This window comes from Variovorax sp., assembly GCF_035634955.1.
Classification (GTDB): Bacteria; Pseudomonadota; Gammaproteobacteria; order Burkholderiales; family Burkholderiaceae_C; genus Variovorax.
On record NZ_DASQBZ010000025.1, the window covers coordinates 277,915 to 654,407 of the forward strand.

Genomic DNA, 376,493 nt, shown 5'->3' on the forward strand with positions numbered 1-376,493 from the left:
AGCGGCTGCAGCTTGACCGGCTTGTAGCTCAGGCTGTTGTCCGCGCTGTACCACAGCGTGTGCTTCATCCAGTTGGCGTCGTCGCGGCCGAGCGGCGCGACCGGGTCGTCGGCCGGGCGTTCGTAGTCCTCGACGGTGTGGGCGCCGCGGCATTCCTTGCGGGCCGCCGCCGAGACCATGGTCGCCTGCGCGACCTCAATGAGGTTCTCGACTTCCAGTGCCTCGATCCGGGCGGTATTGAACACCCGCGACTTGTCCTTGAGCGTGATGCCGGCCACGCGCTGGCGCACCTCGGCGATCTTTTCGACGCCTTCGTCCATCGACGCCTGCGTGCGGAAGACCGCAGCGTGCGCCTGCATGGTCGTGCGGATGTCGTTGGCCACGTCTTGCGCGTAGATGCCCTCGGAGGAGTTCTCCAGGCGGTTCAGGCGCTCGAGCGTGTAGTCGGCCGCGTCCTGCGGCAGCGGCTTGTGTTCCTTGTTCTTCTCATGGAACTGCACGATGTGGTTGCCGGCCGCACGGCCGAACACCAGCAGGTCGAGCAGCGAGTTGGTGCCCAGGCGGTTGGCGCCGTGCACGCTCACGCAGGAGCATTCGCCCACCGCATACAAGCCGTTGACCACGGCGCTGTTGTCGCCGCCTTGCTGCACCACCACCTGGCCGTTGATGTTGGTCGGAATGCCGCCCATCTGGTAGTGGATCGTGGGCACCACCGGGATCGGCTCCTTGGTGATGTCGACGTTGGCGAAGTTGATGCCGATTTCGTAGACCGAAGGCAGACGCTTGTGGATCGTCTCCGCGCCCAGGTGGTCCAGCTTGAGCAGCACGTAGTCCTTGTTCGGACCGCACCCGCGTCCTTCCTTGATTTCCTGGTCCATCGAACGCGAGACGAAGTCGCGCGGGGCCAGGTCCTTCAAGGTGGGGGCGTAGCGTTCCATGAAGCGCTCGCCGTTGCTGTTGAGCAGGATGGCGCCTTCGCCGCGGCAGCCTTCGGTCAGCAGCACGCCCGCGCCGGCCACGCCGGTCGGGTGGAACTGCCAGAACTCCATGTCCTGCAGCGGAATGCCGGCGCGGGCGGCCATGCCCAGGCCGTCGCCGGTGTTGATGAAGGCGTTGGTGGAAGCCGCGAAGATGCGGCCCGCGCCGCCGGTGGCCAGCAGCACCGTCTTGGCCTGCAGGATGTGCAGGTCGCCGGTTTCCATCTCGAGTGCGGTCACGCCCACCACGTCACCCTCGGCGTCGCGGATCAGATCCAGCGCCATCCATTCGACGAAGAACTGGGTGCGGGCCTGCACGTTCTGCTGGTAGAGCGTGTGCAGCATGGCATGGCCGGTGCGGTCGGCCGCGGCACAGGCGCGCTGGACCGGCTTTTCGCCGTAGTTGGCGGTGTGGCCGCCGAAGGGGCGCTGGTAGATGGTGCCGTCCGGGTTGCGGTCGAACGGCATGCCGAAGTGCTCGAGCTCGTACACCACCTTGGGTGCCTCGCGGCACATGAACTCGATGGCGTCCTGGTCGCCCAGCCAGTCGGAGCCCTTGATGGTGTCGTAGAAGTGGTAGTGCCAGTTGTCCTCGCTCATGTTGCCCAGCGAGGCGCCGACGCCGCCCTGCGCCGCCACGGTGTGCGAGCGCGTGGGAAACACCTTGGACAGGACCGCGACGTTCAATCCGGCGCGGGCCAGTTGCAGCGACGCGCGCATGCCGGAGCCGCCGGCGCCGATGATGACGACGTCGAACTTGCGCGTCGTGATTTGATCTTTTGTGTAATTGGTCATGGGGTCAGGCTTTCACAGTCTCCACAGCACTTGGATGGCCCAACCGGCGCAGCCGACCAGCCAGACGATGGTGAAGATCTGGCAGGCCAGACGCAAGCCGACCGAGTGGACGTAGTCCATCCAGACGTCACGCATGCCGACCCACACGTGGTAGAGCAGGGAAACGATCACGGAGAAGGTCAGAACCTTCATCCATTGCGATGCGAAGATCCCGGCCCACTTGTCGTAGCCGATGGGGCCGTGGCTGAAGAGCACCTGCGCCAGCAGCACGAGGGTGAAGAGGGCCATCAGCCCGCCGGTGATGCGCTGCGCGAGCCAGTCGCGCAGTCCGTAGTGCGCGCCGACGACGGTGCGCTTGGAGCCGTAGTTCACTGCCATGTCGTTGTTTCCTTGGCTTTCTTCAGTAGACGCCGAACAGCTTCAGGCCCAGCACGATCGTCAGCAGAACGCTCAGGACCAGGGTGGCAATGGCGGAGCTGCGGCCGAATTCCTTGTTCACCGCGCTGTGGCTCACGTCCATCCAGATGTGGCGCAGGCCGGCGATGAAATGGTGCAGGTAGGCCCAGATCAGGGCCAGGGCGACGAGCTTGACGAACCAGCCCGGAACGAAAGAAAAGCCGCTGTTGAAGACGGCCTTGAATCGCTCGAAAGACACCTCGGAAGACACCGACGTATCGAACATCCAGATGATGAAAGGCATCAGCACGAACATGAGCGCGCCGCTCGCGCGGTGCAGGATCGAGACGATGCCCGCCGGCGGCAGGCGGTAGGTGCTGACGTCGGTGAAAACGTTGATGTTGCGGAATTCGCGTCGGGGTGGCCGGGGTGTTGCAAGCTCTGTCATGGTGGCTTTCGTGGCTTTTTGTCGGGGGACGGCTTGTCTTCGCAAGAAGTAACCAACCCAAAATTCTATTGCAATGCACCATCGGTCCGCACGATCGTGCGTGACAGCTTGAGTGGTGCGCAGGGCTTCATCCCAGTTCGTTGTGGTAGTGGTGGGTGTCGGTACGGTACAGGCCGCGGCGCAGTTCCATAGGCGCGTCGTGGTACGTGTGAGCCAGCCGTTCGACGCTCAGCAAAGGCGTGGCGGCGTCCACGGCGAGCAGTTCGGCCTGGCTGGCGTCGGGCAGCACGGCGCGCAATTTCTCCTCTGCGCGGACCATGCGCACGCCGAATTCGGTCTCGAACAGCGCGTACATGGGGCCGTGCCATTGCTCTAGCCGCTCCGCCGTCAGCCCCTTGAAGGGTGCGCCGGGCAGCCAGAGGTCTTCGAGGATCGTGGGCACGCCGCGGTAGGCGAGCACGCGGCGCACCTGCAGTACCGCGTCGCCAGTACGCAGGTTCAGTGCGCGCGCCACGTCGGCCGTGGCCCGCTGGCGCCGGCAGTCGATGATGGTGCGCACCGCCGGGCCTTCGGCCGTCACGTCGCCGTCGTCCGGGACCAGCTTGAGAAAGCGATACTGGACGTGGTGCTCGGCGTGCGTGGCCACGAAGGTGCCCTTGCCCTGGCGCCTGACCACGAGGTTTTCGGCAGCGAGCTCGTCGATCGCCTTGCGCATGGTGCCCTGGCTGACTCGAAAGCGCGCCGCCAGCTCGAATTCGCTGGGGATCGGCTCGCCCGGCTTCCACTCGCCCGCCTGCAGCCGCTGCAGGATCAGCGTCTTGATCTGCTGGTAGAGCGGACTGAATGCGGGCGCCGGGCTGTCGGTGAGCGGTGGGGAACTGGTGGACATGGGGCTTTGCCGCCGCTGACGCGTGCAACAGGGCGTATCTTATATAAGACATAAGACAGACGCCATCCCTGGCCCGAATCGGCATAGAATCGCAGTCTTTTCGCGCCGGGTGCCTCGGGCATGCGCGGATGCACGCAAGGATGCGTGCATGGATGCGTGCATGGAAGATGACTGAGATGACTGCCAGGGGCCACCCGCCGCCCGAATTGCCTTTTATCCCATCACTTCTGGAGTGTCTCCCATGAGCAAGAAGCCCGTTCGCGTTGCCGTCACCGGCGCCGCTGGCCAGATCGGCTACGCCCTGTTGTTCCGTATTGCCTCGGGCGAAATGCTCGGCAAGGACCAGCCCGTCATCCTGCAGCTGCTGGAGATCCCCGACGAGAAGGCGCAGAAGGCCCTCAAGGGCGTGATCATGGAACTCGAAGACTGCGCCTTCCCGCTGCTGGCGGGCGTGGTGGCGGCCGGCGACCCGCTGGTTGCCTTCAAGGACGCCGACTACGCGCTGCTGGTGGGTGCCCGCCCGCGCGGCCCCGGCATGGAACGTGCCGACCTGCTGGCCGCCAATGCCCAGATCTTCACGGCCCAGGGCAAGGCGCTCGACAAGGTCGCCAGCCGCGACGTCAAGGTGCTGGTGGTCGGCAACCCGGCCAACACCAACGCCTACATCGCCATGAAGAGCGCCCCCAGCCTGCCGCGCGAGAACTTCACCGCCATGCTGCGCCTGGACCACAACCGTGCCGCCAGCCAGATCGCCGCAAAGACCGGCAAGGCCGTGGGCGACATCGAGAAGCTCACCGTCTGGGGCAACCATTCGCCCACCATGTACGCCGACTATCGTTTCGCCACCATCGGCGGGGCCAGCGTCAAGGACATGATCAACGACCAGGTCTGGAACGCCGACACCTTCCTGCCGACCGTGGGCAAGCGCGGCGCCGCCATCATCGACGCGCGTGGCCTGTCGTCGGCTGCCTCGGCCGCCAACGCCGCCATCGACCACATGCGCGACTGGGCCCTGGGCTCGAAGGGCAAGTGGGTCACCATGGGCGTGCCCTCGAATGGCGAGTACGGCATTCCCAAGGACGTGATCTTCGGCTTCCCGGTCACCACCGAAGGCGGCAAGTACAAGATCGTCGAGGGCCTGGACATCGACGCCTTCAGCCAGGAGCGCATCAACAAGACGCTCAAGGAACTGCAGGACGAGCAGGCCGGCGTCGCCCATCTGCTGTAACCCGATCGCCGGCATGGCCGACTGGAACCCCGCGCTCTATACCCGCTACGAGGACGAGCGCACCCGCCCGGCGCACGAGCTGCTGGCGCGGGTGCCGCTCCGGTCGGCCCGCCTGGCCATCGACCTGGGCTGCGGCCCAGGCAACTCGACCCAACTCCTGGTCGAACGTTTTCCCGGCGCCGACGTGATCGGCACCGACAATTCGCAGGCAATGCTCGACGCCGCGCGCGAGCGCCTGCCTGCGCACAGCCATCCACGCGTGCGCTTCGAGCTGAGCGACATCGCGGCCTGGCAGCCACCCGTGGCCCCAGACCTGATCTATGCCAATGCGGCGCTGCAATGGGTGCCCGACCACGAGCGGCTGCTGCCGCGCCTGCTTGACACACTGGTGCCCGGCGGCGTACTGGCGATCCAGATGCCGGACAACCGCGCCGAACCCACTCACCAGCTGATGCGCGACGTGGCGGCCGAACCCGAGTTCGCTGCCGCCATCGGCGACTACACGCGCCTTCGCACCGAACTGCTGGACCTGACTGGCTACTACGACCTGCTGGCGCCGCGCGCGGCGCACATCGACGTCTGGCGTACTGCCTATCAGCATCCGATGGCGTCCGCGCGCGCCATCGTCGACTGGGTGCGCGCCACGGGCCTGCGCCCGTTCGTCGATCCGCTCACGCCCGAATTGCGCGAGCGCTTCCTGGCGGAGTACGAGCGGCGCGTCGACGCGGCCTATCCCGCGCGCGCCGACGGGCGACGCCTGCTGGCGTTCCCGCGCCTGTTCATCATCGCCACGCGCAAGTAGACGGACATTGCCGCAAGCATGACTGATCCTTCCTTCCATCCCCGCCAGGTGCTGTTGGGCGCCCAGGCCGGCGCCGTGGCGCTGCCGGTGTGCGACCACTACAGCGGCGTCGAAGCGCGCATGAAGAAAAGCCTGGCGCTGCAGGCCGAGATGGCGGACGAGTTCGGCGCCTGCGTGTTCGACGTGACGCTCGATTGCGAGGACGGCGCCCCGGTGGGCGGCGAGGCCGAGCATGCCGCGCTGGTCTCCGAACTGGCGCTGGCCGCCGCCCCTGGCATGCGTGTCGCCGTGCGGGTGCACCCGGTCGACCACCCGGCCTTCGAGGCGGACATCGACACCATCGCCGGGCGTGCCGGTGCCCGTCTTTGCCACATCATGGTGCCGAAGGTCGAGTGCGCGGCCGACGTGGTGCGCGCCTGCGCTGCGCTCGATGCCGCGGGGGCCCAGGCGCTGCCCCTGCAGGTGCTGATCGAATCGCCGCTGGCCGTGCACAACGCCTTCGATATTGCCGCGCATCCGCGCGTGCAGTCGCTCAGTTTCGGACTGATGGATTTCGTTTCTGCCCACGCGGGCGCCATTCCCGCCCAGGGCATGGGCTCGGCCGGACAATTCAGCCACCCGCTGGTGGTGCGGGCCAAGCTCGAGATCGCGTCCGCCGCGCATGCGCATGGCAAGGTGCCGTCGCACTGCGTGGTCACCGAGTTCGGCGATGAAGGCGCGATGCGCGCCGCCGCCCGCCGCGCCGCCGACGATTTCGGCTACACGCGCATGTGGAGCATCCATCCCAGCCAGATACGGCCCATCCTGGACGCGTTCGCGCCGGGCGAGCGCCAGGTGGACGAGGCCGCGCAGATCATCCAGGCCGCCATCGCCGCCGACTGGGCCCCCATCAGCGTCGACGGCGTCCTGCACGACCGCGCCAGCTACCGCCTGTACTGGCAACTGCTCGAACGCGCGCACGCCACCGGCCGCCCGCTGCCGGCGGTTGCGCGCGCATGGTTCCCGCCGCCACCGACGGGACTGGCTTGAAGCCCCGTTTTTCACGTCAAGCAACACAAGCATCCAACAGGCCAGACCTGCCCACGAACGAAGGAAACCACACCTCATGAAGAATCTCATCCTCGTCGCCGCGCTCAGTGCCGCCTTGCCCTTCGCGGCCATCGCCCAGTCGAGCGGCACGACCGGCAGCGCCGCCAAGTCGGCCAAGCCCGCTCCCTACAAGGCGCCGACGCGGGCCAAGCGCGCGACGCAGAAGGTCGTGCCCAAGCCGATCATCAAGAAGCTCGAGGAGAAGCAGCCGATCGCCGACGATCCGACCATCGTGCTGACGCCCGAAGATCTGGCGGCCGCCAAGTCGGTGATCACCGGAAACATCCCCTGCGAGCTCGGCGCCAGCGTCACGCTCGAGGCCGATGCCACCAAGGAAGGCTTCTTCACCTTGACGCACGACAACGTGCGCTACCGCATGCACCCGGTCAGCAGCCGCACCGGCGCCATTCGCCTGGAAGACCCGCGGCAGGAAGCCTTGTGGCTGCAGCTGGGCAACAAGTCCATGCTGATGAGCCAGAAGAAGGGCGAGCGCCTGGCAGACGAATGCAAGGCGGCGGCGCAGGTGGCCGTCGAGGAAGAGATGAAGAAGAACCCGCCCAAGAGCCTGTTCGAAGGTGCAGACGCACCCAACACCGCACCTGCCCCGGCACCGGCGCCGGCGCCGGCCAAGAAGTAGGCCAGGGCCCCCTTCACCCGCCCCACGGCGATGGCGGCCCGCCTCTTGCTTCCAGGCCGCCCATACACCAGACAGTCCCCGGAGAGAAGAATGCTGCAAGCCTATCGTGAACATGTTGCCGAGCGCGCCGCCCTCGGCATTCCGCCGCTGCCCCTGACGGCCAAGCAGACGGTCGAGCTGATCGAACTGATCAAGAGCGCCAAGGCCGATGCCGACGGCGCGTTCCTGCTGGAACTGCTGACGCACCGCGTCCCGGCGGGCGTGGACGATGCGGCCAAGGTCAAGGCGAGCTACCTGGCGGCCGTGGCGCACGGCACCGAGAAGGCAGCGCTCATCTCGCGCAAGCACGCCACCGAACTGCTCGGCACCATGCTGGGCGGCTACAACATCGGCCCGATGATCGAGATGCTGGCCGATGCCGAAGTGGGCGCGACCGCGGCCGAGGGACTGAAAAAGACGCTGCTGATGTTCGACCAGTTCCACGACGTCAAGGAACTGGCCGAAAAGGGCAATGCCAACGCCCGGGCCGTGCTGCAGAGCTGGGCCGACGCCGAGTGGTTCACCAGCCGGCCGGAAGTGCCGCAGAGCATCACCTTCACCGTGTTCAAGGTGCCGGGCGAGACCAACACCGACGACCTGTCGCCGGCGCCGGACGCCACCACCCGCCCGGACATCCCGATGCACGCCCTGGCGATGCTGAAGAACAAGCGCGACGGCGCGCCCTTCGTGCCCGAGGAAGACGGCAAGCGCGGACCGGTCAAGTTCATCCAGGACCTCGTGGCCCGCGGCCTGCCCGTGGCCTATGTCGGCGACGTGGTCGGCACCGGCTCGTCGCGCAAGTCGGCCACCAACAGCGTGCTGTGGTGGACCGGCGAGGACATTCCCTTCATCCCGAACAAGAAGTTCGGCGGCATCTGCCTGGGCACCAAGATCGCGCCGATCTTCTACAACACGATGGAAGACGCCGGCTCGCTGCCGATCGAGCTCGACGTGAACCAGATGAACATGGGCGACACCATCGAGCTGCGCCCCTACGAAGGCAAGGCCCTGAAGGACGGCCAGGTCATCGCCGAGTTCAAGGTCAAGAGCGACGTGCTGTTCGACGAAGTGCGTGCCGGTGGTCGCATCCCGCTGATCATCGGCCGCGGCCTGACGGCCAAGGCGCGCGAGGCGCTGGGCCTGCCGGCCTCCACCCTGTTCCGCCTGCCGCAGGCGCCGGTCGATTCCGGCAAGGGTTTCTCGCTGGCGCAGAAGATGGTCGGCCGCGCCTGCGGCCTGCCAGAAGGCCAGGGCGTACGCCCCGGCACCTACTGCGAGCCGCGCATGACCAGCGTTGGCAGCCAGGACACCACCGGCCCGATGACCCGCGACGAGCTCAAGGACCTGGCCTGCCTGGGCTTCTCGGCCGATCTGGTCATGCAGTCGTTCTGCCACACGGCCGCCTACCCGAAGAAGGTGGACGTGAAGATGCACCATGAGCTGCCGGACTTCATCAGCACCCGCGGCGGCATTTCGCTGCGCCCCGGCGACGGCGTGATCCACAGCTGGCTCAACCGCCTGCTCACGCCCGACACCGTCGGCACCGGCGGCGACTCGCACACCCGCTTCCCCATCGGCATCAGCTTCCCGGCGGGTTCCGGCCTCGTGGCCTTTGCCGCCGCCACCGGCGTGATGCCGCTGGACATGCCCGAATCGGTTCTGGTGCGCTTCAAGGGCAAGATGCAGCCCGGCGTGACGCTGCGCGACCTGGTCAACGCCATTCCGCTGTACGCCATCAGGCAAGGTCTGCTGACGGTCGAGAAGAAGGGCAAGAAGAACATCTTCTCGGGCCGCATCCTGGAGATCGAAGGTCTGCCCGACCTGAAGGTGGAGCAAGCCTTCGAGCTGTCCGATGCCTCGGCCGAGCGCTCGGCCGCCGGCTGCACGGTGCACCTGAACAAGGAGCCGATCGCCGAGTACATCAACAGCAACATCACGCTGATGAAGTGGATGATCGCCGAAGGCTATGCCGACGCGCGCACCCTGCAGCGCCGCATTGCAGCGCAGGAAGCCTGGCTCAAGGATCCGCAGTTGCTCAAGGCCGACGCCGATGCCGAGTACGCCGCGGTCATCGAGATCGACCTGGCCGACGTGCACGAGCCGATCGTCGCCTGCCCTAACGATCCGGATGACGTGAAGACGCTGTCGGACGTGGCCGGCGCCAAGATCGACGAAGTGTTCATCGGCTCGTGCATGACCAACATCGGCCACTTCCGCGCAGCGTCGAAGCTGCTCGAAGGCAAGCGCGACATTCCGGTCAAGCTGTGGATCGCGCCGCCGACCAAGATGGACGCACAGCAACTGACCGAGGAAGGCCACTACGGCGTCTTCGGCAACGCCGGTGCGCGCACCGAGATGCCCGGCTGCTCGCTGTGCATGGGCAACCAGGCGCAGGTGCGCGAAGGCGCGACGGTGATGTCCACCAGCACCCGCAACTTCCCCAACCGTCTGGGCAAGAACACCAACGTGTACCTGGGCTCGGCCGAGCTGGCCTCGATCTGCTCCAAGCTGGGCAAGATCCCGACCAAGGCCGAGTACATGGCGGACATGGGCGTGCTCAGCGCCAATGGCGACCAGATCTACAAGTACCTCAACTTCGACCAGATCGAGGACTACACCGAGGTGGCAGCGACGGTCTCGGCCTGATCGCCCGTCGTCTACCGCAAAGACCCGCTTCGGCGGGTCTTTTTTTGTCGGGGACGGCCGTGCGGTGCGGCGCGAAACGAAAAAACCCGCCGTGGCGGGTTTCTTTCATTGTGCCGCGCGCAGAGCGCGCCGCGGGGCCCGGTCAGGCCAACTCGGTGTATTTCTCGATCAGGTCCTGGCGGGCTGGTGTCCAGCTCGAGATCATCTCCGCGGTCGGCGTCAGGCACTTCATGTTGTGCTCGACGTTCGATTCGATCCGGACGGTTTCACCGGCCGCCGCCTTGTAAACCCGATCGCCGCTGGTCGCCTCGAACTCACCCGACACGACGACGTTGGTCTCCGTGTGCAGGTGATGGTGAGTGGAAGGGAATCCCGGGCCCGTGAACCAGAGCCTGGCGCTCGTCGCGTCGTCCGAGTACGAGATCACCTGCAGGGTGATGTCGTCGTTGATCTTGTACTTCTTGAACTTGCTTTCCATCGTGTTTTTCCTCCTTGAGTTGAACATGCGCGACGGCAACCCGTGCCGCTGCGCACTTCGAAATTAACACGATCGCCCGGGCAGGCTGCAGGCGAACGCGCCTGCGAGATTCCGGCGTGGGCGCGGTTCAGTCGGCGGCCTTCTTCAGCGCCAGCGCGTTGATGCAGTAGCGCAGGCCCGTCGGCTCCGGGCCGTCCGGGAACACATGGCCGAGGTGGGCGTCGCATACCTGGCAGGTTGCCTCGATGCGGCGCATGCCGTGGCTGTTGTCCATGTGATGGCCCACCACGCCCTCGGTCAGGGGCTGCGTGAAGCTGGGCCAGCCCGAGCGGCTCTTGAATTTCGAGCCGGCGTCGAACAGCGGCGTGTCGCAACAGGCGCATTGGTAGCGCCCGGGCTCGAACAGGCCGCACATGGCCGAACTGTGCGCGGCTTCTGTTCCTTGCTGGCGCGTGATGCGGAACACGTCGGCGTCGAGCGCCTGGCGCCATTCGTCCTGCGTCTTCTCGACGCGGCGCGGCGGGGGCGGATTGCCATGGTTGGCCCACCGGACCACGTCTGCCCAGTTGGGCGTGCCCTTCGGGCTCGAGGACGTTTCGGACTGCGCGCGCTGCAGCATGGACACCGTCTTGTCGACGTCGATGCGGAAGTGGGAGTGGACCACGTTGCCCTGCGGATCGATCAGGATGAACCATGGCGTGCCGCCATTGCCGTAGCGCTGCATCAGCACGGAGCCCGCGCTGCCGGGGCCCGTGCCGTCGTCGTGCCCGAAGGGGATGAGCAGGGCGTAGCGCGCCTGGTCGCGCAGCATGGCGTCGAAGGTGTTGCCCTCCCAGTCTTCGAACACCGTCTGTACGGCGGCAATGCGCAGATTCAGGCCTCGTGTCCGCTCCACCAGCTTGACCAGGCTGGGAAACCCGTGGGTATGGCAGCCGGGACAGGCGTGCTGGAAACAGAAGATCAGCTTGTAGCCGTCGCCCATCTGTTCGAGCCCGTACTGTGCCAGGGGTTGTCCGCTGGGACCTGCCCAGCGCTCGACCCCCAACGGCTGTGCGCGGGGGGCGAAGCCGTCGGCGGTGGCGGCGTAGTCGAGACGTGTATTCATGCTTTTCCTCCTTGATTCATGTCCGGCCAGTGTGGCGCGCAACCCTATGGAGTTTGCGCCGGCCCGGCCGATTGCAAGCCTGGCACGCCGTGACGCCGCGGCCGCCGCGTCATGCGCCGGCAGGGCCGCCCGAGGTTGCCCCGCACGCGTGCATGGCCGCCAGCGCTGAGGCAGTGGCGGTGTCGGCGGGGAAGAACGACTCCACCGCCAGTTCCTGCAGCGTGACGTCGACCGGCGTGCCGAAGATGGTGGTCGTGCTGATGAAGGAAAGCACCGCCTCGCCCACGCGCAACTGCAGCGGCACGACCACCCCGGCCAGGTCGCCGCCTGCCGACGGGGCGTCGGCGCCGGCGGGCGCCGCATACGCTGCCAGTTCGGTGCGCAGGGCGGCCAGGGTTTCGTCGCCGGTGGTCGCCACCTGCTGGTCGAGCCGCTCGAGCAGGTGCGCGCGCCACTGGCCCAGGTTGACGATGCGCGGGGCAAGTCCCTGCGGATGCAGGCTCAGCCGCAAGACATTGACCGGCGGCGCCAGCAGGTCGGTAGCCGCGCCGTCCAGCAGGCGCGGCAGCACGCTGTTGGCTGCCACCAGGTTCCAGTGGCGGTCCACCGCCAGGGCGGGAAAGGGCTCGTGTCCCTTGAGCACCAGCTCGACCGCGCGGCGCGCCGCGGACAGGGCAGGGTCATCCAGCGCCCGCTGGCGGTACATCGGGGCAAAGCCGGCAGCCACCAGCAGCGCATTGCGCTCGCGCAGCGGCACGTCCAGCCGGTTGGCCAGGCGCAGCACCATCTCGCGGCTGGGCATGGCGCGGCCGGTCTCCACGTAGCTGAGGTGGCGGGTCGAGACTTCGGCCTCGTTGGCCAGGTCCAGCTGGCTCAGCCGGCGCTTGTGGCGCCAATGGCGCAGGTGCAGGCCGAAGGGGGCGGTGGCGGCGGGCGATGCAGCGTGTGGGCTCATGGTGCGGATGCTAGGGCCTGCCGTCATGCCGGACATGACCTTGCAGGTCATGCCGGCCCTCGAGCGGTGACGCCCGGACGTCGTCGTTCCCTGCTATCTTCATAGGCATCCGCGGCCCCACGGCCTGCCCAATAAGAAAAGGAGTTGTCCATGACACAGGTTTCGGCGCATGCCTTCGCCGGCACGCTCAAGTCGTTCAAGACGAAGTCCGGCAAGACCGGGCAGTTCTACTCGCTGCCCGAGTTGGCCAAAAAGTATCCCAATGTCGCCCGGCTGCCGGTGTCGCTGCGCATCGTGCTCGAATCGGTGCTGCGCAATTGCGACGGCCAGCGGGTCAGTCCGAAGAACATCGAGGCGCTCGCGCACTGGGCGCCCAACGCCGAGCGGACCGAGGAGATTCCCTTCGTCGTCACGCGCGTGGTGCTGCAGGACTTCACCGGCGTGCCGCTGCTGGCCGACCTGGCCGCCATGCGCAGCGTGGCGCAGGCGCTGGGCAAGTCGCCCAAGACGATCGAGCCGCTGGTGCCGGTGGACCTGGTGGTCGATCACTCGGTGATGGTCGACCACTACGGCACGCCCAAGGCGCTCGACCTGAACATGAAACTGGAGTTCCAGCGCAACAACGAGCGCTACCAGTTCATGAAATGGGGCATGCAGGCTTTCGACACCTTCCGCGTGGTGCCGCCGGGGTTCGGCATCGTGCACCAGGTCAACCTGGAGTACCTGGCGCGCGGCGTCTACAAGAACGCCCAGGAACTGTCCAGGTCGCCGGTGTACTACCCGGATTCGCTGGTCGGGACCGACAGCCACACCACCATGATCAACGGCATCGGCGTGGTCGGGTGGGGAGTGGGCGGCATCGAGGCCGAGGCCGCCATGCTGGGCCAGCCGGTGTACTTCCTCACCCCGGACGTGGTGGGCTTCGAGCTCACCGGCCGGCTGCGCGAGGGTGTCACGGCCACGGACCTGGTGCTGTACGTGACCAACATCCTGCGGGCGCACAAGGTGGTCGGCAAGTTCGTCGAGTTCTTCGGCCCCGGCGCCGCGTCCATCCCCGTGCCGGACCGGGCCACCATCGGCAACATGGCGCCGGAATATGGCGCCACCATGGGCTTCTTCCCGGTGGACGAGGCGACCGTGGAGTACTTCCGCGGCACCGGCCGCACGGACGAGGAAATCGAGCTGTTCGAGGCCTACTACAAGGCCCAGGGCCTGTTCGGCATGCCGGCGCCGGGTGAGCTCAACTACACGCAGATCGTGAAGCTGGATCTCGGCAGCGTCACGCCCAGTCTGGCCGGCCCGAAGCGCCCGCAGGATCGCATCGACCTGGGGGCGCTCGCCCACAAGTTCGCCGACCTGTATAGCCAGCCGGTATCGGCCAACGGATTCGGCCAGCCGGGCGAGCAGTTGCACGCACGCCACCCGTTGACCGCCATCGGCGAGGCGGCCGAGCAGGAGCCGCCATCGCCCAAGCCCGGCGCCCCGATGCCGGTGGTGGAGATGGAGGCGAACCGTCCCACGCCCGCTGCCGCACACGTGGGCGCGACGGCGCCCGGCGCGCCCGGCGCGGCCGTGACCATCGGCAACGGCGACGTGCTGATCGCGGCCATCACCTCCTGCACGAACACCTCCAACCCCAGCGTGATGCTGGCTGCCGGCCTGCTGGCCAAGAAGGCAGTGCTGGCCGGCCTGAAGGTCAAGCCGCACGTGAAGACATCGCTGGCGCCCGGCTCGCGCATCGTCACCGAATACCTGGAAAAGGCCGGCCTGCTGCCTTACCTCGAGAAGCTGGGGTTCTACCTGGCCGGCTACGGCTGCACCACCTGCATCGGCAATGCGGGCGACTTGGCGCCTGAGATCAACGAGGTGATCACCCGCAACAACCTGGTCTGCGCGGCCGTGCTGTCGGGCAACCGCAATTTCGAGGCGCGCATCCATCCCAACCTGAAGGCCAATTTCCTGGCCTCGCCGCCGCTGGTGGTGGCCTACGCCATTGCCGGCAACGTGATGGTCGACCTGATGACCCAGCCGGTCGGGAAGGGCACGGGCGGCAAGGACGTGTACCTGGGCGACATCTGGCCCAGCGCCAAGGAAATCGACGGCAACCTGCGCCTTGCGATGAACGCCAAGGCCTTCCGGGCCAACTACGACAAGGTCCGCGCCGAACCCGGCAAGCTGTGGACCAGCATCAAGGGCGTGACCGGCCAGGTCTACAACTGGCCCAAGTCGACCTACATCGCAGAGCCGCCGTTCTTCGAAGGCTTCGCCATGCAGCCGCCGGCGGCCGATGCCGGCGTCAAGGGTGCGCGCATCATGGCCTTGTTCGGCGATTCGATCACAACCGACCACATTTCGCCGGCCGGCTCGATCAAGGAGGATTCCCCCGCCGGCCGCTGGCTCAAGGAGCACGGCGTGATGAAGGCCGACTTCAACAGTTATGGCTCGCGCCGCGGCAATCACGAGGTGATGATGCGCGGCACCTTCGCCAACGTGCGCATCAAGAACCTGATGATTCCTGCGTTGCCCGACGGCACGCGCGAGGAAGGCGGCGTGACGCTCATGCAGCCGGGCGGCGAAAAGACCTTCATCTACGACGCGGCGCAGAAATACATGGCCGCGGGCGTGCCGACCGTCATCTTCGGCGGCGAGGAGTACGGCACCGGCTCGTCCCGCGACTGGGCGGCCAAGGGTACGCAGTTGCTGGGCATCAAGGCGGTGATCGCGCGCAGCTTCGAGCGCATCCACCGCGCCAACCTCGTGGGCATGGGCGTACTCCCGCTGCAGTTCAAGGGCAACGACTCATGGGAGTCGCTCGGCCTGCGCGGCAGCGAAGTGATCGATGTGGTGGTGGACGGCGAGATCGAGCCCCAGATGGACGTTCGCCTGATGATCCACCGCGCCGGCGGCGCCGTCCAGGAGGTGGCCGTGCGGCTGCGCATCGACACGCCGATCGAGGTCGACTACTACCGCCACGGCGGCATCCTGCCGTTCGTGCTGCGCCAGTTGCTGGCGGGCTGACCGCCAGCGTCGCCTCCGGGCGCCTCTGCCGGCTCCGGCCGAGGCGCGCCTCCGACTGGGACGGGCCGGGCGCCTTCGTCTTCTGACCGCCCTGTCCGGGCGCCTTGCCCGGGCCGGGGTGGGGGCCTTGCCCTGGCCGGGCCAATGGCCTCGCATTCCCTCGGGAACTCTTTTCGAGAATAATTCTCATTTTCTGCATCATGAGAAGAGCCCGCGGGTGAAGATGACAACATTGAACGGTACCGCCGTGGCCACGTTGAGCCTCGACCAGCTCCCCATCCGCCAGTGGGCCACGGTACTCGACGTGGAACGCCGCGACGACCCCGAACTGCGCGAGTTGGCGCTGCGCCTGACCGAGATCGGTTTCGTGCCCGGCGAAGCCGTGTGCATCATGGCCACCGGCGTGCCCGGTCGCGAACCGCTGGCGATCCGCCTGGGACACTCCACCTTTGCATTGCGCCGCCACGAGGCGGCATTGATTCACGTCACGCCGGGAGCCGAGCATCATGGCTGAAGCAATCGCCGGCAACCTGCAGGCTGCGTCGCGAATCGCGCTGCTGGGAAATCCCAACTGCGGCAAGACCGCCTTGTTCAACTTGCTGACAGGCAGCCGGCAGAAGGTGGCCAACTATGCCGGCGTAACGGTCGAGCGCAAGGAAGGCCTGCTGCGCACGCCGTCGGGCCGCAGCGTCTTCGTGCTCGACCTCCCTGGTGCCTACAGCCTCAATCCGCTCAGCCCGGACGAGGCCGTGACGCGCGACGTCGTCACCGGCCGCAGCCAGGAAGCCATGCCCGACCTGCTGGTGTGCGTGACCGACGCCACCAATCTGCGCCTGAACCTGCGCCTGGTGCTCGAGGCGCGCGCGCTTGGGCTGCCCATGGTGGTGGCGCTCAACATGAGCGACATGGCCCGCAAGCAGGGCATCGCCGTCGACCGCGCCGTGCTCGAGCGCGAACTCGGTGTGCCGGTGATCGAGACGGTGGGCGTCACCGCGGGCGGTGCCAGCGGCCTGTTGGCGGCGCTCGACGCGCCTGTGGAGCAGGCGCGGCCTTCCACGTGGAAGGCGCCCGGCTTCGAAGACGTGCTGGCCACGCAGCGCGAAGTGCGACGCATTCTGGCCGCCGCCGTACGCGAGCCCGTCGGCAGCCTGGCCACCAGCGACCGCATCGACCGCGTCGTCCTCCACCCGGTGTGGGGCATGCTGGTGCTGGCTGCCGCCATGTTCCTGATGTTCCAGGCCGTGTTCAGCTGGGCAGCCGTGCCCATGGACGCCATCGACGGCGCGACCTCGGCCGTGGGCGGATGGCTGCAGTCGGTCATGCCCGAGGGCATGCTGCGCAGCCTGCTGGTGGACGGCGTCATCGCCGGCGCTGGCGGCGTGATCATCTTCCTGCCGCAGATCCTGATCCTGTTCCTGTTCATCCTGGCCCTGGAGGATTCGGGCTACCTGCCGCGGGCAGCCTTCCTGCTCGACCGGCTGATGGGCACCGTGGGCCTGTCCGGGCGCTCGTTCATCCCCCTGCTGTCGAGCTTTGCCTGCGCCATTCCGGGCGTGATGGCGGCGCGATCCATCAGCAACTGGCGCGATCGCCTGGTCACGATCATGATCGCCCCGCTCATGACCTGCTCGGCGCGGCTGCCGGTGTACGCGCTGCTGATCGCCGCGTTCATCCCCGAGCGCACGGTCGGAGGGCTGTTCAACCTGCAGGGCCTGGTGCTGTTCGCCCTCTACGTATTCGGCATCGTCTCGGCGATGGCCGTGGCCTGGACGGCCAAGCTGTTCCGCGGCACCGCGCAGCGTTCGCCGCTGATGATGGAACTGCCAGCCTACCGCTGGCCCAGCGTGCGCAACCTGCTGGTGGGGCTGTACGAGCGCGCCTGGATCTTCCTGCGCCGCGTCGGCACCATCATCCTGAGCCTGACCATCGTGCTGTGGTTCCTGTCGACCTTCCCGTCGCCGCCCGAGGGCGCTACCGGACCGGCCATCGAGTACAGCCTGGCGGGCATGCTGGGGCGCGGGCTCGAGCACGTCTTCGCGCCCATCGGCTTCAACTGGCAGATTTCCATCGCGCTGGTGCCGGGCATGGCCGCGCGCGAGGTGGCGGTGGGTGCACTGGGCACCGTCTACGCGCTGTCGGCCACCGGAGACGACGTCGCCGGCCAGCTGCAGCCGCTGATCGCCCAGACCTGGAGCCTGGCCACCGCGCTTTCGCTGCTGGTGTGGTTCGTGTTCGCGCCGCAGTGCTTGTCCACGCTGGCGGCAGTGAAACGCGAAACCAATTCCTGGCGCTATGTCTGGATCATGGCAGGCTACCTGTTCGGACTGGCCTACGTTGCCTGTTTCATCACCTACCGCATCGCGCTGGCCATGGGAGCCGGCTGATCCATTCGCCATGATTCAAGAAGTCATCGTCGCCCTGATCGTTCTCGTGGCCGGGCTCTACCTGGCCTGGCGCTGGATGCCCGCGCGGTGGCGCCGTGCCGCGGCAGGGCAGGTGGCTGCAGGATCGCAGCGGACCGGCCTGGTCGATGCCGAGCAGGCCGACCGGCTCGCGCGGTCGCTCGCCAAGAGCAGCGGGTGCGGCGCCTGCGACAGTTGCGCCCCCACCTGCGCCAGCAAGGGCGGCGGCGCGGACGCCACGGACCCCGCGCACCCCGCCAAGGGACGCGCCGCGCAGACCGAAGTGCGGTTCATGCGCCTGCCCTGAAACGCGCGCATGTCGGCCCACATCCTGGTGGCCGGTGGCGGCATCGGCGGCCTGGCGGCGGCAGTGGCGCTGGCGCGACGAGGCCATCGCGTCGAAGTGCTCGAGCGCGCAGTGGAATTCGCCGAGGTCGGCGCCGGCATCCAACTCGGCCCGAACGTCACCCGTCGCCTGCGCGCGCTCGACCTGCTGGACGACGTCGGCGCATTGGCGGCCACTCCGCAAGGCCTGGCCGTCCGGAGCGCCGATGATGGCCGACTGCTGGCGCGCATGCCGCTCGGCGCCGAGGCGCAACGCAAGTACGGCAGTCCCTACCTTTGCATCCACCGCGCCGACCTGCACCGGGTGCTGCTCGGCGCGGCGCAGGCGCGCGCCGGCGTCACGCTGAACACCGGCGCCGGCATCATCCATGCAGCCGACCACGGCGCCAGGGTGACCGTGGCCACCGACGACATGCGGGCCTGGGAAGGCGACGCGCTGGTCGGCGCCGACGGCTTGTGGAGCACGGTGCGCCAGCGAGTGGTGCAGGCATCGGCGCCGCCGCGTGCGACCGGGCACACGGCCTGGCGGGCCTTGTGCGCCATGGAGGCGCTCCCGTCCGGACTGCGCAGCCCGGACGTGCAGGTCTGGCTCGGCGAGCGCATGCATGCCGTTGCCTACCCGGTGCAACGCGCAGAAGGCTTCAACCTTGTCGTGCTGACCGAGAACGAGCCGCGCACCGCCACCACCGATCCGCGAAGCTGGGATCAACAGGCCAACCTGGATGCATTGCACCGCGCCATCGCATGCCTGTGTGGTGGGCTGCGGGCACTGATCGAGGCCATGCCGCAATGGCGCGCATGGCATCTGCATGATCGATCGCCGCTTCAGGGGCCGCAGGACATGGCGCGTGAGCGCATCGCGCTGCTCGGCGACGCAGCGCACCCGATGCTGCCGTACCTCGCCCAAGGCGCCGGCATGGCCATCGAAGATGCGGTGGAGCTGGCCCAGCACACCAAGGACGCCGACGCCGCCGCACTGCCTGCGGCCTTTGCGCGCTACGCCGCCGCGCGCTGGCAGCGCAATGCGCAAGTGCAGCGGCGCGCTCGCGCCAACGCCACCATCTTCCACGCCGGCGGCGCGTTGCGCCTGGCGCGCGACAGCGCGATGCGCCTGTTGGGCGCGCGCCTGCTGGACGCGCCGTGGCTGTATCGCCAGTAGACGTCCAAGCGCCTTCACGGCGCAATGCACGCAAAGCAGAAACGATGTTTGTGTGTCGGTGAGCGCAAACCGATGCGGATGGTTGAGCGCTATGCACGCAGCGCTGCAGCCGATAGCATCGAATAGGGCGGCCGCGCGTCGCCGCAAGAGGCTGGGAAGGGAGGTCACGATCACCACACAGACATCGGATTCGTGTGCGCCGACGCCGTGCGCATCCGCACTGCGTCGTGTCGCCGCGTCGATGTTGTTCTCGGTAGCAGCATTGGCACTGACGGCGTGCGCGCATCAAGCCGGATCGGCCGCTGCGGCATCCACATCCAGCACAACAGGAGCCGGCACCATGCCCGACACAGAAGTCATCAAACCTTCGAGATTCAATGCCGAACAGGTGCTGCGCCAACTGCTGGAACTCATTCGCTCCAGTGAGTCAGTTGAAGACTTCACGCCCGAGCGACTGGAAGGCATGGAAGGCGGTCCAGTGAAGTACTGGGAGGAGGGCTACGGCGTCGGGGCGTGGCTCACGCAACATTGGACATACGTGATCGAAGTGCAAAAGGCGCTTGGTACATGGGGATTGACATTTCGGTTCGCACATCGTCCCGGTGCATCGCCACCGATGACGGACATCTGCAAACTGGACTTCGCTGGGTTCGCAACCGAGCTGGAAGCATTGGGCTATGAGCACGAATCCCATTACGACTCGGCTCCTCCTTCCGCCGCGCCAAGGCCGCTGCCTGACGGAAGGACCTACCGCCCACCGCCGCGCCCTGAACACGGCAGGTTGCTTTACGAGTATTTCCGTCCCACGTCCGGACGGCGGGGATTTGCAATCAAGGTCATTCCTAGGGGCGAATCGTCGGACAACGCCAAGCATCAATGTGTCCAGTCGGTATGGATCGACTGATCAAAAAAGAAAGGGAGCGCGTCGTGTCTGAGCTCCATCCGGCAGCGCGGCTTATCCTGGACGACTTCGCTCGTCATCCAGCGGTTACGGCGGATCAGGTAAGCAATCTTCGCGCAATTCTTGATCAATCGCCAGAACTTGCGCGCCAGTTGAACGAGTCGGCGCGGCTGGGGTATTTGCGCGGGTTCGCCGGCCTGAACGATCCACATGCAGGGGGCGCCTTTCATCCGGAAGACAAGAGCATTCATCTGTCCCTTGCCTCACTCACCACGCCGAAATTGCAGCCCTACGAGTCAGGGGAGGCCATCTTCGTCCTCGGGCACGAATTGCAACATGCATTTAACGCCGACGGCCAAGCGAAGAGGGCCCGCGAGTTCGAGGATTCAGCGCAAGCCATCGCGCAAAGCGACGCTACCGTTCATGACTACACGGCAGTACTTGCAGCACGTCTGGCCGGCCATCGTCGTGATGAAGCGGCAGCGGAGATTGCAGGTTGGAACGCTGTGGTGAGTGCCATCAAGAAAGGCAGTTCAGAGCCGTCCTTGAGAAGTGTTTTCAGAATGGCGCCATCTCGTGTTTCAGATTTTCTTGAAAGAAGTCTGGGGCCGGGCGATGCCGGCCGCACCCCGAAATCCAACCTGGCCCTGAACTCGGATCTGACAATCACGCCTACCCGTGAGAACGTGGAAGCCATGGGGAGAAACTATTTCGACAAGAAAGCTACGGCGACCCGCCTAGGCTTTCACGGCAATTCAGACTACGTCAACTACTACGCCGCAAGCGCAATCGGATGGATCGTGCAGATGGAAGCTGCTTACGCCAGTTCCAGGGGCGGCGTCATGCCCCATATCGCCATTGACATGGCGCTTCTTGGCCTTTCCGAAAAGTTGCTTGAAGAAAACGGCCTTGACCTGGGGGATGACAGCCTTCGCATGCCCTATCTCGATCTGAGCGGCTCCCCTCCGGAACGGCAGCATTTCGATCACACGCACGAGACCCACGAGTACCGTCCCGCGACGCGTCATCGGAACGGAAAAGCGTCCAGCGCACAGGAATCGCCGCCACCGAACGACCAGGGCGATTTGTCCCCGACGCAGGACATAGGCGCCTACATGGACAGGATGCTCCAGGCGGCTGTATCGGGAGACGATGCAATGTTCCGCAAGATGACGCAGGCATTGGCGGACCTGCCGGCCGGCCGCGCATCGACGGCGCAGGCGAAGGCCGATGTGGATATGCAGGAGTTATTGGCCGCGCAGCAATGGCGGCAACAGCAGCGCAACCGGCAAATGGAGGCGCTAGGCAATGAGGCAGCGGTGATGCCCGTGCACAGGTAATCGGGAGAAAGAGGAAGCAGAGAATGGACGACCAATCCGTCGCCAGCTTGGTCAGCCGCATGGCCGCGCTGGTCGAGACGTTCGATCGCCGCTGCGTGCACACCAGCGAGCAACTGCGCGAGGTTGTGAAGGCCGTGCCGGGTGCAGTGAAGCAAAGCGCTGACGAGCAACTTCGGGCGCTGCCGCGCGAAGTGGTCGACAGTGTACGCACCGGCATCGGGCAGCCCGTCGCTGCCTACGAACAGCGCCTGCGTCTCGCGGGCGAGCAACTGCAGCGGGCATCGCAGGCGCTGGCCGCCCAGGTTCAGCGCGCGGAGTCGCTTCACCGACATCTGGTGTGGAAGATGGTTGCCACGACGCTGGGCGGTCTGGTGCTGCTGTGGGGAGGAGGCGCCTGGCTTTCAACGCACTACTACCGTGAGATCAGCCGCAACCAGATCTCGGCGGAATTGCTCCAGGCATACAACCGGGCTGATGTGACCCTGTGCGGCGATCAGTTGTGCGCCAAAGTGAATGGCAAGGACAAGCGCTTTGGCGCGTACTTGCCTGTCAAACCGCGTTGACGCGACGCCACTAGAGCGCAAAGTCGCGCAGATGCGCGATGCGCTCGGCCAGCACTTCGCCGGATTGCGGCGGCGCCGCTTCGCGGCGTGCGTCGTCCAGGCTGGTTTCGAGGTCGCGCAGGAGTTCGGCGCGAACGGCATCGAAGGCTTCGCTCAGGTCGTCGTGGGTGCGGGCATAGGCTTGGGCGATCTCGCGTGCCGCCGCCGGTGCGCCGAATGCCACGCAGCGCGCCATGGCCTGCACGCCGGGGCGGGCGCCGCGCGCCAGCAGTTCGCGTGTCAGTTCAGGCGATATCGCGCCCTCGACGGCATCGAGCGCGTCCACGCTGACAGGCGCGCCGGCCGCCACCAGGGCGGACGCGGCTTCGTAGGCGCCGTGCGCCAGCGCCAGGTCCACCGGCAGGGCGCTGCCATGCAGCGGCGCGTCGAAGCGCATGCCGGCCGTGGCGAGTTCGTTCACCAGGCCGGCGTCGTCGCTCGCCACCGCATGGCGCAGCGCCACCTGGCGTACCAGCTCCGGCTGCTCGGCAAGGCGGCCTTCGGCAAGGGGCGAGCGCCAGTCGACCAACGCGCGGCGGTAGAAATCGACCACCTTGTCGCACAGGTCGAGGTCGAGTCCTTGGTCCCCGTGGCGCTCGTCCAGATAGTCGAGCAGGGCCTGCCCCGTGAAATAGTCGCCGGCCGGGGCCAGCGGGTCTTCGCCCAGGTGCAACGCGGCGAAGGCGCTTTCGAGATCGGCCGCGACCGTGGCCAACCCGTCCTCGTGCATGGCGTGCGGCCACGCGGCCGGCAGTCCTTGCTTCCACGCGAGCACGTGGCCGGCCTGATGCTGCGGAGCGGTCACGACGTAGAGGCGATCGGTGTCCTCGAAGCCGCCGATCGGCAGGGCGGCAAGCTGTCCGGGTGCCGCGGCGCCGGCGGGCGGGTCGATGCCATGCTCGCGCTCCCACACCAGCCAGCCGGGCAGGTCGCGCATGCCCTGGGCGCCATGGCCGAACAGTTCGGCGATATTGACCGGCTCTTCGCAGCCGTTCATGCGCACCGTCAGGTCGTAGTCGAGCGCGCCGCCGTCGGTCAGGCGCCACAAGGCGAGCAGTGCGGGCGGCAGCGGGCCGGCGGCGGCAGCTTCGATGGCCGCCAACTGCTGCGCGCTCATCGGTGCGGCCGCATCGAAGATGACGCGGCCGGCAAAGATCACGATGCCGTGCGCGCGCAGTTGAGCCAGTTCGTCGGAAGTAAAGAACGCGTCGTCCATGCGAGGCCTCCAGGCAGGGCGCGCCGCGTCGGCACGCGAGTGTTCTACAAATCGGTGCGAAGCTTCCAGATCTCCGGAAACAGCACCACGTCGAGCATCTTGCGCAGATAGCTTACCCCGCCAGTGCCGCCGGTGCCGCGCTTGAAGCCGATCACCCGTTCCACCGTGGTGACGTGACGGAAGCGCCAGAGCCGGAAAGCGTCTTCGATGTCGGTGAGCTTCTCTCCGAGCTGGTAGAGGTCCCAATGCGCCTGCGGATCGCGATAGACCGACAGCCACGCGGCCTCGACGCCGTCGCTGGCCTCGTACGGCGCCGTCCAGTCGCGTTGCACGCGGTCGGCCGGTACCGGAAGGCCGTGGCGCGCCAGCAGCCGCAGCGCTTCGTCGTAGAGCGACGGCGCGCGCCAGGCGGCTTCGACCATCGCGAGCAGGTCGGGCCGGTGCGCATGGGGCTTGAGCATGGCCGGGTTCTTGTTGCCGAGCATGAACTCGATGCAGCGGTACTGCGCGCTCTGGAATCCGCTGGAGCTGGCCAGGTACGGCCGCATCGCCGTGTACTCGGGCGGCGTCATGGTCGACAGCACCGACCAGGCGCCCACCAGCTGCTCCATGATCCGGCTGACCCGGGCCAGCATCTTGAAAGCGTCGGGCAGGCGGTCGTCGCGGATGCAGCCGATGGCGGCGCGCAGTTCGTGCACCATCAGCTTCATCCACAGTTCGCTGGTCTGGTGCTGGATGATGAACAGCATCTCGTCGTGCGCCGGCGACAGCGGATGCTGCGCGCCGAGCACCTGGTCCAGGTGCAGGTAGTCGCCGTAGCTCATCGAGGCGCTGAAGTCGAGCTGCGCCTTCTCTTCCTCGACGATGCGCTCCGGGGCGCCCTTGTCGGTTGTGTTGTTCATGTGACGGCGTTGACCTGGTTGAACTCGTCGCGGCGCCATTCGTCATGCTCGAGCACCTGCACCAGGTGATCGACCGCGCGCCACACGTCCTCGAAGCCGAGATACAGCGGCGTGAAACCGAAGCGCAGGATGTCAGGCGTGTGCGCATCGCCGGCACGATAGTCGCCGATCACGCCGCGTGCGATCAGGGCCTGGACGATGGCGTAGGCCTGCGTCGGCGACTGCGCGGCGGTGAGCGACAGGCACACCTGCGAGCCGCGCCGTGCATGCTCGCGCGGCGTGACCAGCGTGAAGCGGCCCGGGCAACGCGCTTCGACCAGCGCGATGAAGGCGTCCGTCAGGGCAAGGGACTTGCTCCGCAGCGCGGCCATGCCGCCCATCGGCTCGGCCGCCAGCATGCTGTCGAGTCCGCATTCGAGCGCGCTGAGCGAGAGGATGGGCTGCGTACCGCACAGGTAGCGCCCGATCCCTGGCGCCGGGCGGTAGTGCGGGGTGAATTCGAACGGGGCCGCGTGTCCCCACCAACCCGACAGCGGCTGGCGGAACCGGTCCGCGTGGCGGGTGTTCACCCAGACGAAGGCTGGTGCGCCGGGGCCGCCGTTGAGGTACTTGTAGCCGCAGCCGATCGCGAAGTCGGCCCGGCTGTCGTTCAGCGCCACCGGAACGGCGCCGGCGCTGTGCGCCAGGTCCCACACCGTCAGCGCCCCGGCCGCGTGCGCGGCAGCGGTGACGGCGGCCATGTCGTGCATGGCACCGGTGCGGTAGTTGACGTGGGTCAGCATCAGCACCGCCACGGTGTCGTCGAGCACGCGCGGCAGCTCGCCTTCGTCGATCAGCCGCAGTTCGAGCCCGTGCATCTCGCACAGCGATTCGGCAATGTACAGGTCGGTCGGGAAGTTGCTGCGTTCGCTCACTACGAGGTGGCGGCGCGGGTCGGCCTTGGCTTGCGCAATGGCGGCGAACAGCACCTTGTACAGATTGATCGAGGTGCTGTCGGTGCACACCACCTCGCCGGGCGCGGCGCCGATGAGGCGGGCCACCTTGTCGCCCAGGCGTTGCGGCAGGTCGAACCAGGAGGCGGTGTTCCAGGAGCGGATGAGGCCGTCGCCCCACTCCTGCCGCACGGCCTCGGCCATGCGCGCCGGGGCGGCGGCCGGCAGTACGCCCAGCGAATTGCCATCCAGGTAGATCACGCCTGGCGGCAGGATGAAATGTGCGCGCAACGCGGCGAGCGGATCTTGCGCGTCGAGGCGCTGGCTGTCCTGAAGGTTCATGCGAGGGGCTGCTTGGAGGAGGAGAGAAGGAGTTCGCGCAGCACGGCGCGCACCGGCGACGCGTCGGCCTGCGTCAATCGCAGCGGCAGGGCTATGAGTTCGTAGTCGCCCTCGGGAACCGCATCGAGCACGAGGTTTTCCAGCACGCGCAGCCCGCGCCGCCGGATCACCTGGTGGCTGTCCAGCCGCTTGCTGTCGGCCGGATCGATGCTGGCGGTGTCGATGCCGACCAGGCGCACGCCGCGGTCGGCCAGCGCCTCGATGGTCTCCGGCGCATACCCAGCCAGCTGCGGATCCCATCGCTCGACCGGCATGCGCGTGTAGGTGCGCACCAGCACCCGAGCGGGCAGTGCGTCATCGACGGCATGTGCGATGTGCCGCCATTCGACGAGCGGGCCGCAGTCGATGGCGTGGATGACGCGGCACGGGCCGAGAAACGGCGCCAGATCGAGTTCGCCGATGGCCGCACCTTCGGGGTCGTAGTGCAGGGGCGCATCCGCGTGGGCGCCCACATGCGGCGACAGCGTGATTTCGCTGACGTTGACCGGGCAGCCCGGACCGAGGGTGGCGGCCCATCGCTGGCGATAGGGCGTGTCGCCGGGAAACACCGGCGCCGTGTCGTGCACCGGCGGCGATATATCCCACAGGCGAGGTGGAGCGGAAGAAGACATGGCGCCAAAGGTAGCGCCGACGCGCGGGGCGTGGTGTCGGTTATTTCCAACGAAAGCGCATCGATTTGCGCCCTGGCGCGAAGCGCCTTACAGCCGTCCCAGCAGCAGGTATTCCATCAGCGCCTTCTGCGCGTGCATGCGGTTCTCGGCTTCGTCCCACACCACCGATTGAGGCCCGTCGATCACCTCGGCCTGCACTTCCTCGCCACGGTGCGCGGGCAGGCAATGCATGAACAGGGCGTCGGGCCGCGCAGCGCGCATCATTTCCTCGTCGACGCACCAGTCGGCGAAGGCCTTGCGGCGCGCCTCGTTCTCGGCCTCGTAGCCCATGCTCGTCCAGACGTCGGTGGTGACGAGGTCGGCGTCGCGGCAGGCCTCCATCGGGTCGCGAAAGACCTTGTAGCTGCTGCCCGAGCGGATGCCGGCCACCGACTGGTCGACCTCGTAGCCGCTCGGCGTGCTGACATGCACGGTGAAGCCCAGCACCTCGGCCGCCTGCAGCCAGCTGTTGGCCATGTTGTTGCCGTCGCCGACCCAGGCGACGGTCTTGCCCTGGATCGAGCCGCGGTGCTCGATGTAGGTGAAGATGTCCGCCAGGATCTGGCACGGGTGGAATTCGTTGGTCAGGCCGTTGATCACCGGCACGCGCGAATGCGCCGCGAAGGCCTCGATCTTGGTCTGCTCGAACGTGCGGATCATCACCAGGTCGACCATGCGGCTGATGACCTTGGCCGAATCCTCGATCGGCTCGGACCGTCCCAACTGGCTGTCGCCGGTCGTCAGGTGCACCACCGAACCGCCCAACTGGTACATGCCGGCCTCGAAGCTCACGCGGGTGCGGGTGGAGGCCTTCTCGAAGATCAGCGCCAGCGTGCGGTCGGCCAGCGGCTGGTGCTTCTCGTAGGCCTTGAACTTGCGCTTGATGATCGCGGCACGCTCGAACAGGTAGGCATAGTCGTCCGCCGTGAAGTCGGCGAACTGCAGATAGTGGCGGATCGAGGTTGCGGTATTGCTCATGGCTGCAATTTAAGCGAGAAACCGCTTGATGATCGGCACCAGGATGGCGACGATCTCGTCCGCCTCGGCCTGGCTGAGGATGAGCGGCGGCACCAGGCGGATGACGCTGTCGGCCGTCACCGACAACAGCAGCCCGGCCTCGCAGGCCTGGTTGAGGATGACGCCGCAGGGACGGTCGAGCTCGATGCCCAGCATCAGGCCCTGGCCGCGTACCTCCTTCACGCCGGCCAGGCCGCCCAGTTCGCGCTCGAGCGCCGCCTTCAGGTGGCCGCCCACATTCCGGGCGTTGTCGAGCAACCGGTGCTCTTCCATGATGCGGATGGTCTCGATGCCCGCGCGCATCGCCAGCGGGTTGCCGCCGAAGGTGGTGCCATGGTTGCCGGGGCCGAAGATGCCCGCCGCCTTGGGACCGGCCACCACGGCGCCGATCGGCACGCCCGAGCCCAGACCCTTGGCCAGCGGCATCACGTCGGGCACGATGCCGGCCCACTGGTGCGCGAACCACTTGCCGGTGCGGCCCATGCCGCACTGCACCTCGTCGATGATCATCAGCCAGTCGCGTTCGTCGCACAGCTGGCGCACCTGGCGCAGGTATTCCAAGCGCATCGGGTGGATGCCGCCTTCGCCCTGGATGGTTTCGAACATGACCGCGACCACGTTCGGATTGCCCTCGGTGGCCTTCCTGAGCGCATCCACGTCGTTCAGCGGCACGCGGATGAAGCCTTCCACCAGCGGGCCGAAGCCGGCCTGGATCTTCGGGTTGCCGGTAGCCGACAGCGTGGCGATGCTCCGGCCGTGGAAGGCATGCTCGTACACCACGATCTCGGGGCGCTCGATGCCCTTGTCGTGGCCGAACTTGCGTGCCAGCTTGATCGCCGCCTCGTTGGCTTCCAAGCCGGTGCAGCAGAAGAAGGCGTTGGTCAGGCCGGACAATTCGACCAGCTTCGCCGCCAGCGTTTCCTGCCCTGGCACGTGGTAGTAGTTGGAGCTGTGGATCAGCTTGGCGACTTGGTCCTGCAGCGCCGGCACAAGTTCCGGATGGTTGTGGCCCAGCGTATTGACGGCAATGCCGCCCAGGCCGTCGAGGTAGGCCTTGCCCGCGGTGTCCCACACGCGGCACCCCAGGCCGTGCGACAGCGCGATCGGCAGGCGCCCGTAGGTGTTCATGACGTGGGGCGAGGTGGGCTGGGCGGTGTCGCTCATGCGGGGCTCCATTCGAGGGACGGACAAAAGGGAAGGCGAAGGCAAATTCTAGGCGCCGGCCCCCGGGCCTTCGGTGACGATTGCGCATCACAGCAATGTCCCGGCGCGGGCGCATGGCAATGTGTCCCGCGCTCGCGAGCGGATGAGTCGCACGGGTAGAATCCCTTGTGCGCCGCAACATTGCTGCGCTCCCTCCCGCACACATGGTTTCTCCCAACGCCAAAGAAATCTTCATCCAGGGCATCACCCATGACGGCCGCACCTTCAGGCCGAGCGATTGGGCCGAGCGCTTGGCAGGCGTGATGTGCTCCTTCCGGCCTGGCGGCGCGGTGCCGGGCAGTCACCTGAGCTACTCGCCGTGGTGCGTGCCCACGGTGATCAACGGCGTCAAGTGCGTCGTGGTCAACCAGGCCCTGCGCGAGTACGACCCGATGGCGTGGGACTTCGTCATCAACTTCGCGCGCGACAACAACCTCCAGATGGCCGAGGCCTGCCTCGTGCCGGATGCGCCGCCCGCCCCCGGCGTGGCGCCGCCGTCCGGCAAGCGGTAGGCCGGCAAGCCGCGGCCGCGCCCATGCCTGCCCCGCCGATCTCCCGATGGGCCGGCAACGGCCTTTGGTGGCTGGCGGGCCTGGCGCTCGGGCTTGCCGGCGCAGTCTGGATCGCCCGCGACGGCTTGCGCGCCATCTCCGACGATTTCGACACGCAGGCGCGCATCGTGCATCGCCTGCTGAGCCAGCAGGTGGTGCAGTACGACGCGGTGCTGGCCACGCTGGCGCTTCTGGGCAGCACCGACGACCGACGCGCCGCCGAGCAGCGCCTGGGCCATGTCTACCCGAGCATCCGGGCGGTCGGGCGGCGCAGCGGCGACGATGCCTGGCCGGATCCCCGGCTCGGCGACGCCGAGCGCGTGTCGCGCGACGCCAAGCGCGCCGCGCTGGGGCCGGGCGATCTGGCGGCCGGCCGCTACTGGCTGGTGATGGCGGCGCAGCCGGTCAGCTATGCGCTGGAGGTGGACCTCGCCCGGGCCGTGCCGTGGGCCGACTGGCCGATGGACCCGCGCAGCAGCCCCGTGCGGGTGGCGTTGAGCGGCGCCGGCGGTCAACAGTTCGTGGTCCAGCCCGGGCAGTCGCAGGCGGGCACGTGGCACCTGGCTTTCCACAAGACGCTGGCCTCGCCGAGCCAGGATTTCGAAGTCCTGGCCGAGCGGCCGGTACGCCTGGGCGAGTTGCCTTGGGCTGCCATGGGAGCGTGGTGCGCTGTGGTGGCGGCCGCGCTGGTGGCAGCGCGCGCGCTGGTGCGCCAGCGCAGCGCCCGGCGCCGTGCCGAGGAGCGGGCCCGATTCGCGCAGGTGGCGCGCCTGAACGCCCTGGGCGAGTTGGCGGCGGGCATGGCGCACGAATTGAACCAGCCGCTGACGGCCGTGCTTGCCAACACGCAGGCCGCGCGCCGGCTGCTGGCCGACCCGGCGGCCTCGGCCGAAGACCTGCAGACGGCGCAGGCCGCGATGGGGCAGGCGGCCGACCAGGCGCGCCGGGCCGCCGAGGTGGTCGGCCGCCTGCGGCGGGCCATCGAGCGCCCGGCGGGAGCCCGCCGGGAAGAGGCCGTGCTGCTCGAGCCGGTGCTGCGGCGCGCGCTCGATCTGGTCGAGCCCGAGCGGGCGCGCCAAGGCGTCGAGGTGCAATGGCACGCCGAGGGCGAGCCGCCCGCGCAGGCGCTGCGCGCCAGTGTCGACCCGGTCGCGCTCGAGCAGATCCTGCACAACCTGTTGCAGAACGCGATGCAGGCGCTGTCGCAGGCGCCGGCGGGCAGCGGCCCGCGCCGCATCGAACTGCGCTGGGGCGCGCTGGACGCCCGGCATTGCGTCGTCCGCATCTGCGACAACGGCCCCGGTATCGCGCCGGACGTCCTGCCGCGGATCTTCGAGCCCTTCTTCAGCACCCGCGCCGACGGCCTGGGCCTTGGCCTGAGCCTGTGCGAGACGCTGGCGCAGGAGATGGGCGGCGCGCTCGAGGCCGGGCCCGGCGAGAATGGTCGCGGCGCCTGCTTCACGTTGCGCCTGCTCCGCGCATGACCCTTGCACAGAACACCTTGCCGCCGGCAACCCAGTCGCCGCTGATCCACCTCGTCGACGATGACGCGGCGGTGCGCGATGGCCTGGCGCTGCTCATCGGCACCATCGGCCTTCGCGTGCAGCCCTGGAGCGACGCCCGGCAGTTTCTCGACGCCTTCGATCGCCACGGAATCGGCGCGATCGTGCTCGACGTGCGCATGCCCGGCATGAGCGGCCTGGCAGTGCTGGAGACGCTCGTCGCTCAGGGCGTGGACCAGCCGGTGCTGATGCTCACCGGCCATGGCACGGTCGAGATGTGCCGCCGCGCCTTCAAGGCCGGTGCCGCCGAATTCCTGGAAAAACCGGTGGACGACGAGGAATTGCTCGAGGCGTTGCGCCAGGCGGTGCGGCGCCACGTGCGCTCGCGCGAACGGCGCCAGGCGGACGAGGCGGCGCGCGTGCGTTTCGGCCTGTTGTCCGAGCGCGAGCAGGAGGTACTGCGCCACATCGTGCGCGGCCTGTCGAACAAGGAAATTGCCCGGGTGCTCTCGCTGTCGCCTCGCACCGTGGAAAGCCATCGCGCCAGCATCTTCGCCAAGCTCGAATGCGACTCGCTGGCGCAGCTGATCCGCAGCTTTGCGCAGTTGGCCGACGGCGACGCCAATGGCGGCCGCCCGCCGCCGGCTCCGTAGAACTACGCACATCCGCGCGTAGGCGTACGAATGGCCGCAAGGGGCCGGGTTTCGAACAATGCAGGGACGGTGGCGCCACGCTGCCGCATCCCTCTCATCCAAGCCAACCGGAAGACCCGAATGAAGATTCAAGCCCGCCTCGCCGTTGTCGCCTCGCTCGTCATTGCCGCCTGCGGCGCCGCCCAGGCGCAGGACAGCGCCGTGCGCACCGAGAAGAACATCTCCCTGGCCCTGGCCAACCGCATCGCCGCCGAGTCGGTGGCCGCCTGCGCCGCCAACGGCTATGCCGTGGCCGCTACTGTGGTGGACCGCGCCGGCACCGTGCGCGCCGTCCAGCGTGCCGACAATGCCGGTCCGCACACGCTGGCCGCGAGCGAACGCAAGGCATTTACGTCTGCTTCGGCTAAGGCGCCGACCAAGGCGATGCAGGAAAACGCGCAGAAAAACGCCGGCGCGGCCCAACTGACCGACATCCCCGGTTTCCTGCTGCTCGGCGGTGGCCTGCCGATCAAGGCGGGCAACGAGGTGATCGGCGCCGTGGGCGTCGGCGGTGCGCCCGGCGGTCACCTGGATGAGCAGTGCGCGCAGTCGGCGCTCGACAAGGTCAAGGCCGACCTGGGCTGAGCCCGGCCGCGGCAGGCGCCGCGGCTCGCTGGGGCTGCTTCTTTTCGATCGCCCATGAAAAAACCGCCCGAAGGCGGTTTTTTCGTCTTTGCTGCAGCGCACCCCGATCAAACGGCGGACCGGCGAGCGGTCCGGGCGGGTGGTTGCCTGGTGAAAAGCCTCAGGCGGCGGCTTGAGCGGTTGCCAGGGCCTTGACCTTGGCAGCCAGGCGGCTCTTGTCGCGAGCGGCCTTGTTCTTGTGGAAGATACCCTTGTCGGAGATCGTGTCGACGATGCTCTGCGCCTTGGCGAAGAGTTCGGCGGCCTTGGTCTTGTCGCCGGCGACGACAGCCTTCTCGACGTTCTTGACGGCGGTGCGGTACTTCGAGCGCAGCGAGGAGTTCGCGGCGTTGAGCTTGACGTCCTGGCGGGCGCGCTTGCGGCCCGACGCCAGGCGCGGGTTCTTTTTCTTCGGCTTAGTGGCCATGATTGAATATCCTTCGTGTTTGAGGATGTTGCAGCAAAGCCCTCCATTATAGGGCATTCGCCGTAGCCGGGCAGCACGCGCCTGCGCTCACCTACACTCGGCCGGTGTCTCTGCTCAAGTCTGCCTCCACCGTCTCCCTGCTGACCCTGGCCTCGCGCATCACCGGACTCGTCCGGGACGTGCTCATGGCCTCGGTGTTCGGCGTGAGCGCATTGACCGACGCCTTCAACGTCGCCTTCCGCATTCCGAACCTGTTTCGTCGGGTATTCGGCGAGGGCGCCTTCAGCCAGGCGTTCGTGCCTGTGCTGGCGGCGCGCAAGGCGCAGCACGGCGACGATGGCGCCCGCCAACTGATCGACCATGTGGCCACGCTGCTGGCCTGGGCGCTCCTGGTGCTGTCCGTGGCCGGCGTGCTGGCAGCGCCGTGGCTGGTCTGGGCCATGGCCAGCGGATTGAAGCAGACCGCGCATGGTTTCGACGCCGCGGTCGTCATGACGCGCTGGATGTTCCCCTACATCGGCTTCATGTCTCTGGTGGCGCTGGCGGGGGGCATCCTCAACACCTGGAAGAAGTTCGCGGTTCCCGCCGCCTCGCCGGTGCTGCTCAACCTGTGCCTGATCGGCTCCATCGTGTTGGGCGCGCCGCTGTTCCGGCGCCTGGGCATCGAGCCGATCTACGCCCAGTGCGTGGGCGTGATGGCCGGCGGCGTGCTGCAGGTGGCGATCCAGTTGCCGGCGCTGCGACGCCTGGGGCTGATGCCGCGCATCGGCGCCAGCCTGGCCGCCGTGCGCACCGCCTGGACCGATCCGAACACGCGCAAGGTGGTCAACCTCATGCTGCCCGCCCTGCTGGGCGTGAGCGTGGCGCAGATTTCGCTGCTGATCAACACCCAGATTGCCTCGCACCTGGCGCCCGGCAGTGTCACCTGGGTCACCAATGCCGACCGGCTGATGGAATTCCCCACCGCGCTGCTCGGCGTGGCGCTGGGCGTGGTGCTGATGCCGCAACTGGCCGGCGCGCGCGCGGCGGGAGACGAGGCGCGCTATTCGTCGCTGCTCGACTGGGGCCTGCGACTGGTGGTGCTGCTTTCCGTGCCGGCTGCCGTGGCGCTGCTGGTGTTCGCCGGCCCGTTGGTCGCGGTGCTGTTCCACTACGGCCACTACCAGGGCAGCGACGTGATGCGGACGACATCAGCTCTGCTCGGCTACGGCGTCGGCCTGCTGGGCATCGTGGCCATCAAGGTGCTGGCGCCGGGCTACTACGCGCAACATGACATGCGCACGCCGGTGCGCATCGCGGTGGGCGTATTGGTGCTCACCCAGGTGCTCAACTTCTTCCTGGTGCCGCACCTGCAACATGCCGCGCTCACGCTGTCGATCGGCATCGGCGCGCTGGTCAACTCGCTGTGGCTGCTCGTCGGCCTGTTGCGCAGCGGCCTGTTCCGTCCGCTGGCCGGTTGGCCGGTATTCCTTCTGCGCGTGGTGGCGGCTTCGGTGGTGCTGGGCGGCCTCCTGTTCTGGGGTGCCCACCATTTCGACTGGGTGGCGCTGCGGGCCCAGCCCCTGTACCGGATCGGCCTGATGGCGGCGCTGCTGGCCGGCGCCGGCCTGTGCTACTTCGGCGTGCTGCTGGCCAGCGGCCTGAATCTGCGGCGCATGCTGCGCCAGTGAGGAAACGGCCGACCGCAAGATGCGGCGGCCTTGCCTTGACGCCTCCGACCGGGTCATCTAAAAAGGCTCATGTCCCTGAGCATTCCCGCGCCCACCGCACTCGAATATTTCGGCATGCTCGTGCAAAGCGACGAGCAGTTTCCCCTGCTGGAGGCCGTGGCCAGCCTGGCGCAGGACGAGTACCCCGACCTGGACGTGCAGCAGGTGCTCGGCGACGTCGACCAGCTGCTGGCGCGAGTGCGCCGCCGCCTGCCCGCCGACGCGGCGCCGCTGCAGCGACTGCGCGTCCTCAACCAGTTCTTTTTCCACGACCTGAACTTCGGCGGCAACGTCAACGACTACTACGACCCGGACAACAGCTACCTGAACGCGGTGCTGCGCACGCGACGCGGCATTCCCATCTCGCTGGCGGTGCTGTGGCTGGAACTGGCCCAGGGCCTGAATCTGCACGCGCGCGGGGTGAGTTTTCCCGGCCACTTCATGATCAAGGTCACCATGCCCAAGGGGCAGGTGGTGCTCGACCCGTTCACCGGCCGCTCCCTGTCGCGCGAGGAACTGGTGGAGCGGCTGGAGCCCTACAAGCGCGGCCACGGGCTGGTGGGGGAGTTCGACGTCCCGCTCGGCCTTTACCTGCAGCCCGCCTCGCCGCGGGAAATCATCTCCCGCATGCTGCGCAACCTCAAGGAGATCCACCATGCGCAGGAAGACTGGCCGCGGGCGATCGCGGTGCAGAACCGCCTGGTGGTGCTGTTGCCCGACGCCTGGGGCGAGTTCCGCGACCGCGGTCTCGCGCACGCAGCCCAGGGCAGCGTGGCGCAGGCGTTGCGCGATCTCGAGATCTATCTCGCGAACGTCGAGGACGCACTCGACCTGGAGGTGATCGGCGAGCGCTGCGCTGAATTGCGTCGCGCCGCGCGCCGGGGTGCGCCTTGACCGGGCCGGCGGGTTTCGGGGCGGATGCGCATGCCGCCGGCCCCGATCTGGGCACGCGCCACCAGTTCCACGGCATCCAGCCGGTGTTGCCGGTGGCCGACGTCAGCCGGGCGGCGCGCTACTTCCGTGACGTGCTGGGCTTCGAAATCGACTTCATCGCCGGCGAGCCGCCGAGTTATGCCCGGGTCAAGAAAGGCGCCGAACGCACCCATGGCGACCCGGTCTACATCCGCCTGTGGCAATGCCGCAACCCGGGAACCCAGGCCTGGAAAGGCGAGATCGTCATCCATGTCGGCCATGACATCGACGGACTGCATGCCGCCTACGCGCGGCGCGGAGTGACCGTGGTCGAGCCGCTGGCTTCCCAGCCGTGGGGCCTGCGCGAGTTCGCCATCCGCGAGCCGGATGGGCATGTGCTGCGTTTTTGCGGCTACCTGTAGGTCGTAGCCCGGCGGCGGCCGGTCTGGCGTTGGCTTAGCATCCGCCTCCATGAGAATTCTGGTGGTCGAAGACGACAAGGTGCTCGCCGACGTGCTGTCGCGCGCGCTCAGCCAGGCCGCGCACGCGGTCGACCTGGCCGCCAGCGGCGAAGAGGCCGACCGCGCGCTGGCCGCCGCCACTTACGACCTGGCGATCATGGACATCGGCTTGCCCGGTCTGAGCGGGCTCGACGTGCTGCGCCGCCTGCGCGAGCGCCGCTCGACCATGCCGGTGCTCATCCTCACCGCGTTCGACCGCCTGGAAGACCGGGTGCGCGGCCTCGACCTGGGCGCGGACGACTACCTGGCCAAGCCGTTCGACCTGCCCGAACTCGAAGCGCGCGTGCGTGCGCTCCTGCGCCGTGGCAGCAATTCCACGCCGTGGCTGGAGCACGGCGCCTTGCGCTTCGACACCGTGGGCCGCCGCGTGTTTCATGACGGCAAGCCGCTGGAACTGTCGCCGCGCGAACTGGCCGTGCTCGAACTGCTGCTCATGCGCGAAGGCCGCGTGGTGAGCAAGGAGCAGATGGTCAACCACCTCTACGGCTGGGCCGACGAGGTCGGGGACAACGCCATCGAGGTCCACGTCTATCGCCTGCGCCGCAAGCTCGAGCCGCTGGGCTGCGAGATCCGCACCGTGCGCGGCATGGGCTACCTGATGGAACGCGCGGATGACTGATGGGCGGGCTGCGACGCGCATCGCGACCCCTGGCGCAACCTCGGCAGGCCCTCGGCCGGAGCCGCGCCTTCAGCGCAAGCTGCTGGTGCTGCTGCTGGTGCCGCTGCTGCTGTTGCTCGCGCTGGACGCGGGCGTCGCCTGGTGGACCTCGCTGCGGCTGGCCAACCTGGCGCATGACCGTTCGCTGCACGAGATCGCCCGCGAGATCGTGCTGCATGTGCGCGTCGATGGCGGCCGCCCGCGCCTGGAGCTTTCCCAGGGCGCGGCGGACGTGCTGTTGCGCGACCCGCAGGACCGGCTGAGTTTTCGACTGGCGGCCGAGGACGGCACGCTGCTCGGAGGCGATCCGGAGATCGTGCCGTCGCTGCTGCCGCCCGGCGCGCCACCGCGCTATTTCGGCGACCGGCTGGGCGGCGAGCCGGTGCGCTTCGTCGAGGCCTGGATGCCGGCCTCGGAACGTGCGCCGACACCACGCGTGCTGGTGCAGGTGGCCGAGACGCTCAACAAGCGCAACGCGCTGGCCTGGGAGATGGTGCTCAGCATGGTGGCCCCGCAGTTCCTGCTGATCCTGATCGCGACGCTGATCGTGTGGCTCGGCGTGTCGCAGGGCCTCGCCCCGCTGGGACGCCTGCGGCGGGCCGTGTCCGATCGCTCGCACCTGGACCTCAGCCCGCTGGCGACCGGCGACGTGCCGGGCGAGGTGCGGCCGCTGGTGGATGAGGTCAATGAGTTGATGGCGCGTCTGGGCCGCACCTTCGACTTCCAGAACCGCTTCGTTGCCGACGCCGCCCATCAGCTCAAGACGCCGGTGAGCGGGCTGAAGGCGCAGATCGAGCTGGCGCTGCGCGAATCCGACCCGGAGCGCCTTCGGCATGCGGTAGCGCAGCTCTACGTGAGTGCCGACCGCCTTTCGCGCCTGGTACGCCAGCTGCTTTCGCTTGCGCGCAACGAGCCCGGAGCGCTCGACGCCGTCCAGCTCCAGCCGCTCGACCTGGACGCCTTCGCGCTGCAGGTCGGCATGGATTGGGCGCCGCAGGCCATCCGCAGGGGCATCGACCTGGGCTTCGAGGGCGTGCGGCGGCCGCTGATGATCGCCGCCGAGCCGGACCGGCTGCGCGAGTTGATCAACAACCTGATCGACAACGCCATCCGGTACAGCGAGCGCGACGGGCGGGTCACGGTGCGGGTCGGCGAGGCGGGGCCGGACCACGTGCAGTTGGCCATCAGCGACGACGGGCCGGCGATCCCGGTGCCGGAGCGGGCGCGCGTCTTCGAGCGCTTCCACCGGCTGCTGGGCACGCCGGAGGACGGCAGCGGGCTCGGCCTGGCCATCGCCAGCGAGATCGCCACGCTGCACAAGGCGCGCATCACGCTGGAAGAGGACAGCGACGGCGTCGGGAACACCTTCAGCGTCATCTTTCCGAAGGCGTGACCCTTCCGCTGTCAGCTGGCTGACAGCTAGGAAACAGTTTGACGACAGCCAACCGCCAGAAGGCTGACAGGCCAGGGGCCTAGTCTCGGAGACAGCGCGGCCGACGGGGCCGCGTCTTTTTTCCTAGGAGACACCATGGAGCTACTGAGCAGCCCCGAATTCTGGTTGGCACTGTCGCAAATCATCCTGATCAACATCGTCCTGTCGGGGGACAACGCGGTCGTCATCGCGCTGGCCTGCCGGTCGCTGCCGGCTCGGCAGCAGAAGAAGGCGATCGTCTTCGGCAGTGTCGGCGCGATCGTGCTGCGCGTGGTGCTGACCTTCTTCGCCGTCTACCTGCTGACCTTGCCCTACCTCAAGCTGATCGGCGCGGCGCTGCTGCTGTGGATCGGCGTGGGGCTGCTCAAGGGTGACGACGGCGACGAGGAAATGGAAGGCCACACCGGGCTGGCCGCCGCCATCAAGACCATCATCGTGGCCGACCTGGTGATGAGCCTGGACAACGTGATCGGCGTTGCAGCCGCCGCCAAGGGCAACGTGCCGCTGCTGGTCTTCGGCCTGGTCATCAGCATCCCGCTGATCATCTTCGGCAGCCAGATCATCCTCAAGCTGATGGGGCGTTTCCCGATCATCATCACCGCCGGCGCCGCCCTGCTGGGCTGGGTGGCCGGCGAGATGGCCCTGACCGACCCGTCGGTCACGGGCTGGATGGAAACCCATCACTTCATGCACAACGTGCTGCCGCCCGTGGGTGCGGTGCTGGTGGTCGCGCTTGGCCTGTGGCTGGCCAAGCGCGCTGCCCAGCAGGCGCCGAGCACGGTCGACCAGGCGGCCTGAGCACCTGTGCCATGCGCCAGATCCTGGTGCCCATCGACCCCGACGAGCCGGCGCGCAACCGCAGCGCGCTGGCTCAGGCGATCCGCATCTGCCGCGAAGAGCCGGCGAGCGTGCGGCTGCTGAACGTGCAGCCGCGGCTCAGTGGCCACGTGGCCATGTACTTCGACCCCGACGAACTGCACCAGATCCAGCAGCAGGCCGGACGCGACGCGCTCGAGCCGGCGCGGGAACTGCTCGATGCCGCCGGCGTGCGCCATGCCAGCACGATCATGAGCGGTCGCAGCGCCGAGGTGATCGCCCAGGCGGCGCGGCGCTTCGGATGCGACCGGGTGCTGTTCGGCGAACCCGGCCCCAGCCTGGCGGGGCGGGTGTTCGGCTCGCTGGCCGAGCAGGTGCGGCAGCTGCTGCCCACCGGCTGGTACCAGGTGCTCGGTTCCTGAAGGGGCGCGACCGCGCGCCAGGGGTGCGCGATCAGGTGGCGGCTTGCGCTGCCCGCTCGAGCGCCTGCGCCGCGCTGCACAGGGTGGCGAACCGGCCGGCCAGCACGGTGGCGGTGCGCGCCTTGATGGCATCGGCGGGAAGCGGGGTACCGTCGGGCTGCTGCATGTCGAACGTGAGCGTGGCGTCGGTCACGAAGTCCACTGTCCAGCCCAGGTCGGAGGCATGGCGAGCGGTGGTCTCGCAGCATTGCTCGGTACGGATGCCGCTGACGATCAGGCGCCCGATGCCCTGCTGGGTAAGCCAGACATCCAGGCCGGTGCCGACGAGTGCGCTGTGGCGCTGCTTGTGCACCGTCGTGTCGGCGTCGAACGCGGCCAGGCCCTCGATGGGCCGCACCTGGCCGGATGCCAGTGAAAAGGGGTTCGCGGCCTGATCGGGGCCGGCCACATGGAACACGCGGGCCAGGGGCATCCCGGCAGCCCGGGCGCCTTCGATCAGCGCGTTCTGGGCCGCCAGCCACCCCGGCATGTCGCGCTCGGTGAAGAAGGGGCGATGGCGGAAGGACTCCTGGGCATCGATGACTATCAGACAGGTCTTCATGGTGCGGGGGTTTTCGCTGGATGGGGAAATGCCGCGATTGTGCGTCGCTGCGGGCCGAGCGGCTTCGGGCCCGTCAGGGCAGGCAAGCCTAGACCAGCCGCGCCGCCTGAAGCTCTTTCTTCAGATAGGCGTAGAACAACGGGGCCGCGACCAGGCCGGCCGGACCGAAGGTCGCCTCGGCGGCGAACATGACGGCCAGCAGTTCCCACACCGCCATCTGGGTGCGCCGGCCGACCACCTTGGCGTTGATGAAGTACTCGGCCTTGTGGATCAGGATCAGGAAGGCGAGACAGGCCAGCGCGGTCAGCGGCGAGACCGACAGGCCGACCACGGTGATGACGCCGTTGCACACCAGGTTGCCGACGATGGGCACCAGGCCGGCCACGAAGGTGAGGGTGATCAACGCTGGCGTGTAGGGCAGTTCGATTTGCCAGATCGGCAGCACGAACAGCAGGAAAAGGGCGGTGAGTGCCGCGTTGAAAAGCGCGATCCAGAACTGGGCGGCGACGATCTGGCGGAACGCCTCGCCGAACAGGATGATGCGCTCGCGCATGGCCTGCGTCAGCGGGCCGAAATGGCTGGCGCGCCGGCTCACCGCCGCCAGAATGCCGACGATCAGGCCGACGTAGGCGAACAGCAGGGCGTTGAGCCAGGCCCGCCCCGCCTGTGCCAGCGCGCCGGCCTGGGTCGTGAGGTACTTGGCGACCAGGCGTTGGAGGTCATCGGCGCCGTCGGGCAGATAGACGGCGATCTCGGGCGGCAGCTTGGAGCGCAGTTCCAGCACGGTACGGGCGGTGTAGTCGAGCAGTTCGCGGTACTGCGCCGGCGCATCGAGCATCAGTTCGCGCGACTGGCTCAACGTGCCGGTCAGGATGGCGATGGGCGACATTGCCACCAGGATGGCCGCCAGAAGTTCGGCCCAGCCGCGCATGCGCTGCGGCGGAAGCAGCCGGCGCAGTCCGGTGCGATGCGCTGCCGCCAACGTCCAGCGCGCGATCCAGCGCACCGACAGGAAGCCGACGCAGACCGCCAGCAGCGCGACCAGCAGGTGGATCTGCAGCACCAGCAGCAGCGCCCCGCCCATGAGCAGATAGCTGGCCAGGCGCACCTGGCGTGGCACCACCGCGGGTGTCAGAGGCGGAGGGGTCTCCATCGAGGTTCGGGGCGCGGCGCGCGTGCGGCGATCAGCCGACGGTGACGGCGGCCCCCTCGCCGCGCTCGGCAATGGTGCCGATGGTGTGCACCGTCTCGCCGGCCGCGCGCAGCGTGTCGGCGCAGGCCGCAGCCTCGGCCGCGTCGATGACGACCACCATGCCGATGCCGTTGTTGAAGGTTCGGTTCATCTCGATGTCGTCGATGCCGGCCACCTTCTGCAGCCAGGCGAACAGCTCGGTGCGCGGCCAGCTGCCTTTTTCCAGATGGGCTGCCATGCCCTCGGGCAGGACGCGCGGGATGTTCTCGAGCAGGCCGCCCCCGGTGATGTGGGCGAGCGCCTTGATCGGGTGTGCGGCCAGCGCCTGGAGGATCGGCTTGACGTACAGGCGGGTCGGCGCCATCACTGCTTCGCGGAAGGGCTTGCCGTCGAGCGTGGCGGGCAAGTCGCTGCCGGCGCGCTCGATCACCTTGCGCACCAGGGAGAAGCCGTTCGAGTGCACGCCATTGGAGGCCAGGCCCAGGACCACGTCGCCCGGCTTCACGTCGGCGCCGGTGAGGATACTGGACTTCTCGACTGCGCCGACGCAAAAGCCCGCCAGGTCGTACTCGCCGGCCGGATACATGCCGGGCATCTCGGCGGTTTCGCCGCCGATGAGCGCGCAGCCCGACAGCTCGCAGCCGCGCGCAATGCCGCCCACCACCGCAGCGGCGGTGTCGACATCGAGCTTGCCGCAGGCGAAGTAGTCGAGGAAGAACAGCGGCTCGGCGCCCTGCACCAGGACGTCGTTGACGCTCATGCCGACCAGGTCGATGCCGACCGTGTCGTGCATGTTCCACTCGAAGGCCAGCTTGAGCTTGGTGCCCACGCCGTCGGTACCCGAGACCAGCACCGGCTCCTTGTAACGCTTGGGCACCTCGAACAATGCGCCGAAGCCGCCGATGCCCGCCAGCACGCCCTCGCGCAGCGTGCGCTTGGCCAGGGGCTTGATGCGGTCGACCAACGCGTCGCCCGCGTCGATGTCGACGCCGGCGTCCTTGTAGCTCAGGGGTGCAGGGGAGGCGGAGGTCATGATGGGTCGGTGCGGCTGGGGCAGGAAGGGGCAGGGAAGGGGCGAAAAGGAGGCGGGCGCAGCGGGGCGGCAAGGCAAGCGGGCCGGCCCGATAGAATTCCGGGTGATTTTAAGGGCCTGCCAGGCCCTTCCCCCGAACTCCCCTAACGCATGAAGCAGCTCGCGCTCGACATCGGCTTGGCCACGGGTCCGACGCTCGAAGGCTACTTCGCCGGTCCCAACGAGGCCGCCGTGCGCCATCTCCAGCTCTGGCTGGGTGACGGAAGCCGCACCAGCGTACACTCGCCGGTGCCCACGTACCTGTGGGGCGACAGCGGCAGCGGCAAGACGCATCTTCTGCAGGCGGTGCACGGCGCGCTGACCGCGCAGGGCGCGCGGGTCGGCTGGCTCCACCCGGGGCTGCGCAACCCGCCCGATTTCGACGATCGCTGGGCTGCCGTCCTCATGGACGACGTCGAACGCTTCGACGCCATCCAGCAGCACGCCGCCTTCAGCTGGTTCGTCAGCGCCCAGAGCCTCCTGCGCGGCGTGGTGGCCGCCGGCGGGCTGCCGCCGGCGCAGTTGCACTTGCGCGAAGACCTGCGCACCCGGCTCGGCTGGGGCCATGTCTACGGCCTGCAGGTGCTGAGCGAAACCGAACGCCGCGCGGTTCTGCGCCAGGCCGCGAGCGAGCGTGGCCTGACGCTGACCGACGAGGTACTCAACTACATGCTGGCCCGGTTCAGCCGCGACCTGGGCAGCCTGATGGAACTGCTGACGCAACTCGACGGCTATGCGCTTCGCACCCAGCGCGCCATCACCATCCCGCTGATCCGGGCCATGCTCGAAAATGAATAGGCGGCGGCGGGCATGGCCTTCCGCACGGACAACAACACAATGATCAAGAAACTCATCGACAAGCTGCTGGGCAAGTCCGGCGGTGCCGGCGGCAAGGCCCGTTTCGGCCGGCGCCAGGAACACTCCGCCGAGGTGCACGGCATCGACCTGTCGCTGGTGGACGAACGCGCCAGGAACGTGGTGAGCACGCTGCAGGGCGCCGGCTACGAGGCCTACGTGGTGGGCGGCGCCGTGCGCGACCTGCTCCTGGGCCTGCGCCCGAAGGACTTCGACGTCGCCACCAACGCCACGCCGGAGCAGGTCAAGCAGTTGTTCCGCCGCGCGTTCATCATCGGCCGGCGCTTCCGCATCGTGCACGTGGTGTTCGGCCGCGGCCGCGAGCACGAGGTGATCGAGGTCTCGACCTTCCGAGCCTACATGGACAATGCCGCCGCCGAGCAGGTCGCAGGCAACGAACGCACCAGCAAGGGCGAACTGGCGGCCATGAAGCATGCCGTCGACGCCAGCGGCCGGGTGCTGCGCGACAACGTCTGGGGCCCGCAGGACGAGGATGCCGCGCGGCGCGACTTCAGCGTCAACGCCATGTACTACGACCCGGGCCGCCAGATCGTGGTGGACTATCACAACGGCCTGAAGGACGCCAGGAAGCGCGTGCTGCGCATGATCGGCGACCCGGCCACGCGCTATCGCGAAGACCCGGTCCGGATCATCCGCGCCGTGCGCTTCTCGGCCAAGCTGGCCGCGCGCGGCTTCTCGCTCGAGCCCAAGACGGCGGCGCCGCTGGTCGAGATGAGCCGCCTGCTGGCCGACGTGCCGCAAAGCCGGCTGTTCGACGAAATGCTCAAGCTGCTGCAGACCGGACATGCGGTGGCCACCATCGCGCAACTGCGCCTGCTGGGCCTGGAGCGCGGCATCTATCCGCTGCTGGACGTGGTCGTCGAGCGGGCCGATCAGCCGTTCGTCAAGGCGGCTCTGGCCGACACCGACCGCCGCGTGGGCGAGGGCAAGGCCGTGGCGCCCAGCTTCCTGCTCGCCTGCGTGCTGTGGAACGACGTGCGCGAGGGCTGGGCCCGCCGCATGGAAGGGCGCAACGGGCAGCGCGGCATGGCGCCGTTCCCGGCGCTCCAGGAAGCGATCGACGAGGTCTTCGATTCGCGCATCGGCGACGTCTCCGGCCGGGGCAAGCTGGGTGCGGACATGCGCGAGATCTGGATGATGCAGCCGCGCTTCGACAAGCGCAGCGGGGCCACGCCATTCAGCCTGGTGGAGCAGGCGCGCTTTCGCGCCGCCTTCGACTTCATGCGTCTGCGCGCCGACGTGGGCGAGGTCAGCGAAGCCATTGCCGAATGGTGGCAGGAGTTCAGCACGGCCGACGACCTGCGCCGGCAAGACCTGCTCGACCAGGTGCGAGAGGAACAGAACAAGGGCAAGCGGGTGCACACCCGCGCCCCGCGCCGTGACGGCGCCCCGGCGGGCGAGGAACGGCCCAAGGCACGACCGAAGGCCGCCGCTCGACCGGACGATGGCGACGGCGATGCGGGTGTCGAAACCGATGGCGCAGGGCAGGAGCCCGGCGAAGAGGGCGCGCACGGCGCCGATGACGGGCCGCAGGACACCGGCGCGCCGCGCAAGCGCCGGCGCCGGCGCAAGCCGCGCAGCGGTGCCGGGGGCGGCGGCGCCGCCGCGCCCTCCGGTTCCGCGGCGGGCGGGGCCGACTGAACGCCGGTCTCCAAATGGCTGCAAGCGCCGAAGGGCCGCAGACGCGCATCGCCTACGTGGCCATCGGCGCCAACCTGGGCGACGCTCGGCAGTCGGTGCTGGATGCCATGGATGCGCTCGACGCCTTGCCGCACAGCCGGGTCGAGGCGCGCTCGTCGCTCTATCGCAGCGCCCCGGTCGACGCCGGCGGCCCAGACTTCGTCAATGCGGTCGTGGCACTGTGCACGGCACTTGGCCCGCTCGACCTGCTGGCCGAGCTGCAGGCCATCGAGCAGCGCGCAGGGCGTCGCAGGCCCTACCGGAACGCGCCGCGCACGCTCGACCTGGACCTGTTGGCGATGGACGGACTCGTCATGGACACCCAGCGCCTGACGCTGCCGCACCCGCGCATGATGCAGCGTGCCTTCGTCCTGCTGCCTCTGGCCGAGATCGCGCCGCGGCGCGTCGGCGCAGCCGAACTGGCAGCCGTGGCCGGCCAGCAAATCGAGCGTCTTTGAGGCTGGTCAGCCGGATTGCCTAAAATCCCCGCTTCGCAGCCGCTGTCAACGTCCTGTCACGCTGCCGTCGTCGTGCTGTCACAACGGGCGCGACGCCCCACCCGAGCCAACACCTCCAAAAAAGGGAAACCGACATGTTCGGCAAGCTGATGCCCCGTGAGGGCAATTTCTTCGAAATGTTCAACCAGCATGCCGAGCGCATCGTCGAGGCAAGCCACGCCTTCGAGCAACTGGTGGCGCACTACAACGACCTGCACCTGCGCGAGCAGTACAACCGCGACGTCGACAACGCCGAACGCGCGGCCGACCGCGTCACGCACGACGTCAACAGGCTGCTGCACAAGACCTTCATCACCCCGATCGACCGCGAGCAGATCCACAAGCTCATCAACACCATGGACGACGTGGCCGACCTGATCCAGGACTCGGCCGAGACCATGGCGCTGTACGACGTGCGCCACATGACCGAGGAAATCTCGCGCCTGACCACGCTGTGCGTGAAGTGCTGCGAGCGGGTCAAGGACGCCGTCAAGTACCTGAGCAAGATCGCAGAGCCGGCCGTGGCCGAAGCCACGCTCAAGGCCTGCGAGGAAATCGACCGGCACGAGTCCGACGCCGACCGCGTGATGCGCAGCGCCATGAGCAAGCTGTTCCGCGAGGAGCCGGACGTGCGCGAGGTCATCAAGCTCAAGGCGATCTACGAACTGCTCGAGACCATCACCGACAAGTGCGAGGACGTCGCCAACGTGATCGAGGGCATCGTCCTCGAGAACTCCTGATCGGGCCGGTGTCATGACAACCATGCAGGCGAGCCTGTGGATGGTGATCGTGCTCGTCGGGCTGGCGATCGCCTTCGACTTCATGAACGGCTTCCACGACGCGGCGAATTCCATTGCCACCGTGGTGTCGACGGGCGTGCTCAAGCCCTTCCACGCGGTGGTGTTCGCCGCCTTCTTCAACCTGCTGGCCATCGGTGTCTTTCACCTGAGCGTGGCCGCCACGGTGGGCAAGGGCATCGTCGAGCCTGGCGTGGTGGACGTGCACGTGGTCTTCGGGGCGCTGATCGGGGCGATCGCCTGGAACCTGGTGACCTGGTACTACGGCATTCCCAGCAGTTCGTCCCACGCGCTGATCGGCGGCATCGTCGGCGCCGTGATGGCCAAGTCGGGCTCGAGCGTGCTGGTCGCCGGCGGCATTCTCAAGACCGTCGCCTTCATCTTCGTCTCGCCCGTGCTGGGCTTCGTTCTGGGCGCCTTCATGATGGTGGTGGTGGCCTGGGTGTTCAGGCGCACCACGCCCTCGCGCGTCGACAAGTGGTTCCGCCGGCTGCAGCTGCTCTCGGCCGGCGCCTACAGCCTGGGCCACGGCGGCAACGACGCACAGAAGACGATCGGCATCATCTGGATGCTGCTGATCGCCACCGGCCACAGCTCGGCGACCGACGCGTCGCCGCCCGTCTGGACCATCGTCTCGTGCTACCTGGCGATCGCGCTGGGCACCATGTTCGGCGGCTGGCGCATCGTCAAGACGATGGGCCAGCGGATCACCAAACTCAAGCCGGTCGGCGGCTTCTGCGCCGAGACCGGCGGGGCGCTGACGCTTTTCTTCGCGACGTTCTTGGGTATTCCGGTGTCGACCACGCACACGATCACCGGCGCCATCGTCGGCGTCGGCGCCAGCCAGCGCATGAGCGCGGTGCGCTGGGGCGTGGCGGGCAACATCGTCTGGGCGTGGATCTTCACCATCCCGGCGGCGGCCTTCGTGGCGGCCATCGCGTACTGGATCAGCCTCAAGCTGTTCTGAGGCTAGCCGGGCTGGGCGCGTTTCCCGCCTCGAACTGGATCGTGGCGAGACCGCGGTCGAGGTGGACGTCCAGCTCGGCGAGCATGTCGTCGAGGCGCTCGCCCAGGGCGCATTCGAGGAACCTGTGATGGTTCTCCTTGAAGTCGACCTTCGGGGCGTGCGCAATCTGGCAGATGGCGAAGCCAAGCTGGATCTTCTGGGTCATCTGCTGCCAGAACGCCGGCATGAGGTGATTGCCGCACCGCTCGTAGACCAGGCCATGGAAGTGCGCCTCGGCCCGGATCTCCTCGGACAGGTCGTCGCTTTCGACCGCGGCGATCATCTGGTCGAAGCGGCGCTGCAGCTCCGACCTGAACGCGCGGTCCCGCAGTGGCCAAACGCGCGTATATGCCTGGCGCTCCATGACGCGGCGCATTTCATAGACGTCGCGCAGCACGTCGGCGTTGACTTCGGTGACGAAGGTTCCTGCATAGGGCCTGTTGTCGGCCAGTCCGCTCTCGATCAGTTCCCGGATTGCCTCGCGCAGCAAGCCGCGGCTGACCTCGAGATCTGCCGCCAGGCGGCTTTCGATGAGCTGCGTGCCGGGCGGTATCTGTCCCGACAGGATGGCCCGGCGCAGCGTCTCGGCCACCTGGTCGCGCCTTGTCAACATGGGGACGGGGGCAAATCTCGGGATGCTGCTCATGGTGGGCACCGATTGTCTCTCGCGGGCCTGCTGGGTCATCGCTTCACGCACGCAGCGCGAACCGCTTCTCGAGCCTCGATGCGAGGTACGAGCCGGGATAGATCAGCAGGAAATAGATGATGCCCACCGCGGTCAGGATCTCGAGCGGGCGATAGAAGGCCGAGGACAAGGCGCGCCCCTGGTACATCAGTTCCTGCACGGCGATGACCGAGGCGATGGACGTGTTCTTGGCGAGTTCGATTCCCCGGTTGGTGAAGGCCGGAAGCATTCGCGAGAAGACCTGCGGCACGATGACGCGCCGCATGACCTGGCGCCGGCTCATGCCGAGCGCCCGCGCGCCCTCCCATTGGCCCTTTGGAATGGACGCGATGCCGCCGCGGAAGATCTCCGAGCAGTACGCCGAGGCATTGAGCACCAGGCCGCACAGCGCCGCCACGATGGGCGTGAGCTGATGGCCCGTCAGGATGGGAAACGCATAGAAGAACCAGATGAGCTGGATCATCACCGGCGTGTTGCGGAAGACTTCGACGTACGAGCGGCCGATGGCCACCGCTGCCCTGCTGTGCGAGCCCGTCGCCAGGGAGATGAAGAATCCCGCGGCCATCGAGACGGGGAAGGCGATGATCCACAGCAGGGCCGTCATGCCGACCCCTTTGAGCAGGACCGGGTAGTTCTGGAAAACCGGCGCGAAGTCCCAGGTGAACTGCATGGCGTTCATCCCGCAAGCGGCTCGGCGTGCCGCGACAGCCTGGCTTCCACCAGATGGGCGAGGGTGCTCAGGGCCAGCAGCGTGACGAAGAAGATGCCGGCAACGACGGTGTACACCTCGAGCGGCCTGAACGTGATCGAGTTGACCTGCATGGCCTTGTAGAGGAGATCGGAGTACGCCAGCGTCGACGCCAGCGCGGTGGTCTTGATCAGTTCGAACGAGCGCTCCAGGAACGGCGGGAGCATGCGTTGCGCCGCCTGCGGCAGGATGACTCGGCGCAGCACCCGTGCCGGCGTCATGCCCAGTGCGCGCGCGCCTTCCCATTGGCCTCGCTCAACGGAAATGACGCCACCGCGGAATACCTCCGCGTAGAACGCGCCCGATTGCGTGGACAGCGCGATGATGGCCGCGGCGTACGGATCGAGGCTCACCCCGAGCAGCACAGGCAGTGCGTAGAAAGCCCAGAAGAAGTGCACCAGCGGCGGCGTGTTGCGGTAGAACTCGGTGAACCAGAGGGCCGGGTATTCGAGCCACTTCACCCTGGACAGCCGCATCGTCGCGAGCATGGCGCCGATGACCACCCCCGCGAGGATCGCCACGACGCTGATCTTCAGCGTGCCGATGGCGCCCTCCAGCAGCATCTGGCGGTATTCCCAGACTGCGCCGAAATCCCACTCGTAGTTCATGGCTGTCGCTGCCGGTCGGTCTCGGTTACTTTTCCAGCGATTCCTTGGTCACGCCCGGCTGCTTGTCCGGATCGAGGCCCTTGGTCTTGAGGTACTGGCCGTAGAGCGCCTGGGTCTCGCCCGAGTCGTACATCTTCTTGAACTGCTGGTCGAGCATGTCGCGGAATGCCGTGTCCTGTTCACGGCGGACGCCGGCGCTGGTCGGGATGGCGACGACCGGCTTCGGAACCTGCACGTGGCCCTTCTTGATCTTCGAGTAGGCGATCGCCAGGACGGAGTGGTAGAAGCCGATGGCATCGACGCGGCCCGCGTTGAACGCGGCGACCGTCTCGTCGGTATTGGTGAAGCGCTCGATCCTGGCATTGGGCAGCCGCTTGGTGAGATCGCGGTCGGTGGCGGTGCCGAGGGCGACGCCGACGCGCACGTCCGGCTTGTTCAGGTCGTCCCAGTTGTTGGCGACCAGGCCGTCCTTGGCGAGCACGCCCTGCGCGTACCAGAGCAGCGGCGTGGGCGGGAAGTCGATCGCGCGCTTGCGCTCTTCCGTGGCGTCCAGCACGAACATGACGTCGATCTGCCCGGACTGGAGCGCGGCGACGCTGTTGCCCCAGGTGGTCTCGACCGGGACCATCTTCACGCCGATGCTCTTGGCGATCTGCTCGCCGACCAGCACGCCGACGCCCGTCCATTGCCCCGAGGCCGGGTCACGGTAGTACCAGGGGTCGCCGGCGGCGACGCCGATGCGCAGTTCGCCGGACTGCTTGACCTTCTGCAGCGTCTGCGCATGGGCGCCCGTGCCGGCGAGCAGGCCCAGGCATGCAAGGCCGACGAGAAGGGTGCGGCGGACAGCCGCGTAGCGGGACAGGACGGTCATTCGTAGCTCCTGGAAAGGTTGGGGGTGGAATCGGCGTGCCGGGTCAAGCGGCGATGTACTGCTGGTAGAGCTCGTTGAGGCGGCTGGTCAGCCGGCCCATGCCGTCGGTGGGCACCTTGCGGCCATCGATCATCGAGACCGGGGTGATGCCACCGAGGGTTCCGGTGACGAACGCCTCTTGCGCCGCGTACACCTCCGCGAGGGTGAAGTCGCCTTCGACCACCGGCACGCCGGCTTCGCGCGCCAGCCGCAGGATCGTCGCGCGCGTGATGCCGTTGAAGCAGTAGCGGCCCGACGAGGTCCAAAGCGCACCATCGCGGACCACGAAGAAGTTCGTGGAGTTGCAGCTGGAGACGAAGCCGTTCGTGTCGAGCATCAGCGCTTCGTCGGCGCCGGCGTTGATGGCCTGGATCAGCGCCTGGATGAAGTTCAGGCGGCTGTGGGAGTTCAGGCGCAGGTCGAACACGTCCGGCGTGCTGCAGCGGATGGTGGAGGTGTGCAGCGCCAGGCCGCGCTTCTTCGCGGCGGCGTCGACCACCTTGTGCTCGGCGACGCAGACCACGGTCGCCTTGCCCAGGATGAAGCGCGGATCCTGGTTGGGCGTCTTCTTGACGCCGCGGGTCACCATCAGGCGGGCATGCGCGCCGTCCTGCATCTTGTTGACCTCGAAAGTCTTGAGGATCACGTCCCGGGCTTCCTGCCGGGTCAGGCCAATGTCCATTGCGATGGCGTTGGCGCCCTCGAACAGCCGGTCGATGTGCGCGTCGAAGGAGATGACGTTGCCCTTGACGAGGCGTACCCCCTCCCAGACGCCGTCGCCGCAGACGTAGCCGGCGTCGAAAACCGATACGCGCGCCTCGTTGCGCGGGACGAATTCGCCATTGACGTAGACCAGGACCTGTTCGTTCCGGTCGTCCGCCTGATAGGCCTGCGAACTGGTAGTCGATGCGTGAGGGGATAGCTGCATGCGTTGCCTTCGGGAAAGACGGATGAGTGGCTCAGAAGCTGAATGCCGTGAACCGTTCGAGGAAGCGCTGGGTGCGCTCCTTCTTCGGGTGCTTGAGCACCTCGTCGGGCGTGCCGGTTTCGTAGAACTGGCCGTCCGCGAGGAAAAGGACCTTGTTCGCGTAGTGGTAGGCGAAGCCCAGCTCGTGGGTCACCAGGAGCATGGTGCGGCCTTCCTGCGCAAGGTCCTTGATGACGTTGAGGACTTCGCCCACGAGTTCCGGATCGAGCGAGGAGGTCGGCTCGTCGAACAACAGAACCTCCGGGTCCATGGCGAGCGCGCGGGCGATCGCCACGCGCTGCTGCTGGCCGCCGGACAGACGCGCCGGGTACGCGTCGGCCTTGTCTGCCATGCCGACCTTCTCGAGTTGCGCCATCGAGCGCTCGCGGGCGGCCTTCGGGTCGACGCCCAGGACGGTCACCAGGCCCTCCATCACGTTGCCGACGACCGACATGTGCGGGAACAGGTTGAACTGCTGGAACACCATGCCGACCTGCTTGCGAACGTCGGACAGCTCGGAGTGCGTGTAGGTCATGCAGTTCGGGTCCTTTGCGGCCGGCTTGCCGATGAGCCTGCCCTTGAGCTCGATCCGGCCCGACGTCGGCGTCTCCATGAAGTTCAGGCATCGCAGGAACGTGCTCTTGCCGGAACCGCTCGACCCGAGGATGGCGACCCTGTCCCCGGGCTGGACGTCGAAGTCGATGCCCTTGAGCACGTGGTTGTCGCCGAACGATTTGCGCAGGCCGGCGATGCGAACGATCGGAGCAGTCATGGGCATCCCTGAAGAACGATGGTCAGTTTGTTCGATTGTCCAACAATCCACATGCGGGTAATCCCTTGCAAACGCCATGCCTGGAAGGGCAGGAGGTTGGGGGAAAGGATGCGATCCGGCGCGCGCTTCCGGGCGCGGCCGGCTTACTGCGAGATCTGGCGCCCGAGTTCGACCTGGTGTTCGAAGTAGCGCTGGAAGCTGAACGCGATGCTGGCCATCAGGACGGTGGCGCCGATCAGCAAGGCCAGCGCCACCGCACCGATGGTCAGCCAGCCGGTGTGGCCGGCGGGCGCGTCGGTGGCGGCCGCCGGGTTGAAGCGGGCGTTCCACTTCTCGGGCGCCATCAGGCCATAGACGATTGCCACCAGCGCGCAGCCGGCGATGGTGAAGCCGAGCAGCGGAATGAGGAGCCAGCTCAGGCCGTCGTCCAGCCCGTGCAGGCGCGCGCGCTCGATGCCGTACAGACCCAGCGCGGTTGGGATCGGCAACAGCCAGCCGGGCACGTCGCCCAGTCCCTTGAGATAGAAGCGGTGCAGGCCCAGCGGGCCGCCCAGGAAGGCCAGCCAGGCCGCGAGCGTCTTGTTTTTCATTCGGGGCGGGTGCGGGCGCCTTCGCCGATCGTTTTTTCCATGAGCACGATGTCGAGCCAGCGGTCGAACTTCCAGCCGCAGTTGCGGATGGCGCCGGCGTCCTCGAAGCCCTGCTTGCGATGCAGGCCGATGGAGCCGGCATTGGCCGCGTCGCCGATGACGGCGATCAGCTTGCGCACGCCGGCAGTGACTGCCGCCTCTTCCAGCGCCGTCAGCAGCGCCGCGCCCAGGCCCTGGCTGCGCGAGGCGTCGTCGATGTAGACCGAATCCTCGGCCGAAAAACGATACGCCGGCCGCGGCTTGAACCAGTTGCAGTAGGCGAAGCCCAGCACCCGCCCGCCGCGCTCGGCGACCACGTAGGGCAGGCCGCGGGCAAGCACGTCGGCGCGGCGCGCGGCCATGTCGGCTGACGTGGGCGGCTCCGTCTCGAAGGTGCCGGTGCCGTGCAGGACGTGATGGGCGTAGATGGCCGCAATGGCGTCGACATCATCGTCGCGGCTGGGGCGGATGGTGAAATTGGACATGAACTATGTGCGTCGGGCTATAATCGAGGGCTTTTCCAGCGTGCGCTGGCCGGGTGGCCACGTCGCGTGTCTCAACGCTGGAAGAAAAAACATGCCGGAACAGAGGGCTTTTCGGAGGGCTTGCTGCCCACAAGGGTCTTTCCGGTACCACCCAAGGATAATTCAATGGTCGTCATTCGACTCTCCCGCGGCGGCTCCAAGGGCCGTCCGTTCTTCAACATCGTCGTGACCGACAAGCGCGAGCGTCGCGACGGCCGGTTCATCGAGCGCCTGGGCTTCTACAACCCGGGTGCCCGTGGCGCCGAGGAAAGCATCCGCATCTCCCAGGACCGCCTTGCGTACTGGAAGGGCGTTGGCGCCCAGGCTTCGCCGACGGTCATGCGCCTGGTCAAGCAGGCCGCCGCGGCCGCGCCCAAGGCAGCCGCCTGAGCGGCATCCGCCCTTCATCGGCCATGCTGCCCGGGCTCGAAGCCGCCGAACTTCCGGCGGATGCAATCGAGGTGGGCCGCATCGCAGATGCATGGGGCATCAAGGGCTGGTTCAAGGTCCTGCCCCACAGCGCCCAGCCCGAGGCGCTTTTTTCTTCCAAGCGCTGGTTCCTTCGGCCGCCCGGTGCGGCTGACGCGGCCGGCGTTTTTCGCTTGCCGATTCGCGAGGCGAAAGAGCATTCCGACTGCATCGTGGCCTCTTCGCCCGAGGTGCCCGACCGCACGGCGGCCGAGGCGCTGCGCGGCGCGCGCGTGTTCGTGCCGCGGTCGAGCTTTCCCTCGGTCGGCGAGGACGAGTACTACTGGGTCGACCTGATCGGCCTGTCGGTGATCAACCGCGAAGGCGTGTCGCTCGGCACCGTTCGCGAACTGCTGCCCGCTGGCCCGCAGACCACGCTGGTGCTCGAGCAGGCGCCCCAGCAAGCCGGCGGCAAGCCGACGGAAATCCTGGTGCCGTTCGTTGCGGCATTCATCGACGAGGTCGACCTGCCGGGCCGGCTGATCCGCGTCGACTGGCAGGCCGACTACTGAGGCCTGCGTCCGCCGACGCCTCCAGCGCCATGCGCTTCGACGTTCTCACGCTTTTTCCCGAACTGTTCGCGCCATTTCTCGCGAGCGGCGTGACGCGCCGCGCCTTCGAGTCCGGCCAGGTCGAGGTGGTGCTGTGGAATCCGCGCGACCATGCCGAGGGCAACTATCGGCGTGTGGACGACCGCCCGTTCGGCGGCGGTCCGGGCATGGTGATGATGGCGCAGCCGCTGTCCGCCTGCCTGGATGCCGCGCTGGCGGCGCGCGGCGAGCCGGACGCGCCGGTGATCCTGTTCTCGCCGCAGGGCGAGCGCCTGCGCCACGAGATCGTCGAGCACTGGGCCGCGGCATCCGGCGCGGTGCTGGTGTGCGGCCGCTACGAAGGCATCGACCAGCGCTTCATCGACACGCGGGTCACGCACCAACTCAGCCTGGGCGATTTCGTGCTTTCGGGTGGCGAGGTCGCTGCGATGGCGCTGCTCGACGCCGTGGCGCGCCTGCAGCCCGGTGTGCTGGGCGACGCCGACAGCCATGTCCAGGACAGCTTCAATCCGGCGCTGGACGGGTTGCTCGATTGCCCGCACTACACCCGTCCGGAGCAGTGGCGCGGCCTGGCCGCCCCGGCGCCGCTGATGTCCGGCAACCATGCGCAGATCGAGCGCTGGCGGCGCGACCAGCGGCTCCTGGCCACCGCGCAAAAGCGTCCCGAACTGGTGGAGGCGGCACGCGCTGCAGGCCGCCTCACGCCGGCCGACGAGACAACGCTCAAGAAAAAGCTATAATCTTTGGCTCACCACGATCCTCTGGCCGGCCGCGACCGCGCCCTTGGTGCCTTGATTGCCTCGCTGACTTGAAAAAGCGCGGGGCAGGGCCCGGGGACAACAAAGTCGCCTTTAGTGCAGCGCGGCCACGATCGAAGGCAGTAACTTTCATGAACCTCATCCAGACCCTCGAGCAAGAGGAAATCGCCCGTCTCACCGAGAAGAAGGCCAAGCAGATTCCCGAGTTCGCTCCCGGCGACACGGTCATCGTCAGCGTCAACGTCGTCGAAGGCACCCGCAAGCGCGTGCAGGCCTACGAAGGCGTCGTCATCGCCAAGCGCAACCGTGGCCTCAACAGCGGCTTCACCGTTCGCAAGATTTCCAGCGGCGAAGGCGTCGAGCGTACCTTCCAGACCTACAGCCCGCTGATCGCCGGCATCGAGGTCAAGCGCCGCGGCGACGTGCGCCGTGCCAAGCTGTACTACCTGCGCGAGCGCAGCGGCCGCTCGGCTCGCATCAAGGAAAAGCTGCCGGGCAAGACGGCTGCCGCGAAGTGACACTGCCTCGCTGCATCCTTGCATGACAAAAAGCCGCCCCGAAGGGCGGCTTTTTGCTTTTTCCGGTTGCCGTCGTTTACCGGCAACCGGCTCCCCTCCCAATCCGACGCCTCCCAGACACTGCCTTGAACCGCACCCCATCCGACGACCAGCCCGGCGCAGCGCCCGCCACGCCCCAGCAGATCAATGCCGTTTCGCAAAGCACCTTCGACCCGCGCAGCGTGCCGGTGATCCGTGTCGACACCGACCTGCCCGCGGTCAGCGCCGACCGACTGACGGCCGAGGCGCTGCGCCAGCGCTTCGAGAATCCGCCGGCCTGGACGCCGGAGGCGCGGCGCGACCCCCGCCTGGTCCCCGGCGAGCCAGCGCAGGCGGCGGTCCTGCTGCCCATCGTGCAGCGCGCGCAGCCGACGCTGCTGCTGACCGAGCGCTCGACGCGCATGCGGTCGCATTCCGGGCAGGTGGCCTTTCCGGGCGGACGCGTCGATCCGGAGGATGCCGACATTGCCGCGGCGGCCCGGCGCGAGGCATGGGAGGAGGTCGGCCTGCGTCCTGAATTCATCGAGGTGATCGGCACCTTGCCGACCTACACCACCATCACCGCGTTCGTCGTGACGCCCGTGGTGGCGCTGGTGCAGCCGGGTTTCGAGCTGAGGCTCAACCAGGACGAGGTGGCCGACGCTTTCGAGGTGCCCCTGGCCTTCCTCATGAATCCGGCGAACCATCGCCGGCATGCGATGGTGGGCGAGGGGTTGAACGCGCGCCAGTGGTTCTCGATGCCCTACCAGGACGGCGACCGGGAGCGCTTCGTCTGGGGGGCGACCGCCGCCATGCTGCGCAACTTCTATCGATTTCTGGCGGCCTGAGCACACCGGCCGCCGCCCGGCCGAGGCGGGCGTGCGGCTGGCGATTCCTGATTGACTGTCGCTATCATCCGCAGATGAGCTTTTTCGCCATCCTGTGCGCGCTGCTGATCGAGCAGGTGCGCCCACTGGGGTACCACAACCCGGTGTATGCGGGCGTGCTGGGATGGACGCGCTGGGTGAGCCGCAACTTCGACGCGGGCAAGCCCCAGCACGGCTGGGTGGCCTGGACCCTGGCGGTGATGGTGCCGACGCTGCTGGCGCTGGGCGTGCACTGGCTGCTGATCGCCACGCTCGGGTTGCCGTTCGCGGTGCTCTGGAACATCGCGCTGCTCTACGTCACCCTGGGCTTTCGCCAGTTCAGCCATCACTTCACCGGCATTCGCGACGCGCTGGCGGAAGGGGACGAAGCGCTGGCCCGCTCGCTACTGGCGCATTGGCAGCACATCGACGCACACGATCTGCCTCGCAGCGAGATCGTCCGCCACGTGATCGAGTACTCGGTGATCGCAGCGCACCGCCATGTGTTCGGCGTGCTGGCCTGGTTCTCCATTCTTGCTGCTGTCGGCCTGGGGCCGGCCGGTGCGGTTTTCTATCGCATGAGCGAGTTCGTGGCCCGCTACTGGGCCCACAAGGATGCCCGCACCCTGCAGCCGGCCAGCTCGCACGTGAAGGAAGCTGCATCGCAGGCCTGGGAGGCCATCGACTGGCTGCCGGCGCGCTTCACAGCGCTGGGCTTCGCGGTGGTCGGCAGTTTCGAGGATGCGATCGACTGCTGGCGCAATGATGCCGAACGCTTTCCGTACGGCAACGACGGCGTGATCCTGGCCGCCACGTCGGGCGCGCTGGGCGTACGCCTGGGCGGGGGAGCGTTGCGCAGCCAGGTGGTGGTGGATTCGCTGCAAAGCGCCCAGGCCGGCGACTCTCTGCTCGGCAGCCTGCCCGCCGACAGCGGCAGCACGCCCGGCAGCGAGCCCGAGCCGGGCCATTTGCGCAGCGTCGTGGGCCTGGTCTGGCGCTCGGTGGTGATGTGGCTGGTGCTGCTGGCGCTGCTGACCCTGGCCCGATTGCTGGGCTGATGACCGCGCCCGATCCCGTCGCGATGCTGAGCCCGTGCATCCGGGGGCTCGAGCCGTACGTGCCCGGCGAGCAGCCGCGCATCGAGGGCCTGGTCAAGCTCAACACCAACGAGAACCCGTATCCCCCGTCGCCGGCCGTGCTGGCGGCGATTGCCGATGCCGCGCGCGATGAGCGGCTGGCGCGCTATCCCGACCCCGAGTCGACCGAACTGCGCCAGGCCATCGCGCGACGTGCGGGCGTTGGCCTGGAGCAGGTCTTTGTCGGCAACGGCTCGGACGAAGTGCTTGCACTGGCGTTCTTCGCCTTCTTCCAGCATGCCGAGCCGCTGGTGATGCCGGACGTGAGCTACAGCTTCTACCGTGTGTATGCCCGGCTGTTCGGCATCGAAGCCGCGCTGGAGCCCGTGGACGAGGCGCTGCGCGTCGACGTCGCCGGCCTGGCGGCACGGGCGCGCCAGGGCTGCGCCGGCATCGTCCTGGCCAATCCGAATGCTCCGACCGGCATCGGCCTGCCGCTGCCTGCCATCGAGCAGCTGCTGGCGGCCTGTCCGCAACGGCTGGTGCTGGTCGACGAGGCCTACGTCGACTTCGGCGGCGAGTCCGCCTTGCCGCTCGTGGCGCGCCATGCCAACCTGTTGGTGGTGCAGACGCTGTCCAAGTCCCGCTCGCTGGCTGGGCTGCGGGTCGGGTTCGCCTTCGGGCAGGCGCATCTGGTCGAGGCGCTGGCGCGGGTGAAGAACAGCTTCAATTCCTACCCGCTGGACCGCCTGGCCCAGGCCGGCGCGCAGGCGGCGATCGAGGACGAGGCCTGGTTCGAGAAGAATCGCAAGGCCGTGATCGACACCCGCGAAGGCCTGGCCCTGGCGCTCGAAGACCTGGGTTTCGACGTGCTGCCGTCGCAGGCGAATTTCCTTTTCGTGCGCCATCCGCGGCGCGACGCTGGCGAACTGGCGGCCGGCTTGCGCGCGCGGGCGGTATTGGTGCGTCACCTGCGCGGGCCGCGCATCGACGCGTTCCTGCGGATCAGCGTCGGCACGCGCGACCAGTGCGCGAGATTGGTCGACGCGCTGCGTGAAATCCTGGCCGCGCCGGATGGCGCCACGGCCGCCGGCTGATCGGCAAAGTATTCAGCGCGCGCGCGTGCAGGCGTGCAACAGGTCGATGTACTGTTCGACGAAGCGGTCCGGCGCGAACTGCGCGGCGCGCCGCCGTGCACGGGCACCCAGTTCGCGGGCAAGGCCGGGGTCTGCCAGCAGGCGCAGCATGCAGTCGGCAAGCGCCTGTTCGTCGCCATTGGCGAATGTCAGCCCAGCGTCGCCGGCGCACTCGGCCAGGCCGCCGCGCGCCGAGACGATCAGGCCGCGTCCGGCGGCCATCAACTCGACCGCCACGCCGCCCATCGGCTCGTGCCAGGTGGACGGCACGACGCCGACCGCGCCGCTGCCGACGAACCGCACCAGCGCGTCGCCGCTCTGGTTGCCGGCGAAATGCACGTCCTGCGACACGCCCAGAGAATCGGCCAACGCGATCATCTCGGCCATGCGGTCGCCGCCGCCGATGAGCAGCAGACGCGGCCGGTGCGTGGCCTGCGCGACGACCTTGCCGAAGGCGCGCAACAGGGTGTCCACGCCCTTCTCGGATACCAGGCGGCCGAGGTAGACGAAATCGAAGGTGGCGGCTTCTGCCGGCGCGGCCTGGCGGAAGCGGTCGATCGGAAACGGGTTGTAGATCTGCACCTGGCGCGGAAGCGGCTGCGCTTGCGCCATCCATTGCGTGATCGCGATGTTGCGGCGGACCAGCGCGTGGGCGGTGAAGCGCCGCAGCAGCAGCTTGACGCCGTCGAGCGATGCACGCACGGGCCCGGCGCGGCGCAGGTGGAAACGGAACGAGGCCCATGGCGTGGCCGGCGCGGGTCGCCCGTCCGCCCAGCCGAGGCCGTCGATGCAAGACACCTGGTAGCCCACGTGGACCCACAGGTAAGGCTTGCGCAGCAGAGTCACCCAGGGCTGCAGCGCCAGGCTGGCGCCGTTGTACAGCACCACGTCGGCCCAGCGCAGCCAATGGAGGATGGCGCCGGTGTGCGGACGGCGGACGACCTGGAACGGGAAGAGGGCAGCGTCTTCATGGTCCTGCGCGGCGCGCGGCGTGCGGGTGAGCACGACGCATTCGACGCCCTTGGCGACCAGGCCCTCGGCCAACGTGCGGCTGACGCTCTCGACGCCGCCTGTCGAGGGATGGAACGCATGCGAATACAGCAGCACCCTCATGGAAAACGCCGGGTGCTGAGTTCTTCGAACAGCTCGGCGTAGATCCGGTGCCGCGATGCGGCGATCGGCCCGGGATGCCCGGGCGATTCCACGCTCGCCAGCACCTGGCAGCCCGGTTCGTGCAGATGGGTGCAGTTGTAGAAGCGGCATTCGCCGGCATGCTCGGCGATGTCCGGCATCAAGCCGGCGAGTTGGGTCGGCTCGATGTGATGCAGGCCGAATTCCTGGAACCCGGGCGAGTCGATCAGCGCCGTGTCGGCCTCGCGGTCGACCCAGTACCAGGTGGTGGTGGTGGTGGTGTGGCGGCCCGAGTTGAGCGCCTGGGAAATCTCGCCGGTCAGCACGTCGGCGCCGGGCACCAGCAGGTTGATCAGGGTGCTCTTGCCCGCGCCCGAAGGGCCCAGCACCAGGGTCGTGCGGCCAGCCAGGTGCTGGCCCAGGACCTGTGCGTCGGTATCGCCCGATTCGGTCAGCGACAGCGGCAGCACACCGTGATGCATGCGGCGGTACGGTGCCAGTCGCGCCCAGGCGCGCTCGAAAGGCGCGACCAGGTCGCTCTTGTTGAGCGCGATCAGCGGGGTGATGCCCTCGGCCCGTGCCGAGATCAGCGCGCGCGCAAGCTGGTGCTCGGAGAACTCCGGCTCGGCAGCAACGAGGATGAGCACCTGGTCCAGGTTGGCGGCAAACGACTTGGTGCGAATCTCGTCGCGGCGATAGAACAGGTTGCGCCGCGGCTGCACCCGCTCGATGGTGCCTTCGTCCTGGCTGGGCTGCCACAGCACCTGGTCGCCCACGACCGCCTGGCTCTTCTTGCCGCGAGGATGGCAGATGCGCCGCTCGCCGGTCGGCGATTCGACCATGCAGTGCCGGCCGTGGCTGGCCACGACCAGCCCCGGCAGGAGCCCGTCGGCGGGCGCCGCGGACTCAGGCGTGCGCCGGGCCATCGCCGTTGCGGATCTGTGGCACGACGCTGGCCGTCTCAGGCCGCGAGGAGGGCATCGACGCGGCCGGCGCAATCGATGTCGGTCGAGGAGATCCCGCCCACGTCATGCGTGTTGAAGCGCACTACACAGCGGTCGTAGTGGACGGACAGATCCGGGTGATGGTCCTGCACGTGCGCCACCATGGCCACCGCGTTGACGAAGGCGATGGTCTCGAAGTAGTTGGCAAAGCGGAATGTCTTCTCGATCGCCAGGTCGGCGCCATCGCCGCAGAGCGTCCATCCGTCGAGTCTTGCCAGGGCCGACACGGTTTCGGTGGCGCCAAGGGCGCGGCGTGGCTGGCCTTGCCACACCTTGGGTTGGAACATGCTGCTCATGGAGGGGGTGGTCGAAAAACCGGGTCAGGTCGCCGCCATGCGCGCCAGGCGCTCGGAGGCGGGGGGATGGGAATAGTAGAACTTCACGAACACCGGGTCCGGCGTGAGCGTGGAGGCGTTGTCCTGGTAGAGCTTGATCAGTGCGGCCGACAGATCGGTGCCGCTGGTCTGGGCCACGGCATAGGCGTCTGCCTCGAACTCGTGGCGGCGCGAGAGCATGGCCGACAGCGGCGAGACGAACACGCCGAACACCGGCAGCGCCAGCATGAAAAGCAGCAGCGCCAGCGCATCGTTCGGGCCGTCCAGGTTCGGCTGCACGCCCAGGCCGGTGTAGAACCAGGTGCGGCTCGCAAGCCAGCCGAGGAGCGCGAACCCGACGAGGCTCAGGCCGAACATGGCCACCATCCGCTTGACCACGTGGCGATGCTTGAAATGGCCCAGTTCGTGGGCCAGCACTGCCTCGACCTCGCTGCCACTGAGCTGGCGCAGCAAGGTGTCGTAGAACACCACGCGCTTGCTCGCGCCGAAGCCGGTGAAATACGCATTGGCATGCGCGCTGCGCCGGCTGCCGTCCATCACGAACAGGCCCTTGGCCGCGAAGCCGCAGCGCTCCATCAGCGCAGTCACGCGCGCCTTGAGGTCGGCGTCGTCCAGCGGCTGGAACTTGTTGAAAAGCGGTGCGATGAAGGTCGGGTAGACCAGCATCAGCAGCAGGTTGAACGCGACCCAAGTCGCCCATGCCCAGAGCCACCACGCCGGCCCGGCGGCGTTCATCAACCACAGGATCAGCGCGGCAAGCGGCAAGCCGATCAGCGCGCCAAGCAGAACGCCCTTGAGGCCGTCGGCGATCCACAGGCCCAGCGTCATCTTATTGAAGCCGAAGCGCTGCTCCAGCCGGAAGGTCTGCCACAGCGAAAAAGGCAGTTCGAGCAGCCCGCCGATGAGCGAGAAGGCGGCCAGCAGCGCCAGCTGTTGCCACATGCCGCTGCCGAGCCAGGCGCGCAGGCCCTGGTTGAGCTGGTCGAGCCCGCCCAGCAGCGTCCAGCCCAGGAGCACGGCGGCCGCCCAGGCCATCTCGACCAGGCCGAAGCGGCTACGCGCCAGCGTGTAGTCGGCGGCTTTCTGGTGCGCCGCGAGCGAGATGGATCCGGCGAAGGCCGGCGGCACGGCATCGCGATGGCGCGCCACGTGGCGTACCTGCCGGCTGGCCAGCCAGAACTTGAGCACGAGGCCGGCGACCAGTGCGGCTGCAAACAGGTAGGTCAGGACGAGCGAAGGTGACATGCGGGGCGCAGTGTAGGCCATCGACGACAATCGGCTAATGCCCGATTCCATTGACCCGACCAACGCCGCAACCACTGCGCCGACCGCCCCCGAAGCCCTTCCCGTGCTGGCCAAGAGCGACCAGAACCTGGTGTGGCTGGACTGCGAGATGAGCGGCCTGGACCCCGAAAAGGAGCGGCTGCTAGAGATTGCCGTCGTGGTCACCGGCCCGCAACTGACGCCGCGGATCGAGGGCCCCGTCCTGGTCATTCACCAGGCCGACGCCGTGCTCGACGGCATGGACGCCTGGAACAAGGGCACCCATGGCCGCAGCGGGCTCATCGAGAAGGTCAAGGCCTCGACCCTGGACGAAGCGACGGCCGAGAAGCAGCTCATCGATTTCCTGTCGCGCTACGTGCCCAAGGGAGCCTCGCCGATGTGCGGCAACACCATCGGGCAGGACCGGCGCTTCCTGGTCAAGTACATGCCACGGCTGGAAGCCTTCTTCCACTACCGCAATCTGGACGTGAGCACCCTCAAGGAGCTGGCGCGCCGCTGGAAGCCCGAGGTGTTCGCCGCTTTCAAGAAGCAGCAGGCGCACACGGCGCTGGCGGACGTGCACGAGTCTCTCGACGAACTCGAGCACTACCGCACCCATTTCCTTCGCTGAAGGATGCCCTGGCCAGTACCTATGGACATCGCTCGCGTTTTGATGCGATAATCGCAGGCTTGGCTTCCGCGGAAACCGTGTTGGTGACCACGAAGGCCTGTTCGTTCAAAGCTCGCGAACGAACGAAACTCGCGCATCTCCCTTCTTTCACAGGGCCTCCTGATCCGCCTGGTCGACATTGCGTAGCCTCCATATGAATCCTGAAAGGGGTGGCCATATGGGCTGGTGCTGGTGCAGTCAGGTGCTTGTTGAATTGGCCCGCAACGCTTTTCGCGTTGAACGTCGTTGGATGGTTGATGTAGTTCTGACCATCCAGCGTGCCGCTGCTTGCGGCCCGCCAAGGCTTTTCTCATGACTGACACCCTTTTGCCGGTGCAGGACGCGTTCGTCCCTGCCCAAGACGCTACTTCCTTCGCTGACCAGGCCCCCGCCACCGCTTCTCCCGAGGCCGCGCCCGTCGCCCAGCCGCAGACCGCCAACGGCTTCGCCACCCTCGGCCTGGCGGCCGACCTGGTCGCCGCCACCACCGACCTGGGCTTCCTCAAGCCCACCGAAGTCCAGGCCCGGGCCATTCCCCTGGCCATGGGCGGCGAGGGCGACCGATTCGTCGACCTGATGGTCTCCAGCCGTACTGGCAGCGGCAAGACCGCCGCCTTCCTGCTGCCCGTGCTGCACACCCTGCTCGCGCAGGATGCCGCCGCCGAAGCCGAGCGCAACGCCGAACAGCAGCGCCTGGCCGCAGAGGCCGCCGCGCGTGGCGAAGCGGCGCCCAAGCGTCCGCGCCGGCGCAACCCGGCCGACCCGCGCAACTTCCGTCCGGCGGAGCCTGGCGCGCTGGTGCTGTGCCCGACGCGCGAACTGGCGCAACAGGTGGCGCAGGATGCCATCGAACTGGTGCGTCGCTGCCGCGGCCTGCGCATCGCCAACGTGGTGGGCGGCATGCCCTACCAGATGCAGATCGCTCGCCTGCAGGGCGCCAATCTGGTCGTGGCCACGCCCGGCCGCCTGCTCGACCTTCAACGTTCCGGCCAGATCCGCCTGGACAAGGTGCAGTTCCTGGTGGTCGACGAGGCCGATCGCATGCTCGACCTGGGCTTTGCCGACGACCTGGCCGAAATCAATCAGCTGACGGCTTCGCGCCGCCAGACCATGATGTTCAGCGCAACCCTCGCGCCGCGCATCCAGCAACTGGCCGCCCGCGTGATGCGCGAGCCCCAACGCCTGCAGATCGATTCGCCGCAGGAGCAGCACACGAACATCACCCAGTCGCTGTACTGGGCGGACAACCCTGGCCACAAGCGCCAGCTGCTGGATCACTGGCTGCGCGACACGACCATCGACCAGGCCATCGTGTTCGCCAGCACGCAGGTCGAATGCGATGAACTCGCCAACGACCTGCAACAGGCAGGCTTCTCGGCCGTGGCGCTGCATGGCGCGCTGAGCCAGGGCCTGCGCAACCGCCGCCTGCGCGCGCTGCGTCAGGGCGAGGTGCAGATCCTGGTTGCCACCGACGTTGCCGCGCGCGGCATCGACGTGCCCACCATCACTCACGTCTTCAACTTCGGCCTGCCGATGAAGGCGGAGGACTACACGCACCGCATCGGCCGCACCGGCCGTGCAGGCCGCGACGGCCTGGCGATCACCTTCGCTGAGTTCCGTGACCGTCGCCGCATCTTCGACATCGAGGCCTATACGCGCCAGCGCTTCCAGCCGGCCGTCGTCGCCGGCCTGGAGCCGCGCCAGCGTCCGCCGCAGCCCGGTTTCGGTGGTCCGCGTGGCGGACGTGAAGGTGGCGGCCGCGAAAGCCGCGGCGGCCACGATGGCCGTCCGCACCATGGCCGTGGCGCTGGTGCCGGCCGCGGCGGATTCGGCGGTGGCAGCTTCGGCGGCGGCAATGGCGGCGGTTTCCGCGGCGGTGAAGGCGGCGGCTTCCGCGGCGCAGACAACGGCGGCGGCTTCGGTTCGCGCGATCGTGACGCCGGCGGTCCTGGCAACTACGGCCGCAAGCCCGGCTTCGGCGACGCTCCGCGTCGTCACCCCGGCGCCGCCGGAGCGGGCGCAGGCCGCCCGGCCATGGCACGCGGCGACGCACCGCGCGGCCGCGCGTTCAAGCCGAGCCGCTGAGGCGGACCGCAAGCGCGAGGACGAGGCCGACGGCCCCTCGCGTGCGTAGACGTCGGCTCATGTCGGCACATGAAGAAAAGCCCCTGGCACCTTGCGGTCCCAGGGGCTTTTCGCTTCCTGGGCGTGTGTGCAGGAGGAATGCGACGAGGTTTGCATCCGGCGCCGGCGCGACGTGAACACGAGCGAAGGTTGGAACAGTGTCATGGTATGCAAGGCGAAGCTGCCGGTCCACCCGAGGTGGTGGCCCGACTGGAACCGAACAGCCTCCTCGAATCCCGGGGTGATCCACAACTGCCTCCGTAAGCAGCGATGGGGGATGCTCGAGCTTCTGCTTCGGTCGGATTCATGATGGCTTCCCACTCGGTGTCGAATCGGTGGGCTAGGGGCGAAGAAGGATCAGCGTCGTGCTCACGACAGTGACGCAAATCAGAACCTTGAGAAGCGTCACGCCGTGATCGCCGCGAAAATTCAGCAGCACGGAAACAATAAGCGCTGCCAAGGACAATGGAAGCAAAATTAGCGCGTCGGCGCCGCCGTAGCTGTGGATGGCAGCAGCCGCAAGCGGCGAACAAGCAAGCAGATACAGCGCCGAAAGCACAGCCAGATCTACACACCGTATCGTGCGCAGGGGCACACCAAGGCTGGCGTACAGCGAGAGAGCAGGCGCATGCATTCGGCGCAGTTCGAACGCCAAGCCCGAGATCACAAACACCAGCGGGATAACCAGCAGCACGATCACGCCAGTCGCTACTTCGGGACGCACCTGATAGGCCTGCAGGTAGGCCAGCAACGGTAGCGGCAGCGCCAGCAGCGCGCAGATCGAGAAATGCTGCGCGACGCCGCGCTCGCTCAAAAGGCCGCGCAAATCAAACAGCGCCAGGCGCACCGACACCGGCGCGCGATCTGGCAAGCGCCAGGGGCGCCTACGCGGCGCGGCGCGCGACGCACTGCCGCGCTTGACGGGTGCTGCGGCGCGGCGTAGCGCATGAATGCACGCCATCGCGCTCAAAAGCAGGAAAGGGATAGGGGTAAAGCCCAGGGCGAGTGCTACCAAGCCAGAGAGTTGGGCCGCCAGCGGCAACCACAACAGCGCGACGCGCCTAGCGGACACCCATTGCATCAAGGGCAACTGCGCTGCTGCGACAACGACTGCCAGCCCCTGCAGCAGACGGTCCGACAGCGGTCCGTCCGGCAACACGCTGAGGGCAGCAATGAAAGGCAACAACAGCGGCAGGTCGCTTACCGTCAGCACTGCGATATCGATGAGGCGGGCCAGTCGCGCCGTTTGCGGAAGAGAGCGCGCATACGCCCATGCCGGCCCGCCGCCAAGCACGTCCCCCTGCACCTTGGTCCACGCCTGAGCCAGAGCAACGATCACGATCCAGCTCGCAAGCGACACCCACGGCGAGTTGGGCTCGGTGATCGCGAGCACCGGGTGCGCCAGGAACTGCAACTGCTGCATGATCGGCATCTGCCGGGGTGACAGTAGCAGCAGTAGTAACAGCAGCATCTGCCAGCGACGTAGCAGCAGGTTGTAAGCAGCTTCGGCGACGTGGCGCATGCGCCACCAAAAGAGGGTACCCAACAGCGCCATTGGCACCCGAGCGCGAGTCTCGTGATTGGTGGTGAACTGCGTGACAGTCTCCTAAGCTTGGAGCGGGGCGCCGTCGGCGAGTTTGCTGATGCTGCGCCGGGTCATTTTGCTTCCAGCCCCAACAGGTCGACGCACCGTGCGCCCAACGCATGTTGCTCTTGCACGTCGTGACAGCACAGGACCACGAGACCACTGGCTGCGCGCGCTCTGAGCTGCCCGCGAAGCACTCCCAGAGAGGCCGCGTCGAGGCCGTTGGTGGGCTCATCAAGCACCACCACCGGAGCCGGGCTGCCGAGTCCCGCCGCCAGCATGAACTTGCGGGCGGTGCCAAGCGACATCGCACCGAAGCGAGTGTCGAGGTAGGGATGAAGGCCAAAGGCTTGCGCGATCGCAGGTGCGTTCCACGAAGCAGGCCGGCGCGCGGCCCGCACGAACTCCAGCCATTCGACACCAGTGATGAACGGATAGACCGGGCAGCCGTCGGGTATATAGCTCAGGCGTGAGAGCGCATCGTCGCGTTCAGACACGAGATCAGCGCCCTGCACAAAGATGTCGCCCCGATCGGGCTCATCGGCACCGCCCAGAAGTGACAGCAGAGTCGACTTGCCTGAGCCGTTGGGACCGTTCACACACACCATGCCCGGACCTGTCCACTCAAAGCTGAGCCGGTGGAAAACGACACGGCCTTCGTACGCCTTGCAAAGGTCGCGGGCCTTCAGAGTAATGTTCTGCGAAGCGTGAATGGGCATGCGCTTCAGGCCATCACGCGGGCTGCTGTCGTTCATGGTCTGCAACGACAGTGTCGATCCAGCTTGAGGCGCTGACCTTCAGCGCGGCCGCATCGATGTGGGCATCGCGCAGGCGGTAGATCAGGCCATCCTCCCTCTCAAGTTTCATAGGTTGACAATTTCTAGCGAAAAAGCATGGCGAGACGCCCTGACTTCGAGTTGGCTTCGAACACCATTAGGCAACATCGAGTCCTTCGAAAGGGCGTGCACGAGAGTGCCCCCTTAGATCCCCTCGCTCACGACCGCTTCCCAGTAGGGCGGATCGGCGAAGGACGCCGAGAGCACGTCGATAAAGCAGCGCACCTTGGCCATTAGATAGCGCGTGGGTGAATAGATCGCGTATAGCGCACTGTTGACTGTCGGCTCGTACTCCGTCAACAACGGGCGCAGTTCACCGCTGCGCAGGTGATCGCCGACGAGGTACGTCGGCAGCATTGCGATGGCGCGACCGGCCAACGCGTGGCTGGCGATGATTTCGCTGTTGTTGACTTTCAGCCGTGCATGCACCGGCACGCTGTATTCCTCTTCGTCGATGATGAAGCTCCAACGGTCCTGCCGGATCAGGCTGGCGTAGTGGCAGCACTCGTGGTCAGCCAGGTCGCGCGGGTGCTTCGGCACACCGTGGCGCGCCAGATACGCTGGGCTGGCGCACACCACCCAGTTGATCGGCGTGAGGCGCCGTGCCACCACGCCATCGTCGAGGTGGTTTGTGATGCGGACGGCCACGTCATAGTCGCCCGCGGAGATGTTCCTGAACCTCTCCATCGGAGATGCTGTCAAGGCGGGTCAACTGCTCCGGGCACCGACCTACGAATTTCGGTACCTGGCGCCGGAACCTGACCAGCCGACAGTGGCGCTGCTGATGCCGTCCAGCGAGAGCCTCACCTGGCAGGACGGCGACCTGTTTCCCCCGATGGACCAGAACCTTCCCGAAGGCGACCTGTTCATGAGGATTCGGGAACTGTTCCCGAAGCAGCCGATGACGCCGATGCACATGCTGGCTTTGGTTGGGCGCAATGGGATTGGTCGGTTGGGATACAACCTGCCCGACCAGCCTGAGCCCTCCTTGCCGCGGGCGTTGAGCAAGGGCGAATTGCTGAGCACGAAGTACACGCCAGAGGTGTTCAGTGAGCTGGTGGCTGCCTACTTGAGCACGGGCGCGGGCATCGCAGGCATGCAGCCCAAGATCATGGTGCCGGACCGGCGGACGGTGCCCATCCCCTCACTCATCGTCAAGGCGGCCAGCGCTGCTTACCCCGGGTTGGCGGCCAACGAATATCTGTGTCTGACGGCCGCCAGGCACGCGGGCATCGATGTACCGTCGTTCGAGTTGTCCGACGATGGCCAGATGCTGGTCTTGGACCGCTTTGACCTGATCGTTCATGACGATGGTCGGGTCGAGCGGCTCGGCTTCGAAGACATCGCGGCGCTGGCGGGCCTGCGGGTGCGTGACATCCTGTCGGACCGCAAGTATCAGGGCAGCTACCAGCGTGTTGCCGAGTTGCTGCGCCAGTTCCAGCTTCACAGCAGCAATCTGCATCGCTTCTTCGAGCAGGTTGCCTTTTCCATCATGGTCCGCAACGGTGATGCGCACCTCAAGAACTTCGGGTTGCTCTACCGCTCGCGCGAAGACGTGTGGCTGGCGCCAATGTTCGATGTCGTGACGACCTCCATCTACAAATACACTCAGTCGCCGGGTGGGCCGGAGCTTGAAGACTGCACCCTTGCGCTGAAGTTGTTCGCTGGCAAGCACCAGACGAAGGCGTATCCGACGACTGACGAGCTGGTGGATTTCGGCCGCCGCGTGTGTGGTGTCGCCCAACCCGCCGATGTGATTGGCCGGATAGCGGATGCCATGGGCAAGACTCTGGATGAGGCCAAGGGAGACGCACGTGTCGCCGCGGCGCTGTGGGAACAGATGGCGCAGGCCTGGGAAGAAGGGCGCGCGCACGCGCGATGAGCGAACAGCGCCGACCGGTTTCTCGGCTGCGGCGCATGCAGGCGTGCTTCACACGTTGCCGGCAGCCATGCTCTTAAGGCGCTCTTGGTTTCGTGGACGACGCCAAACTCCGGACTGACACGTCTCGTTGACGCGCTCTCGCGCTCGGTGTCCATGATCTACAGAGGAGAGGGCGCGTTCTCGAATGAAAACGGCCTCTTAAAGATGGTCGGGGTGAGAGGATTCGAACCTCCGGCCTCTACGTCCCGAACGTAGCGCTCTACCAGGCTAAGCTACACCCCGATGTGCTGCATTGAACTTCGCTTCGCTCCCTTGGCTTTTGTGCCTCAGGCGCGTCGCTCAGTCAGCTGAGCCGCTAATTGTAGCAAACCTTCAGCGTGTTTATTGGCCGGCAGTGCACGCAATGCATCGATTGCTCGTTGCGCTTCCGATGCGGCGGCCGCGCGGGTCGCGTCCAGCGCGCCGGTCTTCTTCACGATCTCGACGATGTGCTGCAACTGCGCGCTGTCTCCGGTCTCGATCGCGCCGCGGATCAGCTCGCGCTCCTGCGCGGTGCCGCGCTTCATGGCGAGGATGAGCGGCAGCGTCGTCTTGCCTTCGCGCAGGTCGTCGCCGAGGTTCTTGCCGGTCTCGTGCGCGTCGCCGGCGTAGTCGAGCACGTCGTCGATCACCTGGAACGCGGTGCCCAGCGCCTGGCCATAGGTGGCGCAGGCTTCTTCCAGTTCGGGCGGCGCCTTGGCGAGCACGGCCGCCAGGCGCGTGCTGGCCTCGAACAGCTTGGCGGTCTTGGAACGGATGACGCGCAGGTAGGCGGCCTCGTCCAGGCCGGGGTCGTGCATGTTCATCAACTGCAGGACTTCGCCCTCGGCGATGACGTTGGTCGCATCGGCCAGGATCTCCATGACCCGCATGTCATGCGCGTCCAGCATCATCTGGAATGCGCGCGAATACAGGAAGTCGCCCACCAGCACGCTGGCCGGGTTGCCGAACGATTCGTTGGCGGTCGGCCTGCCGCGCCGCAGGGTGGAGTCGTCGACCACGTCGTCGTGCAGCAGCGTGGCGGTGTGGATGAACTCGACCACGGCCGCCAGGTTGTGGTGCTGGGTTCCCTCGTAGCCCAGCGCGCGGCTCATCAGCAGGAGCAGCGCGGGGCGCAGGCGCTTGCCGCCGGCCGAGATGATGTAGCGCGACACTTCCGCCACCAGCGGCACGCCGGTGGACAGGCGCTGGGCGATGACGCGGTCGACTTCGTCCATGTCGCCTGCGATGAGGCCGAGCACGGACGCGGTGTTGTGGGCGGCGGAATCTGACAAGAGGGATGGGCCGGTCGCCGGCAGCTGAATGAGATTGGGATTGATCTCTCAGCCTGGGCCGGGAGTCGAACCCGCGGATTATAGGGAGAGGGGCCCGGCGCCCCTGCCGGGCTGTTCAGGCACCGCTGGGCGGGTGCTGTTGTTTTTGCGCGCTCGTGCTAGAATGGCGGGCTTCGCACAATAGCTTAGCGCCGCGGCCAAGGCCTTGAATCACTTCAGGGCGGCACCGAGCGGCGGGGCTTGCCGGCGGAGTTTCGTAGCCCGGGTGCATCGCGCCGGCTGTCCGGGGCCGCTGGTTCTTGCCAGGGCCCGGGCCAGATGCGCAGTGCATCCACCACGCATTCCAAGAGGTTGAACATGTACGCGGTCATAAAAACCGGCGGCAAGCAGTATCGCGTTGCTTCCGGCGAAAAGATCAAAATAGAACAGATTACTGCGGACGTCGGCCAGGAAATCGTGATCGATCAGGTATTGGCTGTCGGCAACGGCAGCGAGATCAAGGTCGGCACGCCCCTGGTGTCTGGCGCGACGGTGACGGCCACGGTCGTCTCGCACGGCAAGCACGACAAGGTGCACATCTTCAAGATGCGCCGCCGCAAGCACTATCAGAAACGTCAAGGCCATCGCCAGCAGTTCACCGAACTGCAAATCGGTGCGATCTCGGCCTGATCAGGAGCAGACACCATGGCACAGAAAAAAGGCGGCGGCTCTACGCGAAACGGGCGCGATTCCAAGCCCAAGATGCTCGGCGTGAAGCGCTTCGGCGGTGAACTCATCAGCGCCGGCTCGATCATCGTGCGTCAGCGCGGCACCCGCGTCCACCCCGGCGTGAACGTCGGCATCGGCAAGGACCACACGCTGTTCGCGCTGGTTGAAGGCCACGTCAGCTTCAGCACCAAGGGCGCGCTCAACAAGCACACGGTGAGCGTCACCCCGGCCGAGTAAGCCACTTCGGCACCGGCCAACCGATCCGAAGCCCCGACTCGTCGGGGCTTTTTCATTTGTAAACTCGCACTGGAACACACCCACCATGAAGTTTGTCGACGAAGCCTTCATCGACATTGCCGCAGGCGATGGCGGCAACGGCTGTGTGTCGTTCCGGCACGAGAAATTCAAGGAGTTCGGCGGTCCGGACGGGGGCGACGGCGGCCGTGGCGGCCACGTGTTCGCGGTGGCCGATCCCAACCTCAACACGCTGGTGGATTTCCGCTTCTCGCGCCGGCACGAGGCCAAGCGCGGCGAGCACGGCAAGGGCTCGGACATGTTCGGCGCGGCCGGCGACGACATCACCCTGAAGATGCCCGTGGGCACCATCGTCAGCGATGCCGAAACCGGCGAGGTGCTGTTCGAACTGCTCGAGCCGGGCCAGAAGATCATCATTGCCAAGGGCGGGGACGGCGGGTTCGGCAACCTGCGGTTCAAGAGCGCCATCAACCGCGCGCCCCGCCAGAAAACACCCGGCTGGCCGGGCGAGCGGCGCAACCTGAAGCTCGAGCTGAAGGTGCTGGCCGATGTCGGCCTGCTTGGCATGCCGAATGCGGGCAAGTCCACCCTGATCTCGGCCGTCTCCAACGCGCGCCCGCGCATTGCCGACTATCCGTTCACCACGCTGCATCCCAACCTGGGCGTGGTGCGCATCGGCCCCGAGCAGAGCTTCGTCGTGGCCGACCTGCCTGGGCTGATCGAAGGCGCATCGGAAGGCGCCGGCCTCGGCCACCTCTTCCTGCGCCACCTGCAGCGCACCCGCCTGCTTCTGCACGTGGTGGACCTGGCGCCGTTCGACGAGGGCGTCGACCCTGTGGCCCAGGCCAAGGCCATCGTCGGAGAGCTCAAGAAATACGACCCTCAGTTGTACGAGAAGCCGCGCTGGCTGGTGCTCAACAAGCTGGACATGATCCCGGTCGAAGAACGCGCCGCGCGCGTCAAGGATTTCGTCAAGCGGCTGCGGTTCAAAGGGCCGGTTTTCGAGATCTCCGCCCTGACGCGCGAGGGTTGCGAACACCTCGTGCAGGGGGTGTACCAGCAGGTGCGCAGCCAGCAGGAGGCCGAGCAGCCGCCAGTGGAACGCGACCCGCGCTTTTCCGAGCCCGTCTAGACGCACGTCGCGCGCGTGGCCGGCACCGGGACGCGCGTGGCGGCCCGATCCAATTCCTTTACCCCGCACACCATGACCGACCTCACCGCCTCCACCGTATTGCGCGATGCGCGCCGCATCGTCGTGAAGGTCGGCTCCAGCCTGGTCACCAACGAGGGGCGCGGCCTGGACGAAGGCGCCATCGGTGAATGGTGCCGCCAGATGGCCGTGCTCGCGCGCGAGGGGCGCGAGGTCATCATGGTCTCCAGCGGGGCGATTGCCGAGGGCATGAAGCGCCTGGGCTGGCGGCGCCGCCCGCACGAGGTCCATGAGCTGCAGGCGGCCGCGGCCGTCGGCCAGATGGGCCTGGCGCAGATGTACGAAAGCAAGCTGCGCGAGAACGACCTGCGCAGCGCCCAGGTGTTGCTCACGCACGCGGACCTGGCGGACCGCGAGCGGTACCTCAACGCACGCACCACGCTACTGACATTGCTGGGCCTGGGCGTGCTGCCGGTCATCAACGAGAACGACACGGTGGTCAACGACGAGATCAAGTTCGGGGACAACGACACCCTGGGCGCGTTGGTGGCCAACCTGGTGGAGGCCGATGCGCTGGTCATCCTCACCGACCAGAAGGGCCTCTACACCGCCGATCCCCGCAAGAACCCGGACGCCCGGTTCGTGCACGAGGCCAAGGCGGGCGACGCGGCGCTCGAGGCCATGGCCGGCGGGGTGGGCAGCGCGATCGGCAGCGGCGGCATGATCACCAAGATCCTCGCGGCCAAGCGCGCTGCCGGCTCGGGTGCGTCGACCGTCATCGCCTGGGGGCGCGAGCCCGACGCGCTGCTGCGCCTGGCCAGGGGCGAGGCCATCGGCACCCTGCTGGTGGCCCAGACGGCCAAGCACCAGGCGCGCAAGCGCTGGATGGCCGACCATCTGCAACTGCGCGGCGCCGTTCAGGTGGACGAGGGCGCCGCAGCCAAGCTGCGTGGCGAGGGCAAGAGCCTGTTGCCGATCGGCATGACCGCCGTCGAGGGCGAATTCTCGCGCGGCGACGTGATCGCCGTGCGCGACCCTCAGGGCAGGGAAGTGGCGCGCGGCCTGGCCAACTACTCCAGCGCCGAGGCGCGCCTGCTGTGCCGCAAGCCGTCGGCCGAGATCGAGCGGCTGCTCGGCTATGCGTCGGAGCCCGAGATGGTGCACCGCGACAACATGGTGCTGACCGGCTGAGAAAGCGCCCGGCGGATCGGCCGGGGCCGGTCAGTCCAGCGGCTTCTGGTTCTTCAGCAGCTTGACCATCTCGCCGACCGAACTGCGTGGCGCAGCGCTCTGGCACAGGGCCTCACGGGCCAGGACCAGGCTGTGGGTGGAGCGCTGATCTCCCAGGTCGACCCATTGCGGGTCCTTCGCTTCGCGCCAGCCGTCGCCGCTGTAGCGCGCATAGGTCTTCACCTCGCCGCTGGCGCAGCGCACGCCCTCGTAGAACGCATTGACCGGGCCCTGGTTGCCGGGGCGCTTGGCGATGGCCACGTAGCGAACCACGCCGTCACCGGTGATACGGATGGTGTCGGGGTCGACGCCGTAGCGCAGGTCGCGCTGGCGCGGCATGTCGACTTCCAGCATGCGCTGCACGTCGAACTTGGGGGGCGGAGGCGCTTCGGACTCTTTCCAGTCCGGATTTTCGAACAGCAGCTGGGCCTGGGCGCCCAGCGCCAGCCCCAGGCCGAACATGAGCGGAAGCAGGCGGCGCCTAGCCGCGCGGAACGTGAATGTGCTGGGCCGGCGGCCCCGCTTCGGACGCGGGAGAAGATGCATTGGGATCGGGTTCGAAGGTGGCGCCGGGCGGCAGTTCGAAGCCCGGGTCGCGGCCGTGTGCGGATGGGTGGCGATCGAATTCGCGGCCACGCACGTTGCCGCGCAGAAAGCGGTTGCGGAAATCCTGCCGGGGCAGGTAGCGGGCGAGTTCGGTCAGCGCCATTTCATAGACGCCGCGCTTGAATTCGACGACGACGTCCAGCGGCACCCAGTAGTCATGCCAGCGCCAGGCGTCGAATTCGGGGTGATCGGTCGCGCGCAGGTTCAGGTCCCAATCGTGACCGACCAGCTGCAGCAGGAACCAGATCTGCTTCTGACCCTTGTAGTGGCCGCGTGCGTCGCGGCGGATGTACCGATCCGGCACCTCGTAGCGCAACCAGTCGCGGGTACGGGCCACGATGCGCACATGCGACGGCTCCAGGCCGACTTCCTCTCGCAGTTCCCGGAACATGGCCTGCTCGGGACTTTCGCCGCGGTCGATGCCGCCTTGCGGAAACTGCCAGGAATGGGTGCGAATGCGCTTGCCCCAGAAAACCTGATTGCGCTGGTTGAGCAGGATGATGCCGACGTTGGGCCTGAAGCCGTCTCGGTCGAGCATAATCGAACCCCAATTTTTGAACTGTTTCGATTATGCATGCCGGGGTGCACTCGGCAAGGGGACTGCGCCAGTGTCCCCTCGGACAACCCAGAGCCATCCGGGCCGCTCCCGACCTCCTTCCCTCCCTCCCGCAATCCACCTGAGCCGCCATCGATGAAAGCGTCCCGTTTCTTTGTCTCCACCCTGAAGGAAGCGCCGGCCGATGCCGAAGTCATGAGCCATCGCCTGATGACGCGCGCCGGCATGATCAAGAAGCTCGGCGCCGGCATCTATACCTACATGCCGATGGGGCTGCGCGTGATCCGCAAGGTGGAGGCCATCGTGCGCGAGGAGATGGACCGCGCCGGCGCCGTCGAGCTGACCATGCCGGTGGTGCAGCCGGCCGAGCTCTGGCAGGAAACCGGCCGCTTCGACAAGATGGGCCCCGAACTGCTGCGCATCCAGGACCGGCACGAGCGCGACTTCGTGGTGCAGCCCACCAGCGAAGAGGTGGTGACCGACATCGCCCGCCAGGAGGTCAAGAGCTACAAGCAGTTGCCGCGCAATTTCTACCAGATCCAGACCAAGTTCCGGGACGAGCGGCGGCCACGCTTCGGCCTGATGCGCGGGCGCGAATTCATCATGAAGGACGCCTACAGCTTCGACCGTGACGCCGAATGCGCCAAGGCGAGCTACCAGGTCATGGCGACGGCGTACCGCGCCATCTTCGACCGCTTCGGCCTGCGCTACCGCGCCGTGGCGGCCGACAGCGGCGCCATCGGCGGCGACCTGTCCGAGGAGTTCCAGGTGATCGCCGCCACCGGCGAGGACGCGATCGTCTACTGCCCCGACAGCGACTACGCCGCCAACATGGAAAAGGCCGAGGCGCTGGCGCCGACGGCGCCGCGTCCGGCGGCGTCCCAGGCCCTGACGAAGACGCCGACGCCGGGCAAGAGCACCTGCGAGGACGTCGCCGCGCTGCTGGGCGTGCCGCTGTCCACCACGGTCAAGTCGCTGGTGCTGGCCACCGATGAACTGGACGATCGGGGCGAAGTCAGGAAATCGCAGGTCTGGCTGCTGCTGCTGCGCGGCGACCATGACATGAACGAGATCAAGGTCGCCAAGTTGCCGGGCATGGAGAACGGCTTCCGGTTCGCCACGGTGCCCGAGATCGAGGCGCACTTCGGTTCCCGGCCGGGCTACCTCGGCCCGCTCAACCTGAAACAGCCGGTCAAGCTGGTGGCTGACCGCGAGGTCGCCGTCATGGCCGACTGGATCAGCGGCGCCAACGAAGTCGACTTCCACTTCACCGGCATCAACTGGGGCCGCGACCTGCCGGAGCCGGACCTCGTGGCCGACATCCGCAACGTGGTGGCGGGCGACGCCTCGCCCGACGGCAAGGGCGTGCTGGCGATCGAGCGCGGAATCGAGGTGGGGCACGTGTTCTACCTGGGAACCAAGTACAGCCGCGCCATGAACGCCACTTTCCTGGACGAGGGCGGCAAGCCGCAGTTCATGGAAATGGGCTGCTACGGCATCGGCATCACCCGCCTGCCTGCGGCCGCCATCGAGCAGAACCACGACGAGCGCGGCATCATCTGGCCGGATGCGATCGCGCCTTTCACGGTGGCGCTGTGCCCGATCGGCATGGACCGAAGCAGCGAGGTCAAGGCAGCTGCCGAGGCCCTCTACGAGGAACTGCTGGCCGCTGGCGTCGACGTCATCCTGGACGATCGCGGCGAGCGCCCCGGCGTGATGTTCGCCGAGTGGGAGCTGATCGGCGTGCCGCACCGGGTGGTGCTGTCGGACCGGGGGCTCAAGGAAGGCCAGGTCGAGTACCAGCACCGCCGCGACAGCGCCGCCACCAAGGTGGCGCTGGCCGATGTGGGCGCCTTCGTCCGCGGCAAGCTGGCTGCATGAAGCCTCGCACCGCGCCGGCCTCGCGCATTGCCAGCCGCAGGGCGGCGACGATGCCGTGAGCCTGTCGCGGCGCCAGTGTCTGGGCGCTGCCGCCGGCGGCGCGGCGGGTGTCGTGGCCTTCGGGCTGCCGCGCGCGGCGCTGGCCGGCGCCCAGATCGAGGAGCCGCTGGCGGACTCGGTGCGCACGGCGCTGAACGCGGCCATTCGCAACAGTGCGCCGCCGGTGCCGGAGTTCGGCAGCACCGAGGCGCGGCTGGCCTATCTGCGCTGGCGCATCGCGCTGGGCGAGCGCCTGCAAAAGCGCATTCCTTCGTCCATCGCGCGCAATGACTTCCTCCAGACCATCTGGTACGAGACGCGCCGCGCGGGGCTCGACGTCAGCCTGGTGCTGGGCCTGGTGCAGGTCGAGAGCAATTTCCGCAAGTACGCGGTGTCCAGCGCGGGCGCGCGGGGCTACATGCAGGTCATGCCCTTCTGGACCCGCGTGATCGGCGACGGCGATCCGGCCAGCCTGTTCCACATGCAGACCAACCTGCGCTTTGGCTGCGTGATCCTGCGCCACTACCTGGACCGGGAGCGGGGCGACCTGTTCATGGCGCTGGGCCGCTACAACGGCAGCCGGGGCCGCTCCCCATACCCGGACGCGGTTTTTGCCAATCAGCGCAACTGGAAGTTCGCGGATCGGCAAGACTGAGCTGGCGCATCGCGGCGGGGCTGACATGCGCCGCACGCATGGATCGGATTCCGATTCACCGTTTGTCCGGCCCCTGGTGCCTGGCTATATTGACGCAACGCCCGGGCGCGCCCCCAGACGCTGCGCACCGGCGCCCTCCCACGATTCCTCATTCATCACGTTCATGCCAAACATGCTGTGGGCCCTGCTGGCCGGAAACTTCGCGATCGGCACCGGCATCATGGCCGCCGGCGCCACGCTCAACGAGATCAGCGCCTTCTTCCAGGTTCCCGTGCCGGTGGCAGGCTACCTGATCACGGCCGCCGGGGCCGTCGTATGTCTGGGCGCGCCGGCGCTGGCCAGCGTGGTGGCGCCGTTCGACCGGCGCCGCCTGCTGGCGCTGTCCATGCTCTGGTACGGCGTCATGCACCTCGCCTGCGCGCTGGTCGACGATTTCGGCTGGCTGCTCGCGCTGCGCGTGCTGGCCGTCGTCCCCGCGGCCGTGTTCACGCCACAGGCGGCCGCTTGCGTCGGGCACCTGATGCCGCTGGCGCAGCGCGGCCGTGCCATCACCTTCGTGTTCGTCGGCTGGTCGCTGGCCTCCGTGCTGGGCATGCCGTTGAGCGCCTGGCTGGCCGGCCTGTCCGGCTGGCAGGGTGCCTACGTCATGGTGGCGGTGCTGTCCTTCGCCAGTGCAGCCTGGGTCTGGCTGGCGATGCCCGCGAACGTGCGGCCGCCGCGCTTCGCGCTGTCGAGCTGGGGCGAAGCCCTGCGCTCGCGGCCCCTGATGCTTTGCGTGGCGGTCACGCTGCTCTATTCGGCGGGGCAATTCGTGTTGTTCGCCTACTTCGCGCCTTATTTCAAGGACCTGCTGGGCGCTGGTGCCAAGGAGCTGAGCGCGCTGTTCATGTGCTTCGGGGCGTTCGGCCTGATCGGCAACGTGCTGATGTCGCGCCGCATCGACCGCCTGGGCGCGTCGCGCGGCGTCATGATCGCCATGGCCGCGATTGCGCTCAGCCTCCTGCTCTGGCCGCTGGGTACCACGCTGCTCATGGCGGCTTTGGTAATGGTGCCTTGGGCGCTCGGCTGCTTCTCGGCCAACTCGGCGCAGCAGGCACGGCTGGTGTCGCTGGCACCGGCGCTCGCCGGCGGGTCTATCGCTTTGAACACCTCGGCGATGTACGCCGGCCAGGCGTTCGGTGCTGCCACCGGCGGCTGGTTGATCGGCCACCAGGGCCTGGAATCGCTGCACTGGGCCGGCCTGATGCTCATGATCGTCGCGATGGCGGTCAGCGTGCTGGCGACGCGGATGGTGCCGCGGACCGCCGCGACCGCGATGCCCGCGGCGGCGTGCAAATTGTGAGCTGACCGCCACTTATCTGACAGATTGACAATCGCACGTCCGGTCGCAGGCAAGCCGGTGCGCGGCAATGGGTTAGCCTATCGGCGCCCATGATCCAAGCCTCCCGCGCCAGTGCCTCCGGGCCGAACTCCGGCGCATCCCTGTCCTTTGAAGAGGGTCTCGACCACCAGTTGTCCACCATCACCGCGGAGGGCGGCGGCGACCTGCTCGAGCGCTCGATGGGTGCGCTACTGCGCCTGGTGCGCGAACAGCTGCAGCTCGAGGCCGTGTTCGTGGGCGAACTGCTGGAAGACCGGCGCGTCTTCCGCTATGTCGATACGGTTCACGCGCCGCCGCTGATCGGGCCCGGCCAGTCGCACCCGTTGGAGCACAGCCTGTGCCAGCGCATCCTCGATGGCCGCATGCCTGGCCTGGTGGGCAACGTCAGCGCGGTGCGGGTCGCGCACGGCCTGCCGCCCATCTACGACGCAGTCGGCGCGCACGTGGGCGTTCCGGTGCGCTTCTCCGACGGGCGCCTGTACGGCATGTTGTGCGGCTTCTGCCTCAAGCCTCGCGACGACCTGGACGAACGCGACATCATGCGGCTGGAGGTCGCCGCGCGCGCGGCCGCCCGGCTGCTCGCGCAGGCCGACGGGGTCGCGCCAGCCGTCTGATTGCCGGCGCGCCGCGCGCCAGCTGCCCGGCGTCAACCCGTCGCCAGCGTCGGCGCCTTCGGTTCGCGGCTGGCCAGCACCTGGTCGATGCGGTGGCTGTCCACGTCCATCACCTCGAAGGTATAGCCGGCCCACTTCACGGTGTCTGTACGGCGCGGTACGCGGCGCAGCATGAACATCAGGAAACCCGCAAGGGTCTCGTATTCATCCACGTCCGGCATGACGTCGATGTCGAGCGCGCGGCGCACGTCCTGGATGGGCGTGACGCCGTCGATCAGCCACGAATTCTCGTCGCGCCGCACGATCTGCTGTTCCTCGTCATCCATCGGTGGCACCAGGTCGCCCATCACGGTGCTCATCACGTCGTTGAGCGTGATCACGCCGACCACCAGGCTGTACTCGTTGACCACGATGGCGAAGTCCTCGAGCGCCTGGCGGAACTGCTCGAGCACTTCGGTCAGGGAGATTCGGTCGGGGATCACCAGCGCCTTGCGCAACGGCAGACCCTGCTCGAAGGACAGCGGCTGGCCGCCCAGGACGCGCTGGAACATGTCCTTGGCATCCACGTAGCCCAGCACGTGGTCGATGTCGCCTTCGCAGACCGGATAGGCGGAGAAAGGCTCGGCAACGATGCGGGCGCGCAGCACCTGTTCCGGCTCGTCCTTGTGGAACCAGATCACGCGGTCGCGCGGCGTCATGACGCTGCTGACCATGCGCGTGTCCAGTTCGAACACGTTGGCGATCACCCGGTGCTCGCGCTCGGCCAGCACGCCGGCGCGGGCGCCGGCCTCGGTCATGGCCAGGATGTCGGCGGACGTGATCTGCTCTTCGCGCTGGGTCGGCATGCCCAGCAGCTTGAACAGCAGGTCGGTGCTCTGGGTGAACAGCCACACCACCGGCTTGAGCGCGGTGATGAAGAACTGCATGGGCCTCACCAGCCGTACCGCGAGTTGTTCCGGCGCGTTCATGCCCCAGCGCTTGGGAAACAGATCGGCAAAGATCAGGAACACCGCGATGATGGTGATGAACGACAGGACGAAGGCGGCGCTTTGCGCGGCCTCGGGGCTCATCCAGTGCTCCAGCGCGGCGGCGAAATAGGGGCTCAGCGCCCCGTCGCCGACCACGCCGCCGAGAATGGCCACCGCATTGAGCCCGATCTGCACGACCGTGAAGTAGTGGCCGGGATGCTCCTGCAGCGCCAGCACCTTCTCGGCGCGTGCGTCGCCGTCGTCGGCCATCTGGCGCAGCCGCAGGCGGCGCGATGCCGCCAGGCAGATCTCGGCCAGAGAGAAGAAGGCGCTGGTGGCGATCAGCGCGACGATGATGATCAGGCTTTCAGACAGGGTCATGGCGCATCGGCGTAGGCCGACATGGTGCCATGAGCCAGCCACGGCTCGGAATCCGGGCGCGCGGCGATGCGGCGGCCGGGCCGGCGCCTATTGCACGAATCCGATGCGCCCGCGACCAGCGGTGGCCGCGCGCGGCAGGTCTTCCACGCGCACCGCATCCCGCCTGGCCAGCCGTGCGTTGCCGAAGCCGGTCATCAGCGCCCGGCGCATCTCGCGCGGCGCCAGGCCGGCCAGCAGGTCGATGACGTCATCGGCGGGCTCCGGCGCCAGCAGGCGGCCCCAGTCATGCTCGGCCCGGATCGCGTCGTACAGGTTGCGCGCGATGCGTCGGGCTTCCTCGGGCGAAGGCTGGTCGATCTCGAACACGTTCATGCGGTTGAGGATGGGCTCCGGGATGCCGCGCTCGTCGTTGGCGGTGCTGATCCAGATCACCTGGCTGGCGTCGATGGCAACCTCCGCGAACTCGTCGACGAAAGACTGGGCCGTGTCGTGCTCCAGCAGGTTGTACAGGGCGCCCAGCGGGTCGTACTGGGCGTCGGTGCCGGCCTTGTCGATCTCGTCGACCACGATCACCGGATTGGCATACTGGCCGTCGACCAGGGTCTCGAACACCTTCCCGGGCTTGGAGCCCTTCCATTGCGACGAGGCGCCCGAAAGCAGCCAGCCGGCCGTCATGGCATTCATCGGCACCAGCGACATGCCGGTGCCGAGCAGTTCGGCCAGCTTGCGCGCGAAATGCGTCTTGCCGATGCCAGGCGGGCCCAGCAACAGCATGGGCGTGAGTTCCAGGCCGTCGCTGCTGTCCTGCGCCAGCGCTACGTGGCGGCGAACGTCGTCGATGGCGTCCGAGAAGTTGGGGAGCTGCGCGTACAGCGAGGCCATTTCCGGCACGCCGCACGGCTTGACCTGGAAGCGGTCGGGGCCGCGTTCGAGCATGCGCTCGTAGGTGCTGCGCAGGTGCTCGTGTTCGCGCTCGGGCAGCTTGGCGAGCCGGCGCTCGACGTCGTGCGGCAGGAACACGCTGCGCATCTGGGCAATGGGCAGAGACAGGCCGACGCTGGCGGGAACGAGACTGCGGGAATCCATGGACAGCACCTCCGGAATCGAACAGCTGCCGATCAGCATAAGGCGTGCCCGGATGAATCGCATGTCCGGTTTTTCCCCGGCGGGCTGAAGCTGACGGCCGACAGCGTGAAAAGGTGCGCGCGGCCCCGTTGCCGCGGCGCGTCAGACGCCGCCGTGCGGATGCGTGGGGTCGACCCAGAGCACCGATTCGGGCTTCTCGGCGGGCTCGATGTCGAGGTTGATGGCGACCGCCTCGCCGTCGCTGCGGCACAACACGCACTCGAGCGCCTCGGTGCTGCTGGCATTGATCTCCTGGTGCGGAACGTAGGGCGGTACGTAGATGAAGTCGCCCGGACCGGCCTCGGCGGTGAACTCCAGGTGGTCGCCCCAGCGCATGCGGGCGTGCCCGCGTACCACGTAGATCACCGACTCGAGGTGCCCGTGGTGGTGCGCGCCGGTCTTGGCGTTGGCATGGATCGTGACGGTGCCTGCCCACAGCTTCTGCGCACCCACACGTGCGAAGTTGATCGCCGCGGCCCGGTTCATGCCCGGCGTCTGGGCGGTGTTGGCATCGAGCTGGCCGGCGGGGATCACCCGCACGCCGTCATGCTTCCAGTCGGTGGGGTGCGGATGCTCGTGCGCCACGGTGCCGCCGCCCGCGCTCAGTGGGAGGGCGCGGAGAGCATCTGCTGCAACTCGCCCGACTCGTACATCTCCATCATGATGTCCGAGCCGCCGACGAATTCGCCGCGCACGTACAGCTGCGGGATCGTCGGCCAGTTGCTGTATTCCTTGATGCCCTGGCGCACGCCATCGTCTTCCAGCACGTTGACGGTCTTCAGTGCCTTGGGGTCGACACCGCAGGCCTTCAGGATCTGGATGGCGCGGCCGGAGAAGCCGCACATGGGAAAGCTGGCGCTGCCCTTCATGAACAGAAGGACTTCGTTGCTCTTGACCAGCTCGTCGATGCGTTGTTGGGCGTCGGTCATGGGGACTCCTGCAAAAAGTTCTGGCGATTATTTCATTGCCGGCCAGCGTCCGCCGGAGCAGCGCTCGATGCCGCCGAGGTCCGTGCGGCTTTGTACCTCGTCGAAGCCCCGGGCCGCCAGCAGCGCCCGCACGGCGGCGGCCTGGTCGTGGCCGTGCTCCAACAGGAGCCAGGCGCCCGGCGCCAGGTGGGCCGGCGCATCGCGCACGATCCGCCGGATGTCGTCCAGCCCGTCGGCGCCGGCGGCCAGGGCCGACAGCGGTTCGTGGCGCAGGGCGGGCAGGTGGGGGTCGCCGGCGGCCACGTAGGGCGGGTTGGAGACGATCAGGTCATGCCCGGCCGCGGCACCTTCGAGCCAGTCGGCCTGGCGCAGGTCCACCGCCAGTCCCAGGCGCGCGGCATTGGCGCGTGCGACCGTCAGGGCATCGGCGCTGGCGTCGACCGCATGCGCATCCAGGTCCGGCCGGGCGCTTTTCAGGGCGAGGGCGATGGCACCGCTGCCGGTGCCAAGGTCCAGGAAGCGTGCGCCGCTGCGGCCGTCCAGGCAGTCCAGCGCCCAATCGACGAGCGTCTCGGTGTCGGGGCGCGGCACCAGCACGCGCGCGTCCACCTGCAGTGTCATGCCGCGGAATTCCTTGTGGCCCAGCAGGTAGGCCACCGGCTCGCCGGACAGGCGGCGTTCGACAAGGTCGGCGAACGCGGCCGCCTCGGCGCCGGCCAGCGGCGCATCGTCGTGGGCCAGCAGCCAGGCGCGCTCGCTGCCCGGCCGGCCCAGGGCATGCAGGAGCAGCAGTTGGGCATCGAGCCGCGCCAGGCCGTTCCCGGCGGCCGTGGCCAGCGCCCGGGCGATGGTGGTCGGGCCGGCGAGGGTCACGACAGGGAGGCCTCGAGCTCGGCCAGCTGTTCGGCTTCGCGCGCGGCGCGCAAGGCCGCCAGCACCTCGGTCAGGTCGCCTTCCATGATGGTGACGAGCTTGTAGAGGGTCAGGTTGATCCGGTGGTCGGTCAGGCGGCCCTGCGGGAAGTTGTAGGTACGGATGCGGTCGGAACGGTCGCCACTGCCGATCAGGCCCTTGCGCAGGGCGGCGTCCTTGGCAGCGCGCTCGGTGCGTTCTTTTTCCTGGATGCGCGCGGACAGCACCTGCAGCGCCTTGGCCTTGTTGCGGTGCTGGCTGCGGTCGTCCTGGCATTCGGCCACGATGCCGGTGGGAATGTGCGTGATGCGCACGGCCGAGTCGGTCTTGTTGATGTGCTGGCCGCCGGCGCCGCTGGCGCGGTAGGTGTCGATGCGCAGGTCGGCCGGATTGATCTGTACCGCCACTGCCTCGTCCGGCTCGGCCAGCACCGCCACGGTGCAGGCGCTGGTGTGGATGCGGCCTTGCGTTTCGGTGGCGGGCACGCGCTGCACGCGGTGGCCACCCGACTCGAAGCGCAGCGCCCCGAAGACGCCGTCGCCTTCGATGCGCAGCACCGCTTCCTTGAAGCCGCCGAGCTCGCTCTCGTTGGCGCTGACGATCTCCACGCGCCAGCCGGCGCGTTCGGCGTGGCGGGTATACATGCGCAGCAGATCGCCGGCGAACAGGGCGGATTCGTCCCCGCCGGTGCCGGCGCGGATTTCCAGGAAGGCATTGCGTTCGTCGTCCGGGTCCTTGGGCAGCAGCAGGCGCTGGAGCTCGTCTTCCAGCTGCAGCAGCTCCGCCTCGCCGGAGGCGATTTCCTCGCGCGCCATGTCGGCCATGTCGGCGTCGTCGAGCATCTCGCGGGCCGCGGCGACGTCGGCCTCGACTTGGCGGTAGCGCTGGTAGCGGCCGGCGACCTGCGTCACCTGGGCGTGCTCGCGCGAGATCGCGCGGTATTGCGCCATGTCGGACATGATGTCCTCGCGCGAGAGCAGGAAGTCCAGCTCACCCAGGCGTTGCAGGAAGCGTTCGAGTTGTTGGCGAAGGAAGGTCTTCACGGCGGGAGGCCCGGCGGCGGGCGGTCGGAGTTCGGGGCTGCCCCGAAGGGCGGGGAATGGGCGGGAGCGTCGGCTGTCGACGGCGGCCGAAGCGGGCGGGCGGCTCGGAGCGCCGCTAACGTTCCTTGCGCAGGAACAGGCGGGCGATGGCCTGGGCGGTCTGTTCGCGCGCTGCAGCGTCGCCGGCGTGCAGTTCGGCCATGGCGCCGTGCAGCAGCTTCTGGGTCAGGCCGCGCGACATCGCGTCGAGCACCGCGTCCACGTCTTCGCCCTTGGCCAGCAGCTTGCGGGCACGGGCCAGTTCGGCGGCGCGCCAGGCGTCGGCCTGGGCGTTGAGCTGCTGGATCAGCGGCACGCTGCCGCGCTGGCCCAGCCAGTGCATGAAGCTCTGGACGCCGGCGTCGATGATGACCTCGGCCTCGGCGACGGCGGCCTGGCGCTGCGCCTGGCCCTGCTGCACCACCTGCGCGAGGTCGTCGACGGTGTAGAGATAGACGTCGGACAGGGCCTGCACCTCCGGCTCGATGTCGCGCGGGACGGCCAGGTCGACCATGAACATCGGCCGGTGCTTGCGTTGCTTGAGGGCCCGTTCCACCGCGCCCAGGCCGATCAGGGGCAGGGTGCTGGCGGTACAGCTGACGACGATGTCGAACTCGGCCAGCCTGTTCGGCAGGTCGGCCAGGCGCATCGCCTCGCCGCCGAAGCGCGACGCCAGCTTCTCGCCGCGCTCGATCGTGCGGTTGGCCACCACCATGGCGCGCGGCTGGCGGGCGGCGAAATGGGTGGCGGCCAGGTCGATCATTTCGCCGGCCCCGATGAACAGCACCCGCGTCTGGCGCAGGTCCTCGAACAGCTGGCTGGCCAGGCGCACGGAAGCGGCCGCCATGCTGATCGAATGCGCGCCGATCTCGGTGGCCGTGCGCACTTCCTTGGCGATGGCGAAGGAGCGCTGGAACAGCTGGTTGAGCGTGCTGCCGAGCGAGCCGGCCTGCTCGGCGGCGCGTACGGCGTCCTTCATCTGGCCCAGGATCTGTGCCTCGCCCAGCACCATGGAGTCGAGCCCGCTGGCGACGCGGAAGGCATGCCGGGCGGCCTCGTCGTCGGCCAGGGAGTAGGCATGCGAGCGCAGCAGCGCGGGCGAGACGCCGCCGCTTTCGGCGAGCCAGCCCACCGTGTGGTCAAGTGCCGCGCTTTCGGCGGCGCAGTAGATCTCGGTGCGGTTGCAGGTCGAGATGATGGCCGCTTCGACCTCGGGGTGGCGCGCCGGCCCGAACGAGCGGCGCAGGCTGTGCAGCGTGGGGGCGAGCTGGTCGAGGGCGAACGCGAAACGACCGCGCAGATCGAGCGGCGCGGTCGTGTGATTCAAGCCCAGGGCCCAGACTGCCATGCACCGGATTATAAAATTTGCGCGTCCCCGGGGCTTGCCGCGGGGTTTGGCCCTGCCGAGGCCTCGCGCGAGGCGTTTTTCGGACTCCCCCTGCATCCCTGCCGATGTCCCCTGTTGCCCTGATCCTGCACGTCGCCAATTTCATTGCGCCGGCACTGTTCCTCGCGTTGATCCTGCCGTTGGCGGCCCGGCTGCTGCCCGGCAAGGCCGCCTCGCGGATGGCCTGGTGGCGCCAGGCGGCGCTCAATTTCGGCGCCGGCGTGGCGGTGCTGCTGGCCGGCCTGGCGTTGCACGGGCGCGACGGCGCCATGGCGACCTACGCGGCGCTTGTGGTGGTGTCCGGCACCGTGCAGTGGCTCGTGGGTGGCGGGTTCAGGCGCTGACGACCGGCTGGGGCGGCACGCGCCCCGGGCTGTTCAGGCCCCCGTCGGCCCGCGCGGCGGCGCAGGCGGGGAGGGGGCCGGCTCCGCTGTCATGGGCGGCACGGCTGGGGGGTCGGCGGCGGGCGCGGCGATTGCGGCCGCCGGCTGGAGGGCAGCCGCGGTGCCCGGCTGGGCCACGAACACGGCCAGCGGCAACTGGGCCGACTGCAGGCGATCGAGGATCGCGAACAGCAGGTCGCTGCGCACCTGCGCCACCAGCCGCGGGCTGGCGACGTAGGCAATGACGATGAACACCAGCAGCCCGTTCTCCACGCTGTCCAGGCGAACCAGCGGTTCCGGGTTGTCCAGCACCGCGGTGTGCTCGACGCAGGCTTCCATCATCATGTCCCGTGCCTTGTGCGCATCGGTGGTCAGCGGCATCGGCAGGCGGATCAGCACGCGGCCGTCCGGGTTGGCCAGCGTCATGTTGCGCACGGTCTTGGTGATGAACTCCGAGTTGGGCACGATCAGGGTCGAGCGGTCCCACAGCTCGATCTCGGTGGCGCGCACGTTGATGCGCCGCACGTCGCCCTCGGCGGTGTCGAGCACGACCCAGTCGCCGACCTTCACCGGCCGCTCGGCCAGCAGGATCAGCCCCGAGATGAAGTTCTGCACGATGGCCTGCAGCCCGAAGCCGATGCCGACCGACAGCGCGCTGGCCACCCAGGCGATGCGGTTGACCCCCACGCCCAGCGCCGACAGCGCAAAGGCCACGACCAGCATCAGGCCGACATAGCCCATCAGCGTGGTGAGCGAGCTGCGCATGCCCGGCTCGAAGTTGGTGTAGGGCAGGAAGCTCGTTTCCAGCCAGCGCTTGAGCAGGCGCACCGCCATGATGCCCAGCACCAGGACCGCGATGGCGCCGACGATGGCGCTCGGCACGATCTCGAACTCGCCCACCTTCAGCGTGCCGCTGACCTTGCCGCTGCGCTCGAGCAACTCGCCCGGGCTGCTTCCCAGCGGCGCGACGAAGGCGATCACCATGTAGAAGAAGACGGCGGCCCGGCTCAGGGCGGACAGCAGCACCGCCGCCTGGTCGAGCAGCTGCGGCGCAATGCCGAGCGCGCCTTGCAGCCGCTGGCCCGAATGGCTGCGCGAGGACAGCGCGGCCATCCAGAAGTCGTCCGCCAGCTTGAACAGGAGGTAGGCCGACGCCACCACCACGCCGGCCCAGGCCGCCTGGCCGGCCAGCACGCGGGCGAAGGCCTGGTAGCCGGCCACCACCAGCACGACCAGCGCCACCAGCAGGACGCCGACCAGCCCGAGCAGCAAACCCACCCATGCCGGCCGGTCGGGCTCGGCCGGGTGCGCCTCGCCGGCCGATGCGCCGGCTTCGTCTGCGCCGGCGGCGGCAGAGGCGCGCGCCGGCCGGCGCACCAGGAACAGGCCCACCAGCGCCGCCAACAGGAAGACGACGGTGGGGATCAGGTTGGTCAGCACGCTGTTGAGCGGCGCGCCGACGACGTCGTTGACGATGGTCGGCACGCCCATCGCCGCGCCGGACACGACAAGCAGCCAGGGCAGCACGCCCAGCCGGGCCGCCAGCGGGTCGGAAATGGGCGGCAGACGCCAGGAGGGGCGGGCATTCGACAGCAGCGCCCGGCCCAGGCCGACAACGAAGGTCAGGTACATGGCCAGCCGCACCAGGTTGACGGCCAGGCGGGTGCTCTTGGTGCCCCAGTCGCCGGCCTCCTCCAGCCAGCCCCAGGCCAGGGAGCCGATGCCGCCGACCACGGCCACGTACCCCAAGACGGTCAGCAGCGCCAGCAGGGAGCGGCGCAGGCGCCCTTCAGGAAAGAAGCGCGCCGCGATGAACGTGAGCGCGCGCTCGAGCAGCCAGACCAGCAGGACGGCCAGGGCCACCGCCAGCAGCGCGCCGAACGCGATGTTGATCCTGTCCGATACGCTGTCCAGCCCGCGTTGCACCTCCTCGCGCAGGCTCTTCAGCCGTTCGCGGTCGGCGGCCCATTGACTCGATGCCTTGTTCCAGAACCCGGTACGAAGCGGCGTCTCCGATCGCTCGAACAACTGGGCCTCGAACACCGCCCGGCGCTGGGCGAGCAGTTCGCTGCGCTGCTGCTGGGCGTTGACGGCGAGCAGTCGCGCCAGCCGGATGTCCGCATCGATGCCGTTGCGCTCCTTGACCAGCGCGTCGCGCTGCCGGGTCACGTCGCGGTCCTCGGCATTGGTGCCCGACGGGGCCGGACCGAGCTCGCCCAGGCGGGCGTTGAGGTCGGCCAGGCGGGCGGTGCGCTGCGTGACGAAGCGCTCGACCTGGGACGAGATCTGATCGGTCAGCGTGTTCAGCCTGGCCAGGTCGTCGTCGCCCTCGACGCTGTCCGGAAGCTGCGCGGCCGCCGCGCGCAGCGTGGCCATGGTGATGTCCGGCGCCGGCGCAGCCGCAGCCGCTCCCGTGTCGCCCCCCTGCGCCCGCGCGGCGCCACACAGCAGCAGCGCCAACAGGCCGACCTGAAGGAGATACAGGATCCGGGACATCCGCCGCATCATAGAGAGAGACTGGCCGCGAAGGCAGAAGCGGCGCCGGGACGCGGCTGGTGCGCCCTGGCCGGACGCCGGCGCGTCAGCCGGCGGGACCGAACAGGTCGACCCGATCGGTGACGACGCCGTCCGTGCCGAGCCCCTGCAGCCATCGGGCCGCCCACTCGTCGTTCACGGTGTAGCTCAGCGCCCGCATGCCAGCCGCGTGCACCTGTCGGACGCGCTCGGCGTCCCACAGGTTGTAGTTGCACACCACGGCGGCGCAGTCCAGCGCCTGGGCGGCGTCGAGCCAGCCGTCGCGCAGCTTGTCCAGGAGCAGGCCGCGCGGCAGGCCGGGCGCCGCCTCGCGTGCGGCGCGCAGCGATTCCTCCTTGAAGGAGGTCAGCAGAGGCGGCACCGCGGCGCCCGCCCACAGGCGTTGCGCCTCGCGTGCGACCGCTTCGCCGGTCTCTCGCTCGGTGCCGGGTGTCGGCTTGATCTCGATGTCGGCGAAGTGGCCGCTGGCCAGGCACCAGCGCGCGAAGTTCTCCATCGTCGGCAGCGGCTCGCCGGCATACGTCCGCGAGTGCCATCCGCCGGCATCGAGCTGCGCCAGTTCGGACCAGGGGCGCTCGCCGCCGATGCCGCCGGCGTTGGTGGTGCGCTCCAGCGTGGCGTCGTGCATCAGGAAGACGACGCCGTCCCGGCTGAGCTTGGCGTCGCACTCGAACATGCGGTAGCCGTGCTGCGCCCCCAGCCGGAAGGCGGCCAGCGTGTTCTCGGGCGCCAGCTTGCCGGCGCCGCGGTGGGCGATCCAGAAGGGGTAGGGCCAGGTGTTCATCGGCAGTCCCGCTCAGGTATTGGCCAGGCGCTTGCCGGAACCGGCGTCGAACCAGTGCAGCCGCTCCTGGCGGGCCGCCACGCGCACCGAGGCGCCCAGCGCAGGCACCGGCACGCCTTCGTCCACGCGCAGCACCAATTGCTCTTCGCCGATGCGCGCGTAGATCAGGCGCTCGGCGCCCAGCATCTCGACCTGCTCGATCTTGACCAGCCAGCCGTCGTCGGCGAAGTCGACGTGCTCTGGCCGGATGCCCAGGATGGTGCCCGCACGCACGCCCGGCGCATGCTTGAGCAGGTTCATCGGCGGCGAGCCCATGAAGCTGGCGACGAAGGTGGTCGCGGGCTTGTTGTAGACCTCTTCCGGCGTGCCGAACTGGTCCATCACGCCGGCATTCATGACCATGATGCGCTGTGCCAGCGTCATCGCCTCGACCTGGTCGTGCGTGACGAACAGCGAGGTGATGCCCAGTTCCTGGTGCAGCTTCTGGATCTCCAGGCGTGTCTGGGCGCGCAGCTTGGCGTCGAGGTTCGACAGCGGCTCGTCGAACAGGAACACCTGCGGCTCGCGCACGATGGCGCGGCCCATGGCGACGCGCTGGCGCTGGCCGCCCGAGAGCTCGCGCGGCTTGCGCTCGAGCAGGTGGCTCAGCTCGAGAATCCTGGCGGCCTTGTCCACCCGCGTCTTGATCTCCGCCTTGGGCACGCCCAGGATGCGCAGGCCGTAGGCCATGTTGTCGAAGCACGTCATGTGCGGGTAGAGCGCGTAGTTCTGGAACACCATGGCGATGTCGCGCCGGGCCGGTTCCACGTCGTTAACCACGCGCTCGCCGATGGCGATCTCGCCCGAGCTGATCTCTTCCAGCCCGGCCACCATGCGCAGCAGGGTGGACTTGCCGCAGCCGGAAGGGCCGACGATGACGACGAACTCTCCGTCCTTCACCTCGGCCGACACGCCATGGATGACCTGGTTGACTTTTGCGCCCTTGCCGTAGCGCTTGATGATGTTGCGAAAGTGAATGGCTGCCATGTGTCTTCTTGTCTGTTCAGGAGCGGGCGCCGGAAAGCCGGGCGCGCGTCATTTTTCGGTATCCACCAGGCCCTTGACGAACCACCGCTGCATCAGGATCACCACGATGGCAGGCGGGACCAGCGCCATGATGGCCGTGGCCATGACGATGTTCCAGTCGACCGCGGCGTCGCCGGTGGCGATCATCCGCTTGATGCCGATCACGATCGGGTACATGTCCTCGGTGGTGGTGGCCAGCAGGGGCCACAGGTACTGGTTCCAGCCGTAGATGAACTGGATCACGAACAGCGCGGCGATCGACGTCTGCGACAGCGGCACCAGGATGTCCTTGAAGAAGCGCATCGGGCCGGCGCCGTCGATGCGCGCCGCCTCGACCAGTTCGTCTGGAACCGACAGGAAGAACTGCCGGAACAGGAAGGTCGCGGTGGCCGACGCGATCAGCGGCACCGTCAGGCCGGCGTAGGTGTTGAGCATGTTCAGGTCCGCAAGCACCTTGTAGGTCGGCAATATCCGCACCTCCACCGGCAGCATGAGCGTGACGAAGATCATCCAGAACACCAGCTTCTTGAACGGGAAGCGGAAGTAGACGATGGCAAAGGCCGACAACAACGAAATGGCGATCTTGCCGATACTGATCACCAGCGCCGTCACCAGGCTCACCCACATCATCCGGCCCACCACCACGTGGGCACCCTGCGTTTCGGTGCCGAGCAGGGCGGAGGTGTAGTTCTCGATCATGTGCGTGCCGGGCGTGATCGGCATCGGCACCTTGAGGATCTCGTCGCGCGTGTGCGTGGAGGCCACGAAGGCCAGGTAGATGGGAAACACGACCAGCGCGATGCCCAGCAGCAGCACCACGTGCGACAGGATGGTCAGGCCAGGGCGGCGTTCAACCATGACGGCCCCTTTCAGTATTGGACTTTTTTCTCGACATAACGGAACTGGATGACGGTCAGCGCGACCACGATCACCATCAGCACCACCGACTGGGCGGCCGAGCCGCCGAGATCGAGCGCGCGGAACCCGTCGTGCCAGACCTTGTAGACCAGGATGGCGGTATCGCGACCCGGGCCGCCTTCGGTGGTGGCGTGCACGATGGCAAACGTATCGAAGAAGGCGTAGACCACGTTGATCACCACAAGGAAGAACGTGGTGGGCGACAGCAGCGGGAACTGGATGGTGAAGAAGCGCCGCAGCGGCCCGGCGCCATCGATGGCAGCGGCCTCGATCAGCGCCTTCGGGATGGACTGCAGGCCGGCCAGGAAGAAAAGGAAGTTGTAGGAGATCTGCTTCCAAACCGCGGCGATCACGATCAGCGTCAGCGCCTGGTCGGAATTGAGCACGTGGTTCCAGGCAATGCCCATCCGATTGAGCGCGTACGCCACCACGCCGATGCTGGGCGAGAACATGAACACCCACAGCACGCCGGCGATGGCCGGTGCCACCGCGTAGGGAATGATCAGGAACGTCTTGTAGAACAGGCCCCCGCGCAAGATGCGGTCGGCAAACACGGCCAGCATCAGCGACAGCGCGATGCCGATGCCGGCCACCAGAACCGAGAACAGCGCCGTGATCTTGAACGAGTCGATATAGGCCGGATCCTCGAACAAGGTCTTGAAATTCTCCAGCCCGACGAATTCGGTGGACGTGCCGAAGGCGTCTTCCATCTGCACCGACTGCACGATGGCCTGGCTCGCCGGCCAGAAGAAGAACACCAGGATGATCGCCATCTGCGGTGCGATCAGCAGCCAGGGCAGCCAGGCGGAACGGAAGAGGACGCGTTTTTCCATGAAGTCCCAATGAAAAGAAAACCCGCCGGCTCCACGGGAGCACGGCGGGGCGCAGTTTAATTGTTGTTCACGAACTTAACTCATCGTGAACACGGGAGGCGGGTGGCGCTCCCCAAGGCAGGCCTCAGCCCTTGTTGGCCTTCTGGAAGCGCTCCAGCTGTTCGTTGCCGCGCTTGACAGCGGTGTCCAGCGCTTCCTTGGGCGACTTCTTGCCGGCCCAGATCTGCTCGGTCTCCTCGTCGATGATGGTGCGCACCTGCACGAAGTTGCCCAGGCGGATGCCGCGCGACTTGTCGGTGGTCTTGCGGATCATCTGCGTCACCGCGACGTCGGTGCCCGGGTTCTGCTTGTAGAAGCCCGAGTCCTCGGTCAGCTTGTAGGCCGCCATGGTGATCGGCAGGTAGCCGGTGCGCTTGTGGCTGGCCGACTGCACGTCGGCCTTGGACAGGAAGTCGAAGAACCTGGCCACGCCCTTGTAATGGTCGGCCGGCTTGCCGGCCATCACCCACAGGCTGGCGCCGCCGATCACGGTGTTCTGGGGCGCGCCCTTCACGTCGGCGTAGTAGGGCAGGGTGGAAATGCCGTAGGCGAACTTGGCGTCCTTCGACACCCGGGCGTACAGGCCCGAGGAGCCGGTCATCATGGCGCACTCGCCGGCCGGGAAGGAGGCGTCGGCGGCGTTGCCGCGGCCCTTGTAGACGAAGGTGCCGTCCTTGGCCATCTTGGCCAGGTTCTCGAAGTGCTTGAGCTGCAGCGGCTGGTTGAACACCAGGCGCGCCTTGGTGCCGCCGAAACCGTTGTTCTCACTGGCGAACAGGGTGTTGTGCCAGGTCGAGAAGCTTTCCAGCTGGGTCCAGCTCATCCAGCTGGTGGTGAACGGGCATTTGTGGCCCGAGGCCTTGAGCTTGTCGGCTGCAGCGAACACTTCCGGCCAGGTCTTGGGCGCCTTTTCGGGGTCCAGACCGGCCGCCTTGAAGGCGTCCTTGTTGTAGTAGAAGATGGTCGTCGAGCTGTTGAGCGGATAGCTCAGCATCTGGCCGTTGGGCGCAGTGTAGTAGCCGGCGACGGCGGGCACGTAGGCGTTCTGGTCGAACTTGACGCCGCCTTCCTTCATGACCTCGGCCACCGGCTTGATGGCGCCCTTGGATGCCATCATCGTGGCGGTGCCGACTTCGAACACCTGGAGGATGTCCGGGGCGTTGCCCGAGCGGAAGGCCGCGATGGCGGCCGTCATCGACTCGTCGTAGCCGCCCTTGAAGGTCGGCACGACCTTGTAATCCTTCTGGCTGTCGTTGAACTGCTTGGCCAGGTCATTGACCCATTCGCCCAGCGGACCACTCATCGAATGCCACCACTGGACTTCGGTCTGCGCGTAAGTCGGGGCGATGAGGGCGGCCGACAGGGCTGCGCCCGTCGCAAGGGCCTTGAATCGCATAAAGAACACTCCTGCTTGGAAATTGGTAAACCGGATAGGCTATGTCGCTCTTGTTACGAAGCGGAGTCAGCGTTTGTCACATTTCTGTCATATTCAAGCCAGCGGGGAAACCCTTCTTGAGCTCGTGCAGCAAGGATGCCTGTCATGAGCCGCACCTCGCTCGACAAGGCCCGCATACGTTTCCTGCTGCTCGAGGGCGTGCACCCGTCGGCGGTGGAACTGCTGCATGCGCAGGGCTACACCCAGGTGGAGGCGCTGGCCGGAGCGCTGCCCGAGGAGGAGCTCAAGTCCAGGATCGCGGACGTGCACTTCCTGGGCATCCGCTCGCGCACCCACCTGACGCCGGCGGTGTTCGATGCGGCGCACAAGCTGGTGGCCGTGGGCGCCTTCTGCATCGGCACCAACCAGATCGATCTGGACGCCGCCAGCGCGCATGGCGTGGCGGTGTTCAATGCGCCGTACTCCAACACCCGCTCGGTCGCCGAACTGGTGCTGGGCGAGGCCATCCTGCTGCTGCGCGGCGTGCCGGGCAAGAGCGCGGCGGCGCATCGGGGGCAATGGCGCAAGACGGCCGAGAACGCGTTCGAGATCCGCGGCAAGACGCTGGGCATCGTCGGCTATGGCTCCATTGGCGCGCAGCTGTCGGTGCTGGCCGAGGCGCTGGGCATGCAGGTGATCTTCTATGACGTGGTGACCAAGCTGCCGCTGGGCAACGCGCGGCAGGTGCGCAGCCTGCCCGAACTGCTGGCGCAAAGCGACATCGTGAGCCTGCACGTGCCGGAGCTGGCGTCCACGCAGTGGATGATCGGCGCCGAACAGATCGCCGCCATGAAGCCGGGCGCGATTCTCATCAACGCCTCGCGCGGCACGGTGGTCGAGATCGAGCCGCTTGCCGAGGCCATTCGCGCAGGGCGGCTGCTGGGCGCCGCGGTGGACGTGTTCCCGACCGAGCCGCGCAGCAACAAGGATGAGTTCACCTCGCCCTTGCGCGGGCTGGACAACGTCATCCTGACGCCGCACATCGGGGGCTCCACAATGGAGGCCCAGGCCAACATCGGGCTGGAGGTGGCGGAGAAGCTGGTCAAGTACAGCGACAACGGCACCTCGACCACGTCGGTGAACTTCCCCGAGGTGGCGCTGCCGGCGCATCCGGGCCAGCACCGGCTGCTGCACGTCCACCGCAACGTGCCGGGCGTGCTGTCGGCGATCAACCAGGTGTTTGCAGACAACGGCAGCAACATCTGCGCGCAGTTCCTGCAGACGCGCGGCGACCTGGGCTACGTGGTCACCGACATCGAGGCGGCGTCGTCCGAGCGGACGCTGGAAAAGCTCGGCCAGGTGCCCGGCACCATCCGCAGCCGGGTGTTGTTCTGAAGCGGGGCGGCGGCGCCCGCGCCGCCGTGCTCAGGCCGGTTCGGTGCGCTTGATCGCCTGCTGCCTGGCTTTCCACGCGCCGCGCGTCACGCGCACGAGGGAGCGGCGAATCTGCCAAAGCCGCTTGAGCCTGGCGACCGACAGGTCGAGGTACTGCCGTTCCCAATCGGGGTCGGAATACCGTTTCCACAGGCCGTAGCCCAGGTGGCACAGCCGGCCGGCGGGATCCCAGGGCTTGGGGCTGCCGAAGAAATGAACGATGGCGCCGGTGCAATCGCCCGGCTGGGCCTTCCCCGCCGTCCAGCCGAGGTTGAAGCGGCTGGGAAGCGCCAGGTACTGTCCCTTTGCATAGGCATTGAGCACGGTCTGGTCGTGCGAGATCAGTTCATGCCTGTTGGCGCGTGCGAAGGCTCGCCAGGCCGCGCTGGCGCCCTCGCTGCGCAGGCGAGCCAGGTTGAAAGCGACCACGCCGCTGTTGAAGTACTGGGTCTGCAGTGTCAGGCCATGCTTGACGAGCATCACCTTGTCCTGGGCCCAGTCGAGCTCGAAGCCCACGGCGGCGAAATTGTGCCCAACCAGGGGATGCTCGCTCACCAGTGTGCGCACATCGCATTGGACAAGCAGGTCGGCGTCGAGGTAGAGCACCTCGTCCACGTCGGCCAGCAAGTCGGGCAGCAGCAGACGGCCATAGGCGGTGCGGTCGCCCAGCAATCCCGGCAGGTCGCCGAACTCGCGATCGGCGTCGAATTCGATGAAGCGGCACCCGCCCACGCCGCCGCATTGCGCCAGGTGGGCCACGATGTTGTCGCGGTGCCGCTGCGCCAGTCGCGAGACCAGGAAGTGCAGGTGCAGTTCGTGGGGCTGCGCGCAATTGAGCAGCATCGACCGCAAGGTCGCACCCAGGCCCGGCATGCCCAGTTCGTTGATGTTGAAGGCAATGTGCATGAACCGTCCCGTGACAAGGATTGGAATCGTGATGCGCGAATGTGAACTTTATATTACATTTCGTTTCATGGAAAGCCGCGCGCTGCAATGGCGCTTTTTCCCGCCCGTCACCTGCCTCCGGCCCGCTGCCCGGCGCCGATTGGAGGGGTGACATAAAATTGCCGGCTCACTTCCCCCCGGATTGCCAGGGCGCCAGCGCGCCTGGTCGAAGCCCCACCCGATGAATGCACCGACCGCGTTGACCGCGTTGCTGTCGCAGGCCGCAGAGCCGGCGCGATTGCGCGAGATCCCGTACAACTACACCAGCTTCTCCGACCGGGAGATCGTGATCCGCCTGCTGGGCGAGCGCGGCTGGGACCTGCTGCAGACGCTGCGCGCGGAGCGTCGCACCGGCCGCTCGGCACGAATGCTCTACGAGGTGATGGGCGACATCTGGGTGGTGCGCCGCAACCCCTACCTGGTCGACGACCTGCTCGACAATCCGCGCCGCCGGCAACTGCTGGTGGAGGCCTTGCACCACCGCATGGCCGAGGTCGGCAAGCGCCGCACGCCGGACGCCGACGCCCAGCGCGATGCCCTGGTGGGCGAGCTGTCGGCGCTGGTTTCGCAGGCCATCGATGCGTTCGACGTCATGTTCCGCGACGTGGCGGCGCTGCGGCGCAAGTCCACGCGTGCCTTGCGCCGAGTCACGGCCAAGGACAACATCAAGTTCGACGGCCTCTCGCGCGTCTCGCACGTCACCGATGCCACCGACTGGCGGGTCGAATACCCCTTCGTCGTGCTCACCCCGGACACCGAGGCGGAGATGGCCGGGCTGGTCAAGTGCTGCATCGAGCTGGGCCTGACCATCATTCCGCGCGGCGGCGGCACCGGCTACACCGGCGGCGCCGTCCCGCTGGCCTGGAACAGCGCCGTCATCAACACCGAGAAGCTGGAGGCCATGACCGAGGTCGAGCTGGTCCAGCTGCCCGGTCTCGAGGCGCCGGTGCCGACCATCCACACCGAGGCGGGGGTGGTCACCCAGCGCGTGGCGGACGCCGCCGAGCGCGCCGGCTTCGTCTTCGCCGTGGACCCGACTTCTGCCGAAGCCTCGTGCGTCGGCGGCAACGTGGCGATGAACGCCGGCGGCAAGAAGGCGGTGCTGTGGGGCACGGCGCTGGACAACCTGGCCTCGTGGCGCATGGTGACCCCGCAGGCCGAATGGCTGGAGGTGACCCGCGTCGGCCACAACCTGGGCAAGATCCATGACGCCGAGTCGGCCGTCTTCGAGCTGAACTACTACGGCGCCGACGGCAAGACGCACCTGCGCACCGAACGTCTGGAGATTCCGGGTCGCACCTTCCGCAAGGAAGGCCTGGGCAAGGACGTGACCGACAAGTTCCTGTCGGGCCTGCCGGGCGTGCAGAAGGAGGGCTGCGACGGCCTCATCACCAGCTGCCGCTGGGTGGTGCACCGCATGCCGGAGCACACGCGCACCGTGTGCATGGAGTTCTTCGGCAACGCCAAGGACGCAGTGCCCAGCATCGTCGAGATCAAGGACTTCATGTTCGCCGAGCAGAAGCGCAGCGGCGTGATGCTGGCCGGCCTGGAGCACCTGGACGACCGCTATCTCAAGGCGGTGGGCTACGCCACCAAGAGCAAGAAGCACGGCGGCGGCCTGCCGAAGATGGTGCTGATCGGCGACATCGCCGGCGACGACCCGGACGCGGTGGCGCGCGCCACCTCCGAGGTGGTTCGGCTGGCCAATTCGCGCAGCGGCGAGGGCTTCGTCGCCATCAGTCCCGAGGCGCGAAAGAAGTTCTGGCTCGACCGCAAGCGCACGGCGGCCATCAGCCGGCACACCAACGCGTTCAAGATCAACGAGGACGTCGTCATTCCGCTGCCGCGCATGGCCGAATACTCGGACGGCATCGAGCGCATCAACATCGAGCTGAGCCTGGCCAACAAGCTGGCGCTGGCCGAGCAGCTGATCGAGTTCCTCACCCGCGGCAATCTGCCGCTGGGCAAGACCGACGACGCCAACGACATTCCGTCGGCCGAACTGCTGGAAGACCGCGTCGGACAGGCGGTGGCGCTGGTGCAGGAGGTGGGCGAGCGCTGGGCCGGCTGGCTGCGCGACGTCGACGCACTGTTCCCGCACCTGCAGGACCATTCCCTGCGCGCGAGCTGGAAGACGCAGATCCGCGCGCCGCTGCAGCAGATATTCGCCGGCGCCGCCTTCGCGCCGATCCTGGCCGAGTGCAACGCCATCCACCAACGCGTGCTCAAGGGCCGCGTGTGGGTGGCGCTGCACATGCATGCCGGCGACGGCAACGTGCACACCAACATTCCGGTCAACAGCGACAACTACGAGATGCTGCAGACCGCGCATGCCGCGGTGGCGCGCATCATGGCGCTGGCACGCAGCCTCGGCGGCGTGATCTCGGGCGAACACGGCATCGGCATCACCAAGCTGGAGTTCCTGTCGGACGAGGAACTGGCGCCCTTTGCCGACTACAAGCAGCGCGTCGACCCCGAAGGCCGCTTCAACAAGGGCAAGCTGCTGCGCGCGGCACCCGACGCCCCGGCCGCCGGCGGCGCCATGCCGCATGCCGACCTGACCAATGCCTACACGCCGAGCTTCGGGCTGATGGGCCACGAGTCGCTCATCATGCAGCAGAGCGACATCGGCGCCATTGCCGATTCGGTCAAGGACTGCCTGCGCTGCGGCAAGTGCAAGCCGGTGTGTGCCACCCATGTGCCGCGCGCCAACCTGCTGTATTCGCCGCGCAACAAGATCCTGGCCACCTCGCTGCTGGTCGAGGCTTTCCTCTACGAGGAGCAGACCCGCCGCGGCGTGTCGATCAAGCACTGGGAGGAGTTCGAGGACGTTGCCGACCATTGCACCGTCTGCCACAAGTGCCTCACGCCGTGCCCGGTGAAGATCGATTTCGGCGACGTGTCGATGAACATGCGCAACCTGCTGCGCAAGATGGGGCAGAAGAGCTTCCGCCCCGGCAACGCGGCCGCGATGTTCTTCCTCAACGCGACCAACCCGCAGACCATCAAGGCGGTCCGCGCCGGCATGGTGGGCGTGGGCTTCAAGGCTCAGCGCCTTGCCAACGACCTGCTCAAGGGGCTGGCCCGCAAGCAGACGGCAGCGCCGCCGGCCACGCTGGGGCCCGCGCCGGTGAAGGAACAGGTCATCCACTTCATCAACAAGAAGATGCCCGGCGGCCTGCCCAAGCGCACGGCGCGCGCGCTGCTGGACATCGAGGATGCCGACTACGTTCCGATCATCCGCGACCCGCAGGCGACCTCGGCCGAGACGGAGGCAGTGTTCTACTTCCCCGGGTGCGGCTCGGAGCGCCTGTTCTCGCAGGTCGGCCTGGCCACCCAGGCCATGCTCTGGCATGCGGGCGTACAGACGGTGCTGCCGCCGGGCTACCTGTGCTGCGGCTATCCGCAGCGCGGCAGCGGCCAGTTCGACAAGGCCGAGAAGATGATCACCGACAACCGGGTGCTGTTCCACCGCGTGGCCAACACGCTCAACTACCTGGACATCAAGACGGTGGTGGTCAGCTGCGGCACCTGCTATGACCAGTTGCAGGGCTACCAGTTCGACAAGATCTTCCCCGGCTGCCGGATCGTCGACATCCACGAGTTCCTGCTGGAGAAGGGCATCTCCCTGGCCGACGCGCCGGCCGGCGCTGGCGCCTACCTCTACCACGACCCGTGCCACAGCCCGATGAAGCAGCAGGACCCGATGAAGACGGTCAAGGCGCTGGTGGGCGAGAGCGTGCTCAAGAGCGACCGTTGCTGCGGCGAATCCGGCACCCTGGGCGTGACGCGGCCGGACATCTCCACCCAGGTCCGCTTCCGCAAGGAAGAGGAACTGAAGAAGGGCGAGGCCGCGCTGCGCCAGTCGGGCACCATCGGCCCGGCCGACAACGTCAAGATCCTGACCAGCTGCCCGAGCTGCCTGCAAGGCCTGTCGCGCTACGGCCAGGACCTGAACAACGGCCTGCTGGAAGCCGATTACATCGTCGTCGAGATGGCGCGGCGCATCCTCGGCGAGGACTGGATGCAGCGCTACGTGGCCGCCGCCAATCACGGCGGCATCGAGCGGGTGCTGGTATGACGCTCGGCGCGCACGCCGTCGGCCGGGCCGGATGCCCGCTGTGCGACGCCGCCGGCGGCCGGCTGGTGCATGAGGCCGCGCACTATCGCGTCGTCCATGCGGACGAGCCCGGGTTCCCGGCCTTCTACCGGCTGGTGTGGCGAGAGCACGTGCGCGAGTTCTCCGACCTGGCGCCCGAGGCGCGTGCGGCTTGCATGGAGGGCGTCACCGCCATCGAGGCGTGCCTGCGCGAGCACTTGGCGCCGACCAAGGTGAACCTGGCGACGCTGGGCAACGTGGTGGCGCATCTGCACTGGCACGTGATCGCGCGCTTCGACTGGGACAGCCACTTTCCGGCGCCGGTCTGGGCGGCGCCGCAGCGCGAGCGCGATGCGCTGCGCGAGGCCGAACTGGCAGCGCGGCTGCCTGACATGGAACTGGCACTCGTTGCCCGCCTGAGGAGTCTGTAGCAATGGCAGGTTTGCAGTCCGGCGCACCCACGCCGGTGAATATCGTGGCGCACGGCCAGTCGCGCGTGCTGGAAGTGGCCTTCTCCGACGGCGCCACCTTCCGCATTCCCTTCGAGCTGATGCGCATCTACTCGCCTTCGGCCGAGGTGCAGGGGCACGGGCCCGGCCAGGAAGTGCTGCAGACCGGCAAGCGCGAAGTCGAGCTGGTCGGTCTCCAGCCGGTGGGCAACTACGCCGTCCAGCCCACCTTCAGCGACGGCCACGACTCGGGCATCTATTCCTGGGACCTGCTGTACGAGCTCGGCGCACGCGAGGCGCAATTGTGGGCCGAGTACGAGGCCCGGCTCGCCGCGGCCGGCGTGGACCGCGACGCGCCCATGCCCGAAAAGGGCGGTCACGCCTGCGGCAGCCACTGAACGCGCGCCGCGCATTGCCATGAAAGCCCGGCGACACACTGGGGTCGTCGGCCTGCGCTGAGGGCTTTGGTCCTAACATCGCGTGCATGGGCAGCACGCACTTTGGATTCGAGCAGGTCGACGAGCAGGACAAGGCACGTCGCGTACGCGGTGTCTTCGACTCGGTCGCAGGCAGCTACGACGTCATGAACGACCTCATGTCGGCCGGCCTGCACCGGGCCTGGAAGGCCTACACCGTCATGGTCGCCAACCTGCGCGAAGGTTCGCGCGTGCTCGACATAGCGGGCGGCACGGGCGACCTGGCGCTGGCCTTTGCCCGCAAGGTGGGCGAATCCGGGGTGGTGGTGCACACCGACATCAACCACGCCATGCTCTCGGTCGGCCGCGACCGCCTCATCGACGCCGGCGTGGCCCTGCCCACCCTGGTGTGCGACGCCGAGCAACTGCCCTTCGCCGACGGCGAGTTCGACGTTGTGAGCGTGGCCTTCGGCCTGCGCAACATGACACACAAGGAGCGTGCGCTCAAGGAAATGAATCGCGTGCTCAAGCCGCGCGGCAAGCTGCTGGTGCTGGAGTTCTCGAAGGTGGCCAAGCCGCTGGCCAAGGCGTATGACTGGTACTCGTTCCAGATGCTGCCCCGCCTGGGCAAGCTGGTGGCGGGCGACGCGGACAGCTACCGCTACCTGGCCGAGTCCATTCGCATGCATCCGGGTCAGGAAGAACTCAAGACCCTCATGAAGGAGGGCGGTTTCGGCCATGTGGACTATCACAACATGACTGGCGGCGTGGTCGCCCTGCATGTTGGAATCAAGTGCTGATGGCCCAAGCGGCGATCCCGCGATCCGTTTTTTGTACCGACGAGGAGACGACATGAAGAAACTGCTTCCAATCCTGCTGACTTGCGCCCTGGCGCTGGCAAGCGTCCACGCGGATGCCAAGCGCATGGGCGGCGGCGGCAAATCCTTCGGTCGTCAATCGAGCAACGTGACCCAGCGCGAAGCGGCGCCCGCACAGGCGCCGTCCAACACCGCGGGCAGCACCGCCACCGCGCCGAGCAGCGCCGCCGCCGCCAAGCCCGGCGCCGCCGGAGCGGCCGCCGCTGCGCCGAAGCGGCCGTGGGGAGCGATGCTCGGCGGCCTGGCGGCCGGCCTGGGCCTGGCCTGGCTTGCCAATTCGCTGGGCCTGGGCCCGGCGTTCGCCAACTTCCTGCTGATCCTCCTGGTGGCCATGGTGGCGCTGGCCGCCTGGCGCATGTTCAGTGCACGCTCGCAGGCCAGGGGCGGTGCCCGCCAGAACGGCCTTGCATTCCAGGGCGTGGGCGGCGGTGCCGCCAACGCCGCGTCGCCGGCGCAATACAGCCCGAACAACGTGGGCAACGACGCGTCGGCGCGTCCCTGGGAGCGGCACGGCACGGCTTTCGAGTCGGTGTCGGGCGCGGCAGCCGGTGGCAGCCTGATCGGCGCAGCCCTGTCGGGTTCGCAGAGCTGGGGCGTGCCGGCCGGCTTCGACACCGACGGGTTCCTGGTCGCGGCCAAGCGCAACTTCGTGACCCTGCAGGACGCCTGGGACCGCAGCGACATCACCACACTGCGGTCGATGATGACCGACGAAATGGTCCAGGAAATCCGCAGCCAGCTGGCCGAGCGTGAGGCCCATCTGGGCGGCCAGCCGAACAAGACCGAGGTGGTCATGCTCGAAGCCCATCTCCTGGGAATCGAGGAACTGCCGGACGTCTACATGGCCAGCGTGGAGTTCTCCGGCATGATCCGCGAAGACGTGTCGGCCGGCCCCAGCCCCTTCCGCGAGGTCTGGAACATGACGCGCCCCGTCGCCGGCAAGTCCGGCTGGCTGGTGGCCGGCGTCCAGGCGTTGCAGTAAGTCCACGGCGTCCGCGCCCCCGTGCGTGCCGGTCCGGGGCGCCGGCCGCAGCGCGGATGCAAATTGCAGCCCGGTGCTTACGCCGGGCCATAAATGGGGCGCGAGCGCAGGATAATCGCGCCATGGCTACCTCTTCGTCCCCCTTCGCCTTCCTTGGCGAATTCGCGAGTCAGCTCGGCAGTCGGCTCCAGCCACCGGCCTGGGCCATCCACGAGATCCAGCACCGCACGGTGCTCTTTCTCAACCATGTGCTGCAGCAGGAACCTCAGGCGCAGGAGCGCCTGGCACGACAGCAGGGCCGCGTGGTGGAGGTGCGCTGGCGCAGCATCGTGCTGCGCCTGGAAGCCACCCCGGCCGGCCTGGTCGACCTGGCGCCCGAAGGCGCGACGCCCGACCTGACCCTGGGCATCGCGCAGGAATCTCCCTTCGAGCTGGCGCAGTCGGCGCTGCGCGGCGACAAGCCGCAGGTGCGCATCGTGGGTGACGTGCAATTGGCGGCCGAGGTGAACTGGCTGGTCGACCACGTCCGCTGGGACGTCGAGGACGACCTGGCCCGCGTGATCGGCGACGTGCCGGCCCACGGCATCGCCGATGCCGCACGCAAGGTTGTCGGCACGCTGCGCCAGTTCATCGACAAGGCGGCACGTACCAGCCCTGCGAAGACCGAATGAGTCGTCTCTTCCGAGGCGCGTTCATCGTCTGGATCGCGCTGCGCTACGGCCTGGACGAGCTCGTCCTCAACAGCTTCCAGAAGCCCTGGCTGCATGCCGTGGCGCGCCTGGTCTCGGTCGGCCGCCGGCTCGACGCGCCGCGCGGGCAGCGGCTGCGCGAGGCGCTGGAGCGGCTCGGGCCCATCTTCGTCAAGTTCGGCCAGGTGCTGTCGACCCGCCGCGACCTGCTGCCCCCCGACATCGCCGACGAACTCGCCTGGCTGCAGGATCGCGTACCGCCATTCGATTCGCAAGTGGCACGCCAGACCATCGAGCGCGCCTTCCATCGACCGGTCGACCAGATCTTCGAGCGCTTCGACGACGTGCCGGTGGCCAGCGCTTCGATCGCGCAGGTGCATTTCGCCACCTTGCGCATGCCCGACGGCGGCCTGCGCGAGGTAGCGATCAAGGTACTGCGGCCCGGCATGCGCGGCGTGATCGAGAAGGACCTGGCGCTGATGGCCCTGATGGCCAACTGGGTCGAGAGCCTGTCGGCCGACGGCAAGCGCCTGAAGCCGCGCGAGGTGGTGGCCGAGTTCGACAAGTACCTGCACGACGAGCTCGACCTGGTTCGCGAGGCCGCCAACGCGGCCCAGCTGCGGCGCAACATGAGCACGCTCGACCTGGTCATGATCCCGGAGATGATCTGGGACTACTGCCAGCCCGAGGTCATCGTCATGCAGCGCATGTACGGCGTGCCCATCGCCCAGCTCGACCGGCTGCGCGCCGCCGGCGTCGACGTGCCCAAGCTGGCGCGCGACGGCGTCACCATATTCTTCACGCAGGTGTTCCGCGACGGCTTCTTCCATGCGGACATGCACCCGGGCAACATCCAGGTGAGCGTGGAACGGGAAACGTTCGGCCGCTACATCGCGCTCGACTTCGGCATCATCGGCACGCTGACCGAGGTCGACAAGGAGTACCTGGCGCAGAACTTCGCCGCGTTCTTCCGGCGCGACTACAAGCGCGTGGCCGAGCTGCACCTGGAGAGCGGCTGGGTGCCGGAGGGTACGCGGGTGGATGAGCTCGAGGCCGCCATCCGCACCGTGTGCGAGCCCTATTTCGACCGGCCCTTGCGGGAGATCTCGCTGGGCATGGTGCTCATGCGCCTGTTCCAGACGTCGCGGCGCTTTCACGTCGAGATCCAGCCGCAGCTGGTCCTGCTGCAAAAGACGCTGCTCAACATCGAAGGCCTGGGGCGGCAGCTCGACCCCGACCTGGACCTGTGGGCCACCGCCAAGCCGTTCCTCGAGAAATGGATGGTCGACCAGCTGGGCCCGCGCAAGCTGCTTCAGCAGTTGCGGGCGGAGGCCCCGCGCTTTGCCAAGCTGCTGCCGCAGTTGCCACGGCTGCTGCACGACTACCTCGAGCGGCGGCCCGCCGACCATCGGCGCGAGCTGCAGGAACTGCTGGCCGCGCAGAAGCGTACCAACCGCCTGCTGCAGGGCATCATCTACGGCGGTGTCGGCTTCGTGCTGGGCCTGCTGGCGATGCAGCTGGTCATGCGCGTCAGCCTGTTCTGAATTTCCACCCACCCTAAAAGACGCGAGGAGAAACCCCCGTGCTGTTGTCCCTGGTCATCCTCTACCTGCTGATCACCATTGCCATCGGCCTGTATGCGGCCCGGCGGGTCAAGAACACCACCGACTTCGCCATCGCCGGGCGGCACCTGCCGCTTTTCATGATCGTGACCACCACCTTCGCCACCTGGTTCGGGTCGGAGACGGTGCTGGGCATTCCGGCCAAGTTCATCGACAGCGGACTGGGCGGCGTCATCGAGGACCCGTTCGGCGCGGGCACCTGCCTGATCCTGGTGGGGCTGTTCTTCGCGGGCAAGCTCTACCGCATGACGCTGCTGACCATCAGCGACTACTACCGCGAGCGCTACGGCCGCACGGTGGAGGTGGCCTGCTCGCTGATCATCATGCTGAGCTACCTGGGCTGGGTGTCGGCGCAGGTCACCGCGCTCGGGCTGGTGTTCAACGTGCTGTCCGGCGGTGCCGTTGGCATTCCGATGGGCATGGTCATTGGCGTGCTCTCGATCCTGGCGTACACGCTGTTCGGCGGCATGTGGTCGGTGGCCGTCACCGATTTCATCCAGATGATCATCCTCGTGGCAGGGCTGGCGGTGCTGGCAGTGTTTGCCGGCGAGATGGCCGGTGGCGCCGACAAGGTCATCGCCTTTGCCGCCAGCCGCGACCTGTTCCGGTTCTGGCCCGAGCCGAGCTTCAAGGACATGGTGTTCTTCTTGGCGGCCGGGCTGACCATGATGCTCGGCTCCATTCCCCAGCAGGACGTGTTCCAGCGCGTGATGTCGGCCAACAGCGTCAAGTCGGCCACGCGCGGCCCGGTCATCGGGGGCGTCGCCTACATCCTGTTCGCCTTCGTGCCCATGTTCCTGGTGGCCAGCGCGCTGCTGATCATGCCCGAGCAGACTGCCCAGCTTCTCAAGGACGATCCGCAGCGCGTGCTGCCGACGCTGGTGCTCGAGAAGATGCCCTTCGTGATGCAGGTGCTGTTCTTCGGCGCGCTGCTGTCCGCCATCAAGTCGACCGCGTCGGCGACCCTGCTGGCGCCCAGCGTGACATTCACCGAGAACATCTGGCGCCAGTTCCGGCCGAGCGGCTCGGACAAATCCAACCTCCGGACCATGCGCATCACCGTCCTGGTGTTCAGCGCCGCGGTATTGGCCTACTCGATCCGGATGGAAGGCACGCCCATCTACGAGCTGGTCTCCGGGGCCTACCAGGTTCCGCTGGTGGGCGCCTTCATCCCGCTCGTCTTCGGCCTGTACTGGCAGCGTGCCACCACGCAAGGCGCCGTGCTCGCCATCGTCCTGGGGATCGGCGTCTGGATCGCCGGGCTGGCCATGCCGTGGGGCGAGGCATTCCCCGCGCAGCTGGCCGGCCTGCTGGCGTCCCTGGCCGGCATGGTGGCCGGATCGCTGGCACCCCAGTGGGTGGCCAACGTGCGCACACCGCACCGGCCGCTGGCCGCCTGAGGCGGCCCGTGCGCCCTGCGCGGCGGACGGATCTGCGAGGGCGCGCCTTATAATTGCGGGCTTTGCTGGCGGAGCGCCTCCAATTCGTCAGGCCCCGCATCACGCCTTCATCCCAATGCCTATCTATGCCTACAAGTGCAGCGCCTGCGGCCATGCCAAGGACGTGCTGCAGAAGATGTCCGACGCGCCGCTGACCGACTGCCCGGCATGCGGCGCCGCTGCATTCAGCAAGCAATTGACCGCTGCCGGCTTCCAGCTCAAGGGTTCGGGCTGGTATGTGACCGATTTCCGCGACGGTGGCAGCAACACCGGCAAGGGCAAGAGCGACAGCGCCGCGCCGAAGGCGGCCGAGGCTGCCACCGGCACCGGCGGTGACGCTGCTGCCGCGGGACCGTCGGCGCCCGCAGCGGCTCCGGCCGCCGCGCCCGCGGCGGCGCCTGCTGCCGCACCGGCGCCTGCCTCCGGCAGCGCCAGCTAGAGAGAGGGCGCCGAACGCCATGCTCGCGCTGCGCAAGTGGCTGGTGTCCGGCCTGCTGGTCATCGTTCCCCTGGCGATCACGCTCGGGGTGCTCGACTGGATCATCGGCACGCTGGACCAGACGTTGTGGCTGCTGCCGGCCCATTGGCAGCAGTGGCTGGCGCAGCACCGCGTGCGCGGGCTGGGCGTGCTGCTCACGCTGACCATATTGCTGGGGGTGGGCGCGGCGGCCAGCAACTTCATCGGCAAGCGGCTGCTCGGCTGGGGCGACGCCCTGGTGCGCCGCATCCCGGTGGTGCGCTCGATCTATTCCAGCGTCAAGCAGGTTTCCGACACGCTGTTCTCGGACAGCGGCAACGCCTTCCGCACTGCGGTCCTGATCGAATGGCCGCGGCCGGGCGCGTGGACCATCGCCTTCGTCACCGGCACACCCGGCGGCGACGTGCGCAATCACCTGCAGGGTGACTACCTGGGCGTGTACGTGCCCACCACGCCGAACCCCACCGGCGGCTACTTCGTGATGCTCAAGCGCACGGACTGCATTGAACTGAAGATGAGCGTCGACGAGGCGCTCAAGTACATCGTGTCGATGGGCGTAGTGGTGCCAGGCGGCCCCGAGTCCATCAGCCACGCCTAAACCGAACAGAAGAAGGAGTAGGCGCCCCCGCGGCGCCGCCAACACCATGGCGATGCGTACACACTATTGCGGTCTCGTGACCGATGCCCTGCTGGGCCAAACCGTCACCCTGTGCGGCTGGGTGAACCGCCGGCGCGACCATGGCGGCGTGATCTTCATCGACCTGCGCGACCGCGAGGGCAATGTGCAGGTCGTGTGCGACCCCGATCGCGCCGACAGCTTCGGCATCGCCGAGGATCTGCGCAACGAGTTCTGCGTGCAGGTCACCGGCCTGGTGCGTGCGAGGCCCGAAGGCACGGTCAACGACAACCTCAGGAGCGGCAAGATCGAGGTGCTGTGCCATGCGCTCAAGGTGCTCAACCCGTCGGTGACGCCGCCCTTCCTGCTCGACGACGACAACCTCAGCGAGACCACGCGCCTGACGCACCGCGTGCTCGACCTGCGCCGCCCGGTCATGCAGAACAACCTGATGACCCGCTACAAGGTGACGATGGAGGCACGCAAGTTCCTCGACGCCAACGGCTTCATCGACATCGAGACCCCCATGCTGGGCAAGTCGACGCCCGAGGGCGCGCGCGACTATCTGGTGCCCAGCCGCGTGCACGACGGCAGCTTCTTCGCGCTGCCGCAGTCGCCGCAGCTGTTCAAGCAGTTGCTCATGGTCGCCGGCTTCGACCGCTACTACCAGATCGTCAAGTGCTTCCGCGACGAGGACCTGCGCGCCGACCGCCAGCCCGAGTTCACGCAGATCGACATCGAGACCTCGTTCATGGCCGAGAACGAGATCCGCGAGATGTTCGAAGGCATGATCCGCCAGGTCTTCCGAGCGGCCGCCGGCATCGAGCTGCCCCCGTTCCCGACCATGACCTACGGCGACGCCATGTTCAAGTACGGCTCGGACAAGCCGGACCTGCGCGTCAAGCTGGAGTTCACCGAGCTGACCGACGTCATGCGCGACGTGGAGTTCAAGGTGTTCTCGGCAGCCGCCAACATGAAGGACGGCCGCGTGGTGGCCCTGCGCGTGCCCGGCGGCGGCGCCGAGGGCGGGCTCAGCCGCGGCGAGATCGACGCCTACACCGAGTTCGTCAAGATCTACGGTGCCAAGGGCCTGGCCTACATCAAGGTCAACGATGCCGCCGCCGGCCGCGAAGGCTTGCAGAGCCCGATCGTCAAGAACCTGGGCGATGGCGCCCTGGCCGAGATCATCGCCCGCACCGGCGCGCGCGACGGCGACCTGATCTTCTTCGGTGCCGACAAGGCCAAGGTGGTGAACGACGCCATCGGCGCCCTGCGCATCAAGGTCGGCCACAGCCCGTTCGGCAAGAAGTCTGGCCTGTTCGACGATCGCTGGGCGCCGCTGTGGGTGGTCGACTTCCCGATGTTCGAGTACGACGAGGAAGGCCAGCGCTGGTCTGCCGTGCACCATCCGTTCACGTCGCCCAAGGACGGGCACGAGGACATGATGGACACCGCACCCGAGAAGTGCCTGGCCAAGGCCTACGACATGGTGCTCAACGGCATCGAGATGGGTGGCGGCTCGGTGCGTATCCACCGCGAGGAAGTGCAGAGCAAGGTGTTCCGCGCGCTCAAGATCAATGCCGAGGACGCCCAGGCGAAGTTCGGCTTCCTGCTCGACGCGCTGCAGTACGGCGCGCCCCCGCACGGCGGCATCGCCATCGGCCTGGACCGCCTGGTCATGCTGATGACCGGCGCCGAATCGATCCGTGACGTGATCGCCTTCCCCAAGACCCAGCGCGCCCAGGACCTGCTGACGCAGGCGCCCAGCCCGGTCGACGAGAAGCAGCTGCGCGAACTGCACATCCGGTTGCGCAACACGGCCGCCAAGGCGGACTGACGCTCAGGCTGCCGCGCCGTCCGGCGCCCGCCCGCACCGCGGCAACGCGCGGTCGGGCAGGGCGCCTTTTCATTTATGCTGGCAGCATGCGGCACCGGACATCGCCGGTGGCCGCGAAGCCATGGACGCGCACGTCAAGCCCTTCAAGATTCCCGAGTCGGTGCTGGTGGTCATCCACACCGCGCAGCGCCAGGTGCTGCTCATCGAGCGCGCCGACACGCCGGGCTTCTGGCAGTCGGTCACAGGCAGCAAGGACCACCCGGACGAACCCCTGGCGCTCACCGCCGCGCGCGAGGTGCTGGAGGAAACCGGCTTCGACTGCGGCCCGGCCAGCGCATTGGCCCGGTCGCTGCGCGACTGGAGCCTGACCAACGAGTACGACATCTATCCGCGCTACCTGCACCGCTATTCCCCCGGCGTCACCCGCAACCGCGAGCACCTGTTCGGCCTGTGCCTGCCCGAGGCGGCGGTGCCGGTGCTGAGTCCGCGCGAGCACACCGCCTGGCGCTGGCTGCCCTGGCGCGAGGCGGCCGACGCCTGCTACTCGCCCTCGAACGCCGAGGCGATCCTGTTGCTGCCAGAATTCATGGAATGAGCGAGCAGCAGGGCAAACTTCGCGTTGCGACGTACAACATCCACAAGGGTGTGCAGGGCGTCGGGCCGGTGCGGCGACTCGAGATCCACAACCTCGGCCACGCGGTCGAGCAGCTCGACGCCGATATCATCTGCCTGCAGGAAGTGCGCAAGATGAACCGCCAGGCGGCCATGCGCTTTGCCCGCTGGCCGGAGCTGCCGCAGGCCGATTTCCTGGCGCCCGAGGGCTATACGGCCGTCTACGAGACCAACGCCATCACGCGCCACGGGGAACACGGCAACGCGCTGCTGACGCGGTGGCCGGTACTGCACACGTCGCATCGCGACATCTCGGACCACCGCTTCGAGCAGCGCGGGCTGCTGCACGCGGTGATCGAGGTCGAAGGCGTTCCGGTGCATGCCATCGTGGTGCACCTGGGGTTGATCAAGGGCAGCCGCGTGCGCCAGGTGGCGCTTCTGCGCGATTTCATCGACAAGGAGATTCCGCCCGGCGACCGGCTCGTCGTCGCGGGCGACTTCAACGACTGGGGCGCGCGCATGCGCTACGCCATGAACGCGATGGGCCTGCGCGACTCCAGCGACCTGCGCGGCCCTCGCACCCTGACGTACCCGTCGCGCCTGCCGCTGACGCAGCTCGATTTCATTTACGCCCGCCACATGCCGGTGACCGAATGCGCCGTGCCGCGCGGCCCGGTCTGGGCCCGGATGTCGGACCACCTGCCGCTGGTCTCGGACTTTTCGCTATGAATTTCATAGCAAAGAGGCGCCGTCGCTGCTGAGTTCCCGCTCGGGAACGTGGAAAAGCCTTTGCCTGATAGGATGCCGCCCATGCTGACCAAGATCGACGCCAAGCTGCGCCCAGTCGAAAGCGGAGCGCCGGACGAAGGCACGCCCGTTTCCGTCAAGATCCGCGAGCGTGTGAAGGCCGCGCGCCAACGCTACAACGCCAACGACAACATCGCCCAGTTCATCGAGCCGGGCGAACTCGAAGCGCTGCTCGACGAGGTCGAGGAGAAGATGAAGGGCGTGCTCGACAGCCTGGTCATCGACGTCGAGAACGACCACAACACCGGCGCCACCGCGCGCCGCGTGGCCAAGATGTATGTCAACGAGGTGTTCCGCGGCCGTTACGTGCCGGCGCCCTCGCTGACCGAATTCCCGAACGCCGAGCGGCTCAACGAACTGATGATCGTCGGGCCGATCACCATCCGCAGCGCCTGCTCGCACCACTTCTGCCCGATCATCGGCAAGCTGTGGATCGGCGTGATGCCCAACGAGCACACCAACGTCATCGGCCTGTCCAAGTATGCGCGGCTGGCCGAATGGGTCATGGGCCGCCCGCAGATCCAGGAAGAGGCCGTGGTCCAGCTGGCCGACCTGATCCAGGAAAAGACCCAGCCCGACGGGCTGGCGCTGGTGGTCGAGGCCGAGCACTTCTGCATGCAGTGGCGCGGCGTCAAGGAAATGGACAGCAAGATGATCAACTCCGTCATGCGCGGCGCGTTCCTCAAGGACGCGTCGTTGCGTCGCGAATTCCTCTCGCTGCTGCCGCGAAAGGGTTGACGCCATGCTCGTGCGCCTGCTTTACGCCAGCCGCGCGGTGGACGCCAGTCCTGCGGCGATCGAGGCGATCCTGACCCAGTCCAGGCAGCACAACACCTCCTGCGGCATCACGGGCATCCTGTGTCACGGCGGCGGTGTGTTCCTGCAGGCCATCGAAGGCGGCCGCAAGGCCGTCAACGAGCTGTACGCCCACATCCTGGCCGACGCCCGCCACAAGGACGTGCAGCTGATGCACTACGAGGAAATCAACGAGCGCCGCTTCGGCGGCTGGACCATGGGCCAGGTCAACCTGACCAAGGTGCACGCCTCGATCCTCCTGCGTTATTCCGAGCGGCCGGAACTCGACCCCTACGCCGTGTCCGGCAAGGTCTCGCTGGCCCTGCTCGAAGAGCTGATGGCCACCGCCTCGATCGTCGGCCGCGGCTGATCGGCTGATACACGGGCTGCCCATGCCGGCGCTGCTGGTCGGCTGCGACTTTTCCAGCGCGCCGACCCGGCGCAAGAACATCGTTGTCGCGACAGGCGGTGTCGTCGGCGCCGACGTGCGGCTCCAGGCCGTCCATCGCTTCCATTCGCTCGACGCCTGGTCCGATTGGCTGGGCTCGCAGCCGGCCTGGGTCGGCGCATTCGACCTGCCTTTCGGCCTGCCGCGCGAACTGATCGAGTCATTGCAGTGGCCGCTCGACTGGCGCGCCTCGATCGCGCATTTCGCGGGCATCGACCGCGTCGAACTCCGGCGCCGCCTGGCGGCCTTCTGTGCCGCGCGTCCGGCGGGCGGGAAGTTCGCGCACCGGGCCACGGACGGGCCGGCGGGCTCCAGCCCCTCCATGAAGTGGGTCAATCCGCCCGTGGCCTGGATGCTCCACGCCGGCGTGCCGCGACTGCTCGCCACGGGAGCGCATTTTCCGGCCCACCTGCCGCCGCCGCAGGGTGAGCCGGCACGCGTCGCGCTCGAAGGGTATCCAGGCCTCGTGGCGCGGGACGTGCTCGGGCGCACCAGCTACAAGAGCGACGCGGCGACGCGGCAGGACGAAGGGCGCCGCGAGGCGCGCGAATGCCTGCTGCGGGCACTCGAGGCCGGCCAGACGCGCCTGGGCCTGTCCCTGGCCGTCGGCGGGGCGCACCGCGCCGAACTGGTGGCGGACGGCAGTGCCGATACGCTGGACGCCGTCCTGTGCCTGATGCAGGCTGCCTGGGCGGCGCGGCGGGCGGACTCGCCCGGGCGGGGGTACGGCGTGCCGCCCGGCGTCGACCCGCTCGAGGGTTGGATCGTCGGCGCGACGCCCCCGTAACACGGCATCGGTCCCGTCCTACAGCCGACGACCGCCGCGACAGACGCCGGCATCGCCGCGCGCAGATTAGTGTCGGGCCTGCGGACCGCGCGGTGCTCGCGCGGCCCTACCAGCAAAGGAGATCTTTACATGACCCCAACCTCTGCCAACCTGAAGACGACGCTGACGCGCGCCGGTTGGGCGCTGGCGCTGGCTGGTGCTTCGCTCGCCGTGGCCGGCTGCGACAACGCGAGCGACCGCACTGCCGGCGAGAAGCTCGACGATGCCATCGCCCGCACCGAACGCGCGGCCGACCAGGCGGCCGACAAGACCGCACGCATGGCCGGCGAGGCGAAGGACCGCATGGCCACCTCGGACGTCCCCGACAAGATGGCCGATGCGGCCCGCAAGGCCGGCGCCGCCGTCGAAAAGGCCACGTCGGACGCCAGCATTACCGCCTCGGTCAATGCGGGTCTTGCCAAGGACCCGCAACTGAGCGCGCTCGAGATCGACGTCGATACCGACGCTGGCAAGGTCACGCTGACCGGCCCCGCGCCGAGCGCCGAGGCCAAGGAGCGCGCCGAACAGATCGCTCGCGGCGTGCAAGGCGTCAGCGCAGTCGACAACCGGCTCGAAGTCAAGACGATGTAGCGGGCCGGGCCTGCGGCAGCTGCGGCACAAGAAAAAAAGCCCTGGCATGCCAGGGCTTTCTTTCTTGCGAAGCGCGGATCAGTTGTCCAGCCAGTCCCGCAGTTCGTCGGCGTGCTCTTCCTCGTCGGCCAGGATTTCCTCCAGCATCCGGCGCGTGGTGGGATCCTTGTCGCCGATGAGCACGATCATCTGGCGGTAGCTCTCCACGGCGATGCGCTCGGCCACGAGATTGGCGCGCACCATGGCCTTGAGGTCGGTGGACTCGTCATAGTCGGCGTGGCTGCGTTCGAGCAGCGTGTTGGGAGAGAAGTCGGGCTCGCCACCGAGCTGCACGATCCGCTCGGCGATCTTGTCGGCATGGGCCGTTTCCTCGTTCGCATGCACCAGGAATTCGTCGGCGATCGCCGGGGAAGACACCCCGTGCGCGGTGAAGTAATGGCGCTTGTAGCGCAGGATGCAGACCAGTTCGGTCGCCAGCGCATCATTGAGCAGCTTGAGGATGTCTTCGCGCCATGGGCCGTAGCCGGGCGTGACGGCGCCATCGTCAAGGCTGCTCGCGGCGGCCTTCAAGGCGCTTTCGTCGAGCGTCAGCTTCTGGCGCTGGGTGCCCTGGTCGGGTCTTGCAGTTGCGGTTGTCATGGCGTGAGGTCCTTTCGTGGGAATGGCTCGCGGTGCATGAGCGTGTTGATCACGCCCGCAAGCTCGGAAGTCTTGAAAAGTGCGGCAATGGCCGCCGATACCGTGAGCAGGCGCCAGGGGCGCGTGAGCACCAGCACGCCGCCGGTGGCAGCCGCGGCAACCATGAGCGCCACCGGCCGCTCGTGCGCGGCGCGCTCGAGCAACGGGCGCGCCAGCTGCCCTGCCGCGTGCAGCGGGTGCCTGCGCCACCAGTGACCGGCCAGGCGCTGCCCCAGCTTCAGCCAGCCCGCAGCCGGATGCGCCGTGGCGGCCTCGACGAAATAAGTCGTGGCATCGCCGGTCCTGTCGCGCGGCTGCAGTGCTCGCCGGCGCCCTGGCAGGTGTTCCTGCCGCAGGTGCTGCACCAGCGCATGGCGCGACATGGCCAGCCGCTCCTGCGGTGTCGGTTCGACGTTTTCAGCGTTCATCGTATTGCCCCGCCAGGTGCAGAGCCTCCACGTCGGCGTCGAGTTGCGCCCGGATATCCTTGAAGCCGTCCAGGTCCGCCGGGCGCGTCGCGATATAGGCGCCGACGAGCGCTATGACGACCGCCACCCCTGGCACGATCACCAGGACCCAGTTGAATTGGCCGTGCAGCACGCCCAGCATCACGGCGATGCCGATCAGGCCCAGCGCCATCATCGCGGCGATGACCGCCGTGACGCCGGCGATGGTGCGGGCAACGAGCCGCCGCGCGGTGTCACCGGCTTCCTCGCGTACCAGCGCCACGTAGTTGGCCAGATGGTCGGCGACAAGTTCCGGATGCCCGAGGACCGTGGTGTAGATTGGATGCAGCATGTGGCCACGCGGACGCCTCGCGGCGACGGAAGGTTGCAGGTCGAAGACGGCGGCCCGATGTCGCGCGACGGGCCGGAACGCTCAGGCGAGTGGCACAGGAGGCGCCTGGCCTGGACGGGATCAGTCGTCGCGGCTGCGGGTCGCGAGAACCAGCAGCGCCGTGATGGCGGCGCCGGCGGCGGCGGCAAGCAGGATCGAGCGCACCGGCTGGTCCGCGATGTATTGCCCCGTGCGGTCTGCAGCGACTTCGAACTGGCGTTGGGCGCGTGCGCTGGTACGCGAAGCGGAGTCCAGCCCGCGCTGGACTGCCTGCTGCACGCGTGCGGCCAACTGCTCCATCGTCGGTTCGGCTTCGCGACGCATGTCGCGCACCTTTTCTCCGGCGGCGTTCACCGCGTTCTGCGCGTAGGCGCGCGTCGTGTCCATGGCGTCATTGGCGGTCTGGCGCAGGTCGTCGGCCAGTTCGGACGGCGTCTTGGAAGCGGATTGCATGATGTTCCCTTTCTGAAATAAACCTGTATGCCGATGGCTCGTGCCGATGCGATCGTAGCCCCGTCATCGGCGGCGCAGCAAGCCGGCGATGAAGCCGGCCAGCGCCAGCACGGCGAAGATGACGAACAGCAGCTTGGCAATGCCGGCGGCGCTTGCAGCGATGCCGCCAAAGCCCAGTACGGCAGCGATCAGGGCGATGACGAGAAACACGACTGCGTAGTGCAACATCTATTGGCTCCTTTGGGTACGCGCTTCGATGGTCGAGACGCCTGGTTGGTCGCCGCCGGCGCAACGCCGGATGGCTTGACCACGACCATAGCGGGCGACCCCCGCGCGCCCTGTCAGCCGCTGCGGTGGGGCAGCGTAGGAGGCGGGCCAATGGCCGCTTCCGCGATCTCGGGCACGCTGGCGATGATGCCGCTGCCATAAGGCTCGGAAGAGGACGGCGCCCGTCCCTGTGCCGGCAGCATCGCCCACAGCCGGGTGCCGTGCCCGGGCTGCGTGGTGATGCGCAACTTGCCGTGCGCCGCTTCCACGCGATGGCGCATGCCGGCCAGGCCGTGCGTGGCCGGGCGCAACTGCTGCATGTCGAATCCCTGGCCGTCGTCGGCCACCTCCACTTCGACGTGCCGCTCGTAATTCTTGAGCACGATGGTGGCGCTCTGCGCCTTGGCGTACTTTCCGATGTTGGTCAGGCTTTCCTGCACCAGGCGGTACACCGTCAGCTCGCGGCTTTCGTCGAGCAGGACGGGTTCGAGCGCCATCTCCACCTGGATGCCGGCGCGCTCGGCGAACTCGCGGCCCAGGATCTCCAGAGCGGCCACCAGGCCCAGGTTCGACAGCGACGACGGGCGCAGATCCTCGATGATTCGGCGCTTCAGCGCGATGCCGCTGTTGAGCTGCTCGATCAGGTGCTGCAGCCGCTCGATCGCGTCCGGGGAGGATGCCAGCTTGGACTTGAGGCGGGCCGCGTCCAGCTTGGCCGCGGTGAGCAGCGAGCCCAGTTCGTCGTGCAGCTCGCGGGCGAGGTAACCCCGTTCGTTTTCGCGCACTTCCTGCAGGTGGGTGGCGAGCTCGCGCAGGTTGGCGGTGCGCTCGCGCACCTCGTCCTCGAGCGCATTGCGTTCGCGCTGGAGCACCTGCTGCTGCCGGGCGCCAGCCTCGCGCAGGCGGTGGGTCTGGCGCAGGTACAGGTAGAAGGCGAACATGCCGGCCAGCGCGACAAGGCCAATGCCCAGCCGCGCCATGCGCAGCGACCGGCCGATCTGCGTCTGGCCATTTCGCAACAGTTCGTCGGAAAGCGCCAGCAGACCGGCCGCCTCGGCGCGGATGGCCGCCATTTCCTCCTGCCCGACGTCGGTGGTCAGGACGAACTTCCAGGCATCCTCGTTGCCGGCGGCGCGCAGCCGCACGCTCATGTCCATTTCCGCGAGCTTGCGCGTCACGTGGTCGGCCAGCACGGCCAGCCGATTGCTTTCCTCCGGCTTGTCGGCGTAGAGTTTGCGCAGTGCCGCGAACTGGTTGCCGATCTGCTTGACGGCTTCGTCGTACGGCTGGCGGTAGCGTGCTTCGCCGGTGAGCAGAAAGCCGCGCTGGCCCGTCTCGGCGTCGAGCAGGCTCTGCACCAGCGAATTGAGCACCAGCCGCTCGCCCTGCGCCTCGCCGATGGCTGCCAGCGCGCGGCTGGACTGACGATATCCCGCTTCGTTGATGCCCACCAGCACCAGCGCGGCGAGCATGGCCAGGCCGAGCGCAAGCGTTGTAGGACGCGTGGCCAACCAATTTTGAAGGCGCCGTCCGACAGTGGGGGACGCCGAACCGTGAATAATCGTCATGGACCCGGGGAGGTCAAGTAAATCCGCGCCTGAGCGCGAAACGAACAGGAAAGAAGCCAAGAATGATCAGAGTCGGAATTGTGGATGACCACGCCATCGTGCGCTCGGGCTTGCGCCAGTTTCTTTCCGAACATGTGGACCTGAGAGTGGTCGGGGAGGCTGCGAGCGGTCGCGAAGCGATCGACCTGGTCCGGACCACCGAAATGGATGTGCTGCTGATGGACCTGTCCATGCCCGGCCAGAGCGGCATCGACGCGCTGGCCATGATCCGCGCCAAGGCGCCGGACGTCGGCATCCTGATCCTCAGCGCCTACCCCGAGGAGCACTACGCCCTGAACCTGATCCGCCAGGGCGCCAGCGGCTACCTCAACAAGGAGTGCGATCCGATCGAGATCGTCAACGCGATCCGCACCATCGCGCTCGGTCGCCGCCACATCACGCCTGCCGTGGCAGACCTGCTGGCGCGCCAGCTGGATCGCAACAACGAAGGCCCGCCGCACGAGCAGCTGTCGGAACGGGAATTCCAGGTCTTCCTCAAACTCGCCAAGGGCGAAACCGCGGGCGACATCGCCAAGGAACTGTCCTTGTCGGTGAAGACGGTGAGTACGTACCGTACGCGCCTGATGGAGAAGATGAACCTGTCGTCCAACAGCGACCTGACCTACTACGCGCTGAAGAACAAGCTGATCGACTGAAGCGGCTGCGGCGCTGTTCTCCGGCCGCGGCCGGGGAGCGCCCCGGCTGCCTCTGGCGCCTCGCAGACTGCTCCTGGCCCGGCAGTCTTCGCGAGGCGTTTTCGTTGGCATCAGTGCGGCCCGCTCCCGGCGTCGCTGGCGTCGGACAGCTGGGCGCAGAACTCCACCAGCGCATCGATCTCGTTGGACTTGTCGAATACGGCGTCGGCGCCCAGCTGGGCGCAGCGCTTGCGAATGTCGGGGGTGGCGTAGTTGGTCAGCACGATGACCTTCTGCCCGCTGCGCCGCTGTGCGCACCCTTGCAGCACGCCCAGTCCGCTGCCTTGCTTGAGGAACAGATCCACGATCGCCAGGTCCCATTCCGGGCCGTTTGCGGACAGCCAGTCGCGCGCGACGGCTTCGCCCTCGGCGTGGCCGATGGCATTGACGCGAGTGAGCTCTTCCAGGGTGCCGATGAGGTTCTCCCGGATCGTGGCGTTGTCTTCGACGATGTAAGTCCTGAGTGTGTTTGGCATGTCGAAAGACATCTTCTTCTCGGCGTACCCAACGCACTCGCCGATGCGCAGCGATGACATGCAGAGGATCGTATCGGGAGCCCGGTGTGCAGTGTGCAAGGTGCAGGGGCTTCGCGCTGTAGGACAGCTCCCACTGGGCGTGTCCCGCACGCCGCGGCGGCACTCAGCGCGCTTCGGCGGTGGGCGCGGCGGTACCGCGTCGCTGCGCGCAGACCGGGCACAGCGGATCGCGCCGAAGTCGCATCTCGTCGAAGCGCGTGGTGCGCCCGTCGAGCATCAGCAGCCGCCCGGCGAGCGGCTCGCCCATGCCCGCCAGCAGCTTGAGCGCCTCGCCGGCCTGCAGCGTGCCAATGGTGCCGACCACGGGCGCAAAGACGCCGAGCACCGCGCAACGCGTTTCCTCGAAATCGGCGTCCGGCGGAAACACGCAGGCGTAGCAGGGCGCGTCGGCGCTGCGGGTGTCGAACACCGACAGCTGCCCGTCGAAGCGGATCGCCGCGCCGGCGACCAGCGGCTTGCCGTGCTGCACGCAGGCGCGATTGACGGCCTGGCGGGTGGCGAAGTTGTCACTGCAGTCCAGGACCACGTCGGCTGCCGGCACGAGCTGCTCCAGCAAGATGGCATCGGCCCTGGCCACGTGGGTGGCGACCTGGATTCCAGGGTTGAGGGCATGCATGCCTTCGGCGGCCGATTGCACCTTGGGCTGGCCGACGCGTGCGTGGGTGTGGGCGATCTGCCGCTGCAGGTTGGTCAGGTCGACCTCGTCGTCGTCCACCAGCGTGATGCGGCCGACACCGGCGCCTGCCAGGTACAGCGCTACCGGGGAGCCGAGCCCGCCGGCGCCGATGACGAGCGCATGCCCGGCGCTGACGCGCGCCTGGCCATCGATGCCGAATTCCTCCAGCAGGATGTGCCGCGAGTAGCGCAGCAGCTGCTCGTCTTCCATGGCGTGGCGAAGGAAATGGGCGCTCCGGCTCGGACGATTGCCCGTCGAGCCGGGCTGGGCGCCTCAGTTTTCCTTCTTTTCTTCCTTGCGCTCGACCTGCGTCTTGCTGACCATGACCGGCTGGCCCTTGAGCTGCGCCAGGGCCTGCTGGAGCGGGAAGTCCTTGGCGGTGCCGTATTCGGGCGTCTTGTTGGCCGAGCCCGGATTGAGGGCCTCGGCCTCGAGTTGCCGGCGGGCTTCCTCGCGCAGCTTGTCGAGTTCCGGGTCCTTCTTCTCGGCGCCCTGGCCGCTGCTCAGGTGCTTGTCGAGATCGGCCTCGCGCATGCGCAGTACGGCGAAGGGGCTTCCCTCGGCCGTGTCGTCCACCATCACGTTGGGCACGATGCCGCGGGCCTGGATGGAGGTGCCGCTGGGCGTGTAGTAGCGCGCGGTGGTGATCTTCAGGCCGGTATCGGGGCCCAGCGGCCGCACGGTCTGCACCGAGCCCTTGCCGAAGGTCTGGCTGCCCATGATGGTGGCGCGCTTGTGGTCCTGCAGGGCGCCGGCCACGATCTCGCTGGCCGAGGCCGAGCCTTCGTTGACCAGCACCACCAGCGGCACCGTCTTGAGCGCCGGCGGCAAGCTGCGCAGCGCGTCGGAACCGCCGCGGCGCTGGTAGAACTCGGGCGCCGCCTTGTAGACCGCCTTGCTTTCCGCCAGTTGGCCGTCCGTGGTGACCACCGTGACGTTTTCCGGCAGGAAGGCGGCCGATACGGCCACCGCCGCATCCAGCAGGCCGCCCGGGTCGTTGCGCAGGTCGAGCACCATGCCCTTGAGGTTCGGGTCGGCCTTGTAGATCTCGTCGACCTTCTTGACGAAGTCGTCGACCGTGCGCTCCTGGAACTGCGACAGGCGGATCCAGCCGTAGCCGGGTTCGATCACCTTGCCGCGCACCGATTGGGTGCGGATTTCCTCGCGGGTGATGGTCACCGGGAAGGTGCGGTTCTCCTCCTTGCGGAAGATGGTCAGGCGCACCTTGGTGTTGGCCTCGCCACGCATGCGCTTGACGGCGTCGTTGAGCGTCAGGCCGCGCACGGCGGTGTCGTCGATCTTGGTGATCAGGTCGTTCGGCTTGAGGCCGGCGCGGAAGGCGGGCGAACCCTCGATCGGGGAGACCACCTTGACCAGGCCGTCTTCCTGCGTGATCTCGATGCCCACGCCGACGAACTTGCCGGAGGTGCCTTCGCGGAAGTCCTTGAAGGTCTTCTTGTCGAAGTACTGCGAGTGCGGGTCAAGCCCGGAGACCATGCCGGAGATGGCGTCCGAGATGAGCTTTTTCTCGTCCACCGGCTCGACATAATCGCTCTTGATCATGCCGAAGACGGCGGCGAGCTGCTGCAGTTCTTCGAGCGGCAGCGGCGCCAGGGAGCCACGCGCGACGGTCTGCAGCGAGACGGTCGTCAGGGCGCCGGCAACGGCGCCGGCGGCAACCCACCCTGTAATCTTGAGTTTTTGGCCCATTCGGAAATCCAGTTGGCGTAGCGAGTCAATATACACAGCTTGGAACGCGCCGTAGGGCCGCGGTTCCAAGCCAGAGCGCGCCTTCAGGCCTTTTTGCCTTGGCTCGCCACCGCGGCGGCGGCCGCGGCCGCAGCTTCGGCGTCGCCCAGATAGTAGTGGCGCAGCGGTTTGAGGTCGTCATCCAGTTCGTAGACCAGCGGGATGCCGTTCGGAATGTTCAGGCCGACGATGTCCGCGTCGGAGACGTTGTCCAGGTACTTGACCAGCGCGCGGATGGAATTGCCGTGCGCGGCCACCACCAGCCGGCGGCCGGCCCGGATGGCCGGCGCCATGGATTCGTTCCAGAAGGGAATGACGCGGGCCACGGTGTCCTTGAGGCACTCTGTCAGCGGCACCTGGTCCGCGGCGAGCTTGGCGTAGCGCACGTCGGTGCGCTCGCAGCGCGGGTCGCTCGGCTCCAGCGCCGGCGGCGGCGTGTTGTAGCTGCGGCGCCAGATGAGCACCTGGTCTTCGCCGTATTCCTTGGCCATCTCGGTCTTGTTCAGGCCCTGCAGTGCGCCGTAGTGGCGTTCGTTCAGGCGCCAGGAATGCACCACCGGCAGCCAGGTGCGGTCGAGTTCGTCGAGCACGTGCCAAAGGGTGCGCGTGGCGCGCTTGAGCACGCTGGTATAGGCCACGTCGAAATCGTAGCCTTCGGCCTTGAGCAGCCGTCCGGCCTGCTTGGCCTGCTCCACGCCAGTGGGGGTCAGGTCGACGTCGGTCCAGCCGGTGAATCGGTTCTCGAGGTTCCAGGTCGATTCGCCGTGGCGGATCAGCACCAGTTTGTACATGGTCGGGGCCTATTCGTTGGAGGAGATTGCAAATTTCGGCAGGGGACAATTGACGGCGCCGCGGCCCGATCGGGGTCGAATCGGCCGGCCGCCGAAGCGGCCGCAAAACCCTGCAAAGCCCGACATTCTAAAATCCGGGTTTCCCATTCGAGGCTTCCCGTGAAATTCTTCTTTGACTTCGTCGTCGCCAACTGGGTGCTGTGCCTGATCGTGGTCAGCTCCGGCGCGATGCTTCTGTGGCCGATGCTGCAAGGGGCCAACCGTGGCGCGCTCTCGGCCGAGAGCGCCGTGCAGCTCATCAACCGCCAGCGCGCGGTGGTGGTCGACATCCGGGCCCCGGAAGAATTCGCTGCCGGGCACGTCGGCGGCGCCCGCAACGTGCCGCTCGAGCAGCTCGAAGCCAAGCTGCCCGGCACGGTCAAGAACAAGTCGCTGCCGCTGCTCATCGTCTGCGCCAGCGGCGCGCGTGCCCAGCGCGCGGTCGCAACAGCGCGCAAGCTCGGCTACGAGCAGGCGCAGGCTCTCGCCGGCGGCCTGAAATCCTGGAAAGCCGCCAACCTGCCGCTCGAAAAGGCCTGATAGAAACATGCAGCACGTCAAGATGTACACCACCGCGGTTTGCCCCTACTGCATCCGCGCCAAGCAGATCCTCAAGTCCAAGGGGGTCGACCAGATCGAGGAAATCCGCATCGACGCCGATCCGGCGGCGCGCGCCACCATGATGGAAACCACCCGGCGCCGCACCGTGCCGCAGATCTTCATCGGCGACACGCACGTCGGCGGCTGCGACGACCTCATTGCCCTGGACGGGCGCGGCGGGCTCGAGCCGCTGCTGCGCGGGCCGGCTGCCTGAGGCGCCGGGCCATAATCGTCCTTTCGTGACCTGCCGCGCCGAACAAGGCACGGCGGGTTCGCGGCGCCGCACCCGCGGTGCTGCGCCGGCCACCCTCCGGTCGGCAGATCATCCCTTTACACATCGACAAGAGAAGCCATGGCCGACAACCAAGACCCCGTTTTCCAGATCCAGCGCGTCTACCTCAAGGATCTGTCGCTCGAGCAGCCCAATTCGCCGGCCATCCTGCTGCAGCAGGAGTCGCCCACCGTCGACATCCAGCTCGGCGTGGACGCGCAGCCTGTCAACGACGGCATCTTCGAAGTGAGCGTCTCGGCCACCGTGCAGACCAAGATCGGCGACAAGACGGTGTTCCTGGTCGAGGCCAAGCAGGCCGGCATCTTCGAGATCCGCAACCTGCCGCAGGACCAGATGGCGCCGATCCTCGGCATCGCATGCCCGCAGATCGTCTACCCGTACCTGCGCGGCAATGTCGCCGACACCATCCAGCGCGCCGGCTTCCCGCCCGTGCACCTGGCCGAGATCAACTTCCAGGCCATGTTCGAGCAGCAGCAGGCGCAGGCCGCCCAGGGCGCCCAGGGCGCGCCCGTCGTTACCCAGTAATCCGTGCCCGGACGCGCGGCGTGACGGCCGCCGGCCCGTCCGGCGCCCACCCCGCGCGCCGGACGCAGCAGCGCGTCTGCAGGACCTTCTTCCCATGAAAATCTGCGTCCTCGGCGCGGGTGCCTGGGGCACCGCGCTGGCGATCAATGCCGCAGGCCGCCACCAGCCGCGGCTGTGGGCGCGTGACGCCGGGCAGCTGGCGGCCATGCAGTCACAGCGCGAGAACCGGCGCTACCTGCCCGGCGTCGCCCTGCCTCGAGAACTGCAACTGGCAGGAGGAAGCGCCCGCGAAGCCGCGGCAGGCGCCGATCTCGTCATCGTCGCCACGCCGATGGCGGCCCTGCGCGAGCAACTCGATGCGCTGCGCGACCTGGCTGCACCGCTGGCGTGGCTGAGCAAGGGCGTGGAGCAGGCGCGCGCCGGCGCGCCCGAGCCAGGGTTGCTGGCGCACGAGGTCCAAGCCCAGGTGGCACCCGCGCTCAAGGCCGGCGTGCTCAGCGGCCCCAGCTTTGCGCAGGAGGTCGCCAGCGGCCAGCCGACGGCCCTGGTGGCCGCCAGCGCGCATGAGCAGGTGCGCGCGGCGCTGGTCGAGGCTTTCCATGGCCCGAGCCTTCGCGTCTACGCCAATGACGACATCGTCGGCGTCGAGATCGGCGGCGCGGTCAAGAACGTGCTGGCCATCGCCACCGGCCTGGCCGACGGGCTGTCCCTGGGGTTGAACGCGCGCGCGGCGCTCGTTACCCGCGGCCTGGCGGAAATGACCCGACTGGGACTGGCCCTGGGCGCTCGCGCAGAAACCTTCATGGGGCTGTCCGGCCTTGGCGACCTGGTGCTCACCGCCACGGGCGACCTGTCGCGCAACCGGAAGGTGGGGCTGCTCCTGGCGCAGGGCCTGAGCCTGGCGCAGGCGGTCGATTCGCTCGGCCACGTGGCCGAGGGCGTGTACTGCGCACGCACCGTCGAGCAACGCGCCCTGCGCCTGGGCGTGGACATGCCGATCACCCGATGTGTCGTCGCCTTGCTCGACGGGCAACTGCGCCCGGTCGACGCAGTGGCCGAACTGATGGGGCGCGAGCCTGGCGTCGAGACGCCCTGACTCGCCGCGTCCGAAAATTTTCCAGAGATGAACTCACCCTTTTTCGATTTCTCGGCGCCCGCCGTGGCTGAACTTGCACGTGCGGACGCCGAGCGCGCGCTGCGCGAGGATGCCGGCGAAGGCGACCTGACCGCCGCCCTGGTGCCCGAACGCGGCGCCACCGCCCGCGTGCTGCTGCGCGAGGACGCGGTGCTGTGCGGCGCGCCCTGGGTCGAGGCCGTGCTGCGGCAGCTCGATCCGCAGGTGCGCCTGACATGGCACGCCGCCGACGGCGCGCGCTGCGCGGCTGGCCAGACCGTGCTGCAGATCGAAGGCAGCGCGCGCGCCCTGCTGACCGGCGAGCGAACGGCGCTCAATTTCCTGCAACTGCTCAGCGCCGTTGCCAGCCGCACGGCGGTCTACGTCGAGGCGGTGCGCGGCACCCGCGCGCAGATCGTCGACACCCGCAAGACGCTGCCCGGCCTGCGCCTGGCCCAGAAATACGCAGTGCGTGCCGGCGGCGGTGTCAACCATCGCATCGGCCTGTACGACGCGATCCTGATCAAGGAAAACCACATTGCCGCGGCCGGGGGCGTGCGCGCCGCTCTGGAGGCGGCGCAGCTGGCGGGGCAACAAGCGAGCTTCGTCGAGATCGAGGTCGAGACGCTGGCGCAACTGGACGAAGCCCTGGCGCACGGCGCCCGCATGGTGCTGCTCGACAACATGGACCTGCCGACGCTGCGCGAGGCGGTGCGCATCAACGACGCGGCAGGCGAGTCCGCGGCAGTGCTGGAGATCTCCGGCGGCGTCACGCTCGAAAGCGTGCGAGCGCTGGCCGAGACCGGCGTCGACCGCATCTCGGTCGGCGCGCTCACCAAGGACGTCAAGGCCACCGATTTCTCCATGCGCTTCCTGAACCCATGACCGCCGCACCCATGGCCGCAGACGCTCTCATCGACATCGAATACGAACAACCGGCCGGCGCTGCATGCGACACCCGCGTGGCCTGGGCCCGCGTGCCGCCCGAACCCGGCCCGGCCGAGCGCGAGACGCTCAAGGCCCGAGCCCGCCAGTTGCTGCGCGAGCGCAACGCCGTCATGGTCTCGCACTACTACGTGCATCCCGACCTGCAGGACCTGGCCGAGGAAACCGGTGGCATCGTCAGCGATTCGCTGGAAATGGCGCGCTTCGGCCGCGATCATCCGGCGCACACGCTGGTGGTGTCCGGCGTGCGCTTCATGGGCGAGACGGCCAAGATCCTGTCGCCTGAAAAGCGCGTGTTGATGCCCGATCCGGAAGCCACCTGCTCGCTCGACCTGGGCTGCCCGGTCGACGACTTCACCGCCTTCTGCGATGCGCATCCGGACCGCACGGTCGTCGTCTACGCCAACACCAGCGCGGCCGTGAAGGCGCGCGCGGACTGGCTGGTCACCTCCAGCTGCGCGATCGACGTGGTGCGCGCGCTGGCCGCGCAGGGACAGAAGATCCTCTGGGCGCCGGACCGGCACCTGGGCGACTACATCCGCCGCGAGACCGGCGCCGACATGCTCAGTTGGGACGGCGCCTGCATCGTGCACGACGAGTTCAAGGCGCTGGAACTCGAGCTGCTCAAGAAGAGCCACCCGCACGCCAAGGTGCTGGTGCATCCCGAGTCCTCGGCGGCGGTCATCGCGCTGGCCGACGCGGTGGGCTCGACCTCCGGCATCCTGGCTGCGGCCGAGCGGATGGATGCCCCCGAATTCATCGTGGCCACCGACAGTGGGCTGCTGCACAAGCTGCGCGCGCTCAACCCCGGCAAGCGCTTCATCGAGGCGCCGACGGCCGGCAACGGCGCCACGTGCAAGAGTTGCGCGCATTGCCCCTGGATGGCGATGAACGGCCTGGCCGACCTGGTGCGCGTGCTCGAGCGCGGCGAAGGAGAAATCTTCGTCGACGCGGCGCTCGGCCAGCGCGCGCGCATTCCGATCGACCGCATGCTGGCGTTCACCGCCGGACTCAGGCAAGGCCACGCGCCCGGCGCGCTGGTGTCGGGCATCGGCGCGGCCTGATTCGCGCCTCGGCCCGCAAGCGCGCTTACGCCGGCGCCAGGACGGTCGCTTCCGCCGACGGCGCCGGCCCAGGAAAATCCTCGTTGAAATGCAGGCCGCGGCTTTCGCGCCGCGCCAGGGCGCACTGGACGATCAGCTCGGCCACCTGCGCGAGGTTGCGCAGTTCAAGCAGCTCCCGGCTCATGCGAAGGCTGGCGCAGAAATTCTCGATCTCGGCGCGCAGCAGACCGACGCGGCGCCGCGCCTGCTCGAGCCGCTGGTTGCTGCGCACGATGCCGACGTCTTCCCACATGAACCGGCGCAGCCTGTCGCGGCAGTGGGAGATCGCCGCCGTTTCACCGGCAGCGCCGGCGCCCTTGTCGGCCCAGGCCGGCAACGCCGCGGCTTCGCGCGCGGGCGCCTGGGCGATGGCAGCCGCGGCGGCACGCGCCAGCACGATGCACTCGACCAGAGAATTGCTCGCCAGGCGGTTGGCCCCGTGCAGGCCGGTGCAGGCCGTCTCGCCGACGGCGTACAGGCCCGGCAGGTCGGTGCGCCCCGCCAGGTCGGTCAACACGCCGCCGCAGGTGTAATGGGCCGCCGGCACGACGGGAATCGGCGTGCGCGCGATGTCGATGCCCAGCGACGCGCAACGCGCCCTGATGGTCGGGAAATGCTGCCGCAGGAATTCGGACGGCTGATGCGAGATGTCGAGCTCGACGCAGTCCAGGCCGTGCTTCTTCATCTCGAAGTCGATCGCGCGCGCCACGACGTCGCGCGGTGCGAGCTCGGCGCGCGCGTCGTGCGCCGGCATGAAGCGCGTGCCGTCCGGCAGCTTGAGCACGCCGCCTTCGCCGCGCACCGCCTCGCTGATCAGGAACGAGTCGGCCCGCGGGTGGTGCAGGCTGGTCGGGTGGAACTGGGTGAACTCCATGTTCGACACGCGGCAACCGGCGCGCCAGGCCGCCGCAATGCCATCGCCCGTGGCGGTGGCGGGGCTGGTGGTGTGCAGGTACACCTGGCCGGCGCCTCCGGTGGCCAGCACGGTGTGCGGAGCCCGGAAGGCATGGACCGTCCCGGACTTGCCGCAGAGCGCGTACAGGCCGTGGCAAGCCGGCGCGTCAAGGCCGGGCTGCGGGCCGCTGGCCAGGTCGACCAGCGTGTGCTGCTCGAAGACGGCGATGCCGTCCGTCTCGCGCACGCGTTCGATCAGCGCGTGCTGCACGGCGGCGCCGGTGGCGTCCGCGGCGTGCGCAATGCGGCGATGGCTGTGGCCACCTTCGCGCGTCAGGTGCAGTTCGCCGCCGTCGAGAGAGAAGGGCACGCCCATCTCCCGAAGCCATTGCACCGCCTGCGGCGCATGCGTGACGACGAACCGGGTCGCCGCCGCATCGCACAGGCCGGCCCCGGCGACGTGGGTGTCATCGACGTGGGATTGCAGGCTGTCGCCCTCGCCCAGCACAGCCGCGATGCCGCCCTGGGCGCGTGCGCTGGCGCCGTCGGCCAGGGCAGCCTTGGTGATCACCGCCACGCGGTGCGTGGGCGCGAGATGCAGCGCGGCGCACAGGCCGGCAAGGCCGCTGCCGACGATCAGCACATCGAAGTCGTGTGTCACGACAATTTTCCTCCCTCAGAAATTGGCGGCGGTTCGCGCCGCGCCGCTCAGGCCGGTGCGTAGGCGAGGCGCACGTAGATGGGCGCGTAGGCCTCGGCCTGGGTGATTTCCACCAGGTTTTCCTTGGCCAGCTCCAGCATGGCGATGAAAGTCACCACCAGCACCGCCGAGCCGCGGGCGACGTCGAACAGGTGCTCGAACTCGACGAACCGGCGGCCCTGCAAGGCGCGCAGCATGATGCCCATGTGCTCGCGCACGCTCAATTCCTCGCGCGAGATCTTGTGGTGCTGCACCAGCCTGGCGCGCTTCATGATGTCGGCCCAGGCGTCGCGCAGGTCGACCACGTTGACGTCGGGAAAGCGCGGCTTGATCGACTGCTCGATGTAGACCTCGGCGCGCCAGAAGTCGCGGCCGGCCTGCGGCGTGGCGCTCAGCGCGGCCGCCTGCAGCTTGGTCTGCTCGTATTCCATCAGCCGCCGCACCAGCTCGGCGCGCGGGTCTTCCGCCTCTTCGCCGTCGGCCGTCTTCTTGGGCGGCAGCAGCATGCGCGACTTGATCTCGATGAGCATTGCCGCCATGAGCAGGTATTCGGCGGCCAGTTCGAGGTGGGTCTGGCGGATCTCGTCGACGTAGGCCAGGTACTGGCGCGTCAGCGGCGCCATCGGGATGTCGAGGATGTTGAAGTTCTGCTTGCGGATCAGGTACAGCAGCAGATCGAGCGGCCCCTCGAAGGCCTCGAGGAAGACACGCAGCGCTTCCGGCGGGATGTACAGGTCGTTCGGCAGGGCGAACAGCGGTTCGCCATAGAGCCGGGCCAGCGCGACCTGGTCGACCACGTCGGGCATGTCGACGACGACCGGTGCGTCGTCATCCTGCGCCTGGGGGATCACGCTGACCATGGTGCCGGCGGCGGTGCTGCGCCGGCCTTACTTCACCTGGGTCTGGTAGACGTAGGGCTGCTGGGCCACGCGGGCCTGCTTGAACTCGTCCTGCGTCTCGCGGTCGAGGTGCTTGTCCCACAGCAGGGCGCGCCCGGCACGTTGCTCGGCCTCGAGCGTGGGCTTCTTGTGCCGCATCTCCTCGATGAAGTTCGTGATCTCGGAGTTGTAGTGGGGGCGACGGAAGATGTTCATGGTGCCGGGAGCTAGTTCGGGGCGATTTTACCGGGTGGCGCTGCCGTGGCGGTCAGCGCACGCGCATTCCGGGCGTGGCGCCGGGCCAGGGCTCGAGCACGTGGATGCCCGGCTGCGCCTTCTCGTCGGCATGGCTGGCCGCCAGCACCATGCCTTCGGAGACGCCGAACTTCATCTTGCGCGGCGCCAGGTTGGCCACCATGACGGTGAGCTTGCCGGTCAGCTGATCGGGCCGGTAGGCCGAGGCGATGCCGCTGAACACGTTGCGCGTGCGGCCTTCGCCGACGTCCAGCGTCAGGCGCAGCAGCTTGGTCGATCCCTCGACCGCCTCGCAGGCCACGATCCGGGCGATGCGCAGGTCGATCCTGGCGAAGTCGTCGATGCCGATGGTGTCGGCCAGCGCCTCGCCGCCCGGCAGGTCGGTCGCAGCGGCTGGCGCGGCTGCCTCCGGCGGGGGCTCGAGCAACTGGTCCAGCAGCTTGGGGTCGACCCGCTGCATCAGGTGCTGATAGGCCGTGATGGCATGGCCGGGGCCCAGCAGGCGCTGCGCGTCGGTCCAGCCCAGCGGCTCGCAGGCCAGGAAGGTCTCGACCTGCCGGGCCAGGGCCGGCAGCACCGGCGCCAGGTAGATCGCCAACAGGCGGAACGCTTCGATGCAGGTGCTGCACACGTCGTGCAGGCGGGCGTCCTGGCCGTCCTGCCGGGCCAGCTCCCACGGCTTGTTGGCGTCGACGTACTCGTTGACCTTGTCGGCCAGCGCCATCGTCTCGCGCAGGGCGCGGGCAAAGTCGCGGCCGTCGTAGAGCTGCCCGATCGTCGCGGCCTGCGCCTGGAGCGACGCCAGCAGGTTGGCGCCGTCGGCGCTGGGCGCGCCGAGCTTGCCGCCGAAGCGCTTGGCGATGAAGCCGGCGGCGCGGCTGGCGATGTTGATGAACTTGCCCACCAGGTCGGCATTGACGCGGGCGACGAAGTCCTCGGGGTTGAAGTCGATGTCCTCGTTGCGTCCGTTGAGCTTGGCCGCCAGGTAGTAGCGCAGGTGTTCCGGGTTCAGGCCCAGGCTCAGGTACCTGAGCGGATCGATGCCGGTGCCGCGGCTCTTGCTCATCTTCTCGTTGTTGACCGTCAGGTGGCCGTGCACGTAGACGGCGTCCGGTGCCTTGCGGCCCGAGAAGTGAAGCATGGCGGGCCAGAACAGCGTGTGGAACGTGATGATGTCCTTGCCGATGAAGTGCACCTGCTCCAGGTCGGGCTGGGCCATGTACTGCTCGTAGGTCATGGCCACGGGATTGGCCGTGTCCTCGTCCACGTCGGTCTCGATGCGGGCCTTGTCCAGCAGGTTCTTCAGCGAGGCGAGGTAGCCCACCGGCGCGTCGAGCCAGACGTAGAAGTACTTGCCCGGCGCGCCGGGAATCTCGATGCCGAAGTAGGGGGCGTCGCGGCTGATGTCCCAGTCGCCCAGGCCGCCGCTGCCGTCTTCCTTCTTGACCAGCCATTCGCGGATCTTGTTCTGCACCTCCGGCTGAACGTGGCCGGGGGCGGCGGTCCATTCCTTCAGGTACGCCTCGCAGCGCGGGTCGGACAGCTTGAAGAAGAAGTGGTCCGAGCTGCGCAGTTGCGGCTTGGCTCCGGACAGGGCCGAGTAAGGGTTGATCAGCTCGGTGGGCGCGTAGACCGCGCCGCACACCTCGCAGTTGTCGCCGTACTGGTCCTTGGCATGGCACCTGGGGCATTCGCCCTTGATGAACCGGTCGGCCAGGAACATGCCCTTCTCGGGGTCGAAGAACTGCTCCACGCTGCGCGTCTCGATCAGGCCGGCCTTCTGCAGGTCGAGGTAGATCTGCTGCGCCAGCTCGTGGTTCTCCGGCGCGTCGGTGCTGTGCCAGTTGTCGAACGCGATGTGGAAGCCGTCGAGGTACGGCTTGCGGCCGGCGGCGATGTCGGCCACGAACTGCTGCGGCGTCACCCCTGCCTTGTCCGCCGCGATGGTGATGGCCGCGCCGTGCGCATCGTCGGCGCAGACGAAGTTCACCGCCGCGCCGTTCATGCGCTGGAAGCGCACCCAGATGTCGGCCTGGATGTACTCCATGATGTGGCCGATGTGGAACTTGCCGTTGGCGTAGGGCAGGGCCGTGGTGACGAAGAGTTTGCGCTGAGGCATCGCGTGGGCGCTTTTCTAGGAGCTGAGGTGGCGGGAGGGACGCCCGCTGGCAGGCCGACCGCCGTGCGGTGGGCCCCGGGGGCAGGCCGGCAGGGATGCAGGCCGGGGGCCCACATTTTATGTGGGGCCGGCTATAGTTGCCTGCAACCCTGGGGATGGCAGTGATCGCCGAACACGAAATCGCCCTTGCCCGCAGCGCCGATGCGCAGGCCATCGCCGAGCTTTCGCGCGAGGCCATCGAGTACGGCCTTCCCTGGCGCTGGACACCTTCGCGCGTGCTGCTGGCGCTGCACGACCCGTCCACCAATGTCGTGGTGTCCCGCCGCGGCGATCATCTCCTGGCCGGCTTCGCCATCATGCAGTACGGCAACGAAACGGCGCATCTCGCGCTCCTGGCGGTGCGCGACGCGGCCCGCCGGCAAGGCCTGGGATCGGCGCTGCTGGCGTGGCTGGAGGCGACCGCGCGGGTCGCCGGCATCCAGGCGCTGCGGCTCGAAGTGCGGGCCAGCAATCCGGGCGCGATGGCTTTCTACGGCCGGCACGGTTTCGTGGAATCGGGCGTGCGGGTCGGCTACTACGAGGGCGTGGAAGACGCCATCCGCATGACCAAGGCGCTCGGCGGCCAGCCGTCCTGAGGCAGCGCCGGCGGCATCGCGACCCCACCGCCGCCATGCGTTCCCGGCCGTCCCGGTCGCCGGGACGGGCCGATCTGGCATCCTTGAGGCTGTCGGCGCGGGCGAGTCGCCTGTCGCGAGGCCCCCGGGCAGCCGCGGCCGCCACCCCCACAGCACTATTTCCATCCATCACATGACAGTCACTCCAGAGGCGCTGACCGAAGCGCTCAAGAATGTTGCGGACCCCAATACCGGCAAGGATTTCGTCAGCACCCGCGCGCTGAAGAACCTGCAGGTGAGCGAGGGCGACGTCTCCTTCGACGTCGAACTCGGCTATCCGGCCAAGAGCCAGTTGCCCGCGCTGCGCAAGGCGCTGGTGGCCGCCGCCCGTGGCGTGCCGGGCGTGCAGAACGTCTCGGTCAACATCACGACCAAGGTGATTTCCCATGCGGTGCAGCGCGGCGTGCAGCTGATGCCGAACGTCAGGAACATCATTGCCGTCGCCTCGGGCAAGGGCGGGGTGGGCAAGAGCACCACCGCCGCCAACCTGGCGCTGGCGCTGGCCGCCGAAGGTGCATCGGTCGGCCTGCTGGACGCGGACATCTACGGCCCCAGCCAGCCGATGATGCTGGGCATCAGCCGGCGTCCCGAAAGCGAGGACGGCAAGACCATGGAGCCGCTCGAGAACCACGGCGTGCAGGTCATGTCCATCGGCTTCCTGGTCGACCAGGACGAGGCGATGATCTGGCGCGGCCCCATGGCCACCCAGGCGCTGGAGCAGTTGTTGCGCCAGACCAACTGGAAGGACCTGGACTATCTCATCGTCGACATGCCGCCGGGCACCGGCGACATCCAGCTGACGCTGAGCCAGCGCGTGCCGATGACCGGCGCGGTGATCGTCACCACGCCGCAGGACATCGCGCTGCTCGACGCCAGGAAGGGCATCAAGATGTTCGAGAAGGTCGGCGTGCCGATCCTGGGCATCGTCGAGAACATGGCGGTGCACGTGTGCTCCAACTGCGGCCACGTCGAGCACATCTTCGGCGCCGAAGGCGGCCGGAAGATGGCGCAGGAATACGGCATGGATTACCTCGGCGCGCTGCCGCTGGACATCAACATCCGCCTGCAGGCCGACAGCGGCAAGCCCACCGTCGTGGCCGACCCCGACGGCGAGGTGGCCGCCATCTACAAGGACGTGGCCCGCCGCGTCGCCGTGGGCATCGCCGAGAAGGCGAAGGACTTCTCGGCCAAGTTCCCCACCATCACGGTCAGCAAGAACACCTGAGCCGCGCGCTCGCCGCACGGACGACGACAAAAGGACGGCCGGCGCCGCAAGGTGCCGGCCGTTTCTCATTCAATGCCTGAATCAATCGATGCGCCGATTGAATTTGACGGCCTGCGCGCCGGCCGGTGACACTGGAAATGATTTGCATAGGTTCGCCGCCTTCCTGGGGGCGGTCGGACCCGGGCAAGGACGAAGACGATTTCCCACGAGACAGGCGGCGCGCTATCCTCACGGCGAGGCAGGGCGGGTCGCAAGCCAAGGCAGCAGATGCAACACCCAGGCAGTGCCCAAAGAGACAAGACCGAGATCGCGCCCATCGTGCTGGGCACGCCCGACGACCTGCGCGACCGGATCCGGCGCAAGAGCAAGCTCAAGGGCCGCCAGCCCGACGCCGACGCCCTCGAGCAGGTGCGCGCGCTGCTCGGTCCGCGCCCCGAGAACGGCTGGCGCCGCGACCTGCTCATCGAGCACCTGCACCTGATCAACGACGCGTACCGCGGCCTGCGCGACAGTCATCTGGTGGCGCTGGCCACGCTGATGAACATCCCGATGGCCGAGGTGTACGAGGTCGCGACCTTCTATCACCACTTCGAGATCCTGCGCGGCGACGAGGCCGCCCCCGGCGTGACGGTGCGCGTCTGCGACGGCCTGGCCTGCGAGCTGGCCGGCGCCGGCGAGCTGCTGACGCGGCTGCCCGAACTGCTCGGCCTGGCCGGCCGGACGGACGTGCGCGTCATCGCGGCGCCTTGCATCGGGCGCTGCGAGCAGGCGCCGGCGGTCGCGCTCGACCAGCGCGCGCTGCCGACGGCCACCGCCGAATCGGTACTGCAGGCCCTCGCCGATGACGGGCCGGCGGCCCGCGCCGTGGCGGTCTTCGATCCCGCCGGGCTGGCCGAGCGCAGCGTGACCGGCACCGAACAGCCGGTGGACGTGCTGCCGGCCTGCACCGACTACGCTACCTACCGCGCCCAGGGCGGCTACCGGCTGGCAGCGGCACTGGCCAGCGGCGAGCGCACCGTCGACAGCGTCATCCAGGCGATGGAGGACTCGGGCGTGCGCGGCCTCGGCGGCGCCGGCTTCCCGGCCGGACGCAAGTGGAAGATCGTGCGCGAGCAACCGGCGCCGCGGCTGATGGCCGTGAACATCGACGAGGGCGAGCCCGGCACGTTCAAGGACCGCACCTACCTCGAGCGCGACCCGCACCGCTTCCTGGAGGGGCTGCTGATCGCTGCCCGCTGCGTCGGCATCGACGCGTGCTACGTCTACCTGCGGGACGAATACCACGATTGCCGCGAACTTCTGCACCGGGAACTGGCGGCGCTGCAGGCGGACGCGCCGTTCCCGCTGCCGACGATCGAGCTGCGGCGCGGTGCCGGCGCCTACATCTGCGGCGAGGAGTCGGCCATGATCGAGAGCATCGAGGGCAAGCGCGGGGAGCCGCGCATGCGGCCGCCCTACATCGCGCAGATCGGGCTGTTCGGCCGGCCCACGCTGGAGCACAACTTCGAGACGCTCTACTGGGTGCGCGACATCGTCGAGCGCGGTCCGCAATGGTTCAGCGGCTTCGGCCGCAACGGGCGCAAGGGGCTGCGCAGCTTCAGCGTGAGCGGGCGCGTCAAGTCGCCCGGCGTCAAGCTGGCGCCGGCCGGCATCACGGTGCGCGAACTCATCGACGAGTACTGCGGCGGCATGCAGGACGGCCACCAGCTCTATGCCTACCTGCCCGGGGGCGCTTCGGGCGGCATCCTGCCGGCCCGCATGGACGACATTCCGCTCGATTTCGACACGCTGCAGCCGCACGGCTGCTTCATCGGCTCGGCCGCCGTCATGGTGTTGAGCCAGCACGACCGGGCGCGCGACGCGGCACTCAACGTGATGCGCTTCTTCGAGCACGAGAGCTGCGGCCAGTGCACGCCATGCCGCGTCGGCACCGGCAAGGCTGCCGCGCTGATGCAGGCGCGCGTCTGGGACGCCGATGCCCTGGACGATCTGGCCCAGGTCATGGGCGACGCATCCATCTGCGGCCTCGGCCAGGCCGCGCCCAACCCGATCCGCTGCATCCACAAGTACTTTCCGCACGAAGTGGGCGAGACGCCGCTGACCGGCCGGCTGCCGGAGCCTTTGCCCGGTCCCACCACCGAGCGCCTGGGGGAGAACCGCGCATGAACGCACCATTGCCCAAGCAAGCCCTGCTCGACGCAGGCATCGAATTCCAGCTCGACGGCCGCGCCGTCGTGGCGCTGCCCGGCGAGACCATCCTGCAGGCGGCCGAGCGCGAGGGCGTGGAGATCCCGCGCCTTTGCTACAAGGAAGGGTACCGCCCCGACGGCAACTGCCGCGCGTGCGTGGTCGAGATCGAGGGCGAGCGCGTGCTGGCCCCCAGCTGCTGCCGCGCCGCCACGCCCGGCATGAAGGTGCACGCCAGCAGCGAGCGGGCGCGCAAGAGCCAGAAGATGGTGCTCGAGATGCTGCTGGCCGACATGCCTGACCAAGGCTACAAGTGGGCCGACGATGCCGGTGCGCTGCCGCACGGCGAACTGAGCGACTGGTCGAGCCGCATGGCGGTCGGCGTGCGGCCGGCACTGGCGGCGCTGCGCCGCGAGCAGCCCGCGGCCGATATCTCGCATCCGGCCATGGCGGTCAACCTCGACGCCTGCATCCAGTGCAACCGCTGCGTGCGCGCCTGCCGCGAAGAGCAGGTCAACGACGTCATCGGCTATGCCATGCGCGGGGCCGATTCGAAGATCGTCTTCGACCTCGACGACGCGATGGGCGAGAGCACCTGCGTGGCCTGCGGCGAATGCGTGCAGGCCTGCCCGACCGGCGCGCTGATGCCCAAGACGCAGATCGGCTCTCAGGTGGTGGACCGCAAGGTCGATTCCGTGTGTCCGTTCTGCGGCGTCGGCTGCCTGATCACCTACAACGTCAAGGACGAGCAGATCGTCAGCGTCGACGGCCGCGACGGCCCGGCCAACCACAGCCGGCTGTGCGTCAAGGGCCGCTTCGGTTTCGACTACGCGCACCATCCGCAGCGCCTGACGCGGCCGCTGGTGCGCAAGCCCGGCGTGCCCAAGGAAGTGAGCGAAGACCAGAACCGGCACTGGAGCGAGGTGTTCCGCGAGGCCAGCTGGGAAGAGGCGCTGGAACTCGCCGGCGGCGGGCTGCGCCGGCTGCGCGACACGTACGGTGCCAAGAGCCTGGCGGGGTTCGGCTCTGCCAAGGGCAGCAACGAGGAGGCGTACCTGTTCCAGAAGCTGGTGCGCATCGGCTTCGGCAGCAACAACGTGGACCACTGCACGCGGCTGTGCCACGCGTCCAGCGTCGCGGCGCTGCTCGAGGGCGTGGGCTCGGGAGCGGTGAGCAACCAGGTCAACGACGTCGAGAACGCGGAACTCGTGCTCGTGATCGGCTCCAATCCGACCGCCAACCATCCGGTGGCCGCGACCTGGATGAAGAACGCCGCCAAGCGCGGCACCAAGATCGTCCTGGCCGATCCGCGCCGCACCGACATCAGCAAGCATGCCTGGCGCACGCTGCAGTTCAAGCCCGACACCGACGTGGCCATGCTCAACGCGCTGATCCATGCCGTGATCGACGAGGGGCTGGTCGACGAGACTTTCGTGCGCGAGCGCGCCAGCAACTTCGAGGCGCTCAAGGAGAACGTGAAGGGCTACAGCCCCGAAGCCATGGCGCCGATCTGCGGCATCCCGGCGCAGACGCTGCGCGAGGTGGCCCGCGCCTTCGCCACCGCCCGCGGCGCGATGATCCTGTGGGGCATGGGCATCAGCCAGCACGTGCACGGCACCGACAACTCGCGCTGCCTGATCGCGCTGGTGTCGGTCACCGGGCAGATCGGCAAGCCCGGCTCCGGGCTGCATCCGCTGCGCGGCCAGAACAACGTGCAGGGCGCCAGCGACGCCGGCCTGATCCCGATGATGTTCCCCAACTACCAGCGCGTCGACAACCCCGCCGCGCACGAGTGGTTCGAGGCGTTCTGGGGGCAGCCGCTCGACAAGACGCCGGGCTACACGGTGGTGGAGATCATGCACAAGGCGCTGGCGGACGACAGCGACCCGCACAAGATCCGCGGCATGTACATCATGGGCGAGAACCCCGCCATGAGCGACCCGGACCTCAACCATGCGCGCCATGCCCTGGGCGCGATGGAGCACCTGGTGGTCCAGGACATCTTCATGACCGAGACCGCCTGGCTGGCCGACGTGGTGCTGCCCGCCAGCGCCTGGCCGGAGAAGACCGGCACGGTGAGCAACACCGACCGCATGGTGCAGCTGGGGCGGCGCGCCATCGATCCGCCCGGCGAGGCCAGGCCTGACCTGTGGATCATCCAGCAGCTTGGCCAACGGCTGGGCCTGGACTGGCACTATCCCGGCGAGGAGTGCGGCGTGGCCGCGGTCTACGAGGAAATGCGCCAGGCCATGCATGCGGCCATCAGCGGCATCACGTGGGAACGGCTCGAGCGCGACTCCAGCGTCACCTATCCGTGCCTGTCGGACGAGGACCCGGGCCAGCCGATCGTCTTCGTGGAGAACTTCCCGACCGACGACGGGCGGGTCAAGCTGGTGCCGGCCGACATCATCCCGGCCGACGAGCGGCCCGACGCCGACTACCCCTTCGTGCTGATCACCGGGCGCCAGCTCGAGCACTGGCACACCGGCAGCATGACGCGGCGCGCGACCGTGCTGGACGCGCTGGAGCCGATCGCCACCGCCTCGATGTGCCAGGCCGACCTGCTGGCGCTGGGCCTGGCGCCCGGCGACGTGATCACCATCGCGTCGCGTCGCGGCAAGGTGGCGATCCATGTGCGGCGCGACGACGGCACGCCGCAGGGGGCGGTGTTCGTGCCGTTCGCCTACTACGAGGCGGCCGCCAACCTCATGACCAACGCCGCGCTCGACCCGTTCGGCAAGATTCCGGAATTCAAGTACTGCGCCGTGCGATTGACCCGCGGCGGAACCGCGGCACCGGTGGCCGGCTATTCTCGGGAAGCCGCCACCAACTAGGGCCGTTCTCAGGCCCGGACACCATGCAGACCTCCGCCCTCGACGACCGCCATCCCACCCTGGAGGTGGCGGTGGTCATGCGGCGCGAGCGGGTGGTCGGCCCGGCGGCTCGTTGGCAGGAATGGCGCTGGGTGCTCGACAGCGTGCTGCCGGACCAGCCCGGCGGCGACGGGCGGCCGCGGCTGCTGGCCGACGACGACGGCGCGCAGCGCTGGCTGCATCCAGGCTTCAAGGTGCAGCTGTTCACCGACGAGGCCGAGGGTTACTACCTGAACGCCACGACCGAGGCTCCGTGCTGGTTCGTGCTGTGGCGCATGCACGAGGACGAGGCGCCGCCGGCGCGGCCCCTGCTGCTCACCCTGAGCTACAACGAGGCCGGGCGCTGGCTCGACGCGCAGGAAACCGTGGAGCAGGTGCCGGCGCCCGACGACGTCGTGGCCTGGATGGGCGCCTTCGTCGAATCCCACTACGTGGTCGAGCCGCGCAAGCGCCGCCGGCCGCAGAGCTTCCGGCCGTTGATCGATCGCTTCGGCAATGCTGCCAGCGTCAGCACGGGCGACAAGCGGGGGGCGGGCGATGGCCAGGGATGACGGTGGCTTCCTCTCGCGCTGGTCGCGCCGCAAGCTCAACGGCGAGAGCGACGGCGACGTCGCGCCGGCAGACGTTGCGGCGCAACCCGCCGCCCCAGGCCGCCCCGCTGCGGATGTGCCGGCACCTGCCGCCGCCGACGCAGCGCCGGCCGCAAGCGCAGATGCGGCAGACGTGCCCGCGCCGCCGCCTCCCTCGCTGGCCGACGCCGAAGACCTCCGCCCCGAATCCGACTTTCGTCCCTTCGTCTCGCGCGAGGTGGCGCCCGAGGTGCGCAACCTGGCTTTCCGCAAGCTGTTCGCCGACCCGCATTTCAACGTCATGGACGGCCTGGACGTCTACATCGACGACTACTCGGTTTCCACGCCGGTGCCGCCCGACGTGCTGGCGCGCATGGCCGGCGCCGCCTTCCTGAACCTCGTGGAAACGCCGCCCCCCGAAGAAACCCCTGCGTCGCAATCGGTTGTCGACGTGGCACAGTCAGGGCATTGCTCCAGCCCGCCGGAGGCGCCCATGCCGCCGGCCAGCCAAGCCACCGATGACGACCACGCTGATCTGCGACTGCAACAAGACGATGCCCCTGGCGGCCAAGGCCCTCGGCGCGGCATTGGCTGAACGACAGGACCTTCCCCTCCACACCACCCTGTGCCGGCGCGAGGCGCCGGCGTTCCAGCGCGCCGTGGTCGCCGCCGGCGAAGAGCCTGTGGTGGTGGCCTGCACGCAGGAGCGGCGCCTGTTCACCGAACTGGCGAGCGAGACACCCGGCGCGGTCGCGCCGATCCGCTTCGTCAACATCCGCGAGACCGGCGGCTGGAGCCGCGATGCGGGCGCGGCCGGCCCGAAGATCGCCGCGCTGCTGGCGGCGGCGCACCTGCCCGAGCCGGAGCCGGTAGCCACCGTCGGCTACCGCAGCGAGGGCCGCCTGCTGATCGTCGGCCCGCTGGACCAGGCCGAGGCGGCGGCCGGCATGCTGGCCGACGCGCTGCCGCAGATCACGCTGATGTCGACCGGGCCCGGCGCGCAGGGCGGCACGCAGGAACGCCGCTACGCCGTCATGGCCGGCCGCGTCGAGCGCCTGACCGGCTGGCTCGGCGCGTTCGAGCTGGCATGGACGCAGGACAACCCGATCGACCTGGACCTGTGCACCCGGTGTAACGCCTGCGTCGCGGCCTGCCCGACGCAGGCGATCGGGCTGGACTACCAGATCGACGCCGGGCGCTGCGACAGCACCGGCGCCTGCGTCAAGGCCTGCGGCGTTGCCGGCGCCATCGACCTGGACCGCGCGCCGCGCCGGCTCGAAGCCCGTTTCGACCTGGTGCTCGACCTCGGCGAGAGGCCGCTGATCGACTGGCATGCGCCGCCCCAGGGCTATTTCCACCTGCCCGGCGGTCTCGGCGCCGGGCCGCAGGCGCTGGCAGCGCTGTTGCGCATCCGCGAGATGGTGGGCGAGTTCGAGAAGCCGCGCTTCTTCGACTATCGCCAGAAGCTGTGTGCCCACAGCCGCAACGAGCAGGTGGGCTGCAATGCCTGCGTCGAGGTCTGCTCGGCCCACGCCATCGACAGCGATGTGGCGCACCAGCGCATCGTCGTCAACCCGAACCTGTGCGTGGGCTGCGGCGCCTGCACCACCGTCTGCCCGACCGGGGCGCTGGGCTACACCTATCCGCGTGCGCCGGAGCAGGGCCGCACGCTGCGCACGCTGCTGTCGGCCTACGCCCAGGCGGGCGGACGCGACGCGGTGCTGTTGCTGCACAGCCAGGAGGCCGGGCAGGCGTTGATCGACCAGTTGGGCCGGCAGGCGCGGCTCGGCCGCGCCGACGGGGTGCCCGCCAACGTCATTCCGGTCGGCCTGTTCCACAGCGCCAGTACCGGCCTCGACCTGTGGCTCGCGGCCGTGGCCTGGGGCGCCAGCCGCGTGGTGGTGCTTTTCAGCGGTGAGGAAGCGCCGGCCTACCGCGCGGCCATCGAGTCGCAGTTGTCCATCGGGCAGGCCGTATTGAACGGCCTGGGCTATGCCGGCAGGCACCTGACGTCAGTCGCCGCCCGGGATCCGGCTGCGCTGGACGCCGCACTGGCCGGCCTGCGTGCGGCCCGCCCGCAGGCGCCTGCGCAGGCTGCGCGCTTTGCCGTCGGGGCCGACAAGCGGGCCACGCTCGAGCTGGCGCTGGACCACCTCGTCGATCAGGCGCCGTCGCTGCCCGACGCGCCGATCGCGTTGGCCGCGGGCGCTCCCTTCGGGGCGATCGCGGTCGACAAGGACAAGTGCACGCTGTGCCTGGCCTGCGTCAGCGCGTGCCCGGCCAGCGCGTTGCAGGACAACGCCGCCGCGCCGCAACTGCGCCTCGTCGAGAAGAATTGCGTGCAATGCGGGCTTTGCCGGAGCACCTGCCCGGAGCAGGCCATCGAGCTGGTGCCGCGCCTGTCCCTCGCGCCGCAGCGGGCGCAACCGGTCGTTCTCAACGAGGCCAGGCCCTGGTCGTGCGTGCGCTGCAGCAGGCCGTTCGGCACGCAGAAAGCCATCGAGGCCATGCTCGCGCGGCTGGCCGGCCATGCCATGTTCCAGGGCGAGGCGCTCGAGCGCCTCAAGATGTGCAGCGATTGCCGCGTCATCGATCTCTATACCGAGGCGGACCCACAGAAGATTGCCGAACTATGACGGTCTCGCAGCCTGTGTCCATGTCATCCGCGCTGGACGAAGAAGTCGCCCGCGCCGAGCTCTACGGCCTGCTGGCACGCCTGTGGTACGCCGCGCCGGACGACGAACTGCTGGCCGCCTTCAGCGTGGCGGTGACCGAGGCGCCCGTGACCGGCGCGTTCCTGGAAGCGCCGTGGGCCGAGCTGGTGGGCGCCGCGCGCGCGGCAAGCGCGCCGGCCCTGGCGGCCGAGTACGACGCCCTGTTTGGCGGCATCGGCAAGCCGGAGGTCATGCTGTTCGGCTCGCACTACCTCAGCGGCTTTCTCAATGACAAGCCGCTGGCGCGCTTGCGCGGGGACCTGTCTCGCTTCGGCCTGGCGCGCGACGAGACCGTTCCCGAGTCGGAAGACCACGTGGCCTGCCTGTTCGAGGTGATGCGCTACCTGATTGCCGGCGAAGACGCCGGCGTGGCCAACCTGTCGAGCCAGCAGGCCTTCTTCGGCGCGCACATCCAGCCGTGGCTGGGCGACATGTGCGAGGCCGTGGCGGCGCATCCGGCCGCCGACTTCTATGCCGACCTGGCGCGCTTCACCCGCGCCTTCGCCCAGGTCGAAGCGCAGGGTTTCGATCTGCTGGGCTGACGGCCCGCTTCACGCACCAATAGGGGTTGTCCTTTGGGGCAGGGTCATGTCTACTAGCCAAACCTATGTAATTCAGTTCATATTTGTCACATTCAAGCGACTCCTGGAGTTGACATGCAGGACAGCCAGAAGACACCGGAAGACAAGACACACTCGCGCCGCCGCTTCTTTGCCGGCGCCGCAGGCCTGGGGGCCGCCGCCACCGCAGTCGCCGTACTGCCCGGTGCCGCCGTCGACGCCGCCGGACCGATTCCTGAAGCCGCACCCGTGCCACCGGAAAAAGGTGGCGGCTATCGCGTGAGCGAACACGTCAAGCGCTACTACCGCTCCACTTCGGCCTGAGGACGGACCCACGATGCTGCTCACTCGCAAATCCCCGGCGTCTACCTCGCATGGCGCGGCGCCATCGTCCGACACGGATCGATCCCCGTTCATCCACAGCCTGCAGCGCGGCCTGTCGCAGGCCTTGCCGACCATGGACCGGCGGGCGTTCCTGCGCCGTTCCGGTCTCGGCGTCGGCGTCGGGCTGGCCGCCGGGCAGTTGATGCTGATGCGCAAGGCCAAGGCGGCCGAGGGCCGCCCCACGGCGGTCGGTGCCGGCAAGGTCGAGGTGCGGCGCACCGTGTGCTCGCACTGCTCGGTCGGCTGCGCCTCGGACGCCATCGTCGAGAACGGCGTGTGGGTGCGCCAGGAGCCGGTGTTCGACTCGCCCATCAACCTGGGCTCGCATTGCGCCAAGGGCGCCGCGCTGCGCGAGCACGGCCACGGCGAGTACCGCCTGCGCTATCCGATGAAGCTGGTCGACGGCAAGTATCAGCGCATCAGCTGGGACCAGGCGCTCGACGAGATCACGGCCCGGCTCAAGGAGCTGCGCCAGGCCAGCGGGCCGGAGTCGATCTACTGGATCGGCTCGTCCAAGCACAGCAACGAGCAGAGCTACCTGATGCGCAAGTTCGTCAGCCTGTGGGGCTCGAACAATTGCGACCACCAGGCGCGCATCTGCCACTCCACCACGGTGGCGGGCGTGGCCAATACGTGGGGCTACGGCGCCATGACCAACTCGTACAACGACATGCGCTTCGCGAAGGTGGCGTTGTACATCGGCTCCAATGCGGCCGAGGCGCATCCGGTGAGCATGCTGCACCTGCTGCACGCCAAGGAGAACGGGTGCAAGGTGGTGGTGGTCGACCCGCGCTTCACCCGCACGGCGGCCAAGGCCGACGAATACGTGCGCATCCGCTCGGGATCGGACATTCCCTTCCTGTTCGGGCTGCTCTATCACATCTTCAAGAACGGCTGGGAAGACAAGAAGTACGTCAACGACCGCGTCTACGGCATGGAAGACGTGCGCAAGGACGTGATGGCCAAGTGGACGCCGGACAAGGTCGAGGAGGCCTGCGGCGTCGCCGAGGCGCAGATGGTCAAGATCGCCACCTGGCTCAACGAGAACCGCCCCGGCACCATCGTCTGGTGCATGGGCCAGACGCAGCACACCATCGGCAACGCCATGGTGCGCGCCTCGTGCATCCTGCAGCTGGCGCTGGGCAACGTGGGCAAGTCGGGCGGCGGCACCAACATCTTCCGCGGCCACGACAACGTGCAGGGCGCCACCGACGTCGGGCCCAACCCAGACTCGCTGCCCGGCTACTACGGCGTGGCCGAAGGCTCGTGGAAGCATTTCGCCACGGCCTGGAATCTCGACTTCGAGTGGATCAAGGGCCGCTTCGCGTCGCCCGCCATGATGAGCAAGCCGGGCATCACGGTCTCGCGCTGGATCGACGGCGTGCTCGAGAAGAACGACCTGATCGACCAGGGTCCGAACCTGCGCGGCGTCTTCTATTGGGGCCATGCGCCGAATTCGCAGACGCGCGGCCTGGAGATGAAGCGGGCCATGGACAAGCTGGACCTGCTGGTGGTGGTCGACCCGTACCCGTCGGCCACCGCGGCGATGGCCGCCATGCCGGGCAACGCGGCCGACCTCAACCCTGCGCGCGCGGTGTACCTCCTGCCCGCCTGCACGCAGTTCGAGACCAGCGGCTCGGTGACGGCGTCGAACCGTTCGCTGCAATGGCGCGAAAAGGTGATCGAGCCGCTGTGGGAAAGCCGCACCGACCACATGATCATGTACCAGCTGGCGACCAAGCTCGGCTTCGGCGCGGAACTGGTCAAGAACTACAAGATGCAGAAGGTCAAGGGCATGGACGAGCCCGTGCCGGACGACATCCTGCGCGAGATCAACCGCTGCGTCTGGACCATCGGCTACACCGGCCAGAGCCCGGAGCGTCTGCAGGCGCACATGCGCAACATGGGCGCGTTCGACGTGGCGACGCTCAAGGCCAAGGGCCCGGTCAAGGACAAGGTCAACGGATACGACCTGGCGGGGGACTACTTCGGGCTGCCCTGGCCATGCTGGGGCACGCCCGAGTTCAAGCACCCCGGCAGCACCAACCTCTACGACACCAGCAAGCACGTCATGGACGGCGGCGGCAACTTCCGCGCCAACTTCGGCGTCGAGCGCAATGGCGTCAACCTGCTGGCCGAGGACGGATCGCATTCGCTGGGCGCGGACATCACCACGGGCTACCCCGAACTCGACCACGTGCTGCTCAAGAAGCTGGGCTGGTGGAATGAACTGACCGAGCCCGAGAAGAAGCTCGCCGACGGCAAGAACTGGAAGACCGACAACTCGGGCGGCATGATCCGCGTGTTCATGAAGAACCACGGCTGCCACCCCTTCGGCAATGCGAAGGCGCGCGCGCTGGTGTGGAACTTCCCGGACCCCGTGCCGCAGCACCGCGAGCCCCTGTACGGCACGCGGCCGGACCTGGTCGCCAAGTACCCGACGCACGACGACAAGATGGCGTTCTGGCGCCTGCCGACGCTCTACAAGTCGGTGCAGCAGAAGGCGATCGCGGACAAGCTGTACGAGAAGTTCCCGTACATCATGACCTCGGGCCGGCTCGTCGAATACGAGGGCGGCGGCGAGGAAACCCGCTCCAACCCCTGGCTGGCGGAACTGCAGCAGGAGATGTTCGTCGAGATCAATCCCAAGGTTGCGGCCGAGAAGGGCATCCGCAACGGCGAACGGGTCTGGGTCCATACGCCCACGGGCGCAAAGATCAACGTGCAGGCCCTGGTGACCGAGCGCGTGGGGCCCGACACGGTGTTCCTGCCATTCCACTTCTCCGGCCATTGGCAGGGCGCGGACATGCTGCCGTACTACCCGTCCGGCGCGCATCCGGTCGTGCGGGGCGAGGCGATCAACACCGCCACGACCTACGGCTACGACAGCGTGACGATGATGCAAGAGACCAAGACCACCATCTGCAATCTCGAGAAAGCCTGAGGACCGACGATGGCACGAATGAAGTTTGTCTGCGATGCCGAGCGCTGCATCGAATGCAATGGATGCGTCACCGCCTGCAAGAACGAGCACGAGGTGCCGTGGGGCGTGAACCGCCGCCGCGTCGTCACGCTCAACGACGGCGTGCCCGGCGAGAAGTCCATCTCCGTGGCCTGCATGCACTGCTCCGACGCGCCCTGCATGGCGGTGTGCCCGGTGCAGTGCTTCTACCGCACCGAAGAGGGCGTGGTGCTGCATGACAAGGACGTGTGCATCGGCTGCGGCTACTGCTCCTACGCCTGCCCATTCGGCGCGCCGCAGTTCCCGACGCAGGGCACGTTCGGGGCGCGCGGCAAGATGGACAAGTGCACCTTCTGCGCCGGGGGGCCGGAAGCCAGCGGGTCGGCCGCCGAGTTCGAGAAATACGGGCGCAACCGCCTGGCCGAAGGCAAGCTGCCCGCGTGCGCGGAAATGTGCTCGACCAAGGCCTTGCTGGCCGGCGACGGCGACGTCGTGGCGGACATCTTCCGCACGCGCGTGCTCCATCGCGGCAAGGGCGCGGAGGTCTGGGGCTGGGGCACGGCCTACGGCTCGCAGCAGGCCGGACAGCCACAGGCCGGCGAAAACGGAGTCAAGCGGTGACGGGCCCGCACAAGACCCTCGCGGCATGTGCCGCCGTGGTGTCGCTGGCGCTGCTCGGCGCCTGCGGCGAGAAGCCGCAGACCAACGCCCAGGGCGTCAAGCACGACACCGCGCCGTGGCAGGGCACGGCAAGTGCCGATGGCCAGACCGGCAAGGCGTTCAGCGCCTCGGGGTGGCAGCCGGGCGACAAGGCCTCCTGGGAGGCCGAACTGAAGACCCGCACCCAGAACGGGCAGAACGAATACAACCGCATACGTTGACGCGAAAGGCCCTCCCATGACCAGGATGCCCCGCGCACTTTCCTCCATGCTGGCCGCAGGCCTGCTCGGCCTGGCGCTCGCCGGTGCCGCCGCCCAGGCGCCTGCGCCCGGCGCGCCGCCTTCGCCTTCGGCGGAGATGGGCGGCATCCGCGGCCAGAACATCTTCGAGGTCAGGCCCGATGCGGCCGACCAGCCCGGCTACATGGCGCAGAGCAACGCCGAACGCGCCAAGGTGCAGCCGGGCAACAACGCCCCCATGTGGCACCAGGTGGGGCAGGGCGTGACGGGCTACAGCAGCCTGCCGAAGTCACAGGCGCCCGAGGCCGGCAACCTGATCCAGCCGTTCGTGAACTACCCCGGCTCGCGCTACACCAACGCCGGCGAGGCCTGGCGCCAGGTGCGCAACGAGGTGCTCATTCCGTACGGCGCGGCGCTGCTGTTCCTGGTGCTGCTGGCCATCGTGATCTTCTATTTCGGTCGCGGCCCGCTGCGGCTGCATGCACCGGAGACCGGGCGCAAGATCGAGCGCTTCACGCCGTTCGAGCGCGCCACCCACTGGAGCAACGCGACCGCCTTCGTCTTGCTGGCGGTCAGCGGCATCGTGATGGCTTTCGGCAAGTTCTTCCTGCTGCCGGTGATCGGCGGCGCGCTGTTCGGCTGGCTGACCTACGCGCTCAAGACGGTCCACAACTTCGTCGGGCCGCTGTTCGTGGTGTCGACACTGTTCATGATCGTGACCTTCATCCGCGACAACCTGCCGCAGAAGGGCGACCTGCAATGGCTGCTCAAGGGTGGCGGGCTGTTCGGCGGGGGCGAGCCGCCATCCAAGCGCTTCAATGCCGGCGAGAAGCTGGTGTTCTGGGGCGTGGTGCTGTTCCTTGGCGCCATCGCCATCGGCTCTGGCCTGTTCCTCGACAAGCTGCTGCCCGGACCGGTGTACACGCGCGGGCAGATGCAGGTGGCGCACATGATCCACCTGGCCGCCACGCTGTGCATGATGGCGGCGATCATGGGCCACATCTACCTCGGCACGCTGGGCATGAACGGCGCCTACAAGGCCATGCGCGAGGGCTATGTCGACGAGACCTGGGCCCGCGAGCACCACCGCTACTGGTACGAAGACATCCAGGCTGGCAAGATCCCGGCGCAGCGCAGCGGCCCGCACGGCAGCGTCGCACGCACCCCGCCCGTGGCCACCGAAGGACGATCCACATGACGATTTCCCCTGCCGCCTGCCGCGTTTTCGCCGGTCTGACGCTCGCCGCCGTAGCGCCATGGGCGCTGGCCGCCCTGCCGGCGCCGCCGGCGCCCACGCCGGAGGCCAAGGCCAAGGCCGCCGAAGCCGCCGCCCGCACCGCGTGGACGGCCAAGGTCGAGAACTACAAGCTGTGCGAGGCACAGGACCGCGCCGCCGCCAACTACCGCGCCGGCGCGGCGGCCACGGGCAAGCCCGTGCCGCCCGCCGTGCCGACACCGCCGTGCAGCGACCCCGGTCCCTATGCCGCCGCCCCTCCGCAGCCGCTCGAAGGCTCGGGCGCGCATTCGCCGCCGGAGACCGCGGCAACGCCGCCGAGCAGCGCCCAGCCCGCGGCCGCGGCGCCCAAGCAGCAGTGAGTGCCGCGCTGCGCGCCGGCGCATTGCCGCGCCTGACGCAGGCCCGAGCGCCCTTGACGCGCGAGGTCGACGTCGTCGACGAACATGGCCAGCGCCAGCGCGTGTCCATACCGGCCGAGCGCGACCTGACCGTGTACGTCGACCGGCGCGAACTGGTCACGCTCATGACGCTGGGCGCGCAGCCCGAATTGCTCGTGCTGGGCTACCTGCTCAACCAGCGCCTGGTCGCTTCGGCGAGCGACATCGAATCGATCACGGTCGACTGGGACGTCGGCGCGGCCGCGGTGCGCACGCATGGTGGCATCGACCGCATCGAGGAGCGCACCGCGAAGAAGGTGGTGACCACGGGCTGTGGCCAGGGCAGCGTCTTCGGCGCGCTCATGGACGACATCGACCGTATCGCGCTGCCGCCCACCCGCATCACCCAGGCGCAGCTGTACGCGCTGGTCAATGCCATCCGGCTGCAGGAGAGCACGTACAAGTCGGCCGGCTCGGTGCACGGCTGCGCGCTTTTCACCCTCGACGCCGACGGCGGCAGCGACGCACGCATGGAATGCTTCGTCGAGGACGTGGGCCGCCACAATGCCATCGACACCATCGCCGGCTGGATGGCGATGCGCCCGGATGCCCTCGGCCCGGCCCGCGTCTTCTACACGACGGGCCGCCTGACCAGCGAGATGATCATCAAGTCGGCCCAGATGGGCGTGCCGATCGTCGTCTCGCGCAGCGGCATGACGCAGATGGGCTACGACGTCGCGCACCGCGTCGGCCTGTGCGCCATCGGCCGCGCGACCAACCGGCGCTTCGTCTGCTATGCCGGCGAGCAGCGGCTGGCGTTGCAGCCGGAGCTGGCGCAGGCGCCGGCAACCTCGGCCCCGCAAGCGGGCGCTTGAAAAGCGCGGCGCCGCGACGCCGCGGGCACTTTGTCCCGCTGCCGGGACAGGGATTGCCCGGGCGCGATCCGCTTTGGGCTATGTTCCGCGCATGAAATCCGAAACCACGTCGGCCTGGCACCTGGGCTGGCGAACCCTGTGGCGCGATCTGCGCGCCGGCGAACTTCGCCTGTTGATGGTGGCGGTGCTGCTGGCGGTGGCTGCGCTGACCGCGGTGGGCTTCTTCGCCGATCGCCTGCAGGGCGGCCTGGAGCGCGACGCGAGCCAGCTGCTTGGCGGCGACGCGGTGCTGGCCACCGACAACCCGACGCCGGCCGCGTTCGTCGAACGTGCGCGCGCGCTGGGCCTGCGGTCCACCACCAACTACAACTTTCCGACGATGGCCCGCGCCAGCGATGCGCAGGGCGGCGCTGCGCGCCTGGTGGCGCTCAAGGCGGTGCAGGCGGGGTATCCGCTGCGCGGCGTGCTGCAGACTGCGGCTGCGCCCGGCCTGCCCGGGCAGGCCACCCAGGCGGGGCCGGCCCGGGGCGAGGCCTGGGTGGACGCGGGGCTGCTGGAGTCGCTATCGCTCAAGCCCGGCGACGCCATCCTGCTGGGCGACAGCCGGTTGCGCATCGGCCGGGTCATCCTGATCGAGCCCGACCGCGGTGCCGGCTTCATGAGCTTCGCGCCGCGCGTGATGATCAACGACGCGGACGTGCCGGCCACCGGCCTGGTCCAGCCGGCCAGCCGCGTGCGCTACCGCTTCGCCGTGGCCGGCGACGCCCGGGCGGTGCGCGGCTTCACCGATTGGGCCGACGCGCAGATCAAGAAGGGTGACCTGCGCGGCGCGCGCCTGGAGTCGCTCGAGAGCGGACGGCCCGAGATGCGCCAGACGCTCGACCGCGCCGAAAAATTCCTCAATCTCGTGGCCCTGCTGGCGGCGCTGCTGTCGGCCGTGGCGGTGGCACTGGCGGCGCGCGGCTTCGCGGCCCGGCACCTGGACGATTGCGCCATGCTGCGCGTGCTCGGGCTGCCGCAGCGGACCATCGCCGGCGCCTATGCGGTCGAGTTCGCGCTGATCGGGCTGGCGGCCAGCGGCGCCGGCGTCCTGCTGGGCTTTGCGGTGCACCACGTGTTCGTGCTGCTGCTGGCCGGCCTGGTGGAAAGCAGCCTGCCGCCGCCCACCGTCTGGCCGGTGGTGTTCGGCATGGGCATGGGGTTGACGCTGCTTGGCGCCTTCGGGCTGCCGCCGGTGCTTCAGCTGGCCCAGGTGCCGCCGCTGCGGGTGATCCGGCGCGATGTCGGCGGCCTCAAGCCGGCCTCGATCGCGGTGCTGGGCATCGGCGTGGCCGGCTTCGCGGCGCTGCTGCTGGCCGCCAGCAGCGACGTCACGCTCGGGCTGATCGCGGTCGGCGGCTTCCTGGCGGCGGTGGCGGTGTTTGCGCTGCTCAGCTGGGTGGCGGTGCGGCTGCTGCGCGCGAGCGTGCGCGAGAACACTGCGCCGCGCTGGCTGGTGCTGGCAACGCGGCAGATCTCGGCCAGGCCGGTCTATGCCGTGGTTCAGGTCAGCGCGCTGGCGGTGGGCCTGCTGGCGCTGATCCTGCTCGTGCTGCTGCGCACCGACCTGGTGGCGAGCTGGCGCCAGGCCACGCCGCCGGATGCGCCCAACCGCTTCGTCATCAACGTCATGCCGGATCAGGGCGAGGCCTTCCGCCAGTCGCTGCAGAGCGCCGGCGTGCGCAACTACGACTGGTACCCGATGTTCCGCGGCCGGCTGGTGGCCGTGAACGACCGGCCGGTCTCGCCCGACGACTACGCCGACGACCGCGCCAAGCGCCTGGTCGACCGCGAGTTCAACCTGAGCAACAGCCTGGAAGCGCCGCCGCACAACACCGTGGTCGCCGGCCGCTGGACGCCCGGCGCCGCCGGCGAGGTGAGCGTGGAAGAAGGCCTGGCCGAGACGCTCGGCCTGAAGCTGGGCGACCGGCTGCGCTTCGACATCGGCGGCGTCGGCAGCGAGGCGCGCGTCACCTCGCTGCGCAAGGTCGACTGGGGTTCGCTGCACGCCAACTTCTTCGTGATGTACACGGTGGCCGACATGGCCGACGTGCCGGTGACCTACATGGGAGCCTACCGCGCGCCCGAAACGCCGGGCTTCGACAACATGCTGGTGCGCACCTTCCCGAACATCACGAACGTAGACATGAGCGCGACCATCGGCCAGGTGCAGCGCGTGCTCGACCAGGTGATCCGCGCCGTGGAGTTCCTGTTCGGATTCACGCTGGCGGCCGGGCTGGTGGTGCTGTTCGCCGCCGTGAGCGCCACGCGCGAGGAGCGCGCGCGCGAGTTCGCCATCATGCGCGCCGTGGGTGCGCAGGCCAGGCTGCTGCGGCAGGTGCAGCGGGCCGAGCTGGCGGGCGTGGGCCTGCTGGCCGGATTGCTGGCCAGCGTGGTGGCCTCGGCCATCGGCTGGGCGCTGGCGCGCTTCGTGTTCGAGTTCAGCTGGAGCACGTCGCTGTGGGTGCCGCTCGGTGGCGCGCTGGCCGGCGCCGCGCTGGCGCTGGGCGCCGGCTGGTGGGGCTTGCGCGAAGTGCTGCGACGCCCGGTGGTGGCGACCCTGCGCCAGGCCGCCGAATAGGCGGCCCGGGCAGTCGGCGCCGCTGCGGGATCGCGGCCGGTCAGTAGCCCAGCCAGCTGGTCAGCGTGCGCTCGGTCTCGGCAGACGGCGCGACGAAGCCGCTGTAGCCGGAGGCGGCCAGCGCGCGCTTGCCGGCGTCGTTGCCGGACAGCTCCAGCAGCGTGTCGCGCACTTGCGCGGTGGTGGCGGCGTCGAGCTTGCTGGACGCCAGCCATTGCTTGATCGGCACCGGGCGGGATTCGGCACAGGTCTTGCCGCCCTCGGCCTGCCACGCCTTGACGACGCCGGCCGAAGCGGTCGCGCCGTAGGCGGCGAAGCCGTTCTGCACGTAGAAAGGCACCGCGTCCTGGTAGCGCGTGGTGGCCATCTTCAGATCGCCCTCGGCCAACCCTTTCTCGCGCAGCATCGCGCGGGTGACGACGGCGGTGATCGAGTCCGGGTCCGGCGTCACCAGGCTCTTGCCGGCGATGGACTTCCAGTCGGTAATGGGTTGCGCGTCCTTGCACAGCAGCGACACCTTGTATGCGGTGTAGCCGGCCGTCCAGGCCACTGCCTTGTAGCCGCCGCTGCGCGTCGCCTCGAAAGCCAGGTGCGCCGGGTGCAGGAAGGCCACGTCCACCGACTGCTGGCGCAGCGCCTCGCGTGCGCTCTTGTACGAGCTCAGCACCTTGATCGACACCGGCTGGCGCAGCGCCTTGGACAGCGCATCGGCGATCGGCACGAACCGGTCCTCGATCTGGTTGTCGGTGGCGCGGTAGGTGACGCCTTCGGTGACGCCGATCACCAGCGCGTGTGCCGGTGCGGCGAATGCCAGCCACAAGGCGGCGCCAGCGGCCAGCGCGCTGCGGCGCGCGGCCCACCGCAGTCGCGGCATGGCGTCGTCGACGCACGCGCCTGGATCGGAAAACCCGGGAAGCGAAGGCCCGGTCGGGCCGCTGATGCGCACCATTTCTTGTCTCCTGCGGTCCGCACGCTGCCACGGATCCGTCTGAAAAAAGGGCGACGCCGAATGGGGTCGCCCGGATCAGTGTAAAAGAATGTTTCTACGTCAACGAGTCAGTCGAAAGAATTCATTTCGACCTTGGGGCGGACCTTTGACACGGATTCAGGTCCGCGTCGGGAAGCCCATGAAATCGGTGGGCATGAAGCCGGACACGGAGGGGCGCCGCCGAGGCGGCTCGATCGCACCTGCCGCCGGCGACGCCGCATCGCCCAGGCCCTGCAGACCGGTCGGGGCGAACGCCGCCGCTTCGCGGATGGCCTGCACATGCGCCAGGTGCGCCAGGCGCGCGGCCTCGCGACGGCGCGTGGTCTGTTCGCGCAGGCGCGCCAGGTCCGTGCGGACTTCTTCGAGCGTGCGCATGGCCTGCGTCGACGCCGGCGGCGCGGCGGGCGCCTGCGCCACGCTGATCGGCACCGGGGCGCTGTCCATCGGCATCGGGGCCGTGCGCTGCGCCGCGACGGCGGCAGCAAGCGCGCCGAATTCCGGCGTCTGCACGGACCTTCCGCCCGGCGCGCCCCTGGCGGGCAGGCCTTCGCCCAGCGGGCGCGCAAGGGCACGCGACTTCGACACGAACAGCGGCTGATTCAGGAAACGGACGAGTCGGCCAATCAGATGTCGGGACATGAAGACTCTCAGGCAAAAGTGTTACTGCGATTGTTACAAGCGCGTGCGTCATTCGCACCGGTGCGTCGCGGCCCGGGTCGGTCGAGCTGCGCACTAATGCACGAAACGCCGGGATCCGCCGTGGGAAAAGGGCGCCGGGCGATACTCGGGGCATGCAGATCGAGGAAAAACCGGCCTTCGCCACCCCTTTCGAGTGGATCGGGGGCGAGGAAAAGGTCAAGGCGCTGGTCGAGCGCTTCTATGACCTGATGGAACTGGAGCCGGCGTACGCGCAACTGCGCGCGGTGCACGGCAGCTCGCTGGACAACGCGCGCCAGCGCCTGTTCTGGTTCCTGTGCGGCTGGCTCGGCGGGCCGGCCTACTACACCGACCGCTTCGGCCATCCCATGCTCCGGGCGCGCCATCTGCCGCAGAGCATCGGCGGCCACACCATCGGCATCCGCGAACGCGACGAATGGCTGGCGTGCATGGACCAGGCCATGGCCGAGACCGGCGTGCCCGATGACCTGCGCGCGCGCCTTCGCAAGAGCTTCTTCCAGACGGCGGACTGGATGCGCAACCGCGCCGGCGCCTGACCCGATTCAAACCTCCACGAAAGAGACAAGACCGTCATGGATTCGATCGTCATCATCGGTGGCGGCCACGCCGCCGCCCAGCTGTGCGCCAGCCTTGCCGAAGCGGGCCAGGCCGCCCGCGTTCACCTGGTGTGCGAGGAGGCGTGCGAGCCTTATCACCGCCCGCCGTTGTCCAAGACCTTCCTCAAGGCGGACGACCAGGCGCTGCAGCCGCATCGCCCGCCGAAGTGGTACGAGGAGGCCGGCATCCACATGCACCTCGGCGATCCGGCCGTGGCCATCGACCGCGCGGCGCGCACCGTCACGCTGCGCTCGGGCCAGGTCCTGCCGTGGGCCGAACTGGTGCTGGCCACCGGCAGCCGCGCACGGCGCCTGCCGGGACTGGGCGATGCGCCGCTGGACAACGTCGTGACGCTGCGCGCTGCCGGCGAGGCGCAGCAACTGCGCGCACGCCTGGCGCAGGCGCAGCAGGTCACCGTGCTCGGCGGCGGTTTCATCGGCCTCGAGGTCGCCTGCACCGCGCTGGCGCTGGGCAAGAAGGTGCTGGTGATCGAGAGCGCGCCGCGCCTGCTGGGGCGCGCCGTGTCGCCGCAGTTGTCGGCGCACGTGCTGCGCACGCACCGCGATGCCGGCATGGAGATCGTGCTCGATGCGCGCAGCGGCGGCTTCCAGGTCGAAGGCGCCCGCCTGGCGTCGCTCGAAGTCAACGGCGAGCGGCGCGGCGTCGACCTGCTGCTGCTGGGCATCGGCGGAACGCCGGAGACCGCGCTGGCGCAGGCGGCCGGCCTGGAATGCGCCGACGGCATCGTGGTCGATGCACGCATGCGCACGAGCGATCCGGCGGTGCTGGCCATCGGCGACTGCACCCGTTTTCCCGACCGGCGCGCCGGGCGCGCGCTGCGGCTGGAGTCGGTGCAGAACGCCAACGACCAGGCCCGCACCGCCACCGCCACGCTGACCGGCGCGGCGCGCGACCATGACGCGCTGCCGTGGTTCTGGTCCGACCAGGGCGGCCTGCGCCTGCAGATGGCCGGCCTCATGCCGCCCGAAGGCACGCCCGGCCTGACGACGGTGCGCCGCCCCGGGCCGAACGACAGCGCCTTCTCGCTGCTGCACTACGTGGACGGGCAACTGGTCTGCGTCGAATCTGTCAACGCGCCGGTCGACCACATGATGAGCCGCAAGCTGCTCGAGGCCGGCCGCAACCCGCCGCCCGAGGTGGCGGCGGACCCGGCGGTGCCGCTCAAGAGCCTGCTGGCCTGAGCCGCTAGCGGCCGGGCGCGAGCAGCACCACGAGGGCGCCCGCGCCGCCCTCGGCCGGCTTGGCCTGCACGAAGGCCAGTACCTCGTTCTTCTGGATCAGCCAGCGCTGCGCCTTGGTCTTGAGCACGGGCTGCCGGCCCGGCGATCCCAGGCCCTTGCCGTGCACGACGCGCACGCAGCGCAGGCCCTGCTTGTGCGCGGTGCGGATGAAGAGGCTCAATGCCTCGCGCGCCTCCTCGGTGCGCAGGCCGTGCAGGTCCAGCTCGCGCTGGATGGTCCAGTCGCCGGCGCGCAGCTTGCGCGTGACGTCGGTCCCGATGCCGGGGCGCCGGAAGCTCATCGCATCGTCGGCATCGAGCAGGGTGCCGACGTCGAATTCATCCGACAGCGATTCGTGCAGCACGCGCTGCTCGTCCCTCTGGTGCTGGACCGCGATCGGTGCCGGCGGTTCGGGCGCGAGCGGCACCGACAGCTGCGATTTGCGCAGCGGCCGCGTGTCGCCGATGGCGCGCGCGAACAGGTTCTTCTCGGACTGGCGCTGCCGCTCGCGCGCGGCCGCTGCCGCCCGCTCGGCGGCCTCGCGCTCGCGCTGCTCGGCCAGTTCGCGCGCGACCTGCTTGAGGTCGCCCAGGCTCTTGAGGGCGGGTGTCTTGGACGGGCGACGGGGGGCTGAGGACATGGCGGCGGCGTTCGTGTGACGAGGCGGCCCGCCGGTGCGTTGCGCGCAGGCGGGCCGTGCCTCGAAGCGCAAGGGTATCAGGCCGATTCGACCGTGGCCGGGCAGCACAGTTCCAGCACCGTGCTGCCGGCGCGCGAGCGTATCTCCACCCAGCCGCCCAGGCGCGCGGCGCGCGCGCGTATGCTCGCCAGCCCCATGCCGGCGCCGGTGCCGCGCGCGGCTTCGTCGGTGTCGAGGCCGCGCCCGTTGTCATGCACCGACAGGCGCAGGTCACTGCCCGAGTGCGCGATGCGCACGTCGACCTGCGTGGCGCCGCTGTGCTTGAGCACGTTGGTCAGCGCCTCCTGCAGCACGCGCAGGAAGTCCAGGCCGCGCCGCGCGCCCATGCGGCAGCCGGCGAGGCGCTCGAACTGCCAGTGGCACTCGATGCCGGCCGCCTCGAGAACCCGCGTGCAGCGGTGGCGCAGCGGCACGATGCGCTCGGCCAGTTCATCGGTGTCGTCGAATGCCGAGCTCTCGATGATCAGGCGCAGGTCGTCGCTGACTTCGCGCAGCGCCCACAGTGCGTCGGGGCTCTGCTGGCCGCGGTGCGCCTGGAGCGCGCTGATGTGGCTGTTCAGGGTCATGCCCAGCCCGTCGTGCAGGTCGCGCACCAGGTTCAGCCGCTCGGTCAGGCGGGTCTGGACCAGCTCGGCGTCGTGCTGGTGGCGCAGCGTCTGGGCCAGGCGTTCGCTCGCTTCGTTCACGCGCTGGCGCAGTTCCTGGTTGAAGTTCTCCACCAGCTGCAGGCCCCGCACGAGGCGCCAGGTCAGCGCGAACGAGATGCCGATCACCGTGGCCGCCGACGACAGCGCGGCATAGTAGTTGTTGCCCGGCAGCCATTGCAGGAAGACCAGAACGTCGTGAATGGCGGCGGCGACCGTCAGCGCCAGCGCCACAGCGAGCACGAGCGCCTCCGCGCGGCGGCGGGTGAAGGCGTCGTGGACGATCAATACGCAGGCCGCCAGGTAGACCGCCACGCCCAGCAGCACGGTCGCGTTGCGAACGTTCACCAGCGCATCGTCCGGCGCGATGGCCAGCGCCAGCACGAACGCCGCCAGCGGCGCGCCGGCCAGCAGGCGTAGCCACTCGGCGTTGCGCTCGCAGAAATGCAGCGCGAACATGAAGAAGGCGCCGAGGCTGGCGAGCATCAGCATGTGGTTGACGCGCTGGTAGATGTCGGTGCTGTCGAACGGCCACGCCGACAGCGCGACGTAGTTGGACGAGAAGGGCAGCCACAGCAGGCAGAACAGGCAGAACCAGCCGTAAGACACTTCGCTGCGCCGCAGCAGCCACAGCATGCCGTAAAGCACGGCCATCATCGCGGTGATGCCGATGCCGACCCATTGCAGCGAGCGCCGCACCAGGTTGTCGCGTGCGTACTGCGCGCGCAGCTGGTCCGGCGGGCCGAGCGAGATCGCGCCCAGGCCGGGCTGGAAGTTCGCCAGGCCCGACACGCGCACCAGCAGTTCGTTCTGCCCGGGCCGCAGCAAGGGCTCGTCGAGCCGGAAGTAGCGCGGCAGGTTCCACGACCGCGACAGCGGCTCCTGCAAGTGCGCATCGCGCGCGAGCTCGACGCCATTGAGGGAGATGACGCCGGCCAGAGACAGGTCGCGCAGGTACAGGCCGCGCGGCACGATCGGGCCGTCCTCGTGCCAGCGCAGGCGGTACCAGGTGACACCGTCGAAGCGCGGCCAGCGGTGCGTCCACACGTCGGGCAACTGCACTGCTGTCCAGCCGCTGGCGGGCGGCTCGTCGGCCGTCCACGACGGTGCGGCCACCGCCTCGACGGCGTCGAACGCGGGTGCGGCGGCCGCGCCGCCGGGCAGTGCGCAGACCAGGGCAAGGAGCAGCGCGAACAGGTGGCCGCCGGTGGCCGCGGTCAGTTCAGCAAGCCACGCTCGCGCGCGTTGTAGACCGCCCCGGCGCGCGTGCGCGCCGCCAGTTTGCGGTAGATGTTCTTCGCGTGGCATTCGATGGTGTGTACCGAAAGCGCCAGCTCATGGGCGATCTCCCGGTTGGTCAGTCCCTGAGCCACCAGGCGCAGGACTTCCAGTTCCCGATCGCTGAGGGTCGGGCGCTGCGCAGGTGGTGGCGATCGAACATCGATACTAGCAACATCACGTAACGTTTGCTCGACTGTTTCGGGGTGGGCGGCAGGCGCCGCCATGAGCCGCAGGATGCGCCGGGCGACCACCGGGTCGATCGGCGCGCCGCCGCGCCCGAGGCTGGCCAGCGACAGCGTCAGTTCGACGTCGCTGCCGTTCTTGAGCAGATAGCCGACGGCGCCGCCCTGGATCGCCTGCAGCACGGTGGCGTCGTCACCGAGGCTGGACACGACCACCGCGTCGCAATCGGGGGCGTGTTCGCGCAGCCAGTCCAGCAGCGCGAGGCCGCTGCCGTCGGGCAGGCCGACGTCGAGCAGCACCCAGTCGAAGGTTGCGCCGCGCAACTGCGCATGCGCCTGCCGCAGGTCGTCGGCTTCGGCGCAGACGGCCTCGGGCGCGACCTGGGCGAGCACCCGGCGCAGGCGCTGCCGCACCACCGGCTCGTCGTCGATGACGAGGATGCTGCGCGGGGGGCTGGCAATGGCGTCCATGCTGCGCAGTATCGTCGGGGCGGCGTTCGCGCTTCTACTTCGCGCCGAACACCACCGGCACGGCCTTGACGGTGCCGTCGGCCTGCGGGACCTTGACCTGCACCTTGACCTCGCCCTTGAAGTCCGCCGGCGGAGTGCCTTGCAGCTTGCCCGTGGCCGCGTCGAACTTGAGCCACGCGGGCAACGGCTTGCCGTCGGCCATCGTGGCGACCGGCTTGCTGCCCTTGGGCGCGTCCGCCACCAGCGGCACCGTGGCACTGACCTTCGCCGGCGCGCCTGCAGGCTTGACGCCCTGCTGGACCACCACGGCGCCGCTGCCGCCGTCGAGCGTGGTCGCCTGGTTGCTGCTGCCGCTCTGGTTGTCGACGTAGACGCTCGCCACGCCGCTGCCGCCCTTCTGGTCCAGTGGGTTGCGCGGTTTCGCGCCGGTGCCTGTGCCTGTGCCAGTGCCAGTGCCAGTGCCAGTGCCAGTGCCTGTGCCAGTGCCAGTGCCAGTGCCAGTGCCCGTGCCCGTGCCGGTGCCGGTGCCGGTGCCGGTGCCGGTGCCTGCGCCCGTACCGGTCCCCGTTCCAGTGCCGGCCTTTTTGGTCGGTGTCTGGCTGGAGCCGGACGCCGATGCCGCGACGCCGACCGTGGACGAGCTGTGCGTGCTCACGGCGTCCTTCGTCTCGAAGGTGCCGCCCGTGCTCACGCCGATGCCGGTCGCTGCGCTCACCTGCGTGCCCTCGAGCTTCGTGTTGCCGCCGGAGCTCAGCGAGATCGAGCCGCCCCCGCTCGTGATCGAGCCGGCACTCGCCGTGTCGCTGTCCGACTTGCTGGTCGCCACGCCGAACGACGCGGCGCCCGCGCGCTGGTCGACGTCGGTGCCGCCGCTCTTCTTGCCGGTGGTGGCGTTCTTCGTGCCGCCCTTGGTCGCCTTGCCGGCCGAGCCGCTGGCCGAGACGTCGACGCCGAGCGAGTCGCTGTGCTCGACCGTGCGCGCCGCCTTCATGTCGATGTTGCCGCCCGCGGCCACGGTCACGTCGCCGCTGGTGCTGGCGATCTGCGTGCCGGTGAAGCTGGCGTCGCCGCCGCTCTTGATGGTCAGCGCGCCGCTGCCGCTGGTGATGCTGCCGGCCACGTCCTGGTCGAGGCTGTAGTTGGACTTGCTGACCCCCACGCCGGCACTGGCGGCGCCGCCGCTCTTGCCGCCGCTGGCGGAAACGTCGACGGCGAGGCCCTCGCTGTGCGCGGTGGCGGTGTTCTTGGCCGCGTCGAAGCTGACGTTGCCGCCTGCGTCGACCGTGGCCGCCTTGCCGGCCGCCAGCTGCGTGCCCTCGAAGCGCGCATCGCCGCTGGTCGTCACGTTCAGGTTGCCGCCGGCGCTGATGCCGCCGACCACCGCCGTGCTGCCGCTTTCGCTGCTCTTGTTGCCTTCGTAGCCCACGCCGACGGCCACTTCCTTCTTCACGATGTCCACACCGACCGAGGCGTTGGCGCTCTTGTCGGACGAGGAGGAGGCGTAGGTGTTCTTCGCGGCCTGGTAGTCGAGCGAGCCGGCGGCCAGGTTGACGTCGCCGCCGGCCTGGATCTGCGTGCCTTCCATCGTGGTCTTGCCGGTTGAGGTCGACGACACGTTGCCGCCCATGCGGATGCTGGAGGTCACGGCTTCGCTGGAGGACGACGAACTGGTGCTGTTGTCGTACTCGTAGCTGGCACGGATGCCGGCGCCGGCGCCGCTTTCCTTCTTCGGCTTGTTGGCGTTCGGGCCGACCTGGGCCTGCGCGCTGAACTCGGCGCCGGCCTCCGCATAGGCGCCGATCCGGGCCGTGTGCGTGGTGCTGTCGGACGAGCCGTAGGTGGTGTTGCGCGCCGCGTAGCTGTCGATGGTCTGGGCCGATTGCGTCAGGCTGCCGCCGCCTTCGATCTGGGTGCCGACGTCGGTGATGTTGTTCGTCGCCGTGCGGGTGATGTCGCCGCCCGACTTGAGCGACGAGGTCACCGCCGTGGTCGAGCCTTCGACCGAATGGCTGGTGGTGTTGGAGCCGTACAGCCCGACTTCCACGCCAGCCGATCCGCCGGCGCTGGCGCCCGCCTGGGCGCCCAGGCCGACGTCCGCGTTCGCCTGGGCGGAGCCCTTCGCGTTGGCGTCGGCGTAGAGGCCGGCAGTGGTGACGCTGCTGCTGCTGGTCGTCTCGTGTCGGTCCTCGGCTGCCAGGAACTTCATGTCCTTGGCGTTCAGGTCCATGTTGCCGCCCGAGCTCATGCCGGAGCCTTGCAGCGTCAGGGTGTCGGTGGCCGTCACGTTCAGGTTGCCGCCGGCGTTGATGGCCGAGCCCTGGTTCTTCGTGTCCAGGGTCGAGCTGCTGCTTTCCTCGCGCTGGAACAGGTCGACCCTGTTCTCGGAGGTGGCGGTGGCGCCGGCGCTGGCCTGCGCGCTGGCGCCGGGCGTGCCCTTGCCGCCCTGGGCCGAGGCGCTGGCGCCGGCTTGTGCACCCACGTTGTTGTCGGTGCTGGCCATCAGGCCCACGCGCGTGGTGGTGGTCGTCGTGCTGGTGGTGTGCACGTCCTCGGCCGCAAGCAGGTTGACGTTCTTGGCGTCCACCGTGGCGTTGCCGCCGGCGTTGATGGTCGAGCCCTGCAGGTTGACGTCCTGCCCGGCCTTGACGTTCACGTCCTTGCCGAAGCTGAGCGTGGATCCGACATGGGTCAGGTCGGTGCTGTTGGACGTGGTCGTGCTGGTCGAGCTGAAGGCCAGGCCGGCCGAGCCCTGGCCGCCCGCCGAGGCGGACGCGCCGGCCGAGGCCGAGGCCACGCCGCGGCCGCTGGCGGCTGCGGCCGAAGCATCGCTGGCCGTGGACTTGCTGCTGCTGGCGCCGACCTGCATGACGCTGCTGGTCTTCGTGACCGTGTTGGTCTCGTCGTAGTTGCGCCCGGCCAGCACGTTGATGTTGTTGCCCGCCTGCAGGTCGCCGCTGCCCTTGACGTCCGCCGTGGAACCCTGGAACGTGATGTCGTTGCCCGCCTTGATGGCGGCGTTGCCGCCCACTTCGAGGCTGCTGCCGACGTTGCGTACCGAGGTGGAATCGGTGGTCGTGGTGGTGGTGCTGTAGAGCGAGTTGTTCTGGCCGAAGCCGGCCGTCTTGGTCACGCCGTGCGTATCGCTCGTGTTCTCGCGCGCCACGATGTTGACGTTGTTGCCGGCGTCGAGCGCGGCGTTGCCGGCCACCTTGGCATCGGTGCCGGCGAGCGTGATGTCGTTGCCGGCCTTCGCGTCCAGGTTGCCGCCCACCGTCAGGCCCGACTTCACCTGCGTGGTGGTGCTGGTCGTGCTGCTGGTGTAGCCGTGGTCCACGGTGCCGTGGGTGGTGCTGGTGTCCTTCTTCTCGATGGTGTCGAAGGTGATGTTGTTGCCAGCCTTGAGCGAAGCGTCGCCGCCGGCCGTCATGTTCGCGCCGAGGTTGGTGATGTCCTTCTTCGCGTCCAGGCTCAGGCTGCCGGTCGATTCGATGCCGGCGGTCTTGCCCAATTGCGTGCTGTAGAAGCTCTGCCCGCCGCCGCCTTGCGTCAGCGTCTGGTTGACGATGCTGCCTTCGCTGGAGCTGAGGCTGACGTTGCCGCCCTTCATCAGGCCCGACAGGTTGCTGATGTCGCCGGTCGACGCCACGACCAGCGTGTTACTGCCGATGATCGTGCCGCCGGTGTTGGTCAGCGAGCTCAGGCTCAGGTTGGCGTCCTGCGCGGAAATGACGGCGCCGGTGGCGATCTTTTCCTTGGTGCTCTGCGCCAGGTACACCACCGGCGTCAGCACCGTCTTGCCTTCGATCTGCGTCTGCACCATCCAGACGATGTCTTCCTTGAGCGAGGCCTGCTGCGCCGGCGACAGCGCCTTGCCGTACACCAGGCCGAGCGAATTGCTCTGGCTGGCGGCATGCTCCATCATGTCCTTCATCTGCGCGTCGGCGCCTGCATAGCCGGCGAGCACCGCGGTTCCGGTCTGCTTGATCAGCTGCTGCTTGACCAGCCAGGCCTCGTAGCTCGCGTCGCCCAGGCGCAGGCCGATCTGGTCCGGGCTGTAGCCCAGCAGGCGGCTGAGGTAGTCCGAGCCGACCGTCGCGCCGCCGGACAGGTACAGCGGGTTGGTCTCGACGAGGTATTTCGCGTTCGGGTCGAGCGACTGCACGAAGTACCCGTTCGGGTTGCCCGGCAGCGTGATGTCGATGCCGCCGAAGGACGTGCCGCTGACGCCGTTGGCCGCGTTGTCGTTCAGGTAGGACTTGCCGTCCAGCGCGCGGCCCGGCGTGTAGGCGGGGTCTGCCGCGAGGGTCAGGTCGGTGCCGCGCTCGCGGTCGGTGACCGCGGCGACTGCGATGGCGTCGCCCTGGTCGCGCGACTTGCCGATCGGCGTGTCGGTCGGCCGGCTGCCGGTGAGCTTGCTGCTCAGGTTGGTTGCGCTGGTGCCGACCGCCTGGCTGCTGCTGCCGGTGGCGCCGGAATTGGTCAGCGCGAAGCCGCTGCCGTACAGCGAAGCGGCGTACAGGCCGGCGTTGGCCGGATTGCTCCAGCTCGACGTGGGAACGTCGTTGTATCCGTAGACGCCGAAGGCGCCGCAGATCGGGTCGGGGCTGTCTTCGCCGCTGCACAGCCGGTGCGAGTACACCGTCTGGATGCGGTTGACGGTCGTCCACTTGGTGGCTTCGGCGTACTGAACGACGTGATTGCGCGTCTCCAGCGCCAGGTTGTCGTTGACGAAGCTTGCGCCCTCGAGCTTGAAGCCATGGCCCAAGTCGTCGACGATGCCCAGCGCGGCATGCGCGTTCGGGTCCGTCTGGGTGGTGTCCTGCGAAAAGCCCTGCATCGTGATGCGGTTGCCCGCATACATGGTGGCAGCCAGGTTCTTGCCGTCGTGGAAGGCGACGTTCAGGTTGCGCCCGGCCGTGATCTGCGGCACCAGCGAGGGCAGGGGCGTGGCGTAGCTCTGGCTCTCCACGTAGGTGTATTCGTAGAGCCAGGCCTCGTCCAGCTTGCCGCCGTCGCCGCCGTCGTCCTCGTGGCCGATCTCGCGCGTCTCGGAGTTGGCGCTGCGCGTCCAGGTGCGCGTGTCTCCGCCGGCGATCTCGTTGCGGAAGTTGGCCGCGACGATGCCGATGTCCTGTCCGGCATTGATCGCGGTGTTGTTGACCAGCGTGTTGGCCACCAGCTGCACGTTGACGTCGCCGTTGATCTGCGCGTCCGGCGCCGCGGCGCCGCCATTGGTGAGCGTGCCGTTGGCCTTGGCGGTGAGCAGGTTGCCCGCATAGAGCAGGCCGTTGTTCGTCAGGTTGCCCGCATCGGCCGCAGGGGACGAGGTCGTCAGGTCGAGCTTGCCGCCGTTGGCATGCACCAGCAGGTTGTTGCGTGCGGAGAGGGCGCCCGTGCGGCCCACCGTGATCGACGGCGCGCGCACGTTCAGGTCATGTGCGGAGAACAGCAGGCCGTTGTTGGTGAAGTTGTTGCGCACCGTGATGTTGCCGGTGCCGGTGTTGCCCGCGGCGCTGTCCAGCGCCACCAGGATCCGGCCCGTCTTGGCGCTTGGGCCGCTGCCGCTCACGGCCAGCGTCAGGTTGTCGGCGTCGAGGTCCAGGTCGCCCTTGCCGGCCAGCGTGCCCTGCGTGCCCACGTTGACCGTGCCGACGTCGATGTCCACCTTGTTGGTGCCGGTGACGGTGCCGTCCACGTTGAGCGTGGCGCCGTTGCCCGCGACCGTGAGGGCGCCGCCGCTTTGCACCGTGCCGCCCAGCGTGGCCGTGTAGGTGTTGGTGCCCGCCGCCTGCAGCGTGATGTCGCCGTCGGCCACGATGCGGCCGTTGCTGGTGCCGTCGCCGCTGTTGGTCAGGCCGCCGCTGCCGATCTTGAGCGCCAGGTCGCCGAGCGACTGCATGGTGCCCTTGTTGTCGATCGTTCCGCCGCCGACGAAGCCGCCACCCGCGGCGCTGGTCGCCAGGGTGATGACCCCGCCGGCCTGGTTGACCAGCGTGCCGCTGGCCGCCACCGAAGAGGCGGCGCCGGAGCCGCCCTGGAGCGTGCCGCTGTTGTCGATGCTCCCCATGGCCACCTGCAGGCTGTCGCCCAGCGCGGTTGCGCCGCTGGCGTTGGTGAGCGCGCCAGACCCGTGCAGCCCGAGCGTGGTGCCGGCCTGGAGCGTGCCGGCGTTGGCGATGCCGGCAGCGTCCGCGGTCGTGACCGACAGTGCGCCGCCGGCGCGCATCAGCGCGTTGGCTTGGTTGTCGATGCTGCCCGCGCCGATGGTGGCATCGGTCTGGGCCTGCAGCACGGCGCCGCCGGCGTTGACCAGTTGCCCGCCGACGATGATCGAACTGGCCGGGCTGGTCGCCTGGGTGGACAGCAGCCACACGCCGCTGTTGTTGAGGCTGCCCGCCTTGAGGCTGCTGCCGCCATCGGCCTGGATCCAGCCGCTGTTGGCGACGTTCTGGCTCAAGCCGCCGTCGGCATCGGCCAGATCGAGCTTGCCGCTGGCCTGGATGCGTCCGCTGTTGTCGAGCGTGCCGGACACGCGCAGTTGCGCGTCGCCCGCGCTGGCGTAGAGCAGGCCATCGTTGTCCAGGCCCTTGGTGCCGCGCACCTTCAGCGTGGCGCCGGTCATCACCGCCTTGGAAGCGTTGGTGATGGCGCCGCCCGCGTCCACCGTCAGCGTGGTGCCGGCCTGCAGCACGCCGCTGCCGGCGTTTTCCAGCGTGCTCGCGGTCGCGACGCCGAGCGCGCCGGCCGCGGCGATCGCGCCGGTGTTGCCCAGCGTCGCGGCCGAGACCTGGAGGTCGCCGGCCGATTGCAGCGCGCCGCTGTTGTCCAGCCGCGCGCCCACCTGCACGCTGTCGGCCGCGCCGGCGTTCTGCGACAGCAGCCACGTGCCTGCGTTGTTTGCCGCGCCGGTGGTGGCCACGGTGCTGCCGCCGGCCGACTGGATCCAGCCGGTGGCGCTGTTGTCCAGCGTGCCGGCGTCCACGCGCATGGTGCCGCCGCTGAGCAGGTTGGCGTTGTTGACCACCGAGTCGGCGTCGATCGTCAGCACGCCGTCGGAGTAGACGTCGCCGTTGTTGGTCAGCTGTGTCGCGCTGAGCGTGCTCGCGCTGCCGGAGACCAGCGCGCCGGCGTTGCCGAGGTCGCTCGCGTGCAGGGTCATGGCGGCCAGGGCGCGCATCTCGCCCCGGTTGTCCAGTCGCACGCTGGCGCCGCCGCTGCGCGACGAGAGCGAGACGTTCTGCCCGGCCTGCACCTTGCCGGTGTTGACCAAGGCCTGGTCGACGCGCAGCGTGGCGTTGCCGGCCAGGGCCACGATGCGGCCGGCGTTGTCCAGGCTGTCCGCGCCGACGGTGGCGTTGCCGCCGGCCTGCAGCCAACCGGCGTTGTCGATCGCGGCGCCCTGCAGCGCGAGGTCGGCCCCGGCGATCATGGTGCCGCTGTTGGCCACCGACTGGCTTGCGCCGCCCGCCGCATCGGCGACGTCGACCGCCTGCCCGGCGCTGAGCGTGCCGGTGTTGTTCACGCTGCCGTCCGCGCGCACGGTCAGCGATCCGGCGTCGGCGCTGACCACGCCGGCGTTGTCGAGGCCGGCCCCGGCATCGATGCGGATGTTGCCGCCGGTGCTCTGTACGCCCTGGCCGTCGCCGGCCGCCGTGCTGACGACGCCGCTGGCCGACAGGTGCAGGTCGGCGCCGGAACGCACGGCAGCCGTGGACAGGGTCATGTCGCCGGCGGTCGCCGCGGCGTCGAGCGCGCCGCCAGCCTGTAGGCGCGACGTGCCGACGGCGTCGATGCGCGTGGCGCTGGCGCGCAGGTCGGCGCCGGCCACCACTGCGCCGTTGTTCAGTGCCAGCCCGCCCGCGCCGGCCTGGAGAGACGCATTGCGCGCGGCGGTGACCGCGGCGTCGTTCAAGGCGATGGCGGCAGCGGCGGGATCGGTGCTGGCCAGCTGCACGTCGCGCTGCGCGGAGATCTTGTTGCCGTTGAGCTCGATGCGGCCGGCCGCGCTGAGGCTGAAGTCCTCGCCATTGGCCGCCGCGTCGCCGCGCATGCGCACGCCGACGCCGGCCTCGGTCGCCACCAGCCGGATGCGGTTGGCGTACATGCCGCCGAGCGCGGAACTGTCGATGGCGTAGACGGGCGCCGCGCCGGTGGCGGCGGCCGGGCCGGTCACGGCGCGGCTGGCGTAGTCCCAGTTGTTGGTGCCGGTGGTGATGCCCAGGTCCTGCGCGTTGACCTGGCCGTCGATCTTCACCGAGCGGGTCACCAGGTCGAGGATCTGCTGCGCGGTGCCGTTCAGGCCGTTCCCCTGGATGAGGATGTCGCCCTGGTTCACCGTGAAGCCGCCGAGCGAGCCGTCGGGCCGAATGTTCGGCATGCCGGTGGTGAGCGTGACGCGGTCGGTGTTGATGAAGCCGCAGCCGCCGCAGGTGATGCCGTAGGGGTTGGCCAGCACCACGTCGGCACGCCCGCCCAGGACTTCGGTGTAGCCGGCCAGCAGGCTGCGGTTGTTCGCCACGACCTCGTTGAGGATCACCTTCGCCGGCGTGGTGGTGTTGTAGTTGGCCATGACCTGGCCGGCCAGTTGCGACTGGTACTGGATCTGGGCGGTCGAGGTGTTGTTGAGCACCAGCCCCTTCGGGTCCACGTTGAACTGCTGGTAGCGGTTGTGCGACAGCCCGGCGCCGTTGGCGCCCGCGATGTTCACCACGGTGGTGCCGTTGGGCGCCACGTACACGTTCGTCTGCCCGCCCGGCGCGACCACCGCCGACTGCGCCAGCGCGCCGGCGGCGACCAGCAGGCCGAGCAGGGGCAGGGCGCGCGGCGCGCGCTGGCGGCGGCGGGCCGCAGCCGCAGGGGCCGGCGTGGCGTCCTTCGTGGCCTTGGAAGCCTTGCCGTTGCCACGGGCGGTTTCCGCCACGGCCACCCAGGTGGCGAGCGCGGCGCGCCAGACGATGCGATAGACGTGATTCATGGTGATGTGCTCGCTTTGTTCTTGTGTCCGTTCGTGCCGCCTACAGGGCGAACGAGAGCCGCACGCCCCACAGCGTGCCTTCGGAGGGGAGGAAGCCGGGCAGGTTCAGCGCGTGCGAGGCGAACACCTCGGCGCTGGCGGTGCCCCACTGCACGGCCGCGCCAACGGCCACGCCGGACATCGAGCCCGAGGGCACGCCGGGGGCGTTGTTGCTGACCGAGCCGAAGTCGTACCCGACGTAGAAGCGCCCGCCGAACGGCTGTCCGCCGAAGGCGCGCTGCCAGGGCAGCGACAGGTCGTTGCGGATGTAGTAGCCGCTGTCGCCCGACAGGGCGTTGACCAGCGAGCCGCGCACCGAGGACGGGCCGCCGACCAGCATCTGCTGCAGCCCGTACAGCACGTCGTTGCTGTACTGGCCGCTGAACTGGCTGGTCCACGTCAGCGGCACCGGGCCGGCATCGAACCGGCGGCTGTAGCCGAGGTCGGCGACCATCTTGCGGCCCTGCGCATGCGGCAGGTCGTCCGGCAGTCCTTGCGGATCTTCCAGCGCGCCGAAGTTGTCGATGCCCTGCACGTAGCCCACGCGGCCGTTGAGGATGCCGCCGCCGAGTTGGGTGAACGCGGTGGCGCCGAGGTCCAGCGCGCTGAGCTTGCGGCTGGCCACGCCGAGCAGTTCGCCCCCCAGGAAGCTGCGGCTGTCCTGGTTGGTCAGACGCCCACCGAGCGACACGCGGCTGGCCTGGTCGCGGAACACCACCCGGTCGAGGGCCAGCGACTGGCTGAGCGTGCGGCCTTCGGAGTCGAGCCGCGCGCCGTTCGGCAGGTGCAGCGCGTTGGTATAGGTGCTCTCGCTGATGTCGTAGCTCAGCGTGCTGTAGCCCCATGGCACGGACACGTGCAGCGCCGACAGCTCGGCATGGTGCTCGCCGTCGTAGGGCACCGACTGGCGGCGCGTGAAGGCGATGTTCTCGTTCAGGCCGAGCAGGCCGTCGGCGCTGACCGTGGCCGACAGCGCGTCGCGCCCGGTGCTTGGCGTGCCCAGGTTGTCCCAGTTGAGGTACAGGTGCAGCGGAAGGGCGGCCTGGTTGTTCACCACCACCACGCTCTGCCCGGGCTGGCTGCCCGGCTGCAGGTCGAGCGTGGCCGAGTTCGACAGCAGGCTGTTGATCTGGTCGATGCCCTGTTCGAGGTCGCGCAGGTCGAGCCGGTCGCCGGCGTCGGCCGGGAACGCGCCGGCCAGGTTGACATTGGCCGCCCGGCCGGTGTTGCGCAGGTCGAAGCGCTCGATCGTGCCTTCGACCACCGCCACCTGCAGCACGCCCGAGCGCAGGTCCTGCGCGGGCAGGTAGGCGCGGGTGGTCACGAAGCCGCGCTGGATGTAGCTGCGCGTGATGGTCGCAAGGATCGCCTCCAGGTCCTTGGCAGCCAGGCAACGGCCGGCGTTGGACTGTTCGACGTCGTGCCGCACCGCGGCGGGCAGGTCGCTGGCGCCTTCGATGCGGATCTCGCGCACCTCGCGGCAGGCGCCGGTGTCGGGCACCTTGATCTGCGGCTGCATGCTCTTGAGGTCGGCCCCGCCGGGGGCGGCCGGCTGCGGCAGGGCGCGCTGCTGGTCGTCGCGCAGGCGTTCCTGCTGCTGTCGCTCGATGATGGTGTTCTGCCGCTCGAGGCTGCGCAGGGCGTCCGCGCCGGCCCCCGCCTGGGCATGCGCGCCGGCCGCCAGGCTGGCCATGGCCAGGCCGGCCAGCGCGGCCAGCAGTGCCGACGGACCCGGCAGGATGCGTGAACGGGGTGGGGTGACGGTCGACCGGGAGCGGTGCGACGCGCCGGGCTGGAGGGTGCGCGATCCGCGCGCTTTGGAAACTGGGTGCTGGGGCATGTCCGGGGCTGCTGCGGTCGGCACCCTGGCGCCATGTGCCGAGTCAGCCGTAGACCGCTTGAAGGGCCCGAACTTTTACATAAAAGTTACGACATGCAAATACCCGAAACTAATGAGTCCAAATGTAAATGAGCGTGAACCCGGCAGCTTACAGCAGCCCGCGTTCGGCCATGGACAGGACCTGGTCGCGCGTGACCACCAGGTGGTCCAGCACCCGCACATCCACCAGCGCCAGGGCGGCCTGCAAGGCGCGGGTCAGGCTTTCGTCGGCGCGCGACGGTTCGGCGCAGCCGCTCGGGTGGTTGTGCGCCAGGACCACCGCGCCGGCGTGCAGCTGCAAGGCGCGGGTGACGACTTCGCGCGGGTAGACGCTGGTCTGGGTGAGGGTGCCGCGAAACAGCTCCTCCATGGCGATCAGCCGGTGCTGGGCATCCAGGAACAGCACGCAGAACACCTCGTGCGGCCGCGCGCCGATGTTCAGGCGCAGGTAGTCGCGCACGGCGTCGGGCGAGTCGAGGGTGCTGCGGGCCTTCAGGCGCTCGGCCAGCGCCCGGCGCGACAGCTCGAGCACGGCTGCCAGCTCGGCCCGCTTGGCGCTGCCGCCCAGCCCCTTGATGGCGGCGAGCTCCGGCAGGCTGGCATGCAGCAGGCCGGACAGCCCGCCGAAGTGGTCGAGCAGCTCCTGCGCAAGCTGGAGCACGTTCTTGCCGGCAATGCCCGTGCGCAGCAGCAGCGCCAGGAGTTCGGCGTCGCCCAGCGCCGCGGGCCCGCGCGCCAGCAGCTTCTCGCGCGGGCGCAGTTCGCCCGGCAAATCGTCCTTGAAAGACATTGCTTTCGGGTCTCTGCGGACCCCCTCCCTAAAATACGCGGTTCAGTGTAAGGGGACCGTCCACCTTGTCCGCGCCAAATCCAGCCTCCGCTTCCTCGCCCGCCACCCGCCCCGACGCCGCCGCGCCGGCGGTGGTCCAGCCCGGCGCCTTTCTCACGCTTCACTACCGGCTGGCCGGTCCGGCGGGCGACGTGATCAACACGTTTGCCGGCAAGCCGGCCACGCTGTCGCTGGGCAACGGCGAGCTGTCGCCGGCCATGGAGGAATGCCTGCTGGGCCTGCCGGAAGGCACCCACGAGACATTCGAACTGGCGGCCGGCCAGGCATTCGGCGAGCGCAACGCCGACATGCAGCAATGGGTGGCGCGCACGCTGCTGGCGCAGGTGGGCGACCCGGACGAGCGCTATGCCGTCGGCGACGTGGTGAGCTTCCCGACGCCGGACGGGCAGGGCAGCTATGCCGGCGCCGTGATCGAGGTGAGCGACAGCGCCGTGCGCTTCGACTTCAACCACCCGCTGGCCGGGCAGCCGGTCACCTTCGAGGTGCGGCTGATCGGGGTGCTATGAGCGCGGCGGCCGACAACGCCTCGGCGACGAGGGTCGAGGAAATCCTGCTGGCCGAGCCGCGCGGCTTCTGCGCCGGCGTGGACCGGGCGATCGAGATCGTCGAGCGCGCCATCGCGAAGTTCGGCGCGCCCATCTACGTGCGCCACGAGATCGTGCACAACACCTTCGTGGTCAACGAGCTCAAGGCCAAGGGCGCCATCTTCATCGAGGACCTGGCCGACGTGCCGCCCGGCGCCACGCTGGTCTTCTCGGCCCACGGCGTGAGCAAGGCGGTGCAGGACGAGGCGCGCGCGCGCGGCTTCGAGGTGTTCGACGCCACCTGCCCGCTGGTGAGCAAGGTGCACGTCGAGGTGGCCAAGCTGGCGCGCGAGGGCTACGAGTTCATCATGATTGGCCACAAGGGCCATCCGGAAGTCGAAGGCACCATGGGCCAGCTGGACCACGGCATCCACCTGGTGGAGGACGTGGAAGACGTGGCGCGGGTCCAGCCCTCGCAGACCGACAGGCTGGCGGTGGTGACCCAGACCACGCTGAGCGTGGACGACGCCGCCGAGATCGCCGCCGCCGTGCGCGCGCGATTTCCGAAGGTGCGCGAGCCCAAGCAGCAGGACATCTGCTATGCCACGCAGAACCGGCAGGACGCGGTCAAGCTGCTCAGCCCCCAGGTCGACCTGGTGATCGTCGTGGGCAGCCCCACCAGTTCCAACAGCAACCGCCTGCGCGAGTTGGCGCAACGCCTGGGCACCGAGGCCTACATGGTCGATTCGGCCGACGAGGTGCTGCCGCAATGGTTCCAGGGCAAGTCGCGCGTGGGCCTGACGGCCGGCGCGTCCGCGCCGGAAGTGCTGGTGACGCAGGTGATCGAGCGCATCCGCGCGCTGGGCGCGGTGTCGGTGCGCAAGCTCGACGGCATCGAGGAGACGGTGAAGTTCCCGCTGCCCAAGGGCCTCAAGATTCAGGGCGGGCCGGTGCCCGGGCACATCTCGTGAGCGCGGCCGGCGTGGCCGCTTCGTGGCGCGAACAGATCGAGCAGGCGGCCGCGCGGCTGGCCGCCGACGGCCGCGGCTTCGTGCGGCAGACGCCGCTGTGGAAGCTCCCCGGCGCGGCGCTGGGCGTCGAGCAGCCGGGCGTGCAGGTATGGCTCAAGCTCGAACACCTTCAGGCCAGCGGAAGCTTCAAGGCGCGCGGGATGATGAACCGGCTGCTGGCGCACGCCGATGCCGCGGCGCAGGGCGTGATCGTCGCCTCCGGCGGCAACGCCGGCATTGCCACCGCGGGCGCCGCGCAGGCGCTCGGGGTTCCTTGCGAGGTGTTCCTGCCCGAGGTGTCCAGCGCCGCCAAGCGCGCGCGCCTGGCGGCGCTCGGCGCCAAGGTGACCGTGACCGGCGCCGCCTATTCCGATGCGCTGGCCGCGTGCCTGGCACGCCAGCGCGACACCGGCGCCCTGCTGACCCATGCCTACGACCAGCCCGAGGTGGTGGCTGGCGCCGGCACGCTGGGCCGCGAGATCGAGGCCCAGGGCGGCCTGCCTGACAGCGTGCTGGTCAGCGTGGGCGGCGGCGGGCTGGTGGGCGGGCTGGCCGCCTGGTTCGAGGCCCGCAGCCGCGTGGTGGCGCTGGAGCCCGAACTGGCGCCCACGCTGTTCAATGCCCGCGCCGCCGGCGAACCGGTGGACGTGGAAGTGGCAGGCGTGGCCGCCGATTCGCTGGGCGCACGGCGCATCGGCACCCTCGCGTGGACGCTGACCCAGGCTCACGTGCGCGACGCGCTGCTGCTGTCGGACGCGGCCATTCGCGCCGCGCAGCTGTGGATGTGGCGCGAGCTCAAGCTGGCGGTGGAACCGGCGGCCGCGTTGCCGCTGGCGGCGCTGCAGACCGGACGCTACCGGCCGCGCGAGGGCGAGCAGGTCTGCCTGATCGTCTGCGGCGCCAACGTCGATCCGGCAACGCTCAACGCGTGACGGCCGCTCAATGCTCGGCGTTGACCATCCACGGCACGCCGAACTTGTCGACCAGCATGCCGAAGCCCTTGGCCCAGAAGGTCTCGCCGTAGGGCATCGTCACCTTGCCGCCGGCGCCTAGCGCGTCGAACAGCTTCCTGCCCTCGTCGACCGACGGGGCCTGCACCGACAGCGAGAACCCCTTGAAGCCCTCGAAGGGAAAGTTGGGCGGCAGGTCGGACGCCATGAGCTGGTGGCCCTGCGCCTCCATCGTGGCGTGCATGATCTTTTGCTTGTGGCTGTCGGGCGTCTGCTCGGCCATGGGGCTTTCGCCGAACGTCATCGAGAAGATGACCTTGCCATCCAGGCACTGGGCGTAGAAGGCCAGTGCCTCGGCCGCGTTGCCGTTGAAACTCAAATACGCTTGCATGGCGGTTGCTCCTTTGCGCTGCGTTGCGTCCAGATCCGGATCGGAATGAGCAGCGCATGCTAGCCCCAGTCGGCGCCGCCTAGAATCCGATTCATGCTCGATATCACTCTGTTACGCAAGGACCTGCCCGCGGTCGTGGCCGGCCTGGAAAAGCGCAAGAACCCCCAGCCCTACCTCGACGTCGACGCCTTCACGTCGCTGGAATCCGAGCGCAAGCGCCTGCAGACGCGCACCGAGGAAATCCAGGCCCGCCGCAATGCCCTGAACAAGCAGATCGGCCCGCGCAAGGCAAAAGGCGAATCGGTGGACGAGCTGATGGCCGAGGTCAACGCCTTGAAGACGGAGCAGGAAGCCGGCGCCCAGCGGCTGGAGCAGATCCAGCCGCAGCTGCACGACCTGCTGCTGGCCGTGCCCAACCTGCCGCACCCGAGCGTGCCGGTGGGCGAGGACGAGCAGGGCAACGTCGAGATGCGCCGCTGGAGCCCGCAGGGCGGTGCCGGCGGCGGCGCCGTGCCGCTGGGCTTCGCCCCCAAGGACCACGTGGAGCTCGGCGCGCCGCTGGGCCTGGACTTCGAGACCGGCGTCAAGCTGTCGGGTTCGCGCTTCACCGCCATGCGTGGCCCGATTGCGCGGCTGCACCGCGCGCTCGCCCAGTTCATGCTCGACACGCAGACGCAGCAGCACGGCTACACCGAGTGCTATGTGCCCTACATCGTCACCGCCGAGACGCTGCGCGGCACCGGGCAGCTGCCCAAGTTCGAGGCCGACCTGTTCGCCGCCAACAAGGGCGGCCAGGAAGGCGAGGCCAGCTCCGAGGACACGGCGCTGTACCTGATCCCCACCGCCGAGGTGCCGCTGACCAACTTCGTGCGCGACGAGGTCGTGCCCGAGGCCAGCCTGCCGATCAAGCTCACTGCCCACAGCCCGTGCTTCCGGTCCGAGGCCGGCAGCGCCGGGCGCGACACGCGCGGCATGATCCGCCAGCACCAGTTCGACAAGGTGGAGATGGTGCAGATCACCCACCCGGAGCAGAGCTACCAGGCGCTGGAAGAAATGACCGGCCACGCAGAGGCCGTGCTGCAGGCGCTGGAACTGCCGTACCGCGTCGTGCTGCTGTGCAGCGGCGACATGGGTTTCGGCGCCACCAAGACCTACGACCTGGAAGTGTGGCTGCCGGCGCAGGACACGTACCGCGAGATCAGCTCCGTGTCGAACTGCGAGGCGTTCCAGGCGCGCCGCTTGCAGGCGCGCTTCAAGAACGCGCAGGGACGCAACGAGCCCGTCCATACCCTCAACGGCTCCGGCCTGGCCGTCGGCCGTGCGCTGGTCGCGGTGTTGGAGAACCACCAGCAGCCGGACGGCTCGATCCGCGTGCCGGCCGCGTTGCGGCCTTATATGGGTGGGCTGGAACTGCTGACTGCCTGAAAAAGCCTGCTAGAATCGCAGGCTCGACCAGACACCGGAGAGGTGGCAGAGTGGTCTAATGTACCTGACTCGAAATCAGGCGTGGGTTCATAGCCCACCGAGGGTTCGAATCCCTCCCTCTCCTCCAAAGTGCAAGCATTCACGGGCCCTCGCGGCCCGTTTTGCTTTCTGGCCTACGGATTGGCCTACATCCGTGTACCGGTTGCGCTCACTTCGTGGGGCACGTAGTCGCCGCGTCGGCCAAATTCTCGGAATACCCGATGGCTCAAAACGGCCCAGGAGCGTCGCGCAGGCCGGCAAGCCACACACCCCTCGACCATTGCGCGCTCGCCCCGCCTGCGCCCGCCTGGCGCGTCGGCCCGCAGCCACCAAGCAGGCCGCTCCGCCCCCGGGGGTTCTCCGACCGAGCGCCAAGATATCTTGATTGATGCGCCATGTAATTTTCGGCCCGAGCGAAATTTTGCCGCCAACGCCCTTGTGGCTGACCTGATCGACGCCATGCACACTCCTGCGGACCGGATCGAAGCCACGCGCGGCGGCTACCATGCCGGTCCATGACCATGCCCCACCCGACCGCCAGCACGAGCCCCGGCGAAGAGGCGAGTGCCGACCCGCCACTACTCTCGGGGATGCTGGCGTTGATTCCGCTTGCCAAGAGCCTGCACGACCGGGGCCTGAGCCCGCCGGAAATCAAGGCAGCGATGAAGAAGGCGCTGGAGATGCACCGGGCGAAACGGGCGGCGGCTACCAGGTAGACGATGCCGCTGCCGCCCAAGCCCAAGAAACCCGCGGTGAAGCCCAGCCTGCCGCTGGACAAGCTGCGTCCGCCCAAAAACCCGATGGAGCCGTTTCCGCCGCGCCGGGTGTGGGGAACGAAGCCCACGCCGGAATAGCCCACCTCCCCAGGAGCTACGCGGAGACGGTTGCGCTTCTTATCATCCCGAGATCGCAGGCGTAGCGGGGCCCTCTACGGTCGAATTTGTGGCTTCACTGTCATCCGCTGAGCGCCAGCGGCTAAGCCAATCCTCAAGGTCGAGGAGCTCATTGTCAAAAAAGAGCGTCCGCACCGTGTCTTCGATCTGCACGTTGAGGTCGCCTATGACATCTCCGTCTGTCAACACGCCAGCAATGGCCCCCCCTGAACCCGGACCTTGGGGTTCGTGCTTTGCCCGATGAAATGCGAAACGGTCACGCACGTAGGATTCGATGTAGTCGCGGGCGCTCGGAGCGTTGAAGTGATTTCGCGGATAGAACTCGGCAAGCCTTAGCCAGGCAAATTCGAGGAAATCGACCATGTCGAAGCTCGCCGCTCGCATTTCTAGAGTCACACCCGAATCCCAGCCCGAACTCGATGACTCGCGAACGACCGCCTTCATTTCGGGCAAGTATCGAACTAGCCGCACATCAGCATCGTTGTCTGAAGTCCGCCTGACGTAGTCGCCGGGAAGTTTGTTCTTCAGCTCGTCGGGGAGGAGCGCAGCGGCAAGAGCATCCTTTTTTCGATGAAGAAGAATCGCAACAACGGCAAACACGCCCGCGGCAATTGCCGAGCCAAAGGCAAGTGGCGCGTTGTTTGTCGAAAGGAAGTACCAGCCCGCCCCTGTGGCGAAAATGCCAGCCACCCACCAAGCAAGCTGTATCGACCAATCGGGGACGGAGCGCATAGAAGCAATAAATCTAGATTCTCGATGCCTCATTCTCGCTGAGCATGCTCATCTGCTCTGGCGGAAACTGGTCTACACAACCATACTTACCGATGCTCGTAGACCTTCAGGCTACCTGACCTCTGCGCCTCCAATTCACTGCCTGCGATCAACAGGGCATCACGAGGTGAAGGCAATAAAACCGGATCGAACATCGTGGCGAGGCCGCGGCGACTTGTTGTGTCGTAGGCTTCCCACAGCTCTAGCACTTGCGCTTGGCACTGTTGATGTCGCGGTCCATCTCCGTGACGCGCAACGTGCCGCGCAGTGGGGCGCCCCACTCTTGGCGACGAAGACGCCGGTCGGCCTGGCGAAGGAGGGTGACTTCAATAAATACTGTATAAGTGTACAGCTCATCCTACCCTGGATGTGCGCATTGTTTTCATTGGCCTGGTGGTCAAAAACGCTGGAAACCTCAAACCGAGTTCGTTCATGAGGAACTGCACGGGCTGGTGTCTGCCGCTGCTTCTGTTGGCCGGTTGCGCCGCGTCCACGTCGAGCTTGCAGTCGGCTTCGTCCAGCGAGGTAGGCTGCACCCCGGCCGCAATCTCGATTTCGGACTACAGGTTGAACATGTACACGTCGTCGTGGACGGCAACATGCAACAACAAGACCTACTACTGCTCTGGGTCAGATACGCTGAAAGAGAGGTCCCGCTGCACGCAGGCGCGGGACAAATAAGAAGGACGAAAGCGGCGGGTGCTAGCTCCGATTTCCGAGCAAACCTGCTCGTAGTCGCTGCTTGAAGTAGAACCTGAAATGAAAGCTGTCGTCGCTGCCCTCGCGCTTTGCGTTGTCCTGCTCGGGTTCAAGGTGTTTTCGCTAAGCGAAGAACTTCACACCGTACAGCGGAACACGGCAATAGCCGTGCTGATGGCAGAAGCCGCCGACAAGAAAATCGGTGCCTTTGCCCCCTATTTCGCGCCTAGTAAAGATGCATTCGCTAACGCATGGGTCGATGCCAATAGCATGCCGGCCGCAGTTTTTCCCGACGAGGTGCTCGCACCTTTGAGGCAGGAGATCGAGAGGCGACGAAATCTCCCTGAAGCGCAGGCGTTGAAGAAGCAGATTCTCAATTGACCGTTTGAGCAAAATCACACAGGCTGACGTGTGTAGAGCACATGGCCCCGCAGCGGATCCTTCGAGCCGACGACGGCAATGCGGTTCCAGACGTGACACGACGGCGAAAGATGCTCCGAAACCGAAACCCAGTCTTCATTGACGAGACCGAGGCCCATCACGTCGTGTAGCACCAGCCACCATTGCTCGAACTTGTGTGGGCACGCGATGACCTTGCGCCACTTCTCGGCGCTGCAAAGCTCAACGTTTTTCAGCGCCTCTGCCACAACAAAGCCTCCTTGGTTGTAGTCGCTCATCGAAGCAAGGACGAAGAACTTGCCAAGATCTTCCGAAGACAGACGGAGAGTGAGTCGAAAGTTAGGGGCAGCTTCAATTTGCCATTCGCTCTGAGAGGTCCTTGCGCTGCGCCCCATGAATGCCTGCAACTGGTTCCTGATCGAGGCGCGTATGGCTTGTGAGTGCGGAAGCGGGCGCCTGTAGTGGACAGACACCCACCACGATTCGCCCTCGATGCTTGGCCCCATCTTGGGTAGCTCATTGTGCAGCCACGGATAGATTGAAAAATGGACTTGCTCAACGCCTTGATGGTCTCCAATACCATCAACGAAGTTCTGATTTAGACGGCGAACCTCAACGGCAATGCGGCCATCAATAGAAAAATCCGGCGTCACGTTCCCCAACGGTTGATGCTCAACGCCTCCGAGGTTCAGTGATTCCAGATACGGCTTTATCAGTCGTTCGCTCGCATCTGCTGGTCGCTTGGAGCGCATTGTGAGTGTCGTTGTGTCATGTCGGGTTGCGCACATGCTGGTCTTCCCATGCCTTCGACCAGCGGCCATCGCCTTCGTGCTTCTTCTGAAGCCGCTGAAAGTCATGAACCAGGGCCTCAATCTCCTTGACCTGGACTTCCAGCTCATCGAGCGTGACTTGAACTTCGGGTGCCATCTTGGCCGGATCAAATTCCCATGACAGAGCTACGAACGCGAAGAGGTCGGGTTCGCGCATATTGACGCGCCCCCAGCGGCCGTGCGCATAGTCATTGCGAACGCCTCGCGCACGCTCGACGCGCTGGAACCATTGCTCGAAAGCTGCGCAAGCGACAGGGTTGCTGTGCCCCCACATTTCAAGTGCCAACGGTCGAAGTTTGTCGAGGCGCGTCTTGAAGTGCACCGACGGGGCCACGAGGAGATGATCGACATCGACCCCCCGATACGGCCCAAGCCACTTCAGTTGCAGGCCGATGCCAAGATCAAGTCGCGCGTGCGCGTGAACCAAGCGCCCGAGCAGCCAGTGCAGACGATCCTCGCCCTGGAGAAATGGAAGTTGCAACGCCAAGCTCGACACAAAGGGCTCCTTTTGATGAAGGGTTATACGAGCAACGGATGCACGGGCGGCATGCACGGGATATTTGCCCTGTGACGCGAAGAGGGCGCTCGAGCTGAGTCACTCATATCGCAGACACTCTTGGCGAGGTTGGTCTGGTTGTCTCAGCGGCCCGCCGCCTGTGAATTTTGCCCGCTGAACCGAGCGAGGTTTCCTGTATCGTCTGCGCGTCTAAACAGCCTGAATCGACGATGGCTCAATCGAGCAATTTCGCCTTCTTGTCCGAGCACTCGCAACTGCTGGCAGAGCTTGGCGCCAGCGCGGAGCGGTTATTCCCGTTCGACCCCGCGAGCTGTGTCGTCAAGTTGAGGTTGCTTGCGGAAGCGATCACGCAAGATATTGCTGCACGGATCGGCGTGACCCTCTCGCAGCCGACCCAGGCCGAGTTGCTCCGGGCAATCGACATGCGGCTCGGGATGGATGCGCAAGTCCGACAACTGTTCCACCTGCTGCGACGCACCGGCAACCTGGCCGCGCACGAAATCGATCATCGAATCGGATACCGAGAAGGCTTGGACGCGATCAAGGTGGCACGCGAGATCGCTGTCTGGTTTCACCGCAGCTTCGGCAATAGCCCAGACTTCAAGGCCGGCCCCTTCGTCATGCCGGACGATCCGAGCCGCCGACTGATTGAGCTACAGCAGCAGATACAGCATCTTGATGCGCAACTTCAGGACGCGCAGACCATACAGGCGGCTCAAGCCAGGGCGGCGGAACTACTGGAAGAGCAGGCCGCGCATGAGCGCGCCATGGCTCAACGAGCTCAAGAAGAAAACGCCATCTATCAGCAGCTTGCAGAAGAAGCCAGCCAACGTGTCGTGCAGCTTCAGGTCGAGTTCGAAGGACAGCTCGAAAAAGAACGCGCTCACGCCGGTGAAGAGTCCATCAGCAGTTTCGCCATTCGGGCGGCGGAGGCTGCCAAGAAAGTCCAGATCGACGAGGCGACCACACGCCAGATCATCGATCTGCAATTGATCGATGCAGGATGGGAAGCAGACACCGTCCAGCTAACCCACGCGCGTGGCGTGCAGCCCGAACGGGGAAGGAACAAGGCAATCGCGGAATGGCCCACCAAGGGGCGGCAGGCCGCCGACTACGTCCTATTCGCAGGATTGACGCCTATCGCCGCCGTCGAGGCCAAACGCCAGAACATCAATGTCTCCGGGAAGATTCCGCAGGCGGAACGCTATGCGCGTGGGTTCGTGCAAGGAGCGGATCACGAACCCGCCTGGAAGGTCGCTGGTAGATCGGACCCGTGGCCAGACGGCCAGGGAGGTCACTTTGAGCTGCCTTTCGTCTATTCCAGCAATGGTCGCGCGCAGGTCAAGCAATTGGCCGAACTGAGCGGCACTTGGCACCGAGATGTTCGGGAACCATCGAACACCTCAAGATCGCTTCCGGGATTTCATTCGCCACAGGGGCTCATCGACCTTCTTACCCGGAGCCGGGAGGCAGCGCAGCAGCGGTTGAAGGATGAGGGATTCGCGTACCTGCGCTTGCGTGACTATCAGAACGAGGCGATTGCGGCGGTCGAAGGCGCAGTCGGTAGCGGCCAAACAAGCTGTCTTGTTGCCATGGCAACAGGTACTGGCAAGACCCGGACGATCATCGGCTTGATGTACCGGCTGCTGAAAGCCGAACGATTTCACCGCATCCTGTTTCTCGTAGACCGGACTGCCTTGGGGAATCAGGCTCAGGATGCATTCAACGAGGCCCCGCTGGAGCAGAACCAGCCGTTGTCCAAGATATACAACGTCGCGGAGTTGGGCGACATGGCTGCCGAGGCTGAAACCCGTGTTCAGGTGGCAACCGTGCAGGCAATGGTGAAGCGAATCTTTGGGAGCGATGCACCGCCATCCGTCGATGAATATGACTGCATCATCGTGGACGAGGCACATCGCGGCTATGCGCTTGATCAGGAAATGACCGAAGGTGAGTTGGCCGTGCGCGATCACGCCCAGTACCTCTCCGCTTACCGTCGAGTGCTGGACTACTTCGATGCCGTTCGGATTGGGCTCACCGCGACGCCGGCGCGCCACACGAGCGAGATATTTGGCAAACCCGTCTTCACGTACTCCTACCGGGAAGCGGTCGCCGACGATTGGCTCATCGACCACGAACCCCCGATTCGCTTTCAGACTCTCCTCAGCCAGAAGGGCATCCACTTCGACAAGGGCGAAAAGGTGGAGGCACTGAATCTCGCCACAGGGGAAATCGAGAGCGCCGAGTTGGAGGATGAGCTGAACTTCCAGGTCGAGAGCTTCAACCGTCGCGTCATCAACGAAGACTTCAACCGCGTCATCTGCGACGCGCTTGCGGACGAGCTCGATCCGCTCGGTGAAGAAAAAACGCTGATCTTCTGTGCGACCGATGCACACGCCGACATGGTCAAACGCCTACTCGACGCGGCATTCTCCGCGCGCTACGGCGAAAGCTACAACGAGGCTGCGGTGCGCAAGATCACCGGAGCTTCGGACAAGGTTGATCAGCTCATACGCCTGTTCAAGAATGAGCGGTACCCCAGCATCGCAATCACAGTTGACCTGTTGACCACCGGCATCGACGTACCCGCCATCTGTCATCTGGTCTTCCTGCGTCGGGTGAAGTCGCGCATCCTCTACGAGCAGATGATCGGCCGTGCAACTCGCCGATGTGACGAGATCGGGAAGACCGTGTTCAAAATCTACGACCCGGTGGACATCTACGCCGCTCTGGAGGCCGTCAATACCATGAAGCCGTTGGTGAAGGACCCCAACGTGACCATGGAGCAACTGATCGACGAACTGAACAACCCGGCCAGCTACGCGGCGCCTGGCGCAGTCCCAGGAGGCAGCCATGCACATGATGTGCTGGATCAACTCAATCAGAAGCTGATGCGTGTGCTGCGCAGCGCCGAGCATAAGGCGGAGAAGCGACCGCAGCTCAAATCCCGCCTCGCGGAGTTGGAGCAGCAATGGGGTGTCGCACCGTCCGAGTTGCACCAACATCTTCACGAACTGGGACCAAAGCAAGCTGCGGATTTCCTCAACCATCGGGTTGGTTTGCTGACGCAACTGGTGGAGGTGCAGTCGCTGATGGGCACGCACTACATGCCCATCATTTCTATGCACGGCGATGAGTTGGTTGCCCGCGAGCAGAGTTGGGGCACCTACGCGAAGCCCGACGACTACCTAGACAGCTTCAGCGCCTTCGTGCGCGAGAACCTAAATGCTTCCTCGGCCTTGGCGGTCGTCGTCAACCGACCGCGCGATCTGACACGCGACCAGCTTCGGGAAGTCAAGTTGCTGCTTGATGGACACGGCTACAGCGAAGCCAAGCTGCAAGCGGCATGGCGGAACAAGAGCAATCAAGACATCGCCGCCAGCATCATCGGCTTCATTCGCCAAGCCGCGCTCGGCGATGCCCTGCGGCCTTTCGAGGCTCGGGTCTCTGAAGCCATGACTCACATTTACACCTTGGCAAAGTGGACGCCGGTGCAACGCAGATGGTTGGACCGTTTGGCCAAGCAACTAACGCATGAGGTCGTCCTAGAGCGAAATTTTGTGAACCGTGCCTTCTCACAAGACGGCGGCGCCGGCCAGCTCGACAAGATATTGGGCGAGAAGCTCGACGATGTATTGACTGGCTTGGCGGAGCACCTGTGGCCCCAAGTCGCGTAGCTATGCCCATCCAGAAAAAGCGATGTCAAGTCCACACAAAAATCGCGTTGACCCCTGGGGCAATTTGAATGCAGTGCGCGCCCACGGAAAGATGATGGGCAACAGGGGGATTCTTCACGAAGGCCAAGAGATCGTCAGGCAGTGGCGCAGCAAGGCGTGGGTGACCTGCTTGCTCGATACGCCAGCCAAGCTGAAGCCCCGCAAGCCCTTTTCGCCAGGCACATATTCGGAGTTGTTTTTCCTTGATGAAGCGACGGCATTTGCGGCGGGCCACCGTCCATGTCGGTACTGCCAACGGCCCAGATTTGACTTGTTCAAGTCGGTTTGGGTTGACGCCAACGCACCTTCACAGGCAACGACCCCATTGATAGGGGATATCGACAAGGTTCTTCATTGTGAGCGCATCGATGCCGACCGGAGGAAGGTTGCGCATGAACGAAGGCTTGCTGACCTCCCAACTGGCACGTTCTTCGAGTTCGAGGGCGATGCACTGATGATCTGGGAGAATCATCTGCTTCGATGGTCATTCGACGGCTATACGCTGCACCGAAAGCTGCCAGCCGACGAGTGGGTGACTGTGCTTACGCCGGCCTCCATCGTTCGTCTATTTCAATCCGGCTACGTGCCCTGTATTCATCCTAGCGCCGCAGAAGCCCTTGGGCTCCAGCCTGTCGCCTCTTCGTCTCCCCGATAAACCATGACCCAAAACGACATCGTCCAGAAGCTCTGGAATCTCTGCGACGTGCTGCGCGACGACGGCATCAACTACAGCGACTATGTGACGGAGCTGGTGCTGCTGCTCTTTATCAAGATGGAGCACGAGAACAAGCAGAGCGGCATCCTCGCCGAGCACAAGCTGCCCGACTTCGCACGCTGGAGCACGCTGTCCAGCATGAGCGGCCTCACTTTGCTCAATCACTACCGTGAAACGCTGCTGAAGCTCAGCCAGAACCCCGACCCGCTGATCGCCGCCATCTACGCCGATGCACAGACCAGCCTCAAGGAAGCGCGGCATCTGGAGCAGTTGATCAAGAGCCTGGATGGTATCGACTGGTTCAGTGCGACGAAGGACGGCCTTGGTGACCTCTATGAAGGTCTCCTCGAAAAGAATGCTAGCGAGACCAAGAGCGGCGCTGGTCAGTACTTCACGCCTCGGCCTCTGATCGACAGCATCATCGCGTTGATCAAACCGCAGCCTGGGGAAACCGTCCAGGACCCTGCTGCGGGAACGGCGGGCTTCCTGATCGCTGCTGACGCCTATGTCAAGGCGAACACTGACCAGTTGTATGACCTGAACGAGAAACAGCGCGAGTTCCAGCGCAACAAAGCCTTCATCGGCATGGAACTGGTCACTAGCACCCGCCGCCTCGCGTTGATGAACTGCCTTCTGCACGGCATGGAGGGTGATGCTGATGGAGTCGTTCATATTGGCAACACGTTGGGCAGTGCCGGCAGCAGCCTGCCCAAGAATGACATCATCCTCAGCAACCCACCCTTTGGGACGGCCAAGGGTGGTGGCGGGCCAACGCGCGACGACCTGACCTACGCCACGGGCAACAAGCAACTCGCTTTCGTCCAGCACATCGTGCGCCATCTCAAGGATGGCGGTCGCGCCGCAGTCATCGTGCCCGACAACGTGCTGTTCGAGGCGGGCGTGGGGGCCGATATTCGTCGGAACTTAATGGACAAATGTCGCCTGCACACGGTTCTCAGGTTGCCAACCGGCATCTTCTACGCGCAAGGAGTAAAGACCAATGTCCTCTTCTTTCAGAAGATTGACGAGGGCGCGACCGGAAGTACGAAAGAAGTCTGGGTCTATGACATGCGGGCGAATATGCCGAAGTTCGGCAAGCGCACTCCGTTGACGCGCGGGCATTTTGCTGATTTCGAAGTGGCATTTGGAGAAGATGCCAACGGGCAGAGTGCGCGCGTGGACGCGGGAGAGGCAAGTCGCTTCCGTTGCTTTAGCCGAGAGACCGTGAAGGCACGAGGCCACAGCTTGGACATCAGTTGGCTGAAGGATGAAAACGCTGAGGATGTGGCGGACTTGCCCGAGCCGGCTGTACTAGCACGGGAAGCGATGGATGAACTGACTGGCGCCATGGAAGAACTGGAGTCCCTGATCGACGAACTGCTGGAGGCCCCGCAGTGACCGGTGTCCCAAATGGTTGGGTGAGTGCTCGGCTTGGCGAGGTAGTTGCGTCCATGTCAAATGGCATGCCCGGAACGCAGAACAAAGAGGGGGTTGGAATTCCGGTGTCCCGCATTGAGACAATTGCCGCGCAAAAGATCGACTTCGGCCGGATTGGCTTCATCAAGGACTACGACACCAGCTCAATCGAAAGATATCGACTGCAAGACGGCGATGTGCTGTTCAGCCATATCAATAGCCCAGCTCACTTAGGAAAGACGGCAGTTTTTTCTGGATCAGGCCGTCTCTACCATGGCATCAATCTACTACGCCTAGTCGTTCATCGGGAGGCGATCCTGCCTAAGATGTTCGACTACTACTGCAAGTCTATGCGGCTGAGAGGCGAGTTTGCAATGCGTGCTCAGCACGCCGTGAACCAATCATCGATTAATCAAGCAAAGTTGGCGCAATTCGAGATATCGCTGCCTCCTCTTGCTGAACAGCGGCGCATCGCCGACAAGCTCGACACAGTGCTCGCCCGCGTGGACGCCTGCCGCGAGCGCATGGCCCGTGTGATGCCGTTGCTCAAACGACTGCGGCAGTCAATTTTCGCTGTGGCCACATCGGGGCGATTGTCGGAGGACTGGCGCGACGGCGCAGGGATTTCTTCCGCAACCTGGATGACCACTAGCGTGGACAAAGTCGCGGATATCGTCGATCCGCACCCCAGCCACAGAACTCCCCCAGAAGTTGCAGATGGCATTCCGTACATTTCTATTGGCGATCTGGAGGCAACGGGGCAATTCAACCTCGATGGATCTCGCAAAGTCGGGCTAGACGTGTTAGCCGAGCATCGCGCGCGGTACACGATCAAAGATGGCGACTTCATCTTTGGAAAGATTGGCACGCTCGGCAAGCCGACCAAATTGCCGGTCGGCTTGGACTACACAATCTCTGCAAACGTGCTTCTCATTCAGCCGAAAGCGGAGGTCGCAAACGCGGCGTTCCTACGATTGGTCTTCGCGTCGCCGGCCTTCATGGCCTCCGTCGTTGACCAGAGTTCGTCAACGTCACAAGCTGCTTTTGGCATCAAGAAGATGAGAGGCACGTCTATTCGCTTGCCGTCCATCGCCGAGCAATCTGAAATCGTTCGCCGCGTGGAAACGCTATTCGCCTTCGCGGACCGTCTCGAAGCCCGCCTCACACAAGCCCAAGCGGCCACGGACCGCCTGACGCCCGCGCTGCTGGCCAAAGCCTTCCGCGGCGAGCTCGTGCCGCAGGACCCTGCCGATGAGCCTGCGGCCGACCTGCTGCGACGGCTCAACTCGCAAGCTCAGCCTACGAAGGTAGCGAGGCGACCCCGCGCAGCATGACGATCAGGCTTCGCCGGCCCGTCGCTTTTTGAACTGCTCGAAGCGATCTCTGTACGAAAATAGGTAATCGAGGATGGCGTTGGTAAATTCGAGCGTGTCCTTGGCATCGGGCTGCCCAATAGACACTCCCACCCCATGCGCTGCCTCGTTGCCGACAATTCGCAGCGCATCGGACCACTCGAATAGTCGCTCGTCGATGAGGCCCTCTGCCTTCATCTGTTTGAGTGAGGCGCTTAAATTGCGTTCGGTCACACCGTGCTCGGTGCAGACTCCTTCGATTGTCTTTCGACACATGATCGCCGAGGCTGTGTACGCCTGCGAACGATAGCAAGTGCAAGCCTCCTCGAATGCGGCTCGAATGTTCTTCGGTGCGTTTGGATTGACGCGCAGGTCACCTTGGGGAAACACGACAAAGGGCGTATCCCATTTGTCCCCTTCAGCCATGTTTCCGAGGTTGGTTTGGCGCACCAGGATCGGCGATTGGCAGGCCGTGCAAGCTAACAGCGTGTACCTACATGACGGCTCGCGGCCGTCGAAGTGACGCCAGTAGTTACCTGCCTCACTAGCCTCAACGTACTGCCGGCACTCTGTGCAATGAATGATCATGCTGCCATCTACCCGCTTTTCGTTCGGACCTACACGCGGGCTACCAGACGTTGAATGGCAGAGGCGATGCTTTCACCTCTACGCCGGTAATCCCGCTAGACGCTAAGAGCATCTGTACAGACGCCTCGCAGCGTTCTTGGTTTGGATTGGGGCCGACAATAATTTCGCGCAGAGCGCCGGCCATCTCGCCTCCCAAGATGTTCAGCTCCACATACGGCGCGAGGTAAGACGCGGTCGGTCGGAATTGGACCGCTTGCGATGGCTGATTCGCAACTATGCGCCACTCTGCCTCTTCATGGAAACCTTGGTTCTTAAACAGTGGCGCAAGCTCAGAAAGCTCCGTGCACAACCAAGCGGTGGCTGCGTCAGCTTGCGGCTTTTCCGGGCCCACTGAGGTGCGTTCCCTGTATTCAATGTCAGCGTCCACTTTGGCAGACGTTGCCAACTGGCCGTAGTCGGCCCTGGTCATCTTGGGCTGCGGAAAGCGCGAGTAGCACTGCACCACAAGCTCATGAACCTGCCTCCTTTGATCATCGTGTTCATACCGGCAGGGATCTAGCCTGAACCCGCTTGCCGCACAAAACGTTCGCACGGTCTCAACGTCAAAGCCTAGGCAGACACCGCCGCCCGCCGGGCAGTAGCCGCGCCATTGACTCAGCAGATCCGCCTTCTGGCTGAACGAGGCGATGTAGAGATCGCCAACGTCGATTGCTTCGAGCGCATGGCGGACCGCCCATCCGAAGGCTGCGACATAGTCATCCGCCTCGAATATGGCGCCGGCCTGCTGCTTGGCAAACGCCAATCCATGGAAAAACTCACTTGCATCGTTCAAGTACGAAGCATGTGTCGCCCAGATGCTGCGGCTGCGAAGTATGCCAAGCAGGCCATTCAGGCTGGTGTAGTGGTAGAGCATTATTCAGTAGTCTCGATTCCGCTGATTGGGCGAATTACAGGCTTGGTTGGATTGGAGGCATACACGAACTGTGCTTCTCCCGCAGCAATCGCATTCGAGGCACAAGGCCAGGGTCTTGGGCTGCGATGACTGCGGCATTTGCCACGTACAACAACATCAGGTTTCGATTCCAGATGACGGCCATCAATTTATCGTTGGGATACGACGGCATCAGGGCATGGACAACCGCCTGCGATCCGCTGTGCACAAATGAATGCATCGCCTTGATCGCGCCGAGAAGGAGCTCAAACTCGGTAGCCACATGCGAAGCGTGACTGCGGATGTGCTTCAGCATCGTCGGAATGGAGACCTGCGAAGCCGGCTCTTCGTGGCCAGGCCCTTCGACGGGCGTCGTGAACTTGTCGAGCCACTCCTCGTTCGCGCACTGCGCGGTCCAGGCAGCCCGCACTACAGCCTCGAACTGAAGTCTACAAAGCGCCGATGCCGTGCCGGTCAAGCCGGCATCGATCAGCAGTCGCAGGCTTACCCCGTGCTCGAAGGCGGTTCCGCACAACGCCATGGCGATGAGGCCCCGCCTTGATCGCGGCTGGCACTTGCCCAGCAGCTTGCCCACGTCTTCGTCCAGCGCCTCGCTGGCCACTAGCAGCTCAGCCAAGCGCGCTTGATCGCCTTGCTCGCTCATGGGGGCGAGCCATCAGCATGAATGCGCCTAGCTGCGTTGCGCGCCTCGATGCAGTGCGGCAGATGCTTCATTCCCGACAATTCCGCGCGCTCCGGTCTTGGCTGGGCTTTGGCATGGTGCTCGGCTCAACGTGCGACAGGTACTCGCGGCATTGATAGGCCAACCTAGCCCGCGCAGCGCCGACACCTTGGGCATCCCCGACTTGCAGTGCCGCAATCACCTTCAAGAGGGCGTTCCCGATACGCCGCTCGGTGCGCTCTGTCGGCGTCTCGACCTCCGGCCGCTTTCGATACCTGAACTCGCTGGTCATGGCATGCTCCATCGCTGAACGACGACATCACCGGCCACCCGGAGCGCGCTCAACAACATTTCCGCGGACCGCCGCTCCGCCTCTTCCCATTGCTGGGTGATGCTGGCCGGGCTCATGGCGTGGAGTTGGACGGCAATCGCGTCCAAGCGCGCGTCAGTCCAGGGTGTGCGCCGCGCAGTCATTTCGAGAAAGGGAATGAATGGGTTCCAGTTGGCCCATTCGCCTACTTCAGGGCCAAAGTCCCCTGAACGGAGAATGATGAGGCGGTCGATGAGCGGCGTCCCGGCGCCATCGGACGCGAAGGCAAGTACGCTCCGGATGCGGGCGATTGCTCGATCAGCCCCTTCGTTGTATCCGATGGCCGTCGCGAGTTCGTCAGCGCGGCACGGCGGAATCGTCATGTCAGGTTGACGGATGCTGCGCAGGTGTTCGAGCGCAGCAAGTGCCCCCTCCGTCTGGGTCAGGCTTGTCCCGCTTCCCATCTTCCCCTCGTCGTTCAATGAATTTTTTGATGCTAGTGGAGGCCAGTGGAGGCCAGTGATAAGTAGTGTGCCTTAGACCGCCAAGTCGGGAATGCGCGACATGCGCGAGGCCCAAAATCTGGCGATGGTCACTGCGTCGCGGCTCGGGTGCTTTGGAGCCGCGAAGGTGGTGCGTCAGCGCAGCGACAGAGCGAAAATCGACTACGTATTCATGTACGCAGGGGTCGTCAGATGGACACCGTAGAGAAATCCGGCTTGGAATTCGGCTGGAGGCGCCCAGCTTGCCTTGCGGGTCCCGAGGCCGAAGCGAAGCGGTTGGCTGCATGGAGGAAGGCGTGGGACAACCGCATCCGCTGCTGCGGCATCACCCGATCCGGCGAGCAGTGCAAGAACGTGCCGATCAAGTGACCTGCCCCCTGCCAGCCGTACCAACGTAATGGCAGTGAAGTCCGTCAACTTGGAGAATGACGGACATGAGAAAGAGCAGATACACCGAAGAGCAAATCGGTTTCATCCGGCAGGCCGAGGCCGGCTTGCCGATCAAGGAGTTGTGTCGCAAGGGCGGCTTCAGCGACGCCACCTTCTACAAATGGCGTGCCAAGTACGGCGGCATGGATGTGCCCGATGCCAAGCGATTGCGTGAGCTGGAGGCCGAGAACAACAAGCTCAAGAAACTGTTGGCCGAAGCGCACCTGGACATTCACGCGCTGAACACCGCCTTCGGGGTAAAGCGCTAGCCCCGCAGGCCAAGCGCGCAGCCATCGCCACCATGATCGAGCAATGCGATCTGAGCGAGCGGCGTGCATGCAAGCTTGTGGGGCTCTCCCGCGACAGCTACCGCCATCCACCCGACGTCGATGCGGTGACCCAGGAACTCAGCAGCAAGATCGTGGAGATCGCGCACGCGCGTCGGCGCTTTGGCTATAGGCGCATCCATGACCTGCTGCGCCCGCACTTCCCGGGCGTGAACCACAAAAAGGTCTATCGGCTCTACAGCGCCGCCAACCTGGCGGTACGCAAGCGCAAGAAGATCAAGCGTCCCGCGAGCGAGCGTGTGCCGCTGCAACCGGCCAGCACGGCCAATGAGGTGTGGAGCATGGACTTCGTCAGCGACAGCCTGAGCACTGGGCGGCGCATCAAGTGCCTCACGGTTGCCGACGACTTCAGCCACGAATGCGTGAGCATCTCGGTGGACTGGGGCATCTCGGGTCAGTACGTCACGCGGCTGCTGGACCAGGCGGCAGTCTTCAGGGGCTACCCGCTGGCAATGCGTACTGACAACGGCCCGGAGTTCACCAGTCGCGCGTTCATGGGTTGGGCACAAGCCCACGGCATCCGCCACATCCTAATCGAGCCGGGCCGGCCCATGCAGAACGGCTACATCGAGAGCTTCAACGGAAAGTTCAGGGACGAGTGCCTGAACGAACAATGGTTCGAGACACTGCAACAAGCTAGGACAGCCGTCACGGCCTGGCGCCAGGACTACAACGAGGTCAGGCCGCACAGCAGTTGCCAGCGTATGCCGCCGGCCAAGTTCGCCGAGTTGCATCGCCAGCGCGCTGGCGATGCAACTCAAACCACTTCAACCACCACCGAGATCAATTAATCTTGCAACCCCGGACTTCCTCGTCATGAATGGCACGGCGACAGGGGGCAGGTCAAACTCACCTATTTCGTACTGCGCAAGCTGCGCGATCAGGTGACGATCTCAGTCACGGTCGACCTCAACTTTGCAGATTGGCACTTGCCCGGGAATTTGCGCGACTTCGCCGATACCTACCGTTCGGCCGTGCTGGATGCCATCACGGGGCCGGCTGGCGTGCATATCGAGCAAAACGAGGCAGGCTACTCCCTCGAATGCACGGCAGTCGTGTTGCCGAGCACAGACCTGTACGACGCCTACCAAGCGCTCGCCGAGGAAGTCCTCATCGCATATCGCAAAGCCTTAGCTCACCTAGTAAAGCCGGCCGGCACAGATCCGAAGGGCAACGCGGCGGCAACGCCCGCAACCGATACACACGGCCCCCGGTGGTGGATCAGGTACGTCCTCGTCCCTGTCCAGGGTAGTGGTGCCGTAGCCGCAGCCGCAACGACGGTTCTGGCTCTGCTGAAATAGCGCAGCGGCAGCGCTACAGCTTGGGGAGCCAAGAGCGGCGCATGGGAGTCTGGCCTGCTGCCAGTTTCATTGACACCGGTCCAAGCTTCTGAGCTTGCTCCCACGGGGCTGACGGCTAGTTCCGGCGCATCGGCTTGTCTGCCCACGCGATGCAATCTCCACCAGCATCTGGCCGCGTGCCGGTGAGGCACTTACCGCACATCTTGTTGCACGACCTCCCTGTCGCCTCCAAAATGCCGCGCATGACCACCGCCGCCGCCAACGCCGTCCCTGTCGACGACCGCGAATACATCGCCGCATTGGAAATCGAGACGCGCAGATTGCGAGCCGAGGCGCAGCGCATAGAAGCGGAAGCTTCGCGCCTTGGCGCGCAGGTGTGGTTGGCGATGTGGAACGACATGCGGCGCAGTGACGAGTTTCATGCACGCCATCCCTGGGTCAGGTACGTCGTGACGAGCACGGCAGTGCTGGGGGGCGCCGTTGTGGGCGCTATCGTGGCGACGATGTTGGTGCGCTGACCCGAACTTCGTCGCTGCAATCAGCCTTCGCGCGCCGGCAGATAGCCCCCGATGACGCGGGCTACGCCTTGCAGGTGCGCGAACTCCTCATCGCTGAACGGCTGCTCGGTGACGTCGAAATGGCACAGGGTGCCGAACAGCTCCCCGGTCGCGTCGATCACCGGGACGCCGTGGTAGGAGACCATCACGCCCTTGTAAGGATGGCCGTCCAGGCGATCTTCGTTCGCCGAGTTGCTTGTCAGGAAGGTGCCGTCGCGCATGACGAACTGGCAGAAGCTGTCGCCAAGCGGGACTTCCGCCAGGAACTGCGGCCTTGCCTCGCCGGCCTTGTCCACCAGCACGATGTTCTTCAGGGTCTCGCGGTCGAGCTGGTACAGCGCCGTGTACCTGTGCGCCACGCGGCCGTTGAGGCCCATGAGCCCCGCGGTCAATCCGAAGCGGCTGCAACGGTCCGCGAATTCCTGGACGTCCGGCGTGGGCTGGAACGGTGGAAGCGCCTTCAGCAGTTGCTGGTACTGCGCGTCGATGTCGTCTTCCCAGCGATTGCAGGCCTCGAGATAGATGCGGTCCGCGTGTTGAGGGTCGTTGCCCGCAACGAGGCCGAACCTCGGGTAGGGCGCGATCTCGCGTCCGGCCGCGCGCAATGCGCGTTCCTTGTGGAATCGGGAGAGCTCGCTCATGCCGCGATTCTAGGCTGCGCGGCGGGTACGTCCGTCAACCGCTGAAGTTGGTTTCCGCGGCGACGCGCTGGCGGGCCAAGGCCTGCGCGATGGTGTCGCCTTGGGCGTGAAACGGGTCGCCGTCGGTCGCGCCGGCCGGCTGGTAGTCGAACAGCTGCGCGAACGGCCGCAGCTTGCTGGCCGAGCCGCGGGTGTAGATCACGCTGCGACGCAGGAGCGCCCCGATGATCAGCCCGTGAAGGCGGCCGGTGACGATCCAGCGCGCGCGGCCATACGGCTGCAGCAGGCCGTGCTCGATGCCGCCTTGCGCGGCAACTTCCACCGTCACCGGCATGGCCTCCTGGACGGCAGCGGCGAAGCTGCGGCAGAAGTCGAGGCCCAGTTCCGTTCTTGAGTCATGCGACACGACGATGACGTGCTTCATGCCGCATCGCTCGAACAAGTCGCGCAATACCTTCAGAATTTCCGAGGGGTCTTCCACCCGGCCTTCCTGCACGTCGATGCCCGGCGACACGAGGCATGCGGATGTCTCGGGGTGGCCGGCGGGCAGGTGCACGCATCCGTCCAGGAACGCGAGGTCTCCCGCCCGCTCGACCCTATCCGCCACGGCCGGGAAGTCGGCGCGCAACGCCTTTGCCGACAGCGGGTCGCGCACGCAGATCCTGTCGCAGCAGGCAAGGATGCGGCCGAAGAGCCGGTGCCGCCACCCCGATGCGATCGGTGTCGCGCCGGAGCCGATGACCCGCACGGTCCGCCCCGACGCCTTTGCCAGCCCGGCGACGACGGTGGTGAAGAGCAGCCACCCCAGCGATATCTCATTCCTGATGGCATGGCCGCCCCCGATCCAGATCGAGCCCGACCCACACGCGCGCAGCGCACGCAGAGGCTCGTCGCGCATCGCGATGACCTCGAAGCCTTCCTTCTCGAATTCGCTGCGAACTTCTTCGCTGGGCCGGCGGTAGGGCAGCACGGTGACTTGCCCACCGTCGCGCGACAGGCGCCGTGCCGCGGCAAGCGAAAGCATGGCGTCTCCGAGGTTCACGAACTCGCCGGGGAGCACTGCGGATTTCGCGGGCATGGAAGCGGTCATGGGCGCGCGGCAGTTGCGAAACGGCCGGGTGTGCGTTGGAAAGTACGAAAAAAGGACTGGCGCAAAAGTGGCATTGGTGATGGGATCGTGGCGTGCCGCAGCAGAAACCGTGCCGGGCGAAGGGAAGGCAGACGTCTCGGCATGTCAGTGCCGCGTGCTGCTCTTATAGTTTGCATGCGCTTGCACCGTATCACGTGACGGTTTACGCGTTGTCACCGCTGGCGCAGGTCTTGTCGGACAACTGCCATGAGGCCGTGTCGGACAACAGCCATCAACCTTCACAAGGCCGGTCGCGGCCAGCATTCGCAATGCCATTGGCCGTTCTACCGACTGGTATATCCGCCCGCGCGGGACGAGCCGCGTGGCTTGCGTTCGCAACGTTCGTCGGCCTGTCGCTCGCCTGTCCGGTCGTCGCAGCGGCCGCGGATGCGGACGGCGATGAAGGCGCCGGCGTTGCGTGGGGCGTGGCGCCGTCGGCCGCGCTGACCTACAACCCCGAGGCCTGGCTTCCCGCGATGGCCGAGGCCGGCGCCGCAAGCGTGCGTGGCTTCCATTCCACGCCGGACCTCGACCGCTCCACGCCGATCACGTCCGCCGGCATGTCGGTGGTCGGCATCCTGCAGTGGAGCAGCGGCGGCGTGCATTCGCTGCCGGTGAACGACCTGGCGGGCTGGCGCCGGTACGTCACCGCCCAGGTCAGCCGTTACCAGGGCCGGATCAAGTACTGGGAGGTGTGGAACGAGCCGCCCAACTTCACGGCCGACAAGTCGCCCGCGTCGTACGCCAAGGTGGTGGCGGCTGCCTTCGACGCGGCCAAGGCGGTCGATCCGGCGGTGCAGATCGGCCTGGCCGCCAAGAGCAACCATGTCAACTGGCTGGCCGAGAGCATTGCCGCCGGCGCGGCCGGCAAGTTCGACTTCGTGACGTTGCATCCCTACGAGGTGGCGGCCTTGCTGCCCCAAGGCTGGGAGGGCCAGTTCATGGCCATCGTGCCGCGCGTGCGCGCAATGCTGCGCGAAAGAAACCCCGACAAGGCCGACGTGCCGGTGTGGTTCACCGAGATCGGCTTTCCGGCCACGCCGCCAGCCGGCGGCGGCGACGGCGCGCAGCTGCAGGCAGACATGCTCGTCAAGATCTACACGATGGCGCTCGCCCAGGGCGTGGCGCGCACGTACTGGTTCGACCCGAGCGACAGCGAAGGCCTGACGATGGGCCTGACGCGCGTCGACGGTACCCGGCGCCCCGCATGGCAGGCGCTGCGCAGCCTGCGCGGCGCGCTGGGCGCGCGGCCCACCTATGCCGGCTGGATCCAGCCCGGCAACGCCTTCTACGGTTTCGTGTTCGAGGCACCGCAAGGCGTGGCGCTGGTCGCATGGTCGCGGGCCGGCCAGTCCACGCCGCTTGCGTTGGCGTCGGACGTCGACGTGATCGATCCACGCACCGGCTCGGTCACGCGAGGCGCAACACCGACCGTCTCCGACGCACCCTCGATCCTGATCGCCGCAGCCGACTCGGCGCAGGCCCGGCAGTGGCTGGGCGAAGCCGCCGGCAGCCGCGACCGGCCGTTCGCATGGAATGGCGATCACGGAGCTTCGTCGTCGGTGCAGATGACCGCCGGCGACGCGCCGGACGGCGTGTTCATGGTGAACCCGCCGCCGGCGACGGTGGTGGGCGGCGTGGCCGAGTTCGACCTGGAAGGCAAGCGCGGTGCCTGCTTCGCGGTGGACCCGGCGTTCCTGCCATACGCCACCACGCCGATCCGCATCTCCGTCGAACTGCGCGGCCATGGCCGCGGCAGCCCCGGCTTCAATCTCAAGTACGAATCGGATGCGTCCATCGCCAAGGCCGACGCCAACGGCCTGGTGAACTCGCGCGAGGGCTGGTTCCGCATCGACCGGAGCGCCTTCTACGAGAAGACCTGGACACTGCCCAACGCCCGCTTCGTCGGCATGTACGGCTACAACTTCTGCCTGGATGCAGACAGCCCCGCGCACTCCGGGTTCAGCATCCGGCGGGTGACGGTGAGCAGGTAGCGCGGGGCAGGATGCCCGGCGTCACCTTCGCCCGCGTCATCGGGCTGTCGTGTCTGGCGGCGCTGCTGGCGCTGGCCTGGGCGCTGCATGCCGGCTGGATCGTCATTCCCGGGCGCTACAACCCCTGGGCCGAGCTCGACCCGCTCGACACACCGAACTTCCTGACCGGGCCGAAGCTCGCACGCGCGCAGCGCGATCCGGCCCGTTGCCTGGCCATGCTCGAGACCGCCGGCGTGCGCTTCGACACAGTGCCGGACCGCGCCACCGGCGACGGCTGCGCGCTGGACAACGCGGTGCGCCTGCATGGCAGCGCAGGGGCCGCGCTGGGCAGTTCCGCGCTGCTGAGCTGCCGGGCGGCGCTGTCTTTCGCGTTGTGGGAGCGGCATGTCGTGCAGCCCGAGGCGCAGCGGCTGCTGGGTGGGCGCATTGCGCGCATCGATCACCTCGGCGGCTACGCCTGCCGCAACGTGGTGACCGGGCGGCGCCCGGAGGAGGGCGCACCCGGCCGGCGCAGCCGGCATGCCACGGCGGACGCCCTCGACGTGGCCGCGTTCGTCGTGGCGGACGGCCGCCGCACCATCGCGATCCGGCGCGACTGGACGCTGCGTGCGGCAGAGGCGGGCGGCGCATACGACCCGGCTGCGCAAGCCGCCTTCCTGCGTGCCGTGCACGACGGCGCGTGCGGCCTGTTCGACGGCGTGCTGGGGCCCGACTACAACGCGGTCCATGCCGATCACTTCCATCTCGAAGTCGGCGGCTGGCGCACCTGCCGCTGAGCCAACGCTCGGGCGCGGCGCATGTGACTGCCGGCCGGCCGCGCAGGCGCCATACTGAAGCACCTATGTCCGATCCCACCGACCGCTTCCACAGCTACGTCCCCGGCGAAGGCCACGGCCTGCCGCACGACCCCTTCAACGCCATCATCGGTCCGCGCCCCATCGGCTGGATCTCCACGCGAAGCGCGGACGGCGTCCTGAACCTGGCGCCCTACAGCTTCTTCAACGCGTTCAACTACACGCCGCCCATCATCGGCTTCGCCAGCCTCGGCAGGAAGGACACGCTGCGCAACATCGAGGCCACGGGCGAGTTCGTCTGGAACCTGGTCACGCGTCCGCTTGCCGAGGCCATGAACGAGAGTTGCGCCGCCGTCCCCGCCGAGGTCGACGAATTCGAACTCGCGAAGCTCACGCCGCTGGCCTCGACCGTGGTGGCGCCGCCGCGCGTGGCGCAAAGTCCCGTGACCATGGAGTGCAAATGCACGCAGGTCGTGCCGCTGCGCGGCGTGGACGGGGCGACGGCGCCCAGCATCCTGGTGCTCGGCGAGGTGGTGGCGGTGCACATCGAGCGCTCGCTGCTCAAGGAGGGCGTCTACGACACGGCCGCAGCGCGGCCGGTACTGCGCGGCGGCGGGCCGGCGGACTATTTCATCGTCGAGGCGCCCCATCGGTTCCGCATGTTCCGGCCCAAGTAGCCGGGCCTGCTGACGGCGGCCCCGCTTGTCGCATATGCTCGGCGCCGTGGTGCGGGGCCCCGGCCCCGTTGGTCGAAAGCCCTGCAGGAATGGAAATGACCGCTCTTTTCCGTGTTCCCCTGACCAGCCCGGCGCCTTCCGGCGCGTTGCGCCGCGGCGCGGGCTACGCCCTTGCCGTGCCGCTGGTGCTGCTGTCGGTGGCGCCGGCGCACGCCCAGTCGACCGCCGCGCCGGACGCATGGCGCTACGGTTGGTCGATCTACGGCTACTTTCCCAGCATCGGAGGCGCCACCAGCGCGGCCACGTCAGGTGGCGGTGGCGGTGGCGGCGGGCCGACGCTCGACGTGGACGCCGGCAAGGTCATCGACGCGCTCAAGTTCACCGTCATGACCAGCCTGGATGCGAGCAACGGCCGGTACGGCTTCTTCACCGACCTGATCTATCTCGACCTGGGCGGCAGCAAGCAGCGCAGCCGCGACTTCACCATCGACGGCGCGCCGATCTCGGCCAATACCTCCGCCGACCTCAGCTGGGACCTCAAGGGCGTGCTGTGGACACTGGCCGGCCAGTACCGGATGCCGACCGATCCGCGCCTGACGCTCAACCTCCTGGGCGGGGTGCGCATGTTCTGGCTCGAGCCGTCGCTGCGCTGGAACATCTACGGCGACGCCGGCGGCATCGCCTCGGCCGCGCGTGTCGGCGAGGCCAGCGAGAGCCAGACGCTGTGGGACGGCATCGTGGGCGTCAAGGGCCGGTGGGCCCTGGACGACGCCGGCCGCTGGAGCGTTCCCTTCTACGCCGACGTCGGCACCGGGCAGTCGCACCTCACATGGCAGGCCGCGCTCGGGGTGAGCTACGCGTTCGACTGGGGCGACATCACCGGCATGTGGCGCTACATCTCGTACGACATGAAGTCGGGCGACATGGTCGACAAGTTGAACTTCAACGGGCCGATGGTCGGCGCCACCTTCCGCTGGTAGGCCCGGCCCGCTGCCGCGCGCGCCGCCGAGCCCGCGCGCGCCGCGCCCCTCAGTCGTGCAGCGACGACAGGAACTGCCGCAGTTCCGGCGTCTGCGGCTGCCCGAAAAGCTCGTCCGGCGGGCCCATCTCGTGGACCCGGCCCTGGTGCATGAAGATCACGCGGTCGGCCACCTTGCGGGCGAAGTTCATCTCGTGCGTGACCATGAGCAGGGTCATGCCTTCCACGGCCAGCGACTCCACCACGCGCAGCACCTCGCCGACCAGTTCCGGGTCGAGCGCGGAGGTGATCTCGTCGCACAGCAGCACGGCCGGCTCCATCGCCAGCGCGCGGGCGATGGCCACGCGCTGTTGCTGGCCGCCCGAGAGCTGGTCGGGCATCGCGTCGAACTTCTCGGCCAGGCCGACGCGCGCGAGCAGGCGGCGCGCCTGCGCGGCGGCATCGGCCTTGCCGCGCTTCTTCACCAGCGTCGGCGCCAGCATGATGTTGCGGCCCACCGAGAGATGCGGAAACAGGTTGAAGCTCTGGAAGATCATGCCCACGCGCTGGCGCAGCTCGCGCATGGCCATGGCGCTGTCGTGCAGCAGCGGCTTGCCGTCGACGGTGAGCGCGCCTTCCTGGAACACCTCCAGCCCGTTGATGCAACGCAGCAGCGTGCTCTTGCCCGAGCCGCTCTTGCCGATCACGGCGATCACCTCGCCACGCGCAACGTCGAGGTCGATGCCCTTGAGCACCTCGTTGTCGCCGTAGGACTTGCGCAGCGCGGTGATGCGCACGATCGGGCCGCCGGCGGGCGCCGCGGCATTGGCCACGGTGGCCAGCAGGGTGTCAGGCACGGCGGCCATGGGTTCGTCTTTCCAGGTGGCGGGCCAGCATGCTGACCGGGAAGCAAAGGGCGAAGTACATCAGCGCCACGCAGCCGAACACGGCGAAGGGGCGGAAGGTCGCGTTGGAGATCATGCTGCCGGCCTTGGTCAGCTCGACGAAGCCGATCACCGAGGCCAGCGCCGTGCCCTTGACCACCTGCACCAGGAAGCCCACCGTCGGCGGGATCGCCAGGCGCGTGGCCTGCGGCAGGATCACGTGGCGCAGCTGCTCGCCGAAGCCGAGCGCCAGGCTGCTGCCGGCTTCCCACTGGCCCTTGGGCACCGCGGACACGCAGCCGCGCCAGATCTCCGTGAGGAAGGCGCTGGTGTAGAGGGTCAGGGCGAAGGCCGCCGCCGTCCAGGCCGATACCTCCACGCCCAGCAGCGCGATGCCGAAGTACGCCAGGAACAGCTGCATCAGCAGCGGCGTTCCCTGGAACAGCTGCACGTACCCCGCGATGGCGCGGTCCAGCAGCGGTCCGGCGCGCAGCCGTGCCAGCAGGAGCGCGGCGCCGACCACGCCGCCGCCGACGAAGGCGATCAGCGACAGGGCCACCGTCCAGCGCAGCGCCAGCAGCAGGTTGCGAAGGATGTCCCAGAGGGTGAAGTCGTTCATCGCCCGAAGAAGAAGCGCGGCCCAAGCCAGTTGAGAAGGCGGCGCGTCATTACCGACAGCACGAGGTAGACGAGCGTGGCGACGATGAAGGCCTCGAACGCGCGGAAGTTGCGGCTCTGGATCAGGTTGGCCGCGTAGCTGAGGTCTTCCACCGAGATCTGGCTGCACACGGCAGAGCCCAGCATGACGATGATGATCTGGCTGACCATGGCCGGCCACACGCGCTTGAGCGCTGGCGGCAGCACCACGCGCAGGAACACCTGCGCACGCGTGAGCGCCAGGCTCAGCGCCGCCTCCACCTGTCCGCGCGGCGTGGCCTCGATGCCGGCCCGGATGATCTCGGTGGCATAGGCGCCGAGGTTGAGCACCATCGCGATCATCGACGCCGTCTCGGGCGTGAGTTTCACGCCCGCCGCCGGCAGGCCGAAGAAGATGAAGAACAGCTGCACGATGAAGGGCGTGTTGCGGATCAGCTCCACGTAGGTGCCGACCGTCCAGCGCAGCCAGCCGGGCCCGTGCGCGCGTGCCCAGGCGCAGGCGATGCCGAGCACCATGCCGAGGACGGTGGCGACGGCCGTGAGGCCGAGCGTCCAGAGCACGCCCACGCCCAGCAGCCGCCAGTCGACCAGCACCGCCCCGAAGTCCAGCTGCATTTCAGATGCCCCCGCCGCGCCTACAGCGGCAGGTCACCGGCGCCGCGGCCGAGCCACTTCTTCGACATGGCGTCGAGCGTGCCGTCGGCCTTGGCCGCGGCAATGATCTCGTTGACCTTGGCCTTGAGCGGCTCCTCGCCCTTGGCAATGCCGATGAAGCACGGGCTGTCCTTGAGCAGGAGCTTGTACTCGGCGTTGAGTTGCGGGTTGCGGCTGATCATCTCGGCCGCGACGGCGCCGCTGGTGGCTACCGTCTGCACCTGGCCGGAGACGAACGCGGCGATGGTGGCGTTGTTGTCCTCGAAGCGGCGGTATTCGAGCCCGGCCGGCGCCACCTTCTGCAGCTCCTGGTCTTCCATGGCGCCGCGCGTCACGCCCACCGTCTTGCCGGCCATGTCGGCGAAGGTCTTCACCGGCAGCGTCTTGGCCGCGAACACGCCCTGGAAGAACGGGGCGTACGAGGCGCTGAAGTCGATCACCTTCTCGCGCTCGGCGTTCTTGCCCAGCGTGGAGATGACCAGGTCGGCCTTCTTCGTCTGCAGGTAGGGAATCCGGTTGGCGCTGGTCACCGGCACCAGTTCCAGCTTGGCGCCCAGCTTGGTGGCGACGAGTCTTGCCATGTCGACGTCCAGGCCGACCGGCTGCATCGTCTTGTCGACCGAGCCGTAGGGCGGGTAGTCGGTCGGCACGGCGATCTTCACGGTCTTGCTTTTCATGATGCCGTCCAGGGCGGCTTGCGCCTGGGCGGCGCCGGCGGCGGTCAGAAGCGCCGCGGCAAGAGCGACGCCGATGGTGGCTCGGCGGGTGAGGGTGGCGGGCATGTCGATGTCTTCCAGCGAAGAGTTCTTGGGATGCCCCGGTCAAGCAAGAGCCGTGCCGGTGCCCGCGGCGCGGGGCCGCCGAGGCCGCGTCGCACAGGCGACCGGACTCGGGGCTTTCCCGGTGCGTCCGGCCGCCGGCGCATGTAGGCTCCGTGCGTTCTGGAGTACCCAATGGACCGCCCGCATTACAAGTTCTGGCCCAAGCGCCTGCCGCATTCCATCACCGTGCCCGCCGTCTCGGTCTGGCACAACCTGCGCGTCAATGCCGAGCGCTATCCGGACAAGCCGGCGCTGGCCTTCTTCGGCACCGTCACCACCTACGGCCAGCTGGCCGAACAGGTCGAGCGGCTGGCCGGCCAGCTGCATGCGCTGGGCGTGCAGCGCGGCGACCGCGTCGTGCTGGACATGCAGAACAGCACGCAGCTGATCGTGGCCCACTACGCCATCCTGCGCGCCAACGCGGTGGTGGTTCCGGTCAACCCGATGAACCGCGCCGAGGAGCTCAAGCACTACATCACCGACCCCGAGGCCAAGGTTGCCATCACCACCGGCGACCTGGCGCCGGAACTGGCCAAGGCGAGCAACGCGCTGCCCGCCGGCCAGCGCCTGGCCCACATGATCGTCACCCAGTTCTGCGACGCGTTCGACGCCGCGGCGCAGGACGACGCCACGCTGCCGCCCGCCTGGCGCGACTGGCTGCTCACCCGCCACCCGCTGCCCGAGCTCGACGGCGGCAGCGTGCTGAGCTGGACCGACGCCATGGCCGCCGGCCACCCCGCGCCGCCGCACACGGCCGGTGCCGACGACATGGCGCTGCTGCCCTACACCAGCGGCACCACCGGGCTGCCCAAGGGCTGCATCCACAAGCATTCGAGCCTGCAGCACAACGTGTTCGCCAGCCTGCTGTGGGGCCTGGGTTCGGCCGAGATGGTCACGCTGGCGGTGGTGCCCATGTTCCACATCACCGGCACGGTGAGCCTGCTGCACACGTCCATCGCGGCCGGCGCGCTGCTGGTCATCATGCCGCGCTGGGACCGCGAGCTGGCCGGGCGGCTCATTTCCAGCTGGAAGGTGACCAACTGGACCAACATCCCGACCATGGTCATCGACCTCATGGCCAGCCCCAACTTCGCCAGCTTCGACCTGACGAGCCTGAGCTACATCGGCGGCGGCGGCGCCGCCATGCCGCAGGCGGTCGCCCAGCGGCTGTGGGAGCAGTTCGGCCTGCGCTACCTCGAAGGGTACGGCCTGACCGAGACCGCCGCGCCTTCGCACGCCAACCCGTTCGAGAACCCCAAGCAGCAATGCCTGGGCATTCCGTACATGAGCACCGACTCGCGCGTGGTCGACCCCGACACGCTGCAGGAAATGCCGGTGGGCGAATCCGGCGAGATCATCACCTGCGGCCCGAGCGTGTTCGCCGGCTACTGGAAGCGGCCGGACGCCGACGCCGCGGCCTTCATCGAATGGGACGGCCGCCGCTTCTTCCGCACCGGCGACATGGGCCGCATGGACGAGGATGGCTACTTCTTCCTGACTGACCGCCTCAAGCGGATGATCAACGCCAGCGGCTTCAAGGTCTGGCCGGCCGAGGTCGAGCTGCTCATGTTCAAGCATCCGGCCATCCAGGAGGCCTGCGTCATCGCCACCAAGGACGCCTACCGCGGTGAGTCCGTCAAGGCGGTTGTGGTGCTGCGGCCCACGCACAAGGACACGACGGCGCAGGAGATCATGGACTGGTGCCGCGAGAACATGGCGGTCTACAAGATCCCGCGCACCGTGCAGTTCGTCGACCAGTTGCCCAAGAGCGGCAGCGGCAAGGTCATGTGGCGCCTGCTGCAGGAGGCCGAGGACGGCGCGAAATAGCCGGCATAGCCGGCGGCCCCGGCGCCGTGCCGGGGCCTGTCGCTAGGTCGCCGCGGCTGCGGTCTGCCCTGCGGCAAGGCGCAGCGTGCTGCCGTCCGGCAGCGCATGCCAGTCGAGCCATTCACCGCCGACGACGGCCGGCCCATCGACCGCGGGCGTGTTGCCATCGGCGCCGCCTTCCCACACCAGCGTGAGCCGCTTGCCGCGTAGGCGCAGCGTGATGGAAAAACCCGGCCACCGGGCCGGCACCCGCGGCGTCAGCCGCAGGCGCGCGCCGCGCACCTCCAGGCCCAGCAGCGTCTCGACGGCGGCGCGGTGCAGCCAGGCGGCCGACCCGGTGTACCAGCTCCAGCCGCCGCGACCGAGATACGGCGGCGCCCCGTAAGTGTCGCCCGGCATCACGTACGGCTCGATCTCGTAGACCGGCCCGCGCACCGGATGGCGCGCCCGGTGCGCCGGACTCAGCCCCTCGAAGCTGCGCCATGCCGCCTCGACGTCGCCCTGCAGCGCCTGCGCCATCAGCGCCCACACGGCGCCGTGCGAGTACTGGCCGCCGTTCTCGCGCACGCCGGGCGGGTAGGCCTGGATGTAGCCCGGGTTGTCGGTCGCGTGCTGCAGCGGCGGATGCAGGAGCCGCAGCAGGCCCATGTCGTGGTCGGTCAGCTGTTGTTCGACCGCCTGCATCGCCTGCCGCGTGAAGCCTTCGGCGCCCGCACCGCTCAACACGGACCAGGCCTGCGCGATCAGGTCGATGCGGCATTCCTCGTTGATCGACGACCCCAGCGGCGCGCCGTTGTCGAAGAAGGCGCGCCGGAACCACGCGCCGTCCCAGCCCGCATCGTGCAGGGCCGCGACCCACCCGTTGCGCGCGTCCAGCCAGCGCTGCGCGCGTTCGGCCTGTCCGCGCGCCTGCGCGATCGGCGCGAAGCGCCGCACCACCTCGCACAGGAACCAGCCCAGCCAGACCGACTCGCCCCGGCCGCCATGGCCGACGCGGTTCATCCCGTCGTTCCAGTCGCCGGTGCCCATCAGCGGCAGGCCGTGCACGCCGGTGGCCAGGCTGCGGTCGATGGTGCGGGCGCAATGCTCGTAGATCGTGGCCACCTGCGGGCTGACCTGTGGCGGGTAGTACGCGTCCTCGGCGCCCTCGGGGATCGGCGCGCCCTCGATGAAGTGCGCGGCGGCGTCGAGAACGCCGCGGTCGCCGCTGACGTCGATGTAGTGGACGCAGGCATAGGGCAGCCACAGCAGGTCGTCCGAGAAATGCGTACGCACCCCGGCGCCGCCGGGCATGTGCCACCAGTGCTGCACGTCGCCCTCGGGAAACTGGCGCGACGCGTTCATCAGGATCTGCTCGCGCAGGCGGCGCGGATCGGTCAGCGCGAAGGCCATGGCGTCCTGCAACTGGTCGCGAAAGCCGAAGGCGCCACCGGCCTGGTAGAAGCCGGCCCGTGCCCACATGCGGCAGGCCAGCGTCTGGTAGGGCAGCCAGCGGTTGACCAGCGCGTCGAAAAGCGGGTCGGGCGTGTGCACCTCCAGGCGGCCCAGCAGTTCGTTCCAGAAGTCCTGCACGCGCGCCAGCGCGGCGTCGACGTCCCGGCGCTGCCAGCGCCGCGCCAGCGCGACCGCCGCGTCGGCATCGCCGGCCTGCCCGAGCACGAACACGAACGAGGCCGAGGCGCCCGGCGCCAGCGTGAGCGTGCCGTCGATGGCGCCGCAGGCATCGAGGCCGCTGCCGGCGCGGCCGGCGAGCACGTCCGGTGCGATGAGCGCGGTGGCGCCTTCGGTGAAGAACTCGTCCCGGTCGCAGGTCCATTGCAGCGCGGCCGCGTCGCCGGCGAGCAGCACGAAGGCGGTGCTGCCGCCGAAGCCGGCGCTCGATTCGCGTTGCTGCGCGAACACCGCCGGCAGGTCCGCCGGCTTCCAGCTGCGGATGGTGCGCCGCTCCGGCCGGGCCGCGCCCATCTGCCACTCGATCATGGCGAGCGCGCGTAGCCGGCGCGCGCGCATGTCGGTGCTGCGCAGGCGCACCCGGACGACCTTGACGCTCTCGTCGCGGTCGGCGAAGAAGGTGGTCTCCAGCGCAAGCCCCTCGTGACTGCAGTCGAAGACCGTGTAGCCCTGGCCGTGGCGCACGCGGTGGCGGGCGTGGGCGCCGCCGCCCGCTGCGGGCGTGAGCGGCAGGAACGCACGCGTTTCCTCGTCCTGCAGCAGGTAGTGCTCGAACGCCGTGTCGCGCACCGGGTCGTTCGACCACGGCGTCAACTGGTGCATGCGGCTGTTGCCGGCCCAGGTGTAGCCGGCGCCGGCCTCGGAGACCTGGAATCCGAAACCTTCATTGGCGATTACGTTCACCCACGGGCGGGGCGTGCGTTGGCCGGGGCCGACCTCGAAGCGGAATTCGCCGCTGGCCGCGTCGAAGCTTCCCTGCGGAGATGCCGCCGGCGCCACCGCCGTTGCCTGGCGCGGCGCGTGCAGGAACACGCCGGCATCCGCGCGCGGCTCCAGCGGCGCTGCCGCGCCGGCAACGTCGTCCCGAGGGGCGACGCCGGTCTCGCGCATCTGCGCCACCTGCGCTTCGAGCGTGCGTCCGTCGGCGGTGAAGACGGCACGCGCCAGGCCGGCGAGGGCCGCCAGCTCGGCAGCCGAGAGATCCTGCTCGCGCAGCAGGTAGAAGCCCGCGGCGTCGTTGCGCGGGAAGCTGTTCTGCACCTGCTGCGTCACGCGTGCCCGCAATGCCTCGACTTCGCGCTGCAGCGGCATGAGGTACGAGGCCGGCTCGCTGTTGACCACCACCAGGTCGCAGGCCACGCCGCCGAAGCCCCACCAGGGCTGGGCCTGCAGCAGCGTGTGCACCAGCCTCATGCCGGTGAGCGAGGCCAGGTACACCAGCACGATCGGCTTGTCGCCGGAGATGCCGAAGCGCCAGATCTGGCGCAGGTCGATCAGGCCGCGGTCGGTCATCACGCGCGGCGTGGTGTAGGTCAGGATCGTCGTCAGGTCCTGCAGTGCCATGGTCTGCGCCGGGTCGATGGCCAGGTCGCGCAGGCGCACCTGCGCCAGCGTTGCCGCCATGCGCGCGGCACGCTCGACGTGCATCGACTGCAGGTAGCGGTCGATCGCCGGCTCGAGCGCCTCCAGCTGGTCCGCCGCGCTGGTGGCGAAGGTCACGTGCGCGGCCTCGCCGGGCGCGATGCGCAGGCGCACGCGCAGGCAGGCGATCGGATCGAGGCCGTTGATCGGCTGTCCGGCGGCGTCGAGCGGCTGGGCATCGAGCGCGGGATCGGCCAGCGAACGGTTGCGCCCGATGAAGGCGCGGCGGTCGGCCATGCATTCGACGGACAGCACGTTGGCGTCCACCGAGGCGACGAAATGCGCCGCCGCGACCGTCGCGTCGCCATGCAGCCTGGGCTTGCGCGCCATCAGCAGCGCACGCCATGCCGCCTTCCATTGCGTCTCGATGAACAGGTTGGCAAAGGCCGGGTGTGCCTCGTCGGCCTTGGGCAGCGACAGTACCGGCTCGAAGTAAGAGATCAGCTCCAGCGTCCGCGCGTGCGCGCCCGTGTTGTGCAGCACCACGGTGCGCAGCTCGGTGTCGTCTTCCGGGCTGATCAGCACGGTGGTCCGGGCTTCGAGGCCGTCGCCCCGGGCCTCGAACTGCACCTGGTCGGCCAGGAAGCGCGTGCGGTAGCGCCAGCCTTCGCCGCGTGCGGGCAAGGCCGTCAGCGACACCACCGGGCCCGGCGCATCCTCGCCGACATCGCGCACGAAGAGGAAGGTGCCGTAGTGGTCGCGCAGCGGATCGTCGCGCCAGCGGCTCACGCTGGCCGAGCCGAAGCGGCTGACGCCGGCGCCGTTGGCGCGCAGCGCCACCGTGTAGCGGCCGTTCGACAGCAGGTGCGTGGGTTGCAGCCCGGGCGTCAGCGGGTCCACGATGCGCGGCTGGAACACCGGCGCCGATTCGCCTTCGGCCGGCTCGGGCGGCAGGCGCGGGTCGGCACTGCCGATGATCTGGCGCGGCGTGCGCTCGTGCAGCAGCGACAGGTAGGACTGCACCGGCGCGGCCGCCCCGAACCAGCGGCGCGGCGCATCGGCGCACAGCAGGTTGCACAGCGCCACGAGCGACATCCCCTGGTGATGCGCCATGAAGTTGCGCACCACGCTGTAGTCCTGCCCGGCGGCCTGGCGCGCGGCGGTGAAGTCGACCGCGTCGAAGAACCCGAAGTCGCCGCGTGCGCCGAGCGTCTCGAGCAGGCGCAGGTTGCGCGCCGCCTCATGCGGTGCGAAAGGTGCGGCCATAACGCTGGCATACGGCGCGACCACCCGCTCCGTCGGCGGCGTGCGGCGCAGCGCCAGGCGTGGCACCCCGAAGGGTGAGTACTGGTAGGCGAGCGAATGGTCCTGCGCGAAGTACGCGGACTCCGACACGCCCCACGGCAGGTACTGGGCGTCGCCGAAGGCCTGCTGCTCCTGCACCGCCGCGCGGTTGGCGACGTCGAGCAGGCCGTGTCGAGGCTCGGGCATGACCAGCGCCGGCATGAGGTACTCGAACATCGAGCCGGCCCATGATTTCAGGCCCGGGGCAGCGCCGACCGACAGGAACGGACGGCCCAGCGCACTCCAGTGGCGGCGCGGCACGTCGCCCTTGGCGATGGCCAGGAAGCTCAGCAGGCGCGACTCGGAGGCCAGCAGGTCGTAGTAGCTGGCGTCCAGCGCCATCTCGTCCACGCGCAGGCCGATGTGGAACAGGTGGCGCTTGCCGTCGTACAGGCCGCTGAAGTCCATGCCCTGCCACAGCACGTCGCAGCGCGCCGCGATCCGTTCGAGCGCCGCACCGGTGGCGGCGTCCTCCGCCGCGGCGAAGGCGCGGCAGGCCTGCGCCACGCACAGCAGGTGCCCGGCGAGGTTGCCGCTGTCGACCGCCGAGACGTAGGCCGGCGGCAGCACCTGCAGCGATTGCGTGTCGTACCAGTTGTACAGGTGGCCGCGGTGCCTGGGCATCGACTCGACGGTGCCGAGCGTCGCATCCAGGCGGGTCGCCAGCGCGGCGGCGTCGATCCAGCCGAACTCGCGCGCGCAGCAGCACGCCATCAGGTACATGCCGATGTTGGTGGGCGAGGTGCGGTGCGCCACCGTGGGCTGCGGCTCCATCTGCAGGTTGTCCGGCGGCAGGTGGTGGTCCTCGGCCACCACGATTTCCTCGAAGAAGCGCCAGGTGTCGCGCGCGAGTCCGGTCAGGTAGTCGCGCTCGGCCGGCGGCAGCGCGGGGTGCGGCTCGGCGCGCGTGTCGACGCGGCTGGACGCCCACGCAAGCAGCGGTGCCAGCGCCCAGATGACGAACAGCGTGCTGGCCGCCGGCCGCGCGGCCCACGCGGCGGCGGTCGCCAGGGCCAGCGCGGCAAGCGTGACCCAGGCGCCGGACCGGAGGAATGCCGGCAACTCGCTGCGCGCCTGGGCCTGGGCCTGGGCCGAGGTGGTCCACTGCAGCAGGTGGCGGCGGCTGACCGCCATGCGCCATAGCGCGCGGACGGCGGCATCGGTCTGCAGGCCGGCCTGCGCCAGCAGCATGACGAACTGCCAGGCCGCTGCCGCCAGCGCGCGCAGCAGCTCGACGGCGCCGAAGTCGAAGAAGTGGCGCAGTTCGATATTGCGCCGCGTCGGCACCAGGCCGGCCAGTGCGCCGAGCAGCGGGCCGGTGACCAGCGCGGCGCCGACCGCGGCCAGTGCCCAGCCCAGCGGCAGCGCATGCGTGAACACCACCCAGATGACCAGCAGCGCCGCGGCCGGCGCCACCAGCGCGCGGCGCAGGTTGTCGGCCATCTTCCACAGGCCGATGGCGTCGAGCCCGTAGCGTGCCGGGCGCAGCATGAGCGGCAGCAGCTGCCAGTCGCCGCGCGTCCACCGGTGCACGCGCGAGGCGGCCACGCCGGTGTGGTGCGGGTGCTCCTCGAGCAGCATCACGTCGGTCATGAGCGCGCAGCGGGCCACGCTGCCTTCGAGCAGGTCGTGGCTGAGCACGCTGTCGCCCGGCAGCCGCGCGCCGAGCACGGCGTGGACCGCCTGCACGTTCAACAGTCCCTTGCCGGTGAAGGTGCCGGCCTGGAACAGGTCCTGGTAGACGTTGGACGCACCGCTGCTGTAGGGATCGATGCCGCACCGGCCGGCGAACAGCCAGTGGAAGAACGAGCGTTCGCTGCGCGAGGGGAAGGGCACCACGACATCCGGCTGCAGGATGCCGTAGCCGGCGCTCACGCGGCGCCGTGCCTGGTCGATCTGCGGCGTGTTGAGCGGGTGTGCCGCCGTGGCCACCAGTTCGCAGAGGGTGCCCGGCGGCAGGGCGGTGTCGCCGTCGAGTGTCAGCACATAGGGTGTGCCTTCGGCCAGCCGCCAGTGGTCGGGCAGCGACAGGAAGCCGGAGGCATCGCCGGTTGCCAGCAGGCGCAGCAGCATCTCGAGCTTGCCGCGCTTGCGCTCCCACCCGATCCAGGCCTGTTCGGTGTCGCTCCACACGCGCGGCCTGTGCAGCACGATGAAGCGGGTCGGGTCCGTGGCCTGCGACGGATAGAGCGCGTTGAGCCGGTCGACGTGCCGCTGCGCCTGGGCCAGCAGGTCCGCGTCGTCGGGCATCGCCTGTGCAGGTGCGTCGCGCCAGTCGGTGAGCAGCGCGAACTGGGCGTGGCGCTCCCGGTTGGCCAGCCAGTGCAGTTCCAGGTGATGCGCCAGTTGCGCGATGCCGTCCGGCGAGCCGAGCAGGGCAGGGATCGCCACCATCACCCGGTGTTCCGCGGGTATGCCCTGGCTGAAGTCGAGCCGCGGCAGCGCGTGCACGCGTACCGCCTCGGCCACGATGCGGTGCACCAGCGCGATGACCGCTTCCGAGACGGGCCACACCATCAGTGCCAGGGCGATCCAGGTCATCCAGCCGGATTGGTGCGCCTTGAACGCCGCCAGGCCGACCACCAGCGCCGTGCCAGCGGCGATGCAGGCCAGGTAGATGCGGAAGCGCCAGCGCCAGGCGTCGCGCGGCGCTGCCTGCTGCGGCCGGGGCGCGTCCGCCGGGCGCAGGGCCTCGCGCAGCGCGGCGCGACCGGCGCCCAGCAGGTAGTGGCCGGCGGTGGATTGCGCGGCTGCGGCGCCGGTGGTATGTGCGCCGGCCGCATCGGCTGCGGCGCCGGCGAGCCGAACCGTGGCCTCGGCCACTTCGCGTTCGGGCCGCGCGGTCTGGCGCGCCATCTGCTCGAGCGCCTGCGTGATCTGCTGGCGCGTGCGCTCGCTCTCGCGGTTGAAGCTGGGCAGTTGGCGCAGCACGCGCAGCGAATGGCTCACCGGCTCGATCAGGTCGGACCAGTCGACCTGCCCGATGCTGCGCAAGGTGGTGATGATGTTGCCGACCGTCAGGTTGTCCGCGGCCGCCTCGGCCTGGGCGGCGCTGATGAGCGCGGGGCCGTTGGTGCAGTGCTGCTCCACCCAGTGCGCCACCGGCGGGCCGTCGCCGTCGCGCTCGAACGGCATGCGCTGCCACAGCTGCGTGAGAAAGACGTCGTACAGCCCGTGGCCCTGCATCAGCCGGGCGAGCATGTCCAGTTCGTGGGCGCCCAGCGGCGCGGCGGCATCCCACGCGGCATGGGCGACCTCGCGCGCCACCTTGTTGCCGGCGATGCGCTGCGCCACCCGACGCAGGTTCTCCAGCAGCACCACGCGCAAGGTGGTGGGGAAGGCCCACAACTCTCCGAGGGTGAGTTCGTCGACTTCCTGGTAGGCGTCGAGGAAGGCGGTGAACAACTGGCGGTCGAGCACGCTGTCGGTGTGCGCGACGTAGGCCCAGGCAATGCCGTAGACGCGCGGCAGGCCGGCCAGGGGCGCGTCGGCCAGCTTTGGCAGGCGGCGGTAGTAGCTGCGTGGCACGCCTTCGCGGATCTCCTGCAGCTGGGCTTCGATCAGGTGGAAGTTGTCGAGCAGCCACTCTGCCGCGGGCGACACGTAGCGCTTGGAGCGCCAGGTCAGCGCGATGTAGTCGAACGCCTCGCGCAGCGCCGCCAGGTTGTGGTCGACACGCGGGAAGAAGGGGGGCGCCTCGTGCTGCGAAGGCTCACGCACGCGCTGCGCGGCGGCGAGGCTGCGCCCATGCATCTGGAAGCGCTGCACGCCGAACAGCTCGGCGCGGATCGGCGCCTCGGCCTCCTCGGCCGGTTGCGCGAGATAGCGGCGCGCGTAGTCGCTGAGTGTGCCCAGCCGGTCGCCGAGCGGGTCCGTGCCGCGCACGCCTCAGGCAACCAGCGAAACCGCCGCCAGCGTCACCGCTGCCAGGGAGACTCCTCCGACGAGCGCCACGGTCACCAGCCGGCTGGAAAGCATCACGTGTCCGTCCTGCAGCCATCGTCGCACTTCGAACCAGGCGCCGCGCGCGCGCGCGCAATGCGCCATGTGCGATGCCAGCGCCGCATGGTCGCTGGTGACGAGATCGGAATCTTGCATTCCGCGGGAGGAGGACAGGGGGCGAACGAACGACATGGCGGGTGAATCCGTATCTGGAGTCGAACGTGCCGCGGCGAAATGCACGGGGCGGTCGTCCTCGGCCCACTCTACGCGGGCGCCGACGCCGCGGCCGCGCGCCTTGGCGCGACTTCGTGTAGGAGACGAGCGCGGCGCGAGCCGCCCGGTCGTTGCGGCCGATTCAGAAGACGCCGAGCGCGAGGCCGGACGCCAGGGCCGCGCCCAGTTCGCGGCAGCGGCCGAGGTCTTCGGCGCCGATGGTCTTGGGCGCCAGGATGCGCTCGGGCGTTTGCGCGTGCGTGCAGACGATCAGGGCCGGCGCGACTTCGCGCAGCCGCCAGCCGGTGGCGATGCGCTCGATCTGCCGCGCCGCGCCGGTGCCGTCGCTGCCGGCGCAGACCATGGCGGCGTACGGCCTGCCGTTGAGCCGGTCCAGCGCCGGGTAGTAGCAGCGGTCGAAGAAGTCCTTCATGATCCCCGACATCGTGGCAAGGTTCTCCGGCGTGGCAAAGACGTAGCCGGCCGCCCCAAGCACGTCGTCGGGCCCGGCCTCGTGCGCACGCAGCAGGCGCACGTCGACCGCAACGCCGGCTTCGGCCCGCGCGCCCTCGGCCGCGGCCCGCGCCATTTGCGCCGTGCCGCCGGTCATCGTGTGGTGGACGATCAGCAGGATCCGCGTGTCGCTCATGCCGCGCAGCATAGCGTCGGCCACCCGCCTCGCGGGCCCGCCGATCTGGCCCACAATGGCGCTCCCCGAGTGACGCCCGATCCGGCCATCCATGCAATCTGTGCCCCGCATCCGGTCCACGCGCCGCGAGCCCCGCGCCGGCTGGCGCGAAATTCTCCTCCTCGTCGTGCTGGCGGCTGCGCCGTGGTTCGCGCTGGCGCAGGACAAGGCGGGTGCGAAGGCCGCGGCGCCGACGTCCACCGCAGCGGACGCCGCGGCTGCGGCGCCGATCCCGGTCCAGGACATTGCCACGCGCGCCGACGAGGACGACGCGCTTGCCGATGCCGTCGAGCGCCGCGCCAGGTCGGCCAACACGGTGGCCAACCTTTCGACGCGGCTCGACCCGATCGAGGCTTCGGTCGACGGCCTGCTCGGGGCCTACACCCAGTCGCAGCTGCAACGCCTGCCGGTGCTGCGCCTCGAAAGCCTTGAACGGCACTGGCGCTTCAACCTGCGCCGCTTCGAGCGCTGGCATGCCGAGCTGGTCGTGGCCACTCAGCCCTACCTGGACGACGCCGCGCTGCTCACCCGCCGCCGCTCCCAGTGGGAGAAGACGCAGGCCGACCTGAAGTCCCGGCAGATGCCGGGCGTGCTGTCCGACAGGGTCGAGGCGCTGGTGCAGCGCCTCAGGAGAGCGGAGGCCGAACTGGAGGTGCCCATCGGCCGCTACCTCGAACTGCGCCGGCGCGGCAATGGCGTCGAGGCTCGCATCCAGCAGGGCCAGAACGCGGTGGTGCAGGCCATCGGCTACATCGATTCGCGCTTGATGCGGCTGGATTCGCCGCCGCTGTGGGCGCTGGGCGGCTCGGCGCAGGACGCGTCGGACGCGGCGCCGATGGCGGATGTCGGCCTGGACATCGAGAAGCGGTTTGCCCGGGAGTTCCGCGAGGCGGACAACGATCGGCCGCTGATCCTGGGCGCGCTGCAGTTCGCCCTGCTGCCGGTGCTGCTGTGGTTCTACCTTCGCGTGCGGCGGGGCGCGCCCGAAGGGATGCCCGCCGGGAGCGTGCAGGCGCTGATGCGCCCGTTCTCGTTGTGGCTGCTGCTGGCGATGCTGGCCGTCTTCCTGATCGAGCCGGACGCGCCGCTGCTGGTACTGCAGGCCGCCATGGTGGTGGCCGTCGTGCCGGTGATGCGCCTGCTTCCGCCCGGTGCCGCCACGTCGCTGGGCTACCTGCCGGTCGTCGTCAGCAGCCTGTTCCTGCTGGCGCGCCTGGGCATCTTCGCGCTCGGCAGCGACGTGCTGTATCGGCTTTTCCTGCTCGCCCTGGGCGGCCTGGCCCTGGCCGCGGCGCTGTGGACACTCTGGCGCGGCAGGGAATCCGCGCGGCTTGCGGGCGGCCAGGTGAACCTGGCCGAAGACGCCGTGGTCGCCGCTCCCGCCTGGCGTCCCGGCCGTGGGGTGCGCGTCGGCGCACTGGCCGCGGTGGTGCTGCTGGTCATCGCCACGGTGTCGAACATCGCGGGCAACGCGTCCCTGGCCGAGACCCTGGTCCAGGGCGTCATCGACAGCGCCTACATGGCGCTCATGCTGTTCGCCGGGGTTTCGGTCTGCACCGCGGTGGTGCACTGGCTGGTGGGGCAGCCGGGGACCCTGCGCCTGGTGCAGGCGCCGGCCCGTGCGTCGGCCATGGCGGCGCTGCTCTTGCGGCTGCTCAGGCTGGGCGCCGTCGCCGGCTGGGTGCTCTATGCGACGAACCACCTGCGCGTGCTCCGGCCCACCTATGCGTTCCTGTCCAGCGTGCTGTCCGCGACATTCGAGATGGGCGAGATCTCGCTCAGCCTGGGCAACGTGCTGGTGTTCGTTCTGGCCGTGCTGCTGGCCTTCTGGGCCGCGCGCGGCGTGCGGGCGCTGGTGCACGACGAGGTGCTGGGCCGCATGCGCGTGTCGCGCGGCGTGGGCAACAGCGTGGCGTCGCTCACCTACTACGGGGTGCTGATCATCGGCTTGCTGCTGGCCCTGTCGGCCGCCGGTTTCAAGGTGAGCCAGCTTGCGCTGGTGTTCGGCGCGCTGGGCGTGGGCATCGGCTTCGGGCTGCAGGGCGTGGTCAACAACTTCGTCTCCGGACTGGTGCTGATGTTCGAGCGGCCGATTCAGCCGGGGGACACCATCGAGGTCGGCACCATGAGCGGCACCGTCAGCGACATCGGCCTGCGCGCCACCACGGTGCGCACCTTCGACGGCGCGGACGTGGTGGTGCCCAACGGCACGCTGCTGGCAGGCAACCTGGTGAACTGGACCTTGCGCGATCGCAGCCGCCGCATCGAGCTGTCGCTGGGCGTGAGCTACCGCGCCGACCCGAACCAGGTGCTTGCCTTGCTGCTGGCCACGGCGAGCCAGGTCAAGGGCGTGGTCAAGCGTCCTGAGCCGTCGGTCTTCTTCACCGGTTTCGGGCCGAGCGCACTCGAGTTCAGCGTGCGGGTCTGGACGTTCGACTTTGACAACTGGTACGTGATCCGCAGCGAACTGGCCACCCGCGTCCACCAGGCCCTGACCGAGGCGGGCATCGAGATTCCGTTTCCGCAGACCGACCTGCACGTGCGCAGCGTGGCGCCGGAAGTCGCGGCCGCGGTGCTGGCCGCGCGGCGCGAAGCCGAGCCACCGTCGGCGGCGGGACCAGACGCGGCCGCCCCTTAGAACCTTTGCCTGCACAAGAATCAGAAACGGCTGCGCCTACCCGAGTGCGTGCGCCGGGCGCTCATGGAATCCACTATGCGCGTGCAGTTACAAATTCTCTACATTCGAGCGTTCATCTGGCCTGGCGACGCGCACTCCGGCGCGCGCCTGCATCGACGTACGAACGACACTGGAGAAACAACGCATGTTCCGCCGCAAGACCCTGGCCCATCTCATCGGTAGCCTCGCGCTGGCCGCCATCCCGCTGGCATCGCATGCCGCCGACATCGTGCTGAAGGCATCGCACCAGTTCCCCGGCGGCAAGGGCGATGTGCGCGACGAGATGGTGCAGATGATCGCGCGCGACGTGGCCGCGGCCAAGGTCGGCCTGGAGATCAAGGTGTATCCCGCCTCCAGCCTGGTCAAGGCCGCCGAGCAGTGGAAGGCCATGCAGACCGGCCAAATCGACATGACGTCGTTCCCGCTCGACTACGCCTCGGGCTTCCACCCGCAGTTCGGCGCCACGCTGATGCCCGGGCTGGTGAAGAACCATGACCATGCGCAACGGCTGAACAAGTCGCCCTTCATGGCCGAGATCCACAAGGTGGTCGAGGACGGCGGCGCCAAGGTCCTGGCCGACGCATGGCTGGCCGGCGCCTTCGGCGGCAAGGACAAGTGCATCCGCACCCCCGCCGATGCCGCCGGCGTCAAGGTGCGCTCGGCCGGCGCGACTTTCTCGCAGATGTGGGCCGGCGCCGGCGCCTCGATCGTCTCCATCCCGTCGAACGAGGTCTACAACGCGCTGCAGCAGGGCGTGGCGCAGGCCACCGACACTTCCACCGCGTCGATGACCTCGTTCCGCCTGTACGAGCAGCTCAAGTGCGTCACCGCCCCTGGCGACAACGCGCTGTGGTTCATGTACGAGCCGGTACTGATCTCCAAGCGCTCGTGGGACAAGCTCGACGACAAGCAGAAGGCCGCGCTGACGGCCGCATCGAAGAAGGCCGAGGCGTACTTCTCGGCCGAGTCGAAGAAGCTCGACGACAAGATGATCGAGGCCTTCAAGAAGGGCGGCTCCGAGGTCGTCACCATGACCGAGGCCGAAGCCGACGCCTGGCGCGCCATCGCGCAGAAGACCTCCTACAAGGAATTCGCCGACAAGGTGCCCGGCGGCAAGGAACTCATCGAGAAGGCGCTGAGTGTCAAGTAACGCAGTCGACGCGGCAGCCGCCGCATCGCTGCCGGGCTGGGCGAGGGCGATCAACGCCGTCTCGCAGCTGTTCGGCGCGTTCTCGGCCGGCCTGATCGTGGTGTCGATCGCCGTGGTGTGCCAGATGGTGTTCGTGCGGGCGGTGCTCGGCGAGTCGTCCATCTGGCAGACCGAGTTCGTCATCTTCGCGCTGGTGGCCGCCACCTTTCTCGGGGCGCCCTACATCATGCTCACGCGCGGCCACGTCGCAGTGGACGTCGTGCCGCTGATGATGGGCGACCGCGCGCGCAGGCGCCTGTACGCGGTGGGCCACCTGGTGGCGCTGGCGTTCTGCCTGCTGTTTTTCTATGCCTCCATCTCCTGGTGGTGGGAGGTGTTCGAGAAGGGGCAGACCACATCGTCCATCTGGCGCGCGCGCCTGTGGATTCCCTACCTCTCGGTTCCGGTGGGCCTGGGCCTGCTGAGCCTGCAGATGTTCACCCACATCGTGCTGGTGCTGGGCGGCCGCGAGCTGCCATTCGGCCTCGCCCCCGATGCCAGGCTCTAGCGTGAAGGCGTTGTCGTTCCCATGAGTCCCCTCCTGATCGGTTTCCTGATCTTCCTGGTCACCACGCTGGTGCTGGCCACCGGCCTGCCCATCGCCTTCGGGCTCGGCGCGGTGGCGCTGGCCTTCATGCTCTTCTTCGACGGCTGGAGCAGCGTGCACTTCGTGCCCGAGACGGTGTTCTCCGGCCTGACCGACTTCACCCTCGTGTCGTTGCCGATGTTCGTCATCATGGGCGCGGCGGTGGCGTCCTCGCGCGCCGGCAGCGACCTGTACGAGGCGCTGTCGCGCTGGCTGCACCGCATCCCGGGTTCGCTGGTGGTGTCCAACATCGGCGCCTGCGCGCTGTTCTCCGCGCTCACCGGCTCCTCGCCCGCGACCTGCGCGGCGATCGGCAAGATGGGCATTCCGGAGATGCGCAAGCGCGGCTACGACGCCGACCTGGCCACCGGCGCGATCGCCGCCGGCGGCACGCTGGGCATCCTGATCCCGCCGAGCATCACGATGATCCTCTACGGCATCGCCTCCGAGACGTCCATCGGGCGCCTGTTCATCGCCGGCGTGCTGCCGGGCATCCTGCTGGTGGCGCTGTTCATGGCGTGGGCCATCTTCATCAGCTGGAAGCGCGGCACGCGCCTGGTGGACCAGGACCGCATCTACACGATGAAGGAAAAGCTCGAGCTCATGCCGCGCCTGCTGCCCTTCATCCTGGTGATCGTCGGGGTGGTCTATTCGCTCTACGGCGGCATCGCCACGCCGTCGGAGGCGGCCGGCGTCGGCGCGGCGCTGTGCCTGCTGATGGTGGTGGTGATCTACCGCGTCTGGAAGCCGGCCGACCTGTGGGCCATCCTGCGCGACGGCCTGCGCGAGTCCGGCATGCTGCTGATGATCATCGGCACCTCGATCCTGTTCGGCTACATGATGAGCTCGCTGCAGGTGACGCAGTCGGTGGCCGAGTCGATCGCGCAGCTGCAGGTCAACCGCTGGGTGATCTTCGGCGCCATCAACCTGATGCTGCTGGTGGCCGGCTGCTTCCTGCCGCCGGCGGCCATCATCCTGATGACCACGCCCATCCTGATGCCGGTGATCACCGCCGCCGGCTTCGACCCGATCTGGTTCGGCGTGATCCTGACCATCAACATGGAGCTGGGCCTGATCACGCCGCCGGTGGGCCTGAACCTGTTCGTGATCAACGGCATCACGCCGGACGTGCGGCTGCCCACCATCCTGCGCGGGGCCTTCCCGTTCATGCTGTGCATGGTGCTGGCGATCGTGATCCTGTGTGTGTTCCCGGAGATCGCCACCTGGCTGCCCTCCAAGGTGATGGGCGCCTGAGCGCATTCCGCGGGGGCGCCGGCCCCCGCCAGTAGCCTGCCGCGCCGGTCGCGCGGCAGAGTATATTCAAGGCGTCCAACTGTCTACGGAACGCCTTCATGCCCCAGCCCCGCTCCACCTCCAGACACGCCGCGGCGCGCCAGGCCGGCGCGACCCTTGCGCGTGCCTCCGGCGCCGTGGCGCTCGCCCGGGGCGCCTTGGGGGAGGGGGTGGAAACGCTGGCCGACCAGGCCTACGAGGCGCTGCGCAACGACCTCATGACCGGGGCGCTTCTCCCGGAGCAGGCGCTGACCGTCCGGGGCGTGGCCGAGGCCATGGGCGTGAGCCTCACGCCCGTGCGCGAGGCGGTGCAGCGCCTGGTGGCCGAGCACGGGCTGGAGGTCGTGAACGGCCGGACCATCCGCGTGCCGCGCCTGGACGTCGAGACCTACCGGGAGATCCTCAAGATCCGCATGGAGCTCGAGCCGCTGGCCGCCAGGGAGGCCGCGCCGCGCATCGCCAACGCCGAGATCGAGCGCCTGGACACTGTCATGCAGCGGCACCTGGCCGCCATCCAGGAGGGCGACGCGCATCGCACGCTGCTCGAAAACACCGAATTCCATCTTTCAATATATCGAGCTGCGGAGCAGCCCATTCTGCTGCGCATGATCGAGAGCCTGTGGCTGCGCGTCGGCCCGACGCTGAACCTGCTGTTTCCCCAGTACTGCGGCAGCCTCAGCGGCCACGAGAAGCATCTGGTGGCCGTGGATGCGCTGCGGCGCCGCGATGGAGAAGCCCTTGGCGACGCCATGCGCGACGACCTGGTGCACGGCTCGCGCTTCCTGATTCGATTGCTCAAGCCTTGAATCCGGCGGCTTCGGGTTAATACCGCCTATTTGAATATATTTAAACCCCATACACTGCCCATCAAGGTCACGGCAGTACGGCGTCCTGCGCCCGGCCGCGGCCCTTCCTGGGTTCCCCTCGTGCTTCACGAAAGGCTGTGTATGGACATGAATCTCTCCCGCCGCGAGTTCCACCGGGCCGCGGCCAACATGCTGATCGCCTCCTCCGCCGGGGGGCTGCTCATGGGCGCCGCCAGCCCGCTGTTCGCGCAGCAGGCCCGCCAGGTCAGGCTCGGCACATTCGGTGCCATCGACGCGCAGAACTACATCCGCGCGAAGAACCGGTCGGCGGCGACGTTCGGCCCTGGCGTCGACAGCGAGTTCGTGACCGTGCGCGCCGGCTCCGAGGTGATCTCGGCGATGGCCGGCGGCAGCCTGGACATGTGCAACGTGGGCTCCAGCCCGATGATGGTCGGCTATGCCAACGGGCTGCAGGCGTCGATGGTCTACGTCTACAAGAACATCGTCGACAGCGAATGCCTGGCGGTGCAGGGCAACTCGGGCATCACCGACGTCGCGGGGCTCAAGGGCAAGCGCATCGGCCTGCCGTTCAACACGTCGGTGCATTTCGCCGCCGTCGCGGCGCTCAGGTCGGCCGGCCTGGGCCTCAAGGACGTGCAGCTCATCAACATGCGCTCGGACCAGATCGTCTCGGCCTGGCAGCGCAGGGAGATCGACGCCAGCTACATCTGGGTGCCGGTGCTGCCGCGCCTGGTCGATGACGGCGGCAAGATCATCTTCAAGACGGGCGACCTGAACAAGCAGAAGCTGGTGATCTTCGACGGCCTGCTGGTGCGCAACGAGTTCAAGGAGAAATCGCCGGACCTGGTGCTCGCGTTCCTCAAGGACTACGAGAAGCTCGCGCGCACCTTCAAGGAAGAACCCAAGGAAGTGGTCGACACCATGACGCGCTTCCTCAACGTGGACGAGGCGGCGGTGATGCGCTCGCTCAACACCTTCTATCCGGTGCCCGCGCGCGAGCAGTTGACCAGCGCCTGGATGGGCAAGCCCGGCGAGAAGGACACCGGCGTGCTCAACACCTTGCAGACGCAGGCGCAGTTCCTGCTGGAAGCCGGGCAGATCACGGCGATGCCCAAGGACCTCGCCGCACTGGTCGACTCCAGTTTCGTCGCCCGCATGGCCGCCTGACACAGCATGCAGATGTCTTCACACGCGGCATTGCCGGCCGATGCCGCTACCGGCGTGCCCAAGGTGCGCTTCGACCGCATCACCAAGTGCTTCGGCAAGGGCGCCGAGGCGGTGCAGGCGCTGGAACCCGTCACGCTGGACATCGCCGAGGGGGCCTTCACCTGCCTGCTCGGCCCGTCGGGCTGCGGCAAGAGCACGCTGCTCAACATCCTGGCCGGCTTCGAGCGGCCCACGGCAGGCGAGGTCTTCATGGACGGGCAGCCCGTGCAGGGACCGGACCCGCGCCGCGGCGTCGTCTTCCAGCAAGGCGCGCTGTTCACCTGGATGAACGTTCGGGACAACGTCGCCTTCGGTCCGCTGGCCACGGGCAAGTCGCAAGCCGAGGCGGGGCGCATTGCCGACCGGTTCCTGGAGATGGTGGGGCTTGCCGGCTTCGCAAGGCGCTACCCCTACGAGCTCTCGGGCGGCATGCAGCAGCGGGTGGGCATCGCGCGCGCGCTGGCCAACGACCCCGAGATCCTGCTGATGGACGAGCCTTTCGCCGCACTGGATGCGCAGACGCGCGAACTGCTGCAAGAGGAGATCAAGCGCATATGGCACGAGACCCGCAAGACGGTGCTGTGGATCACGCACAGCATCGACGAGGCGCTGTTTCTCGCGACGGACATCGCGGTAATGTCCGCGCGCCCGGGCCGGATCAAGGCCACCTTCAGGCCGGAGTTCGCCCGCAGCAGCGATCCGTCGGTGGTGACGAGCCCGGAGTTCGCGCGCATGAAGGCGCAGATCTTCGGCCTGCTGCGCGAGGAAGCGCTCGCCGCGCAACGGCAGGAGGCGGCATGAGCGGCGCGTCGACCTCCGCATCGCACGGGGCCGGCCGCTCGCGCTGGATCAACCTCGCGTCGTTCGCCGCGCTGCTGGCCGTGTGGTTCCTGATCACCGCACCGCTGGTGGACGGCAAGCCGCTGGTCGCTCCGCTGTTCCTGCCGTCGCCCGGCGCGGTGTGGCAGACCGTGCTGCAGCTGATGGCCAACGGCTACCAGGGCAAGACGCTGGGCCACCACATTGCCATCAGCCTGTTCCGCTTCGGCGTGGCTTTTGCGCTCACGGTGCTCATCGCGGTACCGCTGGGCCTTTGGATGGGAATGAACGAGACGGTCAAGGCCGTGCTGGATCCGCCGATCGAGATCACGCGGCCGATGCCCAAGCTGGCGCTGCTGCCGCTGCTGATCATCTGGTTCGGCATCGGCGAGGTCTCGAAGATCGTGATCATCATCCTGGCGCTGTTCCCGATCCTGTCGATCAGCGCCATGCAGGCCGTGCGCGGCGTCGGGCGGCGCAAGGTGCAGGCCGCGCTGGCACTCGGCGCATCGCGGTCCATGGTGTTCCGGCGCGTGATCTTCCCGGCGAGCCTGCCGGGCATCTTCACCAGCATCCGCGTGAGCATCGGCATCGGCGTGACCATGCTGGTGGGCGCCGAGATGATCGCGACCAACGCCGGGATCGCCTACATGGCCATGTCGGCATCGGATTTCCTGCTCACCAGTGTCGTGATCGTCGGCTCTCTGATCATGGCCATCCTGGGCTATGCGCTCGACCTCCTGGCGCGAGCGCTCGAAAACAAGGTAGTCCACTGGGGTGGCAAGGAAGGATGAACGGCAACATGACGACACAAGACATTGCACGCCTGCCCGAGCACGGCATCGCGCTGCCCGAACTCGAGCGCATGCTGGCGGACGCCGGCCGCGACGACGTCGACTGGCGCAACGGCCGGGTCCCGATGTTCATCCACTTCGCCGGCGACGACGTCCTCGAAGTGGCCAAGAAGGCGTACCTCATGTACTTCTCGGAGAACGGGCTGGGGCCGCGCGCGTTCGGCAGCCTGGCCAAGTTCGAGCGCGAGGTGGTGCAGATGGGGCTGGGCCTGCTGCACGGCGATGCGCAGGCACGCGGCGCCATGACCACCGGCGGCACCGAGAGCATCTTCCTGGCGGTCAAGTGCGCGCGCGACCGGGCCCTGCAGAAGCGCCCGGGCATGGGCAAGCCCCGCATCGTGATGCCGCACAGCGCGCACCCGGCCTTCGACAAGGCTGCGCATTTCCTGGGCCTGGAGGCGGTGCGCACGCCGCTGGGAGAGGATCTGTGCGCGGACGTGGCGGCGATGCGCGCGGCGATCACGCCAGACACGGCCATGCTCGTCGGCTCCGCGCCGTCGTATCCGCACGGCGTGGTCGACCCCATCCCCGCGATCGCCGCCCTGGCGCGCGAGCATGGCCTGTGGATGCACGTCGACGCGTGCGTGGGCGGCTATTTCGCGCCCTTCGCCCGCGAGTTGGGCGCCGACATTCCCGATTTCGACTTCAAGGTCGAGGGCGTCACGTCGATCTCCGCCGACCTGCACAAGTACGGCTACACGGCCAAGGGCGCCTCGACGCTCTTCTTTGCCGACCCGGAGTCCTTCGCGCTGATGGGCTACTACTTCGACGACTGGCCGCGCGGCCAGTACTTCACCCACACGCTGGTCGGCACGCGGCCCGGCGGCGCCATCGCCGCGGCGTGGGCCGTGATGAACTACCTCGGCCACGAAGGCTACCTGCGCGTGGCGGCCAGGGTGATCGCCACCCGCCGCGCCATGCAGGCCGGGCTGGACCCGTTGGGCATGCACACGTTCGGCAGGCCAGAGCTGTCGATCTTCGCCTTCGGCTCGCCCGAGCGCGACATGGCGGCGGTGGGCAAGGGCATGTCGGCCCGCGGCTGGACGGTGGGTTACTCCAACGTGCCGCCGGGCATCCACCACATGCTCAACCTGACGCACGAGCCGGTCGTGGGGCAGTACCTGGCGGACATGAAGGCCGTGCTCGCCGACCCTTCGACGAAGGCTTCGGCGGGTTCCGGCCGGATCGACGCCGTCTACTGAACGGCCCGGCCCCCGCCGGTCAGGCCGAGTCTGCGCGCGTGGCCGGATCGGCCACGTCCGGCACCACGCGCGCGTAGCGCTGGAAGCTCCAGTACGCGCTGGCCCAGTCCATCAGCACCACCAGTCGGTTGCGAAAGCCGATCAGGAAGTAGATGTGGGCGAACAGCCAGAACTGCCACGCCAGGCGCCCGCTCATCCGGAATGGGCCGAAGGGCGTGGCCAGGTCGACCACGGCCGAGTTGCGCCCGATGGTCGCGAGGTTGCCGTAGTCGGCGTAGCGGAAGGCCTCGGTGGCCTGGCCGCGCAGGCGCGCCAGGATATTGCGCGCGGCCGTGCGGCCCATCTGCTTGGCCGCCGGCGACACGCCCGGGACCGGCGCCGGCGCCTTGCCCGGCACGTGGCTCTGGGCCGCGGCGAGGTCGCCCACCACGCTGATCTCGGGATGGCCGGGCAGGCTCAGGTCGGGCTGCACCAGCACGCGCCCGGCGCGGTCCGACTCGGCGCCCGTCGCCTCGGCCAGCAGCCGGCCCAGCGGCGACGCGGCCACGCCGGCGGCCCACACCATGCAGTGGCTGTCGATGCGCTCGCTGCCGCCGTCGGGCATGCCGATGCTCAGGCCCGCCGCGTCGATGGCGGTCACCCGCGCGTTCAGGCGCACCTGCACCCCGAGCTTGCGCAACTGGTCGAGCGCCTTGGCGCTGAGCGATTCGGGCATGGCCTGCAGCACGCGCGTGTTGCCCTCGATCAGCAGCACCTGCGCGCTGGCCGGGTCGATGCGGCGGAACTCGCCGGCCAGCGTGTGCCGCGCGATCTCCGCCATGGTGCCGGCCATCTCCACGCCGGTCGGGCCGGCGCCGATGACAGCGAATGTCAGCATGGCCCGGCGGCGCTGCGGATCGCTCTCGCGCTCGGCGCTCTCGAATGACATCAGCATGCGCCGGCGGATCTCGAAAGCGTCCGCCAGCGTCTTGAGGCCCGGTGCATGCGCGGCCCATTCGTCGTGGCCGAAGTAGCTGTGCGTGGCGCCGGCGGCGACGATCAGGTGGTCGTAGCCGATGCGGTTGCCGTCGGCCAGCGTGACGGCGCGCCCGTGCGGATCGATGGCGGTGACCTCGGCCAGCAGCGTGGTCACGTTTTCACGGCCGCGGAACAGCACCCGCACCGGCGCCGCGATGGACGGCGCCGCCAGCCCCGCGGTCGCCACCTGGTAGAGCAGCGGCTGGAAGAGATGATGGTTGGTGCGCTCGATGATGGTCACGTCGACGTCGGAGCGGCTGAGCAGGCGGGTGGCCTCGAGGCCGCCGAACCCGCATCCCACGACGACGATGTGCGGGCGTTGCGCCCTGGCTGTGGCCGGTGCGTTCATGCGCCGCATCATACGGAGCGCGGCCCGGCGCTGCCGCATGCGCCCATGTCCTACCTGCGCCGGTCGCGAAAATCGGCTAGAAAGTCGAGTCCGCAATCATCAGGGACAAGATCGATGCCGCTTGCAAGCATCTCGTTGCGCACCGCGCGCAGCGCGCTCGACGACCGATACCGGGCGGTGCGCAGCCACAGCGTGGCGCTGGCAGCGCCCCTCACGGCGGAAGACCAGTGCGTCCAGTCCATGGCCGACGCCAGTCCCACCAAGTGGCATCTGGCGCACACCACCTGGTTCTTCGAGACCGTCGTGCTTCAGCCGCACCTGGACGGCTACCGGCCGTTCGACACGCGCTGGCACTTCCTGTTCAACTCCTACTACGAGGCGCTCGGGCCGCGCCACCCGCGCCCGCATCGCGGCCTGCTCACCAGGCCCGGCCTGGACGAGGTGCATGCCTATCGCGCCCACGTGGACGCGGCCATGCGGCAGCTGCTGGCGCAACTCGACGGTGCCGATGGCGAAGCGCGCTGGCGCCGCATCGAGCCGATCGTCACGCTGGGGCTGCATCACGAGCAGCAGCACCAGGAGCTGCTGCTCACCGACATCCTGCACGCCTTCTGGTGCAATCCGCTGCTGCCGGCCTACGCGCCGCCCGCCGCGCCGGCACTGCGGCTGGCGTCGGTGGAGGACCGGAGCGACCCCTGGATCGACCTGCATGGCGGTGTCGTGCAGGTGGGCCACGACGGCGAAGGGTTCTCTTTCGACAACGAGACGCCGCGGCATGCGGCGTTGCTGCAGCCGTGCCGCGTGGCGCGCCGGCTGGTCACCTGTGGCGAGTTTGCGCAGTTCATCGAGGACGGCGGCTATCGCACGCCTTCGCTGTGGCTGTCCGACGGCTGGGCCATGGTGCAGGCCCAGGGCTGGGACGCGCCCGCCTACTGGCTGGCGCCGGACGATCCCCGCGTGACGCGCGGCGGCGGCGAAGGCGATGGCTGGCAGGTGTTCGGCCTGCACGGGTTGCGGCCGATGGACCCGCTGGCGCCAGTGGCGCAACTGAGTTTCTACGAGGCCTCCGCCTTCGCCGAATGGGCCGGCGCGCGCCTGCCCACCGAGTTCGAATGGGAAGCGGCGAGCCCGCAGGTGGCGCAGGCCACCGGCCACGTGTGGCAATGGACGCGGTCCTCCTATGACCCGTACCCCGGCTTCCGGCCGCTACCGGGCGTGGCCGCCGAATACAACGGCAAGTTCATGGTGGGGCAACTGGTGCTGCGCGGCGGCAGCCTGGCCACGCCGGCCGGCCATGCGCGGCCGAGCTATCGCAACTTCTTTCCGCCGGCCGCCCGCTGGCAGTTTTCCGGGCTGCGGCTCGCCAAGGACATCACATGACGCCTCGAGCCCCACTGCGCTTTCCCGCCGCCTCCCGGTCCGACGAAGCACAGGTCGACGACGGATTCGGCCGCGAACTGCTTCAGGGCCTGACGGCCAGGCCGCGCAGCCTCTCGCCCAAGTTCTTCTACGACGCGGCGGGGTCGCAGCTGTTCGATGCCATCTGCGAGCTGCCCGAGTACTACCCCACGCGTACCGAACTGGCCATCCTCGCCACGCATGCCGGCGAGATCGCCCAGCGCATCGGGCCCGATGCCGAGATCGTGGAGTTCGGCGCGGGCTCGCTACGAAAGGTGCGGCTGCTGCTCGATGCGCTCGAGACGCCGCGCCGCTTCGTGCCGATCGATATCTCGGGCGAACACCTCGAAGGCGCCGCGAAGCGGCTGCGCGCCGAGTACCCGCAGCTGCCGGTGCATCCGGTGGTGGCCGACTACACGCGTCCGTTCGACCTGCCGCCGCAGCTGCCGGGCAGCCGGCGCCGGGTCGGCTTCTTTCCGGGCTCCACGCTGGGCAACTTCAATCCCCAGGAGGCCTTGGCCTTCCTGCAGGGCGCGGCGCACGTGCTGCGCGGCGGCGGGCTGCTGATCGGGGTCGACCTGGTCAAGGACCCAGCTGTCCTGCATGCGGCATACAACGACGCGCAGGGCGTGACGGCGCGCTTCAACCTCAACCTCTTGCAGCGCGCCAATCGCGAGCTGGGCGCCGACTTCGACGCCGGCGGCTTCTTTCATGCGGCCTTCTACAACGCGCCGCTGCAGCGCGTCGAGATGCACCTGGTGAGCCGCCGCGCGCAGACCGTGCGGCTGCTCGGCCAGCAGTTGCCGTTCGCCGAAGGCGAGACCATCCACACCGAGAACTCGCACAAGTTCACGGTCGAGGGGCTGCGCGCATTGGCGCTGCGCGCCGGCTTCGGCATCGGGCCGGTCTGGATCGATCCCGAGCGGCTGTTCAGCGTGCATTGGCTGCCGGCGGCACAATAGCCGGGCTGGCCATGAAGACCCGCGGCATGCGCGGGCCGGCCCGGAGAACACAAGCGTATGAAAGCCACATGGAATGGCGTGACCATTGCCGAGAGCGATGACACGGTGCTGGTCGAAGGCAACCACTACTTCCCGATCGACGCGCTCAAGCGCGAGTACGTCACCTTCAGCAACCACCGCACCACCTGCCCGTGGAAAGGGCAGGCGAGCTACTACTCGCTGCTGGTCGACGGCGAGCTCAATGCCGACGCCGCCTGGTACTACCCCGATCCCAAGCCCGAGGCGGAAATGGTGCGCGACCGGGTCGCCTTCTGGAAAGGCGTGAAGGTCGCGGCGTGACGCGCGAGTTCTCGCCGCCGGGCACGACGCCGGACCGGCTGCCGACCGCGCTGCGCGAAGACGGTTATGCGGTACTGGAGCCCGACGCCACGGCGCGCTGGCTCGAGCTCCCGTTGGCAGACCTGGACGCGCTGCGCCCCGACTGGGATGCGCTGCCGCCGGACGAATACCTGAAGGACGGCGGGCGCTACCGTACGCGCCGGCATGCCTGCTTCGTCGCCGACGGTGCGCGCATCGCTCAGGTGCCGCACCGCTCGCACTGGCAGCCGGTGGAATACAACGCGCTGCATGGCGGCATGCAGCGGTGGTTTGCGCCGATGCTCGAAGGCACGGTGGCGCGCCCCGCCTGGCAGCGCCTGCTGGGCCGACTGGCCGACGCCGCCAGTGCGCTGCGCGGGCCGCGGCCGTGGTTCATCGAGGCGCACCAGTTCCGCATCGACACCGCCGGCGGCATCGGCCGGCCGACGCCCGAGGGCGCGCACCGCGACGGTGTGGATCTCGTGGCGGTGGCGCTGGTGGGGCGCCACAACGTCAAGGGCGGCGAGACGCGCGTGTTCGAGGCCGACGGCCGGCGCGGCGAGCGCTTCACCATGAGCGAGCCGTGGACGCTGATGCTCATCGACGATGCCCGCGTGATCCACGAATCGACCCCGATCCAGCCCGTGGCCGAGGGCGAGCCGGGGTGGCGCGACACGCTCGTCATCACCTGCCGCCAGGGCGCATTCCAGGGCGACTGAGCGCGCCCGCGCATTTGCGCACACCGGGGGGACGAAGATCGGCCATTGCCGATTCCCCCCAGATGCGGCCACGCCACGAGCCTGTACAGTCGGACCCGTTCGACTTGCGGATTCAAGGAAAGCGAGGTCCATCATGTTCAATCACATCCTGGTACCGATCGACGGCTCCGAAGCCTCGATGACTGCCGTGAGCAAGGCCAGCGGCCTGGCCCTGGCCTTCGGCAGCCGGATCACGCTGATCCACGTGATCGACAACTATCCCTTCATCGGTGTCGGCGCCGACTATGCGCTCGGCCAGAACGAATACCTGGCGGCCGCCACCTCCAGTGCGAACGCGGCCCTGGCACGCGGCGTGGCGGCGCTCGCGGCCGAGGGCCTGCACAGCGACCAGCGCGTGATCGACGGGCACGTGGTCCACGAGGGCATCGTAGACACCGCGAATGCGCTCGAGTGCGACCTGATCGTCATGGGCTCGCATGGGCGGCATGGCATCGAGAAACTGCTGCTGGGCAGCGTCACGCAGCGCGTGCTGCAGGAGGCGCGTATGCCGGTACTGGTGGTGCGCAGCTGACCGCTGCCGCGCCCGCGTGCCTCAATGGGGCCCGGGCGGCACGAATGGCGCGGGGCAGTCGAAGCGCATGGGCTGCCCGCTGCGCGGATGCGCGAAGGCCAGGGCGCTGGCATGCAGCAGCAACCGCGGCGCGCGGGCGCGCACGGCTGCATCGCCATAGAGCGCATCGCCCAGGATGGGATGACCGATGTGTGCCAGATGCACCCGCAGCTGGTGCGAGCGGCCCGTGTGTGGCGCCAGCAGCAGCCACGCGGCGTGCAGTTCCCGATATGCCGCCTTGACCCGCCACAGCGTCAGGCTCGGGCGGCCGGCGGCGTCCACCTTCTGCAGCGGCCGGCGCGGCCAGTCGGCCATGAGCGGCGCATCGATGCTGTGCCAGCCGTCGCCCGGGGCGGACTGCGGCGCGGGCAGTCCGTCGACCACCGCTTCATAGCGCTTGTCCACGGCGCGGGTGGCGAAGGCCTGGCTCAGCAGGCGCTGCATCGCCAGGCCGCGGGCCATCAGCACCAGGCCGCTGGTGGACAGGTCGAGCCGGTGCACCACCAGCGCGTCCGGCCAGCGCGCCTGGGCCCGGGCCGAGAGGCAATCGGCCTTGTGCGCGCCGCGCCCCGGCACCGACAGCAGGCCGGAAGGCTTGTCGAACACCAGCAGGTCGGCGTCTTCGTGCAGCAGTGCGAGGCCCGGCGGCGGCTCGTAGGGAAGGTCTTCGGCAGTCATGGGCGGCAGCTGTGCGGCGCTGGCTGTCATCGTACTGGCATGCGCGCGCGCTACGGTTCGGTTCATTCAGGTCCACACACCCTTTGCTGCCGTGTCATTTCCCTTCATCCCCTTCGTGAACCCGTCGATCGTCGCGCGGCGAGTGCTGGCGACCACCGTCCAGGCCTGGCAACTCGCCGATGAACAGTGCCGAGCGCCCAGGCGCCCGCGCGGCCCGCAAGGCCCCGGTTGTCGCCGGAATGTCATGCAACTGTCATAAAGTCCGCGCATTCTCTTCTGTCCGAGGAAGAGCAGGATCTGTCATGAACGCGATCAAGCGCGCCCGCCATTTCATCGAACAAAACCCGCAGGAGCGGGCTGCCAAGGTGCTGTCCAGCCTGGTGCTGGCATTGGAGACGGAGCACAGCTTCGAACTGTCCCAGCTCTACGAGCTGGACCTGGCCGCGTTCGAGCTGGCCATCGAGATCCTGAAGGAATGGCGGCTCGACCGCTACTACGCCGGCAAGGCCAAGCTGTTCGACATCTCGTTGCAGCTGTCGCAGATGAAGTCCTGACGCCAGCCCGGCGTGCCGCTCCTGCGGCCGCTGTCTTCGTCCTGTCATCGAGCGCACGCAGCATGCGCGCGCATGAATTGGAAACAAAAAGATACAGATAACTCCGGCGCGGCGCAGGCTGCGCGCCGCCGCTTTCTTCGGGTTGCCGGCGACTTGGGCGTGGCGGCGATGGCGACACCGTGGCTGCTGCCTGCCCGGGCCCAGCCAGCGCCCGCGCCACGCGGTGAAGGCGCCGGCGCACGACCCGGCGTGACGCAACTGCTGGACATGTCGGCCGACCAGCAGCAGCTCTCGCGGGACTACGCCACCGGCATCCGACTGGCCTTTGCCGAGCTCGGTGCAAACGGCATGCCGGTGCCGCAACTGTCGACCATCGAGACCGACGGCAGCACCGCCGCAGCGCGCCAGGCCTTGCAGGCGCTGCGTGCCGATGCGCGCCAGGTGGCGCTGGTCGGCACGGTGGGCGAGGCGCTGTCGCTGGCCAGCCTGGCGGAGACGGCGCAGTTGCAGATGGAGATCGCGCATGTCGCGCCCTGGCTGGCGGACCCGCGCATGGATGCCGACCCGCGTCTGTTCGCGCTGTTCGCCTCGCGCGAGGCGCAGATCCGCTACGTGCTGCGCACGCTCTCCGTGGCCGGCGTGAACGAGCTCGGGGTGGTCTACCCGGCTGGACGCAATGCCCAGGCCCTTCAGGCCGGCATGGGCGCCGTGGCCGGACGGCTGGGCCTGCGCACGCGCGACTTCGTGCTGCAGGCCGGCCGCAACCTGGCACCCCAGGCCGCCGCGCTGCCGCCGGACGCGCCGTACTTCCTGCTTTTCATGGGCGGCGCCATCGAGCTGGCCCTGTTCACCCAGGGCCTGGCCCGGGGCGCGGGCAGGCACTACCTGCTGTGCCTGTCGGACGTGGACACCAACACCTTCGTGCAGCTGAGTCCCGGCAAGTCGGTGCCGGTCATCTTCACCGACGTCGTGCCCAACCCGCTGACCAGCAAGCTGGCGGTGGTGCGGGCCTATCGCGAAGCGCTGCAGCGGCTGTTCGACGAGGCCCCGTCGACGGTGAGCCTGGCCGGCTACCTGGCCGGGCGCTACGCCGCCACGGTCATCGCCGCGGCGGGCCCGGCGCCGACCCGCGCACGCGTGCTGGCGGAGTTCCAGCGCCGCCGCCCGCTGGACCTGGACGGCTGGCGCCTGGAGTTCGACGAGCACGGACGCGCCAGCCGCTTCGTCAGCCAGACCCTGCTCAACACGCGCGGCGAATTCGTGGGCTGATCGCGCCGCCGGTGTTCGTCATGCGGTGTTCACCGCGCTGTCACGGCGCGTGCCTAGCCTTGCGCCCGGCGACGAGGCCCGTCGGCGACCGGCAGCGGAACGGTGGGGCGGCCGCCATGGCATGACGCACCGATCCACCAACGAGGAGGACCCCACCCCGTGACGACGCGACGCACCTTCCTGAAAAACGCCGGCATGGCTTCTGCCGCGCTTGCCGGCCTGCCCGACAGCATCCAGCGCGCCCTGGCCATCCCGGCGCACGACAAGCACCGATCCATCCGCGATGTCGAGCACATCGTCATCCTGATGCAGGAGAACCGATCCTTCGACATGTACTTCGGCTCGCTGCGCGGCGTACGGGGTTTCGGCGACCGCTTCACCATCCCGCTGCCCGATGGCCGCAGCGTGTGGCACCAGCTCGACGCGGAGGGCCAGCCGGTGCTGCCCTATCACCTGGACGGCAGCCAGGGCAACGCGCAGCGCTTCTCGGGTACGCCCCATTCGTGGGCCGACGGGCAGGCGGCCTGGGACGGTGGACGCATCGAGCAATGGGCACGCTACAAGACGCCCGCGTCCATGGGCTATTTCCTTCAGCCGGAGCTGCCTTTCCAGTGGGCGCTGGCCAACGCCTTCACCATCTGCGACGCCTACCACTGCTCGATGCATACGGGCACCAATTCCAACCGCATGTTCCTGTGGACCGGCACCAACGGGCCCGGCGGCGCGGGCGTGGCGACGGTCAACAACGAATGGGACTCGATCGGCCCGTCCACGCAGGGCTATGCGTGGAAAACGTACCCCGAGCGCCTGCAGGAGGCTGGCGTGAGCTGGATCACCTACCAGTGGATGCCGGACAACTTCGGCGACAACCCGCTGGCCGGCTTCCGGCAGTATCGGCTGGCCAACGAGCGCTCCGGCAAGCCGGTGAGCAACGACGGGCCGTCGCCCGCCTACGATCCGGCCAGCGACGACATCGGCAATCCGCTGTACAAGGGAATCGCCAACACGCTGCCCGACGGCGGCTACCTGGCGCAGTTCCGCGATGACATCAGGAACGGCAAGCTGCCGCAGGTGTCGTGGATAGTCGCGCCGGCGGCCTATTCCGAGCATCCCGGTCCGTCGAGCCCGGTGCAGGGTGCGTGGTACATCCAGGAGACGCTGGACGCGCTCACTGCCGTGCCGGAGGTGTGGAGCAAGACCGTGCTGTTCGTCAACTTCGACGAGAACGACGGCTACTTCGATCACGTGCCGTCGCCATCGGCCCCGTCGATCAACCCCGACGGCACGCCCGCCGGCAAGACGACGCTGCCGCAGCGCGAGCTGGCGCTCGAGTATTTCAACCATCCGAACCCGCCGGGCACCACCGGCCAGCCGCAACCCGACGGCCGGGTCTACGGCCCCGGCGTTCGTGTGCCGATGTACGTCATCTCGCCATGGAGCCGGGGCGGCTGGGTGAACTCGGAGGTGTTCGACCACAGCTCGGTCATCCGCTTCATCGAGAAGCGCTTCGGTGTCAGGGAGCCGAACATCGGCGGCTTTCGCCGCGCCGTATGCGGCGACCTGACGAGCGCCTTCAACTTCGCCAACCCGAACGGAGAGCAACTGCCCGCACTGGCCGGGCGCCGCTCGCGCGACGAGGCCGATCAACTGCGCGCGGCGCAGGCGCTGCTGCCGCCGATCCAGCCACCGGCCGACCCGCGCCTGCCGCGCCAGGAAAGCGGCGTGCGCCCGTCGCGTGCCCTGCCGTACGAACTGCACGTGAGCGCACGCACGCGCGAGCGGCAGGGCTTCGTGCGCCTGCTGTTCGCCAATCGCGGCGAGGCCGGCGCGGTGTTCCACGTCTACGACCGCCTGCACCTCGACCGGCTGCCGCGTCGCTTTGCGGTGGAGGCCGGCAAGCACCTCGACGACGACTGGGACGTCTTCGCCGATGGCGGGCGCTACGACTTGTGGGTGCTGGGGCCGAACGGCCTGCACCGCCACTTCCAGGGCGACGTGGGGCGGCTTCGCGCCGGCGGGTCGCCGGATCCGGAAATCCGCGTGGGCTATGCGCCGCGCCGCGGCGACCTGCACCTGAAGCTGCGCAACGATGGCGAGCGCGCCTGCACCTTCATCGTCACGGCCAGGGCCTATCGCAACGACGGGCCGTGGCGCGTCAAGGTGCGCGGCGGCGACGAGGAAGAGCTGCAGTGGAACGTCGAGGCCAGCGGCTGCTGGTACGACTTCGAGGTGCGTTGCGACGCGGATGACCGCTACCTGCGCCGCTTCGCCGGCCGCATGGAGACCGGCGCGCATTCCGTGAGCGACCCCGCGGTGTAGGCCGGCGCTCGCCTTTGCCTGCCTCGAACCTGCTCGACACGGGCGCCGCCCTGGCCGCGAACTACGGCGGCGACGAGGCCGGCCTGATCTGCGGCTTCATGTTCGGCCCCGACGGATTGGGCCGGCCGCTGGACTCGGCCGCGGCGGCACGCTGGCTCGACGCCGACCCGCCGGCGTCGGACGGGCGCTTTGCCTGGCTGCACTTCAACCTGGCGCAGGTGGCGGCCGAGCGCTGGCTTGTGCGCCATGCCGGCCTCGCGCCGGAGTTCTACGAGATGCTGCACGAGGGCGTTGCATCGACCCGCATCGAACGGGTCGAGCAGGCGCTCAACGCGGTGGTCAACGACGTGCATTTCGACTTCGAGCTGGACGCGTCCGACATCTCCACTCTGTGGATCAGCGTCGACCGCCGCCTGGTCGTCACCGCACGGCGCCAGCCGCTGCGTTCGGTGGACCGGTTGCGCGTGGCCATCGGCCGCGGCGACGCCATCCGATCCACCGCCGACCTGCTCGAGCGGCTGATGCGCACGCAGGCGGACGTGCTGGTGGGCATCGTGCGCTCGGTCACGGCGCGGGTGGACCGCATCGAGGACGAACTGCTGGCCGGTCGCGCCGCGGCACGGCGCGCGCGCCTGGGCGGGGTGCGCCGCGTGCTGGTGCGGCTGCAGCGCCTGCTGGCACCCGAGCCGGCGGCGCTGTTCCGCCTGCTGCAGACGCCGCCGCGCTGGATGGCGACCGAGGACGTGCAGGAACTGCGCGCCGCCGCCGAGGAGTTCTCGGTGGTGCTGCACGACATGCAGTTGCTGCAGGAGCGCATCAAGCTGCTGCAGGAAGAGGTGGCCGCCAGCGTCAATGAGGACAACAACCGCAGCCTGTACGTGCTCACGGTGGTGACCGTGCTCGCGCTGCCCATCAACATCCTGGCCGGCCTGTTCGGAATGAACGTGGGTGGCATTCCATTGGCCGACGACGACCATGGCTTCTGGATACTGGTGGCGCTGGTGGGCGCCTTCACCGTGGTGGCGCTGTGGCTGACGCTGCGCCGACAGCGCGGCCATCGGCGGGACTGACCCGCTGCACCGGACGCTGTCACGATGCGTTCATCGCGCCGACACCGTGGCGACACCGAGCCCGGCAAGCATGAGCGTCCATGCAACGTGAAGACGCATTCATCGCCGCATGGCGCGAACCACAGGCCGATTCGCAGCCTGCCGTGGCCGAGGAGGGCGCGCCGCGGCCGGTGCAGAAGTACCGCACGCTGTGGATCTCCGACCTGCACCTGGGCACCCCGGGCTGCCAGGCCCGGGCGCTGCTCGACTTTCTCAAGCACACCGAATGCGCGACGCTGTTCCTCGTCGGCGACATCATCGACGGCTGGCAGCTGCGTCGCCAGTGGTACTGGCCGCAGGCGCACAACGACGTGATCCAGAAGTTGCTGCGCAAGGCGCGCCACGGCACGCGAGTGATCTTCGTGCCCGGCAACCACGACGAGTTCGCGCGCAAGTACCTGGGCAACAACTTCGGCGGCGTCGAGGTGGCCGAGGAATGGGTGCACGAGACGGCAGACGGGCGGCGCCTGTGGGTGATCCACGGCGACCTGTTCGACGGCGTCATCCAGTGCGCCAAGTGGCTGGCGCACGTGGGCGATTCGCTCTACGAGTTCACGCTCAGGCTCAACAGGCACCTGAACTCGCTGCGCGCCCGCATGGGTCTGCCGTACTGGTCGCTGTCGCGCTACCTCAAGGGCAAGGTCAAGCGCGCGGTCAGCTACGTGAGCGACTTCGAGAGCGCGGTGGCGCGAGAGGCGCGCAAGCGCGGCATGCACGGCGTGGTGTGCGGCCACATCCACCAGGCCGAGCTGCGCGAGATCGATGGCATCACCTATGCCAACGACGGCGACTGGGTCGAAAGCCTCACCGCGCTGGCCGAGCACGCCGATGGGCGGCTCGAGGTGCTGCACTGGGAGGGGCAGATGCCGGCGCGGCGCGCCAGCAGGTCGCGCCCGTCACGCAACGCGGGCACCCCGGCTGCGGTGCAGGCATGACGCCCGCGCACGGCGGCACGGCACGTCGCACCATCGTCGACCTGGTCTACATCGATGCCGGCGGCGGCCACCGCGCGTCGGCCCTGGCGCTCGAGGCCGCCATCGCCCGGGCCGCCTTGCCATGGACCGTGCGCCGCGTGAACCTGCGCGAGATGCTCGATCCGCGCGATGCGTTCCGCGGCGTCACCGGCATGGACCCGGAAGACATCTACAACAGGCGCCTGGCGCGCGGCTGGACGGCGGGCCTGGCGCAGGAGCTCAAGCTGCTGCAGGGCCTGATCCGCTGGGGCCATGCTCCGTTGACGCGGCGCCTGCAGCGCAGCTGGCTGCGGCGCGAACCCGACCTGGTGGTCTCGCTCATCCCGAACTTCAACCGCGCGCTGTGCCATTCGCTCGCGGCCTGCCTGCCGGGCGTGCCCTACGTGACGGTGCTGACCGACCTGGCCGACCATCCGCCGCATTTCTGGATCGAGCCGGACCTGCCGCAGCACGTCGTGTGCGGCTCCGAACGGGCGCTGGCGCAAGCACGCATGGCCGGTGTGCCGGCGGCGCGCATCCATGCCACCTCCGGCATGTTGCTGCGCGCCGATTTCCATGACGTGCCGCCGGCCGACCCGCACGCGCGCGCGCTCGAGCGGCGGCGGCTCGGCCTCGACCCGGACGCGCCCGCCGCACTGGTGCTGTTCGGTGGCGAGGGCTCGCGCGCCATGCTCGACATTGCCCGGCGGCTGCCCGACACCCCGTTGATCCTCGCCTGCGGCCGCAACGAACGACTGGCGCAAGCATTGCGTGCGCTGCCGGGCGGGCGCGCGCCGCGCGTGGTGCTGGGCTTCACGCCGCACATCGCGCGCTACATGCGCCTGGCCGATTTCTTCATCGGCAAGCCGGGGCCCGGGAGCATCAGCGAGGCGGTGCAGATGGGCCTGCCGGTGATCGTGACCCGCAACCGCGCCACGTTGCCGCAGGAGCGCTACAACGCCCAGTGGGTATCCGAAAAAGGCGTGGGGCTGGTCATTCCCGGGTTTGCGCAGGTGGATGCGGCGGTGCGCGAGATGCGTGAGGGCCTGATGCACTTCCGGGCCGCCACGGCGCGGGTGCAGAACCGGGCCATCGACGAGTTGCCGCGTATCCTGGCGGCCATCCTGCGCGATGCGCAGCGGCCGGCCAAAGAGCAACTGGCGGCGTTCATGCCGGACGCCGCGCTGCGTGCACGCGCCTAGGCGAGAGCGTCAGCCGGCCGACCGGGCCCAGCGCACGATGTCTGCCGCACCCATGGCCCCGGCCTGGCGCGCGACTTCGCGGCCGTCCTTGAACAGGATCAGCGTCGGAATGCTGCGGATGCCGTAGCGTCCGGCCAGCGCCGGAACCGCCTCGGTGTCGACCTTGGCCAGCCGCATGCCCGGCTCCAGCTGTGCGGCCGCCTGCTCGAAGCCCGGCGCCATCTGGCGGCACGGCCCGCACCAGGGTGCCCAGAAATCGACCAGCAGCGGCACCTGGCTGCGGCCCAGGTGGCGCTCGAAGCTGGCGGCGTCCAACGCCACGGACTGGCCGGTGAACAGCGCCTTGTGGCAGCTGCCGCAGTCGGGCGCGGCGCCCAGCTGGTCGCGCCGGACGCGGTTGGTGGTGTGGCAGTGCGGGCAGACGATGTGCAGGGTGTCGGAGGCGGTCATCCCTTCAGGATGTGGGCGCCGCCAGGCAATTGCAAGAGGACGGCGCGCCGCGTTCGGGCCCGGGATGCCGTAGCATCGCGCGCCAGCCGGCGCCGTCCGCGCCGCATCGTTTTGCACCAGGAGACCCCGCCATGAACCGCCCCCTGTTCGCCGCCACCATCGCCGGCAGCCTGCCCAAGCCCGCCTGGCTGGCCGAGACGCGCAAGCTCTGGCCGCAGTGGAAATCCGGCGGTGACGAGCTGGCGCAGGCCAAGGCCGACGCGACGCTGCTGTGGATCAAGGCGCAGGAAGACGCGGGCCTGGACGTGATCGGCGACGGCGAGCAGTCGCGCCAGCATTTCGTGCACGGCTTTCTCGAGCAGGTCGAGGGCATCGACTTCGCGCACAAGGTGAAGATGGGCATTCGCGACAACCGCTACGACGCGATGGTCCCGCAGGTGGTCGCGCCGCTGCGCCTGAAAGGGCGGGTGCACGCGGCCGAGGCGCGCCTGCTGCGTGGCGCCACCCGGCGCCGCACCAAGTTCACGCTGCCCGGGCCGATGACCATCGTCGACACGGTGGCCGACCGTTTCTACAACGACCGCGTCCGGATGGCGATGGCTTTTGCCGAACTGCTCAACCAGGAGGCGCTGGCGCTGCAGGACGACGGCGTGGACGTCATCCAGTTCGACGAGCCGGCCTTCAACGTCTACATGAAGGACGCCGCCGACTGGGGGGTACAGGCGCTCGAGCGCGCCGCGCAGGGACTGCGCTGCACCACGGCGGTCCACATCTGCTATGGCTATGGCATCCAGGCCAACGTGGACTGGAAGGCCACGCTGGGCGAGCAGTGGCGCCAGTACGAGCAGGTCTTCCCGGCGCTGGCGCGCAGCCGCATCGACCAGGTCAGCCTGGAGTGCTTCCACTCGCACGTGCCGCCCGAGCTGATGAAGCTGCTCGACGGCAAGGACGTGATGGTGGGCGTGATCGATGTCGCCAGCGACGAGATCGAGACGCCCGAGCAGGTGGCGGCCACCATCGGCGAGGCGCTGAAGTACGTGCCCGCCGGGCGCCTGCTGCCATGCACCAACTGCGGGCTGGCGCCGATGGACCGCGAGGTGGCGCTGCGCAAGCTGCGCGCGCTGGGCCTTGGCGCCGCGCTGGCGCGCGAGCGCCATGGCGGCTGACTAGCGCAGGTGCGTGCGCGTCCGCTCGGCCGGGGCGCCTTCCTGCGCGGCGGCGGCGAGTTCCACCAGGATGCCGCAGTGGTCCGTGTCCTGCGCGCCGCTGCACTGGCGGCGCAGCTGCCGCAGCGACTTCTCCAGTGCCCGCAACTCGCGGATGCGGGTGCTGACGTGCCCGATGTGGGCGTCGATCAGGGCGTTGACGTCGCCGCAGTCCTCGGCCGGCCCGTCCTTGACCCGCAGCAGTTGGCGTACTTCGTCGAGCGACATGTCCAGCCCGCGGCAATGCCGGATGAACAGCAGGCGGTCCAGGTGCTGCGCCTCGTAGGTCCTGAAGTTGCCTTGCGTGCGCGCCGGCGCGGGGAGCAGCTGCTCGCGCTCGTAGTAGCGGATGGTCTCGATGGGCGTGGCCGAGGCCGCCGCCAGTTCGCCGATCTTCATGGGGGATGGCCCTCCTGCTGTTACCGGCATCCAGTGTAGGCGCTTGACTCTGTAGTTGCTTCAGGGTTTCAAATCGACCCGACACCCAGAAGAGTCTTGCCGATGTCCGATTCCCAACCCATCCAGTTCCACCGCGGCGGCCGCCCGGCCATGCCGCCCGCCCACGACCACGACCACGACCACGACCACGGTCACGGTCACGCGCACGATCGATCTCACGACCACGGTGAGGCCGTGGCGCAGCCCGGGACCGGCGACTGCTGCGCATCGGCTTCGTGCTGCGCACCGGCCGCGCCTGCGCCGGCCACGCCGGACTGCTGCGGCTCGTCGCCCACGCCGGCAGGCGCCAGCGCCTTGCAGGCTGCGGGCGGGCTGCTGCTGCGCATCCCGGCCATGGACTGCCCGGTAGAAGAGGGCCAGATCCGGCGGGTGCTCGAGCCGGTCGGCGAGGTCCAGGGACTGCGCTTCGACCTGCCGGGGCGCACGCTCGCGGTGGATGCGCCGCCTGCCGCCTGGGACGCGGTGGTCGGGGCCATCCGCTCGGCCGGCTTCAAGACCGAGACCCTGTCGGCGCCGCCGGACGCGGCGGACACCGCGCGGGCGCAGCGCGCCGAACTGTGGCGCCTGGTTGCTGCGCTGGCGGTGGCGGTGCTGGCCGAGGGGTTCCATTTCTTCGCGCCGGACACGCTGGCGTGGCGGGTTGCGGGCATGGGCGTGGCCGCGGCCGCCATCGGGCTGTCCGGCGTGGCCGTGTTCCGCAAGGGCCTGTCGTCACTGTTGCGCGGGCAGTTGAACATCAATGCGCTCATGAGCGTGGCGGTGGCCGGCGCCTTTCTCATCGGGCAGTGGCCCGAGGCAGCCATGGTGATGGCGCTCTACTCGCTGGCCGAGCTGATCGAGGCCCGCTCGGTCGAGCGCGCGCGCAACGCCATCGCCGGGCTGCTGGCGCTGTCGCCACCGCAGGCGGAGGTGCGCGGCAGCGACGGCCGATGGTCCCTGCTCGATGCGAAGGCGGTGCCGGTGGGTGCCACGGTGCGGGTCAAGCCGGGCGAGCGCTTCGCGCTGGACGGGCGCGTCAGCGCCGGCCATGGCGCGGTGGACCAGTCGCCGGTCACCGGCGAGAGCATTCCGGTGGACAAGGCGCCGGGCGACGAGGTGTTCGCCGGCACCATCAACCAGAGCGGTGCGCTTGAGTTCGAGGTCACCCGTCCGGCGGGCGACACGGTGCTGGCCGGCATCATCCACGCGGTGGAACGGGCGCAGTCGCAGCGCGCGCCGACCCAGCGCATCGTCGACCGCTTCGCCGCCGTCTACACGCCGGCCGTGTTCGTGCTGGCGCTGGCGGTGGCCATCGGCATGCCGCTGCTGGCGGGCTGGGCCTGGCTGGACGCCATCTACAAGGCGCTCGTGCTGCTGGTGATCGCATGCCCGTGCGCGCTGGTCATCTCCACGCCGGTGACGGTGGTCAGCGGGCTGGCGGCGGCTGCACGGCGCGGCATCCTGGTCAAGGGCGGCGTGTACCTGGAGCAGGCGCGCGGCCTCAAGGTGATCGCGCTGGACAAGACCGGTACGCTGACCGAAGGCAAGCCGCGGCTGGTGGACCAGCGCGTGCTCGGCGACGACCCGTCGGCGCAGGCCCGGGTGCTGCGCATCGCCCGCAGCCTCGCGGCCCGGTCGGACCACCCGGTGTCGCTGGCGGTGTCGCGCGGCCTGGCGCAGGCGGGCGAGGCGCCGCTGGAGGTCGAGAAGTTCGGTGCGCAAGCCGGCCGCGGCGTGCATGGCCTGGTCGATGGCCGCGAGTACGTGCTGGGCAATCACCGCTGGATCCACGAGCGGGGCCAGTGCAGCCCGGAGCTGGAGGCGCAGATGCGCACGCACGAGGCGCAGGGACGCACGCTGTCCGTCCTGGCCGACGCCGACGGTGCGCTGGCGCTTTTCGCCGTCGCCGACACGGTCAAGGACAGCAGCCGCGAGGCCGTGGCCCAACTGCGCGCACTGGGCGTTCGCCCGATCATGCTGACCGGCGACAACCCGACCACCGCGCAGGCCATTGCGGCGCAGGTAGGCATCGACGAGGTGCGCGCCGGACTGCTGCCGCAGGACAAGCTGGACGTGGTGAACGAACTGGGCGCGCGCGCCCCCGTGGGCATGGTGGGCGACGGCGTGAACGATTCGCCCAGCCTGGCCGCGGCGGCGGTGGGCTTCTCGATGGGCGGCGCCGGCACCGACACCGCCAAGGAGGCGGCCGACGTGCTCGTCATGAACGACGACCTGCGCCGCGTGCCCGAGACGATCCGGCTCTCGAAGAAGACCTATGCCGTGCTGTGGCAGAACATCACGCTGGCGCTGGGCATCAAGGCGGTGTTCTTCGTGCTGGCGGTGTTCGGCAGCGCCACCATGTGGATGGCGGTGTTCGCCGACATGGGCGCCAGCCTGCTGGTGGTGTTCAATGGGCTGCGGCTGCTGCGCGGCGTGCGGCCAGCTGCCGCAAGAGCACCGGCAGCGTGAGGGCCACGCCCAGCACCGTCGGCCACAGCGAGGGGAAGATCAGCAGCACTGCAGCGACGATGAGCAGCCACTGCTCCCAGCGCGTCAGCGGCATGAGGAAGTAGCGGCTCAGCGCCGCGGCCAGGGCGGTGATGCCCAGCACGCAGCCGATGAAGGTGACGGCAAAGTCGCCCCAGGTGAAGCCCTTGGCCACCAGCAGCAGGCTCGGCGAGAACACGAACACGAACGGCACGAGCACCTTTGCCAGCCCGAGCCGGAAGGCGGTGTTGCCTGTCTTGAACGGGTCGCCGCCCGACATGCCGGCGGCCGCGTAGGCCGCCAGCGCCACCGGCGGCGTGATGTCGGCCAGCACCCCGTAGTAGAAGACGAAGAAGTGCGCCACCAGCGGCTCCACGCCCATCTGCACCAGCGTCGGCGCCGCCACCGTCACCATGATGATGTAGTTGGCCGTGGTGGGAATGCCGCAGCCCATCAGGATGCACACCAGCCCGGTCATCAGCAGCGCCGCGAACAGGCTCATGCCCTGCGTGCTGGCCAGCCAGGCCGGCACCACCACCGACGCCGCCTGCGCCAGCGCCTGCGCCGCATTGGTGATGATGTAGCTCACCTTGAAGCCCACGCCCGTGAGCGTGACCACGCCGATCACCAGGCCGACCGTGGCCGCCGCCGCACCCACCGCCAGCGCGTACTTGGCGCCGGTGGCGAATGCCTCGGGGATGACCGGCCAGGCGATGCGCCCGCGCATGCCGCCGAAGCGGTGCGCCGCGCCCATCAGCACGATTGCGGCCGCGAACAGCGCCAGGCGGATCTGCATGGAATGCGCGCCCCAGTCGACGAAGGCCAGCAGCGCCAGCAGCGCATGCGCGATCGCCGCCACCGCCCAGTTGAGCGGCCGGTTGCCGCGGGTCTGCAGCGACAGCCCGACGATCATGCAGGAGCTGATGCCGACGAATGCGGCCAGGTAGGGCGTGCGGCCGCTCACCAGGATCCAGATCAGCAGCACCAGCGGCGCCAGCGTCGGCCAGCGCTCGGCGAGCGACTGGCGCAGCCGCGGCATCTCCTCGTCGGTCAGGCCGCGCAGGCCGTGGCGCTTGGCCTCGAAGTGAACCTGCATGAACACGCCGAAGAAGTGCATGAACGCCGGCACCACCGCCGCCGCGATGATGGTCTGGTAGGGCAGGTTGAGAAACTCGATCATCAGGAACGCCGCGGCGCCCAGGACCGGCGGTGTGATCTGCCCGCCGGTGGACGAGGCCGCCTCCACCGCGCCGGCGAACTCGCGCTTGTAGCCGACGCGGATCATGGCCGGGATGGTCAGCGAGCCGACCGTCACCGCGTTGGCCACCGACGAGCCGCTGAGCATGCCGAACATGGCAGAGCCGAACACACTGACCTTGGCCGGCCCGCCCGCGTAGCGGCCCGCCACGCTGGAGGCGATGTCCAGGAAGAGCTGCCCCAGCCCGATGCGTGTGGCCATCACGCCGAACAGCACGAAGTGGAAGACGTAGGTGGCGACCACGCCCACCGCCACGCCGTAGATGCCCTGGCTGGTGAGGTACTGGTGGTTGACCAGTTGCGGCCAGCTCGCGCCCGCATGCTTGAGCAGCCCCGGGAAGGCAGGACCGGCCAGCGCGTAGACCATGAAGGCGATCGCGATGAGCGGCAGCGGCCAGCCCATGCTGCGGCGCGTGGCCTCGAGCAGCGTGACGATCAGGATCGAGCCGAACACCACGTCCGCCAGGTTCGGGTTGCCCACGCGGAACGCCAGGTCGTCGAACACGATCGGGATGTAGAGCACGCTGGCGGCAATGGCCAGCGCCAGCAGCCAATCCGCCAGCGGCACGCCGCCCGGCGCCAGCATGCCGGCGCGCGCGGGTGCGTCCAGCGATCGCTTGCGCGCCGGGAACACCAGGAAGATGAGCCCGAGCACGAAGGCCAGGTGCACCCCGCGGTGCGTGATCTCCTGCAGCAGGCCGAAGCCGGCCGTGTAGTAGTGGAACACCGACAGCGCCAGCAGCAACCCGGCAATGAGCCAGGTGGCCGGCGGCACGGTGGGCCGGAAGCGCATCTCCGGGTCGTACTTGCGCTCGAGCTCGTCGAGCGTGCGCTCGTCGGGCAGCGCCGTTCCAGCAAGTGTCATGGGCGGTCGGGGGAGCAGGTTGGGGCCGAAAACAAAAAGAGCCGTGCATCCGCACGGCCCGTTGCGCCGGGGCGGGGCGACTACTTGATCAGGCCCGCTTCCTTGTAGAACTTCTCGGCACCCGGGTGGTACGGGATGGCCACGCCCTTGACTGCGTTTTCCTTGGTGATCAGCTTGCCCTTGGCATGGCCGGCGGCCAGCGCCTTCTGCGCGGCGTCGCTGTAGAGCGCCTTGGTGATCTGGTAGACCGTCTCCGTGTCGGCCTTGGCGCTGGTGACCCATTGCGCGCCCACCGCCAGCGTCTTGACCGCCGCCACGTCCTTGTAGGTGCCCGCGGGAATGTCATCGGTCGAGAAGTACGGGCTGTCGGCACGCAGCTTGTCGGCCTGCGGCCCGCTGATGTCGAGCAGCTCGATGCCGGCGCCGCTGGAGGCCAGCTCGGCAATGGCGCCGGCGGGCGCGCCACCGACGAAGAAGAAGGCGTCGAGCGCACCATCCTTGAGCTTGTCGCCGGCCTGGTTGGGCTTGATGTATTCGGGCTTGATGTCCGATTCCTTCACGCCATAGGCGGCCAGCACCATGCGCGCATTGATCAGCGTGCCCGAGCCGGGCTCGTCCAGCGCCACCCGCTTGCCCTTGAGGTCGGCCACGGACTTGATGCCGGCGCCCTTCTTGACCACCAGGTGGATGCTTTCCGGGTACAGGTTGGCGATCATGCGCAGGTCGGTCACCTTCGGCTTGCCCTCGAAGGCGCCGGTGCCGGTGTAGGCCCAGGTGGCGACGTCAGCCTGGGAGAAGCCCGATTCGAGCGAGCCGCCGGCAATCGCGTTGACGTTGGCCAGCGAGCCGTTGCTGGCCTGCGCGGTCACCACGATCTTGCCCGGCTGCGACACCGCGTTGGCGATCATCCCACCCACCGGGTAGTAGGTCCCGGCCGTGCCGCCGGTGCCGATGCGGAAGAATTGTTGCGCGCCGGCCTGGCCAACCAGGGCGGCGGTGGCCAGCAGGGCGACGGCCATGTGCTTGAACTTCATCTTCGGGACGCTCCTCGTGTAAGGATTTTTAACTGTTGGAACCCGCGACCCTAGCCAGCCGATCCGGCCGGGTCCAGCGGGAATGCCCGTAGGACCCCAGCAGCTTTCGTGCCGGCTTGCGCGGCGCAGCCGCAACGGCACAGGGCGGCCGAGGGGCGTCGGCTGCGCGCGCGGCGCGGGCGGTGAGGGTCCTCTATGCTCTGGCCCCCGATGCCTGCCCCTGCGCCTTCTTCCGTGCCTGCCGATTCCGCCTCCGCCGCCTCCACGCCTGCCGCTTCCCCGATCTCCCAGCCCAGCTTTGCCGACCTGACCCGCGAGCGTCCCTTCATGCGCCTGTGGCTGGCGCGACTGTTCGGCACGGCCGGCCAGCAGATGCTGATGGTGGCGATCGGCTGGCACATGTACGACCTGACCGGAAGCGCCTGGGACCTGGGCCTGGTCGGGCTGTACCAGTTCGTGCCGGCGCTGGCGCTGGCCCTGTGGGCCGGGCACGTGGTGGACCGCCACCACCGCGGCCGCATCCTGGCCGCCTGCCTGGCGGTGCAGGGCGCGGTGGCGGGGGCCTTGCTGGTCGCGCAGCTGGGTGACGTCGCATCCAGGGCGCTGCTGCTGGGCCTGTCGCTGGTGCTCGGGGCCGTGCGGGCGTTCCAGATGCCGGCCCAGCAGGCGCTGGTGCCGCTGCTGGTGCCGCCGCTGGCCCTGCCGCGCGCCATGGCATTCAGCTCGGCCGGCACGCAAGGGGCGGTGATCGGCGGCCCCGCGCTGGGCGGCCTGCTGTTCGTGGCCGGCGCCGGTACCGTGTACGGCGCCAGCCTGCTGCTGTTCGCGCTCGCCTGCGCCGCGGTGGCGCTGCTGCGCTACGTGCAGCCGGTGCGCGAGAAGGAGCCGGTGACGCTGGCCACGCTGTTTGCAGGCGTCAACTTCATCTGGCGGCGCAAGCCGGTGCTCGGCGCCATTTCGCTGGACCTGTTCGCGGTGCTGCTCGGCGGCGCGGTGGCGCTGCTGCCGATCTTCGCCAAGGACATCCTGCACACCGGCCCCTGGGGCCTGGGCCTGCTGCGCAGCGCGCCGGCGGTGGGCGCGCTGGCGATGTCGATACTGCTCACGCGGCGCCCGCCCGAGCGGCACGTGGGCCGCACGCTGCTCGTGGCCATCGGCGTGTTCGGCCTGTGCATGGTGCTGTTCGGCCTGTCGCGCAGCTTCTGGCTGTCGTTGCTGGTGCTCGGTGTCTCGGGCGCCGCCGACATGATCAACGTCGTCATCCGCCAGACGCTGGTGCAGCTGGAGACGCCGGACGCCATGCGCGGGCGGGTGAGTTCGGTCAACTCGATCTTCATCGGCGCGAGCAACCAGCTGGGCGAGTTCGAGTCCGGCGCCACCGCGGCGCTGCTGGGGCCGGTCGGGTCGGTGGTCGTGGGCGGCGTCGGCACCGTGCTGGTGGCGCTGTCGTGGGTGTGGCTGTTCCCGACGCTGGCGCGGCGCGACCGGCTGCACGTGGCGCCGGGGCCCTGAGCCGCGGCCCTACTCGATATAGGACAGCGGAAGGGCCGTGGTGAACTTCAGTTCTTCCATTGCAAAGCTCGAGCTGACGTCCAGCAACTGGGTGTTGGTGATCAGCCGCTTGTAGACCTTGTCGTAGGCCGCGATGTCGGGCACCACCACGCGCAGCAGGTAGTCGACGTCGCCGCTCATTCTGTAGAACTCGACCACTTCGGGGATGAGCTCGATCGCGGCCTTGAAGCGATCGAACCACGCCTGCGTGTGGGTGCTGGTGCGCACGGCGACAAAGACCGTCACGCCGACATTGACCAGCCCGCGGTCCACCAGCGCCACGTTGCGCCGGATGACGCCTGAAGCCTTCAGCCGCTGCACGCGGCGCCAGCAAGGGGTGGGGGAGAGGCCGACACGGGCGGCCAGGTCGGCCACCTGGATGTCGGCATCTTCCTGAAGCAGCGCGAGGATCTTGCGGTCGATGGAATCAATTTTCACTTTTGCCATGTTGCTTCGAATGGAATTCCAATGGTGACGCTGTAGGCGGTGGATTTTGCGTCATTATTCCAGTGGTGCGGGCGCACAATTTCTGCATGGAGATCTACCTCGACGCCAACGCCACCACCCCCGTCCTTCCCCTGGCCCGAGCCGCGGCTCTGGCGGTGATGGCCGAGGATTTCGGCAACCCCAGCAGCAGCCACGGCAGCGGACTCAAGGCCAGGGCATTGCTCGCGCAGGTGCGCGGCGTTGCGCGCCGGGTACTGGGCGTGCAGGGCGGACAACTCCTGTTCACCAGCGGGGCCACGGAGGGCATCCAGACTGCCGTGCTGTCGGCGTTGAGCGCGCTGCGTCGGCAAGTGGCCGTGGCGGGGGCGGACCGTCCGTGCCTGCTCTACGGCGCCACCGAGCACAAGGCCGTGCCCGAGGCCCTCAGGCACTGGAATGCGGTGCTCGGCCTGGATCTGCCTATCGAGGCGATTCCCGTCGGCACCGATGGCCGGCACGACCTGGCATGGCTCGCCGAGCACGCGCCGCGGGCCGGGCTCGTCTGCACCATGGCTGCCAACAACGAGACCGGCGTCGTCACCGACCTCGACGGCATCGCGGCCGTGCTGGCGGGAACCTCCGCCCTCTGGCTGGTCGACGGTGTGCAAGCGCTCGGCAAGCTGCCGCTGCGCCTGCACGACAGGCGCATCGACTACGCGCCGTTCTCGGGCCACAAGCTTTACGCCCCCAAGGGTATCGGCATGCTGTACGTGCGCGAGGGCGCGCCGTTCACGCCGCTGCTGGCCGGTGGCGGCCAGGAGGGCGCCTTGCGGGCAGGCACGGAAAACATGGCCGCCATCGCGGCGCTCGGCGCCGTGCTCGAGGCATTGGACGACGCCACCACCTTCGCGGACCAGGCCACGCTCGCAGCGTGTCGCGCGAAGCTCGAGGCTGCGCTGGTCGACGCGTTCGAGGGGGTGGTCTTCAACGCGCCGGCGCGGCTTTGCCTTCCCACCACGCTGAACTTCTCCGTGCCCGGTATCAGCTCGTCGGCGCTGCTCAATCTGTTCGATGCCGCGGGCCTGCGCGTGAGCGGCGGATCGGCCTGCAGCGCATCGCTGGCGCGGCCCAGCCACGTGCTCGAGGCGATGGGCCTGCCGGCCTGGCAAAGCGCCGGCGCCGTTCGGCTGTCCTTTGGTGCGGCGGACGGCCCCGGACTGATCGACGAGGCCTGCGCGCGGATCCGTGCCTGCGGCGAGGCCCTTCGATCGAGTTTGCAGGGTGCCGCCGCGCCAGCCCACGCGGAGGATCCGCTGCGTGACCTGGACGGCGCCACAGAGGGCGCGACGCCGGGCGCGGGAGGCGAACCACCCGGCATGAAGATGGGGGTGGGGATCCCGGCCGACGAGGTCGAGGGCCTGCTGCGGAGCAAGCCGGCGCCTGTGGTGGTCGACGTGCGCGAGCTCTACGAACAACGGGTGACCGAAGCGCTGCCGTTCGCCACGCCGTCCAAGGTGCTTTCGGCGCCGCTGTCGAACATTCTGTGCGTGCTCCCGACCTGGCTTGCGCTTCCGGCGCAGACGCCCGTCCTTTTCTATTGCCGCAGCGGCAATCGAAGCGCGCAGGCCGCCCGCGCCTTGCGCCGGCTCGGCCATGAGAACGCCTGGAGCCTGGACGGCGGCCTGGCGCTTTGGCCGCAGGCGGCGCGCGAGAGCGCCGACGCGTGATTCAGTCGCCGTCCGGGAACCTCACAGCCAGCGGAACGTGCAGCCGCAGGTCGGCCAGCGGCTCGGCCACGCACGGCAGGATCCAGCCTTCGGCCTTTTCCTCGCGCAGCAGGCCGGGCCACTCGATGCGGTAGCGCACCGCGCCGCCCGGGTCCATGCGGCACATGCAGGCGCGGCAGGTGCCGTTGCGGCACGAGGTCGGCAGGTCGATGCCCGCGTCGTGGGCGGCCTGCAGCACGGTGCGGCCGGCCGCGGCCTCGAACTCGAGGCCGGCGGGTTCGATGCGGATCTTCATGGCGCAAGCAGGACTGGTTTCGGCGGGCTTCGGGATACGGCCTCGGGGGCGGGCCCGGGCGAGACGGGCGACAATAGCGGGTTTTCCCCGTCGCGGCCGCCTGGCCGCCCAGTTTCCATGTCCGACTACAAAGTTCGCCCCGCCACCCTGCGCGACGCCAAGGCCGTCGCCGAAGTCCATGCCGTCGCCGCCCAGGCCGCCTACACCGGCATCCTGCCCGATGACCAGCTGCGCGTGCTCGCGCCCGCCTCGCGCGAGGCCAAGTGGCGCGAGGCCATCGAGTTCGCCGAGCCGCAGATCCACGTGGCCGTGCTGGACGGCGAAGTGATCGGCTTCGTCGGCTTCGACCGCTCGCGCGACCCCAAGACCCCGGCCACCACCGGCGAGATCTGGGCCCTGCACATCAAGCCTGAGCATTGGGGCAAGGGCGTCGGTGTCGCGCTGTGGGATGCTGCGCGCGAAGGACTGGAAGAAGAAGGCTGCACCACCGTCACGATCTGGGTGCCGCTGCGCAACGACCGCGCCATGCGCTTCATCGAGCTGGCCGGCTTCAAGCGCGAGATGAAGACCGCCAAGACCACCGCCATCGGCACCGCGCGCATCGAGGAGATCCGCCTCAAGCGCGACGTCAGCTGATCGGCGCAGGTCATTGACCGATTGCGGGCGCGCCCCCACAATCGCGCCTGCTCCGGGGTGCACCAGTGTGCTGAGACGGCCTGATCGAAGGCCGGACCCGAGAACTTGATCCGGTTAATACCGGCGGAAGAAGAGCTGAACCTGCAGGCGATGCCGTCATGGCGCGCACCCTCGGTCCACCCGCACGCGGGTGTTGCACCGGCGGCGGCGCCGCCGGCGCCACTTCAGGGCACTTTCCGGAGCAACTGGCTTTGCTCCCAAACGGAAAGGACCTGAAGATGAACGCACCCCTCGATTCCCGACACCTCGCCGCGGCGGAAGAGTTCGCCCGGCAGCTGGCGCGCGCCCGCGAGCCGTTTCCCGCATCCACCAAGACCCACGTGGCCGGCGCGGTGCATCCGCACATCCGCGTGCCGATGCGCGAACTGACGCTCACCAACGGCGAGTGCGTCACGCTCTACGACACCTCCGGCCCGTACACCGACCCGGCCGCCGACATCGACGTGCGGCGCGGCCTGCCGCCGCTGCGGCGCGACTGGATCGACGCGCGCGGCGACAGCGCCTACTACACCGGCCGCGCCCCGCAGGCGCTGGACGACGGCGCCAAGGACGAGGCCAGCCAGCGCCTGGCGGCCCTGCGCCGCGACGCCGCCCAGCTGCAGCGCATGCCGCGCCGCGCCAAGGCCGGCGCCAACGTCACGCAGATGCACTACGCGCGCCGGGGCATCGTCACGCCCGAGATGGAATACGTGGCCATCCGCGAGAACGGCAAGCGCGAATGGATGCGCGAATACCTCGGCGACGCCGAGCGCGAGCGGCGCCTGGCCGGCAACCCGATGGGCGCGCGCATTCCGCAGGTGGTCACGCCCGAGTTCGTGCGCGACGAGGTGGCGCGGGGCCGCGCCATCATCCCGGCCAACATCAACCACCCCGAGGTGGAGCCGATGGCCATCGGCCGCAACTTCCTGGTCAAGATCAATGCCAACATCGGCAACTCGGCGGTCACATCGAGCATCGAGGAGGAAGTTGAGAAGCTGGTGTGGGCGATCCGCTGGGGCGCCGACAACGTGATGGATCTTTCCACCGGCCGCAACATCCACACCACGCGCGACTGGATCGTGCGCAACTCGCCGGTTCCCATCGGCACGGTGCCGATCTACCAGGCACTGGAGAAGGTCGGCGGCGTGGCTGAGGACCTGACATGGGAGATCTTCCGCGACACGCTGGTCGAGCAGGCCGAGCAGGGCATCGACTACTTCACCATCCATGCCGGCCTGCGCCTGCCGTTCGTGCCGATGACCGCGCAGCGCCGCACCGGCATCGTCTCGCGCGGCGGCTCGATCATGGCCAAGTGGTGCATCGCGCATCACCAGGAGAGCTTCCTCTACACGCACTTCGAGGACATCTGCGACATCATGAAGGCGTACGACGTGAGCTTCTCGCTGGGCGACGGCCTTCGCCCGGGTTGCGCCGCCGACGCCAACGACGAGGCCCAGTTCGCCGAGCTGCGCACGCTGGGCGAACTGACCCGCATCGCCTGGAAGCACGACGTGCAGACCATGATCGAGGGCCCGGGCCACGTGCCGATGCACCTGGTGCAGGCCAACATGGACGAGCAGCTCAAGCACTGCGACGAGGCGCCGTTCTACACGCTGGGCCCGCTGACCATCGACATCGCGCCGGGCTACGACCACATTGCCTCGGCCATCGGCGCGGCCATGATCGGCTGGTTCGGCACGGCCATGCTGTGCTACGTCACGCCCAAGGAGCACCTGGGCCTGCCGGACCGCGAGGACGTCAAGGCCGGCATCATTGCCTACAAGATCGCCGCGCACGCCGCCGACGTCGCCAAGGGCCACCCCGGCGCGCGGGCACGGGACGACGCGTTGAGCAAGGCACGCTTCGAGTTCCGCTGGACCGACCAGTTCAACCTCAGCCTGGACCCGGAGACGGCTCGCGACTTCCACGATGAGACGCTGCCCAAGGACTCGAGCAAAGAGGCGCATTTCTGCTCCATGTGCGGCCCGAAGTTCTGCTCGATGAAGATCACGCAGGAAGTGCGCGAGTTCGCCGCCGCCCAGGGCTTGAGCGAGGACGCGGCGCGGCAGCAGGGCATGCAGGCCAAGTCGGACGAGTTCCGGCGCGCGGGCGGGGAGTTCTACATCCCGATCGAACCGGCCTCGAGCTGAAGGGCATGCGCGGCCGGCGGCGGCCGCGGCGCTTACCATGGCGCCTTCCTCACAGACAACGAAGCCCGCCGCATGGCCTCCAGCCTCCTGCTCCTGCTCGACGACATCGCCACCGTACTGGACGACGTATCCATCCTGACGAAAGCGGCCGCCAAGAAGACGGCAGGCGTGCTGGGGGACGACCTGGCGCTCAACGCGCAGCAGGTCTCCGGCGTCAAGGCGGACCGCGAACTGCCGGTGGTGTGGGCCGTGGCCAAGGGGTCGCTGGTCAACAAGGCCATTCTGGTGCCGGCGGCGCTGCTCATCGCGCACTTCCTGCCCTGGCTGGTGACGCCGCTGCTGATGGTGGGCGGCGCCTTCCTGTGCTTCGAGGGCGTGGAGAAGCTGGCGCACAGGTTCCTGCACAAGGAAGAGGCGCAGCAGGAGGACGCGGCGCTCAAGGCGGCCCTGGTCAAGGGTGACGTCGACTTGCGCGAGGTGGAGCGCGACAAGGTCAAGGGCGCCATCCGCACCGACTTCATCCTGTCGGCCGAGATCATCGTCATCTCGCTCGGCGTGGTCAGCGGCCAGCCCTTCACCACGCAGCTGACGGTGCTGGTAGGCATTGCGCTGGTGATGACGGTGGGCGTCTACGGGCTGGTGGCGGGCATCGTCAAGCTGGACGATCTCGGCCTGTACCTGAGCCAGCGCGCGGGCGGCGCGACGCAGGCGGTAGGCCGCGCCATCCTGCGCGCCGCGCCGTGGCTCATGAAGGGCCTGTCGATCGCCGGCACCGCCGCCATGTTCCTGGTGGGCGGCGGCATCCTGGTGCACGGCGTGCCGGCCGTCGCGCACGGCGTCGAAGCCGTCGTGGCCGCCTGGGGTGGGCTGGCGGCCGCGCTGGGCACCATGCTCGCCAATGCGGTGATCGGCATCATCGCCGGCGCGATCGTGCTGCTGGTGGTGGAAGCGGGAAAGAAGGTGCTCGGGCGAGGCAAGGGCGCGCACGCCTGAGCGGGCGCTGCGGCGCGACCGGGGCGCTACTTGCCGCGCGCCCTACGCCGCTGGCCGCAGCGGTTGCCCGACCTGCCAGGTCGCCCAGTCACCCCATTCCTCGCCGGGCGGCGCCTCCAGGCACAGCGGTTCGCCACCCAGCGGATGCGGCAGCTCGAGCCGCAGCGCATGCAACCACAGTCGCTGGCCGCCGAGCAGGCCGGCCACCGCCCGGTTGAGCGGGCCCTTGCCGTGCGTCGCGTCGCCGACGATCGGATGCGCGATGTGCTTGAGGTGGCGCCGCAGCTGGTGGCGGCGGCCGGTCAGCGGCTGCAGCTCGACGCACGCGCAGCGCGTGGTGGCAAAGCTGCCGTAGGGCAGCGGCAGCTCGTGGCGCGCCAGCGTGCGGTAGCGCGTCTGCGCCGATTGTTCCTCCAGCCGGCCGGCGCGGGCATCGTCGGCCATGCGCCGCAACGGGTGGTCGACCAGGCCGGCTTCGGGCGGCCAGCCGCGCACCATGGCGAGATAGGTCTTGCGCACCGCGTCCGGCGCCTCGAAGGCCTGGCCGAGCGTGCGGGCGTGCGTGGCGCTCAGCGCGAACAGCAGCACGCCGCTGGTGCCCTTGTCGAGCCGGTGCGCCGGCCACACCGGCTGCCCCAGCTGGTCGCGCAGCATCTGCATGGCAAAGCGGGTTTCGCCGGCATCCAGCCCGGTGCGGTGCACCAGCAGCGCCGGTGGCTTGTCGACGGCGACCAGCGCCTCGTCCCGATACAGGATGCGCAGCACGGGCTCAGACATGGCTCGAGCGTGCGCTGGCACCGCCCGAAGGGGCGGCGCGCTGGCGCGCGGGCCACAGCACCGAGGCGATGGCCGCCACCATCAGCACCACGGCCGCCCAGTCCTGCCAATGAACGACTTCGCCCAGCCACAGCGCGCTGCTGAAGACGCCGATCACCGGGATCAGCATGACGCTGAGCGTCGACGCCACCGGCGGCAGGCCGCGGGCCAGCGCGAACCAGGCGGCTTGCGCGAAGCCGAAGATCAGCACGGCGTTGTAGGCGACGGCGCTCCAGGTGGCGAGGCCGGGCGCACGCCACTGGGGTTGTTCGAGCAGCACGGCCAGCAGCGAGATGACCACCGCGGTCAGCACGGTCATCCAGAAGGAGAGGGCGAGGGTGGGGACCGGGATGGCGGTGCGGCGCAGCAGTTGCGTGCCCAGCGCCCAGGTACAGGCGGCCACCAGCGCCATTAGCACATAGCCGGGCTGGCCGGACAGGTTGGTGACCTCGTGCCACAGCAGCAGGAGCACGCCGAGCGCCGCCGCGCCGACGCCGAGCCACGCGCGCCGTGCCAGCGGTGCCTTGAACAGCAGCGCGCCCAGCAGCGCCGAGAAGATCGGCATGCTGTAACCGAGGATGGCCGCGCGCCCGCTCGGCAGGTGCTTGAGGGCGACGATGATGCACGCGTGCCAGGCGAACATGTTCGTCGCGGCCAGCCACAGCAGCTCGCGCCAATGCTGGCGCGGCATCCGGAACGGCACCTTCATCCACACCAGCGCCAGGCCGAGCACCGGCACGCCCAGCCAGATCGAGAGGGCGCGGAAGGTCAGTGGCGGGAAGCCGGCCAGCCCCAGTTTCATCACCGGCCAGTTCAGGCCCCAGGTCAGCGTCAGAGGGATGAGCAGGGCGAGCTGTTGTCGGCTGAGGGAAGACATCGCGGCCGATTGTTGCAGTTCCGCACGCGATCGACATGGTCGTGAACTAGTTGTCATCGGCGCGCTGGGCGCCCCTCAATTTGATGACACAGTTAGTAACAAGTGCTGTTACGGTTCGCCGCGAGCCAATCTCAGCTCGTTCAGAACAACAGAGGGAATCAATGCAGCAGAAGTTTCGCGTCATCCTTTCCGCCGTGATGGTGGCTGTCCTGACCGCGTGTGGCGGTGGCGGCGGCGACTCGGCTTCGAGCGGGGCGTCCGCGACGAGCGGCGACCAGTCCGCGCCGGTGACCACCGCACCCCAGGCAGATGCCCTGAGCATCAGCGGCACGGCGGCCACGGGCCTGGCCATCGCGAACGCCCCGGTGGAGGCGCGATGCGCAACCGGCACCGGCACCGCGACCACGGCGGCGGACGGCACGTTCAGCATGGTCCTGCCGGCCCAGTCGCAGGCGCCGTGCGTGCTGAGGGTGGCGCTGCCCGATTCGACCTTCCTGCACTCGCTGGTGCCGGCTTCCGTCGTCGGCCCGAAGGTGGCCAACATCACGCCGCTGTCGGAATTCGTCGTCGCGGCTGCTTCGGGCCAGAACCCGGCCGCCCTCTTTGCGGACTTTCAAGCCTCGTTCCAGGCCATGCTGAACCAGCAGGCCATCACCGACGCCATCAAGAAAGTGGCCGATGCGCTGGCGGGCGTGATCGCGCTGGGCGGCGTCGATCCGCTGACGTCGCAGCTGACCGCGGCGACGTCCGCCGGCGGCGCTGGCAATGCGTTCGACCAGGCGCTCGACGAGCTCATGGCGCAACTCAGTGCGCGCCAGGTGGCGCTCGCGGATCTTGCCGCCGCAATGGCGACCAGCCCCGGCACGAACGCGCCAGCCAAGACGCTGCTGCAACCGCCTGCCTCCAGCTGCGCACCGCTGCGCAGCGGCACCTACAACGTCATGGATGCCGCGGTGAAGGTGACGGTCGACGCGCCCGCGTTGACCATCGCCGCGACCGATGGCACCGACAAGTTGACCCTGGTGCCCGGGTCCGAGGCCTGCACGTTCACCGCGGCCGATGCGCCGTTCCCCGTGACGTTCGTCGTCAGCAATACGGGCGTGATCCTGATGCGCACCGCGCCGCCGCAGCAGATGGCCCACCTGAGCCTGCTGGTTCCGGTGCAGGACCTGCCCAAGTCAGAACTTGCCGGCACGTGGAACCTGCTCGGCTACGAACTCGGCGCCGGCAATGCCGGTGACGACAGGTATGGCCAATCGGCCGTGAAGCTCCAGTTCAACGAGGCGGGCGACTTCGTCGGCGGTGCCGAGTGCGCCAGCGAAACCTGCGAAGCCTGGCCGGCGGAGGACGTCCTGACCGTCAACAGGACGGACGAGGGCAGTTTCGAACTGGTCGACAGCGAGGGCGTCGCCAGGGCCCAGTTGTTCAAGAATGCCAACGGCCAGACGGCGATGTTCGTCGCCTCAACCCAGGGCATGCTGCTGGGCGCCAAGGAGCAGGCCGAGGCGATGCCGGCGGTGGGCGCAGTCACCAACAGCTGGGATATCACCCTCGATCCGACGGGCAATGCGGCCATGTTCGGCGCAAACACCGCCACCATCGCCACGGTGGACGCGTCGTCGATGACGTACACCCGCACCGCGCGCATGAGCGGCGCCACGGACCAGCCCGATGACCAGTGGACGCTGAACGCGCCGCGCACGGGCCTGCGCCATCGCGCGGCGACCGCTGTCCTGAGCGAAGTGACCTCGCTCAACGTACGCGGCGCCGGCTTCAATGTCGCGCACCTGACGCAGCTCAATGGCATGCAGACGCTGCTGCTCAGCACGGCGAAGGTGACGCAGCCGTGATGCAGCGCCGCCGCCTGTTCGCAAGCTTGCGCAGGCGGCGGCGCTGGAAAGGGACCGCGGCGAGCCGCGGGCGGATTCAGGGGGGTGACGAGAGGTGCGCGGGTGCGCGCCGCAACCGGCTGACGACACTTTGCTTGAGCGTCTTTGCCAACTTCAGCGGTGCTCGCACGCGCAGAATTCCGGAATAGAGCATCTCGTCGTGTGTTCTCGGGCGGGATTTCGAGATCCCCTTCATCACGCCGCTCTTGACGCCATCCCAAAACCGAGAGGCGCCCACTGGACGCGGCCGAAGGCCCATCCGACGCAAGCAATAGTTGGCTTGGTGTACCCGGGCCTGCTCTTCCATGTCCGGCGTCACATAGTAGATCGCGACGCTCACGGAAACCTCTTGTCCATTCCGAACCTGATGTGCAGCCAACGGCGGGTGATGCACCGCGTTGCCGGGCTTGAGGAAGAAGGACTCGCCGGCTGATGCGAGGTCGTCGCGGTACCGTCCCGCCACCGGGTTGTGGTGGTAGAAGTCCTCTATTTCCTCGAGAGTGAGCGTGGCCAGCCCGCGCGGGTAGAGGCGGACTTCCTTCTCGCCCTGCACCTGCATGAGGAAATTGGTGTCGTGGTCGAAGTGGTATGGCGTGACGAGCCCGGGCGCAGAGATGAAGACAGACATGCTGCCCCACGCCATCCGCCGACGAACCGGAAACCCTGTCAGTTGTTCGATGTCGACGAGCAGCGATTCGTACAGAGCGGCATAGTCTTCGTGCATCTCGTCGATGTAGTGCAGCCCGATCCATTTGCCGTTGCTGCCGATATTCAGGATGTCCTGATGCAATCGGCGCTTGAGCTCGCCCTTCGGCAAAGACACTTCGTTCGCGGCGATGTAGCGTCCGTAGTCCGGGCGATCGAACGCAAGCTCGGACAATTGCGCCAGGCGCGGCAGCGTGAACAGTGGATGGTGCGCCAATCGATGCGAGAACAGGAAGGGACGTTCGTTGAGCGTCTTCCAGATCTCCTTGTTGCCAAGATCGATCAGACCTGGGGGCGCGATCTCGCGCAGCGGTCCTCCGCGGGAGAACACATTCATCATCGATGAACTCCTTGTGCAACCTCTTGGTGTTTATTTGGTGCAACGAGGATCAGAATATTTGAGAACGTTCGTATGCCTGGTAGGGGTTTGCGCTGCAACAGGAATGCGACGCTTTTGAGCGTTCCGGGCCGAGTCCTGGCGGCTTTGACGCGCTTGCCTAGGGCTGAGGAAACACGGGTGCGAACGCGAGGGTCGCGCCCGGTACAGGACATCGGGCTATCGATAGCGGACCGTCGTGCAATGTCCGGAACGGAGCGTCGAGTACAGCCGCTTTGGGCCCATAGCGGAACTCGCGCTCGGAGAAAAGCGGTCCTTCGCCGCGTGCCCCTGAGGAGAAATCCTGACATATCGGTACCGACGTCGAAAACTCGTAGCTACTTCGCTGGCCCAAGGGCGTCGGGCGTCGGTTCGCGATACAGCACGCCATATATGCCACTGGGTACTCCCCCTACATCCATCGTTCGCACAACCTCGATGGCATTGCCGGACGGCCGCAGCCGGAAGGCGAGCCACCCGGTGGACTGCTTGTGAAGGAGCGACCCGTTGTCCAAAGTTGGGCGGAGCACGAAGCCCTTTGCCTCATGAGGCGAGGCCCAGGCCCACCGAACGCGCGCCTTGTTTCCGCGGATTTCTTCGATGACCATCTTCATGTCGGTCTCTTTCCTGAGTCCAAACCAGCCGTGCCAATAGCCGATCCAAGGACCGCCCTTAGGCTGCTCGCTCGCGGTCCGCGAGGAGTCCTGCGGCGGCGGCACGACAGCTTCATGGCTACGGTTCGCGGCAATCGCCTCTTGAGCGCCTTGATCGGCTTCAGCTTCGGTCGGACCTAGTTGCCTGGTCAATGTGCCCTTCTTGAAATAGGAAGAAAGTCCCGCGGGACCGCCACCGATGCCTATGAACTCGGCTGCGACCTGATCTCCTGACGAATTGATGTCCAAGTTCAGACGTTCGCCAAAGGGCATGTCTACTTTGATCTGCGCGCCTGAGACGACCCCCACCAAACGACTGGTTGCGCCCCCAGATGTGTCGGCCCATGAGTACGCCAATGTGGCCCGATCGTCGGCAGAGATCTCCTGCACAACGATCTTCATGTCGATGTCTTTGAGATGCCCGACGCGACCACGCCAGTAACCAAGCCATCCGGTGCGATGGGGGTCCTGCGTACCTTGCGCCTGCCCAACAAAGACGGTGGGCAGCGTGGCGTTCACCTGAGCGCTTGGTTGGGCTCTTGGCGTCGCCGTAAAGAGGACCAGGACCAATAGAAGAATGCCGCTTCTCGGAGTGAACATGCTCGCCTCCGTCGGAGTGAAAGGCACGGTTATAGGCTCAGAAGACGCGGTTGCGCCACCGTCACCCAGTGACTTGCTCGAACGGCAAGACCTTGACCTCTTGCGTTTCGATGACGCACACCGGGCTTCCATCCCAGTACGTGACGACGCTGAGGGCACCGGGCTGGGGAGGGGTGGTGCCCGCGCTTTCAAGTGACCAGACGAGGCTGGCGGTGGCCCGCTTGACGCCTGTAAGCACGAGGTCGGCAAGTTCATTGGCATCTGCCTCGTTGTCATCAAAGTGGAAGGCCTCAAAAAACCGGTCGGAGCAATCCTCTCCAACCTCCGCGAGGAATGCGTTCCAGAACCATTCGATGTTTGAAGGAATGCTCATGCTCGTTGGGCGGCCAAAGCAGCCTTCGGTGGCCTACCGCCGATGTCCGCTGTTGGGCGGATTCTGCAGAATGCGTCATCAAGCGAACGGGTATGGCCCCTCGTATTGCCCCATGTGGCTCAGGTGACTGACCAAGCCATGCCGCTCGTCCCACAAATGGAGCATGCAGGCCGGCGGCCCCAGGTACGACGCGGGCGCCGCGTCGCGGGCCAGCCGGAGAGCAATCTCAGTCGTGCTGCTCGGGCACGAGCACACGATGGTGCCGCCCCAGCGCCGGAGCATTACTCTGTGCACATGGCCGCACAGCACGGCCTCGACGTTTTCAAAGGAGCGGACGATGGCTTCGAGTGGCCCCGGTTCCAGGTATCGGTAAAGGTCCATGTAAGGGATGCCGCTCGCGAATGGTGGGTGATGCAGCATCAACAGGGTCGGCTTGGACGGGTTGGCCTGCAGTGTTCGCCTCAGCCACGCCAGACCGGCGGCGTCCACATCGCCATGGTGGCGCCCTGGAACGCAGGAGTCCAGGGCGATGATGCGCACCGGGTAATCGTCGATGCAGTAGTGCAGTGCGCCACTGGTCGGGATATACGTGCAGTCGGCGAAGGCCACTCGGAAGGCGTCTCGCTGGTCATGGTTGCCAGGGATGACGAGGTAGGGAATGGTGAGGGCGGACAGCAGGTGCCGAGCCATTTCGTATTCCTCGGGCGTCCCTTCATCGACCAGGTCGCCCGTCAGCAAGACAAGGTCCGGTCGTCTGTCCAGTCCGAGCACATGTCGAATGGCATCGCCGAACATGCGGTTCGAATCGACCACACCCTGATAGAGCTCGCCTGCGGGGCGAATGTGAGGATCAGAGATCTGAGCTACCAGCATGACGTGAATGTAGTGCTGTACGAAGCGCAAGCAGCATTCATTCCAGCTTCGCGCACTGCATGGCTTGCCGGCGAAGGCCCGGCGCCGACTTCTGCGTCAACGATGCGAGGCTGACCCGCAGCAATGTCAAGATCTTCAACATTCAACCCGGCCTCTTCGTACTCGGGCAGCCAACGCACGTGAGAATCCCCCAACTGATCATCCTCCCGCAGGATCACGAGAATTGAGCAGCACTATCCATGACGAGCCTCGCCTTTGCCCACTCACTCGCACCTACGCTCCTGTTGGATCGGCTGACGGCGCTCACCGCCGACAACGCGCTGTCGAAGGAGTACGCGTGCATCTGCGCAACGCGTGAGCACGGCGTGCGTTCGGCCGACATCGACAAGCCGACCTTCGGCGTGGTGCTGCGCGGGCGCAAGCGCCTGCAAGGAATGGGCGACAGCGCGGTCTCGCTCATCGCGGGGGACATGTTCCTGGTCACGCGGCCCTGCCAACTCGATGCGTTCAACTGGCCGGACGAAAACGGCCTTTATCTCACCATCACCATCCCCATCTGCGATGAAGTGATCGACGCTGCACGCATGCTGTGGGCCCAGCCCGCGGCGCAAGGCGGCCCGCCGGTTGTGGGATTGCCGGCGCAGCGCATGACGGCGCAACTGATGGCGTGGGCCGATTCGCTGACTTCCGGTGCCTACGGACCTGCACGGGCAGCGCTGGCCGACATGGTGGTGCAGCTTTGCGCGATGGGACATACGGCGGTGCTGGCTCCACCGCCGCCCACCTTCACTGCGCAGATCCGCTCGCTGGTGGTCGCGGAACCGGAACGCGCCTGGCGTTCGCGCGACTTCGAAGACGAACTGGGCCTGAGCGGAGCCACTTTGCGCCGCCGCCTGGCCGCCGAAGGCCGCTCGCTGATCGACGTGGTCACCGACGCAAGACTGGCCTGCGCGATGCAGCTGCTCTACACCACGCGCTGGCCGGTGAAGACGGTGGCGGCGCGGGTCGGCTATCAGTCGGCGCCCACTTTTGTCCGGCGCTTTGCACAACGCTACGGCCTGGAACCATCGCTGATTGGCAATGGAAATTCAGAACCCAGATGATGCGAGCGGATCGCGCAACAAATTGAGCGATTCGCGCAGGCAGACGATGCGAGCATGGACGGGCACTGCGGCAGCCGAGTCCGTGGTGGCAAAGACTTCGTCAACCTGAAGAACTCCCCATGCCCTCATCCACCTGGACCCATCCGCGTCGCACCGCCTTTCTTTTTCCCTTCGTGCTGCTTGCAGCCCTGCTAGTTGCAGGGGCTGTGCCTGCCACGGCGCAACAGCTGCAGGCAACGTCCTCCGCTGACGTGCAGCAGGCACCGGGCTACTACCATCAGACTATCGGCACCTTGCGCGTCACCGCGCTCTTCGATGGGGTGGTGCGGCTGCCGCGCGCACAGATTGCCGGCCTCACGCCCGCCCAGGTCAACGCACTGCTGAGCCATCGCTACGTGCCCGAGAGCGAGGCCGGCCTGCAGACGGCCGTCAACGCCTATCTGGTGCAGCTGCAGGGTGGTCGGCTCGTGCTCATCGATGCCGGTACGGCCGACTGCTTTGGCGCAGGTCTCGGTCACGTGGTCGAGAACCTCAAGGCCGCGGGCTTCCAGCCCGAACAGGTCGCAGACGTTCTTCTGACGCATGCCCACCCCGACCATCTGTGCGGTGTACTCGATAGCGACGGAAAGCGGGCTTTTCCCAACGCCACCTTGAGGGTGGATGGCAGCGAGGCCGCGTACTGGCAAGGCTCCGAGGCCGAAACGCGTACGCCCAAAGATCTGCGCTTCATCGTCGGCCAGGCCCGCCGCGCTCTCGATGCCTATTCTTCAGTGGGGCGCCTGAAGACTTTCACTCCGGGCGACGGCAGCCTGCCGGGCGGCATCGAGGCGGTGAAGACGCGTGGGCATACCCCGGGGCATACCTCCTACCTCATCTCGGGCGGCGCCGAAGCAAAAGACAAGCTGCTTGTCTGGGGCGACCTGGTGCACTACCACGCGGTGCAGTTCGCTCGGCCGGCGGCCAGCTACGAAGTCGATGCCGACCGTGCCGAGGCCATCCGTGCACGCCGCGCCATGCTGCAGCGCTCGGCTGCCGAAGGTTGGTGGGTAGCCGGTGCGCACCTCCCCTTTCCGGGGCTGGGCCATGTGCGTCCCGAAGGCAAGGCGTATGCGTGGGTACCGGCGGAGTATTCGCCACTGCCAAAGTCTGCACCTTGACGGCCGGCGCGCGCAACAGACACGCAGGTCATCTACGCGTGCAATCAGCCGCACAACTTTGTGCTTTGGTGCAAGGGCGGCCAGCCCACACCCAACCCTGGCCCCGATGTCGTCACGCACGGCTGTCGTCGTGGCCGAAGCCATGTCACACCATCGGGTGGCCATTGGCGGTGGATTCAGGTACCGCTTCCTTCACGTCCCAGTGCTCTACCAGCAGGCCATCGGCCACGCGGTATACATCGATCACAGCGGTTCCGCGGTCGGCCGCATGCGCCTTGAACAGACAATGCGCGACGACGAGGTCGCCTTCGGCGACCAGTCGTGCCACAGTGAAGCCGCTTTGCGGCAGTTGCGCGAAGAGTCCGCCCAGGAACTGCTGCAGCGGTTCTCGACCGTTGGACACGGCCGGGTTGTGCTGGATGTAGTCGGTGGCGACGAAGCGCGCGAGCGCTTGGGCGTCATGGCGATTCCAGACTTCGGCATAGTAGTTGGCTACCAGGGCTTTGTTGATCTCGGCCTGGGTCAGGGTGCGTGCATTCATGTCAATCTCCGGTGAAGTAGAACTGGTTTCGTCAAAGTGCGGGGCTTGGCGGTCGGGGCCGGCGCAGGGATGGCGCTCGGTGCTCACGCCTCAGGTGCCAACGTGGGCCGCCGCGGCCACGTCAGGGGTTGAGGATTCATTGGCATGCGCCTTGCGGGACAGTGCATGGCTGGCGGCCGCGGCGATCACGAGCACGAGCGATGCGGCCGGAAGCCACGCCGGGCCGACGGCGCCATTGACCATCGAGCCGACCACCGTGCCGAGCGACATGCCGACGTACAGGGCCGAGGCGTTCATGGCCAGCAACAGGCCACGCTGTGCCGGGGCTAGTGCGACCAGGCGCTTTTGCTGGGGCACCATGAACAGGTTGCCCGTCAAGGCCCAAGCGGTGAGCGTCACCAGCGCCAGCGGTACGGACCGCGGCAGTACCGCCAGCACGGCAAACACAGCGCCCAGGGCGATGAGCGAGCCTTTGATCAGCGCGTGCGGTTCGAAGCGGTCCGCGAATCGTCCGACGAGCGTATTGCCCACCACACCGCCGATGCCGAATGCCAGCAGTGCGACCGACACGGAGGCCGGCACCGCGCCTGTGCGTTCGTGCAGGTACAGGCCGATCAGCGTGTAGGTGGCGAACTGGGCGGCCATCTGCGCCAGCGTGGCGCCGATCGCCCAGCGCGTGGCAGGGCGTTCGAACACGTTCGCCAAGTCACGGGCGTGCACCGGATTGCCTGCCGAGCGGTCGGAAACCACCAGCAGCACGGCACTGGCGCATGCGAGCGCGAGGGCGCCGAGCCCGATGAAGACCCAATGCCACGACATCACGTGTCCGAGCCAGGCCGACAGAGGCACGCCCAGCACGGTAGCAACGGTCATTCCGCCAAAAACCGTTGCGAGCGCGCTGGCCTGCTGATCGACCGGCACCAGGCTGGCGGCCAACGCGGAGGCCACCGGGCCAATGCTGGCGGCGCCCAGCGCCGTCACGAGGCGAGCGGCAATGGCCCATTCGTAGCTGGGCGCCAGCGCCGTAGCGATCAGTCCGATCGCGAACGTGGCGAGGCCGCCCGCCAGCAGTACGCGCCGTGGCAGCCGAGAAGCGAGCATCTGCACCGCCGGCGCCAACACGGCGAAGGCCATGGCGAATACGGTCACAAGTTGCGCGACGGCCGTGCGGCCGACGCCGAGATCATGCGCAATCGGCTCGATCAGCCCGATCACCGCAAGGCTGCCGGTACCGAAAACGAAGTAGGCGCCGCTGAAGGTCCAGAGCGCGGCTTGGTGAGTTTGCAGGGTTTTCATTTGCTGGCCTCTATGAAGCGATGACGCAACTCTAGGCAGAACCCTGATATGTGTGAAACTATTGCCGTCTATTGGAGGTATGTCCGTGATTGATATGAAAGGCGTCGATCTCAATCTGCTGATCACGCTTGATGTGCTGCTGGAGGTTCGCAACGTGACCCATGCCGCCGAGCGGCTTGGCCTTTCCCAGCCGACCACTTCGGCGCAGCTTGCCCGCCTGCGCCAGATGCTCGACGACCCGTTGCTGATGCCAGCCGACAATGGACGCGGCATGGTGGTCACCGCGCGCGCCCTCGAACTGGCCCCGGCTCTGCGTGCGGCGCTCAAGGACCTGGAGGCGGCGGTGGCAAAGCAGCCCGCCTTTGATCCTATGAAGGACGAGCGTTCCTTCCACGTGGCTGCCAGCGACAACGCGATCGTGACCCTGGGCCTCCAACTGGTCGAACATGTCTCGCGCGCGGCCGGGCCAGGAGTGCGCATTGCGTTCCACGCGCCCCAGGCAGCTGGCGTTGCGGGTCAGCTTGAATCGGGAAGGGTTGATCTGCTGATCGGCTCGGAACGCATGGTGCCGCCCTCGATGCGGGCACGCGAGCTGGTGTCGGAGCATTTCGAGCTGGCACAGCGCAAGGGCCACCCGCGCGGCACCGCAGCGTTGGACGTGGAGAGCTACTGCCGCCTCCGGCACATCCTTGTATCCACTTCTGGCGGCAGCTTCCACGGCTTCATGGACGAGCACCTGGAGCGGATGGGGCGCCGCCGCAACGTGGTCCTATCGGTGCCGCAGTTCACGCTGGTGCCGAGCATCCTGCACGCCACCGACTATGTGTGCACCTTGCCCAGCCGCCTCATCCAACGCTATGCCGATTCGCTCGACCGCTTCGTGCTTCCTTTCCCGGCCCAAGGGTTCGGGCTTTTCATGGCCTGGCATCCGCGCAATCACAAGGATCCTGGCTCTGCTTGGCTGCGCGATCTGTTGTTGTCAGTGATCGGCCCATGACGATCGGAGTGCTGTTCGCCCTGGCCGCTGGCCTGATGTGGGGCATCGTTTTCGTGGGGCCGCTGCTGCTGCCGGAATATCCGGCCGCGCTGCAGTCCTTTGGCCGCTACATCGCCTTCGGGCTGATTGCGCTGCCATTGGCTTGGATTGACCGCAGGCGCATTGCGCAGCTCACGCGAGAGGATTGGATCGAGGCACTCAAGCTCTCGCTCATCGGCAACCTGCTGTACTACCTGCTGCTGGCCAGCGCCATCCGCCGCGCGGGCGGACCACTGCCCACGATGATCATCGGCACGCTGCCGGTAGTGATCGCGGTGGTCTCCAATCTTCTTGCCGTGCGCAGCGGTTCGGCCGAGCAGCCCCTTCCATGGCTGCGCCTGTTGCCGTCGCTGCTGCTGATGGGCGCCGGCATCGCGCTGATCAATCACCTGGAGATGAAGCAACTGGGGCAGGGCGCCAACGTGCGCGAGTACGCACTGGGCGTCGTGTTCGCGCTGGGTGCCGTGATGTGCTGGACGTGGTATCCCATCCGCAATGCGCGCTGGCTGCGCGCCAACGCCTATCGACCGCCGCGCGGCTGGGCAACCGCGCAGGGGCTGACCACGTTGCCGCCGGCGCTCCTTGGCTACGCGGGCCTGTGGGCGTGGAGCGCCGCCTCCGGCACGCAGGACTTCGTCATGCCATTCGGCCCGCGCCCGGTCATCTTCGTCACGCTGATGCTGGTCATCGGCCTCTTCGCCTCCTGGCTGGGCACGTTGTGCTGGAACGAGGCCAGCCAGCGCCTGCCGCCCGCGCTGGTCGGCCAGCTGATCGTCTTCGAGACGCTGGCTGCCCTGTCCTACGCTTTTGTCGTGCGCGGCGACATGCCCTCGCTGCCAACGCTGGCGGGCGCCGCCTTGCTGGCGGCAGGCGTGTGCTGGGGGGTGAAGGCGGCGGCATCGCAATGACCGGTAGTGACCGCGTGCTGCCTCAGCATGTCGCTGCGGAGGGTCAAAGACATCTCGGAAGCGCCGCACCGCGCCGTGCTGCACTTCCTGCTGTTCTCGTTCCTGTTCAATGCAGCCGTTGGCTTGCCATTGCACGCGACGGAGCACGTGCACAAGCCCCGCGAAGACACGTTGGCGCGCTTCTTCCGTTCGCACCCCGAATGGCAGAACAAAGGTGGACCGAGAGGCTGGGCTGGGTGCTGCCCGGCGTCTCGGCGCAAGCCATCCTGCATCGCGAGGCCAGGACCGAGCAGGAGTGGTCGTTGTTAGGGCAGGTATTGATTGCGCCCCTTGCCATGGCTTTCGGGGCGCTTGCCATGCGCCAGGTGGCCGTGGATCGGCGCAGACGCGGACGGTGAGCGAACGCTGCGCTGGTGCCTGAGCTTGATGACCAGCCGCCGCCAGCCAATGACGATGCCCGTCAGGCTCAGCGCGGTTCCGCCCAGGCTCAGCACGATCAGCACCACGTCCCAAGCCGGCCGGCGGCTGAGCAGAGGCAGCCAGTCCCAACTGTGCATCAGGGCGAAGAGCCAGCGGCCGGCGCGTTCGCTGCGGTCGCTGTGCGTGACGACGGTGCCCGTCCGCGGGTCGACATAGACCCGGGTGGCATGCGGGTCCGCGAAGTCCACCCGAAGCACGGGCAGCGGCCGGTCGTTGCCGCCTGTCATCGTGTGCGCGTCACGTGCGTAGTAGTAGAAGTCGTAGGCTGTCTGCCGCTCCATGCGCAGCACCGGGGCGTCCATCATCGAGGTCGCCGCCCGCTGGAGCGCCTCTTCGTCCACGGGCCGCTGCACGCCGCTTCGGCTGTCGAGGATGCGGGGCCGGCCCGCCGGCCCCCAGGCCTGCACAGTCAGGCGTCCCAGCACCGGCACCCAGCGCAACTCGCGCACGTCGCCGCCGGAGGCCAGCAGCACCTGCGGCGCGGCGTCGGCCGCGGTGGGCAGCAGGGGCTGGGCCTGCCGCAGCGCCTCGAACCTCGGCTTGGGGCCGCGCGCGTCCAACACGCCCCACGGGTTCATCGACATCAGCCCGCTGAAGATCCAGGTCAGCGTGACGGCTGCGAACAGCAGGCCGCTGATGTGATGCCAGCGCATCATGCGGCCCGGATATGGCGAGCGCGAGCCGCTGCGGTACGGCCGCGCGAAGCGCCAACGCAGGATGCCCACCACCGTGCCGGTGGCGGCCAGCACGACGCCGGCCAGCGAGATCCAGATGACGATGTCCGACCAGTGCCGGTCGAACGCGTTGCCCCGGAAGGGATAGAGCCAATGGATCCAGGCGCCCACGTAGTTCCAGTGCCGTTCGGTGGCGGATGCGTCGAGCATCACCTCGCCGGTCAGGCCGGACACGTAGACGATGGTGTCGTCGCGATCGGCAAGCCGCAGTTCGTGCAGCGGCCGGTGCGCCTGCAGCCCGCGCGAATGGGTGAAGGCGTCTTCCTGCAGCGAGCCGAGGTATTGCACCTTCGCCGGATCGGCCGCGGCGCCCTGGTAGGCGGCCGCGCTGGCGATGGCAACCTTCGCGTCCGCGCCGCCCAGCGCAGCGCCGCTACGCGCGTCGACCACGAAAACGCGGTCAGCCCCACCGCCGGTGCCGGCCGACACGGCGAGGTAGACCGGCTGGCCTGCCCGAGCCGCCGACAGTCGCAGCGACCTGAGCGCCCCGCGCACGCCGGCCGAATCGAGCGCCTGGCGCGGCCCCAGCAGGCCCGCGCCATCACCCAGGCGGGGCAGGTGGGAGAGCCGCTCCGGTTCGGTGAGCTTGGGATAGCCTACGTACATCATCACCATGCCGGACATGAACCACATGGCGAGGAAGGCACACAGCCCTACGCCCATCCAGCGATGGACGAGATAGAGCCAGCGCTTGAGGCGCATCCGCATGCGGGTCAGAAGCGGTGGTTCAGCACCACTTCGACCTTGCGCCCCTCACCGACGAACCACTGCGTGGGCGTGTAGTAGGCGGTGGTGTAGTAGAGCTTGTCGAAGATGTTGTAGCCGCGCAGTGCGATGCTGGTGGCCGCCGTTGCGCGCCATTGCAGCGCCAGGTCGGCCGTGGTGTAGGCCGGCAGCTCCAGCGTATTGGCAGCGTCGGCAAATCGCTTGCCCACGTACCGCAGGCCGCCCGAAAGCGTCCATTGGGGTTGGAAGCGCCAGCTCATCCACAGGTTGGCCGTCTGTTCGGGCACGTCGGTGGGCACGTTGCCATCGCGCGAAACCAGGCCGGCGGCGGTCGGCTCGCTGAAGTCGTCGTACCGCGCGCGCAGCAGCGCCACGTTGGCGTCGAGCTGAACCGTCTTGCCAAGCTGCATCGACAAGGTGCTTTCGATCCCCTTGGAAGAGCGCTGGCCCACCTGGATCTGCTGCGACGGGTTGGTGGGGTCGCGGGTCAGCAGGTTGTCCTTCTCGATGCTGTAGAGCGCCAGCGTCCATTCGCCGCGCTGGTCCCAGAAGGTGTTCTTGGTGCCGATCTCGACCTGCCTTCCGGTCGCCATGCTGAAGGCGCTGTTGGCTGGCGAGAGCATCAGCAGGGCCGACACCGGGTCGGCCGCCTTCGAGTACTGCGCGTACAGCGACCAGTCCGGCATCACCTGATACACAGTGCCCAGGCGCCAGCCGGTTTCTGCGTAGGTGGTGTCGAACTGCTGCACGCTGTTCAGCAGGTTGGTGCGGTTCACCCTGGCGTGGTCGTAGCGCAGGCCCGCGATCACCGACCACTGCGAATTCAGCTCCAGCCGGTCTTCGGCAAACACGGCGTACTGGTCGGCCTTGTTGCGATAGCGCGGAATGAAAGGCACCGAACTCCGGTAGGTGCCCGCGACCGGGTTGTACAAGTCGACCGACGCCGGATCGGGCACCCCTGTGTAGGTGTTGTTGGTGTGCTGGAAGGACGCGGAGTTCACGTCGAAGCCCACGGAGACCTGGTTGCCCAGGCCCAGCAGGCGCCCCTTGAAGGTGGCGTCGGTCGTGTTGCCGGTCTGCGACTGGTCGTGCCGGATCTGCGTGTCGTCGCTGCGGTCGACCAGGCCCGTGGCCGGGTTGTACGTGTAGGCCTCGGCGTTGCGCCAGTCGCGCTGGCTGTCCACGTGATAGAAGCGGCTGCGCACGCGCACGCTGTCGTTGGGCGTCCATTGGGCGTACAACTCGGTCCAGCGGTCGTCGAACTTGATCCGGGCATCCTCGACGTTGTAGTTGTTGTCTCGAATGGCGCGCAGCGGCTGGCCGTCGACCAGCGGCGAGCCGAAGTACTGCATGGGCTTCTGCACGCCCTGCGCGTAGCTCAGGCGCAGGCTCAGGTCTGGCGTCGGGTCGAGTTGCAGCGCACCGGAGAAGGTGAAGTCGCTCGAATCACCACGTGCAACCCAGCCGTCGGAGCGATTGCCGCTCACGTCCAGCCGGTACGACAGCACGTCGTTGATCGCGCCGGCGCTGTCGAAGCCCAGGTTCAGGACCCCGTCGGTGCCGGCCCCCAACTGCACTTCGGACTGGATCGGCCCGCGCACAGGCTTGCGGGGAATGACGTTGACCACGCCGCCGATCGCGCCGTGGCCATAGATCACCGACGACGGTCCGCGCAGCACCTCGATGCGGTCGATGGACCACGTGTCGAAGGGGAAGCTCACCGCCACGCCGCCGTACTGGCGCATGCCGTCGTACAGGCGCATCACCGAAGTGGAGTCGGTGAAGCCGCGCGCCGACAGCGCACTGAAGCTGTTGCCCGGATGCCCCAAGCTGGTGATGCCGGTGGAGCGCGTGATGGCGTCGTTCAGCGACGTGTCGCCGCGCTCGTCCAGCTGATCGCGCGTGATCGCTTCGACGCTGGCGGGCGTCTGCATGGGTGTGAGGCCCAGGTAGGAACCGGTGGAGGCGGGCTCGCGCAGCGGGACGGGCGTTTCCTGTCCGGTGACGGTGACCGTGGGCAGCGTGCCAGTGGAGGTTTGCGCCAGCGCGGGGTGAGCCATGGCCATCAGGGCCGCGCAAGGCAATGCGGCAAGCGCGAAGCGGGCGCCGGCGGGTGCGTGGATGGGCGAGTCGGGTCCGGTGTTCTTCATGGAAGCGTGCGGTTCAGGGTTCGATCTGCGCGAGTGCGCGGCACGCGACTCGGCGCGGCGGCCGGGGCGCGTGCGGGATGCCAGCCGAGGCTGGCCCAGGGTCAGATCGAAGCGGGAGGACCGCGCGCAGGCAGTGGCGCGCCCACCAGGCTCGCCAGCCGGGCGGATTCGATGGGCTCGAGTGCGTAGCCCAGCGGCTGGGCCTGCGGTAGCGAGAACGCATCCGGCGCGGGTGCCGGACCGACGGCAGCCAGGCAGGCCGGGCAGTCCAGGGCGCTGTGCAGGGGTGCGCTCTTTTCCTGTCCGTCCTCACCCACCAGCACGACCTTGGCGCCCGAGCACACCAGTTGCATCGACTGCGAATGCACCAGGGGCGATGCGATGGCCACGCCCACCGTCAACATGAACCACGCCAGGACGAGGCGGGCGGTCGACGGCAGGGCGCGAAGCGTGGGCATGGGGCGTGATTATGGTCAAGTTGCAGTCGGATGCGAATTCCGATCGAACCCTGCTTCCCGGGCGGACTGCTCTGCCTCGGTGCCATGTGGCCGCGTGGGCGGAGAATTGCGCCCATGCATGCCTACTACAGCGCCCGTGCCCGGGAATACGACACCGTCTACCAGAAACCCGAGCGCCAGCCCGACCTGCGCGAGATCGAGGCCTGGCTGCCCGCTGCGCTGGAGGGCAGGTCGGTGATCGAGGTCGCCTGCGGCACCGGCTACTGGACGCAGTTCTATGCACCCGCCGCCGACCGGGTGCTGGCCTTCGACGCCGCGGACGAAACGCTCCAGATCGCCCGCACGCGCCTGTCCGACGACAAGGTGATGCTCGTGCGCGGCGACGCCTATGACATTCCGGCCGGCGATCGGGCCTTCGATGCGGCCTTCGCCGGCTTCTGGTGGTCGCACATACCGCTGGACCGCATCGACGCCTTCCTGCAGGGCCTGCACCGGGTGCTCAAGCCGGGCGCCCGCGTCGTGTTCCTCGACAACCGTTTCGTGGCGGGGAGCAGCACGCCCGTCTCGCAGCCGGATGCGCAGGGCAACACCTACCAGACGCGCACGCTGTCCGACGGGTCGACGCACCGCGTGCTGAAGAACTTTCCCTCGCGCGAGGCGCTGCTCGCCGCCGTTGGCCCGTACGCCCAGACCGTCGAACACCGGCAATGGCCGTACTTCTGGGCGCTGGTGTACAGCCTCAAGGGGTAGCAGGCGGGTGACGCGTTGCGGCTGCCGGGCGTCCCTGCGGGCGACCGCATCGGCTCGCCATCAGTGACAATCCCGCCCCATGACTGATTCGCCTGCTCAACTTCCCGTCCTGATCGCCGGTGGCGGCATTGGCGGCATGTCGCTCGCCCTGACGCTGCACCAGCTCGGCGTGCCTTGCGTCGTCTTCGAGGCCGTGCCGGAGCTCAAGCCGCTGGGGGTGGGCATCAACCTGCAGCCGAACGCGGTGCGCGAGCTTTACGACATGGGCATCGACGAGGCCGCACTGGACGCGATCGGCATCCAGGCCAGGGAATGGGCGCTGGTCGGTCGCAACGGCAACGACATCTATTCCGAGCCGCGCGGCCTGCTCGCAGGCTACCGCTGGCCGCAATACTCGCTGCACCGGGGGCAGTTGCAGATGCTGCTGTACCGCACCGCGCTGCAGCGGTTGGGCCCGGACGCGATCCGCCTGGGCCACCGCGTGACCGGCTACCGCAACGATGCCGACGGCGTCACCGCATTCGTGCAGTCCGACGGCGGCGAGCCGCGCGAGGTGCGAGGCGCGCTGCTGGTGGCTGCGGACGGGCTGCATTCGGCGGTGCGCGCGCAGATGCATCCGCAGCAGCCGCCGATCCAGTGGGGCGGGGCGATCATGTGGCGCGGCACCACGCCGGGCGTGCCGGTGCGAAGCGGCGCCTCTTTCGTCGGCGTCGGGTCGCTGCGGCACCGGGTGGTGCTCTATCCGATCTCGCCGCCGGACCCGGTGACCGGCCTGGCGACCATCAACTGGATCGCCGAGATCACGGTCGACAACTCGGCCGGGTGGACGCAGGGCGACTGGAACCGGCGCGTCGGCATCGACGACTTCGCCCACCACTTCGACGGCTGGAACTACGGCTGGCTCGACGTTCCGGCCATGCTGCGCGGCGCCAGCGAGGTGTTCGAATACCCGATGATCGACCGCGACCCGGTGCCGACCTGGGTGGACGGCCGGGTGGCGCTGCTGGGCGATGCCGCGCACGTGATGTACCCGGTAGGCTCGAACGGCGCCAGCCAGGCAATCGTCGATGCGCGTGTGCTGGGCGCGAGCCTGCTGGCCCATGGCGTGACGCCCGCGGCGCTGAACGACTACGACGAGCGGCTGTGCGCCGACATCTCGGCGCTGGTGCTGCGCAACCGCGGCGCTGGCCCGTTCGGCATCCTGGGCCTGGTGGACGAGCGCTGCGGCGGCGTGTTCGACGACATCGACGACGTCGTTCCGGCGCAGGAGCGTGCGGCGTTCATGGCCCGCTACAAGGCGGCGGCGGGCTTCGCCATCGAGACGCTCAACGCGGCGCCGCCCACCATCGCGCCGGGCGCGCGGGTCGGCGCGCCCGGCGGCTGAGGGCCTGTTTCGCATCGGCGGCGCAGGCGTGGCTTGCCAACGCCTGGGGGAATGCGATCATCCGTGGCCAAAGGGCTGCGAGGAGATCATCCATGGGCGATCTGGGCGTGCCTCACCAGGCGACGCGCGACCGGGTACTCGACCCGGTGGACCGCGTGTCCGAACTCGTATTCGGGCTGCTGATGGCCTTGAGCTTCACCGGCGCCGTGTCGGTGGCCGACGCCGGCCGGGAGGAGATCCGCACCATGTTCGTCGCAGCCCTCGGCTGCAACCTGGCCTGGGGGCTGGTGGACGCGGTGATGTTCCTGGTGCGCACCATTACGGCGCGCGGCAAGTCGATCACGCTGCTCCATGCCGTCCGGGCCGCCGGGCCCGACGTGCGGGCGGGGCAGGCATTGATCGAGCGTTCGCTCACGCGAACGGTCTCGAGCCTGGTGTCGGCGGCGGAGCTGGAGGCGGTGCGCAGCCGCATCGTCGCCATGCCCGACGTGCCGGCGCGGCCCCAGCTGGACGGCAGCGACCTGCTCGCGGCCCTGGCGGTGTTCCTGCTGGTGGTGGTCTCGACGTTCCCGGTGGTGCTGCCGTTTGCCCTGATGAACGACGTGGCAGCGGCAAGCAGCACCTCGCGCGCGATCGGCCTGGCCATGCTTTTCCTTGGCGGCTTCAGCCTGGGCCGCCATGCCGGCTACGGCGGCTGGCGGGCCGGCATCAAGATGGCTGCGCTCGGCACGCTCCTCGTCGTGGCCATCCACGCGCTGGGCGGATGAACACCGCGCGAGCCACGTGGGTCGCGCTGGCCGCCCTGGCTGGTTGCGGCGCGGCTTGCGGCGAGCAGACGCCGCCGCCGGGCCGGGAGGAAAGCTGGGATTTCGCCGCCACCGCCTACCCGACCGTCATTCGTGGAGGCGGCGACTACACCTCGGCCGTCGTCACTGCCGACCACGGTGCGCTGCACCTCGAGGGCCGCTACAACTACGAATCGGTCGGCGCCCGATCGGCCTTCGTGGGTTGGAACCTCTCCGGCGGCGACACCCTGGCCTGGGAACTCACGCCTATGTTGGGCGGTGCCTGGGGCACGACCGAGGCTTTCGTTCCCGGCCTGGAGGCGAGCCTGGCCTGGGGCCGCGTCGACTTCTACACCGAGATCGAATACGTACGCCACCCCGACGAGCGCAAGAGCAGCCGGTACGTCTATGCGTGGAGCGAACTGGGCTTTCGGCCGGTGCCGTGGCTGCGCCTTGGCGCCGTGGCGCAGCGCACCCGGGCCTATGGCGGCGACCGCAGCGTGCAGGCAGGGCCGTTCGCCCAGGTGACGTGGGACCGGTTCACGCTCGGCGGCTACTGGTTCAACGCGGGATCGTCGGACCAGGTGGTGGTCGTCTCGATCGGCGCGTCGTTCTGATCGGGCAACAAAAGGCCCCCCGCCAGGTTCACTGGTCGGAGGGCCTTCGCAATCTCGGGGTACCCCATGGGGCTTGACCGACACCGTGACTCCAATGTCGCGCAGGCCCGGCGGCGGCGCCATCGGCCGGCAGCCAATGGTGATGCAGGGCGAGACTGACAAGCGCGCGGCGCGCGTGGCATGGAACGAATGGATTGCATGCGCGGGGCCACCTCGGTGTATGGTGCGTATGCCCGGTACATTCATTCAACCGAACTTTCCGACGCATGCTGGACATTGCAGCCACCTGCCTCGTCGTGACGGCGCTGTTCGCGTATCTGAACCATCGCCTGTTCAAACTGCCCACCACCATCGGAGTGATGGTCATTGCGCTGGTGATCTCGATGGTCATGGTCGGCCTCGACGCCCTTGGCATCGATCATGGCCTGCGCAGTCGGGAAGAGACCTTCCTGAAGTCGATCGATTTCTCCGCCGTCCTGATGCAGGGAATGCTGTCCTTCCTTCTGTTCGCGGCGGCGCTGCACGTCGACCTGCGGGCACTCAAGGAGTATCGATGGCAGATCGCGCTTCTGGCGTTCGTCGGCACTGCATGCTCGACCGCGCTCGTGGGAGGCGCGATGTGGGTCGTCCTGCCGCTGCTGGGCATCTCCTTGCCGCTCCTTTATTGCCTGCTGTTCGGGGCGCTGATCTCGCCGACCGATCCGATCGCCGTGATGGGGATTCTCAAGTCCGCGGGCGCGCCCAGGAGCCTCGAGCTGGTGATCGCCGGCGAGTCCCTGTTCAACGACGGTGTGGGTGTGGTGATCTTCGTGCTGCTTCTCGGCGTGCTGGTCGGCAGCGCCGAACCCACCGCGGGGGTTGCCGCGGAACTGCTTGTCCGAGAGGCGGGTGGCGGTGTCGTTTTCGGGCTGGTGCTGGGGTACGTCGTCTTCCACATGCTCAAGAGCATCGACCAATACCAGGTCGAGGTGATGCTGACGCTGGCGGCCGTCATGGGCGGCTACGCGCTCGCGAGCCATCTGCATGTGTCGGGACCACTCGCCATGGTCGTGTGCGGGCTGATCGTGGGCAACGGAGGCAGGGCCCTGGCCATGTCGGACAACACGCGCCGCTATGTCGACATGTTCTGGGAGTTGCTCGACGAAATCCTCAACGCCGTGCTTTTCGTGCTGCTGGGGCTCGAAGTCATCGAGATCGCCTTTTCCGCCTCGCTCCTTGCAGCGGGCGCGGCTGCGGTGGTGGTCGCCATGGCGGCACGCTGGCTCACCGTCGGACTGCCGGTGGCCCTGTGCACTCCGCTTTTCAGATTGCCGAGCGGATCGGCGCGGGTGCTGACCTGGGGCGGCTTGCGTGGCGGCATCTCGGTGGCGCTCGCGCTGTCGCTGCCGGCAGGCGCCGAGCGTCACATCGTCCTGACACTGACGTACTGCGTGGTCGTCTTCTCGATTCTGGTGCAGGGCCTGAGCATCGGGCGGGTGGTCTCGGCAGCGCTGGCAGACCCCGAGCCAGATCAACGGAAGGCGCACCCGTGAATGCTCGCATCCGCAAGCTGATGCGCGACCTGCGCGACGCGTTCTCGCTTGTACCGGCTGCCCTGGTCCTGCTGGGGATTCTTCTGGCCGTCGGCTTGCTGGAACTCGACCGCTCCGGGCTCCTGCCGAAGTGGTTGACCGAAAGCGATTGGGTCTACAACGGCGGAGGTACCGGCGCCAGAACGTTGCTGGGCGCCATCGCCGCGTCCACGATCGGCGTTGCGGGCACGGTGTTCTCGATCACCATCGCGGCGCTGTCGCTCGCGGCCGGCCAGATGGGGCCGCGTCTGCTCCAGAACTTCACGCGGGATCGGGGCGTTCAGTTCACGCTGGGCGCCTTCCTCGGCACATTCTCGTATTCGTTGATGGTGTTGCGCAGCGTGCGCACGCAGGAGGAAGGAGCCTTCACCCCGCATCTGGCGCTGTCGGTCGGCATCCTCCTGGCGTTCGCGTGCGTGGGGACACTGGTCTATTTCGTCGGGCACATGGCCAGGCGGATCAACGTCGATACGGTGGTGGAGCTGGTGAGCGACGACGTGCGGACCGCACTGCGCAATCTGATCGTCGAGGAACCACAGGCGTTGCGCCCCGCGGAGGACTTCTGGGCGCGGTCGGCGCCGATCCACGACGCCCGGCGCGGCTACCTGCAGCAGCTCGACGACAAAGCCCTGGCAGACTGGGCTGCCGAGCAGGGAACGGCCATCCGCCTCCTGGTCAGGCGCGGAGACTATGTTTTTCCCGGAGCGCCCATCGCCCTGATTTCGAATCGGGTCGAGGGTGCGCAGGAGGCCATTCGCAACGCGACTGCGCTCGGTTCGACACGCGGCAGTGCCGGCGATGCCGAGTACACGGTTCGGCAACTGGTCGAAGTTGCCGTCCGCGCGCTTTCGCCCGGCATCAACGATCCGCACACCGCCATGAGCGTGCTCGACCGCCTCGGCGCGGCGCTGTGCGACGTGGCCGGCAAGCACCTTCCGAGCGGCGTGTCGGTGCGTCGCAGCGGGATCGCGCTGGTGGTGCCGTGCGTCACCTACGACAGCCTGGTGGACGTGATGTTTCACATGATTCGGCAGAACGCGGCCGGCAGCACTGCCGTGCTGCTTCGCCTGCTGGACGTCTTGACCGCTGTGGTGGCATGCGAACCCGACTACCATCGCAGGCAGGTGTTGCTGCGTCACGCCAACCTGGTCCTGGCCGATGCCCGGCGAACGGTGGGCAATCCCGAGGACGTCGCGGACGTGCAGCGGCGCCATGCCGCGCTCATCCGCACGATGGAGCGCGGGGCGGTGGGCGCCATTGGCGCCGATTTGCATGAGCGTCCGGCGGCATAGCAAGGCGTTCGCGGTGCGCTCACCTCGCGATTGAAGGAGACGGACATGATCGTCGCGCCAGGCTTCGTCAAGCAGTACCCGCGTCTCGCGACCTGGATCTGCGACAACCTTCCGAAGGTCAAGGACAAGCAGAAGGTCTTCAGGGCCTTCCAGAAATATTCGAAGCTGGACGAGAAGGTCTCCGGCCGAGCGCTGCGGCACGGCAATCCGCCCGTCATCGAGTATCGGCACCTGCCGGCGGACAACGGCATCTTCATCGGCAACAAGTATCCGGACACCGTCTTTCTGTCGATGTCGATCTGCGACCGATTCGAGGGCTCGGCCAGGGATGCGGCCGACCCCCGCATGCATCTTCTGGTCGAGGCGACCCTCCTGCACGAGATGGTGCATTGGGGCGACTTCCAGGCCGACCGGGAACTGAGCGCCGGGGAACAGGGCAAGGCCTTCGAGAAGGAAGCCTACGGCAAGGACGTGCGGCAGTACTGGGGGCCGCAGTCGCCGTAGCGGCTGGGCATCGCCGCTCGCTCAGCGGCCGAACTTCCTTCTCCTTGCGTCCGACAACGGCGCACTCGTGCTGGACAAATACTTGTATGTAATAAGAATTGGCTACATAGTAGCGCCTGGAACAAATTGTTTCAGCGACTGGCGGTGCCGACCGCTCCAGCACGGAAGAAGGCAACGATGCGCGAGAGAAGCTATTACGCCCCGTTCATCGACGGACTTCGAGCCGTTGCGGTTCTGAGCGTCCTCGTCTATCACCTCGATCCCGAGTGGCTACCCGGAGGGTTCACCGGCGTCGACGTGTTCTTCGTCATCTCCGGCTTCGTCGTGAGTGCTTCGGTACACAAGCTGCCGCCGATGCGCCTCGGCGCCTTCATGCTGATCTTCTATGCACGACGCGTGACGCGGATCGTGCCAGCCTTGCTGGTCTGCCTGGTGGTGACCGCAGTCGCGTCGGCGCTGTTCATTCCCAACGCCTACCTCAGCGACACCAATCAACGCACAGGGGTCCTTGCGTTCTTCGGCCTGTCCAACGTGTTGCTGGCGCGCCGCGGCCGCGACTACTTCTCGCCGCACGCCGAATTCAACCCTTTCACCCATACGTGGTCGCTTGGCGTGGAAGAGCAGTTCTACCTGGTTTTCCCGCTGCTGTTCCTTGCGTGGATCCTGGGCCGCCGGCGCTTTTCCGTGGGGCTCTTCTGCGGCGGAGTCGCCTTGTCCCTGGTCTGCGCGTTGTGGCTGGCCAAGGCCAACCAGATCAGTGCGTTCTATCTGATCTGGAGCCGATTCTGGGAACTCGGCGCAGGTGTGCTGCTGTTCCAGCTGATGTCCATGCGGGGGCACTCGTTCGACACCGACAGTCCGCCCAGCGTACGTGCCAACCGGTGGGCGTTGGCTTCGCTGCTCGTATTGGCAGGCGGCTTGTGGCTGGCCACGCCCGGTGCCGCGCCGATGCCTTCGTCGATCCTGTCCGTGGTCGGCACCCTCGGCGTGCTCGGCTTCGTGCATGGCCGACCCACAGGCATGGTGCGGGGCATGCTCAGTCTTGCCGTGGTTCGTTTCATCGGCCGGATCTCCTATTCGCTCTATCTGTGGCATTGGCCCGTTTTCGTCCTGGCGCGCTGGACCACCGGACTCGAATCGCCGGCGATACGGCTCGTCGCGCTGGCGGCTGCCGCCGCACTCGCAACGCTTTCCTACTATTGGATCGAACTGCCGACGCGCCGCGCCGGACCGCGGCTTGCTCGGCCGGCAGCCGTTGGTGCGGGGCTCGCGTTGCTCGCTGCCGGCATTGGTGTGTCGGTGCTGGTCAACAAGAGCCAGCCGTGGATTTCGTTGAGTACCGTGGCCCACAACAGCGCGGATTGGTACGTGGATTGGAACGATGCCAATCGCGGCGCGGCTGGGTGTCGGGTCGAGATTGCGAGTACCGAATTTTCAGGAGCGCAACTCACGCGGGCCATTCCGACGGGATGCCGCGGCGCAGGTGCCGAGGGGCGGACCCTGTATGTCATCGGCGATTCGCATGCGGGGGTCTACGCGACGATGCTCGGGAAGTTCGCGCGCGAGACGGGCGTCCGAGTCGTGCATTTCACGCGCGGCGGATGCGCCTTCGTGAGCCTCACGCGGGAGGACAATGCGGATTGCATCAGGTACAACGCCGAGGTCGTCCAGAACATCCTGCCCGAGCTGCGCTCCGGCGATGTTCTGTTTCTGCCCTCACTGCGCCTTCCGCGGTTCACCGGACTCGCGGCCGGCGAGGAGATGGTCCGAATGCGCGATGCCGTCTATAACGCCAGGGCCGTCGAGGAACGTGCTGCCGCCGAGCATGACGCCGCCGTGATGCTGCGCCGGATCACCGATGCGGGCGCCCAGGTCGTTGTCGAAGCGCCCAAGCCGCTCTACATGAGCGATCCCTTTCGCTGTTCCGACTGGTTCAATCGCGACGGCCCCTCGTGCCGGCGCGGCGCGTCGCTGCCGCGCGCCTATCTTGAAGATCTGCGCCAGCCGATCATGACGGCTCTGGCCCACATGCACGCGACGAACGAAGCCGTCCAGGTATGGGATCCGCTACCCGCGTTGTGCCAGCAGGATGCCTGCGACGCCAAGGAGAATGGCAGGCCGCTCTATTTCGATGTCGACCATCTCAGCGCCCATGGCAACGACGTCCTGCTCCCTCACTTCGTCGCCTTCATGGCACGGTTGGGGCCGACCACCGGCGCTGCCGGCATTGCGTCGGTCGGGAGCTCAGAGCGCAGGTAGGCGACCGAAGCCCGGCAGCGCGCATCCGCCGCGGCAGGCGCCTCAGTGCGTAAGTGCCGCGCCGCCGGCCAGCCGGCTGATCAGGCGATAGAAGAACTCGCGCACGTCGTATAGCCGGGCGGTCTCGATACGCTCGTCGGGGCCGTGGGCACGGGTGTCGGCGGGGTCCAGGAACATGCCCGTCACGCCATACATGGGAATGCCGGCATTGCGCAGGTAGCGGCTGTCGGTCGCCCCGGTGCTCATGATCGGCACGACCGGCACGCCGGGCCACATCTGCTGCGTGACCGCCTCGACCGACTGCACCAGATCGCCGTTCAGCGGGGACGCCGGGCTGGGCAGAGCCTTGTTGAGTGCGCGCACCGCGATCCTGTCACCGCCCAGCACCTGCCTGAGTTGGCGGTCGACCTCGCCCGGATCATCCTGCGGCAGGATGCGGCAGTTCACCGTCGCCTTGGCCGAGGCCGGCAGTGCATTCGGTGCGCTGCCGGCTTGAACCACCGTGGCCACGCAGGTGGTGCGTAGCAGCGCGTTGTAGTCGGGAATGGCCGCCATGCGCTCGACCACGGCCGCGTCCGGGTGGCCGCTGGCCATCGTGCGCATGTCGTCGGCCAGCTGGCCCGTGGCGAACGCGGCGCTGCGGTCGAAGTAAGCCCTGGTGACGTCGCCCACGTTCAGCGGGAACTGGTAGGCGCCAAGGCGCTGCAGCGCACCGGCCAGCCGGTAGATGGCGTTGTCTGCCTTCGGCACCGAGCTGTGGCCGCCCGCGCCCTGGGCTTCGACTTCATAGGTGACCGTGATCTTCTCGGCCACCTGGAGATTGTTCAGGTTCGGCTTGCCGTCGCGCAGTTCGCCGCCACCGGTGCCGGCCTCGTTGATGCCGAACTCGGCTCTGATGAGTTCGGGCCTGTTGTTGACCAGCCACAGCGCGCCGTTGCTCGGCACGTCACCGCGTTCCTCGTCGGCGGTCAGCGCCAGGATGATGTCGCGGCTGGGCTTGAAGCCCTCGGCCTTCAGGTCGCCCAGCACCGCGACGAAGGCCGAGGCCATCGCCTTGTCGTCGATCGACCCGCGCGCGGTGAAGTAGCCGCCGGATTCATCGAGCTTGAACGGGTCGGTCTTCCAGTCCTCGCGCCGGGCTTCCACCACGTCCAGGTGCGCCAACAGGAGCAGCGGCTTCCTGCTGCCGTCGCCCTTGAACCGCAGCACCAGATTGCCCTTGTTCGGGAACGGCTCGATCACCTGCACGTCGCCTGCCGCAAAGCCGGCGTCGAGCAGCCGCTTTTCCATCGCGCGCGCGGCCGTCGTCGTACCGCCGGCGGAATGGGTGGTGTTGATCTCCACCAGTTCCTTGTAGATCGCGTGGAAGCGCTGTTGCTGCGGCGTGAGCGCCTGGGCCCAGGCGCCGCCGCCGAGCGCGAGCGAAAGCGCAACGAGCAGGCGGCTGCGGTGACGGGAAGACGGGAAGGGCATGGCGGCTTTGTTCTTCGTTGTTCGATGCCCCGAGCATCAGTGCTGGGGGCCGGCGCGTCAACGCCGGCGCCGGGCGACCTGTCGCCGCTATGACGCCGACGGTGCGCCCAGGCCGCCTACGGAGACGCCGGTCCGCTCCAGGCTCGACTGGGCGGTTTCGCCGCCCGCGCTCGCGCGCCACGCGGCACACACTCCGCCGCGATGTCGCGGCTTGGCAACGTCAGCCATAGACCATTCGCCACATTGCGCGGCGCGCGGCGCGCATGCACATTGCGCCTGCCTTGTTGCCCAACATGGACGGACGCGAGATGGAACCCGATGCCATGCGCGAGATGGTCGGTGCCCGCCGCACGGCGCTGTGGGGCACCGACGACGGGCGCCGCCCCTGGGGCCTGGCGCTGTCCGGCGGCGGCATCCGCAGCGCCACGTTCTGCCTGGGGCTGATGAAGTCGCTGGCGCAGCGGCGCCAGCTGCTGCGCTTCGACCTTCTGTCCACCGTCTCCGGCGGCGGCTATGCCGGCGCCACTTTGGGGCGGCTGTGCACGCGCGCCACCGACGCGGACGGGGTGCGCGCGGTGGAGGGCGCGTTCGCCGAGCTGGACCGGCTGCGCTTCGGCTGGTGGCTGCGCAGCAACGGCCGCTACCTGATTCCCGGCGGCATGCGCGACACGCTGTTCGCTGTGGCGCTGTTTTTGCGCAACCTGCTGGGCACGCACATCGAGCTGGCGATTGCCGCCACGCTGGTGGGTATGGTGCTGGCCGCCATCAACCTGGGTGCGTGGGAGCTGATGGCCGGGCTGGTCGATCTGGACAACGCGGAACTGGTGCCGATCGCGCCGGTGCGCTGGGTGACGCAATTGCCGACGCTGTGGTCGCTGCTGCTCGTGCCCTGGCTCGCCTCGATCGTGCTAGCCGACGCCTACTGGGCGGTGCGCGACCGCGGCACCGCCGCCAGCATGCTGCGCCAGGTGTTGCTCTGGGTGGTGCTCGGCGCGGGCGCCTGGTGGGTCGGCCCGATCCTGGAAGACCGGTTCGGTGGGCCGCTGTGGCTGGCGCCGGCCTTCATCGTGTTCGCGGCCTGCTGGGTGCTGGCGCTGCTGTGGGTGCTGCTGCAGCGCCGCCGCGGCCGCACGCCGAACATGCTGCGCAACGAATTGACCGACGCCCTGGCCAGCGTCATGTACGTGTCGCTGGTGATCGGCCTGCTCGGGCTGCTGGACGGCGCCGCCTGGTGGCTCGCGGCCCACACGCGCGAGCTGCGCGCATCCTACGGCGGCGCGCTGCTGGTGGTGGCTGGCGCACTGCGCGCCGTGCTGCCGCTGTTCTTCTCCGGCAAGCGCGAAGCGCCCGGCATTGGCAAGAGCCTGCTCCTGCTGCTGGCCAGTGTTTTCGGCCTGCTGGTGGCGTTCTGCCTGGCGGCCTGGTGGATCGGCGTGCTCTATGCGGCGGTGCTGCTGCCGGTGTTCACGCCGCAGGGGCTCGATTTCTCGCGCGGGTGGATCTGGCTGGGCACCATCGGCGTGATCATCTGCAGCTACGCGCTGGTCACGGGGCGCAATTTCGGCTTTCTCAATGCCTCGTCACTGCACAACTTCTACAAGGAGCGCGTGGTGCGCGGCTACCTGGGCGCGGCCAACCGCAGGCGCCTGGGCGCCGATCCGCTCGATGCGTTGTCGGGCCTGTCGCCGCCGCGGGTGCCGGTGGGCGAGGTGGACGAGGGCGACGACATCGCCATCTCGCAGTACGCGCCGCATCGCTTCGGCGGGCCGGTGCACCTGGTCAACGTCTGCATCAACCAGACCCATGACCCGCGCCAGCAGCTGTTCAATCGCGATCGCAAGAGCCTGCCGCTGACGATCGGGCCGCAGGGCTGGATGCAGGCGGCGGGCTCGGACTGGACGCAGGCGCGAGCCAAGGGCGCGCTCAGCCTGGGCGCGTGGGCGGCCATCTCGGGCGCGGCCTTTGCGCCCGGGCTGGGGCGGCTGACGCGGCGCGGGCTCGCGGCGCTGTCGGTGTTCGCCGGCCTGCGCCTGGGCTACTGGTGGGACAGCACCGAGGCCGGCCTGGTGCAGCCGGGCGCCGCGCGCCGGGTGAGCACGCTGCTGATGAAGTCGCGCTTCATCCTGCTCGAATGCTTCGGCGCGTTCCCGGGCAGCGGCTCGCCTTACTGGTACCTGAGCGACGGCGGGCATTTCGAGAACACCGGCGCCTACGCGCTGCTGCGCGAAGAGGCCGGGCTGATCGTGCTGGCCGACTGCGGGGCCGATCCGGACTACCGGTTCCTCGACGTCGAGAACCTGGTGCGGCGCGCGCGCATCGACCTGAACGCGGACATCGATTTCCTCAAGCCCTGCGCCGGCGCGCAGTGGGACCGGCTGGCGCTGTTCGGCTCGCTCAACGACCTGGCGTCGACCAGCAGCCAGGCCTGCCTGGCGCTGGCGCGCATCACCTATGCGAGCGGCCAGCGCGGGCACCTGTTGCTGGTCAAGCCGAACGTGTCGTCGGACCTGGCGGTGGACCTTGTGAACTTCAAGGCGGCCAACCCCCTGTTCCCGCAGCAGCCGACCACCGACCAGTTCTTCGACGAGGCGCAGTGGGAGTGCTACTTCCGCCTGGGGGCGGCGATCGGCGAGCGGATCGACGCCGAGCTGCTCGATCGGGTGGCGCAGGACACCAACGGCCTGTTCGAGCCGGACGATGGCCAGCCCAGCGGGGCGCCGGTGCCCGCGCCAGCGGTCGAGGGGCCGGGCAACGTGTCCGGCGCGGTCGCCTCGATGAGCCGGCTGCAGGCGAGGGTGCTGCGCACCGGCGCGGTGACGGCGTCGCTGGGCATCGGCACCGCGGCGACCATCGGCGTCGCGCTGTGGCAGGGCATCGACGCGGTGCGCGCCGACGAGCAGAAGCAAAGCGCGGATGAGGACGCCGCCCTCAAGGACCTCACCGAGCGCTGGGCGCGCCTGCGCGCGGGCAGCAGCTCCAACGAGGCGACCTCGCTCCTGGCGGCGGACCTGCTGCGCACCGGCGACCTGTTGTGCCGGCAGGGCAAGCAGAACTTCATGGCCAGCTTCAGGCTGTCGGTGCGGATCGTGGACGATGCCAAGTCGGCCTGCGCCTCGCAGCCGGAACGCAGCCGCACGCCGGCCTGCCAGCGCCTGCTCGACCGGGGCAACGGCATCGACTGCCTGCAGCCGGCCAGCGAGCCGCCGTGCAAGCCGCGCTACTGGGCGCGCGACTACACCGGCCGCACGCCGCCGCAGGAGAACTGCAGCGGCTTCGGCAGCAGCTCGACCTCGTTCGTGACGGCGCTGGTGGCGCGCGCCCACGTGCCGTTCCGGATCCGTTTCCGGGAGCCGGCGCCGCCTGCTGTGCCGGCAGCGCTGCCGGCGCCGGCCGGGCCGCTGCTGCCGCCACCCTTGCCGGAGGAACCCGCTGGCGACGAGGCGGCGGCCGTCGCCGACGCCGAGGCGGCCGAGGCCGGCCGCGAAGCGCCCGGCGCGGCCGCACCGCCCGTGCCGGCGGCACCCGTGGCCGCAGCCCCACCGTCGCCGTCCGCGGCTTCGCCTCCGCCGAACGTGTGCGCGAACGCGCTGGTCTACATCCAGGTGTATGGGCAGGAGGCGCGCGAGCAGGCGCGCGCGCTGCGGCGCCCTTGGCGCGAACTGGGCGCCACGGTGCCGCGCACCGAGGACGTGCTGGAGAGTTCGCGTGCGGCCGGGCGGGCGCCGCCGAGCGGCCAGCGCCAGCCGACCATCCTCTATCACGACGTCGCACAGGCGGCCTGCGCCCGGGCGATGGCGCAGGTGGCCAGGCCGCCCTCCGGCCGCTGGGTGGTGCGCCCGCTGCCGGGGCCGCAACTGGCGACTTATGGCGCGATCGAGGTCTGGCTGCCGCGTGGCGCGCCCGGCGCCAGCACGCGGCCCGTTCCCGCTGGCGACGGCGGCTGAGCGCACTGGAGACAGGCATGGAATGCCCGCGCTGCCAACGCTCCAATCGCGCGGGCAGCCGCTTCTGCGCCGCCTGTGGCAACGCGCTGCCGGGGCGTTGCCCGGCCTGCCAGGGCGCCACACTGGGCAGCGACCGCTTCTGCGGACATTGCGGTCGGCAGCTCGCCGATGCCGACACGCCGTCGGCCGACGGCCCGGCGACAGGCCCCGAGCGCCGCCAGCTCACCACCCTGTTCTGCGACCTGGTCGGGTCGACCGCGCTGTCGCAGCAACTCGATCCGGAGGACGTGCGCGAAATCATCCTGGCCTACCAGCACACCACGCGGCGACTGATCGAGCGCTACGACGGCTACGTCGCCCGCTACGTCGGCGACGGCGTGCTGGCGTACTTCGGGTATCCGTCCGCGCACGAGGACGACGCCGCGCGTGCGGTCCACGCGGCCCTGGAGATCGTCGCGGCGCACCGTGAAAGGGCAGCCGCGCCGACGGTCGCGCCGCCGGGGGTGCGCATCGGCATCGCGACCGGGCTGGTGATCGTCGGCGACCGGATCGGGGAGGGCGCTTCGAAGGAGGCCGCCGCGGTCGGCGAATCGGTCAACCTGGCCGCCCGGCTGCAGGCGTTGGCGGCACCTGGCGGGGTGGTCATCAGCCAGCGCACGCGCCAGCTGGTGGAAGGGCGGTTCGAGTTTGCGGACCACGGCATCCATGCGCTCAAGGGGTTCGAGCATCCCGTGCGTGCCTGGCGCGCCCTGCGGGCCACGGTGAGCGAAAGCCGCTTCGACGCCGTGCGCGGGCGCGGCATGACACCCTTCGTCGGGCGGGTCGACGAGATCGACCTGGGCGAGGCGCTGTGGCGGCGCGCCTGCGGTGGCGAGGGCCAGGTGCTGCTGCTTACGGGGGAGGCGGGCATCGGCAAGTCGCGGGTGGCCGAGTTGCTGGCGGACCGCGCGCACCAGCAGGGCGCGCGCATCACGCGCCTGCAATGCTCGGCCTTCCATTCCAACACGCCCCTGTACCCGTTCATCCAGCGCATCGAGCGCGATGCGCAGTTCGAGCCCGGGGACGGCGATGCGCGCAAGTTCGACAAGCTCGCCCGGCTGCTGGGCGGCGCCGGGCCGCCGGGCGGCCGGGCAGAGAGCGCGCGGCTCGCGCGCCGCGTCGCCCTGCTGGCCGGCATGCTGCTGCTGCCGGACGACGCGCGCTACCCGCGGCTGCGCCTGACGGCGCGGCAGGTCAAGACGCACACGCTCGACGCCCTGGCCGAGTGGCTGCTCGGCCCGGCCCGGCAGGCGCCGTGCCTCGTGCTGGTCGAGGACGCGCACTGGATCGACCCGACGTCGATGGAGCTGCTCGACCTCCTGGCGCGGCGCGCATCCGGTGCGCGCTGCGTGCTGGTCGTTACATCGCGCGTGCCACTGGCCGAGCCCTGGGTAGGCCTCGGTCACGTCGCCGGCATCAGCCTGGAGCGACTGGGCGCCGACGAAGCGGCGGCCATGGCGCGCAGCCTCCTGTCCGGCAGTGCGCCGACCGCCGCTCTGATCGCGCAGATCGTCCGTCTGACCGACGGCGTGCCGCTGTTCATCGAGGAGTTCACCAAGGCGATCGAACCGGACCGGGCGGCGCGCTCGGCGCTGGGCGAGGATCACCCGGCGCACGCTTCGCCACAGCCGGCGAGCACCCCGGCGGGCGTGCCACTGACCCTGCAGGATTCGCTCATGGCGCGGCTCGATCGCCTGGGTGGCGCCAAGCAGGTGGCCCAGGTCGCGGCCGTGCTCGGTCGCGAGTTCACCCGCGACGGGCTGGCGCAGCTGTGCGGCCTGGAGCCGCAGCCGCTGGACGCGGCGCTGGAGATCCTGACCGCGTCGCAGGTGGTGTTCGGCCGCGGCGAGGCGCCGCATGCGGCGTTCTCCTTCAAGCACGCGCTGGTCCAGGAGGCCGCGTACGCCAGCCTTCTGCGCAGCCGCCGCCAGGCGTTGCACCTGCGGGCCGGGTCGTTGCTGGCGCACGCCGCCGCGGACGGCCCTGGCGCCCAGCCCGAGCTGATCGCGCACCACCTTGCGCTCGGCGGCCAGCCGCTGGCGGCCGCCCGGTTCTGCGCGCTCGCGGCCAAGCGCAGTCTGGACGGCTGGGCCAACCTGGAGGCACTGGGCCACACGGGCGCGGGACTGGCCCAACTGGCCGCCGTGGAAGAAGGCGCCGAGCGCGACCAGGTCGAACTGGCGCTGGCGATGATCGAAGGCACGGCTCATCGGGCGGTGCACGGGTTCGCGTCGATCCGGGTGGAGCGCAGTTTCGCGCGGGCCCTGCAGCTGTGCGAGCGGCTGGGCGATACGCAGCGCGTGGTGGATGTCCGCCGCGGGCTGTTCTCGTTCTACTACGCTCGCGGCGAACTCGACTCGGCGCACGGGCAGGGCGTGGAGGTGATGCGACTGGTCGAATCGCGCCCCGACGATGTCGACACACGTGTGCTGGGCGACTGGATGCTGGGCGTCATGTCGTTCTGGCGCGGCGACTTCCCGGCCGCATGCGAGGGACTCGAACGCGCGGTGTCGCTCTACCAGCCGCATGCCGGCGACGCCACCGCGCTGGCGCTGCAGATCGATCCGGGCGTCAATGCCTGGAGCCATCTGACGTGGGTGCTGTGGATCCTGGGGCGGCCCGATTCGGCGCTGGCGTGCGGCGCGCGGGCGGTGGCGACCGCCCGGACCCTGAACCAGCCGCTGGCGCTGGCGATGGCGCAGTTCTTCTCGTGCGCCACCATCGCCTGCTGCGGGCGGTACGAGGCGCTCGACGCGCCGCTCGACGAACTCGTGGCCGTCACCACCGAGCACGGCCTGGTCTACCTCGGCAGCTGCGCCAGGGTGCTGCGCGGGCAGCGGCTGATCGCGTCCGGCCTGTACGCGCAGGGGCTGGCGCAGACGCAACAGGCATTGCGCGAGTTCGAGGCGCAGGGGGCGCACCTGGGGCTGCCCTGGCTGCTGTCGATCATGGCGCTCGGGCATGCCGGCCTGAGCAGGGGGCCGCAGGCGCTCGAGGTGATCGACCGCGCCATCGAGGCGATCGAGCGCAAGGGCGAACGCCAATGGGCACCGGAGGTCTGGCGCACGAAAGCGCAAGTGTTGCTCATGGACGGCATGGACCGTGCGCAGGACGCCAAGGCCGCGCTGGAGACGTCGCTGTCGCTTGCGCGCGAGCAGCGGGCGCATGGCCTGGCATTGCGGTCGGCGACCAGCCTGGCGTCGCTGCTGCTGCGCCTGGGCGATGCCGGCGGCGCGCGGGCCGTGCTGCTGCCGGCGCGTGGCCAAGTCACCGAGGGTGCGGACACCGAGGACCTTCGGGCCGCCGATGCGCTCATCGAGCGCCACCTGATGTCGACCAGTCCAGCGCAAGGAGCCGACCATGCCTGACGACCCGATCGCTAGCGAGCTGCTCATCCGCGGGGTGCGGTTCCCCAACCGCGTCCTGCGGTCGAGCATTGGCGGGCGCAACTGCAACATCGACGGCAGCGTGACGGACGTGTGGAAGAACTTCGAGAAGCGGTTCGCCGAGGGAGGCGTCGGCGGCATCGTCTCCACCACCTTCCACGTGGACCAGTCCCGGCTGTCGCCGCTGCAGTACCCGTCGATCGCGCTGCCCGCACACGTGAATGCGCTCAGGCGCTACCTGCCGCAGATCAGGCGCGACGGCGCCACACCGTACATCATCCAGATCGGCGACCCCGGCTACACCACCTACTCGAGCCTGCTGCCCGAGGACACCGACGGGCTCAGTTCATCCGACGGCATCGACCTTGCCTTCGGGTACGCGAACCGCCGGCGCGCGATGTCGCAGGCGCAGATCGAGACGGCGATCGCCAACTACGCCGCTGCCGCGGCGCGCGCACGCGAGGCCGGCGCCGACGGCGTGGAGATCACCGCGGCCAAGGGCTACCTGATTCACCAGTTCCTCAACCCGGGCATCAACACGCGCACCGACGAATGGGGCGGCACCGCCGACAAGCGCTTCCGATTCCTCGAATGCATCATGCAGGCCGTGCGCCAAGCGGTCGGTCCGGACTACCTGGTCGGCGTGCGGCTCTCGGCGGTCGACCACAACCAGGACCCGCTGGCGCTGTGGCTGCTCAGGCTGCCGTGGCACTTCGCGCCGGTCGAGCGCCGGCTCGGCAACGACCTGGCGCAGATGGGCAGCTATGCGCAGCGGCTCGAAGCACTCGGCGCGGACTTCCTGCATGTCACCGCGGGCTTCGGCTTTCCCAACCCGCACGACGTGCCCGGCCGCTTTCCGTTCGAGGAGGTGCGCATGTTCTTCGATTCCGTGCGGCACCTCAGCGGCAAGGCTTCCGCCCGCGCGGCCCTGGCGCACCTGGCGCCTACCGGGCTGCTGGACTGGCTGACCAACATCGGCTGGGAAGCCGGCCGCGCGGTGAACCTGCCGTACGCCAGCGCCATCAGGCAGCGCGTGGGCATTCCGGTGATCTGCAACGGGGGCATCCAGGACCGCGCCACGATCGAGAACGCGCTGCAGTCCTGCGACATGGTCTCGATGGCCCGCGCCCTGATTGCCGACCCCGGGCTGGTCGGCGACATGCTGGCGCTCAAGCCGCCACGGCTGGCGCCATGCACGCAGTGCAACAAGTGCGTCGGCCGCACCGCCACCAGCCCGCTGGGCTGCTATGACCGCACGCGATTTGCCTCGGACAGCGCGATGGTCGCGGCCATCGCGGCGTTCAATGCAGGCGACGTTCCGGACAGTAAGTAAAAACCCCGACACCTCCTGAAACCGGTTTCAGATAGAGTGCGGGCTCCCGGGCCGAACGACGGCCCGACGCGAACGGAGACACACGTCCCGGCCTACCAACGGCGCCCCGGCGCGCCTCGGATCAACAACGCCAATGAACTACCAGTTCCAGTTCGACGCGGTGTTCGCCGCGTGGCCACTGCTGCTCAAGGGCACCTGGATCACCATCCAGCTCTCGCTGGCCGCCACTGCGATGGGCCTCATCGTGGCCATTGTCTGCGCCTGGGGCAAGACCTCTGGGCCGTCGTGGTTGCGCTTCCTGATCAACGCGTACATCGAGGTCATCCGGAACACGCCGTTCCTGGTGCAGCTGTTCTTCTTCTTCTTCGCGCTGCCGGCCATCGGCCTGCGCTGGTCGCCCTACACCGCGGCCCTGACGGCGATGGTGATCAACCTCGGGGCCTATGCCACCGAGATCATCCGTGCCGGCATCGAGTCGATTCCCAAGGGGCAGATCGAGGCCGGCCGGGCCCTCAACCTCAAGGGCTGGGAGATCTTCGTCTACGTCATCATGAAGCCGGCGCTCAAGGCGATCTATCCGGCCCTGACCAGCCAGTTCATCCTGCTGATGCTCAGCTCGGCCGTGGTGTCGGTGATCTCGGCCGACGACCTCACGTCGGTGGCCGCCACCTTGCAGTCGCAGACCTTCCGCAGCTTCGAGATCTACATCGTCGTCACCGGCATCTACCTGGCGCTGGCGCTGGCCTTCTCGCTGCTGTTCAAGACCATCTACCGGCACGCGCTGGACTACCCGGATCGCCGCTAGGCGCGCAAGGAGAAAAGCACCATGCGGACCTTCGGATTTGCCGAGTTCATGTTCATCGTCGAGGCGGCGCGCTGGACGCTGGCGCTGTCGGCCATCGCCTTCGTCGGCGGGTCGCTGCTGGGCCTGCTGGTGGCGCTGGCGCGCACCTCCGAGAGCGCGGCGGCGCAGTGGGTGGCGGCCGTCTACATCCAGATCTTCCAGGGCACGCCGCTGCTGCTGCAGCTGTTCCTGATCTTCTTCGGTGCGCCGGTGATCGGGCTGGACATCAACCCGTGGGTGGCGGCCGGGGTGGCGCTGGTGCTCAACACCGGCGCCTTCCTGGGCGAGATCTGGCGCGGTTGCATCCAGGCCATCCCGCACGGCCAGACCGAGGCGGCGCACGCGCTCAACCTGGGCTACGTCTCGCGCCTGCGCGACGTGGTGCTGCCGCAGGCCTTCCGGATCGCGCTGCCGCCCACGGTCGGGTACATGGTGCAGATCATCAAGGGCACCTCGCTGGCCGCGATCATCGGGTTCACCGAGGTCACGCGCGCAGGCCAGATCATCAACAATGCGACCTTTCAGCCGCTGCAGGTGTTCACCACGGTGGCGGCCATCTACTTCGTCATCTGCTGGCCGCTCTCGCTGCTGGCCGCGCGCATGGAAAAGAAGCGTGCCCGCGCGCTCGCGCGCTGACGCGCCAGGTTCGGTTCTTCACTTATCCCATTTCAACGCAGGAGACTTCGACATGACTTCCATCCTCAGCCGCCGCAACGTGCTGGCCACCCTGGCCGGCGCCGCCTTCGTGTTCGGCGCCGTCCAGGCCCAGGCCCAGTCGCTGGCCGACATCCAGAAGAAGGGTGAAGTGACCATCGGCATGCTGGTCGACTTCCCGCCCTACGGAACCACCAACGCGCAGAACCAGCCCGACGGCTACGACGCCGACGTCGCCAAGCTGATCGCCAAGGACTGGGGCGTCAAGGCGAACATCGTGCCGGTGACCGGCCCGAATCGCATTCCCTTCCTGCTGACCAACAAGGTCGACCTGCTGGTGGCCTCGCTGGCGGTCACGCCGGAGCGCGCCAAGCAGGTGACCTTCTCGCAGCCCTACGCGGCCGCCACCATCGTGCTGTACGCCAAGAAGGACGTGCCGATCAAGGCCGCGGGCGACCTCAAGGGCCACCGCGTGGGCGTGGCGCGCGCCAGTACGCAGGACGTGGTGGTGACCGCGTCGGCGCCCGAAGGCACCGAGATCCGCCGCTTCGACGACGACGCTTCGGCCATGCAGGCCCTGATGTCGGGCCAGGTCGACGCCATCGGTTGCTCCGTCACGGTGGCCGCGCAGATCGCCAAGCGCGTGCCGGCCGGCACGTTCGAGAACAAGTTCACCCTGAAGCAGCAGAACATGGGCATCGCCATGCGGCCGGGCCAGGACGACCTGCTCAAGAACGTGAATGCGTTCATCGAGAAGAACAGCGCCAACGGCGAGCTGAACAAGCTCTACCAGAAGTGGCTGGGCACCGATCTCCCGAAGTTCTGACACGGCACGACGCAAGCACGAAGGGACGCGCATGAGCACGCACGCGATGGGCGACACCATCATCCGCATGGACGGTGTCAACAAGTGGTACGGCAGCTTCCAGGTGCTGACCGACATCGACCTGTCGGTGCGCGCCGGAGAGCGCATCGTGATCTGCGGCCCTTCGGGCTCGGGCAAGTCCACCCTGATCCGCTGCATCAACCGGCTGGAGCAGGTGCAGAAGGGCAAGATCGTGGTCGACGGCATCGAGCTGACGGCCGGTGGCAAGAACGTGGACTCCGTGCGCGCCGAGGTTGGCATGGTGTTCCAGCAGTTCAACCTGTTCCCGCACCTGACCATCCTGCAGAACTGCACGCTGGCGCCGATGCGCTCGCGCGGCATGAGCCGCGAGCAGGCCGAGGAGGTCGCCATGAAGTACCTCACGCGCGTGCGCATTCCCGAGCAGGCCGGCAAGTACCCGAGCCAGCTCTCGGGCGGGCAGCAGCAGCGTGTCGCCATCGCGCGCGCGCTGTGCATGAGCCCGAAGATCATGCTGTTCGACGAGCCCACTTCCGCGCTCGACCCCGAGATGGTCAAGGAAGTGCTCGACACCATGATCGGCCTGGCCGAGGACGGCATGACCATGCTGTGCGTGACGCACGAGATGGGCTTTGCCCGCAGCGTGGCCGACCGCGTGATCTTCATGGCCGAGGGCCGCATCGTCGAGCAGGCGCCCCCGCAGGAGTTCTTCAGCCAGCCCACGGACGAGCGCACGCGCCAGTTCCTGGGACAGATCCTGAGTTCGCACCAGGCCCACTGATCTTCATCCGCCGGGCCGACGACGCGCCCGGCTTTTCGCAGGAGCTGCCAATGACGCCTGTCTACATCGCCCTCAATGCCTTCGGCAACGCGGAAGTCGGCCGGCACGGCCAACCCTGGTTCGCGCGGCTGGCCGCCGAAGCCGGGGCCGACGGCGTCGAGGTCCGCGGCGACCTGCTGCCGGCCGCGCCGCAGGACGACCTGCACAAGGAGCTGGCGCTGATGGCGCCGTTCACCGGCGTCTATTCCGAGCCCCTGGGCCTGTGGACGGCCGACGGCGATCTCGACGGCGGAGCGCTGCAGCGCGGCCTTGTGCGCGCGGCCGCGCTCGGCGCGCCGGTGCTGAAGATGTCGCTGGGCGGCTTCCGCATCGAGCGGCGCGATTCCCTCAACGACCTGGCCCTGCTGCTGCGCGACGCCAAGGTCGAGCTGCTGATCGAGAACGACCAGACCGAGACCGGCGGCACGCTGGCTGCGCTGCAGGACTTCTTCGGTGCTGCCGACGCGGTCGGCCTGCGCCTGGGCATGACCTTCGACATGGGCAATTGGCACCATCAGGGCGAGTCGCCGCTGGAGGCCGCCAGGGCACTGGCCTCGCGCGTGCGCTACGTGCACTGCAAGGGCGTGCAGCGGCTGCCCGCCAAGTGGGTCGCGGTGCCGATGGTCGAATCGCTGGCGCCATGGCGCGCGGTGCTGCGCGCCTTGCCGGGCGACGTGCCGCACGGCATCGAATACCCGCTCGTGGGCGACGACCTGCTGGCCACGACCCGCGCCGAAGTCCAGCGCATCAAGACCCTGCGCGCCACCACTTCTTCCTGACCTTGCACCCATGAGCCCAGACGCCTGCGCCTTCGATGTCGCCCTGTTCGGCGAAGCCATGCTGCTGCTGGTCGCCGACCGCCCGGGCCCGATCGAGAACGCCGAGTCGTTCCACAAACGCACCGCCGGCGCCGAGACCAACGTGGCCATCGGCCTGTCGCGCCTGGGCCTGAAGGTCGGCTGGGCGAGCCGGCTGGGCACCGATTCGATGGGGCGCTCGCTGCTCGCGAGCATGCGGGCCGAAGGCATCGACTGCGCGCACGTCGTGTGCGATGCGCAGCAGCGCACCGGCTTCCAGTTCAAGGGCCGCGTCACCGACGGCAGCGACCCGCCTGTGGAATACCACCGCAAGGGCTCGGCCGCCAGCCTGATGGGCCCGCAGGACGTGGACGAGGCCTGGCTGCGCTCGGCGCGGCACCTGCATGCGACCGGCGTGTTTCCGGCGCTGTCGGCCACCACGCTGGCGGCGGCGCGCAAGACGCTCGAGGTGATGCGCGCGGCCGGCCGCACCATCTCCTTCGACCCCAACCTGCGCCCGACCCTGTGGGCCAGTCCCGAGCTGATGCGCGAGACGCTCAACGACCTGGCACGCCAGGCCGACTGGGTGCTGCCGGGCATCGAGGAAGGGCGCTTTCTCACCGGCCTCGACACGCCCGAGGCCATCGCCCGCTTCTACCGCGAGCGCGGCGCCAGGCTGGTGGCGATCAAGCTCGGGGCCGACGGCGCCTACTTCGACAGCGACACCGCCGGCACCGGCCGCGTGCCGGCCTTCCCGGTCCGCGAGGTGATCGACACCGTGGGCGCCGGCGACGGCTTCGCCGCCGGCCTGATCAGCGCGCTGCTGGAGGGCCGCCCGGTGCCCGAGGCAGTGCGGCGCGGCGCCTGGATCGGCGCGCGCGCGGTGCAGGTGCTGGGCGACACCGAAGGCCTGCCGAGCCGCGCCGAACTCCAGGCAGCGGGGCTGTGACCCACGGGCCGTCCGCAACCAGAATCCGACACTCGGCCGGCAACGGCATCCGCACATGACTCGCAAGAACATCCTCGTCTTCCGCGAACTGCCTCCCGACCAGCTGGCGCGGCTTCAGGCCGAGCACACCGTGGTGCAGGCCGACCCGAAGAAGGACCGCGCCGCGTTCGACGCCGCGCTGGCGCAGGCGCAGGGGCTGATCGGCTCGAGCTTTCCGATCGACGCCGCGGTGCTCGACCGCGCGCCCAAGCTGGAGGTGGTCTCGAGCGTGTCGGTGGGCGTGGACAACTATGCGCTGGACGAGTTGCACCGCCGCGGCATTGTCCTGTGCCACACGCCGGGCGTGCTCGACGAGACGGTGGCCGACACCGTCTTCGCGCTGCTGATGGCAACCAGCCGCCGCGTGGTGGAGCTGTCGAACCTCGTGCGCGAGGGACGTTGGCAGAAGAACATCGGCGAAGACCTGTTCGGCTTCGACGTGCACGGCAAGACGCTGGGGCTGCTGGGCTTCGGCCGCATCGGACAGGCGATCGCGCGGCGTGCCGCATTGGGCTTCGGCATGCCGGTGCTCTACCACACGCGCCGCCCCGTGGACCTGGCGGTGCAGGCGCCGGCGCTGCAGGGCCATGCGCACCACAGGCCGCTGGACCAGTTGCTGGCGCAGTCGGACTTCGTGGTTGCCATGCTGCCGTTGTCGGACAGCACGCGCGGCATGGTCGACGCCGGCCTGTTCGCGCAGATGAAGCCCGGTGCCGTGTTCATCAACGGCGGGCGCGGCGCCACCGTGGACGAACCGGCGCTGCTGGCAGCGCTGGACAGCGGCCACCTGCGCGCTGCCGGACTGGACGTGTTCGCGCGCGAGCCGCTGCCGGCCGAATCTCCCCTGCGCACCCATGCCCGCGTGACGCCGCTGCCGCACATCGGCTCGGCCACGCACGAGACGCGCCACGCGATGGCCAGGCTGGCGGTGGACAACCTGCTGGCGGTGCTGGCCGGGCGCCAGCCGGCCGCGCCCTACGACCTGGGTGCCGCATGAGCAAACCTGCGAGCCCTGCCAGCAGCCGATGAGCACGCGCCAATCGGTCGGACGCGCGCCGGGGCGCGCCACCATTGCCGACGTGGCCACGGCCGCCGGCGTCTCCAAGGCCACGGTCTCGCGCTTTCTCAACCATCGCGACCGGCTGCTCAGCCCCGACATCGCCGCGCGGGTCGAGGCCGCGGTGCTGGCGCTGCAATACGCCCCCAGCCCGATGGCGCAAGCCCTCAGCCGTGGACGCTCCCGCCTGATCGGCTTGGTGGTGGCGGACGTCAGCAACCCGTTCTCGGTCGCGGTGCTGCGCGGTGCCGAGAAGGCGTGCCAGCAGGCGGGCTACCTGGTGATGCTGTTCAACCTGGGCAACGACGGCAGCCGCGAGCGCGAAGCCATCGAGGCGCTGGCCCGCTACCAGGTCGACGGCTTCATCCTCAACACGCTCGGGCGCGGCGCCTCGGCGGTGGACGCCGACACCCTGCACGGCAAGCCGGCCGTATTGGTCGACCGGCGCCACCCCGCGATGAAAGCCGACTTCGTCTCGCTGGACAACGTGTCGGCCATGCAGCAGGTGTGCGACCACCTGGCGCACAGCGGCCACCGCGAGCTGCTCTACATCAGCGAGCCCAGTCGGGGCGTGAGCTCGCGGCGCGAGCGCATCACCGCCTTCGGCGAATGCGTCAAGACGCTGGGCCCGCGCGTGGCCGGCGAGGTGTTCGAGAGCCGCGAGGACAACGAGCCCCAGGCGCTGGCCGAACTCGACGCCGCACTGCAGGCGCTCAAGCGCCGTGCAGGGCGCGGCCGCCGCGCCGCGGTGGTCGCCGGCAACTCGGTGGTCACGCTGCGCGTGGCCGCGGCGGTGACGCGGCTGGGCTGGCAGTTCGCGCGCGAACTCGGCTTCGTGGGCTTCGACGACACCGAGTGGTCGGCCTTGATCGGGCCGGGCCTGTCGACCATCGCGCAGCCGACCGACGCCATCGGGCACGCGGCGGCGACCTGCCTGATCGAGCGGCTCCAGGGGTTCGAAGGCCCGCCGCGGCAACTGCTGCTGCCGGGCGAGCTGATCTGCCGGGGATCGTCGAGCGCATAGGCGCCGGCCTGCGTGCCGCCATGGCGTCGCGCGAGAATGCGGCCATCATCGAAACATTCAACAGGAGACGCAGCGCCATGAGCAGCAACGGCAAACCTTCGATCGGCATGGTCGGCATCGGCCTGATGGGCCACGGCATCGCCAGCAACATCGCCAGGCATGGCTATCCGCTGACCGTGCTGGAGCATCCGGGCAACCAGCCGCTCGACGCGCTGAAGGCCGCGGGCGCCAGGAGCGTGGCGAGCCTGGCCGACCTCGCGGCCGGTGCCGACGTGATCATCCTGTGCGTGACCGGCTCGCCACAGGTCGAGGCCATCGTGCTGGGCGAGGGCGGCCTGCTGCAGGGCATGAAGCCGGGCACCATCGTCATCGACTGCTCCACCGCCATTCCTACATCCACGCAGCGCGTGGCCGAGGCGGTGCACGCGGCAGGCGGCCGCTTCCTGGACACGCCGATGACCCGCACGCCGAAGGAGGCCGCCGAGGGACGGCTGAACCTGCTCGTGGGCGGCGACGCCGCGCTGCTCGAGGAATGCCGGCCGTTGCTGTCGTGCTTTGCCGAGAACATCACCCGCACCGGCGGGATCGGCACCGGCCACGGCATGAAGCTGCTGCACAACTACGTGTCGCTCGGCACGGTCGCGCTGATCGCCGAAGCTGCCGCCTGCGCGCAGCGCGCCGGGGTCGATGCGGACGTGTTCGTCGACGTGCTGGCCAAGGGCGGCGGCGGCGGCGTCGCGCTGGAGCGTCTCAAGTCGTTCATCACGCAGCAGGACCCCGCTGGGCTTCGCTTCGCGATGTCCAACGCGCAGAAGGACCTGGGCTACTACGCCGAGATGGCCGGTGGCGCGCAGGCAGCGCGCGCCATTGCCGACGCGGTGCTGGCTACCTATGCCGGCGCGGTCGAACGCGGCGGCCCGCAGCGCTTCGTGCCGGAACTGGTGGCGGTGCTGGCGCAGGACGGCACGGTGCCGCCCGCTCAGAGTCCGAAGGGGTAGGTCTGCGCCCTGCGCCACTGGCGTTGGCAGGAGCCGGCCAACGCGGGTGCATCGGGCGGCAGCATTCCACTTGATTGCGGGCGGGACGAAGGGCTGTGCGCGTCCATGTCTACATCACCATCCCGTGCCCTTGTCTGCGCGCGGCGTTGCGCGACATGTATTGCTGGCGGACCTGCTCGATGCGCTGGTTGGTTTGCTCGATGTCCTGGATCGACGCTTCTGCCGGCGGTGCGGGAATATGGCTGTCCACAACGACGCGGGAATTCCGCATCGACGTCGAGGTGAAGGTGAGAACGGCGTGGTCCTCGCTCGCGTGGATCCTGCCCAGCGTGCGGGCCGTCATGCCCTCCTTGTGGCACGCCGCCGCGAACTGAAGCAGCCGCTCTTCAGTAGCCTGGGGAACGCGGGCGTGGAGCTCCTGGTACAGCGCATGCTGGGGGTGGTGCGGGTGGCGGGGATGCCTTGCTTCGCCCAAGCCGCCGCCGTCCAGCGGTCTCGTGCTCATGGCATTTGCCATGTCCGCTGTCCGCGTCGACCAGCCTCCCGCCGAAACCTGGTGGCCGGGTATTTCAATCTGCCGCCCCCGCTGCCAGGCGCGATAGGTGGCGTCCAATTCATTGCGCAGATTGCCTCGGGCTTGGCTGTCATTGAGCCAGCCATCGCTCACCCAGTTGCCCTCGACGCTGCGCTCGTATAGGTTGCCGTCCGAGCCCACGAGGCGCCCGGGGCGGTGCAGCGCGTGGGTCACGGCGTCGGGCAGCGGCGCGTACTGAGACCACCCATTGCGCGCATGCGCGGCCCGGTACTGCTCGGCCATGGCCGCCGGTGTCTGGGCCGCGTTGCGCTCGATGATGGCTTGGGCGGCGGCATCCAATTGCGCTGCGCGCCCTGGGCGGGCGGTTTCCAAGTGGCTCGCCTTCAGCCCATGTTCGAGCAACTGCTCGACCACCTCTCGCTTCCAGTCACCCGTGTCGGGCCGGCGGATCCAATCGCGCGCCACCACGCTGCGCGTGTCCTGCGCCTGGGCGGGCAGGGTGTACGGGTCGCGCGAAGCGGGCGGAGCACCCAGCGCCAGCTCGATCGCGGTGCGCGAAGCCTGGTGCGTCAGCCGATCGGCCAGGGCCGGGTCGGCGCGCAGCACGCTGTCGTTCGGCAGCCGGCGTGCCCAGCCATGCTGCGCATCGAACGTCCAGGTGTTGCCCAGGGCATCGTGCTGCTGGTTGATGCGGCGCTCGTCGAGCCAGGTGGCGATCCTGTCGCCGGCCACCGCGCCGACCACGCCGCCAAGCGCGCCGGTGACCAGCAGGCCGGGGCCGCTCTCCACGCCGAGCATGGCCCCGGCCGTGGCGCCGGCAGCGGCGCCGCCCCAGCCGCCGAGGCTGCGGGAGCCGAAGCGTTCGATCTGCGCCTGCGCCGCCGTGGCATTGCCTTGTTCGCGTAGTCGCCCGGCGGTGCGGACGGTGTCGACGGCGTCATAGGCATCGAGCGCCAGGCCGGCAACGCCCAGCGTGCCGCCGGCGCGGATGCGGGTGGGGCGAATGCGGGTGACGTGGTCGATCTCGGTGACCCTGGGGAATTCGCCTTCGAGGCGCTGCACCACGGCGCCGTCGCTGCGCTCGGTCAGCAGATGTTCGCGGGTCGGCGGCGCGACCCTCTGGTTGCGCGGCAGCTGGCGGTGCCAGTCCTGCTGCTCGCGCCAGCCGTCGCGCAGGCGGCGGGTGATGGAGGGATCGGCCAGGCGCATCTCGCGCGCCTGCTCCAGCGCAGCGCTGGGCAAGTGCGCGTCCAGGCGGCTGTCGTACAGCACGTCGCCTTCGCGGTTGAAGAGGCGGATTGGCGCATGGGTTTGCGCATGCACCGTGTCCAGGCTGGCGGGCAGCTTGCCGTAGAGGGCATCGCGGGCGAACTCGGGGACGTGGCGGCCGTAGCCTCGTTGATCAAGCTGCTTGGAGAACCGTTGATCGACGCCGAGTTCGCTTTCCAGCCAATGAGCCGCGACGGCGCGCACTTCGACTGCGTAGCCCCTGGCCTGCAGATCCTGGATCAGCTTCGCCGCCGACTTGCCGTTGCCCAGCGTGGTGTCGAAGATGAGGTTCTTCTTGTCGGCGACGGTCGCCGCCAGCAACTCCTCGGCCCATTTCCTGGCGTCGGGCTGGGTGTGCAAGGACCAAGTGTAGGGATGAGTTTGGCGGAGTTCGTCGACGTGGGGGTGACGCCCGCGTAGCTTGTCAGGATCGATGGAGACGACATCGTCCATGAGTTCACGCTGTGCTGCGTTCGCAAGTCCACCTTTGCCCGCGCCGGGCTGTCCTGCCAGGATGACGGCTTGGGGGCGCTCGTGTCGATTCGCGTCAGTGAATTGCCGATCTGCAAGGACGACGTCTCTGAGAATCGCGTGGTGCTGTGCGGCAGGAAGACGATGGACTTTTGCACTCATGCGGATGCCCCTTTGCTTCCTTCGAAGAACTCCCAGAGGCCATTCGAGTCACACTGCATGCATGCATGATGCATAAGTATTTCTCGTCTCTTCGCTTTCTCAATTGCCTGCGAGTCACCGCTGGCTTCGGCGCGTTTGACTTCTTGACGAGCCTCGCTAACAAAGCTCTCCAACGCCCCTTCCAGTGCCCAAAGCGCTTGCTCGAAGACGGGCGTTCCCTTAAGCGGTTTGGCCGCAACTTCGTTCAGGCTCCTTTGGATTTCTTCGATATGTTCCGGGTAGTCCTTGAGCATCTCTCGCAGCGCTGGTGGCACGGGCGGGAGGTGTGACGGCACGGCAAGACTTGTGCGTGCGGGTTGCCGCTTGCGAGAGTCCGCGGCGTGATCTGCAGAGCGCGTCGGGGATGCGTCGTGGAACCGAACGACTCTCTGCGCCTCTTCGCCATGCGGGCCGCCGCCCGGCCGCCCCAAATTCACTGACGTCCGCTGTACGGGCGCCGTGCCACTGACAAATCCCTCCTGCTTCGGGCGGGTCGGCTCGGAGAGGTCGAACAGGTCATCGAGGCGCAAGCCCCAAAGCAAGGCGACGACCGTGCCAACCCACACCAGCAGCGGCACGCCAAACCCGATGTAGCCGGCCAGCCTGATCTTGTCGGCGAAGGGCTGGAAGGCTGCAAGGTCGATGCTCTGTGCGTAGTGCCAATAGGTCAGGGCGTCCAGCCGCCCGGGCACGTTGAGCAGCCACATGACCAGCCATCCGGCGCCATAGACGCCAGCGATCAATGCCGGCGGCAACAGGCCTGCGGCGAGCGCGGCCCTCCCTGCGATGTTCATTCTTGTGGCCCCCTGGATTGCAAAGCGATGCAACGCATGCGCGCCAGGCTTCGAGGCCGGGCTTGCGCTCGCGCCGGGCGTTATAACCCAGGCGCTTGCGCGGCAGAAATTCCAGGATTCGCCAACAATCGTTGCTGCTTCTCGGAAGCGTCTGCAAGCCAGGCTTTTGCGCTCAAGCAGAAGCCCCCCGGTTTCCTTCAAAGAACTCCCAGAGGTCATCCCAGTCGCGCTCGCCGCGGGCATCAAACATCAGGTGCCTCTTTTGCCTTGCGTTCTCAATTGCCTGCGGGTCACCACTGGCTTCGGCGAGTCTGAGTTCCTCCTGGGCCTCGTCGATAAAGCTGCCCAACGCCCCTTCCAGCGCCCAAAGCGCTTGCTCGAAGACGGGCGTTCCCTTAAGCGGTTTGGCCGCCACGTCGTTCAGGCTCCTTTGGATTTCTTCGATATGTTCCGGGTAGTCCTTTAGCATCTCTCGCAGCGCTGGCGGCACCGGCGGGAGGTGAGTCGGCGCGGCAAGACTTGTGCGTGCGGGTTGCCGCTTGCGAGAGTCCGCGGCGTGATCTGCAGAGCGCGTCGGGGATGCGTCGTGGAACCGAACGACTCTCTGCGCCTCTTCGCCATGCGGGCCGCCACCCGGCCGCCGCAAATTCACTGGCGTCTGCTGTACGGGCGCCGTGCCACTGACAAATCCCTCCTGCTTCGGGCGGGTCGGCTCGGAGAGGTCGAACAGGTCATCGAGGCGCAATCCCCAAAGCAAGGCGACGACCGTGCCGACCCATACCAGCAGCGGCACGCCAAAGCCGATGTAGCCGGCCAGCCTGATCTTGTCGGCGAAGGGCTGGAAGGCTGCAAGGTCGATGCTCTGTGCGTAGTGCCAGTAGGTCAGGGCGTCCAGCCGCCCGGGCACGTTGAGCAGCCACATGACCAGCCATCCGGCGCCATAGACGCCAGCGATCAGTGCCGGCAGCAACAGGCCTGCGGCGAGCGCGGCCCTCCCTGCGATGTTCATTCTTGTGGCCCCCTGAATTGCAAAGCGATGCAACGCATGCGTGCCAGGCTTCGAGGCCGGGCTTGCGCTCGCGCCGGGCGTTATAACCCAGGCGCTTGCGCGGCAGAAATTCCAGGATTCGCCAACAATCGTTGCTTTTCAGAAGCGTCTGCAAGCCAGGCTTTGCTTCGTGGATGGTTGTCATCCACCGCCGGACTGTTCAGAGCACGGCGACTGGCGCCGCCACCGACGCCGCCACGCCGATCACATCGTCGGGCGCGCCGATGCCGGGTGTCTCGTCCAGCGTCACCCAGCCTTCGTCGATCCGCGACAGGCCCGGGCTGAGGGCGCTGCGCAACGGGTTGTCGTTGGCGTCGATCTCGAGCAGGCCGTCGCCGCCGGCGGCAGCCAGCAGGTGTGCCGACGCGAGCAGGCCGAGGCCGCCGCCGAGGTAGTGCGGGCAATAGCGCAGGCCCGCGGCAAGGGCGCGCTGCACTACCGGCCAGCAGGCCGAGATGCCACCCCACTTGGCGACATCCGGCTGCATGACGCTGAAGACGTTCGCCGCGATGGCGGCGTCGAAGGCGTCATCGCCCGCCAGGTTCTCGCCGCCGGCCAGCGGCATCGGGGCTTGGGCGCGAAGTTGCTGCCATTGGGACCAGGGACGGTCGGCGCGCAGTGGCTCTTCGAGCCAGCCGAGGCCGAATGGCGCGAGGCGGGGTGCCATGTCGAGGGCCTCCCGCAGTGTCCAGGCCTGGTTCGCGTCGACCATGAGCGGCGCCGCGTCGCCGAGTTCGCGCCGCAGCGCCTGCAGGTTGTCGATGTCGCGCGCGGCGCCGAAGCCGACTTTGAGCTTGAACGCGCGGTGGCCGGCCGCACGCATGCGCTGCGCCATCTCCGTCGCGCCCTGGGGGTTGATGCCGCTGGCGTACACCGGAATGCGCGCCTGCCGACCGCCGAGGTAGCGCCACAGCGGCTGGCCGGCACGCCGGGCGGCCAGGTCCCACAGCGCCAGGTCGATGCCGGCAATGGCCTGCGCCATCGGGCCGGGTTCGCCCGACTGGATTGCCAGCACGGCGGTCTGGCGCGTCAATGCATCCCAGGCCGCGGCAGGGCCGTCGAATGCCTGGCCTTCCAGCAGCGGCGCCATGCAGGTGCGCACCAGCCGTGCCCGATGCTCGGCGCCGCACGCCGGAAAGTTGCACCACACCTCGCCCCAGCCGCTGGCGCCGTCCTGGTCGCGCACCTGCACGAACAGGGCCGGGCGGTCGGTCATGGTGCCGAACGAGGTGCGCACCGGCACCCGCACCGGGTAGCGGAACACGTGCGCCTCGACGCTGGCGATGCGCAGCGGCGCGCGGGGCAGGGCGACGGGTGCGGCGGCGGTGTCGTTCATGGCAGGAGGTTCATCTCGACATGGATGGCGTCGCCGCGGTAGGTGACTTCGCCGAGGTAGACGACGCGGTCGGTGTCGTCGCGAAAGATGCGCCGCACTTCGGCCACGGGCGAATTGACCGGCACGTCGAGCAGCCGCGCGACCTCCATGTCGGCGGTGCCGATGGTCAGCACCTGGTGCGCCTTGGCGATGCGCAGGCTCTTGAGGCCCACCAGGATGGGGATGACCGGCTCGTCCCGGAAGCGCCGGGGCGAACGGCGGAACACCGGCTCGGCCAGGTGGATGTTGATCACGCAGTAGGGCTGGCCCTGGCGCGAATGCACGCGCCGCATGAAGACGTAGCGATCGGCCGCCTGGCCCTCGCCCGGGCGCAGCGCCGGCGCGGTGGTCGACTCGTCGATGTTGACGATCTGCGGTTCGGTGTCGGAATACATGCGCGCCAGCGAGGCAAGCGAGGTCTGTACGCTGAGCCAGCGGTCGCTCGGCTGGCCGGTGACGAAGGTGCCCCGGCCCTGCTGCGGCGACAGCAGCCCGTCGCGCGCGAGCATGTCGACGGCCTGGCGCACCGTGACGCGGGCGACGCCGAACTCGCTTCCGAGCTCGTCCAGCGAGGGCAGGCGATGGCCCTGCGGCCACTGGCCACGGGCGATTCGCTGGCGCATCAGCTCGGCCAGTTGCAGGTAGCGCGGGATGGGGCTGTCGCCGAATCGGGGGGAATCCGCACTTGCCATAGGCGATGTTCTAAAGGTATGGTCTACAGTACGTTTAGCTCAATATAGCAGAAGGGTACGCCGCGGCGCCACCCTTGCACAGGAGACTCCACTTCATGCCCCGCAGCACGGCGCCACGCCGAATCGCATTGATCGTCCTGCCATGGCTGGTGCTGCTGGCGCTGTGGTATGGCCTGCGCTACAGCGGGCTGGTCAACCCGGCGCTGGTACCGGCGCCGCACGAGGTGGCCGAGCGCTTCGTCTCGCTCATGGGCGACCGCCTGCCCATGGACATCCTCATGTCCACCCAGCGCGTGTTCATCGGGGTGGCGCTGGGCACGCTGGCGGCGGTGCCGGTGGGGTTCTGCCTCGGCTGGTATCGCGGCGTGCGCACGTTCATCGACCCGGTCATCAACTTCTTCCGTGCACTGCCGCCGATCGCGCTCATCCCGCTGGTCATCGTCTACTTCGGCATCGGCGAGATCGCCAAGACGGTGATTCTGTTCTACGCGTCCTTCTTCGCGGGGGTGATCGTCATGTACGAGGGCATCGCGCAGATCAGCCCGATCTACGTTCGCGTTGCGCGCACGCTCGGCGCGAGCGACCTGGAGATATTCGGCCGCGTCATCGTGCCGCTGACGGTGCCGCACATCCTCACCGCGGTGCGCGTGGCGCTCGGCGTGGCGTGGGCCACGCTGGTGGCTTCCGAACTCATTGCCGCGCAGCAGGGGCTGGGGGCGCTGATCCAGAACGCCTCGGCCTTCTTCCAGCTCGACATCATCTACGTCGGGATCATCTGCATCGGTTTCATCGCCCTGGCGATGGACCTGCTGCTGCGCGCCGCCACCCGGCGCATGGTGGCCTGGCAGGACAGGCTGGCATGACCGCGCCGCGCGTTCGTTTCGAGGACGTGGTGGTCGAGTTCCCCACCACGCAGGGCCCGATGCGCGTGCTCGACGGCCTTTCGCTGGACATCCACCAGGGCGAGTTCGTCTCGATCATCGGCCCGTCCGGCTGCGGCAAGACGACGCTCATGAACATGCTGGCCGGCTTCGTGCAGCCCACGCAGGGGCGTGTGCTGCTCGACGGCAAGCCGGTCACGGCGCCCGGGCCGGACCGCGGCGTGATCTTCCAGGAATACGGCGTCTTTCCATGGCTGACGGTGCGGCAGAACATCGCCTTCGGCCTGCGCCTGTCGGCCAACCGCACGCCCCGGGCCGAGCACGACGCGATCATCGACCGCTACATGCGCCTGATGGGCCTGGCCGACTTTGCCGACCACCATCCCAAGCACCTGTCCGGCGGCATGCGGCAGCGACTGGCGCTGGCGCGCGCCTACGCGGTCCGGCCAGAGTTCCTGCTAATGGACGAGCCCTTCGGCGCACTGGACGCGCAGACCCGCAGCGCCATGCAGGACCTGCTGCTGGAAGTGCTCCAGGCCGAAGGCAAGACGGTGATGCTGATCACCCACTCGGTGGACGAGGCGATCTACCTCTCGTCGCGAATCGTGGTCGTCACGGCGCGGCCGGCGCGCATCCGCACGGTGATCGAGGTCCCGTTCGGCTATCCGCGCGGCGAGGCGGTGCACGAAGACCCGCGCTTCGCGCAGCTGCGCGCGCAGATCCGCGAACTGGTGATGCAGGAGTACGCCGCGCAGTCGAAGCAGCAGGTGCGCCTGTCCGATTGAACCGGTTCGTTGTCCCGGCGCCACCCGCGCCGGATGTCTGATTCTTGGTCGAGCTCGAAAGGAAACGCGACATGTCTCTCCAACGCAGAAGCATCCTCCGCGGCGGTGCCGCACTGGCCGCCACCGCGGCCTCCAGCCTGGCGCTGCCGGCCTGGGCACAGGCGCGCACCAAGGTTAACGTCGGCTACCTGCACACGCCGGCGGTGGACGGCCAGATCTGGCTCGGCCAGGAAATGGGCACCTTCGCCAAGCAGGGGCTCGAGCTCGAGCTGCGCCAGTTCACCACCGGCCTGGAGATCTTCCAGGCCATGGTGGGCGGCAGCCTGGACGTGCTGGCCACCGGCGCGGTGCTGTCGAACTTCCCAGCGCGCGGGCAGGGCAAGGTCTTCCTGATCAACAACATCGAGTACGCCACGGCGCAGTTGTGGGTACGCCCGGATTCGGGCATCAAGACGCTGGCCGACCTCAAGGGCAAGCAGATCTCCACCACCACGGGCACCACGGCGCACGTGTTCCTCGACCGGGCGCTGCGCTCGGCCCAGCTCGACCCGGCCAAGGACGTGCGCCTGGTCAACCAGCGCATGTCGGAGGCGGTGACGTCCTTCATCTCGGGCGCGGTGCCGGCCGTGGCGCTGTGGTCGCCGTTCGACACGACGGTGCGCGCGAAGGTGCCCGGCGCGACGAAGCTGATCGACGCCTCGGCCTTCTTCCCGCAGGCGGCCATCGTCGGCGGCTGGGCCGCGCGCAACGACTTCTACGAGAAGAACAAGCCGGTGCTGCAAAAGCTCATCGCCGGCTGGCTGCCGGCGAACGAACGCATGATCAACGACCCGGACGGCGCCGCCACCGCACTGCAGAAGTCGCAGTACAAGGAGGTGCCGCTGGACCAGTTCAAGGAGCAGTTCAAGGCCAGCAAGTACTACTCGTCGGCCGAATGGCGCGCCAAGTATGCCGACGGCACCGTCACGAACTGGCTGCAGCAGGTGACGGACTTCTTCGTCGGCAACGCCAATATCCAGAACCCGCTGAAGGCCAGCCAGTACTTCGACCCGGCATTGTTCACCAGCCTGGTCAAGGCATGACGCGATGAGCGGGCCGGCCGAAGGTTTCGACTACATCATCGTCGGCGCCGGCTCGGCCGGCTGCGTGCTGGCCAATCGCCTGAGCGCCGACCCGCGCTGCCGCGTGCTGCTGCTCGAGGCCGGCACCGACAGCACCCACTTCTGGCTGCGCCTGCCGGTGGGCTACTTCCGCTCGATCTACGACAAGCGGTTTTCCTGGCAGTTCGAGACCGAGGCGCAGGCCGAGACCGGCGGGCGCCGCATCGTGTGGCCGCGCGGCAAGGTTCTGGGCGGCTCCAGCGCGATCAACGGCCTGATCTACATCCGCGGCCAGCGCGCCGACTTCGACGACTGGGCGCGCGCGGCCGGCGCACCCGGCTCCGGCTGGAGCTACAGCGAACTGCTGCCGTTCTTCAGGAAGTCCGAGCGCTACGACGGCGGCGAGACCGAGTTCCACGGCGGCTCGGGCGAGCTGCGCGTGTCCGACCTGCGCAACGACCATCCCTATTGCGCGGCCTGGCTGCAGGCGGGCGAGCAGGCCGGCTTTGCGCGCAGCGGCGATTTCAACGGCGCGCAGGACGAGGGCCTGGGCGCCTACCAGCTCACGCTCGGCGGGCGCTGGCGCTGCGACGCCGCCACCGCCTTCCTGGCGCCGGTGCGGCATCGCGCGAACCTGCAGGTGCGTTGCGGCGTGCAGGTGACCCGCGTGCTGGTCGAAGGCGCCCGCGCGGTCGGCGTGGAATGGCTCGGCGAAGACGGCCAGCGCCACAGCGCGCGTGCCGATGCCGAGGTGATCCTGTCCGCCGGCGCGCTGCAGACACCGCAGCTGCTGCAGTTGTCGGGCATCGGGCCGGCCGACGCGCTGCGCGCGCTGGGCATCGGGGTGCACGTGGACGCGCCCGAGGTCGGTGCCAACCTGCAGGACCACTACCAGGCGCGCGTGATCGTCAAGCTGCGACGGCGCATGTCGCTCAACGACCAGGTGCGCAGTCCGCTGGGGCTGGCGACGATGGGCGCGCAGTGGCTGTTCGGCCAGCGCGGGCCGCTGACCGTCGGTGCCGGCCAGGTAGGCGGCATGGTGCGCACGGCGGTGGCCCGGGACGCGCGGGCCGACGTGCTGTTCAACGTGATGCCGCTGTCGGTCGACAAGCCGGGCGACGCGCTGCACGGCTTCTCGGGGTTCTCTGCCTCGGCCGCGCAGTGCCGGCCGGAGTCGCGCGGCAGCGTCATGCTTGCCAGCGCCGACCCGCTGGCGCCGCCGCGCATCACCACCAACTACCTGGTCGAGCCGCACGACGTGAAGGTGCTGGTGGAGGGGCTGAAGATCCTGCGCGACATCTACGCGCAGCCGGCGTTCCGCGACCTCGTCACCGGCGAGGAGTACCTGCCGGGCAACGATGTCCGGGACGATGCGCAGCTGGCGCGCTTCGCGCGCGAGAAGGGCGGCACGGTGTTCCACCCCGTCGGCACCTGCCGCATGGGTGGCGACGCGCGGTCGGTGGTCGATGCGCAGTTGCGCGTGCGCGGCATCGAGCGCCTGCGCGTCATCGACGCGTCGGTCATGCCGACGATGACCTCGGCCAACACCAACGCGGCGGCCATCGTCATTGGCGAGAAGGGCGCCAGCCTCGTGCTGGCCGGCTGACCGCTGTCGCCGCGGCGCGACACGCTCGCGCTGCGCTGAATCACTTAGTTCGCACCGTTCGTTGCAACTGGCAACGGTTCGTGTGTTGCGCGCATCGGCGATGCGCGAAGTCATGCTTCGTTCGTTGACCTGTCACGGCGAATGCCTAGTCTCGACGCTGCCATGACGAAGCGCGATGCCATTGGCCTCGCCCGCATCCGCCAGGGCACGCAGTTCCCATAACCACAAGGAGGCATGTCCGTCGGCGGTGTCGCGCGCTCGCGTGCGCCCGGCTCGGGCCTGTCGCTTCATACAAAGGAGTTCGTTCCTCATGCGCAAGTTGATTCGATGGCGCGCCTGGCTCGCGCTTTCACTGATGGCGGGCATGGCCGGCCTGTCCGCCTGCGGAGGCAGCGGCGGTGCCGACAGCGGCGGCGCCTCGAGTGCCGCGTCCTCGTCGAGCAAGACCGAAAGCCCGTCCGAGGGCAAGCCCGAGACGGAAGAAAAGCCCAGCGTGACCTACGCCCCCTGAATACATCCAGAAAGAGACAGAACAACATGACCTCACGACGCAAGTTCCTGCAGAGCGCGGCCGGCACCAGTCTTGCTGCCGCCACCCTTTCGGCCTTCCCGCCGAGCATCCGGCGCGCGCTGGCGATTCCCGCCCACCGCGACACCGGCACCGTCAAGGACGTCAAGCACGTCGTCCTGCTGATGATGGAGAACCGCTCCTTCGACAGCTACTTCGGCACCTTCAAGGGCGTGCGTGGATTCGGCGACCGCTTCGCCGTGCCGGCACCCAACGGCAAGACCATCCTGCACCAGACCTACACGCTGACCACGCCGCCGACGACCTACACGCCCTACCACCTCGACGAGAGCAAGGGCAACGCGCAGCGCGCCGGCAGCACGCCGCACTCCTGGGCGGATTCGCAGGCCGCGTGGGACCACGGCCGCATGTACAAGTGGCCGGACGCGAAGAAGCTCCTGTCGCTGGGCTACTACGAAGCCGCGGAAGTGCCGTTCCAGCGCGCGCTGGCCGACGCCTTCACGCTGTGCGACCACTACCACTGCGGCATGCACACCGGCACCATCGCCAACCGGCTCTTCTACTGGAGCGGCACCAATGGGCCGAACGGGCTGAGTCCTGTCGATGGCAGCCGGGTCGAGGTCGCTGGACTGAACAACCAGTTCAACGGCGGCAACGACATCGGCGTGTCCACCGACGGCTGGACCTGGACCACCTATGCCGACCGGCTGGAGAAGGCCGGCGTGAAGTGGAAGGTCTACCAGAGCCTGATCGACAACTACGGCTGCAACGAGATGATGGGCTTTCGCCACTGGCGCGCCGCCATCGAGCAGATGCCGGCGGCGCGGCGTCCCGTGTACGTGCCGGACACCGACATCACGCAGCCGGTGACCGCGGCGGGCCCGTTCTACGACGCCTCGGTCGACGACGCGCTGAGCCCGCTGGCAAAGGGCTTCGGCAACACCATGCCGTACGGCTTCCTGGAGACTTTGCGCGAGGACATCAGGAACGGCCAGTTGCCGCAGGTGTCCTGGATCATCGCGCCGTCGGCCTACAGCGAACATGCCGGCCCGTCGAGCCCGGCCAAGGGCGGCTGGTACGTGCAGGAAGTGCTCGACGCGCTGACCGCCAACCCGGAGGTCTGGAGCAAGACGGTACTGCTGGTCAACTACGACGAGAACGATGGCTTCTTCGACCACGTGCCGTCGCCCGCGGCGCCTTCGCGCAACGACGACGGCTCGCTCGCCGGCGCCAGCACCATGGCCGCTGCCGACGTGGCCGTCGAATACCACGACTACACGCCGGCCACCGAGAAGCAGCCCGCGCCGGATGGCCGCCCCTACGGCCCGGGCCCGCGCGTGCCGCTGTGGGTGGTCTCGCCCTGGAGCCGCGGCGGCTGGGTCAACTCGCAGGTGAGCGACCACACGTCGACGCTGATGTTCCTGGAGAAGGTCTTCGGCGTGCCCGAGCCGCAGATCAGCGCGTACCGGCGCGCCATCTGCGGCGACCTGACCAGCGCCTTCAACTTCGACCGTCCCAACGACGAGCCGTTGCCCACGCTCGCCGGCCGCAAGACCAAGGCCGAGGCCGATGCGCTGACGGCGGCGCAGCAGGCGCTGCCGAAGATCGAACCGACGGCCGACGCCGCACTGCCCCGGCAGGCCACGGGCGTGCGCCCGTCGCGCGCCTTGCCCTACGAGCTGCACACCAGCGCGCGCAGCGATGCCGTGGGCGGGCGGGTGCAACTGCTGTTCGCCAACACCGGCCGCGCGGCCGCCGTGTTCCATGTCTACGACAAGCTGCATCTGGCCGACCGGCTGCCGCGCCGCTTCGTGGTCGAGCCGGGCAAGCGGCTCGACGGCGACTGGAACGCGGCGACCGACAACGCCGGCTTGTACGACCTGTGGGTGCTCGGCCCCAACGGCTACCACCGGCAGTTCAAGGGTGATCTCAACGCGCTGCGCGCGGGTGGCGCGCCGGCGCCCGAGATCCGGGTCGGGTATGACGCCCGCGGCGGCGACATCTACCTGCAGCTGCGCAACGAGGGACGGCGCGATTGCGTGTTCAGCGTGCAGTCGAACAAGGCCTATCCGAGCGTGCAGGCGATCGGCGCCGGCCGCTGGGAGCGCGGCCACGACCACGATGATCGTGGCCACGGCCACGGCCACGGCCACGGCCACGGAGGCGGCGGCGGACACTCGGACGACGACTGGACCGTGCGCGTCAGGGGCGGCGGCGAGGAGACGCTGCGCTGGCGCCTGGATGCCACCGGCCAGTGGTACGACTTTGCCGTTACCTGCGAAGGCGACAGTGCGTTCTACCGCCGCTTCGCCGGCCGGGTGGAGACCGGGCGCCACGCGGTGAGCGACCCGGCCATGGGCATGGCCGACGCGTTCTGAGGCCCCTGCGGCCTGCCAGCGCGCTGGCAGGCCGGCGCCTCAGAAGCCGATGAACTGCGCGACTTCGCCGAGCGGGGCGCGCTCGGTCACCAGGGCGTCCAGCGGCACGTCGCGATCCGCATAGCCGATCGCCATGCCGGTGAACAGCATGCGCTCGGGCGGCAGTTGCAGGAATTGCCCGATGGTGCGCGGGTACATGGCCCAGCATTCCTGCGGGCAGCTGTCCAGGCCCTCGGCGCGCAGCAGCAGCATCACGTTCTGCAGCAGCATGCCGAGGTCGGACCATTGCGGCGGACCCATGCGCCGGTCGACCGTGCAGAACAGCGCCAGCGGCGCGCCGAAGAACTCGAAATTGCGCGCAAACCAGGCGCGCCGCGCGGGCCTGTCCTCGCGCGGGATGCCCAGGCGCGCATACATGGCCTCGCCCACGTCGAAACGCCGCTGGCGATAGGGCTCGACCAGCTCGTTCGGGTAGACGTCGTATTCGCTGCCTTCGCCGCGCGGGTCGTCGCGTACGCGCTCGCGCATCAGGGCCTTGAGCCGCGCCAGGGGCTCGCCCCCGACGATGCTCAGGTGCCACGGCTGCAGGTTGCCGCCCGAGGGGGCGCGCAGGGCCGCCTCCAGCACGCGATGGATGACGTCGGGTGGCACCGGCCGGTCCAGGAATGCGCGCACCGAGCGCCGGCTGCTCACCGCCTCATGGACGTTCATGCGGCCTATTCGACCTCGGCGATCAGTTCGATCTCGACGCAAGCGCCCATGGGCAGCTGCGCCACGCCGAAGGCACTGCGCGCGTGCGCGCCGCGGTCGCCGAAGACCTCGCCCATCAGTTCGCTGGCGCCGTTGGTCACCAGGTGTTGCTCGACGTAGCTGCCGGTGGAGTTGACGAGGCTCATCAGCTTGATCACGCGCCGCACCTTGTTCAGGTCGCCCACGGCGGCGTGCAGCGTGCCCAGCAGGTCGATGGCCACGGCGCGTGCGGCCTGCTTGCCTTCGGCGGTGTCGATGCCGGCGCCGAGCTGGCCGGCCCAGACCTTGCCGTCCTTCTTGGCGATGTGGCCGGACAGGAACACCAGGTTGCCGGTGCGCATGAAGGGGACATACGCGGCGGCGGGCACGGCCACCGGCGGCAGGTCGATACCGAGTTGCTTCAGTTTGTCGTAGACGCTCATGGGAATCCTCCGTTCGAAAAAAGGCCATTGTCGCCCGGACGGATTCACGGCCCCCGCGCAGGGGGCTGGCCCGCGTGCGTGTCGTCGGCACCGGCCTCGTCGGCGGGCTCCACCGTGACCGCCACGGCCAGCGTGTGCCCGGCGCCGCCGTGCAGCACGCCGCGCATCGGCGAGACGTCGGCGAAGTCGCGTCCCATGGCCAGCACCACGTAGTCCTCGCCCGGCTGGCGGCCGTTGGTGGGATCGAAGTCGGCCCACGTGCCCGGCTGCCCGTCGGCGCCGGGCAGGTAGGCCGAGACCCAGGCGTGCGATGCGTCGCTGCCGAGCAGGCGTGGCTGGCCCGGCGGCGGCTGCGTCAGCAGGTAGCCGCTGACGTAGCGGGCCGGCAGGCCGAGCGTGCGCAGGCAGCCGATCATGATGTGGGCGAAGTCCTGGCAGACGCCGCGGCGCTGCGCCAGCGCCTGCACCGCCGGCGTGTTGACCTGCGTGCTGTCGCCGTCGTAGATGAAGTCGGCATGCATGCGACGGGTCAGGTCCAGCGTCGCCTCGAACAGCGGCCGGCCCGGCGCGAAGCTCGCCCGCGCATACGCGGAGAACGCGTCGTGCCGCGGCACGTGGTGCGAGGCGAAGACGAACTCGGCGGCGGGGTCGTGCGGCGCGTCCTTGCGGTAGCGGTAGTGCTCGCGCACCTGCTCCCATGCCCGGTCCGCCGCCCCCGGCCCGGCGGTGGCGCCGGCGTGGGTGCGCACCAGGCTGCGCGCCGTCACGACCAGCGTGTCGTGCTGCGATTCCAGCGCGAAGAAGGCGCGGCCGTTGCCGTAGACGTCGACCGATTCGCTGCGCTGCGCCGGCTCCGGCGTGATCTCCAGCGCGTGCTCGAGCAGCGCCTGTCGCGGCAGCTCGCGCGGCCTGAGGTACGCCATGTGCTGCGCCGTCTCGACCGGCGGCGTGTAGGCGTAGCGGGTTTCGTGGGTGACGCGCAGCAGCATGGCGGCCGATCAGACACCCACCGAATGCAGCGATTCGGCAGTCAGGGTGAAGTAGCGCGCGCCGATCTCGTCGGAGACCTGGTAGGTCGCGGTCTCGAGCCGGTCGAGCATGTCCATCAGCGCCGCGTGACCGGGTGCCGCGTCGGCGGCGCACAGGTGGTCGATCGACCAGCCGGCCGGATCGGGCAGCTTGTGCGACAGCTCGGCCAGTTCGCCGGGCGCGCTGCCGGCGAGCCGCGCGATGCGCCCGCGCAGCGTCTGCGTCACCCAGGCCAGGGAGCGCGGGTTGTCGCGGTCGAGCACCAGCAGGTCGACCAGCGGCGCGACGTCCCGGCGCTGCTGGTAGCGCGCATGGAAGGTGATGGTGCTGTCGAACAGCGCCAGCATCGCCTCGAAGCCCGGCAGGTCGTGCACCGAGCCGTCGGCAATGCCGGCCATGAGCGCATCGGTGAAGAAGGCCAGGCGCTCGATGTGGCGGCCGATGGACAGCAGGCGCCAGCCGTCGTCACGCGTCATGCGGTCGGTCTGCGCGCCGGTGAGCGCCGACAGTGCCTGCGTCGCGTCTTCCAGCGCGCGCAGGGCTGCCGAGGCCGAATGCAGGCCTTCGGCCTGGTCGCCGGCCAGTCGGGCGGCGCTGGCCGAGAACTCGGCCTCGGTGCGCACGATCAGGTTCCAGTGGTCTTGCGACAGGCGCTCGCGCAGCGCGCTGGCCGCGTTGCGGATGCAGCGCAGCGAAAAGCCGACGCTGCCGCCTTCGGTGTTGCCCAGCTCGGCGATCAGCGCGCGCTCGAAGACGCGGCGCGAGCGCGGTGCCGCCGGCACGTCGCGCGGCACCAGTGCGTTGTGCTGCGCCAGCTTGTGCAGCCAGGCGAGCAGCGGCTGCGATTCCTGCTCCTCGCCGGGCAGCAGGCTCAGCGTCAGCCGCGCCAGCTGCACGGCGTTTTCCGCGCGCTCGGTGTAGCGGCCGAACCAGAACAGGTTTTCCGCCGCCCGGCTCGTCACCGGCGCCCGGTTGCGCGTGAGGGCCTGGACGCTGGCGTGGCTGGCCAGCAGGCTGGTCCGGTCGATGTCGGCATGCGTCTGCACCCAGGTGTCGGCGCTGCTGCCGCCGCGCTGCATGGAGACGATGCGCGTGTCCGGCCCGGCGATGCGCGCCATGCCGCCGGGCAGCATGCGCCAGCTGCCGGGACCGTCGCTGACGGCGAACACGCGCAGCAGCACGGTGCGCGCCGAGAGCTTGCCGCCGCCCCCGGCATCGCCGTCGCGCTCGCTCCAGCTGGGCATCTGCGACAGCGGCAGGTAGCCTTGCACGGTATGCGCTTCGCCCGACAGCGCGATGCGCCCGGCCCATTCCTCCATGGTGCGGCGATCCATTTCGCTGCCCAGCACGGCGTGCAGCTGGCCGGCGGCATCGGGGTAGGTCGACTTGATGACCGACTGGGCCAGTTGCGGCAGCGCCGCCTCCATGGCGGCGCGCTCGCCGCACCACCACGAGGGCAGGGAAGGCAGCAGCAGCGACTCCCCGGTCAGGTGCCTGGCCAGGCCCGGCAGGAAGCCGAGCAACGCCGGCGATTCGAGAAAGCCCGAGCCGGGCGTGTTCGCCACCAGCACGTTGCCGGCGCGCACCGCCTGCATCAGCCCGGGCACGCCCAGGGTCGAGTCGGGGCGCAGTTCGAGCGGGTCCAGGAACTGGTCGTCCACGCGCTTGATTAGGCCGTGCACCGGGCGCAGGCCTTCGAGCGTCTTCAGGTAGAGGTGTTCCGCGCGCACGGTGAGGTCGCTGCCCTCGACCAGCGTGATGCCGAGGTAGCGGGCCAGGTAGGCGTGCTCGAAGTACGTCTCGTTGTACGGGCCGGGCGTGAGCAGTGCCACGTGCGGCTGGGTCTGCGCCGGGCACATGCGCTGCAGCGCGTTCATCAGCGCCACGTAGGTGGACGCCAGCCGCTGCACGTGCAGCGACTCGAAGGCCTGCGGGAACTGGCGCGACACCGCGATGCGGTTCTCCAGCAGGTAGCCCAGGCCGGATGGCGCCTGCGTGCGTTGCGACACCACCCACCAGTTGCCGTCCGGCCCGCGGCCGAGGTCGAACGCGGCGATGTGCAGCCACGTGTCGCCCGGCGGCCTGACGCCGTGCATGGCGCGCAGGTAGCCGGGGTGCCCCTGCACCAGCGCAGCGGGCAACAGGCCCTGGGCCAGCAGGTCCTGAGGCCCGTAGACGTCCGCCAGGACGCGGTCGAGCACGCGCATGCGCTGCAGCACGCCGGCCTCGATGCCAGCCCAGCTTTCAGGCGAGATGATGAGCGGGAACAGGTCGAGCGACCACGGCCGCTGCGGCCCGTGCCGGTCGGCATAGACGTTGTAGGTGACGCCGTTGTCGCGGATCTGCCGCGCCAGGCTGCGCGCGCGCTCGGGCAGGTCGGCGAAGCCGCCGGGGCCGAGTTCACGGAAGAAATGCGACCAGGCCGGTGCCAGCGTGGCGGCGTCGCCCGCGGCTGCGCCGTCTTCGGGCGCCTCGGCCGCGGCATCGACGGCTCCGGCCGCCGGCGCCGGCACCGCAGCGTCGCGCAACTGCGGGCCGGCCGGGGCGCTTGGCGCGCGCGGCACCGGCGCGGCAGCGGTGGCGCGGCCGCGCAGTTCGTCGTAGTGGCCCGGGCCGGCCGGCGGCGTCAGGGCGGCCGCCAGCGCGGCGAGGGCGGCCGGCGACTCGGGCTCGGCGTCGAAAAGGGAGGGGTTGAGGGGATCCACAGCCGGTCAATTGTTACATTGCCGTGACGCAGATGGCCTCCGCCCCTGTGGCGCGGGTCAGCGCCTCAAGTCCAAAGTGAACGGGAATTCACGGCTGCCGGTGATTTCGATGTTGGCAGGCAGCGTGTCCACCGTGCCGGGCGTATGGCCCATGCGCGAGAAGCGCGCCAGGCGCCGGCTTTCGGCTTCGTAGGCGTTCACCGGGAAGGTGTCGTAGCTGCGCCCGCCAGGGTGCGTCACGTGGTATTGGCAGCCGCCGATGGAGCGCTTCATCCAGGTGTCGACCAGGTCCAGCGTGAGCGGCGCATGCACGCCGATGGCCGGGTGCAGCGACGAGGGCGGGTTCCAGGCCTTGTAGCGCACGCCGGCGACGAACTCGCCCACCGTGCCGGTGGGCCGCAGCGGCAGCGGGCGCCCGTTGACGGTCACCAGGTAGCGGCTCTCGTTGAGGCCGGTCACCCGCACTTCGAGGCGCTCGAGCGACGAATCCACGTAGCGCGCGGTGCCGCCGGGTGCGCCTTCCTCTCCCATCACGTGCCAGGGCTCGAGCGCATTGCGCACCGTAAGCTCCATGCCCATGGCGCGCACCTGGCCGACCAGCGGGAAGCGGAATTCCAGGTGCGGCGCGAACCAGGCCGCGTCGAAGGCGAAACCGGCCTGCCGCATCTGCTCGATCACGTCGTCGAAGTCGGCCTTGACGAAGGCGTGCAGCAGGAAGCGGTCGTGCAGCTCGGTACCCCAGCGGGTGGCCGGCGCGCGATAGGGCGTGTCCCAGAAGCGGGCGACCAGCGCGCGCATGAGCAGCTGCTGGGCCACGCTCATGCGGGCATGCGGCGGCATCTCGAAGGCGCGCAGCTCGAGCAGGCCGAGGCGGCCGGTGCTGGAGTCGGGCGAGTACAGCTTGTCGATGCAGAACTCGCTGCGGTGCGTGTTGCCGGTCACGTCGATCAGGATGTTGCGCAGCGTGCGGTCGACCAGCCAGGGCGGCATGTCCTCGCCGTGCACTTCGCGGGCCCTGGCGATCTGCGCCAGCGCGATCTCCAGTTCGTAGAGCTGGTCGTTGCGTGCCTCGTCCACGCGCGGCGCCTGGCTGGTCGGGCCGATGAACATGCCTGAGAACAGGTAGCTCAGCGACGGATGGTTGTGCCAGTACAGCAGCAGGCTGGCCAGCAGTTCCGGCCTGCGCAGGAACGGGCTGTCCGCCGGCGTGGCGCCGCCGAGCACGAAGTGGTTGCCGCCGCCGGTGCCGGTGTGGCGCCCGTCGGTCATGAACTTCTCGGCCGACAGGCGTGTCTCGAAAGCCGCCTGGTAGAGGAACTCGGTGTGCTCGACGAGTTCGCCCCAGTTGTGCGCCGGGTGGATGTTGACCTCGATCACGCCCGGATCGGGCGTGACCTGCAGCAGCTTCAGGCGCGTGTCGCGCGGCGGCGGGTAGCCCTCGATCACGATCTTCACGCCGAGCCCGGCGGCAGTGGCCTCGACCGCGGCGAGCAGGTCGAGGTAGTCCTCCAGCCGAGCCAGCGGCGGCATGAACACGTACATCACGCCCGACGCCGTGCCGACCTTCTCGACCGCCGGCCCGTTGGCGCGGCGCGGGTCGCGCACTTCGACGCACAGCGCGGTGCGGGTGATTCCCTGCGCCGATTCGAAGCGGCCCGGCGCCTGGGCGTCGGCGGTCGTCCCGGCGCTCGCGCCGCCGTGTGGTCCCGTGCCGGGCTGCAGGCGCACGGCGGCGGGCGTGGCCTGCGGCGCGCGCAGGTCGTAGGGCATCGCGCGCAGGTCGCCGGCGGTGCCGTTCGCGCCGGTGGCGGCGTAGCGCCCCTGCATCGTCGTGGCGTCGGGCAGCGCGCCGGCCGGCGCCATCGGGTCGCGCTCGACCAGGTAGGGGAAATCGGCCTTGGCGGTCCAGGGCTGCGAATCGAGCGGCAGGCGCCAACCCATCGGCGAATCGCCGGGCACCAGGTACAGCCGGTCGTCGCGCAGGAACCAGGGGCCGGTCTGCCAGCCGGGGCCGGCCAGCGAAGGCCGGTCGGCCACGGCATGGCTGGCCGCCAGCGGCAGCATGTATCCGGTCACCGAGTCGAGCTTGCGGGTGAAGACGCGGCGCAGCCGGGCCCGCTCCATCTCGTCGTCAAGCCGCGAATCGAAGGGGTCGACGTTGACCGGCAGGCGCCGTTCGCGCCACAGGTAGTAGTAGACGTCCTCGTAGCCGGGCAGCACGTGGCGGTCGGTGATGCCGAGCCTGCCGGCCAGGGCGCGGACGAAGCGCTGCGCGTCCGCGTCGGTGTAGTGCGTCGGCTCGCGCTCGTCGGCGAACAGCGACGGATCGCGCCAGACCGGCTGGCCGTCGGCGCGCCAGTAGATCGACAGCGCCCACCGCGGCAGCTGCTCGCCCGGGTACCACTTGCCCTGGCCGAAGTGCAGGAAGCCGCCGTCGCCGTAGCGCCGGCGCAGGCGATGCACCAATTCGGTGGCGTAGCCGCGCTTGGTCGGGCCCAGCGCATCGGTGTTCCACTCGCCCGCCTCGCGGTCGCTGGTGGCCACGAAGGTGGGCTCGCCGCCCATGGTCAGCCGCACGTCGCCGGCTGCCAGTTGGCGGTCCACCTGCTCGCCCAGGGCGAGCACGGCGGCCCACTGGTCGTCGGTGTAGGGCCGGGTCACGCGCGGCGCCTCGTAGATGCGCGAGACCTTCATCTCGTGGCCGAACTCCACCTCGGCCTCGTCCATCATTCCCTCGATCGGCGCGGCGCTGGAGGGGCTGGGCGTGCAGGCCAGCGGAATGTGGCCTTCGCCGGCCAGCAGGCCGGAGGTGGCGTCCAGCCCGACCCAGCCGGCGCCGGGCAGGTACACCTCGCACCAGGCGTGCAGGTCGGTGAAGTCGACCTCGGTGCCGCTGGGGCCGTCGAGCGCCTTGACGTCGGGCGTGAGCTGGATCAGGTAGCCCGAGACGAACCGCGCCGCCAGCCCCATGTGCCGAAGCAGCTGCACCAGCAGCCAGCCGGAGTCGCGGCAGGAGCCGCAACCCAGCGCCAGGGTTTCCTCCGGCGTCTGCACGCCGGGCTCCATGCGGATCAGGTAGCGCACGTCCTGCTGCACCTGCTGATTGAGCCCGACCAGGAAGTCGATGGTGCGCTGGCGGCTGCGGTCGACCCGCGCCAGGTACTGCTCGACCAGCGGCGTCATCGCCTCGGTCGCCAGGTAGGGCGCCAGTTCCTGCGCGACCGCGGGGTCGTACTTGAAGGGGAAGTTCTCCGCCTCCGGCTCCAGGAAGAAGTCGAACGGGTTGTAGACCGCCATCTCGACCACCAGGTCGACGGTGACCTTGAACTCGCGCGTCTTCTCGGGAAAGACCAGCCTTGCCTGGTAGTTGGCGAACGGGTCCTGCTGCCAGTTGATGAAATGCTGCTCGGGCTCGATGCGCAGCGAATACGAGATGACGTTGCTGCGGCAGTGCGGCGCCGGGCGCAGGCGCACGACCTGGGGGCCGAGTTGCACCGGGCGGTCGTACTTGTAGTGCGTGACGTGGTGGAGCGCGGCGTGGATGGACATGGTTCTCCCAGCAAGTCGGGCGCCGCCGGGAGCAGCGGGCCGCCCGGCGGATACTAGCGGAGAAGGATGCAAGGAGTGCGCCAGATCGCCGGTCTGCATTGCGGCACACTGCGCGCGTGGCTGTCATTCCCCCTGCAGACGACGACGGCGTCCGGCGTCTGGACGAACCCCTGTTGCGCTCCCTGTACGCGCTGCTGACCGAGGCGAGCGTGTCGCAGGCGGCCGCCAAGCTGGGCATCGCCCAGTCCGCCATGAGCCGCCACCTGCGGGTGCTGCGGCAGCTGACCGGGGACGAGCTGCTGGTACGCGTCGGCAACCGCATGGTGCCGACCGAGCGGGCACAGACGCTGGCGGCGCCTGCGCGGCGCATCCTGGCGGACATGTCGCTGCTCACGTCGCAGGCCATGCCAAGCTCGCCGCGCGAGCTGCGGCTGAGCTTCCGGCTGGCAACCTACGACTTCCTGCCCAAGCGCTTCTTCGCCGACGTCATCGGACGCATCGCGCGCGAGGCGCCCGAGTGCGACCTGGTGGTGCGGGGGCTGGGCTCGCGCTTCGAGCACTACCGCCAGCTGGCCGACGGGGAGGTGGACATGGTGATCACCGTGTGGCCCGAGCTGCCGGCGCACCTGCGCGCCACCAGCCTGCTGACCGAGCCCCTGGTCTGCCTCATGCGGCCGGACCATCCGCTGGCCGGTGGCGACATGACGCTGGAGGACTTCCGGCGCGCCCGGCACTTCACCTCGCTCGAGCACATGCCGGGGCAGGGCAGCATCATCGACGCCACACTTTCCGGGCTCGGCGTGGCGGTGCACACGGCCGTGCGCACGCAGTTCCTGAGCCTGGCGCCGGCCGTGCTGTCGGCCACCGACCTCGTCTTCACCACCGGGCGCCTGCTGGCCGAGGACTTCGCGAGCGAGCACGGCCTGGCCATCGTGCCGTTTCCGGTGCGCATTCCGCCGATGCGCTACCGGCTGGTGTGGCACGAGCGCACCCATGCCAACCGGGCGATGCGTTGGCTGCGCGAGGAGATCGTCGGTGCCGCGCGCCTGCTGGCGCAAAGGCCGCGGTCATAACGCCGGTGTCATAACCGCCACCACGTTCGTGACCTGGGCGGTAGCGCGCCGCGCCGATAAGGTCCGGCCATGCATTCAACACTGTCCGAACCGGCGGCGCATCGCGCACCGATCACTCCGCAGCTGCTGGCGCGCCTGCCCAAGGTCGACCTGCACATGCACCTGGCCGGCACCTTGCGCCCCGCGACGCTGGCCGCGTTCGCCGGGCGCCACGCGCTGGCGCTGCCGCGCCCGGTGGAGTCCCTCTACACCTACCGCGACTTCTACGATTTCATCGACGTGCTGCGCCTGGGCGCCCGGGCGGTGCGCAGCGCCGGCGAGTTCGAACGCATGGCCTACGAGGCGGTCGAGGACGCGAGCCGTAGCGGCGCGCGTCACGTCGAGATGTCCTTCAACCCGCAGTACTACCTTCCGGCAGGCGTGCCGTACCGGGTGCAGCTCGAAGGGCTGGTAGCCGGGGTACAGGCGGCCATGCGCGACTTCGACTGCTCCGCGCTGCTGATCGCCGCGCTGGACCGGGGACTGCCGATGGACAGCGCACGGCAGGCCATGGACGACATCGTCGGCCGGCGGCACGAGCTGGTCGTGGGCGTGGGCCTGGACGGGCCCGAGCGCGAAGGACCGCCGGCGCAGATGGCCCCCTTGTTCCAGCGCGCCGGCCGGGCCGGCCTCAAGCGCACCGCCCACGTGTGCGAGGACAACCAGACATTGCAGGAAGCGCCCCCGTCCAACGTGGACGACTGCATCGAGTTGATGGGTTGCGACCGGCTGGACCACGGCTACAACCTCCTGGCGGATGCGGACGGCGTGCGGCGCGCGCGCGATCGCGGCGTGTACTTCTGCGCCTGCGGCATCACCAGCGTGGCGCGCAACCGCGAACGACGGCTGCGCAGCCTGCGGGCGATGGTGGACGCCGGCCTGCCGGTGACGCTCAACACCGACGACCCGGCCATGTTCCATACCGACATCGCCCACACCTACGCCACCGTGCTCGACGGCTGCGGCTGGGGCTGGGACGAGGCGCGCGCCTTCAGCCTTGCCGGCGTGCAGGCCTGCTGGCTCGACGACGCGGCCAGGCGCGATCTTCGCGAGCGTTTCGAGCGTGAGCTCGACGCGCTGCAGGGCGAACTCGCTGGGCAGACCGAACGCTGATCCGACCCACCCATTCATTGCCTGCAGGAGCTTCGTCATGAAAAGTGCCTCTTTCCACCCGACCCGCCGCGCCGTGGCCGGCCTTGCCCTGGCAGCGCTCGCCGCACTCGCCGCACCCGCGCATGCCGGCGGCGATGGCGCCTGGCCGGCCCAGGCGGTCACCATCCTCGTGCCGTATTCGGCCGGCGGCAACGTCGACGCCATGGCGCGGTGGATCGCGCCGGACCTGTCGCAGCGCCTGGGGCAGCCGGTGATCATCGAGAACCTGCCGGGCGCGGGCGGCATCATCGGCACCGACAAGGTGGTGCGCGCCAGGCCGGACGGCTATACGCTGCTCATGTCCGTCGAGAGCGCCATCGTCATCGCCAGGATGGTCACGCCGTCGACGGTGCGCTACGACGGCCTCAAGGACCTGATGCCCGTCACCCTGCTGGGCGCCCAGCCGCTGGTGCTGGTGGGCAAGCCCGGCCTGGCCGCGACCACGGCGGCCGAGCTCTACGCCGACATGAAGAAGCACCCCGGCCAGTACAGCTACGCCACCTCCGGCGTCGGCACCTCGCTGCATCTGGGCGGCGAATGGCTCAAGCAGAAGGGCGGCGTCGACCTGGTGCACGTGCCGTATCGCAACGGCCCGCAGATCGTCACCGACCTGAGCGGCAACCAGCTCGACCTGGCGGTGCTGCCGCTGTCGATGGTCATGCAGCAGGCGCGCGCCGGCAAGGTACGCATCTATGGCGTGCTGGACGACAAGCCTTCGCCGGCCATGCCTGACGTGCCGCCGCTGGGCCGCGTGGAACCCGCATGGAAGGGCGCCGACGTGACGGTGTGGCAGGGCATCTTCGTGCCCAGGGGAACGCCGGCGGCAATCGTCTCGAAGCTCGACGCCGCGCTGCGACAGGTGCTGGCGCAGCCCTCGGTGCGCAGGAACTTCGACGACGGCGGCGTGGTGCCGCTGGGACTTGGCCCGCAGGCGTTCGCGACGTTCCTGCAGGGCGAGCAGGCGAAGTTCGGCGACATCGTCGCCAAGGGGCAGATCCGGGCCGAGTGAAGCCGGCCGGAATGGCCCGAAGCGCGGCCGAACCCGGGCCGCCTGACGCATACTCCCCGGCGTAGTGCAGGACAGCATCGCGCCCGCAGAGGCGCCGACAGGGGGGAACCGGAAGGCATGGCAGACAGGCAAGCCGTGCGAGCGGCCTGGCCTTTCGTGGCCTTGGGCGGCTTCGTGCTCGGCAGCGCAGGGCAACTGCAGCAGGCGACGCTGTGGCCATGGCCGGCCTACGCGGCGCTGATCGCGGCCGGCGCGGCGGTGGCGACGGCGCTGGCGGCGCGGCGGTGGCCCGGCGCAGGCCGTGCGGACCTCGCGCTCGCGCTGCTCGCTGGCGCCGCAATCGGCGCCGGCCTGGCCGGCGTACGCGCCTGCGCCTTCGCGGCGCAAAGCCTCGATCCCGCGCTGGAAGGGCGCGACCTGCTGGTCACCGGCGTGGTGTCGCAGATGCCCCAGCACCTGGGCAACGGCCTGCGCATGCGCTTCGACGTCGAGGCCGGTCCGCCGGGGGTGCGGTTGCCGCCGCGCATCAACCTGACCTGGTATGCAGCCTGGCCGGGGTCCAGCGGGGCCACGCGCCCCGCGCCGCCACGACTGCGCGCCGGCGAGCGCTGGCGCCTGCCGGTCCGCCTGAAGGCGCCGCACGGCAACGCCAATCCGCATGGCTTCGACCTGGAGCTGTGGGCCTGGACGCAGGGCGTGCAGGCCAGCGGCTATGTCCGAACGGCGCGCGGCGTCGACGCTGCACCAGTGCGGCTGGCGCGGGCCGGCTGGCGCCATCCGGTCGAGCAGGCGCGCGAAGCGGTGCGCGAGGCGATCGCCGCACGCGTGCCGGACGCGCACCAGGCCGGCGTGCTGACGGCCCTCGTGGCCGGCGACCAGGCCGCCATCGCGCGGGCCGACTGGGACCTGTTCCGCGCCACCGGCGTGGCGCACCTGATGAGCATCTCCGGCGTGCACGTCACCCTGTTCGCGTGGCTCGCCGGGTGGGCCATCGGTCGCCTGTGGCGCGGCAGCAGCACGCTCATGCTGCGCTGGCCGGCGCAGCATGCCGCGGCGGTCGGCGGCGTGCTGCTGGCCGGCGCCTACGCGTTGTTCAGCGGCTGGGGCGTACCTTCGCAGCGCACCGTCTGCATGCTGGCGGCGGTGGCGCTGCTGCGCAGCGGCGGCGTGCGGTGGCCATGGCCGCTGACCTGGCTCGCGGCCTGCGCGGCGGTGGTGGCGCTCGATCCCTGGGCGCTGATGCAGGCAGGGTTCTGGCTCAGCTTCGTGGCGGTGGGCGTGCTGTTCGCCTCCGATGCGGGCAATGCGGCGGACGACGGGTCGCGCTGGCAGCGAGGGCCGTTGCGGCTGGTGCGGGAACAGGCGGTGGTGACGCTGGCACTGACACCGCTGACGCTGCTGCTGTTCCAGCAGGTCTCGCTGGTCGGCCTGCTGGCCAACCTGCTGGCGATCCCGTGGGTGACGCTGGGCGTCCTGCCGCCGGCCCTGCTGGGCGCGCTGGTGCCGGCGCTGTGGGGCCTGGCGGCGTGGATGGTGCAAGGCCTGATGGCCGTGCTGCAAATGCTCGCCGCGTGGCCACTGGCCCAGCTGTCGCTGCCGGCGCCGCCGCTTTGGGCCGGCATGGCGGGCATCGTCGGTGGCTTGCTGGTCGCGATGCGCCTGCCGGTGTCGATGCGCGTGCTGGGCCTGCCGCTGCTGCTGCCCGCGCTGCTGTGGCTGCCGCCGCGGCCGCCGCACGGCGCCTTCGAGGTGCTGGCCGCCGACGTGGGCCAGGGCAGCGCGGTGCTCGTGCGCACTGCCGGCCACGGCTTGCTGTTCGATGCCGGTCCGCGCTATGGCCGCTCCGGCACGGATGCCGGCGAGCGCCTGCTGGTGCCGATGCTGCGCGCGCTCGGCGAACGGCCGGACATGCTGATGCTCAGCCACGGCGACAGCGACCACACCGGCGGTGCCGGCGCCGTCCTGGCCGCGCATCCGCAGGCACGCCTGGCCGGGTCGCTGCCGGCGGGACATGCGCTGCGCGCCGGTCGGCCCTTCGAGGCATGCGCCGCGGGACGGCGGTGGACCTGGGACGGCGTGCGCTTCGAGGTGCTGCATCCGTTCGAGCCGATGGCGCAGGCCGGGAGCAACGCGCGGGCCATGTCTGCCAACACGCGGTCGTGCGTGCTGCGCATCGTCGCGGCCGATGGCGCCGCGGCCCTGCTGACCGGCGACATCGAGGCGGCGCAGGAAAGCGCCCTGGTGGCGCGTGCCCATGGCGCGGCCCTGCGCGCCGAGTTGATGGTGGCGCCGCACCACGGCAGCCGCACCTCGTCGACGGCCGGATTCATCGACGCCGTGCAGCCGTCGCTGGTGGTGTTCCAGGCGGGTTACCGCAACCGCTTCGGCCATCCGGCGCGGCAGGTGCGGGCCCGCTATGAGGCCGCGGACGTGGAGGCGATGGATACGCCGGCGTGCGGCGCCGTGCACTGGCGCAGCCTGCAGCCCGATGCGTGGGCTTGCGAGCGCCGGTTGCGGCGCCGCTACTGGCATCACGTGGCGCGCCTGCCGGCCTTGCGTTGACCGCCCTGCCAGGCGCGACGGTCAGCGCGGCGCGGCGCCCGGCGCGACACCGGCGCCGCGCACCTCGAACTGCACGCTGTCCAGCACCCGGCCGCGCGCATCGGCCAGTTCAAGCGTATGGCGGCCGGGCCAGGGCAGCCACTGGGCCTGTGCGCCGCGGGCGACCGCGCGTCCGTCGACGCGCCATTGCAACTGGCTTGCGCCGGCCGTGTCGCTCGCGCCGTCTTTCACGCCGTCGGCCTCGAAACGCATGCGCTGGCGGTCCGGCGGGATGTCCGGGTCGAGCGCCAGCAGCGTGCCGGCGGCCGGGCGCGTGATGCGTGCCGGGTTGGTGCCGTCGTCTGCCCGCGTCGGCTTCAGGCGCTGCGCGATGAATTCGGATTGCTCGGTGCCGGCAATGAACCATTCGCTGCGGGCCGCCTCGATCGGGGCGCCGTTGCCTGCGTCGTCTTCGTCGTCGGGGCCGAAACGCACCGGCACCTGGCGCAGGCCATCGGGCGGTGCCGGTGCATGGCTGGGCACCTGGCGATGCAGCGACCGCATCAGCTCGCTCCATACCGGCGCCGCGCCGCTGACGCCGCTCACGTCCCACATCGGCTCGCCGCCGGCGTTGCCGATCCATGCCGCCACGGTGTAGCGTGCGCTGAAGCCGACCGCCCAGTTGTCGCGCATGTCCTTGCTGGTGCCGGTCTTGACTGCGCTCCAGAAGGGCGTGCCCAGCAGGCTGTCCAGCCCGAAGGTGCGCGCGCGGGCGTTCGGGTCGGACAGGATGTCGCCGATGATGAACGCGGCGCGCGGGTCCATCACCTGCACCGGCGCCGGTGCCGGGTCGCCCGGCAGCAGGCGCACCGGTGCCACGCGCCCGCCGTTGGCCAGCGCGCGATAGGCGTTGGCCAGCGACAGCAGCGTGACCTCCGCGCTGCCCAGCGCGAGGCTGTAGCCGTAGTGGTCGCCCGGCCGGTCGATCGGCAGTCCGAGCGCGACCAGCCGGCGCGCGAACGCGTCCGGCGTGACCGCCACGAGCGTGCGCACCGCGGGCACGTTGAGCGATGCCGCCAGCGCGGTGCGGACGCTGACCAGTCCCTTGAAGGTGCGGTCGTAGTTCTGCGGGATGTAGAGGCCCCCGGGCGTGGGAATCTGTGCCGGCGAGTCTTCCAGCAGCGAGGCGGCTGTCAAACGCTGCTGCTCGATGGCCTGTTCGTACAGCAGGGGCTTGAGCGTGGAGCCGGGCTGGCGCCGGGCCAGCACCGCGTCGACCTCGGGCGCGCGGCTCCAGGCGCCGGACGACCCGACCCAGGCCAGCACGTCGCCGCTGGCGTTGTCCAGCACCACGACCGCGCCGTCACGCACGTGCCGGTCGCGCAGCTCGCGCACCTGGCGTTCCAGCACCGTGGTCGCCAGCCGTTGCAGCGGCGCGCTCAACGTGCTGCGCAGGCGCTGCGGCGCGCCGGCCTCGCCGGGATGGGCGTCGCGGTAGCGGCGCAGCACCTGGCGCGCGGCGTGCGGCGCGTCGCCGGCGCTGGGCGCGAAGTCGCGCCGCTGCAGCACCGCCTGGGTGTAGAAGGGCAGTGCGGTGCAGTCGGCGTTGGCGGCGTCGGCGGCGCGCCAGATGTCGCAAGCGCGCCGTGCCACCTGCCCGGCTGCCGCGTTGGGCGCGCGCACCAGCGCGGCGGTGACGGCCGCCTCGCGCGCGTCCAGCCCGTGCGGCGCCTTGCCGAACAGCTGGCGCGACAGCGCGTCGATGCCGACCAGTTCGCCGCGCAAGGGCAGCAGGTTGAGGTAGGCCTCCAGGATCTGGTCCTTGCGCCAGTGCCGCTCGAGCTGAAGCGCGCCGACGGCCTGGTCGACCTTCTGCCCGAGGTCGCGGCGGCCGGCGCCAACGTCGTCGTCCAGCAGTCCGACCAGCTGCATCGTGATGGTCGAGGCGCCGCGCGTGCGGGTGTGCCACAGGTTGCCCCAGGCGGCAGCCGGCACGGCCTGCCAGTCGACGCCGCTGTGGGCCCAGAAGCGCCGGTCCTCGCTGTACAGCAGCGCACTGCGCAGCGCGGCGGACACGTCGGCCAGGCCGGTCCAGGCGCCGCGCCGCGCGCCGAAGTCGGTGCGCAGGCGCTGCAGCGGCTCGCCGTCGCGGTCTTCCACCACGGTGTACGAGGGGCGCCAGGCGGCGCGCACCTGTTCGAACGAAGGCGCGTCCGCCCGCGCCGCGCCCAGCCCCAGCAGCGCGGCGGCGGCCAGCAGGCCGGCGCGCGCGGCGCTGCGCGGAGCGCCTGTCACCGGGCCTCCACCTGCACGCGCGCGTTGGGCGACATGCCGAAGATGTCCGGCGCGTACATGGCCTCGATGCGGGTCGGCGGCAGCGCGAAGTCGCCGGCGTTGTTCAGCCGCAGGGTGTACTCGACCTTCATGCTGCCCTTGGGCAGGTACTCGTAGTAGGCGCGATAGGCCTCGAAACTGCGCTCCTCGAAGGCCGGCCAGGCGCCGCGCGGTCCGCGCTCGCCCTGCGTGGCGATCTGCGAGTCGCGGCCCAGGCCGCTGCCCAGCAGCGTGGCGCCGGCCGGCACCGGGTCGCTGAGCACCACCCAGGCGAGGTCGGTGCTTGCGGTGACGTCGAGCGTGACGCGCAGCACGTCGCCCCGGCTGTAGCGGCCGGGCGGCAGGTCGGTGCGGGCCTGCTGGACCGGGCTCACGCTGCGGCGCACGCGCAGGCCGGCGTCGAGCGGCTCGGCCAGCGGCACGGCGGCGCTGGCCTGCAGCGTGAGCCAGGGCTGGCCGCCGCCGTTGTGCCTGACCTGCAGCGTACCGGTGCCGCCGGCGGGCCAGGGCAGGAACATCGCGCCGGGCTTGGCATCGGCGCCGCCGGCCGCGCCGCCGTTGCCTGCCGCGCCTGCTGCGCCTGCTGCGATGCGCCGCCAGTCGACCATGGCTTCCTGCGGCGCGCCGCCCGCGGCGGGCTGCAGCTGCGCCATGGTCCGCCCCTCGACCGGATCGCGCTCGAACGTGGCGCTGAACTGCGCGAGCGCCAGGCTGCCCCACAGGTTGGCGGTGGTGGTGCGCCAGGCGCCGCGTACCTGACGGCCGATCAGGCCGGTGGCGATGCGGCCCACGTCGTCGCGCCATGCCGGGTCGTCCATCACCGCCAGCAGCAGGCGCGCCGCGTTGACGTCGGGGCCGGCCATCAGCCACCACCAGTCGTCGCCGCGCTCGTCGCCGAGCAGCAGGCGCGTGCCCTGGAACGACAGGCGCGCGCGCAGGATCTGCTGCGCCTCGTCCAGGCGGCGCGCGCGTTGGGGGACGTCCTTCACGCGCTCGAGCAGTTGCAGCCAGTCGATGACTGCCCCGGTGGGCCACTGGTTGGGCGCGATGGTCAGCGACGTGGTCATGGCGCCGGTGGCCCGGCCGTGGCGCGACAGGGCTTCGAGCGCGGCGAGCTTGCGCACGTCCAGGTCGCTGCGCGGGCTCCAGAACTTGCGCTCGAGCTTGCCTTCGACGAAGGCGACCAGGCCGTCCTCGAGCCGGCGCTGCATTTCGGGCGGCAGGGCGAAGCGCTTGTCCAGCGCGGCGGCCTGTCCGCTGGCCGCGAGCAGGTAGCTGCTGAGCGTGTCGCTGCCGCGCTCGTCGTCGCCGCTGCGCGGCGGGAAGTAGCTGGCCAGTCCGTCCTTGTCGAGGTAGGTGGGCAGTTCGGCCACCAGCGACTGCCAGCGCCCGGCGTCCTGCAGGCCGATGGCGATGCTGGCCTTCTGCTCCAGGCACGCGTACGGATACCGTTCGAACCAGGCGCGCACGCCGGGCAGGCCGTCGGCCAGGCGCGGCTGCACCTGCATCTGCAGGCCGCCGCGCGGCTGGCCGTTGTCGGCAAGGGCGCCCGCCGGCGCGGCCACCTCGACCTGGTAGGGCGCGCCGAGCGCGTCGGCCAGCTGCACCAGCGTGCCCTGCTGCACCGACAGTGGCAACGCGGGCAGCAGGCGCTGGCTGATCTTCAGCGCGTCGCGAGCGCCGCCCTGCACGTCCTCGGCCTGGATCTCCCAGGTGAGCGCCTCGCTGCGGCTGCGCGCGGGCTGCGCCGGCGCGGTCACGTCCCATCCCACTTCGCGCGACTGGCCGGCGGGAAGCTCGACCGTCTGCGGCTCGGCGGCGATCTGCGCGGCATGCGGCGTGAGCCTGACGGTCATCGGCTTGGCCGTGGTGTTGCGCACGGTGACCTGCGCGCGGAACCGGTCTTCCTCGCGCACCAGCGGCGGCAGGCCGCTGATCAGCTGCAGGTCCTGCGTGGTCTCGATGGTGGTCTGCCCGGTGCCGAACAGCCCGGTGCCCGCGTCGGCAATGGCTACCAGCCGGAAGCGGGTGAGCGCGTCGTTGAGCGGCACGCGCACCTCGGCCTGGCCTTGCGCGTCGAGCACCACGCGCGGCTGCCACAGCAGCAGGGTGTCCAGCAGTTCGCGGGTGGGCTTCTTTCCGCCGCCGCCGCCGGGCGGCGCGGCCTTCTTGCCGAAGTGCCGCCGGCCGACGATCTCCATCTGCGCGGTGGCGGTCTCCACTCCCCAGCTGCGCCGCTGCATCATTGCCTCGAGCAAATTCCAGCTGTCGTTGGGCTGCAGCTCGAGCAGCGCTTCGTCGACGGCGGCCACCGCCACCTCGGCACCGGCGGCCGGCTTGCCGTCCGGCAGTGTGCCGCGGATGCGCAGCAGCGCCTGGCCGCGCACCTGGTAGCGCGGCTGATCGGTCGACAGCGCCAGGCCGATGCGGTGGGCGTCCGTGCCCACGCGGATCTCGGCGGCGCCGAAGCGGAAGCTCGGCTTGCTCAGGTCGACCATGGCGCCGGGCGGCACGTAGTCGGCGCCGGCCTCGCGGAAGGCCTGCCACCAGGCGCGCGGCGAGCGCCAGCCCCAGGTGAAGAAGGAGTACCACGGCACCTCGTGCAGGCGCCCGCGCAGCGCCAGCACGCTCAGGTAGACGTTCGGTCCCCATTCGGGCCTGACCTGGAGCGTCACCGTGGGATCGCTGCCGTCGATCCGCACCACCTGCGTGTCGAGGACGCCCTCGCGCTCGACTGCCACGAGCGCGGTGGCCTGGCGGTACGGGCTGCGCACCTGAAGGCGCGCGGTCTCGCCCGGTTGGTAGGTCTTCTTCTCCGGCAGAACGTCCATGCGGTCGTGGTCCTGGCCGCCGAACCACAGTTCGCCCCGTCGCGTGACGTACACGCTGGTGGCCGCTGCGCTGGTGCGCCCCTGGTCGTCGCGCGCCAGGGCCACCAGTTCGACCTCGCCGGGCGTCTCGAGCTTCGCCTTGCACTCGAGACCGCCGAGCGCGTCGCTGCGGCCGCTGCACACCGTGCCCAGGTCGCGCGTCTCGGTGTGGTTGTCGTAGCTGTAGAAGCCGCCCACCAGCCGCTTGCGGCTGCTCGTGGTGACGTGCGCCACGGCCTTGACCTCGATCGGCACGCCTGCACGCGGCTTGCCGGCCAGGTCGAGCGCCAGCGCCCGCAATGCCAGGGGCTTGTCGACGGACACCCAGTCCTCGGCGCGCAGGCCGGCGATCACCCCGGCCGGCCAGACCGTGCGGCTGCCGCGCAGCGTCTGCACCTCGCCGTTGGGATCGGAGTAGCTCGCCTCGAGCACGAGTTCGCGCGGCGCCTGGCCGATGCGCGGCAACGGCGCGATCGGCACGCGCCCGTCGCCCTGGTCGTCGAGCCTGAGCGGCAGGCGATCGGCCACCACGCGCGTCTCGTCCTGCGGCAGGTCCGCGGCGTCGGTGGCGGCGTCCGCGCCCTTGCGCGGCGGCGAGAAGCTGAAGGTCTCGTAGTCGGCGAAGTCCGGACGGTGGGGGCGCATCATGGCCGAGACCTGCACCGGCGTGCCGCCGGCCGGGCCGCCCGCCACGTACTGAAGATGCACGTCGGCATCGATGTGCTCGGGCGCGATCAGGGGTGCGTCGCCGCCGGTGCCGATGCGGCCCGACAGCACCGGCAACCGGAAGTCCTCGACGCGGAAGCTGCTGCTCACGTAGCTGCGGCTCCGCTCGTCACCGGCGGCCGGACGCAGCTCGACGCGATAGCGGCCGAGCCTGGCACCGGCCGGCAGCGCGAAGGTGTTCTCGGCACTCAAGCCTGCGCTGCCGGTCGTGCGCCAGGCCAGCGGCTGCGTGAACTCCTGGTCGCTGCCCTCGTGCACGATGGCCAGCAGCGCCGGCCTGTCCTTGGGCAGGCCGAAGCCGTTGCCGGTCTGGCTGCGCAGGTAGTGCTTCATCGACACGGTCTGCCCGGCTCGCAGCAGGTTGCGGTCGAACACGGTGTGCGCGACCACGTCCGGCTCGGGCGAGTCGCTGGTGGGAAAGTTGAAGCGCCAGCCCTCGATGCCGCGCTGCCAGTTGCTCCAGACGAAGGCCAGGTCCTGCACGCCCTGGGCGTCGGTGGCGCGTGCGCTGACGAACCAGGCGCGCTCGTCCCATTCCTCGGCGCCGGGGCAGGCCGGGGGCTGGCCGGACAGGGCAGGGAAGCGGGCGCGGCCCTGGTCGTCGGTGCGGGCCGCGGCGACCTCGTCGCCGGCGCAGCTGCGCACACGAACCTGTGCGCCGGCCACCGGCATGCCGCGGTCGAGCGTGGTGACCCAGGCGAGCGCGTTCTCGCGGCCCTGCTTGAAGTGCACCGCCAGATTGGTCACCAGCGCGCTGGTACGGACGTACATGGTGCGCGAATCGCCGTAGCGCGGATCGAGCAGCGACTGACCGAGCCGCGGCGAGGCCACCTCCAGCACGTGGAAGCCCGGCGCCAGCGGCACGCCGATCACCTCGAACGGGCGCTCGCCGCCCGCGCCCGCCTCGGGGCGAGGCAGCTCGGCCCGGCGTACGCCGTCGCGGCCGCCGAGCAGCGAGACGGCGCGCGTCTCGACGTCGTCGCGGTCGTTCTCGTCGCGCGGCGCCGGCAGCGGCTGCAGGCTGTCGCGCCGGGCGTCTGCGCGGGCGATGGTGCCGCCGTCGTAGCGCGGCAGGCGGCGGCTCCAGCGGATGATCTCGGCGTCGTCCTGCGGGTTCAGGTCGGCCAACTGGCGCACCTGCAGATCGTTCTCCACCCGCCGCAGCGTGATCGGCAGGTACGCGCGGCCGTCCGGCTCGGCCAGGCGCTCGATCACCCCGAACGGTGACGCGGCGAACTTGGCCAGCGGCGGCATCTGGCCGGTGGCCACGCGCATCGGGAAGGCCTGCGGCGTGGCCAGCGGGCGGCCGGAGGCGTCCTGGAAACCCTGCGGCAGCTCGATGCGGTATTCGGTGCTTTCGGCGAATGGCGGCTCGAAGCGCAGTTGCGAGATCAGGTCGTCCGGCGAACCGCCTTCATCGATGACCGGCGTGGCCGGCTGCGCGCCACCGGCCAGGCGGACTTGCCCGGCCAGGGCGCGCGTCACCGGTGCGTTGAAGCGCAGCGTCATCGGGCGGATCGGCAGGCAGCCGGCGCGGGCGTTCTCGCGCTCGCAGGCGAACTCGGCCGCGAAGGGCTCGCGCACCTGGAAGTCGAAGCGCCGTTCCACGGTGCCGGCGACGCCCGACGGTGTGCGTACGCCGCTGCCCCAGACCAGCTGGAGCTTGGCGCCGGCCGGCAGGGTGCGCTTGCATTGCAACGCGACGAAATGGCGTGCCCGGCCGTCACGGCTGTCGGCGATGCCGCGCGCGCGCAGCAGGGTCTGTAGCGTGGCGTCGTCGAGCCGGCGCACCGGCACGCGCTCGCCGATGCCTTCCACCGCGCACCACACGGCGCTGTCGAGGCTTTCGGGCGAGGCGGCGCCGTTGAGTTCCAGCAGGAACGCCTGGTCTTCCTCGATCCGGCCGCCGCCGGGCCAGCGATCGATGACCGCCGGGCCGCCGGTCTGGAACCGGTACCGGGTGGACGCCGAAAGCGCCTCGCCGCCGGACGAGCGGAATTCGGCGCGGGCCGAGACGGTGCAGCTCACGCCCGGCGGCAAGGCCTGGCGGAAGTCGAATACCCAGCGCCGGTCGCTGGTCCAGCGGCCGGTGCCGAGCGCGGCCTGCGGATCGTCGCACGACAGCGACAACGGTTCGGGCGCGCGTGCATCGCCCAGGCGCACCGCCGGGCCGTCGAACGTGGCGACCACCTGCGTGACCTTGGCCACCTCGCCCTGTGGCGAGAGCTGCGCGACCCGCAGCGCCAGCGCGCCCTGGCTGGCGCCAAGCGCGAGGGCCGCCACCAGCAGCGCACGACGTCGCCGGGCAGGGCGGCACGCACCTTGCTGCGGCGCATGGCCCGACCAAACCTGCAAGCGCAGACCCGCGCCCGTCTCCAAGTTCCTCATGACGTTTTCCATTCCATCCCTTGTGACAGAAGCAAGCTTAGAGCACCCGCGCGAAGCCCGGCCGCCGGCACCAGGCCGCACGAAGAATGCAGGCTGGTCCCGAACTTGCTGCTAAGCTAGCTCGCAGAGGAACGAGGCCGTATGCACAAATTTGACGAGATGTACGACCGGCTGCCCTACCCGGGCGCGCCCATCCGGGAACACTACGAGCGCTACGCGCAGTGGTTGGCCCGCCAGCCGGAGGACCTGATGCGCACCCGACGGGAGGAGGCGGAGATGATCTTCCGGCGCGTCGGCATCACGTTCGCGGTCTACGGCGCCAAGGACGAGGAAGGCGCCGGCACCGAGCGGCTCATTCCCTTCGACCTGCTGCCGCGCATCATTCCGGCCCACGAATGGGCCAGCATGGAAAAAGGCCTCGTGCAACGGGTGGCGGCGCTCAACCGCTTCATCCACGACGTCTACCACGGTCAGGAGATCATCAAGGCCGGCATCGTCCCGGCCGAGCAGATCACCCGCAACGCCCAGTTCCGCCCGCAGATGATGGGCGTGCAGGTGCCCAACGACGTCTACTCCAACATCTCGGGCATCGACATCGTGCGGGCGCCCGACAGCCAGGGCAACGGCGAGTACTACGTGCTCGAGGACAACCTGCGCGTGCCCAGCGGCGTCAGCTACATGCTGGAAAACCGCAAGATGATGATGCGGCTGTTTCCCGAACTGTTCAGCCAGAACCGCGTGGCACCGGTGGCCCACTATCCCGACCTGCTGCTCGAGACGCTGCGCGCCAGCGCGCCGCCGGCCAGCAACGACCCGACCGTGGTCGTGCTGACCCCCGGCATGTACAACAGCGCGTATTTCGAGCATGCCTTCCTGGCCCAGCAGATGGGCGTCGAGCTGGTCGAGGGCCAGGACCTGTACGTCAAGGACGACTTCGTCTACATGCGCACCACCCAGGGGCCGATGCGCATCGACGTGATCTACCGGCGCGTGGACGACGACTTCCTCGACCCGGAGGTGTTCCGCCCCAACTCCACGCTCGGCTGCGCCGGCCTCATGCGCGCCTACAGCGCGGGCAACGTGGCCATCTGCAACGCGGTCGGCACCGGTGTTGCGGACGACAAGTCGATCTACCCGTACGTGCCGAAGATGATCGAGTTCTACCTCGGCGAGAAGCCCATCCTCAAGAACGTGCCCACCTGGATGTGCCGCAACCAGGATGACCTGGACTACACCCTGGCGCACTTGAAAGAGCTGGTGGTCAAGGAAGTCCACGGCGCCGGCGGCTACGGCATGCTGATCGGCCCGGCGGCCACGCATGCCGAGATCGAGGAGTTCCGCGCCGTGCTCAAGGCCAGGCCGGACGGCTACATCGCCCAACCCACGCTGAGCCTGTCGTCGGCTCCCACGTTCGTCGAATCCGGCATCGCGCCGCGGCACATCGACCTGCGGCCCTTCGTGCTCAGCGGCAAGGAAGTCCAGATGGTGCCCGGCGGCCTGACCCGGGTGGCCCTCAAGGAAGGCTCGCTGGTGGTCAACTCGTCGCAGGGCGGCGGCACCAAGGACACCTGGATCCTCGAAGCCACGCGTGCCCGACCGATGTCGCAGAGCCAGTCCCAGGACCGGCAGGCACAGACCCAGACGCAGACGGCGCCCGGCCTCTGACCCGATAGAAAGGCCCAACGATGCTGTCGCGCACCGCCGATCACCTCTACTGGATGGCCCGCTATACCGAGCGTGCCGAGAACACCGCCCGCCTGCTGGACGTCAACTACCAGACCTCGCTGCTGCCGCAGTCGGCCGAGGTCGCCAAGTACGGCTGGCAGGGCCTGTTGTCGATCAGCGAGCTGCTGCCCAACTTCAACAGCAAGCACGACCAGATCACGCCCGAGGCGACCATGCACTTCATGGTGTGCGACGAGGAAAACCCGTCGTCCATCGTCTCGTGCCTGCGCGCGGCACGCGAGAACGCCCGCGCCGTGCGCGGCGCCCTCACCACCGAGTCGTGGGAGACGATGAACACCACCTGGCTGGACGTCACCCGCATGCTGCGCGCCGGCGAATTCGAGCGCGATCCGGGCGCCTTCTTCGAGTGGGTGAAGTTCCGCTCGCACCTGTCGCGCGGCGTGGTGCTGGGCACCATGCTGCAGGACGACGCCTTCCACTTCGCGCGGCTGGGCACATTCCTCGAGCGGGCCGACAACACTGCGCGCCTGGTGGACGTGAAGTTCCACGCGCTCAACACCGAGTTCTTCGGCGCCGCCACCGAGGAAGACCAGGAGTACGACTTCTATCACTGGAGCGCGATCCTGCGCAGCGTCTCGGCGTTCGAGGTCTACCGCAAGGTCTACCGCGACGTGATCCGCCCGGAGCGGGTGGCCGAACTGCTCATCCTGCGCCCGGACATGCCGCGCTCGCTGCACGCGTGCATGCACGAGGTGGTGGAAAACCTGGCCAAGGTGCACAACCAGCAAAGTGCCGAGACGCTGCGGCGTGCCGGCAAGCTGCTGGCCGACCTGCAGTACAGCCGGGTCGAGGAAATCCTGGCCACCGGCCTGCACGCCTACCTGACGCAGTTCCTCGACCGGGTGAACGACCTGGGCGGGCGCATCAGCCAGGATTTCCTGGTGCCGACGCACTGAAAAAGAGCGCGGGTGCGCGGTGCGATACTCGCGCCGTGCATTCGAGTTGCCCTTCCTGCCTCCAGCCGATGGAGGCTCATCGCTTCGATACCCGCCTGGGCACGCAGGTGGAGCTGGACATCTGCTTCGCCTGCCAGGGCCTGTGGTTCGACCGTACCGAAAACCTGCAGCTCGCGCCTTCGGCGGTGCTGGCGCTTTTCACGCTGCTGCACCGCCACCGCGCCGATGCGCACCAACCCATCGGCGACCCACTGCGCTGCCCGCGCTGCCGCCAGCGCCTGGCACACGGCTTCGACGTGGTGCGCAGCGGCCGCTACGTCACCTACCGCTGCGCGCAGGGGCACGGCCGCTTCGCCACTTTCTCCTCGTTCATGGTGGAGAAGGGCTTCGTGCGGCAGTTGACCCGGCCCGAGATCGAGGACTTGGCGCGGCGCGTGGACGCCATCTACTGCACCGGCTGCGGCGCGCCGGTGGACATCCGCAAGGACCACGCCTGTCCGCACTGCCGCGCCGCCTTCTCGCTGCTGGACCCGGCTGCCGTGGAACAGGCCCTGCAGCGCCATGCCCAGGCGGCCGTACGGCCGGACGACGCATCGCGCAGCACCGACCTGGCCGACGCGCTCATGGCCATCGAGCGTGACCGCCTGAAGGCCGAGCGCGAGGAGCGCCGCGAGCGCGTCGACCTCACCACCGACCTGTGGTCGGCCGGGCTCGAGATGGTGTGGCGGGTGCTGTCGCGTTGACGCCGTATCGGACCAGGCAACATGAACGTCACCATAGAACCCCTCGCCCCGCAGCACTTCGCCGGCGTGCGCCGCGTACTCGACGCCGTGGCCCGCGAGAAGCGCTTCCTGGCCTTCACCGAAGCGCCCCCGCCCGCCGCCTGCGACGACTTCCTCGCATCGATCGTGGCGGGGAACGGTTGCCAGTGGCTGGCGCTGCAGGACGGCGCGGTGCTGGGCTGGTGCGACGTCCTGCCCAGCCTGGGGCAGGCCAGGGCGCACGTCGGCACGCTGGGCATCGGCCTGGCGCCACCAGCGCGGCATCGCGGCATCGGCGCGCGCCTCATGCGCGCAGCCATCGACACCGCCTGGGCCCGTGGCGTCACGCGCATCGAACTCAACGTGCGCACCGACAACGCCAACGCCAAGGCGCTGTACGAGCGACTGGGATTCGTGGCAGAAGGCCTGCGTCGCCACGCCTACCGGATCGACGGCGAGTACGTCGACGGCTGGGCCATGGCCCTGGTGCGGGACGCCTGACCTCATGAGTGCGCAGCCGCTTGCCGCTCGCCATTCCCCGCGTACAGGTGGGCGGGCCATCGCCATGATGATGGGCGCGATGACCTGCTTCGTGCTCAACGACGCGCTGGTCAAGCATGTCAGCGAGACCTTGCCGTCAGCGCAGCTGATCTTCCTGCGCGGGGTGATCGCCTCGGTGCTGGTGCTGCTGGTCGCGCGGCGCACCGGCGCCCTGCGACAGGTGCGCGCGGTGCTGCAGCCGCGCGTGGCGCTGCGCAGTGCGGTCGACGCCTGCGCGACCATGATGTACCTGCTGTCGCTGTTCCACCTGCCGATCGCCAATGCCACCGCCATCAACCTGGCGGCGCCGCTGTTCATGACCGTCTTCGCGGTGCTGTTCCTTGGCGAGCGTGCCGGGCGGGCGCGCTGGGCGGCGGTGGTGCTGGGCTTCGCCGGCGTGCTGTGCATCGTGCAGCCCAGCGGCGACGGCTTCAATGCGTGGGCGCTGCTGTGCCTGCTGGGCACCCTGTTCCATGCCACGCGCGACCTGATGACGCGCCGGATCGATCCATCCGTGCCCTCGCTCATCGTGACGCTCGCCACGGCAGTGGCAGTCACCTTGCTGGCCGGTTGCGTATCGCTGGCCAGTCCGTGGCAGCCGTTCGGGCTGCGCGAACTCGGCCTGCTGGGCGCCGCGGCGGCCCTGCTGGCGTCGGGCTATCTGCTGCTGGTGCAGTGCATGCGCAGTGGCGAGGTGTCGCTCACGGCGCCGTTCCGCTACACGGCGGTGCTGATCGCGGTGCTGCTCGGGCATGCCGTCTGGGACCAGGTGCCCAACGGCTGGGCCTGGCTGGGCATCGCGCTGCTGGTCGGCTCGGGCCTGTACATGCTGCACAGCGAACGCAGCCGCCCGCAGGTGGCGGCGCTGGACGCGCAGCCGGAGTGAGCCGGATCGTTCACCCGCCCTGCCCTTGGGCGTGCAGTGTCCACCGCGTCATGGCGCCGATCAGACACCACAGCAGCGGTACCGGCCAGAGCGCGGCGTGCAGCGTGCGCGCTGCGCCGCTCGCGCGCGCCGGCCGCAGCACCAGGAGCAGGCCGATGGTGCCGAGTGCGGTGGGGTCGGGCGCCAGCCCGAAGAGTTCGATCTCGCGCCACGGGCGGCCCGACAGCACGACGGTCAGCCACGGCTGGATGAACAGGGCCGCGCCGAACAGCGCCAGGCCGATCGTGTCGCGCGGCCCGGGTTGGCGGCGCCAGTCGCATGCGGCCGCCAGCAGTAGCAGCAGGCCCTGGAGCGCGTAGGCCGCGGCAAACCAGACGGCGGCCCAGTTGATGTCCGCATAGCGCTGCAGGTGGAGGGCCCAGGCGATCCACAGCCACGCCGCAGCCAGCAGCGCGCAGGCCGCGCGCGCCGTCCGGGGCGCCGAGGCCCTCCTGATCAGCAGCCATGCCAGCGCGAGCGCCAGCGCGCACGCGAGCAGATGCACAGGCCAGGTCTCGGCGTTGTAGCGCTCGAACAGGCGGTGGTACGTGCGCGCGGAAAACAGCAGGAAATCCGACGGCCGGTAGGTCCACCACTCGGACATGGCCGGCCTGGCTAGAGCGACGCGACGTGGGCCGCCATGCGCCGGCGCATGGCGGCGTCGGGCATGGCGCCGCGCGCGGCGCCCAGGTTCTGCCGGACGTGGTCCGCACGGCTGGTCGCGGGGATGGCGCAGGTCACGTCCGGATGCGAGACGATGAACTTGAGCGCGACCTGCGCCCAGCCGTCGCAGCCGATGTCGGCCGCCCATGCCGGCAGCGGATGACGCTGCAGCGCCTGAAGCAGCGCGCCTTGTCGAAACGGGCGGTTGACGATGACGGCGATGCGCCTTTCGCGCGCCAGCGGGAGGATGCGCGCCTCGACGTCGCGGTCGAGCAGGTTGTAGCTGATCTGCACGAAGTCGAGCGGCTGGCTGGCCATGATCGATTCGAACTCGCGGTGCCGCCTTCCCTCGGACGTGGTGATGCCCACGTAGCGCAGCCGGCCGTCGGCCTTCATTTTCAACAGCAGCGGCAGATGGTCTTCCCAGGCGAGCAGGTTGTGCACCTGCAGCAGGTCGAAGCGCGGCACGCCCCACAGCCGGCGCGAGGCCTCGATCTGCGACGGGCCGTCACGGCCGGTGCCGGTCCAGACCTTGTCGGCGGCGAACACGTCGCCGGCGCGGCCGATGCGCGCCAGCCCTTCGCCGACGACCGCCTGCGACGAGCCGTACATGGGCGAGGAATCGATCAGGCGTCCGCCGGCATCGAAGAAGGCGCGCATGACGCCGGCGCATTCCTCGCGCGCGGCGGCATCACGGCCTACGTTGAACGTGATCCACGTGCCCAGGCCGACCGCCGGGACGCGCTCGCCGCTGGAGGGGACGGTGCGCATGGCCAGTGCCTGCGCCGATGCCGGCGCCGGCGACGTCTGCGCCATGGCGGGCGCCGCCGCCAACGGGGCGGCGCCCGCCGCCAGCACGCGCCGAAGGAAGCCTCGGCGGCTGTCCGTAGGGCGTGCGGCGGCCGTCATGCCGTGGCCTCAGGGGGCGATGGCCTGCCGCACCGCATGCTCCCAGCGCGCCATGGCGGCCTCGGCGCGGTCTCGGCTCCAGGTGGGCGTGAAGCGCCGCTCTTCCTTCCACTGGCTGGCCAGCTGCGCCTGGTCGCGGTAGACGCCGCAGGACAGGCCCGCCAGGTACGCGGCGCCGAGCGCGGTGGTTTCGGTGACCTGCGGGCGGACCACGGGAATGCCCAGCAGGTCGGCCTGGAACTGCATCAGCAGGTCGTTGACGCTGGCGCCGCCGTCCACGCGCAGCTCGGACACCGGCGCACCGCCGGCGGCCAGCGTGTCGCGGCTCATCGCGTGCAGCAGCGCGGCGCTTTGATAGGCGATGCTCTCGAGCGCGGCGCGGGCGATGTGCGCCACCGTGGTGCCGCGGGTCAGGCCGGTGATGGTGCCACGTGCCTCGGCGTTCCAGTAAGGCGCGCCCAGCCCGGTGAAGGCGGGCACCATTATGACGCCGCCGGCGTCCGGCACGCTCTCGGCCAGCCCCTGCACCTGGGCGCTCCCGGGAATGGCCTTGAGGCCGTCGCGCAGCCACTGCACCACCGCGCCGGCGACGAACACGCTGCCTTCCATCGCGTATTGCGGCGTGGCGTCGAACTGGGCCGCGCTGGTCACGAGCAGGCCGTTGTGAGACGGCTGGAACTCCTCGCCAGTGTGCAGCAGCAGGAAGCAGCCGGTGCCGTAGGTGTTCTTGGCCATGCCGGCCTTGAGGCAGGCCTGGCCGACCATGGCGCTCTGCTGGTCGCCGGCGACGCCGCCGATCGGCAGCGCCGCGCCGAGCAGGCCGGCATCGGTGTCGGCGAAATGTCCGCTCGACGGCCGCACCTCGGGCATCAGCGCCGCGGGGATGCGCAGCGCCTCGAGCAGCGCGTCGTCCCAGCGGTTGTCGTGCACGTTGAACAGCATGGTGCGCGAGGCGTTGGTCACGTCGGTCACGTGCACCTTGCCGCCGGTGAACTGCCAGATCAGCCAGCTGTCGATCGTGCCGAAGGCCAGCTCGCCGGCCTCGGCCTGGGCGCGCACGCCGGGCACGTTGTCGAGCAGCCAGCGCAGCTTGGTGGCGGAAAAGTAGGCGTCGACGACCAGCCCGGTCTTGTCGCGGATGGTGTCGGCCAGCCCATCGCGGCGCAGCTGGGCGCACAGCGGCTCGGCCCGGCGGTCCTGCCAGACGATGGCATGGTGCACCGGCCGGCCGGTCCTGCGGTTCCACACGAGCGTGGTCTCGCGCTGGTTGGTGATGCCGATGGACTTGATGTCGCGCGCCGTGAGCCCGGCCTTGCCCAGCGCCTCGTGCGCGGTGGCGAGCTGGCCCTGCCATATCTCGACCGGGTCGTGCTCGACCCAGCCGGGCTGCGGGTAGTGCTGGGTGAGCTCGCGCTGCGCCATCGCGACGATGCGGCCATCGGCGTCGAAGACGATGCTGCGCGAGCTGGAGGTTCCTTGGTCGAGAGCGAGCAGGTAGGTCATGGGCGTTTTCAGGGGTTCGCGATTTCGCAGCGCACTTGCGCCTGCTCCAGCAGTTCCGGGAAGGGTTGGGGCGGCGGCGCGTCGGTGAACAGGCAGTCGATCTGCGACAGCTCGGCCAATTGGACCATGGCCGGGCGGTTGAACTTGCTGGCATCGGCCACCAGCCAGACCTCGCGCGCCTGGGCAATGATGGTCTGCGCCACCTTCACCTCGCGCAGGTCGAAATCGCGCAGCGACCCGTCGGCCTCGATGCCGGAGATGCCGATCACCGCGATGTCCACCTTGAACTGCCGGATGAAGTCCACCGTCGGCTCGCCGACGATGGCGCGGTCGCGCGCGCGCACGGTTCCGCCGGCCACGATCACCTCGCAGTCGGGATTGCCGGTGAGGATGTTGGCCACGTTGAGGTTGTTGGTGATGACGCGCAGTCCGCGGTGCCGCAGCAGCGCCTTGGCCACCGCCTCGGTGGTGGTGCCGATGTTCAGGATGAGCGAGCAGCCGTCCGGCACTTTGGCCGCCACCGCCTGGGCGATGCGCGCCTTGCCCAGGGCGTGCAGGCTCTCGCGCTGCTGGTAGCCGATGTTCTCGGTGGTGGAGGAGGGCACGCGCACGCCGCCATGGAAGCGCGTCAGCAGGCCGGCGTCGGCCAGGCGCTGCACGTCGCGGCGCACGGTCTGCAAGGTCACGCCCAGCATGTCGGCCAGTTCGTCGACCGTGATCGCGCCGCGGGCACGCACGGTGTCGAGCAGGTTGATCTGGCGGGGATTCGAATTGGCGAGGGCCATGGCGGCGCGCGGGACGGATGAAGTCGGAAGACGGCAATTGGACTTTAAAACGAACGAAACCGAATGCAACTGAGGGAAAACTCCAGGCAAAATCGAAAGTTAGCGAATCAAAATGAACCGACGCGAACAGAAATGCTCGTCGATCGGCCCTTCACCTTCATACGGATCCTTCGAGGTTGCACGCAGTGAGCGCAGTTCCTTCTTCCTTGTCCTCGCCCTCGTCTTCGCTGCCGGAGGAGGGCGCGACATTTGACGTGCTGGTGGTCGGCGGCGGCATCAACGGCTGCGGCATCGCGCGCGACCTGGCGGGCCGCGGCTGGCGCGTGTTGCTGGCGGAGAAGGACGACCTGGCCTCGCACACCTCGTCGGCGTCGACCAAGCTGATCCACGGCGGCCTGCGCTACCTGGAGTACTACGAGTTCTCGCTGGTGCGCAAGGCGCTGCAGGAGCGCGAGGTACTGCTGCGCAGCGCGCCGCACATCATGTCGCCGCTGCGCTTCGTCATGCCGCACGATCCGGCCATGCGCCCGGCGTGGATGATCCGCATCGGCCTGTTCATGTACGACCACCTGGCGCGGCGCGAGGTGCTGCCTGCATCGCGCGGCATCGACCTGCGCACGCACGAGGCGGGCGCGCCGCTCAAGCCGCAGTTCAAGCGCGGGTTCGTCTATTCGGACGGCTGGGTGGACGACGCGCGGCTGGTGGTGCTCAACGCCATCGACGCGCGCGAGCGCGGCGCGCAGGTCCTGACGCGCACGCGCTGCGTGCAGGCGCAGCGCGACGCGCAGGGCTGGACGGCCGAACTGGAAAGCGCGGGAGGAGAACGCCGGACGGTGCGCGCGCGTGCGCTGGTCAATGCGGCAGGCCCGTGGGCCGAAGCCTTCCTGCGCCAGGTGGCGCGGCCGGCGGGCGCCGAGTCGCTGGCCACGCGCAGCCTGCGCCTGGTCAAGGGCAGCCATATCGTGGTGCCGCAAGTCTTCTCGCACGGGCACGCCTACATCTTCCAGAATCCGGACAAGCGCATCATCTTCGCCATTCCCTACCAGGAGAAGTTCACCCTGATCGGCACGACCGACATCGAACTGGAGGGCGACGATCCTGGCGCCGCGCGCATCGCGGCCTCCGAGGTGGAGTACCTGTGCACGCAGGCCAGCCGCTATTTCGACAAGCCGATCAGCGCGGCCGACGTGGTCTGGACGTATTCGGGCGTGCGCCCGCTGCTCGACGATGCCTCCGGCGACCCCTCCGCGGTCACACGCGACTACATGCTCGAGAGCAATGCGGACGGCGCGCCGCTGCTGTCCGTGTGGGGCGGCAAGATCACCACCTTCCGCAAGCTGGCCGAGGACGCCGCCGACGACATCGGCCGCATGCTCGGCGAGCCGCGTGCGGCCTGGACCGAGGGCGCCTTCCTGGCCGGCGGCGACCTGTCGGCCTGGATTGGCGCGCCAGGCCGGCCGGATGCCGATTTCGACCGCTTCGTCGAAGCCCTGCACGGCCGGCACCCCTGGCTCGGCGAGGCCCTGGCGCGTCGGCTGGCGCGGGCGTACGGCGCGCGCATCGGGCAGGTGATCGGCGATGCGCGTTCGCTGTCCGACCTCGGCGCCCAGGTGGCGCCCGGCGTGTACGAGAGCGAGCTGCGCTACCTGCAGCAGCAGGAATGGGCGGTCAGCGGCGAGGACGTGCTCTGGCGGCGCTCCAAGCTCGGCCTGCACCTGCCGCGCGAGGCCTGTGCGGAGGTCGGGCGCTGGATGGCGGAGAATCCGCCGCGAACAGGAGGGAAGGAGGACGCAATTGCAGCTCAGCCTTGAGCGCGTCACGAAGAAAGTTGGCGCGCAGACCTGGTTGTACGAGTTGAGCATTGCGCCGAGGCCCGGCGCGGTGACGGTGCTGCTCGGCGCTACCCAGTCGGGCAAGACCACCCTGATGCGGCTCATGGCCGGCCTCGATGCGCCCACCACCGGGCGCGTGCGCGTGGACGGCCGCGACGTCACCGGCACGCCGGTGCGCGAGCGCAACGTGGCGATGGTCTACCAGCAGTTCATCAACTATCCCTCGATGACGGTGGCGCGCAACATCGGCTCGCCGATGCGGCTGCGGCGCGAGCCGCGCGTGGACGACCGGGTGCGCGAACTGGCCGAGAAGCTGCACATCGACGCCTTTCTCGACCGCTATCCGTCCGAACTGTCGGGCGGTCAGCAGCAGCGCGTGGCGCTGGCCCGTGCGCTGGCCAAGAATGCGCCACTGATGCTGCTGGACGAACCCCTGGTCAACCTCGACTACAAGCTGCGCGAGGAACTGCGCGAAGAGCTGGGCCAGATCTTCGCGGCCGGCGACTCGACCGTGGTCTATGCCACCACCGAGCCAGGCGAGGCGCTGCTGCTGGGCGGCTACACGGCCGTGCTCGACGCCGGCGAGCTGCTGCAGTACGGGCCGACGGCCGAAGTCTTCCACGCGCCGCGCTCGCTGCGCGTCGCCCGTGCGTTCAGCGACCCGCCCATGAACTTGCTGCCGGGCCAGGCCAGCAGCGCGGGCGTGCAGCTGGGCGGCGGGCTCGCTCTGCCGCTGGCGCTGCCGGGCGCGGCCCAGGGTCCGGTGACGGTCGGCCTGCGTGCCTCGGCGCTGCGCGTGGGCAGTCCTGCCGATACCCGCAGCGGCGAGGTCGAACTGATGGCGCGCATCGCGCTGGCCGAGATCGCGGGGTCCGACACCTTCATGCACCTGGACAGCCCGGCCGGCGAGCTGGTGGCGCAACTCAGCGGGGTGCACCGCTTCGGCCTGGGCGAATCGCTGGTACTGCGCTTCAATCTCGCGCAGGTCCACGTGTTCGACCAGGCCGGCGAACTGGTGCTGGCACCCGACTGGCACAACGGAGGCTGACGCATGGCCCGCATCGACCTCGACCTGGCACATGCCTACCGGCCGAATCCGCGGGAAGACGCCGACTACGCGCTGCTGCCGCTGAAGATGAGCTTTGCCGATGGCGGCGCCTACGCGCTGCTGGGCCCATCGGGCTGCGGCAAGACCACCATGCTCAACGTCATCTCGGGGTTGCTCACGCCGTCGCAGGGCACCGTGATGTTCGACGGCCGAGACGTGACTGCGCAGACGCCGCAGCAGCGCAACATCGCACAGGTGTTCCAGTTCCCGGTGATCTACGACACCATGACGGTCGCGCAGAACCTGGCCTTTCCGCTGCGCAACCGGGGCGTGCCGGCCGCGCGCGTGCGCGAGCGCGTGGCGCGCATCGCCGACATGCTGGAGCTGGGCGGGCAGCTCAACCAGCGCGCTTCGGGCCTGTCGGCCGATGCCAAGCAGAAGATATCGCTCGGCCGCGGCCTGGTGCGCGAGGACGTCTCGGCCGTGCTGTTCGACGAGCCGCTGACCGTGATCGACCCGCACCTCAAGTGGCAGCTGCGGCGCAAGCTCAAGGAGATCCACCGCGAGCTCAAGCTCACGCTGATCTACGTCACGCATGACCAGGTCGAGGCGCTGACCTTTGCCGACGAGGTGGTGGTGATGTCGCGCGGGCGCGCGGTGCAGGTCGGCCCCGCGGAGGCGCTGTTCGAACGCCCGGCCCACACCTTCGTCGGCCATTTCATCGGCTCGCCGGGCATGAACTTCCTGCCCGCGGAGTTCAGCCGCGGCCGCCTGCAGGTGGGCGGCGTCGAAATGACGGCGCCGGGGCCGTTGCCGGAGGGCGCACTGAAGGTGGGCATCCGGCCCGAGCATCTTCGGCTGTCCACGCCGCACGGGCCGGGCGCCGTGCCCGCGACGGTGCAGCGCCTGCAAGACATCGGCATCTGCACCATGCTGACGGCGCAGGCCCAGGGCGGCGTGCTCAAGGCACGGCTGGCACCCGGCACGCCGCTGCCGGCGCTGGGCGACAGCGTGTGGCTGCAGGTGGTCGACCTGCGCACCTGCTTCTACCGCGACGAGCAGCTCATCGCCTGAGCCGCGCCAAGGAGAAACCATGAACGCGATTCTCAAGCCGGTCAACCAGAAAGCCTGGTGGCTGGTGTTGCCGGTGCTGGTCTGCGTGGCTTTCTCGGCCGTGCTGCCCCTCATGACGGTAGTCAACTACTCGGTGCAGGACATCATCTCTCCGGATCGGCGGGTGTTCGTCGGCACCGAATGGTTCGCCTCGGTGATGCGCGACGAGGAACTGCACTCGGCGCTGCTGCGCCAGCTCGGCTTCTCGCTGGCGGTGCTGGTGGTGGAGATCCCGCTGGGCATCGCGCTGGCCCTGTCGATGCCGGCCACCGGCTGGAAGTCGTCGGCGGTGCTGGTGATCGTGGCCCTGTCCCTGCTCATTCCCTGGAACGTGGTCGGCACCATCTGGCAGATCTACGGCCGCGCCGACATCGGCCTGCTGGGCCACATGCTGCAAAAGCTCGGGGTGGACTACAACTACACCGGCAATGCGCGCGACGCCTGGCTCACGGTGCTGGTGATGGACGTGTGGCACTGGACGCCGCTGGTGGCGCTGCTGTGCTTCGCCGGCCTGCGCTCGATTCCCGACGCCTACTACCAGGCCGCGCGCATCGACGGCGCCAGCCGGTTCGCGATGTTCCGCTACATCCAGCTGCCGAAGATGCGCGGCGTGCTCATGATCGCAGTGCTGCTGCGCTTCATGGACAGCTTCATGATCTACACCGAGCCATTCGTGCTCACCGGCGGCGGACCGGGCAACGCGACCACCTTCCTCAGCCAATACCTGACGCAGAAGGCGGTCGGCCAGTTCGACCTGGGCCCGGCGGCGGCGTTCTCGCTCATCTACTTCCTGATCATCCTGCTGCTGTGCTTCGTGCTCTACAACTGGATGCAGCGGGTGGGCACGCAAGACCTGAAGGAGGCGCCATGAACCCGGACGCACGCCGCTTTCGCAAGCGCAACCTGTTCCTGCTGGCCTACCTGGTCTTCGCGCTGCTGCCCATCTACTGGATGGTGAACATGAGCTTCAAGACCAACGGGGAGATCCTGTCGAGCTTCTCGTTCTTCCCGGCCGAGTTCACCTGGGAGAACTACCGGCGCATCTTCACCGACGAATCCTGGTACTCGGGCTACATCAACAGCCTGATCTACGTGCTGATCAACACGGTGATCTCGCTGAGCGTGGCGCTGCCGGCCGCGTATGCGTTCTCGCGCTACACCTTCCTGGGCGACAAGCACGTGTTCTTCTGGCTGCTGACCAACCGCATGACGCCACCGGCGGTGTTCCTGCTGCCGTTCTTCCAGCTCTATGCCACCGTGGGCCTGATGGACACGCACATCGGCGTGGCGCTGGCGCACCTCGTGTTCAACGTGCCGCTGGCGGTCTGGATCCTCGAAGGCTTCATGAGCGCAATACCGCGCGAGATCGACGAGACCGCATACATCGACGGCTACAGCTTTCCGCGCTTCTTCCTGACCATCTTCCTGCCGTTGATCAAGGCCGGCGTGGGCGTGGCGGCATTCTTCTGCTTCATGTTCAGCTGGGTCGAGCTGCTGCTGGCGCGCACGCTGACCAGCGTCAACGCCAAGCCGATCGTGGCGACCATGACGCGCACGGTCAGCGCATCGGGCATGGACTGGGCCACATTGGCGGCGGCCGGGGTGCTGACCATCGTGCCCGGCGCGATCGTCATCTGGTTCGTGCGCCACTACATCGCCAAGGGCTTCGCCATGGGGCGCGTATGACCGACCCCGGGCTACGCTGCTTCGCAGGTCCGGCACGCCGCCGGCTCCCGCATGAGCGCAACCGCCCGATCAATCGACCGAAAGGACATCGCGATGCTTGACTGGATGGTCTGGACCACCCCGGTGGCCGTGTTCTTCAGCGTCATCGCCGTGCTGCTGGTGGGCATGACCGTGTGGGAGATCCGCTCGCCCACCACGCTGCGGCGCGGCTGGCTGCCGATCGAGACCACGCGCGGCGATCGGCTCTTCATCGGCCTGCTGTGCGCGGCCTACATCAACCTGATCTTCGTCGGCCTGGCCGGCTGGCTGCAGGAATGGCTGCAGCTGGAGGCCGAACCTTCCATCTGGATCGGCTTCGCCATCTCGATGCTGGTGCTGGGCGTGATCATGCGCAAGGGCTAGCCCGCGCGCCACGTCTTCGCTTTTCCACGCAGGTCCCGGCCCTCATGCCGCCCCTGGGCCGGGGCCGCGGGTTCGAAACCACACAGGGGCGGTGCGCAACGAGGAGACAAGCAAATGAGGATGCGTTACACAGCACTGGCATTGGCCGCGACCCTTTGCGCCGCGCAGGCGGCATCGGCGGGCGAGGCCGAGGCGAAGAAGTGGATCGACAGCGAGTTCCAGCCCTCCACCCTGTCGAAGGAGCAGCAGGCGGCGGAAATGAAGTGGTTCATCGATGCGGCGGCCAAGCTCAAGGCCAACGGCGTCAACGAGATCTCGGTGGTGTCGGAGACCATCACCACGCACGAGTACGAGTCCAAGACACTGGCCAGGGCGTTCGAGGAAATCACCGGCATCAAGGTCAAGCACGACCTGATCCAGGAAGGCGACGTGGTCGAGAAGCTGCAGACTTCGATGCAGTCGGGCCGGTCGATCTATGACGGCTGGATCTCCGACTCCGACCTGATCGGCACCCACTACCGCTACGGCAAGATCATGAACCTGACCGACTACATGTCGGGCAAGGGCAAGGAGTTCACCAACCCGGGGCTGGACCTGGCGGATTTCATCGGCACCAAGTTCACCACCGCGCCCGACGGCAAGCTCTACCAGTTGCCCGACCAGCAGTTCGCCAACCTGTACTGGTTCCGCGCCGACCTGTTCGCACGCAAGGACCTGCAGGACAAGTTCAAGGCCAAGTACGGCTACGACCTGGGCGTGCCGCTGAACTGGAGCGCCTACGAGGACATCGCCGAGTTCTTCACCGACGACGTCAAGACCATCGACGGCAAGCCGATCTACGGCCACATGGACTACGGCAAGAAGGACCCGTCGCTGGGATGGCGCTTCACCGATGCCTGGCTGTCGATGGCCGGCGAGGCCGACATCGGCAATCCGAACGGCCTGCCGGTCGACGAGTGGGGCATCCGCGTGGCGGACGACAAGTGCACGCCGGTGGGCGCTTCGGTCTCGCGCGGGGGCGGCACCAACTCGCCGGCCGCCGTCTACGCGCTGACCAAGTACGTCGACTGGATGAAGAAGTACGCGCCCAAGGAGGCGACCGGCATGACCTTCGGCGAGGCCGGGCCGGTGCCGGCGCAGGGCCAGATCGCGCAGCAGATCTTCTGGTACACGGCGTTCACCGCCGACATGACCAAGCCCGGCCTGCCGGTGGTCAATGCCGACGGCACGCCCAAGTGGCGCATGGCGCCCGGCCCGAACGGGCCGTACTGGAAGCAGGGCATGCAGAACGGCTACCAGGACGTCGGCTCGTGGACCTTCTTCGACGGCCATGACGCCAACAGGACGGCCGCCGCCTGGCTGTATGCGCAGTTCATCACCGCCAAGACCACGTCGCTGAAGAAGACCATCGTCGGCCTCACGCCGATCCGCGAGTCCGACATCCGCAGCCAGGCGATGACCGACATGGCGCCCAAGCTCGGCGGGCTGGTGGAGTTCTACCGCAGCCCGGCGCGCGTGGCCTGGTCGCCCACCGGCACCAACGTGCCCGACTATCCCAAGCTGGCGCAGCTGTGGTGGAAGAACGTGGCCGAGGCGGTCACCGGCGAGAAGACGCCGCAGAAAGCCATGGACAACCTGGCCGAGGAGATGGACCAGGTGATGGCGCGGCTCGAGCGTGCGGGCATGGCCAAGTGCCCGCCCAAGCTCAATGCCAAGAGCGATCCGTCGAAGTGGCTGAGCGACCAGCACGCGCCCTGGAAGAAGCTCGCCAACGAGAAGCCCAAGGGCGAGACGGTGGACTACAACAAGCTGCTGACTGCATGGAAGGAAGGCAAGGTGCGCTGAGCCGCAGCCGTGCCGGGGAGATTGGGTACAGTCCCTGACCCGATCTCCCTTCCGTCGCCCCCATTGCCTGCCAATCCTGATCCTTCGGCCGGACGCGTCAAGCGCGTGCTGGTCATCGACTACTCGCAGACCGGCCAGTTGCGCCGCGTGACCGAACGCATACTCGAGCCGCTGCGCGCCGACCCCGCCATCTCGGTCCATGTGGAACAGCTGCGGCCGCAGCCTGACTACCCCTGTCCATGGCCGTTCCTGCGGTTCTTCGACGCCTTCCCCGAGTCGGCGCACGGCGTGCCGCCGGCGCTGGCGCCGCTGTCGCTGACCGGCGAGGAAGAATTCGACTTGGTCATCCTGCCGTGGCAGGTCTGGTTCCTGGCGCCTTCGTTGCCCATCACCGGCTTTCTCAAGCACCCGGTGGCGCAGCGGTTGCTGCGCGGCAAACCGGTGGTGGCGGTGGTGGCCTGCCGCAACATGTGGATGCTGGCTTTCGAGAAGCTCCAGGCCATGCTGCACGCCAGCGGCGCGCGCCTGCTCGACCACGTGGTGCTGACCGATCCGGGGCCGACGCTGGCGACCTTCGTCACCACGCCGGTCTGGCTGCTGAGCGGCCGCAAGAAGGGCTTCTGGGGCATGCCCGATGCCGGCCTGTCCGAGGCGCAGATCGCCGGCACCCGCCGCTTCGGCCTGGCTTTGCGCGACGCGCTCGCGCACGACCGGGAGCAGGGCAGCGCGCCGCTGCTGGCCGGCCTGGGCGCGGCCCGGGCCGACGCGCGCCTGTACGTGAGCGAGAAGGCAGGCACGCGCAGCTTCTTCCTGTGGGGCAAGCTGCTGCGCGCAGTCGGGCCGCCGGGGGCGGCATTGCGCAAGCCATTGCTGGCGCTCTATTTCCTTTTCCTTCTGACGCTAATTGTCACGTTCGTGCCTCTGAGCCTGATGCTGCAGGCACTGCTGCGGCCTTTGTTCCGGGATCGCCTGTCTAGAATTCAGGCCCACTTTGAATTGCCTTCGGGCAGCGCCGGGGAGCGCTACCACCTGTATGGGGATTGATGTTTACCTGACTCGCAGCGCGGCCCATCTGCCCCTGCCGCCGGTTTCGAACGATGAGATGGAGGACCTGCTCGGACGAGTCGCCGGCCTGCCTTCGCGCGCACGCCGGCTCATCCTTCGCAGCAACGGCATCGTTTCCCGCCACTACGCCATCGACCGCGCCACCGGACGCGCGTCGATGAGCAACGCCCAGCTCACCGCGAAGGCGGTGCGGGCGCTCGGCGACGACCTCGGCCAGGTGGATTGCCTGGCCACCGGCACGTCGGTGCCCGACCAGTTGCTGCCCAATCATGGCGTGATGGTGCACGGCGAGCTGGGCTGGCCCAGGCTGGAGGTGGTGTCCTGCGCCGGCATCTGCCTGGCCGGAACGGCGGCCTTCAAGCATGCCTGGTTGTCGGTGAAGGCAGGCGAGGCGCGGCGTGCCGTGGCCACCGGCTCCGAGCTGGTCTCGCCGCTGCTGATGGCGCGCCACTTCGAGGCGGAGTCGGCACATCGCGTGGCGCAGCTGCAGGAACGGCCCGAGGTCGCGTTCGAGAAGGACTTCCTGCGCTGGATGTTGTCCGACGGCGCCGGCGCCGTGCTGCTCGAACGCGAGCCCGTCGGGCCGCTGCCGCTGCGGGTGGACTGGGTCGAGCTGTCGTCCGCCGCGCACGAATTGCCGGTTTGCATGTACGGCGGCGCCGAGAAGGACGAGAGCGGCCGGCTGCAGGGCTGGGCCGGGTTCGACGGGGCGCAGTGGCAGGAGCGGTCCATCTTCGCCATCAAGCAGGACGTGCGCCTGCTCAACGAAAACATCGCGCGCGCCACGCTGGTCGAGCCGCTGGCCGAGATCGTGCGGCGGCGCGGCTTGCGTGCGCAGGACATCGACTGGTTCCTGCCGCACATGTCGTCGCACTACTTTCTCGAATCGGCCGAACCCGCGCTGCGCGATGCGGGGCTGCCGATCCCGCGCGAGCGCTGGTTCAGCAACCTGGCCACGCGCGGCAACACCGGTTCGGCCTCGCCTTTCATCATGCTCGACGAGCTGCTGCGCTCCGGGCGCGTGCGCAAGGGCCAGCGCCTGCTGATGTTCGTGCCCGAAAGCGGGCGCTTCTCCAGCGGTTTCATCCACATGCAGGCCACCTGACGTGAAGCCGGCTTCCCGCCCAGGGCATTGACATGGACCTCGACGTCGTTCCCCAGGAAGGCAACGCCACCCTTGGCGGCCACTGCAAGCTGATGTACGCGCGCGATGCCGGCGGGCGGCTGGTCGGTGTGCCATCACGCGGCTGGGAAGCCGAAGAGATCGTCACCAGCCATGCCGTCGACGTGCTGCTCGCGCGCGCCGAAGCCGCGCGTGAGCGCGCGGCGCGCGGCCTGGCCTCGCCGCTGGAGTACTGGATGCACCAGCGTCGCATGGACGTGGCGCTGCTGTCGCAGACCAGCGGCCTGTGGCAGTGGCGCGTGCGCCGGCATCTGCGCCCGGGCCGCTTCGCCCGCCTGTCGCCGGCACTGCTGGCACGCTATGCACAGGCGCTGGGCCTGGAGGTGGCGCAACTGAAGGGCTTGCCTTGAACTTCCAGCACCAGCACGCGGCGCACTGCGAAAGCGGCGTCATCGCCAACCTGCTGCGCCACCATGGCGTGCCGATGAGCGAGAGCCTGGCGTTCGGCCTGGCGGGTGCGCTGTCCTTCGCCTACCTGCCTTTCGTGAAGGTCTCGGGCCTGCCGCTGATCGCCTACCGCATGCCGCCGAAGGCGATCATCAAGGGCATGATCGGGCCGCTGCAGGCGCGATTCCGCTTCGAGACCTTTTCCGCGCCCGCGGCCGGCGAGCGCCGCCTGGACGAACTGCTCGGCCAGGGCCGCCTGGTGGGCGTGCAGACGTCGGTGTTCTGGCTGCCTTACTTCCCGCCGGACATGCGCTTCCACTTCAATGCGCACAACCTGCTGGTCTACGGCAGGGAAGGGCAGGACTACCTGGTGAGCGACCCGGTGTTCGAGACGCCCATGCGCTGCCCGGCGCCCGACCTCTCTCGGGCCCGCTTCGCGCGCGGCATGCTCGCGCCCAAGGGCCTGCTCTATTACCCCGAATCGGTGGGCCGCAAGGAGATCACGCCCGAAGCGCTGCGGCATGCTATCCGCAAGGCCGCCGGGCGCATGCTGGCGCCACTGCCCATCGTCGGCGTGCGCGGCATGCGCACCCTCGCCGGGCGCCTGGCGCGCCTGCCGCGCGACGACGCCGGCAGTCTCGACTTCGTCGGCCACATGGTCCGCATGCAGGAAGAGATCGGCACCGGCGGCGCGGGCTTTCGCTTCGTCTATGCCGCTTTCCTCCAGGAGGCAGCGCAGATCGCGGCGATGCCACAGCTGATGCCGCTGTCCGATCGCCTGACCGCCATCGGCGACGACTGGCGCCGCCTGGCGCTGGCGGCCGCGCGCATGGTCAAGGGCCGCGACGCGCTGGACCCTCCGGCGTTGGCTCGCCTGCTGCGCGCACAGGCCGACGCCGAGGAGTCGTTCTTCCGCGACCTGCGCGCCGCGGTGGCTTGACGCCCATGTTGCGCATCGAGGCGCTGTCCCACCGCTACCCCGGCGCGCCCATCGATGCGCTGCAGGACGTGTCCCTGAGCGCCGCGCGCGGCAGCGTGCTGGGCCTGCTGGGGCCCAACGGCGCGGGCAAGACCACGCTCATCTCGCTGCTGGCCGGCACGCTGGTACCGCAGCGCGGGCGCCTGCTGATCGACGGCGTGCCGCTGGCGCAGGTGCGCGCCGGCGCGCCCACGCGCATCGCGGTGGCGCCGCAGGACCATGCGTTCTATGGCGCCCTGGGCGTGGAGGAAAACCTGGACTGCTTCGCTGCCGCCGCGCGGCTGAAGGGGCCGAGGCGGCGGGCGCGCATCCGCGACTGCATGGATTTCGCGCAACTGGCGCGCTTTGCCTCGTCGCGGGCCGATCGCCTGTCGGGCGGCCTCAAGCGGCGCCTGAACCTGGCGATCGCCTTGCTGGCCGAACCGGAATTGCTCATCCTGGACGAGCCGACCGCGGGCGTGGACCCGCAATCGCGCGCCTTCATCCTCGAGGCCATCGCCCGGCTGGCGCGTGCCGGAACGGCAGTGGTCTACACGTCGCACTACATGGAGGAGATCGAGGCCATCGCCGACCGCGCGCTGATCCTCGACCGCGGCCAGGTGCTGTGCCAGGGGAGCCTGTCCGAACTCCTTGCCCACGGGCGCGACGTGCTGTGCCTGGCGGCGCCGGGCCTGGCGCAGGAAGACCTCCTGCCGTTCGGGAGCGTGCAGGCCCCGATCGCAGGCGGCCTTTGGACAGTGCAGCTGGCGCCGGACCACACGCCGGCGGCCGTGCTGGCGGCGCTGGAATCGCGCGGCCTGGGCGTCACGCAGGCCACCTACGGCCGCTACAGCCTAGAGCACCTGTTCATGACGCTCACGCGGCGCCCTCTGCGTGACGAGGCCTGAGCATGCTCCTGGCCCTGATCCGCAAGGAACTGCTGGTGCTCTCGCGCGACGTGCACGGCCTGGCCGCGCTGTTCCTGCTGCCGGCGGTGTTCATCGTGGTGATGTCGCTGGCGCTGCAGGACTACTACGACCCGCCGCTGCGCAGCCTGTCCTACGCGATAGACAACCGCGACGGCGGCGCGCCGGCCGGCCAGCTGGCGCGCGACTGGGCGGCCGCGCACGGCACGCCCCAGCCCCTGCCGGCCGACTGGAACGGCCAGCTGCACCGGGGCACGCTGAAGTACGTGGTCGTCCTCGACGCGCAGCTGTCCGACGAACTGCGGGCCCTGGGCCTGCCGACGCAGGCGCGCGTCCATCTGCTGGCCGAGCCGGGCATCGACGGCAACCTGCTCAACGCGCTGCGCGCCGAACTGCTCGGTCTCGCCGGCGAGCTGAAGGCGCGTCACGCCATGCTGGAAGCGGGCGCGCTGCCCCCGCCGGCGAATGCGTCCGTGGCCGCGCTGGTCGACGCCGCGCGGGTGGCGGCGCCCGGCGTGCGGCCGACGGCGGTGCAGCAGAACGTGCCGGCATGGCTGGTGTTCGGCATGTTCTTCATCGTCGCCTCGCTGTCCAACCTGTACATCCAGGAGCGCGCCAATGGCACGCTGGCGCGGCTGCGCAGCCTGGGCGTGCGCCCGCACACGCTGCTGCTGTCGAAGGCGCTGCCGTACCTGGCGGTGAACCTGCTGCAGGTCTTGCTGATGCTCGGCGTCGGTATCTGGCTGATGCCCTGGCTCGGAGGGGATGCCCTGTCCCTGGCCGGCGTGGACTGGCTGGCGTTGTTCTGCGCGCTCGGCGCCATCAGTGCCGCGGCGGTGGGCCTTTCGCTGGCGCTGGCCGGGTTGGTGCGCACGCCGGGGCAGGCCGCGACGCTGGGGCCGGCGCTCAACGTGCTGATGGCCGCGCTGGGCGGGATCATGGTGCCCACTTTCGTCATGCCCGCGTTCATGCAGCGGGTGGCCAGCCTGTCGCCCATGAACTGGGGGCTGGAGGCCTTGCTGTCCGTGCTGCTGCGCGGCGGCGGGCTGGCGCAGGTCATGCCGCAGGTGATCAGGCTGCTGCTGCTGGCGGTGGCTGCCGGCGCGTGTTCGGCATGGCTTTTCAGGAGACGGGGATGAAGGACATCGGCAGCGTGCAAGGCCTGGCCGAACTCAAGCGGGTGGTGCTCGAGGCGGTGGACCGGGACGAGCCGCCCGGCGGCCTGGCCGACGACGAACCGCTGTTTGGCCCCGACGCGCGACTCGACCTGGATTCGCTCGATGCGCTGCAACTGTCGATGGCGCTGCAGCAGGCCTACGGCGTGCGAATGCCCGACAGCAAGGAGACGCGCCAGGCGCTGCAGTCGCTGGCCTATCTGGCGCAGCACCTGCAGGCCAGGCTGGGCGCCACGTGAGGCCTGTGTACCTGCATGGCTGCGGCCTGGCGAGCGCCCTCGGACCGGACCTGCCGACCGCGCTGCATGCCCTGCGCAGCGCCACGAGGCCCCGCATGCGGCGCTACGCGGACCTGGACTGGCCGGTCCATGCACTTTGGCCGAAGGAAGCGGCCGGCGCCGGTTGGCTCGCCCAGGCGCGGGCATGGGTTTGCGCCGCAGCGGCGCAAAGCGGCGCGCTCGACGGCCGCCGCGCGGGGCCGCTCTTCGTGGCGTCGTCGTCGCTCGACATCGGCCTGCGCGAGACCGGCCTCGACTGGGACGGCGATCCGCATGCTTTCGCCGAGGCCGTGGGCGGCTGGCTCGACTGGCGCGGGCCGGTCTTCAGCGTCTGCAACGCCTGCACTTCGTCGGCCCAGGCCCTGCTGGCCGCGCATGGCCTGCTCGCCGGCGGCGAGCATGACGAGGCCCTGGTGCTCGGACTGGAACTGCCCAATCGCTATACGGTGGCCGGATTCGGCGCGATGCAGTTGCTCAGCGAACGCGCTGCACAACCGATGGGCGCCGCCCGCAACGGGCTGCTGCCCGGCGAGGCAGTGGCGGCGCTGAGCCTGCGCGCAACCCCGGCGCGCTGGCGGCTGGCAGGCGGGGCAAACGTGGTCGCGGGCGGGAACCCGGCCGGCATCGAAGCGGGGGCGCTGGCGCAGGCGATCCGGCAGGCGTTGCAGCGCGCCGGCGTGGCGGCAGCGGACATCGGGCTGGTCAAGCTGCACGCCGTCGGCAGCCCGGCCAACGATGCGGTGGAAGCCCGCGTGCTGGACCAGGTTGCCGCGACGGGCGTCCACGGGCGAGGGCGCTGCGCCTGGGTCACCTTCAAGCCTGCGCTGGGCCACACCATGGGCGCCTCCGGCGCGGCGGAGATCGCTTTGCTCAGTGGCTGCCTGGCGGCGCGCGCCTGGCCATCGTTGGACTACGCGCCGGATCCGCTGCTCGCGCCCCGCCTGGCCGAGGTACCGCATGCCCACGTGCGGCATGCCTTGCTTCTGTTCGCGGGCATCGGCGGCGGTCATGCGGCATGGGTCCTGTCCGACGAGGCGCCAACATGAACCTCGGCCAGCCTCGATCTGTCTCGCCACCCGCGCCGGCCTGGATTCTCGGCGCGCACTGGTCGCTGGCAGCATCCTTCGAAGCCGCACCGCCGGATGCCCGCTGGCGCCAGGCGCTGGCCGCGCGACTGGCCGAACGGCCGCGACGCCTGGGCGTGTGGGCGGAACTGGGCCTGCATGGCGCGCGTGCCTGCCTGGATGCCGCCGGCCTGTCCGGGCTGCCAGAAGGCGCGCTCGTGCGCGTGGCCAGCCGCAGCGGCCCGCAGAGCGCCACACATGAAACGGCGGCGCATGCGGCGCGCAGCCCCGACGGCATGCCGCTGCCGTTCGGCTTCATCCAGAGCCAGCCCAGCCTGCTGCTGGCCACGCTGTGCCGATGGCTGGATTGGCAGGGCGATGGCGCCTGCGTCTGCAGCCGGGCCCTGCCTGTGACGTGGCGGCTGGCGCAATCCGAGGCGCTCGCCGCGGATGCGCCGGCGCTGTTGCTCGGCAGCGTGGAGGAGTCGGGCGACGAACTGGCCACGCGCTGGTGGCTTCTGCTCAGAACACGCCGGGAATGAATCGCTTGCTGCGCTGCATGTACTGGGCGTAGTCGGGGCCGAAATGGGCCAGGCATTCGGCCTCGTCGCGCTGCGCGGTCAACAACAGCATGAGGCTGCACAGCGCCACCAGTGCGGTACTGGCCGGGCTGACGTCCTTGAGATAGGCGCCCCAGGCCAGGGCGAGCAGGGCGGCGTACATGGGGTGGCGGATGTGGCGGAATACGCCTTGCGTCACCAGCCGGGTGGTGCGCTCGAATGCGAGCAGTTCGGCGTCCGCGCGGCGCGCGTCGGGCTGCCCCCGTGCCTTGAGCGCGTGAACGCCGAGCCATGCCAGCCAGGGCGAGAGGAACAGCAGCAGCCAGGAGACCAGTTGCCGCGGCGAGAAGGGCTCGGCTTCCCAGCGGGGCGCGTTGAGCACCACCAGCGCCGCGATGCATTCCCATGCGAAGAAGCGGAAGAACCCGTGCGCGCGCGGGTTGCGCAGCGCATGGCGCGACACCCACAGAAAGAACAGCGTGGCCACGGCGAACAGCGCCAGCCGCGCCGGCAACGACTGCGTCATGCGCCGCGCATGGCCGCGGCCACTTCCTGCCCCAGTTCGAGCACCGACATCGCGTAGAAGCTGCTCCAGTTGTAGCGGGTGATGACGTAGAAGTTTTGCGTGCCGGCCAGGTAGGTGGAGGGCGCGCTGCCGTTCTGCAGTTCGATCAGCGCGAGCAGGCCGCCGAAGCGCTGCGCCTCGCGCGGCAGTTGGGCACCGGCCGCGCTGAAGCTGTCGGCGCTGAAGCTGGGCACGATGTCCGGCGCCAACAGCACGTCCAGCCGGGCGCGGGACTCGTCGAGGTCGACCGGATAGATCGAGGGCAAGCCGGCCTGCCAGCCGTAGCCCTTGAAGTAGCTGGCGACCGAGCCGATGGCGTCGACCGGGCTGCCGGCCAGGTCGATGTGGCCGTTGCCGTCGTAGTCGACCGCGTACTTGGCGATGCTGCTGGGCATGAACTGGGGCAGGCCGGTCGCGCCGGCGTAGCTGCCGAGCGCCTCGAGCGGGTCGTCGCCCAGGCGGCTGGCGGCCGACAGGAAGGTTTCGAGTTCGCCGCGAAAGTAGGCGATGCGCTGGTCGGCGCGCGGATGATCCAGCGGAAAGTCGAAGGACAGCGTGGCGAGCGCGTCGAGCACGCGGAAGTTGCCCATGATGCGGCCGTAGATGGTCTCGACGCCGATGATGCCGACGACGATCTCCGGCGGCACGCCGAAGTCGCGCTCGGCCCGCGCCAGCGTGCCGGCATGCTCGCGCCAGAAGTCGGTGCCGGCGCCGATGCGGATGGGTTCGACGAAGCGGCGCCGGTAGGCCTGCCAGTTGCGTCGTCCGCCGCCGCCGCCGCGCGGGCGCATCAGCGGCGGAACGTTGGGCAGGAACCGAGCCTGCCCGATGACGTCGCGCGTCCAGCCGCGGTCGAGCCGGTTGCGGACGGCGATCTCGTCGGCCAGTTGCATGGCGTCGTCGCGCCCGGCGTAGTAGACGGGTTCGCTGCGCACCTTCGCGGCGCGCCGGGGCGCGGCCCCGGCGTCGAGCGGTGCGCCCAGTTGGAGGGCGGCCAGGGCCAGGGGCAGGGCGGTGAGGTCTCGGCGTCGCATTGCTTCATTGTGCCGGTCGTCGGGCGCGCTGAGCGCCGAACGTCACACCCGGTTGCGACCGGCGTGACGTACGCACGAAGCCGGCCGCTCAGCCGGGCCAGCGCAGGCGCCGCGCCTGGGCTCGCAGCGCGCCGAGCGTGGCCTCGGGCCTGGCCGCGTAGCGCTGCGCCTCCAGTCGCAGCAGCCAGTCGGCCAGCGCCGCGGCCGCCCGGTCGTCCGCACCGAAGTGCGCCCGCACCCGGGCGGCCATCTCGCGCGGCGTACTGGTGTCCGGCAGCGCCAGGCCGGCGCGCAGCAGGCGCAGGCGCGTGCGCGCGAGCAGGCGCAGCCATGGGTCTTGCCGATGGCGCTCCCACAAGGTCCACAGGGCGGCGCCGAGGCTGGCGGCGATCACCAGCGCCAGCAGGAGCAGGACAAGGTCCTGCGCACTCGGTGCCGAGAAGCCCAGGTGCCGCATCAGGTCGAGCTGGCGCCCCTGCGTGTAGTTGAGCACCCATTGGTTCCAGCGGTTGTTCACGGCTTCCCAGGCGGCGCGCATGTTCTGCAGCAAGGTGGGATCGACCGCGTTGACGGCACCGGCGAAGACGCCGTCTGGCGCGCTCAGCCGGCGGAAGGCGCCGACCCGGTCGGGCGAGATGGCGCCCGTGGGATCCACTCGCACCCAGCCCTGGCCGGCGAGCCAGACCTCGGCCCAGGCGTGGGCGTCGCGGTGGCGCAGCGTCCAGTAGCCGTCCACCGGGTTGAGGTCCCCGCCCTGGTAGCCCGTGACGATGCGCACCGGAATGTCTGCCGAGCGCATCAGCACCGCGAAGGCCGAGGCGATGTGCTCGCAGAAGCCGGCCTTGCGGTCGAACCAGAACTCGTCGGCGGTGTGTTCGCCGTAGGTGCCGGGCTCGAGCGTGTAGCTGTAGCCGCCGGTGCGCAGCCGCGCCAGGGCCGAGCGCACGAAGGCGGCATCGTCGGTGGCCAGTGTCGGCTCGGCGCGCATCTGCCGCGCCAGCTCGGCCGTGCGCGGATTGCTCTGCGGCGGCAGCTGGGTGTAGATGGCCAGGTCGGGCACTCGCCGCGTCGGGCCGTTGACGAACTGCGGAAAGCTGCGCGCGCGGTAGCGCAGCATGTCGCGAATCGGTTGCCCTGCCACCCACTGGAGTTCCGGGGTCTGGCGCAGCTGCAGATCCGGCGGGCCCTGCGGTGCATCGGGCGCGGCGTCGAGCGTGAGCAGCCAGGGGCGGTGGCTCGGCTCGAGCGTCACTTCATAGTCGACCGCGGCGCCGCGCACCTGGAGCGCGGACGGCACCCGGGCCGACAGGTAGCCAGGCAGGGCGCGCCATTCGCGGCCATCGAAGCGAGCCAGCACCGGCCCGCGGAAGTACAGGTCGCGCTGCGGCGGCGGACGGTCGCCCTCGAAGCGCACGCGCGCGGCAATGCCGTCGTCCAGGGCCAGCTCGGCGATGGCGCCGACGCGCATGTCCCCACCGAGGCCGGAGCGGCCCGCCATGGCGTCGGTGGGCATGCCCCATAGCGGCGCCACCCGCGGGAAGAGGACGAACAGCGCCACCATCGCCGGCGCGCCCAGCAGCGCCATGCGCCCGGCCATGCGCGCGGCCAGCATCAGCGACGGGCGGCCGACCGGCATGTGCGCGTTGACCAGCGCGGTGAGCAGTCCCAGCAGCGCCACCAGCATGGCGAAGGCCGTCGGCAGCGATTGCGAGTAGAAGAAGTTCGTGAGCATCGCGAAGAAGCCCAGGAAGAACACGACGAAGGCATCGCGGCGCGCGCGCAGTTCCAGCGTCTTGAAGGCCAGCAGCAGCACGATCAGCGTGACGCCGGCGTCGCGCCCGAGCAGCGTGCGATGGGTGACCGCGGTGGCGCCCAGGGCCAGCACCAGCAGCCCGATGCGCCACACGCGCCCCGGCAGCGGCTGGCCGGTCAGGGCGAGCCGGCCGCGCCAGAGCAGCACGAGGGCGGTCAACGCGCTGCACCACACCGGAAGCCGGGACACCTGCGGCAGCACGATGACGCCGATGACGGCGAGCAGGAACAGCGTGTCGCGCGCGTCGCGCGGCAGGCGGGACAGGCTGGCGCGGCTCAGCATGTGGCGAGCAGCTCCAGGCATTGGCGCCGGTGCGCCTCGCCCTGCGCCGGGCCGGCCTGGCGCCCGGCGACGCGCAAGCCGTAGTCGACGCCCAGGCGGTCGGCCATCAGCACCCACGCCGCCAGGCGCGAGAGCCGGGCCTCGCGCCCGGGCAGGCCGGTGTGCGCCTCGTCCAGCCACAAGGCCTGCTGCCGGGCCTGCTGCGTCTCGCGGCTGTAGAGGTCGTCCGAGCCGGCGGCCATGGCGCGCGCGACCTTCTTCCACACGACCATCTTGAGCGGGTCGCCGCGCCGGTAGGCGCGCACGCCGTCGTACTCGCCGGTCCGGGCGACGCGGGCGTCGGACGCAAGCGTGGCGTCCGCCACCGGGTCGCCCGGGGGCAGCGGCGGCGGCTGGATTTCAGGCGCAGGGTAGACCAGCACCCTTGCCGCCGGACGCCAGAGCGACCAGACGCGGAACGTGCCGAGCGGAAACCGCGTCTCCACCACCAGCGCCGGCGCCGGATGAAGACCGCGGTGTTCGGCGCGGAAGGCGACCTCGATCGTGCTGCTGCCGCCCCCGGGCACGTCGCACCAGGCCCACTGCAGCCGGCCGGGGCCCCGCACCGCCATGCCGATGCCCCAGCGCGGCGCGCGGCGGTCGTTGTCGAGCACGACGCGCAGCACCGCGGCGGCGCCGGCGAACTGCGGCTCCGGGGGCAGCAGGTGCAGCGCCAGCCCGCGCAGCGTCGCGTGGCTGACGTACATGCCGGCGGCTACGCTGCCGGCCAGCAGGAACGTGAGCAGGTAGCCGAGATTGAGCTGGTAGTTGATCGAGGCGACCAGCAGCACCAGCACCGTCACGCCCAGCATCCAGCCGGCGCGCGTGGGCACGATGTAGACGTTGCGCTGGGTCAGCTGCAGCCGGTCCGACGGCGGCCGGCGCGACAGGAACCAGCCGTCGATCCGCTGGCGCAGCGAGGGGTTCATCGGGTCCTGCCGTTGTCGCGTCAGGGCAGCGGCGTCGCCGCCATCATGGCGCGCACCTGCTCGACCGCGCCGCGGCCCGCATCGCCCACCGGCGTCAGCCGGTGGGCGATGGTCTGCGCCAGCACCGCCTGCACGTCGTCGGGCGCGGCGTAGTCGCGGTTGTCCAGCAGCGCCTGCGCCTTGGCCGCGCGCAGCAAGGCGATGCCGGCACGCGGCGACAGCCCCTGCAGGAACCAGCGGCCCGAGCGTGTTGCCGCGAGCAGGTCCTGCACATAGTTGAGCAGTGGCTCGGCCGCGTGCACCTGCTGGACTCGCTGCTGCAATGCCACCAGTTCGCCGGCGGTCAGCAGCGCCGGCAGCCGGCCGAGCATGTCGCGCCGGTCGTCGCCGGCCAGCAGCTCGCGCTCGGCGGCGCGGTCGGGATAGCCCAGCGAGATGCGCATCAGGAAGCGGTCGAGCTGCGACTCGGGCAGGGCGAAGGTGCCCAGCTGGTCGTGCGGGTTCTGGGTGGCGATGACGAAGAACGGCGAGGGCAGCGCGCGCGTCTCGCCTTCGATGCTCACCTGTCGCTCTTCCATGGCCTCGAGCAGCGCGCTCTGGGTCTTGGGGCTGGCGCGGTTGATCTCGTCGGCCAGCAGGACCTGGGTGAAGACCGGCCCCGGGTGGAACACGAAGCTTTGCTGGGTGCGGTCGTACACGGCCACGCCGGACAGGTCGCCCGGCATCAGGTCTGCGGTGAACTGAACTCGCGAGAACTGCAGCCCGAACGTGTGGGCCAGCGCATGGGCCAGGGTAGTCTTGCCAACTCCCGGAACGTCCTCGATCAGGAGATGCCCGCCCGCCAGCAGGCAGGCCACGCAGTCGCGCACCTGGGCCTGTTTGCCCACGATCACCGTGTTAAGCTGATTCAGGAGGCTCGCGAGCTTGGCCGCGACGTCCATTTTTGTATCCATCTGCAAACGATACCTGAAGGTCAAATAACCCTCGGCGGGGCCCCCTTGACCTGTACCACGAGACACCATGGGCAAGACGGGCTACTTCATTCACCGTGACTTCTGGAAGCACGAGATGGGGCAGGGACACCCGGAATGCCCCGGGCGGCTCGACGCCATCGAGGACCGCCTGCTCTCCAGCGGCGTCGGCGACGCGCTCGAGCGCCAGGAAGACATTCCCCTGGCCACGATGGAGCAACTGCGCCTGGCCCACACGGCCGGGCACGTCGAGCATCTGCAGGCCCTCGGTCAGCGCCTGGTGGCCGACGCGCCGGCGGGCGGGCCGGACCACGCACAGATCGATCCCGACACCTCGATGAATAGCTTCACGATGCTGGCCGCGCGCCGCGCGGCGGGCGCCGCGGTGGCAGCCACCGATGCGGTCATCGGCGGGCAGCTCGAGAACGCCTTCTGCGCGGTGCGCCCGCCCGGCCACCATGCCTGCCACGACAAGGCGATGGGCTTTTGTTTCTTCAACAACGTCGCGATCGGCGTGCGCCATGCGCTGGAGGTGCACGGCCTGTCGCGCGTGGCGGTGGTCGATTTCGACGTGCACCACGGCAACGGCACCGAGGACATTCTGGCCAACGATCCGCGGGTGCTGATGGTCGGCATCTTCCAGCATCCCTTCTATCCGTTCAGCGGCACCGAGCAACCGGCGTCCAACATGATGAACGTGCCGGTGCCGGCCTATACGCGGGGCATGGAGATCCGCGAGATCGTCGAGATGATGTGGGTGCCCCGGCTGGAGGACTTCAAGCCGCAGATGATCTTCGTGAGCGCCGGCTTCGACGCCCACCGCGAGGACGACCTCGGCCAGTTGGGCATGACCGCGAACGACTACTACTGGATCACCAGCCGAATTCGCGACGTGGCCCGGCGTTTCGCCGACGGACGCATCGTCTCGATGCTCGAGGGCGGCTACAACCTCGATGCGCTGGCCGACAGCGTCGAGCAGCATCTGCGCGTGCTGGCCGACGTCTGAGCGGGCCGCGCCGACGGCGCACGTATCGTTTTCTTACCGTGCCGGCGCGAGCAGGCTGGCCGAACGCACTTTGGTCACCTATAATCCCTCAAAAAAAGCACGACCGTTCGTTTATTCATCGATCGCCCGCCGGGGGCGCTGACCGAAATGAACAGGTGCTCGGAAGTCGCCGTCCTAAAATGGCCGGCTCACACTCTTCTCCCCAGGTTTCACTATTCATGGAGTCATCCCAATGAAGGTTCTTGTCCCCGTCAAGCGGGTCGTCGATTACAACGTCAAGGTCCGCGTCAAGAGTGACGGCACGGGCGTGGATATCGCCAACGTCAAGATGAGCATGAACCCCTTCGACGAGATCGCCGTCGAAGAGGCCGTGCGTCTGAAGGAAAAGGGCGTGGTGACCGAAGTGATCGCGGTGTCCTGCGGCGAGGCCAAGTGCCAGGAAACCCTGCGTACCGCGATGGCCATCGGTGCCGACCGCGGCATCCTGGTCGAGACCAGCGAAGAACTGCAGCCCCTGGCGGTTGCCAAGCTGCTCAAGGCCCTGGTGGACAAGGAGCAGCCGCAACTCGTCATCCTGGGCAAGCAGGCGATCGACGACGACGCCAACCAGACCGGCCAGATGCTCGCCGCCCTGGCCGACCTGCCCCAGGCCACCTTCGCCTCGAAGGTCGAAGTGGCGGGCGACAAGGTCAGCGTCACGCGCGAAGTGGACGGCGGCCTGGAAACGCTGAGGCTGTCGCTGCCGGCGGTCATCACCACCGACCTGCGCCTGAACGAGCCGCGCTACGTGACGCTGCCCAACATCATGAAGGCCAAGAAGAAGCAGCTGGACACCTTCAAGCCCGACGAACTCGGCGTGGACGTGGCCCCGCGCCTGAAGACGCTCAAGGTGGCCGAGCCCCCGAAGCGCGGCGCCGGCATCAAGGTGCCGGACGTCGCCACGCTGGTGGACAAGCTCAAGACCGAAGCGAAGGTAATCTAAGGGAACCGCGACATGACCGTACTCGTTATTGCTGAACACGACCACGCCACCGTCAAGCCGGCGACCCTCAACACCGTCACCGCCGCCATCGCCTGCGGCAGCGGCGACGTGCACATCCTGGTGGCCGGCGCCAATGCCGCCGAGGCCGCTGCGGCCGCCGCCAAGATCGCCGGCGTGGCCAAGGTGATCGCCGCCGACAGCGCTTCGCTCGCCGAGAACCTGGCCGAGAACGTGGCCGCGCAGGTGCTGGCCATCGCCGGCAACTACAGCCACATCCTGTTCCCGGCCACGGCCAGCGGCAAGAACGTCGCCCCGCGCGTGGCCGCCAAGCTCGACGTTGCGCAGATCAGCGACATCACCAAGGTCGACAGCGCCGACACCTTCGAGCGCCCGATCTACGCGGGCAACGCCATCGCGACCGTGCAGAGCAGCGACAAGATCAAGGTGCTGACGGTGCGCACCACCGGCTTCGATGCCGCGGCGGCCGAAGGCGGCAGCGCCTCGGTGGAGAACGCCGAGGGCGTGGCCGACAGCGGCAAGAGCAGCTTCGTCGGCCGCGAGGTCACGAAGAGTGAGCGGCCCGAACTGACGGCAGCCAAGATCATCGTCTCCGGCGGCCGCGCCCTGGGCAGCGCGGAGAAGTTCCAGGAAGTCATGGCTCCCCTGGCCGACAAGCTGGGCGCCGGCCTGGGCGCCTCGCGCGCGGCGGTGGACGCGGGCTATGCGCCCAACGACTGGCAGGTCGGCCAGACCGGCAAGATCGTCGCGCCGCAGCTGTACATCGCCGCGGGCATCTCCGGGGCCATCCAGCATCTGGCCGGCATGAAGGACTCCAAGGTGATCGTGGCGATCAACAAGGACGAAGAAGCACCGATCTTCTCGGTGGCCGACTACGGCCTCGTGGCCGACCTTTTCACGGCCGTGCCGGAACTGGTCAAGGCGCTGTAGGACACGCGCCTTCAACAAGAAAGGGGCATCGTCGGATGCCCTTTTTTTCGCGTTTTTTTGCATCTCAGGAGAGAACAATGAGCTACACCGCCCCGCTCAAGGACATGCTGTTCGACATCGAGCACCTGGCCCGTATCGATGAAGTGGCCAAGCTGCCGCCGTTCGCGGACGCCGGCCTCGAGACGGCGCAGGCCGTGCTGGAGGAATGCGCCCGTCTGAACCAGGACGTGATCGCGCCGCTGAACGTCGAGGGCGACCGCCATCCTTCGTCGCTCAAGGACGGCGTGGTCAGCACCACCCCCGGCTTCAAGGAGGCATATGCCCAGTACGCGGCCGGCGGCTGGCAGGGCCTGCAGCAGCCCGCCGAGTTCGGGGGGCAGGGCCTGCCCAAGACCATTGGGGCGGCCTGCACGGAGATGCTCAATTCGGCCAACATGAGCTTCGCGCTGTGCCCGCTGCTCTCGGACGGGGCGATCGAGGCGCTGCTGACCGCCGGCTCGGACGAGCTCAAGGCCACCTATCTCGAGAAGCTGGTCAGCGGCCAATGGACCGGCACCATGAACCTGACCGAGCCGCAGGCCGGCAGCGACCTGGCGCTGGTGCGCAGCCGGGCCGAGCGCCAGGCGGACGGCACGTACAAGGTGTTCGGCACCAAGATATTCATCACCTACGGCGAGCACGACATGGCCGAGAACATCGTGCACCTGGTGCTGGCCCGCGTGGCCGGGGCCCCGGAAGGCGTGAAGGGCATCAGCCTGTTCGTCGTGCCGAAGTTCCTGGTGAACAAGGACGGCAGCCTGGGTGCGCGCAACGACGTGTTCTGCGTGAGCATCGAGCACAAGCTGGGCATCAAGGCGTCGCCCACGGCGGTGCTGCAGTACGGCGACAACGGCGGCGCCGTGGGCTACCTGGTCGGCGAGGAGAACCGCGGGCTGGAGTACATGTTCATCATGATGAACGCGGCGCGCTTCGCCGTCGGCATGCAGGGCATCGCGATCGCCGAGCGCGCCTACCAGCAGGCCGTGGCCTATGCGCGCGAGCGCGTGCAGAGCCGCCCGGTGGACGGCTCGGTGGCCGGCAGCGCGCCGATCATCCATCACCCGGACATCCGCCGCATGCTGATGACGATGCGTGCGCAGACCGAGGGCTGCCGCGCCATGGCCGCCGTGGCCGCGGCCGCCTACGACGCGGCGCACCATCATGCGGACGCCGACGTGCGCAAGCAGAACCAGGCCTTCTACGAATTCATGGTGCCGCTGGTCAAGGGCTACAGCACCGAGATGAGCCTCGAGGTGGCATCGCTGGGCGTGCAGGTGCACGGCGGCATGGGCTTCATCGAGGAAACGGGCGCGGCCCAGTACCTGCGCGATGCCAAGATCCTGACCATCTACGAGGGCACCACCGCCATCCAGGCGAACGACCTGGTCGGGCGCAAGACACTGCGCGATGGCGGCCAGGTGGCCAAGGCGATCGCCGCGCAGATCGAGAAGACCGAAGGCGAACTCGTGGAACTCGGCAGCGACGAGGCCAAGGCCGTGGCGGTGCGCCTTGCGGCAGCCCGCGAGGCGTTCGTTCGCGTGGTCGATTTCATGACGGGCACGATGAAGTCGTCGCCCAACGCGGTGTTCGCCGGCAGCGTGCCTTACCTGCTGATGGCCGGCCGCCTCGTGGCCGGCTGGCAGCTGGCGCGCTCGCTGCTGGTGGCGACCGGGCTGGCCGCCAAGGGTCACGACGTACCGTTCATGCAGGCCAAGATCGTCACGGCCCGCTTCTTTGCCGAGCACGTGCTCAACGCCGTGCCGGCCACCGCCGACAGCATCGTCGCCGGCGCCGACAGCACCATCGCGATGGCGCTCGATGCCTTCTGATCCCGCGAACACGAGAGACCCGATGTCCAAACTGCCCCCCGTCCTGCAGAACCTGCCGATGCCCGTCATCGGCTCGCCGCTGTTCATCATCAGCAACCCGAAGCTCGTCGTCGCGCAGTGCAAGGCGGGCGTGGTGGGCGCCATGCCGGCGCTCAATGCACGGCCCGCGTCGCAGCTCGACGAGTGGCTGGCCGAGATCACCGAGGAACTGGCCGCCTACAACAAGGCCAATCCGGACAGGCCGGCCGCACCGTTCGCCATCAACCAGATCGTGCACAAGAGCAATGACCGGCTCGAGCACGACATGGAGATGGTGAAGAAGTACAAGGTGCCGATCATCATCACGTCGCTGGGCGCACGCGAGGACGTCAACCAGGCCGTGCACAGCTATGGCGGCGTGACGCTGCATGACGTCATCAACGACAAGTTCGCCCGCAAGGCGATCGAGAAGGGCGCCGACGGCATCATCGCCGTGGCAGCCGGTGCCGGCGGCCACGCGGGCGTGAAGAGCCCGTTTGCGCTGATCCACGAGATCCGCCAGTGGTTCGACGGCCCGCTGGCCCTGTCGGGCTCGATCGCCACCGGCGGCGCGGTGCTGGCGGCGCAGGCCATGGGCGCAGACTTCGCCTATATCGGGACGGCCTTCATTGCCACGCACGAGGCGCGCGCCAGCGAGGAGTACAAGCGCGCCATCGTCGAGGGCACCTCCGACGACATCGTGTACTCGAACCTGTTCACCGGCGTGCACGGCAACTACCTTGCGCCGTCGATCGTCGCGGCCGGCATGGATCCGGCCAACCTGCCTCAAGGCGATGTCAAGACGATGAACTTCGGCGGCGAAGGCGGCGCCAAGAAGGCCTGGAAGGACATCTGGGGCTCGGGGCAGGGCATCGGCGCGATCACCGAGGTGACCGGTGCCGCCGCGTTCGTGGAAAAGCTCAAGGCCGAATACGTCGCCGCCAGGCAGCGCCTGAAGCTCTGAGACTGGGTCAGGCGGCGGTCGTGGCGATGCCGCCCAGGTAGACCAGGCCCAGCACGCCCACCGCCACGCCGCTGGCGCGCAGCATGACGCGGGCGGTGGTGCCGCGGGCGCCCAGCCAGCCCAGGCCGATGCCCGCCACGTGCAACGCGCACGTGCTGGCGACGAACCCCGCCGTGTAGAGCCACGGGCTGGCCGCCTCGGGAATCTCCACCCCGTGCGCGTAGCCGTGGCAGAAGCCGAACGCGCCCACGCAGGCCATGACCAGCGCATGCGGCATGCGCTTGCGCAAGGCGATGGCAGAGCCCAGCGCGACGAGCGACAGGGCGATGCCGGCTTCGGCGAAATGCGCGCCCGCCCATGCGAAGCCGGCCGCGCCGCCGATGATCATTGCCGCAACGAAGGCGGCTGGCACGCGCCAGATGCTGGCGCCCCCGAGCTGCACGCTGACGATGCCCACGCAGACCATGGCCATCAGGTGGTCCGGGCCGAGCAACGGGTGCAAAAGGCCTCCGGCCAGCCCGGCGGCGTGGCCTGGATGAGCCTGTGCCGCAGACGCGGCCAATGCGAGCGGCAATGCGATCTTCAGGTGACGGGACAGTGTGTTCATGTCAAACGGCGCTGGTCGGGTAAGCGTCGGCGGATGCGAAAACGCGGGCATGATGCGCCAACAAAACGCATTGTGAAGGAGGTTGCCGGCGTCGGGTCCGTCCTGCCATGCCGGTGCGCATCATGAGTCCACGTCATTGCGCGAGGCACTGATACCGGAATGCACGGCGAGCCCAGCGTCGAACAGCGCCTGCGTGGCATGGCCAGCCGCCCGCAGGCCGGCGCGCTGCTGCAAGTGCTGGCATCGCTGTTGTGGATTCCGCAGGCCGCGCTTGTTGCGTTGACGGTCCAGCGCATGGCCGATGGCCGCGGGTTCGAGGACCTCGTCGCGCCGATCCTGGGCGTGCTGTTGCTTGGCCTGGCGCGCGCGCTGGCTGACGCCGACGGCGCACGCCGCTTGTTCGGCCAGGCACGCGCTGCATTGGGCGACCTGCGCGCGCAAACCTGCCGCGCCCTGGTGGCGCGATCGCCGCTGGACCGAGGCCGCCCGGCTTCCGGCCTGGCCGCGAGCGTGCTGGCCGAGCAGGCCGAACTGCTGATGGCCTTCCTGCTGCGCTACCAGCCCGCGCGTTGGCGGGTGATGCTGGTCCCGCCGGTCATGCTCGCGGCGGTGGCGGCCTGTTCGTGGGTTGCGGCGCTGGTGCTGCTGCTGGCGGCCCCGCTCATTCCGATGTTCATGGCCATCGTCGGCTGGCGGGCCCAGGCGGCGAGCCGCGAACAGTTGCTCGAACAGGGCGGCATGAACGCCTTCCTGCTCGATCGCCTGCGCGGCCTCGAGACATTGCGTGGCCTTGGCGCAGTCCGGATCACGGCGCAGCGGCTGCGTACCAATGCGCAGGCACTGCGCCAACGCACCATGGCGGTGTTGCGGATCGCGTTCCTGTCATCGGCCGTACTGGAGCTCTTTGCCGCGCTCGGCGTTGCGATGGTCGCCGTGTACGTGGGCTTCCATCTGCTCGGTCAACTGGAATTCGGTGCATGGCGGGGGCGGCTGACGCTGGGCGAGAGCCTGTTCGTGCTGATGCTGGCGCCCGCATTCTTCGAGCCGCTGCGCGACCTGTCCGCCGCCTGGCACGACCGTGCCGCCGGCGAGGCGGCGTTGCAGGCGGTGGCGCAACTCACGCGGCCGGGCCTGGCGCTGCCCGGTGCCGGGCAACCACTGGCCGGCGGCGTATCGGCCGAGCCGATGGCCTCGGGTGGCCCGCCGGCGGTGTCCGTGCGCGGCTTGCGCCTCCATGACGGCGACGGGCCGCGCTTGCATGCAGGCGCCGAGGCCTTCGCGCTGGACGTGGCGCCCGGCGAACGGGTGGCGCTGTTCGGCGCCAGCGGATGCGGCAAGAGCACCGTGCTGGCCTTGCTGGCGGGCCTGCTGCCGGTGCGGGCCGGGCAGATCGAGATCGGCGGCGCGCTCCTCGACGACGAAGGGGCCGCGCGGGTCCGCGACCGGATCGGCTGGATGGGGCAGAAGCCGCATGTATTTGCCGGCTCGATCCGTGCCAACCTGGTGCCGGGCGATCCCCTGCCGCGGCTCGACCACACGGTCGACGCGCTGTCGCTTGCCGGTCTCGATTCGGTGGCACAGGCCCATCCGGCGGCGGCATTGGGGGAGGGCGGTGCCGGCCTGTCCGGGGGTGAGCTGGCACGCCTGGCGCTGGCACGGCTGGCTTTGCGTGCGCGCCGGGCCGACCTGCTGCTGCTGGACGAGCCCACGGCGCACCTGGACAGCGAGACCGCCCTGCAGGTCGGCGACCTGCTGCTGAAGCTGGCCGTGGGGCGCACCCTGATCGTCGCCACGCACGACCCGCTGCTGGCCGCGCGCATGGACAGGGTGGTCCACCTGCAACCTTCCGATGGCGCCGGCGCCATGTGCATCCAATGAGCGCACGGCAGATCGACGGCGAGGCGCTTGCGGCGGTGTTGAAGGCATCGGCCCCTCCGGCGCGGCGAGAGGGCGGGCTGCAGCGCGAGCTGGGTGCCGTGGCCAGGCTCTACATGTCGGCGCGGCCGGCCATGCTCGCCCTGGGCGCCGGACTGGCGGCCACCACGGTGCTGATGGGCATGGCGCTGCTCGGCCTGTCGGGCTGGTTCATCGCGGCCACCGCGTTGGCCGGCATGCAGGTCGCGAGCGCGATGGCCTTCGATGTGTTCATGCCGTCGGCGGCCATCCGACTGCTGGCGATCGGGCGCACCGCATCACGCTACGGCGAACGGCTGGTGACGCACGAGGCCACGCTGGGCGTGAGCGCGGCGCTGCGCGAGCGGCTGTTCCTGGGCTGGGCCCGGCCTCGCGCGGCGCGCCGCCTGCTGGCACGGCCGGCACGGCTGCTGTACCGATTGACGGGCGACATCGATGCCCTGGAGTCGCTCTACCTGCGGGTCACCGTGCCGGCATTGAGCGCGGCGGGCGCGGCGCTGATGGCCGGGCTGGTGATGGCCTTCTTCGACATGTGGTTCGCGTTGCTGCTCGCGGCACTTCTGCTGGCGGCAGGATGGGGAATTGCGCTGTGGACCGGGTGGCGCGCGCGGCACCTGTCCATGCGCCGCGCACTGCACCTGGAGCGCCTGCGCGCGAGCACCGTGGACCTGCTGGCGGGCCAGGCCGAACTCGTGATGGCCGGGCACCTGCAGCGCCAATGCGAAGCGTTCGAACGCGCCGACCAGCGGCTGGCACGCAGCGAGGCCGAGCTGCAGGGTCTGGAGGCGCGTGCCGTCCTGGCCTACGGCGCGCTGGGCGCCGTGGTGCTCGCCGGCGTGCTGCTGGCGGCCGCCTGGATGGTCGATGCGCGCGGCATGAGCGTTCCTGCGGCGGCACTGCTGGTGCTGCTGGCCGTCGGCTCGACCGAGCCGCTGGCGGGCTTGCGACGTGGCGCGATGGAACTGGGGCGCAGCCTCCTGGCCGTGCGGCGCATCGCGCCACGCCTGTCCGATGCGGGCGATGCTTGCGCGGTGTCGGCCCCGCCGGGCGGCACCACGGTCCTGATCTCGGGCATGAGCGTGACGCATGCAGGCAGCGCGTGCCCGGCGCTGAAGGCGATCGACCTGCGCGTGGCGCCCGGCGAACGCGTGGCACTGGTCGGCCGCAGCGGCGCGGGCAAGTCCACGCTGCTGGCCGCGGTGGCCGGCGAGGTGACGGCGCTCTCGGGCAGCGTGCACGCGCTGCCGGCGAGCTGGCTCACGCAGCGCACCGAGTTGTTCCAGGACACGCTGCGCGACAACCTGCTGCTGGCCGCGCCCGGCGCCGACGATGCCCGGCTTTGGTGGGCCCTTGACGCGGCCGGCCTTGCGGCGGACGTTCGCGAGTTGCCCGGCGGCCTCGATGCCCGCCTGGGCGAAGGCGGCCTCGGCCTGTCCGGCGGCCAGGCCCGGCGGCTGGCGCTGGCCCGTCTCCTGCTGCGCGACTGTGCCCTGTGGCTACTGGACGAGCCGACCGAAGCATTGGACACTCGCGTTGCGCACGATGTCCTGCGGCGCCTGCAAGGGCTGGCGCAGGGACGCAGTCTCGTGATCGCGACCCACTTGCGGCGCGAGGCTGCGCTGGCCGACCGGCTGCTGCGCGTGCAGGACGGATGTCTCGTCGAGGAGGCGATACGGGGAACACCGGCGTTCGAATCGCTGCTCGCATCGCTGAGGCGGGACTGAAGGGAACGAGGGCTGAGGGTCGGCTACAAGAAACCACAAGAAAGGAAGAGCCATGGATCTGGACATCGTCGCACTGTCACGCTTGCAATTCGCGCTCACTGCGCTCTATCACTTCCTGTTCGTGCCGCTCACGCTGGGCCTGTCGATCATCCTGGCGATCATGGAGACGGTGTACGTCATGACCGGTCGCCCGATATGGCGCGACATGACGAAGTTCTGGGGCGTGCTGTTCGGCATCAACTTCGCCATGGGCGTGGCCACCGGCGTGGTGATGGAGTTCCAGTTCGGCATGAACTGGTCCTACTACAGCCACTATGTCGGCGACATCTTCGGCGCCCCGCTGGCCATCGAAGGGCTGATGGCCTTCTTCCTCGAAGCCACGTTCGTGGGCCTGTTCTTCTTCGGCTGGGAGCGCATGTCCAAGGTCGGACACCTGATCGCCACGTGGGCCGTGGCGCTGGGCTCGAACTTCTCGGCCCTGTGGATCCTGATTGCCAACGGCTGGATGCAGAACCCGGTCGGCTCGGTCTTCAATCCGCAGACGTTGCGCATGGAGGTGGACAACTTCGCCGAGGTCCTGACCAACCCGGTGGCGCAGGCCAAGTTCGTGCACACCGTGTCCGCCGGCTACACGGTGGCGGCCATCTTCGTGCTCGGCGTCTCGGCCTGGTACCTGCTCAAGGGTCGCCACATCGAGCTGGCCAAGCGCTCGATGACCGTGGCCGCATCGTTCGGGCTGGCCGCCTCGCTGTCGGTGGTGGTGCTGGGCGATGAAAGCGGCTACCTCTCCACCGAGCACCAGAAGATGAAGCTGGCCGCCATCGAGGCGATGTGGGAAACCGAGCCGGCGCCGGCCGCGTTCACCGCCTTCGGCTTTCCGGACCAGGCCGCGCGCGAGACGCACTTCGCCGTGCATGTTCCATGGGTGATGGGCCTGATCGGCACGCGCTCGCTGACCACGGTGATTCCGGGCATCGACGAACTGATCAAGCGCGCCGAGGTGCGCATCACCAACGGGATCAAGGCATACGACGCGCTGCAGAAGATCCGTGCGGCCGGCCGCAGCGCCGCCATCCCCGACGATGCGCGCAAGGCTTTCGAGGACCACGGCGCGGACATGGGCTACGCACTGCTGCTCAAGCGCTACGTCGACGACCCGCGCCAGGCAACGCCCGAGCAGATCCGGCAGGCGGCCCGGGACACCCTGCCGCCCGTGGCGCCGCTGTACTGGTCGTTCCGCGTGATGGTCGGCCTGGGCATCTTCTTCATCCTGTTGACCTTCACCTTCTTCGTGCTGTCGGCGCGCCGCACGCTGGACCGGCACCGCTGGCTGCTGAAGGTGGCGCTGTGGAGCATCCCCCTGCCGTTCCTGGCCGCGGAGTGCGGATGGATCGTCGCCGAGCTGGGGCGCCAGCCCTGGGTGATCGAGGGTGTCCTGCCGACGGCAGTGGCGGTGTCGAACCTGGGTGCCGGCACGGTGCTGCTGACGCTCGTGATCTTCACGCTGCTCTATACGGTGCTGCTGATCATCGAGTGGAAGCTCTTGCTCAAGGCAATCCGCAAGGGCCCCGAACTGCGCCCGGAGACGGTGGCCGACGCGCGGCGCCGCGGGCACATGCCTCCCAGCGTGCCGGTCGGCGCCGAATGAGCGAAACAAGGAAAAAAAATGATCCTGCATGAACTCATCTCCTACGACGTGCTGCGCCTGATCTGGTGGCTGCTCCTCGGCATCCTGCTGACGGGATTCGCGGTGATGGACGGCTTCGACCTGGGCACCAACATGCTGCTGCCGTTCGTCGGCCGCAACGACCTGGAGCGGCGCGTGGTGATCAACACCGTCGGCCCGGTCTGGGAAGGCAACCAGGTCTGGCTGATCCTCGGGGGCGGCGCCATCTTCGCGGCCTGGCCCCACCTGTACGCCGTCTCGTTCTCGGGCTTCTACCTGGCGATGTTCGTCATCCTGTCGGCCCTGATCCTGCGGCCGGTGGCGTTCAAGTTCCGCAGCAAGAACGAAGACCCCGCGTGGCGCACGCGCTGGGACTGGGTGCTGTTCTTCTGCGGCTTCGTGCCGGCGCTGATCTGCGGCGTGGCCGTGGGCAACGTGCTGCAGGGCGTGCCGTTCCGTCTCGAGGACGACATGCAGATCCACTACACGGGCAGCTTCTTCGGGCTGCTCAACCCGTACGCGCTGCTGTGCGGCCTGCTGTCCGTCGCCATGCTGGTGATGCACGGCGGCGCCTGGGTGCTGCTCAAGACCGAGGGCGCCGTGGCCGAGCGGGCGCGCCGCTTCGGCAGCACCGCGGCGCTGTTGACCATCGTGCTCTACCTGCTGGGCGGGGTGCTGCTGTACATGTTCATCGGCGGCTACCGCATCACCAGCGAAGTGATCACGACCGGTCCGTCGAACCCATTGGCCAAGACGGTGGAGGCGCACGCGGGCGCATGGTTTGCCAACTATGCGTCCTATCCGGCGCTCTACCTGGTGCCGCTGGTGGGCCTGGCCGGCGCCGCGCTGGCGTGGGTGCTGCTGCTGGCGCGCAAGCCGCTGCTGGCGCTGATCATGAGCGGGCTGGGCATCGCCGGGATCGTGCTGAGCGTGGGCGTGTCGATGTTCCCGATGATCCTGCCGTCGTCGATCGATCCGCGCGTGAGCCTGACGGTATGGGACTCTTCATCGAGCCACATGACGCTGTTCATCATGCTGGTGTGCGTCATCATCTTCCTGCCGATCATCCTGGCCTACACGAGCTGGGTCTATTCGATCCTGCGCGGGAAGGTCAACGCCGACGATATCGCGCAGGGCCGCGACCACGCCTACTGAACCCGAGGGAGCATCGACATGTGGTATTTCGCCTGGATTCTCGGCCTGCCGCTGGCGGCGGCCTTTGCCGTGCTCAACGCGATGTGGTTCGAACTGATGGAAGACGAGGCGGTGCGGCGCGACAAGCTGGAAAAGCCGCCGCGGCGGCCGCATTAGGCATTCAGCCGGCCGCGGGCCAGGGCGTTGCCGCGGGCACCGCCGCGGCCGGCTCGACGTCGATGCTCTTGAAGTCGGCGGGCGAGACGATCTCGAGGTACTCCATGTCGGGGGAGTAGTCGAACAGGTAGTGCCGGATGCCGGGGCGCTGATGCACCACGTCCCCGGCTTCGACGAGCGCTTCCTTGTCTTCGTACATGAATCGGGCCCAGCCCTTCATCATGATGACGATCTGGAAATCCGCCTCATGACGGTGCCAGCCGGTGCCCTCTTCCGGGGGCAGATTGGCCCTGACGAGGTGCGCAATGACCTTGCCGTTGGTGGCCTGGGCGATGCCGAGGTCGCGGTAGAGGAAGAAATCCCTGAGGCCGCCGCCGGTGAATTGCGTATCACCAGGCTTCACATGCGAGAACTGGGTCTGGGTCTTGTCCAACATGGGGCACGCTCCTGTCGCCAAGTCGATGGTGCGGTGCGGCATGCATAAAGTGTTCCTTGGGGTGCGGATGCGCGGGCGCGGCGCTTGTACCTGGGCGCTACCTTTGAGGAGGCTGCCGGGGCGCTGCTGCTCTTGGGGAGGCCGCCCGGCCTGCGCTGCCCGCCGGCGGCCTTCACTGCGCCGGCCCCTTCGGGGCTTCCCTGCGGTGCTCGCGAAGCCGGCCTGCGCCGTGTAACTCGCTGCGTTCACTGCGCTCAGACAGACACGGCGAGTCAGAAGTTGAAGCGCGCACACCTGTGCGCGCAGGCCGGCTTCACTGCGCTCCTCGGCGGCACAGAGGCGGCCGCCGACGGACAGCGCAGGCCGGGCGGCGTGGCGTGCAAGCCGTGCGGCCTTCGGTTGCTCGGGAGGGCTGTTGCGATTG

Annotated in this window: 335 protein-coding genes, 2 tRNA genes and 1 riboswitch (1 of these 338 running past the window's edge); of the genes, 204 read left to right on the plus strand and 133 right to left on the minus strand. The window is 68.6% G+C overall.

All coding sequences use genetic code 11. The features are described 5' to 3' along the window. The 4 genes from sdhA to VES41_RS15620 form a co-directional block, all read right to left on the minus strand. Window positions 1–1,772: the 5' portion of a succinate dehydrogenase flavoprotein subunit gene (sdhA, locus tag VES41_RS15605; RefSeq protein WP_324818727.1), read on the minus strand. 40 nt of this gene lie to the left of the window's left edge; 1,772 of the gene's 1,812 nt are visible here — the first part of the coding sequence; it begins with the start codon at window positions 1,770–1,772; its stop codon lies beyond the left edge, outside the window. 12 nt (window positions 1,773–1,784) lie between these two features. Next, window positions 1,785–2,150 carry a succinate dehydrogenase, hydrophobic membrane anchor protein gene (gene sdhD, locus VES41_RS15610; RefSeq protein ID WP_324818730.1) on the minus strand — a complete coding sequence of 122 codons (366 nt, stop codon included), beginning with the start codon at window positions 2,148–2,150 and terminating at the stop codon, window positions 1,785–1,787. A 22-nt stretch (window positions 2,151–2,172) separates the two neighbouring features. Then, a complete protein-coding gene (gene sdhC, locus VES41_RS15615; protein ID WP_324818733.1) occupies window positions 2,173–2,616 on the minus strand; it encodes a succinate dehydrogenase, cytochrome b556 subunit in 444 nt (147 codons plus the stop codon). 127 nt (window positions 2,617–2,743) lie between these two features. Continuing rightward, window positions 2,744–3,505 (minus strand): GntR family transcriptional regulator, encoded by a 762-nt coding sequence (locus VES41_RS15620; protein WP_324818736.1) that lies wholly within the window; start codon window positions 3,503–3,505, stop codon window positions 2,744–2,746. A gap of 241 nt (window positions 3,506–3,746) precedes the next feature. On the opposite strand from VES41_RS15620, the gene VES41_RS15625 reads away from it, so the two are divergent. The 5 genes from VES41_RS15625 (at window position 3,747) to VES41_RS15645 (ending at window position 9,946) form a co-directional block, all read left to right on the plus strand. Then, on the plus strand, window positions 3,747–4,733 hold the full coding sequence (locus VES41_RS15625; protein WP_324818739.1) for a malate dehydrogenase: 987 nt from the start codon (window positions 3,747–3,749) through the stop codon (window positions 4,731–4,733). 13 nt (window positions 4,734–4,746) lie between these two features. Continuing rightward, complete coding sequence (gene tam / locus VES41_RS15630) at window positions 4,747–5,535, plus strand: trans-aconitate 2-methyltransferase (RefSeq protein WP_324818742.1); 789 nt, start codon at window positions 4,747–4,749, stop codon at window positions 5,533–5,535. Between the two features lie 18 nt (window positions 5,536–5,553). Continuing rightward, entirely contained in the window at window positions 5,554–6,564 is a 1,011-nt protein-coding gene (locus tag VES41_RS15635) for an HpcH/HpaI aldolase/citrate lyase family protein (protein WP_324818745.1), read from the plus strand. Between the two features lie 76 nt (window positions 6,565–6,640). Continuing rightward, window positions 6,641–7,261: a hypothetical protein gene (locus VES41_RS15640; RefSeq protein ID WP_324818747.1), complete on the plus strand. Its 621-nt coding sequence runs from the start codon at window positions 6,641–6,643 to the stop codon at window positions 7,259–7,261. A gap of 90 nt (window positions 7,262–7,351) precedes the next feature. Beyond that, window positions 7,352–9,946, plus strand: coding sequence for a bifunctional aconitate hydratase 2/2-methylisocitrate dehydratase (locus VES41_RS15645; RefSeq protein ID WP_324818749.1), 2,595 nt, complete (start codon window positions 7,352–7,354; stop codon window positions 9,944–9,946). Window positions 9,947–10,088: 142 nt separating this feature from the next. Here VES41_RS15645 and VES41_RS15650 read toward each other — a convergent pair whose 3' ends face one another. The 3 genes from VES41_RS15650 to VES41_RS15660 form a co-directional block, all read right to left on the minus strand. After that, window positions 10,089–10,424 (minus strand): cupin domain-containing protein, encoded by a 336-nt coding sequence (locus tag VES41_RS15650; protein WP_324818751.1) that lies wholly within the window; start codon window positions 10,422–10,424, stop codon window positions 10,089–10,091. Between the two features lie 127 nt (window positions 10,425–10,551). Further along, window positions 10,552–11,043, minus strand: a complete 492-nt coding sequence (msrB, locus tag VES41_RS15655; protein WP_414719164.1) for a peptide-methionine (R)-S-oxide reductase MsrB — start codon at window positions 11,041–11,043, stop codon at window positions 10,552–10,554. A 595-nt stretch (window positions 11,044–11,638) separates the two neighbouring features. Then, on the minus strand, window positions 11,639–12,484 hold the full coding sequence (locus VES41_RS15660; protein WP_324818754.1) for a helix-turn-helix transcriptional regulator: 846 nt from the start codon (window positions 12,482–12,484) through the stop codon (window positions 11,639–11,641). A gap of 150 nt (window positions 12,485–12,634) precedes the next feature. Between VES41_RS15660 and VES41_RS15665 the strand changes: the two genes are divergently transcribed. From VES41_RS15665 to VES41_RS15700, 8 genes are all read left to right on the plus strand, one after another. Beyond that, window positions 12,635–15,502 (plus strand): aconitate hydratase, encoded by a 2,868-nt coding sequence (locus VES41_RS15665; protein WP_324818756.1) that lies wholly within the window; start codon window positions 12,635–12,637, stop codon window positions 15,500–15,502. A gap of 223 nt (window positions 15,503–15,725) precedes the next feature. Further along, the gene (locus VES41_RS15670; RefSeq protein ID WP_324818758.1) at window positions 15,726–16,016 is read left to right on the plus strand and encodes a FeoA family protein; all 291 of its coding nucleotides are present in this window, start codon (window positions 15,726–15,728) and stop codon (window positions 16,014–16,016) included. Next, window positions 16,009–17,886 carry a ferrous iron transporter B gene (gene feoB, locus VES41_RS15675; protein ID WP_324818761.1) on the plus strand — a complete coding sequence of 626 codons (1,878 nt, stop codon included), beginning with the start codon at window positions 16,009–16,011 and terminating at the stop codon, window positions 17,884–17,886. Before VES41_RS15670 ends, feoB begins: the two co-directional genes overlap by 8 nt. A 10-nt stretch (window positions 17,887–17,896) precedes the next feature. Then, window positions 17,897–18,211 carry a DUF6587 family protein gene (locus VES41_RS15680; RefSeq protein ID WP_324818764.1) on the plus strand — a complete coding sequence of 105 codons (315 nt, stop codon included), beginning with the start codon at window positions 17,897–17,899 and terminating at the stop codon, window positions 18,209–18,211. Between the two features lie 9 nt (window positions 18,212–18,220). Beyond that, entirely contained in the window at window positions 18,221–19,408 is a 1,188-nt protein-coding gene (locus VES41_RS15685) for an FAD-dependent monooxygenase (RefSeq protein ID WP_324818766.1), read from the plus strand. A gap of 340 nt (window positions 19,409–19,748) precedes the next feature. Beyond that, on the plus strand, window positions 19,749–20,312 hold the full coding sequence (locus tag VES41_RS15690; protein WP_324818770.1) for a hypothetical protein: 564 nt from the start codon (window positions 19,749–19,751) through the stop codon (window positions 20,310–20,312). Beyond that, complete coding sequence (locus VES41_RS15695) at window positions 20,300–21,649, plus strand: hypothetical protein (RefSeq protein WP_324818773.1); 1,350 nt, start codon at window positions 20,300–20,302, stop codon at window positions 21,647–21,649. Before VES41_RS15690 ends, VES41_RS15695 begins: the two co-directional genes overlap by 13 nt. Window positions 21,650–21,672: 23 nt before the next feature. Beyond that, complete coding sequence (locus VES41_RS15700; protein ID WP_324818776.1) at window positions 21,673–22,212, plus strand: hypothetical protein; 540 nt, start codon at window positions 21,673–21,675, stop codon at window positions 22,210–22,212. A gap of 10 nt (window positions 22,213–22,222) precedes the next feature. Here the strand turns inward: VES41_RS15700 and VES41_RS15705 are convergent, their stop codons facing one another. The 6 genes from VES41_RS15705 to VES41_RS15730 all read right to left on the minus strand — a co-directional run bounded on the left by VES41_RS15705 (window position 22,223) and on the right by VES41_RS15730 (window position 28,534). Next, window positions 22,223–23,467, minus strand: a complete 1,245-nt coding sequence (locus VES41_RS15705) for an SMI1/KNR4 family protein (protein WP_324818778.1) — start codon at window positions 23,465–23,467, stop codon at window positions 22,223–22,225. Between the two features lie 44 nt (window positions 23,468–23,511). After that, a complete protein-coding gene (gene kynA, locus VES41_RS15710) occupies window positions 23,512–24,369 on the minus strand; it encodes a tryptophan 2,3-dioxygenase (RefSeq protein ID WP_324818781.1) in 858 nt (285 codons plus the stop codon). Continuing rightward, the gene (gene kynU, locus VES41_RS15715) at window positions 24,366–25,643 is read right to left on the minus strand and encodes a kynureninase (protein ID WP_324818784.1); all 1,278 of its coding nucleotides are present in this window, start codon (window positions 25,641–25,643) and stop codon (window positions 24,366–24,368) included. The genes kynA and kynU overlap by 4 nt, the downstream gene beginning before the upstream one ends. After that, window positions 25,640–26,314, minus strand: coding sequence for an arylformamidase (kynB, locus tag VES41_RS15720; RefSeq protein ID WP_324818787.1), 675 nt, complete (start codon window positions 26,312–26,314; stop codon window positions 25,640–25,642). Before kynB ends, kynU begins: the two co-directional genes overlap by 4 nt. Window positions 26,315–26,401: 87 nt before the next feature. Continuing rightward, the gene (argF, locus tag VES41_RS15725; RefSeq protein WP_324818789.1) at window positions 26,402–27,331 is read right to left on the minus strand and encodes an ornithine carbamoyltransferase; all 930 of its coding nucleotides are present in this window, start codon (window positions 27,329–27,331) and stop codon (window positions 26,402–26,404) included. A 9-nt stretch (window positions 27,332–27,340) separates the two neighbouring features. Further along, entirely contained in the window at window positions 27,341–28,534 is a 1,194-nt protein-coding gene (locus VES41_RS15730; protein ID WP_324818791.1) for an aspartate aminotransferase family protein, read from the minus strand. Window positions 28,535–28,737: 203 nt separating this feature from the next. On the opposite strand from VES41_RS15730, the gene VES41_RS15735 reads away from it, so the two are divergent. The 4 genes from VES41_RS15735 (at window position 28,738) to VES41_RS15750 (ending at window position 31,903) form a co-directional block, all read left to right on the plus strand. Further along, the gene (locus tag VES41_RS15735; RefSeq protein ID WP_324818794.1) at window positions 28,738–29,085 is read left to right on the plus strand and encodes a DUF3579 domain-containing protein; all 348 of its coding nucleotides are present in this window, start codon (window positions 28,738–28,740) and stop codon (window positions 29,083–29,085) included. Between the two features lie 23 nt (window positions 29,086–29,108). Next, a complete protein-coding gene (locus VES41_RS15740) occupies window positions 29,109–30,608 on the plus strand; it encodes a sensor histidine kinase (RefSeq protein WP_324818797.1) in 1,500 nt (499 codons plus the stop codon). After that, complete coding sequence (locus tag VES41_RS15745) at window positions 30,605–31,279, plus strand: response regulator transcription factor (RefSeq protein ID WP_324818800.1); 675 nt, start codon at window positions 30,605–30,607, stop codon at window positions 31,277–31,279. The genes VES41_RS15740 and VES41_RS15745 overlap by 4 nt, the downstream gene beginning before the upstream one ends. Before the next feature lie 120 nt (window positions 31,280–31,399). Further along, complete coding sequence (locus tag VES41_RS15750; RefSeq protein ID WP_324818803.1) at window positions 31,400–31,903, plus strand: heme-binding protein; 504 nt, start codon at window positions 31,400–31,402, stop codon at window positions 31,901–31,903. A 160-nt stretch (window positions 31,904–32,063) separates the two neighbouring features. On the opposite strand, the gene rpsT is transcribed toward VES41_RS15750, so the two are convergent. Next, window positions 32,064–32,369, minus strand: a complete 306-nt coding sequence (gene rpsT, locus VES41_RS15755; RefSeq protein ID WP_324818805.1) for a 30S ribosomal protein S20 — start codon at window positions 32,367–32,369, stop codon at window positions 32,064–32,066. Between the two features lie 104 nt (window positions 32,370–32,473). On the opposite strand from rpsT, the gene murJ reads away from it, so the two are divergent. From murJ to VES41_RS15790, 7 genes are all read left to right on the plus strand, one after another. Next, window positions 32,474–34,039: a murein biosynthesis integral membrane protein MurJ gene (gene murJ, locus VES41_RS15760; RefSeq protein WP_324818807.1), complete on the plus strand. Its 1,566-nt coding sequence runs from the start codon at window positions 32,474–32,476 to the stop codon at window positions 34,037–34,039. Window positions 34,040–34,108: 69 nt separating this feature from the next. Then, window positions 34,109–34,972, plus strand: coding sequence for a SirB1 family protein (locus tag VES41_RS15765; RefSeq protein WP_324818810.1), 864 nt, complete (start codon window positions 34,109–34,111; stop codon window positions 34,970–34,972). Continuing rightward, the gene (locus tag VES41_RS15770) at window positions 34,969–35,412 is read left to right on the plus strand and encodes a VOC family protein (protein WP_324818813.1); all 444 of its coding nucleotides are present in this window, start codon (window positions 34,969–34,971) and stop codon (window positions 35,410–35,412) included. Before VES41_RS15765 ends, VES41_RS15770 begins: the two co-directional genes overlap by 4 nt. 49 nt (window positions 35,413–35,461) lie before the next feature. Then, a complete protein-coding gene (locus tag VES41_RS15775) occupies window positions 35,462–36,130 on the plus strand; it encodes a response regulator transcription factor (RefSeq protein WP_324818816.1) in 669 nt (222 codons plus the stop codon). Then, on the plus strand, window positions 36,123–37,562 hold the full coding sequence (locus VES41_RS15780) for a sensor histidine kinase (RefSeq protein ID WP_324818819.1): 1,440 nt from the start codon (window positions 36,123–36,125) through the stop codon (window positions 37,560–37,562). Before VES41_RS15775 ends, VES41_RS15780 begins: the two co-directional genes overlap by 8 nt. 135 nt (window positions 37,563–37,697) lie before the next feature. Then, window positions 37,698–38,399, plus strand: coding sequence for a TerC family protein (locus VES41_RS15785; RefSeq protein WP_324818822.1), 702 nt, complete (start codon window positions 37,698–37,700; stop codon window positions 38,397–38,399). An 11-nt stretch (window positions 38,400–38,410) separates the two neighbouring features. Continuing rightward, window positions 38,411–38,839: a universal stress protein gene (locus VES41_RS15790; RefSeq protein WP_324818825.1), complete on the plus strand. Its 429-nt coding sequence runs from the start codon at window positions 38,411–38,413 to the stop codon at window positions 38,837–38,839. A gap of 31 nt (window positions 38,840–38,870) precedes the next feature. On the opposite strand, the gene VES41_RS15795 is transcribed toward VES41_RS15790, so the two are convergent. From VES41_RS15795 to purM, 3 genes are all read right to left on the minus strand, one after another. Then, window positions 38,871–39,440, minus strand: coding sequence for an isochorismatase family protein (locus tag VES41_RS15795; protein WP_324818827.1), 570 nt, complete (start codon window positions 39,438–39,440; stop codon window positions 38,871–38,873). Between the two features lie 88 nt (window positions 39,441–39,528). Then, window positions 39,529–40,593, minus strand: coding sequence for a permease (locus VES41_RS15800; protein ID WP_324818830.1), 1,065 nt, complete (start codon window positions 40,591–40,593; stop codon window positions 39,529–39,531). Window positions 40,594–40,624: 31 nt separating this feature from the next. Further along, window positions 40,625–41,665 carry a phosphoribosylformylglycinamidine cyclo-ligase gene (gene purM, locus VES41_RS15805; RefSeq protein ID WP_324818833.1) on the minus strand — a complete coding sequence of 347 codons (1,041 nt, stop codon included), beginning with the start codon at window positions 41,663–41,665 and terminating at the stop codon, window positions 40,625–40,627. A 150-nt stretch (window positions 41,666–41,815) separates the two neighbouring features. Between purM and hda the strand changes: the two genes are divergently transcribed. The 5 genes from hda (at window position 41,816) to VES41_RS15830 (ending at window position 46,521) form a co-directional block, all read left to right on the plus strand. Further along, a complete protein-coding gene (hda, locus tag VES41_RS15810; protein WP_324818836.1) occupies window positions 41,816–42,502 on the plus strand; it encodes a DnaA regulatory inactivator Hda in 687 nt (228 codons plus the stop codon). A gap of 39 nt (window positions 42,503–42,541) precedes the next feature. Continuing rightward, on the plus strand, window positions 42,542–44,221 hold the full coding sequence (gene pcnB / locus VES41_RS15815; RefSeq protein WP_324818839.1) for a polynucleotide adenylyltransferase PcnB: 1,680 nt from the start codon (window positions 42,542–42,544) through the stop codon (window positions 44,219–44,221). A gap of 14 nt (window positions 44,222–44,235) precedes the next feature. Beyond that, on the plus strand, window positions 44,236–44,718 hold the full coding sequence (folK, locus tag VES41_RS15820; RefSeq protein ID WP_324818842.1) for a 2-amino-4-hydroxy-6-hydroxymethyldihydropteridine diphosphokinase: 483 nt from the start codon (window positions 44,236–44,238) through the stop codon (window positions 44,716–44,718). A gap of 134 nt (window positions 44,719–44,852) precedes the next feature. Continuing rightward, a complete protein-coding gene (locus VES41_RS15825; protein WP_324818845.1) occupies window positions 44,853–45,497 on the plus strand; it encodes a DUF47 domain-containing protein in 645 nt (214 codons plus the stop codon). Window positions 45,498–45,510: 13 nt separating this feature from the next. Then, window positions 45,511–46,521, plus strand: a complete 1,011-nt coding sequence (locus tag VES41_RS15830; RefSeq protein ID WP_324818848.1) for an inorganic phosphate transporter — start codon at window positions 45,511–45,513, stop codon at window positions 46,519–46,521. On the opposite strand, the gene VES41_RS15835 is transcribed toward VES41_RS15830, so the two are convergent. The 8 genes from VES41_RS15835 to VES41_RS15870 form a co-directional block, all read right to left on the minus strand. Beyond that, window positions 46,508–47,152 carry a GntR family transcriptional regulator gene (locus VES41_RS15835; protein ID WP_324818851.1) on the minus strand — a complete coding sequence of 215 codons (645 nt, stop codon included), beginning with the start codon at window positions 47,150–47,152 and terminating at the stop codon, window positions 46,508–46,510. The genes VES41_RS15830 and VES41_RS15835 overlap by 14 nt on opposite strands. A 97-nt stretch (window positions 47,153–47,249) precedes the next feature. Continuing rightward, entirely contained in the window at window positions 47,250–47,924 is a 675-nt protein-coding gene (locus VES41_RS15840; RefSeq protein ID WP_324818853.1) for an amino acid ABC transporter permease, read from the minus strand. Beyond that, a complete protein-coding gene (locus VES41_RS15845; protein ID WP_324818856.1) occupies window positions 47,921–48,601 on the minus strand; it encodes an amino acid ABC transporter permease in 681 nt (226 codons plus the stop codon). The genes VES41_RS15840 and VES41_RS15845 overlap by 4 nt, the downstream gene beginning before the upstream one ends. Window positions 48,602–48,626: 25 nt before the next feature. Beyond that, a complete protein-coding gene (locus VES41_RS15850) occupies window positions 48,627–49,472 on the minus strand; it encodes a transporter substrate-binding domain-containing protein (RefSeq protein WP_324818859.1) in 846 nt (281 codons plus the stop codon). Window positions 49,473–49,515: 43 nt separating this feature from the next. Further along, entirely contained in the window at window positions 49,516–50,439 is a 924-nt protein-coding gene (locus VES41_RS15855) for an aminotransferase class IV (protein WP_324818861.1), read from the minus strand. A gap of 31 nt (window positions 50,440–50,470) precedes the next feature. Then, a complete protein-coding gene (locus VES41_RS15860) occupies window positions 50,471–51,256 on the minus strand; it encodes an amino acid ABC transporter ATP-binding protein (protein WP_324818864.1) in 786 nt (261 codons plus the stop codon). 137 nt (window positions 51,257–51,393) lie between these two features. Beyond that, window positions 51,394–51,840 (minus strand): hypothetical protein, encoded by a 447-nt coding sequence (locus VES41_RS15865; RefSeq protein WP_324818867.1) that lies wholly within the window; start codon window positions 51,838–51,840, stop codon window positions 51,394–51,396. After that, a complete protein-coding gene (locus VES41_RS15870) occupies window positions 51,837–52,364 on the minus strand; it encodes a GNAT family N-acetyltransferase (RefSeq protein ID WP_324818869.1) in 528 nt (175 codons plus the stop codon). Before VES41_RS15870 ends, VES41_RS15865 begins: the two co-directional genes overlap by 4 nt. Window positions 52,365–52,529: 165 nt before the next feature. Between VES41_RS15870 and rpsP the strand changes: the two genes are divergently transcribed. The 7 genes from rpsP to hisC all read left to right on the plus strand — a co-directional run bounded on the left by rpsP (window position 52,530) and on the right by hisC (window position 57,755). After that, the gene (gene rpsP / locus VES41_RS15875; RefSeq protein WP_324818872.1) at window positions 52,530–52,793 is read left to right on the plus strand and encodes a 30S ribosomal protein S16; all 264 of its coding nucleotides are present in this window, start codon (window positions 52,530–52,532) and stop codon (window positions 52,791–52,793) included. A 23-nt stretch (window positions 52,794–52,816) separates the two neighbouring features. Further along, window positions 52,817–53,383, plus strand: a complete 567-nt coding sequence (rimM, locus tag VES41_RS15880) for a ribosome maturation factor RimM (RefSeq protein WP_324818874.1) — start codon at window positions 52,817–52,819, stop codon at window positions 53,381–53,383. A gap of 29 nt (window positions 53,384–53,412) precedes the next feature. Continuing rightward, window positions 53,413–54,162 carry a tRNA (guanosine(37)-N1)-methyltransferase TrmD gene (gene trmD, locus VES41_RS15885; protein ID WP_324818876.1) on the plus strand — a complete coding sequence of 250 codons (750 nt, stop codon included), beginning with the start codon at window positions 53,413–53,415 and terminating at the stop codon, window positions 54,160–54,162. Between the two features lie 149 nt (window positions 54,163–54,311). After that, window positions 54,312–54,698, plus strand: coding sequence for a 50S ribosomal protein L19 (rplS, locus tag VES41_RS15890; protein ID WP_324818879.1), 387 nt, complete (start codon window positions 54,312–54,314; stop codon window positions 54,696–54,698). Window positions 54,699–54,823: 125 nt separating this feature from the next. Continuing rightward, entirely contained in the window at window positions 54,824–55,564 is a 741-nt protein-coding gene (locus VES41_RS15895; protein ID WP_414719150.1) for a CoA pyrophosphatase, read from the plus strand. Window positions 55,565–55,638: 74 nt separating this feature from the next. Further along, a complete protein-coding gene (locus tag VES41_RS15900) occupies window positions 55,639–56,640 on the plus strand; it encodes a CobD/CbiB family protein (protein WP_324818882.1) in 1,002 nt (333 codons plus the stop codon). Then, window positions 56,640–57,755, plus strand: coding sequence for a histidinol-phosphate transaminase (gene hisC, locus VES41_RS15905; RefSeq protein WP_324818884.1), 1,116 nt, complete (start codon window positions 56,640–56,642; stop codon window positions 57,753–57,755). Before VES41_RS15900 ends, hisC begins: the two co-directional genes overlap by 1 nt. 12 nt (window positions 57,756–57,767) lie before the next feature. Here hisC and VES41_RS15910 read toward each other — a convergent pair whose 3' ends face one another. From VES41_RS15910 to VES41_RS15925, 4 genes are read right to left on the minus strand one after another with little or no spacing between them, the layout of a single operon-like run. Beyond that, window positions 57,768–58,907, minus strand: a complete 1,140-nt coding sequence (locus VES41_RS15910; protein WP_324818887.1) for a glycosyltransferase family 4 protein — start codon at window positions 58,905–58,907, stop codon at window positions 57,768–57,770. Further along, window positions 58,904–59,851: a ribosome small subunit-dependent GTPase A gene (gene rsgA / locus VES41_RS15915; protein ID WP_324818889.1), complete on the minus strand. Its 948-nt coding sequence runs from the start codon at window positions 59,849–59,851 to the stop codon at window positions 58,904–58,906. Before rsgA ends, VES41_RS15910 begins: the two co-directional genes overlap by 4 nt. 35 nt (window positions 59,852–59,886) lie before the next feature. Then, complete coding sequence (locus VES41_RS15920) at window positions 59,887–60,225, minus strand: 4a-hydroxytetrahydrobiopterin dehydratase (RefSeq protein ID WP_324818891.1); 339 nt, start codon at window positions 60,223–60,225, stop codon at window positions 59,887–59,889. A gap of 24 nt (window positions 60,226–60,249) precedes the next feature. Beyond that, the gene (locus VES41_RS15925) at window positions 60,250–61,509 is read right to left on the minus strand and encodes a M48 family metallopeptidase (RefSeq protein ID WP_324818893.1); all 1,260 of its coding nucleotides are present in this window, start codon (window positions 61,507–61,509) and stop codon (window positions 60,250–60,252) included. A gap of 37 nt (window positions 61,510–61,546) precedes the next feature. On the opposite strand from VES41_RS15925, the gene orn reads away from it, so the two are divergent. Continuing rightward, the gene (gene orn / locus VES41_RS15930) at window positions 61,547–62,158 is read left to right on the plus strand and encodes an oligoribonuclease (RefSeq protein ID WP_324818895.1); all 612 of its coding nucleotides are present in this window, start codon (window positions 61,547–61,549) and stop codon (window positions 62,156–62,158) included. A 351-nt stretch (window positions 62,159–62,509) separates the two neighbouring features. After that, the gene (locus tag VES41_RS15935) at window positions 62,510–64,282 is read left to right on the plus strand and encodes a DEAD/DEAH box helicase (RefSeq protein ID WP_324818897.1); all 1,773 of its coding nucleotides are present in this window, start codon (window positions 62,510–62,512) and stop codon (window positions 64,280–64,282) included. Between the two features lie 379 nt (window positions 64,283–64,661). Here VES41_RS15935 and VES41_RS15940 read toward each other — a convergent pair whose 3' ends face one another. The 4 genes from VES41_RS15940 to VES41_RS15955 form a co-directional block, all read right to left on the minus strand. Beyond that, complete coding sequence (locus tag VES41_RS15940; RefSeq protein WP_324818901.1) at window positions 64,662–65,876, minus strand: hypothetical protein; 1,215 nt, start codon at window positions 65,874–65,876, stop codon at window positions 64,662–64,664. 101 nt (window positions 65,877–65,977) lie between these two features. Beyond that, complete coding sequence (locus tag VES41_RS15945) at window positions 65,978–66,661, minus strand: ABC transporter ATP-binding protein (RefSeq protein WP_324818904.1); 684 nt, start codon at window positions 66,659–66,661, stop codon at window positions 65,978–65,980. Continuing rightward, window positions 66,639–66,773, minus strand: coding sequence for a hypothetical protein (locus VES41_RS15950; protein WP_324818907.1), 135 nt, complete (start codon window positions 66,771–66,773; stop codon window positions 66,639–66,641). The genes VES41_RS15945 and VES41_RS15950 overlap by 23 nt, the downstream gene beginning before the upstream one ends. A gap of 113 nt (window positions 66,774–66,886) precedes the next feature. Continuing rightward, entirely contained in the window at window positions 66,887–67,390 is a 504-nt protein-coding gene (locus VES41_RS15955) for a substrate binding domain-containing protein (protein WP_324818909.1), read from the minus strand. Between the two features lie 19 nt (window positions 67,391–67,409). Between VES41_RS15955 and VES41_RS15960 the strand changes: the two genes are divergently transcribed. Further along, window positions 67,410–68,624 carry a type II toxin-antitoxin system HipA family toxin gene (locus tag VES41_RS15960; protein ID WP_324818912.1) on the plus strand — a complete coding sequence of 405 codons (1,215 nt, stop codon included), beginning with the start codon at window positions 67,410–67,412 and terminating at the stop codon, window positions 68,622–68,624. Window positions 68,625–68,829: 205 nt separating this feature from the next. Here the strand turns inward: VES41_RS15960 and VES41_RS15965 are convergent. Next, window positions 68,830–68,906 (minus strand) — tRNA-Pro (locus tag VES41_RS15965). Between the two features lie 44 nt (window positions 68,907–68,950). After that, entirely contained in the window at window positions 68,951–69,880 is a 930-nt protein-coding gene (locus VES41_RS15970) for a polyprenyl synthetase family protein (RefSeq protein ID WP_324819548.1), read from the minus strand. Between the two features lie 414 nt (window positions 69,881–70,294). On the opposite strand from VES41_RS15970, the gene rplU reads away from it, so the two are divergent. The 4 genes from rplU (at window position 70,295) to proB (ending at window position 73,241) form a co-directional block, all read left to right on the plus strand. Continuing rightward, window positions 70,295–70,606, plus strand: coding sequence for a 50S ribosomal protein L21 (gene rplU / locus VES41_RS15975; RefSeq protein WP_324818914.1), 312 nt, complete (start codon window positions 70,295–70,297; stop codon window positions 70,604–70,606). A gap of 15 nt (window positions 70,607–70,621) precedes the next feature. After that, window positions 70,622–70,882, plus strand: a complete 261-nt coding sequence (rpmA, locus tag VES41_RS15980; RefSeq protein WP_324818917.1) for a 50S ribosomal protein L27 — start codon at window positions 70,622–70,624, stop codon at window positions 70,880–70,882. An 85-nt stretch (window positions 70,883–70,967) separates the two neighbouring features. Beyond that, window positions 70,968–72,032, plus strand: coding sequence for an Obg family GTPase CgtA (gene cgtA / locus VES41_RS15985; RefSeq protein WP_324818920.1), 1,065 nt, complete (start codon window positions 70,968–70,970; stop codon window positions 72,030–72,032). 72 nt (window positions 72,033–72,104) lie between these two features. Beyond that, window positions 72,105–73,241 (plus strand): glutamate 5-kinase, encoded by a 1,137-nt coding sequence (gene proB, locus VES41_RS15990; protein WP_324818922.1) that lies wholly within the window; start codon window positions 72,105–72,107, stop codon window positions 73,239–73,241. A gap of 30 nt (window positions 73,242–73,271) precedes the next feature. Here the strand turns inward: proB and VES41_RS15995 are convergent, their stop codons facing one another. Continuing rightward, window positions 73,272–73,742: a CNP1-like family protein gene (locus VES41_RS15995; protein ID WP_324818924.1), complete on the minus strand. Its 471-nt coding sequence runs from the start codon at window positions 73,740–73,742 to the stop codon at window positions 73,272–73,274. 19 nt (window positions 73,743–73,761) lie between these two features. Beyond that, the gene (locus VES41_RS16000; protein WP_324818926.1) at window positions 73,762–74,424 is read right to left on the minus strand and encodes an RNA pyrophosphohydrolase; all 663 of its coding nucleotides are present in this window, start codon (window positions 74,422–74,424) and stop codon (window positions 73,762–73,764) included. A 153-nt stretch (window positions 74,425–74,577) separates the two neighbouring features. Here VES41_RS16000 and VES41_RS16005 point away from each other — a divergent pair, with 153 nt between their 5' ends. The 4 genes from VES41_RS16005 to VES41_RS16020 all read left to right on the plus strand — a co-directional run bounded on the left by VES41_RS16005 (window position 74,578) and on the right by VES41_RS16020 (window position 79,012). Beyond that, window positions 74,578–76,323, plus strand: a complete 1,746-nt coding sequence (locus VES41_RS16005; RefSeq protein ID WP_324818928.1) for a proline--tRNA ligase — start codon at window positions 74,578–74,580, stop codon at window positions 76,321–76,323. Continuing rightward, the gene (locus VES41_RS16010) at window positions 76,286–77,017 is read left to right on the plus strand and encodes a lytic transglycosylase domain-containing protein (RefSeq protein ID WP_324818930.1); all 732 of its coding nucleotides are present in this window, start codon (window positions 76,286–76,288) and stop codon (window positions 77,015–77,017) included. Before VES41_RS16005 ends, VES41_RS16010 begins: the two co-directional genes overlap by 38 nt. A gap of 163 nt (window positions 77,018–77,180) precedes the next feature. Next, window positions 77,181–78,359 carry an MFS transporter gene (locus VES41_RS16015; RefSeq protein ID WP_324818932.1) on the plus strand — a complete coding sequence of 393 codons (1,179 nt, stop codon included), beginning with the start codon at window positions 77,181–77,183 and terminating at the stop codon, window positions 78,357–78,359. A gap of 89 nt (window positions 78,360–78,448) precedes the next feature. Next, window positions 78,449–79,012, plus strand: coding sequence for a GAF domain-containing protein (locus VES41_RS16020; RefSeq protein ID WP_324818935.1), 564 nt, complete (start codon window positions 78,449–78,451; stop codon window positions 79,010–79,012). A 32-nt stretch (window positions 79,013–79,044) separates the two neighbouring features. On the opposite strand, the gene VES41_RS16025 is transcribed toward VES41_RS16020, so the two are convergent. From VES41_RS16025 to hemA, 7 genes are all read right to left on the minus strand, one after another. Continuing rightward, window positions 79,045–80,361 (minus strand): hemolysin family protein, encoded by a 1,317-nt coding sequence (locus VES41_RS16025; RefSeq protein ID WP_324818938.1) that lies wholly within the window; start codon window positions 80,359–80,361, stop codon window positions 79,045–79,047. Between the two features lie 87 nt (window positions 80,362–80,448). After that, a complete protein-coding gene (locus VES41_RS16030) occupies window positions 80,449–81,447 on the minus strand; it encodes an AAA family ATPase (RefSeq protein WP_324818941.1) in 999 nt (332 codons plus the stop codon). A 141-nt stretch (window positions 81,448–81,588) separates the two neighbouring features. Beyond that, window positions 81,589–82,071 carry a cupin domain-containing protein gene (locus tag VES41_RS16035; protein ID WP_324818943.1) on the minus strand — a complete coding sequence of 161 codons (483 nt, stop codon included), beginning with the start codon at window positions 82,069–82,071 and terminating at the stop codon, window positions 81,589–81,591. A 17-nt stretch (window positions 82,072–82,088) separates the two neighbouring features. After that, window positions 82,089–82,415 (minus strand): Grx4 family monothiol glutaredoxin, encoded by a 327-nt coding sequence (grxD, locus tag VES41_RS16040; RefSeq protein ID WP_324818946.1) that lies wholly within the window; start codon window positions 82,413–82,415, stop codon window positions 82,089–82,091. A gap of 27 nt (window positions 82,416–82,442) precedes the next feature. Next, complete coding sequence (gene prmC / locus VES41_RS16045; protein ID WP_324818949.1) at window positions 82,443–83,288, minus strand: peptide chain release factor N(5)-glutamine methyltransferase; 846 nt, start codon at window positions 83,286–83,288, stop codon at window positions 82,443–82,445. Further along, window positions 83,285–84,370 (minus strand): peptide chain release factor 1, encoded by a 1,086-nt coding sequence (gene prfA / locus VES41_RS16050; protein ID WP_324818951.1) that lies wholly within the window; start codon window positions 84,368–84,370, stop codon window positions 83,285–83,287. The genes prmC and prfA overlap by 4 nt, the downstream gene beginning before the upstream one ends. Before the next feature lie 115 nt (window positions 84,371–84,485). Then, entirely contained in the window at window positions 84,486–85,757 is a 1,272-nt protein-coding gene (hemA, locus tag VES41_RS16055; protein ID WP_324818953.1) for a glutamyl-tRNA reductase, read from the minus strand. A gap of 104 nt (window positions 85,758–85,861) precedes the next feature. Between hemA and VES41_RS16060 the strand changes: the two genes are divergently transcribed. Then, window positions 85,862–86,140 carry a hypothetical protein gene (locus VES41_RS16060; RefSeq protein ID WP_324818955.1) on the plus strand — a complete coding sequence of 93 codons (279 nt, stop codon included), beginning with the start codon at window positions 85,862–85,864 and terminating at the stop codon, window positions 86,138–86,140. A gap of 33 nt (window positions 86,141–86,173) precedes the next feature. Here VES41_RS16060 and VES41_RS16065 read toward each other — a convergent pair whose 3' ends face one another. The 6 genes from VES41_RS16065 to ugpB form a co-directional block, all read right to left on the minus strand. After that, window positions 86,174–88,675 (minus strand): DUF3772 domain-containing protein, encoded by a 2,502-nt coding sequence (locus VES41_RS16065; RefSeq protein ID WP_324818957.1) that lies wholly within the window; start codon window positions 88,673–88,675, stop codon window positions 86,174–86,176. A gap of 85 nt (window positions 88,676–88,760) precedes the next feature. Then, on the minus strand, window positions 88,761–89,498 hold the full coding sequence (gene ugpQ / locus VES41_RS16070; protein ID WP_324818960.1) for a glycerophosphodiester phosphodiesterase: 738 nt from the start codon (window positions 89,496–89,498) through the stop codon (window positions 88,761–88,763). A 12-nt stretch (window positions 89,499–89,510) separates the two neighbouring features. Continuing rightward, window positions 89,511–90,524, minus strand: coding sequence for a sn-glycerol-3-phosphate ABC transporter ATP-binding protein UgpC (gene ugpC / locus VES41_RS16075; RefSeq protein ID WP_324818962.1), 1,014 nt, complete (start codon window positions 90,522–90,524; stop codon window positions 89,511–89,513). A gap of 48 nt (window positions 90,525–90,572) precedes the next feature. Beyond that, window positions 90,573–91,421: a sn-glycerol-3-phosphate ABC transporter permease UgpE gene (gene ugpE / locus VES41_RS16080; protein ID WP_324818964.1), complete on the minus strand. Its 849-nt coding sequence runs from the start codon at window positions 91,419–91,421 to the stop codon at window positions 90,573–90,575. Between the two features lie 11 nt (window positions 91,422–91,432). Continuing rightward, complete coding sequence (gene ugpA, locus VES41_RS16085) at window positions 91,433–92,314, minus strand: sn-glycerol-3-phosphate ABC transporter permease UgpA (protein WP_324818966.1); 882 nt, start codon at window positions 92,312–92,314, stop codon at window positions 91,433–91,435. 124 nt (window positions 92,315–92,438) lie between these two features. After that, complete coding sequence (gene ugpB, locus VES41_RS16090; protein ID WP_324818969.1) at window positions 92,439–93,749, minus strand: sn-glycerol-3-phosphate ABC transporter substrate-binding protein UgpB; 1,311 nt, start codon at window positions 93,747–93,749, stop codon at window positions 92,439–92,441. A gap of 144 nt (window positions 93,750–93,893) precedes the next feature. On the opposite strand from ugpB, the gene serA reads away from it, so the two are divergent. Continuing rightward, a complete protein-coding gene (gene serA / locus VES41_RS16095) occupies window positions 93,894–95,123 on the plus strand; it encodes a phosphoglycerate dehydrogenase (RefSeq protein ID WP_324818973.1) in 1,230 nt (409 codons plus the stop codon). A gap of 30 nt (window positions 95,124–95,153) precedes the next feature. On the opposite strand, the gene VES41_RS16100 is transcribed toward serA, so the two are convergent. After that, window positions 95,154–96,068 (minus strand): glycosyltransferase family 8 protein, encoded by a 915-nt coding sequence (locus VES41_RS16100; protein ID WP_324818975.1) that lies wholly within the window; start codon window positions 96,066–96,068, stop codon window positions 95,154–95,156. A gap of 220 nt (window positions 96,069–96,288) precedes the next feature. On the opposite strand from VES41_RS16100, the gene VES41_RS16105 reads away from it, so the two are divergent. From VES41_RS16105 to VES41_RS16185, 17 genes are all read left to right on the plus strand, one after another. Then, the gene (locus tag VES41_RS16105; RefSeq protein WP_324818977.1) at window positions 96,289–100,188 is read left to right on the plus strand and encodes an FAD/FMN-binding oxidoreductase; all 3,900 of its coding nucleotides are present in this window, start codon (window positions 96,289–96,291) and stop codon (window positions 100,186–100,188) included. Continuing rightward, complete coding sequence (locus VES41_RS16110; protein WP_324818980.1) at window positions 100,185–100,637, plus strand: HIT family protein; 453 nt, start codon at window positions 100,185–100,187, stop codon at window positions 100,635–100,637. Before VES41_RS16105 ends, VES41_RS16110 begins: the two co-directional genes overlap by 4 nt. Before the next feature lie 2 nt (window positions 100,638–100,639). Beyond that, complete coding sequence (locus tag VES41_RS16115) at window positions 100,640–101,053, plus strand: DUF971 domain-containing protein (RefSeq protein ID WP_324818982.1); 414 nt, start codon at window positions 100,640–100,642, stop codon at window positions 101,051–101,053. A gap of 86 nt (window positions 101,054–101,139) precedes the next feature. Further along, entirely contained in the window at window positions 101,140–101,871 is a 732-nt protein-coding gene (ubiE, locus tag VES41_RS16120; RefSeq protein WP_324818984.1) for a bifunctional demethylmenaquinone methyltransferase/2-methoxy-6-polyprenyl-1,4-benzoquinol methylase UbiE, read from the plus strand. Window positions 101,872–101,923: 52 nt separating this feature from the next. Further along, window positions 101,924–102,931: a Tim44-like domain-containing protein gene (locus tag VES41_RS16125; RefSeq protein WP_324818987.1), complete on the plus strand. Its 1,008-nt coding sequence runs from the start codon at window positions 101,924–101,926 to the stop codon at window positions 102,929–102,931. Between the two features lie 122 nt (window positions 102,932–103,053). Next, a complete protein-coding gene (locus tag VES41_RS16130) occupies window positions 103,054–103,602 on the plus strand; it encodes a hypothetical protein (protein WP_324818990.1) in 549 nt (182 codons plus the stop codon). Then, window positions 103,599–105,164, plus strand: coding sequence for a ubiquinone biosynthesis regulatory protein kinase UbiB (gene ubiB / locus VES41_RS16135; RefSeq protein ID WP_324818993.1), 1,566 nt, complete (start codon window positions 103,599–103,601; stop codon window positions 105,162–105,164). Before VES41_RS16130 ends, ubiB begins: the two co-directional genes overlap by 4 nt. A gap of 38 nt (window positions 105,165–105,202) precedes the next feature. Next, on the plus strand, window positions 105,203–106,642 hold the full coding sequence (locus tag VES41_RS16140) for a sodium:solute symporter family protein (RefSeq protein WP_324818996.1): 1,440 nt from the start codon (window positions 105,203–105,205) through the stop codon (window positions 106,640–106,642). 115 nt (window positions 106,643–106,757) lie between these two features. Continuing rightward, window positions 106,758–107,120, plus strand: a complete 363-nt coding sequence (locus VES41_RS16145) for an FmdB family zinc ribbon protein (RefSeq protein ID WP_324818999.1) — start codon at window positions 106,758–106,760, stop codon at window positions 107,118–107,120. Between the two features lie 19 nt (window positions 107,121–107,139). Next, complete coding sequence (locus VES41_RS16150) at window positions 107,140–107,757, plus strand: DUF502 domain-containing protein (RefSeq protein WP_324819002.1); 618 nt, start codon at window positions 107,140–107,142, stop codon at window positions 107,755–107,757. A 46-nt stretch (window positions 107,758–107,803) separates the two neighbouring features. Next, entirely contained in the window at window positions 107,804–109,612 is a 1,809-nt protein-coding gene (aspS, locus tag VES41_RS16155) for an aspartate--tRNA ligase (protein ID WP_324819006.1), read from the plus strand. Between the two features lie 121 nt (window positions 109,613–109,733). Further along, window positions 109,734–110,207 carry a dihydroneopterin triphosphate diphosphatase gene (gene nudB / locus VES41_RS16160; protein ID WP_324819009.1) on the plus strand — a complete coding sequence of 158 codons (474 nt, stop codon included), beginning with the start codon at window positions 109,734–109,736 and terminating at the stop codon, window positions 110,205–110,207. After that, a complete protein-coding gene (locus tag VES41_RS16165) occupies window positions 110,204–110,953 on the plus strand; it encodes an endonuclease/exonuclease/phosphatase family protein (protein WP_324819012.1) in 750 nt (249 codons plus the stop codon). Before nudB ends, VES41_RS16165 begins: the two co-directional genes overlap by 4 nt. A gap of 81 nt (window positions 110,954–111,034) precedes the next feature. After that, window positions 111,035–111,769, plus strand: coding sequence for a GTP cyclohydrolase I (gene folE, locus VES41_RS16170; protein ID WP_324819014.1), 735 nt, complete (start codon window positions 111,035–111,037; stop codon window positions 111,767–111,769). A gap of 4 nt (window positions 111,770–111,773) precedes the next feature. Continuing rightward, window positions 111,774–112,196 (plus strand): BLUF domain-containing protein, encoded by a 423-nt coding sequence (locus VES41_RS16175; protein WP_324819016.1) that lies wholly within the window; start codon window positions 111,774–111,776, stop codon window positions 112,194–112,196. Between the two features lie 22 nt (window positions 112,197–112,218). Next, window positions 112,219–113,061, plus strand: a complete 843-nt coding sequence (locus tag VES41_RS16180) for a DUF429 domain-containing protein (RefSeq protein ID WP_324819019.1) — start codon at window positions 112,219–112,221, stop codon at window positions 113,059–113,061. 129 nt (window positions 113,062–113,190) lie between these two features. Continuing rightward, window positions 113,191–113,691 (plus strand): BON domain-containing protein, encoded by a 501-nt coding sequence (locus VES41_RS16185; RefSeq protein WP_324819022.1) that lies wholly within the window; start codon window positions 113,191–113,193, stop codon window positions 113,689–113,691. A gap of 78 nt (window positions 113,692–113,769) precedes the next feature. Here the strand turns inward: VES41_RS16185 and VES41_RS16190 are convergent, their stop codons facing one another. The 6 genes from VES41_RS16190 to VES41_RS16215 all read right to left on the minus strand — a co-directional run bounded on the left by VES41_RS16190 (window position 113,770) and on the right by VES41_RS16215 (window position 117,398). Then, window positions 113,770–114,330 carry a ferritin-like domain-containing protein gene (locus VES41_RS16190; protein WP_324819024.1) on the minus strand — a complete coding sequence of 187 codons (561 nt, stop codon included), beginning with the start codon at window positions 114,328–114,330 and terminating at the stop codon, window positions 113,770–113,772. Then, window positions 114,327–114,797, minus strand: coding sequence for a hypothetical protein (locus VES41_RS16195; RefSeq protein ID WP_324819026.1), 471 nt, complete (start codon window positions 114,795–114,797; stop codon window positions 114,327–114,329). The genes VES41_RS16190 and VES41_RS16195 overlap by 4 nt, the downstream gene beginning before the upstream one ends. Beyond that, a complete protein-coding gene (locus tag VES41_RS16200) occupies window positions 114,787–115,167 on the minus strand; it encodes a phage holin family protein (RefSeq protein ID WP_324819029.1) in 381 nt (126 codons plus the stop codon). The genes VES41_RS16195 and VES41_RS16200 overlap by 11 nt, the downstream gene beginning before the upstream one ends. A gap of 120 nt (window positions 115,168–115,287) precedes the next feature. Beyond that, window positions 115,288–115,659, minus strand: coding sequence for a hypothetical protein (locus VES41_RS16205; RefSeq protein ID WP_324819031.1), 372 nt, complete (start codon window positions 115,657–115,659; stop codon window positions 115,288–115,290). 63 nt (window positions 115,660–115,722) lie between these two features. Further along, window positions 115,723–115,887 carry a DUF1328 domain-containing protein gene (locus tag VES41_RS16210; RefSeq protein WP_324819034.1) on the minus strand — a complete coding sequence of 55 codons (165 nt, stop codon included), beginning with the start codon at window positions 115,885–115,887 and terminating at the stop codon, window positions 115,723–115,725. A gap of 113 nt (window positions 115,888–116,000) precedes the next feature. After that, window positions 116,001–117,398, minus strand: coding sequence for a CHASE3 domain-containing protein (locus VES41_RS16215; RefSeq protein WP_324819037.1), 1,398 nt, complete (start codon window positions 117,396–117,398; stop codon window positions 116,001–116,003). 158 nt (window positions 117,399–117,556) lie between these two features. Here VES41_RS16215 and VES41_RS16220 point away from each other — a divergent pair, with 158 nt between their 5' ends. Then, window positions 117,557–118,189, plus strand: a complete 633-nt coding sequence (locus VES41_RS16220; protein ID WP_324819039.1) for a response regulator transcription factor — start codon at window positions 117,557–117,559, stop codon at window positions 118,187–118,189. A 110-nt stretch (window positions 118,190–118,299) separates the two neighbouring features. On the opposite strand, the gene VES41_RS16225 is transcribed toward VES41_RS16220, so the two are convergent. The 4 genes from VES41_RS16225 to gpmA all read right to left on the minus strand — a co-directional run bounded on the left by VES41_RS16225 (window position 118,300) and on the right by gpmA (window position 121,980). Further along, window positions 118,300–118,704, minus strand: a complete 405-nt coding sequence (locus VES41_RS16225) for a response regulator (protein ID WP_324819041.1) — start codon at window positions 118,702–118,704, stop codon at window positions 118,300–118,302. A gap of 163 nt (window positions 118,705–118,867) precedes the next feature. Then, complete coding sequence (locus tag VES41_RS16230; RefSeq protein WP_324819044.1) at window positions 118,868–119,650, minus strand: molybdopterin-synthase adenylyltransferase MoeB; 783 nt, start codon at window positions 119,648–119,650, stop codon at window positions 118,868–118,870. Between the two features lie 63 nt (window positions 119,651–119,713). Continuing rightward, the gene (locus tag VES41_RS16235) at window positions 119,714–121,150 is read right to left on the minus strand and encodes a S41 family peptidase (RefSeq protein WP_324819047.1); all 1,437 of its coding nucleotides are present in this window, start codon (window positions 121,148–121,150) and stop codon (window positions 119,714–119,716) included. Window positions 121,151–121,233: 83 nt separating this feature from the next. Continuing rightward, entirely contained in the window at window positions 121,234–121,980 is a 747-nt protein-coding gene (gene gpmA, locus VES41_RS16240; protein ID WP_324819050.1) for a 2,3-diphosphoglycerate-dependent phosphoglycerate mutase, read from the minus strand. Window positions 121,981–122,208: 228 nt separating this feature from the next. Between gpmA and VES41_RS16245 the strand changes: the two genes are divergently transcribed. The 6 genes from VES41_RS16245 to nadA all read left to right on the plus strand — a co-directional run bounded on the left by VES41_RS16245 (window position 122,209) and on the right by nadA (window position 126,559). Continuing rightward, window positions 122,209–122,559 (plus strand): rhodanese-like domain-containing protein, encoded by a 351-nt coding sequence (locus VES41_RS16245; RefSeq protein WP_324819550.1) that lies wholly within the window; start codon window positions 122,209–122,211, stop codon window positions 122,557–122,559. Between the two features lie 7 nt (window positions 122,560–122,566). Next, a complete protein-coding gene (gene grxC / locus VES41_RS16250; protein ID WP_324819053.1) occupies window positions 122,567–122,833 on the plus strand; it encodes a glutaredoxin 3 in 267 nt (88 codons plus the stop codon). A 138-nt stretch (window positions 122,834–122,971) separates the two neighbouring features. Next, window positions 122,972–123,436: a protein-export chaperone SecB gene (gene secB, locus VES41_RS16255; RefSeq protein ID WP_324819055.1), complete on the plus strand. Its 465-nt coding sequence runs from the start codon at window positions 122,972–122,974 to the stop codon at window positions 123,434–123,436. 94 nt (window positions 123,437–123,530) lie between these two features. Then, window positions 123,531–124,532 (plus strand): NAD(P)H-dependent glycerol-3-phosphate dehydrogenase, encoded by a 1,002-nt coding sequence (locus tag VES41_RS16260; protein ID WP_324819057.1) that lies wholly within the window; start codon window positions 123,531–123,533, stop codon window positions 124,530–124,532. A gap of 27 nt (window positions 124,533–124,559) precedes the next feature. Continuing rightward, the gene (gene nadC, locus VES41_RS16265) at window positions 124,560–125,435 is read left to right on the plus strand and encodes a carboxylating nicotinate-nucleotide diphosphorylase (RefSeq protein WP_324819060.1); all 876 of its coding nucleotides are present in this window, start codon (window positions 124,560–124,562) and stop codon (window positions 125,433–125,435) included. Beyond that, a complete protein-coding gene (nadA, locus tag VES41_RS16270; RefSeq protein ID WP_414719153.1) occupies window positions 125,432–126,559 on the plus strand; it encodes a quinolinate synthase NadA in 1,128 nt (375 codons plus the stop codon). The genes nadC and nadA overlap by 4 nt, the downstream gene beginning before the upstream one ends. A gap of 25 nt (window positions 126,560–126,584) precedes the next feature. On the opposite strand, the gene nadB is transcribed toward nadA, so the two are convergent. Genes nadB through metG form a run of 4 tightly spaced genes read right to left on the minus strand, consistent with a single transcriptional unit; the run spans window position 126,585 to window position 131,444 of the window. Beyond that, window positions 126,585–128,153: an L-aspartate oxidase gene (gene nadB / locus VES41_RS16275; protein WP_324819063.1), complete on the minus strand. Its 1,569-nt coding sequence runs from the start codon at window positions 128,151–128,153 to the stop codon at window positions 126,585–126,587. A gap of 47 nt (window positions 128,154–128,200) precedes the next feature. After that, window positions 128,201–129,052, minus strand: a complete 852-nt coding sequence (locus VES41_RS16280) for a ScpA family protein (protein WP_324819067.1) — start codon at window positions 129,050–129,052, stop codon at window positions 128,201–128,203. Between the two features lie 27 nt (window positions 129,053–129,079). After that, window positions 129,080–129,286, minus strand: a complete 207-nt coding sequence (locus tag VES41_RS16285) for a DUF3460 family protein (RefSeq protein ID WP_324819070.1) — start codon at window positions 129,284–129,286, stop codon at window positions 129,080–129,082. Between the two features lie 52 nt (window positions 129,287–129,338). Beyond that, entirely contained in the window at window positions 129,339–131,444 is a 2,106-nt protein-coding gene (gene metG / locus VES41_RS16290) for a methionine--tRNA ligase (protein WP_324819072.1), read from the minus strand. 155 nt (window positions 131,445–131,599) lie between these two features. Here metG and VES41_RS16295 point away from each other — a divergent pair, with 155 nt between their 5' ends. The 16 genes from VES41_RS16295 (at window position 131,600) to VES41_RS16370 (ending at window position 151,600) form a co-directional block, all read left to right on the plus strand. After that, a complete protein-coding gene (locus tag VES41_RS16295) occupies window positions 131,600–132,079 on the plus strand; it encodes a GNAT family N-acetyltransferase (protein ID WP_324819075.1) in 480 nt (159 codons plus the stop codon). 172 nt (window positions 132,080–132,251) lie between these two features. Then, complete coding sequence (apbC, locus tag VES41_RS16300; protein WP_324819077.1) at window positions 132,252–133,343, plus strand: iron-sulfur cluster carrier protein ApbC; 1,092 nt, start codon at window positions 132,252–132,254, stop codon at window positions 133,341–133,343. A 267-nt stretch (window positions 133,344–133,610) separates the two neighbouring features. Further along, window positions 133,611–135,509, plus strand: a complete 1,899-nt coding sequence (locus tag VES41_RS16305; RefSeq protein WP_324819080.1) for an NADH-ubiquinone oxidoreductase-F iron-sulfur binding region domain-containing protein — start codon at window positions 133,611–133,613, stop codon at window positions 135,507–135,509. Next, window positions 135,506–138,364, plus strand: coding sequence for a formate dehydrogenase subunit alpha (fdhF, locus tag VES41_RS16310; RefSeq protein ID WP_324819083.1), 2,859 nt, complete (start codon window positions 135,506–135,508; stop codon window positions 138,362–138,364). Before VES41_RS16305 ends, fdhF begins: the two co-directional genes overlap by 4 nt. Window positions 138,365–138,387: 23 nt before the next feature. Continuing rightward, window positions 138,388–138,954: a DUF3305 domain-containing protein gene (locus VES41_RS16315; protein ID WP_324819086.1), complete on the plus strand. Its 567-nt coding sequence runs from the start codon at window positions 138,388–138,390 to the stop codon at window positions 138,952–138,954. Beyond that, window positions 138,941–139,567 (plus strand): DUF3306 domain-containing protein, encoded by a 627-nt coding sequence (locus VES41_RS16320; protein ID WP_324819089.1) that lies wholly within the window; start codon window positions 138,941–138,943, stop codon window positions 139,565–139,567. Before VES41_RS16315 ends, VES41_RS16320 begins: the two co-directional genes overlap by 14 nt. Beyond that, window positions 139,491–141,608: a 4Fe-4S binding protein gene (locus tag VES41_RS16325; RefSeq protein WP_324819091.1), complete on the plus strand. Its 2,118-nt coding sequence runs from the start codon at window positions 139,491–139,493 to the stop codon at window positions 141,606–141,608. The genes VES41_RS16320 and VES41_RS16325 overlap by 77 nt, the downstream gene beginning before the upstream one ends. A gap of 20 nt (window positions 141,609–141,628) precedes the next feature. Further along, on the plus strand, window positions 141,629–142,228 hold the full coding sequence (locus VES41_RS16330; protein WP_324819093.1) for a TorD/DmsD family molecular chaperone: 600 nt from the start codon (window positions 141,629–141,631) through the stop codon (window positions 142,226–142,228). 114 nt (window positions 142,229–142,342) lie between these two features. Next, window positions 142,343–142,570 (plus strand): formate dehydrogenase, encoded by a 228-nt coding sequence (locus VES41_RS16335; RefSeq protein WP_324819096.1) that lies wholly within the window; start codon window positions 142,343–142,345, stop codon window positions 142,568–142,570. Window positions 142,571–142,583: 13 nt separating this feature from the next. Further along, window positions 142,584–145,574, plus strand: a complete 2,991-nt coding sequence (locus VES41_RS16340; protein WP_324819099.1) for a formate dehydrogenase subunit alpha — start codon at window positions 142,584–142,586, stop codon at window positions 145,572–145,574. Window positions 145,575–145,583: 9 nt separating this feature from the next. After that, window positions 145,584–146,213, plus strand: a complete 630-nt coding sequence (fdh3B, locus tag VES41_RS16345; protein ID WP_324819102.1) for a formate dehydrogenase FDH3 subunit beta — start codon at window positions 145,584–145,586, stop codon at window positions 146,211–146,213. After that, window positions 146,210–146,473 carry a hypothetical protein gene (locus VES41_RS16350; RefSeq protein WP_324819104.1) on the plus strand — a complete coding sequence of 88 codons (264 nt, stop codon included), beginning with the start codon at window positions 146,210–146,212 and terminating at the stop codon, window positions 146,471–146,473. The genes fdh3B and VES41_RS16350 overlap by 4 nt, the downstream gene beginning before the upstream one ends. A 25-nt stretch (window positions 146,474–146,498) precedes the next feature. After that, window positions 146,499–147,689 carry a formate dehydrogenase subunit gamma gene (locus VES41_RS16355; RefSeq protein WP_414719165.1) on the plus strand — a complete coding sequence of 397 codons (1,191 nt, stop codon included), beginning with the start codon at window positions 146,499–146,501 and terminating at the stop codon, window positions 147,687–147,689. Next, the gene (locus VES41_RS16360) at window positions 147,686–148,087 is read left to right on the plus strand and encodes a hypothetical protein (protein ID WP_324819110.1); all 402 of its coding nucleotides are present in this window, start codon (window positions 147,686–147,688) and stop codon (window positions 148,085–148,087) included. Before VES41_RS16355 ends, VES41_RS16360 begins: the two co-directional genes overlap by 4 nt. Next, on the plus strand, window positions 148,084–148,980 hold the full coding sequence (locus tag VES41_RS16365; protein WP_324819112.1) for a formate dehydrogenase accessory sulfurtransferase FdhD: 897 nt from the start codon (window positions 148,084–148,086) through the stop codon (window positions 148,978–148,980). Before VES41_RS16360 ends, VES41_RS16365 begins: the two co-directional genes overlap by 4 nt. Window positions 148,981–149,071: 91 nt before the next feature. Then, entirely contained in the window at window positions 149,072–151,600 is a 2,529-nt protein-coding gene (locus VES41_RS16370) for an ABC transporter permease (protein WP_324819114.1), read from the plus strand. Window positions 151,601–151,640: 40 nt separating this feature from the next. Here the strand turns inward: VES41_RS16370 and VES41_RS16375 are convergent, their stop codons facing one another. Beyond that, a complete protein-coding gene (locus VES41_RS16375) occupies window positions 151,641–152,549 on the minus strand; it encodes a phosphate/phosphite/phosphonate ABC transporter substrate-binding protein (RefSeq protein WP_324819117.1) in 909 nt (302 codons plus the stop codon). A gap of 156 nt (window positions 152,550–152,705) precedes the next feature. After that, on the minus strand, window positions 152,706–153,227 hold the full coding sequence (locus tag VES41_RS16380; RefSeq protein ID WP_324819120.1) for a hypothetical protein: 522 nt from the start codon (window positions 153,225–153,227) through the stop codon (window positions 152,706–152,708). A 152-nt stretch (window positions 153,228–153,379) separates the two neighbouring features. Between VES41_RS16380 and VES41_RS16385 the strand changes: the two genes are divergently transcribed. Continuing rightward, a complete protein-coding gene (locus VES41_RS16385) occupies window positions 153,380–153,802 on the plus strand; it encodes a group II truncated hemoglobin (protein ID WP_324819123.1) in 423 nt (140 codons plus the stop codon). A gap of 36 nt (window positions 153,803–153,838) precedes the next feature. Next, on the plus strand, window positions 153,839–155,065 hold the full coding sequence (locus tag VES41_RS16390) for an NAD(P)/FAD-dependent oxidoreductase (protein ID WP_324819126.1): 1,227 nt from the start codon (window positions 153,839–153,841) through the stop codon (window positions 155,063–155,065). 4 nt (window positions 155,066–155,069) lie between these two features. Here the strand turns inward: VES41_RS16390 and VES41_RS16395 are convergent, their stop codons facing one another. From VES41_RS16395 to radC, 6 genes are all read right to left on the minus strand, one after another. Further along, on the minus strand, window positions 155,070–155,744 hold the full coding sequence (locus VES41_RS16395; protein ID WP_324819128.1) for a Smr/MutS family protein: 675 nt from the start codon (window positions 155,742–155,744) through the stop codon (window positions 155,070–155,072). 77 nt (window positions 155,745–155,821) lie between these two features. Next, on the minus strand, window positions 155,822–157,756 hold the full coding sequence (locus VES41_RS16400) for a sensor histidine kinase (RefSeq protein ID WP_324819130.1): 1,935 nt from the start codon (window positions 157,754–157,756) through the stop codon (window positions 155,822–155,824). Continuing rightward, window positions 157,666–158,382 carry a response regulator transcription factor gene (locus tag VES41_RS16405; protein ID WP_324819133.1) on the minus strand — a complete coding sequence of 239 codons (717 nt, stop codon included), beginning with the start codon at window positions 158,380–158,382 and terminating at the stop codon, window positions 157,666–157,668. The genes VES41_RS16400 and VES41_RS16405 overlap by 91 nt, the downstream gene beginning before the upstream one ends. Window positions 158,383–158,416: 34 nt before the next feature. Beyond that, window positions 158,417–167,356 (minus strand): hemagglutinin repeat-containing protein, encoded by an 8,940-nt coding sequence (locus tag VES41_RS16410; protein ID WP_324819136.1) that lies wholly within the window; start codon window positions 167,354–167,356, stop codon window positions 158,417–158,419. A 40-nt stretch (window positions 167,357–167,396) separates the two neighbouring features. Next, window positions 167,397–169,235, minus strand: coding sequence for a ShlB/FhaC/HecB family hemolysin secretion/activation protein (locus VES41_RS16415; RefSeq protein WP_324819139.1), 1,839 nt, complete (start codon window positions 169,233–169,235; stop codon window positions 167,397–167,399). A gap of 148 nt (window positions 169,236–169,383) precedes the next feature. Beyond that, complete coding sequence (gene radC, locus VES41_RS16420; protein WP_324819142.1) at window positions 169,384–170,064, minus strand: RadC family protein; 681 nt, start codon at window positions 170,062–170,064, stop codon at window positions 169,384–169,386. A 131-nt stretch (window positions 170,065–170,195) separates the two neighbouring features. Here radC and VES41_RS16425 point away from each other — a divergent pair, with 131 nt between their 5' ends. The 3 genes from VES41_RS16425 to VES41_RS16435 are packed head-to-tail and all read left to right on the plus strand — an operon-like array spanning window position 170,196 to window position 172,590. Beyond that, window positions 170,196–170,630: an FKBP-type peptidyl-prolyl cis-trans isomerase gene (locus tag VES41_RS16425; RefSeq protein ID WP_324819554.1), complete on the plus strand. Its 435-nt coding sequence runs from the start codon at window positions 170,196–170,198 to the stop codon at window positions 170,628–170,630. Beyond that, window positions 170,627–171,619, plus strand: a complete 993-nt coding sequence (gene ispH, locus VES41_RS16430; RefSeq protein WP_324819144.1) for a 4-hydroxy-3-methylbut-2-enyl diphosphate reductase — start codon at window positions 170,627–170,629, stop codon at window positions 171,617–171,619. Before VES41_RS16425 ends, ispH begins: the two co-directional genes overlap by 4 nt. Window positions 171,620–171,654: 35 nt before the next feature. Next, complete coding sequence (locus VES41_RS16435) at window positions 171,655–172,590, plus strand: threonine/serine dehydratase (protein ID WP_324819556.1); 936 nt, start codon at window positions 171,655–171,657, stop codon at window positions 172,588–172,590. Between the two features lie 7 nt (window positions 172,591–172,597). Here the strand turns inward: VES41_RS16435 and VES41_RS16440 are convergent, their stop codons facing one another. After that, window positions 172,598–172,999, minus strand: a complete 402-nt coding sequence (locus VES41_RS16440) for a VOC family protein (protein WP_324819147.1) — start codon at window positions 172,997–172,999, stop codon at window positions 172,598–172,600. A 93-nt stretch (window positions 173,000–173,092) separates the two neighbouring features. Between VES41_RS16440 and serS the strand changes: the two genes are divergently transcribed. The 4 genes from serS (at window position 173,093) to VES41_RS16460 (ending at window position 175,317) form a co-directional block, all read left to right on the plus strand. Then, a complete protein-coding gene (gene serS, locus VES41_RS16445) occupies window positions 173,093–174,424 on the plus strand; it encodes a serine--tRNA ligase (protein ID WP_324819150.1) in 1,332 nt (443 codons plus the stop codon). Window positions 174,425–174,460: 36 nt separating this feature from the next. Then, window positions 174,461–174,551 (plus strand) — tRNA-Ser (locus tag VES41_RS16450). A 433-nt stretch (window positions 174,552–174,984) separates the two neighbouring features. Next, complete coding sequence (locus VES41_RS16455) at window positions 174,985–175,179, plus strand: hypothetical protein (RefSeq protein WP_324819152.1); 195 nt, start codon at window positions 174,985–174,987, stop codon at window positions 175,177–175,179. A 3-nt stretch (window positions 175,180–175,182) separates the two neighbouring features. Further along, complete coding sequence (locus VES41_RS16460; protein ID WP_324819154.1) at window positions 175,183–175,317, plus strand: hypothetical protein; 135 nt, start codon at window positions 175,183–175,185, stop codon at window positions 175,315–175,317. Between the two features lie 42 nt (window positions 175,318–175,359). On the opposite strand, the gene VES41_RS16465 is transcribed toward VES41_RS16460, so the two are convergent. Continuing rightward, entirely contained in the window at window positions 175,360–176,088 is a 729-nt protein-coding gene (locus VES41_RS16465; protein WP_324819158.1) for a hypothetical protein, read from the minus strand. Between the two features lie 798 nt (window positions 176,089–176,886). Here VES41_RS16465 and VES41_RS16470 point away from each other — a divergent pair. Continuing rightward, window positions 176,887–177,207, plus strand: coding sequence for a hypothetical protein (locus VES41_RS16470; RefSeq protein ID WP_324819161.1), 321 nt, complete (start codon window positions 176,887–176,889; stop codon window positions 177,205–177,207). A gap of 14 nt (window positions 177,208–177,221) precedes the next feature. Here VES41_RS16470 and VES41_RS16475 read toward each other — a convergent pair whose 3' ends face one another. Both VES41_RS16475 and VES41_RS16480 read right to left on the minus strand, forming a co-directional pair. Then, on the minus strand, window positions 177,222–177,977 hold the full coding sequence (locus VES41_RS16475; RefSeq protein WP_324819164.1) for a hypothetical protein: 756 nt from the start codon (window positions 177,975–177,977) through the stop codon (window positions 177,222–177,224). A gap of 16 nt (window positions 177,978–177,993) precedes the next feature. Further along, window positions 177,994–178,551 (minus strand): hypothetical protein, encoded by a 558-nt coding sequence (locus VES41_RS16480; RefSeq protein ID WP_324819167.1) that lies wholly within the window; start codon window positions 178,549–178,551, stop codon window positions 177,994–177,996. 230 nt (window positions 178,552–178,781) lie between these two features. Between VES41_RS16480 and hsdR the strand changes: the two genes are divergently transcribed. Genes hsdR through VES41_RS16500 form a run of 4 tightly spaced genes read left to right on the plus strand, consistent with a single transcriptional unit; the run spans window position 178,782 to window position 185,753 of the window. Beyond that, window positions 178,782–182,249, plus strand: coding sequence for a type I restriction-modification system endonuclease (gene hsdR, locus VES41_RS16485; RefSeq protein WP_324819170.1), 3,468 nt, complete (start codon window positions 178,782–178,784; stop codon window positions 182,247–182,249). A 22-nt stretch (window positions 182,250–182,271) separates the two neighbouring features. Then, window positions 182,272–182,943: a hypothetical protein gene (locus VES41_RS16490; protein WP_324819171.1), complete on the plus strand. Its 672-nt coding sequence runs from the start codon at window positions 182,272–182,274 to the stop codon at window positions 182,941–182,943. A gap of 3 nt (window positions 182,944–182,946) precedes the next feature. After that, the gene (locus tag VES41_RS16495; RefSeq protein WP_324819173.1) at window positions 182,947–184,401 is read left to right on the plus strand and encodes an N-6 DNA methylase; all 1,455 of its coding nucleotides are present in this window, start codon (window positions 182,947–182,949) and stop codon (window positions 184,399–184,401) included. After that, window positions 184,398–185,753, plus strand: a complete 1,356-nt coding sequence (locus VES41_RS16500; RefSeq protein WP_324819175.1) for a restriction endonuclease subunit S — start codon at window positions 184,398–184,400, stop codon at window positions 185,751–185,753. Before VES41_RS16495 ends, VES41_RS16500 begins: the two co-directional genes overlap by 4 nt. A 3-nt stretch (window positions 185,754–185,756) precedes the next feature. On the opposite strand, the gene VES41_RS16505 is transcribed toward VES41_RS16500, so the two are convergent. The 4 genes from VES41_RS16505 to VES41_RS16520 form a co-directional block, all read right to left on the minus strand. Then, entirely contained in the window at window positions 185,757–186,359 is a 603-nt protein-coding gene (locus tag VES41_RS16505) for a DUF4145 domain-containing protein (protein ID WP_324819177.1), read from the minus strand. Between the two features lie 40 nt (window positions 186,360–186,399). Next, window positions 186,400–187,272 (minus strand): DUF2971 domain-containing protein, encoded by an 873-nt coding sequence (locus tag VES41_RS16510; protein ID WP_324819180.1) that lies wholly within the window; start codon window positions 187,270–187,272, stop codon window positions 186,400–186,402. Window positions 187,273–187,306: 34 nt separating this feature from the next. Beyond that, on the minus strand, window positions 187,307–187,954 hold the full coding sequence (locus VES41_RS16515; RefSeq protein WP_324819183.1) for a DUF6988 family protein: 648 nt from the start codon (window positions 187,952–187,954) through the stop codon (window positions 187,307–187,309). A gap of 306 nt (window positions 187,955–188,260) precedes the next feature. Continuing rightward, a complete protein-coding gene (locus VES41_RS16520; RefSeq protein ID WP_324819186.1) occupies window positions 188,261–188,764 on the minus strand; it encodes a hypothetical protein in 504 nt (167 codons plus the stop codon). A gap of 455 nt (window positions 188,765–189,219) precedes the next feature. Between VES41_RS16520 and VES41_RS16525 the strand changes: the two genes are divergently transcribed. The 3 genes from VES41_RS16525 to VES41_RS16535 all read left to right on the plus strand — a co-directional run bounded on the left by VES41_RS16525 (window position 189,220) and on the right by VES41_RS16535 (window position 191,380). Then, window positions 189,220–190,352 (plus strand): IS3 family transposase gene (locus tag VES41_RS16525; protein WP_414719155.1). Its coding sequence is split into 2 segments (ribosomal slippage): window positions 189,220–189,466 and window positions 189,466–190,352, totalling 1,134 coding nucleotides; the frame shifts between segments, so codons are not numbered across the junction. A gap of 93 nt (window positions 190,353–190,445) precedes the next feature. Then, the gene (locus tag VES41_RS16530) at window positions 190,446–190,862 is read left to right on the plus strand and encodes a hypothetical protein (RefSeq protein ID WP_324819188.1); all 417 of its coding nucleotides are present in this window, start codon (window positions 190,446–190,448) and stop codon (window positions 190,860–190,862) included. A gap of 242 nt (window positions 190,863–191,104) precedes the next feature. Beyond that, window positions 191,105–191,380, plus strand: coding sequence for a hypothetical protein (locus VES41_RS16535; protein ID WP_324819191.1), 276 nt, complete (start codon window positions 191,105–191,107; stop codon window positions 191,378–191,380). 20 nt (window positions 191,381–191,400) lie between these two features. Here the strand turns inward: VES41_RS16535 and VES41_RS16540 are convergent, their stop codons facing one another. After that, window positions 191,401–192,060, minus strand: a complete 660-nt coding sequence (locus tag VES41_RS16540) for a GAF domain-containing protein (protein WP_324819194.1) — start codon at window positions 192,058–192,060, stop codon at window positions 191,401–191,403. A gap of 34 nt (window positions 192,061–192,094) precedes the next feature. Further along, window positions 192,095–193,150: a polysaccharide pyruvyl transferase family protein gene (locus VES41_RS16545; protein ID WP_324819196.1), complete on the minus strand. Its 1,056-nt coding sequence runs from the start codon at window positions 193,148–193,150 to the stop codon at window positions 192,095–192,097. A gap of 308 nt (window positions 193,151–193,458) precedes the next feature. Here VES41_RS16545 and VES41_RS16550 point away from each other — a divergent pair, with 308 nt between their 5' ends. The 4 genes from VES41_RS16550 to VES41_RS16565 all read left to right on the plus strand — a co-directional run bounded on the left by VES41_RS16550 (window position 193,459) and on the right by VES41_RS16565 (window position 197,634). Further along, entirely contained in the window at window positions 193,459–195,183 is a 1,725-nt protein-coding gene (locus tag VES41_RS16550) for a hypothetical protein (RefSeq protein WP_324819199.1), read from the plus strand. Window positions 195,184–195,194: 11 nt separating this feature from the next. Next, a complete protein-coding gene (locus VES41_RS16555; protein ID WP_324819202.1) occupies window positions 195,195–195,959 on the plus strand; it encodes an extensin family protein in 765 nt (254 codons plus the stop codon). 65 nt (window positions 195,960–196,024) lie between these two features. Continuing rightward, window positions 196,025–196,654: a flavin reductase family protein gene (locus tag VES41_RS16560; RefSeq protein WP_324819205.1), complete on the plus strand. Its 630-nt coding sequence runs from the start codon at window positions 196,025–196,027 to the stop codon at window positions 196,652–196,654. A gap of 95 nt (window positions 196,655–196,749) precedes the next feature. Next, window positions 196,750–197,634, plus strand: coding sequence for a hypothetical protein (locus VES41_RS16565; RefSeq protein WP_324819208.1), 885 nt, complete (start codon window positions 196,750–196,752; stop codon window positions 197,632–197,634). 49 nt (window positions 197,635–197,683) lie between these two features. On the opposite strand, the gene VES41_RS16570 is transcribed toward VES41_RS16565, so the two are convergent. Genes VES41_RS16570 through VES41_RS16585 form a run of 4 tightly spaced genes read right to left on the minus strand, consistent with a single transcriptional unit; the run spans window position 197,684 to window position 200,589 of the window. Beyond that, window positions 197,684–198,478, minus strand: coding sequence for an amino acid ABC transporter ATP-binding protein (locus VES41_RS16570; RefSeq protein WP_324819210.1), 795 nt, complete (start codon window positions 198,476–198,478; stop codon window positions 197,684–197,686). Continuing rightward, window positions 198,462–199,115 (minus strand): amino acid ABC transporter permease, encoded by a 654-nt coding sequence (locus tag VES41_RS16575; RefSeq protein ID WP_324819212.1) that lies wholly within the window; start codon window positions 199,113–199,115, stop codon window positions 198,462–198,464. Before VES41_RS16575 ends, VES41_RS16570 begins: the two co-directional genes overlap by 17 nt. Beyond that, on the minus strand, window positions 199,112–199,768 hold the full coding sequence (locus VES41_RS16580; protein WP_324819215.1) for an amino acid ABC transporter permease: 657 nt from the start codon (window positions 199,766–199,768) through the stop codon (window positions 199,112–199,114). Before VES41_RS16580 ends, VES41_RS16575 begins: the two co-directional genes overlap by 4 nt. Window positions 199,769–199,788: 20 nt before the next feature. Beyond that, entirely contained in the window at window positions 199,789–200,589 is an 801-nt protein-coding gene (locus VES41_RS16585) for a transporter substrate-binding domain-containing protein (RefSeq protein ID WP_324819218.1), read from the minus strand. Between the two features lie 171 nt (window positions 200,590–200,760). Here VES41_RS16585 and VES41_RS16590 point away from each other — a divergent pair, with 171 nt between their 5' ends. Continuing rightward, window positions 200,761–202,455 carry a long-chain fatty acid--CoA ligase gene (locus VES41_RS16590; RefSeq protein WP_324819221.1) on the plus strand — a complete coding sequence of 565 codons (1,695 nt, stop codon included), beginning with the start codon at window positions 200,761–200,763 and terminating at the stop codon, window positions 202,453–202,455. 42 nt (window positions 202,456–202,497) lie between these two features. Here the strand turns inward: VES41_RS16590 and VES41_RS16595 are convergent, their stop codons facing one another. From VES41_RS16595 to VES41_RS16605, 3 genes are all read right to left on the minus strand, one after another. After that, complete coding sequence (locus tag VES41_RS16595) at window positions 202,498–210,717, minus strand: GH36-type glycosyl hydrolase domain-containing protein (RefSeq protein WP_324819224.1); 8,220 nt, start codon at window positions 210,715–210,717, stop codon at window positions 202,498–202,500. Between the two features lie 3 nt (window positions 210,718–210,720). Beyond that, window positions 210,721–210,930 (minus strand): hypothetical protein, encoded by a 210-nt coding sequence (locus VES41_RS16600; RefSeq protein WP_324819227.1) that lies wholly within the window; start codon window positions 210,928–210,930, stop codon window positions 210,721–210,723. A 199-nt stretch (window positions 210,931–211,129) separates the two neighbouring features. Beyond that, window positions 211,130–211,636, minus strand: a complete 507-nt coding sequence (locus tag VES41_RS16605) for a flavodoxin family protein (RefSeq protein ID WP_324819230.1) — start codon at window positions 211,634–211,636, stop codon at window positions 211,130–211,132. A 91-nt stretch (window positions 211,637–211,727) separates the two neighbouring features. On the opposite strand from VES41_RS16605, the gene VES41_RS16610 reads away from it, so the two are divergent. The 9 genes from VES41_RS16610 (at window position 211,728) to VES41_RS16650 (ending at window position 222,328) form a co-directional block, all read left to right on the plus strand. Beyond that, complete coding sequence (locus VES41_RS16610; protein ID WP_324819232.1) at window positions 211,728–214,313, plus strand: mechanosensitive ion channel domain-containing protein; 2,586 nt, start codon at window positions 211,728–211,730, stop codon at window positions 214,311–214,313. A gap of 184 nt (window positions 214,314–214,497) precedes the next feature. Continuing rightward, complete coding sequence (dctP, locus tag VES41_RS16615) at window positions 214,498–215,502, plus strand: TRAP transporter substrate-binding protein DctP (RefSeq protein ID WP_324819234.1); 1,005 nt, start codon at window positions 214,498–214,500, stop codon at window positions 215,500–215,502. Continuing rightward, window positions 215,492–216,049 (plus strand): TRAP transporter small permease, encoded by a 558-nt coding sequence (locus tag VES41_RS16620; protein ID WP_324819236.1) that lies wholly within the window; start codon window positions 215,492–215,494, stop codon window positions 216,047–216,049. The genes dctP and VES41_RS16620 overlap by 11 nt, the downstream gene beginning before the upstream one ends. Before the next feature lie 21 nt (window positions 216,050–216,070). Next, window positions 216,071–217,381 (plus strand): TRAP transporter large permease, encoded by a 1,311-nt coding sequence (locus VES41_RS16625; protein ID WP_324819239.1) that lies wholly within the window; start codon window positions 216,071–216,073, stop codon window positions 217,379–217,381. 98 nt (window positions 217,382–217,479) lie between these two features. Beyond that, entirely contained in the window at window positions 217,480–218,226 is a 747-nt protein-coding gene (locus tag VES41_RS16630) for a GntR family transcriptional regulator (protein ID WP_324819242.1), read from the plus strand. Window positions 218,227–218,373: 147 nt separating this feature from the next. Then, window positions 218,374–219,414: an ABC transporter substrate-binding protein gene (locus VES41_RS16635; RefSeq protein WP_324819245.1), complete on the plus strand. Its 1,041-nt coding sequence runs from the start codon at window positions 218,374–218,376 to the stop codon at window positions 219,412–219,414. A 12-nt stretch (window positions 219,415–219,426) separates the two neighbouring features. Next, window positions 219,427–220,254 (plus strand): ABC transporter ATP-binding protein, encoded by an 828-nt coding sequence (locus VES41_RS16640; protein ID WP_324819248.1) that lies wholly within the window; start codon window positions 219,427–219,429, stop codon window positions 220,252–220,254. Continuing rightward, the gene (locus tag VES41_RS16645) at window positions 220,251–221,066 is read left to right on the plus strand and encodes an ABC transporter permease (RefSeq protein WP_324819251.1); all 816 of its coding nucleotides are present in this window, start codon (window positions 220,251–220,253) and stop codon (window positions 221,064–221,066) included. Before VES41_RS16640 ends, VES41_RS16645 begins: the two co-directional genes overlap by 4 nt. 8 nt (window positions 221,067–221,074) lie before the next feature. Then, a complete protein-coding gene (locus tag VES41_RS16650; protein WP_324819254.1) occupies window positions 221,075–222,328 on the plus strand; it encodes an aspartate aminotransferase family protein in 1,254 nt (417 codons plus the stop codon). A gap of 19 nt (window positions 222,329–222,347) precedes the next feature. Here VES41_RS16650 and VES41_RS16655 read toward each other — a convergent pair whose 3' ends face one another. After that, window positions 222,348–223,694, minus strand: a complete 1,347-nt coding sequence (locus VES41_RS16655; protein WP_324819257.1) for an NAD(P)/FAD-dependent oxidoreductase — start codon at window positions 223,692–223,694, stop codon at window positions 222,348–222,350. 114 nt (window positions 223,695–223,808) lie between these two features. Here VES41_RS16655 and egtB point away from each other — a divergent pair, with 114 nt between their 5' ends. The 5 genes from egtB (at window position 223,809) to VES41_RS16680 (ending at window position 227,701) form a co-directional block, all read left to right on the plus strand. Then, a complete protein-coding gene (gene egtB, locus VES41_RS16660; protein ID WP_324819260.1) occupies window positions 223,809–225,074 on the plus strand; it encodes an ergothioneine biosynthesis protein EgtB in 1,266 nt (421 codons plus the stop codon). After that, the gene (gene egtD / locus VES41_RS16665) at window positions 225,071–226,054 is read left to right on the plus strand and encodes an L-histidine N(alpha)-methyltransferase (protein WP_324819263.1); all 984 of its coding nucleotides are present in this window, start codon (window positions 225,071–225,073) and stop codon (window positions 226,052–226,054) included. The genes egtB and egtD overlap by 4 nt, the downstream gene beginning before the upstream one ends. A 57-nt stretch (window positions 226,055–226,111) precedes the next feature. Next, window positions 226,112–226,393, plus strand: coding sequence for a DUF427 domain-containing protein (locus VES41_RS16670; protein ID WP_324819266.1), 282 nt, complete (start codon window positions 226,112–226,114; stop codon window positions 226,391–226,393). Next, the gene (locus tag VES41_RS16675) at window positions 226,390–227,130 is read left to right on the plus strand and encodes a 2OG-Fe dioxygenase family protein (protein WP_324819269.1); all 741 of its coding nucleotides are present in this window, start codon (window positions 226,390–226,392) and stop codon (window positions 227,128–227,130) included. Before VES41_RS16670 ends, VES41_RS16675 begins: the two co-directional genes overlap by 4 nt. A 133-nt stretch (window positions 227,131–227,263) precedes the next feature. Then, a complete protein-coding gene (locus VES41_RS16680) occupies window positions 227,264–227,701 on the plus strand; it encodes a universal stress protein (RefSeq protein WP_324819272.1) in 438 nt (145 codons plus the stop codon). Between the two features lie 21 nt (window positions 227,702–227,722). On the opposite strand, the gene VES41_RS16685 is transcribed toward VES41_RS16680, so the two are convergent. Then, complete coding sequence (locus tag VES41_RS16685) at window positions 227,723–228,418, minus strand: RluA family pseudouridine synthase (protein ID WP_324819275.1); 696 nt, start codon at window positions 228,416–228,418, stop codon at window positions 227,723–227,725. A 302-nt stretch (window positions 228,419–228,720) separates the two neighbouring features. Between VES41_RS16685 and VES41_RS16690 the strand changes: the two genes are divergently transcribed. From VES41_RS16690 to VES41_RS16715, 6 genes are all read left to right on the plus strand, one after another. After that, the gene (locus tag VES41_RS16690) at window positions 228,721–228,972 is read left to right on the plus strand and encodes a hypothetical protein (protein ID WP_324819277.1); all 252 of its coding nucleotides are present in this window, start codon (window positions 228,721–228,723) and stop codon (window positions 228,970–228,972) included. A 249-nt stretch (window positions 228,973–229,221) separates the two neighbouring features. Further along, entirely contained in the window at window positions 229,222–230,241 is a 1,020-nt protein-coding gene (locus VES41_RS16695) for an ABC transporter substrate-binding protein (protein WP_324819279.1), read from the plus strand. A gap of 159 nt (window positions 230,242–230,400) precedes the next feature. Further along, complete coding sequence (locus VES41_RS16700; RefSeq protein WP_324819281.1) at window positions 230,401–232,560, plus strand: phosphocholine-specific phospholipase C; 2,160 nt, start codon at window positions 230,401–230,403, stop codon at window positions 232,558–232,560. A gap of 98 nt (window positions 232,561–232,658) precedes the next feature. After that, a complete protein-coding gene (locus VES41_RS16705; protein ID WP_324819559.1) occupies window positions 232,659–233,630 on the plus strand; it encodes a transporter in 972 nt (323 codons plus the stop codon). 80 nt (window positions 233,631–233,710) lie between these two features. Then, the gene (locus tag VES41_RS16710) at window positions 233,711–234,604 is read left to right on the plus strand and encodes a UDP-2,3-diacylglucosamine diphosphatase (RefSeq protein WP_324819285.1); all 894 of its coding nucleotides are present in this window, start codon (window positions 233,711–233,713) and stop codon (window positions 234,602–234,604) included. Further along, entirely contained in the window at window positions 234,601–235,824 is a 1,224-nt protein-coding gene (locus VES41_RS16715) for a glycosyltransferase (RefSeq protein WP_324819287.1), read from the plus strand. Before VES41_RS16710 ends, VES41_RS16715 begins: the two co-directional genes overlap by 4 nt. A gap of 9 nt (window positions 235,825–235,833) precedes the next feature. Here the strand turns inward: VES41_RS16715 and trxC are convergent, their stop codons facing one another. Then, complete coding sequence (gene trxC / locus VES41_RS16720) at window positions 235,834–236,274, minus strand: thioredoxin TrxC (protein ID WP_324819290.1); 441 nt, start codon at window positions 236,272–236,274, stop codon at window positions 235,834–235,836. Between the two features lie 143 nt (window positions 236,275–236,417). On the opposite strand from trxC, the gene VES41_RS16725 reads away from it, so the two are divergent. After that, entirely contained in the window at window positions 236,418–237,440 is a 1,023-nt protein-coding gene (locus VES41_RS16725; protein ID WP_324819561.1) for a methionine synthase, read from the plus strand. Here VES41_RS16725 and cadR read toward each other — a convergent pair whose 3' ends face one another. Beyond that, the gene (gene cadR, locus VES41_RS16730; protein WP_324819293.1) at window positions 237,441–237,878 is read right to left on the minus strand and encodes a Cd(II)/Pb(II)-responsive transcriptional regulator; all 438 of its coding nucleotides are present in this window, start codon (window positions 237,876–237,878) and stop codon (window positions 237,441–237,443) included. A 102-nt stretch (window positions 237,879–237,980) separates the two neighbouring features. Here cadR and VES41_RS16735 point away from each other — a divergent pair, with 102 nt between their 5' ends. After that, entirely contained in the window at window positions 237,981–240,386 is a 2,406-nt protein-coding gene (locus VES41_RS16735) for a heavy metal translocating P-type ATPase (protein WP_324819296.1), read from the plus strand. Here VES41_RS16735 and VES41_RS16740 read toward each other — a convergent pair. Both VES41_RS16740 and VES41_RS16745 read right to left on the minus strand, forming a co-directional pair. Further along, window positions 240,325–242,526 carry a TRAP transporter permease gene (locus VES41_RS16740; RefSeq protein ID WP_324819299.1) on the minus strand — a complete coding sequence of 734 codons (2,202 nt, stop codon included), beginning with the start codon at window positions 242,524–242,526 and terminating at the stop codon, window positions 240,325–240,327. The genes VES41_RS16735 and VES41_RS16740 overlap by 62 nt on opposite strands. Window positions 242,527–242,606: 80 nt before the next feature. Continuing rightward, complete coding sequence (locus VES41_RS16745; protein ID WP_414719157.1) at window positions 242,607–243,560, minus strand: TAXI family TRAP transporter solute-binding subunit; 954 nt, start codon at window positions 243,558–243,560, stop codon at window positions 242,607–242,609. A 210-nt stretch (window positions 243,561–243,770) separates the two neighbouring features. Here VES41_RS16745 and VES41_RS16750 point away from each other — a divergent pair, with 210 nt between their 5' ends. Continuing rightward, window positions 243,771–245,072, plus strand: a complete 1,302-nt coding sequence (locus VES41_RS16750) for an MFS transporter (RefSeq protein ID WP_324819301.1) — start codon at window positions 243,771–243,773, stop codon at window positions 245,070–245,072. 9 nt (window positions 245,073–245,081) lie between these two features. On the opposite strand, the gene VES41_RS16755 is transcribed toward VES41_RS16750, so the two are convergent. Then, the gene (locus VES41_RS16755; RefSeq protein ID WP_324819565.1) at window positions 245,082–245,543 is read right to left on the minus strand and encodes an Lrp/AsnC family transcriptional regulator; all 462 of its coding nucleotides are present in this window, start codon (window positions 245,541–245,543) and stop codon (window positions 245,082–245,084) included. Between the two features lie 101 nt (window positions 245,544–245,644). Here VES41_RS16755 and VES41_RS16760 point away from each other — a divergent pair, with 101 nt between their 5' ends. Then, window positions 245,645–247,264 carry an aminotransferase class V-fold PLP-dependent enzyme gene (locus tag VES41_RS16760; RefSeq protein WP_324819303.1) on the plus strand — a complete coding sequence of 540 codons (1,620 nt, stop codon included), beginning with the start codon at window positions 245,645–245,647 and terminating at the stop codon, window positions 247,262–247,264. Between the two features lies 1 nt (window position 247,265). Here the strand turns inward: VES41_RS16760 and VES41_RS16765 are convergent, their stop codons facing one another. Continuing rightward, entirely contained in the window at window positions 247,266–247,559 is a 294-nt protein-coding gene (locus tag VES41_RS16765; RefSeq protein WP_324819304.1) for a 2Fe-2S iron-sulfur cluster-binding protein, read from the minus strand. Between the two features lie 117 nt (window positions 247,560–247,676). On the opposite strand from VES41_RS16765, the gene VES41_RS16770 reads away from it, so the two are divergent. The 3 genes from VES41_RS16770 (at window position 247,677) to VES41_RS16780 (ending at window position 251,377) form a co-directional block, all read left to right on the plus strand. Next, window positions 247,677–248,195: a GNAT family N-acetyltransferase gene (locus VES41_RS16770; protein WP_324819306.1), complete on the plus strand. Its 519-nt coding sequence runs from the start codon at window positions 247,677–247,679 to the stop codon at window positions 248,193–248,195. 43 nt (window positions 248,196–248,238) lie between these two features. Beyond that, window positions 248,239–248,344: riboswitch (TPP riboswitch) on the plus strand. Window positions 248,345–248,473: 129 nt separating this feature from the next. Further along, window positions 248,474–250,384, plus strand: a complete 1,911-nt coding sequence (gene thiC / locus VES41_RS16775) for a phosphomethylpyrimidine synthase ThiC (RefSeq protein ID WP_324819308.1) — start codon at window positions 248,474–248,476, stop codon at window positions 250,382–250,384. A 72-nt stretch (window positions 250,385–250,456) separates the two neighbouring features. Continuing rightward, a complete protein-coding gene (locus tag VES41_RS16780) occupies window positions 250,457–251,377 on the plus strand; it encodes a DUF808 domain-containing protein (RefSeq protein ID WP_324819311.1) in 921 nt (306 codons plus the stop codon). A gap of 42 nt (window positions 251,378–251,419) precedes the next feature. Here VES41_RS16780 and VES41_RS16785 read toward each other — a convergent pair whose 3' ends face one another. Both VES41_RS16785 and VES41_RS16790 read right to left on the minus strand, forming a co-directional pair. Beyond that, a complete protein-coding gene (locus VES41_RS16785) occupies window positions 251,420–252,154 on the minus strand; it encodes a pseudouridine synthase (RefSeq protein ID WP_324819312.1) in 735 nt (244 codons plus the stop codon). Next, window positions 252,147–253,070, minus strand: coding sequence for a DMT family transporter (locus VES41_RS16790; RefSeq protein WP_324819314.1), 924 nt, complete (start codon window positions 253,068–253,070; stop codon window positions 252,147–252,149). Before VES41_RS16790 ends, VES41_RS16785 begins: the two co-directional genes overlap by 8 nt. A gap of 161 nt (window positions 253,071–253,231) precedes the next feature. Between VES41_RS16790 and VES41_RS16795 the strand changes: the two genes are divergently transcribed. After that, window positions 253,232–254,920 carry a hypothetical protein gene (locus VES41_RS16795; protein ID WP_324819316.1) on the plus strand — a complete coding sequence of 563 codons (1,689 nt, stop codon included), beginning with the start codon at window positions 253,232–253,234 and terminating at the stop codon, window positions 254,918–254,920. A 76-nt stretch (window positions 254,921–254,996) separates the two neighbouring features. On the opposite strand, the gene VES41_RS16800 is transcribed toward VES41_RS16795, so the two are convergent. The 4 genes from VES41_RS16800 to VES41_RS16815 form a co-directional block, all read right to left on the minus strand. Next, a complete protein-coding gene (locus VES41_RS16800; protein ID WP_324819318.1) occupies window positions 254,997–256,004 on the minus strand; it encodes a cupin-like domain-containing protein in 1,008 nt (335 codons plus the stop codon). 374 nt (window positions 256,005–256,378) lie between these two features. Continuing rightward, on the minus strand, window positions 256,379–257,293 hold the full coding sequence (locus VES41_RS16805) for a hypothetical protein (RefSeq protein ID WP_324819320.1): 915 nt from the start codon (window positions 257,291–257,293) through the stop codon (window positions 256,379–256,381). 61 nt (window positions 257,294–257,354) lie between these two features. Further along, the gene (locus VES41_RS16810; protein WP_324819322.1) at window positions 257,355–257,666 is read right to left on the minus strand and encodes an ASCH domain-containing protein; all 312 of its coding nucleotides are present in this window, start codon (window positions 257,664–257,666) and stop codon (window positions 257,355–257,357) included. A 78-nt stretch (window positions 257,667–257,744) separates the two neighbouring features. Beyond that, the gene (locus VES41_RS16815; RefSeq protein WP_324819324.1) at window positions 257,745–258,539 is read right to left on the minus strand and encodes a phosphodiesterase; all 795 of its coding nucleotides are present in this window, start codon (window positions 258,537–258,539) and stop codon (window positions 257,745–257,747) included. A gap of 239 nt (window positions 258,540–258,778) precedes the next feature. Here VES41_RS16815 and VES41_RS16820 point away from each other — a divergent pair, with 239 nt between their 5' ends. Both VES41_RS16820 and VES41_RS16825 read left to right on the plus strand, forming a co-directional pair. Then, on the plus strand, window positions 258,779–259,642 hold the full coding sequence (locus VES41_RS16820) for a helix-turn-helix transcriptional regulator (protein ID WP_324819326.1): 864 nt from the start codon (window positions 258,779–258,781) through the stop codon (window positions 259,640–259,642). A gap of 119 nt (window positions 259,643–259,761) precedes the next feature. Beyond that, entirely contained in the window at window positions 259,762–260,799 is a 1,038-nt protein-coding gene (locus tag VES41_RS16825; RefSeq protein WP_324819328.1) for an MBL fold metallo-hydrolase, read from the plus strand. Between the two features lie 145 nt (window positions 260,800–260,944). Here VES41_RS16825 and VES41_RS16830 read toward each other — a convergent pair whose 3' ends face one another. Together VES41_RS16830 and VES41_RS16835 are read right to left on the minus strand one after the other, a co-directional pair. Continuing rightward, entirely contained in the window at window positions 260,945–261,340 is a 396-nt protein-coding gene (locus VES41_RS16830) for a nuclear transport factor 2 family protein (RefSeq protein ID WP_324819330.1), read from the minus strand. 90 nt (window positions 261,341–261,430) lie between these two features. Beyond that, entirely contained in the window at window positions 261,431–262,636 is a 1,206-nt protein-coding gene (locus tag VES41_RS16835) for an MFS transporter (RefSeq protein ID WP_324819332.1), read from the minus strand. 79 nt (window positions 262,637–262,715) lie between these two features. On the opposite strand from VES41_RS16835, the gene VES41_RS16840 reads away from it, so the two are divergent. Together VES41_RS16840 and VES41_RS16845 are read left to right on the plus strand one after the other, a co-directional pair. After that, a complete protein-coding gene (locus VES41_RS16840) occupies window positions 262,716–263,633 on the plus strand; it encodes a LysR family transcriptional regulator (protein ID WP_324819334.1) in 918 nt (305 codons plus the stop codon). Further along, complete coding sequence (locus tag VES41_RS16845; protein WP_324819336.1) at window positions 263,630–264,580, plus strand: DMT family transporter; 951 nt, start codon at window positions 263,630–263,632, stop codon at window positions 264,578–264,580. The genes VES41_RS16840 and VES41_RS16845 overlap by 4 nt, the downstream gene beginning before the upstream one ends. Window positions 264,581–264,885: 305 nt before the next feature. On the opposite strand, the gene VES41_RS16850 is transcribed toward VES41_RS16845, so the two are convergent. The 3 genes from VES41_RS16850 to VES41_RS16860 all read right to left on the minus strand — a co-directional run bounded on the left by VES41_RS16850 (window position 264,886) and on the right by VES41_RS16860 (window position 269,128). After that, a complete protein-coding gene (locus tag VES41_RS16850; RefSeq protein WP_324819338.1) occupies window positions 264,886–266,502 on the minus strand; it encodes a PepSY-associated TM helix domain-containing protein in 1,617 nt (538 codons plus the stop codon). A 5-nt stretch (window positions 266,503–266,507) separates the two neighbouring features. Beyond that, entirely contained in the window at window positions 266,508–268,586 is a 2,079-nt protein-coding gene (locus tag VES41_RS16855; protein WP_414719166.1) for a TonB-dependent receptor, read from the minus strand. 185 nt (window positions 268,587–268,771) lie between these two features. Next, the gene (locus VES41_RS16860; RefSeq protein WP_324819341.1) at window positions 268,772–269,128 is read right to left on the minus strand and encodes a DUF2946 domain-containing protein; all 357 of its coding nucleotides are present in this window, start codon (window positions 269,126–269,128) and stop codon (window positions 268,772–268,774) included. Between the two features lie 114 nt (window positions 269,129–269,242). Between VES41_RS16860 and VES41_RS16865 the strand changes: the two genes are divergently transcribed. The 8 genes from VES41_RS16865 (at window position 269,243) to VES41_RS16900 (ending at window position 278,290) form a co-directional block, all read left to right on the plus strand. Next, window positions 269,243–269,878, plus strand: coding sequence for a class I SAM-dependent methyltransferase (locus tag VES41_RS16865; protein ID WP_324819343.1), 636 nt, complete (start codon window positions 269,243–269,245; stop codon window positions 269,876–269,878). A gap of 79 nt (window positions 269,879–269,957) precedes the next feature. Continuing rightward, window positions 269,958–271,262 (plus strand): flavin-dependent oxidoreductase, encoded by a 1,305-nt coding sequence (locus VES41_RS16870; RefSeq protein WP_324819345.1) that lies wholly within the window; start codon window positions 269,958–269,960, stop codon window positions 271,260–271,262. 92 nt (window positions 271,263–271,354) lie between these two features. Next, on the plus strand, window positions 271,355–272,029 hold the full coding sequence (locus VES41_RS16875) for a hypothetical protein (RefSeq protein ID WP_324819346.1): 675 nt from the start codon (window positions 271,355–271,357) through the stop codon (window positions 272,027–272,029). Further along, window positions 272,026–272,664 (plus strand): hypothetical protein, encoded by a 639-nt coding sequence (locus VES41_RS16880; protein ID WP_324819348.1) that lies wholly within the window; start codon window positions 272,026–272,028, stop codon window positions 272,662–272,664. Before VES41_RS16875 ends, VES41_RS16880 begins: the two co-directional genes overlap by 4 nt. 266 nt (window positions 272,665–272,930) lie before the next feature. Then, a complete protein-coding gene (locus tag VES41_RS16885) occupies window positions 272,931–274,196 on the plus strand; it encodes a sodium:proton antiporter (protein ID WP_324819350.1) in 1,266 nt (421 codons plus the stop codon). Beyond that, entirely contained in the window at window positions 274,193–275,527 is a 1,335-nt protein-coding gene (locus VES41_RS16890) for a DUF2254 domain-containing protein (protein ID WP_324819352.1), read from the plus strand. Before VES41_RS16885 ends, VES41_RS16890 begins: the two co-directional genes overlap by 4 nt. A 45-nt stretch (window positions 275,528–275,572) precedes the next feature. Further along, window positions 275,573–276,031, plus strand: a complete 459-nt coding sequence (locus VES41_RS16895) for a hypothetical protein (protein ID WP_324819354.1) — start codon at window positions 275,573–275,575, stop codon at window positions 276,029–276,031. Window positions 276,032–276,208: 177 nt separating this feature from the next. Continuing rightward, on the plus strand, window positions 276,209–278,290 hold the full coding sequence (locus VES41_RS16900) for an acyltransferase family protein (protein ID WP_324819356.1): 2,082 nt from the start codon (window positions 276,209–276,211) through the stop codon (window positions 278,288–278,290). A gap of 42 nt (window positions 278,291–278,332) precedes the next feature. Here the strand turns inward: VES41_RS16900 and VES41_RS16905 are convergent, their stop codons facing one another. Then, window positions 278,333–279,763, minus strand: coding sequence for a M20/M25/M40 family metallo-hydrolase (locus VES41_RS16905; RefSeq protein ID WP_324819359.1), 1,431 nt, complete (start codon window positions 279,761–279,763; stop codon window positions 278,333–278,335). Between the two features lie 293 nt (window positions 279,764–280,056). Between VES41_RS16905 and VES41_RS16910 the strand changes: the two genes are divergently transcribed. From VES41_RS16910 to VES41_RS16965, 12 genes are all read left to right on the plus strand, one after another. Continuing rightward, window positions 280,057–283,707, plus strand: a complete 3,651-nt coding sequence (locus tag VES41_RS16910; RefSeq protein ID WP_324819361.1) for a hypothetical protein — start codon at window positions 280,057–280,059, stop codon at window positions 283,705–283,707. A 17-nt stretch (window positions 283,708–283,724) separates the two neighbouring features. Next, window positions 283,725–287,114, plus strand: coding sequence for an AAA family ATPase (locus tag VES41_RS16915; RefSeq protein WP_324819363.1), 3,390 nt, complete (start codon window positions 283,725–283,727; stop codon window positions 287,112–287,114). Continuing rightward, window positions 287,107–288,465 (plus strand): tRNA-dihydrouridine synthase, encoded by a 1,359-nt coding sequence (locus VES41_RS16920; protein ID WP_324819365.1) that lies wholly within the window; start codon window positions 287,107–287,109, stop codon window positions 288,463–288,465. The genes VES41_RS16915 and VES41_RS16920 overlap by 8 nt, the downstream gene beginning before the upstream one ends. Window positions 288,466–288,598: 133 nt before the next feature. Continuing rightward, window positions 288,599–289,270: an amino acid ABC transporter permease gene (locus VES41_RS16925; RefSeq protein WP_324819367.1), complete on the plus strand. Its 672-nt coding sequence runs from the start codon at window positions 288,599–288,601 to the stop codon at window positions 289,268–289,270. Window positions 289,271–289,291: 21 nt separating this feature from the next. Further along, a complete protein-coding gene (locus VES41_RS16930) occupies window positions 289,292–289,945 on the plus strand; it encodes an amino acid ABC transporter permease (RefSeq protein ID WP_324819369.1) in 654 nt (217 codons plus the stop codon). A 52-nt stretch (window positions 289,946–289,997) separates the two neighbouring features. Continuing rightward, window positions 289,998–290,789 (plus strand): transporter substrate-binding domain-containing protein, encoded by a 792-nt coding sequence (locus VES41_RS16935; RefSeq protein WP_324819371.1) that lies wholly within the window; start codon window positions 289,998–290,000, stop codon window positions 290,787–290,789. A gap of 31 nt (window positions 290,790–290,820) precedes the next feature. Then, complete coding sequence (locus VES41_RS16940) at window positions 290,821–291,588, plus strand: amino acid ABC transporter ATP-binding protein (RefSeq protein ID WP_324819373.1); 768 nt, start codon at window positions 290,821–290,823, stop codon at window positions 291,586–291,588. A gap of 50 nt (window positions 291,589–291,638) precedes the next feature. Then, window positions 291,639–292,406: a sugar phosphate isomerase/epimerase family protein gene (locus VES41_RS16945; RefSeq protein ID WP_324819375.1), complete on the plus strand. Its 768-nt coding sequence runs from the start codon at window positions 291,639–291,641 to the stop codon at window positions 292,404–292,406. Window positions 292,407–292,416: 10 nt separating this feature from the next. After that, window positions 292,417–293,373, plus strand: coding sequence for a sugar kinase (locus VES41_RS16950; protein WP_324819377.1), 957 nt, complete (start codon window positions 292,417–292,419; stop codon window positions 293,371–293,373). A 55-nt stretch (window positions 293,374–293,428) separates the two neighbouring features. Next, window positions 293,429–294,409 carry a D-glycerate dehydrogenase gene (locus tag VES41_RS16955; protein ID WP_324819379.1) on the plus strand — a complete coding sequence of 327 codons (981 nt, stop codon included), beginning with the start codon at window positions 293,429–293,431 and terminating at the stop codon, window positions 294,407–294,409. A gap of 28 nt (window positions 294,410–294,437) precedes the next feature. Then, the gene (locus VES41_RS16960) at window positions 294,438–295,493 is read left to right on the plus strand and encodes a LacI family DNA-binding transcriptional regulator (protein ID WP_324819381.1); all 1,056 of its coding nucleotides are present in this window, start codon (window positions 294,438–294,440) and stop codon (window positions 295,491–295,493) included. Between the two features lie 77 nt (window positions 295,494–295,570). Further along, a complete protein-coding gene (locus VES41_RS16965; protein ID WP_324819383.1) occupies window positions 295,571–296,491 on the plus strand; it encodes an NAD(P)-dependent oxidoreductase in 921 nt (306 codons plus the stop codon). Between the two features lie 109 nt (window positions 296,492–296,600). On the opposite strand, the gene VES41_RS16970 is transcribed toward VES41_RS16965, so the two are convergent. The 5 genes from VES41_RS16970 to VES41_RS16990 all read right to left on the minus strand — a co-directional run bounded on the left by VES41_RS16970 (window position 296,601) and on the right by VES41_RS16990 (window position 302,876). Continuing rightward, window positions 296,601–298,928 (minus strand): zeta toxin family protein, encoded by a 2,328-nt coding sequence (locus VES41_RS16970; RefSeq protein WP_324819385.1) that lies wholly within the window; start codon window positions 298,926–298,928, stop codon window positions 296,601–296,603. Continuing rightward, window positions 298,925–299,761 carry a hypothetical protein gene (locus VES41_RS16975; protein ID WP_324819387.1) on the minus strand — a complete coding sequence of 279 codons (837 nt, stop codon included), beginning with the start codon at window positions 299,759–299,761 and terminating at the stop codon, window positions 298,925–298,927. The genes VES41_RS16970 and VES41_RS16975 overlap by 4 nt, the downstream gene beginning before the upstream one ends. A gap of 172 nt (window positions 299,762–299,933) precedes the next feature. Next, a complete protein-coding gene (locus VES41_RS16980; RefSeq protein ID WP_324819388.1) occupies window positions 299,934–300,770 on the minus strand; it encodes a hypothetical protein in 837 nt (278 codons plus the stop codon). 199 nt (window positions 300,771–300,969) lie between these two features. Continuing rightward, on the minus strand, window positions 300,970–302,145 hold the full coding sequence (locus VES41_RS16985) for a mandelate racemase/muconate lactonizing enzyme family protein (protein ID WP_324819390.1): 1,176 nt from the start codon (window positions 302,143–302,145) through the stop codon (window positions 300,970–300,972). Next, complete coding sequence (locus VES41_RS16990) at window positions 302,142–302,876, minus strand: GntR family transcriptional regulator (protein WP_324819392.1); 735 nt, start codon at window positions 302,874–302,876, stop codon at window positions 302,142–302,144. The genes VES41_RS16985 and VES41_RS16990 overlap by 4 nt, the downstream gene beginning before the upstream one ends. A gap of 95 nt (window positions 302,877–302,971) precedes the next feature. Between VES41_RS16990 and VES41_RS16995 the strand changes: the two genes are divergently transcribed. The 6 genes from VES41_RS16995 to VES41_RS17020 all read left to right on the plus strand — a co-directional run bounded on the left by VES41_RS16995 (window position 302,972) and on the right by VES41_RS17020 (window position 310,155). Next, a complete protein-coding gene (locus VES41_RS16995) occupies window positions 302,972–303,739 on the plus strand; it encodes an ABC transporter permease (protein ID WP_324819394.1) in 768 nt (255 codons plus the stop codon). Then, on the plus strand, window positions 303,736–304,542 hold the full coding sequence (locus VES41_RS17000; RefSeq protein WP_324819396.1) for an ABC transporter ATP-binding protein: 807 nt from the start codon (window positions 303,736–303,738) through the stop codon (window positions 304,540–304,542). Before VES41_RS16995 ends, VES41_RS17000 begins: the two co-directional genes overlap by 4 nt. Window positions 304,543–304,613: 71 nt before the next feature. Continuing rightward, complete coding sequence (locus VES41_RS17005) at window positions 304,614–305,624, plus strand: ABC transporter substrate-binding protein (protein ID WP_324819398.1); 1,011 nt, start codon at window positions 304,614–304,616, stop codon at window positions 305,622–305,624. A 4-nt stretch (window positions 305,625–305,628) separates the two neighbouring features. Further along, window positions 305,629–307,248: a GMC family oxidoreductase gene (locus VES41_RS17010; RefSeq protein ID WP_324819400.1), complete on the plus strand. Its 1,620-nt coding sequence runs from the start codon at window positions 305,629–305,631 to the stop codon at window positions 307,246–307,248. A 310-nt stretch (window positions 307,249–307,558) separates the two neighbouring features. Next, entirely contained in the window at window positions 307,559–307,759 is a 201-nt protein-coding gene (locus VES41_RS17015; RefSeq protein WP_324819402.1) for a hypothetical protein, read from the plus strand. A 26-nt stretch (window positions 307,760–307,785) separates the two neighbouring features. Continuing rightward, window positions 307,786–310,155: a phosphocholine-specific phospholipase C gene (locus tag VES41_RS17020; protein WP_324819404.1), complete on the plus strand. Its 2,370-nt coding sequence runs from the start codon at window positions 307,786–307,788 to the stop codon at window positions 310,153–310,155. Window positions 310,156–310,194: 39 nt separating this feature from the next. Here the strand turns inward: VES41_RS17020 and VES41_RS17025 are convergent, their stop codons facing one another. Genes VES41_RS17025 through VES41_RS17045 form a run of 5 tightly spaced genes read right to left on the minus strand, consistent with a single transcriptional unit; the run spans window position 310,195 to window position 318,610 of the window. Beyond that, a complete protein-coding gene (locus tag VES41_RS17025) occupies window positions 310,195–310,866 on the minus strand; it encodes a nitroreductase (protein ID WP_324819406.1) in 672 nt (223 codons plus the stop codon). A 5-nt stretch (window positions 310,867–310,871) separates the two neighbouring features. Further along, on the minus strand, window positions 310,872–311,327 hold the full coding sequence (locus VES41_RS17030; RefSeq protein WP_324819408.1) for a RidA family protein: 456 nt from the start codon (window positions 311,325–311,327) through the stop codon (window positions 310,872–310,874). A 44-nt stretch (window positions 311,328–311,371) separates the two neighbouring features. Continuing rightward, window positions 311,372–312,316 carry a transglutaminase family protein gene (locus tag VES41_RS17035; protein ID WP_324819410.1) on the minus strand — a complete coding sequence of 315 codons (945 nt, stop codon included), beginning with the start codon at window positions 312,314–312,316 and terminating at the stop codon, window positions 311,372–311,374. 9 nt (window positions 312,317–312,325) lie between these two features. Continuing rightward, window positions 312,326–315,061 (minus strand): circularly permuted type 2 ATP-grasp protein, encoded by a 2,736-nt coding sequence (locus VES41_RS17040; protein WP_324819412.1) that lies wholly within the window; start codon window positions 315,059–315,061, stop codon window positions 312,326–312,328. Between the two features lie 57 nt (window positions 315,062–315,118). Then, window positions 315,119–318,610 (minus strand): transglutaminase family protein, encoded by a 3,492-nt coding sequence (locus VES41_RS17045; RefSeq protein WP_324819414.1) that lies wholly within the window; start codon window positions 318,608–318,610, stop codon window positions 315,119–315,121. A 116-nt stretch (window positions 318,611–318,726) separates the two neighbouring features. Here VES41_RS17045 and VES41_RS17050 point away from each other — a divergent pair, with 116 nt between their 5' ends. The 4 genes from VES41_RS17050 to VES41_RS17065 all read left to right on the plus strand — a co-directional run bounded on the left by VES41_RS17050 (window position 318,727) and on the right by VES41_RS17065 (window position 324,445). After that, entirely contained in the window at window positions 318,727–319,683 is a 957-nt protein-coding gene (locus VES41_RS17050; protein ID WP_324819416.1) for a LysR family transcriptional regulator, read from the plus strand. Window positions 319,684–319,752: 69 nt separating this feature from the next. Then, entirely contained in the window at window positions 319,753–320,835 is a 1,083-nt protein-coding gene (locus VES41_RS17055; RefSeq protein WP_324819418.1) for a hypothetical protein, read from the plus strand. 37 nt (window positions 320,836–320,872) lie between these two features. Then, window positions 320,873–321,883 carry a tripartite tricarboxylate transporter substrate binding protein gene (locus VES41_RS17060; protein ID WP_324819420.1) on the plus strand — a complete coding sequence of 337 codons (1,011 nt, stop codon included), beginning with the start codon at window positions 320,873–320,875 and terminating at the stop codon, window positions 321,881–321,883. Window positions 321,884–322,000: 117 nt separating this feature from the next. Further along, window positions 322,001–324,445, plus strand: a complete 2,445-nt coding sequence (locus VES41_RS17065; protein ID WP_324819422.1) for a DNA internalization-related competence protein ComEC/Rec2 — start codon at window positions 322,001–322,003, stop codon at window positions 324,443–324,445. A 21-nt stretch (window positions 324,446–324,466) separates the two neighbouring features. Here VES41_RS17065 and pbpC read toward each other — a convergent pair whose 3' ends face one another. Continuing rightward, window positions 324,467–326,719, minus strand: coding sequence for a penicillin-binding protein 1C (gene pbpC, locus VES41_RS17070; RefSeq protein ID WP_414719160.1), 2,253 nt, complete (start codon window positions 326,717–326,719; stop codon window positions 324,467–324,469). Then, window positions 326,716–332,742 (minus strand): alpha-2-macroglobulin family protein, encoded by a 6,027-nt coding sequence (locus VES41_RS17075; protein ID WP_324819424.1) that lies wholly within the window; start codon window positions 332,740–332,742, stop codon window positions 326,716–326,718. Before VES41_RS17075 ends, pbpC begins: the two co-directional genes overlap by 4 nt. A 141-nt stretch (window positions 332,743–332,883) precedes the next feature. Between VES41_RS17075 and VES41_RS17080 the strand changes: the two genes are divergently transcribed. Genes VES41_RS17080 through VES41_RS17100 form a run of 5 tightly spaced genes read left to right on the plus strand, consistent with a single transcriptional unit; the run spans window position 332,884 to window position 337,571 of the window. Next, entirely contained in the window at window positions 332,884–334,407 is a 1,524-nt protein-coding gene (locus VES41_RS17080) for a circularly permuted type 2 ATP-grasp protein (RefSeq protein WP_324819426.1), read from the plus strand. A gap of 20 nt (window positions 334,408–334,427) precedes the next feature. Beyond that, complete coding sequence (locus VES41_RS17085) at window positions 334,428–335,384, plus strand: alpha-E domain-containing protein (RefSeq protein ID WP_324819428.1); 957 nt, start codon at window positions 334,428–334,430, stop codon at window positions 335,382–335,384. Between the two features lie 35 nt (window positions 335,385–335,419). Further along, complete coding sequence (locus VES41_RS17090; RefSeq protein ID WP_324819430.1) at window positions 335,420–336,127, plus strand: zf-TFIIB domain-containing protein; 708 nt, start codon at window positions 335,420–335,422, stop codon at window positions 336,125–336,127. Between the two features lie 21 nt (window positions 336,128–336,148). Continuing rightward, on the plus strand, window positions 336,149–336,646 hold the full coding sequence (locus VES41_RS17095) for a GNAT family N-acetyltransferase (protein WP_324819432.1): 498 nt from the start codon (window positions 336,149–336,151) through the stop codon (window positions 336,644–336,646). A gap of 4 nt (window positions 336,647–336,650) precedes the next feature. Continuing rightward, on the plus strand, window positions 336,651–337,571 hold the full coding sequence (locus VES41_RS17100) for a DMT family transporter (protein ID WP_324819434.1): 921 nt from the start codon (window positions 336,651–336,653) through the stop codon (window positions 337,569–337,571). Window positions 337,572–337,581: 10 nt separating this feature from the next. On the opposite strand, the gene VES41_RS17105 is transcribed toward VES41_RS17100, so the two are convergent. Genes VES41_RS17105 through VES41_RS17120 form a run of 4 tightly spaced genes read right to left on the minus strand, consistent with a single transcriptional unit; the run spans window position 337,582 to window position 341,470 of the window. Next, window positions 337,582–338,214, minus strand: a complete 633-nt coding sequence (locus VES41_RS17105) for a DUF6064 family protein (protein WP_324819436.1) — start codon at window positions 338,212–338,214, stop codon at window positions 337,582–337,584. A gap of 11 nt (window positions 338,215–338,225) precedes the next feature. After that, on the minus strand, window positions 338,226–339,182 hold the full coding sequence (locus VES41_RS17110) for an aldo/keto reductase (RefSeq protein ID WP_324819438.1): 957 nt from the start codon (window positions 339,180–339,182) through the stop codon (window positions 338,226–338,228). Between the two features lie 9 nt (window positions 339,183–339,191). After that, window positions 339,192–340,685, minus strand: a complete 1,494-nt coding sequence (glpK, locus tag VES41_RS17115) for a glycerol kinase GlpK (protein ID WP_324819440.1) — start codon at window positions 340,683–340,685, stop codon at window positions 339,192–339,194. 8 nt (window positions 340,686–340,693) lie between these two features. Beyond that, window positions 340,694–341,470 carry a DeoR/GlpR family DNA-binding transcription regulator gene (locus VES41_RS17120; protein ID WP_324819442.1) on the minus strand — a complete coding sequence of 259 codons (777 nt, stop codon included), beginning with the start codon at window positions 341,468–341,470 and terminating at the stop codon, window positions 340,694–340,696. 206 nt (window positions 341,471–341,676) lie between these two features. Between VES41_RS17120 and glpD the strand changes: the two genes are divergently transcribed. From glpD to VES41_RS17200, 16 genes are all read left to right on the plus strand, one after another. After that, on the plus strand, window positions 341,677–343,281 hold the full coding sequence (gene glpD / locus VES41_RS17125; RefSeq protein WP_324819571.1) for a glycerol-3-phosphate dehydrogenase: 1,605 nt from the start codon (window positions 341,677–341,679) through the stop codon (window positions 343,279–343,281). After that, the gene (locus tag VES41_RS17130) at window positions 343,265–344,350 is read left to right on the plus strand and encodes an ABC transporter ATP-binding protein (RefSeq protein WP_324819444.1); all 1,086 of its coding nucleotides are present in this window, start codon (window positions 343,265–343,267) and stop codon (window positions 344,348–344,350) included. The genes glpD and VES41_RS17130 overlap by 17 nt, the downstream gene beginning before the upstream one ends. Before the next feature lie 3 nt (window positions 344,351–344,353). Then, on the plus strand, window positions 344,354–345,424 hold the full coding sequence (locus tag VES41_RS17135) for an ABC transporter ATP-binding protein (RefSeq protein WP_324819446.1): 1,071 nt from the start codon (window positions 344,354–344,356) through the stop codon (window positions 345,422–345,424). Between the two features lie 19 nt (window positions 345,425–345,443). After that, on the plus strand, window positions 345,444–346,334 hold the full coding sequence (locus VES41_RS17140; protein ID WP_324819448.1) for a sugar ABC transporter permease: 891 nt from the start codon (window positions 345,444–345,446) through the stop codon (window positions 346,332–346,334). Then, on the plus strand, window positions 346,331–347,149 hold the full coding sequence (locus tag VES41_RS17145) for a carbohydrate ABC transporter permease (protein ID WP_324819450.1): 819 nt from the start codon (window positions 346,331–346,333) through the stop codon (window positions 347,147–347,149). Before VES41_RS17140 ends, VES41_RS17145 begins: the two co-directional genes overlap by 4 nt. Window positions 347,150–347,242: 93 nt before the next feature. After that, window positions 347,243–347,551, plus strand: a complete 309-nt coding sequence (locus tag VES41_RS17150; RefSeq protein WP_324819452.1) for a DUF2160 domain-containing protein — start codon at window positions 347,243–347,245, stop codon at window positions 347,549–347,551. Window positions 347,552–347,665: 114 nt separating this feature from the next. After that, window positions 347,666–349,396: an ABC transporter substrate-binding protein gene (locus VES41_RS17155; protein WP_324819454.1), complete on the plus strand. Its 1,731-nt coding sequence runs from the start codon at window positions 347,666–347,668 to the stop codon at window positions 349,394–349,396. A gap of 63 nt (window positions 349,397–349,459) precedes the next feature. Beyond that, window positions 349,460–350,440, plus strand: coding sequence for a dialkylrecorsinol condensing enzyme (locus VES41_RS17160; RefSeq protein ID WP_324819456.1), 981 nt, complete (start codon window positions 349,460–349,462; stop codon window positions 350,438–350,440). Further along, a complete protein-coding gene (locus VES41_RS17165) occupies window positions 350,430–351,566 on the plus strand; it encodes a beta-ketoacyl-ACP synthase III (RefSeq protein WP_324819458.1) in 1,137 nt (378 codons plus the stop codon). Before VES41_RS17160 ends, VES41_RS17165 begins: the two co-directional genes overlap by 11 nt. A gap of 32 nt (window positions 351,567–351,598) precedes the next feature. After that, on the plus strand, window positions 351,599–351,994 hold the full coding sequence (locus VES41_RS17170; protein ID WP_324819460.1) for a hypothetical protein: 396 nt from the start codon (window positions 351,599–351,601) through the stop codon (window positions 351,992–351,994). Then, on the plus strand, window positions 351,991–352,971 hold the full coding sequence (locus VES41_RS17175; protein ID WP_324819462.1) for a BtrH N-terminal domain-containing protein: 981 nt from the start codon (window positions 351,991–351,993) through the stop codon (window positions 352,969–352,971). Before VES41_RS17170 ends, VES41_RS17175 begins: the two co-directional genes overlap by 4 nt. A 5-nt stretch (window positions 352,972–352,976) precedes the next feature. Further along, the gene (locus tag VES41_RS17180; RefSeq protein WP_324819464.1) at window positions 352,977–353,897 is read left to right on the plus strand and encodes an ABC transporter ATP-binding protein; all 921 of its coding nucleotides are present in this window, start codon (window positions 352,977–352,979) and stop codon (window positions 353,895–353,897) included. A gap of 2 nt (window positions 353,898–353,899) precedes the next feature. Beyond that, complete coding sequence (locus VES41_RS17185; RefSeq protein ID WP_324819466.1) at window positions 353,900–355,054, plus strand: ABC transporter permease; 1,155 nt, start codon at window positions 353,900–353,902, stop codon at window positions 355,052–355,054. Beyond that, window positions 355,051–355,329, plus strand: coding sequence for an acyl carrier protein (locus tag VES41_RS17190; RefSeq protein WP_324819468.1), 279 nt, complete (start codon window positions 355,051–355,053; stop codon window positions 355,327–355,329). Before VES41_RS17185 ends, VES41_RS17190 begins: the two co-directional genes overlap by 4 nt. Next, entirely contained in the window at window positions 355,326–356,414 is a 1,089-nt protein-coding gene (locus tag VES41_RS17195) for a beta-ketoacyl synthase N-terminal-like domain-containing protein (protein ID WP_324819470.1), read from the plus strand. The genes VES41_RS17190 and VES41_RS17195 overlap by 4 nt, the downstream gene beginning before the upstream one ends. Further along, a complete protein-coding gene (locus VES41_RS17200; protein ID WP_324819472.1) occupies window positions 356,411–356,974 on the plus strand; it encodes a hypothetical protein in 564 nt (187 codons plus the stop codon). Before VES41_RS17195 ends, VES41_RS17200 begins: the two co-directional genes overlap by 4 nt. Here the strand turns inward: VES41_RS17200 and VES41_RS17205 are convergent. From VES41_RS17205 to VES41_RS17225, 5 genes are all read right to left on the minus strand, one after another. Continuing rightward, window positions 356,955–357,518 carry a methyltransferase family protein gene (locus VES41_RS17205; protein WP_324819474.1) on the minus strand — a complete coding sequence of 188 codons (564 nt, stop codon included), beginning with the start codon at window positions 357,516–357,518 and terminating at the stop codon, window positions 356,955–356,957. The genes VES41_RS17200 and VES41_RS17205 overlap by 20 nt on opposite strands. Further along, a complete protein-coding gene (gene mltB, locus VES41_RS17210; RefSeq protein ID WP_324819476.1) occupies window positions 357,515–358,591 on the minus strand; it encodes a lytic murein transglycosylase B in 1,077 nt (358 codons plus the stop codon). The genes VES41_RS17205 and mltB overlap by 4 nt, the downstream gene beginning before the upstream one ends. 88 nt (window positions 358,592–358,679) lie before the next feature. Continuing rightward, window positions 358,680–360,686 (minus strand): DUF3488 and transglutaminase-like domain-containing protein, encoded by a 2,007-nt coding sequence (locus VES41_RS17215; protein WP_324819478.1) that lies wholly within the window; start codon window positions 360,684–360,686, stop codon window positions 358,680–358,682. Further along, on the minus strand, window positions 360,680–361,654 hold the full coding sequence (locus tag VES41_RS17220; protein WP_324819480.1) for a DUF58 domain-containing protein: 975 nt from the start codon (window positions 361,652–361,654) through the stop codon (window positions 360,680–360,682). Before VES41_RS17220 ends, VES41_RS17215 begins: the two co-directional genes overlap by 7 nt. Window positions 361,655–361,674: 20 nt before the next feature. Further along, entirely contained in the window at window positions 361,675–362,595 is a 921-nt protein-coding gene (locus VES41_RS17225) for a MoxR family ATPase (RefSeq protein ID WP_324819482.1), read from the minus strand. A 79-nt stretch (window positions 362,596–362,674) separates the two neighbouring features. Between VES41_RS17225 and VES41_RS17230 the strand changes: the two genes are divergently transcribed. The 5 genes from VES41_RS17230 (at window position 362,675) to VES41_RS17250 (ending at window position 368,411) form a co-directional block, all read left to right on the plus strand. Continuing rightward, the gene (locus VES41_RS17230; protein ID WP_324819484.1) at window positions 362,675–363,631 is read left to right on the plus strand and encodes a histone deacetylase family protein; all 957 of its coding nucleotides are present in this window, start codon (window positions 362,675–362,677) and stop codon (window positions 363,629–363,631) included. Between the two features lie 232 nt (window positions 363,632–363,863). Continuing rightward, entirely contained in the window at window positions 363,864–364,613 is a 750-nt protein-coding gene (locus VES41_RS17235) for an electron transfer flavoprotein subunit beta/FixA family protein (protein WP_324819486.1), read from the plus strand. A 12-nt stretch (window positions 364,614–364,625) separates the two neighbouring features. Next, entirely contained in the window at window positions 364,626–365,561 is a 936-nt protein-coding gene (locus VES41_RS17240) for an electron transfer flavoprotein subunit alpha/FixB family protein (protein WP_324819488.1), read from the plus strand. Window positions 365,562–365,638: 77 nt separating this feature from the next. Then, entirely contained in the window at window positions 365,639–367,429 is a 1,791-nt protein-coding gene (locus VES41_RS17245; protein ID WP_324819490.1) for an acyl-CoA dehydrogenase, read from the plus strand. Between the two features lie 22 nt (window positions 367,430–367,451). Then, window positions 367,452–368,411, plus strand: coding sequence for a nitronate monooxygenase family protein (locus tag VES41_RS17250; protein ID WP_324819492.1), 960 nt, complete (start codon window positions 367,452–367,454; stop codon window positions 368,409–368,411). A 7-nt stretch (window positions 368,412–368,418) separates the two neighbouring features. Here VES41_RS17250 and VES41_RS17255 read toward each other — a convergent pair whose 3' ends face one another. Beyond that, window positions 368,419–369,018 (minus strand): HupE/UreJ family protein, encoded by a 600-nt coding sequence (locus VES41_RS17255; RefSeq protein ID WP_324819494.1) that lies wholly within the window; start codon window positions 369,016–369,018, stop codon window positions 368,419–368,421. Between the two features lie 159 nt (window positions 369,019–369,177). Between VES41_RS17255 and cydD the strand changes: the two genes are divergently transcribed. The 5 genes from cydD (at window position 369,178) to cydX (ending at window position 375,633) form a co-directional block, all read left to right on the plus strand. After that, a complete protein-coding gene (cydD, locus tag VES41_RS17260; RefSeq protein ID WP_324819496.1) occupies window positions 369,178–370,896 on the plus strand; it encodes a thiol reductant ABC exporter subunit CydD in 1,719 nt (572 codons plus the stop codon). A 113-nt stretch (window positions 370,897–371,009) separates the two neighbouring features. Beyond that, entirely contained in the window at window positions 371,010–372,656 is a 1,647-nt protein-coding gene (locus tag VES41_RS17265) for an amino acid ABC transporter ATP-binding/permease protein (protein ID WP_324819573.1), read from the plus strand. Between the two features lie 52 nt (window positions 372,657–372,708). Further along, the gene (locus VES41_RS17270; protein WP_324819498.1) at window positions 372,709–374,304 is read left to right on the plus strand and encodes a cytochrome ubiquinol oxidase subunit I; all 1,596 of its coding nucleotides are present in this window, start codon (window positions 372,709–372,711) and stop codon (window positions 374,302–374,304) included. 18 nt (window positions 374,305–374,322) lie between these two features. Continuing rightward, on the plus strand, window positions 374,323–375,477 hold the full coding sequence (cydB, locus tag VES41_RS17275) for a cytochrome d ubiquinol oxidase subunit II (RefSeq protein WP_324819500.1): 1,155 nt from the start codon (window positions 374,323–374,325) through the stop codon (window positions 375,475–375,477). A gap of 18 nt (window positions 375,478–375,495) precedes the next feature. Beyond that, window positions 375,496–375,633 carry a cytochrome bd-I oxidase subunit CydX gene (gene cydX / locus VES41_RS17280; RefSeq protein WP_324819502.1) on the plus strand — a complete coding sequence of 46 codons (138 nt, stop codon included), beginning with the start codon at window positions 375,496–375,498 and terminating at the stop codon, window positions 375,631–375,633. Window positions 375,634–375,637: 4 nt separating this feature from the next. On the opposite strand, the gene VES41_RS17285 is transcribed toward cydX, so the two are convergent. Next, the gene (locus VES41_RS17285) at window positions 375,638–376,069 is read right to left on the minus strand and encodes a cupin domain-containing protein (RefSeq protein WP_324819575.1); all 432 of its coding nucleotides are present in this window, start codon (window positions 376,067–376,069) and stop codon (window positions 375,638–375,640) included. Between the last annotated feature and the right edge of the window lie 424 nt (window positions 376,070–376,493).

Excerpts from the sequence above, each read along its gene's own strand:
- sdhD (WP_324818730.1), bottom strand. The coding sequence starts at position 2,150 with ATGGCAGTGAACTACGGCTCCAAGCGCACCGTCGTCGGCGCGCACTAC.
- sdhC (WP_324818733.1), bottom strand. The coding sequence starts at position 2,616 with ATGACAGAGCTTGCAACACCCCGGCCACCCCGACGCGAATTCCGCAAC.
- VES41_RS15620 (WP_324818736.1), bottom strand. The coding sequence starts at position 3,505 with ATGTCCACCAGTTCCCCACCGCTCACCGACAGCCCGGCGCCCGCATTC.
- VES41_RS15625 (WP_324818739.1), top strand. The coding sequence starts at position 3,747 with ATGAGCAAGAAGCCCGTTCGCGTTGCCGTCACCGGCGCCGCTGGCCAG.
- tam (WP_324818742.1), top strand. The coding sequence starts at position 4,747 with ATGGCCGACTGGAACCCCGCGCTCTATACCCGCTACGAGGACGAGCGC.
- VES41_RS15635 (WP_324818745.1), top strand. The coding sequence starts at position 5,554 with ATGACTGATCCTTCCTTCCATCCCCGCCAGGTGCTGTTGGGCGCCCAG.
- VES41_RS15640 (WP_324818747.1), top strand. The coding sequence starts at position 6,641 with ATGAAGAATCTCATCCTCGTCGCCGCGCTCAGTGCCGCCTTGCCCTTC.
- VES41_RS15645 (WP_324818749.1), top strand. The coding sequence starts at position 7,352 with ATGCTGCAAGCCTATCGTGAACATGTTGCCGAGCGCGCCGCCCTCGGC.
- VES41_RS15650 (WP_324818751.1), bottom strand. The coding sequence starts at position 10,424 with ATGGAAAGCAAGTTCAAGAAGTACAAGATCAACGACGACATCACCCTG.
- msrB (WP_414719164.1), bottom strand. The coding sequence starts at position 11,043 with ATGCTGCAGCGCGCGCAGTCCGAAACGTCCTCGAGCCCGAAGGGCACG.
- VES41_RS15660 (WP_324818754.1), bottom strand. The coding sequence starts at position 12,484 with ATGAGCCCACACGCTGCATCGCCCGCCGCCACCGCCCCCTTCGGCCTG.
- VES41_RS15665 (WP_324818756.1), top strand. The coding sequence starts at position 12,635 with ATGACACAGGTTTCGGCGCATGCCTTCGCCGGCACGCTCAAGTCGTTC.
- VES41_RS15670 (WP_324818758.1), top strand. The coding sequence starts at position 15,726 with ATGACAACATTGAACGGTACCGCCGTGGCCACGTTGAGCCTCGACCAG.
- feoB (WP_324818761.1), top strand. The coding sequence starts at position 16,009 with ATGGCTGAAGCAATCGCCGGCAACCTGCAGGCTGCGTCGCGAATCGCG.
- VES41_RS15680 (WP_324818764.1), top strand. The coding sequence starts at position 17,897 with ATGATTCAAGAAGTCATCGTCGCCCTGATCGTTCTCGTGGCCGGGCTC.
- VES41_RS15685 (WP_324818766.1), top strand. The coding sequence starts at position 18,221 with ATGTCGGCCCACATCCTGGTGGCCGGTGGCGGCATCGGCGGCCTGGCG.
- VES41_RS15690 (WP_324818770.1), top strand. The coding sequence starts at position 19,749 with ATGCCCGACACAGAAGTCATCAAACCTTCGAGATTCAATGCCGAACAG.
- VES41_RS15695 (WP_324818773.1), top strand. The coding sequence starts at position 20,300 with ATGGATCGACTGATCAAAAAAGAAAGGGAGCGCGTCGTGTCTGAGCTC.
- VES41_RS15700 (WP_324818776.1), top strand. The coding sequence starts at position 21,673 with ATGGACGACCAATCCGTCGCCAGCTTGGTCAGCCGCATGGCCGCGCTG.
- VES41_RS15705 (WP_324818778.1), bottom strand. The coding sequence starts at position 23,467 with ATGGACGACGCGTTCTTTACTTCCGACGAACTGGCTCAACTGCGCGCG.
- kynA (WP_324818781.1), bottom strand. The coding sequence starts at position 24,369 with ATGAACAACACAACCGACAAGGGCGCCCCGGAGCGCATCGTCGAGGAA.
- kynU (WP_324818784.1), bottom strand. The coding sequence starts at position 25,643 with ATGAACCTTCAGGACAGCCAGCGCCTCGACGCGCAAGATCCGCTCGCC.
- kynB (WP_324818787.1), bottom strand. The coding sequence starts at position 26,314 with ATGTCTTCTTCCGCTCCACCTCGCCTGTGGGATATATCGCCGCCGGTG.
- argF (WP_324818789.1), bottom strand. The coding sequence starts at position 27,331 with ATGAGCAATACCGCAACCTCGATCCGCCACTATCTGCAGTTCGCCGAC.
- VES41_RS15730 (WP_324818791.1), bottom strand. The coding sequence starts at position 28,534 with ATGAGCGACACCGCCCAGCCCACCTCGCCCCACGTCATGAACACCTAC.
- VES41_RS15735 (WP_324818794.1), top strand. The coding sequence starts at position 28,738 with ATGGTTTCTCCCAACGCCAAAGAAATCTTCATCCAGGGCATCACCCAT.
- VES41_RS15740 (WP_324818797.1), top strand. The coding sequence starts at position 29,109 with ATGCCTGCCCCGCCGATCTCCCGATGGGCCGGCAACGGCCTTTGGTGG.
- VES41_RS15745 (WP_324818800.1), top strand. The coding sequence starts at position 30,605 with ATGACCCTTGCACAGAACACCTTGCCGCCGGCAACCCAGTCGCCGCTG.
- VES41_RS15750 (WP_324818803.1), top strand. The coding sequence starts at position 31,400 with ATGAAGATTCAAGCCCGCCTCGCCGTTGTCGCCTCGCTCGTCATTGCC.
- rpsT (WP_324818805.1), bottom strand. The coding sequence starts at position 32,369 with ATGGCCACTAAGCCGAAGAAAAAGAACCCGCGCCTGGCGTCGGGCCGC.
- VES41_RS15765 (WP_324818810.1), top strand. The coding sequence starts at position 34,109 with ATGTCCCTGAGCATTCCCGCGCCCACCGCACTCGAATATTTCGGCATG.
- VES41_RS15775 (WP_324818816.1), top strand. The coding sequence starts at position 35,462 with ATGAGAATTCTGGTGGTCGAAGACGACAAGGTGCTCGCCGACGTGCTG.
- VES41_RS15780 (WP_324818819.1), top strand. The coding sequence starts at position 36,123 with ATGACTGATGGGCGGGCTGCGACGCGCATCGCGACCCCTGGCGCAACC.
- VES41_RS15785 (WP_324818822.1), top strand. The coding sequence starts at position 37,698 with ATGGAGCTACTGAGCAGCCCCGAATTCTGGTTGGCACTGTCGCAAATC.
- VES41_RS15790 (WP_324818825.1), top strand. The coding sequence starts at position 38,411 with ATGCGCCAGATCCTGGTGCCCATCGACCCCGACGAGCCGGCGCGCAAC.
- VES41_RS15795 (WP_324818827.1), bottom strand. The coding sequence starts at position 39,440 with ATGAAGACCTGTCTGATAGTCATCGATGCCCAGGAGTCCTTCCGCCAT.
- VES41_RS15800 (WP_324818830.1), bottom strand. The coding sequence starts at position 40,593 with ATGGAGACCCCTCCGCCTCTGACACCCGCGGTGGTGCCACGCCAGGTG.
- purM (WP_324818833.1), bottom strand. The coding sequence starts at position 41,665 with ATGACCTCCGCCTCCCCTGCACCCCTGAGCTACAAGGACGCCGGCGTC.
- hda (WP_324818836.1), top strand. The coding sequence starts at position 41,816 with ATGAAGCAGCTCGCGCTCGACATCGGCTTGGCCACGGGTCCGACGCTC.
- pcnB (WP_324818839.1), top strand. The coding sequence starts at position 42,542 with ATGATCAAGAAACTCATCGACAAGCTGCTGGGCAAGTCCGGCGGTGCC.
- folK (WP_324818842.1), top strand. The coding sequence starts at position 44,236 with ATGGCTGCAAGCGCCGAAGGGCCGCAGACGCGCATCGCCTACGTGGCC.
- VES41_RS15825 (WP_324818845.1), top strand. The coding sequence starts at position 44,853 with ATGTTCGGCAAGCTGATGCCCCGTGAGGGCAATTTCTTCGAAATGTTC.
- VES41_RS15830 (WP_324818848.1), top strand. The coding sequence starts at position 45,511 with ATGACAACCATGCAGGCGAGCCTGTGGATGGTGATCGTGCTCGTCGGG.
- VES41_RS15840 (WP_324818853.1), bottom strand. The coding sequence starts at position 47,924 with ATGAACGCCATGCAGTTCACCTGGGACTTCGCGCCGGTTTTCCAGAAC.
- VES41_RS15845 (WP_324818856.1), bottom strand. The coding sequence starts at position 48,601 with ATGAACTACGAGTGGGATTTCGGCGCAGTCTGGGAATACCGCCAGATG.
- VES41_RS15850 (WP_324818859.1), bottom strand. The coding sequence starts at position 49,472 with ATGACCGTCCTGTCCCGCTACGCGGCTGTCCGCCGCACCCTTCTCGTC.
- VES41_RS15855 (WP_324818861.1), bottom strand. The coding sequence starts at position 50,439 with ATGCAGCTATCCCCTCACGCATCGACTACCAGTTCGCAGGCCTATCAG.
- VES41_RS15860 (WP_324818864.1), bottom strand. The coding sequence starts at position 51,256 with ATGCCCATGACTGCTCCGATCGTTCGCATCGCCGGCCTGCGCAAATCG.
- VES41_RS15865 (WP_324818867.1), bottom strand. The coding sequence starts at position 51,840 with ATGAAAAACAAGACGCTCGCGGCCTGGCTGGCCTTCCTGGGCGGCCCG.
- VES41_RS15870 (WP_324818869.1), bottom strand. The coding sequence starts at position 52,364 with ATGTCCAATTTCACCATCCGCCCCAGCCGCGACGATGATGTCGACGCC.
- rpsP (WP_324818872.1), top strand. The coding sequence starts at position 52,530 with ATGGTCGTCATTCGACTCTCCCGCGGCGGCTCCAAGGGCCGTCCGTTC.
- rimM (WP_324818874.1), top strand. The coding sequence starts at position 52,817 with ATGCTGCCCGGGCTCGAAGCCGCCGAACTTCCGGCGGATGCAATCGAG.
- trmD (WP_324818876.1), top strand. The coding sequence starts at position 53,413 with ATGCGCTTCGACGTTCTCACGCTTTTTCCCGAACTGTTCGCGCCATTT.
- rplS (WP_324818879.1), top strand. The coding sequence starts at position 54,312 with ATGAACCTCATCCAGACCCTCGAGCAAGAGGAAATCGCCCGTCTCACC.
- VES41_RS15900 (WP_324818882.1), top strand. The coding sequence starts at position 55,639 with ATGAGCTTTTTCGCCATCCTGTGCGCGCTGCTGATCGAGCAGGTGCGC.
- hisC (WP_324818884.1), top strand. The coding sequence starts at position 56,640 with ATGACCGCGCCCGATCCCGTCGCGATGCTGAGCCCGTGCATCCGGGGG.
- VES41_RS15910 (WP_324818887.1), bottom strand. The coding sequence starts at position 58,907 with ATGAGGGTGCTGCTGTATTCGCATGCGTTCCATCCCTCGACAGGCGGC.
- rsgA (WP_324818889.1), bottom strand. The coding sequence starts at position 59,851 with ATGGCCCGGCGCACGCCTGAGTCCGCGGCGCCCGCCGACGGGCTCCTG.
- VES41_RS15920 (WP_324818891.1), bottom strand. The coding sequence starts at position 60,225 with ATGAGCAGCATGTTCCAACCCAAGGTGTGGCAAGGCCAGCCACGCCGC.
- VES41_RS15925 (WP_324818893.1), bottom strand. The coding sequence starts at position 61,509 with ATGTCACCTTCGCTCGTCCTGACCTACCTGTTTGCAGCCGCACTGGTC.
- orn (WP_324818895.1), top strand. The coding sequence starts at position 61,547 with ATGCCCGATTCCATTGACCCGACCAACGCCGCAACCACTGCGCCGACC.
- VES41_RS15935 (WP_324818897.1), top strand. The coding sequence starts at position 62,510 with ATGACTGACACCCTTTTGCCGGTGCAGGACGCGTTCGTCCCTGCCCAA.
- VES41_RS15940 (WP_324818901.1), bottom strand. The coding sequence starts at position 65,876 with ATGGCGCTGTTGGGTACCCTCTTTTGGTGGCGCATGCGCCACGTCGCC.
- VES41_RS15945 (WP_324818904.1), bottom strand. The coding sequence starts at position 66,661 with ATGAACGACAGCAGCCCGCGTGATGGCCTGAAGCGCATGCCCATTCAC.
- VES41_RS15950 (WP_324818907.1), bottom strand. The coding sequence starts at position 66,773 with ATGAAACTTGAGAGGGAGGATGGCCTGATCTACCGCCTGCGCGATGCC.
- VES41_RS15960 (WP_324818912.1), top strand. The coding sequence starts at position 67,410 with ATGTTCCTGAACCTCTCCATCGGAGATGCTGTCAAGGCGGGTCAACTG.
- VES41_RS15970 (WP_324819548.1), bottom strand. The coding sequence starts at position 69,880 with ATGGACGAAGTCGACCGCGTCATCGCCCAGCGCCTGTCCACCGGCGTG.
- rplU (WP_324818914.1), top strand. The coding sequence starts at position 70,295 with ATGTACGCGGTCATAAAAACCGGCGGCAAGCAGTATCGCGTTGCTTCC.
- rpmA (WP_324818917.1), top strand. The coding sequence starts at position 70,622 with ATGGCACAGAAAAAAGGCGGCGGCTCTACGCGAAACGGGCGCGATTCC.
- cgtA (WP_324818920.1), top strand. The coding sequence starts at position 70,968 with ATGAAGTTTGTCGACGAAGCCTTCATCGACATTGCCGCAGGCGATGGC.
- proB (WP_324818922.1), top strand. The coding sequence starts at position 72,105 with ATGACCGACCTCACCGCCTCCACCGTATTGCGCGATGCGCGCCGCATC.
- VES41_RS15995 (WP_324818924.1), bottom strand. The coding sequence starts at position 73,742 with ATGTTCGGCCTGGGGCTGGCGCTGGGCGCCCAGGCCCAGCTGCTGTTC.
- VES41_RS16000 (WP_324818926.1), bottom strand. The coding sequence starts at position 74,424 with ATGCTCGACCGAGACGGCTTCAGGCCCAACGTCGGCATCATCCTGCTC.
- VES41_RS16005 (WP_324818928.1), top strand. The coding sequence starts at position 74,578 with ATGAAAGCGTCCCGTTTCTTTGTCTCCACCCTGAAGGAAGCGCCGGCC.
- VES41_RS16010 (WP_324818930.1), top strand. The coding sequence starts at position 76,286 with ATGTGGGCGCCTTCGTCCGCGGCAAGCTGGCTGCATGAAGCCTCGCAC.
- VES41_RS16015 (WP_324818932.1), top strand. The coding sequence starts at position 77,181 with ATGCCAAACATGCTGTGGGCCCTGCTGGCCGGAAACTTCGCGATCGGC.
- VES41_RS16020 (WP_324818935.1), top strand. The coding sequence starts at position 78,449 with ATGATCCAAGCCTCCCGCGCCAGTGCCTCCGGGCCGAACTCCGGCGCA.
- VES41_RS16025 (WP_324818938.1), bottom strand. The coding sequence starts at position 80,361 with ATGACCCTGTCTGAAAGCCTGATCATCATCGTCGCGCTGATCGCCACC.
- VES41_RS16030 (WP_324818941.1), bottom strand. The coding sequence starts at position 81,447 with ATGGATTCCCGCAGTCTCGTTCCCGCCAGCGTCGGCCTGTCTCTGCCC.
- grxD (WP_324818946.1), bottom strand. The coding sequence starts at position 82,415 with ATGACCGACGCCCAACAACGCATCGACGAGCTGGTCAAGAGCAACGAA.
- hemA (WP_324818953.1), bottom strand. The coding sequence starts at position 85,757 with ATGGCAGTCTGGGCCCTGGGCTTGAATCACACGACCGCGCCGCTCGAT.
- VES41_RS16060 (WP_324818955.1), top strand. The coding sequence starts at position 85,862 with ATGTCCCCTGTTGCCCTGATCCTGCACGTCGCCAATTTCATTGCGCCG.
- VES41_RS16065 (WP_324818957.1), bottom strand. The coding sequence starts at position 88,675 with ATGTCCCGGATCCTGTATCTCCTTCAGGTCGGCCTGTTGGCGCTGCTG.
- ugpQ (WP_324818960.1), bottom strand. The coding sequence starts at position 89,498 with ATGAACACCTGGCCCTACCCCTTCTGGATCGCCCACCGCGGCGCCGGC.
- ugpC (WP_324818962.1), bottom strand. The coding sequence starts at position 90,524 with ATGGCAGCCATTCACTTTCGCAACATCATCAAGCGCTACGGCAAGGGC.
- ugpE (WP_324818964.1), bottom strand. The coding sequence starts at position 91,421 with ATGGTTGAACGCCGCCCTGGCCTGACCATCCTGTCGCACGTGGTGCTG.
- ugpA (WP_324818966.1), bottom strand. The coding sequence starts at position 92,314 with ATGGAAAAACGCGTCCTCTTCCGTTCCGCCTGGCTGCCCTGGCTGCTG.
- ugpB (WP_324818969.1), bottom strand. The coding sequence starts at position 93,749 with ATGCGATTCAAGGCCCTTGCGACGGGCGCAGCCCTGTCGGCCGCCCTC.
- serA (WP_324818973.1), top strand. The coding sequence starts at position 93,894 with ATGAGCCGCACCTCGCTCGACAAGGCCCGCATACGTTTCCTGCTGCTC.
- VES41_RS16100 (WP_324818975.1), bottom strand. The coding sequence starts at position 96,068 with ATGCACATTGCCTTCAACATCAACGAACTGGGCATGCCGGGCCTGGGT.
- VES41_RS16105 (WP_324818977.1), top strand. The coding sequence starts at position 96,289 with ATGAATGCACCGACCGCGTTGACCGCGTTGCTGTCGCAGGCCGCAGAG.
- VES41_RS16110 (WP_324818980.1), top strand. The coding sequence starts at position 100,185 with ATGACGCTCGGCGCGCACGCCGTCGGCCGGGCCGGATGCCCGCTGTGC.
- VES41_RS16115 (WP_324818982.1), top strand. The coding sequence starts at position 100,640 with ATGGCAGGTTTGCAGTCCGGCGCACCCACGCCGGTGAATATCGTGGCG.
- ubiE (WP_324818984.1), top strand. The coding sequence starts at position 101,140 with ATGGGCAGCACGCACTTTGGATTCGAGCAGGTCGACGAGCAGGACAAG.
- VES41_RS16125 (WP_324818987.1), top strand. The coding sequence starts at position 101,924 with ATGAAGAAACTGCTTCCAATCCTGCTGACTTGCGCCCTGGCGCTGGCA.
- VES41_RS16130 (WP_324818990.1), top strand. The coding sequence starts at position 103,054 with ATGGCTACCTCTTCGTCCCCCTTCGCCTTCCTTGGCGAATTCGCGAGT.
- ubiB (WP_324818993.1), top strand. The coding sequence starts at position 103,599 with ATGAGTCGTCTCTTCCGAGGCGCGTTCATCGTCTGGATCGCGCTGCGC.
- VES41_RS16145 (WP_324818999.1), top strand. The coding sequence starts at position 106,758 with ATGCCTATCTATGCCTACAAGTGCAGCGCCTGCGGCCATGCCAAGGAC.
- VES41_RS16150 (WP_324819002.1), top strand. The coding sequence starts at position 107,140 with ATGCTCGCGCTGCGCAAGTGGCTGGTGTCCGGCCTGCTGGTCATCGTT.
- aspS (WP_324819006.1), top strand. The coding sequence starts at position 107,804 with ATGGCGATGCGTACACACTATTGCGGTCTCGTGACCGATGCCCTGCTG.
- nudB (WP_324819009.1), top strand. The coding sequence starts at position 109,734 with ATGGACGCGCACGTCAAGCCCTTCAAGATTCCCGAGTCGGTGCTGGTG.
- VES41_RS16165 (WP_324819012.1), top strand. The coding sequence starts at position 110,204 with ATGAGCGAGCAGCAGGGCAAACTTCGCGTTGCGACGTACAACATCCAC.
- folE (WP_324819014.1), top strand. The coding sequence starts at position 111,035 with ATGCTGACCAAGATCGACGCCAAGCTGCGCCCAGTCGAAAGCGGAGCG.
- VES41_RS16175 (WP_324819016.1), top strand. The coding sequence starts at position 111,774 with ATGCTCGTGCGCCTGCTTTACGCCAGCCGCGCGGTGGACGCCAGTCCT.
- VES41_RS16180 (WP_324819019.1), top strand. The coding sequence starts at position 112,219 with ATGCCGGCGCTGCTGGTCGGCTGCGACTTTTCCAGCGCGCCGACCCGG.
- VES41_RS16185 (WP_324819022.1), top strand. The coding sequence starts at position 113,191 with ATGACCCCAACCTCTGCCAACCTGAAGACGACGCTGACGCGCGCCGGT.
- VES41_RS16190 (WP_324819024.1), bottom strand. The coding sequence starts at position 114,330 with ATGACAACCGCAACTGCAAGACCCGACCAGGGCACCCAGCGCCAGAAG.
- VES41_RS16195 (WP_324819026.1), bottom strand. The coding sequence starts at position 114,797 with ATGAACGCTGAAAACGTCGAACCGACACCGCAGGAGCGGCTGGCCATG.
- VES41_RS16200 (WP_324819029.1), bottom strand. The coding sequence starts at position 115,167 with ATGCTGCATCCAATCTACACCACGGTCCTCGGGCATCCGGAACTTGTC.
- VES41_RS16205 (WP_324819031.1), bottom strand. The coding sequence starts at position 115,659 with ATGCAATCCGCTTCCAAGACGCCGTCCGAACTGGCCGACGACCTGCGC.
- VES41_RS16210 (WP_324819034.1), bottom strand. The coding sequence starts at position 115,887 with ATGTTGCACTACGCAGTCGTGTTTCTCGTCATCGCCCTGATCGCTGCC.
- VES41_RS16215 (WP_324819037.1), bottom strand. The coding sequence starts at position 117,398 with ATGCTCGCCGCGCTGGTGCTGGTGGGCATCAACGAAGCGGGATATCGT.
- VES41_RS16220 (WP_324819039.1), top strand. The coding sequence starts at position 117,557 with ATGATCAGAGTCGGAATTGTGGATGACCACGCCATCGTGCGCTCGGGC.
- VES41_RS16225 (WP_324819041.1), bottom strand. The coding sequence starts at position 118,704 with ATGCCAAACACACTCAGGACTTACATCGTCGAAGACAACGCCACGATC.
- VES41_RS16230 (WP_324819044.1), bottom strand. The coding sequence starts at position 119,650 with ATGGAAGACGAGCAGCTGCTGCGCTACTCGCGGCACATCCTGCTGGAG.
- VES41_RS16235 (WP_324819047.1), bottom strand. The coding sequence starts at position 121,150 with ATGGGCCAAAAACTCAAGATTACAGGGTGGGTTGCCGCCGGCGCCGTT.
- gpmA (WP_324819050.1), bottom strand. The coding sequence starts at position 121,980 with ATGTACAAACTGGTGCTGATCCGCCACGGCGAATCGACCTGGAACCTC.
- VES41_RS16245 (WP_324819550.1), top strand. The coding sequence starts at position 122,209 with ATGCTTCTGTGGCCGATGCTGCAAGGGGCCAACCGTGGCGCGCTCTCG.
- grxC (WP_324819053.1), top strand. The coding sequence starts at position 122,567 with ATGCAGCACGTCAAGATGTACACCACCGCGGTTTGCCCCTACTGCATC.
- secB (WP_324819055.1), top strand. The coding sequence starts at position 122,972 with ATGGCCGACAACCAAGACCCCGTTTTCCAGATCCAGCGCGTCTACCTC.
- VES41_RS16260 (WP_324819057.1), top strand. The coding sequence starts at position 123,531 with ATGAAAATCTGCGTCCTCGGCGCGGGTGCCTGGGGCACCGCGCTGGCG.
- nadC (WP_324819060.1), top strand. The coding sequence starts at position 124,560 with ATGAACTCACCCTTTTTCGATTTCTCGGCGCCCGCCGTGGCTGAACTT.
- nadA (WP_414719153.1), top strand. The coding sequence starts at position 125,432 with ATGACCGCCGCACCCATGGCCGCAGACGCTCTCATCGACATCGAATAC.
- VES41_RS16280 (WP_324819067.1), bottom strand. The coding sequence starts at position 129,052 with ATGGTCAGCGTGATCCCCCAGGCGCAGGATGACGACGCACCGGTCGTC.
- VES41_RS16285 (WP_324819070.1), bottom strand. The coding sequence starts at position 129,286 with ATGAACATCTTCCGTCGCCCCCACTACAACTCCGAGATCACGAACTTC.
- metG (WP_324819072.1), bottom strand. The coding sequence starts at position 131,444 with ATGCCTCAGCGCAAACTCTTCGTCACCACGGCCCTGCCCTACGCCAAC.
- VES41_RS16295 (WP_324819075.1), top strand. The coding sequence starts at position 131,600 with ATGGCAGTGATCGCCGAACACGAAATCGCCCTTGCCCGCAGCGCCGAT.
- apbC (WP_324819077.1), top strand. The coding sequence starts at position 132,252 with ATGACAGTCACTCCAGAGGCGCTGACCGAAGCGCTCAAGAATGTTGCG.
- VES41_RS16305 (WP_324819080.1), top strand. The coding sequence starts at position 133,611 with ATGCAACACCCAGGCAGTGCCCAAAGAGACAAGACCGAGATCGCGCCC.
- fdhF (WP_324819083.1), top strand. The coding sequence starts at position 135,506 with ATGAACGCACCATTGCCCAAGCAAGCCCTGCTCGACGCAGGCATCGAA.
- VES41_RS16315 (WP_324819086.1), top strand. The coding sequence starts at position 138,388 with ATGCAGACCTCCGCCCTCGACGACCGCCATCCCACCCTGGAGGTGGCG.
- VES41_RS16320 (WP_324819089.1), top strand. The coding sequence starts at position 138,941 with ATGGCCAGGGATGACGGTGGCTTCCTCTCGCGCTGGTCGCGCCGCAAG.
- VES41_RS16325 (WP_324819091.1), top strand. The coding sequence starts at position 139,491 with ATGACGACCACGCTGATCTGCGACTGCAACAAGACGATGCCCCTGGCG.
- VES41_RS16330 (WP_324819093.1), top strand. The coding sequence starts at position 141,629 with ATGTCATCCGCGCTGGACGAAGAAGTCGCCCGCGCCGAGCTCTACGGC.
- VES41_RS16335 (WP_324819096.1), top strand. The coding sequence starts at position 142,343 with ATGCAGGACAGCCAGAAGACACCGGAAGACAAGACACACTCGCGCCGC.
- VES41_RS16340 (WP_324819099.1), top strand. The coding sequence starts at position 142,584 with ATGCTGCTCACTCGCAAATCCCCGGCGTCTACCTCGCATGGCGCGGCG.
- fdh3B (WP_324819102.1), top strand. The coding sequence starts at position 145,584 with ATGGCACGAATGAAGTTTGTCTGCGATGCCGAGCGCTGCATCGAATGC.
- VES41_RS16355 (WP_414719165.1), top strand. The coding sequence starts at position 146,499 with ATGCCCCGCGCACTTTCCTCCATGCTGGCCGCAGGCCTGCTCGGCCTG.
- VES41_RS16360 (WP_324819110.1), top strand. The coding sequence starts at position 147,686 with ATGACGATTTCCCCTGCCGCCTGCCGCGTTTTCGCCGGTCTGACGCTC.
- VES41_RS16370 (WP_324819114.1), top strand. The coding sequence starts at position 149,072 with ATGAAATCCGAAACCACGTCGGCCTGGCACCTGGGCTGGCGAACCCTG.
- VES41_RS16375 (WP_324819117.1), bottom strand. The coding sequence starts at position 152,549 with ATGGTGCGCATCAGCGGCCCGACCGGGCCTTCGCTTCCCGGGTTTTCC.
- VES41_RS16380 (WP_324819120.1), bottom strand. The coding sequence starts at position 153,227 with ATGTCCCGACATCTGATTGGCCGACTCGTCCGTTTCCTGAATCAGCCG.
- VES41_RS16385 (WP_324819123.1), top strand. The coding sequence starts at position 153,380 with ATGCAGATCGAGGAAAAACCGGCCTTCGCCACCCCTTTCGAGTGGATC.
- VES41_RS16390 (WP_324819126.1), top strand. The coding sequence starts at position 153,839 with ATGGATTCGATCGTCATCATCGGTGGCGGCCACGCCGCCGCCCAGCTG.
- VES41_RS16395 (WP_324819128.1), bottom strand. The coding sequence starts at position 155,744 with ATGTCCTCAGCCCCCCGTCGCCCGTCCAAGACACCCGCCCTCAAGAGC.
- VES41_RS16400 (WP_324819130.1), bottom strand. The coding sequence starts at position 157,756 with ATGCCACGCGAAGAACATCTACCGCAAACTGGCGGCGCGCACGCGCGC.
- VES41_RS16405 (WP_324819133.1), bottom strand. The coding sequence starts at position 158,382 with ATGGACGCCATTGCCAGCCCCCCGCGCAGCATCCTCGTCATCGACGAC.
- VES41_RS16410 (WP_324819136.1), bottom strand. The coding sequence starts at position 167,356 with ATGAATCACGTCTATCGCATCGTCTGGCGCGCCGCGCTCGCCACCTGG.
- VES41_RS16415 (WP_324819139.1), bottom strand. The coding sequence starts at position 169,235 with ATGCCCCAGCACCCAGTTTCCAAAGCGCGCGGATCGCGCACCCTCCAG.
- radC (WP_324819142.1), bottom strand. The coding sequence starts at position 170,064 with ATGTCTTTCAAGGACGATTTGCCGGGCGAACTGCGCCCGCGCGAGAAG.
- ispH (WP_324819144.1), top strand. The coding sequence starts at position 170,627 with ATGAGCGCGGCGGCCGACAACGCCTCGGCGACGAGGGTCGAGGAAATC.
- VES41_RS16440 (WP_324819147.1), bottom strand. The coding sequence starts at position 172,999 with ATGCAAGCGTATTTGAGTTTCAACGGCAACGCGGCCGAGGCACTGGCC.
- serS (WP_324819150.1), top strand. The coding sequence starts at position 173,093 with ATGCTCGATATCACTCTGTTACGCAAGGACCTGCCCGCGGTCGTGGCC.
- VES41_RS16455 (WP_324819152.1), top strand. The coding sequence starts at position 174,985 with ATGCCCCACCCGACCGCCAGCACGAGCCCCGGCGAAGAGGCGAGTGCC.
- VES41_RS16460 (WP_324819154.1), top strand. The coding sequence starts at position 175,183 with ATGCCGCTGCCGCCCAAGCCCAAGAAACCCGCGGTGAAGCCCAGCCTG.
- VES41_RS16465 (WP_324819158.1), bottom strand. The coding sequence starts at position 176,088 with ATGCGCTCCGTCCCCGATTGGTCGATACAGCTTGCTTGGTGGGTGGCT.
- VES41_RS16470 (WP_324819161.1), top strand. The coding sequence starts at position 176,887 with ATGAAAGCTGTCGTCGCTGCCCTCGCGCTTTGCGTTGTCCTGCTCGGG.
- VES41_RS16475 (WP_324819164.1), bottom strand. The coding sequence starts at position 177,977 with ATGCGCTCCAAGCGACCAGCAGATGCGAGCGAACGACTGATAAAGCCG.
- hsdR (WP_324819170.1), top strand. The coding sequence starts at position 178,782 with ATGGCTCAATCGAGCAATTTCGCCTTCTTGTCCGAGCACTCGCAACTG.
- VES41_RS16490 (WP_324819171.1), top strand. The coding sequence starts at position 182,272 with ATGTCAAGTCCACACAAAAATCGCGTTGACCCCTGGGGCAATTTGAAT.
- VES41_RS16495 (WP_324819173.1), top strand. The coding sequence starts at position 182,947 with ATGACCCAAAACGACATCGTCCAGAAGCTCTGGAATCTCTGCGACGTG.
- VES41_RS16505 (WP_324819177.1), bottom strand. The coding sequence starts at position 186,359 with ATGATCATTCATTGCACAGAGTGCCGGCAGTACGTTGAGGCTAGTGAG.
- VES41_RS16510 (WP_324819180.1), bottom strand. The coding sequence starts at position 187,272 with ATGCTCTACCACTACACCAGCCTGAATGGCCTGCTTGGCATACTTCGC.
- VES41_RS16515 (WP_324819183.1), bottom strand. The coding sequence starts at position 187,954 with ATGAGCGAGCAAGGCGATCAAGCGCGCTTGGCTGAGCTGCTAGTGGCC.
- VES41_RS16535 (WP_324819191.1), top strand. The coding sequence starts at position 191,105 with ATGACCACCGCCGCCGCCAACGCCGTCCCTGTCGACGACCGCGAATAC.
- VES41_RS16540 (WP_324819194.1), bottom strand. The coding sequence starts at position 192,060 with ATGAGCGAGCTCTCCCGATTCCACAAGGAACGCGCATTGCGCGCGGCC.
- VES41_RS16545 (WP_324819196.1), bottom strand. The coding sequence starts at position 193,150 with ATGACCGCTTCCATGCCCGCGAAATCCGCAGTGCTCCCCGGCGAGTTC.
- VES41_RS16550 (WP_324819199.1), top strand. The coding sequence starts at position 193,459 with ATGCCATTGGCCGTTCTACCGACTGGTATATCCGCCCGCGCGGGACGA.
- VES41_RS16555 (WP_324819202.1), top strand. The coding sequence starts at position 195,195 with ATGCCCGGCGTCACCTTCGCCCGCGTCATCGGGCTGTCGTGTCTGGCG.
- VES41_RS16560 (WP_324819205.1), top strand. The coding sequence starts at position 196,025 with ATGTCCGATCCCACCGACCGCTTCCACAGCTACGTCCCCGGCGAAGGC.
- VES41_RS16565 (WP_324819208.1), top strand. The coding sequence starts at position 196,750 with ATGACCGCTCTTTTCCGTGTTCCCCTGACCAGCCCGGCGCCTTCCGGC.
- VES41_RS16570 (WP_324819210.1), bottom strand. The coding sequence starts at position 198,478 with ATGGCCGCCGTGCCTGACACCCTGCTGGCCACCGTGGCCAATGCCGCG.
- VES41_RS16575 (WP_324819212.1), bottom strand. The coding sequence starts at position 199,115 with ATGAACGACTTCACCCTCTGGGACATCCTTCGCAACCTGCTGCTGGCG.
- VES41_RS16580 (WP_324819215.1), bottom strand. The coding sequence starts at position 199,768 with ATGCAGCTGGACTTCGGGGCGGTGCTGGTCGACTGGCGGCTGCTGGGC.
- VES41_RS16585 (WP_324819218.1), bottom strand. The coding sequence starts at position 200,589 with ATGCCCGCCACCCTCACCCGCCGAGCCACCATCGGCGTCGCTCTTGCC.
- VES41_RS16590 (WP_324819221.1), top strand. The coding sequence starts at position 200,761 with ATGGACCGCCCGCATTACAAGTTCTGGCCCAAGCGCCTGCCGCATTCC.
- VES41_RS16600 (WP_324819227.1), bottom strand. The coding sequence starts at position 210,930 with ATGCAAGATTCCGATCTCGTCACCAGCGACCATGCGGCGCTGGCATCG.
- VES41_RS16605 (WP_324819230.1), bottom strand. The coding sequence starts at position 211,636 with ATGAGCGACACGCGGATCCTGCTGATCGTCCACCACACGATGACCGGC.
- VES41_RS16610 (WP_324819232.1), top strand. The coding sequence starts at position 211,728 with ATGCAATCTGTGCCCCGCATCCGGTCCACGCGCCGCGAGCCCCGCGCC.
- dctP (WP_324819234.1), top strand. The coding sequence starts at position 214,498 with ATGTTCCGCCGCAAGACCCTGGCCCATCTCATCGGTAGCCTCGCGCTG.
- VES41_RS16625 (WP_324819239.1), top strand. The coding sequence starts at position 216,071 with ATGAGTCCCCTCCTGATCGGTTTCCTGATCTTCCTGGTCACCACGCTG.
- VES41_RS16630 (WP_324819242.1), top strand. The coding sequence starts at position 217,480 with ATGCCCCAGCCCCGCTCCACCTCCAGACACGCCGCGGCGCGCCAGGCC.
- VES41_RS16635 (WP_324819245.1), top strand. The coding sequence starts at position 218,374 with ATGAATCTCTCCCGCCGCGAGTTCCACCGGGCCGCGGCCAACATGCTG.
- VES41_RS16640 (WP_324819248.1), top strand. The coding sequence starts at position 219,427 with ATGTCTTCACACGCGGCATTGCCGGCCGATGCCGCTACCGGCGTGCCC.
- VES41_RS16645 (WP_324819251.1), top strand. The coding sequence starts at position 220,251 with ATGAGCGGCGCGTCGACCTCCGCATCGCACGGGGCCGGCCGCTCGCGC.
- VES41_RS16650 (WP_324819254.1), top strand. The coding sequence starts at position 221,075 with ATGACGACACAAGACATTGCACGCCTGCCCGAGCACGGCATCGCGCTG.
- VES41_RS16655 (WP_324819257.1), bottom strand. The coding sequence starts at position 223,694 with ATGAACGCACCGGCCACAGCCAGGGCGCAACGCCCGCACATCGTCGTC.
- egtB (WP_324819260.1), top strand. The coding sequence starts at position 223,809 with ATGCCGCTTGCAAGCATCTCGTTGCGCACCGCGCGCAGCGCGCTCGAC.
- egtD (WP_324819263.1), top strand. The coding sequence starts at position 225,071 with ATGACGCCTCGAGCCCCACTGCGCTTTCCCGCCGCCTCCCGGTCCGAC.
- VES41_RS16670 (WP_324819266.1), top strand. The coding sequence starts at position 226,112 with ATGAAAGCCACATGGAATGGCGTGACCATTGCCGAGAGCGATGACACG.
- VES41_RS16680 (WP_324819272.1), top strand. The coding sequence starts at position 227,264 with ATGTTCAATCACATCCTGGTACCGATCGACGGCTCCGAAGCCTCGATG.
- VES41_RS16685 (WP_324819275.1), bottom strand. The coding sequence starts at position 228,418 with ATGACTGCCGAAGACCTTCCCTACGAGCCGCCGCCGGGCCTCGCACTG.
- VES41_RS16690 (WP_324819277.1), top strand. The coding sequence starts at position 228,721 with ATGAACGCGATCAAGCGCGCCCGCCATTTCATCGAACAAAACCCGCAG.
- VES41_RS16705 (WP_324819559.1), top strand. The coding sequence starts at position 232,659 with ATGTTCGGCCCCGACGGATTGGGCCGGCCGCTGGACTCGGCCGCGGCG.
- VES41_RS16710 (WP_324819285.1), top strand. The coding sequence starts at position 233,711 with ATGCAACGTGAAGACGCATTCATCGCCGCATGGCGCGAACCACAGGCC.
- VES41_RS16715 (WP_324819287.1), top strand. The coding sequence starts at position 234,601 with ATGACGCCCGCGCACGGCGGCACGGCACGTCGCACCATCGTCGACCTG.
- trxC (WP_324819290.1), bottom strand. The coding sequence starts at position 236,274 with ATGACCGCCTCCGACACCCTGCACATCGTCTGCCCGCACTGCCACACC.
- cadR (WP_324819293.1), bottom strand. The coding sequence starts at position 237,878 with ATGAAGATCGGCGAACTGGCGGCGGCCTCGGCCACGCCCATCGAGACC.
- VES41_RS16735 (WP_324819296.1), top strand. The coding sequence starts at position 237,981 with ATGTCCGATTCCCAACCCATCCAGTTCCACCGCGGCGGCCGCCCGGCC.
- VES41_RS16740 (WP_324819299.1), bottom strand. The coding sequence starts at position 242,526 with ATGACACTTGCTGGAACGGCGCTGCCCGACGAGCGCACGCTCGACGAG.
- VES41_RS16745 (WP_414719157.1), bottom strand. The coding sequence starts at position 243,560 with ATGAAGTTCAAGCACATGGCCGTCGCCCTGCTGGCCACCGCCGCCCTG.
- VES41_RS16750 (WP_324819301.1), top strand. The coding sequence starts at position 243,771 with ATGCCTGCCCCTGCGCCTTCTTCCGTGCCTGCCGATTCCGCCTCCGCC.
- VES41_RS16760 (WP_324819303.1), top strand. The coding sequence starts at position 245,645 with ATGGAGATCTACCTCGACGCCAACGCCACCACCCCCGTCCTTCCCCTG.
- VES41_RS16765 (WP_324819304.1), bottom strand. The coding sequence starts at position 247,559 with ATGAAGATCCGCATCGAACCCGCCGGCCTCGAGTTCGAGGCCGCGGCC.
- VES41_RS16770 (WP_324819306.1), top strand. The coding sequence starts at position 247,677 with ATGTCCGACTACAAAGTTCGCCCCGCCACCCTGCGCGACGCCAAGGCC.
- thiC (WP_324819308.1), top strand. The coding sequence starts at position 248,474 with ATGAACGCACCCCTCGATTCCCGACACCTCGCCGCGGCGGAAGAGTTC.
- VES41_RS16780 (WP_324819311.1), top strand. The coding sequence starts at position 250,457 with ATGGCCTCCAGCCTCCTGCTCCTGCTCGACGACATCGCCACCGTACTG.
- VES41_RS16785 (WP_324819312.1), bottom strand. The coding sequence starts at position 252,154 with ATGTCTGAGCCCGTGCTGCGCATCCTGTATCGGGACGAGGCGCTGGTC.
- VES41_RS16790 (WP_324819314.1), bottom strand. The coding sequence starts at position 253,070 with ATGTCTTCCCTCAGCCGACAACAGCTCGCCCTGCTCATCCCTCTGACG.
- VES41_RS16795 (WP_324819316.1), top strand. The coding sequence starts at position 253,232 with ATGCAGCAGAAGTTTCGCGTCATCCTTTCCGCCGTGATGGTGGCTGTC.
- VES41_RS16800 (WP_324819318.1), bottom strand. The coding sequence starts at position 256,004 with ATGATGAATGTGTTCTCCCGCGGAGGACCGCTGCGCGAGATCGCGCCC.
- VES41_RS16805 (WP_324819320.1), bottom strand. The coding sequence starts at position 257,293 with ATGTTCACTCCGAGAAGCGGCATTCTTCTATTGGTCCTGGTCCTCTTT.
- VES41_RS16810 (WP_324819322.1), bottom strand. The coding sequence starts at position 257,666 with ATGAGCATTCCTTCAAACATCGAATGGTTCTGGAACGCATTCCTCGCG.
- VES41_RS16815 (WP_324819324.1), bottom strand. The coding sequence starts at position 258,539 with ATGCTGGTAGCTCAGATCTCTGATCCTCACATTCGCCCCGCAGGCGAG.
- VES41_RS16820 (WP_324819326.1), top strand. The coding sequence starts at position 258,779 with ATGACGAGCCTCGCCTTTGCCCACTCACTCGCACCTACGCTCCTGTTG.
- VES41_RS16825 (WP_324819328.1), top strand. The coding sequence starts at position 259,762 with ATGCCCTCATCCACCTGGACCCATCCGCGTCGCACCGCCTTTCTTTTT.
- VES41_RS16830 (WP_324819330.1), bottom strand. The coding sequence starts at position 261,340 with ATGAATGCACGCACCCTGACCCAGGCCGAGATCAACAAAGCCCTGGTA.
- VES41_RS16835 (WP_324819332.1), bottom strand. The coding sequence starts at position 262,636 with ATGAAAACCCTGCAAACTCACCAAGCCGCGCTCTGGACCTTCAGCGGC.
- VES41_RS16840 (WP_324819334.1), top strand. The coding sequence starts at position 262,716 with ATGTCCGTGATTGATATGAAAGGCGTCGATCTCAATCTGCTGATCACG.
- VES41_RS16845 (WP_324819336.1), top strand. The coding sequence starts at position 263,630 with ATGACGATCGGAGTGCTGTTCGCCCTGGCCGCTGGCCTGATGTGGGGC.
- VES41_RS16850 (WP_324819338.1), bottom strand. The coding sequence starts at position 266,502 with ATGCGGATGCGCCTCAAGCGCTGGCTCTATCTCGTCCATCGCTGGATG.
- VES41_RS16855 (WP_414719166.1), bottom strand. The coding sequence starts at position 268,586 with ATGGCCATGGCTCACCCCGCGCTGGCGCAAACCTCCACTGGCACGCTG.
- VES41_RS16860 (WP_324819341.1), bottom strand. The coding sequence starts at position 269,128 with ATGCCCACGCTTCGCGCCCTGCCGTCGACCGCCCGCCTCGTCCTGGCG.
- VES41_RS16865 (WP_324819343.1), top strand. The coding sequence starts at position 269,243 with ATGCATGCCTACTACAGCGCCCGTGCCCGGGAATACGACACCGTCTAC.
- VES41_RS16870 (WP_324819345.1), top strand. The coding sequence starts at position 269,958 with ATGACTGATTCGCCTGCTCAACTTCCCGTCCTGATCGCCGGTGGCGGC.
- VES41_RS16875 (WP_324819346.1), top strand. The coding sequence starts at position 271,355 with ATGGGCGATCTGGGCGTGCCTCACCAGGCGACGCGCGACCGGGTACTC.
- VES41_RS16880 (WP_324819348.1), top strand. The coding sequence starts at position 272,026 with ATGAACACCGCGCGAGCCACGTGGGTCGCGCTGGCCGCCCTGGCTGGT.
- VES41_RS16885 (WP_324819350.1), top strand. The coding sequence starts at position 272,931 with ATGCTGGACATTGCAGCCACCTGCCTCGTCGTGACGGCGCTGTTCGCG.
- VES41_RS16895 (WP_324819354.1), top strand. The coding sequence starts at position 275,573 with ATGATCGTCGCGCCAGGCTTCGTCAAGCAGTACCCGCGTCTCGCGACC.
- VES41_RS16900 (WP_324819356.1), top strand. The coding sequence starts at position 276,209 with ATGCGCGAGAGAAGCTATTACGCCCCGTTCATCGACGGACTTCGAGCC.
- VES41_RS16905 (WP_324819359.1), bottom strand. The coding sequence starts at position 279,763 with ATGCCCTTCCCGTCTTCCCGTCACCGCAGCCGCCTGCTCGTTGCGCTT.
- VES41_RS16910 (WP_324819361.1), top strand. The coding sequence starts at position 280,057 with ATGGACGGACGCGAGATGGAACCCGATGCCATGCGCGAGATGGTCGGT.
- VES41_RS16915 (WP_324819363.1), top strand. The coding sequence starts at position 283,725 with ATGGAATGCCCGCGCTGCCAACGCTCCAATCGCGCGGGCAGCCGCTTC.
- VES41_RS16920 (WP_324819365.1), top strand. The coding sequence starts at position 287,107 with ATGCCTGACGACCCGATCGCTAGCGAGCTGCTCATCCGCGGGGTGCGG.
- VES41_RS16925 (WP_324819367.1), top strand. The coding sequence starts at position 288,599 with ATGAACTACCAGTTCCAGTTCGACGCGGTGTTCGCCGCGTGGCCACTG.
- VES41_RS16930 (WP_324819369.1), top strand. The coding sequence starts at position 289,292 with ATGCGGACCTTCGGATTTGCCGAGTTCATGTTCATCGTCGAGGCGGCG.
- VES41_RS16935 (WP_324819371.1), top strand. The coding sequence starts at position 289,998 with ATGACTTCCATCCTCAGCCGCCGCAACGTGCTGGCCACCCTGGCCGGC.
- VES41_RS16940 (WP_324819373.1), top strand. The coding sequence starts at position 290,821 with ATGAGCACGCACGCGATGGGCGACACCATCATCCGCATGGACGGTGTC.
- VES41_RS16945 (WP_324819375.1), top strand. The coding sequence starts at position 291,639 with ATGACGCCTGTCTACATCGCCCTCAATGCCTTCGGCAACGCGGAAGTC.
- VES41_RS16950 (WP_324819377.1), top strand. The coding sequence starts at position 292,417 with ATGAGCCCAGACGCCTGCGCCTTCGATGTCGCCCTGTTCGGCGAAGCC.
- VES41_RS16955 (WP_324819379.1), top strand. The coding sequence starts at position 293,429 with ATGACTCGCAAGAACATCCTCGTCTTCCGCGAACTGCCTCCCGACCAG.
- VES41_RS16960 (WP_324819381.1), top strand. The coding sequence starts at position 294,438 with ATGAGCACGCGCCAATCGGTCGGACGCGCGCCGGGGCGCGCCACCATT.
- VES41_RS16965 (WP_324819383.1), top strand. The coding sequence starts at position 295,571 with ATGAGCAGCAACGGCAAACCTTCGATCGGCATGGTCGGCATCGGCCTG.
- VES41_RS16970 (WP_324819385.1), bottom strand. The coding sequence starts at position 298,928 with ATGAGTGCAAAAGTCCATCGTCTTCCTGCCGCACAGCACCACGCGATT.
- VES41_RS16975 (WP_324819387.1), bottom strand. The coding sequence starts at position 299,761 with ATGAACATCGCAGGGAGGGCCGCGCTCGCCGCAGGCCTGTTGCCGCCG.
- VES41_RS16980 (WP_324819388.1), bottom strand. The coding sequence starts at position 300,770 with ATGAACATCGCAGGGAGGGCCGCGCTCGCCGCAGGCCTGTTGCTGCCG.
- VES41_RS16985 (WP_324819390.1), bottom strand. The coding sequence starts at position 302,145 with ATGAACGACACCGCCGCCGCACCCGTCGCCCTGCCCCGCGCGCCGCTG.
- VES41_RS16990 (WP_324819392.1), bottom strand. The coding sequence starts at position 302,876 with ATGGCAAGTGCGGATTCCCCCCGATTCGGCGACAGCCCCATCCCGCGC.
- VES41_RS16995 (WP_324819394.1), top strand. The coding sequence starts at position 302,972 with ATGCCCCGCAGCACGGCGCCACGCCGAATCGCATTGATCGTCCTGCCA.
- VES41_RS17000 (WP_324819396.1), top strand. The coding sequence starts at position 303,736 with ATGACCGCGCCGCGCGTTCGTTTCGAGGACGTGGTGGTCGAGTTCCCC.
- VES41_RS17005 (WP_324819398.1), top strand. The coding sequence starts at position 304,614 with ATGTCTCTCCAACGCAGAAGCATCCTCCGCGGCGGTGCCGCACTGGCC.
- VES41_RS17010 (WP_324819400.1), top strand. The coding sequence starts at position 305,629 with ATGAGCGGGCCGGCCGAAGGTTTCGACTACATCATCGTCGGCGCCGGC.
- VES41_RS17015 (WP_324819402.1), top strand. The coding sequence starts at position 307,559 with ATGCGCAAGTTGATTCGATGGCGCGCCTGGCTCGCGCTTTCACTGATG.
- VES41_RS17020 (WP_324819404.1), top strand. The coding sequence starts at position 307,786 with ATGACCTCACGACGCAAGTTCCTGCAGAGCGCGGCCGGCACCAGTCTT.
- VES41_RS17025 (WP_324819406.1), bottom strand. The coding sequence starts at position 310,866 with ATGAACGTCCATGAGGCGGTGAGCAGCCGGCGCTCGGTGCGCGCATTC.
- VES41_RS17030 (WP_324819408.1), bottom strand. The coding sequence starts at position 311,327 with ATGAGCGTCTACGACAAACTGAAGCAACTCGGTATCGACCTGCCGCCG.
- VES41_RS17035 (WP_324819410.1), bottom strand. The coding sequence starts at position 312,316 with ATGCTGCTGCGCGTCACCCACGAAACCCGCTACGCCTACACGCCGCCG.
- VES41_RS17045 (WP_324819414.1), bottom strand. The coding sequence starts at position 318,610 with ATGTCCATCCACGCCGCGCTCCACCACGTCACGCACTACAAGTACGAC.
- VES41_RS17055 (WP_324819418.1), top strand. The coding sequence starts at position 319,753 with ATGCATTCAACACTGTCCGAACCGGCGGCGCATCGCGCACCGATCACT.
- VES41_RS17060 (WP_324819420.1), top strand. The coding sequence starts at position 320,873 with ATGAAAAGTGCCTCTTTCCACCCGACCCGCCGCGCCGTGGCCGGCCTT.
- VES41_RS17065 (WP_324819422.1), top strand. The coding sequence starts at position 322,001 with ATGGCAGACAGGCAAGCCGTGCGAGCGGCCTGGCCTTTCGTGGCCTTG.
- VES41_RS17075 (WP_324819424.1), bottom strand. The coding sequence starts at position 332,742 with ATGAGGAACTTGGAGACGGGCGCGGGTCTGCGCTTGCAGGTTTGGTCG.
- VES41_RS17080 (WP_324819426.1), top strand. The coding sequence starts at position 332,884 with ATGCACAAATTTGACGAGATGTACGACCGGCTGCCCTACCCGGGCGCG.
- VES41_RS17085 (WP_324819428.1), top strand. The coding sequence starts at position 334,428 with ATGCTGTCGCGCACCGCCGATCACCTCTACTGGATGGCCCGCTATACC.
- VES41_RS17095 (WP_324819432.1), top strand. The coding sequence starts at position 336,149 with ATGAACGTCACCATAGAACCCCTCGCCCCGCAGCACTTCGCCGGCGTG.
- VES41_RS17100 (WP_324819434.1), top strand. The coding sequence starts at position 336,651 with ATGAGTGCGCAGCCGCTTGCCGCTCGCCATTCCCCGCGTACAGGTGGG.
- VES41_RS17105 (WP_324819436.1), bottom strand. The coding sequence starts at position 338,214 with ATGTCCGAGTGGTGGACCTACCGGCCGTCGGATTTCCTGCTGTTTTCC.
- VES41_RS17110 (WP_324819438.1), bottom strand. The coding sequence starts at position 339,182 with ATGACGGCCGCCGCACGCCCTACGGACAGCCGCCGAGGCTTCCTTCGG.
- glpK (WP_324819440.1), bottom strand. The coding sequence starts at position 340,685 with ATGACCTACCTGCTCGCTCTCGACCAAGGAACCTCCAGCTCGCGCAGC.
- VES41_RS17120 (WP_324819442.1), bottom strand. The coding sequence starts at position 341,470 with ATGGCCCTCGCCAATTCGAATCCCCGCCAGATCAACCTGCTCGACACC.
- VES41_RS17135 (WP_324819446.1), top strand. The coding sequence starts at position 344,354 with ATGGCCCGCATCGACCTCGACCTGGCACATGCCTACCGGCCGAATCCG.
- VES41_RS17140 (WP_324819448.1), top strand. The coding sequence starts at position 345,444 with ATGAACGCGATTCTCAAGCCGGTCAACCAGAAAGCCTGGTGGCTGGTG.
- VES41_RS17145 (WP_324819450.1), top strand. The coding sequence starts at position 346,331 with ATGAACCCGGACGCACGCCGCTTTCGCAAGCGCAACCTGTTCCTGCTG.
- VES41_RS17150 (WP_324819452.1), top strand. The coding sequence starts at position 347,243 with ATGCTTGACTGGATGGTCTGGACCACCCCGGTGGCCGTGTTCTTCAGC.
- VES41_RS17155 (WP_324819454.1), top strand. The coding sequence starts at position 347,666 with ATGAGGATGCGTTACACAGCACTGGCATTGGCCGCGACCCTTTGCGCC.
- VES41_RS17165 (WP_324819458.1), top strand. The coding sequence starts at position 350,430 with ATGGGGATTGATGTTTACCTGACTCGCAGCGCGGCCCATCTGCCCCTG.
- VES41_RS17170 (WP_324819460.1), top strand. The coding sequence starts at position 351,599 with ATGGACCTCGACGTCGTTCCCCAGGAAGGCAACGCCACCCTTGGCGGC.
- VES41_RS17180 (WP_324819464.1), top strand. The coding sequence starts at position 352,977 with ATGTTGCGCATCGAGGCGCTGTCCCACCGCTACCCCGGCGCGCCCATC.
- VES41_RS17185 (WP_324819466.1), top strand. The coding sequence starts at position 353,900 with ATGCTCCTGGCCCTGATCCGCAAGGAACTGCTGGTGCTCTCGCGCGAC.
- VES41_RS17190 (WP_324819468.1), top strand. The coding sequence starts at position 355,051 with ATGAAGGACATCGGCAGCGTGCAAGGCCTGGCCGAACTCAAGCGGGTG.
- VES41_RS17200 (WP_324819472.1), top strand. The coding sequence starts at position 356,411 with ATGAACCTCGGCCAGCCTCGATCTGTCTCGCCACCCGCGCCGGCCTGG.
- VES41_RS17205 (WP_324819474.1), bottom strand. The coding sequence starts at position 357,518 with ATGACGCAGTCGTTGCCGGCGCGGCTGGCGCTGTTCGCCGTGGCCACG.
- mltB (WP_324819476.1), bottom strand. The coding sequence starts at position 358,591 with ATGCGACGCCGAGACCTCACCGCCCTGCCCCTGGCCCTGGCCGCCCTC.
- VES41_RS17215 (WP_324819478.1), bottom strand. The coding sequence starts at position 360,686 with ATGCTGAGCCGCGCCAGCCTGTCCCGCCTGCCGCGCGACGCGCGCGAC.
- VES41_RS17220 (WP_324819480.1), bottom strand. The coding sequence starts at position 361,654 with ATGAACCCCTCGCTGCGCCAGCGGATCGACGGCTGGTTCCTGTCGCGC.
- VES41_RS17225 (WP_324819482.1), bottom strand. The coding sequence starts at position 362,595 with ATGGACGTCGCGGCCAAGCTCGCGAGCCTCCTGAATCAGCTTAACACG.
- VES41_RS17230 (WP_324819484.1), top strand. The coding sequence starts at position 362,675 with ATGGGCAAGACGGGCTACTTCATTCACCGTGACTTCTGGAAGCACGAG.
- VES41_RS17235 (WP_324819486.1), top strand. The coding sequence starts at position 363,864 with ATGAAGGTTCTTGTCCCCGTCAAGCGGGTCGTCGATTACAACGTCAAG.
- VES41_RS17240 (WP_324819488.1), top strand. The coding sequence starts at position 364,626 with ATGACCGTACTCGTTATTGCTGAACACGACCACGCCACCGTCAAGCCG.
- VES41_RS17245 (WP_324819490.1), top strand. The coding sequence starts at position 365,639 with ATGAGCTACACCGCCCCGCTCAAGGACATGCTGTTCGACATCGAGCAC.
- VES41_RS17250 (WP_324819492.1), top strand. The coding sequence starts at position 367,452 with ATGTCCAAACTGCCCCCCGTCCTGCAGAACCTGCCGATGCCCGTCATC.
- VES41_RS17255 (WP_324819494.1), bottom strand. The coding sequence starts at position 369,018 with ATGAACACACTGTCCCGTCACCTGAAGATCGCATTGCCGCTCGCATTG.
- cydD (WP_324819496.1), top strand. The coding sequence starts at position 369,178 with ATGCACGGCGAGCCCAGCGTCGAACAGCGCCTGCGTGGCATGGCCAGC.
- VES41_RS17265 (WP_324819573.1), top strand. The coding sequence starts at position 371,010 with ATGTCGGCGCGGCCGGCCATGCTCGCCCTGGGCGCCGGACTGGCGGCC.
- VES41_RS17270 (WP_324819498.1), top strand. The coding sequence starts at position 372,709 with ATGGATCTGGACATCGTCGCACTGTCACGCTTGCAATTCGCGCTCACT.
- cydB (WP_324819500.1), top strand. The coding sequence starts at position 374,323 with ATGATCCTGCATGAACTCATCTCCTACGACGTGCTGCGCCTGATCTGG.
- cydX (WP_324819502.1), top strand. The coding sequence starts at position 375,496 with ATGTGGTATTTCGCCTGGATTCTCGGCCTGCCGCTGGCGGCGGCCTTT.
- VES41_RS17285 (WP_324819575.1), bottom strand. The coding sequence starts at position 376,069 with ATGTTGGACAAGACCCAGACCCAGTTCTCGCATGTGAAGCCTGGTGAT.